Origin of the sequence: Janthinobacterium sp. JC611, from assembly GCF_018682595.1 — a bacterium.
In the GTDB taxonomy this organism is placed as follows: Bacteria; Pseudomonadota; Gammaproteobacteria; order Burkholderiales; family Burkholderiaceae_D; genus Janthinobacterium.
On the sequence record NZ_JAFLJN010000025.1, the window covers coordinates 1 to 389,131 of the forward strand.

General features: G+C 63.9%; 351 protein-coding genes, 6 tRNA genes, 2 pseudogenes and 2 riboswitches. Of the genes and pseudogenes, 250 read left to right on the forward strand and 109 right to left on the reverse strand.

Annotation, left to right across the window (positions count from 1 at the left end; genetic code table 11):
* A partial coding sequence (locus J0O65_RS18125; RefSeq protein ID WP_215408682.1) for a putative Ig domain-containing protein occupies positions 1-4,261 on the forward strand: 4,261 nt, incomplete at its 5' end.
* Positions 4,262-4,324: 63 nt separating this feature from the next.
* Here the strand turns inward: J0O65_RS18125 and J0O65_RS18130 are convergent.
* From J0O65_RS18130 to J0O65_RS18155, 6 genes are all read right to left on the reverse strand, one after another.
* Positions 4,325-5,353, reverse strand: a complete 1,029-nt coding sequence (locus tag J0O65_RS18130) for an acyl-CoA dehydrogenase family protein (protein ID WP_215408683.1) — start codon at positions 5,351-5,353, stop codon at positions 4,325-4,327.
* Between the two features lie 134 nt (positions 5,354-5,487).
* A complete protein-coding gene (locus J0O65_RS18135) occupies positions 5,488-6,057 on the reverse strand; it encodes a hypothetical protein (RefSeq protein ID WP_215408684.1) in 570 nt (189 codons plus the stop codon).
* Between the two features lie 166 nt (positions 6,058-6,223).
* Positions 6,224-8,299, reverse strand: a complete 2,076-nt coding sequence (locus tag J0O65_RS18140) for a methyl-accepting chemotaxis protein (RefSeq protein ID WP_215408685.1) — start codon at positions 8,297-8,299, stop codon at positions 6,224-6,226.
* 57 nt (positions 8,300-8,356) lie between these two features.
* On the reverse strand, positions 8,357-9,148 hold the full coding sequence (locus J0O65_RS18145) for a TorF family putative porin (protein WP_215408686.1): 792 nt from the start codon (positions 9,146-9,148) through the stop codon (positions 8,357-8,359).
* 241 nt (positions 9,149-9,389) lie between these two features.
* The gene (locus J0O65_RS18150; RefSeq protein WP_215408687.1) at positions 9,390-9,803 is read right to left on the reverse strand and encodes a hypothetical protein; all 414 of its coding nucleotides are present in this window, start codon (positions 9,801-9,803) and stop codon (positions 9,390-9,392) included.
* An 81-nt stretch (positions 9,804-9,884) separates the two neighbouring features.
* Positions 9,885-10,598, reverse strand: a complete 714-nt coding sequence (locus J0O65_RS18155) for a FadR/GntR family transcriptional regulator (protein ID WP_251373831.1) — start codon at positions 10,596-10,598, stop codon at positions 9,885-9,887.
* A gap of 140 nt (positions 10,599-10,738) precedes the next feature.
* Between J0O65_RS18155 and J0O65_RS18160 the strand changes: the two genes are divergently transcribed.
* From J0O65_RS18160 to J0O65_RS18175, 4 genes are all read left to right on the forward strand, one after another.
* Positions 10,739-11,548: a (Fe-S)-binding protein gene (locus J0O65_RS18160; protein WP_215408688.1), complete on the forward strand. Its 810-nt coding sequence runs from the start codon at positions 10,739-10,741 to the stop codon at positions 11,546-11,548.
* A complete protein-coding gene (locus J0O65_RS18165; protein ID WP_215408689.1) occupies positions 11,545-12,261 on the forward strand; it encodes a LutC/YkgG family protein in 717 nt (238 codons plus the stop codon). Before J0O65_RS18160 ends, J0O65_RS18165 begins: the two co-directional genes overlap by 4 nt.
* Positions 12,258-13,703: a LutB/LldF family L-lactate oxidation iron-sulfur protein gene (locus J0O65_RS18170; RefSeq protein WP_215408690.1), complete on the forward strand. Its 1,446-nt coding sequence runs from the start codon at positions 12,258-12,260 to the stop codon at positions 13,701-13,703. The genes J0O65_RS18165 and J0O65_RS18170 overlap by 4 nt, the downstream gene beginning before the upstream one ends.
* A 93-nt stretch (positions 13,704-13,796) precedes the next feature.
* Positions 13,797-15,503 (forward strand): lactate permease LctP family transporter, encoded by a 1,707-nt coding sequence (locus tag J0O65_RS18175; protein ID WP_215408691.1) that lies wholly within the window; start codon positions 13,797-13,799, stop codon positions 15,501-15,503.
* 58 nt (positions 15,504-15,561) lie between these two features.
* Here the strand turns inward: J0O65_RS18175 and J0O65_RS18180 are convergent, their stop codons facing one another.
* Positions 15,562-16,089 (reverse strand): NADPH-dependent FMN reductase, encoded by a 528-nt coding sequence (locus J0O65_RS18180; RefSeq protein ID WP_215408692.1) that lies wholly within the window; start codon positions 16,087-16,089, stop codon positions 15,562-15,564.
* 97 nt (positions 16,090-16,186) lie between these two features.
* Complete coding sequence (locus tag J0O65_RS18185) at positions 16,187-16,420, reverse strand: DUF3563 family protein (RefSeq protein ID WP_077407407.1); 234 nt, start codon at positions 16,418-16,420, stop codon at positions 16,187-16,189.
* Between the two features lie 381 nt (positions 16,421-16,801).
* Here J0O65_RS18185 and fucP point away from each other — a divergent pair, with 381 nt between their 5' ends.
* A complete protein-coding gene (fucP, locus tag J0O65_RS18190; protein WP_215408693.1) occupies positions 16,802-18,103 on the forward strand; it encodes an L-fucose:H+ symporter permease in 1,302 nt (433 codons plus the stop codon).
* A 51-nt stretch (positions 18,104-18,154) separates the two neighbouring features.
* Here the strand turns inward: fucP and J0O65_RS18195 are convergent, their stop codons facing one another.
* Positions 18,155-19,048: a LysR substrate-binding domain-containing protein gene (locus J0O65_RS18195; RefSeq protein ID WP_215408694.1), complete on the reverse strand. Its 894-nt coding sequence runs from the start codon at positions 19,046-19,048 to the stop codon at positions 18,155-18,157.
* Positions 19,049-19,209: 161 nt separating this feature from the next.
* Here J0O65_RS18195 and scpC point away from each other — a divergent pair, with 161 nt between their 5' ends.
* The gene (gene scpC / locus J0O65_RS18200) at positions 19,210-20,706 is read left to right on the forward strand and encodes a succinyl-CoA:acetate CoA-transferase ScpC (RefSeq protein ID WP_215408695.1); all 1,497 of its coding nucleotides are present in this window, start codon (positions 19,210-19,212) and stop codon (positions 20,704-20,706) included.
* A 60-nt stretch (positions 20,707-20,766) separates the two neighbouring features.
* Here the strand turns inward: scpC and J0O65_RS18205 are convergent, their stop codons facing one another.
* Together J0O65_RS18205 and J0O65_RS28260 are read right to left on the reverse strand one after the other, a co-directional pair.
* Positions 20,767-21,126, reverse strand: a complete 360-nt coding sequence (locus J0O65_RS18205; RefSeq protein WP_215408696.1) for a hypothetical protein — start codon at positions 21,124-21,126, stop codon at positions 20,767-20,769.
* Positions 21,127-21,222: 96 nt separating this feature from the next.
* Entirely contained in the window at positions 21,223-21,885 is a 663-nt protein-coding gene (locus J0O65_RS28260; protein ID WP_215408697.1) for a TetR/AcrR family transcriptional regulator, read from the reverse strand.
* Positions 21,886-22,184: 299 nt separating this feature from the next.
* Between J0O65_RS28260 and J0O65_RS18215 the strand changes: the two genes are divergently transcribed.
* Both J0O65_RS18215 and J0O65_RS18220 read left to right on the forward strand, forming a co-directional pair.
* A complete protein-coding gene (locus J0O65_RS18215) occupies positions 22,185-23,306 on the forward strand; it encodes a M14 family metallopeptidase (protein WP_215408698.1) in 1,122 nt (373 codons plus the stop codon).
* 12 nt (positions 23,307-23,318) lie between these two features.
* Complete coding sequence (locus J0O65_RS18220) at positions 23,319-23,783, forward strand: CYTH domain-containing protein (RefSeq protein WP_215408699.1); 465 nt, start codon at positions 23,319-23,321, stop codon at positions 23,781-23,783.
* A 214-nt stretch (positions 23,784-23,997) separates the two neighbouring features.
* Here the strand turns inward: J0O65_RS18220 and J0O65_RS18225 are convergent, their stop codons facing one another.
* The 5 genes from J0O65_RS18225 to J0O65_RS18245 all read right to left on the reverse strand — a co-directional run bounded on the left by J0O65_RS18225 (position 23,998) and on the right by J0O65_RS18245 (position 30,932).
* The gene (locus J0O65_RS18225; RefSeq protein WP_215408700.1) at positions 23,998-25,251 is read right to left on the reverse strand and encodes a DUF2863 family protein; all 1,254 of its coding nucleotides are present in this window, start codon (positions 25,249-25,251) and stop codon (positions 23,998-24,000) included.
* Between the two features lie 214 nt (positions 25,252-25,465).
* A complete protein-coding gene (gene acnA, locus J0O65_RS18230) occupies positions 25,466-28,186 on the reverse strand; it encodes an aconitate hydratase AcnA (protein WP_076566909.1) in 2,721 nt (906 codons plus the stop codon).
* Between the two features lie 87 nt (positions 28,187-28,273).
* Positions 28,274-28,819: a hypothetical protein gene (locus J0O65_RS18235; protein WP_215408701.1), complete on the reverse strand. Its 546-nt coding sequence runs from the start codon at positions 28,817-28,819 to the stop codon at positions 28,274-28,276.
* Between the two features lie 13 nt (positions 28,820-28,832).
* Positions 28,833-29,831: an HpcH/HpaI aldolase/citrate lyase family protein gene (locus J0O65_RS18240; protein WP_215408702.1), complete on the reverse strand. Its 999-nt coding sequence runs from the start codon at positions 29,829-29,831 to the stop codon at positions 28,833-28,835.
* Between the two features lie 111 nt (positions 29,832-29,942).
* Positions 29,943-30,932, reverse strand: coding sequence for a malate dehydrogenase (locus tag J0O65_RS18245; RefSeq protein ID WP_121670132.1), 990 nt, complete (start codon positions 30,930-30,932; stop codon positions 29,943-29,945).
* A gap of 305 nt (positions 30,933-31,237) precedes the next feature.
* On the opposite strand from J0O65_RS18245, the gene J0O65_RS18250 reads away from it, so the two are divergent.
* From J0O65_RS18250 to J0O65_RS18380, 27 genes are all read left to right on the forward strand, one after another.
* On the forward strand, positions 31,238-32,131 hold the full coding sequence (locus tag J0O65_RS18250; RefSeq protein ID WP_215408703.1) for a GntR family transcriptional regulator: 894 nt from the start codon (positions 31,238-31,240) through the stop codon (positions 32,129-32,131).
* Between the two features lie 306 nt (positions 32,132-32,437).
* Positions 32,438-32,860 carry a succinate dehydrogenase, cytochrome b556 subunit gene (sdhC, locus tag J0O65_RS18255; protein WP_034752080.1) on the forward strand — a complete coding sequence of 141 codons (423 nt, stop codon included), beginning with the start codon at positions 32,438-32,440 and terminating at the stop codon, positions 32,858-32,860.
* A gap of 2 nt (positions 32,861-32,862) precedes the next feature.
* Positions 32,863-33,228 (forward strand): succinate dehydrogenase, hydrophobic membrane anchor protein, encoded by a 366-nt coding sequence (gene sdhD / locus J0O65_RS18260; RefSeq protein WP_034752078.1) that lies wholly within the window; start codon positions 32,863-32,865, stop codon positions 33,226-33,228.
* 2 nt (positions 33,229-33,230) lie between these two features.
* Positions 33,231-35,012, forward strand: a complete 1,782-nt coding sequence (sdhA, locus tag J0O65_RS18265; RefSeq protein ID WP_215408704.1) for a succinate dehydrogenase flavoprotein subunit — start codon at positions 33,231-33,233, stop codon at positions 35,010-35,012.
* A gap of 9 nt (positions 35,013-35,021) precedes the next feature.
* A complete protein-coding gene (locus J0O65_RS18270) occupies positions 35,022-35,732 on the forward strand; it encodes a succinate dehydrogenase iron-sulfur subunit (RefSeq protein WP_034752075.1) in 711 nt (236 codons plus the stop codon).
* 117 nt (positions 35,733-35,849) lie between these two features.
* Complete coding sequence (locus J0O65_RS18275) at positions 35,850-36,131, forward strand: FAD assembly factor SdhE (RefSeq protein WP_034752073.1); 282 nt, start codon at positions 35,850-35,852, stop codon at positions 36,129-36,131.
* 122 nt (positions 36,132-36,253) lie between these two features.
* Positions 36,254-37,555, forward strand: coding sequence for a citrate synthase (gene gltA / locus J0O65_RS18280; protein WP_034752071.1), 1,302 nt, complete (start codon positions 36,254-36,256; stop codon positions 37,553-37,555).
* Positions 37,556-37,810: 255 nt separating this feature from the next.
* Complete coding sequence (locus J0O65_RS18285) at positions 37,811-38,785, forward strand: LysR family transcriptional regulator (protein ID WP_215408705.1); 975 nt, start codon at positions 37,811-37,813, stop codon at positions 38,783-38,785.
* A gap of 256 nt (positions 38,786-39,041) precedes the next feature.
* Positions 39,042-41,894 carry a 2-oxoglutarate dehydrogenase E1 component gene (locus J0O65_RS18290; protein ID WP_215408706.1) on the forward strand — a complete coding sequence of 951 codons (2,853 nt, stop codon included), beginning with the start codon at positions 39,042-39,044 and terminating at the stop codon, positions 41,892-41,894.
* A gap of 117 nt (positions 41,895-42,011) precedes the next feature.
* On the forward strand, positions 42,012-43,253 hold the full coding sequence (gene odhB / locus J0O65_RS18295) for a 2-oxoglutarate dehydrogenase complex dihydrolipoyllysine-residue succinyltransferase (RefSeq protein ID WP_215408707.1): 1,242 nt from the start codon (positions 42,012-42,014) through the stop codon (positions 43,251-43,253).
* A 93-nt stretch (positions 43,254-43,346) separates the two neighbouring features.
* Entirely contained in the window at positions 43,347-43,718 is a 372-nt protein-coding gene (locus tag J0O65_RS18300) for a PspC domain-containing protein (protein WP_215408708.1), read from the forward strand.
* Entirely contained in the window at positions 43,708-45,138 is a 1,431-nt protein-coding gene (gene lpdA / locus J0O65_RS18305; RefSeq protein WP_034752057.1) for a dihydrolipoyl dehydrogenase, read from the forward strand. The genes J0O65_RS18300 and lpdA overlap by 11 nt, the downstream gene beginning before the upstream one ends.
* A 71-nt stretch (positions 45,139-45,209) precedes the next feature.
* A complete protein-coding gene (zapE, locus tag J0O65_RS18310; protein ID WP_215408709.1) occupies positions 45,210-46,307 on the forward strand; it encodes a cell division protein ZapE in 1,098 nt (365 codons plus the stop codon).
* 16 nt (positions 46,308-46,323) lie between these two features.
* Positions 46,324-47,046, forward strand: coding sequence for a hypothetical protein (locus tag J0O65_RS18315; RefSeq protein WP_215408710.1), 723 nt, complete (start codon positions 46,324-46,326; stop codon positions 47,044-47,046).
* Positions 47,047-47,182: 136 nt separating this feature from the next.
* Positions 47,183-47,383, forward strand: a complete 201-nt coding sequence (locus J0O65_RS18320; protein WP_034752051.1) for a YdcH family protein — start codon at positions 47,183-47,185, stop codon at positions 47,381-47,383.
* Between the two features lie 43 nt (positions 47,384-47,426).
* Positions 47,427-49,481, forward strand: a complete 2,055-nt coding sequence (yoaA, locus tag J0O65_RS18325) for a DNA repair helicase YoaA (protein WP_502793576.1) — start codon at positions 47,427-47,429, stop codon at positions 49,479-49,481.
* 210 nt (positions 49,482-49,691) lie between these two features.
* On the forward strand, positions 49,692-50,297 hold the full coding sequence (locus tag J0O65_RS18330; RefSeq protein ID WP_215408711.1) for a toll/interleukin-1 receptor domain-containing protein: 606 nt from the start codon (positions 49,692-49,694) through the stop codon (positions 50,295-50,297).
* 19 nt (positions 50,298-50,316) lie between these two features.
* A complete protein-coding gene (locus J0O65_RS18335) occupies positions 50,317-52,770 on the forward strand; it encodes a tetratricopeptide repeat protein (RefSeq protein ID WP_215408712.1) in 2,454 nt (817 codons plus the stop codon).
* Between the two features lie 94 nt (positions 52,771-52,864).
* Complete coding sequence (surE, locus tag J0O65_RS18340) at positions 52,865-53,602, forward strand: 5'/3'-nucleotidase SurE (protein ID WP_215408713.1); 738 nt, start codon at positions 52,865-52,867, stop codon at positions 53,600-53,602.
* Between the two features lie 9 nt (positions 53,603-53,611).
* Positions 53,612-54,502, forward strand: coding sequence for a protein-L-isoaspartate(D-aspartate) O-methyltransferase (locus J0O65_RS18345; protein ID WP_215408714.1), 891 nt, complete (start codon positions 53,612-53,614; stop codon positions 54,500-54,502).
* A gap of 42 nt (positions 54,503-54,544) precedes the next feature.
* Positions 54,545-55,462 carry a peptidoglycan DD-metalloendopeptidase family protein gene (locus J0O65_RS18350; RefSeq protein ID WP_215408953.1) on the forward strand — a complete coding sequence of 306 codons (918 nt, stop codon included), beginning with the start codon at positions 54,545-54,547 and terminating at the stop codon, positions 55,460-55,462.
* An 8-nt stretch (positions 55,463-55,470) separates the two neighbouring features.
* Entirely contained in the window at positions 55,471-56,502 is a 1,032-nt protein-coding gene (rpoS, locus tag J0O65_RS18355) for an RNA polymerase sigma factor RpoS (RefSeq protein WP_215408715.1), read from the forward strand.
* A 242-nt stretch (positions 56,503-56,744) separates the two neighbouring features.
* On the forward strand, positions 56,745-58,085 hold the full coding sequence (gene rlmD, locus J0O65_RS18360; RefSeq protein WP_099667081.1) for a 23S rRNA (uracil(1939)-C(5))-methyltransferase RlmD: 1,341 nt from the start codon (positions 56,745-56,747) through the stop codon (positions 58,083-58,085).
* A gap of 562 nt (positions 58,086-58,647) precedes the next feature.
* The gene (locus tag J0O65_RS18365) at positions 58,648-60,576 is read left to right on the forward strand and encodes a glycosyl hydrolase family 18 protein (RefSeq protein WP_285896806.1); all 1,929 of its coding nucleotides are present in this window, start codon (positions 58,648-58,650) and stop codon (positions 60,574-60,576) included.
* A 78-nt stretch (positions 60,577-60,654) separates the two neighbouring features.
* Positions 60,655-61,698: a cupin-like domain-containing protein gene (locus J0O65_RS18370; protein ID WP_215408716.1), complete on the forward strand. Its 1,044-nt coding sequence runs from the start codon at positions 60,655-60,657 to the stop codon at positions 61,696-61,698.
* 268 nt (positions 61,699-61,966) lie between these two features.
* Positions 61,967-63,136: a cyclopropane fatty acyl phospholipid synthase gene (gene cfa, locus J0O65_RS18375; RefSeq protein ID WP_251373832.1), complete on the forward strand. Its 1,170-nt coding sequence runs from the start codon at positions 61,967-61,969 to the stop codon at positions 63,134-63,136.
* A 28-nt stretch (positions 63,137-63,164) separates the two neighbouring features.
* Positions 63,165-64,010 carry a LysR family transcriptional regulator gene (locus J0O65_RS18380; protein ID WP_215408717.1) on the forward strand — a complete coding sequence of 282 codons (846 nt, stop codon included), beginning with the start codon at positions 63,165-63,167 and terminating at the stop codon, positions 64,008-64,010.
* A gap of 153 nt (positions 64,011-64,163) precedes the next feature.
* Here J0O65_RS18380 and J0O65_RS18385 read toward each other — a convergent pair whose 3' ends face one another.
* A complete protein-coding gene (locus J0O65_RS18385) occupies positions 64,164-64,850 on the reverse strand; it encodes a Bax inhibitor-1/YccA family protein (protein WP_034752039.1) in 687 nt (228 codons plus the stop codon).
* Positions 64,851-65,071: 221 nt separating this feature from the next.
* Here J0O65_RS18385 and ndk point away from each other — a divergent pair, with 221 nt between their 5' ends.
* From ndk to J0O65_RS18480, 19 genes are all read left to right on the forward strand, one after another.
* Positions 65,072-65,488 carry a nucleoside-diphosphate kinase gene (gene ndk / locus J0O65_RS18390; RefSeq protein WP_092795197.1) on the forward strand — a complete coding sequence of 139 codons (417 nt, stop codon included), beginning with the start codon at positions 65,072-65,074 and terminating at the stop codon, positions 65,486-65,488.
* Positions 65,489-65,613: 125 nt separating this feature from the next.
* The gene (gene rlmN, locus J0O65_RS18395; RefSeq protein WP_215408718.1) at positions 65,614-66,789 is read left to right on the forward strand and encodes a dual-specificity RNA methyltransferase RlmN; all 1,176 of its coding nucleotides are present in this window, start codon (positions 65,614-65,616) and stop codon (positions 66,787-66,789) included.
* 11 nt (positions 66,790-66,800) lie between these two features.
* The gene (gene pilW / locus J0O65_RS18400) at positions 66,801-67,577 is read left to right on the forward strand and encodes a type IV pilus biogenesis/stability protein PilW (RefSeq protein ID WP_251373833.1); all 777 of its coding nucleotides are present in this window, start codon (positions 66,801-66,803) and stop codon (positions 67,575-67,577) included.
* Positions 67,578-67,590: 13 nt separating this feature from the next.
* The gene (locus J0O65_RS18405) at positions 67,591-68,571 is read left to right on the forward strand and encodes a helix-turn-helix domain-containing protein (protein ID WP_215408720.1); all 981 of its coding nucleotides are present in this window, start codon (positions 67,591-67,593) and stop codon (positions 68,569-68,571) included.
* Between the two features lie 35 nt (positions 68,572-68,606).
* A complete protein-coding gene (gene ispG / locus J0O65_RS18410; protein WP_215408721.1) occupies positions 68,607-69,875 on the forward strand; it encodes a flavodoxin-dependent (E)-4-hydroxy-3-methylbut-2-enyl-diphosphate synthase in 1,269 nt (422 codons plus the stop codon).
* 33 nt (positions 69,876-69,908) lie between these two features.
* On the forward strand, positions 69,909-71,270 hold the full coding sequence (gene hisS, locus J0O65_RS18415) for a histidine--tRNA ligase (protein WP_215408722.1): 1,362 nt from the start codon (positions 69,909-69,911) through the stop codon (positions 71,268-71,270).
* A 54-nt stretch (positions 71,271-71,324) separates the two neighbouring features.
* Positions 71,325-71,993 (forward strand): YfgM family protein, encoded by a 669-nt coding sequence (locus tag J0O65_RS18420; protein WP_092710303.1) that lies wholly within the window; start codon positions 71,325-71,327, stop codon positions 71,991-71,993.
* A gap of 84 nt (positions 71,994-72,077) precedes the next feature.
* Complete coding sequence (gene bamB, locus J0O65_RS18425; RefSeq protein ID WP_215408723.1) at positions 72,078-73,223, forward strand: outer membrane protein assembly factor BamB; 1,146 nt, start codon at positions 72,078-72,080, stop codon at positions 73,221-73,223.
* 4 nt (positions 73,224-73,227) lie between these two features.
* Positions 73,228-74,574: a ribosome biogenesis GTPase Der gene (gene der, locus J0O65_RS18430; protein ID WP_070221915.1), complete on the forward strand. Its 1,347-nt coding sequence runs from the start codon at positions 73,228-73,230 to the stop codon at positions 74,572-74,574.
* A gap of 227 nt (positions 74,575-74,801) precedes the next feature.
* Positions 74,802-75,038, forward strand: coding sequence for an RNA chaperone Hfq (hfq, locus tag J0O65_RS18435; protein ID WP_008450615.1), 237 nt, complete (start codon positions 74,802-74,804; stop codon positions 75,036-75,038).
* 114 nt (positions 75,039-75,152) lie between these two features.
* Positions 75,153-76,376, forward strand: a complete 1,224-nt coding sequence (gene hflX, locus J0O65_RS18440; protein ID WP_215408724.1) for a GTPase HflX — start codon at positions 75,153-75,155, stop codon at positions 76,374-76,376.
* A 2-nt stretch (positions 76,377-76,378) separates the two neighbouring features.
* Entirely contained in the window at positions 76,379-77,671 is a 1,293-nt protein-coding gene (gene hflK, locus J0O65_RS18445) for an FtsH protease activity modulator HflK (protein WP_152250010.1), read from the forward strand.
* The gene (gene hflC / locus J0O65_RS18450; RefSeq protein ID WP_215408725.1) at positions 77,671-78,558 is read left to right on the forward strand and encodes a protease modulator HflC; all 888 of its coding nucleotides are present in this window, start codon (positions 77,671-77,673) and stop codon (positions 78,556-78,558) included. The genes hflK and hflC overlap by 1 nt, the downstream gene beginning before the upstream one ends.
* A gap of 272 nt (positions 78,559-78,830) precedes the next feature.
* The gene (locus J0O65_RS18455; RefSeq protein WP_215408726.1) at positions 78,831-79,991 is read left to right on the forward strand and encodes an ATP phosphoribosyltransferase regulatory subunit; all 1,161 of its coding nucleotides are present in this window, start codon (positions 78,831-78,833) and stop codon (positions 79,989-79,991) included.
* 3 nt (positions 79,992-79,994) lie between these two features.
* Positions 79,995-81,308 (forward strand): adenylosuccinate synthase, encoded by a 1,314-nt coding sequence (locus J0O65_RS18460; RefSeq protein WP_215408727.1) that lies wholly within the window; start codon positions 79,995-79,997, stop codon positions 81,306-81,308.
* A gap of 66 nt (positions 81,309-81,374) precedes the next feature.
* Positions 81,375-81,920 (forward strand): phosphoribosyltransferase, encoded by a 546-nt coding sequence (locus tag J0O65_RS18465; RefSeq protein WP_034752020.1) that lies wholly within the window; start codon positions 81,375-81,377, stop codon positions 81,918-81,920.
* A 66-nt stretch (positions 81,921-81,986) separates the two neighbouring features.
* A complete protein-coding gene (locus J0O65_RS18470) occupies positions 81,987-82,496 on the forward strand; it encodes a GNAT family N-acetyltransferase (RefSeq protein ID WP_215408728.1) in 510 nt (169 codons plus the stop codon).
* Positions 82,493-83,428, forward strand: coding sequence for a WD40 repeat domain-containing protein (locus J0O65_RS18475; RefSeq protein WP_215408729.1), 936 nt, complete (start codon positions 82,493-82,495; stop codon positions 83,426-83,428). The genes J0O65_RS18470 and J0O65_RS18475 overlap by 4 nt, the downstream gene beginning before the upstream one ends.
* The gene (locus J0O65_RS18480) at positions 83,425-83,730 is read left to right on the forward strand and encodes an NIPSNAP family protein (protein WP_215408730.1); all 306 of its coding nucleotides are present in this window, start codon (positions 83,425-83,427) and stop codon (positions 83,728-83,730) included. Before J0O65_RS18475 ends, J0O65_RS18480 begins: the two co-directional genes overlap by 4 nt.
* Before the next feature lie 75 nt (positions 83,731-83,805).
* On the opposite strand, the gene J0O65_RS18485 is transcribed toward J0O65_RS18480, so the two are convergent.
* The 4 genes from J0O65_RS18485 to J0O65_RS18500 all read right to left on the reverse strand — a co-directional run bounded on the left by J0O65_RS18485 (position 83,806) and on the right by J0O65_RS18500 (position 87,812).
* On the reverse strand, positions 83,806-85,233 hold the full coding sequence (locus J0O65_RS18485; protein ID WP_215408731.1) for a Dyp-type peroxidase: 1,428 nt from the start codon (positions 85,231-85,233) through the stop codon (positions 83,806-83,808).
* 83 nt (positions 85,234-85,316) lie between these two features.
* Complete coding sequence (locus J0O65_RS18490; protein WP_215408732.1) at positions 85,317-85,775, reverse strand: hypothetical protein; 459 nt, start codon at positions 85,773-85,775, stop codon at positions 85,317-85,319.
* A 295-nt stretch (positions 85,776-86,070) separates the two neighbouring features.
* Complete coding sequence (locus J0O65_RS18495; protein ID WP_215408733.1) at positions 86,071-86,358, reverse strand: hypothetical protein; 288 nt, start codon at positions 86,356-86,358, stop codon at positions 86,071-86,073.
* Between the two features lie 392 nt (positions 86,359-86,750).
* Positions 86,751-87,812 (reverse strand): AI-2E family transporter, encoded by a 1,062-nt coding sequence (locus tag J0O65_RS18500; RefSeq protein ID WP_215408734.1) that lies wholly within the window; start codon positions 87,810-87,812, stop codon positions 86,751-86,753.
* Between the two features lie 198 nt (positions 87,813-88,010).
* Here J0O65_RS18500 and J0O65_RS18505 point away from each other — a divergent pair, with 198 nt between their 5' ends.
* Complete coding sequence (locus J0O65_RS18505) at positions 88,011-88,637, forward strand: flavin reductase family protein (RefSeq protein WP_215408735.1); 627 nt, start codon at positions 88,011-88,013, stop codon at positions 88,635-88,637.
* Between the two features lie 27 nt (positions 88,638-88,664).
* Here the strand turns inward: J0O65_RS18505 and J0O65_RS18510 are convergent, their stop codons facing one another.
* Together J0O65_RS18510 and J0O65_RS18515 are read right to left on the reverse strand one after the other, a co-directional pair.
* Positions 88,665-89,999 carry an MFS transporter gene (locus tag J0O65_RS18510; RefSeq protein WP_215408736.1) on the reverse strand — a complete coding sequence of 445 codons (1,335 nt, stop codon included), beginning with the start codon at positions 89,997-89,999 and terminating at the stop codon, positions 88,665-88,667.
* Positions 90,000-90,033: 34 nt separating this feature from the next.
* Positions 90,034-90,837 carry a substrate-binding domain-containing protein gene (locus J0O65_RS18515; protein WP_215408737.1) on the reverse strand — a complete coding sequence of 268 codons (804 nt, stop codon included), beginning with the start codon at positions 90,835-90,837 and terminating at the stop codon, positions 90,034-90,036.
* 244 nt (positions 90,838-91,081) lie between these two features.
* Between J0O65_RS18515 and J0O65_RS18520 the strand changes: the two genes are divergently transcribed.
* Positions 91,082-91,996 carry a LysR family transcriptional regulator gene (locus J0O65_RS18520; RefSeq protein ID WP_215408738.1) on the forward strand — a complete coding sequence of 305 codons (915 nt, stop codon included), beginning with the start codon at positions 91,082-91,084 and terminating at the stop codon, positions 91,994-91,996.
* Between the two features lie 28 nt (positions 91,997-92,024).
* Here J0O65_RS18520 and J0O65_RS18525 read toward each other — a convergent pair whose 3' ends face one another.
* Positions 92,025-92,837 (reverse strand): FadR/GntR family transcriptional regulator, encoded by an 813-nt coding sequence (locus J0O65_RS18525; RefSeq protein WP_215408739.1) that lies wholly within the window; start codon positions 92,835-92,837, stop codon positions 92,025-92,027.
* Positions 92,838-93,026: 189 nt separating this feature from the next.
* Between J0O65_RS18525 and J0O65_RS18530 the strand changes: the two genes are divergently transcribed.
* From J0O65_RS18530 to denD, 6 genes are read left to right on the forward strand one after another with little or no spacing between them, the layout of a single operon-like run.
* A complete protein-coding gene (locus J0O65_RS18530) occupies positions 93,027-94,355 on the forward strand; it encodes an MFS transporter (protein ID WP_502793577.1) in 1,329 nt (442 codons plus the stop codon).
* 14 nt (positions 94,356-94,369) lie between these two features.
* Positions 94,370-95,293: an L-threonate dehydrogenase gene (ltnD, locus tag J0O65_RS18535; protein WP_215408740.1), complete on the forward strand. Its 924-nt coding sequence runs from the start codon at positions 94,370-94,372 to the stop codon at positions 95,291-95,293.
* Positions 95,290-96,591 (forward strand): 3-oxo-tetronate kinase, encoded by a 1,302-nt coding sequence (gene otnK, locus J0O65_RS18540; RefSeq protein ID WP_215408741.1) that lies wholly within the window; start codon positions 95,290-95,292, stop codon positions 96,589-96,591. The genes ltnD and otnK overlap by 4 nt, the downstream gene beginning before the upstream one ends.
* The gene (otnC, locus tag J0O65_RS18545) at positions 96,588-97,232 is read left to right on the forward strand and encodes a 3-oxo-tetronate 4-phosphate decarboxylase (RefSeq protein ID WP_215408742.1); all 645 of its coding nucleotides are present in this window, start codon (positions 96,588-96,590) and stop codon (positions 97,230-97,232) included. The genes otnK and otnC overlap by 4 nt, the downstream gene beginning before the upstream one ends.
* Positions 97,233-97,250: 18 nt before the next feature.
* Complete coding sequence (gene otnI / locus J0O65_RS18550; protein ID WP_215408743.1) at positions 97,251-98,042, forward strand: 2-oxo-tetronate isomerase; 792 nt, start codon at positions 97,251-97,253, stop codon at positions 98,040-98,042.
* Positions 98,043-98,044: 2 nt separating this feature from the next.
* A complete protein-coding gene (gene denD, locus J0O65_RS18555) occupies positions 98,045-99,016 on the forward strand; it encodes a D-erythronate dehydrogenase (protein WP_215408744.1) in 972 nt (323 codons plus the stop codon).
* Between the two features lie 72 nt (positions 99,017-99,088).
* On the opposite strand, the gene uvrB is transcribed toward denD, so the two are convergent.
* A complete protein-coding gene (gene uvrB / locus J0O65_RS18560) occupies positions 99,089-101,176 on the reverse strand; it encodes an excinuclease ABC subunit UvrB (RefSeq protein WP_251373835.1) in 2,088 nt (695 codons plus the stop codon).
* Positions 101,177-101,288: 112 nt separating this feature from the next.
* Here uvrB and J0O65_RS18565 point away from each other — a divergent pair, with 112 nt between their 5' ends.
* The 4 genes from J0O65_RS18565 (at position 101,289) to J0O65_RS18580 (ending at position 103,309) form a co-directional block, all read left to right on the forward strand.
* The gene (locus J0O65_RS18565; RefSeq protein WP_215408745.1) at positions 101,289-102,503 is read left to right on the forward strand and encodes an amino acid aminotransferase; all 1,215 of its coding nucleotides are present in this window, start codon (positions 101,289-101,291) and stop codon (positions 102,501-102,503) included.
* Positions 102,504-102,634: 131 nt separating this feature from the next.
* Positions 102,635-102,710, forward strand: a tRNA-Asn gene (locus J0O65_RS18570).
* A 123-nt stretch (positions 102,711-102,833) separates the two neighbouring features.
* Positions 102,834-103,160, forward strand: a complete 327-nt coding sequence (locus J0O65_RS18575) for a Dabb family protein (protein WP_215408746.1) — start codon at positions 102,834-102,836, stop codon at positions 103,158-103,160.
* A gap of 73 nt (positions 103,161-103,233) precedes the next feature.
* Positions 103,234-103,309 (forward strand) — tRNA-Asn (locus J0O65_RS18580).
* 61 nt (positions 103,310-103,370) lie between these two features.
* Here J0O65_RS18580 and J0O65_RS18585 read toward each other — a convergent pair.
* The 4 genes from J0O65_RS18585 to J0O65_RS18600 all read right to left on the reverse strand — a co-directional run bounded on the left by J0O65_RS18585 (position 103,371) and on the right by J0O65_RS18600 (position 106,718).
* Positions 103,371-104,342 (reverse strand): alpha/beta fold hydrolase, encoded by a 972-nt coding sequence (locus J0O65_RS18585; protein WP_251373836.1) that lies wholly within the window; start codon positions 104,340-104,342, stop codon positions 103,371-103,373.
* 140 nt (positions 104,343-104,482) lie between these two features.
* A complete protein-coding gene (locus J0O65_RS18590; protein ID WP_215408747.1) occupies positions 104,483-105,505 on the reverse strand; it encodes a sulfotransferase family protein in 1,023 nt (340 codons plus the stop codon).
* Positions 105,502-106,227: an aspartyl/asparaginyl beta-hydroxylase domain-containing protein gene (locus J0O65_RS18595; RefSeq protein ID WP_215408748.1), complete on the reverse strand. Its 726-nt coding sequence runs from the start codon at positions 106,225-106,227 to the stop codon at positions 105,502-105,504. Before J0O65_RS18595 ends, J0O65_RS18590 begins: the two co-directional genes overlap by 4 nt.
* Positions 106,215-106,718 (reverse strand): GNAT family N-acetyltransferase, encoded by a 504-nt coding sequence (locus tag J0O65_RS18600; RefSeq protein WP_215408749.1) that lies wholly within the window; start codon positions 106,716-106,718, stop codon positions 106,215-106,217. The genes J0O65_RS18595 and J0O65_RS18600 overlap by 13 nt, the downstream gene beginning before the upstream one ends.
* A gap of 148 nt (positions 106,719-106,866) precedes the next feature.
* Here J0O65_RS18600 and J0O65_RS18605 point away from each other — a divergent pair, with 148 nt between their 5' ends.
* The 6 genes from J0O65_RS18605 (at position 106,867) to J0O65_RS18630 (ending at position 113,698) form a co-directional block, all read left to right on the forward strand.
* Complete coding sequence (locus J0O65_RS18605; RefSeq protein WP_215408750.1) at positions 106,867-107,892, forward strand: SAM-dependent methyltransferase; 1,026 nt, start codon at positions 106,867-106,869, stop codon at positions 107,890-107,892.
* 122 nt (positions 107,893-108,014) lie between these two features.
* Positions 108,015-108,674 (forward strand): sugar dehydrogenase complex small subunit, encoded by a 660-nt coding sequence (locus tag J0O65_RS18610; protein ID WP_215408751.1) that lies wholly within the window; start codon positions 108,015-108,017, stop codon positions 108,672-108,674.
* Positions 108,671-110,329: a GMC family oxidoreductase gene (locus tag J0O65_RS18615; protein ID WP_215408752.1), complete on the forward strand. Its 1,659-nt coding sequence runs from the start codon at positions 108,671-108,673 to the stop codon at positions 110,327-110,329. The genes J0O65_RS18610 and J0O65_RS18615 overlap by 4 nt, the downstream gene beginning before the upstream one ends.
* Positions 110,326-111,795: a c-type cytochrome gene (locus J0O65_RS18620; RefSeq protein ID WP_251373837.1), complete on the forward strand. Its 1,470-nt coding sequence runs from the start codon at positions 110,326-110,328 to the stop codon at positions 111,793-111,795. The genes J0O65_RS18615 and J0O65_RS18620 overlap by 4 nt, the downstream gene beginning before the upstream one ends.
* 131 nt (positions 111,796-111,926) lie before the next feature.
* Positions 111,927-112,328 (forward strand): GtrA family protein, encoded by a 402-nt coding sequence (locus J0O65_RS18625; RefSeq protein WP_215408753.1) that lies wholly within the window; start codon positions 111,927-111,929, stop codon positions 112,326-112,328.
* A 71-nt stretch (positions 112,329-112,399) separates the two neighbouring features.
* The gene (locus J0O65_RS18630; protein ID WP_215408754.1) at positions 112,400-113,698 is read left to right on the forward strand and encodes an NCS2 family permease; all 1,299 of its coding nucleotides are present in this window, start codon (positions 112,400-112,402) and stop codon (positions 113,696-113,698) included.
* A gap of 189 nt (positions 113,699-113,887) precedes the next feature.
* Here the strand turns inward: J0O65_RS18630 and J0O65_RS18635 are convergent.
* A pseudogene (locus J0O65_RS18635) lies at positions 113,888-114,196 on the reverse strand (GntR family transcriptional regulator); the annotation flags it as partial.
* Positions 114,197-114,491: 295 nt separating this feature from the next.
* Between J0O65_RS18635 and J0O65_RS18640 the strand changes: the two are divergent.
* Positions 114,492-114,567: transfer RNA gene (locus J0O65_RS18640), tRNA-Asn, on the forward strand.
* 151 nt (positions 114,568-114,718) lie between these two features.
* On the opposite strand, the gene J0O65_RS18645 is transcribed toward J0O65_RS18640, so the two are convergent.
* Positions 114,719-115,102, reverse strand: coding sequence for a hypothetical protein (locus J0O65_RS18645; protein ID WP_251373838.1), 384 nt, complete (start codon positions 115,100-115,102; stop codon positions 114,719-114,721).
* Positions 115,103-115,441: 339 nt separating this feature from the next.
* Between J0O65_RS18645 and J0O65_RS18650 the strand changes: the two genes are divergently transcribed.
* Positions 115,442-116,233 carry an alpha/beta fold hydrolase gene (locus tag J0O65_RS18650; protein WP_215408756.1) on the forward strand — a complete coding sequence of 264 codons (792 nt, stop codon included), beginning with the start codon at positions 115,442-115,444 and terminating at the stop codon, positions 116,231-116,233.
* Positions 116,234-116,249: 16 nt separating this feature from the next.
* Here J0O65_RS18650 and J0O65_RS18655 read toward each other — a convergent pair whose 3' ends face one another.
* Positions 116,250-116,945, reverse strand: a complete 696-nt coding sequence (locus J0O65_RS18655; RefSeq protein ID WP_215408757.1) for a hypothetical protein — start codon at positions 116,943-116,945, stop codon at positions 116,250-116,252.
* 138 nt (positions 116,946-117,083) lie between these two features.
* Here J0O65_RS18655 and J0O65_RS18660 point away from each other — a divergent pair, with 138 nt between their 5' ends.
* The 4 genes from J0O65_RS18660 (at position 117,084) to J0O65_RS18675 (ending at position 123,746) form a co-directional block, all read left to right on the forward strand.
* The gene (locus J0O65_RS18660) at positions 117,084-117,923 is read left to right on the forward strand and encodes a M15 family metallopeptidase (RefSeq protein ID WP_215408758.1); all 840 of its coding nucleotides are present in this window, start codon (positions 117,084-117,086) and stop codon (positions 117,921-117,923) included.
* Positions 117,924-118,140: 217 nt separating this feature from the next.
* Positions 118,141-121,977 (forward strand): type VI secretion system membrane subunit TssM, encoded by a 3,837-nt coding sequence (gene tssM / locus J0O65_RS18665; protein ID WP_215408759.1) that lies wholly within the window; start codon positions 118,141-118,143, stop codon positions 121,975-121,977.
* Positions 121,974-122,954 (forward strand): type VI secretion system-associated protein TagF, encoded by a 981-nt coding sequence (gene tagF / locus J0O65_RS18670; RefSeq protein ID WP_215408760.1) that lies wholly within the window; start codon positions 121,974-121,976, stop codon positions 122,952-122,954. Before tssM ends, tagF begins: the two co-directional genes overlap by 4 nt.
* A 9-nt stretch (positions 122,955-122,963) precedes the next feature.
* Positions 122,964-123,746: an OmpA family protein gene (locus J0O65_RS18675; RefSeq protein WP_215408761.1), complete on the forward strand. Its 783-nt coding sequence runs from the start codon at positions 122,964-122,966 to the stop codon at positions 123,744-123,746.
* Here J0O65_RS18675 and icmH read toward each other — a convergent pair whose 3' ends face one another.
* The 3 genes from icmH to tssJ are packed head-to-tail and all read right to left on the reverse strand — an operon-like array spanning position 123,747 to position 126,567.
* Complete coding sequence (gene icmH, locus J0O65_RS18680) at positions 123,747-124,532, reverse strand: type IVB secretion system protein IcmH/DotU (RefSeq protein ID WP_215408762.1); 786 nt, start codon at positions 124,530-124,532, stop codon at positions 123,747-123,749.
* Positions 124,529-125,899 carry a type VI secretion system baseplate subunit TssK gene (tssK, locus tag J0O65_RS18685; RefSeq protein WP_215408763.1) on the reverse strand — a complete coding sequence of 457 codons (1,371 nt, stop codon included), beginning with the start codon at positions 125,897-125,899 and terminating at the stop codon, positions 124,529-124,531. Before tssK ends, icmH begins: the two co-directional genes overlap by 4 nt.
* Positions 125,900-125,949: 50 nt before the next feature.
* Entirely contained in the window at positions 125,950-126,567 is a 618-nt protein-coding gene (tssJ, locus tag J0O65_RS18690) for a type VI secretion system lipoprotein TssJ (protein ID WP_215408764.1), read from the reverse strand.
* 283 nt (positions 126,568-126,850) lie between these two features.
* Here tssJ and J0O65_RS18695 point away from each other — a divergent pair, with 283 nt between their 5' ends.
* The 12 genes from J0O65_RS18695 (at position 126,851) to J0O65_RS18750 (ending at position 139,697) form a co-directional block, all read left to right on the forward strand.
* Positions 126,851-127,447 (forward strand): hypothetical protein, encoded by a 597-nt coding sequence (locus J0O65_RS18695; protein WP_215408765.1) that lies wholly within the window; start codon positions 126,851-126,853, stop codon positions 127,445-127,447.
* 36 nt (positions 127,448-127,483) lie between these two features.
* Positions 127,484-127,993, forward strand: coding sequence for a type VI secretion system contractile sheath small subunit (gene tssB / locus J0O65_RS18700; protein ID WP_215408766.1), 510 nt, complete (start codon positions 127,484-127,486; stop codon positions 127,991-127,993).
* Position 127,994: 1 nt separating this feature from the next.
* Entirely contained in the window at positions 127,995-129,494 is a 1,500-nt protein-coding gene (gene tssC / locus J0O65_RS18705) for a type VI secretion system contractile sheath large subunit (protein WP_215408767.1), read from the forward strand.
* A 31-nt stretch (positions 129,495-129,525) separates the two neighbouring features.
* Positions 129,526-130,017 (forward strand): Hcp family type VI secretion system effector, encoded by a 492-nt coding sequence (locus J0O65_RS18710; protein ID WP_034750126.1) that lies wholly within the window; start codon positions 129,526-129,528, stop codon positions 130,015-130,017.
* A gap of 65 nt (positions 130,018-130,082) precedes the next feature.
* Positions 130,083-130,556: a type VI secretion system baseplate subunit TssE gene (gene tssE / locus J0O65_RS18715; protein WP_215408768.1), complete on the forward strand. Its 474-nt coding sequence runs from the start codon at positions 130,083-130,085 to the stop codon at positions 130,554-130,556.
* Positions 130,553-133,195: a type VI secretion system ATPase TssH gene (gene tssH / locus J0O65_RS18720; protein ID WP_215408769.1), complete on the forward strand. Its 2,643-nt coding sequence runs from the start codon at positions 130,553-130,555 to the stop codon at positions 133,193-133,195. Before tssE ends, tssH begins: the two co-directional genes overlap by 4 nt.
* Positions 133,196-133,215: 20 nt before the next feature.
* Positions 133,216-134,247, forward strand: a complete 1,032-nt coding sequence (gene tssA / locus J0O65_RS18725; protein WP_215408770.1) for a type VI secretion system protein TssA — start codon at positions 133,216-133,218, stop codon at positions 134,245-134,247.
* A gap of 48 nt (positions 134,248-134,295) precedes the next feature.
* Entirely contained in the window at positions 134,296-135,081 is a 786-nt protein-coding gene (locus J0O65_RS18730) for a substrate-binding periplasmic protein (RefSeq protein WP_251373839.1), read from the forward strand.
* A 21-nt stretch (positions 135,082-135,102) separates the two neighbouring features.
* On the forward strand, positions 135,103-135,618 hold the full coding sequence (locus J0O65_RS18735) for a lipocalin family protein (protein ID WP_215408772.1): 516 nt from the start codon (positions 135,103-135,105) through the stop codon (positions 135,616-135,618).
* Between the two features lie 265 nt (positions 135,619-135,883).
* Positions 135,884-137,647 carry a methyl-accepting chemotaxis protein gene (locus J0O65_RS18740; RefSeq protein ID WP_215408773.1) on the forward strand — a complete coding sequence of 588 codons (1,764 nt, stop codon included), beginning with the start codon at positions 135,884-135,886 and terminating at the stop codon, positions 137,645-137,647.
* Between the two features lie 71 nt (positions 137,648-137,718).
* Positions 137,719-138,426, forward strand: a complete 708-nt coding sequence (locus J0O65_RS18745) for a tRNA-uridine aminocarboxypropyltransferase (protein ID WP_215408774.1) — start codon at positions 137,719-137,721, stop codon at positions 138,424-138,426.
* Between the two features lie 80 nt (positions 138,427-138,506).
* Positions 138,507-139,697, forward strand: a complete 1,191-nt coding sequence (locus J0O65_RS18750) for a PA0069 family radical SAM protein (protein ID WP_502793578.1) — start codon at positions 138,507-138,509, stop codon at positions 139,695-139,697.
* A gap of 181 nt (positions 139,698-139,878) precedes the next feature.
* Here J0O65_RS18750 and J0O65_RS18755 read toward each other — a convergent pair whose 3' ends face one another.
* Both J0O65_RS18755 and J0O65_RS18760 read right to left on the reverse strand, forming a co-directional pair.
* Positions 139,879-140,505, reverse strand: a complete 627-nt coding sequence (locus J0O65_RS18755) for a gamma-glutamylcyclotransferase (protein ID WP_215408961.1) — start codon at positions 140,503-140,505, stop codon at positions 139,879-139,881.
* A gap of 61 nt (positions 140,506-140,566) precedes the next feature.
* Positions 140,567-141,535, reverse strand: a complete 969-nt coding sequence (locus J0O65_RS18760; protein ID WP_215408775.1) for a LysR family transcriptional regulator — start codon at positions 141,533-141,535, stop codon at positions 140,567-140,569.
* A gap of 118 nt (positions 141,536-141,653) precedes the next feature.
* On the opposite strand from J0O65_RS18760, the gene J0O65_RS18765 reads away from it, so the two are divergent.
* The 15 genes from J0O65_RS18765 (at position 141,654) to J0O65_RS18835 (ending at position 153,251) form a co-directional block, all read left to right on the forward strand.
* On the forward strand, positions 141,654-142,187 hold the full coding sequence (locus J0O65_RS18765) for a VOC family protein (protein ID WP_215408776.1): 534 nt from the start codon (positions 141,654-141,656) through the stop codon (positions 142,185-142,187).
* Positions 142,188-142,238: 51 nt separating this feature from the next.
* Positions 142,239-143,267 carry a fumarylacetoacetate hydrolase family protein gene (locus tag J0O65_RS18770; protein WP_215408777.1) on the forward strand — a complete coding sequence of 343 codons (1,029 nt, stop codon included), beginning with the start codon at positions 142,239-142,241 and terminating at the stop codon, positions 143,265-143,267.
* An 11-nt stretch (positions 143,268-143,278) separates the two neighbouring features.
* On the forward strand, positions 143,279-143,929 hold the full coding sequence (gene maiA / locus J0O65_RS18775) for a maleylacetoacetate isomerase (protein ID WP_215408778.1): 651 nt from the start codon (positions 143,279-143,281) through the stop codon (positions 143,927-143,929).
* 133 nt (positions 143,930-144,062) lie between these two features.
* Positions 144,063-144,842 (forward strand): uracil-DNA glycosylase family protein, encoded by a 780-nt coding sequence (locus J0O65_RS18780; protein WP_215408779.1) that lies wholly within the window; start codon positions 144,063-144,065, stop codon positions 144,840-144,842.
* 38 nt (positions 144,843-144,880) lie between these two features.
* Entirely contained in the window at positions 144,881-145,432 is a 552-nt protein-coding gene (gene ybiA, locus J0O65_RS18785) for a riboflavin biosynthesis intermediates N-glycosidase (RefSeq protein WP_215408780.1), read from the forward strand.
* Positions 145,433-145,621: 189 nt separating this feature from the next.
* Positions 145,622-146,098 (forward strand): Fe-S cluster assembly transcriptional regulator IscR, encoded by a 477-nt coding sequence (iscR, locus tag J0O65_RS18790; protein WP_065310626.1) that lies wholly within the window; start codon positions 145,622-145,624, stop codon positions 146,096-146,098.
* 40 nt (positions 146,099-146,138) lie between these two features.
* Entirely contained in the window at positions 146,139-147,395 is a 1,257-nt protein-coding gene (locus J0O65_RS18795) for an IscS subfamily cysteine desulfurase (protein WP_070224138.1), read from the forward strand.
* Between the two features lie 56 nt (positions 147,396-147,451).
* Positions 147,452-147,838: a Fe-S cluster assembly scaffold IscU gene (iscU, locus tag J0O65_RS18800; protein ID WP_034750082.1), complete on the forward strand. Its 387-nt coding sequence runs from the start codon at positions 147,452-147,454 to the stop codon at positions 147,836-147,838.
* A gap of 157 nt (positions 147,839-147,995) precedes the next feature.
* Positions 147,996-148,316, forward strand: a complete 321-nt coding sequence (gene iscA / locus J0O65_RS18805) for an iron-sulfur cluster assembly protein IscA (RefSeq protein ID WP_034750079.1) — start codon at positions 147,996-147,998, stop codon at positions 148,314-148,316.
* A gap of 66 nt (positions 148,317-148,382) precedes the next feature.
* Positions 148,383-148,898, forward strand: a complete 516-nt coding sequence (hscB, locus tag J0O65_RS18810) for a Fe-S protein assembly co-chaperone HscB (protein ID WP_215408781.1) — start codon at positions 148,383-148,385, stop codon at positions 148,896-148,898.
* A 108-nt stretch (positions 148,899-149,006) separates the two neighbouring features.
* A complete protein-coding gene (gene hscA / locus J0O65_RS18815; RefSeq protein ID WP_215408782.1) occupies positions 149,007-150,887 on the forward strand; it encodes a Fe-S protein assembly chaperone HscA in 1,881 nt (626 codons plus the stop codon).
* A 69-nt stretch (positions 150,888-150,956) separates the two neighbouring features.
* Complete coding sequence (gene fdx / locus J0O65_RS18820; protein WP_034750070.1) at positions 150,957-151,298, forward strand: ISC system 2Fe-2S type ferredoxin; 342 nt, start codon at positions 150,957-150,959, stop codon at positions 151,296-151,298.
* Between the two features lie 13 nt (positions 151,299-151,311).
* Positions 151,312-151,506 carry a Fe-S cluster assembly protein IscX gene (iscX, locus tag J0O65_RS18825; protein ID WP_070288776.1) on the forward strand — a complete coding sequence of 65 codons (195 nt, stop codon included), beginning with the start codon at positions 151,312-151,314 and terminating at the stop codon, positions 151,504-151,506.
* Positions 151,493-152,410 carry a class I SAM-dependent methyltransferase gene (locus J0O65_RS18830; RefSeq protein ID WP_215408783.1) on the forward strand — a complete coding sequence of 306 codons (918 nt, stop codon included), beginning with the start codon at positions 151,493-151,495 and terminating at the stop codon, positions 152,408-152,410. Before iscX ends, J0O65_RS18830 begins: the two co-directional genes overlap by 14 nt.
* Positions 152,411-152,492: 82 nt before the next feature.
* On the forward strand, positions 152,493-153,251 hold the full coding sequence (locus tag J0O65_RS18835; RefSeq protein ID WP_215408784.1) for an rRNA pseudouridine synthase: 759 nt from the start codon (positions 152,493-152,495) through the stop codon (positions 153,249-153,251).
* On the opposite strand, the gene J0O65_RS18840 is transcribed toward J0O65_RS18835, so the two are convergent.
* The 5 genes from J0O65_RS18840 to J0O65_RS18860 form a co-directional block, all read right to left on the reverse strand.
* Positions 153,248-153,676: a group III truncated hemoglobin gene (locus J0O65_RS18840; RefSeq protein ID WP_152249917.1), complete on the reverse strand. Its 429-nt coding sequence runs from the start codon at positions 153,674-153,676 to the stop codon at positions 153,248-153,250. The two genes, J0O65_RS18835 and J0O65_RS18840, sit on opposite strands and share 4 nt — an antisense overlap.
* 63 nt (positions 153,677-153,739) lie before the next feature.
* Entirely contained in the window at positions 153,740-154,276 is a 537-nt protein-coding gene (locus J0O65_RS18845; protein WP_215408785.1) for an RDD family protein, read from the reverse strand.
* Positions 154,266-155,039 carry a DUF3106 domain-containing protein gene (locus tag J0O65_RS18850; protein ID WP_215408786.1) on the reverse strand — a complete coding sequence of 258 codons (774 nt, stop codon included), beginning with the start codon at positions 155,037-155,039 and terminating at the stop codon, positions 154,266-154,268. The genes J0O65_RS18845 and J0O65_RS18850 overlap by 11 nt, the downstream gene beginning before the upstream one ends.
* Positions 155,040-155,041: 2 nt before the next feature.
* Complete coding sequence (locus J0O65_RS18855) at positions 155,042-155,446, reverse strand: DUF3619 family protein (protein ID WP_034750051.1); 405 nt, start codon at positions 155,444-155,446, stop codon at positions 155,042-155,044.
* Positions 155,443-156,012, reverse strand: a complete 570-nt coding sequence (locus J0O65_RS18860) for an RNA polymerase sigma factor (RefSeq protein WP_034779551.1) — start codon at positions 156,010-156,012, stop codon at positions 155,443-155,445. The genes J0O65_RS18855 and J0O65_RS18860 overlap by 4 nt, the downstream gene beginning before the upstream one ends.
* 495 nt (positions 156,013-156,507) lie before the next feature.
* Between J0O65_RS18860 and J0O65_RS18865 the strand changes: the two genes are divergently transcribed.
* The 9 genes from J0O65_RS18865 to J0O65_RS18905 all read left to right on the forward strand — a co-directional run bounded on the left by J0O65_RS18865 (position 156,508) and on the right by J0O65_RS18905 (position 166,236).
* Positions 156,508-158,238 (forward strand): acetolactate synthase 3 catalytic subunit, encoded by a 1,731-nt coding sequence (locus J0O65_RS18865; protein WP_215408787.1) that lies wholly within the window; start codon positions 156,508-156,510, stop codon positions 158,236-158,238.
* A gap of 2 nt (positions 158,239-158,240) precedes the next feature.
* Complete coding sequence (gene ilvN, locus J0O65_RS18870; RefSeq protein WP_010399754.1) at positions 158,241-158,732, forward strand: acetolactate synthase small subunit; 492 nt, start codon at positions 158,241-158,243, stop codon at positions 158,730-158,732.
* 75 nt (positions 158,733-158,807) lie between these two features.
* The gene (ilvC, locus tag J0O65_RS18875; protein ID WP_131372707.1) at positions 158,808-159,824 is read left to right on the forward strand and encodes a ketol-acid reductoisomerase; all 1,017 of its coding nucleotides are present in this window, start codon (positions 158,808-158,810) and stop codon (positions 159,822-159,824) included.
* Between the two features lie 149 nt (positions 159,825-159,973).
* Positions 159,974-160,384 carry a hypothetical protein gene (locus tag J0O65_RS18880; RefSeq protein WP_215408788.1) on the forward strand — a complete coding sequence of 137 codons (411 nt, stop codon included), beginning with the start codon at positions 159,974-159,976 and terminating at the stop codon, positions 160,382-160,384.
* A 194-nt stretch (positions 160,385-160,578) separates the two neighbouring features.
* Positions 160,579-161,805 (forward strand): MFS transporter, encoded by a 1,227-nt coding sequence (locus J0O65_RS18885; RefSeq protein WP_215408789.1) that lies wholly within the window; start codon positions 160,579-160,581, stop codon positions 161,803-161,805.
* Between the two features lie 205 nt (positions 161,806-162,010).
* A complete protein-coding gene (locus J0O65_RS18890) occupies positions 162,011-162,766 on the forward strand; it encodes an SIMPL domain-containing protein (protein ID WP_215408790.1) in 756 nt (251 codons plus the stop codon).
* A gap of 101 nt (positions 162,767-162,867) precedes the next feature.
* Positions 162,868-163,635 (forward strand): SIMPL domain-containing protein, encoded by a 768-nt coding sequence (locus J0O65_RS18895; RefSeq protein ID WP_215408791.1) that lies wholly within the window; start codon positions 162,868-162,870, stop codon positions 163,633-163,635.
* Positions 163,636-163,791: 156 nt separating this feature from the next.
* Positions 163,792-164,643 (forward strand): CDP-diacylglycerol--serine O-phosphatidyltransferase, encoded by an 852-nt coding sequence (gene pssA / locus J0O65_RS18900; RefSeq protein WP_077407095.1) that lies wholly within the window; start codon positions 163,792-163,794, stop codon positions 164,641-164,643.
* A gap of 48 nt (positions 164,644-164,691) precedes the next feature.
* Entirely contained in the window at positions 164,692-166,236 is a 1,545-nt protein-coding gene (locus J0O65_RS18905) for a 2-isopropylmalate synthase (protein WP_215408792.1), read from the forward strand.
* Positions 166,237-166,377: 141 nt separating this feature from the next.
* On the opposite strand, the gene bamE is transcribed toward J0O65_RS18905, so the two are convergent.
* The gene (bamE, locus tag J0O65_RS18910) at positions 166,378-166,875 is read right to left on the reverse strand and encodes an outer membrane protein assembly factor BamE domain-containing protein (protein ID WP_215408793.1); all 498 of its coding nucleotides are present in this window, start codon (positions 166,873-166,875) and stop codon (positions 166,378-166,380) included.
* A 185-nt stretch (positions 166,876-167,060) separates the two neighbouring features.
* On the opposite strand from bamE, the gene rpsO reads away from it, so the two are divergent.
* From rpsO to J0O65_RS19075, 33 genes are all read left to right on the forward strand, one after another.
* Positions 167,061-167,330, forward strand: a complete 270-nt coding sequence (gene rpsO, locus J0O65_RS18915; protein WP_010399743.1) for a 30S ribosomal protein S15 — start codon at positions 167,061-167,063, stop codon at positions 167,328-167,330.
* Between the two features lie 221 nt (positions 167,331-167,551).
* Positions 167,552-169,669 (forward strand): polyribonucleotide nucleotidyltransferase, encoded by a 2,118-nt coding sequence (gene pnp, locus J0O65_RS18920; RefSeq protein ID WP_215408794.1) that lies wholly within the window; start codon positions 167,552-167,554, stop codon positions 169,667-169,669.
* Between the two features lie 206 nt (positions 169,670-169,875).
* Positions 169,876-170,571, forward strand: a complete 696-nt coding sequence (locus J0O65_RS18925; protein WP_215408795.1) for a hypothetical protein — start codon at positions 169,876-169,878, stop codon at positions 170,569-170,571.
* 9 nt (positions 170,572-170,580) lie between these two features.
* On the forward strand, positions 170,581-170,877 hold the full coding sequence (locus J0O65_RS18930) for a hypothetical protein (protein WP_215408796.1): 297 nt from the start codon (positions 170,581-170,583) through the stop codon (positions 170,875-170,877).
* Positions 170,878-170,998: 121 nt separating this feature from the next.
* A complete protein-coding gene (locus J0O65_RS18935) occupies positions 170,999-172,951 on the forward strand; it encodes a methyl-accepting chemotaxis protein (RefSeq protein WP_215408797.1) in 1,953 nt (650 codons plus the stop codon).
* A 152-nt stretch (positions 172,952-173,103) separates the two neighbouring features.
* Entirely contained in the window at positions 173,104-173,313 is a 210-nt protein-coding gene (locus J0O65_RS18940) for a hypothetical protein (protein WP_215408798.1), read from the forward strand.
* Between the two features lie 109 nt (positions 173,314-173,422).
* The gene (locus J0O65_RS18945) at positions 173,423-174,184 is read left to right on the forward strand and encodes a GIN domain-containing protein (protein ID WP_215408799.1); all 762 of its coding nucleotides are present in this window, start codon (positions 173,423-173,425) and stop codon (positions 174,182-174,184) included.
* A gap of 60 nt (positions 174,185-174,244) precedes the next feature.
* Positions 174,245-174,853 (forward strand): tetratricopeptide repeat protein, encoded by a 609-nt coding sequence (locus J0O65_RS18950; RefSeq protein WP_215408800.1) that lies wholly within the window; start codon positions 174,245-174,247, stop codon positions 174,851-174,853.
* A gap of 71 nt (positions 174,854-174,924) precedes the next feature.
* The gene (locus tag J0O65_RS18955; RefSeq protein ID WP_215408801.1) at positions 174,925-175,905 is read left to right on the forward strand and encodes an NAD(P)H-quinone oxidoreductase; all 981 of its coding nucleotides are present in this window, start codon (positions 174,925-174,927) and stop codon (positions 175,903-175,905) included.
* A 72-nt stretch (positions 175,906-175,977) separates the two neighbouring features.
* The gene (gene tpiA, locus J0O65_RS18960) at positions 175,978-176,727 is read left to right on the forward strand and encodes a triose-phosphate isomerase (RefSeq protein WP_215408802.1); all 750 of its coding nucleotides are present in this window, start codon (positions 175,978-175,980) and stop codon (positions 176,725-176,727) included.
* Positions 176,728-176,755: 28 nt separating this feature from the next.
* A complete protein-coding gene (secG, locus tag J0O65_RS18965) occupies positions 176,756-177,157 on the forward strand; it encodes a preprotein translocase subunit SecG (protein WP_035820525.1) in 402 nt (133 codons plus the stop codon).
* 191 nt (positions 177,158-177,348) lie between these two features.
* Positions 177,349-177,433: transfer RNA gene (locus J0O65_RS18970), tRNA-Leu, on the forward strand.
* A 177-nt stretch (positions 177,434-177,610) separates the two neighbouring features.
* Positions 177,611-177,970 (forward strand): NADH-quinone oxidoreductase subunit A, encoded by a 360-nt coding sequence (locus tag J0O65_RS18975; RefSeq protein WP_010399734.1) that lies wholly within the window; start codon positions 177,611-177,613, stop codon positions 177,968-177,970.
* A gap of 3 nt (positions 177,971-177,973) precedes the next feature.
* Entirely contained in the window at positions 177,974-178,450 is a 477-nt protein-coding gene (locus J0O65_RS18980) for a NuoB/complex I 20 kDa subunit family protein (protein WP_010399733.1), read from the forward strand.
* A 17-nt stretch (positions 178,451-178,467) separates the two neighbouring features.
* A complete protein-coding gene (locus J0O65_RS18985; protein ID WP_215408803.1) occupies positions 178,468-179,061 on the forward strand; it encodes an NADH-quinone oxidoreductase subunit C in 594 nt (197 codons plus the stop codon).
* The gene (locus J0O65_RS18990) at positions 179,061-180,314 is read left to right on the forward strand and encodes an NADH-quinone oxidoreductase subunit D (RefSeq protein ID WP_215408804.1); all 1,254 of its coding nucleotides are present in this window, start codon (positions 179,061-179,063) and stop codon (positions 180,312-180,314) included. Before J0O65_RS18985 ends, J0O65_RS18990 begins: the two co-directional genes overlap by 1 nt.
* A 12-nt stretch (positions 180,315-180,326) precedes the next feature.
* A complete protein-coding gene (gene nuoE, locus J0O65_RS18995) occupies positions 180,327-180,806 on the forward strand; it encodes an NADH-quinone oxidoreductase subunit NuoE (protein ID WP_035820520.1) in 480 nt (159 codons plus the stop codon).
* Positions 180,803-182,098, forward strand: coding sequence for an NADH-quinone oxidoreductase subunit NuoF (nuoF, locus tag J0O65_RS19000; protein WP_010399729.1), 1,296 nt, complete (start codon positions 180,803-180,805; stop codon positions 182,096-182,098). Before nuoE ends, nuoF begins: the two co-directional genes overlap by 4 nt.
* Before the next feature lie 22 nt (positions 182,099-182,120).
* Positions 182,121-184,454, forward strand: coding sequence for an NADH-quinone oxidoreductase subunit NuoG (gene nuoG, locus J0O65_RS19005; RefSeq protein ID WP_215408805.1), 2,334 nt, complete (start codon positions 182,121-182,123; stop codon positions 184,452-184,454).
* Entirely contained in the window at positions 184,454-185,536 is a 1,083-nt protein-coding gene (gene nuoH, locus J0O65_RS19010; RefSeq protein WP_133990143.1) for an NADH-quinone oxidoreductase subunit NuoH, read from the forward strand. Before nuoG ends, nuoH begins: the two co-directional genes overlap by 1 nt.
* A 14-nt stretch (positions 185,537-185,550) precedes the next feature.
* A complete protein-coding gene (gene nuoI / locus J0O65_RS19015) occupies positions 185,551-186,039 on the forward strand; it encodes an NADH-quinone oxidoreductase subunit NuoI (RefSeq protein ID WP_010399726.1) in 489 nt (162 codons plus the stop codon).
* A 66-nt stretch (positions 186,040-186,105) separates the two neighbouring features.
* Positions 186,106-186,738 (forward strand): NADH-quinone oxidoreductase subunit J, encoded by a 633-nt coding sequence (locus tag J0O65_RS19020; protein ID WP_034779507.1) that lies wholly within the window; start codon positions 186,106-186,108, stop codon positions 186,736-186,738.
* Complete coding sequence (nuoK, locus tag J0O65_RS19025) at positions 186,735-187,043, forward strand: NADH-quinone oxidoreductase subunit NuoK (protein WP_010399724.1); 309 nt, start codon at positions 186,735-186,737, stop codon at positions 187,041-187,043. Before J0O65_RS19020 ends, nuoK begins: the two co-directional genes overlap by 4 nt.
* 46 nt (positions 187,044-187,089) lie before the next feature.
* Positions 187,090-189,189, forward strand: coding sequence for an NADH-quinone oxidoreductase subunit L (nuoL, locus tag J0O65_RS19030; RefSeq protein WP_215408806.1), 2,100 nt, complete (start codon positions 187,090-187,092; stop codon positions 189,187-189,189).
* Positions 189,190-189,218: 29 nt separating this feature from the next.
* Complete coding sequence (locus tag J0O65_RS19035) at positions 189,219-190,718, forward strand: NADH-quinone oxidoreductase subunit M (RefSeq protein ID WP_215408807.1); 1,500 nt, start codon at positions 189,219-189,221, stop codon at positions 190,716-190,718.
* Between the two features lie 16 nt (positions 190,719-190,734).
* Complete coding sequence (nuoN, locus tag J0O65_RS19040; RefSeq protein ID WP_215408808.1) at positions 190,735-192,237, forward strand: NADH-quinone oxidoreductase subunit NuoN; 1,503 nt, start codon at positions 190,735-190,737, stop codon at positions 192,235-192,237.
* Between the two features lie 3 nt (positions 192,238-192,240).
* Positions 192,241-192,570, forward strand: coding sequence for a DUF2818 family protein (locus J0O65_RS19045; RefSeq protein ID WP_215408809.1), 330 nt, complete (start codon positions 192,241-192,243; stop codon positions 192,568-192,570).
* 57 nt (positions 192,571-192,627) lie between these two features.
* Complete coding sequence (locus J0O65_RS19050; protein WP_086140207.1) at positions 192,628-193,185, forward strand: NUDIX domain-containing protein; 558 nt, start codon at positions 192,628-192,630, stop codon at positions 193,183-193,185.
* Positions 193,186-193,193: 8 nt separating this feature from the next.
* Complete coding sequence (locus J0O65_RS19055; protein ID WP_215408810.1) at positions 193,194-193,889, forward strand: hypothetical protein; 696 nt, start codon at positions 193,194-193,196, stop codon at positions 193,887-193,889.
* 20 nt (positions 193,890-193,909) lie between these two features.
* Positions 193,910-194,611 carry a 2-C-methyl-D-erythritol 4-phosphate cytidylyltransferase gene (gene ispD, locus J0O65_RS19060; RefSeq protein WP_215408811.1) on the forward strand — a complete coding sequence of 234 codons (702 nt, stop codon included), beginning with the start codon at positions 193,910-193,912 and terminating at the stop codon, positions 194,609-194,611.
* Positions 194,612-194,628: 17 nt separating this feature from the next.
* The gene (ispF, locus tag J0O65_RS19065; RefSeq protein ID WP_215408812.1) at positions 194,629-195,129 is read left to right on the forward strand and encodes a 2-C-methyl-D-erythritol 2,4-cyclodiphosphate synthase; all 501 of its coding nucleotides are present in this window, start codon (positions 194,629-194,631) and stop codon (positions 195,127-195,129) included.
* A gap of 36 nt (positions 195,130-195,165) precedes the next feature.
* On the forward strand, positions 195,166-196,329 hold the full coding sequence (locus J0O65_RS19070) for a PQQ-dependent sugar dehydrogenase (protein WP_215408813.1): 1,164 nt from the start codon (positions 195,166-195,168) through the stop codon (positions 196,327-196,329).
* A gap of 57 nt (positions 196,330-196,386) precedes the next feature.
* Positions 196,387-196,689, forward strand: coding sequence for a hypothetical protein (locus tag J0O65_RS19075; RefSeq protein WP_215408814.1), 303 nt, complete (start codon positions 196,387-196,389; stop codon positions 196,687-196,689).
* 3 nt (positions 196,690-196,692) lie between these two features.
* Here the strand turns inward: J0O65_RS19075 and J0O65_RS19080 are convergent, their stop codons facing one another.
* On the reverse strand, positions 196,693-197,907 hold the full coding sequence (locus tag J0O65_RS19080) for an MFS transporter (protein ID WP_215408815.1): 1,215 nt from the start codon (positions 197,905-197,907) through the stop codon (positions 196,693-196,695).
* A gap of 90 nt (positions 197,908-197,997) precedes the next feature.
* Here J0O65_RS19080 and J0O65_RS19085 point away from each other — a divergent pair, with 90 nt between their 5' ends.
* Positions 197,998-198,618, forward strand: a complete 621-nt coding sequence (locus tag J0O65_RS19085; protein ID WP_099378306.1) for a TetR/AcrR family transcriptional regulator — start codon at positions 197,998-198,000, stop codon at positions 198,616-198,618.
* Here the strand turns inward: J0O65_RS19085 and J0O65_RS19090 are convergent, their stop codons facing one another.
* Positions 198,619-198,957, reverse strand: a complete 339-nt coding sequence (locus J0O65_RS19090; RefSeq protein WP_046683867.1) for an MmcQ/YjbR family DNA-binding protein — start codon at positions 198,955-198,957, stop codon at positions 198,619-198,621. It lies immediately after the preceding gene.
* Positions 198,958-199,468: 511 nt separating this feature from the next.
* On the opposite strand from J0O65_RS19090, the gene J0O65_RS19095 reads away from it, so the two are divergent.
* Entirely contained in the window at positions 199,469-200,125 is a 657-nt protein-coding gene (locus J0O65_RS19095) for a CCXG family PEP-CTERM protein (RefSeq protein ID WP_215408816.1), read from the forward strand.
* Between the two features lie 100 nt (positions 200,126-200,225).
* On the opposite strand, the gene J0O65_RS19100 is transcribed toward J0O65_RS19095, so the two are convergent.
* The 6 genes from J0O65_RS19100 to J0O65_RS19125 form a co-directional block, all read right to left on the reverse strand.
* Positions 200,226-201,206, reverse strand: a complete 981-nt coding sequence (locus J0O65_RS19100; RefSeq protein WP_215408817.1) for an FHA domain-containing protein — start codon at positions 201,204-201,206, stop codon at positions 200,226-200,228.
* Positions 201,203-202,594 carry a S1 family peptidase gene (locus tag J0O65_RS19105; RefSeq protein WP_215408818.1) on the reverse strand — a complete coding sequence of 464 codons (1,392 nt, stop codon included), beginning with the start codon at positions 202,592-202,594 and terminating at the stop codon, positions 201,203-201,205. The genes J0O65_RS19100 and J0O65_RS19105 overlap by 4 nt, the downstream gene beginning before the upstream one ends.
* Before the next feature lie 69 nt (positions 202,595-202,663).
* Positions 202,664-203,317, reverse strand: a complete 654-nt coding sequence (ribA, locus tag J0O65_RS19110) for a GTP cyclohydrolase II (RefSeq protein WP_215408819.1) — start codon at positions 203,315-203,317, stop codon at positions 202,664-202,666.
* A 221-nt stretch (positions 203,318-203,538) separates the two neighbouring features.
* Positions 203,539-205,776, reverse strand: a complete 2,238-nt coding sequence (locus J0O65_RS19115) for a PhoX family protein (RefSeq protein ID WP_215408820.1) — start codon at positions 205,774-205,776, stop codon at positions 203,539-203,541.
* 112 nt (positions 205,777-205,888) lie between these two features.
* Positions 205,889-206,275: a DoxX family protein gene (locus tag J0O65_RS19120; RefSeq protein WP_152249841.1), complete on the reverse strand. Its 387-nt coding sequence runs from the start codon at positions 206,273-206,275 to the stop codon at positions 205,889-205,891.
* A 37-nt stretch (positions 206,276-206,312) separates the two neighbouring features.
* Positions 206,313-207,014: a pirin family protein gene (locus J0O65_RS19125; RefSeq protein ID WP_215408821.1), complete on the reverse strand. Its 702-nt coding sequence runs from the start codon at positions 207,012-207,014 to the stop codon at positions 206,313-206,315.
* Positions 207,015-207,181: 167 nt separating this feature from the next.
* Between J0O65_RS19125 and J0O65_RS19130 the strand changes: the two genes are divergently transcribed.
* Together J0O65_RS19130 and J0O65_RS19135 are read left to right on the forward strand one after the other, a co-directional pair.
* Entirely contained in the window at positions 207,182-208,108 is a 927-nt protein-coding gene (locus J0O65_RS19130; RefSeq protein ID WP_099667177.1) for a LysR family transcriptional regulator, read from the forward strand.
* A 154-nt stretch (positions 208,109-208,262) separates the two neighbouring features.
* Entirely contained in the window at positions 208,263-210,422 is a 2,160-nt protein-coding gene (locus tag J0O65_RS19135; protein ID WP_215408822.1) for a putative bifunctional diguanylate cyclase/phosphodiesterase, read from the forward strand.
* Here J0O65_RS19135 and J0O65_RS19140 read toward each other — a convergent pair.
* The gene (locus tag J0O65_RS19140; RefSeq protein ID WP_251373841.1) at positions 210,419-211,345 is read right to left on the reverse strand and encodes a LysR family transcriptional regulator; all 927 of its coding nucleotides are present in this window, start codon (positions 211,343-211,345) and stop codon (positions 210,419-210,421) included. The genes J0O65_RS19135 and J0O65_RS19140 overlap by 4 nt on opposite strands.
* Before the next feature lie 86 nt (positions 211,346-211,431).
* Between J0O65_RS19140 and J0O65_RS19145 the strand changes: the two genes are divergently transcribed.
* Positions 211,432-212,655: an MFS transporter gene (locus tag J0O65_RS19145; protein ID WP_215408823.1), complete on the forward strand. Its 1,224-nt coding sequence runs from the start codon at positions 211,432-211,434 to the stop codon at positions 212,653-212,655.
* 7 nt (positions 212,656-212,662) lie between these two features.
* Here J0O65_RS19145 and J0O65_RS19150 read toward each other — a convergent pair whose 3' ends face one another.
* Genes J0O65_RS19150 through J0O65_RS19160 form a run of 3 tightly spaced genes read right to left on the reverse strand, consistent with a single transcriptional unit; the run spans position 212,663 to position 214,706 of the window.
* Entirely contained in the window at positions 212,663-213,343 is a 681-nt protein-coding gene (locus tag J0O65_RS19150) for a hypothetical protein (protein ID WP_215408824.1), read from the reverse strand.
* A 5-nt stretch (positions 213,344-213,348) separates the two neighbouring features.
* Positions 213,349-214,119, reverse strand: a complete 771-nt coding sequence (locus tag J0O65_RS19155; protein WP_215408825.1) for a MipA/OmpV family protein — start codon at positions 214,117-214,119, stop codon at positions 213,349-213,351.
* Between the two features lie 8 nt (positions 214,120-214,127).
* Positions 214,128-214,706: a porin family protein gene (locus J0O65_RS19160; RefSeq protein WP_215408826.1), complete on the reverse strand. Its 579-nt coding sequence runs from the start codon at positions 214,704-214,706 to the stop codon at positions 214,128-214,130.
* A gap of 202 nt (positions 214,707-214,908) precedes the next feature.
* On the opposite strand from J0O65_RS19160, the gene J0O65_RS19165 reads away from it, so the two are divergent.
* Positions 214,909-215,586, forward strand: coding sequence for a response regulator (locus tag J0O65_RS19165; protein WP_215408827.1), 678 nt, complete (start codon positions 214,909-214,911; stop codon positions 215,584-215,586).
* On the forward strand, positions 215,583-216,881 hold the full coding sequence (locus tag J0O65_RS19170) for an ATP-binding protein (RefSeq protein ID WP_215408828.1): 1,299 nt from the start codon (positions 215,583-215,585) through the stop codon (positions 216,879-216,881). The genes J0O65_RS19165 and J0O65_RS19170 overlap by 4 nt, the downstream gene beginning before the upstream one ends.
* On the opposite strand, the gene J0O65_RS19175 is transcribed toward J0O65_RS19170, so the two are convergent.
* Entirely contained in the window at positions 216,859-217,755 is an 897-nt protein-coding gene (locus J0O65_RS19175) for an EamA family transporter (RefSeq protein WP_215408829.1), read from the reverse strand. The two genes, J0O65_RS19170 and J0O65_RS19175, sit on opposite strands and share 23 nt — an antisense overlap.
* A 77-nt stretch (positions 217,756-217,832) precedes the next feature.
* Between J0O65_RS19175 and J0O65_RS19180 the strand changes: the two genes are divergently transcribed.
* A complete protein-coding gene (locus J0O65_RS19180; protein WP_215408830.1) occupies positions 217,833-218,321 on the forward strand; it encodes an Lrp/AsnC family transcriptional regulator in 489 nt (162 codons plus the stop codon).
* 121 nt (positions 218,322-218,442) lie between these two features.
* Positions 218,443-218,598, forward strand: a pseudogene (locus J0O65_RS28375) (APH(3') family aminoglycoside O-phosphotransferase); the annotation flags it as partial.
* 13 nt (positions 218,599-218,611) lie between these two features.
* Here the strand turns inward: J0O65_RS28375 and J0O65_RS19185 are convergent.
* Positions 218,612-219,154 (reverse strand): hypothetical protein, encoded by a 543-nt coding sequence (locus J0O65_RS19185; RefSeq protein ID WP_215408831.1) that lies wholly within the window; start codon positions 219,152-219,154, stop codon positions 218,612-218,614.
* Between the two features lie 99 nt (positions 219,155-219,253).
* Between J0O65_RS19185 and J0O65_RS19190 the strand changes: the two genes are divergently transcribed.
* Positions 219,254-219,637, forward strand: a complete 384-nt coding sequence (locus J0O65_RS19190; protein WP_152249816.1) for a glutaredoxin domain-containing protein — start codon at positions 219,254-219,256, stop codon at positions 219,635-219,637.
* 8 nt (positions 219,638-219,645) lie between these two features.
* Here the strand turns inward: J0O65_RS19190 and J0O65_RS19195 are convergent, their stop codons facing one another.
* Positions 219,646-219,882 (reverse strand): DUF3820 family protein, encoded by a 237-nt coding sequence (locus J0O65_RS19195; protein ID WP_071076391.1) that lies wholly within the window; start codon positions 219,880-219,882, stop codon positions 219,646-219,648.
* 330 nt (positions 219,883-220,212) lie between these two features.
* On the opposite strand from J0O65_RS19195, the gene J0O65_RS19200 reads away from it, so the two are divergent.
* The 19 genes from J0O65_RS19200 to J0O65_RS19290 all read left to right on the forward strand — a co-directional run bounded on the left by J0O65_RS19200 (position 220,213) and on the right by J0O65_RS19290 (position 256,278).
* Positions 220,213-222,054 carry an esterase/lipase family protein gene (locus J0O65_RS19200; protein WP_215408832.1) on the forward strand — a complete coding sequence of 614 codons (1,842 nt, stop codon included), beginning with the start codon at positions 220,213-220,215 and terminating at the stop codon, positions 222,052-222,054.
* Between the two features lie 167 nt (positions 222,055-222,221).
* Complete coding sequence (locus J0O65_RS19205; RefSeq protein WP_215408833.1) at positions 222,222-223,433, forward strand: MFS transporter; 1,212 nt, start codon at positions 222,222-222,224, stop codon at positions 223,431-223,433.
* Positions 223,434-223,529: 96 nt separating this feature from the next.
* Positions 223,530-224,747: a YeeE/YedE family protein gene (locus J0O65_RS19210; RefSeq protein ID WP_215408834.1), complete on the forward strand. Its 1,218-nt coding sequence runs from the start codon at positions 223,530-223,532 to the stop codon at positions 224,745-224,747.
* Positions 224,748-224,815: 68 nt separating this feature from the next.
* Positions 224,816-226,294, forward strand: coding sequence for a sodium:solute symporter (locus tag J0O65_RS19215; protein WP_215408835.1), 1,479 nt, complete (start codon positions 224,816-224,818; stop codon positions 226,292-226,294).
* Between the two features lie 75 nt (positions 226,295-226,369).
* Positions 226,370-228,244 (forward strand): signal peptide peptidase SppA, encoded by a 1,875-nt coding sequence (gene sppA, locus J0O65_RS19220; protein WP_215408836.1) that lies wholly within the window; start codon positions 226,370-226,372, stop codon positions 228,242-228,244.
* A gap of 617 nt (positions 228,245-228,861) precedes the next feature.
* On the forward strand, positions 228,862-230,196 hold the full coding sequence (locus J0O65_RS19225) for an efflux RND transporter periplasmic adaptor subunit (protein WP_215408837.1): 1,335 nt from the start codon (positions 228,862-228,864) through the stop codon (positions 230,194-230,196).
* Positions 230,193-233,312, forward strand: a complete 3,120-nt coding sequence (locus tag J0O65_RS19230) for an efflux RND transporter permease subunit (protein ID WP_215408838.1) — start codon at positions 230,193-230,195, stop codon at positions 233,310-233,312. Before J0O65_RS19225 ends, J0O65_RS19230 begins: the two co-directional genes overlap by 4 nt.
* Positions 233,309-236,563, forward strand: coding sequence for an efflux RND transporter permease subunit (locus J0O65_RS19235; protein WP_215408839.1), 3,255 nt, complete (start codon positions 233,309-233,311; stop codon positions 236,561-236,563). The genes J0O65_RS19230 and J0O65_RS19235 overlap by 4 nt, the downstream gene beginning before the upstream one ends.
* Positions 236,560-237,990 (forward strand): efflux transporter outer membrane subunit, encoded by a 1,431-nt coding sequence (locus tag J0O65_RS19240; protein WP_251373843.1) that lies wholly within the window; start codon positions 236,560-236,562, stop codon positions 237,988-237,990. The genes J0O65_RS19235 and J0O65_RS19240 overlap by 4 nt, the downstream gene beginning before the upstream one ends.
* A 138-nt stretch (positions 237,991-238,128) precedes the next feature.
* On the forward strand, positions 238,129-240,723 hold the full coding sequence (locus tag J0O65_RS19245) for a chemotaxis protein CheB (protein WP_215408840.1): 2,595 nt from the start codon (positions 238,129-238,131) through the stop codon (positions 240,721-240,723).
* Complete coding sequence (locus J0O65_RS19250) at positions 240,720-242,840, forward strand: PAS domain-containing sensor histidine kinase (protein WP_251373844.1); 2,121 nt, start codon at positions 240,720-240,722, stop codon at positions 242,838-242,840. Before J0O65_RS19245 ends, J0O65_RS19250 begins: the two co-directional genes overlap by 4 nt.
* 99 nt (positions 242,841-242,939) lie before the next feature.
* Positions 242,940-245,096: a S46 family peptidase gene (locus J0O65_RS19255; protein ID WP_353056215.1), complete on the forward strand. Its 2,157-nt coding sequence runs from the start codon at positions 242,940-242,942 to the stop codon at positions 245,094-245,096.
* A 146-nt stretch (positions 245,097-245,242) separates the two neighbouring features.
* The gene (locus J0O65_RS19260) at positions 245,243-248,017 is read left to right on the forward strand and encodes a type VI secretion system Vgr family protein (protein ID WP_251373845.1); all 2,775 of its coding nucleotides are present in this window, start codon (positions 245,243-245,245) and stop codon (positions 248,015-248,017) included.
* A 25-nt stretch (positions 248,018-248,042) separates the two neighbouring features.
* The gene (locus J0O65_RS19265; protein ID WP_215408843.1) at positions 248,043-250,100 is read left to right on the forward strand and encodes a phospholipase D-like domain-containing protein; all 2,058 of its coding nucleotides are present in this window, start codon (positions 248,043-248,045) and stop codon (positions 250,098-250,100) included.
* A 2-nt stretch (positions 250,101-250,102) separates the two neighbouring features.
* Entirely contained in the window at positions 250,103-251,695 is a 1,593-nt protein-coding gene (locus J0O65_RS19270; protein WP_215408844.1) for a tetratricopeptide repeat protein, read from the forward strand.
* Positions 251,696-251,722: 27 nt separating this feature from the next.
* The gene (locus tag J0O65_RS19275) at positions 251,723-253,315 is read left to right on the forward strand and encodes a tetratricopeptide repeat protein (RefSeq protein ID WP_215408845.1); all 1,593 of its coding nucleotides are present in this window, start codon (positions 251,723-251,725) and stop codon (positions 253,313-253,315) included.
* Positions 253,316-253,342: 27 nt separating this feature from the next.
* Entirely contained in the window at positions 253,343-254,752 is a 1,410-nt protein-coding gene (locus tag J0O65_RS19280; protein ID WP_215408846.1) for a tetratricopeptide repeat protein, read from the forward strand.
* 130 nt (positions 254,753-254,882) lie between these two features.
* Entirely contained in the window at positions 254,883-255,641 is a 759-nt protein-coding gene (locus tag J0O65_RS19285; protein ID WP_215408847.1) for a substrate-binding periplasmic protein, read from the forward strand.
* A 193-nt stretch (positions 255,642-255,834) separates the two neighbouring features.
* Complete coding sequence (locus J0O65_RS19290) at positions 255,835-256,278, forward strand: hypothetical protein (RefSeq protein WP_215408848.1); 444 nt, start codon at positions 255,835-255,837, stop codon at positions 256,276-256,278.
* 11 nt (positions 256,279-256,289) lie between these two features.
* Here J0O65_RS19290 and J0O65_RS19295 read toward each other — a convergent pair whose 3' ends face one another.
* The gene (locus J0O65_RS19295; protein WP_215408849.1) at positions 256,290-256,781 is read right to left on the reverse strand and encodes a hypothetical protein; all 492 of its coding nucleotides are present in this window, start codon (positions 256,779-256,781) and stop codon (positions 256,290-256,292) included.
* Between the two features lie 214 nt (positions 256,782-256,995).
* The gene (locus J0O65_RS19300; protein WP_215408850.1) at positions 256,996-257,631 is read right to left on the reverse strand and encodes an acyl-homoserine-lactone synthase; all 636 of its coding nucleotides are present in this window, start codon (positions 257,629-257,631) and stop codon (positions 256,996-256,998) included.
* Positions 257,632-257,907: 276 nt separating this feature from the next.
* Here J0O65_RS19300 and J0O65_RS19305 point away from each other — a divergent pair, with 276 nt between their 5' ends.
* A complete protein-coding gene (locus J0O65_RS19305) occupies positions 257,908-258,597 on the forward strand; it encodes a LuxR family transcriptional regulator (protein ID WP_215408851.1) in 690 nt (229 codons plus the stop codon).
* A 13-nt stretch (positions 258,598-258,610) separates the two neighbouring features.
* Here the strand turns inward: J0O65_RS19305 and fabF (J0O65_RS19310) are convergent, their stop codons facing one another.
* From fabF (J0O65_RS19310) to J0O65_RS19335, 6 genes are all read right to left on the reverse strand, one after another.
* Positions 258,611-259,927, reverse strand: coding sequence for a beta-ketoacyl-ACP synthase II (fabF, locus tag J0O65_RS19310; RefSeq protein ID WP_215408852.1), 1,317 nt, complete (start codon positions 259,925-259,927; stop codon positions 258,611-258,613).
* Positions 259,928-260,022: 95 nt separating this feature from the next.
* Positions 260,023-261,240 (reverse strand): MFS transporter, encoded by a 1,218-nt coding sequence (locus tag J0O65_RS19315; protein WP_215408853.1) that lies wholly within the window; start codon positions 261,238-261,240, stop codon positions 260,023-260,025.
* 50 nt (positions 261,241-261,290) lie between these two features.
* Positions 261,291-270,848 carry a non-ribosomal peptide synthetase/type I polyketide synthase gene (locus tag J0O65_RS19320; protein WP_215408854.1) on the reverse strand — a complete coding sequence of 3,186 codons (9,558 nt, stop codon included), beginning with the start codon at positions 270,846-270,848 and terminating at the stop codon, positions 261,291-261,293.
* Positions 270,835-272,346: a flavin monoamine oxidase family protein gene (locus J0O65_RS19325; protein WP_215408855.1), complete on the reverse strand. Its 1,512-nt coding sequence runs from the start codon at positions 272,344-272,346 to the stop codon at positions 270,835-270,837. Before J0O65_RS19325 ends, J0O65_RS19320 begins: the two co-directional genes overlap by 14 nt.
* 8 nt (positions 272,347-272,354) lie before the next feature.
* On the reverse strand, positions 272,355-274,223 hold the full coding sequence (locus J0O65_RS19330; protein WP_215408856.1) for a non-ribosomal peptide synthetase: 1,869 nt from the start codon (positions 274,221-274,223) through the stop codon (positions 272,355-272,357).
* Positions 274,201-275,415, reverse strand: coding sequence for a thioesterase domain-containing protein (locus tag J0O65_RS19335; protein ID WP_215408857.1), 1,215 nt, complete (start codon positions 275,413-275,415; stop codon positions 274,201-274,203). Before J0O65_RS19335 ends, J0O65_RS19330 begins: the two co-directional genes overlap by 23 nt.
* A 175-nt stretch (positions 275,416-275,590) precedes the next feature.
* On the opposite strand from J0O65_RS19335, the gene J0O65_RS19340 reads away from it, so the two are divergent.
* Positions 275,591-277,171: a hypothetical protein gene (locus tag J0O65_RS19340; protein WP_215408858.1), complete on the forward strand. Its 1,581-nt coding sequence runs from the start codon at positions 275,591-275,593 to the stop codon at positions 277,169-277,171.
* Positions 277,168-277,893 (forward strand): SDR family oxidoreductase, encoded by a 726-nt coding sequence (locus J0O65_RS19345; RefSeq protein WP_215408859.1) that lies wholly within the window; start codon positions 277,168-277,170, stop codon positions 277,891-277,893. The genes J0O65_RS19340 and J0O65_RS19345 overlap by 4 nt, the downstream gene beginning before the upstream one ends.
* A gap of 76 nt (positions 277,894-277,969) precedes the next feature.
* On the opposite strand, the gene J0O65_RS19350 is transcribed toward J0O65_RS19345, so the two are convergent.
* Entirely contained in the window at positions 277,970-278,764 is a 795-nt protein-coding gene (locus J0O65_RS19350) for a 4'-phosphopantetheinyl transferase family protein (protein WP_215408860.1), read from the reverse strand.
* A gap of 68 nt (positions 278,765-278,832) precedes the next feature.
* Entirely contained in the window at positions 278,833-279,456 is a 624-nt protein-coding gene (locus tag J0O65_RS19355) for a TetR/AcrR family transcriptional regulator (protein WP_215408861.1), read from the reverse strand.
* A 67-nt stretch (positions 279,457-279,523) separates the two neighbouring features.
* Here J0O65_RS19355 and J0O65_RS19360 point away from each other — a divergent pair, with 67 nt between their 5' ends.
* The 3 genes from J0O65_RS19360 to J0O65_RS19370 all read left to right on the forward strand — a co-directional run bounded on the left by J0O65_RS19360 (position 279,524) and on the right by J0O65_RS19370 (position 281,267).
* Entirely contained in the window at positions 279,524-280,042 is a 519-nt protein-coding gene (locus J0O65_RS19360; protein WP_215408862.1) for a DUF2867 domain-containing protein, read from the forward strand.
* A gap of 65 nt (positions 280,043-280,107) precedes the next feature.
* On the forward strand, positions 280,108-280,719 hold the full coding sequence (pnuC, locus tag J0O65_RS19365) for a nicotinamide riboside transporter PnuC (protein WP_215408863.1): 612 nt from the start codon (positions 280,108-280,110) through the stop codon (positions 280,717-280,719).
* Entirely contained in the window at positions 280,719-281,267 is a 549-nt protein-coding gene (locus J0O65_RS19370; RefSeq protein ID WP_215408965.1) for an AAA family ATPase, read from the forward strand. Before pnuC ends, J0O65_RS19370 begins: the two co-directional genes overlap by 1 nt.
* Here J0O65_RS19370 and J0O65_RS19375 read toward each other — a convergent pair.
* Positions 281,264-283,411: a TonB-dependent siderophore receptor gene (locus J0O65_RS19375; RefSeq protein ID WP_215408864.1), complete on the reverse strand. Its 2,148-nt coding sequence runs from the start codon at positions 283,409-283,411 to the stop codon at positions 281,264-281,266. The two genes, J0O65_RS19370 and J0O65_RS19375, sit on opposite strands and share 4 nt — an antisense overlap.
* A gap of 85 nt (positions 283,412-283,496) precedes the next feature.
* Positions 283,497-283,594: riboswitch (TPP riboswitch) on the reverse strand.
* Between the two features lie 66 nt (positions 283,595-283,660).
* Positions 283,661-284,818, reverse strand: coding sequence for an iron-containing alcohol dehydrogenase (locus tag J0O65_RS19380; protein WP_215408865.1), 1,158 nt, complete (start codon positions 284,816-284,818; stop codon positions 283,661-283,663).
* A 142-nt stretch (positions 284,819-284,960) separates the two neighbouring features.
* On the opposite strand from J0O65_RS19380, the gene J0O65_RS19385 reads away from it, so the two are divergent.
* Positions 284,961-285,266, forward strand: a complete 306-nt coding sequence (locus J0O65_RS19385; RefSeq protein WP_251373847.1) for a ferritin family protein — start codon at positions 284,961-284,963, stop codon at positions 285,264-285,266.
* Between the two features lie 93 nt (positions 285,267-285,359).
* Positions 285,360-285,839 (forward strand): Imm26 family immunity protein, encoded by a 480-nt coding sequence (locus tag J0O65_RS19390; RefSeq protein ID WP_215408867.1) that lies wholly within the window; start codon positions 285,360-285,362, stop codon positions 285,837-285,839.
* Between the two features lie 44 nt (positions 285,840-285,883).
* Here the strand turns inward: J0O65_RS19390 and J0O65_RS19395 are convergent, their stop codons facing one another.
* Positions 285,884-287,242, reverse strand: a complete 1,359-nt coding sequence (locus J0O65_RS19395) for a sensor histidine kinase family protein (protein WP_215408868.1) — start codon at positions 287,240-287,242, stop codon at positions 285,884-285,886.
* A gap of 13 nt (positions 287,243-287,255) precedes the next feature.
* Entirely contained in the window at positions 287,256-287,957 is a 702-nt protein-coding gene (ompR, locus tag J0O65_RS19400; RefSeq protein WP_223278807.1) for an osmolarity response regulator transcription factor OmpR, read from the reverse strand.
* A gap of 309 nt (positions 287,958-288,266) precedes the next feature.
* Here ompR and J0O65_RS19405 point away from each other — a divergent pair, with 309 nt between their 5' ends.
* Positions 288,267-288,611 carry a hypothetical protein gene (locus J0O65_RS19405; protein ID WP_251373848.1) on the forward strand — a complete coding sequence of 115 codons (345 nt, stop codon included), beginning with the start codon at positions 288,267-288,269 and terminating at the stop codon, positions 288,609-288,611.
* A gap of 154 nt (positions 288,612-288,765) precedes the next feature.
* On the forward strand, positions 288,766-290,628 hold the full coding sequence (locus J0O65_RS19410; RefSeq protein WP_215408870.1) for a flagellar assembly protein A: 1,863 nt from the start codon (positions 288,766-288,768) through the stop codon (positions 290,626-290,628).
* Here the strand turns inward: J0O65_RS19410 and arfB are convergent, their stop codons facing one another.
* Complete coding sequence (gene arfB, locus J0O65_RS19415; RefSeq protein ID WP_215408871.1) at positions 290,629-291,027, reverse strand: alternative ribosome rescue aminoacyl-tRNA hydrolase ArfB; 399 nt, start codon at positions 291,025-291,027, stop codon at positions 290,629-290,631. It abuts the gene before it with no gap.
* A 195-nt stretch (positions 291,028-291,222) separates the two neighbouring features.
* Here arfB and J0O65_RS19420 point away from each other — a divergent pair, with 195 nt between their 5' ends.
* Positions 291,223-291,705, forward strand: coding sequence for a chemotaxis protein CheW (locus J0O65_RS19420; protein ID WP_215408872.1), 483 nt, complete (start codon positions 291,223-291,225; stop codon positions 291,703-291,705).
* 37 nt (positions 291,706-291,742) lie between these two features.
* On the opposite strand, the gene J0O65_RS19425 is transcribed toward J0O65_RS19420, so the two are convergent.
* From J0O65_RS19425 to dapC, 8 genes are all read right to left on the reverse strand, one after another.
* Positions 291,743-293,728, reverse strand: coding sequence for an ATP-binding cassette domain-containing protein (locus J0O65_RS19425; RefSeq protein WP_215408873.1), 1,986 nt, complete (start codon positions 293,726-293,728; stop codon positions 291,743-291,745).
* A gap of 48 nt (positions 293,729-293,776) precedes the next feature.
* Positions 293,777-294,667 carry a 50S ribosomal protein L3 N(5)-glutamine methyltransferase gene (prmB, locus tag J0O65_RS19430; protein WP_215408874.1) on the reverse strand — a complete coding sequence of 297 codons (891 nt, stop codon included), beginning with the start codon at positions 294,665-294,667 and terminating at the stop codon, positions 293,777-293,779.
* 57 nt (positions 294,668-294,724) lie between these two features.
* Positions 294,725-295,861, reverse strand: coding sequence for a succinyl-diaminopimelate desuccinylase (gene dapE, locus J0O65_RS19435; RefSeq protein WP_215408875.1), 1,137 nt, complete (start codon positions 295,859-295,861; stop codon positions 294,725-294,727).
* Positions 295,862-295,970: 109 nt separating this feature from the next.
* On the reverse strand, positions 295,971-296,327 hold the full coding sequence (locus J0O65_RS19440) for an ArsC family reductase (protein WP_215408876.1): 357 nt from the start codon (positions 296,325-296,327) through the stop codon (positions 295,971-295,973).
* A gap of 401 nt (positions 296,328-296,728) precedes the next feature.
* A complete protein-coding gene (locus tag J0O65_RS19445) occupies positions 296,729-297,445 on the reverse strand; it encodes a hypothetical protein (RefSeq protein ID WP_215408877.1) in 717 nt (238 codons plus the stop codon).
* Between the two features lie 113 nt (positions 297,446-297,558).
* On the reverse strand, positions 297,559-299,106 hold the full coding sequence (locus J0O65_RS19450; RefSeq protein WP_215408878.1) for an FAD-dependent oxidoreductase: 1,548 nt from the start codon (positions 299,104-299,106) through the stop codon (positions 297,559-297,561).
* Between the two features lie 122 nt (positions 299,107-299,228).
* Positions 299,229-300,056 carry a 2,3,4,5-tetrahydropyridine-2,6-dicarboxylate N-succinyltransferase gene (gene dapD / locus J0O65_RS19455; RefSeq protein WP_215408879.1) on the reverse strand — a complete coding sequence of 276 codons (828 nt, stop codon included), beginning with the start codon at positions 300,054-300,056 and terminating at the stop codon, positions 299,229-299,231.
* A gap of 13 nt (positions 300,057-300,069) precedes the next feature.
* Positions 300,070-301,302, reverse strand: coding sequence for a succinyldiaminopimelate transaminase (gene dapC, locus J0O65_RS19460; protein WP_215408880.1), 1,233 nt, complete (start codon positions 301,300-301,302; stop codon positions 300,070-300,072).
* 158 nt (positions 301,303-301,460) lie between these two features.
* On the opposite strand from dapC, the gene tsaB reads away from it, so the two are divergent.
* Genes tsaB through J0O65_RS19480 form a run of 4 tightly spaced genes read left to right on the forward strand, consistent with a single transcriptional unit; the run spans position 301,461 to position 304,519 of the window.
* Positions 301,461-302,186, forward strand: a complete 726-nt coding sequence (gene tsaB / locus J0O65_RS19465; RefSeq protein WP_215408881.1) for a tRNA (adenosine(37)-N6)-threonylcarbamoyltransferase complex dimerization subunit type 1 TsaB — start codon at positions 301,461-301,463, stop codon at positions 302,184-302,186.
* Positions 302,183-302,692, forward strand: a complete 510-nt coding sequence (gene rimI, locus J0O65_RS19470; RefSeq protein ID WP_215408882.1) for a ribosomal protein S18-alanine N-acetyltransferase — start codon at positions 302,183-302,185, stop codon at positions 302,690-302,692. The genes tsaB and rimI overlap by 4 nt, the downstream gene beginning before the upstream one ends.
* Positions 302,689-303,588: a uracil-DNA glycosylase gene (locus J0O65_RS19475; RefSeq protein ID WP_215408883.1), complete on the forward strand. Its 900-nt coding sequence runs from the start codon at positions 302,689-302,691 to the stop codon at positions 303,586-303,588. The genes rimI and J0O65_RS19475 overlap by 4 nt, the downstream gene beginning before the upstream one ends.
* Positions 303,584-304,519, forward strand: a complete 936-nt coding sequence (locus tag J0O65_RS19480) for a DUF1853 family protein (RefSeq protein ID WP_215408966.1) — start codon at positions 303,584-303,586, stop codon at positions 304,517-304,519. Before J0O65_RS19475 ends, J0O65_RS19480 begins: the two co-directional genes overlap by 5 nt.
* 63 nt (positions 304,520-304,582) lie before the next feature.
* Here J0O65_RS19480 and lplT read toward each other — a convergent pair whose 3' ends face one another.
* Entirely contained in the window at positions 304,583-305,845 is a 1,263-nt protein-coding gene (gene lplT, locus J0O65_RS19485; protein WP_215408884.1) for a lysophospholipid transporter LplT, read from the reverse strand.
* A gap of 246 nt (positions 305,846-306,091) precedes the next feature.
* Here lplT and alr point away from each other — a divergent pair, with 246 nt between their 5' ends.
* From alr to fliD, 4 genes are all read left to right on the forward strand, one after another.
* Complete coding sequence (alr, locus tag J0O65_RS19490) at positions 306,092-307,186, forward strand: alanine racemase (protein ID WP_215408885.1); 1,095 nt, start codon at positions 306,092-306,094, stop codon at positions 307,184-307,186.
* An 83-nt stretch (positions 307,187-307,269) separates the two neighbouring features.
* Complete coding sequence (radA, locus tag J0O65_RS19495) at positions 307,270-308,646, forward strand: DNA repair protein RadA (protein WP_215408886.1); 1,377 nt, start codon at positions 307,270-307,272, stop codon at positions 308,644-308,646.
* A gap of 131 nt (positions 308,647-308,777) precedes the next feature.
* Positions 308,778-309,098, forward strand: a complete 321-nt coding sequence (locus tag J0O65_RS19500) for a PilZ domain-containing protein (RefSeq protein WP_353056216.1) — start codon at positions 308,778-308,780, stop codon at positions 309,096-309,098.
* A gap of 229 nt (positions 309,099-309,327) precedes the next feature.
* Positions 309,328-310,713, forward strand: a complete 1,386-nt coding sequence (gene fliD / locus J0O65_RS19505) for a flagellar filament capping protein FliD (RefSeq protein ID WP_215408888.1) — start codon at positions 309,328-309,330, stop codon at positions 310,711-310,713.
* Between the two features lie 77 nt (positions 310,714-310,790).
* Here fliD and J0O65_RS19510 read toward each other — a convergent pair whose 3' ends face one another.
* The gene (locus tag J0O65_RS19510; protein WP_251373850.1) at positions 310,791-311,561 is read right to left on the reverse strand and encodes an AraC family transcriptional regulator; all 771 of its coding nucleotides are present in this window, start codon (positions 311,559-311,561) and stop codon (positions 310,791-310,793) included.
* 130 nt (positions 311,562-311,691) lie between these two features.
* Between J0O65_RS19510 and J0O65_RS19515 the strand changes: the two genes are divergently transcribed.
* The 3 genes from J0O65_RS19515 (at position 311,692) to J0O65_RS19525 (ending at position 314,235) form a co-directional block, all read left to right on the forward strand.
* A complete protein-coding gene (locus J0O65_RS19515; protein WP_215408890.1) occupies positions 311,692-312,927 on the forward strand; it encodes an MFS transporter in 1,236 nt (411 codons plus the stop codon).
* Between the two features lie 32 nt (positions 312,928-312,959).
* Entirely contained in the window at positions 312,960-313,454 is a 495-nt protein-coding gene (gene rraA / locus J0O65_RS19520) for a ribonuclease E activity regulator RraA (RefSeq protein WP_215408891.1), read from the forward strand.
* Positions 313,455-313,593: 139 nt separating this feature from the next.
* Positions 313,594-314,235 carry a choice-of-anchor C family PEP-CTERM protein gene (locus J0O65_RS19525; protein WP_215408892.1) on the forward strand — a complete coding sequence of 214 codons (642 nt, stop codon included), beginning with the start codon at positions 313,594-313,596 and terminating at the stop codon, positions 314,233-314,235.
* Between the two features lie 56 nt (positions 314,236-314,291).
* On the opposite strand, the gene J0O65_RS19530 is transcribed toward J0O65_RS19525, so the two are convergent.
* Together J0O65_RS19530 and J0O65_RS19535 are read right to left on the reverse strand one after the other, a co-directional pair.
* Positions 314,292-314,711 carry a DUF4952 domain-containing protein gene (locus tag J0O65_RS19530; RefSeq protein WP_215408893.1) on the reverse strand — a complete coding sequence of 140 codons (420 nt, stop codon included), beginning with the start codon at positions 314,709-314,711 and terminating at the stop codon, positions 314,292-314,294.
* Positions 314,698-315,081 (reverse strand): MerR family transcriptional regulator, encoded by a 384-nt coding sequence (locus J0O65_RS19535; protein WP_215408894.1) that lies wholly within the window; start codon positions 315,079-315,081, stop codon positions 314,698-314,700. Before J0O65_RS19535 ends, J0O65_RS19530 begins: the two co-directional genes overlap by 14 nt.
* 82 nt (positions 315,082-315,163) lie before the next feature.
* On the opposite strand from J0O65_RS19535, the gene J0O65_RS19540 reads away from it, so the two are divergent.
* The 4 genes from J0O65_RS19540 (at position 315,164) to J0O65_RS19555 (ending at position 318,599) form a co-directional block, all read left to right on the forward strand.
* A complete protein-coding gene (locus J0O65_RS19540; protein WP_215408895.1) occupies positions 315,164-315,601 on the forward strand; it encodes a hypothetical protein in 438 nt (145 codons plus the stop codon).
* A gap of 101 nt (positions 315,602-315,702) precedes the next feature.
* Positions 315,703-317,520: a DUF4153 domain-containing protein gene (locus tag J0O65_RS19545; protein ID WP_215408896.1), complete on the forward strand. Its 1,818-nt coding sequence runs from the start codon at positions 315,703-315,705 to the stop codon at positions 317,518-317,520.
* Positions 317,521-317,695: 175 nt separating this feature from the next.
* The gene (locus J0O65_RS19550) at positions 317,696-318,118 is read left to right on the forward strand and encodes a hypothetical protein (protein WP_215408897.1); all 423 of its coding nucleotides are present in this window, start codon (positions 317,696-317,698) and stop codon (positions 318,116-318,118) included.
* Between the two features lie 160 nt (positions 318,119-318,278).
* Positions 318,279-318,599, forward strand: a complete 321-nt coding sequence (locus J0O65_RS19555; protein WP_139335837.1) for a hypothetical protein — start codon at positions 318,279-318,281, stop codon at positions 318,597-318,599.
* 175 nt (positions 318,600-318,774) lie between these two features.
* On the opposite strand, the gene J0O65_RS19560 is transcribed toward J0O65_RS19555, so the two are convergent.
* The 5 genes from J0O65_RS19560 to J0O65_RS19585 all read right to left on the reverse strand — a co-directional run bounded on the left by J0O65_RS19560 (position 318,775) and on the right by J0O65_RS19585 (position 324,493).
* A complete protein-coding gene (locus tag J0O65_RS19560; protein WP_215408898.1) occupies positions 318,775-319,869 on the reverse strand; it encodes a S41 family peptidase in 1,095 nt (364 codons plus the stop codon).
* Positions 319,870-319,903: 34 nt separating this feature from the next.
* Positions 319,904-320,653 (reverse strand): LytR/AlgR family response regulator transcription factor, encoded by a 750-nt coding sequence (locus tag J0O65_RS19565; RefSeq protein ID WP_215408899.1) that lies wholly within the window; start codon positions 320,651-320,653, stop codon positions 319,904-319,906.
* Positions 320,650-321,705: a sensor histidine kinase gene (locus tag J0O65_RS19570; RefSeq protein WP_251373851.1), complete on the reverse strand. Its 1,056-nt coding sequence runs from the start codon at positions 321,703-321,705 to the stop codon at positions 320,650-320,652. The genes J0O65_RS19565 and J0O65_RS19570 overlap by 4 nt, the downstream gene beginning before the upstream one ends.
* Before the next feature lie 929 nt (positions 321,706-322,634).
* Positions 322,635-323,498 (reverse strand): flagellar motor stator protein MotA, encoded by an 864-nt coding sequence (gene motA / locus J0O65_RS19575; RefSeq protein ID WP_071322869.1) that lies wholly within the window; start codon positions 323,496-323,498, stop codon positions 322,635-322,637.
* Between the two features lie 290 nt (positions 323,499-323,788).
* Positions 323,789-324,493: a hypothetical protein gene (locus J0O65_RS19585; RefSeq protein WP_215408900.1), complete on the reverse strand. Its 705-nt coding sequence runs from the start codon at positions 324,491-324,493 to the stop codon at positions 323,789-323,791.
* A 182-nt stretch (positions 324,494-324,675) separates the two neighbouring features.
* Here J0O65_RS19585 and J0O65_RS19590 point away from each other — a divergent pair, with 182 nt between their 5' ends.
* The 8 genes from J0O65_RS19590 to nosR all read left to right on the forward strand — a co-directional run bounded on the left by J0O65_RS19590 (position 324,676) and on the right by nosR (position 332,623).
* Entirely contained in the window at positions 324,676-325,734 is a 1,059-nt protein-coding gene (locus J0O65_RS19590; RefSeq protein ID WP_215408901.1) for an Lnb N-terminal periplasmic domain-containing protein, read from the forward strand.
* An 85-nt stretch (positions 325,735-325,819) separates the two neighbouring features.
* Positions 325,820-327,082: a DEAD/DEAH box helicase gene (locus tag J0O65_RS19595; protein ID WP_215408902.1), complete on the forward strand. Its 1,263-nt coding sequence runs from the start codon at positions 325,820-325,822 to the stop codon at positions 327,080-327,082.
* A gap of 87 nt (positions 327,083-327,169) precedes the next feature.
* Positions 327,170-327,628: a hypothetical protein gene (locus tag J0O65_RS19600; protein ID WP_215408903.1), complete on the forward strand. Its 459-nt coding sequence runs from the start codon at positions 327,170-327,172 to the stop codon at positions 327,626-327,628.
* 136 nt (positions 327,629-327,764) lie between these two features.
* Positions 327,765-328,628 carry a response regulator gene (locus J0O65_RS19605; protein WP_215408904.1) on the forward strand — a complete coding sequence of 288 codons (864 nt, stop codon included), beginning with the start codon at positions 327,765-327,767 and terminating at the stop codon, positions 328,626-328,628.
* Positions 328,625-328,969 (forward strand): hypothetical protein, encoded by a 345-nt coding sequence (locus J0O65_RS19610; protein ID WP_215408905.1) that lies wholly within the window; start codon positions 328,625-328,627, stop codon positions 328,967-328,969. Before J0O65_RS19605 ends, J0O65_RS19610 begins: the two co-directional genes overlap by 4 nt.
* Entirely contained in the window at positions 328,966-329,805 is an 840-nt protein-coding gene (locus J0O65_RS19615) for an HDOD domain-containing protein (RefSeq protein WP_215408906.1), read from the forward strand. Before J0O65_RS19610 ends, J0O65_RS19615 begins: the two co-directional genes overlap by 4 nt.
* 14 nt (positions 329,806-329,819) lie before the next feature.
* Entirely contained in the window at positions 329,820-331,283 is a 1,464-nt protein-coding gene (locus J0O65_RS19620; RefSeq protein WP_215408907.1) for a PAS domain-containing sensor histidine kinase, read from the forward strand.
* Complete coding sequence (gene nosR / locus J0O65_RS19625; RefSeq protein WP_251373852.1) at positions 331,280-332,623, forward strand: response regulator c-di-GMP phosphodiesterase, NosR family; 1,344 nt, start codon at positions 331,280-331,282, stop codon at positions 332,621-332,623. The genes J0O65_RS19620 and nosR overlap by 4 nt, the downstream gene beginning before the upstream one ends.
* Here the strand turns inward: nosR and J0O65_RS19630 are convergent.
* The 6 genes from J0O65_RS19630 to J0O65_RS19655 form a co-directional block, all read right to left on the reverse strand.
* Positions 332,620-333,945, reverse strand: coding sequence for an ATP-binding protein (locus J0O65_RS19630; protein ID WP_215408969.1), 1,326 nt, complete (start codon positions 333,943-333,945; stop codon positions 332,620-332,622). The genes nosR and J0O65_RS19630 overlap by 4 nt on opposite strands.
* Positions 333,946-334,037: 92 nt before the next feature.
* Complete coding sequence (locus J0O65_RS19635) at positions 334,038-334,709, reverse strand: hypothetical protein (RefSeq protein ID WP_215408908.1); 672 nt, start codon at positions 334,707-334,709, stop codon at positions 334,038-334,040.
* Entirely contained in the window at positions 334,706-335,737 is a 1,032-nt protein-coding gene (locus tag J0O65_RS19640; protein WP_215408909.1) for an MlaD family protein, read from the reverse strand. The genes J0O65_RS19635 and J0O65_RS19640 overlap by 4 nt, the downstream gene beginning before the upstream one ends.
* A 55-nt stretch (positions 335,738-335,792) precedes the next feature.
* Positions 335,793-336,608 (reverse strand): MlaE family ABC transporter permease, encoded by an 816-nt coding sequence (locus J0O65_RS19645; RefSeq protein ID WP_215408970.1) that lies wholly within the window; start codon positions 336,606-336,608, stop codon positions 335,793-335,795.
* Positions 336,609-336,659: 51 nt separating this feature from the next.
* Positions 336,660-336,983, reverse strand: coding sequence for a hypothetical protein (locus J0O65_RS19650; protein ID WP_215408910.1), 324 nt, complete (start codon positions 336,981-336,983; stop codon positions 336,660-336,662).
* A gap of 124 nt (positions 336,984-337,107) precedes the next feature.
* The gene (locus J0O65_RS19655) at positions 337,108-337,983 is read right to left on the reverse strand and encodes a LysR family transcriptional regulator (RefSeq protein WP_215408911.1); all 876 of its coding nucleotides are present in this window, start codon (positions 337,981-337,983) and stop codon (positions 337,108-337,110) included.
* Between the two features lie 117 nt (positions 337,984-338,100).
* Between J0O65_RS19655 and J0O65_RS19660 the strand changes: the two genes are divergently transcribed.
* Positions 338,101-339,471, forward strand: coding sequence for an MFS transporter (locus J0O65_RS19660; RefSeq protein WP_215408912.1), 1,371 nt, complete (start codon positions 338,101-338,103; stop codon positions 339,469-339,471).
* Positions 339,472-339,475: 4 nt separating this feature from the next.
* On the opposite strand, the gene ribB is transcribed toward J0O65_RS19660, so the two are convergent.
* Complete coding sequence (ribB, locus tag J0O65_RS19665) at positions 339,476-340,123, reverse strand: 3,4-dihydroxy-2-butanone-4-phosphate synthase (RefSeq protein WP_215408913.1); 648 nt, start codon at positions 340,121-340,123, stop codon at positions 339,476-339,478.
* 94 nt (positions 340,124-340,217) lie between these two features.
* A riboswitch (FMN riboswitch) is annotated at positions 340,218-340,368 on the reverse strand.
* 183 nt (positions 340,369-340,551) lie between these two features.
* Between ribB and J0O65_RS19670 the strand changes: the two genes are divergently transcribed.
* The 5 genes from J0O65_RS19670 (at position 340,552) to J0O65_RS19690 (ending at position 347,456) form a co-directional block, all read left to right on the forward strand.
* Entirely contained in the window at positions 340,552-343,386 is a 2,835-nt protein-coding gene (locus J0O65_RS19670) for a M16 family metallopeptidase (RefSeq protein WP_215408914.1), read from the forward strand.
* Positions 343,387-343,480: 94 nt separating this feature from the next.
* Positions 343,481-343,678, forward strand: coding sequence for a hypothetical protein (locus J0O65_RS19675; protein WP_215408915.1), 198 nt, complete (start codon positions 343,481-343,483; stop codon positions 343,676-343,678).
* Between the two features lie 144 nt (positions 343,679-343,822).
* The gene (locus J0O65_RS19680) at positions 343,823-345,397 is read left to right on the forward strand and encodes a methyl-accepting chemotaxis protein (RefSeq protein ID WP_215408916.1); all 1,575 of its coding nucleotides are present in this window, start codon (positions 343,823-343,825) and stop codon (positions 345,395-345,397) included.
* A gap of 88 nt (positions 345,398-345,485) precedes the next feature.
* Positions 345,486-346,355 (forward strand): ThiF family adenylyltransferase, encoded by an 870-nt coding sequence (locus J0O65_RS19685; RefSeq protein ID WP_215408917.1) that lies wholly within the window; start codon positions 345,486-345,488, stop codon positions 346,353-346,355.
* Entirely contained in the window at positions 346,356-347,456 is a 1,101-nt protein-coding gene (locus J0O65_RS19690) for a nitroreductase family protein (protein WP_215408918.1), read from the forward strand.
* Between the two features lie 7 nt (positions 347,457-347,463).
* Here J0O65_RS19690 and J0O65_RS19695 read toward each other — a convergent pair whose 3' ends face one another.
* The 3 genes from J0O65_RS19695 to J0O65_RS19705 all read right to left on the reverse strand — a co-directional run bounded on the left by J0O65_RS19695 (position 347,464) and on the right by J0O65_RS19705 (position 350,971).
* Positions 347,464-348,462, reverse strand: a complete 999-nt coding sequence (locus J0O65_RS19695) for an EDSAP-1 family PEP-CTERM protein (protein ID WP_215408919.1) — start codon at positions 348,460-348,462, stop codon at positions 347,464-347,466.
* Between the two features lie 108 nt (positions 348,463-348,570).
* Complete coding sequence (locus tag J0O65_RS19700; protein WP_215408920.1) at positions 348,571-349,551, reverse strand: EDSAP-1 family PEP-CTERM protein; 981 nt, start codon at positions 349,549-349,551, stop codon at positions 348,571-348,573.
* Positions 349,552-349,738: 187 nt separating this feature from the next.
* Complete coding sequence (locus J0O65_RS19705; protein ID WP_215408921.1) at positions 349,739-350,971, reverse strand: glycosyltransferase; 1,233 nt, start codon at positions 350,969-350,971, stop codon at positions 349,739-349,741.
* A 134-nt stretch (positions 350,972-351,105) separates the two neighbouring features.
* On the opposite strand from J0O65_RS19705, the gene J0O65_RS19710 reads away from it, so the two are divergent.
* The 4 genes from J0O65_RS19710 (at position 351,106) to J0O65_RS19725 (ending at position 352,741) form a co-directional block, all read left to right on the forward strand.
* On the forward strand, positions 351,106-351,279 hold the full coding sequence (locus tag J0O65_RS19710) for a hypothetical protein (RefSeq protein ID WP_215408922.1): 174 nt from the start codon (positions 351,106-351,108) through the stop codon (positions 351,277-351,279).
* Between the two features lie 278 nt (positions 351,280-351,557).
* A complete protein-coding gene (locus tag J0O65_RS19715; RefSeq protein ID WP_180979422.1) occupies positions 351,558-351,695 on the forward strand; it encodes a hypothetical protein in 138 nt (45 codons plus the stop codon).
* Between the two features lie 129 nt (positions 351,696-351,824).
* Entirely contained in the window at positions 351,825-352,193 is a 369-nt protein-coding gene (locus J0O65_RS19720) for a hypothetical protein (RefSeq protein WP_215408923.1), read from the forward strand.
* Positions 352,194-352,282: 89 nt separating this feature from the next.
* Complete coding sequence (locus J0O65_RS19725; protein ID WP_034750191.1) at positions 352,283-352,741, forward strand: acyl-CoA thioesterase; 459 nt, start codon at positions 352,283-352,285, stop codon at positions 352,739-352,741.
* Between the two features lie 89 nt (positions 352,742-352,830).
* On the opposite strand, the gene J0O65_RS19730 is transcribed toward J0O65_RS19725, so the two are convergent.
* The 5 genes from J0O65_RS19730 to J0O65_RS19750 all read right to left on the reverse strand — a co-directional run bounded on the left by J0O65_RS19730 (position 352,831) and on the right by J0O65_RS19750 (position 357,771).
* The gene (locus J0O65_RS19730) at positions 352,831-354,237 is read right to left on the reverse strand and encodes a DEAD/DEAH box helicase (RefSeq protein ID WP_215408924.1); all 1,407 of its coding nucleotides are present in this window, start codon (positions 354,235-354,237) and stop codon (positions 352,831-352,833) included.
* Positions 354,238-354,617: 380 nt separating this feature from the next.
* Entirely contained in the window at positions 354,618-355,139 is a 522-nt protein-coding gene (locus tag J0O65_RS19735; RefSeq protein ID WP_215408925.1) for a helix-turn-helix transcriptional regulator, read from the reverse strand.
* 5 nt (positions 355,140-355,144) lie between these two features.
* Positions 355,145-355,423, reverse strand: a complete 279-nt coding sequence (locus tag J0O65_RS19740) for a hypothetical protein (RefSeq protein WP_215408926.1) — start codon at positions 355,421-355,423, stop codon at positions 355,145-355,147.
* A gap of 34 nt (positions 355,424-355,457) precedes the next feature.
* Entirely contained in the window at positions 355,458-356,246 is a 789-nt protein-coding gene (fabI, locus tag J0O65_RS19745; RefSeq protein ID WP_215408927.1) for an enoyl-ACP reductase FabI, read from the reverse strand.
* Positions 356,247-356,358: 112 nt separating this feature from the next.
* Positions 356,359-357,771 carry a transglycosylase SLT domain-containing protein gene (locus J0O65_RS19750; protein WP_152251132.1) on the reverse strand — a complete coding sequence of 471 codons (1,413 nt, stop codon included), beginning with the start codon at positions 357,769-357,771 and terminating at the stop codon, positions 356,359-356,361.
* Between the two features lie 339 nt (positions 357,772-358,110).
* On the opposite strand from J0O65_RS19750, the gene J0O65_RS19755 reads away from it, so the two are divergent.
* Complete coding sequence (locus J0O65_RS19755; protein WP_215408971.1) at positions 358,111-358,683, forward strand: DUF1415 domain-containing protein; 573 nt, start codon at positions 358,111-358,113, stop codon at positions 358,681-358,683.
* Positions 358,683-358,877: a DUF1289 domain-containing protein gene (locus tag J0O65_RS19760; protein WP_034779267.1), complete on the forward strand. Its 195-nt coding sequence runs from the start codon at positions 358,683-358,685 to the stop codon at positions 358,875-358,877. The genes J0O65_RS19755 and J0O65_RS19760 overlap by 1 nt, the downstream gene beginning before the upstream one ends.
* Before the next feature lie 158 nt (positions 358,878-359,035).
* On the opposite strand, the gene J0O65_RS19765 is transcribed toward J0O65_RS19760, so the two are convergent.
* Positions 359,036-359,542, reverse strand: a complete 507-nt coding sequence (locus J0O65_RS19765) for a DUF1993 domain-containing protein (protein WP_215408928.1) — start codon at positions 359,540-359,542, stop codon at positions 359,036-359,038.
* 261 nt (positions 359,543-359,803) lie between these two features.
* On the opposite strand from J0O65_RS19765, the gene J0O65_RS19770 reads away from it, so the two are divergent.
* A complete protein-coding gene (locus tag J0O65_RS19770) occupies positions 359,804-362,935 on the forward strand; it encodes an EAL domain-containing protein (protein ID WP_215408929.1) in 3,132 nt (1,043 codons plus the stop codon).
* A 3-nt stretch (positions 362,936-362,938) separates the two neighbouring features.
* On the forward strand, positions 362,939-365,221 hold the full coding sequence (locus tag J0O65_RS19775) for a xanthine dehydrogenase family protein molybdopterin-binding subunit (RefSeq protein WP_215408930.1): 2,283 nt from the start codon (positions 362,939-362,941) through the stop codon (positions 365,219-365,221).
* 3 nt (positions 365,222-365,224) lie between these two features.
* Here the strand turns inward: J0O65_RS19775 and J0O65_RS19780 are convergent, their stop codons facing one another.
* Positions 365,225-365,656, reverse strand: coding sequence for a thioredoxin family protein (locus J0O65_RS19780; protein WP_215408931.1), 432 nt, complete (start codon positions 365,654-365,656; stop codon positions 365,225-365,227).
* Between the two features lie 276 nt (positions 365,657-365,932).
* Between J0O65_RS19780 and J0O65_RS19785 the strand changes: the two genes are divergently transcribed.
* Complete coding sequence (locus J0O65_RS19785) at positions 365,933-366,850, forward strand: 23S rRNA (adenine(2030)-N(6))-methyltransferase RlmJ (RefSeq protein WP_086147479.1); 918 nt, start codon at positions 365,933-365,935, stop codon at positions 366,848-366,850.
* 194 nt (positions 366,851-367,044) lie between these two features.
* Here the strand turns inward: J0O65_RS19785 and J0O65_RS19790 are convergent, their stop codons facing one another.
* Complete coding sequence (locus J0O65_RS19790) at positions 367,045-367,794, reverse strand: SAM-dependent methyltransferase (protein ID WP_215408932.1); 750 nt, start codon at positions 367,792-367,794, stop codon at positions 367,045-367,047.
* A gap of 17 nt (positions 367,795-367,811) precedes the next feature.
* Positions 367,812-368,420 carry a Maf-like protein gene (locus tag J0O65_RS19795; RefSeq protein WP_215408933.1) on the reverse strand — a complete coding sequence of 203 codons (609 nt, stop codon included), beginning with the start codon at positions 368,418-368,420 and terminating at the stop codon, positions 367,812-367,814.
* Positions 368,421-368,643: 223 nt separating this feature from the next.
* Between J0O65_RS19795 and J0O65_RS19800 the strand changes: the two genes are divergently transcribed.
* The 24 genes from J0O65_RS19800 to J0O65_RS19915 all read left to right on the forward strand — a co-directional run bounded on the left by J0O65_RS19800 (position 368,644) and on the right by J0O65_RS19915 (position 388,992).
* Positions 368,644-369,141 (forward strand): YceD family protein, encoded by a 498-nt coding sequence (locus J0O65_RS19800; protein WP_215408934.1) that lies wholly within the window; start codon positions 368,644-368,646, stop codon positions 369,139-369,141.
* Between the two features lie 267 nt (positions 369,142-369,408).
* Entirely contained in the window at positions 369,409-369,591 is a 183-nt protein-coding gene (gene rpmF / locus J0O65_RS19805; protein WP_034749653.1) for a 50S ribosomal protein L32, read from the forward strand.
* A gap of 210 nt (positions 369,592-369,801) precedes the next feature.
* Entirely contained in the window at positions 369,802-370,869 is a 1,068-nt protein-coding gene (plsX, locus tag J0O65_RS19810) for a phosphate acyltransferase PlsX (protein ID WP_215408935.1), read from the forward strand.
* Positions 370,870-370,884: 15 nt separating this feature from the next.
* Complete coding sequence (locus J0O65_RS19815; protein ID WP_215408936.1) at positions 370,885-371,883, forward strand: beta-ketoacyl-ACP synthase III; 999 nt, start codon at positions 370,885-370,887, stop codon at positions 371,881-371,883.
* 31 nt (positions 371,884-371,914) lie between these two features.
* The gene (gene fabD, locus J0O65_RS19820) at positions 371,915-372,856 is read left to right on the forward strand and encodes an ACP S-malonyltransferase (RefSeq protein ID WP_215408937.1); all 942 of its coding nucleotides are present in this window, start codon (positions 371,915-371,917) and stop codon (positions 372,854-372,856) included.
* 49 nt (positions 372,857-372,905) lie between these two features.
* Positions 372,906-373,649, forward strand: a complete 744-nt coding sequence (fabG, locus tag J0O65_RS19825; RefSeq protein WP_152251123.1) for a 3-oxoacyl-ACP reductase FabG — start codon at positions 372,906-372,908, stop codon at positions 373,647-373,649.
* Between the two features lie 178 nt (positions 373,650-373,827).
* Complete coding sequence (gene acpP, locus J0O65_RS19830) at positions 373,828-374,067, forward strand: acyl carrier protein (RefSeq protein ID WP_008449912.1); 240 nt, start codon at positions 373,828-373,830, stop codon at positions 374,065-374,067.
* A 29-nt stretch (positions 374,068-374,096) separates the two neighbouring features.
* The gene (gene fabF, locus J0O65_RS19835; protein WP_215408938.1) at positions 374,097-375,347 is read left to right on the forward strand and encodes a beta-ketoacyl-ACP synthase II; all 1,251 of its coding nucleotides are present in this window, start codon (positions 374,097-374,099) and stop codon (positions 375,345-375,347) included.
* A gap of 162 nt (positions 375,348-375,509) precedes the next feature.
* Complete coding sequence (locus tag J0O65_RS19840; protein ID WP_215408939.1) at positions 375,510-375,977, forward strand: hypothetical protein; 468 nt, start codon at positions 375,510-375,512, stop codon at positions 375,975-375,977.
* A 66-nt stretch (positions 375,978-376,043) separates the two neighbouring features.
* Positions 376,044-376,667, forward strand: a complete 624-nt coding sequence (gene rpoE, locus J0O65_RS19845) for an RNA polymerase sigma factor RpoE (RefSeq protein ID WP_215408940.1) — start codon at positions 376,044-376,046, stop codon at positions 376,665-376,667.
* A 72-nt stretch (positions 376,668-376,739) separates the two neighbouring features.
* On the forward strand, positions 376,740-377,075 hold the full coding sequence (locus tag J0O65_RS19850) for a sigma-E factor negative regulatory protein (RefSeq protein WP_215408941.1): 336 nt from the start codon (positions 376,740-376,742) through the stop codon (positions 377,073-377,075).
* 232 nt (positions 377,076-377,307) lie between these two features.
* The gene (locus tag J0O65_RS19855) at positions 377,308-378,804 is read left to right on the forward strand and encodes a DegQ family serine endoprotease (RefSeq protein WP_215408942.1); all 1,497 of its coding nucleotides are present in this window, start codon (positions 377,308-377,310) and stop codon (positions 378,802-378,804) included.
* Positions 378,805-378,858: 54 nt separating this feature from the next.
* Complete coding sequence (locus J0O65_RS19860) at positions 378,859-379,104, forward strand: glutaredoxin family protein (RefSeq protein ID WP_215408943.1); 246 nt, start codon at positions 378,859-378,861, stop codon at positions 379,102-379,104.
* A 316-nt stretch (positions 379,105-379,420) separates the two neighbouring features.
* The gene (lepA, locus tag J0O65_RS19865) at positions 379,421-381,214 is read left to right on the forward strand and encodes a translation elongation factor 4 (RefSeq protein ID WP_215408944.1); all 1,794 of its coding nucleotides are present in this window, start codon (positions 379,421-379,423) and stop codon (positions 381,212-381,214) included.
* Positions 381,211-382,128 (forward strand): signal peptidase I, encoded by a 918-nt coding sequence (lepB, locus tag J0O65_RS19870; RefSeq protein ID WP_215408945.1) that lies wholly within the window; start codon positions 381,211-381,213, stop codon positions 382,126-382,128. The genes lepA and lepB overlap by 4 nt, the downstream gene beginning before the upstream one ends.
* Before the next feature lie 87 nt (positions 382,129-382,215).
* Positions 382,216-383,031, forward strand: a complete 816-nt coding sequence (gene rnc / locus J0O65_RS19875) for a ribonuclease III (protein WP_215408946.1) — start codon at positions 382,216-382,218, stop codon at positions 383,029-383,031.
* 1 nt (position 383,032) lies between these two features.
* Entirely contained in the window at positions 383,033-383,935 is a 903-nt protein-coding gene (gene era / locus J0O65_RS19880; RefSeq protein WP_086140331.1) for a GTPase Era, read from the forward strand.
* 28 nt (positions 383,936-383,963) lie between these two features.
* On the forward strand, positions 383,964-384,824 hold the full coding sequence (gene recO, locus J0O65_RS19885; RefSeq protein WP_215408947.1) for a DNA repair protein RecO: 861 nt from the start codon (positions 383,964-383,966) through the stop codon (positions 384,822-384,824).
* A 42-nt stretch (positions 384,825-384,866) separates the two neighbouring features.
* Entirely contained in the window at positions 384,867-385,628 is a 762-nt protein-coding gene (pdxJ, locus tag J0O65_RS19890; RefSeq protein ID WP_215408948.1) for a pyridoxine 5'-phosphate synthase, read from the forward strand.
* A 14-nt stretch (positions 385,629-385,642) separates the two neighbouring features.
* The gene (gene acpS / locus J0O65_RS19895; protein WP_215408949.1) at positions 385,643-386,044 is read left to right on the forward strand and encodes a holo-ACP synthase; all 402 of its coding nucleotides are present in this window, start codon (positions 385,643-385,645) and stop codon (positions 386,042-386,044) included.
* A gap of 7 nt (positions 386,045-386,051) precedes the next feature.
* Complete coding sequence (gene uvrC / locus J0O65_RS19900; protein ID WP_215408950.1) at positions 386,052-387,932, forward strand: excinuclease ABC subunit UvrC; 1,881 nt, start codon at positions 386,052-386,054, stop codon at positions 387,930-387,932.
* Between the two features lie 126 nt (positions 387,933-388,058).
* Positions 388,059-388,643, forward strand: a complete 585-nt coding sequence (gene pgsA / locus J0O65_RS19905; protein WP_215408951.1) for a CDP-diacylglycerol--glycerol-3-phosphate 3-phosphatidyltransferase — start codon at positions 388,059-388,061, stop codon at positions 388,641-388,643.
* Between the two features lie 105 nt (positions 388,644-388,748).
* Positions 388,749-388,824, forward strand: a tRNA-Gly gene (locus J0O65_RS19910).
* A gap of 92 nt (positions 388,825-388,916) precedes the next feature.
* Positions 388,917-388,992, forward strand: a tRNA-Gly gene (locus J0O65_RS19915).
* Positions 388,993-389,131 lie beyond the last annotated feature (139 nt).

Genomic DNA, 389,131 nt, shown 5'->3' on the forward strand with positions numbered 1-389,131 from the left:
GTCGCCTGCCGTACCCACTGCCGGCGCCGTCAGCGCCACGGTGGCCTATGGCAGCAGCGCCAATCCGATCACCTTGAACCTGAGCGGCGCGGCAGCGACGTCGGTGACGGTGGCGTCCGCCGCCGCGCACGGCACGGCGACGGCCAGCGGCACCAGCATCAGCTATACGCCGGCGGCCGGTTATGGCGGTCCCGACAGCTTCACCTACACGGCCAGCAACGGCAGCGGCACCTCGGCGCCCGCCACCGTGACGATCACGGTCGACGCGCCCACCATCACGATTACGCCAGCCTCCGTGCCGGCAGCCACCGTCGGCGTCGCCTACAGCCAGACGGTGACGCCCGCGAACGGCCAGGCGCCGTATGCGTTTGCGATCAGCGCCGGCGCCTTGCCGGCCGGACTGAGCCTGAATACCGCCACCGGCGCGCTGTCGGGCACGCCGACGGCTGGCGGCAGCTTCAACTTCACCGTGCGCGCCACCGACAGTTCGACGGGCAGCGGCCCGTACGCGGGAGCGCGGGCCTACACGCTGACGGTGGGCGCGCCGACGATCGGCATCGCGCCGACGGTCATGCCGGCGATGACGGCCGGCGTCGCCTACAGCCAGAACATTGCCGCTTCCGGCGGCACGGCCACCTATAGCTATGCCATCACCGCTGGCAGCGTGCCGACGGGCCTGAGCCTGGCGTCCAACGGCACCCTGTCGGGCACGCCGACGGCGGCGGGACCCTTCAACTTCACCGTCACGGCCACCGACAGCAGCACGGGAACGGGCTCGCCTTACATGGGTTCACGCGCCTATTCCGTCACGGTGGCGATCGCTCCCCCTATTGCCGGCGCCGTCAGCGCCACGGTGGCCTACGGCAGCAGCGCCAATCCGATCACCCTGAACCTGGGTGGCGGCGCGGCGACGTCGGTGGCTGTGGCCACCGCCGCCGCGCACGGCACGGCGACGGCCAGCGGCACCGGCATCACTTATACGCCGGCGGCAGCTTATGCCGGTCCTGACAGCTTCACTTATACGGTCACGAATGGCAGCGGCACGTCGGCGCCGGCTACAGTGACAGTGACGGTGGGCATTCCTGGTATCAGCCTGACGCCGGCCAGCTTGCCCAATCCGACGGCGGAAGCGGTCTACAGCACGACGCTGACGGCGGCGGGCGGCACGGCGCCATACACATTTAGTATCAGCAGCGGCAGCCTGCCTGCCGGCCTGAGCCTGAATGCGGCCACGGGCGTGCTGTCCGGTACGACGAACGTGGCGGGCAATTTCACGTTCGGCATCAAGGTCGCCGACAGCAGCACGGGCGTGGGCGCACCGTTCAGCGCCACCAACAGCTATACCGTGAGCGTGGGCGCGCCGACGATCGCGGTGACGCCGGCCACCCTGCCGGCGCCGATGGTGGCCACGGCCTACAGCCAGCAACTGACGGCCAGCGGCGGCGTTGCTCCGTATGCCTACACGGTGTCGGCCGGCAGCCTGCCGGCCGGCCTCACCCTGAGCAGCGGCGGCTTGCTCAGTGGCACGCCGACGGCGGCCGGCAGCTTTAGCTTGACCGTGCAGGCGGCCGATGCGCACCTCTTTACCGGCACGCAAAGTTATACCCTGGCCGTCTCCTCGGCGGCGGTCAGCCTGACGCCGGCCAGCCTGCCGAATCCGACGGCGGAAGCGGCCTACAGCACGACGCTGACGGCGGCGGGCGGCACGGCGCCGTATACATTCAGTGTCAGCAGCGGCAGCCTGCCTGCCGGCCTGAGCCTGAATGCGGCCACGGGCGTGCTGTCCGGCACGACCAACGTGGCGGGCAATTTCACGTTCGGCATCAAGGTCGCCGACAGCAGCACGGGCGTGGGCGCACCGTTCAGCGCGACCAACAGCTATACCGTGACGGTAGCGGCACCGACCATGAGCCTGTCCCCCGGCAGCCTGGCGGCGATACGCGCCGGTGACGCCTACAGCCAGCAGTTCACGGTTGCCGGCGGCGTCGCGCCGTATGCGTATTCGGTGAGCAGCGGCGCCTTGCCTGCCGGCCTGGTGCTCGATGCCGCCAGCGGCGTGCTGAGCGGTACCCCGACCGCGTTCGGCAGCTTCAGTTTTACCGTGCAAGCAAGGGATGCGCACCAGTTCACGGTGCAGCAAGCGTTCAGCCTGCAGGTGAGCCAGGCGCCGCCTCCGGTTGCCAATGAAACGGCGACGACGTCGGCCAACCAGGAAGTGAACCTGACCATCGATGCGGCCGACGGCAGCCCCATCACGGCCGTCACCATCGTCACGCCGCCTCGCCATGGCCGGGTCGATATCGTTTCCTCGGCGCGCATGGCCGGACTGGCGCGCAGCGTCGCTGCCGCGGCGGCTCCCGCCGTTACCCGCTACATCGTCACCTATACGCCGAACAAGGATTACTTTGGCCCGGACAGTTTCAGCTATACGCTGACCGGCGCCGGCGGCGTATCGGCCCCGGCCACGTTCAGCCTGACGGTGGCGCCGCAGCCGGTGCCCGTCCCGGTGGCGAAGACTGCCACGGTGCTGGCTGGCACGCCGGTGACCCTGCATGTGACGGAGGGCGCCACGGGCGGGCCGTTCACGGCGCTGGCCATCACGGCGCAGCCCGCCAGCGGCACGGCGGTGGTCAATGGCATGGACATCGTCTACACGCCAGGCATCAATACCAGCGGCGACATCAGCATCGGCTACACCTTGTCGAACGTGTTCGGCAGCTCGGCGCCGGTGACATCGACGATTACCGTCAATCCGATGCCGCAGGTGGCCAGCCAGAGCGCCACGGTGGTCGCCGGCCTGACGGTGACGGTCGACCTGACGGCGGGCGCCACGGGCGGTCCGTTCACGGCGGCCAATGTGCTCAGCGTGGCGCCCGCCGAGGCGGGCAAGGCGGTGGTGCGCGACGTGGGCACGGCCGGCAAGCCTTCATATCAGCTGAGCTTTGCGGCCTCGGGCAAGTTCGCCGGCGCGGCGGTGGTCAGCTACACCTTGAGCAATGCCTTTGCCACCTCGAAGCCGGGCGTGGTCAACGTGACCGTGACGGCGCGGCGCGACCCGTCGCTCGATCCGGAAGTGATCGGCCTGCAGGCGGCGCAAGCCGATGCGGCGCGGCGTTTCGCCACGGCGCAGCTGTCGAACTTCACGCAGCGCCTGGAAAGCCTGCATGGCGACGGTTGGGGACGGTCGAATTTTGGCCTGAGCCTGACGCCGCCTAACGACAGCGGCAACCCGACGGCGGCGCTGGCGCGCTGGCAAGAGCAGGAGGCGGACCGCGTGTTCGGCACGGCCGTCAAACCGGTCATGCGCAAGGCGGCCTTGCGCCAGCCTGACAGTGCTTTCAGCAGCGACCGGCAACAGGCCGATGTCAGCGGTGCCACGAACGGCTTGCCGGACATGCCGCAGAAGCCGGATACGCAGAAGCAGCCGCTGGCCCTGTGGCTTGGCGGCGCCGTGGACTTCGGCCAGCACTATGTGAATGGCCGCGAGACGGGTTTCCGTTTCCGAACCAATGGCGTGAGCGTGGGCGGCGATTACCGCTTCAGCGACCTGGCCACCCTGGGCGTGGGTGCCGGTTTCAGCCATGACCGCAGCGACGTGGGCCAGAACGGCAGCCGCAGCACGGCCGACAGCGCCGTGGCGGCCGTGTATGGCAGCCTGCGTCCAAGCAAGGGTGTCTTCCTCGACGGCGTGCTCGGCTACGGCACCTTGCAATACGACGCGTCGCGTTACCTGTCCGATGGCAGTGGTTTCGCCACCGGTGAGCGCGACGGCAAGCAGGTGTTTGGCGCAGTCGTCGGTGGCATGGAGATGCGCCATGACACCTGGATGTGGTCGCCGTATGGCCGGGTGGAACTGATGTCGGCCAAGCTCGATCCGTACACCGAGAAGGCGGCGGGCATCAACGCCCTGAGCTACTTCAAGCAAACCGTGCGTTCGCGCATCGGCGCGCTGGGCGTGCGGGCCGAGGGCATCTATGTGGGCGGCCTGGGCACGTGGTTCCCGCGCGCGCGGCTCGAGTACCGCCACCAGTTCCAGGGCACCGATGATGCGCGCCTGGCGTATGCCGACCTGGTCGCGGATGGTCCCGTGTACGTGATCCGCACGGTGCCGCAGCAGACGGGCAACTGGACGGCGGGCCTGGGTGTCAGGCTGCTGCTGTCGAATGGCATGACCATCACGCTGGACTACAACAGCAATCTGAACATCGATAGCGGGCGCACCCAGTCGGTGATCTTTGGCATCGCCATGCCGCTCCGGTAAGCACGTAGTCAGGCGAGCCCTGAGCGCCGGCCCGGAGTCAATCCGGTCCGGCGATTTTTTTTGTCACAGCGTCCACGGATGGTCTTCGGCGCCGGCGACAATGCCTCCCAGCACGGCCTGGTCGCGTTCCGCATGGCTCTGGCGCAGGAACACGGGCAGGTCGGCCGTCAGGCGGGCGAAACGGGCATCGCGGCACAGGGGCGCGGCGCCCAGCGCCCGCGTGGCCAGGTGCAGCACGAGGGTGGCGGCATCTTCCGCCGCCAGGCGCAGGCGCAGCGCCAGGCCCATGGCGTCGCGCTGCGGGTGCCGGTCGATGTCGGCGGCGCCTTCGCGCAGCAGGGCGCCGGTGGCGCGCAAGACGCAATCGATTCGCCCCAGTTGCGCCAGGCGGACGGGGTCGGGGGCCGCGTGCTGCGCGCGCGCATGCAGGTGGCTGGCGACGGCGCAGGCCGCGCCATACCAGGCGGCCGCGATGCCGGCGCCGCCATGCCAGAAGCCGGGGCGCTGCAGATAGGCGCCCGGCGCGCCCACGGGAAAGGCGCGCGCGGCGGAAAAAATCACGTCGACGCTGGCGCAGGCATGCATGCCGACGGCTTGCCAGCCTTCGTCCGTGACGTGCACACCCGGCTGCGACAGGTCCACCGAGGCCAGGCAAGCCTGGCCAGCGTCGTTCCAGCAACTGATCAAGGCATGGCTGAGGCCCTTCGCCCCGGCACACCAGGCCTTGCGGCCGTCGAGCACATGGCGGCCATCGGTCGTTTGCCGCAAGCGCAGGCGCGCGCCCGGCATGTCCGCGCACCAGACGCCCCAGCTGCCGCCGGCCGGCACGCCGGGGCCGCCGATTTCCGCCAGGATGGCGAGCGCATCGGTATGGCCTTCATACAGCTTGAGCAGGGAGAGGTCGATGGCGGCGATGGCAGCGAGCATTTGCCAGCGCCGCAGGGTGGCGCCGTGGCCGGGCAGGGGCAGCTGGTCCAGTCCCGCGTCGCGCAGGCGCCGCAAGCCTTCGATGGGGTGGAAAGCGCTGTCGCGCGGCTGCAGCAGGGCATCCAGCGTGGCGTGGGAGGGCAGGGAGAAAGCATGGGGCGACATGGCAAGCTCCTTTTTGACAGGATAGCTTTTGCTTTTGCAATGTCTGTTCGATTCTACACTTTTACGCATATCCTCGCTAAGGGACGCGAGGCCATGAAGCTGCAGGGCCGTGGACCCCGCAGCCAGTCACGCGCTTATTTCTTGACGTACAGCATGTCGGGCACGTAACTGGTGCCGTCATGCGAGAAGGTGTACAGGTTGTTGTCGCGCAAGACGATGCCGCCCTTGATGGTTTGCGCCGGACGCATGCCTTCGTCGAGGAGGCAGGTGGAACCGCCTTCATATTCGATGCACCATTGCTGTTTGCCATCTTTTTTCACGTATTGCACGCCAGGCCCCGTGACATTGAAGCTGTAGGCGGGGATGGACAGCGTCAGCTTGTCGATGCGCACGTTTGTCGCGGCACCATTCGCCGTCAGCTTGACCAGGGCGTCGACCACGCCATCCGGTGTTGCGCTGATCTTCGCGCTCATGGTTTCCGTGCCCAGCAAGGTGCCGTTGCAACCGGTCTTGAGATAGGTTTCGGTGGTGGAGGTGAGTTCCATCGCGCCGCTGCCGTCGGTTTTGGCTGCCACGACCATGATCTCGCGTTCATGGCCGTCGCATGGCGCTTGCCAGGTGCCCACGTAGGAGGCCAGCGTCGAGCCGGCATCGCCGCTGCCGCCGCCGCCGCAGCCCGCCAGCAGTGCGGTGCCTGACGTCAAGAATATTGTCACTATTTTTTTCATGCCCCATCCTTTTATTCCGGCAAGCGTGCGTGCCGTAGGCGCGGCAACAGTATAAAAGGATGGATAGAGGGCAATTCTCTCCGAATGTATTTGCCACTTGATTTAGATCAAGGGGCACACGCGTCTGCCAAGCATGGCAGGCTTAAAACTCTTCCCAGTCGTCGCCGGCCGGCGCCTTGGCGTGCGTGCTTTCCACAGGCGCCGGTCTGGCCGGGGCGAGGCGCTTGCCTTGCGGCGGCGCCTTGACGGCCGGCGGCGTGCGCGGCGCCGCCACTGCCGGTGCTGCCGCTGGCTGCCGCTCGCCCAGCTTGAACACGCTGACCACCTCGGCCAGATGGCTGGCCTGGTCTTGCAGGCTTTCGGCGGCCGCTGCCGCTTCCTCGACGAGGGCCGCGTTTTGCTGCGTCACGCCATCCATCTGCGCCAGCGCCTGGTTGACCTGGGCGATGCCGTCGCTTTGCTCGGTGGTGGCGACGCTGATGTCGGCCATGATGGCGGTCACCTTGCGCACGCTGTCGACCACTTGCTCCATGGTGGCGCCCGCTTCGTCGACAAGCTTGCTGCCGGCGGCCACCTTGCCCACGGAATCGTCGATCAGCAGCTTGATTTCCTTGGCCGCGGCCGCCGAGCGCTGCGCCAGGTTGCGCACTTCCGTGGCGACGACGGCGAAGCCGCGCCCCTGTTCGCCGGCGCGCGCCGCTTCCACGGCCGCGTTCAGCGCCAGGATGTTCGTCTGGAAGGCGATGCCATCGATGACAGAAATGATGTCGACGATCTTGTTCGACGAGTCGTTGATCGAGGTCATCGTTTCGATGACCTTGCCGACCACTTCGCCGCTCTTCTGTGCCACGCTTGACGCGGAAGCGGCCAATTGATTCGCCTGGCGCGCATGGTCGGCATTTTCCTTGACGGTGCCCGTCAGTTCTTCCACCGAGGCAGCCGTTTCTTCCAGCGAACTGGCTTGCTGTTCCGTGCGGGCCGACAGATCGTTATTGCCTTGCGCAATTTCCGCGCTGGCGCGCGCCACGTTGTCGGCGCTGGCTTGCACTTGCAGCAGCACGGCGTGGATTTTTTCCACGAAGGCGTTGAAGCCCTTGCCGATGACGGCCAGCTCGTCCGTGCCCTTGACTTCCAGCTTGACGCGCAGGTCGGCGTCGCCGCTGGACAGGTCCGTCATGGTGTGGCCCAGGGTGCGCAGCGGGCGCGTCAGCTGGTTGACGACGAGGATCAAAATGCCGGCCGTGGCCGCCGCGCACAGCAGGGCGACGATCAGGGTGTAGGTCATCAGGTCGCGCGCCGAGGCCGTGGCCACGCTTTTCGGGAAGTTCAGTTCCACGCTCCACGGCGCGATGTCGGGGTGGATCTGCAGCGGCTGCAGCAAGTGGATGTAGCCCTTGTCGTCCTCGTATTCATACGGCTGGCCCTGGCGCACCTTGTCCAGGCCGGCGGCCGGCACGTCGTCCGCCTTCTTGCCCAGCCGTGCAGGCACGGGGTGGCTGGCGTACAGGCCGCCGTTCGAGATCAGGGCCAGCTTGCCGCCCTCGATCACCTTCAGGTCGGCGAGGATTTTCGCCAGGCGCGTGAGCATGAAGTCGGCACTGGCCGTGCCCTTGAAGCTGCCGTCGATCATGATGGGCGCGACCAGCGAGGCCATCAGCACGTCCTTGCCATCGACGGGGTAGATATACGGTTCAGTAAAGTAGGTCTTGCCGGTGCGCTTGGGCACGTCGTACCAGTCGTTGGCGCCCGGTTTCGGATCGAAGACGATGGGTTCGACTTGCAGCTTGCCGCCGGCGCCGCGCGTCCAGTAGGGCATGAAGCGGCCGCTGGCGTCGTAGTTCGGCTTCTGGTTGGCGAACTCCGCATCCTTGCCGTCGAGCGCGTTCGGCTCCCACGTCACGGCCGAACCGAGCAAGTCTTCCGAGCTGGTCAGCGTCGCCTTGGTCAGCTCATTGATCTGCTCGCGCTGCAGGGGCAAATTCGCGCTCCTGGTGCCGCGCATGGCGCCGGCCAGACCGGAGACGCTGGCCAGGTTGCTGGCGATGCGCGCCTGCAGGGCGCCCGCCACTTCGCGCGCCGAGGTGCGCGCCAGGTCCAGCGCGGCCGCCTCGGCGCTGGCGCTGCTCTTGTAGCCGATCACGGCCGCCGTGACGCCCAGGCTGAGGACGGCGAGCGCGGTGGCGGCGACGCAGATTTTACTGTTCAGAGATAGTTGCATGAGGCTGTTCCTTGATGGGGAGAGGTATCGGTGTCATGGGCGTCGCGGGTAGCGCGCCTAGAAAGTCTTGCTGACGGCCAGCACGAAGGTGGTCGCGGCCGGATTCGAGGTGTCGAACTGGCCGGCCGCATTCGGGATGCCCAGCGTGTAATGGTCGTAGGCGTCGGTGGCGCCCCAGGCGCGCGTGACGGCGCCACTCAGGCTCCAGCCGCCGTCGAAGATGCGGGTGGCGCCGACCTTGGCGTCGCGCCAGTTCCATATCGCATTGCCCGTGCCCGCCACGCGGCCATTGCCGGCGTGCAGGTTCAAGGTCCAGGCGTTGCCCAGGTCGACATTCGCGCCCACGTCCAGGTAGCCCGTGCCGCGCGCATGCGTGATGCCGAAGAAGTCCGGCGTGACGGTACGGTTGTACCTGGCATACAGCATGCGGTAGGTCAGGCCCAGCGACAGCTCGCCATAGTCGTACTTGACGCCCGTGGCGCGGTAGACGGCGCCCGGGTATTTGTAATAGTAGGCCAGCACGCTGTAAGCGAGCTCGCCCACCGTGCCGCCGTAGCCGCCATACAGGTCCCATTCGACGTTCGCATCTTCGATGTAGCGGTCGCTGACGGTGGACGCCCAGGTGCCCAGCGACCAGCCGCTCGGGTGCGCGTAGTCGATGCCCGCCTGCACGGCCGGCTTGCCCCAGGTCTGGCGAAAGCCGCGCGAAATGTATTGCGAGACGATGCTGGCATTGGCGCTGAAGGTGGCGGCCGTGCCGTCCGTGGTCTGCGCCTGCACGGGCAGGGCCGCCAGCACGAAGGCGCAGCCCAGCAACGATGATGCGGGAAAATGGTGGTGCGATGGCATGGCAGTCAGCTCCGTATTTGCCGGCAGCGGCCGTCCAGGCGCGTTGCCCTGATGGTTGCGATAAATAAATGCGGGGGGACTTTTTGGGGGGCAAGGCGACACCGTCTGCATGCTCGCAGGAACATGCACACATTCTCACCAAACGTAACCGAAAGGATAGGGGGTCGGGCTAGTGGAAGTCAATAAAGTTGCGCTAAGGAAATCATAAGTTGTTGTTTCCTGGCACTTTTTCATGCGCCTGTCACATTGCCGGTGCGCCACGGCTGGCCGCCTGCTGCAAGCTGGCCAGCAGGCCGGGCAGGGCCGCATGCAGGGCCTGCAGGTCGCCAGTTCCCAGTTCAGCCTGCATTTCCACCCGGCCCGAGGGCTGGCCCCAGACCACCTGTGCGCTGAGCCGGGCGCCGGCGTCGAGGTCCGTCACGCTGACCAGGAGGGCGACTTCTTCCGGGGCATCTTCGGACACGTCCGCCAGCAGGCAGGAAATGCCGAAATGATAGTCCTGGAAGGCGCTGGCCGTGCCGCTGGAAAAGGCGAACACGGAGGCGAGCACCTGCGGCGCGGCGGCCGCGAGTGGCGGCAGGGCGGCGCGGAACAGGGGCAGCAAATCGTTTTCCAGCTGGCGCACCAGCGGATGGGTGTGGCTGAGGACGGTCATGTGCGGACGAAAGAAGTGGCGGCGCGCGATGGTAGCAGTTTTCGCCGCCGCTGTGCGCAGCCACTGGTCCTACCAGTGGCGTCAATCGTCGTCGCTGGTGACGCGCGTGCGCACGAAATCGATGTGGCCTTGCATGGCCGTGCGCGCCTCTTCGGGCTGGCTGGCGCAGATGGCCTCGCACAGGGTGCGGTGCTGCGACAGCAGTTGCAGCGAGGTGGCCTCGTCCTGCTGGCGCAAGCCCGTGCCATTGATGGTGATGTGTTCGCGCAGCATGCCGATGATGCTGGTGTGCAAGTGCAGGAACATGGTGTTGTGCGACGCCTGCGCGATGACTTCATGCAGGCGCGCATCGGCCTGCGCCTCGCCGTGCTTGTCGTCGCTGGCGCGCGCCTGTTCCAGCTCGGCCAGCAGCGCCATGATCTGCGCGCGCTCGTCCCCGCTGGCCCGCTGCGCCGCAAAATAGGCGGTCGCCCCTTCCAGCACGCGGCGAAATTCCAGGATGTCGTCGCGCAGGGCGGGGTGGTCCGCCACCAGCTGGCTCCACGGCGACGCCATGCCCGTGCGAAGCTGATCCGTGACGAACACGCCGGCGCCGCGCCGGCTGCGCACCAGTCCCCGTGCCGCCAGCCGCTGCACCGCTTCGCGCACGGTGTTGCGCGAAACCGCATATTGCTGCGCCAGCAGGCGCTCGGCCGGCAACTGCGCGCCCGCCGGCAGACTGCCGTCCAGCAGGGCCGTTTCCAGCCTGCGCATCACCATCTCGACCCTGCCCCGCGTCTGCATGCCTGTCGCCATCGCTGTCTTCCGGTGTTGTTTTAAAGTGGTCCGAGCAATTTGAAGTGGCTCGCGGAAGCTGGAATTATGCGTGAACCGGTCATTCTTAACAACACACAGCGGCGCCGCAGCAACACACAGAGCGCCGGGGAGACACACTCATGTACCAAGACCCGCGCCAGCCACGCCACGCCCCACGCCACTACCCGCCCGCGCCGCTCCAGGTGTACCTGTTCGCCACCTGCCTGGTCGACCTGTTCGTGCCGCAGGCGGGGCTCGACGCGGTGCGCCTGCTGGAGCGGGAAGGCTTGCTGGTGCACTATCCGCGCGGCCAGAGCTGCTGCGGCCAGCCCGCCTACAGCAGCGGCAACCCGGAACAGGCGCGCGCCGTGGCTCGCGCCCAGCTCGACCTGTTCGCGCAGCCGTGGCCCGTGATCGTGCCGTCCGGTTCCTGCGCCGGCATGCTGCGCCACCACTGGCCGCAGCTGTTCCAGGATGACCCGGTGGCCGGCCCCAAGGCGTTGGAACTGGCCGAGCGCGTGTATGAACTGAGCGAATTTCTCGTCTGCGTGCTGCAGCTCGACCTGGCTGGCCTGGCCCTGGCGGGCGCGGGGCAGCAGGAGGAAAACGTGGTGCTGCATACCTCGTGCGGCGCGCGCCGCGAAATGGGCACGCGGGTGCACGGCGTGGCCCTGCTCGACGCCTTGCCCGGCGTGACGCGCGTCGAGCACCAGCGCGAATCGGAATGCTGCGGCTTCGGCGGCACGTTTTCACTGAAACACCCGGACATTTCCGGCGCCATGGTCAGCGATAAGATCGCCTCGGCTTGCGCCACGGGCTGCGACCGGCTCGTCTCGGCCGACTGCGGCTGCCTGCTCAACATCGGCCACGCCGCGCGGCACCAGGGCGCGCCGCTGCCCGTCGAACACCTGGCCAGCTTCCTGTGGCGCCGCACGGGAGGCGCGGCATGAGCGCCGTCCTGAGTGCCCGCGAACGCATGCTGGGACGCCTGCGCGCAGCAAAGCCCGCCGCGCCCCAGGCGGTGGAGCTCATCGATGCCGCCATCGACCGGCACTACCTGGCGCGCCGCGCGCAGGCGCCATTGTCGCCACGGGGCCGGATAGCCGCCATGCAGGCCGCCCTGCGCGCCGCGCATGCGCAGGTCGATTGCGTGCGCGGCGATGCCTGGCCCGCCCTGCTGGCGCAGCGCCTGGACGCGCACGGCGCGCGCCGTGTGCTGATGGATACCGGCAGCGCCGAAGGGCAGGCCTTGCGGGCCGCCTTGCCCGCTGGCGTCGAAGCGCTGTCTTTCGGGCGTCCGCTGGCGCAGTGGAAGGGCGAATTGTTCGACACCGTCGATGCCGGTTTCACCGTCGCCCGCTCGGGCATCGCCGCCACGGGCACGCTCGTCATCGCGCCCGACGCGGCCACGCCGCGCACGGTGTCGCTGGCGCCGCCGCTGCACATCTGCCTCGTGTATGCCAGTTCCCTGCATGCGGACTTGCAGGCCGCGGCGCGCGCCGAGCGCTGGGCCGACGGCATGCCGGCCAACCTGGTGCTCGTGTCGGGGCCCTCGAAAACGTCGGACATCCAGCAAACCCTCGCCTATGGCGCGCATGGCCCGCGCTGGCTGTGGGTGCTGATCATCGATGACTTGTCAGCCCGGGAAGGAGGCCGGCCATGAACGCCAAGCCACTGCAATTCGTCAAGCCGGCGGACTTCCACGCGCGCGCCCGCGCCGCGCTGGATGACCCGAAACTGCGCCAGAGCTTTCGCGGCGCCATGGATTTTTTACAGGACAAGCGCAGCGCCCAGTTCCCCGACGGCGACGAGCTCGAACGCCTGCGCGACCTCGGCGAAGCCGTGCGCCGGCACGCGCTGGCGCGCCTGCCCGACCTGCTGGTGCAGCTGGAAGACAAGCTGACGGCGGCCGGCGTGCAGGTGCACTGGGCCGAGGACGGCGAACAGGCCAACGCCATCATCCACGCCATCGCGCAAAAGGCCAAGGCGACGCGCTTCATCAAGGGCAAGTCGATGGCCAGCGAGGAGATCGAGCTCAATCACTACCTGGAAGCGCGCGGCATGAGCTGCCTGGAGTCGGACATGGGCGAGTACATCGTGCAGCTGGCCGGCGAAAAGCCGTCGCACATCGTCATGCCGGCCATTCACAAGACGAAAGCCGACATCGCCGGCCTGTTCGCCGAGCACATTCCCGACGCGCCCTACACGGAAGACGTCGACAGCCTGATCCAGACGGGCCGGCGCGCCCTGCGCCGGGCCTTCGTCGAGGCGGACATCGGCCTGTCGGGCGTGAACTTCGCGGCGGCCGACACGGGCACCCTGTGGCTGGTGGAAAACGAAGGCAATGGACGGCTGACGACGTCCGTGCCGGAGATCCATATCGCCATCATGGGCATGGAAAAAGTGGTGGCCAAGCTGGAACACATCGTGCCGCTGGCCAGCCTTTTGACACGCTCGGCCACGGGGCAGGCCATCACCACGTATTTCAACCTGATTTCCGGCCCGCGCCGTGACGGCGAAAAGGATGGGCCGCGCGAGGTGCACCTGGTCTTGCTCGACAACGGCCGCAGCCAGGCCTACGCCGACGAGCAGCTGCGTGCCACCCTGCAATGCATACGCTGCGGCGCCTGCATGAACCATTGCCCCGTCTACACGCGCATCGGCGGCCACGCCTACGGCACCACGTATCCGGGGCCGATCGGCAAGATCATTTCGCCGCACTTGCTGGGGCTGGACGCGACGGCCGACCTGGCCACGGCGTCGAGCCTGTGCGGCGCCTGCGGCGAGGTGTGCCCCGTGCGCATCCCGATTCCGCAACTGCTGGTGCGCCTGCGCACGGAAGCGAATCGCAATCCGCAGGAGCAGGTGGCGCATCCGCTGCGCGGGCAGGGCGCCAAGTTCAGCCGCGGCGAAAGCCTGATCTGGCGCTTCTGGAGCGGCGCCTTCGCGCGCCCCGCCAGCTACCGCCTGTTCCGCTGGGCCTCCACGCGCCTGCGCGCGCTCACGCCGGGAAAGCAACTGGGCTGGACGCAGCACCGCAAGCCCTTGACGCCGGCGCCGCGCAGCCTGGCCGACCTGCTCAATGCGCGCGGGCAGGCGGAATAGCCCGGCCCCGCAAGCTCTTAGAAAACACGCTGCACACAATTACATCAAAAGCCGTTTTTTCAATCAACCCGCATCCACCGGAGGAGACCCGACATGCACACCTGGACCCAACTTTATACACCGCTCGGCAGCCTGTGGCTGTCGTCGCTGGCGGCAGCCGTTCCCATCATCTTCTTCTTCATCGCGCTGGCGGCGCTGCGCATCAAGGGCCACGTGGCGGCCGCCGTCACCCTGGCGCTGGCGCTGGCCGTGGCGATCTTCGCGTACGGCATGCCCGTGCCGCAGGCGCTGGCGGCGGCCGGCTATGGCTTCGCGTATGGCTTGTGGCCGATCGCGTGGATCATCGTCACGGCCGTCTTCCTGTACAAGATCGTCGTCAAGACGGGGCAGATCGAGATCATCCGCGCCTCCGTGCTGTCGGTCACGGACGACCAGCGCCTGCAGGTGCTGCTGATCGGCTTTGCCTTCGGCGCCTTCCTGGAAGGGGCGGCCGGTTTCGGCGCGCCCGTGGCCATCACCTCGGCGCTGCTGGTGGGCCTGGGCTTCAACCCGCTGTATGCGGCGGGCCTGTGCCTGATCGCCAATACGGCGCCCGTGGCCTTCGGCGCGATGGGCATTCCCATCATCGTGGCGGGCCAGGTGACGGGCATCGATCCGTTCCTGATCGGCGCCATGGCGGGCCGCCAGCTGCCGCTGCTGTCGTTGCTGGTGCCGTTCTGGCTGGTGTTCATGATGGATGGCTTTCGGGGCGTGCGCGAAGTGTGGCCGGCCGCGCTGGTGACGGGTTTCAGCTTTGCCATCACCCAGTACTTCACGTCGAACCATATCGGCCCCGAACTGCCGGACATCACCTCGGCCCTCGTCAGCCTGGTGTCGCTGACCCTGTTCCTGAAGGTGTGGCAGCCGAAGAATGCGAAAGTGGCGCATGCCGTCGGCGGCGGCACGGCCGCGCTGTCCGGTTTTGGCGGCGGCGCCGGCAAGGCGAATCTGCGCAGCAGCGGCAGCCGCGCCGCCTCGCCCTACACGACGGCACAGTCCATGCGCGCCTGGGCGCCGTTCGGCTTGCTGACGGCCATCGTCACCGTGTGGAGTCTGCCCGGCTTCAAGGCCCTGTTCGCGGCCGGCGGCGCCTTGTCTGGCCTGGTCATCAAGATCCACGTGCCCTACCTGGACCAGCTGGTGATCAAGACCATGCCCATCGTCGCCGCGCCGAAGGCGTATGACGCCGTCTTCAAGCTCGACCTGCTGTCGGCCGTGGGCACGGCGATCCTGCTGACGGCCGTATTGTCGATGCTGATGCTGCGCATGAAGCCGCGCGATGGCGCCGAGGCCTTCGTGGAAACCGTGGTGGAGTTGCGCCGTCCCGTGCTGTCGATCGGCCTGGTGCTGGCGTTTGCCTTCGTTGCGAATTACTCGGGCATGTCGTCCACCCTGGCCCTGTTGCTGGCCGGCAGCGGCGCCGCCTTCCCGTTCTTCTCGCCCTTCCTGGGCTGGCTGGGCGTCTTCCTGACCGGTTCCGACACGTCCTCGAACGCCCTGTTCTGCTCCCTGCAAAACACCACGGCGCACCAGATCGGCGTGTCCGACACCTTGCTGGTGGCGGCCAATACGACGGGCGGCGTGACGGCGAAGATGATCTCGCCCCAATCGATCGCCGTCGCCTGCGCGGCAACTGGCCTGGTGGGCAAGGAATCGGACCTGTTCCGCTTTACCCTGAAGCACAGCCTGCTGTTCGCCATCATCATCGGCATCATCACCATGCTGCAGGCGTACGTGTTCACGGGCATGATCCCGCACTGAGCGGTCCGTAGAAGTACGTAGTAAAACTAGATGAGCTGATAGTAAAACGTGCAGACGATCATGCAAATGACCTGATGCACTGCAGCATATCGAGCAGGGCCCGGCGCAATGCCGGGTCCGCTGCAATGCCGTCCGCATCAAGACCCGACCCCAGCAGGGGCAGGCTGACGCAGGCTTCGTCGATCAGGCGCGCCGACATGGTGCGCACCGTTTCGCGCAACGCCGCCTGCGCATGCGTGGCGCGCGGCGAGGCGTTCAGCAGCACCAGCGGCTTGTCGATGAACGACTCATTTCCCACCATCCAGTCCAGCGCGTTTTTCATGGGGCCGCTCACGCCGTGCGCGTATTCGGGGCTGGCCAGCAGCAGCACGTCGGCCGCCAGGATGGCGTCGCGCAGGCCCGTCACGGCCGGCAGGCTGTCGGCGTCGAGGTCGGGATTGAACAGGGGCAGGTCACCGAGTCCCTGATAGATGCGAATGTCGAATGGCGCCGGGGCAAGCCGGGCGATGGCGCGCAGCAGGGCGGTGTTCAGCGAGGCGGCGCGCAGGCTGCCGCCGATGGCGAGAATGGTGATGGGCGTTTGCATCCCGCCTGTATAGCCCATCCTGTGCTCAAGCGCAAGGCGAGCAGGATGGCGCTATCGTTTGTTGCAACAGCCAGAGTGGCTGGATATTGCGTTGCTCTTAACGGCTCAGGCCACTCATCCAGGTAGGCTGCGGGTTGGCACGGGCCAGTTCGCGCATGCGGTATTCCAGATCGTAACGGTCGGTCGATTCGGCCAGGTAGGCTTCTTCGTAAGCGCGTTCGCGGCGGTCGCTGCTCTGGTTCAGCCAGGCACCGACGCGCTTGGCGGCGTGGACCAGGGTGGCGACGATATTGCTGTTTTGCGTGGTGTGATAAGTAAATGCGGTAGACATGGCAGACTCCTTGTGTGGCGTGCCGCGTTGTGCTGCACTGCAATATAAGTATAGCGATTTCAAGTTATAAGGCTACTTTTGATTTCAAATGTCAGCTATTCATTTTTGAAATAACAGGCGGGAAAGCTGCGCAATACGGGGCTTTAAGGCATAATGCGGGCGCAGGATCGTAGTTTTACTACAAGACGTTTTGTCCTGGATGTTGTTTTCAGACGCAGCCCGCAGGCGTGCCGCACGCGCGATGCCATGCCTGCCCTGTATCGCTGATGGCAGTCATGGCCCACGCTGATATCTGCGTGGCGCTGCGTGTCCTGGTGCTGCCCGGGTGGAAACGCTTCCATGCCTGGCGCGATCAACTTGGAATTGAAAAATGGAGAAGGTATGGAATACGTAAAGCAAGGCCAGGGCGCATCGTCCGCGCAGGCCGGCACGCAAAACAATACGGGCGCCCTGATCATTGTCACGCTGCTGTTTTTCATGTGGGGGCTGCTGACCTCGCTCAATGACGTGCTGATTCCCCATCTGCGCTCGATCTACACCCTGACGTACGTCCAGGCGATGCTGGTGCAGTTCTGCTTCTTTGGCGCCTACGCCATCGTCTCGCTGCCGGCCGGTATGCTGATCAAGAAGATCGGCTACCAGCGCGGCGTCGTCGCCGGCCTGCTGATCGCGGCCGCCGGCTGCGCCATGTTCTACCCGGCGTCCACCGGCAGCTATGCGCTGTTCCTGCTGTCCTTCTTCATCCTGGCGGCCGGCATCACCGTGCTGCAGGTGGCGGCCAACCCGTACGTGACGGAACTGGGCGACCCGCAGACGGCGTCGAGCCGATTGACCCTGACGCAGGCGTTCAATGCGCTGGGCACCACCGTGGCGCCGGCCCTGGGCGGCATGCTGATCCTGTCGGGCACCGTGCTGACGGTGCAGCAGTTCGACCTGCTGCCGGTGGCCGAACAACTGGCTTACCGCGCCAAGGAAGCGGCTTCCGTGCAAGGGCCCTATCTGGTGCTGGCCGCCACCCTGGTGATCCTGGCGGTGCTGTTCGCGCTGGCAAAATTGCCGAAGATTTCGCATGCCGACGATGCGGCCGCCCTGGCGCAGGATGGCCACAAGGTCTCGATCTGGTCGCACCGCCACCTGGTGCTGGGCGCGCTGGCCATCTTCCTGTACGTGGGCGGTGAAGTCAGCATCGGCAGCTTCCTGATCAATTTCCTGGGCGAGAGCCATATCGCGGGCCTGAGCCACGCCGACGCCGCCTATTTCGTCAGCTATTACTGGGGCGGCGCGATGCTGGGCCGCTTCGTCGGCTTTGCCGTGATGCGCTATGTCAGCCCGGGCAAGACCCTGGCCTTCAACGCCGCCGTCGTCATCGCGCTGATCCTCGTCGCCGTGTTCTCCAGCGGTCACACGGCCATGTGGGCACTGATCGCCGTCGGCCTGTTCAACTCCATCATGTTCCCGACCATCTTCAGCATGGCCCTGAACAAGCTGGGCGCGCAAACGGGCCAGGGTTCGGGCATCCTGTGCATGGCCATCGTCGGCGGCGCCATCGTGCCGTTCATCCAGGGCTTCCTGGCCGACCACATCAACCTGCAGCTGTCCTTCCTCGTGCCGGCCCTGTGCTACACGTTCATTCTGTACTTCGGCTGGAAATACGCCAGCATGTACAACGACGCCGCCAAGTAAGCAAGGTAGCGTTATCAATATGAAGGGTGGCCTCGGCCACCCTTTTTTACGTCAGTGCGCGAAGTGCGTGCCCAGCACGTCCTGGCATACCTCGAGCCAGGCGCGCGCCGCATGCGACAGATAGCGTCCGCTCCAGATATGCGCCACCTGCCACGCCACCTCCGGCTCGACGATGCGCACCGCTTCCAACGGTTCGCCGGCCAGGCGGTGGATGAAGGGCTCGGGCAGCAGGGCCACGCCCAGGCCCGCCGAGGCCATCGCCACCAGCCAGTCCCACTGGCCGCTCTGCGCGGCGATGCTCGGCGTGAAGCCGGCCTGCGCGAAATGCTGGCGCAGGCTGCGCGTGAGCGCGAAATCATCTTTCAACAACACCAGCGGCAGGTCGGCCAGCGCCTTGAAGGGCAGTGTCGTGCGGTTTTTCTGGAACGTGCCCGGCTCGGCCAGGGCCCAGATCGGGTAATTGGCCACTTCCACTTCCACGAGATCGAGTTCCGGGTCGGCCGGCAGCACCGTCATGCCGATTTCCAGCTCGCCGGCCGCCACCTGGCGCTCGATCTGCTGGCCCGTGTCTTCCTGCAGGGTCAGGCTGATGTGCGGGTGGCGCGCGCGGAAGGCCTTGAGTACCGGCGTAAACAGCACATTGATCATGGGCGGGATGCCTACCGTCAGGCTGCCGCGCTGCAAGGCCTGGGTGTCGCGCACTTCCAGCGTCAGTTGGCGCATATTGGCCAGCATTTCCTGGCCGTGCTGGTAGACGATGCGGCCCGTGTCGGTGAGCGTCAGCTTGCGCCCGTCGCGCACCAGCAATTGTGCGCCCACCTCGTCTTCCAGCTGGCGCACCATCTTGCTGATGGTGGACTGGGTCAGGTGCAGCGATTCGGCCGCCTGCGTAAAGCTCGACAGGCGCACGGTTTCGACGAAATAGCGCAGGGAACGGATATCCAAGAGGGTGCTCGGCGTTGGCAGGGTATGAAAATATCGACTGGATTTGGCGAAATTAATTCATGCCATGCATGTGGTCGGGATTTTATACTGAATCCCACTTATGGGGTTGGTGTATGACTGCCATCCAGTTTGAGAATATTAAGAAGATCAGGAGCATCACGATGTACGAGGACCGTATCCGCCACCCAGGCTTGCTCAGCAAAATCATGAGCGCCGATGAGGCAGCCAAATTGTTCCACAACGGCATGCGTGTCGGCATGAGCGGCTTTACCCGTGCCGGCGACGCCAAGGCACTGCCGCGTGCGCTGGCCGAGCGCGCCCTGCAAGATCCGCTGAGCCTGACCCTGATCACGGGCGCCTCGCTGGGCAATGGCAGCGACGGCCTGATGGCCGAGGCGGGCGTGCTGGCGCGCCGCATGCCGTTCCAGGTCGACCCTGTGCTGCGCGGCAAGATCAACAAGGGCGAAGTCATGTTCATCGACCAGCATCTGTCGGAAACGGCCGAGCAGCTGCGCTCGGGCAACCTGGCGGCCGTCGACATCGCCGTCATCGAGGCGACGGCCATCACGGCCGCCGGCGCCATCATCCCGACCATGTCGGTGGGCAATTCCGCCGCCTTCGCCCAGCAGGCGACGCAAGTGATCATCGAGATCAACCTGTCCACGCCGCTGGCGCTGGAAGGCTTGCACGACATCTATATTCCGCAAACCTTGCCGGGGCGCGAACCGATCCCCCTCACGCGCGTCGACCAGCGCCTGGGCAGCACGGCCATCGCCATCGATCCGGCCCGCATCGCCGCCATCGTCATCACGGACAGCCCCGACAGCCCGTCGAACGCCTTGCCGCCCGATGCGGAAACGCAGGCCATCGCCGGCCATGTGATCGCTTTCCTGCAAGGCGAAGTGGCGGCCGGACGCATGGGGCCGGAATTGTTGCCGCTGCAGGCGGGCATCGGCACCATCGCCAACGCCGTGCTGCATGGCCTGATCGGCTCGCCCTTCCGCAACATGACGATGTATTCGGAAGTGCTGCAGGACAGCGCCATCGAGCTGCTCGATTCCGGCCAGCTGGCGTTCGCCTCGGCCTCGTCGATCACCCTGTCGGCCGCCGTGCACCAGAAGCTGATGGACAATATCGACCATTACCGGTCAAAAATCGTGCTGCGCCCGCAAGAGATCAGCAACCATCCGGAAATCGTGCGCCGCCTGGGCATCATCGCCCTGAACACGGCGCTCGAGTTCGATATCTACGGCAACGTCAATTCCACCCACGTGTGCGGCACGCACATGATGAACGGCATTGGCGGCTCGGGCGACTTCGCGCGCAACGGGCAAGTGTCGATGTTCGTGTCGAAATCGGCGGCCAAGGGCGGACGCATTTCCAGCGTCGTGCCGATGGTCTCGCATGTGGACCATACGGAACATGACGTCGACGTGCTGGTGACGGAGTGGGGCTATGCGGACTTGCGCGGCCTGGCGCCGCGCGAACGGGCGCCGTTGATCATCGAGCGCTGCACGCATCCCGATTACCGCGATCAATTGCGCGCGTATTACGACGCGGCATGCCTGCGCGGCGGCCACACGCCGCACATCCTGCCAGAGGCGCTGTCGTGGCATACGCGTTACCAGGAAACGCAGAGCATGCTGGCAACTGAATAAGCTTTGCCAACATCAGGACAGGGCAGGGCGGTACAGCAGCGCGCCTGCCTTTTTCACTATTCAGTACATATGCAGCGCCTTGGCGCCCAGGCCCAGCAGGGCAAATGTGGTGGCGGCCTGTATGCCCATGAACCACAGGAAGTGAGTGTGCATGTGCTTGCGGATGTCGCCCAGTTCCGTGCGCAGGGCGTGGCAGTCGCCGCGAAACTGCGTCAGGTCGGCGCGCAGCAGCTGCGATTCGTCGCGCAACTCCGCGCGCACCTTGTCGAGGCTATCGCCAAGACGCTGCTCCAGCGTCTTGAACCATAGCCGGTCATGCTCACGGTCCGTTTCCAGTTTTGTCAGTCGCGCTTCCATCCGTACAGCATTGTTCGCGCTTTGCTGTTTGTCAAGCCGGTCCGTGGCATAGGCTTCGTTCATGTCGCCCTCCTTCGCGCGGGCCGCGCTGCACCAGCGCAGGCGGCATCACTTCACTGTCCGCCTTTTCCGCTGGCGCGGTTTGCGCTGGATCAAACGTCAGGCAGCCGGTGCAAAGCGCAGGCGGATGCCAGCCGTGACGACAGCGAGCAAGTCGTCGATATGCGCGTTCATTTCCGGGTGCGGCGTCCACGGGTCGCCCGCATCCATGACGATGCGCAGCGAGACGAGGCCGTGCAGCGATTGCCAGAAGATTTGCGTCATCGTGTGCAGCGCCGGCTCGTCCTGGCGCACCAGGCCCGCCTGCGCCAGCTCGCCGAACAGGTGCAGCGCGTAGGCGTAAGGATCTTGCTCGATGTTGCCGTGTTCGACCTCGACGGCGTCGAGTTCCGCATGCGGGCGCAATTCCATGAAGATCAGCGAATATTCGTCGGGATGCCGGAAGCCGTACTCGATGTAGGCGCGGCCGATCAGGGCGATGCGCTGCCACGGGTCGCTGCTGCTGGCACACGCCGTGCGCATGGCGCGCACCAGTTCCAGCAAGTCCTTGTCCATGGCCTGGGCGATCAGGGTGGCCTTGTCGCGGAACAGGGCGTACACGACGGTGGTGGAAAAACCGGCCGCCTCGGCCACCTTGCGGATGGAGACGGCGCGCGCGCCGCCCTTCTTGATGAGATCTTTGACGACGTCGATGATGTGCTCGCGCCGCGCCTGAGCCTCGCGTAACTTTCTTTCCTGGATGTTAGTTAACTTCTTGTCCACGACTCTTTCCTGGCGACTCTATGAAAGCAAGAATTATAGGGGCCAGGCCCGGCACCAATGTGTCAGCCGCTGTTACAAATCAGTTTTTTGTCCGGTCGATGCAACAGCTGACCGATTTTTCGCGCTTTTGTGCGGCACTTTTCCATCGATGCCCCGGATTGGTGCATAAATCGCCGGACCAGGCTTTGCGAACGGGGGCAAAGGGCGGAAAATAGCGGGATAGCTTACACTGCGTTTAGCACAACGGCGCTCGCCCACGAGGCAGCGCCGGAACACTTACATTCGGACGGGATCATTACATGACCATTAAAATCAGCCAGAACTTCGACTCGGGCGCCATCGACGTGGTGAGCGCCACGAGTGCCGGCGCCATCGACCTGAACTTGCGCAAGGATAGCCACGCCGACATCCACCAGTGGTTCCACTTCCGCCTGCAGGGCGCGCGGGGCCAGGCATGCACGCTGCGCTTCCTGAACGCGGGCCAGGCCACCTATCCGGCCGGCTATGAAGACTACCAGGCCGTGGCCAGCTACGACAGCGAAAACTGGTTCCGCGTGCCGACCTCGTTCGACGGCCAGGTCATGACGATCTCGCACACGCCGGAACTCGACAGCGTGTACTACGCCTATTTTGAACCGTACTCGTGGGAACGCCATCTGCGCCTGCTGGGCGAAGTGGCCGAGCATCCGCTGGCGCGCGTGTCCGACCTGGGCAGCACGGTCGATGGCCGCGACATGAACATGGTGACCATCGGCAATCCGCTGGCGGAAAAGAAAATCTGGGTCATCGCGCGCCAGCATCCGGGCGAATCGATGGCCGAATGGTTCGTCGAAGGCCTCATCGACGCGCTGCTCGACGACGCCAACCCGATCGCGCGCAAGCTCTTGCAGCGCGCCGTGTTCCACATCGTGCCGAACATGAATCCGGACGGCTCCATCCGCGGCAACCTGCGCACGAATGCGGCCGGCGCCAACCTGAACCGCGAATGGATGACGCCATCGCTGGCGTCCAGCCCGGAAGTGCTGTGCGTGAAAAACAAGATCCACGAAACGGGCGTCGACATGTTCTTCGACATCCATGGCGATGAAGCGTTGCCGTACAACTTTGTGGCCGGCAATGAAATGCTGGAAAACTTCACGCCGGCCCAAGCCGCGCACCAGAAGGCCTTCATCGAGCGCTACAAGCAGGCCAGCCCCGACTTCCAGGACAAGTTCGGCTATGCGGCCAGCAAGTACAAAGCGGACATGCTGACCCTGGCGTCGAAATACATCGGCCACCACTTCGGCTGCCTGGCGCTGACCCTGGAAATGCCGTTCAAGGAAAACGCCGACCTGCCCGATCCGGCCGTCGGCTGGAATGGCGCGCGCAGCGCGGCCCTGGGCGCGGCCATGCTGCAGCCTATCCTGCTGTCGCTGGATTGAACGGCGTTGATCATGGGCGTCGAGATCGAGCGTAAATTTCTGCTGGCCGGCGACGCCTGGCGCGGCCTGGGCCATGCGGTCCTGTTGCGCCAGGGGTATCTGTCGTCCGCGCGCGAGCGCGTGGTGCGCGTGCGCATCGAAGGCGAGCAGGCGATGCTGACCATCAAGGGTGCCAACGTGGGCGCGACGCGCGGCGAGTGGGAGTATCCGATCCCGCTGGCCGACGCCGCCGAACTGCTCGACGGCCTGTGCGAACAGCCGCTGATCGAAAAGATCCGGCACCGCATCGAACACGCGGGCATGGTGTGGGAAGTCGACGAGTTCCTGGGCGCCAATGCGGGCCTGGTGGTGGCCGAGATCGAACTGGCATCGGAAGACCAGCCCTTCGACAAGCCCGGCTGGATAGGCGCGGAAGTGTCGGGCGATGCGCGCTACTACAATGCGAACCTGATCCGCCACCCGTTTTCACAGTGGTGATGAGGCGATAAACGCGGCGTGCAATGCAAAAAGGCGGAACCGAAGTTCCGCCTTTTTGTTTTGTAACGTCTTTTAATCAAGGTATCGACACCTCTTCAAACCGTAGCGAGCAAGCCCGATATCGGGTTGAGTAACGCAGCTGTACTAAAGGTACAGCGAGTAACGCCGACCCGAGAGCGGGCTGCGCAGTAGGTTTGAAGAGCGTGTCATCAGATCAATGGAAGTGCTCCGTGCCCTGCGGCGTATCTTCCGGCATTTCCGCATGCGCCAGCTCGCCGACCGGGTCGGCAAACAGCGGTGCGCCGCAATCGTCGCAGTACTCGCCGACGAAGCGTTCCGCGTGGCGCTTGATCTGCGTCACGCCGGCGGCGTTCAGGTGCTCGATGATTTCATCGACGGGCGTCTTCTGCTTGTCCAGCGCGGCGATGCCGACCTGGATCAGGCCTTCGATCGGCGTGCCATCCTCGTCTTCCTGGCCATATAAAGGCCAGACGATGCCGTAGATGACGTCCGGCGCCTGGCGCAGGGTGAAGGCGATGCGGTACTCGTCGACCTGGCCGTCGGCCGCTTCCTCGCCGAAGCCGGCGATGACGGCGCGCAGTTCCGACGGCTCGATGGCCAGCGTATGCGTCAGGTAATGCACGGCGGCGCGCACGGAGACGGGGCGGATCAGCTTGTCCGCCTCGCGGCAAGCCACGTAGTACGCTTCCGGCAGCAGCAATTCCAGGCCGCAGCCGGGCAGCAGGCGGGCGATGGTCGGCGTCGCCTGCGCGCGCCATTGTTCCAGGGCGGCGCTGCGCTCGGCGATGAAGTCGAGCTGGCTGGCCGGTGTCTGCCAGCGGAACAGGGGGGCGCCGCTTGGCGCCACCACGGCCACCAGCAGGTAGCGCGTATCGGCCAGGAAGGGCGCCGTTTCCGCCTCCTTGCCGGACGGCTTGACGGCCGTGCCTTTCAGTGCGGCCAGGGCCAGCTTCTGCGTCTTGGCATAGGTCTCGACGTGGCTGCGCGGCAGCTGGTCGATCGAATACAGGGTCGGCGCCATGGCCAGCTTCGTGCCATCGGCCAGCAGGTGGGCGGCGAAATGCGCCGACAGCACGCCGTGCGCGTCGCCGGCCATGGGGCCGGAGGCGATGGAAAAGCGCGTCCACGCGAGGATGGGCACGGCGACCAGCAGGGCGTCGTAGCGCACGTCTTCGTGCGTGATGACGGTCGATTCGCTGACGGCTTCAACGCAGTCCATCAGCACGTCGTAGGCGTTCAAGTCTTCCTTGAACAGGCTGCCCAGGGTGTTGTCGATGGTGTCCTGGTGGCCGGTTTTGAGTAATTTCTGGAGCTGCGTATCCAGGCTGTGTTCCCAGGACCGCTCTTCGAGACGGCTGGCTGCCTGTACGATCGCCTGGGCAAAGGTGACCAGGCGCTGGCTGTCGGCAGTCAGTTTATGGGATGAATCTTTGGAAGGACGACGCATGGCGGGATAAGAGTCTCGGAAAGTGAAAAAAATGGATCAGTCAAACAATGATAAACCCTTATAACCGTATTGTAGAGGATTCAGCCGCACGCAATGCGCAAGCTGTCCCTAGATCATGCCGATAGTCGAAATTTCAAGTCGGAACGGGGCGGCGGGACGAAAAAAAAGCGCCGGTCGAAACCGGCGCTCTTATCTTACATCACGGCTGGGCTGATTACTCGGCCAGCAGTTGACGCAGCACGAATGGCAGGATGCCGCCATGCTTGTAGTAATCGACTTCGATCGGCGTATCGATGCGCAGCAGGACTTTGACTTCCTGGCTGGAACCGTCGGCGCGGTGGATCACCAGGGTGGCCAGTTGCTGTGGCTTGATTTCGCCTTCGAGGCCTTTCAGGTCGAAGGTTTCATTGCCGGTGATGCCCAGGGTCTGCACGCTGTCGTCGCCGATGAATTGCAGCGGCAGCACGCCCATGCCCACAAGGTTCGAACGGTGGATGCGCTCGAAGGAACGGGTGATCACGGCTTTCACGCCCAGCAGCTGGGTGCCCTTGGCTGCCCAGTCGCGCGACGAGCCCGTGCCGTATTCTTCGCCGCCGAAGACCATGGTTGGCGTGCCTTCAGCAACATATTTCATCGCCGCGTCGTAGATCGACATCTGTTCGCCGGAAGGCTGGTGGATCGTGATGCCGCCTTCGACCGCCGAACCGTCCGCCTTGGCAGGGATCATGCGGTTCTTGATGCGCACGTTGGCGAAGGTGCCGCGCATCATGATTTCATGGTTGCCGCGACGCGAGCCGTAGGAGTTGAAGTCCGCTTTCAGGACGCCGTTTTCCTTCAGCCATTTGCCGGCTGGGCCGTTTTCCTGGATCGAGCCGGCTGGCGAGATGTGGTCGGTGGTGATGGAATCGCCGAACACGCCCAGTGCGCGCGCGCCTTCGATGCCGGTGGCCACTGCCGCTGGCGTCATCGAGAAGTTGTCGAAGAACGGTGGTTCCGCGATGTAAGTCGATTTCGGCCAGTTGTAGACCTGACCGGACACGGTGGTGACTTTTTCCCACAGCTTGCCTGGCGCGCCCTTGACGTCGGCGTAGTTATCCTTGAACACCTTGGCGTTCATGGCGAACTTCATCATGGCCGACACTTCAGCCGAGCTTGGCCAGATGTCGCCCAGGTAGACGTCCTTGCCGCCCTTGCCCTTGCCGACAGGTTCCGTCATCAGGTCGCGCGTCATGTTGCCGGCGATGGCGTAGGCGACGACCAGCGGTGGCGAGGCGAGGAAGTTCGAGCGGATGTTCGGGTGAATGCGCGCTTCGAAGTTGCGGTTGCCCGACAGCACGGCCGACGCGACGATGTCGTGCGTGGCGATCGCTGCGTTCAGCTCGGGCGTCAGGTCGCCCGCATTGCCGATACAGGTGGTGCAGCCGTAGGCGGTCACGCCGAAGCCCAGTTTTTCCAGGTACGGCAGCAGGCCGGCGGCCGTCAGGTACTCGGTCACGACGCGCGAGCCAGGGGCCAGCGAAGTCTTGATGTGCGGCGCGACTTTCAGGCCGGCTTCCACGGCTTTCTTGGCCAGCAGGCCGGCGGCCAGCATCACGCTCGGGTTCGAGGTGTTGGTGCACGAGGTGATCGCGGCGATCAGCACGTCGCCGTTCGACACTTTCACGCCGTTCGTCGTTTCGTACACGGCAGCCAGGTCGGCCGGATTCTTGTTGAAGCCGTTTTCCGTGGTCGGTTTGGCGAACAGCTCGGCGAAGTTCGCCTTGACGTTGCCGATTTCGATACGGTCTTGCGGGCGTTTCGGGCCGGCCAGCGACGGAGCGACCGATGCCAGGTCCAGTTCCACCACGCGGGTGTAGTCGATGTCGCCCGCTTTTGGCACGCCGAACAGGTTTTGCGCCTTGAAGTAGCCTTCGAACGCGGCGATTTCAGCCTTGCTGCGGCCGGTGCCCTTGAAGTAGTCGATGGTCGCTTCGTCGACCGGGAAGAAGCCCATGGTCGCGCCGTATTCCGGTGCCATGTTGGCGATCGTCGCGCGGTCCGTCAGGGTCAGCGATTCCGTGCCTTCGCCGAAGAATTCGACGAACTTGCCGACGACCTTCTCTTTGCGCAGCAGTTCGGTGATGGTCAGCACCAGGTCGGTGGCGGTGCAGCCTTCGCGCAGCGCGCCCGACAGGTTCACGCCGATGACGTCCGGCGTCAGGAAGTAGACTGGTTGGCCCAGCATGCCCGCTTCCGCCTCGATGCCGCCCACGCCCCAGCCGACCACGCCGATGCCGTTGATCATGGTGGTGTGCGAGTCGGTGCCGACCAGGGTGTCAGGGTAGTACACGTCGCCGGCTTTCTTGCCTGCGTGGTGCACGCCGCGCGCCAGGTATTCCAGGTTGACCTGGTGGACGATGCCGAAGCCTGGTGGCACGACGCCGAAGGTGTCGAACGCCTGCATGCCCCATTTCATGAACTGGTAACGCTCGTTGTTACGCGAGAATTCCAGTTTCATGTTCAGGTCCAGCGCTTTCTTTTCGCGGTAGTGATCGATGGTCACCGAGTGGTCGACCACCAAGTCGACCGGCACCAGCGGTTCGATCTTCTTGGCGTTGATGCCCATCTTGGCGGCCACGTTGCGCATCGCTGCCAGGTCGGCCAGCAGCGGCACGCCGGTGAAGTCTTGCAGCACGACGCGCGCCACTACGAACGGGATCTCGTCGGTGCGCTCGGCGGTCGGGCCCCAGCTCGCCAATTGCTTGACGTGTTCTTCGGTGACTTTTTTGCCGTCGCAGTTGCGCAATACCGATTCGAGCACGATACGAATCGACACTGGCAGGCGGGAGACATTGATGCCCAGGCTTTTTTCCAGCGCAGGCAGGGAATACAGCTTGCCCTTCTTGCTGTCCGAAATATTAAAGTCCTTGAGCGTGTTCAGAGTGTTGCGGGACATGACCTCTCCTTGTTGGGTATCGTCTATTATTGATTATTCAAATTACAAAACATGACTGAGCCCCCGAAGAGGCCCTTGCTACGCACATCAGCCGCCGGTCGCCGGCAGCACGCCCAGCGATGGCGCGGCTTCCACCACTGCCGCCGGCTTGGCTTGCTCCGCATCCTTGCATTCATTGGCCAGCTGGCGGCCCTGCTTGGAATCGAGCAGCATGCCCTTGGCCGGGATGCCGATCCAGACGAGACCGTACAGGCGGTTCTCGAAGCGGTTGGCGCCGGTGGTGGTGCCAACGCGGCTCAGGCGGTGCAGGCGCTTCTTCCAGCGCAGGGCGATGTGTTTGTCGTCAGTCGCATTGGTGTAGATGGTAATTTTATTACCAAGTTCACAATTGAAATCGGTGGAGGCCGAGCCTGTGGTGCTCGGTTCATCGGCTTCTTCCTTGTCGGCGACCGACATGGCGAGCGGATGGGCTTCCTTGGCGGCCGCCTTGGCCTTGGCGGTCTTGGCCTTTGGCTTGGCCTTGACTGCCTTGGGATTTGCCTCTGCCGTGGCGGCGAAGCTGGCCGGCGCCAGCGTGAGGGTCATGGCGCCCAGCGCGACGCTGCAGGCAATGGCTAATTTGGAGAGGGACATCGTGTAATTCCTGTCAGTTTTCAGTGGTGCTGGAAGAGGGGGCGTTGAGTAATGCAGCGGCCGCCTCGGGCAGGCCGAGGCCTGCCAGTTTGGCGCGTTGCAAAACGGTCCAATAATATCGGTAGCTGGCGCGGTCGTGCAAGCGGCCATTTTGCGCAATCGGTCCCCAGTCGGCGCGCAGCGCTTCATTCAGGATGTTGCTGGCCTCGTTGACTTCGGACAGGCGCGGCGTGAAGGCCTTGATGATGGGCTTGATCTGGTCAGGGTGGATGCTCCACATGCGCGTGTAGCCGAACTCGGCTGTCGCACGCTGGGCGTCGTTCGCCACCACGGCCGAATCGCGCACGTCCGTCGTCACGTTATGCGACGGCACCTTGCCGTGCGCATGGCAGGCGGCCGCCACTTCGAGCTTGGCGCGCACCACCAGCGGGTGCGTGAACTGGCCCGGCGTGCGCATGGCGGCGGCGGGGATGGCGCCGTAATGGGCCGAGACGAAATCCATGATGCCGAAGGACAGGCATTCGACCTGCGGCAGGGCGGCGATCGCGTAGGCGTCGCGCAGCGCGCCGTGCGTCTCGATCAGGACATGCACGGGCAGGTTGTCGCGGCCGGCGCGGCGCGCGTGCAGGTTGATCAGGTCGATGGCCAGCATGGCGTCCTGCACGCCGCCCACTTTCGGCACGGCGATGTAGGCCAGGCGGGACGCGGCGCCGCAGATGATTTCCACGTCGCGCGCGAAAAACGGGCTGTCGACGTCGTGCACGCGCACGCCGATGCGGTTGAACTGGTTCGCCTCGCTGGCCAGCAGGCCGGCGATCATGTGGGCGTGGGATTCTTCATTGCCGGCGCTGGCGCCGTCTTCGCAGTCGAACGTGATGTCGAACAGGGGGCCAAGCTCTTGTTGCAAAGCAATCGATTTACGCATCAGCTTTTCAGAGCCGGCGTAGTGGTCGCAAGCGGCGAGCAACAGCGGCTGGCGTTTGCCTTGGAATAAAACCTCGGAAGGGTGCATGCTTAAGGCATTTCTGCAGGTAAAAACTACTTGATAAAACAGCCGCGCCGCGAATCTCGCGGGGCGGCCTTCTTGGCGGGCGGCGCTCAGGCCGCGCCGCCAATACTGGATTTATGCCAGCAGGTGTTTCACGCCTTCGCGCTCTTCGGTCAGCTCTTTCAGGGTCAGGTTGATGCGCTCTTGCGAGAAAGCATCGATTTCCAGACCTTGAACGATGGTGTACTCGCCGTTGTCGGTGGTAACCGGGAAGCCGAACACGGTGCCTTCAGGGATGCCGTACGAGCCATCGGACGGTACGCCCATGGTGGTCCACTTGCCGTTCGTGCCCAGCATCCAGTCATGGATGTGGTCGATGGCGGCGTTCGCCGCCGACGCTGCCGACGACAGGCCGCGCGCTTCGATGATGGCCGCGCCGCGCTTGCCGACGGTTGGCAGGAACACGTTGGCGTTCCATTCCTGGTCGTTGATCAGGTCCTTGACGGCCTTGCCGTTCACGGTGGCGAAGCGGTAGTCGGCGTACATGGTTGGCGAGTGGTTGCCCCAGACGGTCAGCTTCTCGATGTCTTTCACGGCGGTGCCGGTCTTGGCAGCGACTTGCGACAGCGCGCGGTTGTGGTCCAGGCGCAGCATGGCGGTGAAGTTTTTCGCCGGCAGCGATGGCGCCGATTTCATGGCGATGTAGGCGTTGGTGTTGGCAGGGTTGCCGACCACCAGCACTTTGACGTTGCGCGAAGCGACGGCGTCGAGCGCCTTGCCTTGCACCGTGAAGATCTGGGCGTTCGCTTCCAGCAGGTCCTTGCGTTCCATGCCCGGGCCGCGTGGACGCGCGCCAACCAGTACGGCCACGTCGACATCCTTGAAGGCGGTCAGCGGATCGGAGTGGGCGGTCATCTCGGCCAGCAGCGGGAAGGCGCAGTCGTCGATTTCCATCATCACGCCCTTGAGCGCCTTCTGGGCTTTTTCGTCCGGGATTTCAAGCAGTTGCAAGATGACAGGCTGGTCTTTGCCGAGCATGTCGCCATTGGCGATGCGGAATAACAGGGCGTAGCCGATCTGGCCGGCGGCGCCGGTCACTGCAACACGCATTGGGGTTTTAGCCATGATGAATCTCCAAAAATGGGAAAGAAAACGGGCTTGAAGCTGGGCTTACGCTTATCCGGAAAAACTGTAATGATACCAAAACCGGCCCGCGCCACCGAATTGCTGGTGTACGCCGCCGTCACGTTCGTGCTGCGCGATGCCAGAGTGGCTGGCTCACAACATAAAACGCTGGCTCACAAGTTTTATCGAGGGCAGTTTAGGCCTCCGATCTGTATCTGTCAATCATATCTTATGTCTTATATAAGACAGATAACTACGAGTGTTTTACTGGACGCGGGCAGTGATTTGTGTTGAAATGTCGGACTATGAATTCCGCCTCGTCCAATCTGACCAACAATGCCACTGCTGCAAGCGGGGCGGTCAGTCCGACCGCGGGCGGCCCGGCCACGCCTGCCGCTGCGGCTGCCGGCGCCGCCGCCACCCCGGTCATCAGCGTCAATACCACTGCCGCCACCGCCGTGCCGGCGCCTGCCGCGAATGCCTCGCCCACCTTCAGTCCCCTGTACCAGCAGATCAAGGCGCTCATCACGCAAAGCTTGCAATCGGGCGAATGGAAGCCGGGCGAGCTCATTCCCAGCGAAGTCGAGCTGGCCGGCCGCTTCAAGGTCAGCCAGGGCACGGTGCGCAAGGCCATCGATGAACTGGCCGCCGAGAATCTCGTCATGCGCCGCCAGGGCAAGGGCACCTTCGTCTCCACCCACCATGAGGCGCGCGCGCATTTCCGCTTCCTGCGCCTGGTGCCGGACGAAGGCGTGCCGCATTACCCCGAAAGCAAATTTATCGAAGTCAAGCGCGTGCGCGCGCCGGCCGACGTGGCGCGCCTGATGGACCTGAAGTCCGGCGACGCCGTCATCTTCATCAAGCGCGTGCAGTATTTCGACGGCGTGCCCACCATCGTCGAGGAGCTGTGGCTGCCCGGCCTGATCTTCAAGGGCCTCACGGCCGAGCGCCTGGTGGAATACAAGGGGCCGATGTATGGCCTGTTTGAAACGGAATTTGGCACGCGCATGATCCGCGCCTCCGAGCAGATCCGCGCCGTGTGCGCCGACGCGGGCGCCGCGCAGCTGTTGAATATCGACCTCGGCACGCCCTTGCTCAGTTCCGAGCGCGTGTCGTTTACCTACGGCGACAAGCCGGTCGAGCTGCGCCGGGGCCTGTACCTGACCAGCCGCCATCATTATCAGAATGAACTCAGCTGAAGCGGCGGGGCGCCCGCGGGCGTCCGGACAAGCAGCAAGGCTGAAGTGCATCGCTTGCAAGATGCCTGCCGCAAGGCGGGCAACGGAGACAACAGAAAGCGCAGCGACAGCATGGCCCGCCCCGGCGGGCCGTGCTTTGCCGGTGATTCTGTAATTAAATTACGTGAACTACGGAAAGTAGCGCGGTATTTTGTAGTAAAAAACCATTTTGGTTATATGTAACAATAGATATTGGTATGGGTTGCGAAAATCGGCGAAAATCGCGGCTTCAATATTTAGTTGAAATTCAAAGGGGAGGTTTTTGTTATGTCTGAAGCCGTAAGAGAAGTACCAAAAAAAGAACGGCCGCAATTCCGTAACATTCATGTTACCGAATTGTCGAACTACCGCATGGCTGTCGGCGCCATCGTCTCGATCCTGCATCGCATCAGCGGTTTCATCATTTTCGCCTTGCTGCCATGCATACTGTACATGCTGGAACTGAGCCTGCGTTCCGAAATGTCCTACGCCTACTTCCAGGGCATCGCCTCGCACTGGTTCGTCAAGCTGATCACCCTGGGCCTGGTCTGGGCCTTCCTGCACCACTTCTGCGCCGGTATCCGCCACCTGTTCATGGATGTGCACGTCGCCATCGAAAAAGATTCGGCACGCAAGACCGCGTCGTCCGTGCTGGTCGTGAGCCTGGTGCTGACGGCCCTGGTCGCTTTGAAACTGTTTGGAGTATTTTAAACATGGCAGACAATAATATCGGACCGAAACGCCTCGTCGTCGGCGCCCATTACGGCTTGCGCGACTGGCTGGCGCAACGCGTCACCGCCATCGTCATGGTGGCCTATGTGGCCATCCTGCTCATTTCTTTCCTGACCGGCAGCAACTTCAGCTATGAAGGCTGGGCCGGTCTGTTCGCACAGCAGTGGTTTAAATTGTTCAGCCTGGTGACCTTCGTCGCCCTGTTCTACCACGCATGGGTCGGCGTACGCGACATCTGGATGGACTACGTGAAAAGCGCTGGCCTCCGTCTGACCCTGCAAATTGCCACCATGCTGTGGTTGATCGCTTGTGCCGGCTGGACGGTACAGATACTCTGGAGTGTGTAATCGTGGCAGCATATAAATCTGCAATCCCTACCCGCCGCTTTGACGCGGTAATCGTTGGCGCCGGCGGTTCCGGCATGCGCGCGTCGTTGCAACTGGCTGAAGCCGGTCTGAACGTCGCAGTCCTGTCGAAAGTCTTCCCGACCCGCTCGCACACCGTGGCGGCGCAGGGCGGTATCGGCGCGTCGCTCGGCAACATGGCCGAAGACAACTGGTTCTGGCACATGTTCGACACCGTCAAGGGCGGCGACTATCTGGGCGACCAGGACGCCATCGAATTCATGTGCCGCGAAGCACCGAAGGTCGTGTACGAACTGGAACACTTCGGCATGCCGTTCGACCGCAACCCTGACGGCACCATCTATCAGCGTCCGTTCGGCGGCCACACGGCCCACTTCGGCGAAAAGCCGGTGCAGCGCGCCTGCGCGGCAGCCGACCGTACCGGTCACGCCCTGTTGCACACCCTGTACCAGCGCAACGTGCGCGCCCGTACGCACTTCTTCGTCGAATGGATGGCGCTGGACCTGATCCGCGACGCCGACGGCGACGTGATCGGTGTTGTCGCGCTGGAAATGGAAACCGGCGAATGCATGATTCTGGAAGCAAAGACGACGGTCATGGCAACGGGCGGCGCAGGCCGCATCTTCGCCGCGTCGACCAACGCCTTCATCAACACCGGTGACGGCATGGGCATGGCGGCACGCGCCGGCCTGCCGCTGCAGGACATGGAATTCTGGCAGTTCCACCCGACCGGCGTGGCCGGCGCGGGCGTTTTGATCACCGAAGGCGTGCGCGGCGAAGGCGGCATCCTGATCAATAGCGAAGGCGAACGCTTCATGGAGCGCTATGCGCCGACCCTGAAGGATCTGGCGCCGCGCGACTTCGTCTCGCGTTCGATGGACCAGGAAATCAAGGAAGGCCGCGGCTGCGGTCCGAACAAGGACCACGTGATGCTGGACCTGCGCCATATCGGCGCCGACACCATCGCCAAGCGCCTGCCGTCGATCCTGGAAATCGGCCACAAGTTCGCCAACGTCGACGCCACCAAGGAACCGATTCCTGTCGTGCCGACGATTCACTACCAGATGGGCGGCATCCCGACGAACATCCATGGCCAGGTCGTCACCCCGACCGGTCCGGATAATTCGGCGAAAGTCGTCAACGGCCTGTACGCGATCGGCGAATGCGCCTGCGTGTCGGTGCACGGCGCCAACCGCCTGGGCACGAACTCGCTGCTCGACCTGGTGGTCTTCGGCCGCGCGGCCGGCAACCACATCGTGGGCAGCGGCCTGAAAGCCAAGGAAAACAAGCCTTTGCCAGCCAACGCGGCCGATTTCGCCATGGCCCGCTTGCAGCGCCTGGAAAACTCGACCGGCACGGAAACCGTGCAGGGCGTGGCGAACGACATCCGCGCAACGATGCAGAAGTACTGTGGCGTGTTCCGTACCGACGAGATGCTGAACAAGGGCGTCGAAGAAATCATGAAGCTCGACGAGCGCCGCAAGCACGTCTCCTTCAAGGATAAATCGATGGTCTTCAACACGGCCCGCGTGGAAGCGCTGGAGCTGGACAACCTGATCGAAACGGCGAAAGCGACCATCGTTTCGGCAGCCGCCCGCAAGGAATCGCGCGGCGCCCACGCCCAGGACGACCATCCGCAACGTGACGACGACAACTGGATGAAGCACACTCTGTGGTATTCGGAAGGCAACCGACTGGAATACAAGCCAGTCGTGACCAAGCCGCTGACGGTTGATACCTTCAAACCGAAACCACGTACTTTCTAAGGCTATACCATGGCACGCACTCTCAAATTCAAAATCTACCGCTACGATCCCGACCAGGATGCCAAGCCGTACATGCAAGACCTGACGGTCGAACTGAAGGACACCGACAAGATGCTGCTCGACGCGCTGCAGCGCATCAAGGCGGACGTCGATGACTCGCTGGCCCTGCGCCGCTCGTGCCGCGAAGGCGTGTGCGGTTCGGACGCGATGAACATCAACGGCAAGAACGGCCTGGCATGCACCACCAACCTGAACGAACTCTCCGAGCCTATCGTGCTGCGTCCGTTGCCAGGCTTGCCGGTCATCCGCGACCTGATCGTCGACATGACGCAATTTTTCAAGCAGTACGATTCGATCAAGCCTTTCCTGATCAACGATTCGATCCCGCCTGAAAAAGAACGCCTGCAATCGCCGGAGCAGCGCGAAGAGCTCGATGGCCTGTACGAGTGCATCCTGTGCGCATGCTGCTCCACGTCGTGCCCGTCGTTCTGGTGGAATCCGGACAAATTCGTCGGCCCGGCCGGCCTGCTGCAAGCCTACCGCTTCATCGCCGACTCGCGCGACGAAGCCACCGGCGCGCGTCTGGACAACCTGGAAGACCCGTACCGCCTGTTCCGCTGCCATTCGATCATGAACTGCGTCGACGTCTGTCCGAAAGGGTTGAACCCGAACAAGGCGATCGGCAAGATCAAGGAATTGATGGTCCGCCGCGCGATCTGATCACCCTGATCGCATCCGCCGGGCGCCGTTGGCGGCAAGAGGGTATCCTCTCTTGCCTGCAGGCGGCGCCTGCAAAGCAGCACCGTGCCGCAAGGCACACGTAAAGTGGTAAACCAAATGACAGAATCAATTTTGTCCTCGCATCAGGCCGACCCGGCCAACCGCGCCCGCCTGCGCTGGCGTTCACGCCGTGGCCTGCTGGAAAACGACATTATCCTGACCCGTTTTCTCGATGCGTATGAAACCGAATTGACCGATGAAGAAGTTGACGCGCTGACGCGTTTGCTGGATTTATCGGACAATGCGTTAATGGATCTGGTACTGGCCCGTAAAGAGCCGGAAGGCGAAGTCGATCTGCCGCATGTGCGCGCACTGCTGCAACGACTGCGCATTGCCTAGACGCCTGGGCGATATATTGCAAACGGTGCGAGTGGCGCGCTGTAGCACTGCCGAATTGCGGTGCGAATTGCAGCCAGAATTTTTGATTTTAATTTCGACTCACTCCCGAGAAGGAAGAGCCCATGAATATCTCTGACACAAAAGCTACCCTGTCGTTCTCCGATGGCAGCCCATCGCTTGAATTTCCAATCTACAAAGGCACGGTTGGCCCGGACGTCATCGACATCCGCAAACTGTACGCCGGTAGCGGCAAGTTCACCTACGACCCAGGCTTTATGTCGACGGCCGCCTGCAACTCGTCGATCACCTACATCGACGGCGACAAGGGCGAGCTGCTGTACCGCGGTTACCCGATCGAACAGTTGGCCGTCAACGCCGACTTCATGGAATCGTGCTACCTGCTGCTGAACGGCGAATTGCCGAACGCGGCGCAAAAAGCCAAGTTCGTCGACACCGTCACCAAGCACACGATGGTGCACGAACAGATGCAATTCTTCTTCCGTGGCTTCCGCCGCGACGCGCATCCGATGTCGGTCCTGGTGGGCACCGTCGGCGCGCTGGCGTCGTTCTACCATGACTCGCTGGACATCAACGACCCGCGTCACCGCGAAGTGTCGGCCATCCGCCTGATCGCCAAGATGCCGACCCTGGTCGCCATGACCTACAAGTACTCGGTCGGCCAGCCGTTCGTGTACCCACGCAACGACCTGTCGTACAGCGCCAACTTCATGCACATGATGTTCGCCAATCCGTGCGAAGAGTACAAGGTCAACGACGTGCTGGTGCGCGCCCTGGACCGCATCCTGATCCTGCACGCGGACCACGAGCAAAACGCATCGACCTCGACCGTCCGTCTGGCCGGTTCGTCGGGCGCCAATCCGTTCGCCTGTATCGCTGCCGGCATCGCCTGCCTGTGGGGCCCTGCCCACGGCGGCGCCAACGAAGCGGCACTCAACATGCTGAAGGAAATCGGCACCGTCGAGAACATCCCTGCCTTCATCGCCCAAGTCAAGGACAAGAACTCCGGCGTCAAGCTGATGGGCTTTGGTCACCGCGTGTACAAGAACTTCGATCCACGCGCCAAGCTGATGCGTGAAACCTGCTACGAAGTGCTGCAAGAACTGGGTCTGCAAGACGACCCGCTGTTCAAGCTGGCGATGGAACTGGAAAAGATTGCGCTGAACGACGAGTACTTCGTGTCGCGCAAACTGTACCCGAACGTCGACTTCTACTCGGGCATCGTGCAATCGGCGCTGGGCATCCCTGTGTCGCTGTTCACCGGTATCTTCGCCATGGCCCGCACCATCGGCTGGATCGCCCAATGGAACGAGATGATCGCCGACCCGGAACAGAAAATCGGCCGTCCGCGCCAGCTGTTCGTCGGCTCGACGACCCGCGAAGTGCTGCCACTGGACAAGCGTTAATCCACGGCGGTATCTTGCAAACAAAAAACGGGCTTCGGCCCGTTTTTTTAAGCGCGCGGAGAAGGCTGGAGCCGGTCGTGTGCCTGCGGTCGCGCAGGAACCGGGCGTTGCCGAGGATGGCGTCCGCCGCGTGCAGGCAGATGATTCTTTCTGCGTTGGGCGCTCTGTCGCATACTCTCCTGTCAAGCAGGCACGAGAAATAGGGTAGATTGCAATAGTTGCTTGCATGGATAGCATGAAACAAGGGAGTAGCGCATGGACCGCATCACCGCCGCACAAGTTTTTGTCGCCATCGCCGAGCGTGGCAGCATGGTGGCCGCCAGCGAGGCGCTCGACATGTCGCGCGCCATGGTGACGCGTTACCTGGCCGAGATGGAGCAGTGGGCGGGGGCGCGCCTGCTGCATCGCACCACGCGCCGTTTGAGCCTGACGGATGCGGGCGAGGCCACCCTGGCGCGCTGCCGGCAGATGCTGGACGTGGCCGGCGCCATGGCCGTCACGTCGCCCGAAGGCCTCGACACGCCACACGGCTTGCTGCGCATCACCTGCTCGCAATCGCTGGCGCAGACGGCGCTCGCTGGCGCAGTGACCGCTTACCTGCGGCGCTACCCGCGCGCCGCCGTCGATCTGCAGATGGAGAACCGCGCCGTCAACCTGGTGGAGCAGCGCATCGACCTGGCGATCCGCATCACGAACGCGCTCGAGCCGAACCTGATCGCGCGCCAGCTGGCCAGCTGCGCCTCGGTGGTGTGCGCCGCACCATCGTACCTGGCGGCGCATGGCACGCCGCGCCGGGCGGAAGACCTGGCCCTGCATAATTGTCTGACCTATACGTATTTCGGCAAGAGCCTGTGGCAGTTCACGCACGACGGGGAAGCGCTCACTGTCCCCGTCAGCGGCCGCCTGTCGGCGAATGAATCGCTGGTCCTGCTGGTGGCCACGGTGGCGGGGGCGGGCATCGCCATGCAGCCACGCTATTCTGCCGCGCCGCTGATCGCCAGCGGGCAGCTGGTGGAGCTGCTGCCTGCCTACGTGCCGCAGGACATGGGCATCTACGGCATCTATACCTCGCGCCAGCACATGTCGCCGCTGCTGCGCACCATGCTCGACTTCCTGGTGGAGTGGTTTGCCGGCGATGCCGATTGGCTGGCGGCCATCGGGACGCCGCCGTTATCAGTCAGACCACTTGCGCGCCAGCGCCGCGCCGGTGCCGGCGGCGCAATCGCATAAGCGCAACACTAATGGGCTGCAAGCCCGGGAAAATCAACAACACAGCTTACATTTGCTTGCCAAATAAAATTCAACTAGTGGTTGTTGCGTTACAATACCGCGTGCTATTCTAAATGACGGTATGCAGAATGCTGGTGCAATAAAAAAGCCCTTCCCCACAACTTGATGTGCAATCCGCTAACCGGTCAGGCCGTGTCGCGGAAGGTTAGATTAACCCGCTAATTCCTCGCGAAGCGCGAAGAAAGGTGAGCAATATATGCAGCAATTAACGACCAACTCCTACCTGTTCGGTGGGAATGCTCCGTACGTGGAAGACCTGTACGAGGCGTATCTGAACAATCCAGGCTCGGTACCCGATAACTGGCGTTCCTACTTCGACGCCATGCAGCACGTGCCTGCCGTCGACGGCACCAACAAGCCTGACGTGGCGCATGCCTCCGTCGTCGCCTCGTTCGCCGAACGCGCGAAAGCTGGTCCGATCCGCACCGTGACCGCTTCCTTCGATGCCGAAATGGGCCGCAAGCGCGTCGCCGCCACGCAGTTGATCGCCGCTTACCGCTACCTCGGTTCGCACTGGGCCAATCTGGATCCGCTGCAACGCCAGGAACGTCCGATGATCCCGGAACTGGAGCCGAGCTTCTACGGTTTCACCGATGCGGACATGGACACCGTGTTCAACATCAGCAACACCTATTTTGGCCCCGAGACCGCCACCCTGCGCGATCTGCTCAACTATCTGCGCGATACCTACACGCGTTCGATCGGCGCCGAATTCATGTACATCTCCGATCCGGCCGAAAAGCGCTGGCTGCAAGAGAAACTGGAATCGATCCGCTCCACCCCGAATTTCACCCCAGAGAAAAAAATCCATATCCTCGACCGCCTGACCGCGGCTGAAGGCCTGGAACGCTATCTGCACACCCGCTACGTGGGACAGAAGCGCTTCTCCCTGGAAGGCGGCGAAACCTTCATCGCCTCGATGGATGAAACCATCCAGCGCGCCGGCGAAAAAGGCGTGCAGGAAATCGTCATCGGCATGGCCCACCGCGGCCGCCTGAACGTGCTGGTCAACACCCTGGGCAAGGCGCCACAGGAGCTGTTCGAAGAATTCGAAGGCAAGCATGGCGACGACCTGCCGGCCGGCGACGTGAAGTACCATCAAGGCTTCTCGTCGGACATCTCCACCGCGGGCGGCCCGGTCCACCTGTCGCTGGCGTTCAACCCGTCGCACCTGGAAATCGTCAACCCCGTGGTCGAAGGTTCCGTCAAGGCGCGCATGGACCGCCGCGGCGACGTGCACGGCGCGCAAGTGCTGCCTATCCTGGTGCACGGCGACGCCGCTTTCGCCGGCCAGGGCGTGGTCATGGAAACGCTGAATCTGGCGCAGACCCGCGGCTACGGCACGGGCGGCACGGTGCATATCGTGATCAACAACCAGATCGGTTTCACCACCTCGGATCCGCGCGACTCGCGCTCGACCCTGTACTGCTCGGACGTCGTCAAGATGATCGAGGCACCGGTACTGCACATCAACGCCGACGATCCGGAAGCCGTGGTCCTGGCGACGCAGATCGCGCTCGACTACCGCATGGAATTCAAGAAGGACATCGTCCTCGACATCATCTGCTACCGCAAGCTTGGCCACAACGAGCAAGATACGCCGGCGCTGACGCAGCCGCTGATGTACAAGCGCATCGGCCAGCATCCAGGCACCCGCAAGCTGTACGCGGACAAACTGGTGGCGCAAGGCGTGATCCCTGCCGATGGCGGCGATAAAATGGTGGCTGCCTTCCGCGACGCCATGGACGCCGGCAAGCACACCGTCGATCCGGTCATCTCGAACTTCAAGAACAAGTACGCCGTCGACTGGCTGCCGTTCCTGAACAAGAAATGGACCGACTCGGCCGACACCGCCGTGCCGATGACGGAACTCAAACGCCTGGCCGCGCGCATCACCACCGTGCCGGAGCAGTTCAAGGTCCACTCGCTGGTCGAGAAAGTCCTGGGCGACCGCGCCACCATGGGCCGCGGCGAAATGAACCTGGACTGGGGCATGGGCGAACACCTGGCCTACGCTTCGCTGGTATCGTCCGGCTACGCCATCCGCCTGACGGGCCAGGATGCCGGCCGCGGCACCTTCGTGCACCGCCACGCCGTCTTGCATGATCAAAACCGCGAGCGCTGGGATGCAGGCACCTACATTCCGCTGCAAAACGTGTCGGACAACCAGGCGCCGTTCACCGTCATCGACTCGGTGCTGTCCGAAGAAGCCGTACTGGCCTTCGAATACGGCTACTCGACCGCCGAGCCGAACACGCTGACGATCTGGGAAGCCCAGTTCGGCGACTTCGCCAACGGCGCGCAAGTGGTGATCGACCAGTTCATCAGCTCCGGCGAAGTGAAGTGGGGCCGCGCTTCGGGCCTGGTCATGATGCTGCCGCACGGTTACGAAGGCCAGGGTCCCGAGCACTCGTCCGCGCGTCCCGAGCGTTTCCTGCAGCTGTGCGCAGACAACAACATGCAAGTGGTGCAGCCGACGACGGCTTCGCAGATCTTCCATTTGCTGCGCCGCCAGATGGTGCGCCAGTTCCGCAAGCCGCTGGTCATCCTGACGCCGAAGTCGCTGTTGCGCAACAAGGATGCCGGTTCGCCGCTGACCGACCTGGCCAAGGGCGGTTTCCAGACCGTGATCGGCGAAGTCGACGACAAAATCGACGTCAAGAAGGTCAAGCGCGTCATCGCCTGCTCGGGCAAGGTCTACTACGACCTGGTCAACGCACGCAAGACCCGCGGCCAGACCGACACGGCCATCGTGCGCCTGGAACAGCTGTATCCGTTCCCGCACAAGTCGTTCGCCGCTGAACTGAAGAAGTTCCCGAACCTGGTCGAAGTCGTCTGGGCGCAGGACGAACCGCAAAACCAGGGCGCCTGGTTCCAGATCCAGCACAACATCTTCGAAGGCCTGGAATCGGGTCAGCGTCTGGCCTACGCCGGCCGTCCTGCTTCGGCGTCGCCGGCTGTCGGTTACTATGACAAGCACTACGCCCAGCAAAAGGATCTGCTGGAAACGGCATTCTCGAAGCTGAAGGGTTTTATCCTGACCAAGTAAATGGCAGGATGAGGGGCGCCATGGGTATGCAAGGCGCCTGCTCGGATACATCATGACGGAGCGCCGTCCTTGCTACGCAGGGGCGGCGCCGCAATAACAAAATAAACGGAGTTTTACATGGCACAAATCGAAGTCAAAGTTCCCCAGTTGTCGGAATCGGTCGCAGAAGCGACCCTGCTGGCATGGCACAAGAAAGTCGGCGAGGCAGTTGCGCGCGACGAAAACATGATCGATATCGAAACCGATAAAGTCGTCCTGGAACTGCCTGCGCCGGCCGCTGGCGTGATCGTGCAGATCATCAAGGATAACGGCGCCACCGTCGTCGCCGGCGAAGTCATCGCCATCATCGACACCGACGGCTCGGCCAAGGTCAGCCCGATGGAAGTGTCGGCCGTTGCCGCGCCAGCCCTGGCTGCCGCTGCGCAAGACTCGGCGCCAGCAGTGAACAAGAGCGATGTCGCCATGCCTGCCGCCGCCAAGATCCTGTCCGAAAAAGGCCTGTCCGCTGGCGATGTCGCCGGTTCCGGCAAAGATGGCCGCGTGACCAAGGGCGACGCCCTGGCCGCTTCCGCCAAGCCGGCTGTCGCGCCACTGGCGCCAGCCGCCGCCAAGCCGGCGCTGCAGCAAGTGGCCACGCCGTCGGCCGCCAGCCTGGGCGACCGCCCTGAAGAGCGCGTGCCGATGAGCCGCCTGCGCGCACGTATCGCCGAGCGCCTGCTGCAATCGCAATCGACGAACGCCATCCTGACCACGTTCAATGAAGTGAACATGCAGCCGGTCATCGACCTGCGCAACAAGTACAAGGACAAGTTCGAGAAAGAGCACGGCGTCAAGCTGGGCTTCATGTCCTTCTTCGTCAAGGCCGCCGTCGCCGCCCTGAAAAAGTACCCGATCATCAATGCCTCCGTTGACGGCAACGACATCGTCTACCACGGCTACTTCGACATCGGCATCGCCGTCGGTTCGCCACGCGGCCTGGTCGTGCCTATCATCCGCAACGCGGACCAGCTGTCGATCGCCGACATCGAGAAAAAAATCGGTGAATTCGGCGCGAAAGCCAAGGAAGGCAAGCTGACCCTGGACGACCTGACGGGCGGCACGTTCTCGATCTCGAACGGCGGCACCTTCGGCTCCATGCTGTCGACCCCGATCATCAACCCGCCGCAATCGGCCATCCTGGGCGTGCATGCGACCAAAGACCGCGCCGTGGTCGAAAACGGCCAGATCGTGGTGCGTCCGATGAACTACCTGGCCATGTCCTACGACCACCGCATCATCGACGGCCGCGAAGCCGTCCTGGGCCTGGTGGCGATGAAAGAAGCGCTGGAAGATCCTGCACGCCTGCTGCTGGACCTGTAAGCACCGTAGTCCCCCGGCGTCGCCGCCGGGGCAATGTAGTTGATACCCTTGCCAGAAGACGCAGCTGGCTGATCTCAATGAAAGAGGATTCCCATGAACGTCTCTGAAGAAATCAAGCGTCTGCACGAGTTGCACCTGGCGGGCGCCCTGAGCGACGCGGAATTCGCGCAAGCGAAAGCCAAGCTCCTGAGCAATATCAACCTGGACAAGCCGGACAGCACGTCCGGCGCCGGTCCGTCGAACGACCTGGTGCAGGAATTCAACCGCCTGCGCCGCTCGCGCACCGACCGCTGGCTCGGCGGCGTGTGCGGCGGCCTGGCACGCGCCTCCGGCATGGAGTCGTGGATCTGGCGCCTCGTCTTCGTCCTGTTTACATTGACCTTCGGCTTCGGCGTGGTGATTTACCTTCTATTGTGGATTTTCGTACCAGACGAAGAGATTGGAATAACAAAACATGAGTACTAAACAATTTGACGTAGTTGTCATCGGTGCGGGCCCTGGCGGCTACATCGCCGCCATCCGCGCAGCACAGCTGGGCTTTTCCGTCGCCTGCGTCGACGAGTGGTCGAACGCCAAGGGCGGCGCCGCACCTGGCGGCACCTGCACCAACGTCGGCTGCATCCCGTCGAAAGCGCTGCTGCAATCGTCCGAGCATTTCGAGCACGCGGGCCACAGCTTCGCCGAGCACGGCATCGATGTCGCCGGCCTGAAGCTGAACCTGGGCCAGATGCTCAAGCGCAAGGACACCGTCGTCAAGCAAAACAACGACGGCATCCTGTACCTGTTCAAGAAGAACAAGATCGCCTTCTTCCACGGCCGCGCCGCTTTCGCTGCCGCCGCCGCTGGCACGTATGACATCAGCGTGACGGGCGAAGCCAACGAAACCCTGACGGCCAAGCACGTGGTCATCGCCACGGGCTCGAACGCGCGCGAACTGCCGGGCGCACCATTCGACGAGAAACTGATCCTGTCGAACACGGGCGCACTGGCCATCGACGCCGTGCCAGCCAAGCTGGGCGTCATCGGCGCCGGCGTGATCGGCCTGGAAATGGGCAGCGTCTGGCGCCGTCTGGGTTCCGATGTCACCGTGCTGGAAGGCCTGCCGGTCTTCCTGGGCGCCGTCGACGAGCAGATCGCCAAGGAAGCGTCGAAGCTGTTCACCAAGCAAGGCTTGAAGATCAACCTCGGCTGCAAGATCGGTGCGATCACGCCAGGCAAGAAAGACGTCACCGTGGAATTCGTGGACGCCAAGGGCGAAGCGCAAAAAGCCGTGTTCGACAAACTGATCATCTCGATCGGCCGTACGCCGAACACGAATGGCCTGGGTGCCGACAAGGTCGGCCTGCAGCTGGACGAGCGCGGCTTCATCGCCGTCGACGGCGACTGCAAGACCAACCTGCCGAACGTGTGGGCAGTGGGTGACGTCGTGCGCGGCCCGATGCTGGCGCACAAGGCGGAAGAAGAAGGCGTTGCCGTGGCCGAGCGTATCGCCGGCCAGCATGGTCACACCAACTTCAACACGATTCCGTGGGTGATCTACACCTCGCCGGAAATCGCGTGGGTCGGCAAGACCGAGCAAACCCTGAAGGCGGAAGGCATCGCCTACAAGGCAGGCACCTTCCCGTTCATGGCCAACGGCCGTGCGCGCGCGCTGGGCGACACCTCGGGCATGGTGAAATTCCTGGCCGATGCGACCACCGATGAAATCCTCGGCGTGCACATCGTCGGCCCGATGGCGTCCGAACTGATTTCCGAAGCCGTCGTGGCGATGGAATTCAAGGCCTCGGCCGAAGACATCGCGCGCATCTGCCACGCTCACCCCTCCCTGTCGGAAGCGACCAAGGAAGCGGCACTGGCGGTTGACAAGCGCACGTTGAACTTTTAATTGTAGTTAGTCCTACAGGGGCGCTCGCGGATTTTTTTCCGCCGGCGCCCTTGTGCGTTAAAGCGAATCCCATGAACGTAGAAGAGTTTTACCAGCACGCGTTGCAGAAGCGTGATTTCAAGGCCGATGCCGCCCAGCGGCGCGCGGTCGACCGCCTGCAGCTGTGCTACGACGAGTGGGTGGCCTACAAGGGCCAGCGCTCGAGCACCTTCAAGCGCCTGCTGAACCGTCCTGCCGTGCCGAAAGGCGTGTACATGTGGGGCGGGGTAGGGCGCGGTAAATCGTTCCTGATGGACAGTTTTTACTCGGTCGTGCCCCTGGTGCGCAAGACGCGATTGCACTTCCACGAATTCATGCGCGGCGTGCACCAGCAGCTCGACGAATTGAAAGGCGTGGCCGATCCGCTCGACGAGGTGGCCAAGCGCATCGCCAAGAAATACCGCCTCATCTGTTTCGATGAATTCCACGTCTCCGACATCGCCGACGCGATGATCCTGTACAACCTGCTGTCGGCCCTGTTCGACAATGGCGTGTCCTTCATCATGACCTCGAATTACGATCCGGACCTGTTGTATCCGGACGGCCTGCACCGCGACCGCATGCTGCCGACCATCGCCCTGCTCAAGGAAAAGCTCGACGTGATGAACGTCGACGCCGGCGTCGATTACCGCGGCCGCGCGCTGGAACAGGTGGAAAGCTACTACACGCCGCTGGGCGCCGCCACCGACAAGGCCTTGCGCGACGCCTATACGCGCATCGCCGAGACGGCCGACGAAGACGCGCGCATCCGCATCGAAAGCCGCGAAATCCATTGCCTGCGCCGCGCCGGCGGCATCATCTGGTTCGATTTCGCCACCTTGTGCGGCGGTCCCCGCTCGCAGAATGATTACCTGGAAATCGCCAGCCGCTTCCATACGGTGATATTGTCCGGCATACCGGCCATGTCGGCGGCGCAGTCGTCCGAGGCGCGCCGCTTCACGTGGCTGATCGACGTGTTTTACGACCAGAAGGTCAAGCTGATCATGTCGGCCGAAGTGCCGCCCGAACAGCTGTACACGAACGGCATGCTGGCCAACGAGTTTCACCGCACCGTTTCGCGTATCATCGAGATGCAATCGCGCGAATACATGGAAAAAGAACAGCGCGGCGCGGCCGACGCGATCGTTTGAGGCAGGGATAAGGAACATGATGGCAAATACACTATATAAGCTGGGTGCGGCGCTGGGCCTGGTCCTGGCGTTGTCCGGCTGCGCGCACCAGGGTGCCGCCGCATTGGATGAGGTCGGAGTGCCGCAGGTGCCCGCCACCTTGTCGGTGGACGAAGCGGACGCCAAGCTGAAGCAGGTCGCCAGCGAGCGCGCGGCGGCGGAAGACGAGTTCGCCGCGCGCGAACTGGAATGCTACGACAAGTTTTTCGTGAATAACTGCCTCGACAAGGCCAAGGAAAAACGCCGCCTGATTCTCGTGCGCCTGCGCGCCGTCGAAGCGGAAGCGAACTACTTCAAGCGCGCCGAGTCCGTGCGCCTGCGCGATCTCGACCTGGCCCGGACGCAGGAAAGTGCGCGCCTGGACGCCGAGCAGCGTGCCGCGGCCTTGCCCAAGCCCGTGAAAGTGGTCGCGCCCGAACCGGCGCCGCCCAAGCCGGAAGGCAAGAGCCTTGCCGAGCGCGAGGCCGAGCATGCGGCGAAGGTGGCGAAACAGGCCGCCGCCGACGCTGCCGAGGCCCCGCGCCGCGCCGCCCGCGAAGCAGCCTATGCGAAAAAACAGGCGGACGCCGTGGCGCGCCAGAAACGCGTGGCGCAACGCCTGGCCGAGCGCCAGGCCGAAGCGCAGGCGAAGGCGGCCAAGGCGGCCGCCGCCGCTGCCAGCACGCCGGCCGTTGCTGTGCCCGTGCCGCCGGCCAAGTAACCGCGCCGCGCAGGGCATGCCGGAAATGGCGTGCCCTAAGGCGCGCGGCAGGTTAAACTACGCACACTGGCTGCCCGCGTACGCTGCGCGCGCCGGTTTGACAACACTGTTACCAACACTGCCTGGAACGCAACACATGAGCGATGCACAGCAAATAGAGCGGCGCCTGATTGAACTCAACGTGGAACACCGCGACCTCGATGCCGTCATCGAGTTGCTGATACTCGATGGCCACCATGATGAGCTGCAACTGCGCCGCCTGAAAAAACGCAAATTGCAATTGAAGGATCACATTACCTTGCTGAAAATGCAGTTGGTGCCCGACGTTCCCGCCTGAGGGGCGCCAGTAGCGTCCAGTCCAGCCTTCACCTAAGTATATTTTGACCGATCACAATTTATTGCCCGCAAGCCCAGAAGGCCAGCCTGCCGATCTGCAAGCCAGTCCGCCAGCCGAACCCCAGGCGGCGCCTGGCAAGCACGATGCCGACATCGAGCGCCTGTTTGGCGCCGGCGGCCCGCTCGGTCCGGCCGTGGGCAGCTACAAGCCGCGCCGCTCGCAAACGGACATGGCGAAAGCCATCGCCAGCGCCATCGACAGCCAGACGACCCTGATCGCCGAGGCGGGCACGGGCACCGGTAAAACCTTCGCCTACCTGGTGCCGGCCCTGATGTGGGGCGGCAAGACCATCGTGTCGACCGGAACGAAGAACTTGCAGGATCAATTGTTCCTGCGCGATATCCCCACCGTGCGCGCCGCGCTGCAGGCGCCCGTTTCCGTCGCCTTGCTGAAAGGCCGCTCGAACTACGTTTGTCATTACCACCTGGAACGCACCTTGCAGAACGGCCGCATGACGTCGCGCGACGACGTGGGCCACCTGCGTGAAATCTCGCGCTTCATCAAGATGACCAGTTCGGGCGACAAGGCCGAGCTGACCAAGGTGCCGGAAAACGCCATGATCTGGAACCTGGTGACGTCCACGCGCGACACCTGCATGGGCGCCGAGTGCCAGTATTACCAGGATTGTTTTGTGATGAAGGCCCGCAAGGAAGCCCAGCAGGCCGACGTGGTGGTGGTCAACCATCACCTGTTCTTTGCCGACGTGGCCCTGAAGGATACGGGGGTGGCGGAATTGCTGCCTTCGGCCAACACCATCATCTTCGATGAGGCGCACCAGCTGCCCGATACGGCGACCCTGTTCTTTGGTAATACGGTGTCGACCTCGCAAATCCTGGAGCTGTGCCGCGACGTGCTGGCCGAGGGCCTCGCGCATGCGCGCGGCATCGACTGGGCCAAGACCGTCACGGTGGTGGAAAAGGCGGCGCGCGACCTGCGCCTGACCTTCCCGCAGGATATCGTGCGCCTGTCCTTGCCGCAGATCGCCCCCTCGAGCGATTTCTTCCCCGCGCTCGACACGCTCAAGGATGAGCTCGACGGCATGGTGGCCGTGCTGGAAACCCAGGCGGAACGGGCGGAAACGCTGGAACAGTGCAGGGTGCGCGGCGTCGAGCTGGCGCAGCAGCTGAGCGGCTGGAAGTTCGATCCGAAGGCGAAAGTGGCGGCCGGCGAAGAAGCCGTGTTCTGGGTGGAAGCGTTTTCCAGCTCGCTGCAGTTGCACAAGACGCCGCTGTCGATCGCGCCGATCTTCAACAACCAGCGCGAAGGCACGCCGCGCAGCTGGATCTTCACGTCCGCCACCCTGGCCGTGAAAAACGACTTCAAGCATTTTTCCGAGCAGATGGGCTTGACGGGCGAGCCGTCGCATACGTGGCCGAGCCCGTTTGATTATGGCCAGCAAGGCTTGCTGTTCGTGCCGCAAAACCTGCCGCAACCGAACTCTCTCGGTTACACGGACGCCGTCATCGACTGCGCCCTGCCCATCATCGAGGCGGCGGGCGGGCGCACCTTCTTCCTGTGCACCACCTTGCGCGCCGTCAAGCGCGCGGCCGAACGCCTGGCCGACGAATTCAAGCAGCGTGGCCTGAACTTCCCCCTGTTCGTGCAGGGGGAAAAGGGACGCACGGAATTGCTGGACCAGTTCCGCGCGGCCGGCAACGGCGTGCTGATCGGCAGCCAGAGCTTCTGGGAAGGCGTCGACGTGCGCGGCGATGCGCTGTCGCTGGTGATCATCGACAAGCTGCCGTTCGCGCCGCCGGACGACCCCGTGCTGGCCGCACGCATCGAGGTGATGGAAAAGCAGGGCAAGAACGGTTTCATGCACCACTCGCTGCCGGAAGCCATCATCAACCTGAAGCAGGGCGCGGGCCGGCTGATCCGCGACGAGGGCGACCGGGGCGTGCTGATGATCTGCGATCCGCGCCTCATTTCCAAGCCGTACGGCAAGCGCATCTGGCAAAGCCTGCCGCCCTTCAAGCGCACGCGCGATACCGCCGAAGTGGTGGAGTTCTTCCGCAACCTGCCCGCCAAGGACGCCTAAGTCCGCGTTGCCGGCGCCGTCCGCGCGCCCGGCATGCCAGAAAGCGGCGTGACCGCGCCAGTTTCCGGCTTTTTTCCGCATGTCCAGGACGCCAGACACATCTTTGCGCCAGCGCAAACAGGCTTGTTGCCGGGCGGTCTACAGTGAGCTCATGCCTTGCAGGATCAAGGCGCGGCGATGGTAGGGCCGCACGGGGAACAGGGGGATGCCATGGAGATCCGCTACGGCTGTTTCTTGAGCTACGCGCACGGCCAATATGCGTTCATGAACAAGTTCAAGAATGACCTCATCGAGGCGCTGGCTTGCTATCTGGAACCGCACCTGGACCGCGAGGAAGTCTTGTTCATCGACAGCGAGCAACTGGGCGGCGGCGACGATATCGACCTGCGCGTGGCGCGCGCCATGTGCCAGAGCGTGTGCATGATCGTGCTGTACACGCCGAAATATGAGGCGCACGGCTATACGCGGCGCGAATTTGCCGCCATGCAGCTGATTGAGCAGGAGCGGCGCGCCTGGTATGAACTGCCCAGCCACCTGATCATTCCCATCATCATGACGCGCCATCCGGACGGTTTGCCGTCGCAAATCACGGAGTCGGGCCTGTATGTCGATTTCTCCGGCTACACCCTGGCCAGCGGCGACCTGAAATCGAATCCGCAATACCTGCCCGACATCGAACGCATCGTGCAGCGCATCGCCACGCATTACCACTTGCTCAAGCGGTCAACACCGCCCGGCCACGATTGCAGCCGTTTCGTGTTGCCCGCTATTCCACCGGAATGGCGCGCCATTCCGCCTCCCCACTTTCCACGTTAATCACGTAAAAGGTCCTGCCATGGAATGCCAACGCCTCTCCCTGCCGCCTTTGAGCGCCCCTGGCGAAGTCGTCACCTTCTATTCCTACAAGGGCGGTACCGGCCGTACCATGGCCCTGTCGAACATCGCCGTGCTGCTGGCGCGCCGCGAAAACGCCAGCGTGCCCGTGCTGATGCTGGACTGGGACATGGAAGCGCCGGGCCTGCACCATTATTTCGAGCAGCACGAGGAGCGACCGGGCGTGCTCGAGTTCTTCGAGGCGTGCCGCCAGCAGCTTGAACGCTTCAGCCTGGAAGAGGCGGGCGGGCAGGGCGCAAGCCGCGACGATGCGGCGCTGGCGCGGCGCGTGCTCGACGCCATCGATTGGCAGCAGTACGTGGTGCGCGTCGATCAGGGCAGTCCGCTGTATCTGATGCGCGCGGGGCGCTTCGACGCCAGCTACAGCGAGCGCCTGGCGCAGATGCGCTGGGATCAGCTGTTCGACACTTGCCCGGCCCTGTTCCGTTGCTTCGCCGATACCCTGGCCCAGCATTTCCGCTATGTGCTGGTCGATTCGCGCACGGGCCGCACGGACAGCGCCGGCATCTGCACCACCTTGCTGCCGAAAAAGCTGGTGGTGGTCTTCACGCCGAACCGGCAAAGCCTGGAAGGCGTCGATGCGCTCGTCACGCGGGCCATCGAGTACCGTCGCAGCCATGAAGACGAACAGCGTCCGCTGCTCGTGTACCCCTTGCCTTCGCGCATAGAAATGGGCGATGGCGCGCAGCGTGCCGAGTGGCGCCGCGGCGATGCGCACAAGGGCATCGCCGGCTTCCAGCCCATGTTCGAGCGCCTGCTGCGCACTTCCTACGGCTTGCAGCAGATCGCCCTCGACAGCTATTTCGACGAAGTCCAGCTGCAGCAGACGAAAACCTTTGCCTATGGCGAACAATTGGCCGTGCGCATAGACCAGGGCGGCGACCGCTTTTCCCTCACGCGCACCTTCGAAGCCTTCCTGCACTGGCTGACGGGCGGCTACTTTCCATGGCAATCGAGCCGTGAAATCGCCTTGCTGGGCGCTATCGGCGAGGCGCGCCAGGCCTTGCTGGCCGAACCCGGCCGCGCCGTGGCCCTGCCGCTGGCGCGCGACCTGGCCCGCCTGGGCGAGCTGTACCGCAAGGATGGGCGCAGCGCGCAGGCGCTCGAAGCCTTCCGCCAGAGCGTCGAGATCCGCGTGCGCCTGCTGGGCGAGGAGCATCCCGACAGCCTGGCGTGCAAGAGCAGCATGGCGCGCCTGTTGCGCCAGCTGGGCCAGCTCGATGAAGCCCGCTTTCTGGAAGAAGACGTGCTCGACGTGCGCGAGCGCGTGCTGGGCAGCGAACATCCCGACACCCTGGCGGCCCGGGCCTGCCTGGCGAAAACCCTGTTGCTGCAAGGCGAACTGGCGGCGGCGCTGCTGTTGCAGGATGCGGTGCTGGCAATCTACACGCGCCAGCTAGGCGGCGAGCATCCGCTGACCCTGGAAGCGATGGATGGCCGCGCCGCCACCTTGTTGCGCATGGGCCGGCTGGCGCAGGCGCAGCAAGTGCTGGCCACGGTGGTGGCGGCGCGCGAGCGCCTGTTTGGCGCCGAGCATGGCGACACCTTGCGCAGCAAGCTGGCCCTGGCGCAGGCGCTGGGGCGCAAAGGCGACCTGGAGGGGGCGCGGCGCCTGCTCGTCGCCGTGCTGCAGGCGCAGGAGCGGCGCCTGGGCAGCGACCATGCGGCGACCCTGGCCACGCGCGACTTGCTGGCCGACATCGTGGCCGGGCAGGGCGACTGGGCCGGCGCGCGCCAGTTGCATGAAGACCAGGTGGCGGCGCGCGAGCGCACGCACGGCCTCGACCATCCGGAGACCTTGATGAGCCAGCGCAAGCTGGCCGAGGCGCTGCTGCGGCGCGGCGAACTCGATGCGGCGCGCAGCGTGCAGGAGCAGGTGCTGGAAGTGCATGCGCGCCTGCTGGGCGAAGACCACCTCGATACCTTGTACAGCAAGACGCAATTGGCCGGCACCTTGCAGCAGCAGGGCGACAGCGAGGCGGCGCGCCGGCTGGAAGACGCCGTCCTCAGCGGCAGCGACAGGCTCTTGAACGCGCCCGTCACGGGGCATGCGGACAGCGTGCTGGACGGCGCGCGGCATTTGCAGGAAACCATCCTGGCCGGCCGCGCGAGCGGGCAGGACGTGACCGAGCCGGACACCCTGGCCAGCATGATCTCGATGTTGCAAGGCATGATAGAGCGCGAACAGTATCCGCAGGCGGGCGAACTGGCCGACCATTTGAAGTCCTGCCTGCTGCGCCCGGGCGTGCCGGGCAAGCTGCGCCGGCGCGGCATGGCGCAGCTGAAAAGAATGTACAAATTGCAAGGCGACTTGAACGCCTTGCTGGCCTTGCAAGAGGATGAGGTGCAGGCGCTGGAGGGAGCGCTGTCGGAGGCGCGCATCGAGCAGCGCTGACGCCGCGCGCCATGCCCGTGCGGCGGCACAAATAATGCTGACTATCGGCGTGCGCTACGCGCAGTGTTGGCATTGCTTCGGGTAAAATCTCGTTATGAGAATTCTTATCAGTAACGACGACGGCTACCTGGCGCCAGGCCTGGCGGCCCTGGCCGACGCGCTCGCACCCATTGCCGAGATCGTCGTGGTGGCGCCCGACAGCAACCGTTCGGGTGCCTCCAATTCGCTGTCCCTGGACCGGCCCTTGTCCGTGCACAAGGCTGCCAACGGCTTTTATTTTGTCAACGGCACGCCAACCGACTGCGTGCACGTGGCGCTGACGGGCATGCTGATCGAGCGCCCCGACCTGGTGGTGTCCGGCATCAACAACGGCCCCAACATGGGCGACGACACCCTGTACTCGGGCACTGTGGCGGCCGCCACGGAAGGCTATCTGTTCGGCATTCCCGCCATCGCCTTTTCCCAGTCGCAGTTCGGCTGGGCCAACCTGGATGCGGCCGCCCGCGTGGCGAGGGACATCGTCGAGCGCCAGTTTGATGCGCTGCAGAAACCCTATCTGCTGAATGTGAACATCCCCGCCATTCCTTACGAGCAATTGCAAGGCGTGGTGGCCACGCGCCTGGGCAAGCGCCATTCGGCCGAGCCCGTGATCCGCGCCCTCGACCCCCGTGGCCGTGAAATCTTCTGGATCGGCCCGGCCGGCGCCGCCAAGGAAGGCGGTCCGGGCACGGACTTCCATGCCGTTGAACATGGACAAGTATCGATCACGCCGCTGCAGATCGACCTGACCCATACCACCCAACTCGATGCACTGGCAAAAGGCCTGGCATGAGCGCTCACTATGACTGACAAGCCGCGTACCTTCCCCCTTACCCTCGATTCGCTGGCCGGCAAGCCCGCCAGGCAGGGCGGGGGGCAGTCGCTGGCCCAGTCGCGCATCGCCACGCCGCAGACGGCCACGCAGAATGCGGCGCAAAACGCGGCGCGCGGCATTGCGCAGCCGTATGGCGCGCACGCGGCCATCGCGCCGTCGCGCGCGCAGGCCATCGCCAATGAGCGGGCGCAGCCGCCGGCGCCGTCGCCGCCACGGCAAAATCCGCTCGTCTCGGAAGCCGTGCGCCGGGCCATGGTGGCGCGCGTGGCGAAACAGGGCGTCAAGGACCCGGTGGTGCTCGACGCCATGCAAGCCGTGCCGCGCCACATGTTCATGGACGAGGCGCTGGCGTCGCAGGCATATATCGACGCGTCGCTGCCCATCGGCCACCACCAGACCATTTCGCAGCCGTACATCGTGGCGCGCATGATCGAAGTGATGCGCCAGGGCGCCAGCCTGCAGCGCGTGCTGGAAATCGGCACGGGCTGCGGCTACCAGGCGGCGGTGCTGTCGCGGGTGGCGAAAGAGGTGTATTCGATCGAGCGCATCCGGCCCCTGCACGAGCTGGCGAAGGCCAATCTGCGCCCGCTGCGCGTGTCAAATCTGCGCTTGCAGTACGGAGATGGTATGCTTGGCCTGCCGCAGGCGGCGCCCTTCGATGGGATCATCCTTGCCGCAGCCGGCCTGGAAGTCCCGCAAGCCCTGCTGGAACAGCTGGCGCCCGGCGGGCGTCTGGTTGCGCCAGTGGGGGGCAAATTGCAACACTTACAACTCATTACCCGGGTGGGGAAAATGGAATGGACTAGCCAGACCCTGGAAGATTGCCATTTCGTACCTTTGCGCCCGGGCACCATATGATCCCCGGATCAGCTAGCAAGCAGGACATACAATTACATGCGAATGATTAAGAAAAGTAACATACTTTTATGTAGCATCACCTTGGCCGCGCTGTTGAGCGGTTGCGGCACCACGGGCGTCCAGGCGCCCGTCGTCGAGCGCCACCCATCGAGCAGCAGCGCCGCCGCCAGCGATCCGCGCGACCGCGACCCAGCCTATTACACGGTCAAGCGCGGCGACACGCTGTTGCGCATCGCCCTCGAGCACGGCCAGAATTACCGCGACCTGGTGGCCTGGAACGACTTGAGCAACCCGAACGACATCAAGGTCGACCAGGTGCTGCGCGTGTTGCCGCCGAATGGCGACACGGGCGGCGCGCAGACGTCGGCCATCGTCATGCCGCCGGCGACGGAAATCAAGCCGGCCGCGCCCGTCGTGCCGAAGAAAACGGGCCCGCGCGGCGAGAAGCGCGCGTATTCCGACGCCACCCTGGCCGAGCTGCGCGCCGATGGCGGCGCCGGCGATGCCAAGCCTGCGCCAGCGCCGGCAGCCGCCGTCGCCGCCGCCCCGGCAGCCGCCGCGGCAGCGCCTGCGGCATCGGCGCCCGGCGACGAGAAGATCAGCTGGATGTGGCCCTCCGAAGGCAAGGTCATCGGCACTTTTGACGAAGGCAAGAACAAGGGCGTCGATATCGCCGGCAAGGCGGGCCAGCAGGTGGTGGCCGCCGGCGCGGGAAAAGTCATGTATGCCGGGAGCGGAATCCGCGGTTATGGTAATCTTGTCATCGTGAAGCACAGTAATAGTTTATTGTCGGCGTATGCGCATAACCGCAGCATCCTGGTGAAGGAAGGGCAGAACGTGAACAAAGGCCAGGCCATCGCCGAAATGGGCGATTCCGATGCCGACCGCGTGAAGCTGCACTTTGAAATCCGCCAGCAGGGCAAGCCTGTCGACCCTTCGAAATTCCTGCCTAACCGTTAGGTAAAGCAATGACACACGCGCCGCACGATCAGCTGGACGATGAGCCGGAACTGCCGGAAGACGGGGTGGACGAAGTCGTGACGGACGATGCCGGCGAACTCGACGGCATTGACGCCGTCGACGCGGGCGAGGGCGGCGAGGTGGCCAGCGTCAGCGTGCTGGTCGAAAGTGTCGATGAATTGAAAAAGGTCCTGGCGGCCGAGCTGTCGACCGATACCACGCAGCATTATCTGAACCAGATCGGCACGCGGCCCCTGCTGACGGCGGCGCAAGAGGTGCATTACGCCACCCTCGCCAAGCAGGGCAATTTCGAAGCCCGGCAAACCATGATCGAGCACAACCTGCGCCTGGTCGTGTCGATCGCCAAGCATTACATCAACCGGGGCGTGGTCTTGCTCGACATGATCGAGGAAGGCAACATCGGCCTGATGCGGGCCATCGACAAATTCGAGCCCGAACGCGGTTTCCGCTTTTCCACGTACGCCACCTGGTGGATACGCCAGAGCATCGAGCGCGCCATCATGAACCAGGCCCGCACGGTGCGCCTGCCCGTGCACATGGTGCGCGAACTGAACCAGATCCTGCGCGGCAAATACCACCTGGAAGCCCAGCACCACGATGGCAAAGATGCCACCGCGGAAGACATCGCCCACCTGGTGGGCCGTCCCGTGGAAGAGGTGCAGGATATCCTGGCCCTGTCCGAGCACGCCACCTCGCTCGACGCGCCGCTCGACAACGACCCGCAGTCGTCGCTGATGGACATGCTGCCCGGCGCCAGCGAAGACAGCCCCGACGCGCGCGCCGAACACCATGAAATGACGGTGCTGGTGCGCGACTGGCTGACCAAGCTGCCCGACAAGCAGCGCGTGGTGATCATGCGCCGTTTCGGCCTCGACAATGACGACCCGGCCACCCTGGAAACCCTGGCCGAGGAAATGGGCGTGACGCGCGAGCGCGTGCGCCAGATCCAGCAGGAAGCCTTGATCAAGCTCAAACGGGCTATGGCCGCACGCGGCGTCGTACGCGACTCCCTGCTGTAGCGTGCCCGATAAAACGCACATGGCGGCGTTGCAATGCCTCGCCGTACTGACGTACTGTCTTCGGCAATGCGCCTTGCCCTGTACGTTTTCTCAGGCACGCTAAAGACGCGCAGGTGCGCTGCGGACTTAAGCTAGTCGGCATCTGCTATCATACGCCCCGCTCGCGGCGCCTGACCTTTCCCCCATTGTTTCAAGTTCCAGCGCGGCCCTGCGTCCTGGCCCACTCTTACCTATTGATCGCTATGCAAGAAAATATCATCGAAATCAAATCGCTCGACATGGACGCCCGTGGCGTTGGCCATATTGAGAACGAAGACGGCTCGCCGGGCAAGGTCGTATTTGTCGAAGGCGCGTTGCCGGGCGAGCGCGTCAGCTTTGTGACGTTCAAGAAAAAGAAGAACTGGGAAATGGCCCGCATGACGGCGCTGCACCGCGAATCATCGATGCGCGTGACGCCCAAGTGCAAGCATTTCGATAACTGCGGCGGCTGCTCGATGCAGCACCTGGAGCCATCGGCGCAGGTGGCGATCAAGCAGCGCGTGCTGGAAGACAATCTGTGGCATATCGGCAAGGTGCGTCCGCAAAGCATCATGCGCCCCATGTATGGCCCGACCTGGGGCTACCGCTACCGCGCGCGCCTGTCGGTGCGCCACGTCAAGAAGAAAGACGCCGTGCTGGTGGGTTTCCATGAAAAGAAATCCGCGTTCGTGGCCGACATGGACAGCTGCGAAATCCTGCCGCCGCACATTTCCGCCATGCTGCTGCCGCTGCGCGGACTGATCGCTTCGCTGTCGATCTTCGACCAGATGCCGCAGATCGAGCTGGCCGTGGGCGAAGACGTCACCGCCATGGTCTTGCGCATCATGGCGCCGTTGACGGCCGATGACGAAACGAAACTGAAGGCCTTTGCCGACGAATACGGCGTGCAATGGTGGCTGCAGGTGAAGGGCCCGGAAACGGCCGTGCCGTTCTACCCGCTCGACAAGCAATTGCACTACCTGCTGCCAGAATTCGGCGTCAAGATGCCGTTCAAGCCCGTCGATTTCACGCAGGTGAATCACCACATCAACCGCGTGCTGGTGTCGAAAGCCCTGCGCCTGCTGGAAGTGCAGCCGACGGACCGCGTGGCCGACCTGTTCTGCGGCCTGGGCAATTTCACCTTGCCGCTGGCCACGCAAGGCAGCGAAGTGGTGGGCATCGAAGGCAGCACCACCCTGACGGAGCGGGCGCTGGAAAACGCGCTGGCCAATGGCCTGGCGGAAAAAACCTCGTTCTCGACGCGTAACCTGTTCGAAGTGACGACGGACGACCTGATCGCGCTGGGCAAGTTCGACCGCATCCTCGTCGACCCGCCGCGCGATGGCGCCATGGCCCTGTGCCAGGCGCTGGTCGGCCTGTCGCAAGTGCGTCCGGACCTGCTGCCCAAACGCATCGTGTATGTGTCGTGCAGCCCGTCGACCCTGGCGCGCGACGCCGGCATTCTGGCGCTGGAAGCCGGCTACGTGCTGAGCAAGGCGGGCGTGGTGAACATGTTCCCGCATACTTCGCACGTCGAATCGATGGCGGTGTTTGATTTGATCTGAGGGCACACCTGATAAAACGTCCATAGCTGCGTTGCCTTGCCTAGCCGTACTTGCGTACTGTCTTTGGCAAGGCGTCTTGCCCTGAACGTAGAAAAACGTCCATAGCTGCGTTGCCTTGCCTAGCCGTACTATTCGTACTGTCTTCGGCAAGGCGCCTTGCTCTGAACGTTTTTCAGGCGCGCCGAGGCTATTCAGGCCGTTTGCACGGATTTCACCTTTTCTCTCTGCGCTGCCCCCATACCACTTACAGCGTGTCATAAAACTGGTCTGTCTTTTCCAGATCCAGCGTCTTTTTTCCTCCTCACTCTGCCGTTTTTTTGCTTGTCCAGTAGGACAACGCGCCGTCCGAACCTGCCGCGGCGCTTTCTGCGTAAAGTGGTATTGCCCACTTTGATGCCACTTTAAAACCACTTGACCGCCTATTTTTTCAGCAGCATGCTGTTCTTGCAGCTGCAAAAAACAAGATCACAGGGTAGCTTTTTATTCAAGCAGAGTGGTATTTCCGCAAACCTGAACAGGAGACAGCGTGGAAAATTTAATACTCAAAAAAACGATCAGGAACATGATGGTATGCCTGGCCAGCGGTGGCGTGCTGGCGGCCTGCGGTGGCGGCGGCGACGCTGGCGCGCCGGCCGGTGCGCAGTTGCTGGCGGCCAGCACGGTGGTCGCCTGCGTGCCGTGGCAGGAAGGCGGCACGTATAACGCCGGCACGGTGGTCACTTACCTGGGCGCCAACTACACGGCGCTGGTGACGCAGACCGATCACGTGGGCTCCGGTTGGAATCCCGTTTCCACGCCGAGCCTGTGGAGCGCCGGCGGCACGTGCGACGGCGGCACCACGCCGACTCCGACGCCAACCCCAACCCCAACCCCAACCCCGACGCCGGAGCCAACGCCGACCCCGACCCCGACGCCCACCCCGACACCGACGCCCACCGGCGGCACCTGTGCGCTGGCATGGGTGGCCGGCACGGCTTACAGCGCGGGCGCCACCGTCAGCTACGGCGGCACGAATTACCGCGCCAATTACTGGACGCAGGGCGACAACCCGTCGACCAGCAGCGGCGCCGCCGGCACGGGCAAGCCATGGACCAGCCTGGAAATCTGCGGCACCACGCCGACGCCGACACCGACGCCGACGCCGACTCCAACGCCGACTCCAACGCCTACTCCGACCCCGACCCCGACGCCAACGCCGACGCCAACGCCAACGCCAACGCCGACGGGCCGCGAAGTCGGTTCCTATTTCGCCCAATGGGGCGTGTATGGCCGCGACTATGAAGTGGCGAACGTGCACACCAGCGGCGTGGCCGACAAGCTGACCTTCATCAACTACGCTTTCGGCAACATCTATCCGAAAAACGGCGGCTATGAATGCGGCATGATCACCAAGACGGAGCCGGGCGCCTCGAATCCGAATTCGCCGGACGCAGGCACGGGCGGTGATGCCGAGGCCGACTACATCCGCACGCCGAAGCGCACCGTCGATGGCCAGGCCATTCCGTGGGACGCTCCCTTGTCGGGCAACTTCCTGCAGCTGAAAAAACTGAAGGCGGCGCATCCGAACCTGAAACTGTTCATCTCGCTGGGCGGCTGGAGCTGGTCGAAGAACTTCTCCGTTGGTTCCGCCACCGATGCGCTGCGCAAGCAGATGGTGCGCTCGTGCATCGATATCTACATCAAGGGCAACCTGCCGGTGCAGGGCGGTCGCGGCGGCGCGGGCGCGGCGGCCAACATCTTTGACGGCATCGACATCGACTGGGAATACCCGGTCGGCGGCGGCCAGCCGTACAACACGGTCAGCCCGAACGACAAGCGCAACTTCACCTTGCTGATGGCGGAATTCCGCAGCCAGCTCGATGCGCTGGGCGCCGCCAATGGCAAGCGCTACCTGCTGACGGCCGCCGTCGGCGCCGGCAAGGACAAGATCGACAACACGGAACCGGCCCTGTATTCGCAGTACATGGACTGGATCAACCTGATGACCTACGACTTCCACGGCGGCTGGGAAAACAGCACCAACTTCAACGCCCAGCTGTTTGCCGACCCTGCCGATCCGTCGACGGGCATGGCGCGCGAATACGTGGGCGACAAGGCGGTGCAGTACATGATTGCCGCCGGCGTGCCGCGCGACAAGCTGCTGCTGGGCATACCGTTCTATGGCCGCGGCTGGACGGGCGTGGCGCCGGGGCCGAACGGCGATGGCCTGTACCAGGCGGCCACGGGCACGGCGCCGGGCACCTACGAGTCGGGCATCGAGGATTACAAAATCCTCGTCGCCAAGGCCGGCACGCGCTACTACCATCCCGTGACCAAGCAGCTGTACCTGTACACGGGCGCGGGCGGCCAGTGGTGGAGCTATGACGACCCGACCGTCATCGGCACCAAGGTCAAGTACGTCAAGGACCAGGGCTTGCGCGGCGCGTTCTCGTGGGAACTCGATGGCGACGCGAATGGCGTGCTGGCAACCGAGGTGTGGAAGGTGCGGTAATGTTGATGTAACGTAAGACGCGGCCGGATAGCCATGCTGTCCGGCCGTTTATTCATATAAAAACACGGGAGGCGGACGATGGCGGCGGTATCGACATTCGGAGTCAAGCAGAAGCAGCAGCCGGGACAGGAACTGAGCCGCGAGTGGCGCGGCTGGATCGCGGAAAACCTCATGCTGGGCAGCCACCCGTCGGCGCTGATGCCGGTGCTGCAACAGGCCGGCATCGCGGAGGCTTTGGCGCGCCGCGAAATCGAGCTGGCGCTGCACAGCCCGTATCTTGCCGGCGCCGTGCGCCTGTCGAACCGCCTGGCCAAGCGCGACTGGGTGATCGATATCCAGCGCAAGCTGAACCAGCTGCGCCCGCCCGAGATTCCCCGCCGCGAGCGGCTGTCCGCGCAGGCGTTCCTGGACGAATACTATTCCACCAACCAGCCCGTCATCATCACGGGCATGATGGACGACTGGCCCGCCGTGAGTAAATGGAGTCCGGCCTACTTCCGCGAGCATTTCGCGCAGCGCGAGGTGGAAGTGCAGTTCGGCCGCGAAGCGGACGCCCAGTACGAGATGAACAGCGTGGCGCACAAGCGCAAGATGGCCTTTGGCGAGTACGCCAGCCTGGTCGAGGGCAGCGGCGCGACCAACGATTTCTATATGACGGCGAACAACAATTCGCAGAACCGGCAAGCCTTGCGCGAGCTGTGGGACGACATCGGCCAGTTGCCCGAATACCTGGAGCAGGAGGGCGGCCCGACGGGTTTTTTATGGTTCGGTCCGGCCGGCACGGTGACGCCCTTCCACCATGACTTGACGAACAACTTCATGGCGCAGGTCCAGGGGCGCAAGCGGCTGCGCATCATGGCCGCCTGCGAGGTGGCGCGCGTGTACAACCAGCGCCACTGTTTTACGCCCGTCGACGGACGCGCCATCGATCTGCAGCGCTATCCGCTGATGGCCGACGTGCAGGTGCGCGAATGCGTGCTGGCGCCGGGCGAGATCCTGTTCCTGCCCGTCGGCTGCTGGCATTTCGTCGAAGCGCTCGACATATCGATGACGGTGGCGTTTACCAATTTCAAATGGGATAACGATTTCTACAGCAAGTATCCATCGAATCACGACTTTTGAGCGTGACGCCGCATGGCGCGAACCTGCCGCGAATGGCCGCCGAACAGGCGGCTTTTTCATGTTACGGCGCGTTTCGTCGTAGCGACATTTCCATAAAATAATTGATTTAAATCATTTTGCAGCAATTATTTTGATATGAATGACCATGATGTTTCATTATCCAGATGGCGATGGCGGGCGGATAATTTTATGGCTGGCGCGGCGCCGGGCCGCTGATGGGGCTTGCTGGCGCGCGCCAGCATCGACAACCATCTGGAGGCGGCAGGGCATGAACACGCAGCAAATGACACAAACGCAATTACAGCAAGCTCCAGTACTCAAGCTCGACACGCGGCTGACCCGCGCAGCGGCCGCATTGCTGGCCAAGGCCGACATTCACTTGAATGGCCGCGCCGCCTGGGACATGCAGCTGCGCAAACCGGGCGTGCCGGAACGCGCTTTCGCCAGCGGTAACCTGGGCCTGGGCGAAGCGTACATGGATGGCGACTGGGATGCGCAGCAGCTTGATGAGTTCTTTTGCCACCTGCTGCGCGCCAGGGTGGCCGACGATGTGCGGCCCATGCGCCTGGCCTTCCACACATTGTATGCGCGCCTGTTCAACCTGCAGACGGAGCGCCGCGCCTGGATGGTGGGCAAGGAGCACTACGACCTGGGCAATGCCTTCTATGCGGCCATGCTCGATCCGCGCATGACCTATACCTGCGGCTACTGGAAGGATGCGGCCAACCTGGCCGAGGCGCAGGAAGCCAAGCTCGATCTGATCTGCCGCAAGCTCAGGCTGGAGCCGGGCATGCGCGTGCTCGACATCGGCTGCGGCTGGGGTAGTTTCATGCGCTACGCGGCGGAAAAATACCAGGTCAAGTGCGTGGGAGTGACGATCTCGCAAGAGCAGGCCGCGTATGCGCGCGCCATGCCGGGTGGCAAGCACCTGGACTTCCGCCTGCAGGATTACCGCGACACCGATGAAAAATTCGACCGCATCGTCAGCATCGGCATGTTCGAACACGTGGGCCACAAAAACCACCGCACCTTCATGGAAGTGGCGCACCGCTGCCTGGAAGACGACGGCCTGTTCCTGCTGCACACGATCGGCAAAAACAAGCGCCATTCCACATGCGACCCGTGGATCGACAAATACATCTTTCCGAATGGCGACTTGCCGTCGATCGGCCAGATCGGCGACGCCATGGACGATCTGTTCGTGGCCGAAGACTTGCACAACTTCGGCGCCGATTACGACAAGACCCTGATGGCCTGGCACGCGAATGTCGAGCAGGCGTGGCCGCGCTTTGCCGCCCAGCTGGGCGAGCGCTTCCACCGCATGTGGTCGTATTACCTGCTGTCCTGCGCGGGCGCCTTCCGCGCGCGCGATTTGCAGCTATGGCAATGGGTCTTGTCGAAGCAGGGCGTGTTGGGCGGCTACGAGCGTGTCAGTTGAGACGCGCGGCAACTGATATGATGGATTGATGGATATCAATCAAGCGCGTACCTTTTTGGAAGTGGCTTCCTGCGGCAGCTTCATCATGGCCGCCGAACGCATGCACGTGACGCAGACGGCCGTCAGTGCCCGCATCCGCACCCTGGAGCAGCAGCTGGGGCGCCAATTGTTCGTGCGCAACAAGGCGGGCGCGCGCCTGACGCCGGCCGGCGAGCGCTTCATGCGCCATGCGGCCACCATGGTGCAGGTGTGGGAGCGGGCGCGCCACCAGGTGGCCTTGCCGCCGGGGCGCGACGACGCCGTCAGCATCGGCTGCGAACTGAGCTTGTGGCAGCCGCTGCTGGGCGACTGGCTGATACGCATGAGCCGCGACTGCCCCGAGATCGCCTTGCGGGCCGAGGTCGACAGTCCCGCGCGCCTGCTCGACGCCGTGCACGACGGCTCGCTCGACCTGGCCGTGCTGTACAACCCGCCGCAGCGCCCGGGCCTGGCCAGCGAATTGCTGGCCGAGGAAAAGCTCGTGATGGTGACCACGCGCGCCGACGGGCAGATGCATGCCGATGCGTATGTGTATGTGGACTGGGGGCCCAGCTTCGCGGCCAACCACCAGGCGGCCTACCCGGAGCTGAGCAGCCCGCCCGTGTCGATCTCGCTGGGACCGCTGGCCCTCGTCTACCTGCTGGACGTGGGCGGCGCCAGTTATTTTCGCATCGGCAGCGCGCAACCCTACCTCGATGCGGGCCTCTTGTTCCGCGTGCGCGACGCGCCCGAGTTCTCGCATTCCGCCTACGCCGTCTACGCGGCCCAGCGCGACAACCCGAGCCTGGACCGCGCCCGCGCCTGCCTGCTCGAGGTGGCGGAGCGGGGCAAATAGGTGCGACGGACGTAAAAAAGCCGACCCGAAGGTCGGCTTTTTTATTCTTCATCTCAGTGCATAAAACGTTCAGGGCAAGGCGCGGTGCCGAAGACAGTACGACTAGTACGGCGAGGCACTGCAACGCTGCCCTGGGCGTTTTTGCGCCAGTGCTTAGTCGCGGCTGCCGCCGGCGAAGCCCAAGAGCGACAACAGGCTGGTGAAGATGTTGTACACGTCCAGGTAGATGCGCAGGGTGGCCGAGATGTAGTTGGTCTCGCCGCCGTTGATGATTTGCTGCACGTCATACAGGATGTAGGCCGAGAAGATGGCGATGGCGACCATGGAGATCACGATCGATAGTGCCGACAGGCCCAGGAAGATGTTCGCCACCGATGCCAGGATCAGCACGATCACGCCGGCGAACAGCCATTTGCCCATCGCCGAGAAATCGCGCTTCGACACCGTGGCGATCGTCGCCATGACGGCCAGGATGGTGGCCGTGCCGCCGAACGCCGTCATGATCAGCATGCCGCCGTTCGAGTAGCCGAGCGTGCGCGTCAGGATGGGCGTGAGCATCAGGCCCATGAAGAAGGTAAAGCCCAGCAGGACGGCGACGCCCAGGCCCGAGTTCTTGGTTTTTTCAATCGCGTACATGAAGCCGAACGCGACGGCCATGAAGATGATGAAACCCATGCCGCCGGTCAGCATCGGCAAATGCATTTGCACGCCGATGAAGGCGCCCAGCACGGTCGGGATCATGGACAGCGCCAGCAGCCAGTAAGTGTTGCGCAAGACCTGGTGGCGGACTTGCTGCATGCCCCCCGACAGGTCAAAGGTGCGTTGCATGTTCTGATTCATAGTGCCTCCGTGTTGTCAATTCAAATTACCGCTTTACCCAAGGATAGCATGAGGGCCGGAATTTGCCAAAAAAGCAGCTTAAGATTTCATTAAACGCAGCCCATGGGGAAGGATGCCCCCTGCCTGTCTGGGTGATATGGGGTGGAGTATGGTAAAATCAAAGGTTGATTGAGTTCTCAATTTACCGTTTTAAACCTTTCTTTTTATTGGAGTTTTCACACATGGCAATCGAACGCACCCTGTCGATCATCAAACCAGACGCAGTTGCAAAAAACGTAATCGGTCAAATCTACACCCGTTTTGAAAACGCTGGCTTGAAAATCATCGCTGCGCGCATGACCCAACTGACCCGCGAACAAGCCGAAGGCTTCTACGCAGCGCACAAAGAGCGCGGCTTCTTCAAGGATCTGGTTGACTTCATGGTTTCCGGTCCAGTCATGATCCAAGCCCTGGAAGGCGAAAACGCCGTTCTGGCCCACCGTGACCTGATGGGCGCGACCGATCCGAAGAAAGCAGAAAAAGGCACGATCCGCGCCGATTTCGCCGATTCGATCGACGCCAACGCCGTACACGGTTCCGACGCTGTCGAAGCCGCTAAAGTGGAAATCGCTTACTTCTTCCCAGAACTGAAGGCTTAATTGCCTTAGATAACGTTATTTCCTGGCGTTATCTGTGAAATAACTTATCACCCCCTGTTCCCGCTGCGCTGTGGAGTTTTCGCTCCGGATGCGCGCGGGGACGGATTTTTAGAATAGACATGATCATGAATACGACGACCCTCACCAACTTGCTGGACCTCGATCCCGCGCAACTCATCGCCTACTGCGCCGAGTTGGGAGAGAAACCGTTTCGTGCGAAACAATTGCAACGTTGGATACACCAGTTCGGCGCTTCCGATTTCGACGCCATGACGGACCTGGCCAAGTCGCTGCGCGACAAGCTGGCCACGCGCGCCGAAGTGCGCGCCCCTGCCATCATCAGCGACCACACGTCTACGGATGGCACGCGCAAGTGGCTGGTCGACGTGGGCAATGGCAATGCCGTGGAAACCGTGTTCATTCCGGAAGACAACCGCGGCACCCTGTGCATCTCGACCCAGGCCGGCTGCGCCGTGAACTGCCGTTTCTGCTCGACGGGCAAGCAAGGCTTCAACCGCAACCTCAGCGTCGGCGAAATCATCGGCCAGCTGTGGATGGCGGAATTCGAATTGCGCCGCACCAAGGGCATCGAGCCGGGCCCGAAAGGCGAGCGCCAGATCACCAACGTGGTGATGATGGGCATGGGCGAGCCCCTGCTGAACTTTGAGCCGACCGTCACGGCCCTGAAATTGATGCTCGACGACAACGCCTACGGCCTGTCGCGCCGCCGCGTGACCCTGTCGACCTCGGGCGTGGTGCCGATGATGGACAAGCTGTCGCAGGAAGTGCCGGTGGCCCTGGCCGTCTCGCTGCACGCCTCAAACGACGTCTTGCGCGATGGTTTGATTCCACTGAACAAGAAATACCCGCTGAAGGAATTGATGGCGGCCTGCAAGCGCTACCTGGAATTCGCCCCGCGCGACTTCATCACCTTCGAGTACTGCATGCTGGACGGCGTCAACGACAGCGACGAGCACGCGCGCGAACTGCTGGCGCTGGTGCAAGACCGCGAGTTCGGCGTGAACTGCAAGTTCAACCTGATCCCGTTCAACCCCTTCCCCGAGTCGGGCCTGTTCCGCTCGAAAAACCCGCGCATCAAGGCGTTCGCCCAGGTGCTGATGGATGGCGGCATCATCACCACCGTGCGCAAGACGCGCGGCGACGATATCGATGCGGCTTGCGGCCAGCTGGCCGGCGAAGTCAAGGATCGCACGCGGGTGCAGGAACGCATGGAAAAGATGACCGAGTACCAACAGAAATTTGGCGCCAATTTCGGCAAGATCGTGGAGATCCGCTCCTGATGCGGGGAAGCATGGCTTATCCTGGCGCACTTGCCGTGGCGGTTGTTAGCCTGGGCGTGCTGCTGGCCGGCTGTGCTTCCACCGCGGACAAGGAGCATGCTGCCTCTGTCGAGCAGCGCGCCGCCTTGCGCTTGCAGCTGGCCAGCGCCTATTATATGCAAGACCAGTTTGCGGTGGCTTTGGCCGAAGCGGAGCAGGCGGTGCAGCTGGTGCCGGACAACGCCCAGGTACGCGGCATGCGCGCCCTGATTTTTGCTGCCCTGCGCCAACCTGTGGCTGCTGAAAAAGATTTTCTTTACGCATTGCGCCTGGCGCCCCACAATCCCGAGTTGAGCAATAATTATGGCCTGTTTCTGTGCCAGACCGGGCGCGAGGCGCAGTCGTTGGCATATTTTGATGCCGCAGTGCAAGATGCCGCGTATGGCACGCCTGAACTTGCGCTGCATAATGCGGCGTCGTGCAGCCTGCTCATGAAAGATTACCCGCGCGCCGCCGGCTATTGGCTCAAGGCGGAGCGCATCGCACCTGGCGCGGCAATCACCTATGCCGGCCTGGCGCGCGTGTATTACCAACAGCAAGACTACCGGCAAGCGGCTGAATATTGGCTGCGGCTCGGTAAGATGGCAACAATGGAGAGCCAGACGGCCGATGTGCTGTGGCTCGGGATCAAGGTGCAGCATAAGCTCGGGGATGCGGGTGCGGAAGCTGGCCTGGGGGCGCTTTTGCGCCACCACCATTCCGGCTCGCCCGAATATGCTGCTTATCAAAATGGGGCGTTTGATGAGTGAGACAGGGATACCAATGAATTCAGAGTGGGCAGAAACGCCTCAGCAGCAGCCCCAGGGCAATCTGGCGTTGGCAGGCGCACAGTTGAAGGCGCAGCGCGAAGCGCTGGGCTGGCCGGTGGAGCAGGTGGCCGACCAGCTCAAGCTGGCGCCACGCCAGGTGATCGCGCTGGAAGAGGGCGACATGGCGGCCTTGCCGAACCTGGCCGTGGTGCGCGGTTTCGTGCGCGCCTACGCCAAGGTGGTGCGTCTCGACGCGGCGCCGCTGGTGGCCATGATCGAAGTCCACCCGGCGCCGGCGCAAGACCCGGCCGCGCCCGTGCGGCGCGAGATTTCCGCCACGTTCTCGGAATCGCGCTTCCCGTCGATGACGCAGCGCTCGTCGAACCAGACTCCCCTCTGGATCGCGGGCGCCGTGGCCGTCGTCGTGGCGGCCGCCTTTGGCGCGTACAAGCTGGGCTATGTGCCGGCCAGCCTGCTGTCCTCGCACGCGGAGAAAGAAACCGTGCATGCGGAAGTGGGCCCGGTGGAAACGACCCTGATCAAGCCGGGCCAGGACTTGACGCCCGTGCAGACGCCGTCCGTGCCGCTGATTTCCGTGCCGCCGCCGCCAGGCAACGATACGCAGACGGGCGCACCGGCGGCCAACGCCGCATCGGCGCCGGCCGCCGCCGTGCCGCCCGCCGCTGCGCCGGAAACGACGCCAGCGGTAACGCCGGCGGCCACTACCGCCGCCGCGCCGGCCGCCGCGGCCGTGGGCGCGAATGCGCTGGTGCTGAAGGTGGAGCAGGATTCCTGGGTGGAAATCCGCCGTCCTGGCGCTTCGCCGCTGATCTCGCGCATGGTCAAGGCGGGCAGCACGGAAACGTTCGATATCACGGGACCGGCCACCTTGGTGGTGGGCAAGCCCGGTGTTGTGCAGGCAACCTTGCGCGGCGCCAAGCTGGACTTGCCGACTGTTCCGGGCGGCACGATTTCGCGCGTCAGTATCAAGTAAAGCAACCAGTTCAAGCAAACTTACAAGAAAATATTATGGCTACCTCGAAAACAGCGATCGGCTCCGGTCCCTCCGGCCGGCGCGACAGCCGCAAGGTGCTGATCGCGCACGGCCAGCGCCAGATCTGGGTGGGCGGCGACGCCCCCGTGGTGGTGCAGTCGATGACGAACACGGATACGGCCGACGCCATCGGCACGGCGATCCAGATCAAGGAACTGGCGCGCGCCGGTTCGGAACTGGTGCGCTTGACGGTAGACCGTCCGGAAGCGGCCGCGGCCGTGCCCTACATCCGCGAGCAGCTCGACAAGATGGACATCGACGTGCCGCTGGTGGGCGATTTCCATTACAACGGCCATACCCTGCTCAACGATTACCCCGATTGCGCGCGCGCGCTGTCGAAGTACCGCATCAATCCGGGCAACGTGGGCAAGGGCGCCAAGCGCGACACGCAATTCGCGCAAATGATCGAAGCAGCTTGCCGCTACGACAAGCCGGTGCGCATCGGCGTGAACTGGGGCAGCCTGGACCAGGCCTTGCTGGCACGCATCATGGATGAAAACGCGGGCCGCGCCGAACCGTGGCCGGCGCAAGCCGTCATGTATGAGGCGCTGGTGACGTCGGCGATTGAAAACGCCGTGCGCGCCGAGGAGCTGGGCCTGGCGCGCGACAAGATCATCCTGTCGTGCAAGGTCTCAGGCGTGCAGGACCTGATCGCCGTGTACCGCGAACTGGCGCAGCGCTGCGACTATCCGCTGCACCTGGGCCTGACGGAAGCGGGCATGGGCAGCAAGGGCATCGTGGCGTCCACGGCGGCCCTGGCCGTGCTGCTGCAGGAAGGCATCGGCGACACCATCCGCATCTCGCTCACCCCGGAACCGGGCGGCGACCGCACGCGCGAAGTCATCGTCGGCCAGGAAATCCTGCAAACCATGGGCTTGCGCAAGTTCGCGCCCATGGTCATCGCCTGCCCGGGCTGCGGGCGCACGACGTCGACCACCTTCCAGGAGCTGGCCGACAACATCCAGACCTACCTGCGCGAGCAGATGCCGGAGTGGAAAAAATCGTATCCGGGCGTGGAAGCGATGAATGTGGCCGTCATGGGCTGCATCGTCAACGGCCCGGGCGAATCGAAGCATGCGAACATCGGCATCAGCCTGCCCGGCACGGGTGAATCTCCGGCCGCGCCCGTGTTCGTCGACGGCGAAAAAGTCGTCACTCTGCGCGGCGAACGCATCGTCGAGGAATTCCAGGACATCGTCTTGAATTATGTACAGAGTCACTATGGAAAAACGGTTGCCGTCTGAGCCTGATCCGATAAAAAAGTAAAGAAGAACACTATGTCCGAAAATAAAAAGCTCGACAAAATCACTGCCGTCAAAGGCATGAACGATATCCTGCCCGTCGACGCCCCGCTGTGGGAATTGTTTGAAAACACGGCGCAGTCCGTGCTGCAAAGCTACGGCTTCCAGCAGATCCGCACGCCGATCGTGGAAGAAACGAAATTGTTCGCGCGCGCCATCGGCGCCGTGACCGATATCGTGGAAAAGGAAATGTATTCGTTCACCGATTCGATGAACGGCGACAACCTGACCCTGCGCCCTGAAGGCACGGCCGGCGTGGTGCGCGCCGTCGTCGAGCACAATCTTGTGTACGAAGGCCCGAAACGCCTGTGGTACAAGGGCCAGATGTTCCGCCACGAGCGCCCGCAAAAGGGCCGCTACCGCCAGTTCCACCAGTTCGGCGTGGAAGCCATCGGTTTCACGGGCCCGGATATCGACGCCGAGATCATCATGCTGTCGCGCCGCCTGTGGGATGACCTGGGCCTGGAAGGCATCCGCCTGGAACTGAACTCGATCGGCGACGCGCAAGAGCGCCTGCGCCACCGCGCCGATCTGATCGCCTACCTGGAAAGCCACAGCGAGCTGCTCGACGAAGAAGCCAAGCGCCGCCTGCACAGCAATCCGCTGCGCATCCTCGACACCAAGAATCCTGCCATGCAGGACCTGGTCAATGGTGCGCCGAAGCTGCTGGACTACCTGGGCGAGGAATCGCTGGCGCACTTCCACGGCGTGCAGAAGATCTTGAACCACAACAATATCCCGTTCACCATCAATCCACGCCTGGTGCGCGGCCTCGATTACTACAACCGCACGGTGTTCGAGTGGGTCAGCGACAAGCTGGGCGCGCAAGGCACGGTGTGCGCCGGCGGCCGCTATGACGGCATGGTGGAAATGTTCGGCGGCAAGCCGACGCCGGCCGTCGGTTTCGGCATGGGCGTCGAGCGCCTGGTGCTGCTGATGAAGGACGCGGCCGAGCCGGAACAACCGGCCCAGTGCGACGTCTACCTGGTGCACCAGGGCGAGCAGGCGGGCTTGCAAGCGTTCGTGCTGGCCGAGCGGATTCGCGATGCGGGCCTGGACGTTGTGCTACATTGCGCAGCGAGCAACGGTGGCGGCAGCTTCAAGACGCAAATGAAAAAGGCCGATGCCAGCGGCGCGGCGTTTGCCGTGATCATGGGCGACGATGAAATCGCCAACAATGTGGCCACGGTGAAAGCCATGCGCGAAGCCGATGCGGGCGCGCAGCAAAACACGGTGCCGTTCGACGATGTCGTCGATTACGTGGTGGACCAGATCATCGGCGACCACGATTGCGGCCATGACCACGGTCCTGGCGGCCACGTGCATCACCACCACTGATTTGCAGCAAGACCGTTGTACCCTCGATCAACTACTCATTCACACTGACGACCCATGGCATACGATCACGAAGAACAAGAACAACTGGCAACCCTCAAGGCCTGGTGGCAGCGCAATGGCAATCTGACCTCCTGGGTCCTGATCGTGGCGCTGGCAGGCTATAGCGGCTGGGCTGGCTGGCAGTACTACCAGCGCACGCAGGCCGCGCAAGCGGGCCAGCTGTACGACGAACTGCAAAACGCCATCGCCGCCAAGGACACGGCCAAGGTGATGCGCGCGGCCGGCGACATGCAATCGCGTTTCAGCGGCACGGCGTATGCGCAGATGAGCGCGCTGGCCGCGGCCAAGGTGGCGTTCGACGCGAACGACCTGAAAACGGCCAAGACCCAGCTGCAATGGGTGGCCGAGCATGGCACGGAAGAATACAAGGCCATCGCCAAGCTGCGCCTGGCCGGTGTCTTGCTGGACGAAAAAGCCTACGATGAAGCGTTGAAAGTGCTGGCGACGGCTTCCGTGGCGCAATTTGCCGGCGCCGTGGCCGACCGCAAGGGCGACATCCTGGTGGCGCAAAACAAGCTGGCCGATGCGCGCACGGCCTACCTGGCCGCGATAGCCGCGACGGACAAGAACAATCCAGGCCGTCAATTGATCCAGGTCAAACTGGAAGCGATCGGCGGTACGGTACCGGAAGACAAGGCCAAGGCTGACAAGGCTGCCGCCTGACAGGAACACTGATGGCGCGGCTGCGCGGCAGTTTAGCCGCCAGCCTCACCCTTACAAGTACAAGAAAAAGGTTGGATAACACTTATGCGTGTCACTGAAAAGCTGGTAGCTGCAAGCCTGTTGGCCCTGATGGCCGGTTGCTCGTCCTGGAACCCGTTCGCCTCGAAAGATCCGAAAGTCGAACCGGCCAAGCTGGTCGAGTTAAAATCGAGCATCGCCGTGCGCGACGCCTGGAAGTATTCGATCGGCAAGGCCGGCGTGTACGCGTTTACGCCCGCGCTGGCCGGCAACAGCCTGTACGTGGTCAGCGCCGATGGCGCGCTGGCGCGCCTCGATGCGGCCAGCGGCCGTGAAACGTGGCGCATCAAGGCCGGCAGCGACATCACCTCCGGCGCCGGCAGCGATGGCGCGCTGGTGGCCGTGGGCGCCGCCAAGGGCGCCGTGCTGGCGTTCGACGCCGATGGCAAGCAGCTGTGGAAGGCGCAGGCGTCCAGCGAAGTGTTGACGGCGCCCGTCGTCGGGCAGGGCGTCGTGGTGGTGCGCAGCGTGGACAACCGCATCGTCGGCTTCGACGCCAAGACGGGCGAGCGCAAGTGGACGGTGCAGCGCGCCACGCCGGCATTGACCTTGCGCAATGCGCCGGGCATGGTGCTGGGCGGCGCGAATATCTACGTGGCCCAGCCGGGCGGCAAGCTGCTGGCACTGACGGCCGCCACCGGTGTGGTACGCTGGGAGATCGTCGTCAGCGAACCGCGCGGCGCCACCGAACTGGAGCGCGTCTCCGACATCGCCGGCACGCCGGTGGTGTTCGAAGGCGAAGTGTGCGCCGTCACGTACCAGGGCAAGGCGGGCTGCTTCGATGCCGCCACGGGCGTGCCGCGCTGGACCAAGCCGATCTCGTCCGATGTGGGCGTGGCCGTCGACCAGCGTTTCGTGTTCGTTGCCGATGACCAGGGCGCCGTGGTGGCGTTCAGCCGCGAAGGCGGCCAGAGCGCCTGGAAGAATGAGGCGCTGGCGCGCCGCCGCCTGTCGACGCCGGCCTCCTACGGCCGCAGCGTTGCCGTCGGCGACTATCAAGGTTATATCCACTTCCTGTCACGGGAAGATGGCGCATTAATAGGTCGTGTCAGCACCGACGGCAGCCCGATTGTTTCGGCTCCCGTCGTTGCCGGTTCGAATTTGATTTTTCAAACCCAATCAGGGACAGTGACCGCTCTCGCGGTCGAGTAATACAATGAAGCCGGTAATTGCACTAGTAGGTCGACCCAATGTTGGGAAATCGACTTTATTCAATCGTCTGACCCGCTCGCGCGATGCGCTGGTGGCGGATTTGCCTGGGTTGACGCGCGATCGTCACTATGGCGAAGGCCGTGTCGGCGAACGTCCCTTCCTGGTCATCGATACGGGTGGTTTCGAACCCGTCGCCAAGGAAGGCATCATGCACCAGATGGCACTGCAGACCAAGCAGGCCGTGGCCGAGGCCGACGTGGTGGTGTTCATCGTGGACGGCCGTCAAGGCTTGACCCCGCATGACAAGACCATCGTCGACTTCCTGCGCAAGAGCGGTCGTCCGGTCTTGCTGGTGGTCAACAAAAGCGAAGGCATGCGCTACACGGCCGTCGTGTCCGAATTCTATGAATTGGGCATGGGCGATCCGTATGCGATCTCGTCGGCGCACGGCGACGGCGTCAACGACCTCGTCGAAGTGATGCTGGACCTGGCGTTCGCCCAGCGTCCGGACGAGCCTGAAGAGCTGGAAAAGACCGACCGCGGCATCAAGATCGCCCTCGTCGGCCGTCCGAACGTGGGCAAGTCGACCTTGATCAACACCCTGCTGGGCGAAGAGCGCGTGATCGCCTTCGACATGCCGGGCACGACGCGCGACTCGATCGAGATCCCGTTCGAGCGCGATGGCCAGCAATACACGCTGATCGACACGGCCGGTATCCGCCGCCGCGGCAAGGTGTTCGAGGCGATCGAGAAATTCTCGGTGGTGAAAACCCTGCAGTCGATTTCCGAAGCCAACGTGGTGGTGCTGATGCTCGACGCGCAGCAGGATATTTCCGAGCAGGATGCGCATATCGCCGGCTTCATCCTGGAATCGGGCCGCGCGCTGGTGGTGGCCGTGAATAAATGGGATGGTTTGCAATCGCACCAGCGCGACGAGATCAAGATCGATATCGACCGCAAGCTCGATTTCCTGTCGTTCGCGCAGATGCATTTCATTTCGGCGCTGAAGGGCACCAACATCGGTCCACTGATGAAGTCGCTCAACGCCGCGTATGCGGCCGCCATGTGCGACCTGTCGACGCCGAAGCTGACACGCGCCCTGATCGAGGCCGTGGAAAAGCAGGAACCGCGCCGCAAGGGTTCGATCCGTCCGAAGCTGCGCTATGCGCACCAGGGCGGCATGAACCCGCCTGTGATCGTTATTCACGGCAATGCGCTCGACGCCGTTGGCGATCCCTACAAGCGCTATCTGGAAAAACATTTCCGCGATACGTTTGCCCTGGTCGGCACGCCGCTGCGCATCGAACTGCGCACGGGTAAAAACCCGTTTGCGCGCACGCCAAGCAAGTAAAATTAAGTGCATATTAAGGCGCCGCGGAGATAATGCGGCGCCGACAGCCAATTCAATGGCTTTTGCACGGAAATAATAAAGTGTTAATGCGCCATGCGCGACAGCGATCGCGAAAACAGGTTACAGTAGCTATGACGCATCTTTCTTTCTTTGAAAGGTGTGAGAGCACTTGAAATCAAGCGAGTCGCCTCCAATTCTTACACAACAACATAAACAACGGAGCTGTTATGAGCAACAAAGGGCAACTGTTACAAGACCCATTCCTCAATGCATTACGCAAAGAGCATGTTCCTGTCTCGATCTATCTGGTCAATGGCATTAAATTGCAGGGCCATATCGAATCGTTCGATCAATATGTCGTATTGCTGCGCAATACGGTGACACAGATGGTGTACAAGCATGCCATCTCGACAGTGGTGCCGGCCCGTGCCGTCAATCTCAATATTGAATCTGAAGCGGAGTAAAGCGTTGAGCTTGACGGCCCAGCGCCTTTCACCCTCCATCGCCCCCGTCCGCGCCAGCGGCGCTGATGCGTTTGCATCGGCGTCGGCGTCCGCTACAACGCATCAGTTGCCATCATGCGCGCGGCACTAGTCGGGGTTGACTTCGGTCACAGCGACTTCGCCGCCAGCATGGAGGAACTCATGCTGTTGTCGCGTTCGGCTGGCGCCGACCCGATTTCCACCATCACGGCCAAGCGTTCCAGTCCCGATTCCGCGTATTTCGTCGGCAGCGGCAAGGCCGATGAAATTGGCGACGTCGTCGTCAACGATGGCCTGGAAATCGTCATCTTCAACCATGCCCTCTCGCCCGCCCAGCAGCGCAATCTGGAAAAGCGCCTGAATGTGCGCGTGCTCGACCGTACCAGCCTGATCCTCGACATCTTCGCGCAGCGCGCCAAGAGCCACGAGGGCAAGCTGCAAGTCGAGCTGGCCCAGCTGCAGCATCTGGCCACGCGCCTGATCCGCGGCTGGACCCACCTGGAACGGCAAAAGGGCGGTATCGGCTTGCGCGGTCCCGGCGAGACGCAGCTCGAGACCGACCGCCGGCTGATCGGCGAGCGCGTCAAGGCCTTGCGCGCGCGCCTGGAAAAACTGCACAAGCAGCGCGAAACCCAGCGCCGCGCGCGCGGCCGCAATCACACATTCTCGGTGTCCCTGGTCGGCTATACCAATGCCGGCAAGTCGACCCTGTTCAATGCCGTGACCAAGGCCGGCGTGTACGTCGCCGACCAGTTGTTCGCCACGCTCGACACCACCTCGCGCCGGGTTTACCTGGGCCAGGACGTGGGCAACGTGGTGATCTCCGACACGGTCGGCTTCGTGCGCGAATTGCCGCATCAGCTGGTGGCGGCCTTCCGCGCCACGCTCGAAGAAACCATCCATGCCGATCTGCTGCTGCACGTCGTCGACGCCGCGTCGCCGGTGCGCATGGAGCAGATCGAGCAGGTCAACCTGGTCTTGAAAGAGATCGGCGCCGATCACATTCCGCAGATCCTCGTGTGGAACAAGATCGATGCGGCCGGGCTGGAGCCCTCGGTGGAACGCGACGAATATGCTACGATCAGTCGCGTGTTCGTCAGTGCGCAGAAGGGCAGCGGGCTTGACCTGCTGCGCGATGCGATCGTCGAGATGGCCAGGAAGGCGCCCGGTTCGGCCCACCTGTATCAGAGCGACGCAGCACGGCAGGAAGATCAGTTGGACGGTCAGTACGACCAGCACGATGGCGCCGCCCCGGACCAGGACGAAGAGCCTGGCGAGGACGATACGATTTCCACCCACTCCCAAGTCGGAACACGATAGTTATGCTTGTCTCCCTACTCAAAAAAACAGGCTTGAAGTTGTCCCTGAACGATCCCCGCTGGGGCAATCGCAAGGACGACGGCAAGAAAGCCCAAGAAGGCAAAAAGCCCGGCGAAGGTCCGCCGGACCTCGATCAGTTGTGGCGCGATTTCAATCAGCGCCTGAACGCCTTTTTCGGACAGAAGAACCGTCCCGACAACGGCGGCAATAACAACGGCGGTGGCGGTGGCCCGCGTCCGGACATGAAGGGCGCCGGCATCACCGCCGGCGTGGTCGGCGTGATCGCCGTCTTCATCTGGCTCGCCAGCGGCGCCTTCATCGTGCAAGAAGGGCAGAGCGGCGTCGTGCTGACGTTCGGCAAGTTCACGCGCACCGCGCCGGCCGGTTTCAACTGGCGCTGGCCGTATCCGTTCCAGACCGACGAAACCGTCAACGTGTCGCAGGTGCGCACGGTGGAAGTGGGTTACCGCACTTCCTTGCGCAACAAGCAGGCCAGCGAGTCGCTGATGCTGACGGACGATGAAAACATCATCGACATCCAGTTCGCCGTGCAATACACCCTGAAAGACCCGGGCGAGTGGCTGTTCAACGTGCGCGACCAGGAAGACACCCTGCGCCAGGTCGCCGAGACGGCGATCCGCGAAGTGGTCGGCCGCAGCAAGATGGACTTCGTGTTGTATGAAGGGCGCGAGAAGGTCGCCTTCGAAACCCAGCAGCTGATGCAGCAGATTCTCGACCGCTACAAGGTCGGCGTCTTCATCAACAACGTGACGATGCAGGCCGTGCAGCCGCCGGAGCAGGTGCAAGCCGCCTTCGACGATGCCGTCAAGGCGGGCCAGGATCGCGAGCGCCAGAAGAATGAGGGCCAGGCTTACGCCAATGACGTCATTCCCAAAGCCCGTGGTGCCGCATTCCGCCTGATCCAGGAAGCCGAGGCTTATCGTTCCATGGTGACCGAGAATGCCGAAGGTAATGCGTCGCGCTTCAAGCAGGTGCTGGTCGAGTATCAGAAGGCGCCGGCCGTCACGCGCGACCGCATGTATCTGGAAACGATGCAGCAAGTGTTCAGCAGTGCCAGCAAGGTCATGGTCGACGCCAAGACGGGCAGCAATCTGCTGTACCTGCCGCTCGACAAGCTGATCGCCCAGACGGCTGCCACCGATGCCGCCGCTGCCGCCGCCCGTGCTGCCGCGACACCCGCAGCCAACACCGTTTTGCCACAGGAAGCCATGCCGACAGTAGAAGTCAACACGCGCCGCGACAGCCGTTCTTCGCGTGAACGGGAGAGCCGCTAATGAACCGTATCGTCGCCGCCCTGATCGCGGGCTTTATCGCGATCATGCTGCTGTCCTCGACCGTGTTCGTGGTCGATCAGCGTAAATACGCCATCGTTTTCGCCCTCGGCGAGGTCAAGGAAGTCATCAGCGAGCCAGGCTTGTACTTCAAGCTGCCGCCGCCGTTCCAGAACGTGATGTACCTGGACAAGCGTGTGCTGACCATCGACACGCCGGAGCCGGAACGCTTCATCACGGCCGAGAAGAAAAACATCCTCGTCGACGCTTTCGTCAAATGGCGCATCGCCGATCCGAAACTGTATTTCCGCAGTTTCGGCGGCGATGAAAGCCGTGCCCGCAATCGCATGTCGCAGATCGTCAAGGCGGCGCTGAACGATGAAATCACCAAGCGCACCGTGCGCGAAGTGATCTCGGGCCAGCGCGGCAAGGTGATGGAAGCGATCCTGGCGAAGGTGTCGGCCGAAGCCAAGTCCATCGGCGTGGGCATCGTCGACGTGCGCCTGAAACGCGTCGATTACGTCGAGCAGATCAACAACTCCGTGTACGACCGCATGAAGTCCGAGCGCGTGCGCGTGGCCAATGAGCTGCGTTCGACCGGTTCGGCCGATTCCGAGAAAATCCGCGCCGACGCCGACAAGCAACGCACGGTGATCCTGGCCGAGGCATATCGCGAAGCCGAGAAGATCCGCGGCGAGGGCGACGCCAAGGCATCGCAGGTCTATGCGGAAGCGTTTGGCAAGAATCCGGAGTTCTACAAGTTTTACCGTAGCCTGGAAGCCTACCGCGCCACGTTCAAGGACAAGGGCGACGTGATGGTGGTCGATCCGAGTTCGGAATTCTTCAAGTACTTCAAGGGTAACGGCACGGCCGCTCCATCCAAGAAGTAAGGCAGCATCGAGACCGCATCCGTCCGCAGGGACGGGGGGCGGCAGCGGCGGGGCCGGCGTGAATGCCGGCCCCGTTTTTTTTGTGTCCGCCATGCTGTTGCGGGAAGGCGTAAAATGCGGTGTTTTTAGGGCTGTGCGGCAGCGATTCGGACAACTTATCCCTAAAGGCCCGTGTTTTCGCGTAAAATATCAGGTTCGGCCTCTTGCCTGGCGCGCCCGCCGCTGCCTCGCATGATGCATTTTTTCAACTTTCTTCCGTATCTCGCTCCCTCATGCCGAATTGGCTTTTGCCCGAAAATATTGCCGATGTTCTGCCGTCGGAAGCGCGCAAGATCGAAGAGCTGCGCCGCCTCATGCTGGATAATTTCCGTCTGTACGGATATGAACTGGTGATGCCGCCGCTGCTCGAGTATCTGGAATCGCTGATGACCGGCGCTGGCAAGGATACCGACCTGCGCACGTTCAAACTGGTCGACCAGCTGTCGGGCCGCATGCTCGGCCTGCGCGCCGACATGACGACGCAAGTGGCGCGCATCGACGCGCACCTGCTCAACCGTGCCACCGTCACCCGCCTGTGCTACGCCGGAAGCGTGCTGCATACCCGTCCGTCGGGCTTGCACGCCACCCGCGAACCGCTGCAGATCGGCGCCGAAATCTATGGCCACGCCGGCCTGGAAGCGGACGCCGAGATCCAGGAACTGGCGCTCGCCTCGCTGGCACTGGCCGGTTTTGACGCGGTCCGCCTGGATTTGTCGCACGTCGGCCTGTTGCGCGCTATCATTGCGCAAGACGCGAACGCCGTGCGCGACGAAGCGGCGCTGTACACCTTGCTGCGCGCGAAAGATGCGCCGGGCCTGCGCGCGCTGACGGCCGGCTATGACGCCGTGACGCGCGACGCGCTGCTGGCATTGCCGAACCTGTATGGCGACATCGACGTGCTGGCGCGTGCGCGCGAAGTGCTGCCGCCGCTGCCTGGCGTCCTGAAGGCGCTGGCCGAACTGGCCGCGCTGGCAGGATCCGCTTTGGGCCGCGCCGAAGTGGCGATCGACCTGGCCGACCTGCGCGGCTACCAATATGAAAGTGGCGCGATGTTTGCGCTGTATGTACCAGGCTTGCCGAACGCGGTTGCGCGCGGCGGCCGTTATGACCACGTCGGCGAAGCGTTCGGCCGGGCACGTCCCGCGACCGGCTTCTCGCTCGATTTGCGCGAACTGGCGCGCCTGTTGCCGACCGCGGAACGGAAGCATTCGATCCGCGCGCCGTGGGGCAGCGCGCCAGAATTGAAGGAAAAAATCGCCGAGTTGCGCAAGGCGGGCGAGGTCGTGATCCAGAGTTTGCCGGGTCACAGTAATGAACAAGACGAGTTCGAGTGCGATCGCGTGCTGGTACTTGCCGATAATGGTAGTAGCTGGATTCTTAAAAACTTAGGTTGAGTGATGTCAAAGAAAATTATGGCAAAGAACGTTGTTGTCATCGGCACCCAATGGGGCGATGAAGGTAAAGGCAAGATCGTCGATTGGTTGACCGATCACGCCCAGGGCGTGGTGCGCTTCCAGGGCGGCCACAATGCAGGCCACACGCTGGTCATCGGCGGCGTCAAAACCGCGCTGCAGCTGATCCCGTCGGGCATCATGCGTCCAGGCGTCGCCTGCTACATCGGCAACGGCGTGGTCGTTTCCGTGCCGGACGTGCTGCGCGAAATCGACAAGCTCGAAGCCGTCGGCGTCGAAGTCGCCTCGCGCCTGAAAGTGTCGGACGCGGCGCCCGTGATCCTGCCTTACCACACCGCGATCGACCTGGCGCGCGAAGCCAAGCGTGGCGATGCGAAGATCGGCACCACCGGCAAGGGCATCGGCCCGGCCTACGAAGACAAGGTGGCGCGCCGCGCGATCCGTATCGCCGACCTGCTGAACGAGAAGCGCTTCGCCGAAAAGCTGGCCGAGAACCTCGATTACCACAACTTTGTGCTGGAAAACTACCTGAAAGCGCCGAAAGTCGACTATCAGAAGACCCTCGACGACGCGCTGGCCTATGTGCCGCGCCTGCGTCCGATGGTCACCGACGTGTCGAGCGCGCTGTACAAGGCGCACAAGGCCGGCGCCAACCTGCTGTTCGAAGGCGCGCAGGGTTCCCTGCTCGACGTCGACCACGGCACCTATCCGTTCGTCACCTCGTCGAACTGCGTGGCCGGCAATGCCGCCGCCGGTTCGGGCGTGGGCCCGGGCATGCTGCACTACATCATGGGCATCACCAAGGCTTACACGACGCGCGTCGGTTCCGGTCCGTTCCCTTCGGAACTGCCAACGGATGCGGGCGTCGGCCACCACCTGGCGCAAGTGGGCCATGAATTCGGCACCGTGACGGGCCGTGCCCGCCGCTGCGGCTGGTTCGACGCCGCCTTGCTGCGCCGCTCGGTGCAGATCAACGGCGTGACGGGCATGTGCCTGACCAAGCTGGACGTGCTCGACGGTATCGAAACCTTGAAACTGTGCACCGGCTACACCATCGACGGCGTGGCCACGGACATCTTCCCATCGGGCGCCGAAGAAGCCGCCCGTTGCGTGCCGGTGTACGAAGAGATGCCAGGCTGGAAGGAAAGCACGGTCGGCGCGAAATCGCTGGCGGCACTGCCGGCAACGGCCCGCGCTTACATCAAGCGCATCGAAGAACTGGTCGGCGTGCCGGTGGACATGGTTTCGACCGGTCCGGATCGTGAAGAAACGATCGTGCTGCGCCACCCATTCGAATAAGCTGCTGGACACAATCCGCCGCAAGGCGGATTTTTTTAATCACGCTAATAATAAGATTCCACTATCATGACTACCCCACAATCGAACGATCAACATCTCTGGGTCAACTGGGAAGAGTACCACCGCCTGATCGAGCGCCTGGCGCTCAAGGTCTACGAATCGGGCTGGAAATTCGACCAGGTATTGTGCCTGGCGCGCGGCGGCGTGCGTCCTGGCGACGTATTCTCGCGCATTTTCGATTTGCCGTTGGCCATCCTGTCGACCAGCTCCTACCGCGAAGACGCGGGCACGGTGCGCGGCGACCTCGATATCGCCAAGTACATGACCATGACCAAGGGCCCGCTGGCCGGCCGCATCCTGCTGGTCGACGACCTGGCCGATTCGGGCGTCACCCTGGACAAGGTCACGCGTCACCTGAAGGAAAACTTCCCTGACGTAACCGAAGTCAAATCGGCCGTGATCTGGCTGAAAGGCTGCTCCGTCGTGCGTCCCGACTACTTCCTGGACGAACTGCCGCACAACCCGTGGATCCACCAGCCGTTCGAAGACTACGACGGCCTGCGTCCGCACCAGCTGGCGGCATGGATCAAGAAGGGTGAAGCAGGCAAGTAATTCGCTTGCACTCTTGCTAAAAAAAGACGATCGTGTATCGTCTTTTTTTTCGTCCAAGGAAATGCGATGACCATACTGACGACGGCGCGCCTGCGCCTGGAACCGATCACCGGGAAGCACTACGAGCGCATGCGCACGCTCAACACCGACCCCGAGGTGATGACCTATCTGAACGCGGGCCAGCCCGAGACGGAAGAGGTGACGCGCGCGGCCATCGCGCGCACCATGGGCCGCTGGGCCGAGTGGGGTTATTCGTGGTGGGCCTTGATCCGCCTCGACGATGGCGCGCTGGTGGGCATGGCGTGCCTGCAGCATCTCGATGGCGACAAGAATAAACCGCATGAAATCGGCTGGCGCCTGGCGCGTACGGGCTGGGGCCAGGGGTACGCCAGCGAAGCGGCGCAAGCCATCGTCGCGCATGCCTTCAATGTGGTCGGCGCGCCCGAAGTGGTGGCCGTGGCCCATCCGGACAACGCCGCCTCGATCAAGGTCATGACGCGCCTGGGCATGCAGTACGCGGGCATGGAGCGCCATTACGACCTCGATTGCGTGGTGTACCGGCTGGCGCACCCATGACGGCAGGGCCGAAGTCCCTGAAGCTGGGCTGTAGCTACGGCGTGCGGTTTTCGCCCGATGGCACGCGCCTGGCCGTGCTGGGGCGCGACCTGGTGATGTGGGACGTGGCGGCGCGGCAGAAACTGTGGCGTGGCAAATTCATCGCCCATTGTTCCAGCATGGCCTTCTCGCCCGACGGCAGCCGGATCGCCATCAAGAGCACGACGGGCCAGCTGGCCGTGGTGGATGCCGGGGCGGGCCAGTTGCTGCTGAACTTACAGAACAGGAAGGATGGCGAAGGGTGCGGCCCCGCGTGGTCGCCGTGCGGCCGCTATCTGGCCGACGGCGGCTGGGATGGCCGCCTGCGGTTGCGCGACGCGCAAACGGGCGAGGTGCTCTTCACGCAAGAGCATGCGGGCCAGATGCTGCGCGCCATGCACACGATCGACGCCATCGATGGCGGACGGCGTTTGCTGGTCCAGCATGGCGTCAGATCGGTGGACGAGGGGCGGGTGCAGCCGCCCGACTACTGTAGCGTGTGGGACTGGCCGCCGCAGACGGGCGGCGGCCGCATGGCGCTGTCGCTGCCAGGCTGGAAGTCCTGCGCGCCGGCGCCGGATGGAGAGTTGCTGGCCGTGCTGCGTCACGCGGGCGGCGAGGAGTACCTGTCCGTGCACGCGCTGGCCGATGGCCGCTGCCTGGCCACGGTGCCGGTGGAGGCGGGCGGCGGCACGGGCGACGCTTTGCGCTGGCTGCCCGACGGCGGCGCGCTGGCACGCATCGGCAAGGGCAAGCTGCTGTTTTACGCCTGGCCGGGCCTCGGCGTGCTGGCGCAGGAAGATTTTACGTATCCCTGCGCGCTGGACTTTTTGCCTGCTTCGCCATTGGCCGCCATCGGCTCGTGGGAATCTGGCATGCTGATGGAGTTGAACCTTCACAAGGAAACCGCATGATCACCTGTTATTTGCGCTACATCATCGACCCGTACAAATTGCGGGAATTCGAAGCCTACGGCAAGCTGTGGATACCGCTGGTCGAGCGCTTCGGCGGCCGGCACCACGGTTATTTTTTACCGTCCGAAGGCGCCAGCAACGTCGCGCTGGCCATGTTCTCGTTTCCCAGCCTGGCCCTGTACGAGCAGTATCGCAGCGATTCGATGCAGGACGCCGACTGCCAGGCCGCCTTCCGCTACGCCGAGGAGACGCGCTGCATCGTCAGCTACGAGCGCAGCTTTTTCCGGCCCGTGTTTGCCTGAGCGGCGCGGTGGTGCAATGACAGGATCAATGCAAGCGGTCACGGCCGTTCCCGCTCGCCTCCGTTGCTCGCCCGCCTAGCCCAGGTTTGCCAGGTAGCGCAATCCCGTGATGCTGGGGAAGAAGCAATACACGCCGCCACGCGTGATGACGCTGCGCGAGAAATGCTGCAGTGTCGTATTGCCGCTGCCCTTGGCGCCCACGCCGGGCAGGGTGAAGGAACTGACGGCCGGGTCGTTGATGCCCAGGAACACGTCCTGGCCGCTGATGTTGAGCGTGGCATTACCCGCTTCGGGACCGGCCGGGCCGACGGCCGATTTGACGAAGGTATCGTCATCGTTCCATTGCTGCATCAGGAATTCGAACTGATTGCGCAGGTTGGCATTGATGAAATAGCCGACCAGGCCGCGCCGTTCCGTCGCTGGCGCGGCCGGATCGTATTCGCTGCCGTAGGGCATGGCGCGCCGCACGATGCGGTGGTGGCGGGCGGAAGTGCCCACGACGCCTTCGTCGCGCGGATTGTTGCGGCGGATGTGCGCGCCGATCGGGCATTTCAGGCCCAAGGTGTCGTCCTGTTCCGGCTGGGTGTCGACATAGTGAAAGCGGTTCAGGCTGGCGTCCGGCAGCACGGGACCGGCTTCGTCCGGGCTGAGCACGAGCGGATTGCCGTTGCGCCAGCGCCCGCACATCTTGGCGGCCACCATCTCGGTGGACAGGCCGGAACTGGCCGCGCCCTGGCTCAGGATGGTGTCGAACAGGGCCACGTCCTGCTCCAGGATGCGGAAGGCGGCATAGCTGCCATTGGTGGACAGTTGCGGCGGCTGCACCTGGTAAATGCCGCCGTTTTCATTCTGGTAGCCAAGCAGGAATTCCCCCGTCTTGACGCTGTTGAGCGGGTCGGGTTCGTACTCGTGCTTGCGCGGCGGGGCGCCATCGACGTCCGGCTGGGCGATGTTGTCGCGGTAGCCAAAATGCACGCGGTTGCCTGGCAAGGCCACGCCGTCGTGCGCATACAGTTCACGCCAGCCGGCGGCAAAGGCGCGGCGTAGTGTGGCCGACGTCGCCTCCAGCACTTGCTCCGATTCGCTGACCCATAGGCTCAGCAGCGCATGCACCTGGCCAGCCTCGGTGGCCTGACCCAGGTTGCCGAGCCAGTGTGCGGGGGCGCTGTCGCCCACGTCGCCCACGGCCGCGACGCTGAGCGGGTCGGCCGCGCCCCGCTGGAAGGCCTGGTCGAAGGTGGCCAGGTCGGCTGCGTCCACTCCCAGCGCGGACAGGCCGGGCGCGGTAAAACTGAGGTTCAGGAAGCAGGGCGGCTTGGGATGGATATGGCGCGCCGTGGTAATCGACGGCAGTCCGTCGCTGCCGTCGAGCAGGACCGCGATGGTGCGCCGTGCCTGCGCCGCGTCCGCGATGCTGAAGATGAAATGACGCGCCAGGTTGACGCGGTAGCCGCGCAGGATCGTGCCTTGCACGTCGTCGTAATCGATGGGGGAATCGGCCATGCTGTCTCTCCGGGGGCTGGGGGTTGTGGCTGACAGGGTGGCGAGGCCGCTTGCGCGGCCCCGGCGCGGCGTGCGGCTCAGGCTCAGACTGAGGCGAGGATTTGCTGGACGGTCTGCGGATAGGCGCTATACAGGCCGGTATTGGGCAAGTGCTGCGCGGCGTCGTTGGCGGTGATGAAGGCTTCAAAAGCGGTCACATGGTTGGCAACGGGCATCAGTGCCTTGCCGCCCACGACAAACTGCAGCAGCGCGTCGAATACCTCTCCCAGCTGTGCCACGAAATCCTCGATATAGCTGTTGAAGCTGCCGTCATACTCGGTGATCACGCCGATGATCAGGGTATCGGAAGCGCCCAGCGAGCCAAGGTTGGGCAGCAGATTGGGCTGGGAGCGGTCAAGCAGGGTGAAGCGGGCAAAGTGCACGGTACCGATATCGGTGAGGGCGGCATTGATCTTCGCCTGGTATTCCAGCAATGTTGCGGCGATGGCGGTCGGATTGGTGCCGGGTAGTACCGGCATCATTAAGCATAGTGGATTTGCCATGGGAGGCTCCTCATTACGTGGTTGTCGGGACGACCGACACTACGCCGCGGCGCCCCTTGCGTCAAAAACTATATTTTTGCATTCGTTGTTAAATACACACTATTGCAACATGATAGTTGAGGCGAAATACGGTCTCATGTGGATAGTTGCCGGGGCTGGCAGGCGCCGGCGGACGCTCTGCCGCCATGCGCTTCCGGCCTGTTTCGGGAAGCGCAAGTGGCGCCGTTGGCGGCGCCGTGTTCTGGAGGGTTATTTCTGCAAGATGGGACGGCTGCCAGGCTGCGCTGCACCGCCGTTAAAACCGGATGGGACAAGGCGCCGCGCTCCCTTCACCGAAACCGGCATGGCCGGATCGCGCGCTGAGGTTCAAGCTCATGCTGCCTTTGTCCGGTAAATAGATGCAGTATTCGCCCGTCGCCGTGATGACGCGGTAGATGCGTTTCGGATCGTTTGGCGCGCTGAACAACTCGATGCGGGCCGCTTCGAACCACTTTGGCTTGACCGCCGCATGCGCCTGCGCGAATCCCTTTGCCAGGCGCGCCTGCGGCGTGTCGGGCGGCGCCGCTTCGGATTGCTGGCGCACGTGCCGGCGCAGGATCGGCGGCGGGGGGAATGAATCTTTGCCTTGGCGGCAGTGGCGGCATCAGCTGCAGCCAGACCCGGTCGTCATGCCCGCTTCTCGTGTGGACTGGCCGCGTGGCCGCCCAGGACAGCGCCAGGTGCAGCACGATAATCGCGGCGACGTACGGGCCATGGGGCCGCCGGCCGAGAGAAAAATCCTGCTCCTGTCGTGCAAGGTCGATGCGCATCGCTGTCACGCCCGTGGTGATGCAGGTGGCGCCAGTATGTAAATTTGCAACAGCGCTGTAAGCGCTGTAAACAGGTTTCGGGCAGAGCGCGGATGGTGCTCCCCTGGGTACTGGAAAATGCGCCTGGCGATGATCTTCTCAAGCCGTCATGCCAGGCCGCGACGCTTCAATCCTCGGCCTGGAATTCGCTGGCCGAGACGAACAGGTCCCACGAAGCGATGAACAGGGCCGCCACCACGGGGCCGATGACGAAGCCGTTCAGGCCGAACAGGGCCATGCCGCCCACGGTCGACAGCAGCACCACGTAGTCGGGCATCTTGGTGTCCTTGCCGACCAGGATGGGGCGCAGCACGTTGTCGACCAGGCCGATGACGAAGACGCCGAAGGCGGCCAGGCCCGCGCCTTGCCAGATGGCGCCCGTGGCCAGGAAGTAGGCGGCCACGGGCGCCCAGACGAGGGCGGCGCCGACGGCCGGCAGCAGCGATAGGAAGGCCATCAGCACCGCCCACAGCAGGGGCGCCGGCACGTCGAGGAACCAGAACGCCAGGCCGCCGAGGGCGCCCTGGGCAATCGCCACGAGGATGTTGCCCTTCACGGTGGCGCGGATCACCGTGGTGAAATTGCTGAACAGGCGCTGCTTGTACTTGCGGCTCAGCGGCACGGCGCCCCTGATGCGGGCCGACAGGGCGGAGCCATCGCGCATGAGGAAAAACAGCAGGTACAGCATGATGCACAGGCTGGTGAGGAATTCGAAGGTGTACAGGCCCACATTGATGGCTTTCACCGCCACCACCTGGCTCACCTGCGTGGCGCCCTCGGCCAGCTTGTCCTGCAGGCTGGCCAGGCTGGTCAGGTGGAAGCGCTCGAGCAGGTTGATCAGCCATTGCGGCAGCACCGCCATGATTTTATCGAAGAACATGGCGACCGTGATTTCACCCGAACGCACCATCTCCACGACGCTGGCCGCCTGGTTCACCAGCGACACGGAAATGAGCGACAGCGGCAGGATCACGATGACGACGATGAGCAGCAAGGTCAGCACCGATGCCAGGCCGGCGCGGCCCCCGGTTTTCCGCAGCAGCCAGCGGTACACGGGCGCGAACAGGATCGCCAGGATGACGCCCCAGAAGATGGCGCCCGCATACGGCGCCAGTATCCAGCCGAAGCCGATGGTGACGATGCTCAGGAGGAGCAGGAACACTTTCTGGTGCAGCGTGAGTGTCAGCATGGGGCGCGATGATCAGGGTTGAGTTGTGCCCCATCATAAGCGAGGCGCGGCGCGGCGCGCCATACAATTGTTGCGCTGCGTGCGCGAGCGCACCTGGCGCCGGCGGGCAGACAGCGCGGTGGCGGCAATTCCAGTAAGCTGTCGTTCCAGGCGTTCCATCCCGGGCGCCGTTGACCTCTTTTGACTTCAGGAACGCGCGTGCTTGACCCCATTCACTTTTATGAACCTGCACAGGGCCATGGCCTGCCGCATGACCCGTTCAACGCGATTGTCGGACCGCGTCCGATCGGCTGGATCGCTTCGCGCAGCGGCGAAGGCGTGCTCAATCTGGCGCCGTACAGCTTTTTCAACGCCTTCAATTACCATCCGCCGCTGATCGGTTTTTCCAGCATCGGCCGCAAGGACACACTGCGCAATATCGAGCAGACGGGCGAATTCGTGTGGAACCTGGCGACGCGTCCGCTGGCCGAGGCGATGAATATGAGTTGCGCGCCGGCGCCGCCCGAGGTCGACGAATTCGCGCTGGCCGGCCTGACGCCGGCCGCCTCGCGCATCGTCAACGTGCCGCGCGTGGCCGAAAGCCCCGTGTCGTTCGAATGCCGGCGCACGCAGATCATCGAGCTGCAGGGCATTGATGGCGACGGCGTCGGCAGCTGGCTGGTGCTGGGGGAAGTGGTGGGCGTGCACATCGCGGGCCATCTGCTGACCGATGGCGTGTACGACACGGCGGCCGCCGCGCCGATATTGCGCGGCGGCGGTCCGTCCGATTATTTCGAGATCGGGCCGGACAGCCTGTTCCACATGCGCCGGCCGGCCTGGCCATGACGCGAGGTCCGTCCAGGCCGGACTGGCTTACGCCGGGACGGGATGGCGCTCCCTGACGATGCCGCGATAGATCAGCCACATCGCCAGCAGGCTGATGGCGCCGGCGCCCGCCATCCAGTAGCCCGGCGCCGCCTTGTCGCCGGTGCTCTCGATCAGCAGGGTCGACACCAGCGGCGTCATGCCGCCGAACAGCGCGGTGGCCAGGCTGTAGGCCAGTGAAAATCCCGTGGTCCTGACGCTGGCCGGGATGATTTCCGTCAGCGCGACGATGGTGGCCCCGTTGTAGCTGCCATACAGGAAGGACAGCCATAGCTCCACCATGAGCATGTGGTCGAAACTGGGATGGGCGACCAGCCAGGACAAGGCCGGATACGCGGTCAGCAGCGTCAGCGCCGAGCACGCGGCCATGATCGGCCAGCGCCCGATCCGGTCGGACAGCGCGCCCATGACGGGCAGCCAGATGAAGTTCGACAGGCCGATGCACAAGGTGACGAGCAGGCTTTCCTCGGTGCTCAGCCTGAGTACGCTCTTGCCGAAGGTCGGCGTATAGACGGTGATCAGGTAGAACGCGACGGTCGTCAGCACGATCAGCATCGTTCCGGCGACCACCAGCGGCCAGTTGAGGGTGATCGTCCCCAGCATTTGCCGGAACGTGGGATGGGACTTGCGCGACAGGTAGGCCTCGGTCTCCTGCAGCGAACGGCGGATGTAGAACACCACCGGGATGATGGAGCAGCCGATGAAGAACGGGATGCGCCAGCCCCAGTCCGCGATGAATTCCTTGCTCAGGGTCTCGTTGAGGAAGTAGCCGAGCGCGGCGGAAAAGATGATGGCGACCTGCTGGCTGGCCGATTGCCAGCTCACGTAATAACCCTTGTTGCCGGGTGTTGCCATCTCGGACAGGTAGACGGACACGCCGCCCAGTTCCACACCGGCGGAGAAGCCTTGCAGCAAGCGCCCGATCAGCACGAGGAAGGGCGCCAGTAGCCCGATGGTGGCATAGCCGGGCACGAAGGCGATCAGCGCCGTGCCGGAAGCCATGATGGCCAGGGTGAGCACCAGGCCCTTGCGGCGGCCGATGCGGTCGATATAGCTGCCGAGGATGATGGCGCCCAGCGGCCGCATGAAGAACCCCGCGCCGAAGGTGGCGAACGTCATCATCAGGGCCGCGTATTCGCTGGTGGCGGGGAAGAAGGCCTTGGCAATATGCGTCGCATAAAAGCCGAACAGGAAAAAATCGTACATTTCGATGAAGTTCCCGCTCGTCACCCGGATGACGGTGGCGATGCGCGAGGGAGGGCGTACTTGCGCGCGCGGCGGTGCCGCCTCGGCGACGGGCGTGGCGGTGGAGGGAATGGCCATGGTTTACCTCTTGGTGAAAGATGAGTGACGTCGGCTACTGCGCGATTGGCATCGGCGCCGCTGCCGCTTCCAGCCCGGTCGCCTCGATCGCGCCGGCATTGGCGGGGGCGGCGAGGAAGCGCAGCAAGGCGCGGCCGGCTTCCGGCTGCTTGCCGCCCGGGACCAGCGCCGCCGAAAACTGCGTCATCCGCTGCACTGCCGGCGGCAGCAGGCCGACGATGGCGATGCCCTCGACCGGCATCAGCTCGCTGCGCTGCTGGCAGCCAAAATCGGCTTCGCCGCGCGCGATGATGTCACCGACGGGGGTGGCGGGAATTTTTGCCGCCTTGCCCCGCATCTCTTCCTCGATGCGCAGTGTCTGCATCAGTTGCTTCTCGATGTATTCGCCGCTGGCGCTGTCCGAATAGGCCACCTTGTGCGCTTGCAGGAACGCGCTGCGCAAGCCCTCGGTGGTGCTGATGTCGGGTTGTGCCGCGCCGCGCCGCACGGCGCAGGCAATCGGTGAATTGGCCAGGACCACCTTGCTGCCGGCGACCAGGCGGCCTTCCTGCATCAGCTTGTCGAGCGCGTCGCCCACCATGATGACGACGTCGATCGGCTCGCCCCGTGCCAGGCGCGCCGGGATCGCATTCCTGGTGGTGCCCATTGACGGCCCCCATTCGGAGACCAGATGGTCGCCGCTGGCGCGCTCGTAGGCGGGCGCCAGGTTCTTGTAGGCCTGGGCGAAACCGCCCGAGCTGACCACGCGGATGTCGGCGGCATGGGCCGCGCCGGCGGCGAGCAGCAGGAAGCCGGCCAGTAAGGGTGCGGCTCGCCGCACCAGGCTATGTTGTAGCATCGTTGTTTCTCCTGTCGTTAAAATGGGTGCATGAGGGCGCGCGTGGTGCTGCGTGCTGTTGACGTTCGGGTGGGATGAGGCGTAGCGGGTCGCCAGTGGCTCGTGTTGTTGATGCCGCGGCGGATGGCGGGCATGGTGTCTCCGTTTTTTTGAGTGATGCCTTCTTGGCGAGGCTCAGCATTAAGACCCCATCATCGTTGAAATGGCATAATTTGATAATTGCAATTTTTCCAGGGATTAATGCATGTCACGCATCAATTACGACCTTCATGATTTGCGGGCCTTCGTGGCCGTGGCGGAGCGCAACAGCTTTCGCCAGGCCGCGGCCGACCTGTTCCTGTCGCAGCCGGCGCTCAGCCGCCGCATCGACAAACTGGAAGATGCGCTGGGGGTCAAGCTGTTCGAGCGCACCACCCGGCGCGTGCAGCTGACCAACGTCGGGCAGGTGTTTTTGGTGAACGTACGCGATGCGCTCAATGGCCTCGAGGATGCCGTGCTGGGCGTCGCCGATCTCGCCGCGCACCGCACGGGGACGGTGACGTTCGCCTGCGTGCCTTCGGCCGTGTGGCATTTCCTGCCGGACGTGCTCAAGCGCTTCAGCGCGCAGTTTCCGAAAATTCGCGTGCGCGTGCATGACGAAAGCGCGCAGGACGTGCTCAATCTGGTGCTGGCGGGGGAGGCGGACTTCGGCATTTGCTTTACCGGCGCGGAAAATCCGGAGATTCATTTCCAGCCCATCTATGTCGAGACCTACGTGCTGGCGATGCGGCACGACCACCGGCTGGCCAGGCGCAAGAAACTGAACTGGAAGGACACCGTCGACGAGCGCTATATCTCGGTGGCCAAGTCGAGCGGCAACCGCAGCGTGCTTGACGCGGCGCTGGCGGGCGTGGAGAAGCACCCGTGGATCTCGTGCGAGATCAACCACGTGTCAGGCATCTTGGCGCTGGTGGAGTCGGGGCTGGGCGTGGCGGCCGTGCCGGGGCTGTCCATCTTGCCGGAGCGGCAAGGCACGGTGGTCGGCGTGCCGCTCGTCAATCCCGCCGTGAAGCGGACACTGGGCTTGATCAGCCGGCATCGGCACGCGATGCCGCCCGCGTCACGCACCCTGTTCGACATGATGAGTGCGAGCATCGCCAAGCAGGGGCGGCGGACATGAGCGGTGCGGTGCCGTAAAAGGGCAGGCCTTATTTCTGCATGATGGGGTCGCGTCCCAGGGTGCGCGCCAGCGCGCCGCCGTCGCCGCGCCAGAATTCGCGGTCGGCCAGGCGCACGCGCTCGGCCGCGTGCTGCATGTGCTCCATGGCCGCCTGGCGCGCCCGTTGCGGGTCGCCGTCGGCGATCGCCTGCACGATCTTTTCGTGTTCGCGCCGCACCTCGATGGAAAAGTCCGCGCGCCGCGCTTCATTCGCGCGCGTCACCTTCACGGCCGAGCGGATCGGGTCGGCGAACATGGCGACGAATTTGGGCCAGTAGGGGTTGCCCGTCGCCTCGGCGATGCACAGGTGCAGGCGCACGTCTTCTTCCACGCCATCGACGCCGGCCGCCACCGCTTCCTCGATGCGCCGCAGCGCGTGTTCGATGTCGGCCAGCTGGCCCGGCGTGCGCCGCACGGCCGCCAGCGCGGCGATTTCCGCTTCCAGTCCCTGGCGCACCTCGATCAGGTTCAGCAGTGATTGCACCGACTGCTCCGTCAGCGCGTCACCGCGTTCCCCGGCCTTCGCGCCATCGTGCGCGCACACGAAGGTGCCGCTGCCCTTGCGCGTGACGACGATGCCGTCCGCCTGCAGCAGCGCGATGGCTTCGCGCAGCACCGTGCGGCTCACGCCGAAGTGGCTGGCCATGGCTTGCTCCGAGGGCAGCCGCGTGCCGCCGGCCAGGCCATCGTGCTGGAGCTGCTGGCGCAGGCGGGCCGCCACGCGCGCACCCAGCGTGCCGGTGGTGAAGCTGCCGGCGGCGGGCTCCGGCGGGGGAAGGGTAAAGCTGAACGTGCGGTCCATCGGGTGCATCCTTGCGCTAACGGTTCTCAAGAGGGATTGTCTGCTTGCCATTATATGGAATATACAGCTTGACACGCATAAAACACACACATAATATACATCCATACAAATTTTAGACAAGTTGCCAGCCACCTCCGGTGGACCATAAAAACCCGGCACGGTCGATCCCTTCGTGATCAGGAGACAAGCATGGAAGTGTCACAAGCAATGCCGGGCCAGCCGGCCGGCGCCGCCGCAAGCCAGAAAACCATCGACGACGCCGTCTACCGCAAGGTGACCTGGCGCATCATCCCCTTCCTCATGCTGTGCTACATCGTCGCCTACCTCGACCGTGTGAACGTGGGCTTCGCCAAGCTGCAAATGCTGGCCGACCTGCAGTTTTCCGAAACCGTGTACGGCTTGGGCGCGGGCGTGTTCTTCCTTGGCTACTTCCTGTTCGAGGTGCCCAGCAACGTGATGCTGCACAAGATCGGCGCGCGCGTGTGGATCGCCCGCATCATGATCACCTGGGCCGTCATTTCGGGCGCCTTCATGTTCGTCACCACGCCGACCCAGTTCTACGTGATGCGCTTCCTGCTCGGCATCGCCGAGGCGGGCTTTTTCCCCGGCATCATCCTGTACCTGACGTACTGGTATCCATCGGAGCGCCGCGCGCGCATGGTGTGCACCTTCATGGCCGCCATTCCCGTGGCGGGCCTGATCGGCGGCCCCCTGTCGGGCTGGATCATGGAAACCTTCGCCGGCTGGCACGGTTACGCGGGCTGGCAGTGGATGTTCGTGCTCGAAGCGATTCCCGCCGCGCTGATGGGCGTGGTCGTGCTGCTCTACCTCGACAACAGCATCCGCGCCGCGAAGTGGCTGACGGAAGACGAGAAAGTCATCCTCGAGCAGCGCATCGCCACGGAAGCTAAGGGCAAGGTGTCGCATCCGTCGATCCGCGCCATGTTCGCCGACCCGCGCATCTGGGTCATGGCCCTGATCTATTTCTGCTGCGTGATGGGCCAGTATTCGCTGACCTTCTGGCTGCCCAGCCTGATCAAGGCGGCCGGCGTGACGGGCGTGCTCAATATCGGCCTGTTCACGGCGATTCCGTATTCGGTGGCCGTGGCGTCGATGATCCTGCTGGGCCGCAGCTCGGACAAATACCGCGAACGCCGCTGGCACATGGCTATTCCGCTGGTGGTGGGCGCCGCCGCCATCGTCTGCAGCGCGCTGGCCGGCGCCCACAACACGGGCTGGGCCATCTTCTTCCTGACGATCGCCGCCGGCGGCATCCTGGCCGCGTCGCCCATGTTCTGGAGCCTGCCGACGGCCTTCCTCGGTGGCGTCTCGGCCGCCGCCGGCATCGCCGCCATCAATTCGGTGGGCAACCTGGCCGGCTTCGCGGCGCCCTACATGATCGGTTCCATCAAGGACCTGACGCAGTCGACCGACATCGCAATCTACCTGCTGGCGGGGATATTGGTGATCGGCGCGGTCATCATCATGCGGGTGCCGGCCAAGCTGGTAAACAAGTAAAACTGGAGTGGAAGATGAGCACAAGAATTGAAAAAGTGGGCGTGATCGGCCTGGGCGCCATGGGCATGGGCATCGCGCAATCCTTGCTGCGCGCGGGCTTCGAAGTGCATGCCTGCGACGTGCGGCCCGAGACCGTGAAAAAGCTGGCCGGCCAGGGCGCCCATGCGGCGCAATCGCCGGCCGCGCTGGCCCGCTGCGTGCAGGCGCTCTTGATCGTCGTCGTCAATGCGCAGCAGACGGAGACCGTGCTGTTTGGCGAGCACGGCGCGGCCGGCGCCCTGGCGCCCGGCGGCGTGGTGATCGCCTGCGCCACCGTGGCGCCGGAGTTTGCCGAAGCCCTCGGCGCGCGCCTGGCGGCCATGGGATTGCGCTTCATCGACGCGCCCATTTCCGGCGGCGCGGCCAAGGCCGCCGCCGGCGAGATGTCGGTGATGGCGGCCGGCGCACCCGATGCATTCGACGCCTGCGCCGGCATTTTCGACGCCATCTGCGCCAGGCTGTACCGCCTGGGCGAACTGCCGGGGCAAGGCTCGAAAGTCAAGATGATCAACCAGCTGCTGGCCGGCGTGCACATCGCCGCCGCCGCCGAAGCGATGGCGCTGGGCTTGCGCGCCGGCTGCGATCCGGACGCGCTGTACGAAGTCATCTCGAACAGCGCCGGCAGTTCCTGGATGTTCCAGAACCGCGTGCCGCACATGTTGAAGGGCGATTACACGCCGCTGTCGGCCGTGAACATCTTCGTCAAGGATTTGGGCATCGTGCTCGATTACGCGAAGAAGAGCATCTTTCCATTACCCCTGTCGGCCACGGCGCACCAGATGTTCATGCAGGCGTCGGCGGCCGGTTTCGGCGGCGAGGACGACGCGGCCGTCATCAAGACTTTCCCGGGCATCGATCTGCCGGCGAAAGCGCCACTGAATCAAAAGGAACCATCATGACCGTGCTACTGGGATGTATCGCCGACGATTTCACGGGTGGCACCGACCTGGCCGGCATGCTGGTCAAGGCCGGCATGCGCACGGTGCAGCTGATCGGCGTGCCGCAAGGTCCGCCGCCAGCCGACGTCGATGCCGTCGTCATCGCCCTCAAGTCGCGCACGAATGCGCCCGAGGACGCGGTGGCCGAATCGCTGGCTGCGCTGGCCTGGCTGCAGCAAGCCGGCTGCCGCCAGTTCTACTTCAAGTACTGCTCCACCTTCGACTCCACGCCGCGCGGCAATATCGGACCCGTGGCCGAGGCGCTGATGCGGGCGCTCGACACGGATTTTACGATTGCCTGCCCCGCGTTCCCCGCCAACGGACGCACCATCTACAAGGGCAACCTGTTCGTCGGCGACGTGCCGCTGGCCGAGTCGGGCATGCGCGAGCATCCGCTGACGCCGATGACGGATTCGAACCTGGTGCGCGTGCTGCAGCAGCAGGTGCAGGCCAAGGTGGGCCTGGCCGACTACGGCGTGGTGGAGAAGGGCGCGGCCGCCATCGCCCAGCGCTTTGCGGACCTGCGCGGCCAGGGCTGCCATTTCGCCGTCGTCGACGCCGTCTCGAACCGCGACCTGGAAGCCATCGGCGCCGCCTGCGCCGACTTGAAACTGATCACGGGCGGCTCCGGCATCGCGCTGGGATTGCCGCAGAATTTCCGTCAGCGGGGGCAGCTGGCGCCATCGCCCGCGGGCCAGGCGGGGCGTTTGCCGCCGCCGGCGGGGTGGCGCGCCGTCATCTCGGGCAGCTGCTCCGTGGCCACGCAGCAGCAGGTGGCGCACCTGCGAGAACGGGCGCCGTCATTCCACGTCGACCCGCTGCAGCTGGCCGCGGCTGGCGAGGTGGCCGGCCCCGTCGTGGAGCAAGCCCTGGCCTGGGCGAAGCAGCACCTGGCGCAAGGCCCTGTCCTGATCTATGCGACGGCCACGCCAGACGCCGTGCGCGCCGTGCAGGCGCAGCTGGGCGTGGAGCGGGCCGGCGCCCTGGTCGAGGAAACCCTGGCCGCCATCGCGCAAGGCCTGGTGCGCCTGGGCGTGGGCCAGCTGATCGTCGCCGGCGGCGAAACCTCGGGCGCCGTCGTCAAGGCGCTGGGCGTGGCCGGCTTGCGCATCGGTCCCGAGATCGACCCCGGCGTGCCCTGGACGCAAGCATTGCCCGCGCCGGGCGACGAGGGCAGGGCGCCGTTGGCGCTGGCGCTCAAGTCGGGCAATTTCGGCACGGTCGATTTCTTCAGCAAGGCCTGGCAGGTGCTGGCATGAGTGCCAGCGAATCGCGCCAGCGCGAGCTGATCGTCGACTTCGGCAAGTCGCTGTACGAGCGGGGCTTGACGGCCGGCAGCAGCGGCAACCTGAGCGTGCGCCTGTCCGATGGCTGGCTGCTGACGCCGACGAACGCCAGCCTGGGACGGCTCGATCCCGCGCAATTGTCCAAGCTCGATTGGGACGGCAACTTGATCAGCGGCGCGCCGCCGTCGAAGGAAGCGTTCCTGCACCGCGCCATGTACGCGGAGCGGGGCGGCGCCGGCGCCATCGTGCATTTGCACTCGACGCATTCGGCCGCCGTGTCCTGCATGTGCGGCTTGAACCATGACGACTGCATCCCGCCGCTGACGCCTTACTTTGTGATGAAGGTGGGGCGCCTGCCGCTCGTGCCCTACCACCGCCCAGGCGACCCGGCGCTGGCGGGCGCCATCGGCGCCATGGCGCGCAAGCATTCGGCCGTGCTGCTGGCCAATCACGGTCCCGTCGTCTCGGGCTCGAATCTGGAAGCGGCCGTGTATGCGGCCGAGGAACTGGAAGAGACGGCCAAGCTGTTCCTGCTGCTGCGCGACGTGCCCACGCGCCCCCTCGACGCCGCGCAGATCGCCGACCTGAAACACACCTTCAAACTCGATATCTAAGAAATCCAGGAGATACGCATGTCCCGTTTTGCCGCCAATCTGACCATGATGTTCAACGAAGTGCCTTTCCCGCAGCGCTTTGCCGCCGCCGCGCAAGCGGGTTTCCAGGGCGTCGAATTCCTGTTTCCCTACGATTATGCGCCGCAGGAAGTGGCCGGCTGGCTGCGCGAGCACGGCTTGCAAAATGTGCTGTTCAACCTGCCGCCGGGCGACTGGGCGGCAGGCGAGCGTGGCATCGCTTCCTTGCCGGGGCGTGAAGCGGAGTTCCGGCTTGGGGTGGCGCGCGCCATCGAGTATGCGCTGGCGCTGGGCACCCCGCGCGTGCACATGATGGCAGGGCTGGTGCCTGCCGATGCCGACCTGGCGCTGCACCGCGCCACCTACCTGGCCAACCTGCGGTACGCGGCCAGGGCCGTGGGCGAGCATGGCATCGAACTGTTGATCGAACCGATCAACGGGCGCGACATGCCCGGCTATTTCCTCGTCACGCAGGCCCAGGGCCATGCGCTGCGCCTCGAGTCGGGCGCGCCCAACGTCAAGGTGCAGATGGACTTTTACCATACGCAGATCGTCGAGGGCGATATCGCCATGACGTTCAGGAACAACTTCGACGGCATCGGCCACGTGCAGATCGCCAGCGTCCCGGCGCGCAATGAGCCGGACGATGGCGAAGTCAATTACCCGTATTTATTCAGCCTGCTCGATGAACTGGGCTACGACGGCTGGATCGGCTGCGAATACCGTCCGCGCGGGCGCACCGAAGATGGCCTGGGCTGGCTCGCCGCTTACAACAACAAACAAGGAGCATGAAGATGAAAGTACTCATTACCGGCGGCGCCGGTTTCCTGGGCCAGCGCCTGGCGCGCCAGTTGCTGGCACAAGGCCGGCTGACGGACAGCCACGGTCAGTTGCAAACGATCACCGAGCTGGTGCTGGTCGACGTGGTGGCCGCGCATGACTTCAACGATGCGCGCGTGAAAGTGGTCACGGGCGACATCGCCGACGGCTTTCTCATGCGCGCCACCATCGATGCGCAGACGGCGTCGATCTTCCACCTGGCCGCCATCGTCAGCGGCCAGGCCGAAGCCGATTTCGAGCTGGGCATGCGCATCAACCTCGATGCCTCGCGTTTGCTGCTCGACATCTGCCGCGAACTGGGACACAAGCCGAAAGTGGTGTTTACCAGCTCGGTGGCCGTGTATGGCGGCAAGCTGCCGGAGGTGGTGCAGGACACGACGGCGCTCAATCCCCAGTCGTCGTATGGCGCGCAAAAGGCCATCGGCGAATTGCTGCTCAACGATTACAGCCGCCGCGGCTTTGTCGATGGCCGCGTGCTGCGCCTGCCGACCATCAGCGTGCGTCCCGGCAAACCGAACAAGGCGGCGTCGTCCTTCGCCAGCGGCATCATCCGCGAACCGCTGAACGGCGAGGCGGCAGTCTGCCCCGTGTCCACGGACCTGCGCCTGTGGCTGCTGTCGCCGCGCGGCGCCATCGCCTCCCTGATCGCCGGCCATGAATTGGCGGGCGAGGCGTTCGGCGCCAGCCGCACGGTGAACTTGCCGGGCCTGAGCGTGAGCGTGGGCGAGATGATCGCCGCGCTGGAGCAGGTGGCCGGCAGCGCAGTGGCGGCCCGCATCAGCTACGCGCCCGACCCTGCCGTCGAGCGCATCGTCAAGAGCTGGCCCGGCGCCTGGGACACGGCCCGCGCCGAAGCGCTGGGCCTGACGGCCGACGCGGATTTCGCCAGCGTCATCCGCGCCTACATGGACGATGTGAAGGCATGACGACGTAAAAACGGCCAGCGGGGGCTGGCCGTATCGCGACGTCGATGGTGCCGGGAGATGATCCCGGCCTTTTTATTTCCCCAGGATCGACGCCACGTTGTCGGTGCCGGGCGCGCCGAACAGCTGCTGCTTGAGGACGTGCAGCTGGTCGCGCACCTGCGCCGCCTTTTCGAACTCCAGGTTCTTGGCGTGGTCGACCATCAGTTTTTCCAGGCGCTTGATTTCCTTGCTGACCTGTTTCTCGCTCATGGATTCGAACTTGGCCGCTTCCTGCGCCACTTGCAGGGTTTCGCGCGCTTCCTGCGGGCTGTAGACGCCGTCGATCATTTCGCGGATCGATTTTTTGACGCCGATCGGGATGATGTCGTTGGCCGTATTGAAGGCGATCTGCTTGGCGCGGCGGCGTTCCGTCTCGTCGATGGCGCGGCGCATGGAATCGGTGATGCGGTCGCCGTACAGGATCGCCGTGCCGTTCAGGTTACGCGCGGCGCGGCCGATGGTCTGGATCAGGCTGCGCTCGGAACGCAAAAAGCCTTCCTTGTCCGCGTCGAGGATGGCGACCAGCGACACTTCCGGCAAGTCCAGGCCCTCGCGCAGCAGGTTGATCCCCACCAGCACGTCGAAGGTGCCCAGGCGCAGATCGCGCAGGATTTCCACGCGCTCCACCGTCTCGATATCGCTGTGCAGGTAGCGCACCTTGATGCCGTGGTCGCCCAGGTATTCCGTCAATTGCTCGGACATGCGCTTGGTCAGGGTCGTCACCAGCACGCGTTCGTCCTTCTTGATGCGCTCGACGATTTCCGACATCAGGTCGTCCACCTGGCTGCTGGCCGGGCGCACGATGATCTGCGGGTCGACCAGGCCCGTGGGACGCACGACCTGTTCGACTACCTGGTCGGAATGCGCCTTTTCGTATTCGGCCGGGGTGGCCGAGACGAACACGGTCTGGCGCATCTTCTGCTCGAATTCCTCGAACTTCAAGGGCCGGTTGTCGAGCGCCGACGGCAGGCGGAAACCATAGTCGACCAGATTCGTCTTGCGCGAGCGGTCACCGTTGTACATGGCGCTCAGCTGGCCCGTCAGCACGTGCGACTCGTCGAGGAACATGATGGCGTCGGGCGGCAGGTAGTCGACCAGGGTCGGCGGCGGTTCGCCCGGCAGCGCGCCGGACAGGTGGCGCGAGTAGTTCTCGATGCCCTTGGTGAAACCGATTTCCGCCATCATTTCCAGGTCGAAGCGCGTGCGCTGTTCCAGCCGCTGTTCCTCGATCAGTTTATTCTCCTTGCGGAAGAACTCGAGGCGCTCGCGCAGCTCGTCCTTGATGGTCTCGACGGCGCGCAGCACGGTGGAACGGGGCGTCACGTAGTGCGAGCCAGGGTACACGGTGAAGCGGGGGATCTTTTGCCGCACGCGGCCCGTCAGCGGGTCGAACAGCTGGATCGATTCGATCTCGTCGTCGAACATTTCCAGGCGCACGGCCAGCTCCGCGTGTTCGGCGGGGAAGATGTCGATGGTGTCGCCGCGCACGCGGAAGGTGCCGCGGCCGAAGTCGACCTCGTTGCGCGTGTACTGCATCTGGATCAGGCGCGCGATGACGTCGCGCTGCGCCACCCTGTCCTTGACGCGCAGGGTCAAAATCATCTGGTGGTATTCGTTCGGATTGCCGATGCCGTAGATGGCCGAGACGGTGGCGACGATGATGACGTCGCGCCGTTCCATCAGCGACTTGGTGCACGACAGCCGCATCTGCTCGATATGCTCGTTGATCGACGAATCCTTTTCGATGAACAGGTCGCGCTGCGGCACGTAGGCTTCCGGCTGGTAGTAATCGTAGTAGCTGACGAAGTATTCGACCGCGTTCTGCGGGAAGAAGTCGCGGAATTCGCTGTACAGCTGCGCCGCCAGGGTCTTGTTGGGCGCAAAGACGATGGCGGGCCGGCCCATGCGCGCGATGACGTTGGCCATGGTGTAGGTCTTGCCGGAACCGGTCACGCCCAGCAGGGTCTGGAAGGCCAGTCCGTCGGCAATCCCCTCGGATAACTGGGCGATCGCCGTGGGCTGGTCGCCGGCCGGAGGGAAGGGCTGGTGCAGCTTGAAGGGGGAGTCCGGGAAAGAGATAATTGCGCTTTCCGCCTCGCTGGCGGTAGATAATTCGGGCATGTGAATCAGACCTTTGTTAGAATAGTGCTCTGCTGGCGGCCCTGGCGTTGTATTTCGGGGCGCTGTCTACAACTCCGCTGTGAACCTGCTTCCAATCGAATCCAATCTTATCATGACGAACCCAACTGTTTCTGCCAGTCTGTTTAGCGCCATCGAGATGGCCCCACGCGACCCGATCCTGGGCATCACCGAAGCATTTAACGCGGACCAGAATCCCGCCAAGATCAATCTGGGCGTTGGCGTCTATTATGACGACAACGGCAAGGTGCCTCTGTTAGCTTGCGTACGCAAGGCGGAAGCCATCCTGATCGAACAGGCCGCCCCACGCACCTATCTGCCGATCGAAGGCCTCGCTGCCTACGACAAGGCGGTGCAAGAACTCGTATTTGGCGCCGATAGCGCCGTAATTCAAGAGCGCCGCGCCGTGACCGTGCAAGCCATCGGCGGCACGGGCGCGTTGAAGATCGGCGCCGACTTCCTGCAGCGCTTCGCGCCGGGCGCGCAAGTCTACATCAGCGATCCAAGCTGGGAAAACCACCGCGCGCTGTTCGAGAACGCCGGTTTCGTCGTGAATAACTACACCTACTACGATGCCGCCACCCATGGCGTGAACTTCGACGGCATGCTGGCCAGCCTGAACGCCATGCCGGCCGGCTCCATCGTCGTGCTGCACGCCTGCTGCCACAACCCGACCGGCGCCGACCTGAGCGTGGCCCAGTGGGACCAGATCATCAGCGTGGTGACGTCGCGCGGCCTGGTGCCGTTCCTCGACATGGCCTACCAGGGCTTCGCCAACGGCATCGCCGAAGACGGCGCCGTGGTGCGCCGCTTCGCCGACGCGGGCGGCCCGCTGCTGGTGTCGAACTCGTTCTCGAAATCGTTCTCGCTGTACGGCGAGCGCGTGGGCGCCCTGAGCGTCGTCGCGGCCAGCGCCGATGAGGCGTCGCGCCTGCTGTCGCAGCTCAAGCGCGTCGTGCGCACCAACTACTCGAACCCGCCAGTACACGGCGGCAAGGTGGTCGCCACCGTCCTGGCCACGCCGGAACTGCGCCAGCTGTGGGAAGAGGAACTGGCCGGCATGCGCGTGCGCATCCGCGAAATGCGCAACGCCTTCGTGGAAAAACTGAAAGCCAAGGCGCCAGGCCACGACTTCGAATTCGTGCGCCAGCAAATCGGCATGTTCTCGTACTCCGGTCTCACCAAGGAACAGGTGGCGTCGCTGCGCGAGCAGTCGATCTACGCCGTCGACACGGGCCGTATCTGCGTGGCAGCATTGAATTCGCGCAATATCGACATCGTTATTGACGCGATCGCCAAAGTGCTTTAAGATCTTGCTTCTTCGGCGCTGCATGCAAGTGCGGCGCTGATGGTGGTAGAAAGTCGGCGATGGCCGTGTTTGTGAAGATGTAGTTCTAGTCTTGCAAATATGAAACAATCGACATATACTATTGCCTCTTTTCCCTGATAGCTCAGTTGGTAGAGCGACGGACTGTTAATCCGCAGGTCCCTGGTTCGAGTCCAGGTCGGGGAGCCAGAATTCGGAAGGCCATGTTGAAAAACATGGCCTTTTTTGTTTTTCGCCGCTGGCGGCAGGCCTTGCCTGTGCGTGAACGCGTTTTGCGCTATCCTGAATGCATCACTTCAGGAGCACCTTCCCATGACTTGTACCTCCTCCTTGCGCCATATCGTCCTGTGCGACTTCCTCGACGGCATCACGTCCGCCAAGCACGCCGAGCTCGTCTACGAGTTCTCCCGGCTGAAACACCGCATTCCCGGCGTGCGGCAATTCGAATGGGGGCCGAACGTCAGCCCGGAAGGCCTCGATGACGGCTTCACCGATTGCTTCACGCTGACCTTCGATGACGCCGCCGCGCGCGACGCGTATCTGGCCCATGCGGCGCACCTGGACTTTGTCGAACAGCTCAAGCCATGGCTGGGGCGGGTGCTGGTGTTTGACTATCATCCGCAGGAAAATCCTGGCTGAATGGTGGCGCGCGTAAATTTTTTAGCGTAAGTCTGGACAACTGAAAATTTGCGCTATAGAATGCGGCCTCTTTTCCCTGATAGCTCAGTTGGTAGAGCGACGGACTGTTAATCCGCAGGTCCCTGGTTCGAGTCCAGGTCGGGGAGCCAGAACACGTAGCAGCAAAAAGCCCAGCCTTCACCGCCTGGGCTTTTTGCGTTTCAGGCGCCCTTACTTGTTCGCTTGAATTGTCTCCAGCGTCTGGATGATGGCTTCTTGAAATTTCACCGGTTCATCCTGGTGTATCTGATGGCCGGAATGCTCAAAGAAAAACAGCCCCTTCCTTGGCGCCTTCAAGGTATCGAAATACGCTTGCGTGATCCTGGTCGAAGTCTGGATATCGTTTTTGCCGACGAAGAAATACACGGGGCAGTCAACGCTTTTCAAGGTCTTGGGCAGGTCAATGTTCATGACCTCGTTCCAGACGGGCGACCAGGTTTTTGACCATTGAAGAAAGCCCGTCTTGAAACCCGCGCTCGTTGCAAATTCCTTGCCATCCTTGTAAAAAAGCCATTTCCTTAAATAAAACATGCTTTCGTCGCTGACAAACGGGAAGCTGACGCTGTTCAGTTCCTGGCTGGCGAGGGCATTGTCCTTGAAATGCACTTTCAAGGCTTGCAGCAATTCTTTCTCGCTTTCCAGCTGGCTCACGACAGGATTGGAAGCGAAATACGCATGCAGCAGCTCCGGATGCTGCCTGACGATATAAAAGCCCAGGACGTTGCCCCAGGAACTGCCCAGCAAGTAGATTTTTTCCTGCTTCAACTCCTTGCGCAGAAATTGTATGACTTCATACGTGTCCTGCTCCATCTGCCCGACCGATGGCTGCGTGGGCGAAGGATTCAGCTTCAATGTCTTGCCGGCGTCCCGCTGGTCCCATTGCACAATCGTAAATCGGTTTTTCAGGAGATTGCTGAAGGCATCCGCGCCCTTGATCATGGAGCTTCCCGGACCGCCTGACAGGAACAGCAGGACGGGCTTGTGCGCGTCGTCCGTCTTGATTTCCAGCACCTGCTTGATGCCGCCGATGTCGGGTGTCAGGGTGGTGCTGACTTCGGCGGAAACGGGTTTCGCTTCCGCCGTGGTTTGCGCCATGCATCCGTAAAAGGGAAGCAGGGCGGCAAAGAATACTGCCAATGTCATTTTTTTTATCATGGTGTGGGTCGTTTAAGGTTGCTTGCAAGGGTGCTGCATTGGGCGCCGCGGTGGGACAGCTATCTGGCGCATGGCCTCCATTGGGTAGGTCGATATGCCTCCTTGTCAGAAAGTTGGTTTGATAGAAATCACTGGCCTTGCCCGGCCTGCGGCCGCAGCGCTTCCAGCGCCTGGTAGGCCGGCTGCAATTGCGCGGCGATGGCGGCGAGGTCATCCGTTGCGGCCGCTGGCGGATCGCCGTGGTAGGCCGTGCCGTATTTCGCATGCACGCCGCCGCGCGCGCGCATCGCTTGCAGCTGCGCCGGCGTAGGGGCGATGCCGAAGCGGGCCAGCAAGTCGCTGAAGAGGATGCCGGGCAATTGACTGTAATGAATTAACTGCAACTGGCCGGCGGCCGCATGGGGCCGGGCGGCGTCGAACAGGCTGCCTAGCACGAGGCCCGCATAGCCATCGAGATCGCCCGGCGCCAGCCGGTGGGCGGGCAGTGGCAGCTGTGCCGGATGCAGCATGCCGGGCACCATTTGCGGTCCGCGCTGGCGCCGGTGCGAGGCGAGCACGGCTTGCGGTTCGCGGTACAGGAACAGGCAGGGCGTGCCGGGAAACGCCTGGCGCAGCAAGTCCAGGCTGTGGATGTGCCAGCAGTCGAACTTGATGAAGAAATGCGTCTCCTCGCCCGTGCGGCGCTGGCCCAGGGCGAGGATGGCCTGGCGCAGCAGGGCCACGCTGGCGGCCGCATCGCCGCAGTCGTGATGCAGGCGCAGCAGCGAGTCGACGACGGGCGGCTCGGACATGACTATGCATTGCGGCAAGGACGCCAGCAGCTGGCATAGCAGGGTCGAGCCGCAGCGCGACACGTGGAAGATGAAGGCGTCGGGCGCCAGGCCGTCGCCGGGCGTGTCCAGCGCCGCCAGCGGCGTGCGGCAGACGCGGCGCTCCCCATGCGGCTGGCGCGCCAGGGTATTGACAAAGAAGGCGTCGACGAAGGCTGTTTGCCCCAGGTCGCGCCAGCACATGGCGGCGTCCGCCAGCGCGTCGCCGCGTTCCACATACAGCGGATACCAGCCGCGCAAGTCCATGCCCGCGCGCCATGCCACCGTTTCGCCCCTGGCCAGCAGACGCTCTTGCTGCGCCATGCCTGGCGCGGCGCTCACGGCGCGCTCCCGCCGGCCAGGGCGGCCAGTTCGCTGGCCAGCGCCAGGCTGGCAGGCGAGGGCGACAGCCGCAGCTGGGCGATGATGGCCTGCACATTGCCATCGTTGATGCTGGGGTCGCCATACTTGTGCGCCGCCTTCGGCACGAAACCGGCCGAGGCGAACAGCGCTTCGAGCCAGGCGTTGGTGACGCAGTCGAGCACGAGATGGATGCGCGGCGCCGCCCCCCGGTTGTGCACGGCATGCAGGCAGCTGGCGTCCATGTACCAGGCGTGGCCGGCCGTGAAACGGACAGCCTCGCCATCGATGGTGAACCACACCTGCGGCGAGGTGTGGATGGGAATATGGATGCGCGTCAAGCCATCCTGCAAGGCCGTTTTCGCATCGCGGTGCGGGCGGATGAGGGCGCCCGGCGCCAGCGCCATCAGGCGCGCGGCGCGGATCTCGCAGTCGAAGCTGGCGAGCGCGTCGCGCAGGCAGGGGCAGCGCGCCAGCTGCGGCGTGGCGGCGTAGGCGGCGCCGTCGATCGGCACGATGTGGTTCGCGGCCCCGCCGGCCGAGCGCAGCGGCACGCAGCTCCAGCCGTTTTCATAGGCGCCCGTATTGAAATGGCTGATCCACTCGCTGGCGCCGAACTGGTCGCTGTCGCGCTGCATGCGCGCCACGTCGAAGCGCAGCGGCAGCCGCAGCCAGGTGCTGGGCGGCGGCACTACGCGCTCCATGCCAGTAGCTCCTGCACCTCGTTTTCTCCGCGCAGGCGAAAGCCCAGCCGCTGGTACAGCGCGCGCGCGGCGGCGTTGCTTTTGTTGACGGCAAGGTGGATGCGGCATTGCTGCGCCCCCGCTTGCGCCTGCAGGGCGCGCAGCACGGCGCTGCCGGCGCCCCGGCCTTGCGCGGCGGGCAGGATGGCGATGTCGACCAGGTGCAGCACTTCGCCCTGGCGGTCCAGGACCAGGCGGCCGATGGGCGTGTCGCCGTGCTGCAGCAGCAGGTAGGCGGCGTGCGGATACGACTGCCGATAGCCATGGCTTTGCATGCGCCGCTGCATGGCGATCAGCTGTTCGATGACGGCGGGTTCGGCCGGCGTCTGGCGCAAGTCGTCGCGCGTGGAGCTGTACAGCGCGGCGGCAAAGCCATCGTCGTCGTCGCGCTGGGCGCGCAACTGGTAGGGGGCGGGCAGGCTGGCGAGGGCGGAAAGCGGCAAGGCGTGCATCGGTGCTCCGGTAGGTGTTTGTGGCTGTGTCTGGATTAACAGGCGTCTATTTGTTTGCTATGCTGCCAATTTTTCCGCGTACTTGCAATCATTTCAAGGAGGTCGCCATGCATTCCGTCTTTATCCTGCTGTCCCAGCGGAGCCGCGCATGAATCCGGCGCGGGAAGAGTTGGCCAGCATCGCGGCCGCCTTGTGCGATCCGCAGCGTTCCCTGGCGAGCCTGGTCGGCGAAACGGTGCGGCTGCGCCAGCTCGTGGAGCGCCATTCGCGCCTGTCCATGGATGTGCAGCAAGGCTTGCGCGACGGCGAAAGCTTTCTTCCCAGCGGCTGGGCCATCTCGCCCGTGCAGGCGGGCCTGTGCGCGCGCGAGCCCTACCGCAGCGCCGCCTTCATCCAGGGCCTGGCGCTGGCCGTGCGCGAGCGCCTGGACGCGCGCGGCGGTCGGCCCGTGCGGGTGCTGTATGCGGGCTGCGGCCCGTTCGCCTTGCTGGCCTTGCCGGTGATGGCCGTGCTGAGCGCGACCCAGGTGCAGTTTGCCATCCTCGACGTGCACGCCGAGACCCTGGCGTATGCGCGCGAACTGATCGCAATCCTGGGCCTGGACGGCCATGTGGCGGAATTCATTTGCGCCGACGCGGCCGCCTACCGCATTCCTGCCGCCGCCATGCCGGACGTGATCGTCAGCGAAACCATGAACACGGCGCTGGGCAAGGAGCCGCAGGTGGCCATCCTGCGCAACTTGTACGCGCAAGCGCCTGCGGCGGCGCTGCTGCCGGCGGCCGTCAGCGTGCACCTGGGCCTGGACCGGCGCGCGCCGGACGAGCCGTGCACCGACTGGGGCCGCGTGTTTGCGCTCGATGCGCAGGCCCTGCGCGCCTGGCAGCATGGGGCGCAGGGGCAGAGCGACAGCCTGCCGGCCGCCAGCATCCGCCTGCCCGAGGTGCTGGAGCAGGCGCCGCGCTTGCTGACGCGCATCCGCGTGCATGGCGACATCGTCCTGGGCGACCATGAGTGCAGCCTGAATCTCCCCCTGCCGTTGCCGGGCAAGCCGGACCTGGCCGGCGGCAGCGTGCTCGATTTTCACTACCGCCTTGGTAGCCAGCCGGGACTGGCGTTTTGCCTGCGCGAAACCCCTGAACCTATGCGGGAATTGCACAAGCCGGATACTCAGTAGTAGTACTACATTGGCAGACAATTTACTTCTGTAGGATAATATGGAACCGGTTCCATTTATGCGCAAATGCAATGTAGCGCAATCATCGAAGTCAATAAAACAACAAGTCTTGCGGGAGTCTCATGAACCATCCAGGCAGCGAACCATCTGCAACATCCGTTTCATCCCTTCCCCGCATCAGCCGCCGCCACGCCCTGATCGGCCTGGCCGCCTTGCTGGCGCAGGCCGGTTTCTGGAGCAATCCCCTGTCCGCCGCCATGCAGGCGCCGGCCAGCGCCCCGGCCACCGGCCCGGCGCCCGCCACCATGCTGTTCTACACCTTGTCGCAAACCATCACGGGCCATCGCGAGCTGTCCGCCGCGACGGCGGCGCGCATCGAGCAAGCCATGCGTACCAACGTGCCCGGCTTTGCCGACCAGTTGCCACGGCTGGGCGCGCTGCTCGTCACGGGCCAGGAAGCGCAGGCCCTGCTGGCGGCCGCCAGCGCCGCGGATGCCAGCTTGCGCGAGCTGGCACTGGCCATCGTCGCCGCCTGGTACACGGGCACCGTCGCCGGCAACGCGGCGCAGGGCACGAAGTCCATCGTCGTCGCGTATGCGGAAGCGCTGATGTACCGCACGGTGGCCGATGGCCAGGTCGTGCCCACGTATTGCAATTACGGCCCCCTGTGGTGGCTGAAAGCGCCGCCGGCCGTGGGCGTCTCCGCGCCCGTGGCGCCCAAACCCGTACCGGCCCCGGCCACTACCGGCACTCCCGAACCGAAAGGCAAGCAAGCAAAATGAAATCACCCCAATTCAAGAGTAATGGCGACGTCGTCGCCGATGTCGTCATCGTCGGTTCCGGCGTCGTCGGCGCCATGATGGCCGACCAGCTGGCTGCGCAGGGTCACTCCGTGATCATGCTGGAAGCGGGCCTGCGCATCGAGCGGGGGCAAGCCGTGGAAAACTGGCGCAACATGCCGTTCGAGAACCGCGTCGGTTCCGACTTCCAGGGCCTGTATCCGCAGGCGGAAAACGCGCCCGCGCCGCTGTATTTCCCGAAGAATAACTATGTGGAATTGTCTGGCCCCAGCGGCAGCAGTTTCCAGCAGGGCTATCTGCGCACGGTGGGCGGCACGACCTGGCACTGGGCCGCGTCGTGCTGGCGCCACTTGCCGTCCGACATGCGCATGAAGAGCGATTACGGGGTGGGGCGCGACTGGGCCATCTCCTACGATGAGCTGGAACCGTACTATTGCCGCGCCGAGCAGGAAATGGGCGTGGCCGGCCCCAACGATCCCGCCTTGCAGTCGCCCAGCGAGCGCAGCGCGCCGTACCCGATGGACATGGTGCCCTGGGGCTATGGCGACAAGCGCTTCGCCGAAGTGGTCAACCCGCACGGCTACCGTTCCGTGCCGATTCCGCAAGGGCGCTCGACGCGCCCATGGCAGGGCCGTCCCACTTGCTGCGGCAATAACAATTGCCAGCCGATCTGCCCCATCGGCGCCATGTACAACGGCATCCACCACGTGGAACGGGCCGAGCGGAAGGGCGCGGGCGTGCTGGCCGAGGCCGTCGTCTACCGCATCGACACCGACCAGAACAACCGCGTGACGGCCGTGCACTGGTATGACGCGAAGAAACAGTCGCACATGGCGACCGGCAAGGCTTTCGTGATTGCCTGCAATGGCATCGAGACGCCGCGCCTTTTACTCCTGGCGGCGAACCGGAACAATCCGAACGGCATCGCCAACAGTTCCGACCAGGTGGGCCGCAACATGATGGACCACTCGGGCTTTCACTGCACCTTCCTCGCCAACGAGCCGATCTGGACGGGCCGTGGCCCCGCGCAGAGCAGCTGCCTGGTGGGCCCGCGCGACGGCGCCTTCCGCTCGCAGTATTCGGCCAACAAGATGATCCTGAACAATATCACCCGCGTCGGGCCCGCTACCCAGCAGTCGTTGAAGCTGGGCCTGGTGGGCAAGGATCTCGACGACGAGATCCGCCGCCGCGCCGCGTTCGGCGTGGACTTGTCGATCAGCCTGGAACCCTTGCCCGAAGCGCACAACCGTTTGACCTTGAGCAAGACGCGCAAGGATCCGCTGGGCCTGGCCTGTCCCGACATTTACTATGACGTGGGCGATTACGTGCGCGCTGGCGCGAAGGCCGCGCATGCGCAGCTCGAGCACATCGGCAAGCTGTTCGGCGCCGTGGAATTCCATATCACCGACAGCCTGAACGCGAACAACCACATCATGGGCGGCGTCATCATGGGCTCGAACCGTCTTGACTCCGTGGTTGACGGTAATTGCCGCGCCCACGATCATGCCAATCTGTGGCTGCCGGGCGGCGGCGCCATGCCGTCGGCCAGCGTCGTCAACACCACCCTCAGCATGGCTGCGCTCGGCTTGCGCGCGGCCGACGACATCGCCCGCACCCTGGCACGGGAGGCCGCATGATGCGCCGTTTATTGCTGGGCCTGACTTTGGCGGCCGGCTTGCCGCTGGCCGCGCACGCCGCGCCGCCTGCGCCGCCCGTCACCCTGACGCCGGACCGCCCGGCCGCGCCCGTGGCCGCAGGTGCTTCGGGCGCCGATGCGCGCCTCGAGCGGGGCCGCTACCTGGCCATCGCGGCCGACTGCATGGCGTGCCATACGGCGGCCGGCGGCAAGCCGTACGCGGGCGGCTACGCCATCGATTCGCCGCTGGGCACGATCTACGCGACGAATATCACGCCCTCGAAACAAGGCGGCATCGGCCACTACACGGAAGCCGACTTTGCGCGCGCCCTGCGCGAAGGCGTGCGCGCCGACGGCAGCCATCTGTATCCGGCCATGCCCTACACCAGCTATGCGCGGCTGACGGACGCGGACGTGGGCGACCTGTATCACTACTTCATGCAGGCGGTTCAACCGGTCGACGCGCCGGCGCGCCAGACGGCCCTGCCATTCCCGTTCAATGTGCGCCTGTCCATGCTGGGCTGGAATACCTTGTTCCTGGACAATAAACGCTTCGTGCCGGACCCCACGAAAAGCGCGCAGATCAACCGGGGCGCCTATCTGGCCGAAGGCCTGGCGCACTGCAGCGCCTGCCATACGCCGCGCAACGCGCTGATGGCCGAAATCGGCAGCCAGACCCTGGCGGGCGCATCGCTCGGTTCCTGGCACGCACCGAACATCACGTCCGACAAGGTCAGCGGCATCGGCGCGTGGACGGATGCGGAAATCGCCGCCTACCTGAAGACGGGCCACGTGGAAGGCAAGGGGCAGGCGGCGGGCGGCATGGCCGAAGCCATCCAGAACAGCCTGCAATTTTTGCGCGACGACGACGTGGCGGCCATCGTGGCCTGGCTGCGCACGGTGCCGCCCGTGCGCGCGCCGGGGCAGACCAAGGCCGCCTTCAGCCATGGCAGCGCGGCCAGCGAGGAAGGGGCGCTGCGCGGCATGGCCGGTTCCACCGAGCATCATTCGCTCGACAGCGGCGCCGTGCTGTTTTCCGGCTATTGCGCCAGCTGCCACGCGGCCAGCGGCGCCGGCAGCACGGGCCAGGCGTATCCGGCCCTGTTCCACAACACGGCGACGGGCGGCAACACGCCGGCCAACCTGGTCTCGGCCATGTTGTTCGGTGTCGAGCGCAAGATCGAAGGGGAGGAGCACGAAGCGTTCATGCCCCGTTTCGACCAGCGTTCCTACGTGCAGCCCTTGACGGACGAGCAGATCGCCTCGATTGCCAATTACGTGCTGAAGCAGTATGGCAACCCGGACGTGTCCGTCACGCCGGCCTACGTGGCGCAGGCGCGCAGCGGCGGCGAGAAGCCCGTGCTGGCCCGCGCGCAACCGTTCATGCTGCCGGGCGGCATCGTGGGCATCTTGCTGCTGATCGCATTGTTCGTGTGGCTGCGCCGGCGCCGCCAGCGCAAGAAATAAGCGTCGAAACGGCGGCGGAAATGAACGTTGGGCGCAACTTGCAGTAAAATGCAGGCTGAAAAATGGTTACGAGCAATCGTAGCCATTTTTTATTCTGGCACTATCCTTCTCGCTTCATTTGAAAATTGACAATGTCCCATTCCCTGCATCACCAATTTTTACGTTTCGCCGCCGTCGGCGCTTCCGGCACGGCCGTGCAATACAGCGTGCTGTGGGGTGGCGTGGAATGGGCCGGCATCAGCGCCGCCGCCGCTTCCGGCATCGGCTACATCCTCGGCTCCGTCGTCAACTACCTGCTCAATTATTTTTTCACGTTCAAAAGCGACAAGGGACACGGCGAGGCGGCCAGCAAGTATTTCACCTTGCTGGGCATCGGCTGGTGCATCAATACGGGCCTGATGTGGCTGCTGGTACACCAGCTGGGCTGGTATTACTGGCTGGCGCAGGTGCTGGCGACGGGCATCGGACTGGTCTGGAATTTCGCGGGCAGCCGCTGGTGGGCCTTCAAGCCGGCCGGCGCCACGGGAAAGTAGTCATTTCGTCATAAAAAGAGGCGCACTGGCCACACGCAGGCGCCCGGTTCTACCAAAACAAGGGGTTAATCATGCAGTTCCTGGAACGCTATTTCAAACTGAAGGACAACGGCACCAATGTGCGCACGGAGCTGCTGGCCGGCCTGACCACGTTCCTGACGATGGCCTACATCATCTTCGTCAACCCGTCCATCCTCGGCGACGCGGGCATGCCGAAAGACTCCGTCTTTGTTGCCACTTGCCTGGCGGCCGCCATCGGCACGCTGATCATGGGCCTGTACGCGAACTATCCGATCGCGCTGGCGCCGGGCATGGGCTTGAACGCGTATTTCTCGTATGCGGTGGTGAAGGGCATGGGCATGAGCTGGGAAGTGGCGCTGGGCGCCGTCTTCATTTCCGGCTGCCTGTTCATCCTGGTCAGCCTGTTCAAGATACGCGAGATGATCATCAACAGCATTCCGCCCGCGCTGCGCACGGCCATCACGGTCGGTATCGGCCTGTTCCTGGCCATCATTTCCCTGAAAAGCGCGGGTGTGGTGGTGTCGAACCCGGCCACCATCATCGCCCTGGGCGACTTGCACAAGGCGGCGCCCATCCTGGCCATCCTCGGCTTTTTCATCATCGTCGCGCTGGACCGGCTGAAAGTGCCGGGCGCCATCCTGATCGGCATCCTCGTCATCACCATCGCCAGCTTCTTCTTTGGCGGCAACGAGTTCAACGGCATCGTCTCGGCGCCGCCCGCCATCGAGCCGACCCTGTTCAAGCTCGACATCATGGGCGCGCTGTCGATCGGCATCGTCAACGTGGTGCTGGTGTTTTTTCTGGTCGAATTGTTCGATGCGACGGGTACCCTGATGGGCGTGGCCAACCGCGCCGGCTTGTTGAAAGACGGGAAGATGGAACGCATGAACAAGGCCTTGCTGGCCGACAGCACGGCGATCGCCGCCGGCGCCTGCCTGGGCACGTCGAGCACCACGGCCTTCGTGGAAAGCGCGGCTGGCGTGCAGGCGGGCGGCCGCACGGGCTTGACGGCCGTGGCCGTGGCGCTGCTGTTCCTGGGCAGCCTGTTCTTCGCCCCGCTGGCGCACACGGTGCCGCCGTATGCGACGGCGCCCGCGCTGCTGTATGTCGCGTGCCTGATGTTGCGCGAACTGACCTTCATCGACTGGGATGACAGCACGGAAAGCATTCCAGCCGCCATCACGGCGCTGATGATGCCATTCACGTATTCGGTCGCCAGCGGCGTCGCCTTCGGCTTCATCACCTATGCCGTATTGAAACTGTTGACGGGCAAGGGCAAGCAGGTATCGGTGGTGGCTTACATCATCGCCGCCATCTTCCTGTTCAAGTTTATCTACCTGGGCGAATAGGCTGCGTGGCACCGGCGGCAAGCCAGTTGCCGTCGCATGCGAGAAGGCCGCCCGTGCAGCAGCAGGGCGGCCTTTTTTGATGGGCCGCTTACATCAACAGCGCGGCCACCAGGTCTTTCTTGTCGTCATGCACGCTGCCGTCGAAGCGCAAGGCCGCTTCCACGCGCCCCAGGTGCTCCACCATCAGGCGCGCGCCAGGGCCGCCTCGATGACGCGCCGCGCGGCAAAGATGTCGCGCGCCTCCGCTTCCGTTGGCTGGCTGACGAAGGCGCCCTTGTCGGGCACTACGCGTATGAGTTTGTCTTTGGACAGGATCAGCAGGGCGGCACGGATCTTGGTGCGGCTGACGCCATACAGCCGGCACAGCGCCTCTTCGCGCAGCCGCGTGCCGGGCGGCAATTGGCGCGCCACGATGGCGGCCGCCAGATGCTCGGCGATTTCGGCCGAGCTGTCGCCGCTGCGGGGATGGTCCACCAGGGGTACGCTTGATTCTGTCATGTCGGGTGAGAGCAGCCAGCCAGGGGCAAGGATGAACCTTGCAAGCGCATGTCCGCGCGGCGGCGTGCTTGACTCCCCGCTGCCGGCATGCCGTTGTGCGCCTTCCGGGCCGGCGAGGCCTGCTTATTCGAATCGGCAAGGCCTGCTTTTTCTACTATCTTGCGTAGCGCCGCGCAGACGGACGCAGCACATGGCGAGGCTGGCTTCGCAGGCGGCCTGTTTTGGATGGCCGTGCAGCAAGCATGTAGTAACAACTGGACATGGGAAATTTTGACGTATATAATTCGGCCTCCTTTCCCTGATAGCTCAGTTGGTAGAGCGACGGACTGTTAATCCGCAGGTCCCTGGTTCGAGTCCAGGTCGGGGAGCCAGAACAAGCAGCAGCAAAGGGCCACGTGGCGACACGTGGCCCTTTTGTCATGCGTGCACGGTTTCCGTCCACGCTGGCCATCCCTTCAGTGTCTTAGCGACGTGTGCGATGCCGGCCCGCTGGTGGCAGGGGCACGCACAGTGCTTGCCGCATCAGGGATCGACGAATACGTCGAAACGGACCTTGAGCGGACTGCCCCACGAGATCTCCACCCAGGCCCGGAAGCCGCCGTTGTATGGCGCGATGTTGTACACGGCCATGCGGGCGGCGCCGATGAAGCGGTCCTGGGGATTCGCGCCATATTCGCTGATGTTGACGAAGACGCGCGAATTGGCGTGCACGTTGGCGTTGACGAAGTTGACCGAAGGATGCACGCCATTGGCGGTCCACGTGTAGTAGGTGGTGAAGGCGGCGGGGCTCAGGTTCAAGTCCTGTGCGGCCGCGCCTTTGGCGCTTTTTCCTTCCTGCTCCGCCGGCAGCTCGGATTCGTCCAGTGCCAGGTTGCTGCCCGTGCGGTGTTCTACTTTCATTTCCATGATGTACTCCTGATCGATAGTTTGGACGCCGCGCCTGTCGTCGTGCGGCAAGACGCCCTATCTATGTTGTCGTGACGGCCAGTGTCACGTCCTGGCTGATAAGGTAGCCGCCTGCTCCATGCTGTTGGAGTAAGCCATTCTAGGCGTACACAGGGGCGGAAAGCACGCAAGGCAGCCGGAAAAACGATGCTCATTTGTGCTGGCGCAAACACCATGCAGGCAGGTGGCAAGATCTTTTCTCGCAGGCTATTTTTACGGGCCGCCACGCATGCCGCGCAGGACGATGGCACAATAGGCGCAGCCGACCTGTCGATGCGCAACCCGTTGCGAGCCTAGCCCATGCCGATACTGAACCTGAGTGCCGAAACCGATATCTATTACGAATTGATCGAAGGCGACCCTGCCAAGCCCTGCCTGGTGTTCCTGCACGAGGGGCTAGGTTGCTGTGCGATGTGGAAAGATTTTCCCGCTCAGCTATGCCAGGCGACGGGCTGCCGCGGCTTGCTGTATGACCGCCACGGCTATGGGCAGTCGTCGCCGCTGGCGGCGCGGCGCCAGCTCCATTATTTGCACGACTACGCGCTGTGCGAGCTGCCGCAAGTGCTCGCGGCACTGCTGCCGGGACAGGATCATTTTCTCGTCGGCCACTCCGATGGCGGCAGCATCGCCCTGATCTATGCGGCGCAGCAGCCGCCGCGCTTGCGCGGCATCATCACCGAAGCGGCGCACGTGTTTGTCGAAGGCATCACGCTCGAGGGCATCCGCGTGGCGGACGCGGCGTTTGGCGCGGGCAAGCTGCGCGCGCTGGCGAAATACCATGGCGACAAGACGGAGACCATCTTCAAGGCCTGGTCGGACACTTGGCTCAGCTATGGATTCCAGTTCTGGAACATCGAGTACCTGCTGCCTTCCGTCGAATGCCCTGCGCTGGTGCTGCAGGGCAGCGAGGACCAGTACGGCAGCGCGGCCCAGGTCGACACCATCGTGGCGCAGGCGCTCAACGCCGTGCCCGCCATCGTCGAACAGTGCGGCCATACGCCGCACCAGGAGCAGCCGCAGGCATTGCTGGCGCTGATGGAAGGCTTTTTGCAAGGCCGCATGGACGCGGCCACTCACCCGCGAAACACGTGATGGCCCGCGCGGGCGCTCAATGGCAGGCAGGATCGCTGTCCCAGCGGCCCGAGCAGATGCGCGAGCGGCACAGCATGCCTTCGATCAGGCCCAGCTGCTGACAGCGCCGCAACAGCTCCGTTGTCTCTTCTTCCCGCTGGCGCAGCACCACGTCGCGCACGGGCTTTGCCGTGCCTTCCTGCCCGTGCGCATGGGCCACCATCGCCGTCAGCAAGGCGACGTCGCTGTCGCCTGGCGCGGTAGCCGGCCTCGTCCCCTGTGGACGCGCGGCCGCCTGCCGTACGGGGGGCGGCGTCCTGGGCGGCGCGCTTGCGCTTGGCGCCGCACCCGCTGTCGTGGCGGACGCGGCAGGCAAGGGCGGGGCCGTCGTATTGACGATGGTGGCCGCCTGCGCCGCGTGCGGCGGCGCCGTTGGCGCCGGCATGACGGGCGCCGGCAAGGCCGTGGCCGTGGCGGGGGCGCTCGGCAGAGGCACGAAGGGCGTGTCATGCGTGAGCACGGCCGTGATCAGCACCGTCGCGCCCAGCGCGCCAGCGGCCCAGTGCCGCCAGCCGGGGCGCCAGCGCAGGGCCGGCATGGCCGCCGGCGCGGCGACGCCGTGTTCGAGCTGCGACAGGATGCCCTTGCCTCCGATGGGCGCGCCAGCCGCGCCGTCCTTGCTCAGCAGGTTGGGACCGCGCGCCTGGCCATCCCCGGTTTTCAATACAGACAAAATATCACCTCCGCAGTGGATCAAACTCGACTGACCTTGATGTAAACCGCGCTCATGCGGGCCGCGGACGCCTACGATCTAGCGATACCGCCGAGCAATTGCCTGCCCGGCTCCGACTATCCCATCACGGAGCGCCCCATGTTCGTCGCCCTGGTCCTGATGTATTTCTTGCTCGCCTGTTTCGCTTGCTGGCTGCTGTTGTTTCCCGGCGGCCGCGCCATCGTGCTGCACACGCTCGTCAACCTGGGCTGGCGCATGCAGCGGCGCGCGCAGCACCTGAAGGGCGGCAGCGGCGCGCAGTGGCAACGCGTGCAGCGGCACACGGGCAGGGGCATGGCGCGCGCCTGGCAGCTGCTGTGGCGGCATCGCTGGTTGAGCCTGGCAGGCAGCGTGCTGGTCATCGTGCCGCCGCTGCTGGCCTGGCTGTCCAGCGACCGCATCGCCCTGCGCGGCTATGCGGACCAGCAACACGCGATCAATGACCAGGTCAGCGACTTGCTCAAGGGCGAGCAGCTGGTGCCGCCTTTGACCCTGCCGCCGCTGCTGTTTTCCACGGCGGAAGTGACGCAGCTGCGTCCGCTGTTGGGTGGCGCCAGCCGCAACTGGCAATTGCTCGACCACGACTACGCGCAGCGCCTGTTGCTGGTCTTCAAGATCATGAAGGACGTGCATGGCTATGACATGGTCTTGCTGGAAGGCTACCGCAGTCCGGCGCGCCAGGACCAGCTGGCGGCGGCCGGCCCGAACGTGACGAACGCCAGGGCGTTTCAAAGCTATCACCAGTATGGCCTGGCGGCCGATTGCGCATTCATGCATGAAGGAAAGCTCGTCATTTCTGAAAAAAATGCCTGGGCCATGCGCGGCTACCGTTTATATGGCGTGACGGCCGAATCGGTGGGCCTGCGCTGGGGCGGACGCTGGACCATGATGGACTTCGGCCACACGGAATTGCCGCAACCGCGCGTGCTGGGCAAGTAAGCCGCGCCAGCCATTCTAGCGCCGCGCAGCGGCCAGATTTTCAGCGCTGCAAGCTTGCTTGCGCAGCGTCAATGGCACGCCGGCGCCTGCCGCGCGCTGGCACCTGGTACTTGTCATATGTCAACAAAGGCGCGCCGCATTGCTGTCAGCATGGGCCGACTCCGCCTCGCTGCGCGGCGACATTCCTCCTGCTTTGCGACCTCACCCTGGGCTCATCATGCTGCGACGACTCTGGCATTTCCTCACCGACAGCCGCAATCTGACCATCCTCGGCTTCGTGGCGCTGGCCGTGTTCCTGTACCTGGGCGCCGAGGTGCTGGAAGTGGCGCTGATCTGGGCGCTGGCCTTGCTGTTGCTGGCCTTTGTCGCCTGGCTGGGCCTGTGGCTGTGGCGCCGCCGCCGCGCACGGCGCGATGCGCAGGCGCTGGGCCAGGCCATCCTCAACGAGGCCGAGATCGCCGCCACGCAGGCCGCCTCGGCCTCGACGGCCAGCAGCACCCAGCAGGGCGAACTCGGCGCCGTGCGCGCGGGCATGCTGGCCGCCATCGAGACCATCAAGACGTCCAAGCTGGGCCTCAAATCGGGCGCCGCCGCCCTGTACGAATTGCCGTGGTACATGATCATCGGCAACCCGGCCGCCGGCAAGAGCAGCGCCATCTTGCATTCGGGCCTGCAGTTCCCTTTCGCCGACGGCAAGATCGTGCAAGGCGTGGGCGGCACGCGCAACTGCGACTGGTTCTTCACGACGGACGGCATCGTGCTCGACACGGCCGGACGCTACTCCGTCGTCGACGAGCACCGCGGCGAGTGGTTCGGCTTTCTCGACCTGCTGAAAAAATACCGGCGCAAGGCGCCCGTCAACGGCATCCTGATCGCCGTCAGCATCGCCGAATTGAAAGGCGACCCCGATGTCGGCATGCAACTGGCGCGCAGCCTGCGCAAGCGCGTGCAGGACGTCATCGAACGCCTGGAAGTGTTCGCGCCCCTGTACATCGTGTTTACCAAGGCCGACCTGATCTCCGGCTTCACGGAATTTTTCGCGGATGCCGAACGCAGCGAGCGTGAGCGCGTCTGGGGCGCCACCATGCCGTACCGGCGCAAGCTGCCCACGGCCGACTTGCTGGCGTTTTTCGACCAGAGTTTCGATGAATTGCACGATGGCTTGACGGAGCTGAGCCTGGCCAACATGGCGCACCGGCAACGCAAGACGATGGCGCCCGGCGTGTTTACCTTCCCGCTGGAGTTTGCCGCCGTCAAACCGGCCCTGCGCGCCTTCATCGCCACCCTGTTCGAGGAAAACCCGTTCCAGTTCCAGCCCGTGTTCCGCGGTTTTTATTTCACCAGCGCGCTGCAGGAGGGCGAGCCCGTCAGCGCTTCCTCGCAGCAGGTGGCGCGCCGCTTCGACCTGGCTTTCGCGCCCGTCCCGGCCACGGCGCCGTCGGGCGCGCGCCAGCATGGTTATTTTCTGCTGGAGCTGTTCCGCAAGGTCATTTTTGCCGACAAGCACCTGGTGGCCAACTATGCCAACCGCGCCAAGCTGCGCTTCAAATATGCCGTGTTCTTCGCCGCGACGGTGTCGCTGGGCGCCTGCCTGGGCGGTTGGAGCTGGTCCTACCTGGGCAACCGCCAGCTGGTGGCCAATGTCGAGGCCGATCTGAATAAAGTGGTGAAGCTGCAGGAGCGGCGCCTGGACTTGCAGTCGCGCCTGGAAGCGCTGGAGATCTTGCAGGACCGCATCGAGCAACTGGAAGCGTACCGCACGCAACGTCCCTGGTCATTGCGCCTGGGCCTGTACCAGGGCGAATTGCTCGAACGCAAGCTGCGCGAGGAATACTTTGCCGGCGCGCGCCAGGTCATGCTCGCCCCGGTGGCGGGCGCGCTGGAAGCCCTGCTGTTCGAGATGAACGCCAGCGCCGACCAGCTGCAGCCCACGGCGCGCACGCCGCAGACGCCGGCGCCCGCATCGCCCACCGCCGCGCCGCGCGGGGTGCAGTACCAGGCGGCCAGCGCGACGAATGTGGAAGATGCCTACAACGCGCTGAAAACCTATCTGATGCTGGCCGATAAGACGCATGCGGAAAGCAGCCACCTGAACGACCAGCTGACGCGCTTCTGGCGCGGCTGGCTGGAGGGGAACCGGGGCGCCATGCCGCGCGAACAGATGATACGCAGCGCCGAACGGCTGCTGACGTTTTACCTGGCGCAGATCGGCGACCCGTCCTGGCCGCGCATCGAGCAGAAGCTGGCGCTGGTCGACCAGGCGCGCGACAGCCTGCGCCGCGTGGTGCGCGGCATGCCGGCGCGCGAGCGCGTGTATGCCGACGTCAAGGCGCGCGCCTCGACGCGCTTTCCCGGCATGACGGTGGCGCGCATCGTCGGCGAACAGGATCAGGCCCTGCTGGCGGGCAGCTACGCCGTCTCCGGCGCCTTTACGCGCCAGGCGTGGGAAAAGTTCGTCGAGGGCGCGTTTCGCGACGCCGCCAACCGCGAGCTGCAAAGCGCCGACTGGGTGCTGAAAAGCGCCTCCACCGACGACCTGACGCTGGAAGGCAGTCCGGAGCAGATCGAGAAAAACCTGGTGGCCATGTACAAGGCCGACTACGCGCGCGAGTGGCAAAAATTCGTGCAGGGTGTCGCCGTCGCCGACCTGAAAGGCTTCGACGGCGCCGTGCAGGCGATGAACCGCCTGGGCGACCCGCAGTCGTCGCCGATCGCCAGGCTGCTCACGACCATTTACGAGGAAACCTCGTGGGACAATCCGGCGCTGCAGAATGCGCAATTGCGCAAGGCCGAGCGGGGCATCATCGCCTGGTTCAAGGAAACCGTGCTGCGCCGCGCGCCATCGCCGCTGACGGCCAATCCCGGTCTCAATGCGCAGCTCGACCCGGCCCGCCTGGACAAGCCCACGGGACCCGTGGGGCGCGAATTTGCCGGCGTGGGCAAGCTGGTGGCGGCCAGGGACAATAATGCGTCGTTGATGCGCGCCTACCTGGAAGCGCTGTCGAAACTGCGCAGCCGTCTGAACCAGCTGAAGAACCAGGGCGACGCGGGACCGGGCGCGCGCCAGTTCATGCAGCAGACCCTGGAAGGCAGCGGCTCCGAGCTGGCCGACGCGCTGAAACTGGTCGACGAGCAGGTGCTCACGGGGATGAGCGACGCGCAAAAGCAGGCGATTCGCCCCATCCTCGTGCGCCCGCTGATGCAGACCTTCGCCGTCATCGTCGCGCCGGCCGAACTCGATATCAACAAGACCTGGGCGGCGCAGGTGTATGAACCGTTCCAGAAATCGCTGGCCAACAAATATCCGTTCGCGCCCGCGGCGCGCATCGAGGCGAGCAACCTGGAGATCGGCCAGTTCTTCGGCCCCGAAGGCCTGGTGGCGAAATTCGTCGCCACCTCCATGGGCCCGCTGGTGGTGCGGCGCGGCGACGTGCTGGCGCCGCGCACCTGGGCCGAGATGGGCATCAGCCTGTCGCCGCAGGTGGTGGCGCGCTTCCCCGGCTGGATCGCGCCGCTGGGCGCGGGCGGCGTGGCGGCCACCTCGACGGCGGCGCAAACCGTGTTCCAGATCCAGCCGTCGCCCGCGCCCGGCACCCTGGAATACACGGTGGAGATCGACGGCCAGCAGCTGCGCTACCGCAATACCCCGGCGCAGTGGACGAACATGGTGCATCCGGGCCCGCAAGGCGCGGCCGGTGCGCAGGGCGCGCGCATCACGGCCGTCACCTTCGACGGGCGCACGGTGGAACTGTTCAACGAGCCGGGGCAATTCGGCTTGAAGCGCATGATCGATGCGGCGACCAAGAAGCGCAAGGAAGGCGGCGTGTTCGAGCTGCGCTGGGCGCGCGGCGAGGTGGCCGTGGCGGTCGACCTGAAGATCACCAGCAGTGCGGAGACGGCGGGTGCCGGCGCCGGCGGGACCGCGGCGCTGCAGGAGCAGGGCTTTCGCGGCATGCAGCTGCCCGAGACCATCGTCGGCGCGCCCGCTGTTCCTGCCGCGCCCGCGCCGGCCATGGCCGCCGTTGCTGTCGTGGCAGCGGGAGTGTCGCCATGATGCGCGCGCAACAGCAGGTGCGCCTCGGTTATTTTGGCAAGATCCCCGCGCGCGGCGACTTCATCAAGGCTTGCGACAATCACGCGCTGGTGCAGCTGCTCGACGACTGGCTGGCGCAGGTCATGAATGCCTTGACGGTGGAGCCGCGCTGGAAGCTCAATTACGACGCCTTGCCGCCGCTGCGCTTTGCCTTCGTCGGCACGCGCAGCCGGCGCGCCATCGCCGGGCGCCTGGAAGCGAGCAACGACCAGTCGCACAGGCGCTTTCCCTTCATGGCCATGGGTGTGCTCGAAGTCGACGACGCCGAGGCCTTTGTCGCTTGCAGCCCGCTGGCGCTGGCGCCGCTGTGGCAGCGGGTGGAACAGCTGTCGCAGGGCATCGTGGCCAGCGCCGAACCGGGGCCGGCGCTGCTGGCCCTGGCCGGCAACGTGGTCGACATCGAAGCGGACGCGCCCGGCCACGCGGCGCGGCTGGCGGCCTTTTTGCAGGCGCAGACGCTGCATGGCTTGCAGGCCATGCTGGCCTCGCCCGCGTTTCCCGTGACGGTGCGCGAATTGCTGCTGGGCCTGGGCCTGCTGCTGCGGCCCGTGCGCCACTGCGGCTTGCCGCGCCTGGAGAAAAGCCTGGTGCTGCCGTTGCCGCAGGACGCGCAGCTGCGCGAACTGGTGGCCAGCCTCTGGCTGCATCTGATCGCGCCTTTCCTGCGCCAGGCCGATTTCGAGCTGGCGCTGTTCTTTTCCCACCTCGACGAGGCGCCCGTGCTGGTGATCGGCTTCTGCGGCGCCGACCCGCATGGCTTGCGCGCGCTGATCGATCCGCAGGCCGGCAGCGAGCGGCTGATCGTGTTCGACCAGCTCGACTGGGTCGAGGAGCAGCTGGGACAGGATGCGGCGTTGCGCCAGTTTTCCGCCTGCCTGCAGCAGGAGCAGCTGTCGCTGCGCTCGGCCTGCGCCATGTTTGCCGATACCTTTGCCTGAAGGACTGCGATGAAATCTCTCGTCATTTTTCCGCTGCTGCTTGCCGCGGCCGCTCCCTGCCACGCCCAGGCGCAAGCGCCGCAGACGCCGATGCCCGGGCAAATCCTCGTCACGGGCACCCTGGCCGACGAGGCGGGCAAGGCCGCCGTGCTGGCCCGCCTGCGCGAACTGTATGGCGCCGAGCGCGTGGTCGACCAGATCGCCATCGGCAACGTGGCCGTGCCGGCCAACTGGAACGGCTACGTGCAAAAACTGATCGCGCCGAACCTGAAGCTCATTTCACGGGGCCAGATCAGCATCGACGGCAACAACGTCAGCGTGCGCGGCGAAGTGGCGAACGAGGCGCAGCGCCAGCAGATCGCCAGCGACATCGCCACCAGCCTCAATCCCACGTATGTCGTCAACAATGGCTTGCGGGTCAAGGCGGCCGAGGCCGAGCAGGGTTTGCTCGACGCGGCGCTGGACAAGCGCATCATCGAATTCGACAGCGGCAAGGCTTCCATCACGCCGGCCGGCCTGGCCATCCTCGACGAGATGGCGGCAGCCATGCTCAGGCTGCGGGGACGCAAGGTGGAGGTGATCGGCCACACGGACGACACGGGCCTGCGCGCCAGCAATGTGGCCCTGAGCCAGGCGCGCGCCGAAGCCGTGCGCGCCTACCTGGCCAGCAAGGGCGTCGTGGCCGATTCGGTGCTGGTGTCGGGCCAGGGGCCGGACCGTCCCGTGGCCAGCAACGCCACGGCCGATGGCCGGGCGAGAAACCGGCGCATCGAGTTCCGTATTGCGCAATGATCAGGGCAGGGTGATGGTCAGGTGCGCCGGGCGCGGCGCCAGCTTGACCAGGTCCGCATACGCGGCCAGGGTGGTTTGCGTGCCGCGCGTCAGATGCGTTTTCAGGCCCAGGTAGGCGCAGATGGCCAGCAGGGCGAAAAAGCTCGACAGGGCCCATAGCGGCACGTCGCTGCCGCGTTTGTTGACCACCTGGTCGGGGCGTTCCGCGCGCGGCGCGAAGCCCCGGCTCTTGCCCTTGATGTGGGCGATCTCGTCGCCCAGGCGCGCCGTCAGGTAGCTGAGTTTTTCGCCGCCGTCGATCGCATACTTGCCCTGGAAGCCCAGCAACAGGCACATGTGGAAGACTTGCAGCGCCTGCACGCGCATGGCGCCCTTGCCGCGCAAGGCGTCGAGGCGGTCGAAAAAATGTTCGCCGGCCAGCTGGTCGCCAAAGATCAGCAGCTGCAGCGGGCGCCGCTCCCACTGCTTGCGCAGGGTGAAGGGCGAGGCCAGGATGATCTCATCGACGGCCGCGCAAAACGCGTACTTGGCCGCCTCGATGTCGTCGCCATCGGCGCGGATCTTTTTCGCCTCGCGTTCGAAGTCGTCGAGGAAGGCCGTGATGCGGTCCATGAAGCTTTGCTCGTCGCCGGGCGCCGAACCGTGCTTCAGCATGAACAGCATGTAAAAGCCTTCGTGCATCAGGTCCAGCAGGGCGCTGCCGGCATGCCGGCTGGCGCCCGCCGGGGCGGCACCGCGTGGTCCCAGCAGGGAGGGCGCAGCGCGCCGTTCGATGAGTTGGCTCATGCCGTCACCGCGATCAGTTCCAGCTGTAGGTCGCGTATGCCGGCCGGCACGTACACGGAAATCGACTGCGCCTTGAGCATCTGTTCATACAGCGCGCCACGGTTTTCAATCGCAAAATAATAGGTGTCGGGCCGCACGGGAATGGCGGCGGGCACTTGCGGCGCATGCGACAATTTGAGGCCGGGCATGGCCGTGAGCACGCATTTTTCCACGTCGTCGGGCGCGCCCACTTTCACGCGCAGCGGCACCACGTCGACCAGTTCGATGGCGGGCATGGCGGCGCGGATCGCCAGGTACAAGGTGGTGTGCTGGTCGATCTTGCCCGAATCGAGCTTGCCCAGGTAGTACGACGGCTGGTCTTCCAGCAGGGCGATGGAAAAATACTTCGACGAGATGACGGTGTCGAGCAGTTCGCGGATGATGGCGTCGATGGCGTCGAAGCAGGCGCCCGGCTGCGCGTGGTCGTAGGCGGGCAGGCTGGCCAGGGTGTAATGCTTGGAGTAGCTGAGCAGGCCGCCCGCCAGGCCCAGCAGCGCCTCGTACAGGCGTTCCGGATGCAGGGCCGGGTGGCGCACGTAGTGCATCAGTGCGGCGGCGGCCGTGCTGACCGTGTGCAGCAGCCAGAACGAAGACACGTCGCCCGAGCGGAATTCGATCACGTTGCGGCTCGGTTCGCGGTGGTGGCCGTGCAGCGCGCTCACCTTCGCCTGCAAGGCGTCGAGCAGGTGTTCCAGCACGCCCTGCAGGCGCGGCGCGCCGGCGATCGCCAGGCTGGGCGCCATGAACGAGGGCACGGGCTCGAAGCCGCCCGATACCGTGCGCCGCAGGGCGATCAGCGGCAGGCAGTCGTAGGAGCCGCGCGCCTCGCTGTCGGGAATCAGGCGCACGGTCTTCTTCAGGTAGGCCACGTCGGCCACGGCGGACTCCGTGAACAGGTCGGGCGTGGCGCGCATGGCGTGCGCGAAGCGCGTGGCCGCCGGCGTGCCCGCCGTTGACGCCTGCGCCGTGTAATTCGTGCCTTCTCGGTTGAGGATGGGCAGGGCCGCGTGGTACGTCACTTCCTGCACCGCCGGCGGTAGCGCTTCCAGGTCCACCGGCGGGGGCAGGGTATCGCCGCCGGGTGCGCCGTCGCCCAGCGCCTCGAATACTTCGCCATCGCGGAAGATCGCCGACAGGGCCTGCAGGCGCAAGGTGCCCGTCCTCAAAGCCGCCAGGTCCCACTCCATGTGCGCCACGCCCCACAGGTAGGGATGCAGCGCGCTGGCCGTGTGATGCAGGCGCGCTTCGTGATACTGATCCTGGCGCTGGAAATGCTGCGGCCGCAAAAACAGGCCTTCGCCCCACAAGACTTTCGCTGCCATGCCCATTGCGTTTCTCCTTGAATGTGTGGCGTGTCGCTTTGCTTCAATGGCCTGCGTTACTGGCAGCGCAGGGCCGCCAGCGGCGCCATGCCGCCGTCCATGCCGGCGACGTTGCTGACGCTGAGCGCGCAGGCGTGCAGGCCGACGGTGATGCCGCCGCGTTCCGCGTCGGCGGCGGCAAAGGTGGCGCGCCAGCGCTGCGCCGCAGGTGCGCGGAACAGTGCCACCACGCCGATGAAATACGCTTCCTTGCTGACTTTTTCCTGCACTTCGTAGCGCTGGCCCGGCACCAGCAGGACTTCCTTCACTTCCATCAGGTCGGCGCCCAGCGCGGCCTTTTCGCGCTGCGCGTCGAGGAAGCTGTCGTAGGGCGCCTGCTCGAAGGCGGCGCTCTGGCGCAGCTTGTAGATGCGCGCCACCAGCGCCAGCGGCCGGCCCGCCGTATCCGTGTTGAGGCGCTGCGCCGCATGCAGGCGGATGCTGACATTGCGCGGCGGCTTTTGCGCGTCGGGCAGCTCGGGCGGCGGCTTGGCCACGCCGGCCATCTGCAGCGCCGCGTTGGCCAGGGTGCCGATGGCGCCGCCCGCACAGCCGGCCAGCGGCAGCGTCTGCAGCAACAGCAGCGCTAACGCGGTGGTGCGTGTCAGGCGGCGGAGCGGGGCGTCGGATGGCATGGGCTGGACTATCTTCGCAAGGTGACGGGGGGAAATAAAAGTGTTGCAGTCATTTAAGCGCATGCAGGGGCCACCTGCTTGCGTTGGCGCAAAATCGATCAGCGATCAAGACAATTACTGCGCCAGATCAGGTTTCATGTCGCCGCGCGCCGCTCTGATGTGGAACTTCTTCTTTGCTGATTAATCTCAATCTGGCAAAAAAATTGGCGATCAATAATGGCCTCCACCAAGGCGCCGCCCATCTTTCCCAGCGGTAGCGTCCTCCACGTGAAGGAATGCCCCGATGAAGCCAGCCACCGTGTTGCCCCGTATTGCCTGCCTCGCCAGCGCCTTGCTGCTGGCCGCCTGCGCCACGCCGGACCAGCCGGCGCCCAAGAAACCTGCCGCGCCGACCCTGGCGCAAGTGATGAGCGATGCCGATGCGGCGGCGCGCGCCGGCCAGTACGAGCGCGCCATGACCCTGCTCAAGGGAGGCGGCGGCAGCTACCCGGCCGACAAGGCGCCGTGGCTGCAAATGGCGCAGATGAAGTTCGACCGCGGCCAGTACGGCGACGCCATCGGCCATGCGCTCGAAGCGCTGGAACGCGACCCGGACGACAAGGTCGCCAACAGCATCGTCGCCGTCAGCGGCTTGCGCCTGTCCGGCAAGGCGCTGGCCGACCTGTCGCGGCAAAACAATCTGAATGGCTCGCTGCGTTCGGAAGCGCAGGACCTGGCCAAGCTGCTGCGCGCGAGCATCGGCGAAGACGTGCTGGTGCCGCCGGCCAAGCGCCCGCCGGCGGGCGGCAAGCGCGCCGCCACCTCCGGCTCCGGTGCGCCGGCGGCGAAGGGCGCGGCGGCGCCAGGCAGCGCGGCCGATCCGTTCAGCGGCCTGAAATAAGCCGGCATCCCCACCACCCCTTGCAAAGGAAACGACATGCCCAAGTCCGACAGCGTGCAGAAACGCCTGCAAAAGATACGCGCGCCGCGCGTGCAAATGACCTATGACGTCGAGATTGGCGACGCGATCGAAAACAAGGAGCTGCCCTTCGTGGTCGGCGTGCTGGGCGACTTTGGCGGCAATCCGGACAGCGAAAAAAAGCGCCTGAAGGACCGCAAGTTTGTCGCCCTCGACCGCGACAACTTCGATGAAGTGCTGGCCGGCGTGGAACCGGTGGCCCGTTTCGCCGTGCCGAACCGCCTCGGCGAGGCGGGCGGCACGTTCGCCGTCGACCTGCACTTCCGTTCGATGGACGACTTCCGCCCGGAATCGGTGGTGCGCCAGGTCGACCCCTTGCGCAAGCTGCTCGAGGCGCGCACCAAGCTGGCCGATTTGCGCAACAAACTGGCCGGCAACGACAAGCTGGAAGACTTGCTGACGGAAGTGCTGAACAGCACGGACAGCCTGGCCGCCCTGAAACCGCAGTTCCCAGCGCAGGAGGATTGAGATGAGCGCCCAGGCAGAAGCCCCAGAATCCCTTGCAGTGTCCGCATCCGATGCGCCGGCCGCCACCGATTTGCTGGACCAGATCGTCGAGCAAAGCCGCGTCGCCAAGTCCGGCGCCGAACATGCGCGCGCGCGCGACCTGATCTCGGAGCTGGTGGCGCAGGTGCTCGACGGCACGGTGCTGATGTCGAGCAGCCTGTCGGCGACCCTGGACGCGCGCGTGGCGGAAATCGACCGCCTGATCTCCGCCCAGCTCAGCGAAATCATGCACGCGGCGCCATTCCAGCAGCTCGAGCAAAGCTGGACGGGGCTGCGCTACCTGGTCGGCAATTCCGATACCGGCACGCGCCTGCAGATTCGCATGTTCAACGCCACCAAGCGCGAGCTGGTGAAGGATTTCCAGGCCGCGCTGGAATTCGACCAGAGCAGCATGTTCAAGAAGGTGTATGAAGAGGAATTCGGCACCTTCGGCGGCGCACCGTTCGCCGCGCTGCTGGGCGACTTCGCCATCTCGCGCCAGCCGGAAGACATGTATTTCGTCGAGCAGATGTCGCACATCGCCGCCGCCGCGCATGCACCGTTCATCGCCTCGGCCGCGCCGGAACTGTTTGGCCTGGAAAGCTACGGCGACCTGGGCAAGCCGCGCGACCTGGCCAAGGTATTCGACACCATCGAGTACGCGAAATGGAAGGCCTTTCGCGAATCCGAGGATGCGCGCTACGTCGGCCTGACCTTGCCCCGCTTCCTGGGCCGGTTGCCGTTCAACCCCGTCGATGGCACCACCGTCGAAGGTTTCAACTTCGTCGAGGAAGTCGACGGCAGCGACCATCACAAATACCTGTGGTGTAACGCCGCGTATGCGTTCGGCTGCAAGCTGACGCGCGCCTTTGCCGACTACGGCTGGTGTGCCGCCATCCGCGGCGTGGAGGGCGGCGGCCTGGTGGACGACCTGCCCACGCATACGTTCAAGACGGACGAGGGCGACGTGGCCCTGAAATGCCCGGCCGAAGTGGCGATCACCGACCGCCGCGAAAAGGAGCTGTCGGACCTGGGCTTCATCTCGCTGGTGCACTGCAAGAACACGGCGTATGCGGCGTTTTTCGGCGCGCAATCGGCGCAAAAGGCGAAAAAATACAATACCGACGCGGCCAATGCGAACGCGGTGCTGTCGTCGCAGCTGCAGTACATCTTCGCCGTCTCGCGCATCGCCCATTACATGAAGGCCATGATGCGCGACAAGATCGGCAGCTTTGCCGCCGCCTCCAACGTGGAAGATTTCTTGAACCGCTGGCTGATGCAGTACGTGCTGCTCGACGATAACGCCAGCCAGGAACAGAAGGCGCAGTTCCCCCTGCGCGAGGCGTCCGTGCAGGTGCATGAAGTGCCGGGCCGGCCCGGCGTGTACCGCGCCGTGTCGTTCCTGCGGCCGCACTTTCAGCTCGATGAGCTGTCCGTTTCGCTCCGACTGGTCGCGGAGTTGCCGAAGTCGACCAATTCCTGATTCACCTATCTTTCAACCACAGGAGCACACCATGGCAATCGATGTATATCTGCAGATAGACGGCATCAAGGGCGAGTCCACCGATGACAAGCACAAGGACTGGATCGAGTGCAAATCGGTCAGCTGGAGCGTCGAGCAGCCGAAGTCCGCCACCGCATCGACGGGCGGCGGCCACACGGCCGAACGCTGCGAGCACAAGGACATCGTCATTTCCAAGCTGGCCGACCTGGCCTCGCCGGTGCTGCTGCAGACCTGCTCGGCCGGCAAGACCATCCCCAAGGCGCGCTTCGAATTCATGCGCGCCGACGGACAGGGCGAGCGCGTCAAGTACTTTGAAATCGAAATCGAAAATGTGCTGATCGGCGCCGTGACGCCGAACGTGGAAGAAGGCGACATCCTCGGTGAACACGTCGGCTTCAAGTTCTCGAAAGTGAAGTGGAAATACACGCAGCAAAAAGTGACGGGCGGCGCCGGCGGCAATACTTCGGGTGGCTGGGACCTGGCCGCGAACCGCGTGGCTTGATGCATGGCGCGCGGCGCGCGGCGGCCACCACCGCCCGCGCGTCGCGCCCACTTTCAGGAGAGCGCATGGACAGTTATGTACCTGGCCTGTTCGACCGCCTGATGGGCGACGGCGGTGCGGCGGGCGGCGTGGCGGCGCGCCTGTCGCTGGAACAATTGAAGGATGCGGTGGCGCGCGACCTGGAAGAGCTGCTCAACACGCGCGTGGCCCTGCCGCCGGGCGCGCTCGACGCCTACCCGGAATGCGCGGCCTCCATCGTCAACTATGGCTTGATCGATTTCGCCGGCATGTGCTTGTCCAGCAGCGATGACCGCGCCCGCATCTGCGCCGCGCTGAAGGCCGCCATCGAACGCCACGAACCGCGCCTGCGCAATGTGCGCGCCCGCCTGGAGCGCGAGGCGGGCGCCATCAACCGGGTCGGTTTCGTCATCAGCGGCACCCTGGCCGTGAAGTGCGGCGGCGAGACGGTCAATTTCGACGCCGTGCTGCAGCCATCGTCGCTGCGCTATTCGATCAACCGCAAGGGAGCCGCCGCATGAGCAACAACCTCAAGACACTGATCGCCAAGCTGAATGACACGGCGCGCACGGCCGCCACCCGCGCCGCCGGCATCTGCGTGGGACTGGGCCAGTACGAAGTCGATATCGAACACCTGTTCCTGGCCCTGCTGGAGCAGGAGCGCAGCGATTTCGTCACCATCGCGCGGCGCAGTGAAATCAGCCTGACGGCGCTGGAGGCGGACCTGCGGCGCGAGATCGGCGGCTTCCGCACGGGCAGCGCGCGCACGCCCGTGTTTTCGCCCCACTTGCCGCTGCTGTTCGAACACGCCTGGCTGATCGCCTCGCTGGATACGGCGCAGCCGGGGCCCATCCGCAGCCGTCATCTGTTACTGGCGCTGCTGACGGAGCCGGAACTGTCGCAGCTGGCCTACCGCGGCTCGAAGCTGTTCGCCCGTTTCAGCGTGGAGCAACTGAAGCACCATCCGGACAAGCTGACGGCCGGTTCCGGCGAGGAGGAAAGCGCGGCTGTGCCGCGGCTTGCCGACACCGGCGACGATGCTGTTGCTAGCCTTGCCAGCAAGACCCCGGCGCTGGACCAGTTCACCACCGACCTGACGCAGCTGGCACGCGACGGCAAGCTCGATCCCGTGATCGGCCGCGAGGCCGAGATACGCCAGGCCGTCGACATCCTGCTGCGCCGGCGCCAGAACAATCCGATTCTCACGGGCGAGGCGGGCGTCGGCAAGACGGCCGTGGTGGAAGGCCTGGCTTTGCGCATCGCCGCCGGTGACGTGCCCGAGGTGCTGCAGGGCGCGCGCATCCGCGCGCTCGACATGGGCTTGCTGCAGGCCGGCGCCAGCGTGAAGGGCGAATTCGAAAGCCGCTTGAAGAATGTCATCGACGAGGTGACGAAAAGCCCGCACCCGATCATTCTCTTCATCGACGAGGCCCACACGATGATCGGCGCCGGCGGCCAGGCGGGGCAGAACGATGCGGCCAATCTGCTGAAGCCGGCGCTGGCGCGCGGCGCCCTGCGCACCATCGCCGCCACCACCTGGAGCGAGTATAAAAAATATTTTGAAAAGGATGCGGCGCTGGCGCGGCGCTTCCAGGTGGTGAAGGTGGACGAACCGAGTGAAGACATCGCCTGCGCCATGCTGCGCGCCATGGCGCCGCTGATGGAGCGCCATTTCGGCATCCGCGTGCGCGATGCCGCCATCGTCGAGGCGGTGCGCCTGTCGCACCGCTACATCAGCGGGCGCCAGCTGCCCGACAAGGCCGTCAGCGTGCTCGATACGGCGTGCGCCAAGGTGGCGCTGGGCCAGCGCGCTACGCCGGCGCAGCTGGAAAACGCGAACCGGCGCCAGGAACGCATCGGCGCGGAAATCGCCGCGCTGATGCGCGAGGCAAGCGACGGCGAAGCGCCGGGCAAGGCCGGCGCCGCGCGCCTGGCGCAGCTGCGGCGCGAGCATGAGGAAGGGCAGGCGCTGATCGTGGCGCTGGCGCAGCGCTGGGAGCGCGAAAAGGCGCTGGTGGCGCAGATCGGCGAGTTGCGCGCGCAGCTGCGCGGCGAGCGGCCGGGCGAAGTCGGCGCGGCGCGCCTGCTGGCGCTGAAGGAAGAACTGGCGGCACTGCAGGGCGAGGCGCCGCTGTCGCCGCTGGAAGTCGATGCCCAGGTGGTGGCCGGCATCGTCGCCGGCTGGACCGGCATCCCGCTGGGGAAAATGCTCAAGGACGAGATCCGCACCGTGCTGACCCTCGATGCGGCGCTGCGCGAACGGGTGCTGGGACAGGACCACGTCATCGAGGCGGTGGCGCAGCGCGTGCGCACGGCGCGCGCCAGCCTGGACGACCCGAACAAGCCGCAAGCCGTGTTCCTGTTCACGGGACCGTCCGGCACGGGCAAGACGGAAACGGCGCTGGCGCTGGCCGACCTGCTGTATGGCGGCGAACGCAAGCTCATCAGCATCAACATGAGCGAGTACCAGGAGGCGCACAGCGTGGCCGGCCTGAAAGGCTCGCCGCCCGGCTATGTCGGCTACGGCGAGGGCGGCGTGCTGACGGAAGCCGTGCGGCGCCAGCCCTACAGCGTGGTGCTGCTCGACGAGGCGGAAAAAGCCCATCCCGACGTGCTGGAACTGTTCTTCCAGGTGTTCGACAAGGGCGTGCTCGATGATGCGGAAGGGCGCGAGGTCGATTTTCGCAACACCATCATCATCGCCACCTCGAACCTGGGTTCGGGCGCCATGATGGCCGCCTGCCTGAACCGGGCGGCGCAAGACTTGCCCACGCCGGCCGCGCTGGAAGAACTGGTGCGCCCGCAACTGGTGGCGCATTTCAAGCCGGCCCTGCTCGGGCGTCTGAAGGTGCTGCCCTTCTATCCCCTGAACGACGCGGTGCTGGCCGAGATCATCGTGCTGAAGCTGGCGCGCATCGGGCAGCGCATCGCGCGCAACCACCAGGCGCAATTCAGCCATGACGCGGGCCTGGTCGACGCCGTGCTGGCGCGCTGCACCGAGGTCGATTCGGGCGCGCGCAATGTCGACCAGATCCTCAACGGCAGCCTGCTGCCGGCGATCGCCGAAGCGGTGCTGGCGCGCATGGCGGACGGCGAGCCGGTCGCGTCGATACGCGTCAGCGCGAACAAGCAGGGACAGTTCAAGTACACGATCCGATAATCCACCTTCCGGAGGGCGCCATGTTCAATCTGGAGCAGTTGCTGCACCCCGTCAGCGCCGTCAGTCCATGCGGCGACGACCTCACCTTCAGCCAGGAGCTCGACGCCATCGCGCGCGCGCGCCAGCACGACGACCCCAGCCTGGACCAGGGCGAGTGGGTGACGGCGCTGAAGGAGGCCGACTGGCCCTTCGTGGCGACGCGCTGCGAACAGCTGATCGCAGCGCGCAGCAAGGATTTGCGCGTGGCCGTGTGGCTGGCCGAGGCGCACGCGAAAACGCGCCACTTCCGTGGCCTGGGCGATGGCTACGCGCTGCTGGCCGGCCTGTGCGAGCGTTACTGGGAGGGACTGTACCCGCCGGCGGAAGAGGGCGACCAGGAACAGCGCATCGGCAACGTGTTCTGGCTGCTGTCGCGCACGCCACAGCTGCTGCGCGAGATCCCGCTGACCGAAGGGACCGATGGCCTGTATGCGCTGCAGGATTTCGACGCGGCGCGCCAGCGCGCGGCCGCCAGCCTGGCGCAGGGCGCGGCGGAACAGGGCTGGGGCGATGCGCGCCAGGACGAAGGACCGACCCTGGCGCAGATGGAGGCGGCGCGGCACAGGAACACGCGCGCCTTTTCCGACGGCTTGCTGGCCGATGCACAATACTGCATGCAGTCGCTGCTGGCGTTCGAGCGCAGCGTCGACGCGCGTTTCGGCGCCGATGGCCCGAGTTTCCGCGCCGCGCGCGAAGCGCTGGAAAACGCCATCCATTTCATCGCACCGCTGTCGCCTGGCGCGGATATTGCCGATGCGCCGTCCGCTGCCGGCCAGGTCGCCGGCGCTGGCGGGGGCGCCATCGTGCAGCGCCAGCAGGCGCTGGCCCAGCTGCGCCAGGTGGCCGATTTTTTCCGCCGCACGGAGCCGCACAGCCCCGTCGCCTACCTGGCCGAGAAGGCCGCCAGCTGGGGCGAGCTGCCGCTGCACCTGTGGCTGCGCGCCGTCGTGAAGGACGCCAATACCCTGGCGCAGCTCGACGACGTGCTGGGCACGACCAGCGCGAATGGATGATGGCGTTGCCCCCGTCCATGCTACTCTTCGGGCATGTCCAGAATGCTCATGTTGCCTGCCGCCCTATGCCTGTCCATCGCCGCCAGTGCGCAGGCCGTGGGGGTGACGCCGCTGGTGATCTATGGCGACGATGATTATCCGCCGTACTCCTACGTCGCCAACGGCCGGATGAAAGGCATCTATACGGAGATCGTGCGCGAAGCAGCGCAATCGATGCCGCGGTATGCGGTGCAGCTGCGTCCCGTGCCCTGGAAGCGGGGCGTGCTGATGCTGCAGACGGGCGATGCCTTTGCCCTGTATCCGCCGTACTCATGGCGCAGCGAGCGGCCGTACGTGCGCTATTCCGTGCCGCTGCTGATGGAGCAGCTGGTGGTGCTGTGCAACCAGGACGTGCTGGCCAGGCGCAAGCTGCGGCAGTGGCCCGCCGATTATGGCGGCCTGCACCTCGGCGTGAACGCGGGTTTTTTGCTGGGCGATGCAGGGCTGATGGCGTCCTTGCGCGCCGAAAAGATCGTGCTCGAGCCGGCCAGGGGCACGCGCACGAATCTGCTCAAGCTGATGCGCGGGCGTATCGATTGCTATGTCAGCGACCGCCTGTCGGCGCAGTGGGAATTGCAGCGCATCCGGCGCGAGGGGCCGCCGGGCACGCCGATGCAGGCGATCCAGGAGACGGCGCAGCTGGCCAGCCAGCAGGGCCACCTGGGTTTTACCGAGCGCCGCCCCGCCACGTATCCGTATCGCGACGATTTTATCGAACAATTCAATGCCGCCATCGTGCGCATGCAAAATAATGGCGCGATCCGCCGCATCGTCGACCGCGCGCTGCAACCCTGATTCTAGATGATGGAGAAAGACATGAAAAGACTGCTGTTATTGCTGTGTGCGCTCGTGCTGGCCGGCTGCGTGGGGCGGCCCGAGAATATTCATCCCGTCAATCACTTCGATACGACCCGCTATCTGGGCAAATGGTATGAGATCGCGCGCCTCGATCATTCCTTCGAGCGTGGCCTGAGCCATGTGACGGCCGATTACAGCCTGCGCCAGGATGGCGGCCTGAAAGTGCTCAACCGTGGCTACAAGGATGCGGATGCGAAGTGGAAGGAAGCGGAAGGCAAGGCGTATTTCGTCGACAAGAATGACGTGGGCTATTTGAAAGTGTCGTTTTTCGGCCCCTTCTATGGTTCCTACATCGTCTTCGAGCTCGACCAGCAAAACTACAGCTATTCCATGATCAGCGGCCCCGACAAGTCCTACTTGTGGTTGCTGTCGCGCACGCCCACCATGGACCCCGCCTTGCAGCAGCGCCTGATCGAGAAGGCCCGTGGCCTGGGTTTCGATACCTCGAAATTGATCTATGTGAAGCAAAACTGACTCTGCTTGCCTGCCGCCCGTTCGTGGCGGCAGACCGCCTTCCGGTTGTTGCTTTTCTGCATGTTATTTCTTGCAATACCACTCTGATTCACTCACAATCTGCTCCAAAGTGGTGCGCTGCGGCGTGCTGCCATTCTGGCGACGTGGATGGCCTTGCGTCGCCGTTCGTGATTGCCGCACGGCGGATGCCTGCTATCTTGATTGGTAGTGGTCAGTCGGTTTCGTGGCGTCTGTGCATTGTTTTTTTTCAGATAGGAATCACGCAATGAAAAACCTCAAAATCGGCGTACGCCTCGGTGGCGCTTTTGCCGCCGTCCTGTTCCTGTTGACCAGCCTGACCGTGGTGGGCATCGTGCAGATGCAAAGCGCCAGCCAGGAAACCGATGCGCTGGTCAACGTCAAGGTACGCAATGAGCGCCTGATCGGTGAATGGACCAAGGTCATCGAGGTCAACGCGGCGCGCACGGCGGCCGCCTGGAAAGTCAGCGATCCCGAACACCAGAAGCAGTTTGAACAGGAAATGGCGGTGTCGTCGGCACGCGCCACGGAAATCCAGAATGCCATCGGCAAGAGCGAACTGAGCGCCGAAGAGCAGGCCTCGTACCAGGAAGTGCTGAGCACGCGCAAGGCCTACACGGAAGTACGCAAGAATGTGTTCAAGGCCAAGAATGCGGGCGACCTGGAGCTGGGCAAGCGCCTGTATGAAGGCGACATGGCCGTCAAGCGCGATATCTACCTGGCGGCGCTCAAAAAACTGGAAGTGCTGGAAGCGAAATTGCTCGATGAAACGGCCGCGCAAATCCGCTTGCGCTACGAAAACGGCCGCATGCTGCTGATCTCGCTGGGCGTGGCCGCCATCTTGCTGGGCATCGCCTGCGCGTACTGGATCACGCGCTCGATCACGCGTCCCATCACGCGTGCCGTCGAAGTGGCGGAAGCCGTTTCCGCTGGCGACCTGACCAGCCATATCGTCGTGGAAAGCCGCGACGAGACGGGGCAATTGATGCATGCGCTGAAAAACATGAACGATAAGCTGGTCAGTATCGTGAGCCAGGTGCGCGCCGGCACCGAATCGATCGGCACGGCGTCGAGCGAAATCGCCGCCGGCAACCTGGACTTGTCGTCGCGCACGGAAGAGCAGGCCAGCTCGCTGGAAGAGACGGCGTCTTCGATGGAGGAGCTGACTTCCACCGTGAAACTCAATGCGGACAATGCGCGCAGCGCCAACCAGCTGGCCATCGACGCCTCGCAAATCGCCAGCAAGGGCGGCGTGGTGGTATCGGAAGTGGTCAGCACCATGGGCTCGATCAACGATTCCTCGCGCAAGATCGTCGACATCATCAGCGTCATCGACGCCATCGCCTTCCAGACGAATATCCTGGCCCTGAACGCGGCCGTGGAAGCGGCCAGGGCCGGCGAACAGGGCCGTGGTTTTGCCGTCGTGGCTTCCGAAGTGCGCAACCTGGCGCAGCGCTCCAGCGCGGCGGCCAAGGAAATCAAGGGCTTGATCGACGACTCCGTGCAAAAGGTCGAGGCCGGTTCGCAACTGGTGGACAAGGCCGGCCGCACCATGGACGAGATCGTGCAAAGCATCAGCCATGTGACGCAGATCATGAACCAGATCACCGACGCCAGCGATGAACAGCGCGCCGGCATCGAGCAAGTCAACCAGGCCATCGGCCAGATGGACCAGGTGACGCAGCAAAACGCGGCCCTGGTGGAAGAAGCGGCCGCGGCGGCCGAGTCCATGCAGGAACAGGCGGCCAAGCTGGCCGACGTCGTGGGCCTGTTCAAGCTCGATGCAACGCAGCACTATGTTTCCGCCAGTGCTGCCCCGTCCATGACGGCGCCTGCACCTGCCGCCACGCGACCCGCCATGCGGCGCGCCACGCAGCCGACCATGCGACGCGCGCCGGCACCCGCCGTGACCGCGCCGACGCCGGATAAAGTGGCGCCAGCGGAAGCCGTGCGCGCGCGCGCACCGCAGACGCCGGTGGCGTCCGGCGCCGACGAATGGGAAGAGTTTTAAGCGCAGATCCCCCTTGGCATGGCGCGAGCGCTACAATCGCGGCTTGAAGACAGCCGCGCACGCGCTCCGCCATGACCACCCGCCGTACCTCAAGCTCTACCTCCAGCCATCCCTCCAGCCCTGCCGCTGCATCGTCTTCCCAGGCTGCAGCGGCCAAACGCGCGCGCTGCCCAGCCTGCCTGCGCGCCGTCTCCAGCTGCATTTGCCGCTGGATCGCCCCCGTTGCCCATGCGGTGGACGTGCTGATCCTGCAGCATCCGCTGGAAGTCCACAATGCCAAGGGCAGCGCCCGCTTGCTGCACCTGAGCCTGCCCAACAGCCGCATGCTGACGGGCGAGCAGTTTGCCCCGGAGGTGCTCGCCGAATTGCTGGCCGACAAGCACAACGTGCTGCTGTACCCGGATACGCCAGGAGACCGGTCGCTGGGCATCGCGCCGCCGCCAGCGCTCGACCCCGCCATCTTGCTCGATCCGGCCCGATCGTTGAGCCGATTGCGGCTGGTGGTGCTGGACGCCACCTGGCGCAAGAGCCGCAAGATGCTGTATCTGAATCCCCCGTTGCAACAGCTGCCGCGCCTGCCCTTGCGCGGTACGCCCGCTTCCCATTACCTGATCCGCAAGGCGCACGCGCCAGACCAGTTATCGACCCTGGAAGCGACGTGCTATGCCCTGATGCAGTTGGAGCAGGACGCGTCCCGCTTCGTTCCCCTGATCGCGGCATTTGACGGCTTTGTCGCACAGCAGTTGAGTTATGTCATGCCGCACGGTGAAAAAGCGTGAAACGGCATCGCGCCAGCCCTTGATCTTGCCCGCACAGCGGCATAGTATACTGTACGTATATACAGTTGACGGGGTCGTTCATGAAAGCAATCATTCCAGAGCACGATGACAGCTTCGCCGGGCAAGCCATGTTGCCGCCGCAATCGCTGAAAGCCCGCAAGGGGCGCGGCGCCGTCTCGAACCTGCAAGGGCGCTACGAGGCGCAGGCGCGCGCCGGTTTCGACGATGGCTGGAGCGTGGGCGGCCTGCATGAGTGGGCTGGAGAGGAGGCGGCGCCGGGCTGGAAGACGCAGGTCAGCGACGAGCAGGCGCGCACCATCCTCACGCGCAACGCTTCGCCCGATCTGCCGTTCAATGTGTCGCTCAATCCGTACCGGGGTTGCGAACATGGCTGCATCTATTGCTTTGCCCGCCCCACGCACAGCTATCTGGGCCTGTCGCCGGGCCTGGACTTCGAAAGCCGCATCTACGCCAAGGTGAACGCCCCTGAACTGTTGCGGCGCGAACTGGCCAAGCCGTCGTATGTGCCCGAACCGATCGCCCTGGGCGTCAATACGGATGCGTATCAGCCGTGCGAACGCGAACGGCAACTGACGCGGCGCGTTCTGGAGGTCTTGCAGGAGTGCGACCATCCGCTGGCGCTGATCACGAAATCGTCGCTGATCGAGCGCGATATCGACATTCTGGCGCCGATGGCGGCCAGGCGCCTGGCGGCCGTGGCCGTCACCGTCACCACGCTCGACCCGGCCATCGCGCGCACCCTGGAGCCGCGCGCGGCCGCCCCGGCACGGCGGCTGCGCACCATCCGCACCCTGACGGAGGCGGGCATCCCCGTGGGCGTGAGCATCGCGCCCATCATCCCGTTCGTGACGGAGCCGGAAATCGAGCAACTGCTGGAAGCCGTGCGCGACGCGGGCGCCATCCACGCCCATTACGTGGTGCTGCGCCTGCCGTGGGAAGTGAGTCCCCTGTTCCAGCAATGGCTGGAAGCGCATTTCCCCGAACGGGCCCAGCGCGTGATGAACCGGGTGCGTGAAATGCGTGGCGGCAAGGATTACGACAGCGCCTTCGGCGCGCGCATGCGGGGCGAAGGCGTGTGGGCCGACCTGATCCGCCAGCGCTTTGACAAGGCCGTGCACCGGCTGGGCCTGCACGGCAAGGGCGGCCGCTTCAAGCAGCTCGACTGTACGCAGTTCCGCCGGCCGCTGGTGGTGCCGCCGCTGGGCGCAAAAGTAAAAAAAGGCAATGCGGGACAGTTGGACTTGTTTTAAGTGACACCGTCGTCAGCGCTGATGCCGCAGGGTTGCGCTCGCGTGCTCACGCGCCGCAAAACGGGTGACGCTGGCTGGCGGCTGGGCTGGTGCCGCCGGTGGCGGGGGATGGCGCGCCATCGTCCGGGCATCCTGAGGCCGGGGCCTGGACGTGGGTTGTCCCCGGCTGCCCCAGGCTGCCTCAGGCGCCGGAGGGTGCTGCGGCGCTGTCAGGGGGAGCTGTCTGGATCTGATCCCGGATCTGATCCTGGAACTGCGCCAGATGTTGCTCGATGGCGAAGACGTGCGGGTCGCTCTTGCCCAGCTCGCGCAGGGCGTTGGCCAGGTGCAGCAGGTATTCGCTGTTCGGGCCGCTTGGGCCGTGTGAACGGGCGATCTGGCGCGCGATGTCGAGTTCCGGGGCGGCGCCGAGGAAGGCGGCGTTTTCCTCGTTGGCGATGTACACCAGGCCTTCGACCTTGCCGCCATCGTCGAAGGTGATCTCGGTGGCCAGGCGCAGGTAGCCGTTCTTTTCGCGGTGGTCGAGGTGGGCGAAGACTTCGGGCGTGATCAGATACGCCATGCCGTCGCACACGGCGCCGGCCTGCGGCACGATGGTGGCGACCCGGCCCGGCGCCATGGGCGTGCCACGGTGGTCGTGCGACCCTTGCCAGAAGCGCCGCGTCCAGCCGGCGATGCTGGCGGGACGGCGCTCGATATAGGGGAAGTCGGCCTTGTAGATCAGGGAGCCGTAGCCGAACAGCCAGACCTGCTCGTGGCCGTCGAATTTGTTCATGCGCTGGTTGATGGCGATGGTGGCGGCGTCGATGGGCGACAGGTCGTGTTGGTCAGGCTGGGTCATGGCGTAAGCGGCAAGGGACGATGCGCCATTATAAGGCGGCGCCCGCTGCGCTGCCGGCCGGCAAGGCATCGCCCGCCGCGCCGCCGCCCGCGCCCACGTTCCACTCGTGCGTCTCGACGAACTGGAACAGGAAGGCCATGAAGCTTTCGGCCGCCGGCGACAGCGAACGGCCCGTTTTCGTGTAGGCGAAAAAGCGCCGCGTCAGTTCCGGTTCGTGCAGGGCGCGCATGTGCAAGTTGTATAGCTTGACCATCGGTTCCGCGTACGGCAGGCAGACCGTGATGCCCAGGTTGGCGCTGACCATGGCCAGCGCCGTCGTCATGAACGTGACTTCGTTATAGGGGTTGAGCGACAGCTCGCGAAACGCGCCGTGCATGTCGCGCAGCAGGCGCTCCGTGAACTGGCCTTGCAGCGAAATGAATGGATAGTCGCCCACGTCGGCCCAGGTGACTCTTTCCTTTTGCCGCAGCGGATGCCGCTCGGGGAAGACCAGCACGAAGGGCATTTCGAACAGCACCTGCGCGGCGATTTCCGCCGTCGGATCGCGTTCGGGGCCGATGCCGAAATCGACTTCGCCGCTGAAGACGCGCGCCGATACATTCTCCACGGGACAGTCGACCAGGCGCAGCTGCACGTCCGGGTGGGCCTGGCGGTAGGCGGCGATCACTTCCGGCAGCAGGGTGCACGCCATCATCTGCGGCGCGGCGATGCGCACCATGCCCGTTTTCAATGCCTTGCGCTGGGCGATGCCGGCCATGGCGCCATCGAGGTCCTCGATCATCTTCTCGAACAGCGGATACAGCTCGCGGCCGATTTCCGACAGCTGCGTCTTGCGCGTGCTGCGCTCGACCACGCGCACGCCCAGCACGCTTTCCAGTTCCTTGATCAAGCCGCTCAAGGCGGACTGCGTCACGTGCAGGTATTCGGCGGCCAGGGTAAAACTGCCGGTCTTGGCCAGCGCCACGAAGGCGCGCATCTGTCGCAGGCTGGGACTCATAAGGTAATCCGATAAATCAATGGTTAAAAATTGTTTGTATGATAGCTGGAACTCGATTCTAATGGTGAAAAGCTGAAAAACATCGCGCCCAGGGCGCCATCCATCGGAGACAGACCGCATGAAAATCAAGCAGATCCACCATGTCGCCTACCGCTGCATCGACGCGAAGAAAACCGTCGAGTGGTACGTCAAGCATTTGAACATGAATTTCGTCCTCGCCATCGCCGAAGACCTGGTGCCGTCGACCAAGGCGCCGGACCCGTACATGCATGTCTTCCTGGACGCGGGCCAGGGCAATGTGCTGGCCTTTTTTGAACTGCCGACGCAGCCGCCGATGGACCGCGACCGCAATACCCCGGCCTGGGTGCAGCACCTGGCGCTGGAAGTGAGCAGCATGGAAGAGCTGCTGGCCGCCAAGGAGCGCCTGCTGGCCGGCGGCATCGAGGTGCTCGGTCCCGTGAATCACGCCATCTTCCAGTCGATCTATTTCTTCGATCCGAACGGCCATCGCCTGGAGCTGGCGGCCAACGTGGGCACGCCCGAGATGATGGCCAAGCTGGACGCCGTCAAATGGGAAATGCTGGAAGAATGGTCGCAGACGCGCCGCGCGCCGAAGCACGCGGCCTGGATGCACGCGCCGGCCGACGCCTGAACCCCGCGATCGGCACTCCCTGAACACTACGCCAAACAAGGAACACACTCCATGAAACTCGCAACCCTGAAAAACGGCAGCCGCGACGGCGCCCTGATCCTCGTCAGCCGCGACCTGCGCCAATATCAGTGCGTGGCGGCCATCGCCCCCACCTTGCAGGCCGCGCTCGACAACTGGGACGCCGTGGCGCCGACACTGGAGCAGGCTTACGCGGCCCTGAACGCGGGCCAGGCGCCGGACGCCCAGCCGTTTGATGCAAAGCTGTGCCACTCGCCGCTGCCGCGCGCCTACCAGTGGGCTGACGGTTCCGCCTACATCAACCACGTGGAACTGGTGCGCAAGGCGCGCAACGCGGAAGTGCCGGCCTCGTTCTACACGGACCCGCTGATGTACCAGGGCGGCTCGGACAGTTTCATCGGCCCGCGCGACCCGATCTTCGCCCTGTCCGAAGAGTGGGGCATCGACCTGGAGGCGGAGGTGGCGGTGATCACGGGCGACGTGGCCATGGGCGCCAGCGTGGCCGACGCGGCCAAGTCCATCCGCCTGGTCATGCTGGTCAACGACGTCTCGCTGCGCAACCTGATTCCGGGCGAACTGGCCAAGGGTTTCGGTTTCTTCCAGTCGAAGGCGGCCAGCGCGTTTTCGCCCGTCGCCGTCACGCCCGATGAACTGGGTGCCGACTGGGTCGACAGCAAGCTGCACCTGCCGCTGCTCGTGGACTTGAACGACAGACCGTTCGGCAAGCCGAATGCGGGCGAAGACATGACCTTCAATTTTGCCCAACTCGTCGCCCATGCGGCCAAGACGCGCGAACTGGGCGCCGGCAGCATCGTCGGCTCCGGCACGGTGTCGAACAAGCAGGGCAACCTGTTCGGTTCGAGCATCGAGAACGGCGGCGTGGGTTACTGCTGCCTGGCCGAAGTGCGCATGTATGAAACCATCGAGCACGGCGCGCCAAAGACGGCCTACCTGAAGTTCGGCGACACGGTGCGCATCGAGATGCGCGACGCGGCGGGCGCCAGCATCTTCGGCAGCATCGAGCAGACCGTGGCCCTGTACGCCGGCGCCACGCGCGCCTGAGGAGGCCGCCCGTGAAGCTGTACACCTACTTTCGCAGTTCGGCCGCCTACCGCGTGCGCATCGCCCTCAACCTGAAGGGCATCGCTTACGACAGCATCCCCGTGCATCTGCTGCACGATGGCGGCCAGCAGCTGCTGCCAGCCTACCGCGCCGTCAATCCGTCGGCGCTGGTGCCGGCGCTCGACGACGATGGCGCCATCCTGACGCAGTCGCTGGCGATGCTCGAATACCTCGACGAGACCCGTCCTGGCGTGCCCCTGCTGCCGGCGGACCCGTTGGAACGGGCGCGCGTGCGCGCGCTGGCGCTGGCGATCGCCTGCGACGCGCATCCGCTGACGAATCTGCGCGTCTTGAAATATCTGAAAAACACCCTGGGGCTGTCGGACGAGGCCAAGCAGGAGTGGTACCGCCACTGGATGGCCGAGGGGCTGGCGGCCGTGGAAGCGCTGCTGGCGCAGGGCGACCCTGCCGGCACGGGCCTGTTCTGCCATGGCGACGGCCCGACGATGGCCGATTGCTGCCTGGTGCCGCAGGTATTCAATGCGCAGCGCTTCGCCATCGACCTGGCGCCATACCCGCGCGTGGCGCGCATCCACGCGCATTGCGCCGGTTTGCCAGCCTTTATCGCCGCGCATCCGTCGCAACAGCCCGACGCCGAATAGTTTTAAAGGCGCAATGCGGAAAACCCCATCTTGCAACAGGCGGGGTTTTTTTTATGCGTGCTTGATTTTGATCAGTCAATGCCATCTTGCCGGTGCGCTACAATTTGCGTTTGCCCAAATACTTCACGTCCTCATGACCGCAACAACCGTTCCTGCCAGCATCATCGACGCCCTGTCACTGGCGCATGCCTCCTGGCGTCCCATCCTGCTGCGCGGCTTGCACGCCGTGATGGCGGCCGACCCCGCCTACCTGCCGGCGCTGGCCGTCGATGATTACCTGCCCACGCAGGGCCGGCTGTTCGCCGCCTTCGCCCTGCCGCTGGCGCAGGTGCGCTACGTGCTGGTGGGCGAGGGGCCGTATCCGCGTGCCGACAGCGCCACGGGCGTGTGCTTCATGGATGGCGCCGTCGGCAGCCTGTGGTCTGCCACGGGATTGTCAAAACCCGTCAACCGCGCCACGTCCTTGCGCAACTTCATGAAGATGCTGCTGGTGGCCGACGGCCAGTTGCAGGGCGGCGACACGTCGGGCGCCGCCATGGCGCCCGTGGCGGCCGCCGCGCAGTTGCCGGACAGTGGCGTCATCCAGACCCTGCCCGACTTGCAGCGCAAGATGACGGAGCAGGGCTTCCTGCTGCTGAACGCGGCGCTGGTGTTCCGTGCCCACGTGCCGCCCGTGCAGGATGCCCGCGGCTGGCTGCCCTTCCTGCAGGTGGTGCTCGAAGCGCTGGCGCGGCAGGGCGGGGCGGCCTTGCCGCAATTGGTGCTGTGGGGCAAGATTGCCGAGCTGATCAAACGCTTGCCGGTGGCGGCATCCTTGCCGCAGGTGACGGCGGAACATCCGTATAATCTGTCCTTTATCGGCAATCGTGACATGCAGGCCTTGTTTGGCCCGATGCAACTATTGCGTGCTTGAGCTTGAATCATCGCCTGTCTGGCGGAAGTGCGGGGAATATGCAAATCAGTAACGTGGAAGAATTGAAGGCGTGGATCGCGGCGGGCGGCGTGCCCGACTATCTGTATTTCTGGGGCCACACGCCGGCGCAGCCGCAGGTGCCCGATAAAAGCTGCTTCAGCCAGTGGTTTCCGTCGCCGTTCAGCCTTGCCGGCGTGACGTACGCGACGGCCGAACACTACATGATGGCGCAAAAGGCGGCCCTGTTCGGCGACACGACCGTCCAGGCGCGCATCGTGGCGGCCGAGCGGCCGTCGGAAGTGAAAAAGCTGGGACGCGAAGTGGCGAACTTCGACGCCAGGGTGTGGGAAGCGGCGCGCGCCGGCATCGTCTTCGATGGCAACTTCGCCAAGTTCTCGCAAAAGGCCGCGCTGCGCAAGTTCTTGCTGGGCACGGGCGAGCGTGTCATCGTCGAAGCCAGTCCCGTCGACCGCATCTGGGGCGTGGGCCTGGCGTCCGACAATCCGCGCATCGGCGATCCGTCGCGCTGGGACGGCTTGAACCTGCTGGGGTTTGAACTGATGAAGGTGCGCAGCGCTTTGCGCGCCTGAGCCGTACTGTTGTTTTCCTGATGCCGCCGCGCCTGGCGCGGCCGGCCATGCCCCTGCCAGCCCTGTGGTCATCGCGGGGCGCTCTGACAAACCTCGCCGAATTTGTTATACTTGACTAAATCATTCAACTACTCGGGGTTTGAGAAGTTGAAAAGCCGCAATATTTTAAACCAGTTGAACCGAGGATGTATGCGTCTGACTACAAAAGGCCGTTTTGCCGTGACTGCGATGATCGATCTTGCCCTGCGCCAGGGCAAGGGACCGGTCACCTTGTCCGGCATCAGCCAGCGCCAGTCGATTTCCCTGTCCTACCTGGAACAGCTGTTCGGCAAGTTGCGCCGCCATGAGATCGTCGAATCGATCCGCGGCCCCGGCGGCGGCTACAGTCTGGCGCGCCGTGCCGACAAGGTGACGGTGGCCGACATCATCATCGCCGTCGACGAGCCGCTGGACGCCACGCAGTGCGGCGGCAAGGAACATTGTCACGGCGCCGACGCGGCCACGGGCGCGCGCTGCATGACGCATGAATTGTGGTCCACACTCAACGAAAAAATGGTCGATTATCTGGATTCTGTGTCCTTGCAGGACCTGGTCGACCAGCAGAGACAAAAGAACGCCGAGCAAAGCGTGATGGTGATGCACCGTAACCACGCCGCCCTCGGTTGATAATGACAAAAATACCAGTTGCTGATTGCAGGAGTTATTGATGAACGCCCCAGAAAAAAACGTAGGCCAAGTGCACTTTGAAACGGCACCGCATTTCCCGATCTACATGGATTACTCGGCCACCACGCCGATCGATCCACGCGTCGCCGACAAGATGATTCCCTACCTGCGCGAGCAGTTCGGCAATCCGGCATCGCGCAGCCACATGTATGGCTGGACGGCGGAAAAAGCCGTGGAAGAGGCGCGCGGCCACGTGGCGGCCCTGGTGAACGCGGATCCGCGCGAAATCATCTGGACTTCCGGCGCAACGGAAAGCAACAACCTGGCCATCAAGGGCGCGGCGCAGTTCTACAAGACCAAGGGCAAGCACATCATCACCGTCAAGACCGAGCACAAATCGGTGCTCGACACGGTGCGCGAACTGGAACGCATCGGCTTCGAAGCGACCTACCTGGAGCCGCAGGATAACGGCCTGATCACCGTCGAGCAGCTGGCCGCGGCCGTGCGTCCGGACACCATCCTCGTGTCGGTCATGCTGGTGAACAACGAAATCGGCGTGATCCAGCCGATCGACGAGATCGGCGCGTTCTGCCGCTCGAAAGGCATCATCTTCCATTGCGACGCCGCGCAAGCGACGGGCAAGGTCGTCATCGACCTGCAAAAGACCAAGGTCGACCTGATGACCTTCACGGCGCATAAAACCTACGGCCCGAAAGGCGTGGGCGCCCTGTACGTGTGCCGCAAGCCGCGCGTGCGCCTGGAAGCGCAGATGCACGGTGGCGGCCATGAGCGCGGCTTGCGCTCGGGCACCCTGCCGACGCACCAGATCGTCGGCATGGGCGAAAGCTTCCGCATCGCCAAGGAAGAGATGGACAGCGAAATCGGCCGCATCAAGGCCTTGCGCGACCGCCTGGCCAAGGGCTTGCAGGAGATCGAAGAAGTCTACATCAACGGCGACATGGACCACCGCGTGCCGCATAACCTGAACGTCAGCTTCAACTACGTCGAAGGCGAGTCGCTGATCATGGCGATCAAGGATATCGCCGTGTCGTCCGGTTCGGCCTGCACCTCGGCCAGCCTGGAACCATCGTACGTGCTGCGCGCCCTGGGCCGCAGCGACGAACTGGCGCACAGCTCGATCCGCTTCACCATCGGCCGCTTCTCGACCGAGGAAGACATCGACTTCGCCGTGAACCTGCTGAAATCGAAAGTACACAAGCTGCGCGAACTGTCGCCGCTGTGGGACATGTTCAAAGAGGGAATCGACATCAATTCCATTCAATGGGCAGCCCACTAACCAACACCGTGGCCCCTGTTGACGGGGGCCGGCAAGAATATTAAAGGAGCATCAAAATGGCTTACTCGGACAAAGTACTCGATCACTACGAAAACCCGCGCAACGTGGGCGCTTTCGACAAGGGTGATGAAACCATCGGCACCGGCATGGTAGGCGCGCCTGCCTGCGGCGACGTGATGAAACTGCAGATCAAGGTCGGCGCCGACGGCCTGATCGAAGATGCGAAATTCAAGACCTATGGCTGTGGTTCGGCCATCGCCTCGAGCTCGCTGGTAACGGAGTGGGTGAAGGGCAAGACCCTGGACCAGGCGCTGGCCATCAAGAACACGCAGATCGCCGAAGAACTGGCCCTGCCGCCAGTGAAGATCCACTGCTCGATTCTGGCGGAAGACGCCATCAAGGCGGCAGTGCTGGACTATCAGACCCGCCATCCGGCAGCGTAGAGCACCTGAGAAAACGCCCATGGCTGCGTTGCATTGCCTTGTCGTACTAGTCGTACTGCCTGCGGCAATGCGCCTTGCCCTGAACGTTTTTCAGGCACTCTAGAATTTGTTGGATTTTGATACCTGTTCCCATGTGGGAACAGGAGCGGAGAAATACATGATCACACTGACCGAAAAAGCGGCGAAACACATCAACCGTTATATCGAACGGCGCGGCAAGGGCATGGGCTTGCGCTTTGGCGTGCGCACCACGGGCTGCTCGGGCCTGGCCTACAAGCTGGAATACGTCGATGAAGCGGCGGCCGAAGACAGCGTCTTCGAATCGCACGGCGTGAAAGTCTTCGTCGATCCGAAAAGCTTGCCTTACATCGACGGCACGGAACTCGATTTCGCGCGCGAAGGCTTGAACGAAGGCTTCAAGTTCCACAATCCGAATGAAAAAGACGCCTGCGGCTGCGGCGAGTCCTTCAGGATTTAAACAGCTGGCAAGACCCCGGTCGGTGCGCTGTACCCATCGATTGCGGTACAGCGACCACTGACCATTATGCAAAACCACTTCGAATTATTCCAGTTGCCGGCGCAGTTCGGGCTCGACATGAGCGCGCTCGACGCGGCCTACCGCGACGTGCAGGGCAAGGTCCACCCGGACCGCTTCATCAACGCCAGCAGCGCTGAAAAGCGCGTGGCGATGCAATGGGCCACGCGCGCCAATGAAGCCTATCAAATCCTGAAAAGCCCGCAAAAGCGCGCGCAATACCTGTGCGAACTCCATGGCGTCGATTTGCAGACGGAGTCGAACACGGCCATGCCGCTCAGCTTCCTGATGCAGCAGATGGAATGGCGCGAGGAGCTGGGCGATGCGCGCGCCGGCAAGGATGCCGATGCGCTCGACGCGCTCGACCGCCAGCTGCGCGGCGAACGCAAGGCCTTGCTGGCCCAGGTGGCCGCCCAGCTCGACGCTGCCGACTATGTGAATGCCGCGCAAAGCGTGCGCGCCCTGATGTTCCTCGACAAATTCGCCGAGGAAGTGCGTTTTGCCTATGAGGCCATCGAGGCTTGACCCGGCGATCGCTTGACCGGCGTGCCAAGCGCCGGTCCGGCCCCCGTCTTATAATGCGCGACAGGCATCAGCTGCATCACGCAAAAAATTAATCGAGGCACGAATACAATGGCACTTCTGCAAATTTCCGAACCAGGCATGTCGACCGCGCCGCACCAGCACCGCCTGGCCGTCGGCATCGACCTGGGCACCACCAATTCCCTGGTCGCCACCGTCCGCAACAGCATCCCCGAGGTGCTCAACGACGAAGACGGGCGCTCCCTGCTGCCTTCCGTCGTGCGCTACCTGCCGAACGGCCATGCGAACATCGGCTACAAGGCCCTGTCGGCGCAAACCACCGACCCGAAGAACACCATCGTTTCCGTCAAGCGCTTCATGGGCCGCGGCCTGGCCGACATCGCCTACGCGGAAAACCTGCCCTACGACTTCCAGGATACGCCTGGCATGGTGCAGCTGAAAACCGTGGCCGGCGTGAAAAGCCCGGTCGAAGTGTCGGCGCAAATCCTCGCCACCCTGCGCCAGCGCGCGGAGGATTCCTTGGGCGACGACCTGGTGGGCGCCGTGATCACCGTGCCAGCGTACTTTGACGACGCGCAGCGCCAGGCGACGAAAGACGCGGCCCAGCTGGCCGGCATCAACGTGCTGCGCCTGCTGAGCGAGCCGACGGCCGCCGCCATCGCGTATGGCCTCGACAACGCCTCCGAAGGCGTGTACGCCGTGTACGACCTGGGCGGCGGCACCTTCGACATCTCGATCCTGAAACTCTCCAAGGGCGTCTTTGAAGTGCTGTCCACGGGCGGCGATTCGGCCCTGGGCGGCGACGATTTCGACCGCCGCCTGTTCTGCTGGATCAGCGAGCACGCCAAGCTGGCGCCGCTGTCGGACGAAGACACGGCCATCCTGATGGTGAAGGCGCGCGAGATCAAGGAAACGCTGTCGACCAAGTCGGAAACGATGATCGACGCGGCCCTGAACTCGGGCGAAGAAATCCACCTGCGCATCACGGCGGCCGACTTTGCCGCCATGACGCAGCACCTGGTGGCCAAGACCATGAACGCCATCAAGAAGGCCTTGCGCGACGCGAACGTGGATGCGGACGACGTCGACGGCGTGGTGATGGTGGGCGGCGCCACGCGCATGCCGCACGTGCAGCGCGCCGTGAGCGAATTCTTCCACACCACGCCGCACGCGAACATCGACCCGGACAAGGTGGTGGCGCTGGGCGCGGCCATCCAGGCGAACTTGCTCGCTGGCAACCGCGCCGCCGGCGACGACTGGCTGCTGCTGGACGTGATCCCGCTGTCCCTGGGCATCGAGACCATGGGCGGCCTGGTAGAGAAAATCATCCCCCGCAATTCGACGATCCCGTGCGCACGCGCGCAGGAATTCACAACCTTTAAAGATGGCCAGACGGCGCTGGCCGTGCACGTGCTGCAGGGCGAGCGCGAACTGGTCAGCGATTGCCGTTCGCTGGCGCGCTTCGAGCTGCGCGGCATCCCGCCGATGGTGGCGGGCGCCGCGCGCATCCGCATCACGTACCAGGTCGATGCGGACGGCTTGCTGTCCGTCTCGGCGCGCGAGCTGCGCTCGGGCGTGGAAGCGTCGATCAGCGTCAAGCCGGCCTACGGCCTGGGCGACGACGATATCGCGCGCATGCTGCAGGATTCGTACACCTCGGCCGACGTCGACATGGTGGCGCGCGCGCTGCGCGAAGAGCAGGTGGAAGCGGAACGCATCCTGCTGGCCACGCAGTCGGCGCTCGATGAAGACGGCGGCTTGCTCGATGCGGACGAGCGCGTGGCGGTCGATGGCTTGATGCAGCGCGTGCGCGACGCCATCGCGCAATCGCAAAGCGGCGCCATCGACCACCAGGCCCTGAAGCTGGCGATCGAGGCGCTGGCCGACGGCACCGAGGATTTCGCCTCGCGCCGCATGGACCGCAGCGTGCGCACGGCTCTCACCGGCAAGTCCCTGGACCAGGTCGTATAAAACTAATTGAACAGCGGGCCGCGCACATGTCGCGGCCGCGCACCGAATGACAGACTGAAAGAAGACACCATGCCACAAATCGTTATCCTGCCGCACGCCAAGCTTTGCCCGGACGGCGCCGTCATCGAAGCACCTGCCGGCAAGTCCATCTGCGACATCCTGCTGGAAAACGACATCGACATCGAGCACGCCTGCGAAAAGTCGTGCGCTTGCACCACCTGCCACGTGCTGGTGCGTGAAGGCATCGAATCGCTGAATGAAGCGACGGAACTGGAAGAAGACATGCTGGACAAGGCCTGGGGCCTGGAAGCCGTGTCGCGCCTGTCGTGCCAGTCCATCGTGGCCGAGGCCGACCTCGTCGTCGAAATCCCGAAATACACGATCAACCAGGTCAGCGAAGGCAGCCACTAATATGGCAACTAAGATGAAATGGTCCGACATACACGCGATCGCCGAAGCGCTGTTCGACGCGCATCCGGACATCGATCCCTTGACCGTGCGTTTCACCGACCTGCACAACTGGGTGGTGGAACTGGACGGCTTCGACGATGACCACACGCGCGGCGGCGAAAAAGTGCTCGAAGCGATACAGATGGCGTGGATCGATGAAGCGCGCTAAGGGCGCGGCACCCGCCGCCACCGCAGCCGTTGCGCCGAAAGACATCATCACGGCCGCCAGCAACATGCCCGAGATCAAGGATGGCCAATCGGTCGCCCTGCTGCAGGAATTGCACATCCTGACGCGCGATGGCAAGATGAACCAGGACAGCCGCCGCAAGCTGAAACAGGTGTACCACCTGACGCAGTTCATCGAGCCGCTGCTGCGCGAAGTGCGGCTCGACCACCCCGGCGTCTCGCTGGTCGACCACGGCGCCGGCAAGTCGTATCTCGGCTTCATCCTGTACGACCTGTTCTTCAAGAACGGCAACGACGGTTCGCACATCTACGGCATCGAGACGCGCGAAGAGCTGGTGCAGCGTTCGCAAGAACTGGCGAAGAAGTTCAACTTCCCCGGCATGTCATTCTTGCCGCTGTCCGTGGCCGAATCGACGGAATCGACCTTGCTGCCGCAGCAGATCGACATCGTCACGGCCTTGCACGCGTGCAACACGGCCACCGATGACGCCATCCACTTCGCCCTGAAGAAAAAGGCGAAATTCATGGTGCTGGTGCCATGTTGCCAGGCGGAAGTGGCGTCCGTGCTGAAGAAGAACAAGGGCAAGAGCCTGGGCAAGAGTGCCTTGACGGAACTGTGGCGCCATCCGCTGCACACGCGCGAGTTCGGCAGCCAGATCACCAACGTGCTGCGCTGTCTGCAACTGGAAGCGCACGGCTACCAGGTCAGCGTGACGGAACTGGTGGGCTGGGAGCATTCGATGAAGAATGAGCTGATCATCGCCAGTTATAAAAACCTGCCGCGCCAGCGCCCCACGGAACGCCTGCAGGAAGTGCTGCAGACGCTGGGCCTGGAAGAGATGGGCCACCGCTTCTTTGCCGAAGAGCTGGCCAAGGCCGGCGCGTAAAGTATCGGCGAGGGCAGACGAGGGGAGGAGCGGGTCGGTTACAATACCGGCTTTCTCCTCCTCTTGCTTCTTGCGCCTCCCCATGACCACACCACACGAAATGCCCACCGTCCGCCTGGCCAAGCGCCTGTCCGAAGACGTGCCCTGCTCGCGCCGCGAGGCCGAGCTGTATATCGAGGGCGGCTGGGTCACGGTCGATGGCGTGCTGGTGGAAGAGTCGGGCGCGCGCGTGGCCGACAATCAAACGGTGGTGCTGTTGCCGAACGCGACCCTGGACGAAATGCCGCCCGTGACGATCCTGCTGCACAAGCCGGCCGGCGTCAATGGCGGCATTGGCAGCGAAGGCAAGCCTGCCCTGAGCTGTTTGCGTCCCGAAGAGATATTCACGCCCGAGAACGTGGCGCCCAGCTCCGTCACGCGCTTCCTCAAGCGCCATTTGATTGGCCTGACCATCACCAATCCGCTCGACACCATGGCGTCCGGCCTGCTGGTGTTTACGCAGGATTTCCGCGTGGCCCGCAAGCTGGTCGACGAAGCGAAAACGGTGGAGCAGGAATTCATCGTGGAAGTGTCGGGCGACATCATGGAAAACGGCCTGGCGCTGCTCAATCACGGTTTACCCTTCAATGGCAAGCCTTTGCCGCCGATCAAGGTCAGCTGGCAGAACGAGACGCGTTTGCGCTTCGCCCTGAAAAACGTGCAGCCGGGCCAGATCGCCCATATGTGCAAGATGGTGGGACTGGACGTCGTCGCCATGAAGCGCCTGCGCATCGGCCGCATCCCGATGGGCGCCATGCCCGTGGGGCAATGGCGCTATCTGCAGGGTTACGAGCGGTTCTAAAGCTGCGGCGCCGTGATGGCGTGGTTTTCCGCAAAGCTTTTCCATAGCCGTTCGGCAATATTCAAGGCGATGGTATCGGCCTTCTCTTGCAGGGCCGCATTGCCCATGCTTTCGGTGGTGGCGAAGAACAGGGTCAGCCAGCGGCGGAACATGCACGGCGTCAAGTGTTCCATTTGCGCGTGCTGGGCCAGCGGCTTGCCGTGGTAGCGCATGGTGCCGCGCAGCAAGCCTGACCAGAAATCGACCAGTGTCGCCAGGTGGGCATCCCAATCCTTGACCTCGGCGGCAAAGATGGGGCCCAGCATGGCGTCGTCGCGCGCGGCGGCATAAAAGGTGTGGACGAGATGCGTGACTTCGTCTTCGCTGCAGACTTCCTCGCGGTAGGGAGCGAAGCGGGTGTGGGGGAGGGGGGCGGTATTGTTCATGGCTTGCCATGATCGCAGAGCCCCCGTGGCGCTTCAATGACCCAGGTCAAGCCACATAAAAACTCAGGCGGCGACTTTCTTCGACTTCTTTGCGGGAGCCGGCAATTGCACGATCTGCGTGCCCACCAGCTTGTCGTGCAGGAATTGACCATTGCCCGTGAACAGGGCCGTGCTGGACCAGGCCAGGATGCCCACGCCGATGGCGCCCAGGGCCGTCCAGTGCTGCAAGTCGAATACATACGACACCAGCAGAGCTGGCAGCAGCCACATCCATGACAGGATGTAGCGGTAGGCGGCCACGCGCAGCGGCACGTGGGCGTGGCCCGGCAGCACGACCTTCAGGCGCCACGTCTTCATGGCCAGGGTTTGCCCTTCGCGGCTCCATTGGTGGATGAAGTACGCACCCATGACGAGGAAGGCCAGGCACTGGCGCATATGTTCGCTCAAAGGCGTATGCGCGCCCTGCGCGATCAGTTCGAAGACGAGGAAGGGCAGGAACAGCACGGCCAGGGCCAGCAGCGACTCGTACACCATGGAAATCAGGCGGCGCTTGATCGTGGGATGGGCATTGATGCTGGCGGCAGGCGTGCTATTTGGCATTGGTTGGCAGTGGGGCGGGCGTGGCAGGTGGCGTGACGGGCACGGTGGCGGGGGCCGCGGCAGGATCGGCTAGCGGCACGGCGGCCGCCGCAGGCGCGGCCGCGGGTGGCGGCAAGGGCGCGGCGGCCACAGGCGCTGCCGGCGTGGCGGGTGGCAGGATCGCGGCCGGCTTGCTCGTGGTCGAATTAATGGCGGGTACTTTTTCCAGCGGTTTTTTCGGCACGAGCTCCGTCGCCAGCTTTTTCTTTTGCTCTTCCGGCAATTGCTGGTATTGCTCCCATTGGGCGGACTTTTGACCTGGATCAATCTTCTTCGTGCGCGCATAGTTTTCGCGCACGAGGCTGCGCTGCGCTGGCGTCAGCTTGATCCATACACGCATGCGTTCATGTACGCGGGTCTGTTCGTCGGGCGTCATCGAGGAGAAGCGGCTGGCGATATCGAGCCATTTCTGCTTGCGCAAGGCTTCCAGCTTGTTCCATTCGCCCGCCAGCGGCTGCAGGGCTTCCTGCTGCGCGCGCGACAGCTTGTTCCACGAGGGATTCTCGCCAGACTTCGGTGGCGTGCCGCCCTTGCCGGCCGTGCGCGGTGCACCGGGCTTGGCGGCCGGGGCCGGCGCTGCCGCGGCTGCGGGCGCTGCCGTCGCGGGAGGGGCGGCGGGCGCGGCATGTTGCTGCGCGCCTACCCAGGCGGCGCCCGCCAGGGCGCAGGCGCCCAGGCCGATGCCGCCGGCCAGCCAGCCAGTGCGTTTGCTGATGCGCGCCATGCTTATTGCTCGCGTTTCGTCAGGTAGGCGTTGAAGCCATGGTCCATATAGGCGGAGAGCGGCAACTCGTCCGACAGCACGGCGGCGTCGATTTCTGCCAGTTCGGCAATATGTTGTTCCTGCTCAAACTGATAGATGCCCACCAGGCCGCCGACCAGCAGCAGCAGGGGGATGATCACGCTCATGCGGCCCAGCCACGACAGCGGCTCGACGAACAGGCTGCTGGCGACGCCGGCGAACACGTTCTGGCGTACGGCGACGGCGGCGGGCGCGTCCGCCTTCTTGCGCGACAGGGCCAGCTTGCGTGCCGCTGCCAGGCGATCGGTGGCCGATGCGGGCAGGTCGTCGAGTTTTTCGTTCAGTGCATGGCGCACTTTGTAAGCGAAATTGAGATCGTCGGTGTTCATAGTTTAATTCCCTTGGCTTTCAGCGATTCGGCGAGCGTGTGGGTAGCTCTAGAGCAATGTGTTTTCACGCTACCTTCGGAGCAACCCATCGCTTCCGCTGTTTCAGCCACATCCATGTCCTGCCAATAACGCATGAGGAAGGCTTCGCGTTGACGTGACGGCAGTTTTTGTACCTCTGCATCAATCAAATCAAGGATTTGCGCGCGTTCGACCTGGTCGGCCGACGATTCGGCGGCGCTGGAGCCCTGTTCCGATTCATAAGTGTCAAGTATATCAAAATCTTCATGCTCGTCGCCCGAGGGCTTCATGCCGGAAAACAGGCTGACCCAGGTGTTGCGTACCTTTTCGCGGCGGAAATAGTCGAGTATGGTGTTCTGCAAGATGCGCTGGAACAGCATCGGCAGTTCGGCGGCCGGCTTGTCGCCGTATTTCTCGGCCAGCTTGATCATGGCGTCCTGCACGATGTCGAGTGCCGATTCTTCCTTGCGGACCGCGTAGGCGGCCTGCTTGAAAGCGCGCCGCTCGACATTTTCTAGAAAGTCGGATAATTCTTTGTCTGTTGCCATGCGGTATGGGGATCTTAGCGGCTGCGGGTGCGGTGGGCGAAATGGGGGCGGGTATGCTTTTTGCAACCCCGTGCATGCTAGCAAAAAATGTGCGTTTCCGCAGAGTTTTTGCACTCCGTGCGAGCAAAAATGCAGCGGGAGCGACATTTTCCTTGACCATAATGGTGCGACGCGATACCGTATAGGACGCTTTGAACACCCCAAAGCCCTATGGTCAGGTCGCGACCGGCACACAAGGCCATCCGCGGCAAGACGCGCTTTCATTTGTAGGCAGTTTGTTCTAACCCGCGCCACAAGCGCGAGCGGTTCGTACAGGCGCCACAGAAACTCCGGCCAAACGAGTTGCGTTAAGCGTTGTTTTGTAAGGTATCTATGGGTGCCCAAAGAAATTGCGTGACCGCATGAAAAGGGAAGCAGGAGCACTGTCGCGCACGGCGAACTTCGTCAGGAAAGAACATCCGATCAATCTCCAATGGACCTTGAAAGGAATGTTTCATGAATACCGAAGCAGCAGCAGGACCAATTACGGGCGCAGAAATTGTCGTGCGCTGTCTGGCTGAAGAGGGCGTCGAGCACGTCTTTGGATACCCGGGCGGAGCCGTACTCTACATCTACGACGCCATCTTCCAGCAAAACAAATTCCAGCATATCCTGGTACGCCACGAGCAGGCCGCGATCCACGCCGCCGATGCCTATTCGCGCAGCTCGAACAAGGTCGGTGTGGCCATCGTCACGTCCGGTCCGGGCGTCACGAATGCCGTCACGGGCCTGTCGACCGCGTACATGGACTCGATTCCCATGGTGGTGATCTCCGGCCAGGTGCCGAGCCACGCCATCGGGCAGGATGCGTTCCAGGAATGCGACACGGTCGGCATCACGCGCCCCGTCGTCAAGCACAACTTCCTCGTCAAGGACGTCAAGGACCTGGCAGCGACGATCAAGAAAGCCTTCTTCATCGCCCGTACCGGCCGTCCGGGACCCGTGCTGGTCGATATCCCCAAGGATATCAGCATGCACAAATGCCATTTCGACTATCCGAAGGAAGTCGAGATGCGTTCCTACCGTCCCGTCGACAAGGGCCACTCGGGCCAGATCCGCAAGGCCGTGCAGCTGCTGCTGCACGCGGAACGTCCGATGATCTACACGGGCGGCGGCGTCATCCTGGCGAACGCCTCGGCCGAGCTGAACAAACTGGTCGACCGCCTGGGTTTCCCGTGCACCAACACCCTGATGGGCCTGGGCGGCTACCGCGCATCGAGCGAGCAGTATGTCGGCATGCCCGGCATGCATGGCACCTATGAAGCGAACATGGCGATGCAGAACTGCGACGTGCTGATCGCCATCGGCGCCCGTTTCGATGACCGCGTGATCGGCAACCCGAAACATTTCGCCTCGCATCCGCGCAAGATCATCCACGTGGACATCGATCCCTCGTCGATTTCCAAGCGCGTCAAGGTCGATATTCCCATCGTCGGCAACGTCAAGGACGTGCTGATCGAGTTCCTCGCGCAGCTGGACGCGGCCGAAGCCAAGCCGAACGTCAATGCCTTGAGCAACTGGTGGAAGCAGATCGCCGATTGGCGTGGCCGCGAATGCCTGAAATATCCGACCTCCGACCTGGTCATCAAGCCGCAGGCGGTGGTGGAAAAGGTGTTCCAGATCACCAAGGGCGACGCCTTCATCACGTCCGACGTGGGCCAGCACCAGATGTGGGCCGCGCAATATTATGGCTTCGACAAGCCGCGCCGCTGGATCAATTCCGGCGGCCTGGGCACCATGGGTGTCGGCTTGCCGTACGCCATGGGCGTGCAGATGGCCAATCCGGACGCCACCGTTGCCTGCATCACGGGTGAAGGCTCGATCCAGATGTGCATCCAGGAATTGGCCACATGCAAGCAGTACCACCTGACGCCGAAGATCATCATGCTCAACAACCGTTTTCTCGGCATGGTGCGCCAGTGGCAGGAAATCGACTACGGTTCGCGCTATTCCGAGTCGTACATGGACTCGCTGCCCGACTTCGAGAAGCTGGCCGAAGCATATGGCCACGTGGGCATGAGAATTGAAAAACCGGGCGACGTCGACGGCGCCCTGAAAGAGGCGTTTGGCATGAAAGACAGGCTGGTATTCATGAACTTCATTACCGACCAGTCCGAAAACGTGTGGCCCATGGTGAAAGCCGGCAAAGGCCTGTCCGAAATGATGCTCGGCTCGGAGGACCTCTGATCATGCGCCATATTATTTCTGTCTTGTTGGAAAACGAAGCGGGCGCCCTGTCGCGCGTGGTGGGCCTGTTCTCGGCACGCGGCTACAACATCGAAACCTTGACGGTGGCGCCGACGGAAGACTCGACCCTGTCGCGCATGACCATCGTCACCAGCGGCTCGGACGACATCATCGAGCAGATCACCAAGCACTTGAATCGCCTCATCGAGGTAGTCAAGGTGGTGGACTTGACCGAAGGCCAGCATATCGAACGCGAGTTGATGCTGATCAAGGTTCGTGCCGTGGGCAAGGAGCGCGAGGAAATGAAGCGCACCGCCGATATCTTCCGTGGCCGCATCATCGATGTCACCGAAAAGACGTACACGATCGAACTGACCGGCAACAAGGTCAAGCTCGACGCGTTCATCGATTCGATCGACCGCGCCGCCATCCTGGAAACCGTCCGCACGGGTGGTTCCGGTATCGGCCGCGGCGAACGCATCCTCAAAGTATAAAAATACAAGTAGCTCTACGCGGCCCAGGGGCCGCATTTAAAACAACAACGCATCATCAAATATATAGGAAATACCATGAAAGTTTTTTACGACAAAGACGCTGACCTCTCCTTGATCAAAGGCAAAAACGTTGCCATCATCGGCTACGGTTCGCAAGGCCACGCGCACGCGCAAAACCTCAACGATTCGGGCGTCAACGTCACCGTCGGCCTGCGCAAGGGCGGCGCCTCGTGGACCAAGGTCGAGCAAGCGGGCTTGAAAGTGGCGGAAGTCAACGACGCCGTGAAAGCGGCCGACGTCATCATGATCCTGCTGCCAGATGAAAACATCGCCCAGGTCTATAACGACAACATCGCGCCGTTCGCCAAGCAGGGCGCCGTGCTGGCCTTCGCCCACGGCTTCAACGTGCATTACGGCCAGGTCGTGCCACGCGCCGACCTGGACGTGATCATGGTCGCGCCGAAAGCGCCGGGCCACACCGTGCGCGCCACCTACACCCAGGGTGGCGGCGTGCCCCACCTGATCGCCGTGTACCAGGACAAATCGGGCATCGCCCGCGATATCGCCCTGTCGTACGCGTCGGCCAACGGCGGCGGCCGTGCCGGCATCATCGAAACGAACTTCCGCGAAGAAACCGAAACGGATCTGTTCGGTGAGCAAGCCGTGCTGTGCGGCGGCGCCGTGGAACTGATCAAGGCTGGCTTCGAAACCCTGACGGAAGCCGGTTACGCGCCTGAAATGGCCTACTTCGAGTGCTTGCACGAACTCAAGCTGATCGTCGACCTGATCTATGAAGGCGGCATCGCCAACATGAACTACTCGATCTCGAACAACGCCGAATACGGCGAATACGTGACCGGCCCTAAAGTCGTGACGTCGGCCACCAAGGATGCGATGCGTCAATGCCTGAAAGACATTCAAACGGGCGAATACGCGAAGAGCTTCATCCTGGAAAACAAGGCAGGCGCACCGACCCTGATCTCGCGCCGCCGTTTGACGTCCGAGCACCAGATCGAAGAAGTGGGCGCGAAACTGCGCGCCATGATGCCTTGGATCGCCAAGAACAAGATGGTTGACCAGTCGAAAAACTAAGCAGCTATCGTTCCTCACAAGAAGCCGGCGCAAGCCGGCTTTTTTGTGCGCAGCTGCCTGGCAGGCAACATCCGTTACAATCAGGCCCATTCAACAATACCGTCAGCCTCATGCTTGTTTTTTCTAAAGTTTTTGTCGGGAATCTTCATGTGCTCAAGCGCCCCGTCTCCGTTGCCATCAGCTGCTGGTTTCTGATCCTCGCCTCGCTGTTGGCGCTGGTGTCGGCTTACCTCGGCCGCAACGATCCCGCCATGCTGGCCGGAATGCGGGACGGCGTGATTCCCGCCGGGGCGCAATACGCGATCTTGCTCTTCAGCCAGGGCATTACTCTGGTGGCGGCGCTGGCCATGCTGCAAAGGCAGCGTGGCGCGCGCACGGTGTATCTGGTGTGGGGCGTGATCGACATTGCGCTCTGCCTGGCGACCTTGCCGGTCAAGATGGACGTCTTGCCTGGTGCGCTCATGTTCGCCGTCATCTGCGTCTTCCTGTACAGCCCGAAATCGAATGCCTGGTTTTCGCCACGCAAGGCGGCCAATGATGCCTGCATGACGCTAGCCTGAGCACGGCTGGTTTGGCGCGCACGTTTTTCGCCCGCCTCCTGTCTTTTCATATTCCTATATAATCCCGCCCTTCCTTTGCAGTTTTCCATGGACTGCATCTGTTTCGGTATCTGCCGACCGCAACGCGCATCACCGCTTTCGTAGCACGCCAGGCGCCAGTTTGATTGAGCGCCTGCGCAACCAGAAGGCCCCCCATGACTGACCGTATCACCGCCACGGCGCCCTCGCAGGCTGCTGTTGACTCTTCCATTCCCGTCCTGGCCTTGCTGGCCCTGGCCATGACGGCGTTTCTTGCCCTCCTGTCGGAAACCTTGCCGGCCGGCCTGCTGCCGCAGATTGCCCGCGACCTCGGCATTTCCGAAGTCGTAACGGGGCAGCTGGTCACCGTGTACGCCATCGGCTCCATCCTGACGGCCATTCCCCTGACGGCGCTGACGAGTACCTGGCGCCGGCGCAATGTCTTGCTGCTGGCCATCATAGGCTTTTTGATCTTCAATACGGCAACGGCCCTGGCGCCCAACTACCTCGTCGCCCTCGTCTCGCGCTTCGTGACGGGCATGGCTGCTGGCCTGGCCTGGGGCTTGATGGCCGGCTATGCGCGCCGCATGGTGTCCGTCGAGCAGCAGGGCAGGGCGATGGCCATCGCCATGATCGGCACGCCGCTGGCCCTGTCGCTGGGCGTGCCGCTGGGGACGTTGATGGGCGGCGTGCTGGGCTGGCGCAGCATCTTCGGCATCATGTCGGGCCTGGCCGTGGTGCTGGTCGCGTGGGTGCTGCTGGCCGTGCCCGATTATCCGGGGCAAAAGAATGGCGAACGGCTGTCGATCCGCCAGGTGTTCATGACGCCGGGCGTGCGGCCGATTTTGGCCGTCATCGTCGCCTGGATGCTGGCGCATAACATCCTCTATACCTATATAGCCCCGTTCCTGGCGCCGTCCGGCCTGCGCCCGCGCGTCGACCTGGTGCTGCTCGTGTATGGCGTGGGCTCGCTGGCCGGCATCTGGCTGGTCAGCCAGCTGATCGACCGCTGGCTGCGCAAGCTCGTGCTGGGCTGCATCGCCGCGTTTGCCTGCGTGGTGGTGGCGCTGGGCCTGGCGATGGATGCGCCGGCCGTCATCTACGTCAGCATGGCCGTCTGGGGCGTCACCTTCGGCGGCGCCGGCACCCTGCTGCAGACGGCGTCGGCCGACGCGGCCGGCGACGGCATGGATGTGGCGCAGGCGATGGTGGCGACCATCTGGAACGTGGCCATCGCCGGTGGCGGCCTGGCGGGCGGCTTGCTGCTCGACGGCTATGGCGCGGCAGCGTTCCCATGGGCCATGCTGGCCTTGCTGCTGGTGGCCCTGGCCATCGCCTGGCGCGCGCAGCGTTACAGTTTCAAGCCGGGCCGGCGCAGCGGCGGTGCGGTGCTGGGTCACTGATAACGCTGTTATTTTGAGTGCCGGTGTGTTGAAATGTGAGCAGATGTGACTGGCAAGCGCATTTTGTGACGATTTGTTAATTTGCGCCACAGGAATGAATGAGGCGTTAGAATCTACACAGTTTGACAAGTTTCTCAGACGAAAGGGGTGGCAAAAGCGCCCCTTTCGCGGGCTGTCAGCCACATTAACTACCTAGGAGTACCCCATGACCGTGATGAAATCCGTCCTTGTTGCCGCCGCCGCCACCGTTGCCCTGAGCGCACAAGCCCAATCCCTGCCGACTTCCGGCACCCTGGTGGTCGTACCCGCATTCGGCGAAGTCAAGCATGTCAATGACCAGGTGGTCGCCACCCTGGCCGTGGAAGAACAGGACAAGGACAAGGCCGCCGCCGCGTCGCGAGTCAACCAGAAGATGAACAAGGGCATCGCCATCGTCAAGCAGGCCGACCCGTCGGCGGCACTCAAATCGTACGGCTACTACACCTATCCCGTGTACCCGGACGAGCGTCCGCTGCCGGCCGGTGCCGTCGCCAAGCCGCGCTTGCCGACGGCCTGGAGAGTCGGCCAGTATCTGGAAGTGACGACGGCCAACCTGGCGTCCCTGCCAAAGACCGTGTCGGCGGCGCAAGGCGTGCTGACCCTGAACGGCTTGAATTTCGGCCTGAAGCCGGAAACCATCCGCTTGCTGGATGACCAGCGCATCGCCGCCACGTACAAGAACCTGAACGAGCGCGTGGCCGCCATCGCCAAGGCCATGGGCCGCAACGTTTCCGACGCCGTGCTCGATACGGTGGACTTCGAAGGCTCGGGCAACTATGTCACCGAAAACCGTGCTGCCGCCGCACCGATGATGATGCGCAGCGCCAAGATGGCCGAAGACAGCACCGTCGCCGAACCGAGCTTCGAGCCGGGCGAAACGACGCTCGACATGCGTGTCGTCGGCAAGGTCAAGTTCAAGTAAGTGCGTTAGCGTGGAAACATTTCCGCGTTAGACTGTGTTAAAAATCATGGGGCTGTTGGCCCCATGGTTGTTTTTGCCCCATTATTTTTCAGGAGAACACCATGACCGTCATGAAAACCATGCTGGCCGCCGCTGTCGTTACCGCCGCCGCTACCGTTGCCATGTCCGCCCAGGCGCAAAGCCTGCCCACCTCCGGCACCCTCGTGGTGGTGCCCGCGAATGGCGAAGTCGTGCATGCGAACGACCAGGTGACCGTCACCCTGGCCATCGAAGAGCAGGACAAGGACAAGGCCGCCGCCGCCTCGCGCGTCAACCAGAAGATGAACCAGGGCGCGGCCATCGTCAAGAAAGCCGATCCGCAAGCCGTGCTGAAGACCCAGGGCTACTACACGTACGCCGTGTACCCGGAAACGGCGCCCCTGCCGCCGGGCGTCGCCGCCAAGCCGCGCGTGCCGACCGGCTGGCGCGTGGGCCAGTACCTGCAGGTGACGACGACGAATCTGGCCGCCTTGCCGAAGACCGTGTCGGCGGCACAAGGCGTGCTGACCCTGAACCGCCTGAACTTCGGCCTGGCGCCCGCCACCATCCGCAAGCTCGACGACCAGCGCATCGCCGCCGCCTACAAGAACTTGAACGAGCGCGTGGCCGCCATCGCCGGCGCCATGGGCCGCAATGTCAATGATGCCGTGATCGACACCATCGATTTCGAAGGCTCGGGCAATTACGCGCAGCGCGTCAGCGTGGCCGGCGCGCGCAGCATGAGCGCCGACTCCATGGGCTATGGCGGCAGCCAGGTGGCCGAACCGAGCTTCGAGGCAGGCGAAACGACCCTCAACATGGGCCTGGTGGCGAAGGTCAAGTTCAAATAAGGCTAGATTCGGGATCAATATTGCCGGCTTGACGCCGCCGCGCTTTTCTTTGGCGGTGGCTCCTCTATAATGACAACATCGGCGGGCGCATGCCTTGACAGTCATGCGCCCGCCTTCTGGCACCGATACCCCGCAGTACACAAGATATGGAACAACATGGCAAACTTCCCCCGTCGTAGAGGCAAGAACGGCACCCCCGCAGCATCCAAAGCGTCCCGCTTCAGCAAATTCGTGCGCCAGCCGGTGACCGATGGCACTGGCAAGAAAACCTTGCGCCGCCGCGGCATCTACCTGTTGCCGAACGCCTTCACGACGGCAGCCCTGTTTTGCGGCTTCTACGCCATCGTCATGGCCATGAACCAGAAGTTCGAACACGCGGCCTGGGCCATCTTCATCGCCATGATCCTCGACGGCCTCGACGGCCGCATCGCCCGCCTGACGAATACGCAGAGCGAATTCGGCGCCCAGTACGACAGCCTGTCCGACATGGTGTCGTTCGGCGCCGCGCCGGCGCTGGTGATCTACGAATGGTCGCTGCGCGGCATGGGCAAGCTGGGCTGGCTGGCCGCCTTCGTGTATTGCGCCGGCGCCGCCTTGCGCCTGGCCCGCTTCAACACGAATATCGCCGTGGTCGACAAGCGCTTCTTCCAGGGCTTGCCCAGCCCGGCGGCGGCGGCCATGGTGGCCGGCTTCATCCTGCTGATGAACGACCTGGAATTCGCCGGCAACCAGCTGGCCTGGGTCTCGTGGGCGATCGCCCTGTTCTCGGGCCTGACCATGGTCACCAACGTGCCGTTCTACAGCTTCAAGGATGTGAATTTCCGCAAGTCCGTGCCCTTCATCGTGGTATTCCTGCTGGCATTGTTCTTCGCGCTTATCTCCATCGACCCGCCGAAAGTGCTGTTCCCGATTTTCGTCGCCTATGGCCTGTCCGGCTACGCCGTGTTTTTCTGGCGCATGGCGAAGGGCAAGCCCGTCAGCATTATCCAGACCGACCCCGAGCATTGATGTGCCGAGTCGGTAGCGTCGCCAGTCTTCAGCCAGCCAGGAGCAGCCATGACCACCAGCAACCGACTCATCATTTTTGACACCACCTTGCGCGACGGCGAGCAATCGCCGGGCGCCTCCATGACGCGCGAGGAAAAGCTGCGCATCGCCAGGCAGCTCGAGCGCCTGAAAGTCGACGTCATCGAAGCGGGCTTCGCCGCCGCCTCGCAGGGCGACTTCGAGTCGATACGGGCGATAGCCGGCGCCGTGCGCGAGTCCACCATCTGTTCGCTGTCGCGCGCCAACGACCGCGACATCGCCCGCGCCGCCGAAGCCCTGGCGCCGGCCGAGCGCAAGCGCATCCACACGTTTATCGCCACCTCGCCCCTGCACATGCAGATGAAGCTGCGCATGACGCCCGAGCAAGTGCTGACGCAGGCGCAGAACGCCGTGCGCTATGCGCGCCAGTTCACGGACGACATCGAATTCAGTCCGGAAGACGGCAGCCGCTCCGACGAAGATTTTTTGTGCCGCGTGCTGGAAGCGGTGATCGCCGAGGGCGCCACCACCATCAATTTCCCCGATACGGTGGGCTACGCCGTGCCGGAGATCTTCGGCGCCACCATCCGCCGCTTGCGCGAACGCATCCCGAACGCCGACAAGGCCATCTGGTCCGTCCACTGTCATAACGACCTGGGTCTGGCCGTGGCCAATTCGCTGGCCGGTGTCATGATCGGCGGCGCGCGGCAGATCGAATGCACGATCAACGGCCTGGGCGAGCGGGCCGGCAACACGGCGCTGGAAGAAGTGGTGATGGCGCTGCGCACGCGCGCCGCCTATTACAACTTGACGGTGGGCATCGACACGACGCAAATCGTGGCGGCCTCCAAGATGGTGTCGCAGATCACGGGCTTTGCCGTGCAGCCGAACAAGGCCGTGGTGGGCGCGAACGCCTTTGCGCACGCCTCCGGCATCCACCAGGACGGCATATTGAAAGCGCGCGAGACGTATGAAATCATGCGCGCCGAAGACGTGGGCTGGACGGCCAACAAGATCGTGCTGGGGAAACTGTCGGGTCGCAACGCGTTCAAGCAGCGCTTGCAGGAGCTGGGCATCGCGCTGGAATCGGAGGCGGACATCAATGCCGCCTTCATCCGCTTCAAGGAACTGGCGGACCGGAAATCCGAGATCTTCGATGAAGACATCATGGCCCTCGTCAGCGAGGAGCAGCAGGCGCAGGAGAGTGAGCACTACCGCTTTATTTCCCTGACGCAGCACTCGACGACGGGCGCCGTGCCCCATGCGCGCGTGGAGTTTCTCGTCGGCGGCAAGCAACTGAGCTGCGAAGGGCGGGGCGACGGCCCCGTCGACGCCACCGTCAACGCCATCGAAAGCGCGGCCGCCAGCGGCGCGGAGCTGGTCTTGTTCTCCGTCAACGCCATCAGCACGGGCACGCAGTCGCAGGGCGAAGTGACGATGCGCCTGTCGCGCGACGGGCGCATCGTCAACGGCGTGGGCGCCGACCCGGACATCATCGTCGCGTCGGCCAAGGCGTATTTGTCGGCGCTCAACAAATTACATGCAAAGGATGAGCGTATCGACCCGCAACCGTAGGCAGGACGCCTGACTCAACCTACTGCGCGTCGATATAGGTGGCCTGCGATGCTCACCGTACTAGAGCACGGTTGCGCTTCTTAGCCACCTCTCTCTTCCGCTCGCTACGGTTTTATCAGGCGTCGTTACGCCGGTAATGTTCTACCAGAAGAAGCGCCGCTCTTCCTTGGCCGGATCGGGTCCGTTCATCATCATGCGCACGATGCCGTCGTGGTCGAAGTGCACGTGCATCATGGAATCCCACACGCCCGATTCCTTGTAGCGGTAAGACCAGACGTAGAGCTTGGGCAGCGACAAATACGATGTTTCCGTCGGGCGGCCCAGGGTATGCAGCACGTCTTGCTGGGTCGACACGCCCACCTTGATGCGGGCAAAGCCCGGCGTGTCGAGCACTTGCTCGTAGGAAATGAGCTTGTCGTCGGGGCCGAAGCGGGCCATATACGTGTACTGGCCGTACGGTCCCGTCGCGTATTCCAGTTCCGGGCCCGTGGGCAGTGAGTAGATGGCCGTCGGCCGGCCCAGGCGCGCTTCCACGGCGGCGCGCGGTTCGCCCGGCTGCGGCGGCGGGGCGTTCCAGCTGGCGCAGCCGGCCAGCGCGGCCAGCAGCAGTGGTGTTGCTAATTTGAGCAGATTTTTCATGTTTGACCTCCTGAAATGCAGGAAAATCCTATCATGCACCGAGAAAAGGCCGCACGGCAGGATACAGGCGGGCATTTTTCCGATATACTTGCGCGTCTGGTTGGCAGCATAGGCCAGTATTTCAATCATCGTAGTTCACGGTGGATAGGGTTCAGACTCTGTGCACCGCATGTGAAAGGTTTATCATGACAGTAGAAAACATCAACAAAGCCGCTATCATCGCGGACAACGCACGTGGTCAAAACGACACCGGCTCCCCTGAAGTGCAAGTTGCACTGCTGACAGCTCGCATCAACGAACTGAACGGCCACTTCAAAGCCCACTCGAAAGATCACCACTCCCGCCGCGGCCTGATCATGATGGTCAACCGTCGCAAGAGCCTGTTGTCCTACCTGAAGGCTAAAGACGCTACCCGTTATCGCGACCTGATCGCTAAACTTGGTCTGCGCAAGTAATTTTTGCCGTACAAGGTTTATACAGAAATGCCTGCGCCAGTTCGCTGACGCGGGCATTTTGTCATTTGAAATACCGAATTCCTGCCGCTGAGTAAGGTATGCTCTGTGGCGCGATTGTTTTAAAAGTAAAGTAGCAAAGACGGCAAGCATCATTCTGCCGCCTGTGGTGAGGTGAACGACAGCCCCTGAAAATCTGTCGGCAATTAGAAAAGGGATACCCCATGTTTAACAAAGTTACGAAAACCTTCCAGTACGGTCAACACCAAGTGACCCTGGAAACCGGCGAAATCGCACGTCAGGCATCCGGCGCAGTGCTGGTGTCGATCGAAGATACCGTCGTTCTGGCAACGGTGGTGGCACGCAAAGATGCCAAGCCAGGCCAGGATTTCTTCCCTTTGACGGTTGATTATGTCGAAAAAACCTATGCTGCCGGTAAAATCCCGGGCGGTTTTTTCAAGCGCGAAGGCCGTCCTTCCGAAAAAGAAACACTGACATCCCGTTTGATCGACCGTCCTATCCGTCCGCTGTTCCCGGAAGGCTACCTGAACGAAGTGCAAGTGATCATTCACGTGCTGTCGGTCAACCCTGAAATCGATCCGGACATCGCCGCCATGATCGGCGCATCGGCTGCCCTGTGCGTCTCGGGCGTGCCTTTCAACGGTCCGATCGGCGCCGCGCGCGTCGGTTACGCCAACGGCCAGTACATCCTGAACCCGACCGTGCAGCAACTGAAAACGTCGCAAATGGACCTGGTGGTCGCCGGTACCGAAACGGCCGTGCTGATGGTCGAATCGGAAGCGCAGCAGCTGTCCGAAGAAATCATGCTGGGCGCCGTGGTCTTCGGCCACGACCAGATGAAAGTCGTCATCGACGCGATTCACGACCTGGTGCGTGACGGCGGCAAGCCGGAAGTGGAATGGGCGCCTGCGCCGAAGAACGAAGCACTGATCGCCCGCGTCGCGCATTTCGCCAACGCCAAGATCAATGACGCGTATCAAACCAAGGACAAGCAAGAGCGTACGGCCAAGCTGAAAGCGGCGACGTCAGAGGTGATCGCCGACCTGACGGCCGAAGCGGCTGCCGCCGGCGGCGCGTCGATCGACAGCGCGGAAGTGAACAACATCCTGTTCGACATCGAAGCGAAAATCGTGCGCTCGCAAATCCTGGACGGCGAGCCACGCATCGACGGCCGCGACACGCGCACCGTGCGTCCGATCTCGATCCGCACCAGCGTCCTGCCACGCACCCACGGTTCGGCCCTGTTCACGCGCGGCGAAACGCAAGCGCTGGTCGTCGCCACCCTGGGCACCGCCCGCGACAGCCAGAAGATCGATGCGCTGATGGGCGAGTTCACCGATTCGTTCATGCTGCATTACAACATGCCTCCGTTCGCCACCGGCGAAACGGGCCGCGTCGGTACGCCGAAACGCCGCGAAATCGGTCACGGCCGCCTGGCCAAGCGCGCGCTGATCGCCGCCCTGCCAGCCGCCGAAGAGTTCAGCTACTCGGTGCGCCTGGTGTCGGAAATCACGGAATCGAACGGTTCCTCGTCGATGGCTTCCGTGTGCGGCGGCTGCCTGGCACTGATGGACGCCGGCGTGCCGATGAAAGAACACGTGGCCGGTATCGCCATGGGCCTGATCAAGGAAGGCGGCAAGTTTGCCGTGCTGTCCGACATCCTGGGCGACGAAGATCACCTGGGCGACATGGACTTCAAGGTAGCCGGTACCCGCAACGGTATCACGGCGCTGCAGATGGACATCAAGATCATGGGCATCACCAAGGAAATCATGCAAGTGGCATTGGCGCAAGCCAAGGAAGGCCGCGAGCACATCCTGGGCGAAATGCAAAAAGCCATGCCGCACGTCAAAACCGAACTGTCCGATTTCGCACCGCGTCTGATCACCATCAAGATCAACCCGGAAAAAATCCGTGACGTGATCGGCAAGGGCGGCGCCGTGATCCGCGCGCTGACCGAAGAGACGGGCACCCAGATCGACATCAGCGACGAAGGCGTGGTCACCATCGCTTCCGTCGACGCGCAAGCCGGCCAGGAAGCCAAGCGCCGCATCGAAGAGCTGACCGCCTCCGTCGAAGTGGGCAAGACCTACGAAGGCACCGTGCTGAAACTGCTGGACTTCGGCGCCATCGTGCAAGTCATGCCAGGCAAGGACGGCTTGCTGCACATCTCGCAGATCGCCAACGAGCGCGTCAACGCCGTGGCCGACTACCTGAAAGAAGGCCAGCTGGTGCGTGTGAAAGTGCTGGAAACGGACGACCGCGGCCGCCTGAAGCTGTCGATGAAAGCTGCCGAAGGCAACGAAGCGCCAGCCGCTTAAGTTAGCTTGAATGCGGCTTCGGCCGCAGCTTCAACAAACCGCCAGCGCGCAAGCCCTGGCGGTTTTTTTATGCGCGTCGTTTGCGCTGTATCGAAGGCGTGTGCCGCCTTGTGCATCGGCCTTGATCCAGCTCGCATTGGCCGCTGCCGCTCTCTGTAGATTCGGAGGGGATTTTCCCCTGAACGAGTCTTCCAAGGAGATGCAGCATGCGCACATTCCGCGGCCTGGCCGCCGCCTTTCTGCTTGCCGTCGCGCCCGGTGTCCGGGCGCAGCTGGACAACGCACCCACGCCGGTGCCGCTGCCCATCCCCATCGCCGCCGCGTCTGCGGCCATGCCGGCGCAAGACCTCGACGCCTTGCGCGCCGTGCATGCGCGCGAAATCAATGACCTCAGCACCTTCAAGACGGCGGGCGTGCAGCGCGAAGTCATCGATCCTTACCTGGACAGCGCACCGGGTCAGCAATTCCTGCGCGAGCTGCGCGCCGCCGATCCCGCCGCGCCAGCCGAAACGATTTACGCGCGGGCCGTCGAGCAGCTCGCTTCGGGCAGCACCTTGCCGGAGCAGCAGCCGATGTCGTCCGCGCTGGTGAAGATCGTGCCGCATGGCCAGAATGTATCGCCGTATTCGCCGTACTTCACCACCAGCGCGCAATTGCAGCGCGCTTCGGGCCAATGCGCCAGCCTGGCCGACTGTTTCGGCTTGCCCTTGAAGAGCGAGGCGCCGCTGTATGATGTGTATCAGATCATGCCCAAGGGCACCGTCAACGTGTTCGTCAGCCAGGTGGCACCGACGGAAGAGCTGGGCGGGCTGGTGCGGCGCAAGGGTGGGGCACAGCAGTATTTGCTGCCCAACCGCAGCCTGTGGTCGGCCCCCGTGCTGATCGGCACGATCAAGAATTGAGGAGAGATGATGGATCAACCGCGCTTGCAAGCCCTCGCCGCCGACCTGGAACAGTGGCTGGCCCGCCTGGCGAGCGCCGATGCGCAGGTGGCCGACCTGCGCGGCGCGCTGGAGCCGCTGCTGGCACTGGCGGCCAGCGGCGCCTTGACGGCGCCCCTGCCGTGGGGCGATATCCCCGGCGGGCGCTATTTTACCGAGGGGGGCTTGCGCCAGTACCCCGAACTGGAGCTGGCATTTGCCCGCTTCCGCATCGAAGCGACGGGTGGCGAATCGCCGGCCTTGCGCAAGCTGCGCGGCGAACCATAGTTAATATGTGGTATCAATTGTTGTTTATGGGTAATTGATAGTCGGTATTGCTTGACGACAAAATCTTATTCATCGACCATGGCGCATCCCTCCCGATTTTCTCTTTTTTATTGGATGCACCATGTTGTCCTCCCTTAAGGCGCGGCTGATCGCCATCGCCGTTTCCATTGTCGTGCTGGCCATGCTGGCCGTCGCCATCGCCAATTTTTTCACCACGCGCTCCAGCACCCTGGCCGCGCTCGACACGCAGATGCTGCAGTTGTCGCACAGCCATGCGCAAGCCATCGCCGAATGGCTGCGTTCCAAGCAAGCCGTCGTGGGTTCGCTCAAGCAGGGCGCCACGGCGGCCGATCCGCTGCCGGCCCTGAAGGCGGCCGAGCAGGCGGGCACCTTCGACATGGCGTATGTCGGCTTTGCCGACAAGCATGCCGTCTTTTCGCAGGAGCGCAAGCGCGCCGCCGACTACGATCCCACGGCGCGGCCCTGGTACAAGCTGGCGTCCGAAGCGGGCGGCCCCGTCATCACGGCGCCGTATATCGGCGCCAGCACGGGCAAGCTGGTGGTGACGTTCGCCGAGCCGCTGGGCGGCAAGGGCAGCGTGACGGGCGTGATGGCGGCCGACGTGATGATGGATGCCGTGGTGCAAAACGTCGCCTCGATCAAGCCGACGGCGTCCAGCTACGCCTTCCTCGTCGATGGCGGCGGCAAGATCATCGCCCACCCGGACGGCAAGCTGACCCTGAAACCGCTGGCCGAGCTCGACCCGGGCCTGAGCGCGCAGGCGCTGGCCGATATCGAAAAGAGCGGCGACGGCGCCGCCATCCGTCTCGGCGACCGTAACGGTATCTTGCATGTGAGTAAGGTGCCGGGCAGCGACTGGCTGCTGGCGACCGTGCTCGACCGAGCTGAGGCGACGCAAGCATTGACCTCCATGCTGCGCGCCTCGGCCCTGACGGCCTTGCTGGTGCTGGCCCTGGCCGCTGCGGTGTTGAGCGTGCTGGTGGCGCGCGCCCTGCGCCGCCTGGGCCTGGTGCGCGATGCGATGCAAGCGATCGCCACGGGCGACGGCGACCTGACCAGCCGCCTCGATGCGGAAGGCACGGACGAGCTGGCGCAGATCGCCAAGGCCTTCAATGTGTTCGTGGAAAAGATCGCCACCGTGCTGGTGCAGATCCGCAGCATCAGCACCTTGGTGCGCAGCGAGTCGGCCGATATCGCCGCCGGCAATGCCGACCTGTCGTCGCGCACGGAAGCACAGGCGGGCGCGCTGGAAGAGACCGCCAGTTCGATGGATGAGCTGACCTCGACCGTCAAGCAGAATGCGGAAAACGCGCATGCGGCCAACGAGCTGGCCGTGTCCGCCTCGGAAGTGGCGGCCAAGGGCGGCCGCGTGGTGCAGCTGGTGGTGGGCACCATGGCCGGCATCCAGGAAAGCTCGCGCAAGATCGTCGACATCATCGGCGTGATCGACGGCATCGCCTTCCAGACGAATATCCTGGCCCTGAACGCGGCCGTCGAGGCGGCGCGCGCGGGCGAGCAGGGCAGGGGCTTTGCCGTGGTGGCCTCCGAAGTGCGCAACCTGGCGCAACGCTCTGCCGGCGCGGCCAAGGAAATCAAGGAATTGATCGGCGACTCGGTGGCGAAGGTGGATGCGGGCGGCCGCCTCGTCGATGAGGCGGGCCAGACCATGGACCAGGTGGTGGCGTCGGTGCAGCAATTGACGGCCATCATGAGCGAGATCACGGTGGCCAGCCGGGAACAGAGCGCCGGCATCGGCGAGATCAATACGGCCGTCACGCACATGGATACCATGACGCAGCAAAACGCGGCCCTCGTCGAGCAAGCCGCCGCTGCCGCGGAAAGCCTGCAGGAACAGGCCGTGGACCTGGCGCAAGCCGTCGGCATGTTCCGCCTCGGTGATGCGGGCCCTGCCGCGTCACCCGCGCCCGTGACGCGCCTCAAGGCGAAGCCGGCCGCTCCTGCCGCTGCGCCGCGCGCGCCAGCCCGCGCGCTGTCGCCGGCCAAGCCCGTCAAGGCGGCCAAGTCCGGCGCTGACGAGTGGGAAGAGTTTTAAGACGGACTCTGATGGAGTGACGTTCATCCGCGTTTTTGTCAGGCCAGCCTGCCAAAAGCGCAGTTCGTCGCAATCGGCGTGTCTGCCGGGAGCGGTATGGCTATAGTGACACCATACCGCAAGCCCACTGCCAGACACCCGAGGAGAACAACATGAACGTCGCCAAAAACATGGAAATCATTGCCGTTGCCGCCGCCATCCTGGCCGGTGCCAGCTGCTACGCCATCGCCCCGGCCGCCCCGGCCATGCAAGTGGCCAGCTCCACGGCCACCCTGGCCGCGCCGGCGCACAAGGCTGCCATGCACGTGGTGGTGGTCAAGGCCAAGCGCCTGAGCGCCACCGAAAAAGCGCAGTTTGCATAATTGATTGTCAGCAATTTTCGGCACTGCTACAGTGCTGTTGCGCGAGCAATGCCGGCACCCCTTGGCGGGCGGCCTGACAGATAAAAACAAGATACCGAGGATGCACTACATGAAAAAGACACTGCAACTGGCGCTGCTGTTCCTGGCGACTCTGGGCCTGGTGCGCGGCGTGGCCGCCGAGACCCGCCTGCTGGAAATGCGCAACGTCGACGCCCGCGTGGTGAGGGTCAAGCTCGACGGCGTGATGGAGGTGCGCATTCGCCAGGGCAACGTCCCTTCGCTGAGCATCACGGCCGACAAGCGCTACATCGCCGACGTCAGCACGGCGCAAAGCGGCGACACCCTGCACATCGAAACGGAAGTGCGTGGCTTCAAGCTCGGCCCTTCGTCGATCCGCGCCGACCTCGTCTTGCCGAACTTGCGCGAGCTGAGTTCGGAAGGCTTCGGCAGCACGGACATCACGGGTTTCAAGGGCGAGGAGCTGACCCTGTCGCTGGAAGGGGCGGGCAGCATCAAGCTGGTGGGCGATTACCGCAAGCTCAATGCCAGCCTGGGCGGCGTGGGCAGCATGCAGCTCTGGATCGGCAACAATGAGCGGGCCGAGCTGGACTTGCAGGGCGCGGGCTCGGTCGTGCTGGGCGGACGCGGGCGCCTCCTGAAGGCCAGCCTGGGCGGCCTGGGCAGCCTGAATGCGCAGCAGTTCGAAGCCGATGCCGTGAACCTGGAATTGAGCGGCCTGGGCAATGCCACGGTCAATGCCCATGCGAATGCCAAGCTGAACTTGAGCGGACTCGGTTCGGTGGTGGTGTACGGCAAGCCAGCCAACCGCGATGTCAGCGTCGAGGGCCTGGGCAAAGTTAGCTGGAAGTAAGGGGATCCTGGCCAAGTCAGGATAAGAAAAGAAAAAGCAGTCAGACCACATCCCATTCCGATGAAAAAACTGATCATTACATTACTCATGCTGTTGACGATACAGCTACCCGCGCGGGCTGGCTTCGTCGAAGGCGCCAGCGCCTACAACAACAAGAATTACGCGCTAGCCTACAAGGAAATATTGCCCCTTGCTAAGACCGGCAACGCCGATGCCCAGCATTTGCTGGGCTTGATGTATTACATGGGGCGGGGCTTGCCGCAGGATTACAAGCAAGCCATGTTCTGGCACCGCAAGGCGGCCGAGCAGGGCAAGGCCGACGCCCAGTATGTGGTGGGCGCCATGTATTACACGGGCAACGCCGTGCTGCAAGACCACAAGCAGGCCGTGGGCTGGTTCCGCAAGGCTGCCGAGCAGAACCATGCCGAGGCGCAGCAGGTGCTGGGTCTGATGTACCGCTACCACATGGGCGGCGTGCAGCAGGACAACGTCATCGCCTACATGCTGTGGAATCTGGCGGCGGCGAATGGCAACGCGAACGCGGCCGACCAGCGCGCCGCCGTGGTGCGCAAGATGACGCATGAGCAAGTCGAGGAGGGCCAAGCCCTGTCGGCCAAATGGAAGCCGGGCACGCCCTTGCCGCGCCAGTCGAAAACGGGCGCCGGTTAAGACGGAGCGGTGGTCTGCAAGGGTGGACGGCTTGGCGTACAATCGCCGTTTTCCCTTGAGAGAGTTCCGCCATGCGTGCAGTTGCCATCAGCCAGCCAGGTCCCGCCGACGTTTTGCAGATCGCCGAGCGTCCCATGCCGCAATATAAGGCGGGCGAACTGCTGATCAAGGTGCACGCGGCCGGCATCAACCGCCCCGACGTGCTGCAGCGCCTGGGAAAGTATGCGCCGCCCGCCGGCGCGTCCGACTTGCCGGGCCTGGAAGTGGCGGGCGAAGTCGTCGATGGCGACTTTGGCAACACCGCATTCAAGAAGGGCGACCTGGTCTGCGCGCTGGTGCAGGGCGGCGGCTATGCCGAATACTGCGCCGCGCCCGCCGGCCAGTGCCTGCCCCTGCCGCAAGGCTTGACGGCGCTGGAAGGTGCGTCCCTGCCGGAAAACTTCTTTACCGTCTGGAGCAATGTCTTCGACCGCTGCGCGCTGATTGACGGCGAAACGTTATTGGTGCAGGGCGGCACGTCCGGCATCGGCGTGACGGCGATCCAGCTGGCGGCCGCGCTCGGTCATCGCGTGTTCGCCACGGCGGGCAGCGACGAGAAGGCACGCGCCTGCGAAGCGCTGGGCGCCGAACGGGGCATCAATTACCGCACGGAAGATTTCGTCGCCGTCGTCAAGGAATTGACCGGTGGCAAAGGCGTCGACGTCATCCTCGACATGGTGGGCGGCGACTATCTGCCGCGCGAAATCGATTGCCTGGCCGATGATGGCCGCATCGGCCTGATCGCCGTGCAGGGTGGCACCAAGGCGGAACTGGACCTGGGTAGCCTGCTGCGCCGCCGCCTGACGGTGACGGGTTCCACCTTGCGTCCCCGTTCCGTCGCCTTCAAGGCGGCCATCGCGCAGCACTTGCGCACGACCGTCTGGCCGCTGATCGAGGCGGGCAAGATCAAGCCCGTGATCCATCAAACGTTCCCTCTGGAAAAAGCCAGCGAGGCGCATGCCTTGATGGAAGCGAGCACGCACGTGGGCAAGATCATGTTGCAAGTTGCCTGAAACGGGGCACTGCCTGTTTGACCGGCATCGGTGCCGGAGTTAGAATGACGGGTTATTAGAATTTAGGCTACTATGCGTCGCAAACTCGTCGTCGGAAATTGGAAAATGAACGGCAGTCGCACCTCGAACGCGGTGTTATTGTCTGAAATAGTTGCTGGCCTGGCTGCCTCCGGCGCCGCCAGCGCCGTCTGTGTGCCTGCGCCGTATCTGGCGCAGTGCCAGGCGCAATTGGCAGGCTCGGCTCTTGGCTGGGGTGCGCAGGATGTCTCCGCGCATGCCAGCGGTGCTTACACAGGAGAAATCTCGACCGCCATGCTGCAGGATTTCGGCTGCAGCTATGTGGTGATCGGGCATTCCGAGCGCCGCGCCTACCATGGCGAGAGCGATGCGCAGGTGGCGGCCAAGACGGTTGCCGCGCTGGCGGCAGGCATCACGCCTATCGTCTGCATCGGCGAGACGCTGGCGCAGCGTGAAGCGGGCCAGACCGACGCCGTCGTGGCGCAGCAGCTGGGCGCCGTGCTGGCGGCGATTTCCGCCGACGACGTGGCGAAACTGGTGCTGGCCTATGAGCCGGTCTGGGCCATCGGCACGGGCAAGACGGCCACGCCGCAAATGGCGCAGGATGTGCATCAGGTATTGCGCGCCCAGCTGGCGCAAAAGAATGCGGTAGCGGCCGCCGGCGTGCAAATCCTGTACGGCGGCAGCATGAAGCCGGAGAACGCAAAAGAATTGATGGCGATGCCGGATATTGATGGCGGTCTGATCGGCGGGGCGGCATTGAAGGCGGCGGATTTCCTGGCGATTATTCACGCCGCCGATTGAATTAATTTAAACTGAGAATGGAATTGCAATGAACATGATGTTCAATCTGGTAGTGGTAGTACAGGTTATTTCGGCATTGTCGATTATCGCGCTGGTGTTGCTGCAGCACGGCAAGGGCGCCGACATGGGCGCCGCCTTCGGTTCGGGCGCCTCGGGCAGCCTGTTCGGTGCGACGGGTTCGTCGAACTTCATGTCGAAGTCGACTGGTGTTGCCGCCGCGATCTTCTTCGGCGCTACGCTGGCCCTGTCGCTGATGGCCAATCAGCGCGCCACCACGGTGGGCGGCGGCGTGATGGATAAAGTCGTCAAGCCAGTGCCGGTCACCGGCGCGGGCGCGATCCCGACGACGGTGCCTGCGGCGCCAGCGGCCAGCGCTCCGGCAGCGGCGGCTCCGGTTGCCAGCACCCCGGCCGGCGCGATTCCCAAGTAATTCTGTAGCAACTCGATACCTCATCGAGAGTAATTCTCATTAAGGGCGGATTATTGCTCAATGTTTTAGCAGCGCGGCAGGAAAAAATCGTGGCGCGCTGGAAGATGTAAAAATTTATCGTTTTTATCTGTGTTTTGATGCATTTGTGCATTAACTTTAGCGCCAAAGCAGAGTAGAATACGGGCCTTACCGCCGACGTGGTGAAATTGGTAGACACGCTATCTTGAGGGGGTAGTGGCGCAAGCTGTACGAGTTCGAGTCTCGTCGTCGGCACCAGAAATCAGAAGCCAGCAACGGCGCACGGGCCATGGCTCGTACAAAGTTGCTGGCTTTTTTTACGAGGATGTGTCGTTCGATCCTGGTCTTAGCTTTGATTGGGGTCGTGCGTTAGATACGCTGCAAATGATCGCAGCGTCCTCATTTAACCGATCGTTCAATATAAGCTTATCAATCGTGAACCTCGAAAATTACTTCCCCGTCCTGCTGTTCATTATTATCGGCCTCGGTGTCGGTATCGCTCCCCAGCTCCTGGGGCGCCTGTTAGGTCCTAACAAGCCTGACGCAGCAAAACTCTCCCCGTACGAATGTGGCTTTGAAGCATTCGAAGACGCGCGCATGAAATTTGATGTGCGCTACTATCTGGTCGCAATCCTGTTTATTTTGTTCGATCTGGAAACGGCATTCTTTTTCCCATGGGGCGTTGCAATGCGCGACCTGGGCTGGGCCGGTTTCGTCACGATGATGGTGTTCATCGCTGAATTCGTGGTCGGATTTTGGTACATTTGGAAGAAAGGTGCCCTTGACTGGGAATAAGCCATGGCTATTGAAGGCGTATTAAGCGAAGGTTTCATCACCACCTCGGCCGACAAGCTGATCAACTGGGCGCGCACCGGGTCTATGTTCCCGATGACGTTCGGTCTGGCCTGCTGTGCGGTCGAAATGATGCATGTGGGCGCAGCCCGCTACGATATGGACCGTTTCGGCGTCGTGTTTCGTCCGTCGCCGCGCCAGTCCGACGTCATGATCGTTGCCGGTACCCTGTGCAACAAGATGGCGCCGGCCCTGCGCAAGGTCTACGACCAGATGGCGGAGCCACGCTGGGTCATCTCGATGGGTTCCTGCGCCAATGGCGGCGGGTACTACCATTACTCCTATTCCGTGGTGCGCGGTTGCGACCGTATCGTGCCCGTCGACGTGTATGTGCCTGGCTGTCCTCCGACCGCTGAAGCCTTGTTGTACGGCATCATGCAGTTGCAGAACAAGATCAAGCGTACCAGCACGATCGCACGCTAACGGGGCCGCTTCAGATTATGACAACACATTTAGAAGTATTGCAAAACGCCCTCGGCACTGCCCTGGGCGATCGCGTTAGCACGACGGTTGCACTGGGTGAAGTCACCTTGCTGGTCAAGGCGGAAGACTACCTGGGCGTGATGCGGACCCTGCGCGACGATCCGGCCCTGCATTTCGAACAATTGATCGATCTGTGCGGCGTCGACTACTCGACCTATGGCGACGGTAGCTGGGATGGCCTGCGTTACGCGGCCGTCTCGCACTTGCTGTCGGTCAAGCACAACTGGCGCGTGCGCGTGCGCGTGTTCGCACCCGACGACGACATGCCGCTGCTGCCTTCCGTGGTGGGCATCTGGCGTGCCGTTAACTGGTACGAGCGCGAAGCGTTCGACCTGCTGGGCATCCTCTTCGAAGGCCACAACGACTTGCGCCGCCTGCTGACCGACTACGGTTTCATCGGCCATCCGTTCCGCAAGGACTTCCCCGTCTCCGGCTATGTCGAGATGCGTTACGATCCGGAACAAAAGCGCGTGATTTACCAGCCCGTGACGATCGAGCCGCGGGAAAACGTGCCGCGCGTGATCCGCGAAGAACATTACGGGATGAAATAATGGCTGAGATTAAGAACTACACCCTGAACTTTGGGCCGCAGCATCCGGCCGCGCACGGCGTGCTGCGCCTGGTGCTGGAGATGGATGGCGAAGTCATCCAGCGTGCCGACCCGCATATCGGCCTGCTGCACCGCGCCACCGAAAAGCTGGCCGAGCAAAAGACCTATCTGCAATCCGTGCCGTACATGGACCGTCTCGACTATGTGTCGATGATGTGCAATGAACATGCGTACGTGATGGCCATCGAAAAGATGCTGGGCCTGGAAGTGCCGCTGCGCGCGCAATACATCCGCGTCATGTTCGACGAGATGACGCGCATCCTGAATCACCTGATGTGGCTCGGCACCCACGCGCTGGACGTCGGCGCCATGGGCCCGTTCCTGTATTGCTTCCGCGACCGCGAAGACTTGTTCGACGCCTACGAGGCGGTATCGGGCGCGCGCATGCACGCGGCCTACTACCGTCCGGGCGGCGTCTACCGCGACCTGCCGGACGCGATGCCGCAGCACAAGGCCTCGATCATCCGCAACGCCAAGGCCATCGGCAAGCTGAATGAAAACCGCCAGGGTTCGCTGCTGGACTTCATCGAAGACTTCGCGCGCCGTTTCCCGAACTCCGTGGACGAGTACGAAACCCTGCTGACCGATAACCGAATCTGGAAGCAACGGACCGTCGGCATCGGCGTGGTCTCGCCGGAAGATGCGCTGGCCATGGGCTTTACGGGCGCCATGCTGCGCGGCTCGGGCGTGCAGTGGGACTTGCGCAAGAAGCAGCCGTACGAAGTGTACGACCTGATGGATTTCGACATTCCTGTCGGCACCAACGGCGATTGCTACGACCGCTACCTGGTGCGCGTGGAAGAGTTGCGTCAGTCGAACCGCATCATCAAGCAATGCGTGGAGTGGCTGCGCAACAATGAAGGTCCTGTCATGACCAGCAACCGCAAGGTGGCGCCTCCGGGCCGCGTCGACATGAAGACCAACATGGAATCCCTGATTCACCACTTCAAGCTGTTTACGGAAGGTTTCCACGTGCCGCCAGGCGAGGCCTACAGCGCCGTGGAACATCCGAAGGGCGAGTTCGGCGTGTACCTGGTGTCCGATGGCGCCAACAAGCCGTACCGCATGAAACTGCGCGCGCCAGACTACGCCCACTTGCAGTCGCTCGACGAGATGGCGCGTGGGCACATGCTTGCCGACGCCGTGACCATCATCGGGACGCAAGATATCGTGTTCGGCAGTATTGACCGCTAAGAGGCAAAAAGTATGTTGTTATCAGAGCAATGCTATAAGAAAATTGACCGCGAGCTGGCCAAGTACCCGGCCGACCAGCGTCAGTCGGCCGTCATGGCCGCGCTGGCCCATGCCCAGGATGAACTGGGCTGGCTGGCGCCGGAAACCATGAAGGAACTGGCCGATTACATCGGCATGCCGGCGATTGCCGTGCAGGAAGTGGCCACGTTCTACAATATGTACAACGTGAAACCCGTGGGCAAGCACAAGATCACCGTGTGCACCAACCTGCCATGCGCCCTGTCGGGCGGCGTGCGCGCTGCAGAATACCTGAAGCAGAAACTGGGTATCGATTTCCGCGAAACCACCGCTGACGGCCAGTTCACCCTGGTCGAAGGCGAGTGCATGGGTGCTTGCGGCGATGCGCCTGTCTTGCTGGTCAGTAATAAAACCATGTGCAGCTGGATGTCGAACGAGAAGATCGACGCCATGCTGGAGGAACTCAAGAAATGACGTCACTCCACAACCGCCATATCGATCCATTGATCCTGAAGGATCTGGATGGCAAGAACTGGCATTTGCAAGATTATGTGAACCGCGGCGGCTATTCGGCCCTGCGGCGTATCCTGGAAGAGAAAATCACGCCGGAACAGATCATCGCCGACCTCAAGGCTTCGTCCTTGCGCGGCCGTGGCGGCGCGGGTTTCCCTACCGGCTTGAAGTGGAGCTTCATGCCGCGCCAGTTCCCGGGCCAAAAATACCTCGTCTGCAATACAGATGAAGGCGAACCGGGCACTTTCAAGGACCGCGACATCATTCGTTACAATCCCCATGCGCTGATCGAAGGCATGGCCATTGGCGCTTATGCGATGGGCATCACCGTCGGCTATAACTATATCCACGGTGAAATCTTCCAGGAATACCTGCGTTTCGAAGAAGCGCTGGAAGAGGCGCGCGCCGCCGGTTTCCTGGGCGACAAGATCATGGGCAGCGAGTTCTCGTTCCAGTTGCACGCGCACCATGGTTATGGCGCCTACATCTGCGGCGAAGAAACGGCCCTGCTGGAATCGCTGGAAGGCAAGAAAGGCCAGCCGCGCTTCAAGCCGCCTTTCCCTGCCTCGTTTGGCCTGTACGGCAAGCCGACGACGATCAACAACACGGAAACCTTCGCGGCCGTGCCTTTCGTGCTGAACATCGGTCCAGAGAAATACCTGGCGATGGGCAAGCCGAACAACGGCGGTTCGAAGATCTTCTCGATCTCGGGCGACGTGGAAAAACCGGGCAACTACGAAGTGCCGCTCGGCACCCCGTTTGCGACCCTGCTGGAACTGGCAGGCGGCATGCGCGGTGGCAAAAAGATCAAGGCCGTGATCCCTGGCGGTTCGTCCGCGCCGGTGATCCGCGGCGACATCATGATGCAGACCGACCTGGACTATGACTCGATCGCGAAAGCCGGTTCGATGTTGGGTTCGGGCGCCGTCATCGTGATGGACGAAACACGCTGCATGGTGAAGGCGCTGGAACGCCTGTCCTACTTCTACTTTGAAGAATCGTGCGGCCAGTGTACGCCTTGCCGTGAAGGCACAGGCTGGATGTACCGCATGGTGCACCGCATCGAGCAGGGGCAGGGTCGTCCAGACGACCTGGACATGCTCAACTCGATCGCCGACAACATCCAGGGCCGCACCATTTGCGCGCTGGGCGATGCGGCTGCCATGCCGGTACGGGCCTTCATTAAGAATTTCCGTGAAGAATTTGAATATCATATCGAGCACAAGCATTGCTTAGTGCCCGCATATATCTAAGCTGCGTCAGGTAACGATCACCATGGTTGAAATCGAAATAGACGGCAAAAAAGTCGAAGTCCCTGCTGGTAGCATGGTGATGGACGCCGCCAACAAATTGGGAACCTACATTCCGCACTTCTGCTATCACAAGAAATTGTCGATCGCAGCGAACTGCCGCATGTGCCTGGTCGAAGTGGAAAAGGCGCCCAAGCCTTTGCCCGCTTGCGCGACCCCGGTCAGTGCCGGCATGATCGTGCGCTCCGCCAGCGATAAAGCTGTGCAGGCGCAAAAGTCGGTCATGGAATTCTTGCTGATTAACCACCCGCTCGATTGCCCTATCTGCGATCAGGGCGGCGAATGCCAGTTGCAAGACTTGGCCGTGGGCTACGGCAAGAGCGAATCGCGCTACAAGGAAGACAAGCGCGTCGTGCAGCCTAAGGAAGCCGGTCCGCTGGTGTCCATGCAAGAAATGTCGCGCTGCATCCAGTGCACCCGCTGCGTGCGCTTTGGCCAGGAAGTGGCCGGCGTGATGGAGCTGGGCATGATCGGCCGCGGCGAACACTCGGAAATCGTGTCCTTCGTGGGCCAGACGGTCGACTCCGAACTGTCGGGCAACATGATCGACCTGTGCCCGGTCGGCGCACTGACCTCGAAGCCGTTCCGCTACAGCGCCCGTACGTGGGAACTGTCGCGCCGCAAATCGGTCAGCCCGCATGACGGCCTCGGTTCGAACCTGATCGTGCAAGTGAAAGCTGGCAAGGTCAAGCGCGTACTGCCGCTGGAAAACGAAGCCGTCAACGAGTGCTGGATCTCGGACAAGGACCGTTTCTCGTACGAAGCGCTGGACAGCGCCGAACGCCTGACGTCGCCGATGCTGAAACAAGGCAACGAGTGGAAAGAAGTCGATTGGCAAACGGCGCTGGAATACGTGGCGCACGGCCTGAAAAACATCAAGCACGAGCATGGCGCCGACGCCATCGCCGCGCTGGCAACGCCGCATTCGACGGTCGAAGAGCTGGTCCTGCTGCAAAAAGTGGCCCACGGTCTCGGTTCCGAGCACGTCGACTTCCGCCTGCGCCAGACCGACTTCGCGCTCGACGCAAGCGTCAAGCCATGGCTGGGCATGCCGATCAACGAATTTGGCCAGATCAAGCGCGCCTTCGTCATCGGCTCGTTCCTGCGCAAGGACCACCCATTGCTGGCCACGCGTTTGCGCGCGTCCGTGAAGGGTGGCGCCAAGCTGTCGATCCTGCACGCCTCCGACGATGATCAGCTGATCACCATCGCCAACAAGATGATCGCAGCGCCGAGCGATTGGCTGGCGGCCTTGTCGGAAGTGGTCGTCGCTGTTGCTAAAGCGAAAGAAATCGCCGCGCCAGCCGGTTTCGAAGCGGTTGCCGCTTCGGACGTGGCCGTCGCGATCGCCGCCAGCCTGATGGCCGGCGACAACGGCGCCGTACTGCTGGGTAACGCGGCAACGCAACACCCGCAAGCGTCGCAACTGCACGCTGCCGCGCAATGGATCGCCGAACAGACGGGCGCCAAGCTCGGTTACCTGACGGAAGCGGCCAACACGGTTGGCGCGCACCTGGTCGCCAAGCCGCGCGCCAACGTGCAAGCCGCGTTTGCCGTGCCGAAGAAAGCCTACGTGCTGCTGCACGCCGAGCCGGAACTCGATGCCGCCAATCCACAAGCGGCCCGCGCCGCGCTGGACAAGGCCGAGATGGTCGTGGCCATGTCCGCCTTCAAGCATGGCATGGATTACGCCGATGTCTTGCTGCCGATCGCGCCGTTCGCTGAAACCTCGGGCACCTTCGTGAACTGCGAAGGCCGCGCGCAAAGCTTCAACGGCACCGTGAAACCGCTGGCCGATACCCGTCCAGCCTGGAAAGTGCTGCGCGTCCTGGGCAACATCCTGGGCCTGGCCGGTTTCGACTACGACACGTCCGAAGCGATCCGCGACGAAGCGTTCGGTGCCGGCGTGACCGACCTGTCGGCACAGCTGAACAACATCGCCAGGAACGCACCGGAAGCTGCGACATACGCACCGGCATCGCCAGCGCTGCAACGCATCGCCGACGTGCCGATCTACTTCGCCGACGCGCTGGTACGCCGCTCCGAACCTTTGCAACGCACGGTCGATGGCGCCGCGCCGCAAGCCCATCTGTCGCCAGCATTGGCCGAGAAGCTGGGCATCAAGGCAGGCGACAAGGTCAAAGTGGCGCAAGGCTCCGGCAGCGCCATCCTGGTGGCGGCACTCCATGCCGGCCTGCCAGCCAATGTGGTCAAGGTGTCGGCGGCGCATGCCTCGACGGCTAGCCTGGGCGGCATGTTCGGTGACATCACAGTTGAAACAGCAGAGGGGAAAATCTGATGGCTCTGCCTGAATTTGTAAACGTCATCAACAGCGGTGGCCAGGATTTGCTGGGCGGCTCGTGGCCGTTCTTCTGGACCCTGATCAAGATCCTGTGCGTGCTGTTGCCGCTGATGGGTCTGGTTGCCTACCTGACCTTGTGGGAACGCAAGCTGATCGGCTGGATCCAGATCCGCGTCGGCCCGAACCGCGTCGGCCCATTGGGCTTGCTGCAACCGATCGCCGATGCGCTGAAACTCTTGTTCAAAGAGATCATCATCCCGTCCAAGGCCGCCAAGGGCCTGTTCGTGATCGGCCCGATCATGACCATCATGCCGGCCCTGGCCGCCTGGTCGGTCGTGCCGTTCGGCCCGCAAGCCGTGCTGGCCAACGTCAACGCGGGCTTGCTGATGCTGCTGGCGATTACCTCGATGGAAGTCTACGGCATCATCATCGCCGGCTGGGCCTCGAACTCGAAGTACTCGTTCATGGGCGCCATGCGCGCTTCGGCACAGATGATTTCGTATGAAATCCCGATGGGCTTCGTGATGGTCATCGTGCTGATGGTCTCGGGCAGCCTGAACTTCATCGACATCGTCGGCGGCCAGCAAATCGGCTTCTTCGCCGACAAGGGCGTGAACTTCCTGTCGTGGAACTGGCTGCCGCTGCTGCCGATGTTCGTCATCTATCTGGTGTCGGGCCTGGCTGAAGCCAACCGCCACCCGTTCGACGTCGTCGAAGGCGAATCGGAAATCGTCGCCGGCCACATGGTCGAGTACTCGGGCATGGCCTACGCCATGTTCATGCTGGCCGAATACGCCAACATGATCCTGATCGGCGCCCTGGCTTCGATCATGTTCCTCGGTGGCTGGTCCGCACCATTTGCCTTCCTCGAGTTCTGGGGTGGTTTCGGCGGCTTCTTCTGGCTGTTCGCCAAGACCTTCTTCATCGTGTCGGTGTTCATCTGGGTGCGCGGTACTTTCCCACGCTACCGTTATGACCAGATCATGCGCCTCGGCTGGAAAGTGTTTATCCCGTTGACGCTGGTCTACCTGGTCTTCGTCGCTGCCTGGATGCAGACATCCTGGAATATTTGGAAGTAAGAGAGTGCATACGAATGGATAAGGTAAAAGATTTCTTCAGCAGCCTCTTGTTAGGCGAGCTGATCAAGGGCATGGCGTTGACAGGCAAGTATATGTTTTCGCGCAAGATCACGGTGCAATTCCCGGAAGAGAAGACACCGATCTCGCCGCGTTTCCGTGGCTTGCACGCGCTGCGCCGCTACCCGAACGGCGAGGAACGTTGCATCGCCTGCAAACTGTGCGAAGCGGTTTGCCCGGCGATGGCCATCACGATCGAATCGGAACAGCGTGACGACGGTTCGCGCCGCACCACGCGTTACGATATTGACTTGACCAAGTGCATCTTCTGCGGTTTCTGCGAAGAGTCCTGCCCGGTCGATTCGATCGTCGAGACGCAAATCCTGGAATACCACGGCGAGAAACGCGGGGATTTGTATTACACGAAAGAGATGTTGCTGGCCGTGGGTGATCGTTATGAAAATGACATCGCCGCTGCGCGCGCCGCCGACGCACCTTATCGCTGATGGATGCGCCGCAGCCGAGAAGCTGCGGCGCGCCCCTCGTTCATCTGTACGTCTATTGGGTTTTTTATGGACTTTAAAACAATTTTGTTTTACGCCTTCGCGCTGATCTTGATTCTGGCAGCGACGCGCGTCATCACGGCCCGTAATCCGGTCCACGCAGTACTGTTCTTGGTGCTGTCCTTCTTTTCCGCAGCCGGCATCTGGATGCTGCTGCAAGCTGAATTCCTGGCCATCGTGCTGGTATTGGTGTACGTCGGCGCCGTGATGGTGCTGTTCCTCTTCGTGGTCATGATGCTCGATATCAATATCGACCGCATGCGCGAAGGCTTCTGGGGCTACCTGCCTTTGTCGGTGACGGTGGGCGTGATCATCGTGCTGGAAATGGCCGCCGTCCTGTGGCACGGTTTCCGCAACTTTGCGCCTAGCATCGCTCCGGTGAACGTCAACCTGGGCGGCACCAAGGAACTGGGCCTGCTGATCTACACGAAATATGTGTTCGCCTTCGAGATCGCCGCCGTCGTGCTGCTGGTGGCCATCGTTGCCGCGGTCGCATTGACCCTGCGCAAACGCAAGGACACCAAGCATTTCGCTCCAGGCGATGCCGTACGCGTCAAGCGCAACGACCGCCTGAAGATCATCAAGATGGACGCGGTCGTCGAGCGTCCTGCGGCTGAGCCGGAAGTTAAGGAGGCACCATGACATTATCGCTCACACATTTTCTGGTCCTGGGCGCGATCCTGTTCGCAATCTCGATCGTCGGTATTTTCCTGAACCGCAAGAACATCATCGTATTGCTGATGGCAATCGAATTGATGCTGCTGGCGGTGAATATGAATTTCATCGCGTTCTCCCATTTCATGGGCGACGCGGCCGGTCAGATCTTCGTTTTCTTCATCCTGACGGTTGCCGCCGCTGAGTCGGCTATCGGTCTGGCTATTCTGGTGGTGATGTTCCGTAATCTGGATACCATCAACGTCGAAGACCTGGACAGCCTCAAAGGCTGATGTTTTTCAGACTCGATCTCTCGAATAATAACGATTAAGGTTCATCATGGCGGGGCAACTCCTCAACCCTAACCTCCTTCTTGCCGTACCGCTGGCGCCGCTGGCCGGTGCCGCGATTGCAGGCTTGCTTGGCACCCAGTTCCTGGGTAATTTGGTCGGACGCAAGACGTCGCATACCGCGACGATCCTGGGCGTACTGATTGCGTTCATCCTGTCCGTGCAGACACTGCTGGCAGTGATGGATGGCGCGACATTCAATGGCACGATCTATAACTGGATGACAATCGGCACCCTGAAGATGGAAGTGGGCTTCCAGATCGATTCGCTGTCGGCGATGATGATGTGCGTGGTCACCTTCGTCTCCCTGATGGTGCACATCTACACGATCGGCTACATGAAGGATGACGAAGGCTACAACCGCTTCTTCGCCTACATCTCGCTGTTCACGTTCTCGATGCTGATGCTGGTCATGGCCAACAACTTCCTGCAACTGTTCTTCGGCTGGGAAGCAGTGGGCCTGGTCTCCTACCTCCTGATCGGTTTCTGGTACCAGCGTCCGACGGCCATCGTGGCCAACATGAAGGCTTTCCTCGTCAACCGTGTGGGCGACTTCGGCTTCATCCTGGGCATCGGCCTGCTGCTGGCTTTCGCCGGCACCATGAACTACCAGGAAGTATTCGCCAAGAAAGACGAACTGGCGCTGCTGACGATGCCAGGCACCGACTGGGCCCTGCTGACCGTGGCCTGCATCTGCCTGTTCATCGGCGCGATGGGCAAGTCGGCGCAGTTCCCGCTGCACGTGTGGCTGCCTGACTCGATGGAAGGTCCTACCCCGATCTCGGCACTGATCCACGCCGCGACGATGGTGACGGCCGGTATCTTCATGGTCTCGCGCATGTCGCCGCTGTTCGAACTGTCCGACACGGCGCTGTCCTTCATCCTGGTGATCGGCTCCATCACGGCGCTGTTCATGGGCTTCCTGGGCATCATCCAGAACGACATCAAGCGCGTCGTCGCTTACTCGACCCTGTCGCAGCTCGGCTACATGACCGTGGCGCTGGGTTCGTCCGCCTATTCCGTGGCCGTGTTCCACCTGATGACGCACGCATTCTTCAAGGCACTGCTGTTCCTGGGCGCCGGTTCCGTCATCATCGGCATGCACCACGACCAGGACATCCGCAACATGGGCGGCCTGCGCAAATACATGCCGATCACCTGGATCACTTCCCTGATCGGTTCGCTGGCCCTGATCGGCACGCCGCTGTTCTCCGGTTTCTACTCGAAAGACAGCATCATCGAAGCCGTCGAAGCGACGCACATCTGGGGTGCTGGCTTTGCCCAGTTCGCCGTGCTGGCTGGCGTGTTCGTCACCGCCTTCTACTCGTTCCGCATGTATTTCCTCGTCTTCCACGGCAAGGAACGTTTTGGCCAGGCGCATGCGCACGGTCACGATGACCATCACGCACCGAAAGCGGCCCATGGCGCGCACGGCGATGCACATGACGACCACCACGAGGAAGAGGAAGACGACCACGGCCACCACGGCCTGGAACCTGGCCAGAAGCCGCATGAATCGCCGTTCGTCGTGTGGTTCCCGCTGGTGATGCTGGCGATTCCTTCCTTGATCATCGGTTACCTGACCATCGGCCCGATGCTGCATGGCGATTTCTTCAAGGGCGTGATCTTCGTCGGCGAAAACCATCCGGCAATGGAAGAGTTGTCGCATGAATTCCACGGCGCAATGGCGATGGCCATCCACGGCCTGTCGACGGCACCGTTCTGGCTGGCATTGTCCGGCGTGGTGGCAGCCTACTACTGCTACATGGTCAACCCGCGTGTACCGGCCTGGTTCTTTGCCAAGTTCCACGCGATCCACACCCTGCTCGACAACAAGTACTACATGGACAAGTTCAATGAAGTCGTGTTCGCCGGCGGTGCCCGCTTGCTGGGTAATGGCCTGTGGAACTTCGGTGACAAGAAGCTGATCGACGGTTTCGTCGTCAATGGCAGCGCCAAGGTTGTCGCCTGGCTGTCCTCGCTGTCGCGAGTGTTGCAGACCGGCTACATCTATCACTATGCATTCGTGATGATCCTGGGCGTGCTGGGCTTCCTGATCTATTTCCTGCCATTCTGGCCCGCTAAGTAAGCTGACCTGATAAAAGAATACTGAGAACCATGATGCAGTCTACGATTTCTACATTACCTCCTTACCTGAGTCTGTCGATCTGGGTGCCGATCATTTGCGGCGTCCTGGTCCTGGCTCTCGGCCGTGACAGCAAAGCGGGCTTTACCCGCTGGCTGTCGCTGGCCGGCGCCGTGCTCAGCATGCTGTGCACCTTGCCGCTGATCCAGCATTTCGACAACGCCGCGCACGGCATGCAATTCGTCGAAAAAGCACCGTGGATTGAAACTTTCAATATCTGGTACTCGCTGGGTATCGACGGCCTGTCCCTGTGGTTCGTGCCATTGACGGCCTTCATCACCGTCATCGTCGTCATTTCGGCCTGGCAAGTGATCGAGAAGCGCATCGCCCAGTACATGGGCTCCTTCCTGATCCTGTCGGGCCTGATGATCGGCGTGTTCTGCGCGCTGGACGGCTTGCTGTTCTACTTCTTCTTTGAAGCAACCCTGATCCCGATGTTCATCATCATCGGTATCTGGGGCGGTTCGAACCGTGTGTACGCGTCGTTCAAGTTCTTCCTGTACACCTTCTTCGGTTCGCTGCTGACCCTGGTCGCCATCATCTACCTGCGCAATGTGTCGGGCACCTTCGACATCCTGGCCTGGCATGCGTTCAAACTGACGATGAACGAACAGATCTTCATCTTCCTGGCCTTCCTGATGGCGTTTGCCGTCAAGGTGCCGATGTTCCCGGTCCACACGTGGTTGCCGGATGTCCACGTGGAAGCGCCGACGGGCGGTTCCGCCGTGCTGGCCGCCATCATGCTGAAACTGGGCGCCTACGGCTTCCTGCGTTTTTCGCTGCCGATCACGCCGGACGCCAGCCACTATCTGTCGGGCTTCATGATCGCCCTGTCGCTGATCGCCGTCATCTACATCGGTCTGGTTGCCCTGGTGCAAACCGACATGAAAAAACTGGTCGCCTATTCGTCGATCGCGCACATGGGTTTCGTCACCCTGGGCTTCTTCATGTTCAACGACATCTCGGTGCAGGGCGGTATCGTGCAGATGGTGTCGCACGGCTTCATCTCCGGCGCCATGTTCCTGTGCATCGGCGTGCTGTATGACCGCATGCATACCCGCAACATCGCCGACTACGGCGGCGTCGTGAACCGCATGCCGAAATTTGCCGCCTTCTTCGTGCTGTTCTCGATGGCCAACTGCGGTCTGCCAGCGACGTCCGGCTTCGTCGGCGAGTTCATGGTGATCCTGGGCGCGGTGAAATTCAACTTCTGGATCGGCTTGCTGGCTGCAACGGCGCTGATCTGGGGCGCGGCGTACTCGCTGTGGATGGCCAAGCGCGTGGTGTTCGGCAAGATCAAGAACAAGCACGTGGCCGAACTGACCGACATCAACAAACGTGAATTCTTCATGCTTGCTGTGCTGGCCATCGCCGTGCTCGTGATGGGTCTGTACCCAGCCCCGTTCACCGACACGATGCAAACTTCGGTTGCCGACCTGCTGCAGCATGTCGCCATCAGCAAGTTGCCTTAAATAGAAGACCGATAACATGACTAATGCACCTAATCTGGTACCGCTGTACGCGGAAATCTTTCTGCTGATCGCCACGTCGGCGCTCTTGCTGATCGATATGTTCTTGCCTGCGGCGAAGCGTTCGATCACCTACGCGCTGTCCTTGCTGACCCTGGCCGGCTGCGCCTTGCTGACCGTGGGCGACTTCAACGCGGGCACCACCGTCTACACGTTCCACAACATGTTCGTGTCCGACCCGATGTCGCAGCTGCTGAAACTGTTCTCCTACGGCGCCGTGGCGCTGACCCTGATCTACTCGCGCGCCTATGCCACCGACCGCAACATGCTGTCGGGTAACCTGGGCGGCGAGTTCTACGTGCTGGCCCTGTTTGCACTGCTGGGCCAGATGATCATGATCTCGGCCAACAACTTCCTGATCATCTACCTGGGTCTGGAACTGATGTCGCTGTCGCTGTACGCGCTGATCGCCTTGCGTCGTGACAATGCCAAGGCCACGGAAGCGGCCATGAAATACTTCATCCTGGGCGCGCTGGCTTCCGGTTTCATGTTGTACGGTATCTCGATGCTGTACGGCGCCTCCGGCACGCTGGACCTGGGCGAACTGCGCGTGGCGCTGGAAAACGGCAAGACCAACGGCACCATCATGGTTTTCGGCCTGGTGTTCCTCGTCGCCGGCCTGGCCTTCAAACTGGGCGTCGTGCCATTCCACATGTGGGTGCCTGACGTGTATCAAGGTTCGCCGACGGCCGTGACCCTGCTGCTGGGCGCGGCGCCGAAACTGGCCGCCTTCGCCATCACCCTGCGCTTGCTGGCCGAAGGCTTGCTGCCGATGGCGCATGACTGGCAGCAAATGCTGCTGGTGCTGGCCGTGATGTCGCTGGCCATCGGTAACTTCACCGCCATCGCGCAAACCAACCTGAAGCGCATGTTGGCGTACTCGACAATCGCACAGATGGGCTTCGTTCTGCTGGGTCTGCTGTCCGGCACCGTGGATGCACCGAACAACACCCTGAACGCGGCCGGCGCAGCCACCGCCTACGGCGCCTCGATGTACTACGTCATCACCTACGTGTTCACCACCTTGGGTACCTTTGGCGTGATCATGTTGTTGGCACGTAATGGTTTCGAAGCAGACGAACTGGCCGACTTCAAGGGCCTGGGCAAACGCAGCCCGATCTTCGCGCTGGTGATGACCCTGTTCATGTTCTCGCTGGCCGGCGTGCCGCCGCTGATGGGCTTCATGGCCAAGTACTCGGTGCTCGCCTCCGTGCTGGCCACGGGCCAGCTGTGGCTGACCATCGCCGCCGTGCTGTTCTCGCTGATCGGCGCCTTCTACTACCTGCGCGTCGTGAAAATGATGTGGTTCGACGAGCCGGCGGACAGCAATGCGCTGGTCGTGCATGGCGACATGCGCGTCGTGCTGGCCCTGAACGGCGTGTTCGTCCTGGCGCTGGGCGTGATGCCGAACAGCATCCTGGCTGCCTGCGCGACGGCCATCACCAAGACCCTGGCGTCCTGACCGATGGATGTCACCGCCTCGAGCTGGCTGGTGATCGCCCTGGGCATCCTGGGCGCCAACCTGCCTTTCCTGAACGAGAAACTGTTTGCCGCCGTGCCGCTGAAAAAGGCGGCGCAGGCAGACGGGGGCAAAGGCTGGCGCAAGCCGCTGGCGCTGCGCCTGCTGGAGATGGTGATTCTGTACTTCATCGTCGGCGCCGTGGCGTTCGCGCTCGAAGCGCGTATCGGCAACGCTTTCCCGCAGACGTGGGAGTTCTATGCCATCACGGGCTGCCTGTTCCTGGTACTGGCTTTCCCAGGTTTTGTAACCCGTTACCTGCGCAAACGACATTAGCCCCATCGACCGAAAGCGGCGCCTCTGGCGCCGTTTTTTATTGAATAAAGGAATTGCATGGATACGAATCTGATTGAAACCAAAGTGGACGGCGAACTCGTCTATCAAGGCGGCTTCCTGCGCGTGCAGCGCGACCGCGTTGCTCTGCCTGACGGCAAGATCACGGCGCGCGAATTCGTCCTGCATCCGGGCGCCGTCGTCATCCTGCCGCTGCTCGACGACGGCACGGTGCTGATGGAACGCCAGTACCGCTATCCGCTGGACCGGGTCTTCATTGAATTCCCGGCCGGCAAGATCGACGCGGGCGAATCGCACCTGGCTTGCGCCCAGCGCGAGCTGCTGGAAGAAACCGGCTACACGGCCAGCGACTGGCAATTCGTCTCCACCATCCATAACGCCATCGCCTATTCCGACGAGCACCTGGAGCTGTTTCTGGCGCGCGGCCTGGTGGCCGGCGAACGCCAGCTCGACGAGGGCGAATTCCTCGAAACGTTCACGGCCACGGTGCCGCAGCTGCTCGACTGGGTCAGGGATGGCACCATCACGGACGTGAAAACCGTCATCGGTATCTTCTGGCTCGACAAGATCACCAGCGGCGCCTGGCAGCCGGCCTGATTCCGCGCATGCGCACGGCGATCTTCCTGCTGCTGGCCCTGGCCAGCCTGGGCGCGCATGGGGCGGCGCGCACGCCGTTCCAGGTGCGCTGCGAAGACACGATCAGCAAGACGGTGTCCGTGCTGACGGCGCGGCAGAATGGCTACTCCATCGACACGCATCTGCCTTACAAGGCCCTGACGGTGATGAAGGGCACGGCGCGCGCGAATACCTGGGTGCTGGGCCTGACCAAGACCGATTCGCAGGTGCGGATCGCGCTGGCCGGTCCCATGCTGCAAGACCCGGCCAGCGGCTACGAATGCGTGGCGCCGCAAATTACCGTGAGCCTCACGTATGCGCCCGTGGTGATCTATATCGGCCGCGAGTTTGCTCCCGGCACTTGCGCGTATGATGAGATACTCGCGCATGAGCTGCGGCACATGAAAACCTATATGGAACATCTGCCGCGCGTGGAAAAGACCGTGCGCGCCGCGCTGGCCAGGCGCTTCGAGGCGCGGCCCCTGTATGCGCCCAGCGGCACGGCCAAGGCGGCGCTGGCGCGCGAGATCGACACGGGCTGGTTGCCGTACATCAAGGCTGAAATGCGCAAGGTGGAAACCTTGCAGGCGGCCATCGATTCTCCGCAAGAATATGCGCGCCTGGGCAAGGCGTGCAAGGGCGAGATCCAGAACATCCTGGCGGGCAAGACAGCGCCCGCCAACTAGCGAATTAGATGAGGAATGGCATGACAGCAGCACCGAACACCGTCCGCTACTTTGCGCTGATTCCCGCCGCCGGCGTGGGCGCGCGCATGGAGGCGGGCAGTCCCAAGCAATATTTACCGATCGCCGGCAAACCCATGCTGCGCCACGCGCTCGACGCCTTTCTCGCCAGCCCGCTGATCGCGCACACGTATGTCGTCGTCAGCGCCGAGGACGGCCAGATCGACGCCGTCGTGCCGGAGCAGGGCGTCACCGTCCTGCGCTGCGGCGGCGCCACGCGCATGGAAACCATCCTGAATGGCTTGCAGGCGCTGCACGGCAGCATCAATGCCCACGACCAAGTGCTGGTGCACGACGCGGCGCGGCCCGGCCTGACGCCGGCGCTGATCGCAAAGCTGATCATGGAAGTGGGCGAGCATGCGGCCGGCGGCTTGCTGGCCTTGCCCGTGGTCGACACCGTCAAGCGCGCGGGTCCTGGCAGCCTGTCGGCGCAGACGGTGCCGCGCGATGGCCTGTGGCTGGCGCAGACGCCGCAAATGTTTTCCTATGCCTTGCTGCACCGGGCCTTGTCCGAAGCGCCCGACCCGCAAGCGATCACCGACGACGCCAGCGCCGTCGAAGCGCTGGGCCTGGCGCCCAGGCTGGTCGAAGGCCACCCGCGCAACCTGAAGGTGACCTTGCCGCGCGACATACACACGGCCGAGCTGTATTTGGCCCATTCCTGAATGTTAAAGAGACCCGCATGAACACAACGACTCCCGTATTGCCTTTCCGCATCGGCCAGGGCTATGACTGCCACGCGCTGGTGGAAAACCGCGACCTGATCATCGGCGGCGTGAAGATCCCCCATCACCTGGGCCTGCTCGGCCATTCCGACGCGGACGTGCTGCTGCACGCCATCACGGACGCGCTCTTCGGCGCCGCCGCCCTGGGCGACATCGGCCGCCATTTCCCCGATGCGGACGCGCAATTCAAGGGTGCCGATTCGCGCACCCTGCTGCGCGAAGCCGTGCGCCGCGTGCAGGCGACCGGCTATATCATCGGCAATATCGACGCCACCATCATCGCCCAGCGCCCGAAAATGGCGCCGCACATCGCCGCCATGTGCGCCAACGTGGCCGAAGACCTGGGCGTGAGCGTGGGCCAGGTCAACATCAAGGCCAAGACGAATGAAAAACTCGGCTATCTGGGCCGCGAAGAGGGCATCGCGGCCGAAGCCGTGGCCTTGCTGCTGCGCGCCTGATACGCCACCGACCATCGATCACTGACAGGAGAGAGCATGTTCCAGCTACGCCGTACCAGCATCTTGCTTGCATGGGCACTGGCCGCCGCGCCATCGGCCTGGGCCGAACTGCAAGCCACGGGCGAGCCGCCCGCCGCGCAACAGCCCTGGAAGGCCGTCACCGTTGCGCAGGGCGTGCGCCAGCCGTGGGGTATCGCCTGGCTGGGCGAGGGACGCGCGCTGGTCACCAGCAAGCAGGGTACCTTGCATCTGCTGAATGGAAAGACTTTTACCGACGTGGCGCTGGAAGGCATGCCCAAGGTGTTTACGGGCGGGCAGGGCGGACTGCTCGATATCGTGCTGCACCCGCAGGATGCGGGCAAGGCGCAGCAACGCGTGTATATGACGGTGTCGACCGGCAACAATGACGCGAACCGCACGACCCTCGTGCGCGGCGTGTTCGACGGCAAGAAGGTGACGGGCATCCAGACCCTCTTCAAGGTGGCCACGGACAAGAGCGGCGGCCAGCACTTCGGCTCGCGCCTGCTGTGGCTGCCGGACGGCACTTTGCTGATGAGCGTGGCCGATGGCGGCAATCCGCCGCTGCGCATCGGTGATCGCCTGGCGCGCGAGCAGGCGCAAAACCTGGCCACGCACCAGGGTTCCATCCTGCGCCTGACGGAAGACGGCAAGCCGGCGCCCGGCAATCCGCTGGCGGCCAAGGGCGCGCTGCCGGAAATCTGGTCGCTTGGCCACCGCAACGTGCAGGGGCTGGCGCTCGATCCCGTGTCGGGACGCGTGTGGGCCACGGAGCATGGCCCGTATGGCGGCGACGAGCTGAATCTGGTGGTAGCGGGCGGCAACTATGGCTGGCCATTGCAAAGCTATGGCGCCGACTACAAGACGCATGAACCGGTCGGCAAGCACGAAGTGGCCGGCATGCTCAATCCGAGCGTGGCCTGGGTGCCGTCGCCGGCGCCGTCGGGCCTGGCCGTCTACACGGGCGACAAGATCGCCGCCTGGCGCGGCAGCATCTTCAGCGGCGGCTTGGCTGCCAAGGATATTCGCCGCATCGCCGTCGACGCCAGCGGCAAGGTGACGGGGCAGGACCGCCTGGCCATCGGCGCGCGCGTGCGCGACGTGCGCCAGGGGCCGGACGGCTACCTGTATGCGCTGACGGATGAAGACAACGGCCGCCTGCTGCGCATCGTGCCGCAGTAACACGGCAGGCGCCCACTTCGCTTAAGATGGCGCCTTTACTTCCTTCAAGGTGGCGGCATGGCCCGTGATACTTATGCATACCGGCACGTCGCCGTCGAATCGCGCGCGATTCATGGCCGCGTGGAAATCCGCCCCGTGCCGGGCCAGGCCTTCTCTCCCGAACTAGCCGTGCAGTGCTCGCGCCGCCTGGTCGATTTGCAGCGCTATCCGCTGGGCAGCCGTTTCTTGCTCTTTGCCAAGCTGACGGACCGCCTGGGCGGCACGCCCTTCCTGTATGCGTATCACGGCGACGCGGACGTGCTGATGACGCCGGCCGAAGTGACGAAATTCCTTGGGGAATTTCGCCGCGGCCGCATCTGATTCCTACGAGGCGATGCAGGCCGCGCCGGCCTTGGCGCCGGCCCGCGGTTTGCCGAAGAGCGCGATCGTCAGGGCGCAGCCGAGGGCGAACAGGCCGCCCACCACCATCGCGCTGGCCACGCCAAGCCGGTCGACGGCCAGGCCACCGAGCAAGGCGCCCGACGCCAGCGACACTTGCACGATGGCGACAAACAGTGCGCTGCTGCCTTCCATCAACTCCGGCGCCGCCTTGAACATCCATGTCTGCACGGCGATCGGCATGGCGCCGAAACCGAAGCCCCACACGGCCACCAGCAGCATGGCCGTGAGCGCATGGCTGCCCAGCGCGGCGAGGGCCAGGGTGGACAAGCCCAGCACGGCGCCCGTCGCCATCAGCGCGGCCCGTTCGTGGCGGCCGGCGGCCCAGCCGCCCACGAGGTTGCCGATGAAGCCGGAAGCGCCGTACACGAGCAGCATGGCGCTGACGGTGCCGGCCGCCAGGTGCGAGATTTGCGTGAGGAAGGGCGCGATATACGTGTAGGCGGCGAACTGGCCCGTGAACAGCATGGCCGTGGCGATCAGGCCCAGCCTGGCCTTGCGGATGCCGAAAATCATCGGCAACTGGCGCAGGCGGATGGCCTGTGTCGGCGGCAGCCTGGGCAGCAGCAACAGCTGGCCGACGAAGACCAGCACGGCGATGGCGCTGGCCGCGCCGAAGGCCACACGCCAGCCGACCAGGTCTCCCACCAGCGCGCCGGCCGGCACGCCCGCCACCGTGCCCAGCGAGACGCCGGCGAAGATGATGGACATGGCGCGCGACGCATGTTGCGGCGCCACCAGGCGCGGGCCGATGGCGCTGCCGATGGCCCAGAAGCCGCCCACGCCCACGCCCAGCATGGCGCGTCCCAGCAGTATCCACGCATACGAGGGCGCCAGCGCCACCAGCAGGTTCGAGGCCACCAGCAGGGCCGTGAGGGCCAGCAGCACGATGCGGCGGTCCAGGCGGCCGGAGCCGACGGTGACGAAAATGGCGGCAAACGCTGCGACGATGCCGGGCGTGGTGATCATCAGCCCCGCCTGGCCCTTGCTGATGGCCAATTCGGCGGCCATGGCGGGCAGCAGGCCGACGGGCAGGAATTCGGAGGTGACGAGGGCGAAGGCGCCGATGCCGACCGATAAGACGGCCAGCCAGGGCGCCACGGTGGTATCGTCGCCAGTAGTGTTGGAAGATGTATGCATAGGGGTTCCTGAAAAGCCGGAGGTTTTTAACCGGTCGGTATATAATCAGGGCAGGCGGACAGTGTTGTCAATAATTTTTTACCGAACGGTATGAAACAAGATAAAAAAGAGGAAGCCGTCAAGGCGAAGACGGGGCGGCCACGCACGTTCGACGCGGACGAGGCGCTCGATTGCGCCATGAAAGTGTTCTGGGAAAAAGGCTATGAAGGCAGTTCCTTGCCGGAATTGACGAAAGCCATGGGCATGAACCGGCCCAGCCTGTATGCCGTCTTCGGCAACAAGGAGCAATTGTTCCACAAGGCGCTCGAGCGCTACAGCGACACGCGCATGCGGTTTTTCGATGCGGCGCTGGAACAGCCGACGGCGCGCCAGGTGGTGGAAGCCTTGCTGACGCAGTATGTCGACGCGCAAACCATGCCCGACGGCCCGCACGGCTGCATGGGCGTCAATGCGGCGCTCGCCTGCAGCGACGACGCCTTGCCGATCCGCGATGAACTGTTCGCGCGCCGCCTGCGCGGTGAAATCAAGCTGCGCGACCGCTTGCGGCGCGCCAAGGAAGAGGGGGATTTGCCGCCCGATTCCTGCCCGGAGCAGCAGGCGCGCTTCGTCGTGACCCTGTCGCAGGGCATGGCCATTCAGGCGGCGGCCGGCGTCTCGCGCGAACAATTGCAACAGATGGTGGGATTGCTGCTGCGCAATTGGCCGCTGTAGCTATCCAGTCGGGGCGATGGTCTTGGCCAAGTCGCTGGGCGCCTTGCGCCGCCAGGCAGCCGTCAGGGCGGCGGCCAGCATGTCCAGCTCGGCGTCCGCCAGGCACACGGTGATGCCGGCCAGGCGTTCGCCCCACCAGAGTTTCTCGCAGCCCGATGGCGTGATGACGGTGGCGATATGCGCCGCTTCCGCATCGAGCAGCACGTTGATGTGCTCGTCATCGGGCAGGGTGGCAAAGATCTTCCCGCCCACGCGGAAGGCTGGACGGTCGTGGTGTTCTTCCTCGCTGGTGTCGGGAAACGACAGTGCCAGATAGCGTAGTTCTTCCAGGTCGACCATTCCTCTTTCCCCCTGTTCGGATAGATAGCAGCGTGACTACATTTTGCCATGCTGTTTCGCCGCGTGGTGCAGCGGCATGCGAAAAGAAATGCGCAAGATGCGACAGTGGCGGACTTGTCTGTGGTGCCGCCGCGACACGCCACGCGTCGCGCACGGTCATCACGGCAGAGTGGGGCGCGGCGTTTTTGGCCCGCCCGAAACTGCTTGCCAGAAAAATATCGTTTATGGTTAAAAGAAAAATACTTTTCTTGTAGGGAATTTAAGATAGAATAGCGTCAACGCCTTACCTGACCCGTCACCGTCTGGCCTTGTCCGGGGAACCCGAACCCTTTCCAGGACGCTTGCAGTGCCGCCATGGCACGCCGCAAGTCCGCGCTGTTGTGCGGAAGCCACGTCCCCGACCGCTCATCCTTGTAATTCATAGCGCTAGCCGACACGCCTCAATGCAGCGTGTATTGAGCTCCTGCGCTCCTTGCTGCGCCCACTGAATACTTACTTACTGGATACCATCATGAAAAACTTGCCTAAAATCGCCTTGTCCCTGATCGCTGTCGGTGTGTTTGCCCACGCGAACGCCAGCACCATCACCCTGTCCACCGGTTTCTCGAACGCCGGTGCGCAAGCTTCCGCCGCCGCTTACCAGTCCGTCGTGAACGCCGCCGTGGCCACGCCCGGCGCCGGCTATGGTTCGACGACGATAGCCAGCTACGACAACGTCAACAACAGCAGCCTGTTCGGCAGCGGCTCGAACATCGCCTTCAAGTCGGTGATCAACTTTGGCGTCAGCGCCGCCGATGCGGGCGCCTGGAGCTTCCGCACCGGCGTCGACTTCGGCAAGGGCGGCGCCCTGTTCCTCGATGGCGTGGCGCTGGACTTCAAGAGCAACGACATGTGGTGGGCAGGCAACTACAACAATGCCAGCCAGTTCCTCAGCGGTTCGAGCACCCTGGCGGCCGGCAACCATACCCTGAGCATCTACGGCCTGGAAAACTGCTGCGATGGCGGCCAGCAAGCGCAGTTCAAGGCGGGCAACAATAATTTCGTCAGCTTTGGCGCGCAGGACGGTTTGATCTCGGCCGTCCCTGAGCCTACCACCTACGCCATGCTGCTGATCGGCCTGGGCTTGCTGGGCTTCACGGCGCGCCGCAAGCAGGCGGACAAGTTCTAAGCGCAAGTTTTAATTAACGATATTGCGCGCGCCACACGGCGCACATCATAAAGCCCGCCGGTCTGCCAGGACACGGCGGGCTTTTTTTGCATGCGCGTTGTCAGTCGCCGCTGTCGTCGTCTTCGTCGGCGCCCTTGGCCGCCTTGCCCCGCTCGGCATCGACGTCGCGCCGCAGGCGGGCCGCGTCGCGGAAGAAGGCGTCCGTCGTGTGATCCGGGCTCAGGCGCAAGGCCGGCGGGTAGATCACCGACATGTACGCCTCGTCGGCCAGGCGGCCGCTGATCTGCAGGTTGCTCAGCAGGATCAGGGTCGAGCCGATGATGGTCAGCACGACGGCGACGAGGCCGAAGCGGCGCGGGTGCTGCGGCTTGATCGTGCACAAATGGTGGTAGATCATGGCGCAGACGATGACGATGAACATATGCCGTCCATAGCGCGTCAGCACTTCCAGCGACAGTGCATACGCCGCCACGTTGCTGGACAGTTCCCACGCTTCCATGGCCAGCAAGCCGCAACCGATGATGAACAGGTGGCGGCCGAAGCGCGCCACATGGCCGAACAGGCGGTTCGCCACGGCCCAGATCGATGCCCACACGAGGCCGCCGGCCAGCGCGGTGGCGATGATCATCAGGTAGGAAATCGGGTCGAAGGCGTCCGCGTCGGCGAGCCAGTTGCTGAAGGCGGCCGAGGCGCCGATCATGGCCAGGCCGGCGATGGCGGGGCGCAGGCCTTCCCAGTCGTGCCGCGTCGTATCGCCCAGTTCGGGCGCCACCGGCTGGTCGCTGGCGCGCACGCGCAGGCGCGTGTGGCCCAGGCGCACGATGCTGTTGCCGCTCAAGGCCACTTCCAGTTGCCGTTGTCCCCGGTGGATCACGCCATTCTGGCTGCCCAGGTCGCGCAGCAGCAGGCCGCCTGCGCCGTCGTCCTCGACGATGGCGTGCGCGGGGGCCGTGTGCGCGTCGTCGAGGATGAAGTCGTTGTCATAGCCGCGGCCGATGCGGATCGGCAGCGATTCGATGCGCTGGCGCTGCCGCACTTCGCCATTCTCGGCGAGGATTTCGATGAAGTACGGTGCTTTCATGGCTTGCGCGCACTTTCCCGCGACAGCGCTTCGAGGAAGGTGCGCGTGACGCGCATGCCGTTGGCGTAGGACACGCCGCGCGCGTCGATGCGGCTTTGCAGGCTCATCTGTGGCGCATCGGTGCTGGCGGCCAGCAGGGCAAAGTCGTACAGGCCGGTAAACTTGCGGTAGGCGCGCACGCACAGGACGGCGCGCAAGGGCAGGGTCTTGTTCTTGACGAACTGTTCGGTGCAATGGGGGCCCGTCAGGTGCGCGCTCTTGTAGCTGCCGAAACTTTCATTCTTGAACGAGGCGCTGGCCAGCCCGGCAAAGCGCAACGCGCCCAGTTCGCTGCTGCGCAAAAATTCGTGGCGCATCGACACTTGTCCCGTCTGCAGGGCGCCGGAGATGAAGATGGCCGATTCCATGGCGCAGCTGGTGTTGTCGAGCATGTAGGGCTTGTCGGACTTGACGTTGGAGCGGCCCCAGCAGCGCATCTGGTCGGACTCGCGTACGGGCACGCGGTACGGGCCCATGGCTTTCAGGCTCAAGGGCGTGTCGAGCAGGCGCGCCAGCATGACTTCCTGGTGCGCCAGCAGTTGCGCCGTCACCAGCGGCTTGAAGTCCTTCGGCGGCTTGCCTTGCTGCGCCACCTTGGCCAGCAATTGCTGGGCATAGCGGGCGGGCACGAGAAAACTGACGAGTTCGCCGTCGAGGCGTTTCGATACATTCACGCCGGCGACGTCGCCATTCGCCGTCACGCTGGGGCCGCCACTCATGCCGGAATTGATCGGTCCCGTAAACATCAGCTGGTCGTAGAAGCTACGCGTGACGACGCCGTTGTACGAGCCTTCCGAGATGGCGAAGCCCAGGTCCAGCGGATTGCCCATCGAATACAGGTACTGGCCCTGGGTCAGCGGCGCCAGCGGCTCCGGCATCTTGAAGAAACCCGTGCCGTGGCGGTTCACGCGCAGCACGGCCAGGTCGTGCAGCACGTCGACGGCCAGCAATTCCACATTGCCGCGCTGGCCGCTGGTGTCGACCCATTCGCCCACGTAGGTGTCCGGGTCGAGCGCGAATTGCGACACGACGTGATAGTTGCTCACCACCAGGTCGCCCGTGCCGATCAAAAAGCCCGAGCCCACCGACGATTGCGTGCGGCCGTTTTTCAGCAGCACGCGCACTTGCAGGATGTCGGCGCGCGCGGCCGTGTACAGCTTTTGCGCGGCCGACGAGGGCGGCGGCAGGGCCGCATGTTCGGTGGCGGCGGGCGCGGCGGTGGCCGGCGGTGGCTTGATGGGGGGAGTCGACGCGGCGAGAGGCGCGGCTGGCGCAGGCGCCGGAGCCGCGTGGGCGCCTGCGGCAGCGCACAGGCTGGCCAGCAAGCAGGCGTAGTCAGATAATTTCATGCATCCTTTGTGCGTGAGCCGGAGCGAAGCGGGCGCGGCAACGGCGCAGACGCCGCGCCGGCCCGGGCATTACAGGGCGCCGTCTTCCAGCGCCGGCGCCGTTTCCGGCGTCATCATGTGACCGAGCTTGCTTTGCTTGGTATTCAGGTAATGCTGGTTGAAGGCGTTGCGGTTCACCAGCAGCGGCACCCGCTCGGCCACCGTGATGCCCAGCGCTTCCATGGCGGCGATCTTGCGCGGGTTGTTCGTCATCAAGCGCAGGCTGTGGATGCCGAATTGCGCAAACATGGGCTTGCACAAGGTGTAGTTGCGCGCATCGGCCTTGAAGCCCAGCTGTTCATTCGCCTGCACCGTGTCGGCGCCAGCCTCCTGCAGGCGGTAGGCGCGGATCTTGTTGATCAGGCCGATGCCGCGTCCTTCCTGGCGCAGGTACAGCAAGATGCCGCGGCCTTCCTCGGCGATGCGTTTCAAGGCGCCTTCGAGCTGGGCGCCGCAGTCGCAGCGCTGGGAAAACAGCACGTCGCCCGTCAGGCACTCGGAATGCACGCGCGCCAGCACGGGGTCGCCGTTGCCGATATCGCCCAGCACCATGGCCAGGTGTTCCTTGCCCGTGGCGTGCTCGACAAAGGCGTGCAGGGTGAACTGGGCCCACGGCGTCGGCAGTGCGCAGGAAGTCGTGTAATCCAATTCGCCTGTCGCCAGGAGGTCTGCGCCGCTTTGCATGGTTGTGCTCATATAAGTAATTATCAAAAAATAAAAGGCGCGCGACACCACTGCGGTGCCGGCGCGCCTTGCCATCATACCAAAAAGCAGGGAAACGTTTTCCCCGACTGCCATTCGGTCGTCGCAATGTCTGGTGATCAGCCTTACTTAGGGACACTTCCTCCTATTACAAGGTGAATTGCCGGCTTTGCCTGGCGGATGCCGCCGCCAGGCACGGGGCATCAGCTGCCGATGCGTCCGCCATCGTTCTTGGTGATCACGATGGTGGCCGAGCGGGGACGCTTGCCGGCGCCATAGCCGGCGTTGGCCGGCCACTGGCTTGTGTACTTGGACGGATCGCCGATATTGGCCAGCGCGGTGTTTTCGCCCGGATGCTGGATGTTGATGAACATGGTCTTGCCATCGGGCGTTTCGCTGATGCCCGTGATTTCCGAGCCGACCGGCCCCACCAGGAAGCGCTTGAGCGTGTCGGCCGTGGGTTTCTTGCCGATGAAGGTGTCGACCGCCAGGTTGCCGCCGGCCGCCGTCGCGTAGTTCAGGGTCGACTTGGCGCCGTCGCCGACCTTGCCGGGGATGGCCGCCAGCATCATGCAGTTGGTCACGTCCGTGTACGCGCCATCGTCGGTCTGGATCCAGCAGATGCCCGTGTAGGGGCTGAAGGCCAGGCCGTCCGGGCTCGAGAAATCCTGCTCGGCCGTCAGGTTCGACAGGTTGATCTTGCTGGCGTCGGCGCCGCTCTCGGCGCCAAACAGGTAGACATCCCAGCTAAAGCTGGTGGCCGCGGCCGCGCCCGTGCCTTCCTTGAAGCGGATGATGTGGCCGTTCGGATTGCCGTTCTGCGCGCTGCTGCCCTTCATGTCCGTGTAGGCGCGCGGATTGGCGCTGTCCGGCGCCAGCTGCGACGAGCCGCTCGGATTGACGGTGCGGTTCGAGTTGTTGGTCAGCGTGTAATAGATTTCGCCATTGGCCGGGTTGACCGAGCACCATTCCGGACGGTCCATCTTGGTCGCGCCCACGGCGTCGGCCGCCAGGCGGGCATTGACCAGCACGTCGGCCAGGTCGGCGAACTTGTAGGCGCCGTACGCCTGGATCAGCGGGTTCGACAGGGTCAGCTCGATCCACTGGCCCGTGCCGTCGGCGGCCAGCTTGGCCACGTACAGCTTGCCCGAATCGAGGTATTTGTCGCCGGTGGCGATGCGGTCGGCCGGGTTGGCATCCGCGGCGGCCCAGACGGCCGTCGTGACGAACTTGTAGATGTATTCGTTGCGCGAATCGTCGCCCATGTAGACGGCCAGCTGCTGGCCCACGGCCGGCACGCTGAAGGCGGCGCTTTCGTGCGCGTAGCGGCCCAGCGCCGTGCGCTTGCGGATAGGGCGGGTCTTGTCGTACGGATCCATCTCGACGATGTAGCCCATGCCGTTCAATTCATTGCGGTAGTCGTCGCTGCCGTCGGCGGAGGCGCCGGTCTTGCTCAGATTCCAGCGCGCGTATTTGTCGTCGCTGCCGCCCGTTTCCCAGCCGTGGCGCGAGGCGCCGCCCTGGCTGCGGCCATAGCGGTTCAGCGAAGCGACGGACTTGTCGCCGCGCGCCGCATTGTCGGTGGCCGAGCGCGTGAAGTAGCCGGCCCAGTTTTCTTCGCCGGACAGGTAGCTGCCCCAGGGCGACTTGCCCGTGCCGCAGTTGTTGATGGTGCCGCGCGTCTTGGTGCCGGTCGGCGAATACTTGGTCACCACGAGGGCGTTGCCGCGTACCGGGCCGGCAAGCTCGACGTCCGTCAGCGGCGTGACGCGGCGGTTGAAGGCGGAGTCGTTGACGGTGGCCCAGGTGCTGCCCGTCTTTTTGACTTCCACCACGCTCAGGCCGTGGACGGCCACTTCCTTGTCGACTTCGGCGGCGGGGCGCGGCAGCGTCGTGGTGCCGCCGTTCACGTGCAGGAAGTGCGAGGACAGTTTCTCGTCGGTGGTCGCTTCGTGGTTCATCGCCAGCAAGCCCCGTTCGGCGCCGGACGCCAGCGGCGCGCCGGCGGCGGAGAGGCCGTAGTATTCCATGCCGTCGTGGTGGTCGCCGGCGCGGTTGTCGAAATCGGTATCGCTGCCGTCGTTCTTGTAGGCGGGCGTGGCCGCGCGCAGCGAGTCGCCCAGCGCATACAGGGCGGTGGCCGTGTAGCCGGCCGGCACCGACACGACGTCGGCCAGGCTTTTCGGCACGGCCGTGAAGGCCAGCAGTTTTTCGGGTGTCGGCGTCGGGGTGACGGCGGCCGCATCGCTGCCGCCGCCGCAAGCGGACAGGCCCATCGACCCCATGACGGCGGTGGCGGCCGTGACGGCGCTGCCGCGCAGCCAGTTGCGGCGGCTCAGGCGGGCGTTCAGGATGCTGTTGAAATGGTTGTCGTGGGACGCGTTGCTGTCAATGTCGTTCAGATCGGTGGCGCGGATGGCCAGATCGTTGGGCTTGTTCATGGGCTGCGATGTCCTGTGGTTGCGTGATTAAATGGCAAGCGCATGATAGTCAGCCTATGTGACCGGGCCATGTCAGCTTGATGACAGGACGGTGACAGGCAGCCCCCCAGCCTTATCGCACCTTGCGAAAACCGCGCTCCACCAGCAGCAGCATGCCGCCGAAGATGGACAGATTCTTCAGGAAGTTCGTCAGCTGGTCCTGGAAGTGGGCCGCATCGGCGCTCCAGAAGGCGTGGAAGATCACGGTGGTCGGGATCAGGAACAGCGCCAGGGCCAGCGCCGCCCAGCGCGCCTGCCAGCCCGTGATCAGCAGCAGGCCGCCGCCCACTTCCAGGGCGATCACGCCCACCAGCAGGATATTGGCGATCGGCAAGCCCTGGCTGGCCATGTAGCCGGCCACCCCCGCGAAGGCGCCGATTTTCAGCAAGCCCGAGACAAAGAACAGTACGCCAAGGGCGGCACGGCCGAGGGGCAGCAAGACGTTGGTTTTGTTTTCCATGATTTTTCTCTTTCTATACTTTCTATACATTGATCAATTATTTGGGTAAGTCGAAGACGAGGAATTCCGCATCTTCCGGCTGCGTGATGATGACGCTGGCCTCCTGCGTCAGTTTCAGCGCATCGCCCGCTTTCAAGGGCGTGCCGTTGACCACCAGGCTGCCGCGGATCAGGTGCACATAGGCGAGGCGGCCTTCGTCGAGCGCATGTTCCGCCTGTTCGCCTTCCTGCAGGATGCTGGCGTAGATGGCCGCATCCTGGTGGATCAGCACGGAACCCTGGCGGCCGTCGGACGAGGCGATCAAACGCAGCTTGCCCCGTTTGCTTTCCGGCGTGAAGTGTTTCTCTTCATAGCTGGGCGGGATGCCCGTCACGTTCGGCTGGATCCAGATCTGCAGGAAGTGCAGGCCATCCGTGTTTGAATGGTTGAACTCGCTGTGGCGCACGCCGCTGCCGGCGCTCATGCGCTGCACATCGCCGTAGTGCAGGACGGAGCCGGTGCCCATGCTGTCCTTGTGTTCCAGCGCGCCGTCGAGCACGTACGAAATGATTTCCATGTCGCGGTGGCCGTGCGTGCCGAAACCCTGGCCTGGCGTGACCCGGTCTTCATTGATCACCAGCAGGGGGCCAAAGCCCATGTGCAAGGGATCATGGTAGCTGCCGAAGGAAAAGCTGTGGTGGGAATTGAGCCAGCCGTGGTTGGCGGCGCCGCGTTCTTCGCTATGACGAATCTGTAACATGGTGGACTCCGTTTCTATAGGTTAATGTGCGATAATTTCGAAGGACCGTTGCCTGACGCTATGCCGTGGCTTCTTTTCAGCCCTTCGCTGTACGATGGAGAAAGTATAGACCGCTCGGCAGGGAAAGAAAAACGGAAAATCTTGCGTACTATTATCGAAAAAATCGAATGTTAAGACTGAGCCTGGAAGCCCTGCAAATCGTCGACGCCATCGACCGCCGCGGATCGTTCTCATCGGCCGGCAAGGAGTTGCATAAAGTCCCGTCCACCATTTCCTATACGGTGGCCAAGCTGGAAGACGACCTGGGCGTGCAGGTGTTCCAGCGCAATGGTCCGAAAGTCATGCTGACGGCGGCCGGGCAGGAATTGCTGAAAGAGGGCCGCTACCTGTTGAAGGCGGCACAGGACCTCGAGCACCGCGTGCGCCGGGTGGCGTCCGGCTGGGAAACGGAATTGTCGATCGGCATCGATTCCATGTTTTCCGCCGTGGCCCTGGCCGACGACGTGCGCGCCTTTTACGACGTGGCGCAGCAGACGCGCTTGCGCCTGTCGCAAGACACCCTGTCGGGTACCTGGGAAGCGCTGCTGGACCGGCGCGCCGACTTGCTGGTGGGCGCGCCCGGCGACGGGCCGGCGGGCGGCGGCTATATCGCGCAACCGATCGGCATGCTCGACTTCGTGTTTGCCGTGGCGCCCACGCATCCGCTGGCGCAGGTGGCGGAGCCCTTGTCGCGCGGCCACCTGCAGCAGCATCGGGCCGTGGTGGTGGCCGATTCTGCGCGCCAGATGGCCCCGCGCACGGTGGGGCTGCTGCTGGGACAAGATGCCTTGAGCGTGCCCAACATGCAGGTCAAGTTCGACTACCAGGTGCTGGGGCTGGGCTTTGGCTTCCTGCCGGGGCCGTGCGCCCGCGCCGCCATCGCGCGCGGCTTGCTGGTGGAAAAGGCCGTGGAAGAGCCGAAACCGTCGGAAACGTTTTACCTGGCCTGGAGAGTGGGCGAGGATGGCGCCGCGCTGCGCTGGTGGATGGCGCGCATGCGCGAACCGGATGTGTTTGCGCGCCTGGCGCAACATCTGCCCGGCCATTCGGCGTAGGCCTTAAAATGTTGACATACGCCAACACTTTTAAGTTACCATATTCACAGTATTTCCCGCCCGACTTCGACGCCCCATAGTGGGATTTTGATGATTACACACACCGCAGCGCCCCTGATATGCCCCCCAGACCTGGCCCACGAGTGGGGTTGCCATGCTTGAGGCGAAGGTTGCGCTGTGCCTGCGCCTGGCCCAGGAGGCCCGTGAACAGGCGGGACCGCAGCAGGCCGCCACCCTGGCGCGGCTGCAGGAAGAGCTGGAGCGGCTGCGCGGCGCCAGCCGGCCCGTGGTGCGCGTGGCGCCGGCCGACGCCTTGCTGGAAATCGATCCCGATGGTTTCCTGATCGGCTGGAACCACGGCGCCGAACAGATGTTCGGCTATTCCGAACTGGAAGCGCTGGGCCAGCACATCCTGTTTCTGTATCCGGAAGACGACGCGGAAGCGAGCGTGCTGGAACTGCATTTCACCCAGGGCGACGTGGCCACCGATGTGCGCCGGCGCAAGAAGTCGGGCATGGTGACGTGGTTGCGCATGCACCGCCACGTGATCCACGACCAGGCGGGCAAGGCTTGCGGCATGGCCGTGCGCCTGTCGGCCATGAGCGAGCCGCTGTCCGACGTGGACAAGGTCAAATTGCACGCGCGTATCATCGAAGACAGCGAGCAAGCCGTGCTGATCACGGATGCGGAGGAGCGCATCGTGTCAATCAACAGTTCCTTCAGCCGCATCACCGGCTACTCGCCGGCCGAAGCCATCGGCCGCACGCCGGACTTGCTGCGCTCGGGCGTGCACGATCCCGATTTCCGCGCCAAGGTGCGCGCCGCCATGCGGGGCCATGGCTCCTGGCGCGGCGAAATCATCGGCAAGCGCAAGAATGGCGAACTGTTCCCGCAAGACGTCACCATCAGCGTCGTGCGCGACGAGTACGGCGAAATCAGCCACGTGTTTTCCCTGTTTTCCGATATCTCGGTGCACAAGGATGCCGAGGCCCGCATGCAGCGCATGGCCAACTACGACAGCCTGACGGGCTTGCCCAACCGCTGCCTGCTGAATCAATTGGTCGACCAGGGCCTGGCCGAAGCGAAACGCCAGGGCACGCATGGCGCGCTGATGGTCATCGACATCAGCCGCATCGGTTCCATCAGCGACACGCTTGGGCATGAAGTGGGCGACCAGCTGGTGATCGCCATCGGCCAGCTGTTCCGCGGCGCCCTGCGCGACGCGGACATCCTGGCGCGCGTCGACAACAGCAAGTTCGTCGTGGCCCTGCTGCATATCGAAAAGCGCGAACACGCGGCGAACGTGGCGCAAAAGCTGCTCAACCTGCTGGAGGCGCCGATCAATATCGATGCGCATGCCTTGCACGTGGGCGCCAGCATCGGCATCACCGTGTATCCGGAAGACGGCCTGGAAGCGCCGGCCCTGTTCCGCTTTGCCGACGTGGCCGTGGCCAAGGCGGCGCAGACCATCGAATCGACCTTCCTGTTTTACCGCGAAGACATGAACCGCAGGGCCAAGGAACATTTGCGCCTGGAAAGCGAGATGCGCCTGGCGCTGGGCGACAAGGAGCTGGAATTGCATTACCAGCCGAAAGTGAGCCTGGCCAGCGGGCGCATCGTGGGCGCGGAAGCCTTGCTGCGCTGGAAGCATCCGATGCGCGGCATGGTTTCGCCCGGCGTCTTCATCCCCGTCGCCGAGGAGACCAGTTTGATTTTAGAGCTGGGCACCTGGGTGCTGGACGAGGCGTGCCGCCAGATCCGCAGCTGGGAAGACCGTGGCCTGCACATGCCGGCCATCGCCGTCAACCTGTCGGCGCGCCAGTTCGATGAACAATTGCCGGCGCGCATAGCGGCCGTGCTGGAACGCTACCGCGTGCGGCCCGAGCAGATCATGCTGGAAATCACGGAAAGCCTGCTGATGCGCGGCGCCGACAAGGTGATCGACATCATGAACCAGCTGGTGGCCATGGGCCTGGCGCTGGCGCTGGACGACTTCGGCACCGGCTATTCCAGTCTCGCCTACCTGAAGAAATTCCCCATCAGTACACTGAAAATCGACCGCTCCTTCGTCATCGGCTTGCCGTTCGAGGAAAACGACTGCGCCATCGCCCGCGCCATCGTCACCATGGCGCAGCAGCTGCGCCAGGAAATCGTCGCCGAAGGGGTGGAAACGGCCGAGCAGATGCGCTTCCTGCGCGAACTGGGCTGCGACCAGCTGCAAGGCTATCTGTTCAGCCCGGCCGTGCCGGCGGCCGAATTCGAGCTGATGCTCGATGAAGGCCGGCAGTTGCGGCTGGAGGCGGTGGTGGTTTAGGCATCGCTCAGTCTCACTTTTTCCAGCAGATAATCGAGCATCACGCGTACCCTGGCCGGCACTTGCAAACCCGGTCCCACGAAGACGGCGTGCACGACTTCCTTGTCGCCCGGATTGTATTCCGGCAGCACTTCCAGCAATTGACCTTGTTCGATATCGCGCCGCACGTGCTGGCGCGAAAAGCGTCCCAGTCCCATGCCGGCCAGCACCAGCTGGCGCATGCTTTCGCCATCGCTGACGCAGGTATTGCCTTGCGGCGCCACCTGCACGGTGTTGCCGGCCTCATCGAGGAAGGGCCAGGTTTCGTTCTGGCAGCGGAAGTTGAATGCCAGCAGATTGTGCCGCGACAGTTCCTGCGGCGTGCGCGGCAGGCCGTGGCGCGCCGCGTACGCGGGCGAGGCCACCACCACCATCGTGTCTTCGCCCAGCTTGCGCGCCACCAGGTTCGATTCCTTCAGCTTGCCCGTGCGGATGGCGATGTCGGTGCGGTCTTCCAGCAAGTCGACGATGGCATCGCTGACGACGACGTCGAGCACGATGTCGGGATAGCGCTGCGCGAACTCGGGCAGGATGGGCAGCAGATGGCGCACGCCGAACGGCACGAAACAGTTGATGCGCAGGCGCCCGCGCGGCGCCGCCCCCTGCGAAGCTTCACGCTCGGCGCCGTCGATATCGTCGAGGATGCGCTTGCACTGGATAAAGAAGGCGTCGCCCTCGGGCGTGGTGTGCAGCTGGCGCGTGCTGCGCTGCAGCAAGCGCGCGCCGAGCCGCGCTTCCAGGCGATTGACGAGCTTGCTGACGGCCGACGGCGTCAGGGCCAGGCGGCGCGCGGCGGCGGAAAAGGTCCCCGTTTCCACCACGGCGACAAACACGGCCATCTCGAACGCGCGGTTGATGTCTTGCCTGGCCATTATTGAATCCATTTCACAGGTGTTTCCATTGTGAGAGTCTATATCAAAAGTATTTCTCTCGATACACTGGCTGGCTTGAACCCATCGTTGGAGCCATCATGACCACCGCACACCCTGTTACCACTTCCGCCAGCACCATGCCGCCCGGCGTGCTGGCGCTGGCCGTCGGCGCCTTCGCCATCGGCGTCACCGAATTCATCGTCGTCGGCATCTTGCCGGCCATCGCCAAGGATTTGTATATTTCCATTGAATCGGCCGGCTCGCTGGTCAGCCTGTATGCGCTGGCGCTGGCCATCGGCACGCCGCTGCTGGTGCTGCTGATGTCGCGCCTGCCGCGCAAGGCCGCCTTGCTGGGCCTGATGAGCGTGTTCCTGGCCGGTAACCTGCTGGCCGCCTTTTCCCACACGTTTGAATGGTTGCTGGCGGGGCGGGTCATCACGGCCGTGGCGCATGGCACCTTCTTTGCCATCGGCGCCACCGTGGCGGCCTGCCTGGTCAGCAAGGCGCAGGCGGGCAGGGCGATTTCCGTGATGTTTGCGGGACTGACCCTGGCCATGGTGATCGGCGTGCCGCTCGGCAGCTTCCTCGGCAACCTGATGGGCTGGCGCTTGCCCTTCTTTGCCGTCGTCGTGCTGGCCGCGCTGGGCCTGGCCGCCATGGCGCGCTGGCTGCCTGCCGGTTTGCAGCAGGGCAAGGGCGGCAAGGCCATGACGCAGCTGGCGGCGCTGGGCAGCGGCCCCATTCTCACCATGATGGCGGTCACCACGTTTGGCTTCGGCAGCAGCTTTGCCGCCTTCACTTTCATCACGCCCATCCTGACGGATGTGACGGGCTTTTCCGTCACCATGGCCAGCGCCTTGCTGATCGTGTTCGGCATCGCCACCTTCGCCGGCAACCTGGCCGGCGGCTACCTGACGAGCCACCTGGGCTGGCAAAAAGCCTTGCGATGGATGCTGCTGTTGCTGGCCGTCACGCAAGTGGGCGTGGCCCTGGCCATCGCGTCGCCGTGGCTGATGACGGTGATGCTGTTCGTGTGGGGCGTGTTCGCCTTCGGCCTGTCGCCTGCCCTGCAGGCCGGCATGCTGGCCACGGCCGAGCGCTACACGCCCAGGGCCGTCGATTTCGCCTCGGGCCTGAACATTTCCGCGTTTAACCTGGGCATTTCCTTCGGTTCCATGCTGGGCGCGCTGATGGTGTCGCGCCAGCTGATGGCGTCGTCGCCGTGGGCGGGCGTGGCCGCCGCCTTGCTGGCCCTGCTGCCGCTGGCCTGGCTGGCGCGCCGCAACCTGGCCGCCCATGTGGCGGGGGCGGCCGTGCACTGAGCAGTCCCTATTCGAGCAGCGCGGCGATCGCCAGCGGCGTGCCGCTGGTGAGGACTTGCCCCGCGTCCGGGTGCGCATCGAAGCGGTAGGCGAACACGCGAAAGCCGCTGACGGCATCGCCGGGAAAGGCGGGGCCTTCCTGCGCCGCCAGCGGGAACGCCGCGCCATCGCCGCCCAGGTAGCGTACCTGCGCCGCCGCCGTCCTCGGATACGCAAACTGCACGCCGGCGCAGCGCTTGCCGTTCGCCCCGCCCGTGTAGCGCAGATAGGCGAGCAGCTGGCCGCAGGCGGCGCGCAGGTCGGCCGCCGCGTATACGCCATCGGGGCGCGTGACGATGGAGACCCAGGCGCTGGAAGTGATTTGCCCCGGCTTGCGGTTCAAGGTCAGCTCCGCATTGTCGTCATACGCCGCCTTGGAAAACGGGAAGACGGCGCGCCCCACGGCATCGAGCGGCAGCGCCAGCTGCGTGCCCTTGCCGTGCAAGCTCAGGCGCAAGCCATCCGTGGACACGCCGGCGTCGCGCGGAAGCAGGCGCAGGTGGTTCTGCAGGTACTGCTTGGGCTTGGCGTATTTTTCGAACCAGAGCATGTGGCGGTAGGCGTCGCGATACGCGATCCAGTCGCTGCCCTCCTGTGCGCAGGCGAACGCGGGCAGCAGCGCCAGGCCGAGAAGCAGGGATTTGAGCATGGCGCTTAAAACCGGTAACCCAGGCCGCTGGACCAGGTGATGAAGTTGCGCCGCTCGACAACGGGACTGCCTGCCGGCCCGCTGCCCAGCCGCGTGCCCGTCACGGCGCTGTTGAGCAGCCACTTGCTGCTCAGGGCCCAGTTCCAGTTGACGCCAACATCGACGGACGTGACGCCGCCGCCCGGCCGGTAGTCGCGCGCGCCGCCGGCAGCAAAGCTGACGGCGTAGCGCTCGTCCATCACGGCGCCGCTGGCCAGCGACACGCCGGCCGACAAGCTCAGCGTATGGTGGGCCGCCAGCGAGGGCAAGGTCGTTTGCAGGCCGACCTGGCCGCGCCAGCCGCGCGCGCTCGTGTCGTACAGCAGGTGCGACGTGACGCGCGCCGCGCCGCCCAGGTAGTAGCCGTAGAAGCCGCCCACGTCGGGCGAGCCCTCGATGCGCCGCGTGCCGCGCAGGCGCCAGCCATCTTCCGGAGCGCGCGCATTGCTGGCGGCGAGCAGCGGGCCGTATTCCACGCCGGGCTTGTCCGACAGGTGCATGCCGGCCAAGCCGCTGGCAGAGACGAACATGCCGTTGCTCCACTGCACCTGCAGCAGCGGCCGCAGGACGGCGGCGCGCGGCGCGCCATCGTCCGTCGCGGAACTGCCCGTGAGTGCCGCTCCCACGTACATATCCCTGCTCCCATCGGGCATCATCAGCGCGCTGGCGCCGTCGGCCAGCGCCGGACCGCAGGCGGCCAGCAGCAGGAGAGAAAAACGGGGAGCAAGCTTATTCATGTCGTCCTTTAAAAACCGAAACGGACACCGAGCGCGATGCGGTTCATCGCGCCCTCGATGCCTTCGTGCCTGACCTTGGCGGCATGCTCCCATTCGAGCTGCAGCGCCACGTCCTTGTTGATCTGGTAGGCCGCGCCCACGCTGGCGTACAGGCCCGTCTTGCTGGCCGACTCGCCCGGCGGCGCATTCCTGCCGTCGATGGACAGCTTCAGGCGGCTGTGCGCCACGCCCGCCTTGGCAAACAGCGACCAGTCCTCGTCCAGGTGCCAGGTGCCGCGCGCCGCCAGGTAGGCGGCGCTGGCGCGCACCTTGAGCTGGTAGCCGGGATCGAGGTCGAAGCTGGTCGCGCCGCCGCTGGCGCGGTAGCCGCCTTCCAGCGCCCAGGCCGGCGTCAGCTCATAGCCGGCGAAGATGCCGAAGGGCACCGCCTTGCCGCTGGCATCGCGCTGGCTCTTCGCGCCGCCGGCCGCATACTGGATCTTGCCGTCGGTAGCCGGGCTGACATTGGCGCCCACGTACAGGCCTTCGGCATGGACCATCGAGGTGGCGGCGATGGCGAGCAGGGTGCTGCATACAATTTTTTTCATGTTCGGATTCCGGTTGAGATAAGAGCTTCCATGTTAGGCAAGCCGCGTCCCGGAATCCGCCCTGGTTTGTCCTAGAATTGTCCTCAATTTGTAGGGCGCATTTGTATGAAAAGTGTAGCAATGTGTACCTGATTGTCGAATGTGCCACTTTTGCGCCGCGCTCCACTACAATACGCCACAAAAATGGCGGCGCGGAGGGGCGATGCAAGGTGTCATGCTGGTGGAAGACGATGCGCGGCTCGCCGCGCTGGTCAAGGAATACCTGGAGCAGTACGACTATGCGGTCGACGTGGTGGCGCGCGGCGACCAGGCCCTGGCGCGCTTTCGCGACAGCCAGCCGGACCTGGTCATCCTCGACCTGACCCTGCCCGGCGTCGACGGCCTGGTGGTGTGCCGCCAGCTGCGCCAGCTCAGCGCCGTGCCCATCCTGATACTCACCGCGCGTGAAGACACCTTTGATGAAGTCTCTGGCCTGGAACAGGGCGCCGACGACTACGTGAACAAGCCGGTCCAGCCGCGCGTGCTGCTGGCACGCCTGCGGGCGCTGCAGCGGCGCGGCAGCGCCGCCGCCGGCAGCGATATCGTCATCGGCCAGCTGCGCGTGTCGCGCGAAAACCGCGCCGTGCACTGGCGCGGGCAGGAAGTCGCCATGAACAGCGCCGAATTCAAGCTGTTCGCCATTCTCGCCGACGCCGCGGGCAAGGTGATGTCGCGCAATGAGATCCTGGTGAGGATGCGCGGCATCGAATTCGACGGCCTCGATCGCAGCATCGACAACTGCATCTCGCGCCTGCGCCGCAAGTTCGACGACGGTGGCGCGGAGCGCATCAAGACGGTGTGGGGCGAAGGCTACCTGCTCACGCCCTCGGCCTGGGAATGAACCGCCTGTTCTGGCGCTTCGCGGCGCTGGTGCTGCTGGCTATCGCGCTGGGCAGCGCCGTCATTTATTTCACCTTCGGCCGCCTGTTCGGCGATCCGCTCGAGCATATCGCGCGCGACCAGGCCGCGGGCCAGATCTTCCTGCTGCAGCAGTACGTCGACCAGGCGCCGGCCGACGAGTGGCTGCCGCGCCTGAACAAAGTGCGCGAAGTGTCGGACGTCACGCTGGAGCTGCAGCCGCTGTCTGCTGCGCTGTCGGCGCTGCCGGCCGCCCGGCGCGCACCGCTGCTGCACGGCGAGGTCGTGATGGACGTCGGCGCCAAGGCCTTCTACCGCCGCGTGGACGCCACGGGCGCGCGCTATGCCGGCAGTGAAAACGACGTGATCCACGCGCAGAACCTGCCCATCGACATCGGCCAGGCGCTGCGCATGGAGGCGATCCGCTTTGCCGTCATCGCCTTGTGCCTGCTGCTGCCGCTGGGCTGGTGGACGCGCGCGCATGGCCGCAGCCTGGCGGCCCTGTCGCGCATGGCCGACGATTTCGGGCAGGGCAACCTGGCTGCGCGGGCGCACGTCGGGGCAGGGTCCAGCGTCGCGCCGCTGGCCGGGCGCATCAACGGCATGGCCGAGCGTATCGGCTCCTTGCTGGAGGCGCGCAAGCACCTGCTGCTATCCGTGTCGCACGAGCTGCGCACGCCGATCGCGCGGCTGGAATTCGGGCTGGAGCTGCTGGCCGAACGGCACGCGGCCGGCCCCGACATGCGGCGCCGCACCGATGCGATGGCCGCGGATGTCGAAGAATTGAAGGCGCTGGTCAATGAAATGCTGGAGCTGATGCGCATCGATCATGCGCACGCGCTACCGCGCCAGCCGTTCGCCCTGGCGCCCCTGCTGCGCGGCTGCGCGGCGGCGGTGGCAAGACCTTCAGTGCGCGTTGGCGTCGCCGACGACCTGGGCGATGCGCGCGGCGATCCCCGGCTGCTGGCGCGCGCCGTCGGCAACCTGCTCGGCAACGCCGCCAAGTATGCCGTCGCGCGCATCGCCCTGTCGGCCGTGCGCGATGGCGACATGCTGCGCATCGTGGTCGAGGACGATGGTCCGGGCATACCCGTCGGGCAGCGCGCACAGGTGTTCGAGCCGTTTTATCGCCTGTCCCGCGAGCAGGACCATGCCGCCGCAGGTCACGGCCTGGGCTTGGCGATCGTTGCCAGGGCCGTCGCGCTGCACGGCGGCAGCATCGCCATCGACGATTCGCCGCTGGGCGGCGCGCGCTTCACGATTCATATCCGGGCCTGAGCGCCGGCGCCGCGCGTTTCTGGCGCTGCGCCATGTACGAGCTGCCCATCGACGCGGCCATGATCATGGCGATGGCCAGCCACTGCCCGGCGCCCAGGCGTTCGTCCAGCAAAATGTACGCCAGCATGGCGGCCACGGCCGGTTCCATGCTGCTCATGATGCCGAAGGCCTGCGGCGTCAGCCGTTTCAAGGCCACCATTTCCAGCGAGATCGGTATCGCGCTGGAAATGAGGGCCACGCCCAGGCCCACGCCCAGCACCATGGGCGAGAGCAGGGCGGCGCCGCCGTGCGCCACGCCCACGGGCACCACCACCAGCGCGGCCATGGCCAGGCCCAGCGAGACGGAGTGGCCCGCGTGCAAGTGGCTGGCGCGCTTGCCGAAGACGATGTACGCAGCCCAGCACACGGCGGCGCCCAGGGCGAACAGCACGCCGGCGGTGTCCAGGTGGCTGATGTCGTGGCCCAGCGGCAAGAGCAGCGCCAGCCCCGCCACGGCCAGCGCCACCCAGACGAAGTCCAGCGGGCGGCGCGACGCCAGCAGCGCCACGGCCAGCGGGCCGGAAAACTCGATGGCCACGGCGATGCCGAAGGGGATCGTGCGCAGGGCCAGGTAGAAGCACAGGTTGGTCATGCCCAGCGCGGCGCCGTACAGGGCCACCGTGCGCAGGTCGGCGCGGCTCAGCGGCCAGCGCCACGGGCGCCAGAACAGCAGCAGCAACAGGGCGGAAAAGCCCACGCGCACGGCCGTCGTGCCCTGTGCGCCCACCAGCGGGAACAGGCTGTGCTTGGCCCAGGACGTGCCCAGGCCCAGGCAGGTGACGGAGCCGAGGATGGCGAGCAGGGGAATCAGCGAGGAATAGCGGCGTAATGGCATGAGGATAAAAGGCTTGATATCGGAATGACGAAAGTTTATTGTGTCTGCTCCGATATTTGCACTGCATTTTGACCGCCATGACGCAACTTTCGCTCACGCCCGCCCTTGCCCTCGACGCCTTTGACCTGGCCATCCTCGATATCTTGCAGCGCGATAACACGACCTCGCAGCGCGAAATCGCCCAGGCCGTGCATTTGTCGGCGCCGGCCGTGCAGCGGCGCATCCGCCGCCTGCGCGAGAGCGGCGTGATCCGTCATGAAGTGGCCGTGCTCGACGCGAGCTGCCTGGGCCGTCCCCTGACCTTGACGGTGGAAGTGCACCTGCACGACGAACACCCGCAGCGCACGGCAGGCATGCGCGCGCGCATCATGGCCGAGCCCGCCATCCAGCAGTGCTACGGCATCACGGGCGAGGCCGACTACCTGCTGATCATTACCGCCAGCAGCATGGCCGAATACGAGGCGCTGACGGAGCGCCTGTTCGGCGGCGACGACAATATCCGGCGCTACCGCACTTCCGTGGCATTGACCTGCCTCAAGATGGGCTTGCACGTGCCGCTGGGATAGCGCGATGCCCCTCTCCAATAAGCAACAAGCCGCCGTGACGGCGGCTGACCCAGGCGCGCCAGCGCATCGATGTGGGCCTCGTCGATGCCGACGATTTCGATGCCGTGCGCCAAGGCTGGACGGCGTGGCCGACCGCTACCAGGACCTGGCCATCGTCTGGCGTGCGCTCGCTGAGTTGGACGCCGCGCTACAGCAAAGGTTTGTTGAGCAATAGGGCATCCTTGATATCGATCAAGGCAAGCTGCAATGCCATTTGCTGCTCGGCGAGCTGTTTTGACTGCGGCCAGCCATCACGGCGTCTCGCGCTCGGCGTCGCGTTCGCGGCAACTCAATGACGCGTAATGGCCCCTGGGCAGCCTGGCCTGGATGGCCACCTCGCCCAGTGCCTGCCCGATGTCGACCGGGTCGCTCAAGGTGCAGCGCTGGGTGCGGGCGAACGCCTGCAGCTTCTGCGTGTTGCCGCGCACCTTCACCGTCACGCCGACGCCGGGGCTGACGCAGCAGCCTATGTATTGCGTGATGTATTCTTCCTCGATGAGCACCAGTTCATGTCCCATGAAGCTGGCCGGTTTTTTCAGCAGGTAGTAATCGGTGTAGTCGAAGCGCTGCTCGGGGCGCTGGCCGATGTAGCCTTCGCGCATGTAGGCCTGGATCGCCTTGCCGGACGTGCCGGTTCTTTGCGTCGTGCCCTGTTTCAGGTGCAGCGCATGGATCAGGCCGCTTTCGAGCCCGGGATTGGCGGCGGCGAGGGCGCTGGCGCCACTGGCGGCGAGCAGAAGAGCGCCGAGCAGGCGGCGGCTGCGGTATTCAGGCATGGCAGTGATTGCTTGCATATCTTTCACGCGAAGAGGAGAAGAGGCGCAGTGTAGCCCACGCCATCCTGGGCGCATGGCACAATGCGTGTTCCGCATGCCACTCACCCCAGGACTTTCATGACCCGCGCCATCCTTGACGAAGCCCAGATCCATCCCGCCGCCCGCCCTTTGATCGGCAGCAAGCACCAGGACATCGTGCGCGAGGTGCAGGCCGCCATCGCCGCGCACCAGGTGGTGGTGGTCGGCATGGCGCTCAACCCTTTTCCGCGCAAGGCGCGCAAGATACTCGACGTGCTGGGCACGCCCTATCAGTACCTGCAATACGGCAGTTATCTGAGCCAGTGGCACCGTCGCAATGCCCTGAAAATGTGGACGGGCTGGCCCACGTTTCCCATGGTCTTCGTCAACGGCGTGCTCATCGGTGGCGCCAGCGAGCTGCAAAAGCTCGTGGAAAATGGCGAGTTCAGCGCCATGCTGGCAAAGAAGGTGCGCCAGTTTTAACTTCCGCCTTACTCGCCCGGACGCCACGGCGACTTGCGCGTGCGCAAGGGATCAAGCAAGCCGCGCAAATCGTTGTGGTCGAGCTCATACATCAGCGCGATTAGACTGCCCAGTTCGCCCGAGGGAAAGCCCTCGCGCGCGAACCAGCCCAGGTAGTGACCGGGCAGGTCGGCCAGCAGTCGTCCCTGATATTTCCCATATGGCATTTCGCGCGTGACCAGCAGCGCCAGTTTTTCTGAATTCATGTGACTGCTCTCTCTTGCTAGCGGGGCAGTGTAGCAGAGCCGGTACGCGCCGGTTTGCATGTCACTTGCGATCATTGGTTCCATGGCGTTGGCGCCAGTTTTAGCCAGATCAAACAATCGGCTAATTGTGCCATGTGTGGGCGTTGGCGGCGCATACTGGTTTGCCAGTGCGCCGCGGCGCCAGCGTGCAGGTGCGCGTGACCATGGAAGGGGAATGCAACGATGCGAACGGCTATCGCCTTGTGGCGCCAGCGGTGGTGGAGACTCCTCATCGCCGCTTGCCTTGCCGTTGGCCTTGTCTTGCTGGCCGCATGCCACAAGCCGGTGCCCGTGAATAGCGAGGATCCGGGCTGGGTTGAGCGTGCCGATCCCCGGCATAAAATCGCGGTGGTGTTCGTGCATGGCATCTTTGGCAGCACACGCGGCACGTGGACGGGCGAGCATGGCGAGAGTTTCTTTCGCTTGCTCAAGAACGATGCGAGCCTGGGGCCACAAGTCGATAGCTACGCCTTCGGTTTCAGCTCCAATATCATGACGGATGGCTCGCTCGACATCCGCGAAGCGGCCAACAAGCTGCAAAGCTATCTGCGGCCGTCCGGCGTGCTCGATTACCCGGTCATCGTGTTTGTCGGGCACAGCATGGGCGGACTCGTCATCATGCGCTACCTGGCCAATAATCTGGACAAGGCTCCCGAGCTGGCCGAAAAGGTGCCGCTGATTGTCTTGTTCAGTGCGCCCATGGAGGGGGCGCAGGTGGCGCAGCTGGCGGACTTGGTGGCGCGCAATCCCGCGCTGTCGCATCTGCGGCCGGTGGACAGCAATGACGTGCTCAAGCAGCTCAGCGACGATTGGGCCAGCCTGGCGGTCAAGCCACGCGTCAGTTGCGCTTATGAAACGGCCGATGTGAGCGGCGTGCGCATCGTGCAATGGGGCAGCGCCACGCGGGTGTGCGCCGGGCGCCCGGTGGCGATCGATAATGCTGATCACATTTCGCTCGTCAAGCCCGACCGGGCCACGCATCCTGCCTACATGTTCCTGTCGGGGCAGCTGATCGAGCATGTGCTGCCGCTGCAGATGGGAGTGCCGCTGGAGTTGCCCGATTTTCAGCGCGACAAGAACGTCTATACGTTTACCCTGGCCGCGCCCGAAGAAAATGCCCGCCTGATGAACACCGGGCGTGCGAGGATGAAGTACTGGATCGCGGAAAAGTCCAGCCGCGCCTTGCTGGTCTCGCCTGGCGCCAGTCCGCAATCGATCGATGGGCACTCCACCGAGATGCTGACGGTGGCGCTGCGTGTCGATGCCGATAAAAATGCCTATGCATTCACTTTGAAAAGCGATCTGCCCTCGGAGCAAAGGGTGCGCGTGCTGGTGCCCGACTTGTCCCGCCTGCGCATGGGCCACCAGCGCAATGCCATCAAGTTGACTGCCGGTCTGGCCCAGTACTTGGGCGACCCTGCCAATGCGGAAAAAATCGCGGCATTGCAGCGCGATCCAGGCCAACTGAATGCGCAGCTGGCGATTGTGGCGCACGCCGCCCTTGGCGAGCCCATCAAGCGCCTGCCCAGCGCCGAACAATGGCTGCTGACGGCGGACTTGCTGGCCGCCGCCAACCTGACGCACGTCGCTTCCGCGGCGCTGGTCCACAGCGCCGGCATCGATGCCTTTTATCAGCCAGCAGCAGACGAGTTGCGCAGCAAGCTGCTGGCGCAGGGGCGCGCGGAGTTGCTGCTGCGTTCAGGAGCCATGGATGTGATGCATCAACGTTCGACCGGAGGGTATTCCGACAAGCCGTTGATCGCAGGCCAGGCCGACCCGGTGCCGCCCATCCCCGCCATTCCTGCATGGCTGGACACGGAGGCGTACCGCCAGTCATCGCTGCAACTGGTGCGCACTATGGAGAAAGTCGCCTCGCTGCGGCAAGACGCGGCCAGCCTGGAAGTGGCGACGGTGAAAATGCCGCTTGATGCGGCACTGGGCGTCATCTTGCGGGCTGAGCGCGAACGCTTCCCGCAATTGCCTGCAGCGCAATTGCGCGATTTCGAGTTCCCCGCCGCCAAGGCGGAGCGACGGCGTCCCAGCTTGCCGGAGCTGGAGTCGCGCGACAAGGCGAAAAAGATGGAAAAGCCGGAGCCGCGCACCAGTCCCGGTAACAGTCCCCTGTCACGCTAAGCCGCCTGGCGTGCCAAGAAGGCCGCCGCTGCCACCGCGTTCATGGCCCGGCATCTTTAATTGTTGATTGTGACGCAACTATATTCTTCCTGCGGAGGTGTTTTTCGAAACAAAGAAAGGCCCGATACTGCAAGCCTCGCACCTGCATACACTTATCGGAGTCTTTCATGCCCATTGCCTTGCTCGCGCTGACCCTCAGCGCATTTGCCATCGGAACCACCGAGTTCGTCATCGTGGGGTTGTTGCCCACCATCGCCGCCGACCTGGGCGTCAACCTGCCATCGGCCGGCCTGCTGGTCAGCCTGTACGCGCTGGGCGTGGCCGTCGGCGCGCCCGTGCTGACTGCCCTGACGGGCAAGATCCCGCGCAAGACTCTGCTGCTGTCCTTGATGGTCTTGTTCACCCTGGGTAACTTGCTGGCGTGGAAGTCGCCCGGCTACGAAACCCTCGTCATCGCCCGCATCCTGACGGGGCTGGCGCATGGCGTGTTCTTTTCCATCGGCTCGACCATCGCCACGTCCCTGGTGCCGAAGGACAAGGCGGCCAGCGCGATCGCCATCATGTTTACGGGCCTGACCGTGGCCCTGGTGACGGGCGTGCCGCTGGGCACCTTCATCGGCCAGCATTTCGGCTGGCGCGAAACCTTTCTCGCCGTTTCGGCGCTGGGGGTGATCGCCTTTGTCGGCAGCCTGCTGTACGTGCCCTCGACCATCCAGCACAGCAAACCCGCCTCGCTGCTGCAGCAAGTGCAGGTGCTGGGCCAGCCGCGCCTGCTGCTGGTGTATGCCATGACGGCCGTCGGCTATGGCGGCTCCTTCATCGCCTTCACGTATCTGGCGCCGATTTTGCAGCAAGTGTCGGGCTTCAGCGCCGGCGCCGTGGGCGTGGTGATGCTCGTGTATGGCGTGTCCGTGGCGTTCGGCAATATCTGGGGCGGCAAGCTGGCCGACAAGAAAGGCCCCGTCAGTGCCCTGAAACGGATCTTTTTGCTGCTGGCGCTTGTCTTGCTGCTGCTGACCTTCACGGCGCCGCACCCGGTGCTCGTCGTCATCACCGTGCTGCTGTGGGGCGCCGTCGCCTTCGGTAACGTGGCTGGATTGCAAGTGTATGTCGTGCAGCAAGCGGAGCACTTCACGCCCCGCGCCGTCGACGTGGCCTCGGGCCTGAACATCGCCGCCTTCAACTTGGGCATCGCCGGCGGCGCCTGGGGCGGCGGCCTGATCGTCGAGCACCTTGGCCTCGTGCACACGGGCTGGATCGGCGCGCTCGTCGTGCTGGGCGCCTTCGGCCTGACGGCCCTCAGCGGCCGGATGGACCGCTTGAATCCCATCCCTGTGCGTGCCGGCGGTGAAAAGTCGATCCATGCGGTAGGGCACTAAGTTGTAAATTCGCGGCCTGGTCAGCAAGCAAGTTGCTGGCAGTAAACACCAAAACGGGCGAGAATGGCGCTTACCTTCCTCTCGTCCCTATTCCCCATGTCCGATTCCGCCTCATCTTCCCTGCGCCTGCGCGCCGCCATCAACCCGACGCCGCTGGGCGTCGCCCTGTTGCTCATCGTGCTCGGGGCCTGCTACCTGGCGCAAACGGTCGGCATCAAGCAGGCCGCGCTGTACGTGGTGGGCGCCTTGCTGGGCATCACCCTGTATCACGCGGCCTTCGGCTTTACGTCGGCCTGGCGCGTCTTCATCGCCGATGGCCGCGGCGACGGCTTGCGCGCGCAAATGCTGATGCTGGCCGTCGGCGTGGCGCTGTTCTTCCCCGCGCTGTCGGCCGGCACCCTGTTCGGCACGCCCGTCGCCGGTCTCGTGTCTCCCGCCGGCACCTCGGTGATCTTCGGCGCCTTCATCTTCGGCATCGGCATGCAGCTGGGCGGCGGCTGCGCCTCCGGCACCCTGTACACGGTCGGTGGCGGCAGCACGCGCATGCTCATCACCCTGGCCGCCTTCATCGTCGGCTCCGTGATCGGCACGGCGCACATGCCGTTCTGGACGGCGCTGCCGCAACTGCAACCCATTTCCCTCGTCACAAGCCTGGGCCTGGTACCCGCGCTGGCGCTGAACTGGCTCGTCTTCGCATTGATCGCCGCCATCACGGTCTTCGTTGAAAAGCGCCGCCATGGCAAGCTCGTCGCCACGCCCCTGCGCCCGGCGCAAGCGTCGCCGTGGTTGCATGGCCCCTGGCCACTGGTGGCGGGCGCCATCGCGCTCGTCGTGCTGAACTTCGCCACCCTGGCGCTGTCGGGCAAGCCGTGGGGCGTGACGTCCGCGTTCGCCCTGTGGGGCGCCAAGGCCGCGTCCGTGGTCGGCATCGACACGGCCAGCTGGGCTTACTGGTCCAGCAAGGCGAACGCCGCCGCGCTGGCCGCACCGTTGACGCAAGACAAGACTTCCGTGATGGACATCGGCATCGTGCTGGGCGCCATGCTGGCGGCGGCGCTGGCCGGCCGCTACGCGCCCGTGTGGCGCATCCCGCGCCGCTCGATCATCGCCGCCATCGTCGGCGGCTTGCTGCTGGGCTACGGCGCGCGCCTGGCGTATGGTTGCAATATCGGCGCGTATTTCAGCGGCATCGTCTCGGGCAGCCTGCACGGCTGGCTGTGGCTGGTGTGCGCCTTCCTCGGCAACGTTATCGGCACGCGCTTGCGTCCATGGTTCGGCCTGGAAGTGGAGCGCGTGAAACCGACCGGTTGCTGAGGCCGGCGTAAACAGGGGCTTTGCTGTATATTTCGGCCCCTGTTCACCTCGCCGCCAGCGCACTACCCATGTCCCCAGTCATCCTGTTTGCCGTCGTCCTCGCGTATTTCCTGATCCTGCTGGGCGTGGCGTGGCGCACGTCGCGCCACGCCACCAATGACAGTTTTTTCATCGGCAACAAGGACAGCAACTGGATGCTGGTGGCCTTCGGCATGGTGGGCACGACCTTGACGGGCGTTACCTTCATCAGCGTGCCGGGCGCCGTGGGCAGCAACGGCTTCGGCTATATCCAGCTGATGATTGGCTACGTGCTCGGCTACCTGGCCATCGCCTTCATCTTGCTGCCGCTGTACTACCGGCTGCAGCTGACGTCGATTTACCGCTACCTGGAATGGCGCCTGGGACGGCGCTCCTACCAGAGCGGGGCGGCATTCTTTATTCTGTCGCGCCTGCTGGGCGCCACGGCGCGACTGTATCTGGTGGTCAATATCCTGCAGGCGACCATTCTCGACAGCCTGGGCGTGCCATTCTGGCTGACGGCGTGCGTCGTGCTGCTGCTGATCCTGCTGTACACGTATGAAGGGGGCGTGAAGACCATCGTCTGGACCGACACCCTGCAGACGGCGTGCATGCTGGCCGGCCTCGTCATCTGCAGCGTGTTCCTGCTGCGCGCGATGGACCTGTCCCTCATCGACAGCCTCGAGCGCATGCGCGCGCAAGGCCTCACGCGCATCTTCACCACCGACCCGGACAGCCCCGCCTATGTGTGGAAGCACATTCTCGCCGGCATGTTCATCACCATCGCCATGACGGGCATGGACCAGGAAATGATGCAAAAGAACATTTCCGTGCGCACCCTGCGCGACTCGCAAAAGAATATGCTCAGCCTGACCGTGGTGCTGACCGGCGTGCTGCTGCTGTTCCTCTTCCTCGGCGGCTTGCTGCACCTGTACGCGCCGCTGGCCGGCGTGACGGCCACGGGCGACAAATTGTTCCCCGCCGTGGTGCTCGGGCATTTCCCAGCCGTGGTGCAGCTGATCTTCTTCATCGCCCTCATTTCCGCCCTGTTTCCCAGCGTGGATGGCGCGCTCACGGCGCTCACGTCGACCTTCTGCATCGACATCCTGGGCTTGCAGCGCCGGCAGGATTTGAGTGCCGCGACGCAGATGCGCTGGCGCCGCCGTGTCCACCTGGGGTTTTCCGCGCTGTTCCTGATCCTGATCATGGCCTTCAAGTGGATCGACAGTCCCAGCATGATAGGCGTGATCCTGAAGCTGGCCAGCTATACCTATGGTCCGTTGCTGGGCTTGTTCGCCTTTGGACTCGTGAGCCGGCGCGGCGTGCGCGACCGCTGGGTGCCGCTGGTGGCCGTGGCGGGTCCGCTGCTGTGCGCGCTGATCGAGCAGGAGCAGGCGCTGCTGTTCGAGCATTACCGCCTCGGCCTGGAATTGCTGATCCTGAATGGCGCGCTGGTGCTGGCCGGCCTGTTCCTCATTTCCACGCCGGCAGGGCAGGGCGGCCAGGGCGCGCAATACTTGTCAAAATAAGACGAATCCGAGGGCGATCGCGGCCATTTTCAGCTATATTGGTTTCCTTTAGGTACATAACCTCACGGAGCATCGATGTCACTCAACCCCTTCCCGCCGCTGCGCCGCGGCTTTGGCGCATTCTGGCGCGCGCTGGACGCCACCCGCCGCGCCGTCATCAACCTGATTTTCTTGCTGATCGTCATCGCCATCCTGATCGCCATCTTCGGCGGCGGCGCCAAGCCCCTGGGCGAGAAGACCACGCTGGTACTGGACTTGCAAGGCCCGCTGGTCGAGGAGACCCCGGGCGGCGTGCGCGAAGCGGTGCTGGCCAACGTCAGCGGCGAAGTCAAGAAAAGCGTGCAGTTGCGCGACGTGCTGGCGGTGCTCGACACGGCGGCCAAGGACAAGAACATCGGCTCCATGGTGATCCTGCTCGACGAATTGCAGGGCGGCGGCCTCGCCTCGCTGCGCGAAGTGGCGGCCGGCGTGGAACGCTTCCGCGCCACGGGCAAGAAAGTCACGGCCTGGGGTTCGAGCTACAACCAGCGCCAGTACCTGGTGGCGGTCAAGGCCGACGAGGTATTCCTGCACCCGATGGGCGGCGTCATGCTGGAAGGCTTTGGCCGCTACCGCAATTACTACCGCGACGCGCTCGACAAGGTGGGCGTGACGGTCAACCTGCTGAAAGTGGGCACGTATAAAAGCGCGGCCGAGCCTTTCATCGCCAACGGCCCGTCCGACGCGGCGGCCGAAGCGGACCGCTACCTGAACAACGGCCTGTGGACCACCTACACGACGGACGTGGAAAAGGCGCGCAAGCTGCCGGCCGGCGCCATCATGCAGGGTATCGATGCGCTGCCCGCGCTGATGACGGCGGCCGGCGGCGACCTGGGCAAGCTGTCGCTGGACGCCAAGCTGGTCGACGGCCTGAAAACGCGCGATGAACTGCGCCAGTTCATGATGGCGCGCGGCGCGAAGAACGCGGAAGGCACGAACTTCCGCCAGGTGAACTACGCCGATTACCTGGCGCGCCTGCGCCCCGCGCACATCGGCGACGCCGTCGGCGTGGTCATCGCCTCCGGTGAAATCGGCGACGGCATCGCGCCACCGGGCGCCATCGGCGGCCTGTCCACTTCGCGTCTGATCCGCCAGGCGCGCGAAGACAAATCGATCAAGGCCGTCGTGCTGCGCGTCGATTCGCCGGGCGGCAGCGCCTTCGGCTCGGAACTGATCCGCCGCGAACTGGAACTGACGCGCGCCGCCGGCAAACCAGTGGTCGTCTCGATGGGCAACGTGGCCGCTTCGGGCGGCTACTGGATCAGCACCTCGGCCGATGAAGTGATCGCCGACGCGGCCACCATCACCGGTTCCATCGGCGTGTTCGCGATTCTGCCGACGGCCGACAAGGTGGTGGAAAAGCTGGGCATCCACACGGCCGGCTCGCCGACCACCTGGCTGGCCGACGCGGGCAACCCCTTGCGTCCGCTCGACCCCCGCTTTGCGCAAGTGATCCAGGGTTCGATCAACCACGTGTATGGCGACTTCCTGAGCCTGGCGGCCAAGGCGCGCAAGACGACGCCGGAAAAAATCGATGCGGTGGCGCAGGGCCGCGTCTGGACGGGCTTGCAGGCCAAGGAGCGCAACCTGGTCGACCGCATCGGCAGCTATGGCGATGCGCTGGCCTCGGCCGCCAAGCGCGCCAATCTGGGCGCCGACTACCGCGTGACCTACCTGGAACAGGAGACGTCGAACGTGGACCGTTTGATCGGCATGTTCGGCTCCAAGGCCATGGCTTCGCTGGGCCTGGGCGAGCACGTGAAACTGGGCCTGGCCAGCACGGGCTTGCCGGCCGACGCGGCGCTGGGCATGGCGCAGGACTTGAGCTGGCTGTCGGGCATCACGCGCGAGCACAAACCGTTCATGGCCCTCACGCACTGCCTGTGCGAGGTGCCGCTGGGCGGCAAGTAAGGTAAAAGTCCAGGGTCGGAGCCGCCGGGTCCGACCCCATACAAAGGGGCGCAAGGCATGGCAAGCGACACGATGCGCTGGCGTTGCATGCGCGCTGCGGCTTGGCGCAGGCGGGCCGGCGCACCTGCCGCGCGGACCGCACCGACTATCAGGATGTCATCCTCGGCATGACCTTGTAAATCCAGGTAAAGCATCGCCGCCGTCCGTCGCTGCACGGGCACCCGCGCGGCGCCAGGTCAAGGCGGCTGGCGGGAGATTTGTAGCGAGTTTGTATCTGCATGCGAGTCGCCCGCGCCAGGCGAATCGCGGGGCGCGACGCCCCGCAAGCCTGATGTTTCCACCATTCCCCCACAGCGGCGGCATGCCTGCCGGCCCGCCTGACCCTGCCATGCCTGCGTAGCCAGGCGTAATTGTTTCAAGTGGAAATGAAACAGTTACATGACTATGCTAGAGTCGTTTCACGCCAGGGAGCGATGTTTTTTCAGCTGACTTTCAGCTCTTGACTCCCCCGGCTGCGTACCGAAACAAGCCCGAAAAACGGTCGTCCGGCCTGAGCGTGTTCCACCTCGGCCGGCGCCACAGACTCGCCGTGCCAGCGGCCACTACAAGGATAAGCGATGGATTCGCAGACAACACCCCCTACCCCGCGGCGCAGCCGCCGTTCGAAAATCGTCGGCACGGTCATCGCGCTGGCCGTGATGGCTGCGCTGGGGGGCGGTGCCTGGTACCTGACCCACTCCGGCGCCAGCGCCCAGCCTGGCGCCGGTGGTCCGGGCGGGCCGGGTGGCCCCGGCGGGCGCCGTGGCGGCCCCTCGACCACCGTCGGCGTGGCCACGGCCGTCAAATCCGACCTGCCCGTGGTGCTCGATGCGCTGGGCACGGTGACGGCCGCGTCCACCGTGACGGTGCGCCCGCAAGTGTCGGGCATTTTGAAGGAGCTCAAATTCAAGGAAGGCGGCATGGTCAAGGCGGGCCAGGTGGTGGCGCAGATCGACCCGGCCCAGTTCGAGATGGCGCTGATGCAGGCCACGGGCCAGCGCCAGCGCGATGAAGCGCAGCTGGAAAACGCGCGCCTGACCCTGAAGCGCTATCAAACCCTGCTGGGCCAGGATTCCATCGCGCGCCAGGACGTCGACACGCAGGCGGCATTGGTCAAGCAATTGGAAGGCACGGTGATGACGGACCGCGCCGCCGAAGGCACGGCCAGGCTGAACCTGGGCTACACCAGGGTGGTGTCGCCGATCAGCGGCCGCGCGGGCCTGAAGGTGGTCGATATCGGCAACCTGGTGAGCACCGGCGACACGGGCGGCGTGGTGGTGGTGACGCAGCTCTCGCCCATCGACGTGGAATTCTCCGTGCCGCAGGATAAGGTGCAGACCATCCAGGAACGCTTGAATGGCGGCACGACCCTGGCGGCGCTGGCGCTGGACCGCACGCGCACGCATACTCTGGACAAGGGCAGCTTGACGGCGCTGGACAACCAGGTCGACGTGCAGACGGGCACCGTGCGCGCCAAGGCACGCTACACGAACGACAAGATGGCCCTGTTCCCCAGCCAGTTCGTCAACGTGCGCCTGGAGCTGGGCAATATCACGGGCGCCGTGCTGGTGCCCGTCACGGCCCTGCGCCATAGCAATAATGGCGATTTCGTGTATGTGCTGAAAGCGGACAAGACCGTCACCGTGCGCATGGTCACGCGCGGCCAGGCCACCACCGACATGGTGGAAATCCGCGCCGGCCTGGAAGCGGGAGAACAGGTCATCACGGAAGGCGCCGACCGCCTGAAGGAAGGCGCAAAAGTCACCCTGGCGGGCGACAAGCCTGCCATGGGCGGCGCGGGAGCGGCCAACGGCGAACGCCGCCACCGCCGCCAGCACCCTGACGGCGCGGCCAGCGCCTCGGCCTCGGCATCCGTGCCAGCCACGGCGCCGGCGAAGGGCGCGGCGCAATGAGTCCATCGACGCCGTTCATCCAGCGCCCCGTCGCCACGGCGCTGCTGATGCTGGCCATCGTGCTGGCGGGGCTGGTCGGCTTCAAGTTCCTGCCGCTGGCCGCCTTGCCGCAGGTGGACTTCCCCACCATCCAGGTGCAGACCCTGTACCCGGGCGCCAGTCCCGAAGTCATGGGGCAGACCGTGACGGCGCCGCTGGAACGCCAGTTCGGGCAGATGTCGGGCTTGCAGCGCATGAGCTCCACCAGCGCGGCCGGCGTTTCCCTCATCACCCTGCAATTCACCCTGGGCCAGACCCTGGACGTGGCCGAGCAGGAAGTGCAGGCGGCCATCAACGCGGGCGGCTCCCTGCTGCCGACCGACTTGCCGGCGCCGCCCGTGTACGCGAAGATCAATCCGGCCGACGCGCCCGTGCTGACCCTGGCGATCACCTCGGACACGATGCCGCTGACGCAGGTGCAGAACATCGTCAACACGCGTTTGGCGCTGAAGATCAGCCAGGTCAACGGCGTGGGCCTCGTCTCGCTGTCGGGCGGCCAGCGTCCCGCCGTGCGTATCCAGGGCGACACCAAATTGCTGGCCTCGTACGGCCTGGGCCTCGACAGCCTGCGCACGGCCATCGCGGCGGCCAACGTCAACAGCGCCAAGGGCAGTTTCGACGGTCCCACGCGCTCGTTCACCATCAACGCCAACGACCAGCTGGTGACGGCGGAAGACTACAAGCGCCTGATCATCACGTATAAGAACGGCGCGCCCGTGCGCCTGCTTGATGTGGCCAACGTGGTCGACAGCGCGGAAAACACGCGCCTGGGCGCCTGGTCCGGCAAGCAGCCGGCCATCATCCTGAACGTGCAGCGCCAGCCCGGCGCCAACGTCATCAAGACGGTCGACGCCATCAAGGCCCTGCTGCCGGACCTGCAGGCCAGCCTGCCGGCGGCCATGAAGCTCGACGTGCTGAGTGACCGCACGACGGGCATCCGCGCCTCGGTCGAACACGTGGAAATGGAATTGCTGCTGTCCGTGCTGCTGGTGGTGCTGGTGATCTTCTCCTTCCTGCACAGCCTGCGCGCCACGGTGATCGCCAGCCTGTCCGTGCCGATCTCGCTGATCGGCGCCTGCGGCGTCATGTACTTGCTCGGCTACAGCCTGAACAACCTGTCGCTGATGGCCTTGACGATCGCCACCGGCTTCGTCGTCGATGACGCCATCGTCATGATCGAAAACATCGCCCGCTACATCGAAGAGGGCGAGACGCCGATGGCCGCCGCCCTGAAGGGCGCGTCGCAGATCGGCTTTACCATCATCTCGCTGACGGTGTCCCTGATCGCCGTGCTCATTCCCCTGCTGTTCATGGGCGACGTCGTGGGCCGGCTGTTCCGCGAATTCGCCATGACCCTGGCCATCACGATTTTGATTTCCGCCGTGGTGTCCTTGACCCTGGTGCCGATGATGTCGGCGCGCTGGCTGAAGAGCCACGCCGATGAAAAGGTCAGCGCCACGGGCCGGCGCATCCAGGCTTTCCTCGACAAGGTGATCGATCAGTACGACCATGCGCTGGTGTGGGTGCTGAAACGCCAGGGCCTGACCTTGCTGGTGGCCCTGGCCACCTTGCTGCTGACGGTGATCCTGTACATCACGATTCCGAAAGGCCTGTTCCCCACGCAGGACACGGGGCAGCTGAAGGCGCGCCTGGAAACGTCGCAAGCCGTCTCGTACGAGCGCATGGCGACCTTGCAGCAGGCGGCCGCCAGCGCGCTGCTGGAAGACCCTGACGTCGACACCCTGAGTTCCCTCGTGGGTGTCGATGCGGCCAACAACACCATGCTGCACACGGGCAGCATGCTGATCAACCTGAAGCGTTCGCGCAGCGGCAGCCAGGACGAGATCATGGAACGCCTGCGCAACCGCGTGGCCAAGGTGGCCGGCGTGACCCTGTACCTGCAGCCGACGCAGGATCTGACCATCGACGCGGAATCGGGCCCGACGCAGTACCGTGTCTCGCTCGAAGGTGCCGACACGGCCACCGTCACCGAGTGGGCCGGCAAGCTGGCCGCGCGCATGCGCGAAAAAACGCAGCTGCGCAACGTCGTCACGGATGCGGGCGCCACGGGCGCCGCCGTCACGGTGGCCATCGACCGCGACAGCGCCGCGCGCATGTCGGTCACCACGGCCACCGTCGACGACGCCTTATATAACGCCTTCGGCCAGCGCATCATCTCGACGATTTTCACGGAAACCAATCAGTACCGCGTCATCCTCGAAGCGCAGCCGGGCATCGTCACCACGCCATCCGACCTGTCGGACCTGCAGGTGCGCACGGGTTCCGGCAAGTCGACGCCGCTGTCCGCCTTTGCCAGCGTCAGCGAAAAACAGGCGCCGCTGCAGATCACGCACGTGGCGCAATACCCGGCCACGACCTTGGGCTTCGACACGACGCAGGGCGTGGCGCTGGGCAGCGCCGTCGACGCCATCCGCCAGGCGGCGCAGGACATCGCCTTGCCGCCAGCGGTGACGTTGACCTTCCTGGGCGCGGCCGGCGCGTATGAAAACTCGCTGTCGAACCAGCTGTGGCTCATTCTGGCCGCCGTCGTCTGCGTCTACATCGTGCTGGGCGTGCTGTACGAAAGCTATATCCACCCGCTGACGATATTGTCGACCCTGCCGTCGGCCGGCGTGGGAGCCCTGCTGGCGCTGATGCTCTCGGGGCAGGACCTGGGCTTGATCGGCATCATCGGCATCATCCTGCTGATCGGCATCGTGAAAAAGAACGCCATCATGATGATCGACTTCGCCATCGAGGCCGAGCGCGATGAAGGCAAGAGCCCGCAGGAAGCCATCCACCAGGCGGCGCTGCTGCGTTTCCGCCCCATCCTGATGACGACCCTGGCGGCCCTGTTCGCGGCCGTGCCGCTGATGCTGGGCTGGGGCGAGGGCGCCGAGCTGCGCCGTCCGCTGGGCCTGGCCATCTTCGGCGGCCTGATCGTCAGCCAGGTGCTGACCCTGTTTACCACGCCCGTCATCTACCTGGGCTTCGACCGCCTGGGCCAGCGCTTCGCGCGCAAGACACCCGGGGTGAAGCTGGACAAGCCGGCCGATAAGGCGGGGAGCGCCGCGTGAACCTGTCCGAACCGTTCGTCAAGCGTCCCATCGCCACCGTGCTGCTGACCATCGGCATCGCGCTGGCGGGCATCGGCGCCTTCTTCGTGCTGCCCGTCTCGCCGCTGCCGCAGGTCGATTATCCGACCATTTCCGTCAGCGCCAGCCTGCCCGGCGCCAGCCCCGCGACCATGGCCACCTCGGTGGCCACGCCGCTGGAGCGGCGCCTGGGCGTGATCTCGGGCGTGAACGAGATGACGTCGTCGTCGGGCACGGGTTCGGCGCGCATCAATTTGCAGTTCGACCTGAACCGCAAGATCGATTCGGCCGCGCGCGAAGTGCAGGCGGCCATCGCCGCCGCGCGCGTGGACTTGCCGGCCACCCTGCGCAGCAACCCGACCTACCGCAAGGCCAATCCCTCCGACGCGCCCGTGATCATCCTGGCGCTGACCTCAAAAACGCGCACGCCGGGCCAGATCTACGACGCCGTGTCGAACCTGGTGCAGCAGAAGGTGGCGCAAGTGAAGGGCGTGGGCGACGTGGAACTGGGCGGCGGCTCGCTGCCGGCCGTGCGCGTGGAACTGCTGCCGTACCAGCTCAATCACTATGCCGTGTCGATGGAAGACGTGCGCGCGGCCATCCAGGCCAGCAACGCCAACCGCCCGAAAGGGGCGATCTCCGGCGACGAGCGCAGCCTGCAGATCTATTCGGGCGCGGCGACGGCCTCGGGCGGGCGCAGCGCCGCCGATTACCGCAGCCTGGTGGTGGCCTGGCGCGATGGCGCCGCCATCCGCCTCGACGACGTGGCCGAAGTGGTCGACGGCGTGGAAAACAACAATACCCTGGGCCTGTTCAACGGCGACCCGGCCGTCATCGTGCTGATCACGCGCCAGCCGGGCGCCAACGTCATCGCCACGGTGGACGGCGTGCGCGCGCTGCTGCCGCAACTGCAGGCGCAGCTGCCCGGCGACATCAAGCTGCAGGTGGCGTCCGACAGCACCAATTCCATCCGCTCGTCCTTGCACGAAATCGAGTTCACGCTGATATTGTCCATCGTGCTCGTCGTGCTGGTGGTCAGCGCCTTCCTGCGCAGCGTGCGCGCCACCATCATCCCGGCCGTGGCCACCATCGTCTCGCTGCTGGGTACCTTCGGCGTGATGTACATGCTGGGCTTTAGCCTGAACAACCTGTCCTTGATGGCGCTCACGGTGGCCACGGGCTTTGTCGTCGACGACGCCATCGTGGTGCTGGAAAACACGCAGCGCCACATCGAGGCGGGCATGGACCGCTTCAAGGCGGCCCTCTTGGGCGCGCGCGAAGTGGGCTTTACCGTGCTGTCGATCAGCCTGTCGCTGGTGGCCGTTTTCATCCCGCTGCTGTTCATGGGCGGGCAGGTGGGACGCCTGTTCCGCGAGTTCGCCGTCACCCTGTCGGCCGCCGTGATGATTTCGCTCGTCATTTCTCTGACCACCACGCCGATGATGTGCGCCTGGCTGCTGAAAAGCGGGCAGCAGCACCAGCAGCCGGGTGCCGTGGCGCGCTGGTTCGAGCGGGGTTTCGAGCGCATGCTGAAAGTCTATGAGCATTGCCTCGACTGGGCCCTGTCCAGCGCCGCGCTCGTGATGGCCATCCTCGTCTTCGTCGTCGGCCTGAACGTGTACCTGTTCGCGGCCGCGCCCAAGGGCTTCTTCCCGCAGCAGGATACGGGCCAGATCAATGGCGGCATGCGCGCCGACCAGAGCATCTCCTTCCAGGCCATGCAGGGCAAGCTGCGCCAGCTGGTCGACATCATCAAGGACGATCCGGCCGTCGCCACCGTCGTGGGATTCACGGGCGGCGGCAGGGCAGGGGGCGGCTTCATGTTCATCGACCTCAAACCTGCCGCGCAGCGCACCGACAAGGGCCAGGCCGTGATCGCCCGTCTGCGTCCGCAGCTGGCCAAGGTGACGGGCATTTCGCTGTTCCTCAACCCCGTGCAGGATTTGCGCATGGGCGGGCGTTCCAGCAATTCGACGTACCAGTACACCCTGATCAGCGACAACCAGGCGGACCTGAAGAAATGGGCGGCGAAACTGGCCGACCAGATGAAGCTGCAGCCGGCCCTGATCGACGTGGACACGGACCAGGCGGAAAACGGCGTGGAGACCTTTGTTTCCATCGACAAGGACCGCGCCACGCAGCTGGGCGTGCAGGTGAAGGATATCGACAATGCGCTGTACAACAGCTTTGGCCAGCGCCAGGTGGCGACCATCTACGATGAGCTGAACCAGTACCACGTGATCATGGAAGTGGCGCCGCGCTATGCGCAAAGCCCGGAAGCGCTGCGCTCCGTGTACGTGCCGGCGTCGAATGCGGCGGCCGTCGCCGCCACCGGCACGACGAGCACCAGCGCCGCCACGGCCAGCACCAGCGTGGCCGCGACGACCTCCAACACGACGGCCGCGCGCGATCCGTCCAGCGGCTCGGCCCTCTCCACCACCCTGGCGAAGATGGTGCCGCTATCGTCGTTCAGCAGCTTCGCCGAAAGCGCGACGGCCACCTCGATCAACCACCAGGGCGGGGAGCTGGCCACCACCGTCTCGTTCAACCTGGCCGACGGCTATCCGCTCAGCGACGGACAGGCGGCAGTGGCCCAGGCGGAGTCGGAAATCGGCATGCCGGTGAATGTGCGCGGCAGCTTCCAGGGTTCGGCCAAGAGCGCCCAGGACAGCAACAAGGAGCAGCCGCTGCTCATTCTGGCGGCCATCGTGGTGATCTACATCGTGCTGGGCATCCTGTACGAAAGCCTGGTCCACCCCGTCACCGTGCTGTCGACCTTGCCGTCGGCGGGAGTGGGCGCCGTGCTGGCCTTGCTGCTGTTCCGCATGGAGTTTTCCATCATCGCCCTGATCGGCGTGTTCCTGTTGATCGGTATCGTCAAGAAAAATGCTATATTGATCATCGACTTCGCGCTGGAGGCCGAGCGTTCGCGCGGCCTGACAGCGGTGGAAGCGGTGCGCGAGGCTTGTCTGCTGCGTTTCCGCCCCATCCTGATGACCACCCTGGCGGCGGCGCTTGGCGCCTTGCCGCTGGCGATCGGTTTCGGCGAGGGGTCGGAGCTACGCCAGCCCTTGGGGGTCGCCATCATCGGCGGTCTGATCGCCAGCCAGTTACTCACATTGCTGACCACCCCGGTGGTCTATATCCTGCTTGACAAGCTGCGCACGCGCAGCGCCGACGAGCAGCAATTGAGCCGCATTCCTGGGCCAGATAACCCGAGCACACAATCATGAAGCAAGTAAAACCTATCGTTTCGACCGTCCCCGCGCGCCACCTGCTGGCGCTGGGCGCCGCCACCGCTTTCCTCCTGCTGGCCGGCTGCGCCGTCAGCCCCGCGTATGAAACGCCGACGGCCGCCGCGCCGCAAGCGTTCAAGGAGGCGGCAGGCTGGCAGCCGGCCGCGCCAGCCGACACGCTGGAACGGGGGCCCTGGTGGACCCTGTTTGGCGACGCGCAGCTGAACCAGCTGGCCGACAGCATCGACATCTCGAACCAGAACGTGGCGGCCGCCATCGCCGCCTACGAGCAGGCGCGCGCGCTGGTGCGCGAACAGCGCGCCTCGCTGTTCCCCAGCGTGAACCTGACGGGCAGCGGCGCCCGCTCGGGTGGCGGCGGCGAGCAGCAGACGAACAACAACTTCAAGGCGGCCATCGGCGCGTCGTGGGAACCGGACGTGTGGGGCAAGCTGCGCGCCGGCGTGACGGGCGCCGACGCCAGCGCCGCCGCCAGCGCGGCGGACCTGGCCGCGGCGCGCCTGTCGGCGCAGGGCGAGCTGGCCACCAATTATTTTTCGCTGCGCCAGAGCGATGCGCAGATCGCGCTGCTGAACGCCACCATCGATGGCTACAAGCGGGTGCTCGACATCACCGGCAACCGCTTCAATGCCGGCATCGCCGCCAAGTCCGACCTGCTGCAGGCGCAGACGCAGCTGGCCAATGCGCAGATCGACCTGTCGAGCCAGACGCGTTCACGCGCGCAGCTCGAACATGCGATCGCGATACTTTTGGGCCGCGCGCCGTCCGACTTCAGCCTGGCCGTGGCGCCGTGGACCCTGACCGTGCCGGAGGTGCCGCTGGGCGTGCCGTCGACCCTGCTGCAGCGCCGTCCCGACATCGCCGCCGCCGAGCGCCGCGTGGCCGTGGCCAACGAGCAGATCGGCATTGCCCGCTCGGCCTACTATCCGAGCCTGAACCTGACGGGATCGTATGGCTCGGGCGCCAGCAAGGTGGGCGACCTGTTCAATGCTTCGTCGAGCCTGTGGTCGCTGGGCGTGTCGGCCGCACAAACCCTGTTCAACGCGGGCGCCACTACGGCCAGCGTGGACGCGGCCAGGGCGGGCCATGAGGCGGCCGTGGCGCGCTACCGCCAGACGGTGCTGTCCGCCTTCGGCGCCGTGGAAGACCAGCTGTCGGCCACGCGCGCGCTGGCCGAGCAGCTGGCCTTGCGCCAGCAGGCGTCGGCGGCCGCCGACCAGGTCGAGCAGCAGATGCTGAACCGCTACAACGCGGGCCAGGTCGGCTATACGGAGGTGGTGACGGCGCAGGTGACGGCCCTGTCGGCGCGCCGCTCGCTGGTGCAGGCGCAGGCGGACCGCCAGACGACGGCCGTGGCGCTGATCCAGTCGCTGGGCGGCGGCTGGCACGCGCCGCAGGCGCAGTAAGGCGGCAATCAGGCGGCAGCCTGGCGGAGGGAAAACCGCGGCGCCAAATTCGCGTTTTGCTGCGCATCTTGAGTGCTAGAATGCAAGATTAACCACTCCCAGCCTGACGGTCTTGCCGTGGCTGCACTCTTGCCGACGATGACACGCAGTAAACACAGCAAAGCTTCCGTCCCCGACGTGGCCACCATCGTTTTCCCCGTGGTGGCCATCGGCGCTTCCGCCGGCGGGCTCGATCCCATCGTCGCCTTCCTGGCGAACGTGCCGCAGGAAAGCGGCATCGCCTACGTGGTGATCCAGCATCTGGACCCCACGCAAAAGGCCATGTTGCCGGAACTGCTGCAGCGCGCCACCAGCATTCCCGTCTCGGAAATCACGCACCAGGCGGAGTTGCGGCCCAATCATATCTACGTGATCCCGTCGAATGCCGACCTGGGCCTGGCGAAGGGGCGTTTCGTGCTCAGCGAGCCGGTGCAGCTGCGCGGCCACCGTTTGCCCATCAATGCCTTTTTCGAAAACATCGCAAGCGAGCTGGGCGAATTGGCCGTCGGCGTGGTGTTTTCCGGCATGGGCAGCGACGGCACGCGCGGCTTGCAGGCGATCAAGCAAGCGGGCGGCCTGACCCTGGCGCAGCACCCGGATACGGCCAAGTTCGACATGATGCCGCAAAGCGCGATCGCCGCCGAAGTGGTGGACCTCGTCGACTTCCCCGACAAGATGCCGGACAAGATCATCAGCTATCTGTTCCGCAGCAGCTTCCTCAGCCTGCCGGGCCACGAGGCGAACGGGCGCAACTCGCTGCAGGAAATCGTTGCCCTGCTGTCCGAACATACGGGGAACAGCTTTACGGATTACAAGATCAACACGGTGCTGCGGCGCATCGAGCGGCGCATGAGCCTGTATCAAATGACGTCGATGGAAGAATATGTGCCCTATTTGCGCGCCAATCCCGCTGAAATCGACTTGCTGTTCAAGGAATTGCTGATCGGCGTGACGAGTTTTTTCCGCGACCCCAAGGTGTGGGAATACCTGAAGATGGTGGCCTTGCCGCAATTGCTGGCGGCGCACCCGGAAGGGCGCGCGTTCAAGGCCTGGATACCGGCCTGTTCCACGGGCGAGGAAGCCTATTCGCTGGCCATGGTCTTCCATGAAGTGGTGGCCAGCAGCAATCCGCCGTCGAAATACAGCCTGCAGATCTTCGCCACCGACCTGTCGGCCGACGCCATCGACCGCGCGCGCCAGGGCCGCTTTCCGCATAGCATCAGCAGCGATGTGTCGGCCGAGCGCCTGTCGCGCTTTTTCCTGCGCGACAAGAATGACTACCATGTGAAGAAAGAGATCCGCAACACGATCATCTTTGCCCAGCAAAACATCATCTCGGATCCACCGTTCACCAAGCTCGACATCCTGTGCTGCCGCAACCTGTTGATCTATCTTAACGCCAAGCTGCAGCAGCGTTTGATTCCCCTGTTTCATTACGCCTTGAACCGCGACGGCATCCTGTTGCTGGGCAGTGCCGACACGCCCGGCCATTTTTCCGACCTGTTTTCGCCGCTGACCACGTCGACCCGGCTGTACCGCCGCCTCGACAACCTGGCGCGCCAGCGCCTGCCCACGTATTTCCCCACCAAGGTATCGTTGGCATCCCCCCCTACACCTAGCGACACGAGAGAAGTCAGCATGACTGGAAAGATACAATCGCATGTCGAGCAATTATTGCTCCAGAAATATTCGCCAGCCGCCGCGCTGCTGAACCAGGATGGCGACATCCTGTACATCAATGGCCGCACGGGCGCCTTCCTGGAGCCGGCGGCAGGCAAGGCCAACTGGAACATCCACGCCATGGCGCGCGATGGCTTGCGTTACGAGCTGGCCGGCCTCATCAAGCAGGCGCTGCAAAGCGAGAGCGTGGTGCGTCTGAAGGGCCTGGTGGTCAAGGATCACCTGGGACAGTCGCTGGGCGTGGACCTGAGCGCCGAAGCGCTGGGCCAGCCCGAATCGCTGCGCGGCATGGTCTTCGTCACGTTTTCCAGCGTGCCGCTGGTGGCCGAGCCGCGCCGCAGCCGCTCGCCCAATCCCAAGGTGCTGGAGCTGGAACAGCAGCTGGCGCAGGCGCGCAACGAAATCCAGGCCGTGCGCGACGAGATGCAAACGTCGCGCGAAGAGCTGAAATCGGCCAACGAGGAATTGCAATCGACCAATGAGGAACTGCAATCGACGAACGAGGAGCTGACCACCTCGAAGGAGGAGATGCAGTCGCTCAACGAAGAGTTGTACACGGTCAATGCCGAACTGCAATCGAAGGTCGATGACTTGTCGCTGGTCAACAGCGACATGAAGAACCTGCTCAATAGCACGGATATCGCCACCATTTTCCTCGACAGCGATCTGCGCATCCGCCGCTTCACGGCGCCGGCCACGCAAATCTATAAGCTGATCCAGACGGACTTGCGCCGCCCGCTCAGCGACATCGTCAACGACCTCGATTATCCGGGCCTGGAATTGGACGCCATGGAAGTCATCCGCAGCCTGGTGTTCTGCGAGCGGCAGGTGCCGACCAAGAATGGCCGCTGGTATAACGTGCGTATCATGCCGTACCGCACCATTGAAAACGTGATCGATGGCGTGGTGGTGACTTTCATCAACATCACGGAATCGAAGCTGCTCGAAGCCCAGTTGCGCCGCATGCAGTCCGGCGTTCTGGCCGGCGGCATTGCCGGCGAGAGCGCGCCATGAACGAGCCATTCGACGGCGGCGGGCCGGCCAGCCTGAGAGAGCAGGCGGAACAATTGGCGGCGGAGCAGCGCCAACCCGTGCCGCAGTCGAATGAAGACGTGATGCGCCAGCTGCATGAATTGCAGGTCAGCCAGATCGAGCTGGAAATGCAGAATGCGGCGCTGGCCGAGCTGGAGCAGCTGAAGAATGAATTTGAAAGCAGCCGCGACCGTTATGCGCAGCTGTACGAACAGGCGCCCGTCAGCTACTTCTCGCTGGCGCGCGAGGGCGTCATCACGCGTGTCAACGTGGCGGCCTGCGGCCTGTTGCAGCGCGACAAGAACCAGCTGCTGGGACGGCGTTTCGAGCAATTCATCGCGCCCCAGGCGCAGGGCAGCTTCCGCAGGTTTCTCGACGCCGTCTTTGCCAGCGGCACGCGCCAGGTGCTCGAAGCGCAACTGTTCGAGGGCGAGGCGGGCGGCATGGGCGGCATGGTGCGCATCGAGGCCAATTTCGATGCGGCCAGCGCCATGGCGCGCATGCTGGTGACGGACCTGGGCGACGAGCACGTACGCGAATCGGCCTTGCGGCGCGCCTTCGTCATTCTCGACAGCATACGCGAAGGCGTGCTGGTGACCGATAGCGCCAACCGCATCATTTCCGTCAACCCCGCCTTCACCACCATCACCGGCTACCAGGCGGAGGAAGCCATCGGGCGCGACCCGTCCTTCCTCGGCGGCGGCACGCATTTGCCGCATTTTTATGAAGCCATGTGGCGCAGCCTGCATCAGGATGGCAGCTGGTATGGCGAACTGGTGAACCGGCGCAAGAATGGCGAGCGCTTCGTCGAATCGCTGTCGATCACGCCCATGCGCAGCCCGGATGGCGCCATCAGCCATTTTGTCGGCGTGTTTTCCGATATCACCGAGCGCAAGCTGGCCGAGGCGGACTTGCGCGAACTGCACCGCGAGCTGGACCAGCGGGTGGTCGAGCGCACGGCCGAATTGCTGCGCGCCAACCAGCATCTGCAGCTGGAAGTGCACCAGCGCGAGCGGGCGCAGGAAGCCTTGCGCGATGCCGAGCGCTTCTTTCACGCCACCATCGATTCCTTGACGGACCGGGTGCTGGTGCTGGACCGGGCGGGCCGCGTCGTGCATGCCAACCAGGCTTGCCTGGCCTTCGTCGGGCAAAAGCAGCCGCCGCTGCAGTATCTGGAATTTTGCGAGATGGACCCGCGCTGGCAGCGCAGCGCCGGACGCGAGCTGGCCGCCGGCATCCGCTCCGTCATTGCCGGCAATGCGGACACGTTTGCGCTCGAGTATGAATTTGCCACGCGCTCAGGCCCTCGCTGGTCGCAGGCCAGGGTCAGCCGTTTCCTCGGCGAAGGGCCGCTGCGCGTGGTGGTGGCGCACACGGATATCACCGAACGCAAGCTGATGGATGGCGCCCTGCGCCAGTCGCATGCGCAGCTGCGCCAGCTGGCGCTGCACCTGGAAACGGCCAAGGAAGACGAGCGCAAGCGCATCTCGCGCGATATTCACGATGAACTGGGGCAAAATCTGCTGGCGCTGCGCATCGATATTTCCATGCTCAGCGCCCGCACGGAAGGTTCCCATCCGCGCCTGCACCGGCGGGTTGGCGCCGTGCTCAGCAACGTTGACACCACCATCAAGAGCGTGCGCGGCATCATGAACGAGCTGCGTCCGATGGCGCTGGACCTGGGCTTGCAGGCCGCCATCGAATGGCAGGTGGGCGACTTCCGCAAGCGCAGCGGCGTCGCATGCCGCCTGCTGATACGCGACGAGGCGCTGTTTGCCGCCATCGGCAGCCAGGTCGAGATCGTGCTGTTCCGTATCGTGCAGGAAGCGCTCAGCAACGTCATGCGGCATGCCCAGGCCAGCCAGGTCGAGATCGAACTCAGTTCGGATGCCTGCGCCGTGTATGTGGCCATCAGCGACAACGGCATCGGCATCACGCCGCAGCAGCAGCGCAAGAAACAGTGCTTTGGCCTGATCGGCATCGCCGAGCGGGTGACGGCGCTGGGCGGGCAGTTCGAGGTGGGCGTGCCGGCATCGGGCGCCGGTTGCCGGCTGCTCCTGCAGATCCCCTTGCAGGGCACAGGACGGCCGGCCGCCTGATGCGGCAATCGATACGGTAATTGCAGCAGGATAATTTTTGCCGACTCATGCGGGCTGGACAGGCTATACTTTCGCCTGCTTTTTATGGAGGGGCATATCTTGTTCAAGACAATCGTATTACCAGTCGCCTTGATGGGCGCGTTCGCCGGCGCACACGCCGACGAAGGGCAGTGGCAACCACACCAGCTGCCACAGCTGAAAGCCGAACTGAAACGGGTCGGCATCGACATTCCTGCGGAAAAACTGGCCGACCTGAGCAAGCACCCGATGAGCGCCATCGTGTCGCTGGGCGGCTGCTCGGCCGCTTTCGTCTCCGACGCGGGCCTGGTGGTGACGAACCACCATTGCGCGTATGGCGCCATCCAGCGCAATTCCACGCCGGAACATAATTACATCACCAACGGTTTCCTGGCCAAGACGCGTGCCGCGGAGCTGCCGGGCGGTCCTAACAGCCTCGTGTATGTGACGGACAAGGTGGAGAACGTCAGCGAGCGCGTGCTGAAAGGCTTGACGGCCGACATGAGCGGCCGCGCGCGCCACGAAGCCGTGGAAAAGCGCGTCAAGGACCTGATCGCCGAATGCGAAACGGACAAGATGTACCGCTGCTCCGTGCCCGCCTTCCACCGTGGCCTCGAGTACTACCGCATCCGCCAGATGATGATACGCGACGTGCGCCTCGTGTACGCGCCATCGGACAAGATCGGCAACTTCGGCGGCGATATCGACAACTATGAATGGCCGCGCCACACGGGCGATTATTCGTTCCTGCGCGCCTACGTGGGCAAGGATGGCCGTCCGGCGGACCCGTCGCCCGACAACGTGCCGTACCAGTCGAAGGACTTCCTCGTCGTCTCGGCCGAAGGCTTGAAGGCCGGTGACGGCATCTTGCTGGCGGGCTATCCCGGCCGCACCAGCCGCTACAAGCTGCCGGCGGAAATCCGCTTCGCGCGCGATACGGCCTTCCCGCTGAAAGTGGCGGAACTGCAAGCGGACCTGGCCGTGATGGCCGAGGCGACGCAGGGTGACGCGGCGGCCGCCGTGCGCTATGCGAGCGTGGTGAAAAGCATCAACAACGTGCTGAAGAAAACCCAGGGCTTGCTCGACGGTTTCGCCCGCAAGGACATCGCCGCCATCAAGGACGTGCAGGACGCCGAATTCCGCGCCTGGTACGCGAAACAGCCGAACGTGTCGCCAACCCTGCTGGCCGAACTGGATGCGGCGATCGCCAGCGACATGGCCTTGAGCGAAGAAGAGTTCGCCTGGACGGTGGCCACCAACAGCGACTTGCTGAAGAGCGCGCGCACCGTCTACCGCCTGTCGCTAGAGCGCCAGAAAGCGGACGCCGAGCGCGAATCGGGCTTCCAGCAGCGCGACCTGGCCTTCATCAAGGCGCGCCTGGCGCGGCTGGAGCAGTCCTACGTCAACAAGGTCGACCAGGCGCGTTTCGAAGCGGGCTTGAAGCGTTATGCCCAGCTGGCGGCGAAGAGCCACCCGCAAGGCCTGGACGCGCTGCTGCCGGCGCCAAGCGCCGTGGCGGCCCTGTACCAGCAGACGCAGCTGGCCGACACGGCCAAGCGCCTGGCCTGGCTGGAAAAGGACCAGGCCGCCGTTGCCCAGTCCGACGACGCCTTCATGCAACTGGCCATCAAGCTGCAGCCGGTGGAGCTGGCGCTGGAAGAGCGCCGCAAGGAAATCGACGGCAACCTGGAGCGCGTGATTCCGCAATACATGCAAGCCGTGATTGCCTGGAAGAAAACACAAGGCAAACCGGTCTATCCTGACGCCAACTCGACCCTGCGCGTCACCTACGGCACGGTCTCGCCGTATTCGCCGCGCGATGGGCTGACCAAGGGACCGTTCACGACCGTGGAAGGCATCGTCGAGAAAGTCACGGGCAAGGCGCCGTTCGAAGCGCCGCAAGGCTTGATCGACGCCGTCAAGCAACAACGCTACGGCCAGTTCCGCGACCCGGCCCTGGGCACGGTTCCCGTCAACTTCCTTACCAGCGCCGACACCACGGGCGGCAATTCCGGCTCGGCCGTGATGAACAAGCGCGGCGAGCTGATCGGCCTGAACTTCGATTCGACGTATGAATCGATCACCAAGGACTGGTACTTCGACACGGCCATCACGCGCGCCATCCACCTCGACATCCGCTACATGCTGTGGGTGATGAAGGAAGTGGACCATGCGGATAACTTGCTGCAGGAAATGACGATCAAGTATCCGAAGCCAGTGAAAGCTGCCAAGAAGTAAGTTTTAGCTTGCGTTAGCACTAAGCCGCATCCGCCGCAGGGCCGATGCGGCTTTTTTACGTATGAGCAACTAGTTTGTGTTCCATCAATATGCCGGCGTTCCCCATGGTTAGCATGGGCCAGGGAAACAAGTCCGAAGGAGGCAATATGGATGATGGCAAGCTGGCAGCCGACCTGACGCGCCTTTTCGCAGCGGGCAGCCGAGTCCAGGAGAACCGCTTGCTGCGCATGGATTTTCCGCACGACGATGGTCCGCCCGATACCGCGCTGCTGGTCAACAGCTTGCGGGCGCACGAAGCAATGTCACGCGACTTTCGCTTCGACGTCGAATTGCTGTCCGATAATCCCCACCTGCCCCTGACGGCGATGATGGGACGCATGGTCACGATCTCCATGGTGCGCAATGACGGCAGCTTGCGCCATTTTAATGGCTATGTCGGCGAATTTCGCCTGTTGCGCAGCGATGGCGGTTTCGCCTTCTACCAGATGGTGCTGCAACCCTGGCTGGCGTTTTCCAGGCTGCGCATGGACAACGTCTCGTTCCACGGCCGCACGGTCATCGACATCAGCGAAACGACCTTCAATCATTATTTGCAGCGCGACTGGCAAAACCGGTTGCATGAGGAAAAAGCGATATTAACTTGTGCCAACCAGCACAATGAAACCGATTACAACCATCTGCACCGGCGCTGGGAAGAGCAGGGCATCCATTATTGGTATGAACATCGCGCCGACGGTCACACGCTCTGTATGGGCGACAATACCTGGCTGACCGACAGCATCGACTCAAGCGACGGCCATGCCGGCGAAGCCGACGCGATGGCGTTTCGCAGCGGCGCCGGTTCGCTGGAGTCCGACGGCATACGCGATTGGCAGGCCATACGCAAGATCGCTTCAGGCTCGCTCACGCTGGCCAGCTTCAATTACAAGCAGCCCCATGTCAGCCGCGCCAGCGGCCATGCGTTGCACCCGCAGGGCGACGTGTTTGCCCATGAACTGTATCAGGACACCGGCTATGGCTATGCCGACATGGGCGACGGCGAAGCGCTGGCGCAACGCCGCCTGGAAGAGCATCACTGCCAGGCGCAATACTTCGAGGCCGGCGGCAATCACCGCGGCGCCCAGGCCGGGCGCAGTTTCACGCTGGGCGGCCACTTCAGCGGCGAGCAATCCATGCCGGCCAGAGGCGAAGCGGCGCGCCCGGATATCCGCTCGCGCGAATACCTGATCCTGTCGGTCGAGCATGTCGCCACCAACAATTACCAGGCAGGGACGGGCGCGAAGTCGCATTATGAAAACCGTTTCAGCTGCATCCGCAAGAGCATCCGCTGGTATCCGGGGCGGCAGTTCAACAGCACGCCTTGCAAGTTGCCTGGCGTGCAGACCGCGATTGTCACCGGGCCGGCAGGCGAAACCATCCATACCGACGCGCTGGGCCGGGTGAAGGTGCAATTCCACTGGGACCGGCTGGGCAAGTTCGACGCGGGCAGTTCGCCATGGATCAGGGTCATGACGCCATGGGCCGGCCAGGCCTTCGGCCAGATCGCGTTGCCGCGCATCGGCCAGGAGGTGCTGATTCAGTTTCTTGATGGCAATATCGACCGTCCCGTCATTGTCGGCGCGGTATACAACGGCAATCATGCGCCGCCGTGGAATTTGCCGGGGCAATGCATGCTGGGCGGCTGGCGCAGCGCCGAGCTGATGCCTGGCGGCGGCCACGGCGTGCGCGGCAACCAGCTGGTGCTCGACGACACGCACCGGCGCATCCAGGCGCAACTGAAAAGCGATCATCAGCACAGCCAATTGTCGCTTGGCTGCATCAGCCGCATCGAAGACACCAGCGGACGCAAGGATGCGCGCGGCGAGGGGTGGGAACTGGCGTCGGACGCCTGGGGCGTGGCGCGCGCCGGCCGCGGCATGTTGCTGACCACCGAAGCGCGCCCTGGCGCCGCCTCGCATATCAAGAGCATGGATGAAACGGCGCGCCGGTTGGCCGAGGCGGCCGAGCGGCACAAGGCGCTCGCCGCCCTGGCGCAGCATCACGGCGCGCAGGAAAGCGCCGCGCAGCAGGCTGCCACCGCCGAGGTGCTGACAGCCCAGCACGCCGCCATCCTAGGCGCCGCTGGCGGCGGCGCAGACGTCTTTCCGGAGTTATCCAAGCCGCATCTGGTGCTGGCCAGCCCGGCCGGCATCGAAACGACGAGCGCGCAATCGACGCACATCGCCAGCGCCGAGCACACCGCGCTGACGACCGGGCGCGACCTGTCGCTGGCGGCAGGTGGCGGCCTGTTCGCCAGCATCGGCGCGGCGCTGCGCCTGTTCGTGCACAAGGCCGGCATGAAACTGATCGCCGCCTCCGGCAGGGTGCAGATCGCGGCGCAAACCGATGCGGTCGAAATCGTCGCCAACAAGGTGCTGGAGCTGATCAGCCAGGCCGACTGGGTGAATATTCGCGGCCGCAAAGGCGTGCGCCTGCATGGCGGCGACTGCATGCTTGAAATTAGCGACAAGGTCCAGTTTTTTACGCCGTCGCCGACGCTATTTCATGGAAACCTGGAAACGCTGGCGCCGAAAAACCGGCCGCAGCCGGAGATGGAACCGCCCATCGCGCCGGCAGCGGGGCAATTGCAGCATACGATACAGGCCCATGCGGATGGCGGTCACTACGCGCAGGTGCCGTACACGCTGTACAAGGGGGATGCGGAAGTCGAACGCGGCTTGACCGATGAATTCGGCCGCATCCTGATCGCGCACGAGGATGGCACGCCGCGCTACCGTGTCGTCCTGGGCAATGGCGAAGAGTTTGCCTTGCAGGCCAGCGCGTGCTTCGATGCCGGCGCAGCGGCGGATGGCGAACAGACGCTGTCGAACCGCGGTGCGCGCGCGTTCGACGACACCGCCGATGGCCGCTGGATGCAATGATTCACGACACTGACGGGAGAGCGCCATGCCGGAACCGACCAGCCGCATCGAAACCACGCACATCGACGAGGTCGGCCGCAGCGCGACCAGTTCGCTCCAGTGGCTGCTGGAAAACCGCAACCTGAAAGGCAAGGCCAGCCACCCGATTACGCATAACAACAAGCTGACGCTGTTCATTTGCGGACAGGAAGGGTTCGCCGACATCGCCGGCGAGATCGCCAGGGCTGAAAAGTCCATCGACCTGTGCTGCTGGGGTTTCGATCCGGGCATGGAACTGGTGCGCGGCAACAGCGCCACCTGGCCGCGCGGCGACACGTTTGGCGACTTGCTGATCGCCGCCGCACGGCGTCACGTCAGGGTGCGCCTGCTGATCTGGCATGACCGGATCGGTTCACCGATAGCGCGTACCATGCCGGGCCATACACACGGCACCTCGCCATGGAAAATCGGTGGACAGCGCTTTGATGACATCAGCGCCAAAGCCAGCCTGGCGATGTTGCACGATGCTGTCAAAAGAAAGAAACCTATTTTAGGCAACGGTTATTGGGGCGAGTACGTCCGGCCCGAGGATATTCCGAAAATGGCGCGTGAGGAATATTGTCACAGCTGGTATGCGGCCGCGTTCAAGGGCCTGTTTGGCGGTCTGGAGATACGCTTGCGGCACGGCGACAGCGCGGCAATCAGCCAGAGTATCGCGACCGAAATCAACCGGCCGCACGGCCTGACGATGGGGGAAATCGAAAAGCCCGGCATGCAATACCTGGGCACGCATCACCAGAAACCGGTCCTGATCGATTTCGACCACGAAGAAGGGGCCAAGGCCGTCGGTTACGTGATGGGCCTGAACTCGGTGACCGATTATTGGGACACGACGGCCCATCTGCTCGACGATACGCGGCGCGAACAGGGCGGCGTCAACGAGCGGCGCGAGTGTTTGCAAGGCATGGCCGCGGATGGCGGATACGCCACGCTGAAACCGTATCAGGATTATGCCTGCCGCATCGACGGCGGCAAGGCATTGATCGCGCTGTACAACAATTTCGTGAAGGCCTGGGACCGCGCGGCCGGCGATCGCACGCATGCGGCGTCCACTGCCAGCGTGAGCCGCGAGTTGCCCCATGGCAGCCCACCGGCGCGGCTGTTACGCAAGGCCGAACCGGGCGACTCCACCGTGCAGATCGTCCTGACGCAGCCCGAGGAACAAGACAAGACTATCAAGGAAACCTACTTTCGCGCCGTGACCCAGGCCAGCCTGGCGGCCGGCTACCTGTACGTGGAAAACCAGTATTTCCAGTATGAAGAATGGGCCCGGCATTTGCTGACCGAGCGCAAGAAGGTGGTCGCCGCCTGGAAGGCCGGCAGTGCCAAGGCGGGCAAGAGTCTTGAAGATATGCCGGTCATGCACGTGTTCATCGTCATTCCGGTGCCGGAACGGGCGCAGATGGTGCCGCGTACCCACGACACGCTGGCGGCGCTGGGACAGCACGCTGGCATGACGGGGCAAAACGAGATGATCGACGACTACAACAAGGCGCCGACAACCCGGCGTGTCAGGGCGGGATTCGGCATTACCGCCGAGGCGGCAGTCCAGTTGCCCGACGTGGTGCGGCATTCCAACGGCATCAACAAACCCGGCGTGATGACGCTCGAGAGCGAATTCGGGTTGAAGGTCTCGGTAGCCATGCTCAATGTCAGCGCGTTCGACAACGACCGCTGGCGCTACCGTGAAATCTACATCCATTCCAAACTGATGCTGGTCGACGACGTGTTCATGACCTTGGGCAGCGCCAACCTGAACCAGCGCAGCATGGCCGTCGACAGCGAAATCAATATCGCCACCGACGATTATCGCGTGGCGCGGGATTTGCGCAAGCGGGTGTGGCGCATGCATAGCGGCGGGCTGGTCGATGGTGGGGGCGGGACGAAGGCGGAGATTGTGGGTGCTTTTGAAAAGTGGGGAACCTTAATGAAGGCCAATCGGACGAAAAAGCTGGCAAAACAAGGAGGAGCAAAATTAAAGAAAATGATTGGTTTTTTGTTGCCTTTAGAAGATAGCCGAAGTTCTACCATACGTCTGGGGTGAGCATGAAAAAGTATCAAAATATATTCATTCGCCTGCCATGTTCCGTATTGGTAGTTTTCCTGTGTATCCCTTTATTCGCCTGCAAAATGCCAAACGACAAAGTCTTGCCACGCAACCAAAGCCTGCCCCTCTTCAATCCACATGTTCCTGATTTCATTTGTGAAATCGAATCGAACAAGGTGCCGCCCATCGATGCGCAAGCGGAGGACTGGTTTCTTGAAGCGCGCGCCCTGGAAGATCCTGAAATTTTCGTGGAAGACCGCGATTACAAAAAAATCGTCGATCTGACGCGTCAAGCGGCGGAGCGTTTACACTGGAAGGCGATGCTCAATCTGGCCAGCCTGTATGTGGAAGGACGCGATCCCTTGCATGGTGAGGAAGACGCGGTGCAACTGGTGGAAAAGGCGATGCGGCTGGGCATACCGGCGGCGTACGACCGGATGGGGACGTATTATGCGAATAGCACCGGCGTTGACGGCGACAGCACTCGCGCCTATGCATTCTGGCAAAAGGCTGCTGTCATGGGAAATCCTCAGGCGATGGCATTTTTAGGAGAGAAATTAAGAGCGGGAACAGACGGTGCTATCCCTGGATATTGGGCCAATATTCCTGTAGCGATAAAAATGATGGCATGTGCGCTTTCTCAAGGATACGGGCCTGCTGCGTTTAACTTGCACTATTTGTATGCAATACCAAGAGCTGCGAATGGCGATGAGATTGGCGATCGAACTCCCACAACCAAACAGCGTGCTCTAAATGTATTGCATGAGGGAGTCAAGTTTGGCTGCGCAGAATGTGCGAGCGCATTGGCAATTGAATTTGGTTCTCCTTTTGATCTTGCTGATATGTTGGCGCCCTATGTGGACAAAGCGCGCGGCGAACGTTATGGCGTACTTAGTCGTGCCCTCGGCTTCAACCCCAGTCGCCGCTTCCCCAACCTCGATAAAATCCTGCCATTGCCACCGGCCGATCTGCCGCCGTGGGATGGTCAACGAAAGAGCCTGCTCGACGCCGCCATGGGTGTCCGTCCGCCGCCAGCCATTCCGCAGCCAAGCGCAGCGTCGCTTTCAAAAGAGCCATATTTCCTGGCCGCCCACTATGCACTGCGCCCTGCCGGCTTGCACAGCGATGCGCCGACCGCGCCATTTTCCGCATATTGGCAACCCGCCGGTGGGCAAGGTGTGACGGAACCGGCCCGGCTGCTGCGCAAAGGCGAAGAGTTCCGCCATTTCTGCGTACTCGATGCCGCTGGCAAGAGCCGTTATGGCCCCGTGACGTGGCAACAGTGCCTGACGATACGGCACAACCATGGGGCAGTGGAACCGCGCGCGGCGCGCGGCTTGCTGCGCGAGGCGGCGCGACCCGAGCCATGGTTGAGCTGCACTTGCGCACAAGCCTGTCCGGCCAGCGGGGTCTGGCAACCGTGGGTCGCGGGCGACCATCCGCTGCAGGCCATCGTCAACCAGTACTGGCGCCAGGCCTGGCTGACCCAGGGCGCGCCGTTCCCGCAACCGCGCCGCGACTGGCTGCTCGATTTGCCCGACGGCGAGGTGACGTGGCATTGGATGGATGCGTCCCTTCCTGATATGGGATAACACCATGCCGCAGCGATGGAGCACGCAATGATTTGGAATCAATCCGGCATGGCTGTCGCGAGAGGACGCTGCGCGTCGTCTATTTTCTTGTGCTGCCTGCTTGCCTGCAAAATGCCAGATGACAAAGTGTTGCCACGCAACCAAAGCCTGCCCCTTTTCAATCCCCATGTCGCGGATTTTATCTGTGAAACCGAGGCAAGCAAGGTGCCTCCCATCAATGCGCAAGCGGAGGACTGGTTTCTTGAAGCGCGCGCTCTGGAAGATCCTGAAATTTTTGTGGAAGACCGCGATTACAAAAAAATCGTCGATCTGACGCGTCAAGCGGCGGAGCGATTGCACTGGAAGGCGATGCTCAATCTGGCCAGCCTGTATGTGGAAGGGCGCGATCCCTTGCATGGTGAGGAAGACGCGGTGCAACTGCTGGAAAAGGCGATGCGGCTGGGGATACCGGCGGCGTATGACCGGATGGGGACGTATTATGCGAACGGTACGGGTGTGGCAGGCGATATCACCCGGGCTTATGCTTTCTGGCAAAAGGCGGCGCAGATGGGTAACCCGCAAGCGCTGGGTTTTTTGGGGGAAAAACTCACTGCGGGAAAGGATTATCCGGGGGCTGAAATGTGGGGGAATATTCCTGTAGCAATCAAGATGATGGAGTGCGCGCTGGGGCAGGGATATGGCCCACCCGCGTATGATTTATATTATTTATATGTTGTATTAAGAACGCCTGACGGCACGTCTGATGGGGAAAGAACAGCTGAAACCAAAGAGCGTGCCTTGCAAGTATTACATACTGGAGTAAGGCTGGGCTGCGAGAAATGCGCAAACAAACTCACGATTGAATTCGGCGATCCGTTTGATCTTGCAAATATGCTGGTTCCATATATTGATAAAGCACGGGCAGAACGTTATGGCGTACTTGGTCGTGAGCTGGGATTCAATCCCAATGCCCGCTTTCCCAATCTGGACAAGGTATTACCGCTTCCCCCAGCCGATCTGCCCCCCTGGAATGGTGACAGGGATACCTTGCTGCATGCCGCCAAGGGCGTGCGTCCGCCGCCCGCCATCCCGCAGCCAAGCGCCGCCTCGCTGTTGCAAGAACCATATTTCCTGGCCGCCGAGTATGCGCTGCGGCCCACCGGCTTGCACAGCGACGCGCCGAGCGCGCCATTTTCCGCATACTGGCAACCCGCCCAAGGGCAGGGCTTGGCGGAACTGGCCCGGCTGCTGCGCAAAGACGAAGAGTTCCGCCATTTCAGCGTGCTCAATGCCGATGGCAAGAGTCGTTATGGCCCCGTGACGTGGGAACGGTGCCTGACGATACGGCACAACCATGGGGCCGTGGAACCGCGCGCGGCGCGCGGCTTGCTGCGCGAGGCGGCGCGACCCGACCCATGGTTGAGCTGCACTTGCGCACAAGCCTGTCCGGCCAGCGGGGTCTGGCAACCTTGGGCGGCGGCCGACCATCCGCTGCAGGCGAACGTCAACCAATACTGGCGCCAGGCCTGGCTGAGCCAGGGCGCGCCGTTCCCGCAACCGCGCCGCGACTGGCTGCTCGATTTGCCTGACGACGAGGTGACGTGGCATTGGATGGATGCGTCCCTTCCTGATATGGGATAACACCATGCCGCAGCGATGGAGCACGCAATGATTTGGAATCAATCCGGCATGGCTGCCGCGAGAGGACGCTGCGCATCGTCTATTTTCTTGTGCTGCCTGCTTGCCTGCAAAATGCCAAACGACAAAGTCTTGCCACGCAATCAAAGCCTGCCCCTCTTCAATCCACATGTTGCGGATTTTATCTGTGAAACCGAGGCAAGCAAGGTGCCTCCCATCGATGCGCAAGCCGAAGACTGGTTTCTCGCAGCACGCGCCCTGGAAGATCCTGAAATTTTCGTGGAAGACCGCGATTACAAAAAAATCGTCGATCTGACGCGTCTAGCGGCCGAGCGATTGCACTGGAAGGCGATGCTCAATCTGGCCAGCCTGTATGTGGAAGGGCGCGATCCCTCACATGGTAATGAAGATGCGGTGCAACTGGTGGAAAAGGCGATGCGGCTGGGGATACCGGCGGCGTATGACCGGATGGGAACATATTATGCGAATGGCACGGGTGTCAACGGCGACATCACGCGTGCCTATGCCTTCTGGCAAAAGGCGGCACAGATGGGTAATCCTCAAGCGATGGATTTTTTGTCAGATAAACTAAATGTGGGTCCTGCAAATGAGGGCGCAGGGTATTGGGCTAATATTCCTGTTGCAATAAAAATGATGGAATGTGCATTTTCCCAAGGGTACGGACCAGTTGCATATAATTTGTCTTACATGTATGCCTCCCCGAGAATGGCCTCAGGGAGAGTTAGCGGGCCGCGTACGCCAGAAACTAAAGCACTTGCTCTTAAAGTTCTACATGAGGGAGTAGCATTCGGCTGCGAAAAGTGCGCAAACAAACTCAAGATTGAATTCGGCGATCCGTTTGATCTTGCAAATATGCTGGTTCCGTATATTGATAAGGCGCGAGCGGAACGTTACGGCGTACTTAGTCGTGCCCTTGGCTTCAACCCCAATCGCCGTTTCCCCAACCTCGATAAAATCTTGCCATTGCCACCAGCCGATCTGCCGCCATGGGATGGTCAACGAAAGAGCTTGCTTGACGCTGCCATGGGCATCAGCCCGCCGCCCGCCATCCCGCAGCCAAGCGCCGCCTCGCTGTTGCAAGAACCATATTTCCTGGCCGCCGAGTATGCGCTGCGCCCTGCCGGCTTGCACAGCGACGCGCCGAGCGCGCCATTTTCCGCATACTGGCAACCGGCCCAAGGGCAGGGCTTGACGGAACTGGCCCGGCTGCTGCGCAAAGGCGAAGAGTTTCGCCATTTCAGCGTGCTCGATGCCGCCGGCAAGAGGCGTTATGGTCCCGTGACGTGGGAACAGTGCCTGACGATACGGCACAACCATGGGGCCGTGGAACCGCGCGCCGCGCGCGACTGGCTGCTCGATTTGCCTGACGACGAGGTGACGTGGCATTGGATGGATAGGTCCCTTCCTGAAATCGGATAGGGCGGCGCACCAGGCGCGGCCCTTCCAGCAGCACAAAGCTGATGGAAAATTGATCGTCATGTAGTGCATCCAGGCCAATCGGGCATACACTATGCATGGGATCCATGGACTTCACGCCTCTAAAAAAGTGATGGAAATGAAAGTTGTCAGGCTGTTTGCCATTCTCGCTACCTTGCTGGTGCTGCCGGGCCAGGTGATCGGCGCACCGCTCAAAATTGCCACCATACTCGGTGCGCCATGGGGATTCATCGGGAGCGACGGCCAGCCCACGGGCATGATGTACGACATCGGCAATCGCATCGCGGAAGTTGCCGGCTTGCGCTATACCAACTCGCTTGTCCCTTATCCCAGAACCGCCGCCGATATTGAAAACGGGATCGCCGACGTGACCATACGCTTCGGCAATGATCAAATGACGCGCGGCGCCGTGCCGGTGGACGTGGTCGTGTCGATGCCTATCATCGTCGTCGGGCCATCCGGCAAGAACTACAGCAAGCTGAGCGAACTGCACGGCAAGACCGTCGGCGTGGTACGCACCAGCAAATATGTGGAGCAATTCGACACCGACAATGCGATCCAGAAGTATCCCGTCAATGACTATGTCACCATGGCAAAAATGTTGGCCATGCGACGACTGGACGCGGGGATAGGCTCCAGTCTGGGCCTGTTTTATGGCGCATACATGGCTGGCGTGAAACCGGAAGATATTGGCGTTCCGCTTGTGCTGGGCAGCAACGATTTCATTTTGTTTGTTTCCAAGAAAACTGCACAGCCGGAAACGACGCGGGCACTCAAAGAAGCGCTCAAGAAACTCTCGGCCAGCGGCGAGATCAGGCAGATCATGAGCAAGTACAGCAAGTCGTTCAGCGTCAATCTGCCACCGAGATAAGGCGTCCACTGCACACATGCTGCCGTCTGCGGCGCGGGAAGTGCCACGTATGATCGCTTTACCATTTACCGCCATTCTTTTTCGACAGGCCCCCATGCCCTAGACTCCCGATTTTCCGCCGGATTGGCACGCGTTTGAAACGGCCTATGACGTTGAAGCAACCTGGTTCAGGCTGGCCAGCGCATCGCTGGCGGTGCTGGGCGCGTCCGCCTTCAAGGATCAGGCATTTTCAGCCTTTGCCTTCAACGCCGTCTCGTTTCCCTCCCTTTCGCTGAGCTTTGATACCGATCCCGCTAACCGGGAGCGCGATGACTATCCTCCGGACTGGTCGAACGAGTGCATGGAAGTCGACGTGCCGGAAATCGGCCAGCTGTGGGAGGAGGGCTACGCCAGGATCGAAGGCGCGCTGAGCGAGCTGATCGATGCCGCCAATGACGAACTGCTCGACGCCGTCGAGGCAGGCTATCTGCACAGCCTGAGGAAAACCATGGTGCGGCTGGAAACGAGCCATGCTTTTGAGCAAATCAAGACGTGCGCGCGCTTCTGGACTGTGGTCACGCAAGTCGACGCCGATACGGATGAAGAGGAGCGGCTGCTCGAACAGGTGCGGCTGGCGGGATTGACAAGCCAGACATGACGGGCTGACTGCTAGACCAGGGCTTGCCAGGCCCTGACTTCGTCGTCCGTCAGCACCGCTCCCCAGCCGCCGCGCAGTGCCGCATCGGGCTGCACATAGTGCGCAAACGGCGGCACTTCCACAGCATGCCTGGCGCAGATCGCAAGGACGGCTTCCAGCTGCTGCCTGCTGGCCGGAAGGTCGTCGCCATGCCAGGTACAGGCACTCGTTTCCAGTACATGTCCGACCAGCTCTTCCAGCGCGCCGAGCAGGTGCCCGGGTATGGCCACGCGCAGGTCGTCCGGCCACGGATCGCCCATGCCCGTGACGGCCAGCGATGCAAAGCCGCGTTCCCAGGCTGCGAAATCGCCTGGCCCGAGCTGCGCCACTTGCCACACGTGTTCGGTGAACGCGGACAGCGCCGGATGGCGGATGTGGAAGCGCCGGCAGAAGCGTTGCAGGCACGTGACGGCAATGCATTGCCTGGCGATTACGGAGAGGGTATCTATCGATATAGTGTGCATCAATCATCAGCCCTTGAGATGGCGCCACGCAAGCCATCCGTGCAGCACATGAGCCGATTGCCACGCATCACATGCGGCAGCCAAAGCTGCGCAGGCAATCAGAAGTTTTAAATATGCAATTTTGTCTGATTTAATGACCGTTGTCGCGTTTTATTTCCCCCTGCCTCAGCGCCTCTGCCCGCCTCGGCATCCGCGACGTGCTCCGGCCGACTTGCTAGGCGGCGCCAGCGATTTGTCCCTGCAGCGTCGCCAGCTTGCGTGCGCCGAGCATCCGCCACAGTCGCGCCGGCAGTGCGCTGACCGGCTGCTCCTGGACAGGCACATCGATCCAGCAAGCGTACAGCAGATGGCCATTCACGCGCATCGGCGGCCCGGCGCGCTCCGTTGAAAAGCCGCCTTGCCGCAGCAGACGCTCGATGCCGACGGGGGAGACGGAAATAATCCGGCGCGCGCCCAAGGTCGCTGCCGTGGCGATGGCCTTGCGCAGCAGACGGAAAGTGTCTTCCAGCGTATTGCGGTTGTCGTGCAGGTCCATCGACGTGAAGCGGGACAGTTCCCATATCTCGCGATGGCGTGGCGGCGCCTGTCCGGCCATCAGTTGGGGAAATACTTCACCTAGCAAATATTGACGGTCGGTGGGAAGGAGCCGGGCGCAGCCGTTGATGCGGCCTTCGCCATCCCGCGCGATGACATAGTAGGTATCGTCATGGTCGAATTGATCCGTTTCCCTGCCATCCCGGGCTGGCAAGTCCCATCCCAGGGTTTCCACAAACACTTTGTAGCGGTAGTGCTCCAATTCGGACTTCAAGATACAGCAAAGCGCATCGGATTTGGCGGAAAGGAATTTCATGATTATCGGCGGCAGTGACGGGATGGCTATTAAAGTGTAATTGCGGGCGATACAAAACTGTAGGGAACCACAGGTAGCAGCACCGATTTATGTTGCTGGCGGTGCGTATTGGTGAGAATTTAAAGCCGACTTTCCGATACCATACGCCGGCTTGTCGACATGCCTTTTTACTATGTACGACGAGTCCAACGGCAAATTCTCCCCTGACTAAGGACTTCTATGTTTGCTTACAACGCCCCAAAAACGCGTAATCCGGCAGCAGAATGGCAACAAGGTGTGATCGAAAACCTGGCTGCTACCCGCACGCCGGACGACATATTCGAAGTGCTGGTGGGTGTGGCCGGCGACCTGGGGTTCGACTATTGTGCGTATGGCCTGCAAGGCCGGCTGCCGATGTCCAAGCCCAAGGTGTTTACCGTGAATAATTACCCAAGTTCCTGGCAGCGCCGTTACTCGGAGCAGTCGTACATGCGCAGCGACCCGACGGTCAGCCGCGCCAACCGCTCCTTGTTGCCCATCCTGTGGGGTGGTGACATGCTGGACGAGAATCCCGAGTTCTGGGAGGACGCGCATGCCCACGGCTTGCGCTACGGCTGGGGCCAATCATCGTGCGATATGCGCGGCCAGGTCGGTTTGCTGAGTTTTTCCCGTTCCAGCAAGCCCTTGACGGAGCGGGAAATCGACGTTCTCTCCTTGCGGGTGGCCTGGCTCGCCAATGTGGTGCATGAACATTTTGCCGACGCCATCGCCGTGGCGGCCAAGGATGCGCCCAAAATCCAGCTGACCGAGCGCGAGGCGGAAGTGCTGCGCTGGTGTGCCGATGGCAAGACCTCCGCCGATATCAGCGAGATACTGAACATTACCGAACGCACGGTGACGTTTCACATCAGCAACTCGCTGCAAAAGCTCGATACGGTCAACAAGACCGCGGCCGTCATCAAGGCGATGGCCTTGCGCCTGCTGTAGCCGGCGCCGGCTATTATCGGGCGGTATCGGGCGGCGCGGCAAAAATCAGCGCGGCGTTGGTGCCGCCAAAACCGAAGGAATTCGACAGGACATGGCGGATCGGCCTGGCGTATGCCTTGCCGGCCACCAAGTCGATGCCTTCGCATTCTGCGGCGCGGTTGTCCAGATTCAGCGTCGGCGGGGCGATCTGGTCGCGCAAGGCCAGCACCGACAGGATGGCTTCCACGCTGCCGGAGGCGCCGAGCAGGTGGCCCATGGCCGACTTGGTCGACGATACCGAAACGCCGCCGTGCAGGTGGGCGCCGAACACGTGGCGCAAGGCGGCGATTTCAGCCAGGTCGCCGGCCGGGGTCGATGTCGCGTGCGCATTGATGTAATCGATGGACGCGGGTTCCAGGCGGGCGCGCCGCAGCGCCGCCTGCATGGCCCGTGCCGCGCCGTTGCCGTCTTCCGGCGGCGCCACCGCGTGGTAGGCGTCGCCCGACATGCCGTAACCGACCACTTCGGCGTATATCCGGGCCCCTCGCGCACGCGCGTGCTCGTATTCTTCCAGCACCATGACACCGCTGCCTTCGCCCATCACGAAGCCGTCGCGGTCGCGGTCCCACGGGCGCGAGGCGCGCTCGGGCGCGGCGTTGAATGCCGTGGACAGCGCGCGGGCGGCGCAAAAACCCGCCACCCCGAGTTCGCAGATCGTGCCTTCGGCGCCGCCGGCAACCATCACATCGGCATCGTCGAGCGCGATCATGCGCGCCGCATCGCCGATGGCGTGCGCGCCGGAAGCGCAGGCAGTGACTGTGGCGTGCGCCGGACCACGCAGGTGGTGCTGAATGGCAATGTGTCCGGCGGCCAGATTGATCAGGTTGGATGGGATGAAGAATGGCGACAGCCGCCGCTGGCTGCCATTTTCCAATGCGCGGGCCGCGCCCTCGATACCGGGCAGGCCGCCGATGCCGGAACCGATCATGACGCCGCTGCGTTCCTGCTGCGCCAGGTCGGCGGGGGCCCAGTTGGCGTCGCGCAGCGCTTCGGTGGCCGCGGCGATGGCGTAGACGATGAACGGGTCCATTTTCTTCAGCTCCTTGCGCTCGACCCAGTCCTCGGGCCGAAACCCGCCTTCCTCTCCGGCTGCCGGCAATTGCCCCGCAATGCGCGCCGGCAGGTGGGCGGCGGGGAAGCGGTCCAGCACGCCAATACCGCTGTGGCCGGCCAGCAGCCGTTGCCAGGTCCGCTCGGCACCCACGGCCAGCGGCGTCAGCATGCCGATGCCGGTGACGACCACGCGGCGCAGGCCGAGCGGATGGGGCAGGATGTGGTGGGACGAAGACATCGCAGTCCTTTCAGCAAGTTAATTCAAGCAAAGTCGAAATGTAGCAGCAATCGCCGGCCGCCCGTCCCTGTAGGAAATGACAGGTAGCACGCCGTTCACTTGGCGCCGCCGGGTTGCAACTGGCGCTGGCGCGCGACCAGCATGCACGCGACGCCGGCAAGCAATACCAGCGCGGCCACCACCACCGGCAGCAAGGTCGACAGGGGTTGCAAGGCGGCCGTGATCAGTGGCGCGACACCCCAGGCCAGGGCATTGATCGCCGAGATCAAGCCCATCAGTTGTCCCTGGCGCTCCGTCAGCGTGCGGTTGGAGGCAATGCTGAGCAGGCAGACATAGGTCGTCGCGACGGCAATCGCCAGCGGCCCGGTCAGCAGCCATAGCACGGCCGGCGCATTGCCCAGTGCCACGGCAGCGACTAGCGGCGGCTGGATGGACAGGCTGAGGAGCAGGATGCGTTCCAGCGCAAAGCGGCGCGTGGCCCAGGGTACGATAAACAGCATGGCAAGGGCAAAGCAGGTGGAGTAATACGCCAGCAGTTGGGCTTCCTGCCAGGCGTCAAAGCTGTAGTGCAGCAGCGCAAACGCGGCCATGTAGTTGAAATACATGTAGTAGCCGAGTAAAAAGACGGCCAGCAGCAGCAAGGGCTGGCGCAGCTCGGGACGGCACAGCATCAGCCACAGATTGCGCCACGGATGGGTGTTGTCGTCAGATAGTGTACGCGTATCCGCATAGCACAGCAGGACGAGCACGGCGCTGGCCAGCGGCAGCAGGGCCGCCCACAGATAGGGCAGCCACAGCGCGGCGCCCTGCTGGTGCATGATGCCGCCCAGCAAGGGACCGGCAACGAAACCGATGCCGTTGGCGGCCGTCACCAGTGCGAGATTGGCAGCCTTGGTGTCGGCCGTGCTGAGGTCGATGATGGCCGCCTGCGCCACCGGCAGGCTGGCCGCCGTGATGCCGGCCAGCGCCCGCCCGCAGCAGATCAGTACCAGGCTGCCCTGCCAGACGCCAAAGGCGGTCAGCGCCATGCCGCCGGCATTGCCGAGCAAGCACAGCAGCAGTATGGGCTTTCTGCCCTTGCGGTCCGACAAGGCCCCCAGCCAGGGCGAACCCAGGCACATCATCAGCGGATAGATGGCCAGCAGCAGGCCGTAGACGGCCGAGCGGAAGGCCGGTCCCTGGCTGGCGTCGAACAGCGGCGACGCATCGCCCAGCAGCAGCGGGGTCAGGGTCGGATAGACGATGCCGATACCGGCGGCGTCGGCGAAAATGGTACTGAACAGGGCAAGGTAAACCAGTCTGGATTTCATCATCAACTCATCAAAATGGGCCGGGGCGCGGCTGCACCCCGGCCGGCAAAGCGTTAATCGGATGCCTGCGCCAGGCGGCGCAGGCTGCTGACGGCAAAACTGTGCAGCGTGGCGGCGTCGCGTACCTCGCTCAGTTCCAGTTGCGCCAGTTCGCGCAGGAATTCGCCATTCGCGACTTGCCGCGACGGCGCCTGCGCTGGCTGCGGCTCGCCCAGGTCGGCATACAGCGGCAGCAGCCGGAAGAAGGGATCGTCTTCCGCCGTTTCCTGCCTGCTGCGTTCGACCCAGCGCGCGGCAGGCGTGGCTTGCAGCGTGGCGCCCAGGGCCGGGGCGAGCGTGTCGAACGCCAATGGCCCGAGGCTGAGGTTGCGCACTCCCGATGCCGTGCTCAACTTGCTGCGCCTGGCCACGTAGCGCGCCACCAGCGCCGTGGGGAGCAGCGTCACGGGCATCGGCAGATCAGGGTAGGCATCCATCTGCAGGCATTTGATGGCCAGCGCGACAAAGTGGTTTTGCGTGTACAGGCGAGTATCGCTGTCGTCGAACATCAGGGGCAGGCGGTACACCGTGGCCGGATAGCCCATTGCTATCGCCTGCGTCACCTGCAGCTCGGCCGCCAGCTTGGACTGCTCGTAGCCGGAGGCGATGGCTTCCAGGCTGGCGGCGGCCAGCGGCGCTTCCGGCAAGTCGGCCAGTTCGGTGAACTGGGTCGACATGTGGTGCACATGGGCGGCGCCGGCCTGCGCCGCGAACAGCAGCACATTGCGGGTGGCACCGACGTTGCCGTCGCGCATGGAGCCATAGTCGGCGGCGTGATTCACGTGCGCCGCCGCGTGGATCACCTGGCCCACGCCGGCGCAGCAGCCGGCATAGTCGGCTGCCGACATGCCCAGCGACGGCAGTGCCAGGTCGGCCTGGAGCACGCTCAGTCTTTGTAGCGGCAAGTCCGCATGGAACAGGCGCCGGTAGCGCGCCGCCAGACGCGCTGTGCCATCGTCGCCACGCAGCGGCAGGACGATGCGCGCCGTGCTTTCGGTCAGCAGGGCGTGCAGCAGATGCATGCCGAGGTGGCCGCTGGCGCCGGTCAGCATCACGGCCTTGCCCGGCGTCGCGCCGACGGGGAATGGCGGCAGGTCGCCCATGCGCTCCAGGTCTGCCTGGTAGGCGCCGCGGGGCGCCGCGTCTTCGGCTGCATCGGCCGCCAGCAGGCCATTGATGGTGGGATTGCTGACGAAGCGGCCGAAATGGATGCGCAGTCCCAGCGTGCGTTCCACCGCCAGCACCATGCGCGTCAGTACCAGTGAATCGCCGCCCAGCTGGAAAAAGTTCTCGTCGACGTCCACCACCGGTACCTGCAACAATTCCTGCCACAGCGCACTGATGCGCTGCTGCAACGGCGTCAGCGCCGTCGCCACGGCAGGCAAGCGTTGTTCCCGCTGCTGTTCCAGTCGCTGCGCCAGCAGGGCGCTCAATGCCGCGCGGTCGACCTTGCCGCTGCTGTTGAGCGGGAAGGTATTCAGCTGGAATAGTTGCGATGGCAACATGTACTCGGGCAGGCGCTGGCGCAACTGTTGCAGCAGCGCGGCATCGGCTTGCGTGCGGGAGATCACGGCCGCCATGATCTGGCGCGTCGTTGCACCGGGCTGGCCAACTTCCATGACCAGTGCGCACGCATGCTGCACGCCGGCCTGCGCCAGCAGCGCGTGCTCGATTTCGCCCAGCTCGATCAATTGGCCGCGCAGCTTGACGCGGAAATCATTGCGGCCGATGTAGTCCAGTTCGCCATCCACGGTCCACCTGACGATATCGCCCGTGCGGTAAATGCGCCGCTGCGGCGTCTGCAGCGGATTGGCGTAGAACGGATCGGGCTGGCGCACCGTGCCGATGTAGCCGCGCGCGACGCCGCTGTCACCCAGGTACAGTTCGCCGGCTACGCCCGGCGGCACCGGGCGTCCGAGCTTGTCGAGTACCCAGCAATTGACACCGGGACAGGGTTTGCCGATGAGTGCGCCGCTGCCGTGCGGCAAGGCGCGGCAAGCGTGGAAGGTGGCATAGATGGTGACTTCGGTTGGCCCGTACAGGTTGTGCAGCACCGCTGCCGTGCCTGATGCCAGCCATTGCTGCACCACGGGCCGCATCAGCGCCTCGCCGACGGAGATGACGTGGCGCAGGCTATGGCAGGCGGCAAGCTCGGTGACTAGCAGGTTGAGCAGCGATGGAACCGTGCTCATCATCGTCACGCCGTGCGCCTGGCAGGCGGCCACATGCGCGCTGCCGGCGGCGCCATCCGGCAGCAGCACCACGGTGCCGCCGCAGATCAGCGGCAGGCAGTATTCTGGAACGGAAATGTCAAAGGTCAGTACTGTGCCTTGCAGGAACTTGTCGCCGGGACCAAAGCTGAAGTAGTCCGCCATCCACGCCAGGCGCTCGCTCAGGCCGGCATGCTCGACCAGCACGCCCTTGGGCATGCCGGTGCTGCCGGAGGTGTACAGCACGTACGCCAGATGGCCGCTGCCGTCCGCATAGGGGCTGTTCGGCTCGAGCCGCTCGGCCGGCGGCACCACGACCGCCTGCCGCACCTGCACCGCCAGCGATTGCCCGAGGACGATTTCCAGCACCCCCAGCTGCGCCTGCGCCCGCAGCAGCGCCTGCATCTCCGCGCCGGGACGTTCGCCACTCGTCAGCAGCAGCGTGCAGCGCGCGGTCTGCAGCATGTACAGCGAGCGCTGCGGCGGATGCTGCAGATCCAGTGCGACATACGCGGCGCCGCATTGCCACAGCGCGAGAATGGCGATCACCGATTCCGGACAGGCGGCGCGCGGCATCATCAGGCCCACTGTGTGTTCCCTGCCGATGCCCAGGGCCGCCAGTTGCGTGGCCAGCTGCTGGACATGGTGGCGCAATTGCGCATAGCTGAGGCTATGTTCGCCCCATTCCAGCGCCACCGCCGCAGGATGGCGTTCGGCCTGCAGCAGGAATTGCTGGTGTACCGGCAATGCGCGTGCGCCGCCCGGCGCGGCGACGGCAACTGGCGCCGTGCCCGGTCCCTGGCCGCCCAGCAGGCAGTGCTGTTCGGAAGCCGACAGCATGGACAGGTGTGCCACGGCGGCGTCGCTGCCGGCCGCCAGCTGCGTCAGCAGCGCCGCATAGTGCGCCGCCATGCGTGCCATGGCGGGCCGGCCGAAGGCGTTGCAGCGGAACTTGATCAGCATGTCCCAATGCTCCTGGTACTGCGTGATCCAGAGGCTGAGGTCGAACTGCGCCAGCTGTTGCGGGATCGTCAGCGGCGTCAGTCTGGCGGCACCTGCCTCGAGATGCATTTCCGTGGCATCGAAGAAATTGAAATAGCTTTGCAGGGGATCGTGGCCCTGCACGGCCACCTTCAGCCGCTCGTCGCGCATCAGCTGGGCCAGCGGGATATCCTGGAACTCGAGCAGTTCGAACAGCGCGCTCGAGACGCTGCGTTCCAGCGCAGCACTGTTGCCGTTTTCATCGATATCGAGCATCAGCGGCAGCACATTGACGAAGTGGCCGACCGTGTGGCGCCAGCGCTGCTGGGTGCGGCCATTGAACGCCACCCCGGTCAGCACCCGCTGCTGGCCGCTGTAGCGCGCCAGCAGCAGCAGCCAGGCCGCCAGGCAGACGCTGGCGCGGCGGTTGCCTGGCAGGGCGCGCAGCCGCTGCATCGCCTCAGGGGATAATGGTATCGCCACGCTGTCGCCGGCGGCGGACGGCGACGCCGTGCGCTCATATGGCAGGTCGAGACGCAGCAGGCTGCCATCTTGCGCCAGCAGCTGTGGCGCGATGTGGGCGGCGGCCCGCGCCACGGCATCGGCGCCGAGCTGGCGCTGGCTGGCGGCAAAGTCGCGGTACTGCGCCACCGGCTCCTGGCTGTCGGCCGGCGGCAGCCCGCACAGGGCGCCGGCCAGTTGCTGGCCGATGTAGAACATGGCGCTGGCATCCATCAGCACGTGGTTGGAGCTCAATACCAGGTAGCCGGTGCCATCGTGGGCATGCAGCACCGTCACGCGCGTGGCAAAGCTGTCGTGCAGCGAAGGCGCCATCGCCAGCATGTCGGCTATCTGCGCCAGTGCCGCGGCCTCATCCTGCACGGGCTGCTGCCGGATCGCGTTGGCCGTCTGCACCGTGGCTGGCGCATGGACCACGTAGGCGGGGCCCGTTTCCTGATCGTCGCCATCGACGGTGGCACGCAACAATTCGTGCGCGGCGATCAATGCCTCCCAGCGGGCTTGCAGGGCCGCCATGTCCAGGCCGGTGCCATCGATGCGCCAACCGATGGCGCACTGGTAGGCGTTGCCCGCATCCTGGCGCTGCTGTTCGTACCACAGCGAGAACTGCCCGGGCGACAGGGGAGTGCGCGGCGTGGCCGGCGCGGCGGCCGGGAGGGCGTCGGCTGCCTGCGCGGACACCGCCGGCTGCAGGCCGGCCAGGCGTTGCCGCAGTTCCGCCAGCGTGCCGCCTGCCAGCAGCAGCGCCACGGGAATGCTGTGCCCCAGCTGGCTTTGCAGCTCGCTGCGAATGCGGATCAGGCCCACGGAATCCAGGCCCAGCTGTTCCAGCGTCGCCTGCTCGTCCAGCCCGTTGGCGGCATGTCCCGTTTCGCTGGCGATCAGACGAGCCAGCAGGTCGCCGGTCGCGTTCACGTTCGCGCTTGCGCCCGGCTGGCCCTGGCTTGCCGCGGCGGCGGGCGCCAGTGCATACACGGCGTAGTGGCCATGGCGTTGCGGGCCTGCCAGCAATGCGGCGAGCGTGGCGCAGCCGCGTGCCGGTGCCATCGGCGCCAGCTGGCGCAGGGCGCGCGAACGCTTGCCTTGCGCCAGGCCGCGCATCATGCCTGCGCCATCCCATGGTCCCCAGTCGATCACCGTGGCGGGCAAGCCATCTTGCCGGCGCTGCGCCGCCAGCAGCTGCAGTCCCGCATTCGCGGCTGTATAGCTGAGCTGGCCAGGCGATTCCAGCAGCGCGGCCAGCGACGAGAACAGCACAAAATAGTCGAGTTCCGCGTGCCGCGCGGCATGCCGGTGCAGCAGCCATGCGCCGCCCAGTTTGGCGCCGAGCACCTGCTGCAATTGCGCGGCGTCGATGTCGCCGATGGGGCGGTCGTCGAGGCTGCCGGCCAGGTGGAACAGGCCGTGCATGGGCGCGTTGCAGGCGTCCAGCGCGGCGCTGGCCGCCGCCGTGTCGTTCAGGTCCGCCAGCAGCAGCTGCAGCGTCACTCCGTGCGTGGTCAGTTGCGCGAGCCAGGCTTGTTGTTCGTCCGTCGGCGCCGTGCGGGAAATCAGGACGAGGCGGCGGCAGCCCGCATGGCGCACCAGATACTCGGCCAGGTGGCGGCCTATGCCACCGAAAGCGCCGCTGATCCAGTAGGTGCCGTCGGCGCGGCAGCAAGGCTGGTCCGGCGTCGTGGCCGGCGCCACGCGCAGCGTGCGCCGTTGCGCGAGGATGCCGGCGCGCAGCCGCCACACACTGGCGGCAATGCCGCCATCGGCCAGTCCGGCCGGCTGTGTCCGCATGGCGCAGGCAGCGGCGGCGATGGCCGCGCCGCCGGCGTCGCTGTCGATCCAGCTGACATCGAGCGCCGGCAATTCGCTGCGCAAGTTTGTCGCCAGCGCCTGCGCCATGGCGCGGCGCATGTGCGCGGCCTCGCCATCGGCATGCGCAGCCACTTCGGCCAGGCAGAGCTGCAAGGGCTGGCCGGGCTGCCGGTCCAGCAGCACTTGCAGCGTCTCGCGCCAGTTGCGCGCCCAGTGGGCCAGCGCGGCGGCACCGGTCGGCTGTGGCTGGGCCGGGTCGAGCAATACCAGGATGGTACGCAGGGGCGCCGTGGCTGATTCCGCGCCATGCAGCATGCCGTCGGCGTCCCACTGGGCATGGCGGGTATGCACGTCGGCCTCTGCCAGCCATTGCACGCATGCCGACGGCAAGCTGCTGTGGGCGGCTGCGGCCAGCAGCCATTGCTCGCCGGCGGCAGGCCGGGCTTGCAAGCCTGCGGGCGTCGCGTGCGTGACCCAGTCGACCACGTGCAACGGCAGGGGGGCCGGCAGGGCCGATGCGCCCAGGGCCGCGCAGCTCACTTCGCTCAATACGCCGATGCAGCGGCCCTGCTCGGAATACAGCCGCAGCTCGCCATCGAGGAAACCGGCGGGCGCTGGCCGCAGCAGGGCCTGGCAAAGGATGGCGGCGTTCCAGGCGGCGCTGGCGTCGAACCAGGCGCTGCCCACCGATACGGGCACATAGGCCTGCTGCGGATCGCCGGCGCAGATGCCCAGGGTATGCAGGCAGTTGTCGAGCAGGGCCGCATGCCACAGCGGCAGGCTGGCCGTCGGCGCATCCGGCGGCAGGATGCGCCCCCACAGTTCGCCGTCCGATAGCCGGTGACTGGCCTGTACCCGCTGGAACAGGGGGCCGTAGCTGACGCCGCGGGCGCGGTAATGGGCATAGAAGGGCGCGGCATCGTCCCACTGCGCGGCCGCTCCGGGGCCGGCTGCGTCGTCGGGCCGTGGCGCCGCGCTCCAGCCGGCGCGCACTTCGGCGTGCAGCGCCCGCGTTTGCCCGGGCGCGCTGTAGCGCAGCTGATACGATTGCCGGGCATCCGGGCCGTCGATCTCCAACGTCAGCGCGGTGGCAGCATCGGCCGCCAGCGCCAGCGGCTGATGGATCAGCAGATCGTGCAGCGTCAGTTGCTGTACAGCGGCGTTTGCCGCCTGCGGCAGCCAGCGCTGTGCCAGGCTGAAGGCGCTGGACAGGTAGTACATGCCTGGCAGGACCGCGGCGCCTTCGATGACGTGCTGCTGCAGCCAGCTCTCGCTTGCCAGCGGATCGAGGCTCAGTTCATGGCGTATCGCCAGCGCCGCAACCGGCGGCAGCGGGGCCATGGCGCGGCCCTGGACCGGCAGGCTGGCATGCCACGATGCTGGCTGGACGTGTTCGCGCTGGAACGGATACTGTGGCAGTCCGTCCCGCACGGGGTGCTCTGCCTGGATGGCGAATTGCCGCATCGCCTGGCGTGGATCCAGCGCGCCATGGTCGCTCAGGCTGCCCAGCGCGCGCAGCACGGTGGGCACGTCGTCGTGACGGATGTCCAGGCTGGGCAGGCAGGTAATGGTGCTGGCGGCCAGGCGTGCGGCGCTGGCCGCCAGCGGGGTCAGCACGGCGCGTGGTCCGATTTCCAGCACCAGATCGGGGCCGTCCGCCAGCAGGCGGGAAATGGCGCCGGTAAAATTGACGGGAGTCTGGATCTGCTCGCTCCAGTAATGGAGCTGATCGACGCCGTGCTCCAGCGCGGCCGCGTCGTCGCTGGCCACCGAGCTGTAAAAGCGCACTGCGGCGGCGGGCGGGCGCAGCGTCGGCGCCATCGCCGCGCAGGCGGCGGCGAATTGCGCGGCGGCCGGCGCCATCAGCGGCGTGTGGAAGGCGCCCCGCGTGGCCAGCGGCATGCACATCAGGTCGGCGTCCGCGGCCGCCTGCGACAGTTGCGCGACCGCTGCGGCATGACCCGCCACGACTACCGATTGCGGGCCATTGTGCACGGCGATCCACAGCGCCGGTTCGGCAGCGCAGATGCGCGCCAGTAGCGGCGCCAGCTGCTGTGGCGTGGCGGCCACGGCCAGCATGGCCGAGTCGCTGGCCATGCACGCCGCTTCCATGGCGTCGGCCCTGGCCAGCAGCATGCGCACGGCCGCGTCGAAGTCCATCACGCCGGCCACGCAGGCAGCGGCGTATTCGCCAACGCTGTGGCCCAGCACGGCCACCGGCCGCAGGCCCAGCGCGCGCCAGAATTCGGCCAGTGCGTATTCGACCAGGAAGAGCGACAGCTGGGCACTGCGCTGGCGCTCGCGTCCGTTTGGCTGGCGCAGTTCGGCAGCGCCGGAAAACAGTGCGTCGAGGATGCGGGTATCTTCGCCGGCCAGGTGGTCGAGGCGGGCGGCCAGCGGCTCCAGCAGCGAGCGGAACAGGGTATTTTGCTGGTACAGCTGGCGCGCCATGTTGGTGTACTGGCTGCCCTGGCCGGTAAACACCAGGGCGACGCGCGCCGTGGCTGGACGGGGGCGCAAGGGCGTGGACAGGCGTTGCAGCAGCTGCGCGGCCAGGTCGGAGGCATTTTCGCCCGTGACTGACAGCCTGGCCTGGTTCCACAGCTGCCGGCGGAACAGTGCGGCGTGGCAGACGGCCGCGGCGTCAGGGGCGTTCGGCTGCGCCAGCCAGCCGGCATAGCGTTGCGCCAGCGCCTGCAGTGCTTCGGTGCTGCGGGCCGACAGCTGCAGCAGCTGCGGGCCGTCGGCCGGGGTCTCCGGCGCAGCCAGCGGCGCATCGTCCGCTTCTCCCAGCAGCACGTGCGCATTGCTGCCGCTCATGCCGAAAGAGCTGACGCCGCCGATGCGGCGGCTGTCTCCAGGCCAGGCCAGCGCTTGCGCGGGCAGCACCGCCTGCGGCAAGGCGCTGGCAACGGACGCATCGATATCGTGCGCAAAGCAGTGCGGCGCGATGCGGCGCCGGTGCAGGCTGAGCGCCATCTTGATAATGCCGGCAATGCCGGCGGCTCCCTCGCAATGGGCGATGTTGGCCTTGGCGGCGCCGAGGAACAGCGGCGTGTCGCGCCGGCCGAATACCTCGCCCAGCGCGGCCAGTTCGATGCGGTCGCCCAGCTCGGTGCCGGTGCCGTGGGTTTCAATGTGCGACACCTGTTGCGCCGTCACGCCGGCGCTGTGCAGTGCCTGTTCCATCAGGCGGCGCTGGGCGGTTTTCGATGGTGCGGTGATGCCGTTGCTGCGGCCATCGCTGTTGATGGCGCTGCCCAGCACATGGGCGTAGACGCGCATGCCGCGCGCCGCCGCGGCGGCGGCCGGCAGCAGCACGATGGCGCCGACGCCTTCGCCGCGCGAGAAGCCGTCGGCATGGCGGGTGAAGGGTTTGCAGCGGCCGTCGGCCGCCAGCATGCCGGCGGCGGCGAGGTCGGCGCTGTAGTCGTGCGCCAGGATCAGCGACACGCCCGCCACGATGGCCATGCCGCAGCGTCCTTCGCGCAGCGCTGAAACGGCCTGGTGCATCGCCACCAGCGACGACGAGCACGCCGTGTCGACCACCAGGCTGGGGCCTTCCAGGCCGAAATGATAGGAGAGGCGGCCGGCCGCCATGCTGCCCAGGGCACCGCGGCTGAGGTAGCCGTTATAGTCGCCGCTGGCAGCCATGCGCCGGCCGAAATCGCTGGTGCTGACGCCGACAAACACCCCGCACGGGTTGCCGCGCAGCGCAGCCGGATCGAGGCCGGCATCCTCGAGCGCGTGGTAGGCGCATTCGAGCAGCAGGCGGTGCTGCGGGTCCATGTAGGCGGCTTCCTTGGGCGCGATGCCAAAACAGCCGGCGTCGAACATCCACGGCGAGCGCCGCAGGTAGCCGCCATGGCGGGCGGCGGCGGCCAGGCCCTCGCGCGTGGCGCTGTCGAAGCGTTCCGCCGGCAAGGCGCCCGTGGCGTCGATGCCCTGCATCAGCACATGCTCGAAGCCGGCCAGGGTGTCGGCCTGGCCGGGCAGTTCGCAAGCCATGCCGACGATGGCGATGTCGCGCGGGGAGGGGGGATTAATGGCGTTCATGGTCTGATCCTTGATGGGAGGAAGTCGCGCTCGCTGGCAGCGCTTGCAGCACGCGCCGGGCCGAACGCAGCGCGCCTTCGAAAAAGCCCTGGAAGTCGGAATAGGCCTCGCCGCAGATATGCACCTGCGGCGCGCGGCCGTCTTCGCCGATGGCGAATGCCGCCAGGGTACGCATGACCTGTTCCGAATCGCGTCCGGGTTTCCAGAAATGCACGCCGGCGCCAAACGGCGCCGCGCTCCAGTCGCACAGGCCCCATTCGAGCAGCTGCGGCTGGTCGTCGCGGCCAAAGGTCTGCTGCAAGGTGCGCACCAGGGCCTGCCGCAGGCGCTCGTCGCTGCTGCGTACCGGCCGGCCCTTGTGGGGGAAGCGCGCGCCTGGCGTTTCGCCCAGATTGGCCCAGTAGTGGCACCAGGGATCATCGTTGTAGAACATCGCCAGGCCGTAGGCATCGGGCTGCTCGGGATGCGATTCGAAATGGGCGGCGCGCGTGGTGGCGCCTTCGCCACTGCCTGGCGCGGCGCCGGGCGCCCACCAGGGATCGGCCATCACGCACGAGGCCCAGACGATGGGAAAGCACAGCACGGCGTCCAGGCAGGCCTGCACCGGTGCGGGCAGCGAGGGCGCCAGCGTTTCCAGGGCGGTGCGCGGCAGGGCCAGGATCAGGCGCCGGGTCTGCCGCGTCATGCGCCCGCCGTCGTGCCGCAATTGCAGATCGAGTGCGCCATCGGCGCGCTCGCTGAAGGCCAGCAACTGGTGGCCTACGTGGATCTCGACGCCGGCCGCGCGCACGGCCTGTTCCGCGGCGTCGATCAGTGCCTGCATGCCGCCCTGTGGAATGTAGGAAGGGCGCTGCATCAGGCGCATGTCGAGCAGCTGGCAGATCCAGTCGGCGGCGTTGGGATTCTGGTTCTTGAAATTATAGAAGGCGCCTTTTTCGCGGGTGAACTCGACCGCTTCGTGGCTCAGTACCTCGCTCAGCACATTCCACATGCCCTGCTGGTACAGCGGGCGCCCGCCAAACTGCGCCAGCCGCCGGAAGCGGGCCTTCTCGGCGGCGCGGGCCGGGCGTTCCAGATGGTCGCCGGCCAGCGGCCATTGGGCACCGATGATCTGCCCGATAGCGTGCCACAGCAGCGCCCAGGCGACGTCGCCGCCGGCGGCCTGCTCGACGACGGCACGCTCGGAGGACGTCAGGCGCGCAGTGTCGGGCCGGATTGCCGAGCAGGCCTCATGCGAGGTGATGGCGGTCGTGGCGATGCCCAATTGCTGCACAAACTGGTCCATCAAGGGTTGCAGGTCCGGTTCGATGCGCACGGCGCCGAATTCGGCACGGAACTGGCCGTTCAGCATGGGTTCGGTCTGCACGCGGCCACCCACCGCTTCCAGCGCCTCGAACAGTTCGATGCGCAGTTCCGGCTGGTTACGCTTGAGTTGCAGCGCCAGATACAGGCCGCTGATGCCGCCGCCGATGATGCAGATATCACTGCTGGTTTGCATGCTCATCCTTATGCACAGGCGGGGGCCAGGGAGGCGGCGCCGCTGTCTTGCCGCGAGCCGATGGCTTGCGCCAGCAGTTCCAGCGTGAAGAATTCAAACAGCTCTTCGGCACGCAGACGCACGCCAAAGTCCGTGCTGACGCGCAGCGCATACATTTGCACGCCGAGCGAATCGAGTCCCAGCTCGGCGAACGGCAGGTCGCGTTCGAGTGCGACGCCGGGCGTGCCCAGGACGTCGGCCAGGGCCGCCGCCAGCCGGGCCATGCAGGCGCCCGCCTGGGCGGCGTCCGGCGCGGTCTCTTGCGTGGCCTCCGGTGGGAGCGTCGCAATGCCGTCGCTGGCGAACATGGCTTGCAGGGATTTGCGGTCCGCTTTGCCGCTCAGTGCCTGGCGCGGGATTTCGCGTAGCGAGAGGAATTGCCTGGGCAGCCAGGCGGGCGGCAGGGAGCGGGCGGCATGGGCGGCAAGCCGGTCGAGCCAGCGCGCGTCGTCGTCGGCGCCCGGTCCCGGCACCAGCGCCGCCACCAGGCGCGTGCCCGCCAGCAGCGCGGTAACGTCGTCCAGCAGACCGGAATCGAGCAGCACGGCCTCGATTTCCGCCAGCTCGACGCGCTGGCCGTTGATCTTGACCTGGTCGTCGACGCGGCCGATGCAATGGAGCTCGCCGGCGGCGTCGACGCGGCAGATGTCGCCGGTCAGATACAGCCGCTGGTACAAATGCGGCGATTCGGGCTCGGGCAGCGGATTGGCGATGAATTTGCGCGCCGTTTCGGCGGCATCGTTGACATAGCCGTTGGCCAGGGCGGCGCCGCTGATGCACAGCTCACCTTCGAGGAAGGGGCTGAGCCGGTGCACCTTGCCCTCCCCGTCGCGCAGGTAGAAGCGCGTGTGCGGTACCGGCTCGCCTATCGGCAGCGAGTCGGCTGGCTGGCCGTCATAGCGCCAGGCGCTGGCCATGATGGTCGCTTCGGTCGGGCCATAGACGTTGTAGATGCCGGCCGCCGGCAGCAGCGCGCTGGCGCGTGCCGCCAGCGCCGGCCGGAATACCTCGCCGCCGACGCACATGGCGCGCATGGAGGTGCAGCGCTCGATGCCCGGCGTTTGCAGTATCAGGGTGAGCATGGTGGGTACGGTGGTCATATGGGTCGCCTGGTGGCGCTCGATGGCGTCGACGATGCGGTCGCCATCGATGTTGCGCTCGCCGCCGAGAAAGGCGATGCGGGCGCCGACCATCAGCGGCGCCATCAACTCGTGCATCGACGGGTCGAAGCATGGATGTATGCTTTGCAGCCAGCAGTCGCCGGCCCCGACGTTCAGGTAGCGCACGATCCAGCTGAAATGGTTGTAGGCGGCGGCATGCGATACGGCGACGCCCTTGGGCTGGCCGGTTGAGCCGGAGGTGAAGATGATGTACAGCGGCGCCGTCACCGGTACCAGCGGCGCGATGTCGGCGTCGGACAGCTCGAGGGCAGCGTGCTCGGCTTGCGCGCAGGGCAGCACGCTCAGCGTGGTCTCGGCCGCCATGCGGCGCTCGCTCAGTGCCGTCAGCAGCAGGCGCACGCCAGCCTGCTGCGCGATGCGTTGCAGGCGTTCGGTGGGGCATTCGATATCCACGGGGACATACACGGCGCCGCACTTGGCCAGCGCCAGCAGCAGCAGCGTCCGGCTCGGCTCATGCGCGCTGCAGACGGCGACGCTGTCCATCGGCTGCACGTGATGCACCGTCTGCAGCAGCCGCGCCAGGCGGTTGGCGCGGGCGTTGAGTTCGCCATACGACACGGTACTTGCGGCCGAACACAGGGCCGGCAGCGCAGGTGTCAGGCGGGCCTGGCGCTCGACCAGCTGATGTGGATATTCAGGAGTGTAGGAGGTGGTCATTGTTGGCTTCTCGGTGCGTTTGTATCAGTTGGGCCAGGCTGCCGGCATGGGGCTCGGCCAGCATGGAAAAATGGTTGCCGGGCACGTCAATGCCGGGCTGGCGATAGGCCATGGCGGCCGCGTTCCAGCTGGCGATGAAAGGCTGGCGCGCGTGCAGGCGCAGACAGCTGGCGCCGTCGGCGCCGTCCGGCGTCGGCCGATAGCGCTGCAGCAGGGCCAGGCAGGCATGGCGGTTGCTTAGCACTTCGTCGATGCGGTTCCTGGGCATGCGCTGCGCGATGCGCGCCGCCAGTTCATTTGCGTCCATGCGTCCGGCGACTTGCTGCTCGGTCATCTCGGGATGCAGGGCCAGATACAGGGTCAGCATTTCGTTGCCGGCATCGCTCTGGCGGTCGCGCGCGGCCATGGCCAGCGACGGGTCCAGCAGCACCACCTGGTCGACCTGCTTGCCGACGCTGCGCAGTATCGTCGCCATTTCCGCAGCGACGATGGCGCCGAACGAGTGACCGCCGACACGGTAGGCCGTAGCGGGAGAGGCGCTCAGCATGCGCCTGACGTAGTGCGCCGCCAGTGCCTGTATGCTTGGCTGGCGGCGCCCTGCCTCGCGCAGGCTGAACGCATGCACGCGACAGTTCAGGCGCGCGGCAAGCGGGGCAAAAGGCGCCGCGCTGCCGTCGGCGCCATGCACCAGGTACAGCGCCGGCTGCTGCGTAACCGCCGGCAGGCCCAGCGCGCGCGACAGTTCGACCAGCGATTCGGCCTCCAGCGTCTGCGCCAGCGCGGCGGCGGCCAGCTGCCAGGCCTGTTGTAACGCTTCGCCGCCCGGCGCGCCGCGCACGCTCCAGTCGCCGGATGGCATCGGGTCGCACGGCGCCAGTATCACGTTGCGCTGGGGCGTGCGCACTTCAATCCTGGCGAGCGTCAATGCCTGCGCGGGGCTGCAGGGGGCACTGCCTGCCGCGGGCGCTTCACAGGCGTCCAGCAGTTGCCGCAGCCAGGCCGAGGCGTCGTCGCCGGCCGCTGTCAAGGGCAGTCCCGTCCAGTGCAGCAATACTTGCGTGCGTTGTCCGTAGATTTGCTGGCAGGCATGCAGCAGCGCTGCCAGCAGGCTCAGTTGTACTGGCAGGCCGTACAGCCGCGCCATGTGCTGCCGCAGTTGTTGCAGGGTGTCGCGTGAAGAGGGAGGACTCATGCGGGGATCCAGTGTAGTAGGGACGGTTGGAGCGGGCCATTGGACTACAGATGGGGGCACCGTATAACTGGAGGAAATGACAGTTTCGGCGCGAAGCCGGGATTTTTATACTTGTCCGCGATTCGCCCGCCGGCTGCTGCCCGCAGCCCTGACCTTGTCGCCTATGAGGAATTTAATGGAAATCCCAACCGTCTCCGCCACGCAAGCCATTCTCGACGATGTGCGCGCGTATTTGCAGAGCAAAAGTAATTTGCCGGTCACCGAGGAGCACGCCACCACCAAGCTGCTGGCCAAGTCATTCGACGAAGAGGAAATCCGCCACCGCCGCGCCGCTTTTGCCACCAATGGCGAGATCGACAGTACTGCCGTGCTGGCCAACTACGAGTTACTGCATGGCATTAAATACCTGGACCGCCTGATTAACAATAGCGGTCATGAAGTGCCGGCCCGCGCGGCCATCGCCATTTTCCGTGGCGCCGAGATTTGCCTGAATAATCTGGTGGTGCTGGCGCGTCGGGTCACGGAAGATGTCAAGCGCGGCCATATGGCTGATGCTTCGCTGAAGATCGGCTGGGCCAATCGCTTCCACGAAACCCTGTACAGTCTGTCGCAGTTGCTGGTGCAGGTGGACCAGGGCGGCCAGCAGGGTGACAGTATCAGCATCCGCGATTCGGCCGTCTTCCAGGACTATCTGGTGCAGGCCGCACGCATGCACGCCATCCTGCGGGCCGAGGCCACCGAGCAGCACAGCGACCTGGGCGACAAGGACCTCGACGATCCGCAGCGCTTTGTCTTCTTCCACAGCTTCGTCAACAGCAATTATGAGTCGATCTGGCTCAGCGCCATGGAGCAGGTCCGCCTGCCCGGCGTGATGCGCGAGGCGGGCGAGGATGCCGGCGTGTTCTATCAACGCCTGATTCAAAATGACGAAGTGCGCGAGGCGGTCAACTGCGTCGATCTCAAGGATCCGACCTGCCTGATGCAATTCCGCGCCTACCACCAGATCAGCGAAGTACTGGTGGGCCTGGTGAACGAGGTGTCCAGCGAGATCATCGTTGCGCTGCTGGGCAACGAGCAGGCCACGTTCGGCACGCATGCGCGCTCGCTGGCGCTCTGCAGCAAGCTGCTGCAAGTGGTGACGGACAATATCCGTCCCATCGTTCGCACGCTCAGCCCGAAAGCATACTTCGCCATCCGCCCGGCGCTGGGCATCACCAGCGGCTCGCATTCGCACAATTTGCGCAAGGGATTGTTCCTGACGATTTATCCTTCGCTGGTCAAAGCCCTGCGCCTGCAGCTGGCAGCGATGGATGAACAGCTGGCCGGCGACGACGAGCGGCTGCAGCAGGCCGTGCAGGCGCTGCTGCAGCAGCCGCAGGGCGACCCGCGTGCCGACATCCTGCGCCAGGTGGTGTATATGCACCAGTACGTCCGTACCTGGCGCGATGAGCACATGCAGTTCGTCAAGACGCAGATCGGCGTCAGCCCCGAGGACATGACGCCGACCGCGTCGATTTCGGGCGCCGAGAATGCTGCGGTGACGGCCAACAGTTTCCGTCAGGCACATAAAAACGATCCGATTGCTCCGCTATACCAGGCCCTGCTCGGCAAGCCTCCCGTGCCGCCGCTGCCCATCGTGCACAAGGGCGGCTTCGACGAATACATGGCCCATTTCACCGCCAATGCGGTCAAGGAAATGTATGCCGACGTGCAAGATCGCGCTCAGCGCAAGCGTCCGTCGAGGATGGCCAGTTGAGCCGCCCGCCACTCGTCGTGGTGACCGGCGCCGGATCCGGGATCGGTGCGGCGGTGGCGCGGCAATTGAGCGCCGCCGGCCATCCGCTGCTGCTGATCGGCCGCCGCAAGGCGGCACTGGAGGCGCTGGACTTGCCGCATTCGCTGTGCGCCGCGCTGGACGTGGGCGACGCGCAGGCCGTCCAGGAAGCCGTGCGCCAGGCTGAACAGCGCCATGGCGCCGTCGACTGCCTGGTCAACAGCGCTGGCGTCATGCGGCTGGCCGCTGCCGCCGGACAGGATGCGGCGGAGTTTGCCGAGATGCTCAATACCAACGTCGTCGGCAGCGTCAACCTGATTCAGAGCGTGTTGCCAGGCATGCTGCGTCAGCGGCGCGGCACCATTTTCAATGTCAGCTCGATTGCCGGCCGTCAGGCGTTTCCCATGCATGCCGGCTATTGCGCCTCCAAATTCGCCGTACACGGCTATACGGCGGCGCTGGGTCTGGACATGGCCGCGCACAACATCCGCGTCAGCACCGTCTCGCCCGGCGTGGTCGATACGCCCCTGTTGCGCAGCACTACATCGGCGTCCGCCCGCGCCATGTTCGAGGAGTGGCTGGGCACGCTCGATTCCCTGCTTGCCCCGGAAGATGTGGCCGGCATCATCGCGTTTGCCTACCAGTTGCCGCAGAGCGTGTGCATGCGTGAAATTTTCGTGACCTCCACGTCGCAAGGGGCCTGACAACGGCTGGCAAACCGCGGCGCGCCGCAGGTGTCGACAGGTGATCCGGGAATGAGCCAGCGAGGGTGGGCGGGAATCACACCCATCCGCGCCAGCCGCAGTGCGTGATGACGGTGTGCGCATCGAGCAAGTCGTACTGCACGGAAAACCGGGCGCTGGCGTGCAGGCGTGGCGACAGCGACTGGTTGATGCAAAACGTCAAGCTGCGACGGACCTCGTCAAATGCGCTCAAGGTCACGGCGCTAAAGTCGAAGTAGTAGCCGACCGTGGGAAAGGCGGCCTTGAAAAAGCTTTCCTTGGCGGAAAACACTACGGTCATCAGAAACTCCAGGGTGCTGGCGCTGTTGATCTGGCGCAGCACTGACAGTTCGGGCAGGCTGATCGCCGTGCTCAACAGTGCTTCGCCCATCTCCGCGCCCACCACCGCTTCAATATCGATGCCGGCCGCTTCGTGCTGCTGCGCCGGCAAGGCGAGCGCGGCGGCATAACCGCCACCGTGGCTGATGCTGCCGACCACTCCGGCCGGCCACAGCGGCTGGCGCGAGGCGCCGATACCGATCTGCGCATCGGCGATGTCCAGGCGCGCCAGTGCCGCGCGCGCGGCCAGCCGCCCGAAAAAATACTCTGCTTGCCGTTTCGGCACGCTGCGCGCGATAGTGGCGGGCAGGGCGATGCCATGTTCATGGAAGGCGGTGCTGCAAAATGGATACGGCTGGAAATGAATGACGCTGATCTGCGGCCCAGGCGCCAGATCGTCACCTGCCTGGTGGAGGAACGGCCGGGGAAGCGGGGGCGGTTCATGCCATCGTGGTTCATCGCTGGCCGGCAACCGTCCGGACAGCATGTCAACGCTCGCTTCTGCAGGCCTCATCGTCGCCGTTCCATACATGGGGATGGGCATAGCTTACCCGATTCCCGGCATCGTGCAATGCCTGGTGCTCACGATGGACGGCGTGGCTGGCGCAATGCCTCCACCGGCAACTGGAAGAAGCGCGGCACCATGGCCGGCGACAGGTCGTCGCCGCCGTCCGTCATGGCCAGGCGGCCGCTCAGCACCAGCATGACGTAGCCGTGGCCCAGCGACCAGCCGGCGCTGGCGGCGGCCTTGTCCCAGCGCGCATCGAGGCCCGCTTCGCGCACGGCCGCGCCCGCCGTTTGCAGCACGTACTGGAAGCACGCCTGCGCCGCTTGCTGCAGGGCGGGGAACTGGCGCACGTCCTGGTGTTCGAACATCAGCCGGTAGTGGGCCGGCGCGGCCAGGGCGAATTCGATGTATTGCTGGCCCAGCAGCTGAAAACGCTGTTCGGCGGGCAGGCTGCCCGGCGGCGGCAGTTCGGCTTCCCATTTGGCGATCAGGCTGGCGAAGCCGGCCGCCGCCACGTCGGCCAGCAAGGCTTCCTTGCTGGGGAAGTGGCGGTACACGGCGGCGATCGACACACCCACCGTGCGCGCCAGTTCGCGTAGCGAGAGGGCGGCGTCGCTTTGCTGCGCCAGTTGCGCGATGGCGGCGGCGACCAGGGTGTCGCGCAAGTTGCCGTGATGATAGGTACTCGTTGTCGTCATTCTATGTTATCGCTGTTCACATTGTCGTGTATGATGGCCATGTTATCACTGAACACATGGAGATCGCATGCAAGAGATGAACAACGTGGTACGCGCCGTGGCCTTGCCGCCGAGCGCCGGCATCGCCCCCCTGTACCCGGGCAGCAACCTGGCCGACGCCTACGCCGTCGACTTGCCCACCGAGCAGGCGCGCCGGATGGACATGCAGGGCCTGGCGCGCCTCCTGCTGGGCAGCCAGCCGGGCTGGACGCGCAAGCTGATGGTGCTGCGCGACGCCATCGTGGCGCGCTTCGGCATCCAGACGGCCCGGCAGATGGAAGCCAAACCAGGTAAGCGTATCGGCATCTTCCGCATCTTTGCCGTCAGCGACGATGAAATCATCCTGGGCGAGGATGACAGCCACCTGGACTTCCGCATCTCGGTGCTGCGCGAGCGCGACGCGGGACGGCACGGCAGCGTGACCATCTCGAGCGTCGTGCATTGCCATAATGGGGTGGGGCGCGCCTACATCGTGCTGATCCGGCCTTTCCACAAGCTGATCGTGCGGCGCTCGCTGGCGCGCGCCGTCAAGGGGGGCTTGGCCTGAGCGGGCAATCTTGCTTATTCATGGCTGGTATTGCATACTGCACCACCAGCCTCATCACGATTCCCATGAACGATACGCTTCTCCTGCTGGGTTTTGCCACCACGCCGCTTGAACTGATTTCCTTTGTCCTGGCACTGACAACCGTTGCGCTGAACATCCGCCAGAACCACTGGGCGTGGCTGTTCGCCATCATTTCCTCGGCCGCCTACGGTTTCGTGTTTTTCGAATCGCGCCTGTATGGCGACATGGCCTTGCAACTGCTGTTCATCAGCGTCTCGTTCTGGGGCTGGTACCAGTGGCTGCATCCGGCCAGCGGCGGCAAGACCCTGCCCGTCACGCGCCTCGACGGGCGCGGCTGGCTGGCCTGCGCGGTGGGCTGGCTGGTCGGCTTCCTGCTGATCGCCTGGCTGCTGACGACGACGGACACGGACGTGCCGCATGCGGACGGTTTCCTCACGGCCGGCAGCCTGGTGGGCCAGTTCCTGCTGTCGCGCAAGAAGCTGGAAAACTGGGTCGCCTGGATCGTCGTCGACGTGCTGTACGTGTGGCTGTATGTGCACAAGGGCCTGACCCTGACGGCCGTGCTGTACGCCTTCTTCGTCGTGATGGCCGTCATCGGCTTGCTGGCGTGGAAGAAGTCGGCGCCGGCCGCGCCCGACGCCATGGTCCTCAAGTGATGGAGCGTTGCGTGCGCGTGGCGATCCTGGGCGCGGAATCGTCGGGCAAATCGACCCTGGCGGCGGCCCTGGCCGAGCGCCATGGCACCGTGTGGGTGCCCGAATACTTGCGTGAATTCGTCGAGACGCAGGGCAGGGTGCCCGTCGCGGCCGACCAGTTTGGCATTGCGCGCATGCAGCTGGAGCGGGAAAATGCGGCCGCCGCGCAGGCGCGGCAATTTTTATTTTGCGATACGACGCCGCTGATGACGCTGGTCTACAGCCGCCATTATTTCGCCGGCGCCGATGCGCCGCTGGCGGCGCTGGCCGACGCCACGCGGTACGACCTGACCCTGGTGACGGCGCCCGACAGCCCGTGGGTGGCCGACGGCTTGCAGCGCGAGTCGGAAGCCGTGCGCCAGCTGATCTACCGCTACCTGCTCGACGAGCTCGACGCGCGCGGCATCGCCTACCACGTGCTGCATGACAGCCTGGAGGCGCGCCTGGAACAGGCGGCGCCTTTGCTGCGGCAGGCGCTTGCTATGGCGCCTGCCATTTCCCTCAATTAAAAGTCGAACTGCGCCGAGAGCTTGAAGGTGCGGCTGGCGCCCGGGTACAGATAGCCGTCCGATTCCGGCGTCACGTCGCGCCAGTAGAACTTGTCGGCCACGTTGTTGACGCTGGCGCGCAGTACGGCGCGCGTGCCGGCGATGCGCGTGGCCCAGGCGGCGCCCAGGTTGAAGACGTGGTACGACGGCACGAAGGTCGTGTTGTTGTACTCAAACGCTTTCTTGCCCGCATATTCCCAGCTGCCATTGACGCTCAAGCCCGCCACCTGCTGCACGGCGTAGTCCGCATGCACGGCCGCCTTGAAGGCGGGCACGTTGGGCACGCGCTTGCCGTCGAGGTCGGCATTGCCCGTGCCGGACTGCTGGCTGTTCAGGGCCGTCACGGACGCGCCCAGGCTTAGATTGGACGATGCCTTGCCCTGGGCCGACAATTCCAGGCCACGGTGCTGGGCCTGGCCTTCGCGCACGAAGTTATAGGCGGTGCTGTCGACGTACTGGTTGAATTCCAGGCCTTTGCGGATCTGGAACAGGCTGGCGGCCAGCATGAAATCCGGCGTCACGTCCATCTTCGCGCCCAGTTCGACCTGCTTCGAGCGGCTGGGCGTCAATTCCACGTTGGCGTTGAGCGCCTTGCGGTCGGCCGTGCCGCCATGTTCCATGCCCTGCGAATAGGCCGCATACACGGAGACATTGTCGAGCGGGGTGTAGACGAGCGAGACGTTCGGCAGCAGGAAGTCGTGCTTGGCGCGGATTTCCGTGTCGGCCTTCAGTACATACTGATAGCCATCGACGTTGATATGACGCAAGCCGCCATGCAGCTTCCAGTTCGGCGTCAGGCTGACGATGTCCTGCACGAAGACGGCGTTTTCCGTATCCTTGCGCACCAGGCGCACGGGGCCCGTGACGCCGGGCGAGGTGCCGACGATCTGCGGCTGGTAGATGTTGCTCACGCCCACCCAGTCGTACACGTACAGGCCGGCGCGGTCCTTGCGGCGGAAGGTCGACACGCCGGCCGTGAATGCATGGCGCAGGGCACCGGTGGCGAACTTACCCTGGATCATGGCTTGCGCGCTCAGCGGCTTTTTCGTCTCGCCCAGGCTGCGGTAGTCGTACACGTCGTAGTCGCCATTGCCGCAGAAGCCGGGGTACAGGTCCTGTCCGCTGCAGCCATACGGGAAGGCAGTGTAGTCGTCGCGCTTGAACGAGTGCTGGTTGGCCGACAAGGTGGCGTGCCAGTCGTCATTGAAGGCGTACTGGAAGCGCAGGCCGAGATTGCTGGTGACGGTTTCCACGGGGCGCGTCCAGGGCTGCAGGTTGAGCATGGCGTCGGCGCTGATGCCGGTCGGCAAGGTTTTATTGTTCAGCAGCTGGAAGCCGGGCGCCGTCGCCTGCGCCTTGTCCTGGTAATCGGCATCGATTTGCAGCAGGGCCTGCGGCGAAATCTGCCAGTCGAAGGCGCCGGAAATGAACTTGCGGTTGCCGTCCGCGCCCTTGATGTAGGAGCGCAGGCGCTCGGCCGCCACGTTGACCCGGTAGCCGAAGCGCGTGTCTTCCAGGCGGCCGCCCAGGTCGACGGCGCCGTACAGCGTGCCCCGCTCGCGCGTTTCCACGGTGACCGTGCGCAGCGGTGCGGCGGTGGGGCGCTTGACGATGAAGTCGATCACGCCGCCGGGCGCGGCCACGCCTGCCTGCAAGCCGGCCAGGCCCTTCAGCACTTCGATGCGTTCCTTGTTTTCCAGCGGAATTTGCGTGTCGCCAGGAATGGCCACGCCATCCTTGCGGTAGCTGGAATTGTTGTCGAGCTTGAAGCCGCGGATGGAAAACTGTTCCGCATAGCCGACGGCGTTGTAGGCGTCGTTGATGCTGGTGTCGAGCTTGACGGCGTCGCTGAGATTGCGGATCTGCAAGTCCTGCATGTCTTTTTGCGAAATGACGGTGACGGACGCGGGCGTCTGCAGCAGCGGCGCTTCGGAAAAACCGCCGACGGAGGCGCGCTTGGCGGCCGGCGCCTTGCTGGCCGTGACGACGACTTCAGCCATGCTCTGGGCCTGCGGGTCGGATGCGTCGGAAGCCAGGGCGGGCGCGGCAAACGCGTGCAGGATGGCCAGGGTCAGTACAGAAACGGATAAATTCGGTGTGGACATAGATTGCTCGTGGTTCAAGCCGTCTCGGTAAAGAGCACGGCAGGCTGCTTGTTCGGCTGGCGCCAACGCAGGAGCTATCAAAGGAGGGAGGTACTTTGCGCTTTCCTTCGCTGGCATTATCCAGATCAGGTACGAAGGGTATCTCTCACCCGGATGACTGCTCCAGGACCCCTAGCGAAACGACAGCTTAGCATGAAGCACGGCCGGCTGTCCCCCTGGCCGACCGTTTTACAACAGTGTGGTGCGAATCTACAAACTGAGTTCGAGCACTTTGCGGCTGACGGCGGGCGTCACTTCGCGCTGTTCGCCCAGCGCCGTCATGCCGTGCGCTTCCAGGGCGGCCACGACGGCGTCCACGCTGGCGTGGTTGAGGCCATAGTCGGCCAGGCGCGTCTTGACGCCCATGTGGCGGAAGAAGAATTCCGTGCGCGCGATGGCCGCTTCGATGCGCCCATCCTCGTCGCCGCCGTCGAGGCCCCACACGCGGGCCGCGTATTGCAGCAGCTTGGCGCGCTTGGCCTGCTTGCGCACGCGCAGCATGCTGGGCAGGATGATGGCCAGCGTTTGCGCATGGTCGAGCTCGTACAAGGCCGTCAATTCGTGGCCGATGGCGTGCGTGGACCAGTCCTGCGGCACGCCCACGCCGATCAGGCCGTTCAAGGCCAGGGTGGCGCTCCACATCACGTTGGCGCGCACGTCGTAGTCGTCCGGCTGCGACAGGGCTTTCGGGCCTTCCTCGATCAGGGTCAGCAAAATGCCTTCGGCGAAGCGGTCTTGCACGGACGCATTGACGGGGTAGGTCAGATACTGTTCCATGACGTGCGCGAACGCATCGACGACGCCATTGCCCACCTGGCGCAGCGGTAATGTGAACGTTTTCGACGGGTCCAGCACGGAGAATTTAGGATAGACCTTGCGGCTCATGAACGAGCGCTTTTCCTGCGTCGCCTTGCGCGTGATCACGGCCGAGCCATTCATTTCAGAACCCGTGGCCGGCAAGGTCAGGACCGTGCCGAAGGGCAGGGCCGCTTCGACGATCTTGCCGCCTTTGGCCAGGATGTCCCATGCCTCGCCCTCATGCAGGGCGGCGGCGGCGATGAACTTGGTGCCGTCGACCACGGAACCGCCGCCGACGGCCAGCAGGAAATCGATGCGCTCGTTTTTCACCATGGCCACGGCCTGCATCAGGGTTTCATAGCTGGGATTGGGTTCGATGCCGGCAAATTCGAGCACCGTATGGCCGGCCAGCGCCGCCCTGACTTCATCGTAGACGCCGTTCTGCTTGATGCTGCCGCCGCCATACGTCATGAGCACCCTGGCTTGCGGCGGTATCAGGCTGGCGATGGCGGCGATCTGGCCCTGGCCGAAGAGGATTTGCGTCGGATTGTAAAAGTCGAAATTGAACATGGGACTCCTGCCGCTGAAGTGTAGGCTGTTGCTGAGCCATGATTATGGCCGAACGGGGGAAAACGTGCCGTGGACGCTTGAGCTTTTCGTCCGCGCGGTGGAGAATGCAGCCGATGTCACCACCACGCGAAAAGGAATGCGCATGACCACCGTCCCACTGGAAGAAGCGGGCCTGCCGGCCACCGCGCTCGATATGCACCGCGCCATCGGCGCCACCATCGCCGCGCTGCAGGCGCTGGACTTGAACAGCCAGCGCTTCGAGGCGTGCACGGACCCGGAACTGCGCCGCGTGCTCGCGCATGCGGGCGACACCAGCCGCAAGGAAGCGGCCATGCTGCTCGAATGGATGCGCCGCCGCGATGCGCGCCTGGATTCGGCCATGAAGGAAGCGCTGTTCAAGGCGGGGCCGATTGTTGCCCAGTATCACTATGACGAGAAAATATTGTAACTATTGGTTTGTTGCTGTCACGTACCATACGCCACATTTGCATTGTTTCGCGTAGACTGTGCCCCGAACACGATTTTGGGGGAGTTTACAGAGATGAAATCATTACCATACCGAGAAGGCAGCTGGTTTGCCGTGCCCCTGCCGGGCGGCGGCTATGCCGTCGGCGTGGTGGCGCGCCGGGCGCCTGCCGGGCGCATCATGCTGGCCTATATGTTCGGGCCGAAGCGCGACAGCTTGCCGGCGCTGGAAGAGCTGGAAGGCTTGCGGCCGGAACAGGCCGTGCGCCGCCTGCGCACGGGCGACATGGCCCTGCTCAACGAGCGCTGGCCCCTGCTGGGCGACAGCAGCCACTGGGAGCGCGATGCCTGGCCCATGCCGGCGTTTATCCGCCGCAATGAATCCTTGCAGCGCGCCTGGCGCGCCAGCTATGCGGACGCCGACCCTGCCAAGCTGAACCGTGAGGAATCGATTCCCTTCGATACCCCGGGCATGGAAAGCGATTCCCTGTACGGCTATGGGGCGACGGAATTGTTGATGGATAAATTGCTGGCGCAGGAGAAGGCGGCGGTTTAATCACCCGGGGTCAGGCCCGACGGGACTGACCCCGGTGTGTTAGCTTACGCCGCTGGCAAGCTGATCTGGAATGCCAGGCCGCCGCCTTCGCGGTTGCGCACCTGCAATTCGGCGCCGTGGCGCAGCAGCACGCGGTCGACGATGGCCAGGCCCAGCCCGGCGCCATTTGCCTGTCCGCGCGCCGTGTCGAGGCGGGTGAACGGTTTCATCAGCTGCTCGATCTTTTCCGCCGGCACGCCCGTGCCGTGGTCCTGCACCTCGATGATGACCTTTTTCGCGCCGTGGCTGGTGCGCACCTGGCAGGCGATGTCGATTTCCGTCACGTCGCTGCCCGGCGTCTTGCCATAGCGGCGCGCGTTCTCGATCAGGTTGTTCAGCACGCGGCGCAGATCGGTGGGGTTGCCCATCGCGTGCGCGCCCTCGGCGATGCTGGCGTTGATCTTCACGTCCGGCAGGCGCATGGCTTCGCGCGTCATGTCGGTCAGCAAACCGCTGAGGTCGACATCGGTAAAGCTCGACGCTTCCGTCGGCTTGGCATAGTCGAGGAATTGGCCGATGATGGCATCCATCTGCCCGATATCGGACTGAATGCCCTCGCGCGCCTCGTCCGACAGGTTGGCCATTTCCACTTCCAGCTGCATGCGCGCCAGCGGCGTGCGCAAGTCGTGCGAAATGCCCGCCAGGATCACGGCGCGGTCCGATTCCACCTGCTTTAAGTCATCGACCATCTGGTTGAAGCTGCGGTTCGCCTCGAGGATTTCGATCGGGCCTTTTTCCGGCAGCGGCGCCGGTTGCTTGCCCTTGGCGATGTCGCGCGCGGCCGCCGTCAGGCGCGACAGCGGCAGATTGATCAGGCTGGAAATGATGGCCGCGCCCAGCAGCGACAGCAGCGACACCAGGCTGGCCCAGCCCAGCCACTGGAAGCCCGTCAGGCCGCGCAGGCGTTCACGGTCCAGCATCAGCCAGTACTCGTCGTCGTCGATCTTGAAGCTGACCCAGAAGCCGGCCACGCCATTGACGCGCGCGGAAAAGCGCGTGTCCTTGCCCAGCTTGGCCTTCACCAGCGCCTCGATCTCGGGCATCAGGTAATTGTCGGGCGGCGGCTCGATGCGGTCGTCCTCTTCCAGCGAGAAGATGCGGATGCCTTCATTGCTGACGAGGTCGAACAACAGTTCGCGCCGCAACTCGGGCGCCGAGTGCGTCAATGCCGCATGCGTGATGGTGACGACGGAAATGATCTGGGCGGAAATCTGCTGCGCCTGCGGCTCGCGCTGGATGAAGGAAATCATGCTGAACCAGGCGATCATGCTGACCGTGGTCAGGGTGCCGAGCAGCAAAAAGGTGCGCCAGAACAAGCCGCTTTTCAGCCGCGCCAGGCTGATATCGGGAAAAAGCTTCATCATGCCTCGCCAGCGATCAGCGCGGCTGTCCGTCCGGGATGAAGACGTAGCCGAGGCCCCAGACGGTCTGGATGAACAGCGGGCTCGACGGATCTGGTTCGATCAGCTTGCGCAGGCGCGAGATTTGCACGTCCAGGCTGCGGTCGAATACTTCGTATTCGCGCCCGCGCGCCAGTTCCATCAGTTTCTCGCGCGACAGCGGCTGGCGCGCATGGCGGGCAAACACTTTCAGGACAGAAAACTCACCGGTCGTCAGCGGCACCGTTTCGCCATTCTTTTTCAGGGTACGCGTGCCCAGGTCCAGCACGAAATCGCCGAATTCGAAGGTTTGCGGCGTTTCCGACGGCGCGCCCGGGATTTCATCGGGACCCTTGCGGCGCAGCACGGCGCCGATGCGGGCCACCAGTTCGCGCGGATTGAACGGTTTCGGCAGGTAATCGTCCGCGCCCATTTCCAGGCCCACGATGCGGTCCACGTCCTCGCCCTTGGCCGTCAGCATGATGATCGGCGTCTGATCGCCCGCGCCGCGCAGGCGGCGGCAGATCGACAGGCCGTCTTCGCCCGGCAGCATCAGGTCGAGCACCAGCAAGTCGTAGCGTTCGCGCAGCCACAGCTTGTTCATGGCCGTCGCGCTCTCTGCCGTGAAGACATTGAAGCCCTGTTCGGTCAGGTAGCGGCGCAGCAGGTCGCGCAGGCGCACATCGTCATCGACGACCATGATTTTTGCCTGGTGGCCGTGGATCGATTGCGTGGTTGTATTGCTGCCGGAAGTGGAGGTTGTCGTCATTTAGGGTGTCGTGTTATCTTATATTAGTTGCTATAGTAACGCCTCGCGCGGCGTCGGCAAGGGGCTGTGGCGACCCATTACAAAGTGTTACAAACTTTACCCAATTACTCTTACTGCACCGTGTAAAGCATCATACACTGGGGCCACAGTGGAAATCAGCTTTAAGTGTATACGGCATCGCGGAAGAGGAACTCAATGAATATCTTTACTAAAAAAATTCACGCCGCTCCCAGCGCAGCTATGGCTGCACGTACGACTGCGCTGTCCGCATTTGCCGTTTGCTGCGTGTTTGCCGCCAGCCTGGCGTCGGCGCAAAACCAGCCGCCACCACGCCGTGACGAGCAGCAGCAAATGCAGGCCCAGCGGTATGAACAGGTACAGCGCAGCAATAGCAATGATACGCGCTTGCGCGAACAGCGTGACGCACGCAGTTTCGACACGCGCGCCGAAGAGCAGCGCCGCGCCAACGAAGGCGCCGACGCTTCGCGCCGCACGGGCCGCATGACGGCCGACGAGCGCCGCGACCTGCGCCGCCAGATCAACGAAGTGGGACAGGACATCTATTCCAACCCGCCGCGCCGCTAGGCAGCCATCCCCCTCCGACAGGGCCATCTCGCAAGACATGGCCCTGTTTGCATCTGGCAAGCACATTTTTGCCAAGTCACGCACACCGCCACGCCCCGTGATATTGTTCTAGTGCACTGAGACAATTCTCTGAATTTGTTGTTTGGGGAGGCAAGTGGAGAGCGACGACGACATACCGGTTCCTGATGCGGCCCCCGCAGGCGGCGTGCCGCGCGGCCTGGTCCAACGCGACGAGGGGGTATTCCTGGACTTGTCGCTGGCGCCGGCGCAGTTGCGCATCGCCGTCGACCAGCTGTTCCAGTCGGGCCAGCTGCTGGCCGGTCTCGACTACGGTTTGTTCCTGCTGACCCTGTTTCATGCCCCCGCGCCCCGCGCCGCGCCCAAGGGCGATGCCTTGTTGCGCATCGCCGCCCGCGTGGCGCCATTCCCGCCCCAGCGCCGCGCGCTGTACAAACAGGTCAAGGTCCGTGGCGACAGCGCCGAGTTTTACTTTGAGGCCTTGCCTGCCGATGCGGATGGCCAGGTGCCGGCGCGCCGCGAGTTTGACGAACTGGTGGCCGACCTGTGGTGCAAGGGCGTGCACTACGGCATCGATGGCGCGGCCGTGCGCGCCATGCTCGCCAGCGGCAAGGCCGAGCGCATCACGGTGGCGCGGGTGCTGCCGCCGCAGCCGGGGCGCGACGCCCAGCTGGTCGAAGTGTCGCAAGGCATCCACCGCGACGATGCGCCGCGCGAACGCTCCGATGGCCGCCTGGATTTGCTCAGCTTCAAGAACCGCTTTCCGCAAGTCAAGAAGCACGCGCGCCTGCTGCGTCTGCTGCCGGGGGCGCCCGGCCTGCCTGGCTACGACCTGGCCGGCACGGCGCTGCCGCCGCCCGCGCCGCTGGAGCTGGACCTGGCCGCGGTGGCGGGGACAGGCACGGCGGTCGAGCATTTCAGCGATGGCGATTTCCTCGTCGCCACCCAGGATGGCTATGTGAATGTCGATGAGCACGGCAAGATGTCGATCGAAAACAAGATCGTCAGCCGCGAAGGCGTCAGCAGCCGCACCACGGGCAATTTGAAGCTGCGCGCCGCCTACGAGGAATATGGCGAAGTGCAGGAGCAGCGCCAGCTCGACGGCAGCGACATCACCATCCATGGCGACGTGTATGGCCATCTGCACTCGCATGGCGGGCTCATATGGCTACAGCGCAACCTGGTGGGCGGCACGGCCTTCAATGAACACGGCGACGTGCGCGTCGAGGGTGTTGCCTCCGGTTCCGTGCTGCAGGCGCTGAGCGGCGAAGTGCACGTGAAGCGCGCGGAAAGCTGCGTCATCGCCGGCACGCGCGTGGTGATCGACAGCGCCAGCAATTGCGAGATCATCGCCGACGAGGTCGTCATTGAACTGGCCGAAGGCTGCGCTGTGGCGGCGCGCACCATCCGCATCGGCAGCGCCGGTCCCCGCAAGCAGGTGGAGATGCTGCTGTTTCCCCTGGTGCCCGACCTGAGCGCGCTGGAGCAAAGGATCGCCGAGAGCCTGGCCAAGGCGGCGCAGCACCAGCAGCTGCGGCACAAGCGCCAGCAGGAAATCGACGCCATCGCGCAGCTGCCCGAGGTGCGCAACTACCTGACCCTGGCGGGCCAGCTGCGGCGCGGCGAATTGCAGCTGCAGCCGGCGCAGCAGCTGCAGTACGACAAGCTGGCCGCGCGCATCGCCCCCGTGCTGAAGGAAGTGGCCCGCCTGCGGGTGGAAGTGAAACAGTCGGAAATCCTGCACGCGCAGATGCTGGCGCTGGTGGAGCAATTGCGCCAGGAGCGGCAAGCGACGGCCGGCCAGTCGCGCTGCACCCTGGGCCTGGTCGATGGTGAAACGGTCGTGCGCACCCTGGTCGTGCCGCCCGGCCCTGCCAAGGTCTACGACCGGCCGCCGAAGGAGATCAAGGCGCTGTTGCGCAGCGCCACGCCGGCCACGCAAGCCGTGTTCGCTGACAACACGGGCAGCCTGGACTGGACCTACCAGCCGCCGCCTTGATCAGTCGATCACCTTGCCGCGAGATTGCTTGAGCACGCTGTGCGTGCTCTTGCTGTCGAGGCGGCGCCGCTGCGAGCTGCGCGTGGGCTTGGTGGCGCGGCGCACGGCGGGCAGGAAAGTCACGCTGTCGATGATCTCCTGTAAACGCCGCAACGCTTCTTCCTTGTTCTGTTCCTGGCTGCGCGACTGCTGCGCCTTGAGCACCAGCACGCCATCCTTGCTGATGCGGCTGTCGCGCAGGGCCAGCAACCGCTCCTTGTATGCGTCCGGCAGCGACGAGGCGGCGATGGGGAAGCGCAAATGGATGGCGCTGGACACCTTGTTGACGTTCTGCCCGCCCGGACCCTGGGCGCGGATGGCGGAGAATTCAACTTCAGCGGGATTGACGAGGTGTTGCATGGCCTGCCTGTGGGGAAACGATGTGGGTATTGTAAGGGAAGATGGCTGCGGCGGCGCAAGGCCGGGCGCCGAGGCCAGCCTGCCTTCCGGGAAAGTTGATGTTTCTCAACGCTGGCGGCGGCGATGCTGGTTAGCATGGGGCCAACGTTGCGCCACTGCGCATCCTGGCAGCGCTTACCGGATGAAAGGAACACCATGCAGCCCACGACGACGCCTGGCGCCACAACCGTGCAATACCTGACGCAGTACTTGAGCTTCCGGCTGGGCGGCCTGGAATACGGCCTCGACTATCGCTGCGTGCGGGAATTGCGTCCGCTGAAAGAGCTCGACCGGTTTTCCTCGGAAGGGGAAGTGCTGCGCAGCGTGGCCGTCTCGCGCGGCGTGATCATCCCCATCGTCGACATGCGCGCCGCGTTCGGCAGCGCCCAGGACGCGCCCGATCCGGCCACCGACGTGATCATCCTGCAGCTGAGCAATGGCGTGATGGGCATGGTGGTCGATGGCGTCACCGATATCGTCAGCCTGGCGCCGGCCGACATCGTCGCCGTGCCCGGCCTGGGCGAGGCGGAAGCCGATTACCTGCTGGGCCTGGGCACGGTGGCGGGGCGCCGCCTGATCCTCGTCGACATCGACCGCCTGATGGCCATCCGCAGCCCCAGCCCCATGCAGGTGGCCTGAAAAAAAGACGACCCGGGAGTCGTCTTTTTGTCTTGCGTTAGCCGAGTTTCTCTAGCTGATCCTGCAGATCGAGCCATTCCGCTTCCAGCTGCGCCAGGTCCTTGGTGAAGAAGGTCTGGTCGGCCAGCAATTGCTTGAGCTTGGCCTTGTTGGCCGCGTCATAGATGCTTGGCTCGCCCAGCTTGGCGTCGGTTTCCGCCTTTTGCGCATTGCGCTTGGCGATCTGCTCTTCCTGGCGCTTGATCTTGTTTTCGATCGGCTTGCGCAGGGCGGCCGTTTTCTGGCGCTCTTCCGCTTCCTTGCGCTTGTCGCGCACGGGCGCGGCGGGGGCGGCGGCTACCGGCGACACGACGGGGAAGTCCGTCTTGTTGGCCTTGCCGGCGGCCGGCAGCACGTCCGTGCCCTTGCCCAGCTTGGTCTTGAACAGCCAGTCCTTATAGTCGTCCAGGTCGCCGTCAAACGGTTGCAGCTTGCCGTCGGCCACGATGATGAATTCATCGGTGGTGGCGCGCAGCAAGTGGCGATCATGGGACACGACGACCAGGGTGCCTTCGAACTGGGCCAGCGCTTCCGTCAGCGCTTCGCGCGTTTCCAGGTCCAGATGGTTGGTCGGTTCATCGAGCAGCAGCAGGTTCGGACGCTGCCAGACGATCAGCGCCAGCGCCAGGCGGGCTTTTTCGCCGCCCGAGAAGGGCGCGATGGAGCTGGTGACCATGGTGCCGGGGAAGTTGAAGCCGCCCAGGAAGTTGCGCAGTTCCTGCTCGCGCACGGTCGGGGCGATCTTGGCCAGGTGCCACAGCGGCGATTCGTCATGGCGCAGCATTTCCACCTGGTGCTGGGCAAAATAACCGATGTTGAGGCCCTTGCCCATGGTGGCGTCGCCGCTCAAAGGCATCAGTTCGCCGGCGATCGTCTTGATCAGGGTCGACTTGCCGGCGCCGTTCTGGCCCAGGAGGCCGATGCGCTGGCCGATCTGCAGCGAAAACTTGATGCCGTTGACGATGGTCTTGTGCGTGATGTCGCCCGTCGCTTCGTTCTCGATTTTGTAACCCGCATCGACGTCTTCCATCACCAGCAGCGGATTTGGCGCCGACAGCGGCTCGCGGAATTCGAACGAGAATTCCGCGGCGGCGCGCAATGGCGCCAGCTCTTCCATCTTCGCCAGCGCCTTCATGCGGCTTTGCGCCTGGCGGGCCTTCGAGGCTTGCGCCTTGAAGCGGTTCACGAACGATTCCAGGTGGGCACGCTTGCGCTGCTGCTTTTCCAGCGCGCCGGCGGCCAGGATCATCTGCGCCGCGCGCTGGCGTTCGAAGCTCGAGTAGTTGCCCGAGTAGCGTTTCAGCTTGCGTTCGTCGATGTGCACGACGACGTTGACCACTTCATCGAGGAAGTCGCGGTCATGGGAAATGATCAGCAAGGTACCGGCGTAGCGCTTGAGCCAGTCTTCCAGCCAGATGATGGCGTCCAGATCCAGATGGTTGGTCGGTTCATCGAGCAGCAGCAGGTCGGATGGGCACATCAGCGCTTGCGCCAGGTTCAAGCGCATGCGCCAGCCGCCGGAGAAACTGGCGACAGGCTGCTGCATCTGGTCCAGGGTAAAGCCCAGGCCCAGCAGCAATTGTTCGCCGCGCGACTGCACGGTGTAGGCGTCGGCGTCTGCCAGCGCGCTGTAGATTTCGCCGATGGCGATGCCGTTTTCCGACGTGGCCGGTTCCGATTCCAGGCGCGCCAGTTCCGCTTCCAGCTTGCGCAGGGTGACGTCGCCATCGATCGCGTAGTCGAGCGCGGCACGGTCCAGCGGTGGCGTTTCCTGCGCCACGTAAGCCACGCGCCACTTGGCCGGGAAATCGATCTCGCCCTGGTCAGGGTGCAATTCGCCACGCATCATGGCGAACAGGCTCGATTTGCCCGCGCCATTGGCGCCGATCAGGCCGATCTTGTCGCCCGGATTGAGGGTGACATCGACTTGTTCGAGCAACGGTTTGATGCCGCGCATCAGGCTTACTTGTAGGAAACGTATCATTTTTTTCTTTGTGTTGTAAATTAAGGCGCTGCGCGCTGACGCCAGCGCTTATACCAGCTTGAGCTGCTCGGCCGTCAGCAGGAACACCATGTCGTCGCCGGCGCTCGTCGTCAGCCAGGTCAGGCCCAGTTCGCCGAAGGCCGCTTCCGCGTAGTCGCGTTCGTTGCCGATTTCAATCATCAGGATGCCGTCGTCCGTCAGGCGCTCGGCCGCGCCGGCGATGATCTTGCGCACCAGGTCCATGCCGTCGCTGCCGCCGTCGAGGGCGATCTGCGGTTCGGCCAGGTATTCCTGGGGCAGGGCGCCCATCGACGTGGAATTCACGTACGGCGGGTTGCTGATGATCAAATCATATTTCTTGGCCGGCACGTTCGCGTACAGGTCCGATTCGATCAGGGTCACGCGGTCTTGCAGCTTGTACGTGTCGACGTTGCGCTTGGCCACGGCCAGCGCGTCGGCGGAAATGTCCACGGCGTCGACTTGGGCGTTCGGGAAGGCGTCGGCCATCATGATGGAGAGGCAGCCCGAACCGGTGCACAGTTCCAGGATGTTTTCCACGGCTTCCGGTTCCGGCACCCATGGTGAGAAGTATTCGGGGATCAGCTCGGCGATGAAGGAACGGGGCACGATCACGCGCTCGTCCACGTAGAAGTTGTACGTGCCCAGCCAGCCTTCCTTGGTGATGTAGGCGGCCGGCACGCGGTCGATGCTGCGGCGGTCGATGACGCTCATCACGCTGGCCACTTCGGACGGCAGCAATTTGGCGTCGAGGAAAGGCTCGAGCTTGTCCAGCGGTAATTTCAACGTGTGCAGGATCAGGTAGGCCGCCTCGTCGAACGCTTCGGCGCTGCCGTGGCCGAAAAACAGCTTGGAGGTATTGAAACGGGTAACGGCGTAGCGCAGCAGGTCGCGTGGCGTGGAAAACGGGTTCGGGGTCATGGCATTCTCGAAAAGACGGTGTTCTGGCCCGCCGTGACGGGCCTCGGTATTTCAGGTTCAGACGGGCAGCAAATGCTCCAGCGTGCGCCGGTAAATATTCTTCAGGGGATCGATGTGGCGCAGTTCGATGTGCTCGTCGATCTTGTGAATACTGGCATTGGGCGGCCCGAATTCTATCACTTGGGGGCAGATTTGCGCGATAAACCGGCCATCCGAGGTACCGCCCGTGGTCGACAGCTCCGTCGTGATGCCCGTTTCTTCCCGGATGGCGGAAGACAGCGCATCGCTCAAGGTGCCGCGCGGCGTGAGAAAGGGCAAGCCGCTCAATGTCCACTGCAAGTCGTACTGCAAGTCATGCTGGTCGAGGATGGCGTGCACGCGCTGCTGCAGGCTTTCCGCCGTGCTGGCCGTGGAAAAGCGGAAGTTAAAGTCGATCACCATGTCGCCCGGAATCACGTTGTTGGCGCCCGTGCCCGCGTTGATGTTGGACATTTGCCACGACGTCGGCAGGTAATACTCGTTGCCGGCATCCCATTTTTCCTCGACCAGGTCGGCCAGCGCCTGCGCCGCTTCGTGGATGGGATTCTTTGCCAGGTGCGGGTAGGCAATGTGACCCTGCACGCCCTTGATCGTCAGCCGGCCCGACAGCGAACCGCGGCGGCCGTTCTTGATCATGTCGCCCAGCTGCGCGCTCGACGTCGGCTCGCCCACCAGGCAATAGTCGATCTGCTCGCCGCGCGCTTTCAATTTGTCGCAGACGATGACGGTGCCGTCCGTGGCCGGGCCTTCCTCGTCGCTGGTGATCAGGAAGGCGATCGAACCCGTGTGGTCAGGCGTGGCGGCGATGAACTCCTCGCAGGCCACCACCATGGCGGCGATCGAGGTCTTCATGTCGGCCGCGCCACGGCCGTACAGCTTGCCATCGCGGTGCGTGGGAATGAAGGGCAGCGAGCGCCATTGCTCGACGGGGCCGGTAGGCACCACGTCCGTATGGCCGGCAAAGACGAACACGGGCGACGTGCTGCCGCGCCGTGCCCACAGGTTGGTGACGTCGTTCGACTGGATCGTCTCGCAGACAAAGCCCAGCGGCGTGAGGATGTCGATCAAGTGCTGCTGGCAGCCCTTGTCGTCGGGCGTGACCGAGGACAGGGCGATCAGTTTTTCGGTCAGGGTGAGGGTTTTGGAGGTGGTCATGGAAATATTGGCGAGGCGTCAATCCGGGGTCAGACCCGCCGGGGACATTTGCCCCAGTGGCGCAAGTGTCGATCCCTAGGGACTGACCCCAGCCTTGCTGGTGTCGGGTTTAAACTGAAAAAATGGTCTTGTACTGCGCATCCGAAAACGCCACGCTGAACTGGCCATCCTTGTCCAGCACGGGGCGCTTGATGATGGACGGGTTTTCCAGCATCAGCTCCACGGCGCCGGCGGCGTCGGTGATCGATGCCTTGCGCTCGTCGGACAGGGCGCGCCAGGTCGTGCCTTTCTTGTTGACCAGCACGTCCCACGGCAATTGCGCCAGCCATGCCTCGACGGTGGCGCGTTCCAGGCCCTGCTTCTTGAAGTCGTGGAAAGTGAAATCGTGGTGTTGCGCGGCCAGCCAGGTGCGGGCCTTTTTGACGGTATCGCAATTGGGGATACCGTAGAGTGTAATGGTCGTCATGGGCAGGGCTAAGGGGAATGAATGCGGTTTGCTTGATCGCGGCGCTTGCGCTGGCGCGATATGCGATGTTAGCCGACATTATACAGTCGATGCGCAGTCGATGCGGCAGTGCAACAAGGTTGCATGTTCATGGCAGGCTCAGGGCCAGGTGCTGCGGATACCCAGCAGCGTGGCAGCCTGGCCGAAGTCCGGATGGACCGAGAGCGGCGTGGCGGACGCCAGCGCGAGCTTGGGCGCGGCGCGGTGGACGCCAGCGAACTACCCAGTTAGCACGTGTCGAATCGGGTCGCCCGTGGCATGGCCGGACACGCGATACAGCGTGGCGGGATCGCAGCGCACCATCTGCAGCGCTGCGGGTAGTTGCGGCAAGCGGGGCAGGCGCAAGATTGCCACGGTCGTGCTTATTCGTCGGCGTAGGCGCGGGCTGCCGCCATCACGGCATCGAGTTTCCCTTTGGTCAGGGCCTCCAGCGGCGACTTGCCGCCCAGAGACAGGCGTGGGGCGGTAAAAAAATCCCATTTGGCGGCGCCGGGCAAGTCGCCGAGGATTTTGCTGATTTTTTCCAGGATGTGGCGATCGTGGCGGGGATCGGCGAAAAATGCTGGATAGACATATTCCCCGGAGGCGCCGCGCAAGGCGAACAGGCGTCTGGCCTTGAGTGCCGCACTGAGCGCTTGCGGCGTGACTGCCAGCCGGGCGCGCAGTTCCGGGCCTGATAGCAAGCTGTACGACGCCAAGTCTTTTTCACGCTGCTGCCGTTCCTGCTCTTCCAGACCGCGCATGAATTGCCGGGTGCTGACGTGGCTGGCATGCGCGTCGATGCCGGACGCCCGGTTCAGCTCCCGCTCGGTCACGATATCGAGGTCGCGCCGCATTTGCGCGAGCAGCGCGGGCCGGTCGTCGCGCGGCACGGCGTCCAGCAGCGATGCATACGCTTCCTGGAAAGTATCTTGTGCAATATTAAAGCGTAAGCCGGTGGCACTGGATGCGAGTGTGTCCGCCAGCTTGCTGACCAGCGAGGGCGTGGCAGGCCCATGCCCGGTGTCGGCGGTGGCCTCATCAATCGTGCCGGTGTCGCCATTGCCGACAGAGGAGCGTGTGTTCGATGTGTTCGACATGGTCCTATCCTTGAAACGCATGTTTCAGCATAGGACAGGAGGTCAAACAAAGCAAACAAAGCAAGGAAATTAAATCTATCTGGCTTGATGCAGCGCAGACTTTCGGCGTGTCTCTACACAGGCCGTGGCGCCGCCTTGCTTGACTCCGCCGGGCCGAAATGCAGGCCCAGCCGCAGGGCCAGGGCGCGCAGGGCGCCGCTTTCCTGCAGGTGCAGGGCCAGCGCGATGTGGCCGTCCGGGCGCACCAGATAGGCCGCGTCGCGGCCCAGGCCGGCCAGCTTGGCGGCGACATTGAAGGTGTAGCAATGCACGGGGAGCTTCAGCACGCGCGCTTCGTCCAGCAGTTCGGGCGCCGGCTCGCCGTAGATGTGCAATTGCCAATCCATGCTGCGCAGGGCGATAAAGTTGTCTTGGGTGCCGTCCGAGAACCACGGCAGGCGGTCGCCGCCGCGCAAGTATTCCGCGTGGCCCGCGGACAGGGCGCTGTCTTCATAGCTGATCTGGATTTGCGACACGGTCCGGAACAGCAGCCGGCGCGCCCGCGCAAAGCCGGACAGGAGGGGCAGCGCGTGCGGCACCAGCCAGCGGCGCAGGAATTGCCCGGCGATCCCTTGCGCGACGATGGCCTGGAAGGCGCGGTCGGTGGTGGCGACGAGCTTGCGGGCAAACACGATGCGCTCGCTTTCATAGGTGTCGAGCAGGGCGTCGTTGCTTTGCCCCCGCAGCTTTTGCGCCAGTTTCCAGGCCAGGTTGACGGCGTCGCCCAGGCCCGTGTTCATGCCCTGGCCGCCCACGGGGCTGTGCAAATGGGCCGCGTCGCCGAGGAGGAAGCAGCGTCGTTCGCGAAACTGCGCCGCCACCCGGTGATGGACTTTATACGTGGAAAACCAGTTCACGTGCTCGACCTCGATGCCCAGCAAGGCTTGCACCTGTTCCCGCACGTCGTCGAAGACGGGCGCCGGCGCGCCATCGGGAACGTCGGGCAGGATGCCGATCAGGCGCTGCATGCCGCTGGTGCGCACGGGCAACATCAGGGCGAAGGCGTTCGCCCCCAGGTGGGCGTGCAAATCCGTGTTGTTGCCGGCCACTTGCGCGTCCGCCACGTAATACAAATGGTCGTAGGTGCCGCCGGAAAAGTCGAAACCGGCGATCTCGCGCACCTTGCTGCGCGCGCCGTCGCAGCCGCAGATGTAGTCAAAGGTGCAATACTGGCGTTCGCCATTGTTGAGCAGGATGGCTTGCACTTCGCTATCGTCCTGCGTCCACAGGTCCAGCGCCACGTTCCATTCCACATGCACGCCGGCCGCCGCCAGCTTGCTGATGAGAAATCGTTCATGCTCGTCCTGGGGCAGGCTGAGCACGAAAGGGTAGGGGCTCAAGCCTTCGCCGATCTCGCCCAGCGCCAGTTTCACCAGCTCCTCGCCGCCTTCGTGGATGTGCATGGCGTTGATCTTGATGCCCAGCTGCACCAACTCGTCGGCAAAGCCCAGCTGCTGGTAAAACTCCAGGGTGCGCGCATGCACGGCCATGGCCCGCGACGCCTGGCCCGGACCGCTATTCTTGTCGATGATGCGGCAATCGACGCCATGGCGCGCCAGGCGCAAGGCAAGCATGAGGCCGGTAGGACCGGCGCCGACGATCAAGACGGGAGGCGTATTCATGCCATCCAGTATAGGACAGGATGGCAGAGGACAGCGCGACGATTGAAGTTGCTAGTCGGAAATGAAAATGTCCCGCCTGGGCGGGACATTCACGGTGCTGCGCGCGCCTTGCGGCGCAGTCATCAGATACCGCGCAGCAGCTCGTTGATACCCGTTTTTGCGCGGGTCTTCGCATCCACGCGCTTGACGATCACGGCGCAGTACAGCGAGTACTTGCCGTCTTCCGAAGGCAGGTTGCCCGACACCACGACGGAGCCGGCTGGCACGCGGCCGTAGGTGACTTCGCCCGTGGCGCGGTCGTAGATCTTGGTCGACTGGCCGATGTACACGCCCATCGAGATGACCGAGTTTTCTTCGACGATCACGCCTTCGACGATTTCCGAGCGGGCGCCGATGAAGCAGTTGTCTTCGATGATGGTCGGGTTCGCTTGCATCGGTTCCAGCACGCCGCCGATGCCGACGCCGCCGGACAGGTGGACGTTCTTGCCGATCTGGGCGCAGGAGCCGACGGTGGCCCAGGTGTCGACCATGGCGCCTTCATCGACGTAGGCGCCGATGTTGACGTAGGACGGCATCAGCACGACGTTCTTGGCGATGAAGCTGCCGCGGCGGGCGACGGCTGGCGGCACCACGCGGAAACCGCCCTTGGCGAAGTCTTCCTTGGTGTAGTTGGCGAACTTGGTCGGCACCTTGTCGTAGAACTGCATCGTGCCATCGGATGGCAGGACAACGTTGTCTTCCAGGCGGAACGACAGCAGCACGGCCTTCTTGACCCACTGGTTGACGACCCAGTCGCCCGAGGTTTTTTCCGCCACGCGGATGCTGCCGTTGTCCAGGCCATGGATGACGTGGGAGACGGCGTCGCGCAGTTCGGCCGTGCCGTTGCCCGGATTGATCTCGGCGCGGTTTTCCCAGGCCTGGTCGATGATGGTTTGCAGTTGTTGGCTCATGATGATGTCTTGTTTATGTAGGGGTTGATGCGGATGCGGAAAGCTGCTGGCAGAATTTTACTATGCGCAAGGCCGCTTCCAGCCCTTCGGCCGTTTCGGCCACCAGGGCCATGCGGATGCGGTTGCGGCCCGGATTGATGCCGTGCGCGTCGCGCGCCAGGTAGCTGCCAGGCAATACGGTGACATTATATTCGGCGTACAGGCCTTGCGCGAATTGCGTGTCGGACAGTCCCGTGCGGCTGACGTCGGCCCACAGGTAGAAGCCGGCGTCCGGCAATTGCACGTCCATCACCGATTGCAGCAGCGGCGTGATGGCGTCGAACTTGGCGCGGTACTTGGCGCGATTTTCCTCGACATGGGTTTCGTCGTTCCAGGCCGCGACGGAGGCCGCCTGCACGGCGGGGCTCATGGCGCCGCCGTGGTAGGTTCGGTAGAGCAGGAATTTTTTCAGCACCTCCGCGTCGCCGGCGACGAAGCCCGAGCGCATGCCCGGCACGTTCGAGCGCTTCGACAGGCTGGAAAACACCACCAGGCGCGCATACGGACGCTCGACCGTGGACAGGCCCAGCATGTGCGCCGCCTGCAGCGCGCCCAGCGGGGGCGTGTCGCCGTGGTAGATCTCGGAATAGCACTCGTCGGCGGCGATGACGAAATCGTAGCGCTCGGACAGGGCGAACAGATGTTCCCAGTCCGTCAGGGTCAGCACGGCGCCCGTCGGATTGCCAGGCGAGCACAGGAACAACAGCTTGACCTTTTCCCACACGCTGGCCGGCACGCTGTCATAGTCGCAGCCGAAATTGCGCGTCGGGTCGGAATTGACGAAATATGGTTCGGCGCCGGCCAGGTAGGCCGCGCCTTCATAGATCTGGTAAAACGGATTCGGGCTGATCACGAGCGAACCGGCCGCCGGATCGATCACCGTTTGCGCCAGCGCAAACAGCGCTTCGCGCGAACCGTTCACGGGCAGGATTTGCGTGGCAGGATCGAGCTTGGGAATGCCGTAGCGGCGCTCCAGCCAGCCGGCGATGGCGCTGCGCAAGGCTTCCGAGCCGATGGTGGTCGGATAGCTGGCCAGGCCGTGGATATTGTCGACCAATGCCTGTTCGATGAAGGCTGGCGTCGGGTGCTTGGGTTCGCCCATGCCCAGGCTGATGGGCGCATACTCGGGATTGACCGTCACGCCGGCAAACAGCTGGCGCAGCTTTTCAAACGGATATGGTTGCAGTTTAGCAAGAAGTGGATTCACGGAACGGACCAGGGCAAGAGTGGGAACGAAGACCGGCTGCGGCGTTGCCGCCAGCCAGTCTGCCATTATAGCCGGGCCGGAGGGAGTGTTGTGCAATGCGGCAGCGGCGGTACGCACTGCGCACTGTAAGAACGTACAGGCACAGGTTAAAATACGCCATGCCTATCTTACTTCCCACTTTACTTGCTATTGAAACCTCGTCCGAACTGGCCTCCTGCGCCTTGTTGCGCGGCGATGCCATTCTGTCCCGTTCGTCGTCGGGCGTGCGCACCCATTCCCAGTCCATCTTGCCGATGGTGCAGGAATTGCTGGCCGAAGCGGGCGTCAGCCTGGCCGACGTCGACGCCATCGCCTACGGCTCCGGTCCCGGCTCGTTTACGGGCGTGCGCACGGCCTGCGGCATCGCGCAAGGCCTGGCCTACGGCGCGAATCTTCCTGTCGTGCCCGTTGTCACGCTCGATGCCATGGCCCTGGCCTGCCACCAGCAGCATGGCGCGCAAGGCATCGTGACCGTGCTCGACGCCCGCATGGGCGAAGTGTACTGGGCGCAATATGATTACCAGGATGGCTTGCGGATCGTTGCACCACCGGCCCTGAGCGCGCCGGCCGGCGTGGCGCCGCAAGGCGACGTCACCGGCTGCGGCAACGGCTTTAGTGCATACGCCGAAGCGCTGGCCGCGCTGCCGTGCGCCGCTACGGCCGACGCCGCCATCATGCCGCACGCCGTGCAGGTGGCGCAGCTGGCGCGTATCGCCTTTGCCGCCGGTCAGCACGTGACGGCGGCCGAGGCGCAGCCTTTGTATTTGCGCAACAAGATCGCCTACACGAGCGCGGAACGCCTCGACATGCAGGCCGCCAAGGCCGCCGCGGAGCCGGCGCAATGAGCGTGGCGGGCCAGGACGCAGTGACGCGGGCCGGCAGTGCCGCCGGCTGGGACTTGCTGCGCCTCGACTATCAGCCGATGCAGGAAGCGGACCTGGCTGAGGTGCTGGCGCTGGAACAGCGCGTGTATCCGCATCCATGGACACACGGCAACTTCGTCGATTCGCTCAAGAGCGGCTACCCGGCCTGGGTGCTGCGCGACGTCGATGGCACCTTGCTCGGCTACTTTTTGCTGATGCTGGTCGTCGACGAGGCGCACTTGCTCAACGTGGCCGTCGAGGGCGCCATCCAGGGCCAGGGACTGGGCCGCTTCCTGCTGAACCAGTCCTGCGCCTGCGCGCGCCAGCTGGGCATGGAATCGATGCTGCTGGAAGTGCGCCCGTCGAACGTGCGCGCACTGGACATTTATCAGCGCTACGGATTTGAACAGATCGGCCGGCGCAAGGGATACTATCCGGCCGCCAATTCGCAACGTGAGGACGCCATCGTGATGCGTTATACCTTATGAGCCGCAGCGCCGTTTTCCTCGATGAAATGGGCGTCGGGCCCCTGTGGCGCTTGCGCCAGGGCGCCGTACCGGAGGCGGTTGATGTCGCTGTCGCTCCCGTGGAAGTGGACGTCGCCGTGACGGCGCCTGCGGCCGAAACCGCTGAAGCCGTGATCGAGGTGGTCGCGGAAGTAGCCGCCGCAGTGGTCGTTGAAGCAGCCGCCGAGGTGCAGGCCGAGGCGCCCGTCGCCGTGGCCGCAACGCCCGTTCCCATCGCCGCGTCGGACGACACGGCCTGGTTCGACGACGCGCCGCCACCGCCGCCCGCCAGACAGCTGAGCGATACGGATATCGCCGCCCTCGACTGGGATGGCCTGGCGGCCGCCGTGGCCAAATGCGCGCGCTGCGACTTGTGCAAGACGCGCAAGGGCGTCGTCATGGGCCGTGGCGATCGCCAGGGCGATTGGCTGATGCTGGCCAGCAGCCCGTCGCGCCTGGAAGAGCGCGAAGGGCGCGCCTTGCCGGGCGAGCAGGGCAAGTTGCTCGACAATATGCTCAAAGCCATCGCCGTCGATGCGGGCAGCGATGTCTATATTTCGCACTTGCTGAAATGCCGTCCGCTCGACGAGGCGGGCCAGGAGCGCCTGCCCACCGAAGCGGAGTCCGCCGCCTGCCGCCCGTATTTCGACCGCGAACTGGCCCTGCTGCAGCCGCGCACCATCGTCACCCTGGGTTCGATGGCCGCCGCCGGCATCAATCCCGGCGAAAAGCCCGTGCGCGGCACCGTGCGCCAGCTGGGCAAGGCCTCGGTCGTGGCCACTTTCCATCCGGAAATGCTGCTGCAGGACGGGACGGGCAAGGCCAAGGCGCGCGCCTGGGCCGACCTGTGCCTGGCGAAAAGCACGCACGGTGATTGAGCCGGACGTAGGCACCTTCCAGGGCCGTTTCGAGCGCCGCTGGGGACATCTGACGCACCCCCGCGTGCGGGCGCTGGCCTGGCTGCTCGACTCGCCCGACTTGCTGGATCCCGCCAGCGGCCACTGGGGCGGGCGCATCGCCAGCTTGCCTCCCGTCACCCCAGCCGTGGCAGCATGGCTGGGGGCATTGCAGGAGGATCCGGCGCCGCTCGATGCGGCGCTGGGGCCGAAATTCTATTCCCGCCTGGGTCTGTATGCTGAAAAGCTGCTGGCCTTTTATTTTGAGCAGCAGGGACTGCTGGCAGCGCATGGCTTGCAGGTGCAGGTGAACCGCAACGACACGGTGGGCGAGTTCGATTTCCTGCTGCATGACGGAGATGGCTTGCTGCACTGGGAATTCGCCACCAAGTTCTACCTGCTGGAAGGCGCGCCCGATCCCGGCGTCTTCCACCACCTGATCGGCCCTAACCTGGCCGACACGCTCGGTTTGAAGATGCGCAAGATCCTCGACAAGCAACTGGCCTTGTCCCGCCATCCGGCCGCGCAAAGCCTGCTGGCGCAGCCCGTGCGCGCGGCGCAGGCGCTGGTCAAGGGCTGGCTGTTCTATGCGGCAGGCGCCATGCCTGGCATGGACGGTATTTCGCAAGGACACGGACACGGCTTCTGGTGCGCGCCGGCGCACTTGCCGGCACAGCGCTATGTCGTGCTGCCGCGCTTGCAATGGCTGGCTCCGTTCAAGGGGCGCGAGGTGGAGGTGCTGGATGCCGACGCCTTGCGCGCGCGCTTGTTTGATCTGGCGCAACCGGTGATGGTGGTCACGGTGGATAATGTCGAAGGCTGGGAAGTGGAGCGCACGCGCGGGTTTGTCGTGCCGCCTGACTGGACGGAGCAGGCTGCCGCGCGGCGGCTGGCTGGAGCTTTGCCGATTTAAAACTCTTAACCCCAAAAAATCCGGGGTCAGACCCTCAGGGTCTGACCCCAGCCTTTGCTGGGTTTAATGTTTCTGTTCGCCAATCAAGGAAAGATTGTCGTGTTCCAGTTGGTTCAGCTTGTGCTTGCGCATGATCATGTACATGGTGCCGGCGACGAACAGGCCGAACAGGGTGATGATGATATTGAGCGGCAGGTGCAGGCGGATCATGATGGAATACACGGCCAGCATGGTCAGAATCGACAGGTTTTCATTGAAGTTCTGCACGGCGATGGAATGGCCTGCGCTCATCAGCACGTGGCCGCGGTGTTGCAGCAGAGCGTTCATGGGCACGACGAAAAAGCCCGACAGGGCGCCGATCAGGATCAGCAGCGGGTAGGCGATCCACACGGAGTGCACTTGCGTCATCAGCATGACGATGACGCCCATGGCGATACCCAGCGGAATGACGGTCAGCGATTTGCGCAGCGGAATGAAGCGCGCCGACAGCACGGCGCCGGCGGCCACGCCGATGGCGACCACGCCGACCAGGCTGGTCGCCTTGTCGAACGGCATGTTCAACGATTGCTTGGCCCATTCCAGCACGATCAGTTGCAAGGTGGCGCCGGCGCCCCAGAACAGGGTCGTCACGGCCAGGGTGATCTGGCCCAGCTTGTCTTTCCACAGGATGGAATAGCAATTGGCAAAATCGGTGATCAGTTTGATAGGATTGCGTTCCTGGTGCGGATAGACGCAGCCCGTGTCGGGAATCTTCAGGTTGGCCAGGGTTGCCAGCGCATAGATGCCGACCACCACGCACAGGGCCGCTTCCGTCTTGCTGGTGATGCCCGTGTCGATCAGGGGGAAGTCGAACGAGAGCAGCAGGTCGGACACGTGGCCGCTGACGAGCGCGCCACCCATGACGGTGCCGAGGATGATGGAGGTGACGGTCAAGCCTTCGATCCAGCCATTCGCCGCCACCAGCTTTTCCGGCGGCAGCAGTTCCGTCAGGATGCCGTACTTGGCGGGCGAGTACACGGCCGCGCCAAAACCGACGACGGCATAGGCCAGCAAAGGGTGCACATGGAAGAAGACGAGGGCGCAGCCGAAAATCTTGACCATGTTGGCGATGAACATGACCTTGCCTTTGGGCAGAGCATCCGCGAAGGCGCCGACAAAAGCGGCCAACAGCACGTAAAACAGCACGAACGACAATTTGAGCAGCGGCGTGATCCACGCCGGGGATTTCATGGACACCAATAAATCGACGGCGACAAAAAAAAGGGCGTTATCTGCCAGCGAGGAAAAGAACTGCGCCGCCATGATGGTATAAAAACCACGATTCATTCTGGATTGCCTGAAATCATATCTGGCTTGCTTTATACCACGAAAAAACGGCAAACCCCAAGTTTGGACGGGGCTGCTTTGCATCCTCTTGCCTAAGCGAAGCTTAATTATTCTGCCGTAGAAAAATACACACACATGTGAGCATTTTATAAATAATGTCCTCTGTGCACGATCGTGGCGTCTGCCGTGTCCGCGTACTGTGCATCCGGTAAAATACGGCTTTCCCACTTGCCGTGTGTCACGCTTATGCCCAGGCCTCTCCTCGCCACCATCCATCTCGATGCCATGCAACACAATCTGGCGCGCGCCCGTGCCGGCGCCCGCGGCGCCAGGGTGTGGGCCGTCGTCAAGGCAAATGCCTACGGCCATGGCCTGGAACGGGCCATGCGGGGGTTTGCCGAGGCCGATGGCCTGGCGTTGGTCGAGGTCGACTACGCCGTGCGCTTGCGCGAACTGGGCTGGACCAAGCCCATCTTGCTGCTGGAAGGTTTTTTTGACGCCAGCGATTTGCCTGTCATGGCGCACTATGGCTTGAACGGCAGCGTGCATTGCGAGGAGCAGATCGCCCTGCTGGAAGAGGCGCGCCTGCCGCGCGCCATCGACGTGCACCTGAAAATGAATACGGGCATGAATCGCCTGGGCTTCACGCCGCAAGCCGTGGCGGGGGCCTATGCGCGCTTGCGCGCCATGCCGCATATCGGCACGATCACCCTGATGACGCATTTCGCCAATGCGGACGAGGCCGCGCCCACGCGCTTGCCCCTGGAGCAGCAGATGCTGCGTTTCGAGGCGGGGGCGGCCAGCATCGGCACATCATTGCCGCGCAGCCTGTGCAATTCGGCCGGCGTGCTGATGCACCAGCTCGACAGCGACTGGGTGCGCCCCGGCATCATGCTGTACGGCGGCACGCCCAGTGGCGCACCGGGCGGCACGTCCGCGCAAGCGTTCGGCTTGCTGCCCAGCATGACCTTGCGCAGCAGCATCATCGGCATCCAGCATATCGCCGCCGGCGAGGTGGTGGGCTATGGCAGCCGCTACGAAGCGGCCGGCAATATCAAGGTGGGCGTGGTGGCCTGCGGCTATGCGGACGGCTACCCGCGCCATGCGCCCGAAGGCACGCCCGTGCTGGTCGATGGCGTGCGCACGGGCCTCATCGGCAGGGTCTCGATGGACATGCTGATGGTCGATCTGACGCACGTGCCCGGCGCGCGCGTCGGCAGCAGCGTGACCTTGTGGGGCCAGGGCATGCCGATCGACGAGGTGGCCCTGGCCGCCGGCACCATCGGCTACGAGCTGATGTGCGCACTGGCGCCGCGCGTGCCCGTGGTCGAAGTGACATAGTGACGACGGCCCGCCGTTTGTATATACTGTGAATCCACTGTATATATAAACAGCAGTTTCACCTTACCCGGGCAAAGTACACCATGGCAAAAGTCAAGACCATCTACACCTGCAGCGATTGCGGCGCCATCAGCAACAAATGGATGGGGCAGTGCACCTCGTGCAACCAGTGGAACACCATGGTGGAAAGCCTGCCCGAGACGGGCGGGAATAACCGCTATTCGAACCCGCAGCACATGTCGCTGGCGCAGACGGCGCCCGTGCTGTCGCTCGACGATATCGACGCCATCGACGTGCCCCGCTTCGGCACGGGCATCGAGGAATTCGACCGCGTGCTGGGCGGCGGCATGGTGGCCGGCGGCGTGGTGCTGATCGGCGGCGACCCCGGCATCGGCAAGTCGACGCTGCTGCTGCAGGCGCTGGCGAACATGTCGCACCACAAGCGCGTGCTGTACGTCAGCGGCGAGGAATCGGGCGCGCAGATCGCCCTGCGCGCCAAGCGCCTCGTCATCGACGCCAAGGAACTCAAACTGCAGGCGGAGATCCAGCTGGAAAAGATACTGTCCACCTTGAACGACCTGAAGCCGGAAGTGGTGGTGATCGACTCCATCCAGACCGTGTATTCGGACGCGCTCAGTTCGGCGCCCGGTTCCGTGGCGCAGGTGCGCGAATGCGCGGCCCAGCTGACGCGCGCGGCCAAGCAGACGGGGGTGACCATCATTCTGGTCGGCCACGTGACGAAAGAGGGCGCGCTGGCCGGTCCCCGCGTGCTCGAACACATCGTTGACACGGTGCTGTACTTCGAGGGCGACGCCCATTCCAGCTTCCGCCTCGTGCGCGCCATCAAGAACCGTTTCGGCGCCGTCAATGAACTGGGCGTGTTTGCCATGACGGAAAAGGGGCTGAAAGGGGTGTCGAACCCGTCCGCCCTGTTTCTGTCGCAGCACGACAACCAGGTGCCCGGCTCCTGCGTGATGGTGACGCAGGAGGGCACGCGTCCCTTGTTGGTGGAAATCCAGGCCCTGGTCGACACCAGTCACTTGCCGAATGCGCGCCGGCTGTCCGTCGGCCTGGAGCAGAACCGCCTGGCCATGCTGCTGGCCGTGGCGCACCGCCACGCGGGCATCGCCGCCTTCGACCAGGACGTGTTCATCAATGCGGTGGGCGGCGTGAAGATCACGGAGCCGGCGGCCGACCTGGCCGTATTGCTGGCGATCAATTCATCGATGCGCAACAAGCCGCTGCCACGGGGGCTCGTGGTGTTTGGCGAGGTGGGGCTGGCCGGCGAGATCCGCCCCGCGCCACGGGGCCAGGAGCGCTTGCGCGAAGCTGCCAAGCTGGGCTTTACCTTGGCCGTGGTGCCGAAGTCCAACCTGCCCAAGCAAGTCATCGAAGGCATCAAGGTGATCGGCGTCGAGCGCATTGACGAAGCGTTTAACAAGTTGCGCGACCACGAGTAAAAGTTGGTATGGTTTAAATGCCAAGCTTGAGACAAGTCAAACAGAATTTCCGTTTAGAACTATAATATTTGTCCGATGGATGCGTTTCGCGCATCCGTATCGACAATGCATAGATAGAGAAGCGGAATACAGTGTCAGTTGAGCAAAGGCAGGGCACACGCAAGATATTGCGTGCCAAGGCAATGTTGGTCATGGATGGCGCGGGCCCGGTGGCGGCGCGCACCCTCGATGTGGGGCCGGGCGGCATGTCGGCCGTCATCGCGGAGCCGGTGCCGACAGGCAAGCAGGGCAAGGTGCTGTTCGAGCTGTTTTACGATGGCAAGGCGCACATCATCGAGGCGCGCACGTCCGTGTCGCACTGTATTTTCAGCAGCGCCGGTTTCAAGGTGGGACTCACTTTCCAGCAGTTGGACATGGCCGTCAGCAGCGCCATTTCTAAATTCATGCGCTGAGGCACGCCCGAAGCCAAGCGCCAGGTGATTGCGCTAAAATGGTGCATATGGGTTTGCAGTCAGGAAAAACTTGTTCTGTTCGCTGTTTTGATATTCCGGTAATACTGCATAATTATTAACCAGAAGAGGGACGCCGCCGCGCCACGCGCGCCTGTCGTCCGTTTCCAGCGCTGCACGGTCAGGACCTGAACCGTGCGCCATGACCTTACACCTGACGGGAACGCCTACCATGTTTAATTCGACCATCAACAGCAGGGCTTTTACCAACAACACGCAGCAGACGACGCAGGGCAATATTTCGGCCGATGTGTATGCGAAGGTGGAGCGCCAGATGCAGTCGCAAAACACGGGCGTCGTCAAGCTCAACGCCAGCCTGGCGCGCGACCAGGCCAAATTCTCGGGCCTGGGCCAGCTGCAGTCGGCGCTGGCGAAATTCCAGACCGTGGCCAAGAACATGGCCGGCAGCGGCCTGGCCACGTCGGCCACGTCGAGCAGCAAGGATGTGCTGAGCGCCACCACCACCGACAAGGCCGTCAGCGGCAGCCATGAGCTGAACGTGAAGCAGCTGGCGCAGGGGCAGACCCTGCTCAGCGGCGCGCAAAAATCCTCGAGCGCGGCCATCGGCACGGGCGCTCCCGCCCTGGTCAAGATCGAAGTGGGCACGGCCGACGGCAAGCAATTTACGCCTGGCAGCGGCAAGATCATTGCGCTGACCATCGACAGCAGCAACAATAGCCTCGACGGCATCGCCGCCGCGCTCAAGCAGCAGGGCATCGACGCCAGCGTGGTCAAGGGCCCCGATGGCTATTCGCTGGCCCTGAACGGCAAGAGCGGCGCCGACAGCAGCATGCGCATCAGCGTATCGGGCGACGCGGCCGTCAGCAATCTGCTCAGCTATGCGCCCGGCGCCGGCAAGGGCATGCAGCAGACGGCCGCCGCGCAGGACGCGCTGCTCACCGTCGATGGCAAGGACATCAAGAGCGCCACGAATACCCTGACGACGGCCGTCGAGGGAGCCACCATCGAATTGAAGAAAAAGGGCACGACGGACCTCGTCATCGCCAAGGACAGCAGCCAGATCGCCAGCAACGTGGCCAGCTTCGTCACGGCCTACAATGAGCTCAACAGCAAGCTGCAGAGCTTGCAGCAGGGCGATTTGAAGTCCGACACGGCCCTGGGCCAGGTGCGTTCGCAGATGGAGCAAGTGCTGCGCACGGCCAGCACGGGCGTGCCTTCCTCGGTCTTGAGCAGCGCGGGCGTGACCTTGGGCAAGAGCGGCGAACTGGTGCTCGACGACAAAAAACTCAAGGCGGCCATCGCGGCCGATCCTGACGCCGTCAGCAAGATGTTCACCAATAACGGCAAGGGCGTGGCGGACCAGTTCGCCAGCAAGATCGGCGAGCTGACGGGCGAAACGAGCATCATCCGCAAGGAGGTGCAGACGGTCGGCAAGGAGATCACGACGCTCACCAACAAGAAAGCCGTGCTGGCCAAGGCGCTGACGGCGCAGGCGCAGGCGCTGGTGAAGGCGTATTCGGCGCAGGAACAGATGGGCGCGAATTCGGCCCTGCCTGGCTATACGGGCAAGAATTCCCTGTTTGACTTCATGGCTTGAGAGCGCACCGCTAAAGCGCCCATGGCGGCGTTGCACCGCCTTGCCCTGAACGCCGTACCGGCGCGCTTTCCAGCTGGCTAGATTCTGTCGCCCTGGGCAAAGAAGGCCGATGGCGAGCTGCCGAAGGTCTTCTTGAACATGGCGGAAAAGGCCGACTGGCTGGCATAGCCCAGTTCTTCGGCCACCTGCGACAGCGGCACGCCGCGCGCGATCAGCGGCGCCGCGTGGGCCAGGCGCACTTGCTGGCGCCACTGGCCAAAACTCATGCCCAATTCCCGTTCGAACAGCCGCGCCAGGGTACGCTCCGAGGCGCCGACCTGCTGCGCCCAGTGTTCCAGGGTCTGGTGCGAGCCCGGTTTCTCGATCAGGCCGTCGCACAGGGTTTTCAGACGCTTGTCGCTGGGCAAGGGCACGCGGATGGGACGCGTGGCCGAGCGTTTCAATTCATCGAGGATCAGTTCGGCCAGCAGCGCCTCGCGCACCGGTTCCTGGCCCGGGTCCAGCTGTTCCAGCGCCATGATCAGCTGGCGCAGCAGGTTCGACACTTCCAGCACCTTGCAGTCGTGGCCCGCGAACGGCGCGCGCGCGGCATGGATGCACAGGGGGCGCAAGCGGGTTTTTTCCAGTATCGTGACGGCATGCTCCACGTGGGGCGCGATCCAGATGGCGCGCATGGGCGGCAGCACCCAGCTGCTGTTGTTGGCGGTAATGCGCAGCACGCCTTCGAGCGCCAGCGTGACCTGGCCCCAGGGATGGCTGTGCGGTAACAGGAATTCATCGGGTTGCAGGTCGCGCGCGATCATGGTCACGGGGACGGTCGCGCTGGGCGCTTCCCGTGGCGGACACATACGGGTATGGTGGAGGATAGGTACACCCATCAGCTTGGCCTTAATTCGATAAATTATGTCGTTCTGTCGGAAAACGGACGATGGTATTTTGCATACACTTGAGCTTCACCAGTATAAGACAGGGTATGACATGATAACAACTCACTCGGCATCCGGACTCCCCACCTTGCGCAGCGATGCGCGCGTCATCGCCCTGGTGGGGCTGGCGCATGGCGTATCGCACTTTTATCACCTGATCCTCGCGGCCCTGTTCGTCTGGCTGAAACCCGCCTTCGGCCTGTCGTATGCGGAACTGGGGCTGCTGATGACGGTGTTCTTCATCATCTCGGGCGTGGGGCAGGCGCTGGCCGGCTTTGTCGTCGACCGCTTCGGCGCCCGCGCCGTGCTGTTTTCCGGCATTTTCCTGCTGGGCGTGTCCGCGCTGGCCCTGTCCGCCGCGCACAGCTATGCGGCGCTGATGCTGGGCGCCATGCTGGCCGGCATGGGCAACAGCGTGTTCCATCCGGCCGACTATACCATCCTCAACCAGCGCGTCTCGGCGGCCCGCGTGGCCTACGGCTTTTCCGTGCATGGCATCAGCGGCAACATCGGCTGGGCCCTGGCTCCCGTGTTCATGACCTATGTCGCCACGCAGTATGACTGGCGGGTGGCGCTGCAATGCGCGGCCGTGCTGCCGTTTGGCGTGCTGCTGATCCTGTTCCTGAACCGCCACGCCATCCGCCCCGAGCCATTGAAGAAGGCCGCGCCGGGCCAGGTCGCCGGCGGCGAAGGCACGCTGGACTTCCTGCGCCTGCCCGCCGTATGGATGTGCTTTGCCTTCTTCTTCATCACCGCCATCGCCCTGGGCGGCATCCAGAGCTTTGCCAGCGTGGCCCTCGTCAAGCTGTACGGCATGAGCCTGGCCCTGGCCACCAGCGCCTACACGGCCTATATGCTGGCCTCGGCCGTGGGCATGCTGGCCGGCGGCGTGGTGGGCGCGCGCAGCCAGCAGCCGGACCGCAACGTGGCGATCGCCTTTTCCGCCGCGGCGCTGCTGGCCGTGCTGCTGGCCATGGCCGTCGTGCCGGCCTGGGGCGCCGTGGTGCTGATGGGCGCCATCGGCTTGACGTCCGGCGTGGCGGGCCCGTCGCGCGACCTGATGATACGCGCGGCCGCGCCGAAGAATGCCACCGGGCGCGTGTATGGCGTCGTGTATTCGGGCCTCGACAGCGGCCTGGCCGTGGGGCCTTTGTTCTTTGGCGCGCTGATGGATGGCGACCATCCGGCCCTGTTGTTCGTCTTCATCGGCGTGTTCCAGGCGCTGGCGATTGCCACGGCCGTGGGCGTGGGCGGCAAAACACGTGCCGCCGCGCTGCAAAAGGCATAGAATCGTTGCCATCTGCAACGAAAGGAGTCCCCATGACCTTTGCCACCACCGACCTGTGCGACGACTATGCGGCCATGCTGGACGATGGCACCCTGGCCGTGCTGCCGCCCGTGTACCGCGCCTTCGGCCAGCGCGTGCGCTTCAGCGGCCCCGCCACCACCTTGCACGTGTTCGAGGACAACGCGCTTGTGCGCAGCACCCTGGAAACGCCGGGCCGGGGCCATGTGCTGGTGATCGATGGCGGCGGCAGCCTGCGCCGCGCGCTGGTGGGCGGCCAGCTGGGCGTGCTGGCCGAAAGCAATGGCTGGGCCGGCATCGTCGTCGATGGCTGCATCCGCGACAGCGAGGAAATCAATGTTTGCCAGATCGGCGTGCGCGCCCTGGCCACGCATCCGCGCAAGAGCAACAAGACGGGGGCCGGCCAGCGCGACGTGCGCGTGCAGATCAGCGGCGTGGCCGTACACCCGGGCGACTGGATCTACGCCGATGCGGACGGCATCCTGGTGGCGCGACACGAACTCGATTGAACTGCCTTCCATCTAGTGGAGATCGTTGCAAATTGTTCACATTAAATATATTTTTGCAAAGTTCTTTGATTTTCATCATGGCTGAGATATGATTTCACTTAAGGTAACTTTAATGTTAATTAAGCAAGGATCGCAGACCATGAAAATCGCCACCATCGCAGCAGTTGTCGCCCTGTTTGCCGCAGGCACCGCCAGCGCCAGCCCCGTCAACCTGATCACGAATGGCAATTTTGAAACGGTCGCTCCCGGCTACACGTTTTCCAGCGGCTTCCATGTCGTCAACAGCGGTTCCTCGGCCATTACAGGCTGGACCGTTGGCGCCAGTTCCGTCGACTTGATCCGCAATGCGTACAACGCCATCGATGGCTACAGCATCGACATGCTGGGCACGCCTGGTCCTGGTTTCCTGTCGCAAAATTTCAATGTCGTTGCCGGCCAAACCTATCAGCTGAGCTTTGACATGGCGCGCAATTCCGGCGGCCCCGCAGGCCAGGGCGTGGCCGTCAATTTTGGCGGCGTGGCGCAGAACTTCTATTCGACGGCCGCCGTCTCGAACACCTTGTACGGCAATACCTTGAGTTTCACGGCCGGCGCCACCGGCCTGGCGACCCTGTCGTTCTCCAGCGCCGCCAAGGCGGGCACGCCGTTCGACAATTACTCGGGTGCCGTGATCGACAACGTGTCCGTGATGGCCGCCGTGCCGGAACCGGAAACCTATGCCATGCTGCTGGCCGGCCTGGGCCTGATGGGTTTCCTGCGCCGCCGCAAGGCAGCCAAGTAAGCCAGCCTGACCCCACGCAAAACCGCCTGCTGCGTCGCACGGGCGGTTTTTGTCGTTCAGGGGTCTGTCGCGTAGCCGTCGACCTGCACGACAAAGCGCGCGATCCGCGGCCAGGCGGCGCGCGTGCGCACCGGCGTTTCTTCCGTGGCCATGAACATGACGTAAGCGTAGCCCGTGCGCCGGTCGCGCCAGGAATGGCGCGTGCTGTCCCACATGCAGCAATAGCGCTTGAGCCTGGGCAAGCCATACGCGCGCCGCAGATACGCTTCCGCCTGCTGCGCATGCCTGCCATCGATTTCGTAGCGCGCTTCGAACGGTTGGTCCTGGCGTTGCATATTCTGCTGGCAACCCTGGTAGACGATGTAGGCGGGCTTCTGGCCCTGCCTGGACAGGAAATCGCCGCAGGCCAGCTCGGCCGCCTGCGCGCCACCCGCGGCCAGCAGGCATAGCCACGGCAGCAGTTTAGCGGGCCGCATCGGCGTCTCCCCGCAAGGGACAGGCCGCCGCCTGCTGCTCCATGCGCCGCGCCAGTTCGCCGCGCAGCTGGTTCAGCCCGGCGATGCGCGCATCGATGTCGGCCAGCTTGCGCGCCAGCGCCGCGCGCAGCTGTTGCGCCATGGCCGGATCGCCCGCGCCGGCCAGCAGCGGCATGTCGGCCTCGATTTCGGCCAGGGTAAAGCCCAGCTGCTGCGCGGTGCGCAGGTAGCGCAGCCAGTCCGCCGCCTCGGGCGGATAGTCGCGGTAGCCATTCGCGCCGCGCCGCGCGCGCAGCAAGCCGCGTTTTTCATAAAAGCGCAGGGTATCGCGGCTCAAGCCCGTCGCCTGCGCCATCTCGCCGATCTGCATGGAGGTATTCCTTCATAAAATGCTTGACCATGGAGTGTACTCCAGCCTTGAAAATGGGTGCTTTCCATACACAGGAGTTCGCATGTTATCCGTTGTTGCTTTCCGCCGCCTGGTGCGCGCCAGCGCCATTTACGATGTCCTCATGACGGCCCCGTTTGCCACGCCGTGGACGTTTTTGCTCATGCGCGAGCACTTGAGCGCGCTCAACGTGGGCCTGGGCGGCTTGCCGCTGCCCGTCTTCGGGCCGTTCCATCTCCTCATCAGCAGCCTGTTTGGCAGCGTGGTGATGGTCTGGTCGGTGCTGCGCATGCGCGATCCGCAGCCGCGCTTCGGCCGCTACGACGCCGTGGCCCGCTACCTGTTTTCCACCTGGATGGCGTGGGCGCTGCTGATGACGGGCCAGCCTTTGCTGTGGCTGTTCCTCGTGCCGGAGCTGGCCTGGGGCCTCGCGCAAAGCTTGCCGGTGCGCCGCGGCGAGGGCGGGCGGGAAGGGCATGCGCGCGAATCGTTGTTGAGATGACGATAACGAAATGCAATAATGGCCGTGCTCGCAGTGCAGCAATGACTGCAATGAACGACTCTAAGGGAATGACTATGCCGCAGGATGCCGCAGGAAAAAACATGGTGTTGCTCGATCCGGTGGTGGCGCCGCGCATCGCGGTGACGCGCCTGGTGACGGGCCTGCTGCAAGGCTTGCTGCTGTACTGGCTGTACAGCACGGCGCAAGACAAGGTGTGGCCCGCCACGGAAGCGTATCTGCTGGGCCCGCTGATGCTGATCAGCCTGCTGCTGCCCATCCTGCTGGTGTCCAGCCTCGGCCACATGTCGATCAGGCGCATCGCCCTGTGGATGGCGGGCGCGGCGGCCGTGATGGCCGTGCTGGCCTGGCACGACGTGGCGCGCGGCGCCGAGCACGTGATCTGGGGCAATTACAAGCCGGGCGCGCCGCTGCGCGTGATCTCGGCCCAGCTGTTCGGCTTTAGCGTCGTGGGCTTCTATATCGCCCACGCGCTGGTGCTGGCCAGCGCCCAGGATGGCCGGCGCATCGCCCGCTATCCCACCTATTTTGAAATCGCCTGGAAGCTGGGCATCCAGCTGCTGTTCTCCCTGCTGTTCGTGCTGGGCCTGTGGCTGGTGCTGTGGCTGGGCGGGCAGCTGTTCCTGCTGATCAAGCTCAGTTTCCTGAAAAAGCTGCTGGGCCAGGCCTGGTTCGTGATTCCCGTCATCTGCTTCGCCTTTTCGTTCGCCATCCACATCACCGACGTGCGCCCATCCATCGTGCGCGGCATCCGCACCTTGCTGCTGGTGCTGCTGTCGTGGCTGATGCCGATCGCCGCCGTGCTCGTCTCCGGCTTCCTGCTGACCTTGCCCTTCATCGGCTTCGAGCGCCTGTGGGCCACGCGCCATGCGGCGTCCGTGCTGCTGGGCATGGCCGGCGTGCTGGTGGTGCTGATCAATGCCGCCTTCCAGAATGGCGAAGTAGGCCATGGCGTGGCGCGCGGCATCCGCCTCGGCACGCGCCTGGCCTGCCTGCTGCTGCCGTGGGTGGTGGGCATCGCCATCTATGCGCTGACCCTGCGCGTGATGTCGCATGGCTGGACGGCCGACCGCCTGATCGCTGCCGCCTGCCTGCTGGTCGCCACCTGCTACGCCGTCGGCTATGCCTGGGCGGCCAGCAAGTATGGCGACTGGCTGCACCTGATCGCCAATGTCAACGTGGCCACCGCCTTCGTCACCCTGCTGGCACTGTTCGCCCTGTTCTCGCCGCTGGCGGACCCGGCGCGCATTTCCGTGGCCAGCCAGATGGCGCGCCTGGACAGCGGCAAGATAGGCGTGGACAAGTTCGATTTCGAATACCTGCGCTTCCAGGGCGCCCGCTACGGCCAGGCGGCCCTGCAGGAATTGACGAAGCGCACGACGGGGCCGGACGCGGCCATCGTGCGGGCCCGCGCCGAGGCCATGCTCAAGCGCCAGAACCGCCTCGACGAGACGGGCGCGCTGAGCGACGTGTCGATCAACCTGACCCTGCGCCCGGCCACGGCGAAGCTGCCGGAGAGCTTCCTGCGCCAGGACTGGACGCAAGTGGGCCCGGCCTGGCGCCTGCCCGCCTGCCTGAAGCGGGCAGGGCCGCAGTGCGATGCCTACCTGCTCGATTTCGATGGCGACGGCAAGCAGGACGTGCTGCTGATCAGCAATGACCCGCGCGCTTCCTCGGTGTTGCTGGCGGAAAAGGACGATGGCAGCTGGACCGCGCGCGGGCAAATCCCCGTGGACGCCCTGCGCTGCAAGCCCCTGCGCGAGAAACTGCAGGCGGGCGAGTTCCAGCTGGTGCCGCCGAAGGTGCGTGAACTGGAAGTGGACGGCCAGCGCGTGCCGATGACCTTATATACACCAGAGGACGAGGTCAGCTGCCCGGATGACACGGCGCCTGGCCCGTAAATGGCCGGGAGAAGACTTGGCGCGGCTGATAAAACCGCTTGCTTGTTATGAAGGCAATAACTTCGTGCGCTCAGTCATTCGCCCGTCCGCTAGCGGCCAAAAGCGGCCAGGAGCGGACCTTCGCCGACTGGCAGCTTCGGGCCGACGGAAAATTCATAATTATCGGGAGTTCTATATGGACGGCGAGCAGCTCGTAGAAAAGATTTTGCAATCTCTCGTCGAGCTGGAGCAAGAGGGGGAACTCGTTCTCACAACCAACTCTGGTTCTAGCGTAGCGAGATACATTCTGGACTCGGCATTAAAACAACTAGTCACTACTTTTCGTGACTCGGACGCACCGATAGAATGCACGATGCCGCATCTGCTAGAGCAAACTATCGATGAGGTAAAGAAACGGTTTGGGGTGCCGAGTCAGCGCGCTCGAGAGATTACAGGCTCCTATTACAACCGGTTACTTGCACGTCTAACAGTTGAGAAGATTGCTGAACTTTACTGGCACGATACCCCTAGCGAGATGGCGAGGCGTTCCTACTACCGCGTTGAATTGGACAGGGACGACAGCGAGTTTGAATACCTAGACTGGCGTCGTAAGCACTGAGCTTTGCCTGCTATCATTTCATTTGTACGGCGGCTTTGGGTCGAATCCAGGCTGTAGTGGGACGCGCTGGATTTTCGTACTGACGACCTGCTATGCTGAGCTGAACGGCCTGGTTCGGCCAAGAGAGGTCGTTAATGCTGCCAGTCGCTCGCTCCAATTTATGGAACATAAGCCTGTGAAAGTAAAAAATATTCTATATGCGGATATCTTCCGCGACGGCGGATCGTACGGATTCGGTTTTGATTCAGACGATGGCAATCAGTATGAATTTTTTCTCCAGACCACTGTCTTTTCGGCTGCACAAGATACGACACATCACGCGCCAGTGATTTACCTTGACGACTGTAACAGCGGGCGCGTAGTTCGCTCCCTTTCGTGGGAAGAAGCGAAAAAATTCGTCGAGTCTTTACACTACAGTGACCAGCGGTTTGATGAGCTTGTGAATATCGTTGCAAACGAAGGAAAGAGATTTTTCAATTAGGCGGCTTGTGATTTCCATCCAACTGGCGACGTCCGCAATGGGGCGCAACCTGCCAACGACGGCACGCGGCTAAAAAGCCGCCGTACGTGACGGCCTTCGCGACGAGAATGCGTCATGTACCGCGCGAACGCCGTGAGCACGCCGCGCCGTGCTTCCTGCATGCGCGCGGCTATGCTTAACGCTCGCCCCTGAGCGTGTAGACCGGTTTATCGGATTCACCTTTCTCCACCATCGCAAGCAGGCGCTGCAGTTCTGTGCGTTCCTTGCCCTCCTTTGCGGATGACACCAGGGTGCGCAGGATGGTGACGTGCGCCGTCTGCAGCGCCTGCGCTGCGGGCACGGCGATGTCCGGTTTCACGCCGACGTGCTCCCAGTTGGTCTTGGTGACGGCATTGGTCGCGCGCGCGGTCGGGATCGCAACAATGATGTCCTGCCCCACGCCGTACCAGCTCACGGGATTGGAGCCGCCGCCGGTGGTTTCGCCGACCAGGATCCCGCGCTTCTGCGCCTGGATGCCATACGAAAAGTCCTCCCCGGCGGAAAACGTGCGGGCCGAGGTCAGCACGTAGACGGGCTTGTCGTAGCGCTGTGCGACCGTCTTCACGGTCCAGAACTGCCGCGTCGTACCGGTCGGGCGATCGTACATGTCGATCAGGTGACGCTCGTCGCCGAGCGGAAAGAAATGACTCATCAGGTATGCCACGCTGGCCGGGCTGCCGCCGCCGTTGCGGCGCAGGTCGAGGATCAGCGCGTCCGTCCCCGCCATGAGCGACATCGCCGCCGTGTATGCCGCGCCGACGAATTCCGGGCCGCCGAAGCCGCGCAGCTCGATATAGCCGACGTTGCCGGGAAGGCGTTCGATCTTCTCGATGTCATAGCCGCGCCGCGCGGCCTGCTCGCGCCATTCTTCCATCTTGGCGCGGTCAGGCACGTCTGCGCTACCGCTGCGCTCACGAAAACCTTCGTAAACCGTGGTGCCGAAATGCAAGTCGCCGCTCAGTTCCCGCAAGTCCTGCGCCAGCACCGCACTGAACGCCTGCGCGCTGGCGGCGTTCGCATAGCCTCCATCGGCATTTTTCCTGGCGATCGCGATGCCGACCCGTTCGGCCACCGCTGGCTCGATGTAATTCGCATTCATTTTCGCGACCAGCGTTTGCACGATCGCAGTGCGACCGGACGCGTTCAAGGCGGCGTCCGGCGCCGCAGAGGCGTGCAATGACACCAGCGCGCCCAATACGACAGCGGCGACAAACTTTTTTCTACCTAACATACATTCCTCCAGGTTGGACTACGAAGCGTGTGATTCATTCGGCTTTCTTGTCGAGGCGTTGCAGCGCCTCCGTCAGGGCGGGCATATAGGAGCGGCTGGCGCGCAGCACACTGCCGTCGCGCAGGCGCAGCATGGCGTCCCGGTTGGTCAGCGAGCGCAGCTCGGCGATCATGTCCAGCCGCACGATGGACGAGCGGTGCACGCGGTGGAACTGGCGCGGATCGAGCTGCATGGCCAGGTTGTGCAGGCGTTCGCGCACCAGCCAGGTCTTGCCGTTCGCATGCAGGCAGGCGTAGTCGCCGTCGGCCTCGATGCGCTCGACTTCCGCAACCGGCACCAGCACCGTGCGCGATCCGACACGCACGCTGAAAGTGCGCGCTTTCGGCACTGCCAAGGCTGCGGCGCGGGCATGGCCGCGGTAGGGAAAAGCCTGCTGAGCACGCTCAAGGGCTTCATCGAAGCGTTCGTCATCGACGGGCTTGAGCAGGTAATCGAGGGCGGCCAGTTCAAACGCTTGCAGGGCGAAGCCGTCGTAGGCGGTGAGCAGGATCGCCATCGGCCGCTGCGCCGGCGGCAGGGCGGCCAGCACGTCGAGGCCTGATTTGCCCGGCATTTCGACGTCGACGAACACCAGGTCGGGCTGCAGCGCCACGATACCTTCATAGGCGCTGGCGCCGTCACCGAATTCGCCGACCAGGGTGAAGGCGTCGCGCCGGGCCAGCCTGACCTTGACCGCCAGCCTGGCCAGCGGCTCGTCATCGACGATCACGACCCGGATGGTCATGCCGCCGCCTCGATGCCGCGCAGCGGCATGGAAATCTGCACGTGGAAGCGACCGTCCGGACGCCAACCTGCATCCACCTCTTGCTCCGCGCCGTACAGGTGGCGCAGGCGCTCCCTGACGTTGGCCAGGCCGATGCCGCTGCCCGCCGGCGCACGCTGCTGGCCATCGTTGCGCACGTCGATGAGCAGGCGCGCGCCGGCGCGCTCGACCAGAATGTCGAGTCGCCCGGGAGCGGCCAGCGGCGCGATGCCGTGGCGGATCGCATTCTCGACCAGCGGCTGCAGCATGAGGTAGGGCACGACGCAGTCCAGCAGGTCGGGGCCGGCCTTCATCGTCAGGCGCAGGCGCTCGCCGAGGCGCGCCTTTTCGATGGCGAGGTAGGCGTCGAGCAGGGCCAGTTCATCGGCCAGCGAGTGCTCGTGGCGGCCGTCGTGTGCGAGGGTGGCGCGCAGGAACTCGGACACGCACGCGAGCATGCGGTTGGCTTCACGGTTGGACTGGGCCGACACCAGCGCGGAGATCGCGTTCAGGGAGTTGAACAGGAAGTGCGGATTGACCTGCAGGCGCAGCGCGCGCAGCTCCGCGTCGCGCGCCGCGCTTTGCGCCTGGGCCAGATGCAGGCGGGCCTGTTGCAGCGACAGGTAATACACCGCCACCGCATGGACCGCGCAGAACGCGACCAGCGCCAGCCAGCAGCTATCCAGGCCCCGTGCCAGATATTGCCATTGGTAGCCCGTCTCCCGTCCGATCGCGATCCCAAAGCTCTGTCCCAGAAAGGCGTTCGTAATCGCCATCGCATAGGTGGTCGCCAGCAGTATCGATCCCATGCGCAGCCAGGACCAATCGCGGCGCCACATGGCCCGCTGCAGCAGCGTCAGCGGAATCAGCCACAGCAGGCAGGCGACGAAGAAAAGCGTACGAAAGGCAACGATATAGCCATTGCTGTAGGCGGGCAGGCCGAGGATGGCCATGCAGGCGCACACCGGCAGTGCGGCCAGCACGGGAACGAACAAGGGGGTGTCGACTTTCACGCTGGCTTTCCAGAAATGCAATTCCGCAATTCTATCGTTTCAGTCACCCATCGAACAGCAAGCAAAACACGCATGGAAAGTCCCGCGGCAGGAAAGCTGTCACCTTAAGCGACAGCCGGACGGCGGCATAGTCAAATGCGCCGACCCGTGCATGCCCTGCGGCCAGCCGGTTCGCGCTTGCGGTGAGGGGTTCGCGCGACTATGTCACTGCGGAATGGGCTGATGGGCGCATGCGCTACACGCCAATGGCGTCACTGCTGACGATGTGCGTTGCGGCGATTGGCGTGAAGGAGAAAATATCTTGATGCCGGGCTGGAGAAGCGCCTTGAAATCTGAGTTGGGCCGACTTTGGCTGCGCACATGATCTCTTCCTGGACTACGAGGTTGTCATTTCGTCAGATTGGCGCAGGGACGCCGCTAGCGTGGCGGCCTGAGTCAGAAATGGCACCTGGCATCTGAATGGGACATCGTGGAGAAGTATGCCGGATCGACCCGCAAGCCATCGCTCACGTGCCCGTCACTTTTTGCGTTTTCTGTATTTGTTGATATTCTGGAGGAACTCTTTTTTCGCCAGCGTGTCGATGTTGTGTGCCGCCACCCGTCGCCGGGACGGCGCACCGCTTGCCCATTCCACCTTCACCGAGGAAGCCGGGAAACGCCATGCATAAACAGATCATCCTCAACCTGCCCGTGAAGAACCTGGACACATCCAGGGCCTTCTTTTCCGCGCTCGGCTTTTAGCTTCGATCCCCGCTTCAGCGGCGAGAACGCGGCCTTCATGCACATCGTCGACGGCGCCATCGAGGCCATGCTGACGGCCGTAGCCTTCTTCCAGTCCCTGATCGACAAGCCGGTGGCCGCATACCGCATCCGCCCGAGGACCATGGCTTCATGGATGACCAGGGTTTCGAGGCTGGACGGCCCCGGAAACCTGAGGCGAACGGGCCGGATCAGTTCTTCGTGCGCACCTGGCGCACGTGGTTTTCCAGTTCGCTGAACGACGGGCGTTCCGTGGCGGAAATGACCTTGCGGCCGAATTCCACGGCCAGCGCCGGCGCATAGCCGTTCAGGCTGGCCAACAGGGTCACTTTCACGCACTGGTACATCTTCGCCGTTTCATGGTGCTTGCGGCGCAGCAGGCTGGCCAGCGGGGCGATGAAGCCATAGGCCAGCAGGATGCCGATGAAGGTGCCCACCAGCGCCTGCGCGATCAGCACGCCCAGTTCGGCCGGCGGCAAGCCGACGGAGGCCATCGTGTGCACCACGCCCATCACGGCGGCGACGATGCCGAAGGCGGGCATGGCGTCGGCCAGCTGCGAAATGGTCTGGATCGGCATTTCCGCATCTTCATGGTGCGTCTCGATCTCGTTATCCATCAGGTTTTCGATCTGGTAAGCATCCATATTGCCGGACACCATCAGGCGCAAATAATCGGTGATGAATTCCAGGATGTGCTCGTCACCGAGCGTGTACGGATATTTCACGAAGATGGGGCTGCGGTAGGGGTCGTCGATATCGTCCTCGACCGACATCAAGCCTTCCTTGCGGATCTTGCTGAGGATTTCATACATCAGGCCCATCAATTCCATATAGCGCGCCTTCGTGTATTGCGCACCGTGGAACAGGGTGGGCAGGGCGGCGAACGTGGCGCGGATGGCCTTGGCGTCGTTGCCGACAAAGAAGGTGCCCAGCGCGGCGCCGCCGATCATCAGCAGTTCCAGCGGCTGGAACAGGGCCGCCAGGTGGCCGCCCTGCATGGCGAAGCCGCCGAAGACGGAAAACAGCACGACGAGAAATCCGAGTATGACTAGCAAAACTTACTCCTTCATAATATTGCCATATCGCAATATTGTAGTTTAACCTGATTCGGTCGCCGTGGCCGCTTTCGGCTGCAACTGCTGGCCGAGAAAATTGATAAAAGCGCGCACTTTGGCGGGCAGCAGGTGCCGGCTGGTCGCGCAGCCGTTGCGTTCCGCGCGGCGCCCACCAGATGTCGCTGACTATCGTGGCGGGCCTGAGTCTGGGCGTGGAAAACGGCCACATCACCATGCCGGAACTCATCGGCATCGGCTTCGAGGGCAAGGCCAGCCTGTATGCAATAGGCTCAAGCCGGCGCCTGCCGTTTGCTCTGCGCGGCGGCGCTGGTCTTTTCCCAGCGGAACAGCCACATGATGATCAATTTGGTCGTGGCGCTGACGCAGGCCAGCAGCAGCAAGGGCCAGCCCGTCTCCAGGCCCATGACGCAGGCGAAGAAGATGGTGCTGGCATCCATCGCCAGGATGAACTGGCTCATCGTCAGCGACACGGCGCCCGTCCTGCCCGAGCGCCAGATCAAACGGATCTGGTGCGCATAGCCCTGCGCCAGCAGCACGGTGACGGCGACGATCAGGCTTTGCGAGAGCACGCGCTTTTCGTCCGTGAAGGTGGGGCCGAAGGCGAGCCCCGCCACGCCCGCGCCCAGCAGCAGCGCGCAGGCCAGCAGCGCACGGCGCGCCGCCACGCTGCGGCGGTCGCGATGGATCTCGTACAGGATGGCCAGCGCGATCAAGGACGCGATCAGGCGGGGCCAGACGATGTAGTGGTTGAACGGCGTGATCGAATAGCCATACACAAAGAACGCGCAGTAGGCGAGGAAGCTGACGGTGAACTGGTTGAGCGACAGGATGTCCGTCGTTTTGCCGGCGCCGACCCCGGCATCGCCCTTGCGCCGCCAGATCTTTTTCAGCTGCGACCACAGGCCAAGCAGGCTGACGACGATGAAGAGCGAGTTGAGGCTGCCGGCGAGGGCGTAGAGGGATTGATGCTGCAAGGTATCTCCTGGAAAGGCCAGGGCGCCGCTGCCGTGGCAGGGCGCCTTGTCTATACATTTTATTTTGGCAATATGCTCTCATGAAATAAATTGGCGGGCAAGCAATGCTTTTAATGCTGCGGCCTGTGTCGCGGCACTTGCCTGAACGCACCTGTTCCCCCGCTTGCCCCTATAATTGCGGCATGACTTTCTTATCACATCGTGCCCGCTGCGTGCTGGGCACCCTCGGCAAAATGGCCGTTTCCCTGATTCTCCTGTTGACCGCGCTGTGGGGTGCGCTGGCGTTGTGGTACCAGTTGTCCGGCGGCACGGCGGCGCAAGCCATCGGCGCGCTGCTGTGGGGCGCGCTCGGCGTGGCCAGCATCGCGCTTTGGTGGACGCGCGGCGATGCGCGCGTGCTGCTGCCGTATGCGGCCGGTTTTCTGCTGCTGCTCGTGTGGTGGAGTCTGATCACGCCGAAGCAGCAGCGCGTGTGGGCCGACGATGTGGCGCGCAACGTCACGGGCACGGTGAAGGGCAGCACCGTCACCCTGGACAATGTGCGCAATTTCGACTGGCGCAGCGACGACGATTACACGGTCAGGTGGGAACAGCGCAGCTACGACCTCGACGAGCTGCGCACGGTCGACACGGCGCTGTCGTACTGGACGGGGCCGTACATCGCGCATACCCTGATCTCGTTCGGTTTCGCGGACGGGCGCTTCCTGACGTTTTCCATCGAAATCCGCAAGGAAAAGGGCGAGAGCTTTTCCGCCATCGGCGGCTTTTTCAAGCATTTCGAGATGAGCCTGATCGCCGCCGACGAGCGCGACATCCTGCGCGTGCGCACGAATGCGCGCGGCGAGGACATGCATCTGTACCGCGTGATGATGCCGAAAGCGGCCATGCGCTCGCTGTTCCTCGCCTACCTGGACGAGGCGCAGGCGCTGAAGAACCAGCCGCAGTTCTACAATACCCTGACGGCCAATTGCACCACCATCGTCTTCGAGATGGTGCGCCGCATCGTGCCCGGCCTGCCGCTCGATTACCGGTTGATGGCCTCGGGCTACCTGGACCGCTACCTGTTCGACGTCAAGGGCCTGGTGCCTGGCTTGACCTTCCAGCAGCTGCGTAGCGGGGGCCACATCACGGCGCGCGCGCGGGCCGCCAACGACGATGCGGACTTTTCGCACGCCATCCGCCGCGGCATGCCGGGCTACGATGAAACGGGCTTTCCGCAGCTGCAAATGCCCAGGCAGTAAGCGCCTGCTTTATACTGTCGCTATTCCGACCGGCCGCACATTGCGGCCGGTCTCACTTCATGACTAAATAATAAGAAGGCCCGCTATGCCATTTTCCTCCCTGGGTCTGATTCCCGCCCTGGTCCGCGCCGTCGACAAGGCCGGCTATGCCGCGCCGACGGCCATCCAGGCGGCCGCCATTCCCGCCATCCTGCGCGGCAGCGACGTGCTGGGCGCGGCGCAGACGGGCTCCGGCAAGACGGCGGCCTACGCGCTGCCGCTGCTGCAGGCGCTGATGGCGCCCGTTTCCGGCCCGCGCCAGGTGCGCGCGCTGATCCTCGTGCCCACGCGCGAACTGGCGGCGCAGGTGGGACAGACGGTGCACGCGCTGGCCAAGCCGCTGCCCGTCAAGCTGAAGATTTCCGTGCTGTTCGGCGGCGTGTCGATCAATCCGCAGATGATGGACTTGCGCGGCGGCGCCGATATCGTCGTCGCCACGCCGGGCCGCCTGCTGGACCTGGTGCGCCAGAACGCCGTCAAACTGGGCGGCGTGTCGCTGTTCGTCCTGGATGAAGCCGACCGCCTGCTCGACATGGGTTTCAGCGAAGAGATCAACGCCATCCTGGCGCTGCTGCCCAAGCAACGCCAGAACCTGTTCTTCTCGGCCACCTTCCCCGACAGCGTGCAGGCGCTGGCCGACAGCCTGCTGACGGAGCCCGTGCGCATCGAAGTGGCGTCCGAACCGCAGGACAAGCCCGACATCGTGCAGCGCGCCATCACGGTCGACGTGCCGCGCCGCACGCAGCTGCTGCGCTACCTGATCCTGCAGCAGCAGTGGGAGCGGGTGCTGGTGTTCGTCGCCACCAAGTACGCGGCCGAGCACGTGGCCGACAAGCTGCAGCGCGCGGGCCTGCACGTGGGCGCCTTGCACGGCGAATTCAGCCAGGGCACGCGCAGCCAGCTGCTGGCCGACTTCAAGGCGGGCCGCTTGCAGGTGCTGGTCGCCACCGACGTGGCCGCGCGCGGCATCGACATCGCCGGCTTGCCGGCCGTCGTCAATTACGATTTGCCCCGTTCGGCCGTCGACTACACGCACCGCATCGGCCGCACGGGCCGCGCCGGCGAAAGCGGCACGGCCATCAGTTTCGTGACGGCCGATACGGAAGCGCATTTCCGCCTGATCGAAAACCGCAACGACTTGCGCATCGTGCGCGAAGTGGTGGCCGGTTTCGAGCCGACGCAACTGCCCGCGCCCGTCAACCCCGCCACGGACACGCTCAACGGCGGCGTGAAGGGCGCGCGCAAGAGCAAGAAGGATAAATTGCGCGAGGCGGCAGCCATGGCGGCGAAGGCGGCCGAAGGCAATTAAATCCGCCTTATGTGCGCTGGCCGCTTGAACGGCCGGCCATCCCGCTCTAAGATGATGTTTCTATAAAGCAAGGGGACGGCAATGCACATGACAATCATCAAGCGCGCGGGCGCGTTGGCTGGCGCGCTGGCGCTGGCCGCTTGCGCCGGCATGGGCGGCCAGCATGGCACGGCCGGCATGCAGATGCCGGGCAAGGCGCCGGCCGATGCCGCCGTGGCCGCCACCTGGTACAACCCGCCCAGCGAATTTCCCGGCATTTGCCTGACCCAGTTCAAGGATGGCAGCCTGCGTTTCGACGGCGGCTTCGCCTTCTATAATCCGGGCCGCTGGGCGTACGATGCGGCCACGTCGGAGCTGCGTTTGCAACTGGCGCCAACCCCTTCGCTGGAACTGTCGCACGCGCAAATCGTGCAGCACCTGAACCTGCTGCGCATCGAGGCGGACAAGAACACGCTGGTGTATGGCGTGAAAGCCGATACCAGGGCCATCGGCCTGGGTGGCTTTGTGTTTTACCGCGACACGCCGTGTCCGGCACGGCGCGGATAAGGTGCCATCGCTGAATATTTAGTCGTATAATTTCTACGCAAGCTGGTTGCCGCGCAAGGCGCGCAAGATGGTCGCGCGCGGCGGATTCCCCTTCAGGCAAGCTCCGATATCGCCGTGGCGATGAGAGGATGGTTCGATGGATGTGCACGACGAGCAAGGTGTGCCGGGTACCGCGGTGCTGACGGCGGATGCCGGGCAGCGGGCTGCGCCGCCGCGCACCTTGCTGCTGGTCGACGACGAGCCGAATATCCTCGCCTCCCTCAAGCGCCTGCTGCGGCGCGACGCCTACCATATCCTGACGGCCGGCAGCGGCCAGGAAGGCCTGGACGTGCTGGCCAGCCATGCCGTCGACGTGATCGTGTCGGACCAGCGCATGCCCGGCATGCTGGGCGCCGATTTCCTGCGCAAGGCCAAACTGCTGTGTCCGCAAACCATACGCATCATGCTGTCGGGCTACACCGAGCTGCAAGCCGTCACGGACGCCGTCAACGAGGGCGCCATCTTCAAGTTTCTTACCAAGCCCTGGGAAGACCATCAGCTGCGCGCGCATATCGCCGAAGCGTTTCGCCTGAAGGGCATTGACGACGACAATGTGCGCCTGAATGCGCAGTTGCGCGACGCCAACCAGGCGCTGGCGGCGGCCAATGCCGCCATGCAGGCGCTGGTGCGCCAGCAGCAGCACCAGATCAGCCGCGATGAAGTCAGCCTGGGCATCGCGCGCGAATTGCTGCAATTTCTGCCGCTGCCCGTGATCGGACTCGACGAGGACGGCATGATCGCCTTCATCAACGCGGCGGCGGCCAATCTGTTCGAACGGGGCGCGGCCCTGCTGGGCAACGAGGCGGCGATCGTCTTGCCGCAATTATTCGACGGGCAGGGAGCGCCTTGCCTGGCCGCCATCGATGGCCAGCCATATACCGTGGCGGTCCATCCGATGGGCTTGCATTCGCGCTCGCGCGGCAGCCTGGTCACCCTGAGTCGTCATGGAGCGGTTACATGAGTGGAAGCGTGAGTGAGAGCGGGCGCGAGATTTCCATGGAGCAGGCGCAGGAGGGCATGGTGCTGGCGCAGGCGCTGAGCGACGCCAGCGGCGCCGTGCTGCTGGCCCAGGGCGCCACCCTGACGGCGGCGAACTTGACGGCCTTGCGCCGGCGCAATGTGGAGCGCTGCCACGTCGTCATGGAAGAGGAGCCCGACCCCGCCGCGCAGGCGCATGCCGAGCAGGAACGGGCGCGCCGCCTGGAACGGTTGGCCGTGCTGTTCCGCGCCACGCCGCCCGATTCCGCCGGGGCGGAACTGCTGGCGCTGCTGCAGCGCTACCGGCAAGGGGGCGGGCCATGACACGGCTCAGTTTTGAACACATCATCCGCCAGATACAGGAACTGCCTTCGCTGCCGGTGGTGGTGCTGGAACTGCTGTCGAGCATGGACCAGGACGACACGGACGTGCACGTGCTGGCGCAAAAGATCGAGCTGGACCAGGCCCTGGCGGCAAAGACCCTGCGCATCGCCAACTCCTCGTTCTACGGCATGCAATCGAAGGTCACCAGCATTCCGCAAGCCGTTTCCGTGCTGGGCTTTCACAGCATCCGCACCGTCGTCACGGCCTGCGCCCTGACGGGCAGCTTCGCGCCCGTCAGCGGCGGCTTCGATTTTCAGGCCTTCTGGCGCCATTCGCTGGCCACGGCCATCGCCGCGCGCCTGCTGGCGCCGCACTTGCGCGTCAATCCCGAAACGGCGTTCACGGCCGGACTGCTGCACGACTTGGGCACCCTGGTGCTGGTGACGCGCTTCCCGGCCGAGCACGCGCTCGTGCGCAGCTACCGCCAGGCGCATGACTGCCAGATGGCCGAGGCGGAACTGGCCGTCATCGGCATCGATCACGCGCAGGTGGGCAGCGCCCTGGCCGCCTACTGGAAGTTTCCTCAGGCGATACAGCAGGCGGTGGCCGAGCACCACGCCATCGACCGCCTGCAAGCGGGCGGCTTGCCGCTGGCCGTGCACATGGCCAATGCCGTCGCCCTGGGGCTCGACCTGGCCGGCGTCGACGATGCGCTGGTGCCGCCCCTGTCGCCTGCGGGCTGGCGCAGCGTCGCCCTGGAGGAGCCGGCCTGGCTGGCGCTGCTGGGGCAAACCGAATACACCTTCGATGAAATGTCGCGCATCATGCTGGCATGAACAGGATAGAGGCCATGGACACAGACGCAGGGCAGGCGCTGCCCGCCACGCCGGAACGCCGCAAGACCGATTCCATCGCGCTGTCGGCGTTTTTCGATGGCCATCCGGTGGCCACGTTCGCCATCGATACGGACCACGTGGTGACGCACTGGAACAGCGCCTGCGAACAGTTGCTGGGCTTTACGGCCGCCGAGATGGTCGGCACGCGCGAGCACTGGAAGGCGTTTTATCCGCAGCCGCGCGCCTGCCTGGCCGACCTGCTGGTGGCCGACGATATCGCGCTCGGCGAAAATGACCTCTACCTTGGCAAGCTGACGCGCTCCTCCGTGATCCCCGGCGCCTACGAGGCCGAGGATTTCTTTGCCGATATCGGCCCCGACGGCCACTGGCTGCATTTCACGGCAGCGCCTCTGCGCGACCGCCACGGACGCCTGGTGGGCGCCATCGAAACCCTGCGCGACGTGAGCGAGCGGCGCCTGGCGGAACAGGCGCTGCGCAAGGCGCACGACAACCTGGAACACCTGGTGGCCAAGCGCACGGCCCAGCTGGCCGACATGAACGAGCGCCTGGCCGACGATATCCGCCAGCGCCAGATCGCCGATCTTGAATTGCGCGAGCGTAACCTGGCCCTGACGGAATTGAACAGCAAGCTGTCGCTGGCCCAGCAAAAGCTGCTGCAGTCGGAAAAGCTGGCCTCGATCGGCCAGCTGGCCGCCGGCGTGGCGCACGAGATCAACAACCCCATCGGCTATGTGTTTTCCAATGTCGGCACCCTGGAAGGCTATCTGGACGACCTGTTTTCCATGCTCGACGCGTATGAGGAGGCGGAACCGGCCGTCGCCGACCCCGTGGTGGCGGCGCGCCTGCGCGCCTTGCGCGAACAGATCGACCTCGATTTCCTGCGCACCGACATCCCCATGCTGATGGGCGAATCGAAGGAAGGTATTGCGCGCGTGCGCCGCATCGTGCAGGACCTGAAGGATTTTTCGCGCACGGATGCGCACCAGGACTGGGTCTGGGCCGACCTGCGCCAGGGCATCGATACCACGCTCAATATCGTGAATAACGAGGTCAAGTACAAGGCCGACGTGGTGCGCGAGTATGCCGACATCCCCGACATCGAATGCCAGCCATCCGAGCTGAACCAGGTGATCATGAACCTGGTCGTCAACGCGGCCCACGCCATGGGCGAGGCGCGTGGACGCATCACCCTGCGCACGGGCAGCGACAACGCGACGGAAGTGTGGATCGAGGTCGAGGACACGGGCGCCGGCATCGCGCCCGAACACCTGTCGCGCATCTTCGACCCCTTCTTCACCACCAAGGCCGTCGGCAAGGGCACGGGGCTGGGCCTGTCGCTGGCCTACACGACGGTGCAGAAACACCATGGCCGCATCGACGTGCGCAGCGTCATCGGCCGCGGCACCACCTTCCGCATCACCTTGCCCGTGCGCCAGGCGCAGGCCGTCGCACCATGAGCGAACAGGACAACATGAGCACCAGCACCAGCACCAGCACCAGCACCGCGCCGCCCACCATCCTGTGCGTCGACGACGAACCGAATATCCTGTCGTCGCTGCGGCGGCTGTTCCGCCCGCACGGCTACCGCGTGCTGACGGCCGATGGCGGCGCGGCCGGCCTGGCCCTGCTCGAGAGCGAGACGGTGGACCTGGTCATCTCCGACATGCGCATGCCGCACATGGACGGCGCGCAGTTCCTGGCCCAGGTGCGCCAGCGCTGGCCCGGCACCATGCGATTGCTGCTGACCGGCTATGCCGACATCCAGTCCATCCTCGACGCCATCAACCAGGGCGAGATCTACCGCTACGTGACCAAGCCCTGGGACGACAACGATATCGTGCTGGTGGTGCGCCACGCGCTGGAACGGCGCGCGCTGGAGGAGGAGAAACGCCGCCTGGAAGCGCTGACGGCCAGTCAGAACGTGCAGTTGCAGGCGCTCAACGCCAGCCTGGAAGCGAAGGTGGCCACGCGCACGCAGCAGCTGAAGCAGTCGCACGACGAGGTGCAGGCGGCCAACGAGCGCCTGAAGGCCACGTTCGTGACGACCATCAAGGTGTTTTCCAACCTGATCGAGATGCGCGGCGGCAAGCTGGCCGGCCATGCGCGGCGGGTGGCCGAGCTGTCGCGCAAGCTGGCGCAGGCGCTGGGACTGGAAGGACAGGAGGCGCGCGACGTGTTCATCGCGGCCCTGCTCAAGGATATCGGCAAGCTCAGCTTGAGCGACGACCTGCTGGAGCTGCCGGCCAGCGCCTGGACGGGCGAGCAGCTGGCCGCGTTCCGCAAGCATCCGCTGCGCGCCGAACAATTATTGATGGCGCTCGACGAGCTGCGCGCCGTCTCCGTGATCCTGCGCTCGCAACTGGAACGCTTCGACGGCGGCGGCTTTCCCGATGGCCTGGTGGGCCTGGCCATTCCGCTGGGCGCGCGCATCCTGGCGCTGGCGTCCGATTACGACGGCTTGCAGATCGGCGCCATGGTGCAGCGCAGCCTGCGCGCCGACGAGGCCCGCGGCCTGATCTACGACAGCGTCGGCAAGCGCTACGACCCGGCCGTGGTGGCCGCCTTCCGCAGCATCATGGACGAGACGGAGCCGCCGGCGCGCGACCTGACCATGCTGTCGGGCCAGCTGGCGCCGGGCATGGTGCTGTCGCGTGACCTGATCAGCCGCGACGGCCTGATGCTGCTGGCGGCCGAACACGTGCTGACGGCCCGCGTGATCGCCCAGCTGCTCGATTTCGAAAGCAAGAATGGCGGACGCCTGAGCATCCGCGTGTACGCGCCCGTCAAGCCGGGCTAGGACGCGGCCCGGGCCGCCGCCGGCGCAACGGGCAGGTGCACGGTAAAGCGCGTGCCCCGGCCCACTTCCGAAGCCACCTCGATGCGTCCGCCGTGCTTGTTGACGATGCCGTACGACAGCGACAGGCCCAGGCCCGTGCCGCTGCCCACCGCCTTGGTGGTGAAGAACGGCTCGAAGACGCGGTGCAGGTGCTCGGGCGCGATGCCGGCGCCCGTGTCGCCGATCTCCACCCATACCCAGTCGTCGGCGTGACCGGTGCGGATGCTGATCACGCCGTCGCTGCTGATGGCCTGGCCCGCGTTGACGAGCAGGTTCATGAAGACCTGGTTCAGCTGCGAGGCCAGGCACAGGATCGGCGGCAGCTCGCCATAGTGTTTCTCGATGCGCGCCTTGTATTTCAATTCGTTGGCGACGATGTTCAGGGTGCTGTCCAGGCCCGCATGCAGGCTGGCCACTTGCCAGTCCGTTTCGCCCACGTGGGAAAAATCCTTCAGCGCCTGCACGATGTCGCGCACGCGTTTGAGGCCATCCATCGATTCGCGCACCAGGTCGCCGATGTCGTCCTGCACGAAGGCCAGGTCGGCCTGCGCGCGCACCTCGCTCACGTGCGCGGCCAGGGTGGCGCCATCGAGCGGCCCGCGCATCGCCGCCTCGTATTGCGCGATGACGTCGAACAGGGTGCCGATATAGCCTTGCAGCGAACTCATGTTCGAATTGACGAAGCCGATCGGGTTATTGATTTCATGCGCGATGCCGGCCGCCAGCTGGCCGATGGAGGCCATCTTTTCCGCTTGCAGCAGCTGGTCGTGCGCTTCCTGCAGCTTGCTGATCAGTAGTTGCTGTTCTTCGCCGCGCGCCTGCAGCATCGCTTCCATGCCCTTGCGTTCCGTGATGTCCGTCAGCGAGCCGATCACTTCGAACGGCACGCCATGCTCGTCGCGCACCAGGCGCAGGCTGTCGTGCATCCACAGATAGCTGCCGTCGCGCACGCGGAAGCGGTATTCGTAAGCGCGCGCGCCGTCGACGAAGATCTGCGCCAGACTGGAAAAAATGCCGGGCGCATCGTCGGGGTGGATGTGGTCGAACCAGAAATTGGGATCGGCCACCATCTCCCCGGGCTGGTAGCCCAGCACATTGAGGGCATTGTTGCTGACAAAGGTCATCTTGAAGTCGCCGCTGGGCACGGTGCAATAGATGATGGAGGGGGTATTGTCGAGCAGGTATTGCAGGCGCACGGCGGTGGCGGCCGACGCGTCGCCGCCAGGCGCCGCCGCAGGCCGGCCGGTATCGGGAGTGGAAAGGTCGAAATCCTCGAACTGCATCGTCACACCTCGCTGCCTGCACGGCATCGCTGTCATCCTGGCTCGATTATGCCTGATTCCGCCTGCCTTGGGCCGCCATCGTCAGCGGCGCATCAAGGGGCCAGCGGCTGCTCGACGATGGCCATGCGCCGCGCGATGCGCTGCGCCGCCTGCGTGTCCCCGGCCTGTTCGGCGCGCAGGCGCTGCACGCCCAGCCACGCCAGCAGCGGCCGGCGCCAGCCCTGGTCCGAGGCGGTGGCGACGGCCGTGTCGAGCAGCGCCGGCGTGGCGCGGCCCGAGCGCAGCAGCACGCCGGCCGCCACCAGCCGCGACAGCGGGTCATCGATGGCCGCCACGGCGCTGGCGGCGGCCGTGTCGGAGGCGGCGCCGGCGGCCGCCCGCTGCGCTTCGGGCAGCAGGGCGACGTCCGCCGCCTGCCCCTTGCCGGCCAGCCAGGCCGCATATGCGCGGTCGGCGGCGGTCGCGTCCGCTTGCAGCGCGTCAAAGCCGGCGCAGTCCTCGAAGGCCAGGCTGGCCACGCGCGCGGCGCAGCGCAGCAGTTCGATGCGCGCCACCAGCTCGAGCTTGCCCGTGCCGGCCACCTGGCTGCGGGCGCGCCGGAATTCCGTCTGCTCGACCAGGGCGTTGCCATTCAAATACGCCGCTTGAAACCGTTCGATGGAACTTTGCGCATTCATTTTCCAGTCCGGCACGGGCGGGCCGCTGGAACAGGCGGCGAGCAAGGCGCACAGCAGGGCGGCGATGGCGGGGCGGGATAGGGTCATGGCAGTTTGATCTCCGGATTGCGCTTGAACGGCCATTTGCGGTTGATGTCGTTGACCAGCTGCTCGACCTTGCGCAGATTGCTTTCCACGTCGGCGCGCAGCGGGCCCAGGTCGGCCGTCGCGGCCCTGGCGTTGGCGCCCACGGCTTGCGCCTCGACCAGCACGGCGTCGACTTTTTTCAGGCTGGCGCGCGTGTCGGCCAGCAGGGCGTTGAGCTGCACGATGGTGGCCTGCGCATCCGTCATCACGCCCTTGTCGCCAAAGACGCGCGTGTCGGCGTTGGCCACCAGGCCATCCGTGCGGCGCGCCAGCTGGTCGGCCGTGGCCAGCAGGGTGTTGGCCCGCTCGACCAGCAGGCGCGACTGCTTGTCGTCGCCCGTCAGCAAGCCCATGGCGCCGCCCGGCCCGCTCAGCTTGCCGGTGACGGCCTGCACGTTGCGCAGGGTGCCGTCGAGGGCGGAATCGCTGCCCGTCAGGCTGGCCACGTTGTTCAGCAAATCCTTGGCGGCGGCCAGCAGGCGGGGGATTTCCGCCGCCATGTCGCCCACCAGCAAGTCGCGCGTGGCGTCGTCGGGCAACGGCGGGTCCGTCAGGATGCCGCTGTAGGCGCGCAGCTTGGCGCCGCCGACGATGCCCCGTTCCAGGGTGAAGATGGAGCTGCTGCGCAGCCAGTGCGCGTCCTTGCGCGGCACGTCGATGATGACGCGCGCGCGCCCATCGGGCGCCAGTTCGATGCGCTGCACGCGGCCGATGGGAAAGCCGGAAAAGGTCAGGTCGGCGCCCACGCCGACGCCGTCCGAATCGTCGGCCGTCAGCACCAGCGTCTGCGTGGCTTCGAAGGCGCCGCGCGCATACATCAGGTAGACGACGGAGCCGACCACCAGCACGAACATGAAGACGAGCAGGATGGCCGCCTTCAGTTCGGCGTGGCGCACGGGCGGCGGGGCGGGCAGCACGGCATCTTGCGCGAGACCGGCGGGCGCCGTGACGTCGACCTGGTCGGGATTGGGGGGCTGGCTCTGGCTCATGGATACTGGCTCTCGTATGGGTGGTTCGGGATCGCTGGCGGTGGCGGGCGGGGCGTCAGTAGTAATTGCCCATCAGCGAAGCCACTTCGACCAGCAGGATGACGGAAAACAGGCGCAGCATTTCAGACAGGCCGTGCGCGGCCCACAGGCGGTTGCGCCGGCCATGCGGCTCTTCCGGATAGTAGGAGGAGGCCAGCGGGATCAGGGCCACGGCAAAGCTGAAGAAGATCACCTTGAGCATCAGGATCAGGGCCACGGCGGGATTGAAGATCTGCCCCACCACGCGCGTATACCCCTGCAGCGCCCACGGCGTAAAGCCGTAGATGGTGATATAGGCGAGGATCAGCGAGGTGACGCAGCTGACGATGGCCAGCATCCACACGGCGAAGATGCCGGACATGACGCGTGGAAAGTATTCGCGGCGCAGCAGGTCGACGCCCTGGCGCTGCATGGTGTCGAGCATGCCGGAAGAGCGCATTTGCGCGAACGCGATGCCGTCGGGCAGGGTCAGGCGCAGGGCCACGAACAGGGCGGCCGTCAGCGGGATCAGTTCCAGCACCAGCACGCGCACCACCATTTCCAGCGCATAGCGCGACAGGCCGTAGCTTTGCGCGCTGACGACGACGATGCGGATCAGCACCAGGCTGACCAGCGCGCAGGCGACGCTGAACCAGACGAGGTTCGGCGCCGTGTTCGTCACCAGGCGGTGCGCGAGGATGGGGTGGTTGTCGCGGTTATAGCTCGACGGCGACAGGGCCAGCGAAAACACGAGGATGGCGAAATGCAGCATGCGCCACCAGCTGACCAGCCAGGCCATGGTGGCCCGGTGCAGGCGGCGCAGGCTGATGATGAGGGAGACGGAGAGGGTCATCATGGCATCTTAACATCAGCCCGCCCCGGCAGGCACGGCTGGCGTGCGCGCCTATTCGAATAGGGCGAAGCCGGCCATGACGACCATCAGCACGGCGATGTATTGCATCGGAATCCAGAACAGGGTGTGGCGCTTGCGCAGGATGACTCTTTCCTGCGTGGCCGGGTCGATCAGTTCGCGTCCGGGCGCGTTGTTCAGGCGCACGCCCGCATACCAGCTGGCGGCCGCTGCCAGCAGGAAGGCCAGGGCCAGGGGCCACGCGTGGCTCTTGGTGTAGGCCTCGCCCAGGGTGGCGCCAAACAGCGCCTGCGCGGCCAGAACGACGATAAAACAGATCAGGGGGGCGAGTATGCCGAAGCCTTGCCAGATAAGCATGAAAATTCTCCAGGGGGATTGAGGGATCCCGCGGCGGGTGGCGGCGGCTGCGCGCGGCGGGGGGACGGATTCTATCAGACTTATCAAAAAGAAAGTTTCTTCTCGGCACTATCGTGCGCGCCTGTCAGGCGGCGCTGGCGGTGCCCACGCTGGCGATGATGGCGTCGGCCGCTGCGCGCACGCGGGCAGAACGGTTCAGGTCGGCATGCATGACCAGCCACACGTCGTAGCTTTCCGCCCGCTCGGGCCAGATGCGCACCAGTTGCGGGTCGATGTCGCCAAGGTGGGTGGCCAGCTCGGCCACGCCCAGGCCTGCGCGCGTGGCTTCCTGCAGCATCGCCGCCGAGTTCACTTCCATGGCCACCCGGGCGTTGGCGACGGGCTCGCCGGCGATCTTGTCCGCATGGCGCGGCGTCACGGAATGGTGGTAGATGACGATGTCGTGGCCGGCCAGCGCCGTGCCGCGCACGGGTTCGCCCCGTTCGGCCAGGTAGCTGCTTGAGGCGTACAGGCCCAGGCTGCGCTTGACGAGGTGGCGCGAGATCAGGTCCGGGTCGGTGGGACGCACGCCGCGCACGGCCAGGTCCGCTTCGCGCCGCGTCAGGCTGGCCAGCGCCGGTGCCACGTTGAGTACGATGCGGATGTCGGGGTGGGCCGCATGCAGCCGCTGCATGGCGCGGATGACGAAATGGCTGGCCATGGTGTCGGTGGTGGCCACGCGCACCAGGCCGCTTAAACGGTTGTCGACGCCCTGCATTTCGCGCTGCAATTTATCGGCCGCCCGTTCCATCGATTCGGCCGCCGTGAGCGCCAGCTCGCCGGCCGGCGTGGGCACGTAGCCCGATGGCGTGCGCAGGAACAGGGTGGCGCCCAGCGACGCCTCCAGGGTGGCCAGGCGGCGCCCGCAGGTGGCCTGGTCGATGCGCAGCAGGGCCGCCGCGCCGCGCAGGGTGCCGGCCCGGCCGATGGCGAGAAAGATGCGCGCGTTATCCCAGTCCATGCTCCCGTCCTCTTTTTGTTGATGCATTTTTGCATCGGTGTGCCGATTTTATGCCTGTTTACCGCATCATGCAACGCTCGCATAATGGCTGCCCCGCTGCCTTTGCAAGGAAAAATCATGCTTCCCACCGCTCCCCGCCGCGCCAGCGGCTTGATCCTGCTGACCCTGGCCTTCGGCTTCGTCATGGCCATGCTCGACGTCACGGCCGTCAACGTGGCCCTGTCCGATATCGCGCTGGACTTGGCCATCCCGCTGACGGGCCTGGTCTGGGTGGTCGACGGCTACACCCTGACGTTTGCCGCGCTGCTGCTGGCCGGCGGCGCGCTGGCCGACCGCTACGGCCCGAAAGCCGTGTACCAGGGCGGCCTGGGCGTCTTCCTCCTCGGTTCGATATTGTGCGGCGCCGCGCCCGACGGGCATTTCCTGACGGCGGCGCGCCTGCTGCAGGGCGCGGGCGCGGCCCTGTTCATGCCCAGCTCGCTCAGCCTGCTCACGCACAGCTTTGACGACGAGCGCGAGCGCACGCGCATGCTGGGCGCCTGGTCGGCGCTGGTGGGCGTGGCGGGCGCGTCCGGTCCCTTGATCGGCGGCATCCTCGTGCACCAGTTCGGCTGGCGCAGTGTGTTTTGGGTGAACGTGCCGCTGGGCGTGCTGGCCATCGTCATGGCGCAGCTGCTGCTGGCCGCGCCGGCGCGTCAGCCGCGCGCGCTATCGCTGTTCAGCCATGCGCTGGGCGTGGCGGCGCTGGCGGGCCTGAGTTTTACCTTGATCGAAGGCCCCGTGCTGGGCTGGCTGTCGCCTGGCGTGCTGGCGGCGGGGGCCTTGACGCTGTTGTCGGCCTGGCAATTGCTGCGGCGCGAGCGCAGCGGCAGTCATCCGTTGTTGCCGCGCGCGCTGTTTCACAGCAGCAGCTTTGGCGCGGCCAACGGCGTGGGTTTCCTGATCAATTTCTGCGTCTTCGGCCAGCTGTTCCTGTTGAGCCTATTCCTGCAGCAGTCGGGCGGCGCCGATGCCTTGCAGTCGGGCTTGCGCCTGCTGCCCATGATGGCGGCCTATACGGTGGGAAATTTCCTGGCGGGCGGTATCGCGGCGCGCCATGGCACGCGCCGGCCCATGCTGGCCGGCTTGCTGGCGGGCGCCGTGATGGCCTTGCTGCTGATGGGCTTGCGCCCGGGTACGCCATATGGTTTGCTGGCGCTGGGCACGGCCATCATGAACGTGGCCATCGGCATCGCCATTCCCGCCATGACGGCCACCGTGATGCGGGTGGCCGGCAAGCAGCATGCGAACAGCGCGGCGGCGGCCCTGAATGCGAACCGGCAAATTGGCGCCCTGGTGGGCGTGGCGTTGATCGGCAGCATCCTGCACATGGTGCCGGACTGGTCGCTGCGCCTGCCGCTGGCCTACGCGACGATCGCCGTCGCGTATGGCCTGGCGGCGGGCCTCGTCTATCGGCATGTGCATCTGCCGAAGGCCGTGGCCGCCTGATGCTTTACTGTTCGCGCGTGCTGCGCCATTCCACCAGTTCTTCGATGGTCAGAATGGGCATGCCGTGCAGCTCGGCGAAGCGCTCGATAGCGTCGCCGCGCATCATGGTGCCGTCCGGGTTCATCAGTTCGCACAGCACGGCGGCCGGATTCAGGCCCGCCATGCGCGACAGGTCGACGGAGCCTTCCGTGTGGCCACGTCGCTCGAGCACGCCGCCGGGCGCGGCGCGCAGGGGGAACACGTGGCCGGGGCGCACCAGGTCGGCCGGCTTGGCGTCCGGTGCGATGGCGGCGCGGATGGTGGTGACCCTGTCGGCGGCCGACACGCCCGTCGTGACGCCGTCGCGCGCCTCGATGGAGACGGTGAACGGCGTGCCGTAGCGGCTGCCATTGTCGGACGACATGGGCGGCAGTTCCAGCGCGCTGACGACGTCCGTCGGCAGGCACAGGCAGACGATGCCGCTGCATTCGCGGATCAGCAAAGCCATGGTTTCGTTCGTCAATTTTTCGGCGGACAGGATCAGGTCGGCCTCGTTTTCACGGTCGAAATCGTCGAGCAGGATGACGGGAATGCCGGCGCGCATGGCGGCCAGGGCGGATTGGATGCGACCTTCCAGGTCGTTGGAAAGCAGGGTATAACTGTTGACTAACATGGTGTAACGCTCCTCGCATAGGCGAAAAACGCTGCAGGGCAAGCGAATAGACGCAACTGGCCGCATCGCCGTGGCGATGGGACATCACACTACTGCACATCTTCTTTCATCCGGACTATACCGTCGGCTCTGGAGTCGCACCAGATCTGCTGACCTCATCAGGCGAAACCTGACAAGCGCTCGCGGGCTTGACCGTTGCCGGTCTTACCGCCGGTGGGGAATCGCACCCCGCCCCGAAGACGTTGTTGTGCCGGTCCACATGACCGGCGGCAATACTTTAGCACAACCGACAAAAGCTGGCTGGGTACTGTTGAGTTTGCCGTTCGGCAAAGTTGCCTGGGAAAAGCTGTTTTTCCTAAGCTGTTTTTAATGGCGGAAACACGATTTCAGTGTAAGGTACGCCTACTGAATCTTACCGTTGAGAATACATGAAGCTGAGTAAATTACGCCTGATCTCGGGCGCCGTCCTGCTGGCGTGCGCCTGCCTGGCACAGGCGGAAATCCGTTTGAGCGATCCCCTGCCGCTGGCGCCAGAAGTGACCGTAGGAAAACTGCCGAACGGCCTGACCTACTACATCAAGAAAAATGCCCGTCCCGCGCAGAAAGTGGAATTGCGCCTGGTGGTGAAGGCCGGTTCCATCCTGGAAGATGACGACCAGCAAGGCCTGGCGCACTTCACGGAACACATGGCCTTCAATGGCTCCACGCATTTCAAGCGCAATGAGCTGATTTCCTACTTGCAATCGATCGGCGTGAAGTTCGGCGCCGACTTGAACGCCTACACGAGTTTCGATGAAACCGTCTACGTGCTGCCGATTCCCACGAACAAGAAGGAAAACCTGGAAAAGGGTTTTCTCGTGCTGGAAGACTGGGCGCATGGCTTGAAATTCAATCCGGCCGACATCAACAGCGAGCGCGGCATCGTGCTGGAAGAGGCGCGCCTGGGCAAGGGCGCCAGCGACCGCATGAACAAGGTCCTGTATCCGAAGCTGCTGAACGGTTCGCGCTATGCGGAGCGCATGCCGATCGGCAAGGAATCCGTACTGAAAACCTTCAAGCTGGAAGCCATCAAGCGTTTCTACAAGGATTGGTACCGTCCCGACCTGATGGCCGTGGTGGTGGTGGGCGACGTGGAGCCGAGCCAGGCTGAAAAGCTGATCCGCCAGCATTTCGGCAAGCTGAAGAACCCCGCGAAGCCGCGGCCGCGCCTGTATGCGGAAGTGCCGCAGCGTTCGCAAACGGAAGCGCTGGTGATCACGGACAAGGAAGCGCCGGACGACACGGTCTTCATCCGCTACCCGATCCGCGCCGCGCAGGAGCCCGTCACCATTGCCGACTACCGCCGCCAGATGATCGAAAACCTGTATGGGCAAATGCTCAGCGCGCGCATGCAGGAATTGACGCAGCAGGCCAACCCGCCTTTCATCCAGGGCGGCAGCAGCATGGGCAAGCTGGTGCGCGGCTATGAATCGTTCAGCGCGTATGCCTTGCTGGGCAAGGGCGGCGTGCAGCCGGCCGTCGATGCGCTGGTGCAAGAAGATGAGCGGGCGCGCCGCTTCGGTTTCAGCCAGGATGAGCTGGACCGCGCGCGCAAGAACATGCTGCGCAATTACGAGCGCGCGTACAGCGAGCGCGACAAGTCCGATTCGGCCGGTTTCGTGGCCGAGTATTCGCGCAACTTCCTGGAGCAGGAAGCCGTCCCCGGCATCGCCAATGAATTGCTGTACGCGCAGGAACTCTTGCCGCAGGTAACGCTGCAGGAAGTCAACGAGACGGTGGCCAAGGTGATTCCCGACCAGCAAAAGAAACTGGTGGTCTTCATGGGCGCCGAGCCGAAAGCGGGCGCCAGCGTGCCGACGCAGCAGCAATTGCTCGATGCCGTGGCGCAAGCGGAGCGGCAGAAGGTCGAGCCACGCACGGAAAAAGTCCTCGCCAGCAAGCTGATGGAGGGCCCGCCGGCCGGCGGCAGCATCGTTTCGGAAAAGCTGAACAGCGCCATCGGCGTGACGGAGCTGACCCTGGGCAATGGCGTGCGCGTGCTGCTCAAACCCACGGACTTCAAGAATGACCAGGTGCTGATGGGCTCGACGCGCTTCGGCGGCCAGTCGCTGTTCGGCGACGCCGACATCTACAACGCCCGCTATGCCAGCGCCGTGGTCGGTAGCATGGGCTTGAAAGACCTGGCGCCGCTGGACTTGCAAAAAGTGTTGGCCGGCAAGACGGTCAACGTGGGCGCCTCGCTGGGCGAACTGAGCGAAGGCTTTGGCGGCTCGGCCAGCAGCGCCGACGTGGAAGCCATGCTGCAACTCGTGTACTTGTATTTCCACGACGTGCGCAAGGATGCGGGCCTGTATCAATCCTTCATCGGCAAGCAGCAGGACCTGGCGAAAAACAGCATGGCGCAGCCGGAAGCCGTGTTCTACGACGCCATCCAGCACGCCATGTATGGCGACAACCCGCGCGTCGACGGCGTGCCGCGCGTGGCTGACTTCGACAAGGTGGGCCTGGACCGCTCGCTGGACATCTTCCGCCAGCGCTTTTCCAGCGCGCGCGACATGACCTTCATCTTCGCGGGCAGCTTCGAGCTCGACAAGATCAAGCCGCTGATCGCCAGCTACCTGGGCACCTTGCCCGTGGCCGAGGTGGCGCACGCCTACCGCGACGTGGGCATGCGCCCGGTGACGGGCGTGGTGAAGAAGGATGTCTACATGGGCAGCGAGCCCAAAAGCACGATTTCCATCACCTTCAATGGCGACGTGGCGTACTCGGACGAGCAAAAGCTGACCCTGCAGGCGCTGGGCGAAGTGCTGAACCTGAAAGTCATCGAAGTGCTGCGCGAAAAGATGAGCATGATCTATGGCGGCGGCTTTGAAACCTCGATGGGCCAGCACCCGTACGGCCATTATTCGGTGGCGCTGAACTTGCCGACGGGACCGGAAAACGTGGACAAGGTCATCGCCGCCGCCTTTGCCGAAATCAACAGGATGAAGACGGACGGGCCATCCGCGGCCGACCTGGAAAAGGTCAAGCTGAACTGGATCACGCGCCAGCAGAAATCCTTGCGGGAAAATAACTACTGGATGAACCAGCTGATGGGGTCGGTGACCCAGGGGCGCGATCCCGCGCACATCCTGCGCTACGAGCAGCGCGTGCGCGCCATCACGCCGCAAGCCGTCAAACTGGCGGCCCAGCGCTACCTGGACATGCACAATTACGTGCAGGTGGTGCTGTATCCGGAACGTAAAAACGTTGCAGTAAAGTAATCATCGTTGTTGAACTGCAGGGGCGGCAAGGTGGCGAAGCTGTTAAACTGGCGCTATTGATGTGATAACGCAATTTAACAAGCAAGGAAATACGATGGCCAAGAAAGAAGAACTCGATCCGGAAACCCTGGAATTGATCAACTGGTGTATCGAGGTCGAGGGTTTCCTCGTGGTCGGTGGCGCCACCGTGGCGCAGGCCCAGGAGCATATCGAAGAGCAGGTCGAGTGGTTCACCGACCAGTTCTACGACGGCTTGACGCCGGAAGAGGCGGCCAAGGAAGCCTTGGCGTGAAGCTCCAGTAACGAGCGAGCAACAACAAAGCGGGCGGTGCCTGCCGGGCATCAGCCTGGTAGCGCCGCCCGCTTTGCTTTTCTGAAAAGATTTCCTTATGGAAATTGTTTATAATTCCACGCTTTATTTTCTAGCCAGGCACCCATGACTCTCCGTTCGCGCATTCTTTTATTGTGTTTCAGCACCTTGCTGGGCATCGTCCTCATCGCTTCCTTTTCCCTGTATTCCTTGCGCCAGACCATGATGGCGGAAAGGGTCGAGCAATTGACGGTGCTGGTGGAATTGGCCAATGCCTCGGTGGAAAAGGCGTATGCGCTGGAACAGTCGGGCAAGCTCACGCGTGAGCAAGCCCAGCAGCAGGCCAAGCTGGCCATCGGCAGCTTCGTCAAGGACGAGATGTATTATTTCGTGCGCGATTTCAGCACCGACTTGCTCTATGTGCATCCGAATGCCTCGCGCATCGGCACGCCGCAAAAGAACATGAAGCAGTCGGGTGACCGCTACCGCGCGGCCCTGGCCACCAGCCGCATCGGCCTGGTGCAGGCGGATGGCACGCGTCCCGGCGTGGCGGACCCTGTGGCGAAGATGTATGCGGTGGTGAAATTTGCGCCGTGGGACTGGCTGATCGGCACGGGCACCTACATCGATGACATCAACCACAAGTTCTGGGCCCAGGCGGGCGTGCTGCTGGCCATCGGCGGCGCGCTGATGCTGGTGGTGGGCGGCCTGGCGGCCTTGATGCTGCGGCGCATCCTGGGCCAGCTCGGTGGCGAACCCGACTATGCAGCGGCCATCGTGGCGCAGATCGCCAAAGGCGACCTGACCACGCACATCGACACCCGCCCCGGCGATACGTCCAGTTTGCTGATGGCGATCAAGGCCATGCGCGATAACCTGGCCCATCTGGTGAGCCAGGTGCGCAACGACGCGGAATCCATTTCCACGGCGTCGGGCGAGATCGCCTCCGGCAACCATGATCTGTCGGCGCGCACGGAACAGCAGGCGGGATCGCTGGAAGAGACGGCCTCGACCATGGAAGAGATGACCTCGACCGTGCGCCAGAATGCGGACAATGCGCGCCAGGCCAACCAGCTGGCTATTTCCGCTTCGCAAGTGGCGACGCAGGCGGGCGGCGTGGTGGGCCAGGTGGTCGACACCATGGGCGCCATCAATGCCTCGTCGAAAAAGATCGGCGACATCATCGCCGTCATCGACGGCATCGCTTTCCAGACGAATATCCTGGCCTTGAACGCGGCCGTGGAAGCGGCGCGCGCGGGCGAGCAGGGCCGCGGCTTCGCCGTGGTGGCGTCCGAAGTGCGCAACCTGGCGCAGCGCTCGGCCGCCGCCGCGAAAGAGATCAAGCAATTGATCGACAGTTCCGCCGAGCAAGTGGGCGCCGGCGAGAAACTGGTGGCGCTGGCGGGCGAGACGATGGAAAAGGTCGTCTCCAGCGTGCAGCATGTGACCGATATCGTGGCCGAGATTTCCTCGGCCAGCGCCGAGCAGAGCGCCGGCATCGAGCAGATCAACCAGGCCATCGTCGAGATGGACAACATGACGCAGCAAAACTCGGCCCTCGTCGAGCAGGCTTCGGCGGCGGCGCAAGCCATGAACGAACAGGCGGCCGGGCTGGCGCAGATCGTCAGCGTGTTCAAGGTGGGCGCAGCGGCGGGCGTGACGCGCACGGCACCGGCCGCGCCGCGCCGCCTGACGCGCTAGCCAGCTGTTTTCTGTCAGGGCGGGAACTTAGCCACCGCTCACCTGTCCAACCTTCTTCGTCCGCCATGGACGCACGGAAGAGGTGAGCATGACAGACGGTTTTTCCTATCACGCGGCATTTGCCCGTAACCTGGGCTGGGTCACGCAGGCGGAGCAGGATAGCCTGCGCGGCAAGCGCGTGGCCATCGCCGGCATGGGCGGCGTGGGCGGCGTGCACTTGCTGACCCTGGCGCGGCTGGGCATCGGCGCTTTTCACATCGCCGATTTCGACACCTTCGATATCGCCAACTTCAACCGCCAGGCCGGCGCCATGGTGTCCACCCTGGGCCAGCCCAAGGTGGCGGTGTTGGCGCAGATGGCGCGTGATATCAATCCCGAACTTGAGATTAAACAATTTACTGACGGCATACACGACAGCAACCTGGCCGAGTTCTTTGCCGGCGTCGACCTGTACGTGGACGGTCTGGATTTCTTCGCCTTTCCCGCGCGCCAGGCCACCTTCGCCACCTGCGCGCGCCTGGGCATCCCCGCCATCACGGCCGCGCCGCTGGGCATGGGTACGGCCGTGCTCAGCTTTCTGCCGGGCGGCATGACGTTCGAAGCGTATTTTGGCTGGGGCGACTTGCCCGAGGCAGAAAAAGCCCTGCGTTTTCTCGTCGGGCTGGCGCCGGCCGGACTGCATGCCGGCTACCTGGTCGATCCGTCCGCCATCAACCTGAAGGAGCGGCGCGGGCCGTCGACCATCATGGGCTGTCAGCTGTGCGCGGGCGCGGCCGCCACGGAAGCCTTGAAGATCTTGTTAAAACGCGGCAAGGTGCTGGCGGCGCCGCACGGCATGCATTTCGACGCCTACCGTAACAAGCTCGTGCATACCTGGCGTCCCGGCGGCCATCGTCATCCGCTGCAGCGCCTGACGATGGCCATCATCAAGCGGCGCCGCGCGGCGCAGGGGGCATAAATGGCGCAAGCACTGTTGCACGATCCCGTATTGGAAAACATTCTCGAGCAGGCGCGCTGGGCGCCCAGCGGCGACAATACGCAGCCGTGGCGCTTTGAAGTCGTCGACCAGCGCCATGTCGTCGTGCATGGCTTCGATACGCGCAGCCATTGCGTGTACGACCTGGACGGCCATCCCAGTCAGCTGTCGTTGGGCGCCTTGCTGGAAAGCATCGCGCTGGCGGCCAGCTGTCACGGCTTGCGCATGGAGGCGCGCCGGCGCCTGTCCATGCCCGACACCCTGCCCACGTTCGACGTGCACCTGGTCGACAGCCCCGGCATGCTGCCCGATTCGCTGGCGGTCTTCTTGCCGCAGCGCAGCGTGCAGCGGCGCCGGCTCAGCACGCGCAGCCTGCGCGCCAGCGAAAAGGCGGCGCTGGCGGCCAGCTTGCCGCCCGGTTACGGCGTGCAGTGGTTCGAAGGCGCGCGCGCGCGCCTGGCCTGCGCGCGCCTGATGTTCGACAACGCGAAGCTGCGCCTGACCATGCCCGAAGCGCACAAGGTGCACCGCGACGTGATCGAGTGGGGCGCGCGCTTCAGCGCCGACCGCATCCCGGATCAGGCGCTGGGCGTGGACCCGATGACGGCGCGCCTGATGCGCTGGATCATGCAAAGCTGGCGCCGCGTGGATTTCTTCAATACCTGGCTGGCGGGCACGCTGGCGCCGCGCCTGCAGATGGACTTGCTGCCCGGCCTGTCCTGCGGCGCGCATTTCGCCTTGCTGGCCGAGGCGCCGCCCCGTCACATCGACGATTACGTGGCGGCCGGCCGCGCCATGCAGCGCTTCTGGCTGACGGCCACGCAGCTGGGGCTGCAATTGCAGCCGGAACTGACGCCGCTGATCTTTGCCCGCTACGTGCGCGAACGGCGCACCTTCTCGCGTACCGATGGCATGCAGGAAATGGCGCAGGAACTGGCCGTGCAATGCCAGGCCGTGCTGGGCGCGGCGGCGTTTGACCGGGCCGTGTTCCTTGGCCGCATCGGCGCCGGCCCGGCGGCCAGCGCGCGCTCCTTGCGCCGGCCGCTGGCAGACTTGCTCGTCGCGCCTGTCACTGTGCAGTGAGGCGGCGTCAACGGTATCGGTGGCGTCGGCTCCTCAGGACGGCCAGGGCGGCCAGGCCGGCCGCCAGCAGCGGCAAGGTGCCCGGCAGCGGGATCGAGGTATCCGTCGGCACGTAAAGCAGTTCAGAACTGTTGAGCATGTTCAACACGAGCGTGTAGCTGCCTGCCACAAGATTGTTGGTGATGGCGCTGAACTCCGCGCCGCAATCGGTGCCGGTGCCTGTGCCCGTGGGGGAGCCGCAGCCGCTGGGGTCGTACGTGAGCATGTTGCCGCTGGTCAACGGCGTTTGCGCGTAGCCCGTGTTCAGGTTGGCGCCATCGCTCGCCTCGATGCCTCCCATGATGCCCGAACCAATGATGCCGTCGGGCGCCCAGTTGAAGACGATCTGGCCGTTTTCATCGATGATGCTGAAGGTGAGCGCCAGGCTGGTGCTGGCCGCCGAGCCCGTGCCAGCCTGGGCATCGAGATACAGTTGCATGAAGGGCAGGGCCCGGAAGTCGAAGCCAAGGGTCGCGCCCGGCTCGCCGACGACGAAATTGACGGCCATGGCCGTGGTGGAACCGTTGCGGCCCGAGGCGTCGGCGCTGCCGCCGCCCGCCAGGTAGGTTTCCGCCACATTCACCGTGTGCGTGCTGGTCGAGCCAGGCGGGAACGGGGGGATCTGCGAACTGATGATCTGCGCATCGGCGCGCGCGTACGAGGCATTGCCCATGCCTTGCTGCGTAAAGTCATTCTGTCCCTTGCTGACGGCGCCGCGCGTCGCTTGCGCAGCGTCAATCTGGTTGCTGCCGCCATGGATGACGCCGCTGCCGTTGAGGGTGGCGGTGGTGCGCGACAGGTCGATGTTGCTCAGCAGGGTGACGGAGCCGGTGGGATTGCTGATCACCAGGCCAAAGACGCTGGTGTATGAATAGCCGTACGCGGCGGCGCTGGCAGTGCCGCTGCCACCCAGCAACAGCAAGGCCAGCAGGGTCATTGGCAGTCGGGTGCAAGTAAGTGTAGTCATGAGTATCCTCATCTCCTGGTCGGCTGCGTTGTAAGGAAAACCGACAGGCTTGCCGCATAAAAAAAGGCGAGGAGATTTCCCTCGCCTGTGAACGCCCCCGGTAATGACTCAGGCACGCGCTTTGCGGCGGCTGGCGTAGCCCAAGCCAGCCAGACCCACGCCCAGCAGGGCCAAGGTCCCCGGTTCCGGTGCCGCCTGTTTCACCAAATCTACGCTTTCCACCGCGTTCAGGGTCAGGGTGTAGTTACCGGCGGTCAAGGCATTGCTGACGGAACTGAAGTTGCCGCCGCAAGCCGTGCCGGTACCCGTGCCCGTGGGCGTGCCGCAACCGGTGGGGTCATAGGTGAACAGGTTGCCGCGCGTCAGGAAGTTGGTTGCCAGGCTGGTGTTCAGGTTGGCGTCATCGGTGTTCTCCGTGCCGCCGAAGATGCCGGAGCCGACCACGCCATCGGGAGTCCAGTTGAAGACGGTCGCGCCGGTCGCGTCGGTGATGGTAAAGGTCACCACCAGGTTGGCTGTCGCCGTGGACAATACGCCCACCGTGCTTTGCAGGAAGACCTGCATGAAGGGCGAGGCGAGGAAATCAAAACTCAGCGTTGCCGTGGGGGAGCCGACGATGAAGTCGACGGAGAAGCCCGTGGTCGAGCCGTTGCGACCCGAGGCATCGGCCGTGCCGGCGGGACCGTCGAGGTGGGCTTCTGCCACGTTGACCGCCTGGGTGGAGGTGGCGCCGGGCGGGAACGAGGGGAATTGCGTGCTGACGATCTGCGCATCGCCGCGCGAGTAGTTGCCCGAGGGACCTTGTTGCGTGAAGTCGTTCTCGCCCTTGGTGACGGCGCCGACGTTGGCGCGCGGCGCATCGAGCGAGCCGGCGCCGCCGTTGATGACGCTCACGCCATTCAGGGTGGCCGTGCTGCGCGAGATGGTGGTGCTGTTGGCCACGGTGATCTGCCCCGTTGGCACGCCGATGACCAGGCCGAAGATGTTGTTGTAGGAATAGCCGTAGGCGCCCGCCTGTGCGCTACCGGCGGCGCACAACATGGCCAGAGCGGCCGCGGCCGGGAGCAGTTTCAGTTTAGAGAGTTTCATTGTATTCACCTCATGGTTGAGTGAGTCTGGAAGTTTTGCCTGAGTCCTGTCGGCAGGTGCTCATGACCAGACTTAAGCGACTTCCATGCCAACGCATGAGGGTCTTTTGAAATCAAGGGCTTGGCGTGCTTTTGTTGACGTAATGCAGGTGTTCCCGCACGCGCTGTAAGAAAAACCGACGTCGTCGTCAAGGCTGGCCGTCACGTGGCAACGAACCCAGCAAGGCGTGCACATGGGATAACAGGCGTTGCCCAGGCACATAGTCGCGCATGGCCGTGGCCAGCTGACGCGCCGCCAGCCTGGCCTGGCCATCGTCGAGCATGCGCGTGGCCGCATGGCGCAAGGCGGTTTCCTGGAAGCGGTCGGCGCGTAGCAGCAGGCCGGCGCCGGCGCCGGCGATGCCGTGCATGTTGAGGAATTGATCGAGGTTGCCGGCAATGCCGATGACGGGCACGCCTGCCGCCAGCGCCTGCTGGCTGGTGGGACTGCCGCCATTGCAGATCACCAGGCTGGCGCGCCGGGCGGCCGCGTCGCCCGGCAAGAAGGGGGCGACATGGGCATTCGGCGGCACGGCGTCGACGCGGATGGTGCCGGCCGTGGCCGCCAGTACGGTGACGGGCAGGGGCGCCAGCGCGCGCAGCACGCGCGGCAGCAACTGCCCCTGGCCGGAACTGCCCAGGGTGACATAGATGATGGGCCGTCCGCTGCTCAGTTCCGGGCGCTGCCACCAGTCCGGCAAGTCGAGCGGCGGCGCCCAGATGATGGCGCCCAGGTAGTCGTGCGTGGACGGCATGCCGTGCGGCGGGAACAGTTGTGGAATATCCGCGTACAAGGTGCGGTCGGCATCCGTATAGATGCGCCGCAGGTCGCTGCCCAGGGATGGCAGGCCGTGGCGACGGCGCACGCGGTTCAGCGGCACGGCGTGCGAGGCGAAGGCCAGCGGACGGATCAGGCGGAACAGGGGATGGGCCAGCCAGATCGGCAGCATGCGTGTCAGGGGCAGGCTGGGCACCGTGTAGTGCTGGCGCACCCAGGGACTCCAGTAGGCATTGCTGACGGTAAGGTAGGGAATGCGCTGCAGGCGCGCGCTGACCGACAGCGACAGGCGAAAGTCGCCGATCACGAGATCAGGCCGGACGGCATCGAGCAGGCGCAAATCGTCTTCCACATACGCGTGCAGGGCGCTTTCCGTGTAAACGGGTTTGCCAAGGGCCAGCGCCTGCAGGAATTGCAGCGATGAAATACTGTCGATGCGCCAGCGCCGGAAGGTGGCCTGCTTGAAGCAGAAATCATAGCCATCGGCGCAGGCAAAATGCACCTCATATGCTTCCTCGTCCAGGCCCTGGGCCAGGCTCAGTGGGCGGCCGACATGGGCCAGGGTCACTGCCTCGGCCATAAAGAGGATTTTCTTGCGCGCCATGGGGATCGCTTGCACTCGCAGGAGGAGATACTGCCAAGTTGGAGCGGCGCCACGCTGTTTAGTTCCCCTTGGCCTGCCACTGGCGGGCGCCGGGATTTGGCCGCATCGGCTACAGTGGGACAAAGGAGGCCATCATGCAAGCACAATCCCGTCATGCCCCGCGGCGTGCGCACAGCACGCCCGAACCCGATATGCCGCCACCGCCGGAAGGCGATCCCCTCACGCCGCCGCCAGAGCAGCCGCCGCACATCGAGCCCGTGCCGGTCGAGGAGCCTATGCCGCCACCACCGCCCGTGAAAATGCATTGACGGGGGCGTCGACGGGGGCGTACTGCGCGGCGAGTCGTGCGCGGCCCACGGCAGGACACGCCCGTCATGGCGGGGGCGGGGAGATGCGCGCCATGGCTATTTCCAATCGGAAATGGACTGCGCGATGGCCGCCAGCGCCGCGCCATTTAAACAACAAAAACGCCAATAAATGTTGCCGAGTGGATACAAATCAAGCGCTAACTGTCGAGTGTCATGCGGCCGTCACGGTTCTGTTCTTATAATGAGACATCATAAAAATTCTTGTACAGGAGACCATCATGGGCAATTCCTTGCATAACAAAATTTACCTGGGCCGGCGCCCTGTGATCACCAGCAAAAACCTCGTGGCGCTGGCCTTGGCCGGCGCCGTGGCTGGTTGCGGCCTGGCATGGCTGCTGCTGCGCAGCTACAAATAGCGGTCATCACGCCCGTCTTTCCGCCGCCTGGCCGCATGGCGGGCGGCGCTAGATTGACGTTGCCTGTTGCCGATGCGCAGCGGGGCGCGTACCATGGGGGCCGAACACCTGGCCTTTTATGGAAAAGTAATGAAGAACGAGAAATTAACAACCGATGAATATGACGCGCTGGAGCAAGTTGCACGCGGCATCAAGACCGAGCGCCCCAGCGCTTGCGTTGCCCGCAATGCCAAGCGCCTGTCCGGCCTGAAGCTGCTCAGCTATGCCCGCGATGGCCGTCTGTCCATCACCGAGAAAGCACAGCAGCTGCTGTTCCTGCGCCGCTGCATCATGGGGCTGCGCGCCGTCGCCGCCGATCCGCTGACCAAGCTGGATGCGGACGTGGCTTACTTCCTGGGCAAGAAAGCCCACATCGTGGCGCGCGCCGACGGCGAGGGCCACGACATTTCCGACAAGGGCCGCGACTCGCTGGCCGACATCGATACCCTGGGACTGTAACAAGCTGTCCCAGCCACCGGCCCCTGGGGCCGGTTTTCACATCCTTCCTCACTTTTAATTTCCCCTTGGAGAACACTTTGGACAGCGCGATGAACTGGTCGGCCCACGAACTGACGATGACGGTCTTGATGACGCCCGATATGGCCAATTTTTCCGGTAACGTGCACGGTGGCACGATCCTGAAATACCTCGACAGCGTCGCCTATGCCTGTGCCAGCCGTTATTCGGGCAGCTATGTGGTGACCCTGTCGGTGGACCAGGTGATGTTCTTGCAGCCTATCCACGTGGGCGAGCTGGTGACGTTTCTCGCCTCGATCAATTACACGGGCACGACGTCGATGGAAGTAGGCATCCGCGTGGTGACGGAAAATATCCAGCAGCGTCTGGTGCGCCATGCCAACAGCTGCTACTTCACGATGGTGGCCGTGGATGCGAACCGCAAGCCGGTGGCCGTGCCGCCGCTGGTGCTGGAGACGCCGGAGCAGCACGCGCGCTTCGAGCAAGCCAAGCTGCGCAAGCTGTCGCGCCAGAAGGTGTCGAAGAAGTAAATGCGCCGGGCAATAAAAAACGGCCACCAGAGCGATCTGGTGGCCGTTTTTTTTATTGCCTGCCGCCTGGCGGCGGCATGGCGTCGTGATTAACGGTCGCCGTAGCTGCGGCGTGCGCCGTCGGTGCTGCGCGGGTTGGAACCCTTGTAGCCGCCGCCGGTGCTCGGTGCGCCGTCCTTGCGTGGTGCGCCCGGCTTGCTGAACGTGCGTTGGCCTGGCTTCGCGCCGCCACGGTTGTCGCCTGGTTTCCAGCCGCCTGGACGGGCGCTCGAACGTGGTGCCGATGCCGTTTTCTTCGGCTCGAAACCTTCGATGACATTGACCGGGATCAATTGCTTGGTGAAGCGTTCGATGCGCTTGACGTTCATGCCTTCAGCGTGGTTCACCAGCGAGATGGCCAGGCCATTGCGGCCAGCGCGGCCGGTACGGCCGATGCGGTGGACGTAGTCTTCCGGGAACTTCGGCAGATCGTAGTTGAACACGTGGGTGATCGTTGGCACGTCGATACCGCGGGCGGCAACGTCGGTGGCAACCAGCACTTTGACCTGGCCGCGGCGCATGCCGTCCAGGGTGCGGTTGCGCGCGCCCTGGTGCATGTCGCCGTGCAAGGCGGCAGCCGAGAAACCGGCGATGTTCAGACGGTCGGCGATGGTGTCGGCGTCACGCTTGGTGGCGGTGAACACAACAGCCTGGTCCAGCGATTCGTCGCGCAGCAGGTGGTCCAGCAGGCGATTCTTGTGCGACAGATCGTCGACGAAGTGCACGCGCTGGGTGATGTTTTCATGCTTGTTGCTCGAGCTTGCCACCTGGATGACCAGCGGGTTTTTCGTGATGCGGCGCGCCATGTTGCCGACCACGCCATCGAGCGTTGCCGAGAACAGCATGGTTTGACGGCCTTCCGGCGTCGCTTCGACGATTTTTTCGATGTCGTCGATGAAACCCATGTCCAGCATGCGGTCGGCTTCGTCCAGCACCAGGATTTCCAGTTGCGAGAAGTCGATCTTGCCCGAGTCCATGTGGTCGATCAAACGGCCTGGGGTGGCGACCAGGATCTCCGGATTCTTGGCCAGCAATTGCATCTGTTTCGGGTAAGGCATGCCGCCCAGGATCGACACGGCCTTGATGCGGCGGATGCCGGTGCTGTACTTGTCGGTGTTGGTGGTCACTTGCAGGGCCAGTTCGCGCGTTGGCGTCAGCACCAGCATTTTTGGCTGGGCAGCCTTGAAGCGTGGACGCTCGCCGCGGGCGCGCGATGCTTGCATTTCCTGGTTTGGCGTCTTGCCGGCGGCGCTATGTTCGGCGCTGGCCAGTTTGTGCAGCGATGGCAGCATGAACGCTGCCGTCTTGCCCGAACCGGTCTGCGACGAGACCAGCAGGTCACGGCCTTCGATCGCGGCGGGAATCGCTTGCGACTGTACCGCGGTTGGCGCGGTGTAGCCCGATTCGGTCAGAGCGGCGAGGATGGACGGATGCAGGCCTAAGGATTCAAATGTCATTCTTTTCTTTCGTAAAAATCAGCGTTCTTGCAAAAAGCAGAACGCAAAATAGCAACGCCAACCAAAACGAAATGACTCAACTAGAAAGAAATTTCGGCACAAAAGCTTTGCGCCGGGACGGTGTCAGGTGCGACACACAAGGCGGGAGGGCTTTATAAGCGGCATCCTGTGGATGCGCCAAGGCTTGCGAAGCTGCTAAGTTTGTAGTGCGGTGACTGCGGTGTTGCCATCGCTTCAAGGGAACATATTGCAGCGCACAACGACACTATACCGTATTTGATGCCGTTTTGCACGGCCTAAATGGGAAGAAACGACAGTCCTAGCACGTTTTGCTCATGTTTCCTATGTGAAATCAGTAGGAATACGTAGTTTTCTTCCGTTTAATGGAGCATAGCCACGATGTCGGCGGGCAGCGGCGGCGCCTGTTGCATATCCCTGGCCAGGTTGATTTGCCGGGCCGCTTGCGCCACGTCAACCAGGCTGCGTTCCAGCTGATAAGTCCCCTTGGCCTGCAGCCAAGCCAGCACGTCGGCCAGGTGCCAGATGGTGGCGCTGCCCTCATGCACGGGCGCGGGGAAGCTGTGGCGGTGTTTGTTCATCAGCTTGTGCAGGTTTTGGCGAGACAAGCCCAGCACTTGTGCCACGTCGGTCAGTCCCACGAAGTCGGGGGCGGCCTCGGCCAGCACGGCCCCGGGCACGACGGCTTTCACATCGGCCATGGCGCTCAGCAGCGCTTCGCTGGCATTGCTGGCCTCGCGCGTGAATTCCAGTGCCAGGCGGCCCGCTTGCCCGATGCCGGCCAGGGCATCGTCGCAACCGCCGCCGCCCAAGCGCTCAGCCAGCGCATCGAAGTCGGTTTCGTTGTCGGGCAGGCGGTATTTGAGAGTGAAGATGTAATCCATGATGGCTACCCTTTGGATTTGCGTTGCATGCAGTCGCGCATCAGCCTATTGAAAGTGCAATTGTCGACCACCCGCCGGATCGCCCGCGCATGGTTGCCGGGATTTTTCGGCGTGCTCCAGATGCAGGCGATGCAGAATTCGCCGCAACGGCAGTTGGCATCGTTGTACGGGCAGCAGATCTTGCCCCAGGCATGGCTGCCACCCACTTCCACGCGCCAGCCCTGGTTTTCCGCGTGGCGCAGCGCCGCTTCGATCTCCTTCTTCGGGGGCGGGGAGTGTGCCATGCGATGCCTCCAAGGAATTTCGGCCGTCACCGCATTACTCTACTTCCGGATTGACGGCCATCACTTGCGAAAAGCCGCCATCGACGTAGGTGATCTCGCCCGTGATGCCCGAGGCCAAGTCGGACAGCAGGAAGGCGGCCGTGTTGCCCACCTCGTCGATGGTGACGTTGCGCCGCAGCGGGGCGTGCTCGGCGACAAAACCCAGGAGTTTGCTGAAGTCCTTGATGCCGGACGCGGCCAGTGTCTTGATGGGGCCGGCGGAAATGCCGTTGGCGCGGATGCCGCGCGGACCCAGCGATTCGGCCAGGTAGCGCACGGACGCTTCCAGCGAGGCCTTGGCCAGGCCCATGGTGTTGTAGTAGGGCACGGCACGCATGGCGCCCAGGTAGGTCAGGGTCAACACGCAGGCGCCCGGATGCAGCAGGGGCAGGGCGGCCTTGGCCATGGCGGGAAAACTGTAGGCGGAAATGTCGTGCGCGATGCGGAAGCTGTCGCGCGACAGGCCGTCGAGGAAGTCGCCGGCGATCGCCTCGCGTGGCGCGAAGCCGATGGCGTGCACGAGGCCGTCGAGGTGTTCCCAGTGGCGCGCCAGGTCGCTGAAGACGGCGCTGATCTGTTCATCGCTGGAGACGTCGCAGTCAAACACCAGTTCGCTGCCGAATTCCGCCGCAAATTCCGTGATGCGCTCCTTGAAGCGCTCGCCCACATAGGTGAAGGCGAGGGTGGCGCCTTCGCGGTGGCAAGCCTTGGCGATGCCATAGGCGATGGAACGGTTCGACAGCAAGCCCGTGATGAGGATTTTTTTGCCTTGCAAGAAAGCCATGACGACTCCTGTCTGGGTGGGTGGGGCGGATGTACAAGCGGCCGCGACAGCAAAGCTGTGGCGGCCGGTGGGGTCAGATGCTGATTGGCTGCAACGCCTGACTCAGGCGTCCTCAGTGGCGGGCCTTTGCCCGGCTATTGCCGCCGCCGCGCTGGATGCGTGGTTTGACCAGCGAAATGGGTGCGGCCTGCACCTTGCCGCCCTTGGTGGCGCGGCGCACGGCCTTGGCGACCCGTTCCGGACGGTCCGCTTCCAGCAGCATGGTGGCGCTGTCGGCAATTTCCTGGGTGATGTCCTTGTTCATCGTGGCCGAGGTTTTCGGCACGAGGATGGTGGAGCCGGCGCGCAAACGCGTGCGCTGGGGAATGTTGTTGGCCTGGCGCAGCACGTCGGCCGTGGTGCCGAATTTCGACGCCAGGGTTTCGATGCGCTCGCGCGCGTTGGTGATCTTGTGCGTGGTCCAGCTCGACAAGGCATGGCCCCATTGCGCCAGATTGGTGGTGAACTTGGCGGCGTTTTCCTGTGGCAACAGAATCTTGGTCTTTTCGCCGCCGATGATGACGGGGCGGTTAAATTGCGGATTCAGGGCCTTGAATTCATCCATCGACAGCTCGGCCAGCTGGGCGGCGACGGTGATGTCGATGTCGCTGGTCTTGTCGATGGCCGTGAAATACGGCTGGTTGTCGACCACGGGCAGGGTCAGGCCGAACTGGGCCGGATTGGCGATGATGTTTTTCACCGCTTGCAGTTTCGGCACGTAGTTGCGCGTTTCGGCCGGCATCAGGTCGGCCAGGCTTTCGAAGTCGGTCGGCTTGCCCAGCGCCTGGTTTTTCTTGATGGCGCGCTGCACCGAGCCTTCGCCCCAGTTGTAGGCGGCCAGGGCCAGTTGCCAGTCGCCAAACATGTCATACAGGCGCTGCAGGTAGGTCAGGGCCGCATCGGTCGAGGCCAGCACGCCGCGGCGCTCGTCCTTGAACATGTTTTGCTTGAGATTGAAGTCGCGCCCGGTGGCGGGCACGAATTGCCACATGCCGGCCGCATTGGCGCTGGAGAACGCTTGCGGGTTGAAGGCGGACTCGATGAACGGCAGCAAGGCCAGTTCCGTCGGCATGCCGCGCTTTTCCAGTTCCTGCACCACGTGGAAGATGTAGCGCGAGGCGCGCGCCGTGGTGCGGGCGATGTAGTCGGGGCGGGTGGCGTACCAGTTGACGTGGTTGGCCACCAGCTGGTTGTTAATGTCGGGAATCGCATAACCGCTGCGGATGCGGCCCCAGACGTCGGCTTCGCGCAGCGGATCGGAGTTCTCGCTGAGGTTTTTCAGCAGGCGGTCGGTCTTTTGCAGGCGGTTGTCGAGGGTGGGGAGTTTCGCCGTGACCTGGGCGGTCATCGGGATCAGGGCGGGTGCGGCGGCGGCGACTGGCGCGTTATCGCTCTCAACACCGGCTTCGTACGCCTGGCTGAGGGCGGGCGCAAGCGCCAGGGCCAACGCCGCCAGGACGGTAGATTTAAAGGAGTTTTCGTGCATAGTGTTCCATTGTTGTCGTCGGAGAAACATCGGACAGACCCATGATCAAGCTGCGAGTGTACGTATATCCACATGCAGGAGTCAAGAATTATGTCAGCATGATGACAGGAAATAAGCGGCAATAAGAGGGAAACGGCTGGGTTTCCATTCGCAAATGCTGTCATTATTGCAAATTTAATTTGCCCAATGCGTGATTCGGCCGCTGTTATAGCATACATGTCGAGGCGGCTGGCGCAAGGCTGGCAGCCGTCGAGTATGAGACTGCGCAAAGAGTGCGTACAATTTGGCTTTGGCCGGCCATTCGGCTGCCGGTCGCCTTATTGATAGAGAGTCATGCCTATGAACACCCCGCCGCGTCACGACGACGACAACGCCGTCATCATCGCCAATACCGTTGCCTGGCTGGAAAAGGCCGTGATCGGCCTGAACCTGTGCCCGTTTGCCAAGGCCGTGCACGTCAAGAAGCAGATCCGCTATGTGGTGTGCGAATCGAGCAATCCGGAAGATCTGCTGGCGCTGCTGATGGACGAGCTGCAAACCCTGGCCGACACGGATCCCGAGCAGATCGACACGACCCTGCTGATCCACCCGTACGCCTTGAACGATTTCCTCGACTACAACGAGTTCCTCGACGTGGCCGACGCGGCCGTGGAAGACATGCAGCTGGCGGGCGAATTGCAGGTGGCCAGTTTCCATCCGAACTACCAGTTCGCCGAGACGTTCGAGGACGACATCAGCAACTATACCAACCGCTCGCCGTACCCGACCCTGCACCTGCTGCGCGAAGACAGCATAGCGCGCGCCGTCGAGGCGTTCCCGGAAGCGTCGGAAATCTTCGACAAGAACATCGCCACCCTGGAAGCGCTGGGCACCGAAGGCTGGGAAAAGCTCGGCTTGCCGAAGGTTTCCTGATGGCGGACAAGGAACTGCCGCCGCGTCCCGATACGCCCTGCGTGGCCGTGTGCTCGACGACGTTCGACGAAATCTGCCGCGGCTGCGGCCGCAGCGTCGTGGAAGTGGCGCACTGGGTGTCGATGACGGATGAAGAAAAAGAGGTGGTGTGGGTGCGCATCCTGGCGCAGGGGTATCCGCGCCGGAATACTTAATAGCGACGCAATAGAGTATTGCATTACTCCATTGCGTCGACGCTTAAGCAAATCGTAGCGAGCGGCGATGATTTGTGGCTAAGAAGCGCAGCCGTACTCAAGTACGGCGAGCATCGCAGGCCGCAAAGCGCGCCGCGCAGTAGATTTGCTTATGCGTCTCAGAAGCTGCCGATAAAATCCTTTTTACCCACTTCGATGCCATTGTGGCGCAGGATGTCGTACGCCGTCGTCGCGTGGAAGAAGAAGTGCGGCAGCGCGTAGTGGAACAGGTAGGTCTGGCCCGTGAAATGCTTGGTCTTTTCGCCGCTGCCGGTGGTGATGGCGCGCGTCTCGCTGCCGGCTATGTCCGCTTGCGGCAGGCTGTCCAGGAAGGCGATGGTTTTCACGATGCGCGCTTTCAGCTCTGCAAAGCTCTGTTCGCTGTCTTCATACGGTGGCACGGCCACGCCGGCCAGGCGCGCGCCGCAGCCCTTGGCGAAGTCGGTGGCGATCTGGATCTGGCGCACGAATGGCAGCATGTCCGGGAACAAACGGAACTGCAGCAGGGCGTTCGGGTCGATTTTCTTGTCTTGCGTGTGCGTTTCCGCCTTGTCCAGGATGGCGGCCAGGCTGCCCAGGATCTGTTTGAAGACGGGGATCGAAGCGGAGTAGATGGAGAAGGTCATGGTGGTTCCTCTAGGTAAAGTGGCGCGATGATAGCAAGCTGCGCGTTTTTCCGCTTGCGTAGGCCGGGCGCGCCGGCCCGCGTGTGGTTTTTCAGCCCTGTTTATATGGCATGACCTCGGCGCCGGCGCGTGTTTATTGGTGACTTTTCGCGCTTTTTCCATGCATAATTGCTCCTGAAAAAGTTTCTTCCCGCCTGACCACCCGAATTCCCCTGTAAAGTTCCATGATCGCCCGCCTGATCCCTGTCGCCCTGTTGCCGCATGTTTAATACACCTTATCAGCGCCTGCGCGCCAGCCTGCGTGTGCTGTTCGGCTCGTCGATCTATGGCGCCTTGCTGCTGGTGGTGTTTGGCGGCCTGGTCGTACCCGCCCTCTTCGGCAGCTATGTGCTGGTCGGCGTGCATGAGCGCCAGTCCGCGCGCACCAGCCTGAACGAGGCCTTGCAGCGCAATGCCGACATCCTGGCGCTGGGCATGCAGGAATCGCTGTGGAACATGAATGAGGAGTCGGCCCATTCGCTGGTCGAGTCGGTGATGCGCGACCGCGCCGTGCTGCTGGTGAAGGTGCTGGGGCAGGGCGACACGGAATTCATCCGCTTGCAGGCGCCGCAGCGGCCCGTGGGCAATCTGTACCGCGCCGAGCGCGACATCCTCGTGCGCGGCGAACGCATCGGCCACATCGTCGTCGAGATGGACGATGCGCGCAGCCAGCAGGAGCTGCGCGAAAAGCAGGTCTCCTATATTTTCGTGCTGGGCGCGCAGCTGGCCGTGTCGATGGCGCTGATCGTGCTGTTCCTGAACCGCCGCCTGCTCAAACCCCTGCGCCGCCTGACGCGCTTTTCCGACCGCCTGTCGCACGGCGATTTCGACACGCCCCTGGCCTCGCACGGCAATGACGAGCTGGGGCGCCTGACGGCCCAGCTCGAGCAAATGCGCGCGGCCATCGGCCAGCTGTTCGAGGACGTGGGCCAGCGCGAAGAGCGTTTCCGCACCATCGTCACGCAGGTGCCGGGCGCCGTCTTCCGCTACCGGCCCGACGGTCCCATCGATTTCGTCAGCGATGCCATCGAAGACATCGCCGGCTATCCGGCGCGCCAGTTCATGCGCGGCACCACGCATGCCTGGGCCGACCTGATCTGCCCGGAAGACCGCCGCGAGCACCGCCGCGCCGTCAGGCAGGCCGTGCTCGAGGTGCAGCCGTATGCGCTGGAATACCGCATCATCGACGCGTTCGGCATCGAGCGCTGGGTGGCCGAGAATGGCCAGCCGCAGGCGGGCGAGCAGGGCGTCATCTGGGTCGACGGCATCATCGCCGACATCAGCCAGCGCAAGCACCATGAAATGCGCATCGAGGCGCTGCTGACGGAGCAGAGCGCGATCCTCGATAACGTGATGTTCGGCGTGATGTTCGTGCGCCACCGCCGCATCATTTCCGTCAATCGCCGTTGTGAGGAACTGTTCGGCTACGAGCATGCCGAGATGACGGGCAGTTCCACCGCCATCGTGTTCATGACCTCGTATGACTTCGAAGAGGCGGGCGAGCGCCAGTATCCGGCGCTGGCCATGGGCGGCGATTTCAGCGAGGAGCGCCAGTACAAGCGCCGCGACGGCAGCCTGTTCTGGGCGCTGGTGAGCGGCTGCGCGCTCGATCCGCTGCGCCCCAACGAAGGCAGCATCTGGGTGTATGCCGATATCACGGCGCGCAAGGAAGCCGAGGAAAAGCTGCGCCTGTCGGCCACCGTGCTCGAACACATCGCCGACGGCGTGATGGTGGTCGATGCCAGCGGCATCATCGTCGCCGTCAACCCCGCCTTCACGCAGATCACCGGTTATGCCGAGGCGGAGGCGGTGGGCCGGCATTCATCGCTGAACCGCTCGGCGCGCCACGACGCGGCGTTCTACCAGGCCATGTGGGATGAACTGGCCGAGTCGGGCTTCTGGCGCGGCGAAATCTGGCACCAGCGCAAGAACGGCGAACTGTACCTGGAGTGGCTGACCATCAGCGCCGTGCGCGACACGCACGCCGTCACCACCCATTACGTGGGCGTGTTCAGCGACATCACCCTGGTCAAGGAATCGCAGGAAAAGCTCGACCACATGGCCCACCACGATCCGCTGACGGCGCTGCCGAACCGCCTGCTGTTCCACGACCGCCTGCAGCATGCGCTGCTGCGCGCCGCGCGCGAGCAGGAGCAACTGGCCGTGCTGTTCATCGACCTGGACCGCTTCAAGAACGTCAACGACACCCTGGGCCACCATGTGGGCGACGAACTGCTGCAAAAGGTGGCCGGCCAGCTGGCGGCCCGCCTGCGCGAAGGCGACACCCTGGCGCGCCTGGGCGGCGATGAATTCATCGTGCTGCTCGAACGCGTCGACGGCGAATATGGCGCCACGCAAGTGGCGGAGAAACTGATGACCATGTTCGACCAGCCGTTCACGGTGGCCGGCCACGAACTGTTCGTCACCTGCAGCGTCGGCATCAGCCTGTATCCGGACGATGCGCTGGACTTGAACATGTTGATCCGCAATGCCGACGTGGCCATGTACCAGGCCAAGGCGCGCGGGCGCAACGGCTACCGCTTCTATGCGCCGTCGATGACGGGCGAGGGCGTCGAGCGGCTGCGCCTGGAAACCTTTTTGCGCCGCTCGATCGAGAAAAACGAGATGTTCCTGAATTACCAGCCGCAGGTGGAAATCGACACGGGCCGTCTGGTCGGCGTCGAGGCGCTGGTGCGCTGGAACCACCCGGAACTGGGCCTGGTGCCGCCGGCCCGCTTCATCCCGCTGGCCGAGGACAGCGGTTTCATCAATCAGCTGGGCAAATGGGTGCTCGACGAAGCGTGCCGGCAAATGATGCGCTGGCAGGCGCAGGGCTTGCACGTGCCGAAGATGGCCGTCAACCTGTCGGTGAAGCAGTTCGAGCGGGGCAGCATCGCCGGCATGGTGGCCGACATCCTGAAGGAAACGGGCCTGGCGCCGCAACGCCTGCAGCTGGAAGTGACGGAGTCGGTGATCATGAACACGGGCGACGCGCTCGGTTTCATCAACGACCTGCACGCCATCGGCGTGGGGCTGGCCATCGACGATTTCGGCACCGGTTATTCCTCGCTCGCGTATCTGAAACAGCTGCCCGTGCAGACCCTGAAGATCGACCGCTCCTTCATCAAGGACATCTCGACGGACGTCAACGATGAAGCGATCGCGATTGCCATCATCCAGCTGGGCAAGAGCATGCAATTGTCCGTGATCGCCGAAGGCGTGGAGACGGAAGAGCAGGCTGCCTTCCTGCTGCGCCATGGCTGCAAGCTGGCGCAAGGTTATTTATATAGCCGCCCGGTGCTGGCGCAGGATATGCTGGAGCGCTGGAAGCTCATTGACCACGATAAAGGATAGCCCATGGCCGCACAATCTTCCCCTTCGCGCCGCCGTTTCCTGCTCGGCGGCCTGGGCCTCGGCGTGGCCGGCGTGGGCGCCCTGGTGCTGGGCTGGGGCGTGCTGCCCCCGCGCCAGCGCCTGCACGGCGGCACGCCGCTGCCGCTGCAGGATGGCGCCGTGGCCTTGAACGGCTGGCTGGCGATTCAAGCCGACGGCACGGTGCTGCTGGCCATGCCGCGCAGCGAGATGGGGCAGGGCGTGCACACGGCCTTGCCGATGCTGGTGGCCGAGGAGCTCGACGTGCCACTGTCCAGCGTCAAGCTGATCCAGGCGCCCATGGACAAGATCTTCGGCAATGTCGCCATGCTCCAGGACAGCCTGCCGTTCCACCCGGATGACCAGGGGCGCCTGAAGGCGCTGGCGCAATGGACGGTGGCCAAGGCGGCGCGCGAGCTGGGCGTGATCGTCACGGGCGGCTCGTCGAGCGTGAAGGATGGCTGGGGCCCCATGCGCGAGGCCGGTGCCTGCGCGCGCGCCATGCTGGTGGCCGCTGCCGCCGCGCAGTGGCAGGTGCCGGCCGCGCAGTGCCGCACGCAGGATGGCGCGGTGCTGCATGCGGACGGCCGGCGCGCCAGCTACGCCAGCCTGGCGCAGCGCGCCGCCGGCATGGCCCCGGGCACGCCCGTGCTGAAACTGCCCCGGGATTTCAAGCTGATCGGACAGCCGGCGCCGCGCCGCGACACGCCGTCCAAAGTGAACGGCAGCGCGCGCTTCGGCATCGATGCGCGTCCGCCCGGCATGCTGTATGCGGCCCTGCATCTGCCGCCGCGCCTGGGCGATACCCTGGCCGCGTTCGACGCGGCGCCCGTGCTGGCGCTGCCCGGCGTGAAAAAAGTGCTGGACCTGACGCCGCGGCTGCCCCAGCGCGGCACCTCGGTCACCTCGTGCGCGGCCGTGGTGGCCGACACCTGGTGGCGCGCCAGGCAGGCGGCGGCCGCCTTGCCGACGCAGTGGAAGGCTGGCCCGCAGGCGAACCTGTCCAGCGCCGGCGTGTATGCGCAGTTTGCCCGCCTGCTGGATGCTGAAGCGGGCCATGCGTACCACGCCAGCGGCGAGGTGGAAGGCAAGGCCGTGCAAGGTTTGCGGCAGGTCAGCGCCGAGTACCGCGCACCGTTCCTCGCGCACGCCGCCATGGAGCCCGTCAACTGCACCGCGCAAGTCAAGGATGGCAAGGTGATGCTGTGGGTCTCGACGCAGGCGCCCGGCATCGCCGTCGACGTGGCGGCGAAAGTGGCCGGCGTCGATGCGCAAGACGTGGCGATCGAGGTGCTGCTGCTCGGCGGCGGTTTCGGCCGCCGCCTGGAAGTGGATATGGTGGCGCAAGCCGTCGCCATCGCGTTGCAGTGCGGCGGCGCGCCCGTGCAGCTGGTGTGGACGCGCGAGCAGGATACGGCCCACGATATGTACCGTCCCGCCGCGCTGGCGCGCTTTACGGCCCGCCTCGACGAGCGCGGCCGCATCGCTTCCTGGGACAATAAATCCGTCAGCGGGTCCATCACGCACCAGTTCTTGCAGCGCAATTTCGGCTTGCCCGGCGCGGGACCGGACAAGACCACGGCCGAAGGCGAATTCGACATGCCGTATGAAATCGCCAACCAGCGCATCGCCCACGTGATCGCCGACAGCCCCGTGCCGATCGGCTACTGGCGCTCGGTGGGGCACTCGCATAACGCGTTCTTCAAGGAAAGTTTTATCGACGAGCTGGCCCACGCGGCGGGGCAGGACGGCGTCGCCTTCCGCCGCGCCATGCTGGTGCAGCACCCGCGCCACCTGGCCGTGCTCGATGCGGCGGTCGCCAGGGCGGGTACGCCGCCGCCCGGCCATGCGCATGGCGTGGCCTTGCACCAGTCGTTCGGCAGCATCGTCGCGCAAGTGGCGCAGGTATCGGTGGAAAACGGCGAGATCCGCGTGCAGCGCGTCGTGTGCGCCATCGATTGCGGCATCGCCGTCAATCCGAACATCATCGCCCAGCAGATGGAGTCGGCCGTGCTGTTCGGCCTGTCGGCGGCGCTGGGCGGCGAAATCACCTTCAAGGAGGGCAAAGTCGAGCAGGCCAATTTCCACGACTATCCCGTGCTGCGCATGGGCCAGGAGCCGCATGTGGAAACCATCATCATCGCCAGCGCCGGGCACCCGGAGGGCGTGGGCGAACCGGGCACGCCGCCGATCGCGCCGGCCGTGGCGAACGCCGTGTTCAGTTTGACGGGGAAACGGCTGCGCAGCCTGCCGCTGCGCCTGGGGTGATGTTCAATCGGCCAGGGTGGCGGCGAGGAGGGTGCGCAGATTGCAGTCGCGCTGCCAGTCGCGGCGCTCCTGCGTGCTGCTGGCCAGGGCCGCCAGTTCCCCGGCGCTGAGCGCCTGCTGCGCCTGCACCATGCGGTGCGCCAGGCCGCCGTCGGGCAGCACGGTGCCGAAGAAGGCCACGTTGTCCTCGTGCTGGATCAGCAGGGTGGGGAAGTTGTCGATGTCGAGGTCGCCCACCACGTCGGCCTGGTCTTCGATGTCGATCCAGACGAAGTTGGTGTCCGGGTGGCGCGCGGCCAGTTCCTCGAACGTGGCGCGGTAGCTGCCGCAAGTGCCGCACCACAGCGCGCACAGGCAAGCCACCGTCCAGCGCGGGCCGGCCAGGGTTGCCGCGACGTCGGCGCGGTTATCGGTCGTGAGGGTCAGGCTGTGCATGGTCGTATCTATGAGTAGGCGGATGGGCGCCGGGCGCCCGCAGCGCGTATTCTACCGCGCCCGGCGACGCCAGTCGCGGGAATGCATGGGCTTGTTTAGCCGTGTTTTTTGATGCAATCCACCTTTCTGGTGGATAATGCTGATAATTGCGCGCTGATTACGCTGGTCCAAGCTGTTTCCTGGCCCCGCAGCCTGACTCCTCCAGTCTGTTTTCATGCCCTGCCCGGTGTCAGCGCTCCCGCCTTTATTTATTTTTATTATGGAATTAGCCAGCTTATGTTGAGTTACCGCCACGCTTTTCACGCGGGTAATCACGCCGATGTGTTGAAGCATTATGTGCAGATTCAGTTGTTGCAATATCTGAATCAAAAAGATACCGCCTATAGTTATATCGATACCCACTCCGGCGCGGGCGTGTATGCGCTTGACGGCGGTTACGCCTCGAAAAACGCCGAGTACGAAACGGGCATCGCGCCCCTGTGGGACCGCACGGACTGGCCGGCTTCGCTGGCCGAGTACATGAAGCTGATCAAGGAAATGAATCCGAGCGGCAAGATGCGCTACTACCCGGGTTCGCCTTACTGCGCCGACAAGGTCAGCCGCGAGCAAGACCGTTTGCGCCTGTTCGAGCTGCATCCCGCCGATGCCAAGATTCTGGCTGACAACTTCCGCAAGGTCGAGGCGCATGCGCTGGCCCAGGGCGAGCGTCCCACCGTGCGCGGCAAGCGCGTCATCATCACCAAGGCCGATGGCTTCCAGAGCCTGAAGGCCCTGCTGCCGCCGCCATCGCGCCGCGCCCTGGTGCTGATCGACCCGCCGTATGAAGACAAGATGGATTACCGCAAGGTCAAGGACACCCTGGCCGACGCCCTCGTGCGCTTCCCGTCGGGCATGTATGCCGTCTGGTATCCGGTGCTGCAGCGCATGGAATCGCGCCAGTTCGCCGACAAGCTCAAGCAGTTGCCCAGCTCGGACTGGCTGCACGTGACCCTGACGGTCAACACGCCGTCGCCGGACGGTTTTGGTCTGCACAGCAGCGGCATGTTCATCCTGAACCCGCCGTACACGCTGGAGCCGATGCTGCGCGAAGTCATGCCGTACCTGGTCAAGGTGCTGGGCCGCGACGATGGCGCGAAGTTCGTGCTGGAAACGGGCAAGGGCGGACAAAAGAACACCGGTACCAGAAGAGTCTGAGGACACCTGAGCTAACCTACTGCGCGTCGGTATAGGCGGCCTGCGATGCTCACCGGCTCGGCGCCCCCGTACTTAGTACGGTTGCGCTTCTTAGCCACCTCTCCCTTCCGCTCGCTACGGTTTTGTCAGGTGTCGTAACTATCGTAGTTGAACAAAGTAAACGCCACGGCAAATATGTCCGTGGCGTTTGTCGTTTACTGTCCCAATAACAGGAACACGGTCGGTTTCTTGTGGAAGTCCGGTGCCTTGCCGGCGGCCAATTGTTTCTTCCACTGTCCGCCATTCCACGTCTGCACGCTTTCCGTGTCCAGGCTCAGGTCGGTGGCGACGCAGATCAGGGTCGATGGCGCGCATTGCGCGATGAGGGCGTCGAGCATGGCGGCGTTGCGGTATGGCGTTTCGATGAACAGTTGGGTCTGCTTTTCATTGCGCGAACGGCTTTCCAGTTCCTTGATGCGCTTGGCGCGCAAGGCCGCGTCCGTGGGCAGGTAGCCGTTGAAGGCGAAGCTCTGGCCGTTCAAGCCGCTCGCCATCACGGCCAGCAAGATCGACGAGGGCCCCACCAGCGGGCGGACCTTGATGCCGACCTGATGCGCCAGGCGCACCAGGTCGGCGCCGGGGTCGGCCACGGCGGGCACGCCCGCTTCCGAGACGAGGCCCGCATCGCGCCCCGCCAGCAGGGGCGCCAGCAAGCCGGCCAGCGCTTGCGCCGGGGTATTCACGTTGAGTTCGGAAATCGTGATTTCCTGCAGCGGCTTGGCCAGCGGATGCTGGTTGCCGATCAGTTTCAGGAAGGCGCGCGCCGTCTTGGCGTTTTCCGCGACGAAATAATCGAGCTGCGAGGTGAGGTGCCGTACTTGCTCGGGAATGATGCAGGCCAGCGGGTCGGCTGCGCCATCGGACAGGCCGAGGTGGTTGGGGATCAGGTACAGGGTGCCGGTCATATTCTTCTTGTCGGTGATTAAAATGTAAAAAACGCCACGCCCGCCTTGCGCAGCATGCCGGTCAGGGCGATCAGCGGCAAGCCGGTGAGGGCGGTGGGGTCGGTGGTGGCGATGCGTTCGAGCAGGGCGATGCCCAGGCCCTCGTTCTTGGCGCTGCCGGCGCAGTCATACGGTTGCTCGATGCGCAGGTAGGCGTCCAGTTCCGCGTCGGGCAAGTCGCGCACGGTGACGAGGGTCTGGACATCTTCCACTTGCGCCACGGCGGGCGACTGGCGCCCGTCGAGCAGGCACAGGGCCGTATGAAACACGGTCTGGCGCCCGCGCATGGTTTGCAGCTGCAGCAGGGCGTAGTCATGGTTGCCCGGCTTGCCGATCTGTGCGCCATCCAGGGTGGCGACCTGGTCGGAGCCGATGACGAGGCTGCCGGGATAGCGGTCGAGTACGGCTTGCGCCTTCGCTTGCGCCAGGCGCAGGGCCGTGGCGCTGGGGCTTTCGCCTGGCAGGGGGCTTTCGTCGAGATCGGGCACGGCCACCTCGAAAGGCAGGCGCAGGCGTTCCAGGAGTTCTTTGCGGTAAGTCGAACTCGATGCAAGAATCAAGCGCGATGGGGCGGAAGTTGGTATCATTCGGTAGTCGATGGCGGTCGGCATGGCCGCGCTAGTCGGTGTCAGCGGAATTTCACGGAAATTCCAGGGCGCGAAGCCCATAACTGAGGCTTCATGCGGCATGACGGTGTTGATGAAGTTGTCATGTTTATGGCAATGATTGCGTCAAAAAAGATGCTTAGGCTTTGACTCGGTGCTAAAAACCCTGTTATTATCGCAGGTTTTCCGGGGAAATTTTCTACCAATGAATGCTTTTGTGATCGACGCCTTTGATTTTTGTCGTATCAGCGGGAGCCGCGAGGGTGTAACTCCTGTCGCTGAAATGACCCGGTTGACCAAGGATTGTGCAGATAGTTCCGGCGAGATCGCCTGGAAGATCGTCGGCGGCACCAGCAAGCTGGGCTACCCACAACTGACCTTGTCGGTCAACGGCACCGTTCAGCTGGTTTGCCAGCGCTGCCTGACTCCGTATGCTTACGCAATTGATTCTTCGACTGTTCTGATGCTGGGCAAGGATGACGAGCACGCGGACGAGATCGAAGAAATCATCAACGATGAAACGATCGACGTGATCGTCGGCAGCCGCAGCATGGATGCCGCGGCCCTGATCGAAGATGAAGCCTTGCTGGCCCTGCCGCAGGTACCCAAACACGACGTCTGCCCCGATACGGCGCAGCTCGATGCTCTCAAGACTGAAAAGAAGTCGCCGTTCGCGGCACTGAAGGACTTGAAGCCAGAATAAGTTAAGAGAATAAGTAGTGGTGGTAGTTTGTAGGGGGCTCACCAGTCGCGGCGAGCGGTCAGCACAGCAGCTTTGTGTGGTCCCCGTGTAAAGAACGTGTCAAACGCGTGTAGTAATCGAGTATGGCAAGTGTAGTGAAATGTAATTGTAATAAACGATGTCGGTCCGGGCTATTTTCGGGTAGTCTTTGCCGCTGGGATACTCGATTCGCATGTATTTGCCAATCGATTGTGCTAAAATTTTAGAACTTATGTATTAGGAGTCATCATGGCAGTTCAACAGAACAAGAAAACCCCTTCCAAGCGCGGCATGCACCGTTCGCACGACTTCCTGGTCGCGCCGCAATTGAGCGTCGAGCCAGTTACCGGCGAAACACACATGCGTCACCACATCAGCCCTAACGGCTTCTATCGTGGCCGTAAAGTGTTGAAGACCAAAAACGACGAGTAATCGACGTTTTTGTTGGGTAAGATGAAAGCGGTGTTGCGTGGTTATTCGGCGTGGCGCCGCTTCTTCTTTTTTATCGGCTGCAATTCATCTTGCGCACCCGTCATTTTGAATCAAGCTTGCTCAGGCGGTGCATGACATGCCGCGCCCTGCATATGCTCCAGTCCGATTCACATCTTGCCGCACGCCCGCAGCGGTATTGAATCAACACAAATGACAATCAAAATTTCTATCGACTGCATGGGCGGAGATCACGGTCCCTCAGTCACTATCCCCGCAGCAATTTCCTTCGTAAAACATGAGCCTGAAGCCGAACTGATCCTTGTTGGATTGGAAGACGTGATCCGTGCCGAACTGAAAAAACATAAAGCCGACACGCATCCGCGCCTGTCGGTATTGCATGCCTCCGAACAAGTTACGATGGATGATCCCCTGGAAGTGGCCCTGCGCCGCAAGAAGGATTCCTCCATGCGCGTGGCCATCGAACAGGTCAAGAACGGCGTGGCGCAAGCTTCCGTTTCCGCCGGTAATACGGCAGCCCTGATGGCCGTGTCGCGCTATGTATTGAAAACCATGTCCGGCGTCGACCGCCCGGCCATCTGCAGCATCTTGCCGAATCAAAAGAACGGCCCGACCTACATGCTGGATCTGGGCGCCAACGTCGATTGCGAACCGCATCACTTGCACCAGTTCGCCATCATGGGTTCCGTGCTCGTTTCCGCCATGGAAGGCATCGCGCGCCCGACGATCGGCTTGCTGAACGTGGGCACGGAAGATATCAAGGGCAATGAGGTGGTGAAACTCACCTCGAAGCTGCTGCAGGCCGACCACGAGCGTGGCGCGCTGAACTTCTACGGCAACGTGGAAGGCAACGATATCTTCAAGGGCACGACCGATATCGTCGTCTGCGACGGTTTCGTCGGCAACGTCACCCTGAAAGCCGTCGAAGGCCTGGCGCGCTTCATGAAAGACGTGCTCACTTCCGAATTCAAGCGCAATCCGATTACCATGCTGGGCGCGCTGATCGCCCGCGGGGCCCTGAAAGCCATCGGCAACCGCCTGAATCCTTCGCGTTACAACGGCGCCAGCCTGCTGGGCTTGCGTGGTCTCGTCTTCAAGAGCCATGGCAGCGCCGATGCCTATTCCTTCGAATGGGCCTTGCGCCGCGCCTTTGATGCGGCAAAAAATGACGTGCAAGCGCACCTGGCCAGCCTGATCGCCGAGCTGATGCCGCGCACGCCAGTACCGGACGAACCTACATCAACAAGCTCTACCATTTAGTGGACGGGTATTTGCATGACTGTTTTTAGCAAAACTTACAGCAAAATTATCGGTACCGGCAGCTACCTGCCGGAGAAGCGCGTCACCAACCAGGATCTGACCGACCAGCTCGCCGCCAAGGGCATCGAGACATCGGATGAATGGATCGTCTCGCGCAGCGGCATCTCGGCGCGCCATTACGCGGCGCCGTCGCAAAACTCCTCGGACCTGGGCGTGGAAGCGGCCAGGAAGGCCCTGGAAATGGCGGGCCTGAACGGCAACGACCTGGACCTGATCATCGTCGCCAGCTCGACCCCCGATTTCTTCGGCAGCTTCCCCAGCACCGCCTGCATCGTGCAAAACAAGCTGGGCATCACGAACAACTGCGCCGCCGTCGACGTGCAAGCCGTCTGCAGCGGCTTCGTGTATGCGGTGGCCACGGCCGACAGTTTTATTCAGTCGGGCATGCACAAGAACGTGCTGGTGATCGGCGCCGAAGTGTTCTCGCGCATCCTCAATTTCGACGATCGCGGCACTTGCGTGCTGTTCGGCGACGGCGCCGGCGCCATCGTCATGACGGCGTCGCAAGAGCCGGGCATCCTGGCTACCAAGCTGCACGCGGACGGCCGCCACTCGAACATCCTCAGCGTGCCGGGCAGCCTGGCTGGCGGCGCGCTCGATGGCAGCGCCTTCCTCTACATGGATGGCCCGGCCGTGTTCAAGCTGGCCGTGTCCGTACTGGAAAAAGTCGCGCACGAAGCGCTGGAACACGCCAACATGACCTCGGACCAGATCGACTGGCTGATCCCGCACCAGGCGAACATCCGCATCATGAACAGCACGGCCAAGAAACTCGGCTTGCCGCTGGACAAGATGGTCGTCACCGTCGACCAGCATGGCAACACCTCGGCCGCCTCGATTCCGCTGGCGCTCGACATCGCCGTGCGCGACGGCCGCGTCAAGAAGGGCGACAACGTCATGATGGAAGGCGTGGGCGGCGGCTTTACCTGGGGCGCCGTGCTGGCGCGCATGTAATCCCGCAACATTATTAAAAAACGGAGTCAACATGACACAATTTGCATTTGTTTTCCCAGGCCAAGGCTCGCAAGCGATTGCGATGCTCGACGGTTTCGCCGGCAACCCCGTGGTTGCGCAGACCGTCGCTGAAGCGTCGGACGCCCTGCAATTTGACCTGGGCAAGCTGATCGCCGAAGGTCCGAAGGAAGAGCTGGACCTGACCACCAACACGCAACCGGTGATGCTGACGGCGGCCGTGGCCTTCTACCGCGCCTGGCTGGCGGCCGGCGGCCCCGCGCCGACGGTCGTGGCCGGTCACAGCCTCGGTGAATACTCGGCGCTGGTTGCCGCCGGCGTCATTGCGTTCAAGGATGCCGTGCCGCTCGTGCGTTTCCGTGCGCAAGCCATGCAGGAAGCCGTGCCCGTGGGGCAGGGCACGATGGCCGTCGTGCTGGGTCTGTCGGACGACGACGTGCGCGCCGTTTGTGCGGAAGCGGCGGCGGAAAACCCGGCCCTGGTGGTCGAGCCCGTCAACTTCAATGCACCGGCGCAAGTCGTCATCGCCGGCCATACGGCTGCGGTCGAGCGCGCCTGCGAGCTGGCCAAGGCCAAGGGCGCCAAGCGCGCCATGAAGCTGCCCGTCTCGGCGCCATTCCATTCGTCGCTGCTCAAACCCGCATCGGACCGCTTGCGCGAGTACATGGCGGGCCTGACGTTCGCCGCGCCGCAGATCGCGCTGATCAACAACGTCGACGTGGCCATCGTCAACGACGTGGCCGGCATCAAGGATGCGCTGGTGCGCCAGGCGGCCAGCCCCGTGCGCTGGGTGGAAACGATGCAGAAAGTGGCGCTTGAGGGCATCACGCAAGTGATCGAATGCGGTCCGGGCAAGGTCCTGATGGGCCTGGCCAAGCGCATCGACCCGGTGCTGGTGGGCGACGCCATCGTCGACCAGGCTTCGCTGGAACGCATTTTGACGCAGCTCAAATAATCATCAGATCGCGGCAGCCTACCTGCCGCGCTTGCTCTTAAGGATACTCATGAATTTAGCAAATCAAGTCGTGCTGGTCACGGGCGCCTCGCGCGGCATCGGCCGCGCCATCGCCACCGAACTGGGCAAACAGGGCGCCACCGTCGTCGGCACCGCCACCTCGGAAAGCGGCGCGCAAGCGATCACCGATTACCTGGCCGCCGAAGGCGTAACGGGCAAGGGCCTGGTCCTGAACGTGACCGATGCGGCGCGCTGCGCGGCCGTCGTCGAGGAGGTGCAGAAAACCTACGGCAGCCTGTCGATCCTGGTCAACAACGCGGGCATCACGCAAGACCAGCTGGCCATGCGCATGAAGGATGAGGAGTGGGATAGCGTGATATCCACCAACCTGTCGGCCGTCGGCCGCCTGTCGCGCGCCGTGTTGCGCGGCATGATGAAAGCCAAGGCAGGGCGCATCATTAACATCACGTCGGTGGTGGCCTCGTCGGGCAATCCGGGGCAAATGAATTACGCGGCGGCCAAGGCCGGCGTGGAAGGCATGAGCCGCGCCCTGGCGCGCGAAATCGGCAGCCGCAACATTACCGTGAACTGCATCGCCCCGGGCTTCATCGATACCGACATGACCAAGGCCCTGAGCGAAGAGCAGCACGCGGCCCTGTTGACGCAAATTCCCCTGTCCCGCCTGGGCAAGCCGGAAGATGTGGCAGCCGCGGTGGCCTTCCTGGCCTCGCCGCAAGCGGCGTATATCACGGGCACAACCCTGCACGTGAACGGCGGAATGTACATGAATTGATGCGAAAGGTAGACAGGGCGGGCGTTTGTGGCATGATTCAACGGCCGTTTTTGTCTATAATCGCATCTTTTAGCAGCAGCTTCGGTTGAATTAGCAGCAGACACCGAAATTAGTATTCGGACGCGCAAACCTGATAAAATGCGCGCACTTTCCGTAACACACACTTTGGAGCCATAACATGTCGGATATCGAACAACGCGTTAAGAAAATCGTCGCTGAGCAACTGGGCGTTGCAGAAGCAGACATCAAAATCGAATCCTCCTTCGTCGACGATCTCGGCGCCGATTCCCTGGACACCGTGGAACTGGTCATGGCCCTGGAAGACGAATTCGAAATGGAAATCCCTGACGAACAAGCTGAAAAAATCACCACCGTGCAACAGGCGATCGACTACGCCACCGCACACGTCAAGGCCTAAGCCTGTCTGACCGACTTCAGGAGAATCGCTTGAGCCGTTCTAAAAACCGTCGTGTTGTTGTCACCGGCCTGGGCTGCGTTTCACCTGTCGGCAATACTATTGCCGAGGCGTGGGGCGCAATCATTGAAGGTAAATCCGGCATTGCCACGATTACCAAGTTCGATGCACAGCCATTCACCACGCATTTCGCGGGTGAAGTCAAAGGCTTCAATATCGAAGAGTACATCTCCGGTAAGGAAGCCCGCCACATGGATACCTTTATCCATTACGGCATGGCTGCGGGCATCCAGGCGATGCAGGACTCGGGCCTGGAAGTGACCGAAGAAAACGCCGAGCGCATCGGCGTGATCATCGGTTCCGGTATCGGTGGCTTGCCGCTGATCGAGGACACCAAGTCCGAGTACGAAAAGCGCGGTCCGCGCCGTATCTCGCCATTTTTCGTGCCTGCCTCGATCATTAACATGATCTCTGGCAACCTTTCGATCAAATATGGTCTGAAGGGTCCGAACCTGGCGATCGTTACAGCGTGTACCACCGGTTTGCACAGCATCGGTGCCGCGGCGCGCATGATCGAGTACGGCGATGCCGACGTCATGATCGCCGGCGGTGCGGAATCGACCGTGTCGCCACTGGGCCTGGGCGGTTTCGCTTCGGCACGTGCCTTGTCGACCCGCAACGACGATCCGGCAACGGCATCGCGTCCGTGGGATGCCGACCGCGACGGCTTCGTGCTGGGTGAAGGCGCCGGCGTCATGGTGCTGGAAGAGTACGAGCACGCGGTGGCCCGTGGCGCCAAGATCTATGCCGAAGTGCATGGTTTCGGGATGAGCGCAGATGCTTATCACATGACCTCGCCGCTGGAAGATGGTAGCGGCGGCAGCAAATCGGTGATCGCGGCCCTCGACAACGCAGGCTTGAACGCGGATCAGATTCAGTACCTGAACGCGCACGGCACGTCGACCCCGCAAGGCGACGTGGCGGAAGTGATGGGCATCAAGCGCACCTTCGGCGCGCACGCCAAGAATCTGGTCGTCAACTCGACCAAGTCGATGACGGGCCATTTGCTGGGCGGCGCGGGCGGTCTGGAAGCGGTGTTTACGGTCCTGGCATTGCACCATCAGGTGTCGCCACCGACCATCAACATCTTCAACCAGGATCCGGCGTGCGATCTCGATTTCTGCGCCAACACGGCGCGTGATATGAAGATCGATTATGCAGTGAAGAATTCGTTCGGCTTCGGCGGAACGAATGGCACGCTGATTTTCGGTAAAGCGAAATAAGCAGGAACTTTCAAGCGCTCGCTACGGTCAAACCGTAGTGAGCGCTGATTCGGCGCCAACATTCGTTGGCGCCTGAATTTGCCCGGCATGGTGCCGGCGCGCCTTTTTTTCCCATGAAGTATGTCGATCGCGGTAGCGGCTGTCATTCGCACGCCTGTCTGTTTGCGCCTGTTGCAAGCGCTGCTGGGGCTGGGTGCGCTGCTGGCCGCCTGGCCCTTGAGCGGCGCGTGGCGCGTGGCGGCCGTGTCTGGGGCCGGTCAGCTGGTGGGCGGCTATGCGCTGGGCGGGAGCGGTGCGCTGCTGAGTGCGGCTGGCGGCGTGTTTTTGCTGGCTTTGCTGCGCCGGCGCAGAAAGCCGCAGGCGCTTGATATTTCGCCGGTTGGGCAGTTGCGGCTGGCGGTATATCTGGAGCATGGCGCGGCGCCGGCGACTGGTGCCGGCGCGGTGGCGGCGTCGGGATTGCGCCTGTTGCCGGGCTCGACCCTGTGGCCGTCGCTGCTGGTGTTGTGCCTGGCCGATGCCGCCGGACGGCGTACGCAGGTGCTGGCGCAGCGTGGCGATAGCTGCGCCGCCTTCCGCCCGCTGGCCGTCGCTTGCCGGGCCATCGCGGCGCGGAACAGGGAAGAATAAAAGTGGGGCGAACACTGAACTTCTTGCAGCGGGCCAACTCTATATCCATACAGGCGCCCACGCTGCATGCCACCAGGGACATTGGGCGTGAGGACAGAGCGCGAGTATGATCAGTTGCTGGTCGAGCGGGTGCAGGCTGGCGACAAACGGGCATTCGATGTGCTGGTATCGAAATATCAGCGCCGCTTGATGCGCCTCGTGTCGCGCCTTGTGCATGACCCGGCGGAGGCCGAAGATGTGGTGCAGGAAACCTTTATCAAGGCATACCGGGCGCTGCGGCATTTTCGCGGCGAGGCCGCCTTTTATACCTGGTTGTATCGCATCGGCATCAATACGGCCAAGAATTATCTCGTCACGCAGGGGCGGCGCGCGGCCACGTCCAGCGATGCCGACGCCGAGCAGGCGGAATCCTTCGACGATGGCAATAAATTGCGAGACAACAATACACCCGAATCGGTGCTGGCCAGCAAACAGATCGCCGCCACCGTCAATGCGGCCATGGATGTGCTGCCCATCGAGTTGCGCACGGCCATCGTGTTGCGCGAGATCGAGGGCCTGAGCTATGAAGAAATATCGGAGATCATGGCGTGCCCCATCGGCACCGTGCGCAGCCGGATTTTTCGCGCGCGCGAAGTGATTGCGGAAAAATTGAAACCGTTGTTGGACATGCCGATTGACAAGCGCTGGTAATCTGGAGAATATGAGGTTGGCATGGCCGCGCTCGGTTTCCGCACCGATCTTCTTGAAATGGCAGGGCCCATCATGGATACGCACACACGATTGCACGAGATTATTTCCGCGCTGGCCGATGGCGAGCTGGCGGCGAGCGAGCTCGAACTGGCTTTTGCCGCCCTCGATACCCCATCGGGGCGGCAAGCCTGGGATGCCTATCGGCATATCGGCGAGGTGCTGCGCTCGGAGCAGCATGGTCATGTGCTGAGCGCCCAGTTCGACGCGCGCCTGGCCGGCCGCCTGGCCGCCGAGGCGGCGCCTGAAGGGGCGGCGGCCCATGCGGAGCCGCTGCCGCCGCTGTCCGCCGCCATCGTGCAGCCGGGCGTGGCCGAACCGCTGGAGGCCGGACCGGCGGTGCAGCGCTAGCGCTGCGCCATCTTATGCCAGGCTTAACTTCCTCTTTGCCCCCTTGACACCGGACTTCGGTACGATTGACACTGTGTACAGGCAATATCTTGCTTTTGCGATATATTGTTGCTGCCATGCGCGCTGTCAGGTGAGTTTGCCCCTGAGGTTCCGTCATGACGGCCAATCATGCACGTAGGCAATCGCCTGATCCCCGTTTTGATCCGTTTATATACTCGAAAAGATCCTTTCCATGAAAAAAAACATGTGTGCCGCCAGCAAGTCGTTTTCAGTGAAGACGCTTTCCGCCTTATTCTTCGGTACGGCTGGCGTTTTCCTTGCTCCCACCATGCTGGGCCTGGCGCCCCAGGCGCAGGCCGCTGTACCGGCCGTAAAACTGCCTGATTTCTCGGACCTGGTCGACGCCGTCGGCCCGGCCGTGGTGAATATCCGCACCACCGAGCGCCTGAAAATGAATGTGCCGGGCGCCGGCGGCCAGGATGAGCAGGAAATGCAGGAATTCCTGCGCCGCTTCTTTGGCGGCGCCATGCCCGCGCCGCGCCAGCAGGCGCCACGCGGCGGCCGCCGCGCCGTGCCGCAGGAGCAGGAAGTGCAGCGCGGCGTCGGTTCCGGCTTCATTATTTCGGCCGATGGCTACGTGCTGAGCAACGCCCACGTGGTCGATGGCGCCGACGAGGTGTACGTGACCTTGACGGACAAGCGCGAATTCAAGGCCAAGGTGATCGGCGCCGATGCGCGTACCGACGTGGCCCTGCTGAAAATCGAAGGCGGCAACTTGCCGCGCCTGACCATCGGCGACTCGAACAAGATACGCGTGGGCGAGTGGGTGATCGCCATCGGTTCGCCATTCAACCTGGAAAACACGGTGACGGCCGGAATTATTTCCGCCAAGTCACGCGACACGGGCGACTACCTGCCCCTGATCCAGAGCGACGTGGCCGTCAATCCCGGCAACTCGGGCGGTCCCCTGATCAATATGCGCGGCGAAGTGATCGGCATCAATTCGCAGATCGCCACCCTGTCCGGCGCCTACAATGGCATCTCGTTTGCCGTGCCCATCGATGAAGCCATGCGCGTGGGCGAGCAGCTGAAAAAGACGGGCAAGGTGGTGCGCGGGCGCATCGGCGTGCAGATCGGCGAAGTGAGCAAGGACGTGGCGGAATCACTGGGCTTGCCGAACGCCAAGGGCGCGCAAGTGTCGCTGGTGGAGCCGGGTGGCCCGGCCGACAAGGCGGGCATCAAGCCGGGCGACATCATCCTGAAGTTCAACGGCGCCCCGATCGAGCGTTCGTCCGACCTGCCGCGCCTGGTAGGCGGCGCCGCCGTCAATGGCAAGTCCACGGTCACCGTCTGGCGCAAGGGTGCGCAGCAGGACATTCCCGTCACCGTCGTCGAGCTGGAAAGCGAGAAAACGGCGAAGAAGGGCGCGAAGGAGCCGGAAGCGCAAGCCGTCAATGCGCTGGGCTTGAAGGTGAGCGACGTGCCGGCCGCGAAGAAACAGGAGCTGAAGATCGACGCGGGCGTGCTGGTCGACGATGCCGATGGCGTGGCGGCCCTGGCCGGCCTGCAGCCTGGCGACGTGATCTTGCAGTTGAACAACGTTGCCGTGAAAGACGCCAAGCAGTTCAACGCCCTGGTCGCCAAGCTCGATCCGAAAAAGTCGTCGGCCGTGCTGGTGCGCCGTGGCGACGTGGCGCAATTCGTTTCGCTGCGTCCATCGGCGAAGTAACCATGTGATCTTCCCGCATTCCGGCCGCGGCCGGGATGCGGTATCCTGCCCGTCATGCATTTCACTCTCTATTCCCGCAGTTATTGCCACCTTTGCCAGGACATGCTCGACGCCTTGCTCCTGCTGCAGCCGCCTGACAACCCGTTCACGGTGGAGGTGATCGACATCGATGCGTCGCCCGACGCCTCGCTGCTGGCCCGTTTCGACGAGCTGGTGCCCGTGCTGTTCGGCGATCTGACGCAGCCGGAGCTGTGTCATTATTTCCTCGACGAAGCGGCCGTGCGGCGCTGCCTGACGTAGCTTAAATAACAATATTGACACTGCATTGCACCATTCTGGTGCCAAAAACAGCTGAAAATGTCGGCTGGCCCCGATGCCGGCCTCATAAGACGGGCTTTCCGCTCTGAAATCCGGTAAAATGGGGAGGTCGAAAAAGCTACTGTCCGAGGCAGCAGCTTCTGTCGCTTCAAAAGCGCTCGCCTGGGCATGCAGATGTCCTGCTCGGAGCGCTTTTTTCATCATGAGTGGGGCGCCGGGTTTGGCCCTGTTTGGCCCGAGCATGATCCCCATGATTCCTGTTAAAGCAGTGTCGTCAACTTCGCACTTATATTAGTTAATGAACAACATACGCAACTTCTCCATCATCGCCCATATTGACCACGGTAAATCGACCCTGGCTGACCGCATCATTCAATTGTGCGGCGGCTTGTCCGACCGCGAGATGGAGGCGCAGGTGCTCGATTCGATGGATCTGGAGCGCGAGCGCGGCATTACCATCAAGGCGCAAACGGCGGCCCTGCACTACAAGGCGCGCGATGGCCAGATCTACAACCTGAACCTGATCGATACGCCGGGCCACGTCGACTTCAGCTATGAAGTGTCGCGCTCGCTGTCGGCGTGCGAAGGCGCGCTGCTGGTCGTTGATGCATCGCAAGGCGTGGAAGCGCAAACCGTGGCCAACTGCTACACGGCGCTGGACCTGGGCGTGGAAGTGGTACCGGTCCTGAACAAGATCGACTTGCCGAACGCGGATCCGCCGACCGCCATCGCGGAGATCGAAGACGTGATCGGCATCGACGCGGGCGACGCCGTGCATTGCTCGGCCAAGACGGGCCTGGGCGTGCAGGACGTGCTCGAATCGCTGATCGCCAAGGTGCCGCCGCCGAAGGGCGATCCGGACGCGCCGCTGCAGGCGCTGATCGTCGATTCGTGGTACGACTCGTACGTGGGCGTGGTGATGCTGGTGCGTGTGGTCAACGGCACCCTGAAACCGAAGGACAAGATCCGCCTGATGGCCACCGATTCGGTGCAGCTGGTGGAAGACATCGGCGTGTTCTCGCCCCGTTCGCAATCCTTGCCGCAACTGTCGGCAGGCCAGGTGGGCTTCATCATCGCCGGCATCAAGGAATTGAAGGCGGCGAAAGTGGGCGACACCGTCACCCTGGCCAGCCGTCCTGCCGCCGAGCCATTGCCCGGCTTCAAGGAAGTGCAGCCGCAGGTGTTTGCCGGCCTGTTCCCCGTCGAAGCGAACCAGTACGACGCGCTGCGCGACTCGCTGGAAAAGCTGAAACTGAACGACGCGGCCCTGATGTACGAGCCGGAAGTGTCGCAGGCGCTGGGCTTCGGCTTCCGTTGCGGCTTCCTGGGCTTGCTGCACATGGAAATCGTGCAGGAACGCCTGGAGCGCGAATTCGACATGGACCTGATCACGACGGCGCCGACCGTGGTGTACGAGGTGATCCAGCGCGACGGCACCCTGATCAACGTCGACAATCCGTCGAAGATGCCCGATCCGTCGCGCATCGAGGAAGTGCGCGAGCCTATCGTCACCGTCAACCTGTACATGCCGCAGGAATACGTGGGTTCGGTGATCACCCTGTGTATCGCCAAGCGCGGCATCCAGATGGACATGAGCTACCACGGCCGCCAGGTCAAGCTCGTGTATGAAATGCCGATGGCCGAGATCGTGCTGGACTTCTTCGACCGCCTGAAATCGACGTCGCGCGGCTATGCGTCGATGGATTACGAGTTCAAGGAATACCGCGCGGCCGACGTGGTCAAGGTCGACATGCTGATCAACAGCGAAAAAGTCGATGCGCTGGCCATCATCGTCCACCGCTCGAACAGCCAGTACCGTGGCCGCCAGGTGGCCGCCAAGATGCGCGAACTGATCCCGCGCCAGATGTTCGACGTGGCCATCCAGGCGACCATCGGCGCCAACATCATTTCGCGCGAGAACGTGAAGGCCTTGCGCAAGAACGTGCTGGCGAAATGCTATGGCGGCGACATCAGCCGCAAGAAGAAATTGCTGGAAAAACAAAAAGCGGGCAAGAAGCGCATGAAGCAAGTGGGTTCCGTGGAGATCCCGCAAGAAGCATTCCTGGCAATTTTACAAGTGGACGATAAATGAACCTGCAAGTGATCTTAGGAAATTTCGCGTTAATCCTGTTCGTCCTGATGGTGGTGACGGGCTTTGTCTGGTGCCTGGATGTGTTTTACCTGTCCAAGCAGCGCCGCAAGGCGGCCGACCTTGCCTTGGCCGAGTTCGATGCGCGCCAGTCCAAGCTGGCCGCCGAGGGCATCAAGTCCGATGCGGGCGGCAGCCGCGCCGCCATCGAGGCGGCGCTGTTGCGCCAGCCGACCTGGGTCGAGTATTCGGGCAGCTTCTTCCCCGTCATCGCCCTCGTGTTCTGCCTGCGCTCGTTCCTGTACGAACCGTTCAAGATCCCGTCGAGCTCGATGGTGCCGACCTTGCTGGTGGGCGATCTGATCCTGGTCAACAAGTTCACCTATGGCATCCGTTTGCCGATCGTCAACAAGCGCATCATCGAAGTCAACGATCCGCAGCGTGGCGACGTGATGGTGTTCAAGTACCCGAAAGATATGTCGCAAGACTATATCAAGCGCGTGATCGGCGTGCCCGGTGATAAAATCACCTATGAAAACAAGCGCTTGACGGTCAACGGCAAGGAAGTGCAATACACGCCGCTGGACGACTATCTGGACGACGAAAGCACGGTGTACCACAAGCAGCTGGAAGAAAACCTGACGGGCGTCAGCCACCGCATCCTCAACGACGAGCCGGCTCCGACCTTGAACCTGCGCGAAGTGAAGGATTTCCCGCACAAGGATGCGTGCGACTACAACGAGGACGGTTTCACGTGTGTAGTGCCACAAGGCAATTACTTCATGATGGGCGACAACCGCGACAATAGCGCGGACAGCCGTTACTGGGGCTTCGTGCCGAACGAGAACATCGTCGGCAAGGCCTTCCTGGTGTGGATGAACTTCAGCAATCCGAAAAGAGTGGGCGGCATCCATTAAGCCTTCCTTGCATGCAATGCCCATGGCTGCCGCGCCGATTCCCCGCGCGGCGGCCAGCCGAATTACTCAGATGATACAGAAACAACAATGAATCTTCAGCTATTGCAAACCCGTTTAGGCTATACGTTCCAGGATGCTGGCCTGTTGCAGCAAGCCTTGACGCACCGTAGCCACAGCAGTTTGCATAACGAGCGGCTGGAATTCCTCGGCGACTCCATCCTCAACTGCGTGGTCGCTTCCATCCTGTACGAACGCTTCAAGTCCATCGACGAGGGCGACCTGTCGCGCCTGCGCGCCAACCTGGTCAAGCAGCAGTCGCTGTATGAAATCGCGCAAAAGCTGGAGTTGTCGCAATTCCTGCGCCTGGGCGAAGGCGAACTGAAGTCGGGCGGCTTCCGCCGTCCATCGATCCTCGCCGACACCCTGGAAGCCTTGCTGGGCGCGATTTTCCTCGACACGGGCTTCGATGCCGCCAGCGCGGTGATCCGCGCCTTCTACATCCCCATCCTCGATTCGGTCGATCCGCAAACCCTGGGCAAGGATGCCAAGACCCTGCTGCAGGAGTTTTTGCAGAGCAAGAAGATTTCGCTGCCACAGTACAACGTGGTGGCCACCCACGGCGCCGCCCACAGCCAGGAATTCGAGATCGAGTGCCTGGTGCCGAAATTGAACATCCAGGTCTATGGCCGTGGCGGAAGCCGCCGCGCCGGTGAGCAAGCCGCCGCCAAACTGGCGCTGGACGTGGCCGAGCAGGCGCTGCTGAAGTCGCCTGCCGCCAGCCGCAAGCCCAAACCGCGCGCCGCCCAGCTCAAGCTGGCCGGCATTGCCACCATCCAGAGCGACGACGCGCAAGCCCCGGCTGCCCCGGCGATCGCCGCTCACACTAAACAGAATCGACACTAGCATGACAGCCACCAAAATGCCCGACAACTTCCGCTGCGGCTATATCGCCATCGTGGGCCGCCCCAACGTGGGCAAATCGACCCTGATGAACGTGCTGATCGGCGCGAAGGTCAGCATCACTTCGCGCAAGGCGCAAACGACGCGCCACCGCATCACGGGCATCCAGACCTTGCCGGACGCGCAATTCATCTACGTCGACACGCCCGGCTTCCAGACGCGCCACTCGAACGCGCTGAACAAGACGTTGAACAAGACCGTGACGAACACCCTGATTTCCTCGGACGTGATCCTGTACGTGATCGAGGCGGGCACCTTCGGCCCGGCCGACCAGCAAGTGATGGACCTGCTGCCGAAGGAAGTGCCGTGCATCCTCGTCATCAATAAATCGGACCGCGTGAAGGACAAGGCCGTGCTGCTGCCGTTCGCGCAAAAGGTCGCCGCCATGCGCGACTTCGCCGCCATCGTGCCCGTCTCGGCCAAGCTGCATTTCCAGCTGGAAGGTTTGCAGAACGAAATCAAGCGCTTCCTGCCGGAAAACCAGCCCATCTTCGGGCCGGACGACATCACCGACCGCAGCGAGAAATTCCTCGCCTCGGAAATCGTACGCGAAAAGTTGTTCCGCTTTGTCGGCGACGAATTGCCGTACACGAGCACGGTGCTGATCGAGAAATTCGAGCAGGAAGGCGATCTGCGCCGCGTGTTCGCCGCCATCCTCGTCGAGCGCGATACGCATAAATCCATGATCATCGGCAACAAGGGCGCGCGCCTGAAGGAAGTCTCCACCCAGGCCCGCCTGGACATGGAAAAGCTGTTCGGCGGCCCCGTTTACCTGGAAATCTGGGTCAAGGTCAAGTCGGGCTGGGCCGACAACGAGGCGGGCTTGCGCGCCTACGGCTACGAGTAATCCGCAATCCGGGGGCGACGCTACACGCATGAGCACCACCACGCCAGCGCTGCCTGACATCGCGCCAGCCTCGCCTGCTGCATCTGCCGCATCCGCACCCGTCCCCGCGCCGGCGGCCATCGCGCCGCCGGCCGCAGCTTCCGCAGCGCCGCCAAGGCGCAGCCGTCCGCCCGGGCGCGACGGCCGCATCACGGGCCAGCCAGCCTTCGTGCTGCACAGCTATCCGCATAAGGAAACCAGCCTCATCGTCGACGTGTTTACGCGCGAGTATGGCCGCATCGCGCTCGTCGCCAAGGGCGCCAAGCGGCCCCATTCGCAGTTGCGCGGCGTGCTGCAGACGTTTCAACCGTTGCAAGCGGGCTGGACGGGAAAATCCGAACTGCGCATCCTCACCGGCGCGGAATGGGTGGGCGGCATGTTGCCGTTGGAAAAGACCGCCTTGCTGTGCGGCTTTTATCTGAACGAATTGCTGGTCAAGCTGCTCGCGCGCGACGACCCGCACCCCGTCCTGTTCGACCACTACGTTGCCACCTTGAATCAACTGGCGCACAATGAGCCGCCGCCCATCGTGCTGCGCAAGTTCGAGCGCGCCCTGCTCAAGGAAACGGGCGTGGCGGCCGACCTGGCGCGCTGCACGGCCACGCGCCAGGCCGTCGAGGCGGGGCAGGTGTACGTGGTCGACCCGGAACGGGGACCGCGCCCGGCGCGCGCGGCCGACGCCTGGCCGAAGATCACGGGCAAGACCCTGCTCGACATGGAGCGCGAAGATTATCTTGACGTGGCCACGCAGGCGCAAAGCAAGCTGCTGATGCGCTTCTTGCTGGCCCATCAACTGGGGGGCGCCACCTTGAATACGCGCCAGATACTGATCGATTTAATGCAGCTGTAGCGGCGGTTTGCCGCGCGACAGCACTTTACGGATACCATCACTATGAGCTTTTTGCAGCCTTCCGGCCCCGTCATCGACCTGGGCGTCAATATCGACCACGTGGCCACCTTGCGCAATGCGCGCGGCACCGCGTATCCGGACCCGGTCCGCGCGGCCCTGCTGGCCGAGCAGGCCGGCGCCGACGCCATTACCCTGCATCTGCGCGAAGACCGCCGCCACATCAAGGATGCGGACGTGATCGCCATTGCGCCGCAGCTGCTCACGCGCATGAACCTGGAAGCGGCCGTCACGGCCGAGATGATCGATTTCGCTTGCCGCATCAAGCCTGCCGACGTCTGCCTGGTGCCGGAAAAACGCACGGAAGTGACGACCGAGGGGGGCCTGGACGTGGTGCGCTACTTCAAGGAAGTGCAGGCGGCCGTGCAGCAACTGCAAGGCGAGGGCATCCGCGTGAGCCTGTTCATCGATGCGGACGAGCAGCAGATCGCCGCTGCCGCCGAGCTCGGCGCGCCCGTGATCGAGCTGCACACGGGCCGCTATGCGGATACGGACGGCGCGGAACAGTTGGCCGAGCTGGAGCGCATCAAGGCGGGCGTGCTGTTCGGCGTGGGCCGCGGCTTGAAAGTCAATGCGGGTCACGGCTTGCATTACACCAACGTGCAAGCGATCGCCGCCATTCCCGATATCGCTGAATTGAACATCGGCCACGCCATCGTCGCACACGCCGTGTTCGTCGGCTGGGAAAACGCCGTGCGCGAGATGAAGGCCATCATGGTGGCCACGCGCCTGGGCCACAGGGCCTGACCAGGGAGCGCGGCATGATCTACGGCATCGGCACCGATATCTGCAAGATTCCCCGCATCGAGGCGGCCCTGGCGCGCCATGGCGAGCGGTTCGCGCAAAAGATACTGGGGCCGCAGGAACTGGAAAAATTCCGCGCCCGCAGCGCCAAGAACGCCGTGCGCGGCGTGCGCTTCCTCGCCACGCGCTTCGCCGCCAAGGAAGCGTTTTCCAAGGCCATCGGTCTGGGCTTGCGCATGCCGATGACCTGGCCCGCCGCGCAAATGCTGAACCACCCCAGCGGCAAGCCGATGATCGTCTGCAGCGGCGTGCTGGCGGACTTCATGGAGAAAAACCGCCTGAGCGCGCAAGTGACCATCAGCGATGAAGAAGACTATGCGGTCGCGTTCGTGATCGTGGAGCAGACAGCGCAAGAATGAGCCAGCAATGACTGAAGCAATACCCGACCTCAATTCCGCGGAAACGCCGCCCGACCCGCGCGCGCAGGTGCTGGCCACCGTCGCCAAGCTGCCGAACCTGCCCGGCGTGTACCGCTATTTCGACGCCGCCGACAAGGTGCTGTATGTCGGCAAGGCGCGCGACCTGAAAAAGCGCGTCTCCAGCTACTTCCAGAAAAACCTGGCCAGCCCCCGCATCGCCATGATGGTCGAGCGCATCGCGCGCCTGGAAACGACGGTCACGCACAGCGAAGCGGAAGCCCTGATCCTGGAAAACAACCTGATCAAGGCGCTGCAGCCGCGCTACAACATCCTGTTCCGCGACGACAAGTCGTATCCGTATCTGAAAATCACCAATGGCGATGCGCCGCGCATGGTGTATTACCGGGGCGCGGTGGACAAGAAAAACCAGTATTTCGGGCCGTTCCCCAGTTCCTGGGCCGTCAAGGAATCGATGCAGATCCTGCAGAAGGTGTTCCTCATCCGCACCTGCGAGGACAGCGTGTACGCCAACCGCACGCGGCCCTGCCTGCTGCACCAGATCGGCCGCTGCAGCGCGCCGTGCGTGGGCCTGATCAGCAAGGAAGACTACAAGAATGACGTGGAAAACGCGGCGCGCTTCCTGCGCGGGCGCCAGAGCGAAGTGCTGGCCGACCTGGAAAAGAAGATGCACGCGTTTGCCGCTGAATTAAAATTCGAGCAGGCGGTGGTGGTGCGCAATCAGATCGCTTCGCTGTCGCGCGTGCTGCACCAGCAAAGCATGGAAACGACGGGCGACGCCGATGTCGACATCCTCGCCGTGCTGGTGCAGGGCGGGCGCGCCTGCGTCAACCTGGCCATGGTGCGCGGCGGGCGCCACCTGGGCGACCGCGCCTACTTCCCCAGCCAGCTCAGCGATGCGGCGGCGATTGCCGAAGAACCCATCGAAGTGGAAGTGCTGGCCGCCTTCCTGGCGCAGCACTACACGGAAAAATTCATTCCCGGCACCCTGATCCTGAATATCGAATTCGACCAGCCGGCCCTGATGGTGGCGCTGATGGAGCAGTGCGGCCACCGCATCAACCTGATCTTCCAGCCGCAGGGGCAGCGCCGCCAGTGGCTGGAACTGGCGCAGAAGGGCGCCGAGATTTCGCTGGCGCGCCTGCTGTCCGAGCAGGGTTCGCAGCAGTCGCGCACGCGCGCGCTGGCCGAGGCGCTGCGCCTGGAGACGGAGGATCTCGACAGCCTGCGCGTGGAATGCTTCGACATCAGCCACACGCAGGGCGAGGCGACGCAGGCCTCGTGCGTCGTGTTTCACCATCACGCCATGCAGAACGGCGAATACCGGCGCTACAACATCAACGACATCACGCCTGGCGACGATTACGCGGCCATGCGCCAGGTGCTGCTGCGCCGCTACGAGAAAGTGGCGAATGGCGACGGCGTCATGCCCGACGTGGTGCTGATCGACGGCGGCAAGGGCCAGATCGAAATGGCGCGCCAGGTGTTCGCCGAGCTGGGGCTCGATATCAGCCTGATAGTCGGCGTGGCCAAGGGGGAAGGGCGCAAGGTGGGCCTGGAAACCCTGCTGTTCGTCGATGGCCGTCCGGCGCAGGAATTGGGCAAGGAATCGGCGGCGCTGATGCTGATCGCGCAAATCCGCGACGAGGCGCACCGCTTCGCCATCACGGGCATGCGCGCCAAGCGGGCCAAGACGCGCCAGACCTCGCGGCTGGAAGAGATTGAAGGCATCGGCGCCAAGCGCCGCCAGAAACTGCTGTCGCGCTTTGGCGGCTTGCGCGGCGTGGTCGACGCCAGCGTCGAGGACCTGATGTCGGTGGAGGGGATTTCCACGCAACTGGCCGAAGAGATTTACAAGCAGCTGCATTAATGAGTGGGCGGCCTGGTGCGGCGCTGCCGCAAGCGGACTAGGATAATACCCCGGGGCCATGTAGACTAGTGGCGCTTTCTTCACGCTTTCTCATATTCAATTTACCCGTCGGCCGACTGCACTCTTATGCCTTTTAATATTCCCATTCTTCTGACCTGGCTGCGCGTGGCCCTGATACCGCTCGTCGTCGGCGTGTTTTATTTGCCGCCGTCGATGCTGTTGCATGGCGACCAGAACCTGGTTGCCACCCTGGTCTTCATTATTGCGGCCGTGACCGACTGGTTCGACGGTTTCCTCGCGCGACGCTGGAACCAGACCTCGGCCTTTGGCGCCTTCCTCGACCCGGTCGCCGACAAGCTGATGGTGGCGGGCGCCTTGCTGGTGCTGGTGCAACTGGACCGTGTCAATGCCGTGCTGGCCTTCATCATCATCGGCCGCGAAATCACGATTTCCGCATTGCGCGAATGGATGGCGCAGATCGGGGCATCGAAATCGGTGGCCGTCAGCTCGATCGGCAAGATCAAGACGGCCGCGCAAATGACGGCCATTCCCTTGCTGCTGTACCACGAAGTGATCTTTGGCGCGATCGATACCCATGTGTGGGGCGAGAAGCTGCTGTGGATCGCCTGCGTGCTGACGGTGTGGTCGATGTTTTATTATTTGCGCCTGGCGTGGCCCCTGATTAAAGAAAAGGCGGGAAATTTGCACTAAGAACAGGCAGGCGGCTGCTTTGTGCGGGATTTTTTGCAAAAGACCAGATATTGCCCGTTGACAGCCCCTGTAATCCCTCTATAATGCTGGCCTGTTGTTGATGACGCGGGAGTAGCTCAGTTGGTAGAGCGCAACCTTGCCAAGGTTGAGGTCGAGAGTTCGAGACTCTTCTCCCGCTCCAGTTTTCTGGATCGTGTCATAGGTAAAAACAGCGAATGTAGTAAAAAGTAGTACTGGCGATGTAGTAGAGCTTCTGATACAATGTTGTCCACTGCGGGAGTAGCTCAGTTGGTAGAGCGCAACCTTGCCAAGGTTGAGGTCGAGAGTTCGAGACTCTTCTCCCGCTCCAGAATTCTAAAGGGAAGCTAAGCTGGCTTCCTTTTTTTATCCGCCGCAAAGCAGTTGGCGCGGCGGGATCAAGTGGTAAACAAGCTCCAATGCGGGAGTAGCTCAGTTGGTAGAGCGCAACCTTGCCAAGGTTGAGGTCG

Excerpts from the sequence above, each read along its gene's own strand:
- J0O65_RS18130 (WP_215408683.1), bottom strand. The coding sequence starts at position 5,353 with ATGTCGCCCCATGCTTTCTCCCTGCCCTCCCACGCCACGCTGGATGCC.
- J0O65_RS18140 (WP_215408685.1), bottom strand. The coding sequence starts at position 8,299 with ATGCAACTATCTCTGAACAGTAAAATCTGCGTCGCCGCCACCGCGCTC.
- J0O65_RS18145 (WP_215408686.1), bottom strand. The coding sequence starts at position 9,148 with ATGCCATCGCACCACCATTTTCCCGCATCATCGTTGCTGGGCTGCGCC.
- J0O65_RS18150 (WP_215408687.1), bottom strand. The coding sequence starts at position 9,803 with ATGACCGTCCTCAGCCACACCCATCCGCTGGTGCGCCAGCTGGAAAAC.
- J0O65_RS18155 (WP_251373831.1), bottom strand. The coding sequence starts at position 10,598 with ATGGCGACAGGCATGCAGACGCGGGGCAGGGTCGAGATGGTGATGCGC.
- J0O65_RS18160 (WP_215408688.1), top strand. The coding sequence starts at position 10,739 with ATGTACCAAGACCCGCGCCAGCCACGCCACGCCCCACGCCACTACCCG.
- J0O65_RS18165 (WP_215408689.1), top strand. The coding sequence starts at position 11,545 with ATGAGCGCCGTCCTGAGTGCCCGCGAACGCATGCTGGGACGCCTGCGC.
- J0O65_RS18170 (WP_215408690.1), top strand. The coding sequence starts at position 12,258 with ATGAACGCCAAGCCACTGCAATTCGTCAAGCCGGCGGACTTCCACGCG.
- J0O65_RS18175 (WP_215408691.1), top strand. The coding sequence starts at position 13,797 with ATGCACACCTGGACCCAACTTTATACACCGCTCGGCAGCCTGTGGCTG.
- J0O65_RS18180 (WP_215408692.1), bottom strand. The coding sequence starts at position 16,089 with ATGCAAACGCCCATCACCATTCTCGCCATCGGCGGCAGCCTGCGCGCC.
- J0O65_RS18185 (WP_077407407.1), bottom strand. The coding sequence starts at position 16,420 with ATGTCTACCGCATTTACTTATCACACCACGCAAAACAGCAATATCGTC.
- fucP (WP_215408693.1), top strand. The coding sequence starts at position 16,802 with ATGGAATACGTAAAGCAAGGCCAGGGCGCATCGTCCGCGCAGGCCGGC.
- scpC (WP_215408695.1), top strand. The coding sequence starts at position 19,210 with ATGTACGAGGACCGTATCCGCCACCCAGGCTTGCTCAGCAAAATCATG.
- J0O65_RS18205 (WP_215408696.1), bottom strand. The coding sequence starts at position 21,126 with ATGAACGAAGCCTATGCCACGGACCGGCTTGACAAACAGCAAAGCGCG.
- J0O65_RS18215 (WP_215408698.1), top strand. The coding sequence starts at position 22,185 with ATGACCATTAAAATCAGCCAGAACTTCGACTCGGGCGCCATCGACGTG.
- J0O65_RS18220 (WP_215408699.1), top strand. The coding sequence starts at position 23,319 with ATGGGCGTCGAGATCGAGCGTAAATTTCTGCTGGCCGGCGACGCCTGG.
- J0O65_RS18225 (WP_215408700.1), bottom strand. The coding sequence starts at position 25,251 with ATGCGTCGTCCTTCCAAAGATTCATCCCATAAACTGACTGCCGACAGC.
- acnA (WP_076566909.1), bottom strand. The coding sequence starts at position 28,186 with ATGTCCCGCAACACTCTGAACACGCTCAAGGACTTTAATATTTCGGAC.
- J0O65_RS18235 (WP_215408701.1), bottom strand. The coding sequence starts at position 28,819 with ATGTCCCTCTCCAAATTAGCCATTGCCTGCAGCGTCGCGCTGGGCGCC.
- J0O65_RS18240 (WP_215408702.1), bottom strand. The coding sequence starts at position 29,831 with ATGCACCCTTCCGAGGTTTTATTCCAAGGCAAACGCCAGCCGCTGTTG.
- J0O65_RS18245 (WP_121670132.1), bottom strand. The coding sequence starts at position 30,932 with ATGGCTAAAACCCCAATGCGTGTTGCAGTGACCGGCGCCGCCGGCCAG.
- J0O65_RS18250 (WP_215408703.1), top strand. The coding sequence starts at position 31,238 with ATGAATTCCGCCTCGTCCAATCTGACCAACAATGCCACTGCTGCAAGC.
- sdhC (WP_034752080.1), top strand. The coding sequence starts at position 32,438 with ATGTCTGAAGCCGTAAGAGAAGTACCAAAAAAAGAACGGCCGCAATTC.
- sdhD (WP_034752078.1), top strand. The coding sequence starts at position 32,863 with ATGGCAGACAATAATATCGGACCGAAACGCCTCGTCGTCGGCGCCCAT.
- J0O65_RS18270 (WP_034752075.1), top strand. The coding sequence starts at position 35,022 with ATGGCACGCACTCTCAAATTCAAAATCTACCGCTACGATCCCGACCAG.
- J0O65_RS18275 (WP_034752073.1), top strand. The coding sequence starts at position 35,850 with ATGACAGAATCAATTTTGTCCTCGCATCAGGCCGACCCGGCCAACCGC.
- gltA (WP_034752071.1), top strand. The coding sequence starts at position 36,254 with ATGAATATCTCTGACACAAAAGCTACCCTGTCGTTCTCCGATGGCAGC.
- J0O65_RS18285 (WP_215408705.1), top strand. The coding sequence starts at position 37,811 with ATGGACCGCATCACCGCCGCACAAGTTTTTGTCGCCATCGCCGAGCGT.
- J0O65_RS18290 (WP_215408706.1), top strand. The coding sequence starts at position 39,042 with ATGCAGCAATTAACGACCAACTCCTACCTGTTCGGTGGGAATGCTCCG.
- odhB (WP_215408707.1), top strand. The coding sequence starts at position 42,012 with ATGGCACAAATCGAAGTCAAAGTTCCCCAGTTGTCGGAATCGGTCGCA.
- J0O65_RS18300 (WP_215408708.1), top strand. The coding sequence starts at position 43,347 with ATGAACGTCTCTGAAGAAATCAAGCGTCTGCACGAGTTGCACCTGGCG.
- lpdA (WP_034752057.1), top strand. The coding sequence starts at position 43,708 with ATGAGTACTAAACAATTTGACGTAGTTGTCATCGGTGCGGGCCCTGGC.
- zapE (WP_215408709.1), top strand. The coding sequence starts at position 45,210 with ATGAACGTAGAAGAGTTTTACCAGCACGCGTTGCAGAAGCGTGATTTC.
- J0O65_RS18315 (WP_215408710.1), top strand. The coding sequence starts at position 46,324 with ATGATGGCAAATACACTATATAAGCTGGGTGCGGCGCTGGGCCTGGTC.
- J0O65_RS18320 (WP_034752051.1), top strand. The coding sequence starts at position 47,183 with ATGAGCGATGCACAGCAAATAGAGCGGCGCCTGATTGAACTCAACGTG.
- J0O65_RS18330 (WP_215408711.1), top strand. The coding sequence starts at position 49,692 with ATGGAGATCCGCTACGGCTGTTTCTTGAGCTACGCGCACGGCCAATAT.
- J0O65_RS18335 (WP_215408712.1), top strand. The coding sequence starts at position 50,317 with ATGGAATGCCAACGCCTCTCCCTGCCGCCTTTGAGCGCCCCTGGCGAA.
- surE (WP_215408713.1), top strand. The coding sequence starts at position 52,865 with ATGAGAATTCTTATCAGTAACGACGACGGCTACCTGGCGCCAGGCCTG.
- J0O65_RS18345 (WP_215408714.1), top strand. The coding sequence starts at position 53,612 with ATGACTGACAAGCCGCGTACCTTCCCCCTTACCCTCGATTCGCTGGCC.
- J0O65_RS18350 (WP_215408953.1), top strand. The coding sequence starts at position 54,545 with ATGATTAAGAAAAGTAACATACTTTTATGTAGCATCACCTTGGCCGCG.
- rpoS (WP_215408715.1), top strand. The coding sequence starts at position 55,471 with ATGACACACGCGCCGCACGATCAGCTGGACGATGAGCCGGAACTGCCG.
- rlmD (WP_099667081.1), top strand. The coding sequence starts at position 56,745 with ATGCAAGAAAATATCATCGAAATCAAATCGCTCGACATGGACGCCCGT.
- J0O65_RS18365 (WP_285896806.1), top strand. The coding sequence starts at position 58,648 with ATGATGGTATGCCTGGCCAGCGGTGGCGTGCTGGCGGCCTGCGGTGGC.
- J0O65_RS18370 (WP_215408716.1), top strand. The coding sequence starts at position 60,655 with ATGGCGGCGGTATCGACATTCGGAGTCAAGCAGAAGCAGCAGCCGGGA.
- cfa (WP_251373832.1), top strand. The coding sequence starts at position 61,967 with ATGAACACGCAGCAAATGACACAAACGCAATTACAGCAAGCTCCAGTA.
- J0O65_RS18380 (WP_215408717.1), top strand. The coding sequence starts at position 63,165 with ATGGATATCAATCAAGCGCGTACCTTTTTGGAAGTGGCTTCCTGCGGC.
- J0O65_RS18385 (WP_034752039.1), bottom strand. The coding sequence starts at position 64,850 with ATGAATCAGAACATGCAACGCACCTTTGACCTGTCGGGGGGCATGCAG.
- ndk (WP_092795197.1), top strand. The coding sequence starts at position 65,072 with ATGGCAATCGAACGCACCCTGTCGATCATCAAACCAGACGCAGTTGCA.
- rlmN (WP_215408718.1), top strand. The coding sequence starts at position 65,614 with ATGAATACGACGACCCTCACCAACTTGCTGGACCTCGATCCCGCGCAA.
- pilW (WP_251373833.1), top strand. The coding sequence starts at position 66,801 with ATGGCTTATCCTGGCGCACTTGCCGTGGCGGTTGTTAGCCTGGGCGTG.
- J0O65_RS18405 (WP_215408720.1), top strand. The coding sequence starts at position 67,591 with ATGAATTCAGAGTGGGCAGAAACGCCTCAGCAGCAGCCCCAGGGCAAT.
- ispG (WP_215408721.1), top strand. The coding sequence starts at position 68,607 with ATGGCTACCTCGAAAACAGCGATCGGCTCCGGTCCCTCCGGCCGGCGC.
- hisS (WP_215408722.1), top strand. The coding sequence starts at position 69,909 with ATGTCCGAAAATAAAAAGCTCGACAAAATCACTGCCGTCAAAGGCATG.
- J0O65_RS18420 (WP_092710303.1), top strand. The coding sequence starts at position 71,325 with ATGGCATACGATCACGAAGAACAAGAACAACTGGCAACCCTCAAGGCC.
- bamB (WP_215408723.1), top strand. The coding sequence starts at position 72,078 with ATGCGTGTCACTGAAAAGCTGGTAGCTGCAAGCCTGTTGGCCCTGATG.
- der (WP_070221915.1), top strand. The coding sequence starts at position 73,228 with ATGAAGCCGGTAATTGCACTAGTAGGTCGACCCAATGTTGGGAAATCG.
- hfq (WP_008450615.1), top strand. The coding sequence starts at position 74,802 with ATGAGCAACAAAGGGCAACTGTTACAAGACCCATTCCTCAATGCATTA.
- hflX (WP_215408724.1), top strand. The coding sequence starts at position 75,153 with ATGCGCGCGGCACTAGTCGGGGTTGACTTCGGTCACAGCGACTTCGCC.
- hflK (WP_152250010.1), top strand. The coding sequence starts at position 76,379 with ATGCTTGTCTCCCTACTCAAAAAAACAGGCTTGAAGTTGTCCCTGAAC.
- hflC (WP_215408725.1), top strand. The coding sequence starts at position 77,671 with ATGAACCGTATCGTCGCCGCCCTGATCGCGGGCTTTATCGCGATCATG.
- J0O65_RS18455 (WP_215408726.1), top strand. The coding sequence starts at position 78,831 with ATGCCGAATTGGCTTTTGCCCGAAAATATTGCCGATGTTCTGCCGTCG.
- J0O65_RS18460 (WP_215408727.1), top strand. The coding sequence starts at position 79,995 with ATGTCAAAGAAAATTATGGCAAAGAACGTTGTTGTCATCGGCACCCAA.
- J0O65_RS18465 (WP_034752020.1), top strand. The coding sequence starts at position 81,375 with ATGACTACCCCACAATCGAACGATCAACATCTCTGGGTCAACTGGGAA.
- J0O65_RS18470 (WP_215408728.1), top strand. The coding sequence starts at position 81,987 with ATGACCATACTGACGACGGCGCGCCTGCGCCTGGAACCGATCACCGGG.
- J0O65_RS18475 (WP_215408729.1), top strand. The coding sequence starts at position 82,493 with ATGACGGCAGGGCCGAAGTCCCTGAAGCTGGGCTGTAGCTACGGCGTG.
- J0O65_RS18480 (WP_215408730.1), top strand. The coding sequence starts at position 83,425 with ATGATCACCTGTTATTTGCGCTACATCATCGACCCGTACAAATTGCGG.
- J0O65_RS18485 (WP_215408731.1), bottom strand. The coding sequence starts at position 85,233 with ATGGCCGATTCCCCCATCGATTACGACGACGTGCAAGGCACGATCCTG.
- J0O65_RS18490 (WP_215408732.1), bottom strand. The coding sequence starts at position 85,775 with ATGGCAAATCCACTATGCTTAATGATGCCGGTACTACCCGGCACCAAT.
- J0O65_RS18500 (WP_215408734.1), bottom strand. The coding sequence starts at position 87,812 with ATGCTGACACTCACGCTGCACCAGAAAGTGTTCCTGCTCCTCCTGAGC.
- J0O65_RS18510 (WP_215408736.1), bottom strand. The coding sequence starts at position 89,999 with ATGGCCATTCCCTCCACCGCCACGCCCGTCGCCGAGGCGGCACCGCCG.
- J0O65_RS18515 (WP_215408737.1), bottom strand. The coding sequence starts at position 90,837 with ATGCTACAACATAGCCTGGTGCGGCGAGCCGCACCCTTACTGGCCGGC.
- J0O65_RS18520 (WP_215408738.1), top strand. The coding sequence starts at position 91,082 with ATGTCACGCATCAATTACGACCTTCATGATTTGCGGGCCTTCGTGGCC.
- J0O65_RS18525 (WP_215408739.1), bottom strand. The coding sequence starts at position 92,837 with ATGGACCGCACGTTCAGCTTTACCCTTCCCCCGCCGGAGCCCGCCGCC.
- J0O65_RS18530 (WP_502793577.1), top strand. The coding sequence starts at position 93,027 with ATGGAAGTGTCACAAGCAATGCCGGGCCAGCCGGCCGGCGCCGCCGCA.
- ltnD (WP_215408740.1), top strand. The coding sequence starts at position 94,370 with ATGAGCACAAGAATTGAAAAAGTGGGCGTGATCGGCCTGGGCGCCATG.
- otnK (WP_215408741.1), top strand. The coding sequence starts at position 95,290 with ATGACCGTGCTACTGGGATGTATCGCCGACGATTTCACGGGTGGCACC.
- otnC (WP_215408742.1), top strand. The coding sequence starts at position 96,588 with ATGAGTGCCAGCGAATCGCGCCAGCGCGAGCTGATCGTCGACTTCGGC.
- otnI (WP_215408743.1), top strand. The coding sequence starts at position 97,251 with ATGTCCCGTTTTGCCGCCAATCTGACCATGATGTTCAACGAAGTGCCT.
- denD (WP_215408744.1), top strand. The coding sequence starts at position 98,045 with ATGAAAGTACTCATTACCGGCGGCGCCGGTTTCCTGGGCCAGCGCCTG.
- uvrB (WP_251373835.1), bottom strand. The coding sequence starts at position 101,176 with ATGCCCGAATTATCTACCGCCAGCGAGGCGGAAAGCGCAATTATCTCT.
- J0O65_RS18565 (WP_215408745.1), top strand. The coding sequence starts at position 101,289 with ATGACGAACCCAACTGTTTCTGCCAGTCTGTTTAGCGCCATCGAGATG.
- J0O65_RS18575 (WP_215408746.1), top strand. The coding sequence starts at position 102,834 with ATGACTTGTACCTCCTCCTTGCGCCATATCGTCCTGTGCGACTTCCTC.
- J0O65_RS18585 (WP_251373836.1), bottom strand. The coding sequence starts at position 104,342 with ATGACATTGGCAGTATTCTTTGCCGCCCTGCTTCCCTTTTACGGATGC.
- J0O65_RS18595 (WP_215408748.1), bottom strand. The coding sequence starts at position 106,227 with ATGGAGCGCGTAGTGCCGCCGCCCAGCACCTGGCTGCGGCTGCCGCTG.
- J0O65_RS18600 (WP_215408749.1), bottom strand. The coding sequence starts at position 106,718 with ATGCACGCCTTGCCGCTTTCCGCCCTCGCCAGCCTGCCCGCCCCCTAC.
- J0O65_RS18605 (WP_215408750.1), top strand. The coding sequence starts at position 106,867 with ATGAATCCGGCGCGGGAAGAGTTGGCCAGCATCGCGGCCGCCTTGTGC.
- J0O65_RS18610 (WP_215408751.1), top strand. The coding sequence starts at position 108,015 with ATGAACCATCCAGGCAGCGAACCATCTGCAACATCCGTTTCATCCCTT.
- J0O65_RS18615 (WP_215408752.1), top strand. The coding sequence starts at position 108,671 with ATGAAATCACCCCAATTCAAGAGTAATGGCGACGTCGTCGCCGATGTC.
- J0O65_RS18620 (WP_251373837.1), top strand. The coding sequence starts at position 110,326 with ATGATGCGCCGTTTATTGCTGGGCCTGACTTTGGCGGCCGGCTTGCCG.
- J0O65_RS18625 (WP_215408753.1), top strand. The coding sequence starts at position 111,927 with ATGTCCCATTCCCTGCATCACCAATTTTTACGTTTCGCCGCCGTCGGC.
- J0O65_RS18630 (WP_215408754.1), top strand. The coding sequence starts at position 112,400 with ATGCAGTTCCTGGAACGCTATTTCAAACTGAAGGACAACGGCACCAAT.
- J0O65_RS18645 (WP_251373838.1), bottom strand. The coding sequence starts at position 115,102 with ATGGAAATGAAAGTAGAACACCGCACGGGCAGCAACCTGGCACTGGAC.
- J0O65_RS18650 (WP_215408756.1), top strand. The coding sequence starts at position 115,442 with ATGCCGATACTGAACCTGAGTGCCGAAACCGATATCTATTACGAATTG.
- J0O65_RS18660 (WP_215408758.1), top strand. The coding sequence starts at position 117,084 with ATGTTCGTCGCCCTGGTCCTGATGTATTTCTTGCTCGCCTGTTTCGCT.
- tssM (WP_215408759.1), top strand. The coding sequence starts at position 118,141 with ATGCTGCGACGACTCTGGCATTTCCTCACCGACAGCCGCAATCTGACC.
- tagF (WP_215408760.1), top strand. The coding sequence starts at position 121,974 with ATGATGCGCGCGCAACAGCAGGTGCGCCTCGGTTATTTTGGCAAGATC.
- J0O65_RS18675 (WP_215408761.1), top strand. The coding sequence starts at position 122,964 with ATGAAATCTCTCGTCATTTTTCCGCTGCTGCTTGCCGCGGCCGCTCCC.
- icmH (WP_215408762.1), bottom strand. The coding sequence starts at position 124,532 with ATGAGCCAACTCATCGAACGGCGCGCTGCGCCCTCCCTGCTGGGACCA.
- tssK (WP_215408763.1), bottom strand. The coding sequence starts at position 125,899 with ATGGGCATGGCAGCGAAAGTCTTGTGGGGCGAAGGCCTGTTTTTGCGG.
- tssJ (WP_215408764.1), bottom strand. The coding sequence starts at position 126,567 with ATGCCATCCGACGCCCCGCTCCGCCGCCTGACACGCACCACCGCGTTA.
- J0O65_RS18695 (WP_215408765.1), top strand. The coding sequence starts at position 126,851 with ATGAAGCCAGCCACCGTGTTGCCCCGTATTGCCTGCCTCGCCAGCGCC.
- tssB (WP_215408766.1), top strand. The coding sequence starts at position 127,484 with ATGCCCAAGTCCGACAGCGTGCAGAAACGCCTGCAAAAGATACGCGCG.
- tssC (WP_215408767.1), top strand. The coding sequence starts at position 127,995 with ATGAGCGCCCAGGCAGAAGCCCCAGAATCCCTTGCAGTGTCCGCATCC.
- J0O65_RS18710 (WP_034750126.1), top strand. The coding sequence starts at position 129,526 with ATGGCAATCGATGTATATCTGCAGATAGACGGCATCAAGGGCGAGTCC.
- tssE (WP_215408768.1), top strand. The coding sequence starts at position 130,083 with ATGGACAGTTATGTACCTGGCCTGTTCGACCGCCTGATGGGCGACGGC.
- tssH (WP_215408769.1), top strand. The coding sequence starts at position 130,553 with ATGAGCAACAACCTCAAGACACTGATCGCCAAGCTGAATGACACGGCG.
- tssA (WP_215408770.1), top strand. The coding sequence starts at position 133,216 with ATGTTCAATCTGGAGCAGTTGCTGCACCCCGTCAGCGCCGTCAGTCCA.
- J0O65_RS18730 (WP_251373839.1), top strand. The coding sequence starts at position 134,296 with ATGTTGCCTGCCGCCCTATGCCTGTCCATCGCCGCCAGTGCGCAGGCC.
- J0O65_RS18735 (WP_215408772.1), top strand. The coding sequence starts at position 135,103 with ATGAAAAGACTGCTGTTATTGCTGTGTGCGCTCGTGCTGGCCGGCTGC.
- J0O65_RS18740 (WP_215408773.1), top strand. The coding sequence starts at position 135,884 with ATGAAAAACCTCAAAATCGGCGTACGCCTCGGTGGCGCTTTTGCCGCC.
- J0O65_RS18745 (WP_215408774.1), top strand. The coding sequence starts at position 137,719 with ATGACCACCCGCCGTACCTCAAGCTCTACCTCCAGCCATCCCTCCAGC.
- J0O65_RS18750 (WP_502793578.1), top strand. The coding sequence starts at position 138,507 with ATGAAAGCAATCATTCCAGAGCACGATGACAGCTTCGCCGGGCAAGCC.
- J0O65_RS18760 (WP_215408775.1), bottom strand. The coding sequence starts at position 141,535 with ATGAGTCCCAGCCTGCGACAGATGCGCGCCTTCGTGGCGCTGGCCAAG.
- J0O65_RS18765 (WP_215408776.1), top strand. The coding sequence starts at position 141,654 with ATGAAAATCAAGCAGATCCACCATGTCGCCTACCGCTGCATCGACGCG.
- J0O65_RS18770 (WP_215408777.1), top strand. The coding sequence starts at position 142,239 with ATGAAACTCGCAACCCTGAAAAACGGCAGCCGCGACGGCGCCCTGATC.
- J0O65_RS18780 (WP_215408779.1), top strand. The coding sequence starts at position 144,063 with ATGACCGCAACAACCGTTCCTGCCAGCATCATCGACGCCCTGTCACTG.
- ybiA (WP_215408780.1), top strand. The coding sequence starts at position 144,881 with ATGCAAATCAGTAACGTGGAAGAATTGAAGGCGTGGATCGCGGCGGGC.
- iscR (WP_065310626.1), top strand. The coding sequence starts at position 145,622 with ATGCGTCTGACTACAAAAGGCCGTTTTGCCGTGACTGCGATGATCGAT.
- J0O65_RS18795 (WP_070224138.1), top strand. The coding sequence starts at position 146,139 with ATGAACGCCCCAGAAAAAAACGTAGGCCAAGTGCACTTTGAAACGGCA.
- iscU (WP_034750082.1), top strand. The coding sequence starts at position 147,452 with ATGGCTTACTCGGACAAAGTACTCGATCACTACGAAAACCCGCGCAAC.
- iscA (WP_034750079.1), top strand. The coding sequence starts at position 147,996 with ATGATCACACTGACCGAAAAAGCGGCGAAACACATCAACCGTTATATC.
- hscB (WP_215408781.1), top strand. The coding sequence starts at position 148,383 with ATGCAAAACCACTTCGAATTATTCCAGTTGCCGGCGCAGTTCGGGCTC.
- hscA (WP_215408782.1), top strand. The coding sequence starts at position 149,007 with ATGGCACTTCTGCAAATTTCCGAACCAGGCATGTCGACCGCGCCGCAC.
- fdx (WP_034750070.1), top strand. The coding sequence starts at position 150,957 with ATGCCACAAATCGTTATCCTGCCGCACGCCAAGCTTTGCCCGGACGGC.
- iscX (WP_070288776.1), top strand. The coding sequence starts at position 151,312 with ATGAAATGGTCCGACATACACGCGATCGCCGAAGCGCTGTTCGACGCG.
- J0O65_RS18830 (WP_215408783.1), top strand. The coding sequence starts at position 151,493 with ATGAAGCGCGCTAAGGGCGCGGCACCCGCCGCCACCGCAGCCGTTGCG.
- J0O65_RS18835 (WP_215408784.1), top strand. The coding sequence starts at position 152,493 with ATGACCACACCACACGAAATGCCCACCGTCCGCCTGGCCAAGCGCCTG.
- J0O65_RS18840 (WP_152249917.1), bottom strand. The coding sequence starts at position 153,676 with ATGAACAATACCGCCCCCCTCCCCCACACCCGCTTCGCTCCCTACCGC.
- J0O65_RS18845 (WP_215408785.1), bottom strand. The coding sequence starts at position 154,276 with ATGCCAAATAGCACGCCTGCCGCCAGCATCAATGCCCATCCCACGATC.
- J0O65_RS18850 (WP_215408786.1), bottom strand. The coding sequence starts at position 155,039 with ATGGCGCGCATCAGCAAACGCACTGGCTGGCTGGCCGGCGGCATCGGC.
- J0O65_RS18855 (WP_034750051.1), bottom strand. The coding sequence starts at position 155,446 with ATGAACACCGACGATCTCAATTTCGCTTACAAAGTGCGCCATGCACTG.
- J0O65_RS18860 (WP_034779551.1), bottom strand. The coding sequence starts at position 156,012 with ATGGCAACAGACAAAGAATTATCCGACTTTCTAGAAAATGTCGAGCGG.
- J0O65_RS18865 (WP_215408787.1), top strand. The coding sequence starts at position 156,508 with ATGAATACCGAAGCAGCAGCAGGACCAATTACGGGCGCAGAAATTGTC.
- ilvN (WP_010399754.1), top strand. The coding sequence starts at position 158,241 with ATGCGCCATATTATTTCTGTCTTGTTGGAAAACGAAGCGGGCGCCCTG.
- ilvC (WP_131372707.1), top strand. The coding sequence starts at position 158,808 with ATGAAAGTTTTTTACGACAAAGACGCTGACCTCTCCTTGATCAAAGGC.
- J0O65_RS18885 (WP_215408789.1), top strand. The coding sequence starts at position 160,579 with ATGACTGACCGTATCACCGCCACGGCGCCCTCGCAGGCTGCTGTTGAC.
- J0O65_RS18890 (WP_215408790.1), top strand. The coding sequence starts at position 162,011 with ATGACCGTGATGAAATCCGTCCTTGTTGCCGCCGCCGCCACCGTTGCC.
- J0O65_RS18895 (WP_215408791.1), top strand. The coding sequence starts at position 162,868 with ATGACCGTCATGAAAACCATGCTGGCCGCCGCTGTCGTTACCGCCGCC.
- pssA (WP_077407095.1), top strand. The coding sequence starts at position 163,792 with ATGGCAAACTTCCCCCGTCGTAGAGGCAAGAACGGCACCCCCGCAGCA.
- J0O65_RS18905 (WP_215408792.1), top strand. The coding sequence starts at position 164,692 with ATGACCACCAGCAACCGACTCATCATTTTTGACACCACCTTGCGCGAC.
- bamE (WP_215408793.1), bottom strand. The coding sequence starts at position 166,875 with ATGAAAAATCTGCTCAAATTAGCAACACCACTGCTGCTGGCCGCGCTG.
- rpsO (WP_010399743.1), top strand. The coding sequence starts at position 167,061 with ATGACAGTAGAAAACATCAACAAAGCCGCTATCATCGCGGACAACGCA.
- pnp (WP_215408794.1), top strand. The coding sequence starts at position 167,552 with ATGTTTAACAAAGTTACGAAAACCTTCCAGTACGGTCAACACCAAGTG.
- J0O65_RS18925 (WP_215408795.1), top strand. The coding sequence starts at position 169,876 with ATGCGCACATTCCGCGGCCTGGCCGCCGCCTTTCTGCTTGCCGTCGCG.
- J0O65_RS18930 (WP_215408796.1), top strand. The coding sequence starts at position 170,581 with ATGGATCAACCGCGCTTGCAAGCCCTCGCCGCCGACCTGGAACAGTGG.
- J0O65_RS18935 (WP_215408797.1), top strand. The coding sequence starts at position 170,999 with ATGTTGTCCTCCCTTAAGGCGCGGCTGATCGCCATCGCCGTTTCCATT.
- J0O65_RS18940 (WP_215408798.1), top strand. The coding sequence starts at position 173,104 with ATGAACGTCGCCAAAAACATGGAAATCATTGCCGTTGCCGCCGCCATC.
- J0O65_RS18945 (WP_215408799.1), top strand. The coding sequence starts at position 173,423 with ATGAAAAAGACACTGCAACTGGCGCTGCTGTTCCTGGCGACTCTGGGC.
- J0O65_RS18950 (WP_215408800.1), top strand. The coding sequence starts at position 174,245 with ATGAAAAAACTGATCATTACATTACTCATGCTGTTGACGATACAGCTA.
- J0O65_RS18955 (WP_215408801.1), top strand. The coding sequence starts at position 174,925 with ATGCGTGCAGTTGCCATCAGCCAGCCAGGTCCCGCCGACGTTTTGCAG.
- tpiA (WP_215408802.1), top strand. The coding sequence starts at position 175,978 with ATGCGTCGCAAACTCGTCGTCGGAAATTGGAAAATGAACGGCAGTCGC.
- secG (WP_035820525.1), top strand. The coding sequence starts at position 176,756 with ATGAACATGATGTTCAATCTGGTAGTGGTAGTACAGGTTATTTCGGCA.
- J0O65_RS18980 (WP_010399733.1), top strand. The coding sequence starts at position 177,974 with ATGGCTATTGAAGGCGTATTAAGCGAAGGTTTCATCACCACCTCGGCC.
- J0O65_RS18985 (WP_215408803.1), top strand. The coding sequence starts at position 178,468 with ATGACAACACATTTAGAAGTATTGCAAAACGCCCTCGGCACTGCCCTG.
- J0O65_RS18990 (WP_215408804.1), top strand. The coding sequence starts at position 179,061 with ATGGCTGAGATTAAGAACTACACCCTGAACTTTGGGCCGCAGCATCCG.
- nuoE (WP_035820520.1), top strand. The coding sequence starts at position 180,327 with ATGTTGTTATCAGAGCAATGCTATAAGAAAATTGACCGCGAGCTGGCC.
- nuoF (WP_010399729.1), top strand. The coding sequence starts at position 180,803 with ATGACGTCACTCCACAACCGCCATATCGATCCATTGATCCTGAAGGAT.
- nuoG (WP_215408805.1), top strand. The coding sequence starts at position 182,121 with ATGGTTGAAATCGAAATAGACGGCAAAAAAGTCGAAGTCCCTGCTGGT.
- nuoH (WP_133990143.1), top strand. The coding sequence starts at position 184,454 with ATGGCTCTGCCTGAATTTGTAAACGTCATCAACAGCGGTGGCCAGGAT.
- nuoI (WP_010399726.1), top strand. The coding sequence starts at position 185,551 with ATGGATAAGGTAAAAGATTTCTTCAGCAGCCTCTTGTTAGGCGAGCTG.
- J0O65_RS19020 (WP_034779507.1), top strand. The coding sequence starts at position 186,106 with ATGGACTTTAAAACAATTTTGTTTTACGCCTTCGCGCTGATCTTGATT.
- nuoK (WP_010399724.1), top strand. The coding sequence starts at position 186,735 with ATGACATTATCGCTCACACATTTTCTGGTCCTGGGCGCGATCCTGTTC.
- nuoL (WP_215408806.1), top strand. The coding sequence starts at position 187,090 with ATGGCGGGGCAACTCCTCAACCCTAACCTCCTTCTTGCCGTACCGCTG.
- J0O65_RS19035 (WP_215408807.1), top strand. The coding sequence starts at position 189,219 with ATGATGCAGTCTACGATTTCTACATTACCTCCTTACCTGAGTCTGTCG.
- nuoN (WP_215408808.1), top strand. The coding sequence starts at position 190,735 with ATGACTAATGCACCTAATCTGGTACCGCTGTACGCGGAAATCTTTCTG.
- J0O65_RS19045 (WP_215408809.1), top strand. The coding sequence starts at position 192,241 with ATGGATGTCACCGCCTCGAGCTGGCTGGTGATCGCCCTGGGCATCCTG.
- J0O65_RS19050 (WP_086140207.1), top strand. The coding sequence starts at position 192,628 with ATGGATACGAATCTGATTGAAACCAAAGTGGACGGCGAACTCGTCTAT.
- J0O65_RS19055 (WP_215408810.1), top strand. The coding sequence starts at position 193,194 with ATGCGCACGGCGATCTTCCTGCTGCTGGCCCTGGCCAGCCTGGGCGCG.
- ispD (WP_215408811.1), top strand. The coding sequence starts at position 193,910 with ATGACAGCAGCACCGAACACCGTCCGCTACTTTGCGCTGATTCCCGCC.
- ispF (WP_215408812.1), top strand. The coding sequence starts at position 194,629 with ATGAACACAACGACTCCCGTATTGCCTTTCCGCATCGGCCAGGGCTAT.
- J0O65_RS19070 (WP_215408813.1), top strand. The coding sequence starts at position 195,166 with ATGTTCCAGCTACGCCGTACCAGCATCTTGCTTGCATGGGCACTGGCC.
- J0O65_RS19075 (WP_215408814.1), top strand. The coding sequence starts at position 196,387 with ATGGCCCGTGATACTTATGCATACCGGCACGTCGCCGTCGAATCGCGC.
- J0O65_RS19080 (WP_215408815.1), bottom strand. The coding sequence starts at position 197,907 with ATGCATACATCTTCCAACACTACTGGCGACGATACCACCGTGGCGCCC.
- J0O65_RS19085 (WP_099378306.1), top strand. The coding sequence starts at position 197,998 with ATGAAACAAGATAAAAAAGAGGAAGCCGTCAAGGCGAAGACGGGGCGG.
- J0O65_RS19090 (WP_046683867.1), bottom strand. The coding sequence starts at position 198,957 with ATGGTCGACCTGGAAGAACTACGCTATCTGGCACTGTCGTTTCCCGAC.
- J0O65_RS19095 (WP_215408816.1), top strand. The coding sequence starts at position 199,469 with ATGAAAAACTTGCCTAAAATCGCCTTGTCCCTGATCGCTGTCGGTGTG.
- J0O65_RS19100 (WP_215408817.1), bottom strand. The coding sequence starts at position 201,206 with ATGAAAGCACCGTACTTCATCGAAATCCTCGCCGAGAATGGCGAAGTG.
- J0O65_RS19105 (WP_215408818.1), bottom strand. The coding sequence starts at position 202,594 with ATGAAATTATCTGACTACGCCTGCTTGCTGGCCAGCCTGTGCGCTGCC.
- ribA (WP_215408819.1), bottom strand. The coding sequence starts at position 203,317 with ATGCAAAGCGGCGCAGACCTCCTGGCGACAGGCGAATTGGATTACACG.
- J0O65_RS19115 (WP_215408820.1), bottom strand. The coding sequence starts at position 205,776 with ATGAACAAGCCCAACGATCTGGCCATCCGCGCCACCGATCTGAACGAC.
- J0O65_RS19120 (WP_152249841.1), bottom strand. The coding sequence starts at position 206,275 with ATGGAAAACAAAACCAACGTCTTGCTGCCCCTCGGCCGTGCCGCCCTT.
- J0O65_RS19125 (WP_215408821.1), bottom strand. The coding sequence starts at position 207,014 with ATGTTACAGATTCGTCATAGCGAAGAACGCGGCGCCGCCAACCACGGC.
- J0O65_RS19130 (WP_099667177.1), top strand. The coding sequence starts at position 207,182 with ATGTTAAGACTGAGCCTGGAAGCCCTGCAAATCGTCGACGCCATCGAC.
- J0O65_RS19135 (WP_215408822.1), top strand. The coding sequence starts at position 208,263 with ATGCTTGAGGCGAAGGTTGCGCTGTGCCTGCGCCTGGCCCAGGAGGCC.
- J0O65_RS19140 (WP_251373841.1), bottom strand. The coding sequence starts at position 211,345 with ATGGATTCAATAATGGCCAGGCAAGACATCAACCGCGCGTTCGAGATG.
- J0O65_RS19145 (WP_215408823.1), top strand. The coding sequence starts at position 211,432 with ATGACCACCGCACACCCTGTTACCACTTCCGCCAGCACCATGCCGCCC.
- J0O65_RS19150 (WP_215408824.1), bottom strand. The coding sequence starts at position 213,343 with ATGCTCAAATCCCTGCTTCTCGGCCTGGCGCTGCTGCCCGCGTTCGCC.
- J0O65_RS19155 (WP_215408825.1), bottom strand. The coding sequence starts at position 214,119 with ATGAATAAGCTTGCTCCCCGTTTTTCTCTCCTGCTGCTGGCCGCCTGC.
- J0O65_RS19160 (WP_215408826.1), bottom strand. The coding sequence starts at position 214,706 with ATGAAAAAAATTGTATGCAGCACCCTGCTCGCCATCGCCGCCACCTCG.
- J0O65_RS19165 (WP_215408827.1), top strand. The coding sequence starts at position 214,909 with ATGCAAGGTGTCATGCTGGTGGAAGACGATGCGCGGCTCGCCGCGCTG.
- J0O65_RS19170 (WP_215408828.1), top strand. The coding sequence starts at position 215,583 with ATGAACCGCCTGTTCTGGCGCTTCGCGGCGCTGGTGCTGCTGGCTATC.
- J0O65_RS19175 (WP_215408829.1), bottom strand. The coding sequence starts at position 217,755 with ATGCCATTACGCCGCTATTCCTCGCTGATTCCCCTGCTCGCCATCCTC.
- J0O65_RS19180 (WP_215408830.1), top strand. The coding sequence starts at position 217,833 with ATGACGCAACTTTCGCTCACGCCCGCCCTTGCCCTCGACGCCTTTGAC.
- J0O65_RS19185 (WP_215408831.1), bottom strand. The coding sequence starts at position 219,154 with ATGCAAGCAATCACTGCCATGCCTGAATACCGCAGCCGCCGCCTGCTC.
- J0O65_RS19190 (WP_152249816.1), top strand. The coding sequence starts at position 219,254 with ATGACCCGCGCCATCCTTGACGAAGCCCAGATCCATCCCGCCGCCCGC.
- J0O65_RS19195 (WP_071076391.1), bottom strand. The coding sequence starts at position 219,882 with ATGAATTCAGAAAAACTGGCGCTGCTGGTCACGCGCGAAATGCCATAT.
- J0O65_RS19205 (WP_215408833.1), top strand. The coding sequence starts at position 222,222 with ATGCCCATTGCCTTGCTCGCGCTGACCCTCAGCGCATTTGCCATCGGA.
- J0O65_RS19210 (WP_215408834.1), top strand. The coding sequence starts at position 223,530 with ATGTCCGATTCCGCCTCATCTTCCCTGCGCCTGCGCGCCGCCATCAAC.
- J0O65_RS19215 (WP_215408835.1), top strand. The coding sequence starts at position 224,816 with ATGTCCCCAGTCATCCTGTTTGCCGTCGTCCTCGCGTATTTCCTGATC.
- sppA (WP_215408836.1), top strand. The coding sequence starts at position 226,370 with ATGTCACTCAACCCCTTCCCGCCGCTGCGCCGCGGCTTTGGCGCATTC.
- J0O65_RS19225 (WP_215408837.1), top strand. The coding sequence starts at position 228,862 with ATGGATTCGCAGACAACACCCCCTACCCCGCGGCGCAGCCGCCGTTCG.
- J0O65_RS19230 (WP_215408838.1), top strand. The coding sequence starts at position 230,193 with ATGAGTCCATCGACGCCGTTCATCCAGCGCCCCGTCGCCACGGCGCTG.
- J0O65_RS19240 (WP_251373843.1), top strand. The coding sequence starts at position 236,560 with ATGAAGCAAGTAAAACCTATCGTTTCGACCGTCCCCGCGCGCCACCTG.
- J0O65_RS19245 (WP_215408840.1), top strand. The coding sequence starts at position 238,129 with ATGACACGCAGTAAACACAGCAAAGCTTCCGTCCCCGACGTGGCCACC.
- J0O65_RS19250 (WP_251373844.1), top strand. The coding sequence starts at position 240,720 with ATGAACGAGCCATTCGACGGCGGCGGGCCGGCCAGCCTGAGAGAGCAG.
- J0O65_RS19260 (WP_251373845.1), top strand. The coding sequence starts at position 245,243 with ATGGATGATGGCAAGCTGGCAGCCGACCTGACGCGCCTTTTCGCAGCG.
- J0O65_RS19265 (WP_215408843.1), top strand. The coding sequence starts at position 248,043 with ATGCCGGAACCGACCAGCCGCATCGAAACCACGCACATCGACGAGGTC.
- J0O65_RS19270 (WP_215408844.1), top strand. The coding sequence starts at position 250,103 with ATGAAAAAGTATCAAAATATATTCATTCGCCTGCCATGTTCCGTATTG.
- J0O65_RS19275 (WP_215408845.1), top strand. The coding sequence starts at position 251,723 with ATGATTTGGAATCAATCCGGCATGGCTGTCGCGAGAGGACGCTGCGCG.
- J0O65_RS19280 (WP_215408846.1), top strand. The coding sequence starts at position 253,343 with ATGATTTGGAATCAATCCGGCATGGCTGCCGCGAGAGGACGCTGCGCA.
- J0O65_RS19285 (WP_215408847.1), top strand. The coding sequence starts at position 254,883 with ATGGAAATGAAAGTTGTCAGGCTGTTTGCCATTCTCGCTACCTTGCTG.
- J0O65_RS19295 (WP_215408849.1), bottom strand. The coding sequence starts at position 256,781 with ATGCACACTATATCGATAGATACCCTCTCCGTAATCGCCAGGCAATGC.
- J0O65_RS19300 (WP_215408850.1), bottom strand. The coding sequence starts at position 257,631 with ATGAAATTCCTTTCCGCCAAATCCGATGCGCTTTGCTGTATCTTGAAG.
- fabF (WP_215408852.1), bottom strand. The coding sequence starts at position 259,927 with ATGTCTTCGTCCCACCACATCCTGCCCCATCCGCTCGGCCTGCGCCGC.
- J0O65_RS19315 (WP_215408853.1), bottom strand. The coding sequence starts at position 261,240 with ATGATGAAATCCAGACTGGTTTACCTTGCCCTGTTCAGTACCATTTTC.
- J0O65_RS19320 (WP_215408854.1), bottom strand. The coding sequence starts at position 270,848 with ATGAACGCCATTAATCCCCCCTCCCCGCGCGACATCGCCATCGTCGGC.
- J0O65_RS19325 (WP_215408855.1), bottom strand. The coding sequence starts at position 272,346 with ATGCAAACCAGCAGTGATATCTGCATCATCGGCGGCGGCATCAGCGGC.
- J0O65_RS19330 (WP_215408856.1), bottom strand. The coding sequence starts at position 274,223 with ATGACCACCTCCTACACTCCTGAATATCCACATCAGCTGGTCGAGCGC.
- J0O65_RS19335 (WP_215408857.1), bottom strand. The coding sequence starts at position 275,415 with ATGAGTCCTCCCTCTTCACGCGACACCCTGCAACAACTGCGGCAGCAC.
- J0O65_RS19340 (WP_215408858.1), top strand. The coding sequence starts at position 275,591 with ATGGAAATCCCAACCGTCTCCGCCACGCAAGCCATTCTCGACGATGTG.
- J0O65_RS19350 (WP_215408860.1), bottom strand. The coding sequence starts at position 278,764 with ATGAGGCCTGCAGAAGCGAGCGTTGACATGCTGTCCGGACGGTTGCCG.
- J0O65_RS19355 (WP_215408861.1), bottom strand. The coding sequence starts at position 279,456 with ATGACGACAACGAGTACCTATCATCACGGCAACTTGCGCGACACCCTG.
- J0O65_RS19360 (WP_215408862.1), top strand. The coding sequence starts at position 279,524 with ATGCAAGAGATGAACAACGTGGTACGCGCCGTGGCCTTGCCGCCGAGC.
- pnuC (WP_215408863.1), top strand. The coding sequence starts at position 280,108 with ATGAACGATACGCTTCTCCTGCTGGGTTTTGCCACCACGCCGCTTGAA.
- J0O65_RS19370 (WP_215408965.1), top strand. The coding sequence starts at position 280,719 with ATGGAGCGTTGCGTGCGCGTGGCGATCCTGGGCGCGGAATCGTCGGGC.
- J0O65_RS19375 (WP_215408864.1), bottom strand. The coding sequence starts at position 283,411 with ATGTCCACACCGAATTTATCCGTTTCTGTACTGACCCTGGCCATCCTG.
- J0O65_RS19380 (WP_215408865.1), bottom strand. The coding sequence starts at position 284,818 with ATGTTCAATTTCGACTTTTACAATCCGACGCAAATCCTCTTCGGCCAG.
- J0O65_RS19385 (WP_251373847.1), top strand. The coding sequence starts at position 284,961 with ATGACCACCGTCCCACTGGAAGAAGCGGGCCTGCCGGCCACCGCGCTC.
- J0O65_RS19390 (WP_215408867.1), top strand. The coding sequence starts at position 285,360 with ATGAAATCATTACCATACCGAGAAGGCAGCTGGTTTGCCGTGCCCCTG.
- J0O65_RS19395 (WP_215408868.1), bottom strand. The coding sequence starts at position 287,242 with ATGATGAAGCTTTTTCCCGATATCAGCCTGGCGCGGCTGAAAAGCGGC.
- ompR (WP_223278807.1), bottom strand. The coding sequence starts at position 287,957 with ATGGTCGTCGATGACGATGTGCGCCTGCGCGACCTGCTGCGCCGCTAC.
- J0O65_RS19405 (WP_251373848.1), top strand. The coding sequence starts at position 288,267 with ATGGCTGCACGTACGACTGCGCTGTCCGCATTTGCCGTTTGCTGCGTG.
- arfB (WP_215408871.1), bottom strand. The coding sequence starts at position 291,027 with ATGCAACACCTCGTCAATCCCGCTGAAGTTGAATTCTCCGCCATCCGC.
- J0O65_RS19420 (WP_215408872.1), top strand. The coding sequence starts at position 291,223 with ATGCAGCCCACGACGACGCCTGGCGCCACAACCGTGCAATACCTGACG.
- J0O65_RS19425 (WP_215408873.1), bottom strand. The coding sequence starts at position 293,728 with ATGATACGTTTCCTACAAGTAAGCCTGATGCGCGGCATCAAACCGTTG.
- prmB (WP_215408874.1), bottom strand. The coding sequence starts at position 294,667 with ATGACCCCGAACCCGTTTTCCACGCCACGCGACCTGCTGCGCTACGCC.
- dapE (WP_215408875.1), bottom strand. The coding sequence starts at position 295,861 with ATGACCACCTCCAAAACCCTCACCCTGACCGAAAAACTGATCGCCCTG.
- J0O65_RS19440 (WP_215408876.1), bottom strand. The coding sequence starts at position 296,327 with ATGACGACCATTACACTCTACGGTATCCCCAATTGCGATACCGTCAAA.
- J0O65_RS19445 (WP_215408877.1), bottom strand. The coding sequence starts at position 297,445 with ATGTCGAACACATCGAACACACGCTCCTCTGTCGGCAATGGCGACACC.
- J0O65_RS19450 (WP_215408878.1), bottom strand. The coding sequence starts at position 299,106 with ATGAATACGCCTCCCGTCTTGATCGTCGGCGCCGGTCCTACCGGCCTC.
- dapD (WP_215408879.1), bottom strand. The coding sequence starts at position 300,056 with ATGAGCCAACAACTGCAAACCATCATCGACCAGGCCTGGGAAAACCGC.
- tsaB (WP_215408881.1), top strand. The coding sequence starts at position 301,461 with ATGCCTATCTTACTTCCCACTTTACTTGCTATTGAAACCTCGTCCGAA.
- rimI (WP_215408882.1), top strand. The coding sequence starts at position 302,183 with ATGAGCGTGGCGGGCCAGGACGCAGTGACGCGGGCCGGCAGTGCCGCC.
- J0O65_RS19475 (WP_215408883.1), top strand. The coding sequence starts at position 302,689 with ATGAGCCGCAGCGCCGTTTTCCTCGATGAAATGGGCGTCGGGCCCCTG.
- lplT (WP_215408884.1), bottom strand. The coding sequence starts at position 305,845 with ATGAATCGTGGTTTTTATACCATCATGGCGGCGCAGTTCTTTTCCTCG.
- alr (WP_215408885.1), top strand. The coding sequence starts at position 306,092 with ATGCCCAGGCCTCTCCTCGCCACCATCCATCTCGATGCCATGCAACAC.
- radA (WP_215408886.1), top strand. The coding sequence starts at position 307,270 with ATGGCAAAAGTCAAGACCATCTACACCTGCAGCGATTGCGGCGCCATC.
- fliD (WP_215408888.1), top strand. The coding sequence starts at position 309,328 with ATGTTTAATTCGACCATCAACAGCAGGGCTTTTACCAACAACACGCAG.
- J0O65_RS19510 (WP_251373850.1), bottom strand. The coding sequence starts at position 311,561 with ATGTGTCCGCCACGGGAAGCGCCCAGCGCGACCGTCCCCGTGACCATG.
- J0O65_RS19515 (WP_215408890.1), top strand. The coding sequence starts at position 311,692 with ATGATAACAACTCACTCGGCATCCGGACTCCCCACCTTGCGCAGCGAT.
- rraA (WP_215408891.1), top strand. The coding sequence starts at position 312,960 with ATGACCTTTGCCACCACCGACCTGTGCGACGACTATGCGGCCATGCTG.
- J0O65_RS19525 (WP_215408892.1), top strand. The coding sequence starts at position 313,594 with ATGAAAATCGCCACCATCGCAGCAGTTGTCGCCCTGTTTGCCGCAGGC.
- J0O65_RS19530 (WP_215408893.1), bottom strand. The coding sequence starts at position 314,711 with ATGCGGCCCGCTAAACTGCTGCCGTGGCTATGCCTGCTGGCCGCGGGT.
- J0O65_RS19535 (WP_215408894.1), bottom strand. The coding sequence starts at position 315,081 with ATGCAGATCGGCGAGATGGCGCAGGCGACGGGCTTGAGCCGCGATACC.
- J0O65_RS19540 (WP_215408895.1), top strand. The coding sequence starts at position 315,164 with ATGTTATCCGTTGTTGCTTTCCGCCGCCTGGTGCGCGCCAGCGCCATT.
- J0O65_RS19545 (WP_215408896.1), top strand. The coding sequence starts at position 315,703 with ATGGTGTTGCTCGATCCGGTGGTGGCGCCGCGCATCGCGGTGACGCGC.
- J0O65_RS19550 (WP_215408897.1), top strand. The coding sequence starts at position 317,696 with ATGGACGGCGAGCAGCTCGTAGAAAAGATTTTGCAATCTCTCGTCGAG.
- J0O65_RS19555 (WP_139335837.1), top strand. The coding sequence starts at position 318,279 with ATGGAACATAAGCCTGTGAAAGTAAAAAATATTCTATATGCGGATATC.
- J0O65_RS19560 (WP_215408898.1), bottom strand. The coding sequence starts at position 319,869 with ATGTTAGGTAGAAAAAAGTTTGTCGCCGCTGTCGTATTGGGCGCGCTG.
- J0O65_RS19565 (WP_215408899.1), bottom strand. The coding sequence starts at position 320,653 with ATGACCATCCGGGTCGTGATCGTCGATGACGAGCCGCTGGCCAGGCTG.
- J0O65_RS19590 (WP_215408901.1), top strand. The coding sequence starts at position 324,676 with ATGACTTTCTTATCACATCGTGCCCGCTGCGTGCTGGGCACCCTCGGC.
- J0O65_RS19595 (WP_215408902.1), top strand. The coding sequence starts at position 325,820 with ATGCCATTTTCCTCCCTGGGTCTGATTCCCGCCCTGGTCCGCGCCGTC.
- J0O65_RS19600 (WP_215408903.1), top strand. The coding sequence starts at position 327,170 with ATGACAATCATCAAGCGCGCGGGCGCGTTGGCTGGCGCGCTGGCGCTG.
- J0O65_RS19605 (WP_215408904.1), top strand. The coding sequence starts at position 327,765 with ATGGATGTGCACGACGAGCAAGGTGTGCCGGGTACCGCGGTGCTGACG.
- J0O65_RS19610 (WP_215408905.1), top strand. The coding sequence starts at position 328,625 with ATGAGTGGAAGCGTGAGTGAGAGCGGGCGCGAGATTTCCATGGAGCAG.
- J0O65_RS19615 (WP_215408906.1), top strand. The coding sequence starts at position 328,966 with ATGACACGGCTCAGTTTTGAACACATCATCCGCCAGATACAGGAACTG.
- J0O65_RS19620 (WP_215408907.1), top strand. The coding sequence starts at position 329,820 with ATGGACACAGACGCAGGGCAGGCGCTGCCCGCCACGCCGGAACGCCGC.
- nosR (WP_251373852.1), top strand. The coding sequence starts at position 331,280 with ATGAGCGAACAGGACAACATGAGCACCAGCACCAGCACCAGCACCAGC.
- J0O65_RS19630 (WP_215408969.1), bottom strand. The coding sequence starts at position 333,945 with ATGCAGTTCGAGGATTTCGACCTTTCCACTCCCGATACCGGCCGGCCT.
- J0O65_RS19635 (WP_215408908.1), bottom strand. The coding sequence starts at position 334,709 with ATGACCCTATCCCGCCCCGCCATCGCCGCCCTGCTGTGCGCCTTGCTC.
- J0O65_RS19640 (WP_215408909.1), bottom strand. The coding sequence starts at position 335,737 with ATGAGCCAGAGCCAGCCCCCCAATCCCGACCAGGTCGACGTCACGGCG.
- J0O65_RS19645 (WP_215408970.1), bottom strand. The coding sequence starts at position 336,608 with ATGACCCTCTCCGTCTCCCTCATCATCAGCCTGCGCCGCCTGCACCGG.
- J0O65_RS19650 (WP_215408910.1), bottom strand. The coding sequence starts at position 336,983 with ATGCTTATCTGGCAAGGCTTCGGCATACTCGCCCCCCTGATCTGTTTT.
- J0O65_RS19655 (WP_215408911.1), bottom strand. The coding sequence starts at position 337,983 with ATGGACTGGGATAACGCGCGCATCTTTCTCGCCATCGGCCGGGCCGGC.
- J0O65_RS19660 (WP_215408912.1), top strand. The coding sequence starts at position 338,101 with ATGCTTCCCACCGCTCCCCGCCGCGCCAGCGGCTTGATCCTGCTGACC.
- ribB (WP_215408913.1), bottom strand. The coding sequence starts at position 340,123 with ATGTTAGTCAACAGTTATACCCTGCTTTCCAACGACCTGGAAGGTCGC.
- J0O65_RS19670 (WP_215408914.1), top strand. The coding sequence starts at position 340,552 with ATGAAGCTGAGTAAATTACGCCTGATCTCGGGCGCCGTCCTGCTGGCG.
- J0O65_RS19675 (WP_215408915.1), top strand. The coding sequence starts at position 343,481 with ATGGCCAAGAAAGAAGAACTCGATCCGGAAACCCTGGAATTGATCAAC.
- J0O65_RS19680 (WP_215408916.1), top strand. The coding sequence starts at position 343,823 with ATGACTCTCCGTTCGCGCATTCTTTTATTGTGTTTCAGCACCTTGCTG.
- J0O65_RS19685 (WP_215408917.1), top strand. The coding sequence starts at position 345,486 with ATGACAGACGGTTTTTCCTATCACGCGGCATTTGCCCGTAACCTGGGC.
- J0O65_RS19690 (WP_215408918.1), top strand. The coding sequence starts at position 346,356 with ATGGCGCAAGCACTGTTGCACGATCCCGTATTGGAAAACATTCTCGAG.
- J0O65_RS19695 (WP_215408919.1), bottom strand. The coding sequence starts at position 348,462 with ATGACTACACTTACTTGCACCCGACTGCCAATGACCCTGCTGGCCTTG.
- J0O65_RS19700 (WP_215408920.1), bottom strand. The coding sequence starts at position 349,551 with ATGAAACTCTCTAAACTGAAACTGCTCCCGGCCGCGGCCGCTCTGGCC.
- J0O65_RS19705 (WP_215408921.1), bottom strand. The coding sequence starts at position 350,971 with ATGGCGCGCAAGAAAATCCTCTTTATGGCCGAGGCAGTGACCCTGGCC.
- J0O65_RS19710 (WP_215408922.1), top strand. The coding sequence starts at position 351,106 with ATGCAAGCACAATCCCGTCATGCCCCGCGGCGTGCGCACAGCACGCCC.
- J0O65_RS19715 (WP_180979422.1), top strand. The coding sequence starts at position 351,558 with ATGGGCAATTCCTTGCATAACAAAATTTACCTGGGCCGGCGCCCTGTG.
- J0O65_RS19720 (WP_215408923.1), top strand. The coding sequence starts at position 351,825 with ATGAAGAACGAGAAATTAACAACCGATGAATATGACGCGCTGGAGCAA.
- J0O65_RS19725 (WP_034750191.1), top strand. The coding sequence starts at position 352,283 with ATGAACTGGTCGGCCCACGAACTGACGATGACGGTCTTGATGACGCCC.
- J0O65_RS19730 (WP_215408924.1), bottom strand. The coding sequence starts at position 354,237 with ATGACATTTGAATCCTTAGGCCTGCATCCGTCCATCCTCGCCGCTCTG.
- J0O65_RS19735 (WP_215408925.1), bottom strand. The coding sequence starts at position 355,139 with ATGGATTACATCTTCACTCTCAAATACCGCCTGCCCGACAACGAAACC.
- J0O65_RS19740 (WP_215408926.1), bottom strand. The coding sequence starts at position 355,423 with ATGGCACACTCCCCGCCCCCGAAGAAGGAGATCGAAGCGGCGCTGCGC.
- fabI (WP_215408927.1), bottom strand. The coding sequence starts at position 356,246 with ATGGCTTTCTTGCAAGGCAAAAAAATCCTCATCACGGGCTTGCTGTCG.
- J0O65_RS19750 (WP_152251132.1), bottom strand. The coding sequence starts at position 357,771 with ATGCACGAAAACTCCTTTAAATCTACCGTCCTGGCGGCGTTGGCCCTG.
- J0O65_RS19755 (WP_215408971.1), top strand. The coding sequence starts at position 358,111 with ATGAACACCCCGCCGCGTCACGACGACGACAACGCCGTCATCATCGCC.
- J0O65_RS19760 (WP_034779267.1), top strand. The coding sequence starts at position 358,683 with ATGGCGGACAAGGAACTGCCGCCGCGTCCCGATACGCCCTGCGTGGCC.
- J0O65_RS19765 (WP_215408928.1), bottom strand. The coding sequence starts at position 359,542 with ATGACCTTCTCCATCTACTCCGCTTCGATCCCCGTCTTCAAACAGATC.
- J0O65_RS19770 (WP_215408929.1), top strand. The coding sequence starts at position 359,804 with ATGTTTAATACACCTTATCAGCGCCTGCGCGCCAGCCTGCGTGTGCTG.
- J0O65_RS19775 (WP_215408930.1), top strand. The coding sequence starts at position 362,939 with ATGGCCGCACAATCTTCCCCTTCGCGCCGCCGTTTCCTGCTCGGCGGC.
- J0O65_RS19780 (WP_215408931.1), bottom strand. The coding sequence starts at position 365,656 with ATGCACAGCCTGACCCTCACGACCGATAACCGCGCCGACGTCGCGGCA.
- J0O65_RS19785 (WP_086147479.1), top strand. The coding sequence starts at position 365,933 with ATGTTGAGTTACCGCCACGCTTTTCACGCGGGTAATCACGCCGATGTG.
- J0O65_RS19790 (WP_215408932.1), bottom strand. The coding sequence starts at position 367,794 with ATGACCGGCACCCTGTACCTGATCCCCAACCACCTCGGCCTGTCCGAT.
- J0O65_RS19795 (WP_215408933.1), bottom strand. The coding sequence starts at position 368,420 with ATGATACCAACTTCCGCCCCATCGCGCTTGATTCTTGCATCGAGTTCG.
- J0O65_RS19800 (WP_215408934.1), top strand. The coding sequence starts at position 368,644 with ATGAATGCTTTTGTGATCGACGCCTTTGATTTTTGTCGTATCAGCGGG.
- rpmF (WP_034749653.1), top strand. The coding sequence starts at position 369,409 with ATGGCAGTTCAACAGAACAAGAAAACCCCTTCCAAGCGCGGCATGCAC.
- plsX (WP_215408935.1), top strand. The coding sequence starts at position 369,802 with ATGACAATCAAAATTTCTATCGACTGCATGGGCGGAGATCACGGTCCC.
- J0O65_RS19815 (WP_215408936.1), top strand. The coding sequence starts at position 370,885 with ATGACTGTTTTTAGCAAAACTTACAGCAAAATTATCGGTACCGGCAGC.
- fabD (WP_215408937.1), top strand. The coding sequence starts at position 371,915 with ATGACACAATTTGCATTTGTTTTCCCAGGCCAAGGCTCGCAAGCGATT.
- fabG (WP_152251123.1), top strand. The coding sequence starts at position 372,906 with ATGAATTTAGCAAATCAAGTCGTGCTGGTCACGGGCGCCTCGCGCGGC.
- acpP (WP_008449912.1), top strand. The coding sequence starts at position 373,828 with ATGTCGGATATCGAACAACGCGTTAAGAAAATCGTCGCTGAGCAACTG.
- rpoE (WP_215408940.1), top strand. The coding sequence starts at position 376,044 with ATGCCACCAGGGACATTGGGCGTGAGGACAGAGCGCGAGTATGATCAG.
- J0O65_RS19850 (WP_215408941.1), top strand. The coding sequence starts at position 376,740 with ATGGATACGCACACACGATTGCACGAGATTATTTCCGCGCTGGCCGAT.
- J0O65_RS19855 (WP_215408942.1), top strand. The coding sequence starts at position 377,308 with ATGAAAAAAAACATGTGTGCCGCCAGCAAGTCGTTTTCAGTGAAGACG.
- J0O65_RS19860 (WP_215408943.1), top strand. The coding sequence starts at position 378,859 with ATGCATTTCACTCTCTATTCCCGCAGTTATTGCCACCTTTGCCAGGAC.
- lepA (WP_215408944.1), top strand. The coding sequence starts at position 379,421 with ATGAACAACATACGCAACTTCTCCATCATCGCCCATATTGACCACGGT.
- lepB (WP_215408945.1), top strand. The coding sequence starts at position 381,211 with ATGAACCTGCAAGTGATCTTAGGAAATTTCGCGTTAATCCTGTTCGTC.
- rnc (WP_215408946.1), top strand. The coding sequence starts at position 382,216 with ATGAATCTTCAGCTATTGCAAACCCGTTTAGGCTATACGTTCCAGGAT.
- era (WP_086140331.1), top strand. The coding sequence starts at position 383,033 with ATGACAGCCACCAAAATGCCCGACAACTTCCGCTGCGGCTATATCGCC.
- recO (WP_215408947.1), top strand. The coding sequence starts at position 383,964 with ATGAGCACCACCACGCCAGCGCTGCCTGACATCGCGCCAGCCTCGCCT.
- pdxJ (WP_215408948.1), top strand. The coding sequence starts at position 384,867 with ATGAGCTTTTTGCAGCCTTCCGGCCCCGTCATCGACCTGGGCGTCAAT.
- acpS (WP_215408949.1), top strand. The coding sequence starts at position 385,643 with ATGATCTACGGCATCGGCACCGATATCTGCAAGATTCCCCGCATCGAG.
- uvrC (WP_215408950.1), top strand. The coding sequence starts at position 386,052 with ATGACTGAAGCAATACCCGACCTCAATTCCGCGGAAACGCCGCCCGAC.
- pgsA (WP_215408951.1), top strand. The coding sequence starts at position 388,059 with ATGCCTTTTAATATTCCCATTCTTCTGACCTGGCTGCGCGTGGCCCTG.